Annotated in this window: 420 protein-coding genes, 6 tRNA genes, 2 other RNA genes, 14 pseudogenes and 1 riboswitch (1 of these 443 only partly in view); of the genes and pseudogenes, 232 read left to right on the top strand and 210 right to left on the bottom strand. The window is 42.5% G+C overall.

Annotated elements, in window-relative coordinates; translation table 11 throughout:
* The 16 genes from IPM95_06735 to IPM95_06810 all read right to left on the bottom strand — a co-directional run.
* Nucleotides 1-420 (bottom strand): hypothetical protein (locus IPM95_06735; GenBank protein ID MBK9328999.1); only part of this gene is annotated, 420 nt, incomplete at its 3' end.
* A 1365-nt stretch (nt 421-1785) separates the two neighbouring features.
* Nucleotides 1786-5487, bottom strand: coding sequence for a hypothetical protein (locus tag IPM95_06740; protein MBK9329000.1), 3702 nt, complete (start codon nt 5485-5487; stop codon nt 1786-1788).
* Nucleotides 5488-5552: 65 nt separating this feature from the next.
* Nucleotides 5553-6173: a hypothetical protein gene (locus tag IPM95_06745; GenBank protein ID MBK9329001.1), complete on the bottom strand. Its 621-nt coding sequence runs from the start codon at nt 6171-6173 to the stop codon at nt 5553-5555.
* On the bottom strand, nt 6151-6840 hold the full coding sequence (locus tag IPM95_06750; protein ID MBK9329002.1) for a hypothetical protein: 690 nt from the start codon (nt 6838-6840) through the stop codon (nt 6151-6153). The genes IPM95_06745 and IPM95_06750 overlap by 23 nt, the downstream gene beginning before the upstream one ends.
* On the bottom strand, nt 6840-10196 hold the full coding sequence (locus tag IPM95_06755) for a hypothetical protein (GenBank protein MBK9329003.1): 3357 nt from the start codon (nt 10194-10196) through the stop codon (nt 6840-6842). The genes IPM95_06750 and IPM95_06755 overlap by 1 nt, the downstream gene beginning before the upstream one ends.
* 55 nt (nt 10197-10251) lie before the next feature.
* Nucleotides 10252-11622: a hypothetical protein gene (locus tag IPM95_06760; GenBank protein MBK9329004.1), complete on the bottom strand. Its 1371-nt coding sequence runs from the start codon at nt 11620-11622 to the stop codon at nt 10252-10254.
* Between the two features lie 39 nt (nt 11623-11661).
* A complete protein-coding gene (locus tag IPM95_06765; GenBank protein ID MBK9329005.1) occupies nt 11662-15225 on the bottom strand; it encodes a hypothetical protein in 3564 nt (1187 codons plus the stop codon).
* Nucleotides 15226-15229: 4 nt separating this feature from the next.
* On the bottom strand, nt 15230-16051 hold the full coding sequence (locus IPM95_06770; GenBank protein MBK9329006.1) for a hypothetical protein: 822 nt from the start codon (nt 16049-16051) through the stop codon (nt 15230-15232).
* A 17-nt stretch (nt 16052-16068) separates the two neighbouring features.
* Nucleotides 16069-18873, bottom strand: a complete 2805-nt coding sequence (locus IPM95_06775; protein MBK9329007.1) for a hypothetical protein — start codon at nt 18871-18873, stop codon at nt 16069-16071.
* Nucleotides 18874-18932: 59 nt separating this feature from the next.
* Nucleotides 18933-20054: a hypothetical protein gene (locus IPM95_06780; GenBank protein MBK9329008.1), complete on the bottom strand. Its 1122-nt coding sequence runs from the start codon at nt 20052-20054 to the stop codon at nt 18933-18935.
* A 145-nt stretch (nt 20055-20199) separates the two neighbouring features.
* Nucleotides 20200-21735 (bottom strand): hypothetical protein, encoded by a 1536-nt coding sequence (locus tag IPM95_06785; protein MBK9329009.1) that lies wholly within the window; start codon nt 21733-21735, stop codon nt 20200-20202.
* Nucleotides 21736-21760: 25 nt separating this feature from the next.
* Nucleotides 21761-23329: a hypothetical protein gene (locus IPM95_06790; protein ID MBK9329010.1), complete on the bottom strand. Its 1569-nt coding sequence runs from the start codon at nt 23327-23329 to the stop codon at nt 21761-21763.
* A 353-nt stretch (nt 23330-23682) separates the two neighbouring features.
* Nucleotides 23683-28887 carry a gliding motility-associated C-terminal domain-containing protein gene (locus IPM95_06795; GenBank protein ID MBK9329011.1) on the bottom strand — a complete coding sequence of 1735 codons (5205 nt, stop codon included), beginning with the start codon at nt 28885-28887 and terminating at the stop codon, nt 23683-23685.
* 154 nt (nt 28888-29041) lie between these two features.
* Nucleotides 29042-30391, bottom strand: coding sequence for a choice-of-anchor J domain-containing protein (locus IPM95_06800; GenBank protein MBK9329012.1), 1350 nt, complete (start codon nt 30389-30391; stop codon nt 29042-29044).
* A gap of 40 nt (nt 30392-30431) precedes the next feature.
* Nucleotides 30432-32390: a TonB-dependent receptor gene (locus tag IPM95_06805; protein ID MBK9329013.1), complete on the bottom strand. Its 1959-nt coding sequence runs from the start codon at nt 32388-32390 to the stop codon at nt 30432-30434.
* Nucleotides 32327-33031, bottom strand: a complete 705-nt coding sequence (locus IPM95_06810; GenBank protein MBK9329014.1) for a hypothetical protein — start codon at nt 33029-33031, stop codon at nt 32327-32329. The genes IPM95_06805 and IPM95_06810 overlap by 64 nt, the downstream gene beginning before the upstream one ends.
* 135 nt (nt 33032-33166) lie before the next feature.
* On the opposite strand from IPM95_06810, the gene IPM95_06815 reads away from it, so the two are divergent.
* Nucleotides 33167-34210, top strand: coding sequence for an endonuclease (locus tag IPM95_06815; GenBank protein MBK9329015.1), 1044 nt, complete (start codon nt 33167-33169; stop codon nt 34208-34210).
* Between the two features lie 108 nt (nt 34211-34318).
* Here the strand turns inward: IPM95_06815 and IPM95_06820 are convergent, their stop codons facing one another.
* The 3 genes from IPM95_06820 to IPM95_06830 all read right to left on the bottom strand — a co-directional run bounded on the left by IPM95_06820 (nt 34319) and on the right by IPM95_06830 (nt 39901).
* A complete protein-coding gene (locus tag IPM95_06820; GenBank protein MBK9329016.1) occupies nt 34319-35482 on the bottom strand; it encodes an endonuclease in 1164 nt (387 codons plus the stop codon).
* 84 nt (nt 35483-35566) lie between these two features.
* Nucleotides 35567-38014, bottom strand: coding sequence for a T9SS type A sorting domain-containing protein (locus IPM95_06825; protein MBK9329017.1), 2448 nt, complete (start codon nt 38012-38014; stop codon nt 35567-35569).
* Between the two features lie 189 nt (nt 38015-38203).
* Nucleotides 38204-39901: a T9SS type A sorting domain-containing protein gene (locus tag IPM95_06830; protein MBK9329018.1), complete on the bottom strand. Its 1698-nt coding sequence runs from the start codon at nt 39899-39901 to the stop codon at nt 38204-38206.
* 181 nt (nt 39902-40082) lie between these two features.
* On the opposite strand from IPM95_06830, the gene IPM95_06835 reads away from it, so the two are divergent.
* Both IPM95_06835 and IPM95_06840 read left to right on the top strand, forming a co-directional pair.
* Complete coding sequence (locus IPM95_06835) at nt 40083-40985, top strand: hypothetical protein (protein ID MBK9329019.1); 903 nt, start codon at nt 40083-40085, stop codon at nt 40983-40985.
* Nucleotides 40986-41048: 63 nt separating this feature from the next.
* Nucleotides 41049-41459: an EVE domain-containing protein gene (locus tag IPM95_06840; protein MBK9329020.1), complete on the top strand. Its 411-nt coding sequence runs from the start codon at nt 41049-41051 to the stop codon at nt 41457-41459.
* Between the two features lie 14 nt (nt 41460-41473).
* Here the strand turns inward: IPM95_06840 and IPM95_06845 are convergent, their stop codons facing one another.
* Entirely contained in the window at nt 41474-42832 is a 1359-nt protein-coding gene (locus tag IPM95_06845; protein ID MBK9329021.1) for an MFS transporter, read from the bottom strand.
* Between the two features lie 110 nt (nt 42833-42942).
* Between IPM95_06845 and IPM95_06850 the strand changes: the two genes are divergently transcribed.
* From IPM95_06850 to IPM95_06875, 6 genes are all read left to right on the top strand, one after another.
* A complete protein-coding gene (locus tag IPM95_06850; GenBank protein MBK9329022.1) occupies nt 42943-43719 on the top strand; it encodes an RMD1 family protein in 777 nt (258 codons plus the stop codon).
* 154 nt (nt 43720-43873) lie between these two features.
* Nucleotides 43874-46735 carry an aminomethyl-transferring glycine dehydrogenase gene (gene gcvP / locus IPM95_06855; protein ID MBK9329023.1) on the top strand — a complete coding sequence of 954 codons (2862 nt, stop codon included), beginning with the start codon at nt 43874-43876 and terminating at the stop codon, nt 46733-46735.
* Between the two features lie 575 nt (nt 46736-47310).
* Nucleotides 47311-48345: an endolytic transglycosylase MltG gene (gene mltG / locus IPM95_06860; GenBank protein ID MBK9329024.1), complete on the top strand. Its 1035-nt coding sequence runs from the start codon at nt 47311-47313 to the stop codon at nt 48343-48345.
* 5 nt (nt 48346-48350) lie between these two features.
* Entirely contained in the window at nt 48351-48827 is a 477-nt protein-coding gene (locus IPM95_06865; protein ID MBK9329025.1) for an acyl-CoA thioesterase, read from the top strand.
* 33 nt (nt 48828-48860) lie between these two features.
* Nucleotides 48861-49847, top strand: a complete 987-nt coding sequence (locus tag IPM95_06870) for a YihY/virulence factor BrkB family protein (GenBank protein MBK9329026.1) — start codon at nt 48861-48863, stop codon at nt 49845-49847.
* Nucleotides 49844-50194, top strand: a complete 351-nt coding sequence (locus IPM95_06875) for a hypothetical protein (protein ID MBK9329027.1) — start codon at nt 49844-49846, stop codon at nt 50192-50194. Before IPM95_06870 ends, IPM95_06875 begins: the two co-directional genes overlap by 4 nt.
* Here the strand turns inward: IPM95_06875 and IPM95_06880 are convergent.
* From IPM95_06880 to IPM95_06905, 6 genes are all read right to left on the bottom strand, one after another.
* Nucleotides 50169-50945: an AMP nucleosidase gene (locus IPM95_06880; protein ID MBK9329028.1), complete on the bottom strand. Its 777-nt coding sequence runs from the start codon at nt 50943-50945 to the stop codon at nt 50169-50171. The two genes, IPM95_06875 and IPM95_06880, sit on opposite strands and share 26 nt — an antisense overlap.
* 9 nt (nt 50946-50954) lie before the next feature.
* Nucleotides 50955-51359 carry an energy transducer TonB gene (locus tag IPM95_06885; GenBank protein ID MBK9329029.1) on the bottom strand — a complete coding sequence of 135 codons (405 nt, stop codon included), beginning with the start codon at nt 51357-51359 and terminating at the stop codon, nt 50955-50957.
* Between the two features lie 127 nt (nt 51360-51486).
* Nucleotides 51487-52893, bottom strand: a complete 1407-nt coding sequence (locus IPM95_06890; protein ID MBK9329030.1) for a Glu/Leu/Phe/Val dehydrogenase — start codon at nt 52891-52893, stop codon at nt 51487-51489.
* Between the two features lie 3 nt (nt 52894-52896).
* Nucleotides 52897-53040: a hypothetical protein gene (locus IPM95_06895; GenBank protein MBK9329031.1), complete on the bottom strand. Its 144-nt coding sequence runs from the start codon at nt 53038-53040 to the stop codon at nt 52897-52899.
* A 122-nt stretch (nt 53041-53162) separates the two neighbouring features.
* Nucleotides 53163-53837, bottom strand: a complete 675-nt coding sequence (gene ccsA / locus IPM95_06900; protein MBK9329032.1) for a cytochrome c biogenesis protein CcsA — start codon at nt 53835-53837, stop codon at nt 53163-53165.
* Between the two features lie 15 nt (nt 53838-53852).
* Nucleotides 53853-54506 (bottom strand): heme exporter protein CcmB, encoded by a 654-nt coding sequence (locus IPM95_06905; protein ID MBK9329033.1) that lies wholly within the window; start codon nt 54504-54506, stop codon nt 53853-53855.
* A gap of 42 nt (nt 54507-54548) precedes the next feature.
* On the opposite strand from IPM95_06905, the gene IPM95_06910 reads away from it, so the two are divergent.
* From IPM95_06910 to IPM95_07085, 36 genes and pseudogenes are all read left to right on the top strand, one after another.
* Nucleotides 54549-55097, top strand: coding sequence for a C40 family peptidase (locus IPM95_06910; GenBank protein ID MBK9329034.1), 549 nt, complete (start codon nt 54549-54551; stop codon nt 55095-55097).
* Between the two features lie 47 nt (nt 55098-55144).
* Entirely contained in the window at nt 55145-56623 is a 1479-nt protein-coding gene (accC, locus tag IPM95_06915) for an acetyl-CoA carboxylase biotin carboxylase subunit (GenBank protein MBK9329035.1), read from the top strand.
* Nucleotides 56624-56823: 200 nt separating this feature from the next.
* On the top strand, nt 56824-57270 hold the full coding sequence (locus IPM95_06920) for a 3'-5' exoribonuclease (GenBank protein MBK9329036.1): 447 nt from the start codon (nt 56824-56826) through the stop codon (nt 57268-57270).
* Between the two features lie 462 nt (nt 57271-57732).
* Nucleotides 57733-59025 carry a cellulase family glycosylhydrolase gene (locus IPM95_06925; GenBank protein ID MBK9329037.1) on the top strand — a complete coding sequence of 431 codons (1293 nt, stop codon included), beginning with the start codon at nt 57733-57735 and terminating at the stop codon, nt 59023-59025.
* Nucleotides 59026-59227: 202 nt separating this feature from the next.
* Nucleotides 59228-60335: pseudogene (locus tag IPM95_06930) on the top strand (IS3 family transposase).
* Nucleotides 60336-60948: 613 nt separating this feature from the next.
* On the top strand, nt 60949-61347 hold the full coding sequence (locus tag IPM95_06935) for a hypothetical protein (protein MBK9329038.1): 399 nt from the start codon (nt 60949-60951) through the stop codon (nt 61345-61347).
* Between the two features lie 559 nt (nt 61348-61906).
* Nucleotides 61907-62314 carry a hypothetical protein gene (locus IPM95_06940; GenBank protein MBK9329039.1) on the top strand — a complete coding sequence of 136 codons (408 nt, stop codon included), beginning with the start codon at nt 61907-61909 and terminating at the stop codon, nt 62312-62314.
* A gap of 9 nt (nt 62315-62323) precedes the next feature.
* Nucleotides 62324-62695, top strand: a complete 372-nt coding sequence (locus IPM95_06945; GenBank protein MBK9329040.1) for a hypothetical protein — start codon at nt 62324-62326, stop codon at nt 62693-62695.
* Entirely contained in the window at nt 62685-62918 is a 234-nt protein-coding gene (locus IPM95_06950) for a hypothetical protein (protein ID MBK9329041.1), read from the top strand. The genes IPM95_06945 and IPM95_06950 overlap by 11 nt, the downstream gene beginning before the upstream one ends.
* 275 nt (nt 62919-63193) lie before the next feature.
* Nucleotides 63194-63796: a hypothetical protein gene (locus IPM95_06955; protein ID MBK9329042.1), complete on the top strand. Its 603-nt coding sequence runs from the start codon at nt 63194-63196 to the stop codon at nt 63794-63796.
* Nucleotides 63793-64212, top strand: coding sequence for a hypothetical protein (locus IPM95_06960; protein ID MBK9329043.1), 420 nt, complete (start codon nt 63793-63795; stop codon nt 64210-64212). The genes IPM95_06955 and IPM95_06960 overlap by 4 nt, the downstream gene beginning before the upstream one ends.
* A gap of 10 nt (nt 64213-64222) precedes the next feature.
* Nucleotides 64223-65425 (top strand): hypothetical protein, encoded by a 1203-nt coding sequence (locus IPM95_06965; GenBank protein MBK9329044.1) that lies wholly within the window; start codon nt 64223-64225, stop codon nt 65423-65425.
* A 22-nt stretch (nt 65426-65447) separates the two neighbouring features.
* A complete protein-coding gene (locus IPM95_06970) occupies nt 65448-65885 on the top strand; it encodes a hypothetical protein (GenBank protein ID MBK9329045.1) in 438 nt (145 codons plus the stop codon).
* A gap of 4 nt (nt 65886-65889) precedes the next feature.
* A complete protein-coding gene (locus IPM95_06975; GenBank protein MBK9329046.1) occupies nt 65890-66246 on the top strand; it encodes a hypothetical protein in 357 nt (118 codons plus the stop codon).
* A gap of 9 nt (nt 66247-66255) precedes the next feature.
* Complete coding sequence (locus tag IPM95_06980; GenBank protein MBK9329047.1) at nt 66256-66969, top strand: hypothetical protein; 714 nt, start codon at nt 66256-66258, stop codon at nt 66967-66969.
* 3 nt (nt 66970-66972) lie between these two features.
* A complete protein-coding gene (locus IPM95_06985) occupies nt 66973-67518 on the top strand; it encodes a hypothetical protein (GenBank protein MBK9329048.1) in 546 nt (181 codons plus the stop codon).
* Between the two features lie 636 nt (nt 67519-68154).
* Entirely contained in the window at nt 68155-68853 is a 699-nt protein-coding gene (locus tag IPM95_06990) for a hypothetical protein (protein MBK9329049.1), read from the top strand.
* Between the two features lie 209 nt (nt 68854-69062).
* Nucleotides 69063-69791, top strand: coding sequence for a hypothetical protein (locus IPM95_06995; GenBank protein ID MBK9329050.1), 729 nt, complete (start codon nt 69063-69065; stop codon nt 69789-69791).
* 170 nt (nt 69792-69961) lie between these two features.
* Nucleotides 69962-70144 (top strand): hypothetical protein, encoded by a 183-nt coding sequence (locus IPM95_07000; protein MBK9329051.1) that lies wholly within the window; start codon nt 69962-69964, stop codon nt 70142-70144.
* A gap of 178 nt (nt 70145-70322) precedes the next feature.
* The gene (locus IPM95_07005; protein ID MBK9329052.1) at nt 70323-70835 is read left to right on the top strand and encodes a hypothetical protein; all 513 of its coding nucleotides are present in this window, start codon (nt 70323-70325) and stop codon (nt 70833-70835) included.
* The gene (locus IPM95_07010) at nt 70832-71290 is read left to right on the top strand and encodes a hypothetical protein (GenBank protein MBK9329053.1); all 459 of its coding nucleotides are present in this window, start codon (nt 70832-70834) and stop codon (nt 71288-71290) included. Before IPM95_07005 ends, IPM95_07010 begins: the two co-directional genes overlap by 4 nt.
* A 10-nt stretch (nt 71291-71300) precedes the next feature.
* Nucleotides 71301-71600 carry a hypothetical protein gene (locus IPM95_07015; GenBank protein ID MBK9329054.1) on the top strand — a complete coding sequence of 100 codons (300 nt, stop codon included), beginning with the start codon at nt 71301-71303 and terminating at the stop codon, nt 71598-71600.
* Nucleotides 71597-72022 (top strand): hypothetical protein, encoded by a 426-nt coding sequence (locus IPM95_07020; protein ID MBK9329055.1) that lies wholly within the window; start codon nt 71597-71599, stop codon nt 72020-72022. Before IPM95_07015 ends, IPM95_07020 begins: the two co-directional genes overlap by 4 nt.
* 1 nt (nt 72023) lies before the next feature.
* Entirely contained in the window at nt 72024-72182 is a 159-nt protein-coding gene (locus tag IPM95_07025) for a hypothetical protein (GenBank protein ID MBK9329056.1), read from the top strand.
* 124 nt (nt 72183-72306) lie between these two features.
* The gene (locus IPM95_07030; protein ID MBK9329057.1) at nt 72307-72714 is read left to right on the top strand and encodes a glycoside hydrolase family 104 protein; all 408 of its coding nucleotides are present in this window, start codon (nt 72307-72309) and stop codon (nt 72712-72714) included.
* A complete protein-coding gene (locus IPM95_07035; protein ID MBK9329058.1) occupies nt 72714-72914 on the top strand; it encodes a hypothetical protein in 201 nt (66 codons plus the stop codon). Before IPM95_07030 ends, IPM95_07035 begins: the two co-directional genes overlap by 1 nt.
* A gap of 4 nt (nt 72915-72918) precedes the next feature.
* A complete protein-coding gene (locus IPM95_07040; protein MBK9329059.1) occupies nt 72919-73338 on the top strand; it encodes a hypothetical protein in 420 nt (139 codons plus the stop codon).
* Nucleotides 73339-73574: 236 nt separating this feature from the next.
* Nucleotides 73575-73928, top strand: coding sequence for a hypothetical protein (locus IPM95_07045; GenBank protein MBK9329060.1), 354 nt, complete (start codon nt 73575-73577; stop codon nt 73926-73928).
* A gap of 11 nt (nt 73929-73939) precedes the next feature.
* Entirely contained in the window at nt 73940-74239 is a 300-nt protein-coding gene (locus IPM95_07050) for a hypothetical protein (protein ID MBK9329061.1), read from the top strand.
* Nucleotides 74240-74243: 4 nt separating this feature from the next.
* Nucleotides 74244-74537 (top strand): BrnT family toxin, encoded by a 294-nt coding sequence (locus tag IPM95_07055; protein ID MBK9329062.1) that lies wholly within the window; start codon nt 74244-74246, stop codon nt 74535-74537.
* Nucleotides 74538-74779: 242 nt separating this feature from the next.
* On the top strand, nt 74780-74923 hold the full coding sequence (locus IPM95_07060; protein MBK9329063.1) for a hypothetical protein: 144 nt from the start codon (nt 74780-74782) through the stop codon (nt 74921-74923).
* Between the two features lie 242 nt (nt 74924-75165).
* Nucleotides 75166-75324: a hypothetical protein gene (locus IPM95_07065; protein ID MBK9329064.1), complete on the top strand. Its 159-nt coding sequence runs from the start codon at nt 75166-75168 to the stop codon at nt 75322-75324.
* Nucleotides 75325-75582: 258 nt separating this feature from the next.
* Nucleotides 75583-75759, top strand: coding sequence for a hypothetical protein (locus IPM95_07070; protein ID MBK9329065.1), 177 nt, complete (start codon nt 75583-75585; stop codon nt 75757-75759).
* Between the two features lie 11 nt (nt 75760-75770).
* Complete coding sequence (locus tag IPM95_07075; protein MBK9329066.1) at nt 75771-75968, top strand: hypothetical protein; 198 nt, start codon at nt 75771-75773, stop codon at nt 75966-75968.
* A gap of 134 nt (nt 75969-76102) precedes the next feature.
* Entirely contained in the window at nt 76103-76300 is a 198-nt protein-coding gene (locus tag IPM95_07080) for a hypothetical protein (GenBank protein ID MBK9329067.1), read from the top strand.
* A 67-nt stretch (nt 76301-76367) separates the two neighbouring features.
* Nucleotides 76368-76571, top strand: a complete 204-nt coding sequence (locus IPM95_07085; protein ID MBK9329068.1) for a type II toxin-antitoxin system YafQ family toxin — start codon at nt 76368-76370, stop codon at nt 76569-76571.
* A 162-nt stretch (nt 76572-76733) separates the two neighbouring features.
* Here the strand turns inward: IPM95_07085 and IPM95_07090 are convergent, their stop codons facing one another.
* The 9 genes from IPM95_07090 to IPM95_07130 all read right to left on the bottom strand — a co-directional run bounded on the left by IPM95_07090 (nt 76734) and on the right by IPM95_07130 (nt 86700).
* Nucleotides 76734-77159: a site-specific integrase gene (locus IPM95_07090; protein ID MBK9329069.1), complete on the bottom strand. Its 426-nt coding sequence runs from the start codon at nt 77157-77159 to the stop codon at nt 76734-76736.
* A gap of 9 nt (nt 77160-77168) precedes the next feature.
* A complete protein-coding gene (locus IPM95_07095; protein ID MBK9329070.1) occupies nt 77169-77819 on the bottom strand; it encodes a phage integrase SAM-like domain-containing protein in 651 nt (216 codons plus the stop codon).
* A gap of 73 nt (nt 77820-77892) precedes the next feature.
* Nucleotides 77893-77977: transfer RNA gene (locus tag IPM95_07100), tRNA-Ser, on the bottom strand.
* A gap of 127 nt (nt 77978-78104) precedes the next feature.
* Nucleotides 78105-79364: a methionine adenosyltransferase gene (locus IPM95_07105; GenBank protein MBK9329071.1), complete on the bottom strand. Its 1260-nt coding sequence runs from the start codon at nt 79362-79364 to the stop codon at nt 78105-78107.
* Between the two features lie 115 nt (nt 79365-79479).
* Complete coding sequence (locus IPM95_07110) at nt 79480-80106, bottom strand: fumarylacetoacetate hydrolase family protein (GenBank protein MBK9329072.1); 627 nt, start codon at nt 80104-80106, stop codon at nt 79480-79482.
* A gap of 48 nt (nt 80107-80154) precedes the next feature.
* A complete protein-coding gene (locus IPM95_07115; protein MBK9329073.1) occupies nt 80155-80721 on the bottom strand; it encodes an aminoacyl-tRNA hydrolase in 567 nt (188 codons plus the stop codon).
* Between the two features lie 78 nt (nt 80722-80799).
* Nucleotides 80800-84882, bottom strand: coding sequence for a PKD domain-containing protein (locus IPM95_07120; protein MBK9329074.1), 4083 nt, complete (start codon nt 84880-84882; stop codon nt 80800-80802).
* A 261-nt stretch (nt 84883-85143) separates the two neighbouring features.
* Nucleotides 85144-85743 carry a 50S ribosomal protein L25 gene (locus tag IPM95_07125; GenBank protein ID MBK9329075.1) on the bottom strand — a complete coding sequence of 200 codons (600 nt, stop codon included), beginning with the start codon at nt 85741-85743 and terminating at the stop codon, nt 85144-85146.
* A 6-nt stretch (nt 85744-85749) separates the two neighbouring features.
* Nucleotides 85750-86700, bottom strand: coding sequence for a ribose-phosphate pyrophosphokinase (locus IPM95_07130; GenBank protein MBK9329076.1), 951 nt, complete (start codon nt 86698-86700; stop codon nt 85750-85752).
* 310 nt (nt 86701-87010) lie between these two features.
* Here IPM95_07130 and IPM95_07135 point away from each other — a divergent pair, with 310 nt between their 5' ends.
* Both IPM95_07135 and IPM95_07140 read left to right on the top strand, forming a co-directional pair.
* Nucleotides 87011-87226 (top strand): VOC family protein, encoded by a 216-nt coding sequence (locus tag IPM95_07135; protein MBK9329077.1) that lies wholly within the window; start codon nt 87011-87013, stop codon nt 87224-87226.
* Complete coding sequence (locus tag IPM95_07140) at nt 87204-87650, top strand: SRPBCC domain-containing protein (protein ID MBK9329078.1); 447 nt, start codon at nt 87204-87206, stop codon at nt 87648-87650. Before IPM95_07135 ends, IPM95_07140 begins: the two co-directional genes overlap by 23 nt.
* A gap of 68 nt (nt 87651-87718) precedes the next feature.
* Here IPM95_07140 and IPM95_07145 read toward each other — a convergent pair whose 3' ends face one another.
* Nucleotides 87719-89059, bottom strand: a complete 1341-nt coding sequence (locus IPM95_07145) for a caspase family protein (GenBank protein ID MBK9329079.1) — start codon at nt 89057-89059, stop codon at nt 87719-87721.
* Between the two features lie 206 nt (nt 89060-89265).
* Here IPM95_07145 and IPM95_07150 point away from each other — a divergent pair, with 206 nt between their 5' ends.
* From IPM95_07150 to IPM95_07180, 7 genes are all read left to right on the top strand, one after another.
* The gene (locus tag IPM95_07150; protein ID MBK9329080.1) at nt 89266-90495 is read left to right on the top strand and encodes an aminotransferase class I/II-fold pyridoxal phosphate-dependent enzyme; all 1230 of its coding nucleotides are present in this window, start codon (nt 89266-89268) and stop codon (nt 90493-90495) included.
* 216 nt (nt 90496-90711) lie between these two features.
* Entirely contained in the window at nt 90712-90981 is a 270-nt protein-coding gene (rpsO, locus tag IPM95_07155; GenBank protein MBK9329081.1) for a 30S ribosomal protein S15, read from the top strand.
* Nucleotides 90982-91046: 65 nt separating this feature from the next.
* Nucleotides 91047-93179, top strand: a complete 2133-nt coding sequence (pnp, locus tag IPM95_07160) for a polyribonucleotide nucleotidyltransferase (protein MBK9329082.1) — start codon at nt 91047-91049, stop codon at nt 93177-93179.
* A 239-nt stretch (nt 93180-93418) separates the two neighbouring features.
* Entirely contained in the window at nt 93419-94285 is an 867-nt protein-coding gene (locus tag IPM95_07165; protein ID MBK9329083.1) for a sigma-70 family RNA polymerase sigma factor, read from the top strand.
* 32 nt (nt 94286-94317) lie between these two features.
* The gene (locus tag IPM95_07170; protein ID MBK9329084.1) at nt 94318-95106 is read left to right on the top strand and encodes a nucleotidyltransferase domain-containing protein; all 789 of its coding nucleotides are present in this window, start codon (nt 94318-94320) and stop codon (nt 95104-95106) included.
* A gap of 65 nt (nt 95107-95171) precedes the next feature.
* Nucleotides 95172-95828, top strand: coding sequence for a ribulose-phosphate 3-epimerase (locus IPM95_07175; GenBank protein MBK9329085.1), 657 nt, complete (start codon nt 95172-95174; stop codon nt 95826-95828).
* Nucleotides 95829-95849: 21 nt separating this feature from the next.
* The gene (locus tag IPM95_07180; GenBank protein MBK9329086.1) at nt 95850-98357 is read left to right on the top strand and encodes a TonB-dependent receptor; all 2508 of its coding nucleotides are present in this window, start codon (nt 95850-95852) and stop codon (nt 98355-98357) included.
* Nucleotides 98358-98359: 2 nt separating this feature from the next.
* On the opposite strand, the gene IPM95_07185 is transcribed toward IPM95_07180, so the two are convergent.
* Nucleotides 98360-99571 (bottom strand): phosphoglycerate kinase, encoded by a 1212-nt coding sequence (locus IPM95_07185; protein ID MBK9329087.1) that lies wholly within the window; start codon nt 99569-99571, stop codon nt 98360-98362.
* A 92-nt stretch (nt 99572-99663) separates the two neighbouring features.
* On the bottom strand, nt 99664-100665 hold the full coding sequence (gene gap / locus IPM95_07190) for a type I glyceraldehyde-3-phosphate dehydrogenase (GenBank protein ID MBK9329088.1): 1002 nt from the start codon (nt 100663-100665) through the stop codon (nt 99664-99666).
* Nucleotides 100666-100782: 117 nt separating this feature from the next.
* On the opposite strand from gap, the gene IPM95_07195 reads away from it, so the two are divergent.
* Nucleotides 100783-100857: transfer RNA gene (locus tag IPM95_07195), tRNA-Glu, on the top strand.
* Nucleotides 100858-100975: 118 nt separating this feature from the next.
* A complete protein-coding gene (locus IPM95_07200) occupies nt 100976-101137 on the top strand; it encodes a hypothetical protein (protein ID MBK9329089.1) in 162 nt (53 codons plus the stop codon).
* Between the two features lie 97 nt (nt 101138-101234).
* On the opposite strand, the gene IPM95_07205 is transcribed toward IPM95_07200, so the two are convergent.
* The 5 genes from IPM95_07205 to IPM95_07225 all read right to left on the bottom strand — a co-directional run bounded on the left by IPM95_07205 (nt 101235) and on the right by IPM95_07225 (nt 104926).
* The gene (locus tag IPM95_07205; GenBank protein ID MBK9329090.1) at nt 101235-101495 is read right to left on the bottom strand and encodes a tetratricopeptide repeat protein; all 261 of its coding nucleotides are present in this window, start codon (nt 101493-101495) and stop codon (nt 101235-101237) included.
* A complete protein-coding gene (locus IPM95_07210; protein MBK9329091.1) occupies nt 101492-101962 on the bottom strand; it encodes a tetratricopeptide repeat protein in 471 nt (156 codons plus the stop codon). Before IPM95_07210 ends, IPM95_07205 begins: the two co-directional genes overlap by 4 nt.
* Before the next feature lie 108 nt (nt 101963-102070).
* Nucleotides 102071-102808: a tetratricopeptide repeat protein gene (locus tag IPM95_07215; GenBank protein MBK9329092.1), complete on the bottom strand. Its 738-nt coding sequence runs from the start codon at nt 102806-102808 to the stop codon at nt 102071-102073.
* Nucleotides 102809-102965: 157 nt separating this feature from the next.
* Nucleotides 102966-104111 carry a DUF4407 domain-containing protein gene (locus IPM95_07220; GenBank protein MBK9329093.1) on the bottom strand — a complete coding sequence of 382 codons (1146 nt, stop codon included), beginning with the start codon at nt 104109-104111 and terminating at the stop codon, nt 102966-102968.
* 71 nt (nt 104112-104182) lie between these two features.
* Entirely contained in the window at nt 104183-104926 is a 744-nt protein-coding gene (locus IPM95_07225) for a hypothetical protein (protein MBK9329094.1), read from the bottom strand.
* Between the two features lie 192 nt (nt 104927-105118).
* Between IPM95_07225 and miaB the strand changes: the two are divergent.
* The 9 genes and pseudogenes from miaB to IPM95_07270 all read left to right on the top strand — a co-directional run bounded on the left by miaB (nt 105119) and on the right by IPM95_07270 (nt 114636).
* A pseudogene (gene miaB / locus IPM95_07230) lies at nt 105119-106583 on the top strand (tRNA (N6-isopentenyl adenosine(37)-C2)-methylthiotransferase MiaB).
* A 21-nt stretch (nt 106584-106604) separates the two neighbouring features.
* A pseudogene (locus IPM95_07235) lies at nt 106605-107861 on the top strand (sigma-54-dependent Fis family transcriptional regulator).
* Nucleotides 107845-108399, top strand: coding sequence for an LptE family protein (locus tag IPM95_07240; protein ID MBK9329095.1), 555 nt, complete (start codon nt 107845-107847; stop codon nt 108397-108399). The pseudogene IPM95_07235 and the gene IPM95_07240 overlap by 17 nt, the downstream one beginning before the upstream one ends.
* A gap of 1 nt (nt 108400) precedes the next feature.
* Nucleotides 108401-110044, top strand: a complete 1644-nt coding sequence (locus IPM95_07245; protein MBK9329096.1) for a hypothetical protein — start codon at nt 108401-108403, stop codon at nt 110042-110044.
* Nucleotide 110045: 1 nt separating this feature from the next.
* Nucleotides 110046-110420, top strand: coding sequence for a preprotein translocase subunit SecG (gene secG / locus IPM95_07250; protein MBK9329097.1), 375 nt, complete (start codon nt 110046-110048; stop codon nt 110418-110420).
* Nucleotides 110421-110592: 172 nt separating this feature from the next.
* Nucleotides 110593-111951 carry a magnesium transporter gene (mgtE, locus tag IPM95_07255; protein ID MBK9329098.1) on the top strand — a complete coding sequence of 453 codons (1359 nt, stop codon included), beginning with the start codon at nt 110593-110595 and terminating at the stop codon, nt 111949-111951.
* Nucleotides 111952-112035: 84 nt separating this feature from the next.
* Complete coding sequence (gene ychF, locus IPM95_07260; protein MBK9329099.1) at nt 112036-113136, top strand: redox-regulated ATPase YchF; 1101 nt, start codon at nt 112036-112038, stop codon at nt 113134-113136.
* 75 nt (nt 113137-113211) lie between these two features.
* Nucleotides 113212-113319, top strand: coding sequence for a 30S ribosomal protein THX (locus IPM95_07265; GenBank protein MBK9329100.1), 108 nt, complete (start codon nt 113212-113214; stop codon nt 113317-113319).
* Between the two features lie 138 nt (nt 113320-113457).
* Nucleotides 113458-114636 (top strand): glycosyltransferase, encoded by a 1179-nt coding sequence (locus IPM95_07270; protein MBK9329101.1) that lies wholly within the window; start codon nt 113458-113460, stop codon nt 114634-114636.
* A 2-nt stretch (nt 114637-114638) separates the two neighbouring features.
* Here IPM95_07270 and IPM95_07275 read toward each other — a convergent pair whose 3' ends face one another.
* The gene (locus IPM95_07275) at nt 114639-115796 is read right to left on the bottom strand and encodes a DUF4105 domain-containing protein (GenBank protein MBK9329102.1); all 1158 of its coding nucleotides are present in this window, start codon (nt 115794-115796) and stop codon (nt 114639-114641) included.
* A gap of 105 nt (nt 115797-115901) precedes the next feature.
* Between IPM95_07275 and msrB the strand changes: the two genes are divergently transcribed.
* Nucleotides 115902-116447 carry a peptide-methionine (R)-S-oxide reductase MsrB gene (msrB, locus tag IPM95_07280; protein ID MBK9329103.1) on the top strand — a complete coding sequence of 182 codons (546 nt, stop codon included), beginning with the start codon at nt 115902-115904 and terminating at the stop codon, nt 116445-116447.
* A gap of 8 nt (nt 116448-116455) precedes the next feature.
* Here the strand turns inward: msrB and lgt are convergent, their stop codons facing one another.
* On the bottom strand, nt 116456-117280 hold the full coding sequence (lgt, locus tag IPM95_07285) for a prolipoprotein diacylglyceryl transferase (protein MBK9329104.1): 825 nt from the start codon (nt 117278-117280) through the stop codon (nt 116456-116458).
* A gap of 281 nt (nt 117281-117561) precedes the next feature.
* Here lgt and IPM95_07290 point away from each other — a divergent pair, with 281 nt between their 5' ends.
* A complete protein-coding gene (locus IPM95_07290) occupies nt 117562-118236 on the top strand; it encodes a GNAT family N-acetyltransferase (protein ID MBK9329105.1) in 675 nt (224 codons plus the stop codon).
* A gap of 100 nt (nt 118237-118336) precedes the next feature.
* Complete coding sequence (gene argG / locus IPM95_07295) at nt 118337-119530, top strand: argininosuccinate synthase (protein ID MBK9329106.1); 1194 nt, start codon at nt 118337-118339, stop codon at nt 119528-119530.
* A gap of 7 nt (nt 119531-119537) precedes the next feature.
* On the opposite strand, the gene IPM95_07300 is transcribed toward argG, so the two are convergent.
* The 4 genes from IPM95_07300 to IPM95_07315 form a co-directional block, all read right to left on the bottom strand.
* The gene (locus IPM95_07300) at nt 119538-120164 is read right to left on the bottom strand and encodes a Crp/Fnr family transcriptional regulator (GenBank protein MBK9329107.1); all 627 of its coding nucleotides are present in this window, start codon (nt 120162-120164) and stop codon (nt 119538-119540) included.
* Between the two features lie 265 nt (nt 120165-120429).
* Nucleotides 120430-121029 carry a Crp/Fnr family transcriptional regulator gene (locus IPM95_07305; GenBank protein MBK9329108.1) on the bottom strand — a complete coding sequence of 200 codons (600 nt, stop codon included), beginning with the start codon at nt 121027-121029 and terminating at the stop codon, nt 120430-120432.
* A gap of 119 nt (nt 121030-121148) precedes the next feature.
* Entirely contained in the window at nt 121149-122534 is a 1386-nt protein-coding gene (locus IPM95_07310; GenBank protein ID MBK9329109.1) for a 2-oxo acid dehydrogenase subunit E2, read from the bottom strand.
* A gap of 26 nt (nt 122535-122560) precedes the next feature.
* A complete protein-coding gene (locus IPM95_07315) occupies nt 122561-123811 on the bottom strand; it encodes a competence/damage-inducible protein A (GenBank protein ID MBK9329110.1) in 1251 nt (416 codons plus the stop codon).
* Nucleotides 123812-123885: 74 nt separating this feature from the next.
* On the opposite strand from IPM95_07315, the gene IPM95_07320 reads away from it, so the two are divergent.
* From IPM95_07320 to IPM95_07330, 3 genes are read left to right on the top strand one after another with little or no spacing between them, the layout of a single operon-like run.
* Nucleotides 123886-124611 carry a DUF4197 domain-containing protein gene (locus IPM95_07320; GenBank protein ID MBK9329111.1) on the top strand — a complete coding sequence of 242 codons (726 nt, stop codon included), beginning with the start codon at nt 123886-123888 and terminating at the stop codon, nt 124609-124611.
* A 31-nt stretch (nt 124612-124642) separates the two neighbouring features.
* On the top strand, nt 124643-125779 hold the full coding sequence (locus tag IPM95_07325) for a CoA transferase (GenBank protein ID MBK9329112.1): 1137 nt from the start codon (nt 124643-124645) through the stop codon (nt 125777-125779).
* Nucleotides 125780-125782: 3 nt separating this feature from the next.
* Nucleotides 125783-126136, top strand: a complete 354-nt coding sequence (locus IPM95_07330) for a hypothetical protein (GenBank protein ID MBK9329113.1) — start codon at nt 125783-125785, stop codon at nt 126134-126136.
* 15 nt (nt 126137-126151) lie between these two features.
* Here the strand turns inward: IPM95_07330 and IPM95_07335 are convergent, their stop codons facing one another.
* Nucleotides 126152-129592, bottom strand: coding sequence for a hypothetical protein (locus IPM95_07335; GenBank protein ID MBK9329114.1), 3441 nt, complete (start codon nt 129590-129592; stop codon nt 126152-126154).
* A 174-nt stretch (nt 129593-129766) separates the two neighbouring features.
* Here IPM95_07335 and IPM95_07340 point away from each other — a divergent pair, with 174 nt between their 5' ends.
* Nucleotides 129767-130354, top strand: coding sequence for a nitroreductase (locus tag IPM95_07340; GenBank protein MBK9329115.1), 588 nt, complete (start codon nt 129767-129769; stop codon nt 130352-130354).
* On the opposite strand, the gene prmC is transcribed toward IPM95_07340, so the two are convergent.
* A complete protein-coding gene (gene prmC / locus IPM95_07345; GenBank protein MBK9329116.1) occupies nt 130341-131225 on the bottom strand; it encodes a peptide chain release factor N(5)-glutamine methyltransferase in 885 nt (294 codons plus the stop codon). The two genes, IPM95_07340 and prmC, sit on opposite strands and share 14 nt — an antisense overlap.
* Nucleotides 131226-131286: 61 nt before the next feature.
* Between prmC and ribD the strand changes: the two genes are divergently transcribed.
* The 3 genes from ribD to IPM95_07360 are packed head-to-tail and all read left to right on the top strand — an operon-like array spanning nt 131287 to nt 133798.
* A complete protein-coding gene (ribD, locus tag IPM95_07350) occupies nt 131287-132336 on the top strand; it encodes a bifunctional diaminohydroxyphosphoribosylaminopyrimidine deaminase/5-amino-6-(5-phosphoribosylamino)uracil reductase RibD (protein ID MBK9329117.1) in 1050 nt (349 codons plus the stop codon).
* Nucleotides 132317-133192, top strand: coding sequence for a hypothetical protein (locus IPM95_07355; GenBank protein ID MBK9329118.1), 876 nt, complete (start codon nt 132317-132319; stop codon nt 133190-133192). Before ribD ends, IPM95_07355 begins: the two co-directional genes overlap by 20 nt.
* Nucleotides 133193-133798 (top strand): YigZ family protein, encoded by a 606-nt coding sequence (locus IPM95_07360; protein MBK9329119.1) that lies wholly within the window; start codon nt 133193-133195, stop codon nt 133796-133798.
* Between the two features lies 1 nt (nt 133799).
* On the opposite strand, the gene rdgB is transcribed toward IPM95_07360, so the two are convergent.
* Nucleotides 133800-134384 carry an RdgB/HAM1 family non-canonical purine NTP pyrophosphatase gene (rdgB, locus tag IPM95_07365; GenBank protein MBK9329120.1) on the bottom strand — a complete coding sequence of 195 codons (585 nt, stop codon included), beginning with the start codon at nt 134382-134384 and terminating at the stop codon, nt 133800-133802.
* The gene (locus tag IPM95_07370) at nt 134381-134806 is read right to left on the bottom strand and encodes a hypothetical protein (GenBank protein ID MBK9329121.1); all 426 of its coding nucleotides are present in this window, start codon (nt 134804-134806) and stop codon (nt 134381-134383) included. Before IPM95_07370 ends, rdgB begins: the two co-directional genes overlap by 4 nt.
* A 158-nt stretch (nt 134807-134964) precedes the next feature.
* Between IPM95_07370 and IPM95_07375 the strand changes: the two genes are divergently transcribed.
* Nucleotides 134965-136038, top strand: a complete 1074-nt coding sequence (locus IPM95_07375) for a branched-chain amino acid aminotransferase (protein MBK9329122.1) — start codon at nt 134965-134967, stop codon at nt 136036-136038.
* 51 nt (nt 136039-136089) lie between these two features.
* Nucleotides 136090-137697, top strand: coding sequence for a T9SS type A sorting domain-containing protein (locus IPM95_07380; protein ID MBK9329123.1), 1608 nt, complete (start codon nt 136090-136092; stop codon nt 137695-137697).
* 85 nt (nt 137698-137782) lie between these two features.
* Here IPM95_07380 and IPM95_07385 read toward each other — a convergent pair whose 3' ends face one another.
* Both IPM95_07385 and IPM95_07390 read right to left on the bottom strand, forming a co-directional pair.
* Nucleotides 137783-139198, bottom strand: coding sequence for an aldehyde dehydrogenase (locus IPM95_07385; protein MBK9329124.1), 1416 nt, complete (start codon nt 139196-139198; stop codon nt 137783-137785).
* A 50-nt stretch (nt 139199-139248) separates the two neighbouring features.
* Nucleotides 139249-139713, bottom strand: a complete 465-nt coding sequence (locus tag IPM95_07390; protein MBK9329125.1) for a DUF962 domain-containing protein — start codon at nt 139711-139713, stop codon at nt 139249-139251.
* Nucleotides 139714-139883: 170 nt separating this feature from the next.
* Here IPM95_07390 and IPM95_07395 point away from each other — a divergent pair, with 170 nt between their 5' ends.
* The 11 genes from IPM95_07395 (at nt 139884) to IPM95_07445 (ending at nt 149844) form a co-directional block, all read left to right on the top strand.
* On the top strand, nt 139884-140201 hold the full coding sequence (locus tag IPM95_07395; GenBank protein MBK9329126.1) for a hypothetical protein: 318 nt from the start codon (nt 139884-139886) through the stop codon (nt 140199-140201).
* Nucleotides 140202-140555: 354 nt separating this feature from the next.
* The gene (locus tag IPM95_07400; GenBank protein ID MBK9329127.1) at nt 140556-141077 is read left to right on the top strand and encodes a carboxypeptidase-like regulatory domain-containing protein; all 522 of its coding nucleotides are present in this window, start codon (nt 140556-140558) and stop codon (nt 141075-141077) included.
* The gene (locus tag IPM95_07405) at nt 141077-141298 is read left to right on the top strand and encodes a TonB-dependent receptor plug domain-containing protein (GenBank protein ID MBK9329128.1); all 222 of its coding nucleotides are present in this window, start codon (nt 141077-141079) and stop codon (nt 141296-141298) included. Before IPM95_07400 ends, IPM95_07405 begins: the two co-directional genes overlap by 1 nt.
* A 43-nt stretch (nt 141299-141341) precedes the next feature.
* The gene (locus tag IPM95_07410) at nt 141342-141575 is read left to right on the top strand and encodes a hypothetical protein (protein ID MBK9329129.1); all 234 of its coding nucleotides are present in this window, start codon (nt 141342-141344) and stop codon (nt 141573-141575) included.
* A gap of 494 nt (nt 141576-142069) precedes the next feature.
* Nucleotides 142070-142864: a TonB-dependent receptor gene (locus IPM95_07415; protein MBK9329130.1), complete on the top strand. Its 795-nt coding sequence runs from the start codon at nt 142070-142072 to the stop codon at nt 142862-142864.
* A 160-nt stretch (nt 142865-143024) separates the two neighbouring features.
* A complete protein-coding gene (locus tag IPM95_07420) occupies nt 143025-144224 on the top strand; it encodes an amino acid deaminase/aldolase (protein ID MBK9329131.1) in 1200 nt (399 codons plus the stop codon).
* Between the two features lie 9 nt (nt 144225-144233).
* Nucleotides 144234-145103 carry an alpha/beta hydrolase gene (locus IPM95_07425; GenBank protein ID MBK9329132.1) on the top strand — a complete coding sequence of 290 codons (870 nt, stop codon included), beginning with the start codon at nt 144234-144236 and terminating at the stop codon, nt 145101-145103.
* 96 nt (nt 145104-145199) lie between these two features.
* Nucleotides 145200-146774, top strand: a complete 1575-nt coding sequence (locus tag IPM95_07430; GenBank protein MBK9329133.1) for an aldehyde dehydrogenase family protein — start codon at nt 145200-145202, stop codon at nt 146772-146774.
* Between the two features lie 391 nt (nt 146775-147165).
* A complete protein-coding gene (locus IPM95_07435; GenBank protein MBK9329134.1) occupies nt 147166-148545 on the top strand; it encodes a GMC family oxidoreductase in 1380 nt (459 codons plus the stop codon).
* Nucleotides 148545-149435, top strand: a complete 891-nt coding sequence (locus tag IPM95_07440) for an alpha/beta fold hydrolase (protein ID MBK9329135.1) — start codon at nt 148545-148547, stop codon at nt 149433-149435. The genes IPM95_07435 and IPM95_07440 overlap by 1 nt, the downstream gene beginning before the upstream one ends.
* Before the next feature lie 4 nt (nt 149436-149439).
* Nucleotides 149440-149844: a hypothetical protein gene (locus IPM95_07445; GenBank protein ID MBK9329136.1), complete on the top strand. Its 405-nt coding sequence runs from the start codon at nt 149440-149442 to the stop codon at nt 149842-149844.
* On the opposite strand, the gene IPM95_07450 is transcribed toward IPM95_07445, so the two are convergent.
* Nucleotides 149841-151232, bottom strand: coding sequence for a cytochrome P450 (locus IPM95_07450; GenBank protein MBK9329137.1), 1392 nt, complete (start codon nt 151230-151232; stop codon nt 149841-149843). The genes IPM95_07445 and IPM95_07450 overlap by 4 nt on opposite strands.
* 30 nt (nt 151233-151262) lie before the next feature.
* On the opposite strand from IPM95_07450, the gene IPM95_07455 reads away from it, so the two are divergent.
* A complete protein-coding gene (locus IPM95_07455; protein ID MBK9329138.1) occupies nt 151263-152051 on the top strand; it encodes a class I SAM-dependent methyltransferase in 789 nt (262 codons plus the stop codon).
* A gap of 2 nt (nt 152052-152053) precedes the next feature.
* Here the strand turns inward: IPM95_07455 and IPM95_07460 are convergent, their stop codons facing one another.
* Complete coding sequence (locus IPM95_07460; GenBank protein ID MBK9329139.1) at nt 152054-153436, bottom strand: tryptophanase; 1383 nt, start codon at nt 153434-153436, stop codon at nt 152054-152056.
* Between the two features lie 228 nt (nt 153437-153664).
* Here IPM95_07460 and aceB point away from each other — a divergent pair, with 228 nt between their 5' ends.
* The 3 genes from aceB (at nt 153665) to IPM95_07475 (ending at nt 157485) form a co-directional block, all read left to right on the top strand.
* A complete protein-coding gene (gene aceB / locus IPM95_07465; GenBank protein ID MBK9329140.1) occupies nt 153665-155263 on the top strand; it encodes a malate synthase A in 1599 nt (532 codons plus the stop codon).
* 55 nt (nt 155264-155318) lie between these two features.
* A complete protein-coding gene (gene aceA / locus IPM95_07470; GenBank protein ID MBK9329141.1) occupies nt 155319-156602 on the top strand; it encodes an isocitrate lyase in 1284 nt (427 codons plus the stop codon).
* A 124-nt stretch (nt 156603-156726) separates the two neighbouring features.
* On the top strand, nt 156727-157485 hold the full coding sequence (locus IPM95_07475; GenBank protein MBK9329142.1) for a class I SAM-dependent methyltransferase: 759 nt from the start codon (nt 156727-156729) through the stop codon (nt 157483-157485).
* Nucleotides 157486-157495: 10 nt separating this feature from the next.
* On the opposite strand, the gene IPM95_07480 is transcribed toward IPM95_07475, so the two are convergent.
* From IPM95_07480 to IPM95_07490, 3 genes are read right to left on the bottom strand one after another with little or no spacing between them, the layout of a single operon-like run.
* Nucleotides 157496-158518, bottom strand: coding sequence for a hypothetical protein (locus tag IPM95_07480; protein ID MBK9329143.1), 1023 nt, complete (start codon nt 158516-158518; stop codon nt 157496-157498).
* Between the two features lie 34 nt (nt 158519-158552).
* Nucleotides 158553-159566 carry a UbiA family prenyltransferase gene (locus IPM95_07485; protein ID MBK9329144.1) on the bottom strand — a complete coding sequence of 338 codons (1014 nt, stop codon included), beginning with the start codon at nt 159564-159566 and terminating at the stop codon, nt 158553-158555.
* 2 nt (nt 159567-159568) lie between these two features.
* A complete protein-coding gene (locus tag IPM95_07490; protein MBK9329145.1) occupies nt 159569-160459 on the bottom strand; it encodes a class I SAM-dependent methyltransferase in 891 nt (296 codons plus the stop codon).
* An 82-nt stretch (nt 160460-160541) separates the two neighbouring features.
* Between IPM95_07490 and IPM95_07495 the strand changes: the two genes are divergently transcribed.
* From IPM95_07495 to IPM95_07510, 4 genes are all read left to right on the top strand, one after another.
* On the top strand, nt 160542-161456 hold the full coding sequence (locus IPM95_07495; GenBank protein ID MBK9329146.1) for a phytanoyl-CoA dioxygenase family protein: 915 nt from the start codon (nt 160542-160544) through the stop codon (nt 161454-161456).
* The gene (locus IPM95_07500; protein ID MBK9329147.1) at nt 161456-161857 is read left to right on the top strand and encodes a hypothetical protein; all 402 of its coding nucleotides are present in this window, start codon (nt 161456-161458) and stop codon (nt 161855-161857) included. Before IPM95_07495 ends, IPM95_07500 begins: the two co-directional genes overlap by 1 nt.
* 207 nt (nt 161858-162064) lie before the next feature.
* Nucleotides 162065-163279: a phytanoyl-CoA dioxygenase family protein gene (locus IPM95_07505; protein MBK9329148.1), complete on the top strand. Its 1215-nt coding sequence runs from the start codon at nt 162065-162067 to the stop codon at nt 163277-163279.
* Nucleotides 163279-164136 carry a phytanoyl-CoA dioxygenase family protein gene (locus IPM95_07510; GenBank protein ID MBK9329149.1) on the top strand — a complete coding sequence of 286 codons (858 nt, stop codon included), beginning with the start codon at nt 163279-163281 and terminating at the stop codon, nt 164134-164136. The genes IPM95_07505 and IPM95_07510 overlap by 1 nt, the downstream gene beginning before the upstream one ends.
* A gap of 14 nt (nt 164137-164150) precedes the next feature.
* On the opposite strand, the pseudogene IPM95_07515 reads toward IPM95_07510, so the two are convergent.
* From IPM95_07515 to IPM95_07580, 14 genes and pseudogenes are all read right to left on the bottom strand, one after another.
* Nucleotides 164151-164654, bottom strand: a pseudogene (locus IPM95_07515) (phytanoyl-CoA dioxygenase family protein).
* A gap of 271 nt (nt 164655-164925) precedes the next feature.
* Entirely contained in the window at nt 164926-165819 is an 894-nt protein-coding gene (locus IPM95_07520) for a phytanoyl-CoA dioxygenase family protein (protein MBK9329150.1), read from the bottom strand.
* A 2-nt stretch (nt 165820-165821) separates the two neighbouring features.
* Entirely contained in the window at nt 165822-166757 is a 936-nt protein-coding gene (locus IPM95_07525; protein ID MBK9329151.1) for a phytanoyl-CoA dioxygenase family protein, read from the bottom strand.
* Nucleotides 166757-167671 carry a phytanoyl-CoA dioxygenase family protein gene (locus tag IPM95_07530; protein MBK9329152.1) on the bottom strand — a complete coding sequence of 305 codons (915 nt, stop codon included), beginning with the start codon at nt 167669-167671 and terminating at the stop codon, nt 166757-166759. The genes IPM95_07525 and IPM95_07530 overlap by 1 nt, the downstream gene beginning before the upstream one ends.
* Nucleotides 167671-168153 (bottom strand): hypothetical protein, encoded by a 483-nt coding sequence (locus tag IPM95_07535; protein MBK9329153.1) that lies wholly within the window; start codon nt 168151-168153, stop codon nt 167671-167673. The genes IPM95_07530 and IPM95_07535 overlap by 1 nt, the downstream gene beginning before the upstream one ends.
* Nucleotides 168154-168158: 5 nt before the next feature.
* Complete coding sequence (locus IPM95_07540; GenBank protein ID MBK9329154.1) at nt 168159-168464, bottom strand: phytanoyl-CoA dioxygenase family protein; 306 nt, start codon at nt 168462-168464, stop codon at nt 168159-168161.
* Nucleotides 168451-168648: a hypothetical protein gene (locus IPM95_07545; GenBank protein ID MBK9329155.1), complete on the bottom strand. Its 198-nt coding sequence runs from the start codon at nt 168646-168648 to the stop codon at nt 168451-168453. The genes IPM95_07540 and IPM95_07545 overlap by 14 nt, the downstream gene beginning before the upstream one ends.
* A gap of 2 nt (nt 168649-168650) precedes the next feature.
* Complete coding sequence (locus tag IPM95_07550) at nt 168651-169427, bottom strand: phytanoyl-CoA dioxygenase family protein (GenBank protein ID MBK9329156.1); 777 nt, start codon at nt 169425-169427, stop codon at nt 168651-168653.
* Complete coding sequence (locus IPM95_07555; GenBank protein ID MBK9329157.1) at nt 169420-170334, bottom strand: phytanoyl-CoA dioxygenase family protein; 915 nt, start codon at nt 170332-170334, stop codon at nt 169420-169422. The genes IPM95_07550 and IPM95_07555 overlap by 8 nt, the downstream gene beginning before the upstream one ends.
* Before the next feature lie 3 nt (nt 170335-170337).
* Entirely contained in the window at nt 170338-170733 is a 396-nt protein-coding gene (locus IPM95_07560; protein ID MBK9329158.1) for a phytanoyl-CoA dioxygenase family protein, read from the bottom strand.
* Complete coding sequence (locus IPM95_07565; protein MBK9329159.1) at nt 170640-171209, bottom strand: phytanoyl-CoA dioxygenase family protein; 570 nt, start codon at nt 171207-171209, stop codon at nt 170640-170642. Before IPM95_07565 ends, IPM95_07560 begins: the two co-directional genes overlap by 94 nt.
* 9 nt (nt 171210-171218) lie before the next feature.
* On the bottom strand, nt 171219-171548 hold the full coding sequence (locus tag IPM95_07570) for a phytanoyl-CoA dioxygenase family protein (GenBank protein MBK9329160.1): 330 nt from the start codon (nt 171546-171548) through the stop codon (nt 171219-171221).
* 86 nt (nt 171549-171634) lie between these two features.
* Nucleotides 171635-172135, bottom strand: a complete 501-nt coding sequence (locus IPM95_07575; GenBank protein MBK9329161.1) for a hypothetical protein — start codon at nt 172133-172135, stop codon at nt 171635-171637.
* Between the two features lie 334 nt (nt 172136-172469).
* Nucleotides 172470-172625 carry a hypothetical protein gene (locus IPM95_07580; GenBank protein MBK9329162.1) on the bottom strand — a complete coding sequence of 52 codons (156 nt, stop codon included), beginning with the start codon at nt 172623-172625 and terminating at the stop codon, nt 172470-172472.
* A 4-nt stretch (nt 172626-172629) separates the two neighbouring features.
* Here IPM95_07580 and IPM95_07585 point away from each other — a divergent pair, with 4 nt between their 5' ends.
* The gene (locus tag IPM95_07585) at nt 172630-173580 is read left to right on the top strand and encodes a hypothetical protein (protein ID MBK9329163.1); all 951 of its coding nucleotides are present in this window, start codon (nt 172630-172632) and stop codon (nt 173578-173580) included.
* Nucleotides 173577-175067, top strand: a complete 1491-nt coding sequence (locus IPM95_07590; protein ID MBK9329164.1) for a radical SAM protein — start codon at nt 173577-173579, stop codon at nt 175065-175067. The genes IPM95_07585 and IPM95_07590 overlap by 4 nt, the downstream gene beginning before the upstream one ends.
* A gap of 150 nt (nt 175068-175217) precedes the next feature.
* On the opposite strand, the gene IPM95_07595 is transcribed toward IPM95_07590, so the two are convergent.
* Together IPM95_07595 and IPM95_07600 are read right to left on the bottom strand one after the other, a co-directional pair.
* On the bottom strand, nt 175218-175982 hold the full coding sequence (locus IPM95_07595; GenBank protein ID MBK9329165.1) for a class I SAM-dependent methyltransferase: 765 nt from the start codon (nt 175980-175982) through the stop codon (nt 175218-175220).
* Nucleotides 175983-175998: 16 nt separating this feature from the next.
* Nucleotides 175999-176811, bottom strand: coding sequence for a polysaccharide deacetylase family protein (locus IPM95_07600; GenBank protein ID MBK9329166.1), 813 nt, complete (start codon nt 176809-176811; stop codon nt 175999-176001).
* Between the two features lie 445 nt (nt 176812-177256).
* On the opposite strand from IPM95_07600, the gene IPM95_07605 reads away from it, so the two are divergent.
* Both IPM95_07605 and IPM95_07610 read left to right on the top strand, forming a co-directional pair.
* Nucleotides 177257-177877: an SPASM domain-containing protein gene (locus IPM95_07605; protein MBK9329167.1), complete on the top strand. Its 621-nt coding sequence runs from the start codon at nt 177257-177259 to the stop codon at nt 177875-177877.
* Nucleotides 177874-178743 carry a hypothetical protein gene (locus IPM95_07610; GenBank protein MBK9329168.1) on the top strand — a complete coding sequence of 290 codons (870 nt, stop codon included), beginning with the start codon at nt 177874-177876 and terminating at the stop codon, nt 178741-178743. Before IPM95_07605 ends, IPM95_07610 begins: the two co-directional genes overlap by 4 nt.
* 68 nt (nt 178744-178811) lie before the next feature.
* Here IPM95_07610 and IPM95_07615 read toward each other — a convergent pair whose 3' ends face one another.
* From IPM95_07615 to IPM95_07625, 3 genes are all read right to left on the bottom strand, one after another.
* Nucleotides 178812-179159, bottom strand: coding sequence for a hypothetical protein (locus tag IPM95_07615; GenBank protein MBK9329169.1), 348 nt, complete (start codon nt 179157-179159; stop codon nt 178812-178814).
* 1 nt (nt 179160) lies between these two features.
* Nucleotides 179161-180246, bottom strand: coding sequence for an SGNH/GDSL hydrolase family protein (locus tag IPM95_07620; protein MBK9329170.1), 1086 nt, complete (start codon nt 180244-180246; stop codon nt 179161-179163).
* A 155-nt stretch (nt 180247-180401) separates the two neighbouring features.
* Entirely contained in the window at nt 180402-182204 is a 1803-nt protein-coding gene (locus IPM95_07625) for a carbamoyltransferase (GenBank protein MBK9329171.1), read from the bottom strand.
* A gap of 125 nt (nt 182205-182329) precedes the next feature.
* On the opposite strand from IPM95_07625, the gene IPM95_07630 reads away from it, so the two are divergent.
* Nucleotides 182330-183538 (top strand): SGNH/GDSL hydrolase family protein, encoded by a 1209-nt coding sequence (locus tag IPM95_07630; GenBank protein MBK9329172.1) that lies wholly within the window; start codon nt 182330-182332, stop codon nt 183536-183538.
* On the opposite strand, the gene IPM95_07635 is transcribed toward IPM95_07630, so the two are convergent.
* From IPM95_07635 to IPM95_07650, 4 genes are all read right to left on the bottom strand, one after another.
* A complete protein-coding gene (locus IPM95_07635; protein MBK9329173.1) occupies nt 183530-183778 on the bottom strand; it encodes a hypothetical protein in 249 nt (82 codons plus the stop codon). The genes IPM95_07630 and IPM95_07635 overlap by 9 nt on opposite strands.
* 95 nt (nt 183779-183873) lie before the next feature.
* Nucleotides 183874-184599, bottom strand: a complete 726-nt coding sequence (locus IPM95_07640; protein ID MBK9329174.1) for a hypothetical protein — start codon at nt 184597-184599, stop codon at nt 183874-183876.
* A gap of 280 nt (nt 184600-184879) precedes the next feature.
* Nucleotides 184880-188425 (bottom strand): chromosome segregation protein SMC, encoded by a 3546-nt coding sequence (gene smc, locus IPM95_07645; protein MBK9329175.1) that lies wholly within the window; start codon nt 188423-188425, stop codon nt 184880-184882.
* Between the two features lie 138 nt (nt 188426-188563).
* Nucleotides 188564-188637, bottom strand: a tRNA-Arg gene (locus IPM95_07650).
* Nucleotides 188638-188792: 155 nt separating this feature from the next.
* Here IPM95_07650 and IPM95_07655 point away from each other — a divergent pair.
* From IPM95_07655 to IPM95_07685, 7 genes are all read left to right on the top strand, one after another.
* A complete protein-coding gene (locus IPM95_07655) occupies nt 188793-189329 on the top strand; it encodes an acyl-CoA thioesterase (GenBank protein ID MBK9329176.1) in 537 nt (178 codons plus the stop codon).
* A gap of 139 nt (nt 189330-189468) precedes the next feature.
* Complete coding sequence (locus IPM95_07660; protein MBK9329177.1) at nt 189469-190905, top strand: circularly permuted type 2 ATP-grasp protein; 1437 nt, start codon at nt 189469-189471, stop codon at nt 190903-190905.
* Nucleotides 190906-190955: 50 nt separating this feature from the next.
* Complete coding sequence (locus IPM95_07665) at nt 190956-191894, top strand: alpha-E domain-containing protein (protein ID MBK9329178.1); 939 nt, start codon at nt 190956-190958, stop codon at nt 191892-191894.
* A 62-nt stretch (nt 191895-191956) separates the two neighbouring features.
* Nucleotides 191957-192895 carry a transglutaminase family protein gene (locus IPM95_07670; protein ID MBK9329179.1) on the top strand — a complete coding sequence of 313 codons (939 nt, stop codon included), beginning with the start codon at nt 191957-191959 and terminating at the stop codon, nt 192893-192895.
* Between the two features lie 86 nt (nt 192896-192981).
* Nucleotides 192982-194724: an ABC transporter ATP-binding protein gene (locus IPM95_07675; protein ID MBK9329180.1), complete on the top strand. Its 1743-nt coding sequence runs from the start codon at nt 192982-192984 to the stop codon at nt 194722-194724.
* Between the two features lie 5 nt (nt 194725-194729).
* Nucleotides 194730-196097 (top strand): HlyD family efflux transporter periplasmic adaptor subunit, encoded by a 1368-nt coding sequence (locus IPM95_07680; GenBank protein MBK9329181.1) that lies wholly within the window; start codon nt 194730-194732, stop codon nt 196095-196097.
* A 4-nt stretch (nt 196098-196101) separates the two neighbouring features.
* Nucleotides 196102-197520 (top strand): TolC family protein, encoded by a 1419-nt coding sequence (locus IPM95_07685; protein ID MBK9329182.1) that lies wholly within the window; start codon nt 196102-196104, stop codon nt 197518-197520.
* On the opposite strand, the gene IPM95_07690 is transcribed toward IPM95_07685, so the two are convergent.
* Together IPM95_07690 and IPM95_07695 are read right to left on the bottom strand one after the other, a co-directional pair.
* Nucleotides 197510-198199 (bottom strand): leucyl/phenylalanyl-tRNA--protein transferase, encoded by a 690-nt coding sequence (locus IPM95_07690; GenBank protein MBK9329183.1) that lies wholly within the window; start codon nt 198197-198199, stop codon nt 197510-197512. The two genes, IPM95_07685 and IPM95_07690, sit on opposite strands and share 11 nt — an antisense overlap.
* A 1-nt stretch (nt 198200) precedes the next feature.
* The gene (locus IPM95_07695; GenBank protein MBK9329184.1) at nt 198201-198512 is read right to left on the bottom strand and encodes an ATP-dependent Clp protease adaptor ClpS; all 312 of its coding nucleotides are present in this window, start codon (nt 198510-198512) and stop codon (nt 198201-198203) included.
* 105 nt (nt 198513-198617) lie between these two features.
* Between IPM95_07695 and IPM95_07700 the strand changes: the two genes are divergently transcribed.
* Nucleotides 198618-198691, top strand: a tRNA-Met gene (locus IPM95_07700).
* Between the two features lie 199 nt (nt 198692-198890).
* On the opposite strand, the gene IPM95_07705 is transcribed toward IPM95_07700, so the two are convergent.
* The 3 genes from IPM95_07705 to glpK all read right to left on the bottom strand — a co-directional run bounded on the left by IPM95_07705 (nt 198891) and on the right by glpK (nt 201079).
* Nucleotides 198891-199148 (bottom strand): hypothetical protein, encoded by a 258-nt coding sequence (locus IPM95_07705; protein ID MBK9329185.1) that lies wholly within the window; start codon nt 199146-199148, stop codon nt 198891-198893.
* Nucleotides 199149-199292: 144 nt separating this feature from the next.
* On the bottom strand, nt 199293-199481 hold the full coding sequence (locus IPM95_07710) for a hypothetical protein (GenBank protein MBK9329186.1): 189 nt from the start codon (nt 199479-199481) through the stop codon (nt 199293-199295).
* A 101-nt stretch (nt 199482-199582) separates the two neighbouring features.
* Complete coding sequence (glpK, locus tag IPM95_07715) at nt 199583-201079, bottom strand: glycerol kinase GlpK (GenBank protein ID MBK9329187.1); 1497 nt, start codon at nt 201077-201079, stop codon at nt 199583-199585.
* Between the two features lie 194 nt (nt 201080-201273).
* Here glpK and IPM95_07720 point away from each other — a divergent pair, with 194 nt between their 5' ends.
* The 20 genes from IPM95_07720 (at nt 201274) to IPM95_07815 (ending at nt 214496) form a co-directional block, all read left to right on the top strand.
* Nucleotides 201274-202083 (top strand): sulfite exporter TauE/SafE family protein, encoded by an 810-nt coding sequence (locus tag IPM95_07720; protein ID MBK9329188.1) that lies wholly within the window; start codon nt 201274-201276, stop codon nt 202081-202083.
* Nucleotides 202084-202089: 6 nt separating this feature from the next.
* Nucleotides 202090-202920, top strand: coding sequence for a universal stress protein (locus IPM95_07725; GenBank protein MBK9329189.1), 831 nt, complete (start codon nt 202090-202092; stop codon nt 202918-202920).
* 3 nt (nt 202921-202923) lie between these two features.
* Complete coding sequence (locus tag IPM95_07730) at nt 202924-203487, top strand: YeeE/YedE family protein (GenBank protein MBK9329190.1); 564 nt, start codon at nt 202924-202926, stop codon at nt 203485-203487.
* A gap of 9 nt (nt 203488-203496) precedes the next feature.
* On the top strand, nt 203497-203910 hold the full coding sequence (locus IPM95_07735; protein MBK9329191.1) for a YeeE/YedE family protein: 414 nt from the start codon (nt 203497-203499) through the stop codon (nt 203908-203910).
* A 13-nt stretch (nt 203911-203923) separates the two neighbouring features.
* Nucleotides 203924-205006 (top strand): c-type cytochrome, encoded by a 1083-nt coding sequence (locus IPM95_07740; GenBank protein MBK9329192.1) that lies wholly within the window; start codon nt 203924-203926, stop codon nt 205004-205006.
* Between the two features lie 18 nt (nt 205007-205024).
* The gene (locus IPM95_07745) at nt 205025-205483 is read left to right on the top strand and encodes a DsrE family protein (GenBank protein MBK9329193.1); all 459 of its coding nucleotides are present in this window, start codon (nt 205025-205027) and stop codon (nt 205481-205483) included.
* A gap of 18 nt (nt 205484-205501) precedes the next feature.
* Nucleotides 205502-206926 (top strand): outer membrane porin, OprD family, encoded by a 1425-nt coding sequence (locus IPM95_07750; protein MBK9329194.1) that lies wholly within the window; start codon nt 205502-205504, stop codon nt 206924-206926.
* Between the two features lie 15 nt (nt 206927-206941).
* Entirely contained in the window at nt 206942-207574 is a 633-nt protein-coding gene (locus IPM95_07755; protein ID MBK9329195.1) for a Crp/Fnr family transcriptional regulator, read from the top strand.
* Between the two features lie 9 nt (nt 207575-207583).
* Entirely contained in the window at nt 207584-207772 is a 189-nt protein-coding gene (locus IPM95_07760; protein ID MBK9329196.1) for a hypothetical protein, read from the top strand.
* Nucleotides 207736-209334, top strand: coding sequence for a bifunctional metallophosphatase/5'-nucleotidase (locus IPM95_07765; GenBank protein MBK9329197.1), 1599 nt, complete (start codon nt 207736-207738; stop codon nt 209332-209334). Before IPM95_07760 ends, IPM95_07765 begins: the two co-directional genes overlap by 37 nt.
* A 215-nt stretch (nt 209335-209549) precedes the next feature.
* On the top strand, nt 209550-210974 hold the full coding sequence (locus IPM95_07770) for an MBL fold metallo-hydrolase (protein ID MBK9329198.1): 1425 nt from the start codon (nt 209550-209552) through the stop codon (nt 210972-210974).
* A 16-nt stretch (nt 210975-210990) separates the two neighbouring features.
* Nucleotides 210991-211209 (top strand): hypothetical protein, encoded by a 219-nt coding sequence (locus IPM95_07775; protein MBK9329199.1) that lies wholly within the window; start codon nt 210991-210993, stop codon nt 211207-211209.
* A gap of 4 nt (nt 211210-211213) precedes the next feature.
* Entirely contained in the window at nt 211214-211474 is a 261-nt protein-coding gene (locus IPM95_07780; protein ID MBK9329200.1) for a rhodanese-like domain-containing protein, read from the top strand.
* A gap of 106 nt (nt 211475-211580) precedes the next feature.
* On the top strand, nt 211581-211790 hold the full coding sequence (locus tag IPM95_07785) for a DUF2892 domain-containing protein (GenBank protein MBK9329201.1): 210 nt from the start codon (nt 211581-211583) through the stop codon (nt 211788-211790).
* Between the two features lie 12 nt (nt 211791-211802).
* The gene (locus IPM95_07790) at nt 211803-212117 is read left to right on the top strand and encodes a rhodanese-like domain-containing protein (protein MBK9329202.1); all 315 of its coding nucleotides are present in this window, start codon (nt 211803-211805) and stop codon (nt 212115-212117) included.
* Nucleotides 212118-212120: 3 nt separating this feature from the next.
* A complete protein-coding gene (locus IPM95_07795) occupies nt 212121-212378 on the top strand; it encodes a hypothetical protein (protein MBK9329203.1) in 258 nt (85 codons plus the stop codon).
* Between the two features lie 2 nt (nt 212379-212380).
* Nucleotides 212381-212677, top strand: a complete 297-nt coding sequence (gene trxA, locus IPM95_07800) for a thioredoxin (protein MBK9329204.1) — start codon at nt 212381-212383, stop codon at nt 212675-212677.
* 7 nt (nt 212678-212684) lie between these two features.
* The gene (locus IPM95_07805; GenBank protein ID MBK9329205.1) at nt 212685-213143 is read left to right on the top strand and encodes an OsmC family protein; all 459 of its coding nucleotides are present in this window, start codon (nt 212685-212687) and stop codon (nt 213141-213143) included.
* A 9-nt stretch (nt 213144-213152) separates the two neighbouring features.
* Nucleotides 213153-213866, top strand: coding sequence for a thioredoxin (locus tag IPM95_07810; protein MBK9329206.1), 714 nt, complete (start codon nt 213153-213155; stop codon nt 213864-213866).
* A 15-nt stretch (nt 213867-213881) separates the two neighbouring features.
* Nucleotides 213882-214496 (top strand): class I SAM-dependent methyltransferase, encoded by a 615-nt coding sequence (locus tag IPM95_07815; protein ID MBK9329207.1) that lies wholly within the window; start codon nt 213882-213884, stop codon nt 214494-214496.
* Nucleotides 214497-214965: 469 nt separating this feature from the next.
* Here the strand turns inward: IPM95_07815 and IPM95_07820 are convergent, their stop codons facing one another.
* The 5 genes from IPM95_07820 to IPM95_07840 form a co-directional block, all read right to left on the bottom strand.
* On the bottom strand, nt 214966-215844 hold the full coding sequence (locus tag IPM95_07820; protein ID MBK9329208.1) for an IS110 family transposase: 879 nt from the start codon (nt 215842-215844) through the stop codon (nt 214966-214968).
* A gap of 627 nt (nt 215845-216471) precedes the next feature.
* Entirely contained in the window at nt 216472-218079 is a 1608-nt protein-coding gene (rny, locus tag IPM95_07825) for a ribonuclease Y (GenBank protein MBK9329209.1), read from the bottom strand.
* Between the two features lie 181 nt (nt 218080-218260).
* Nucleotides 218261-218557: a cell division protein ZapA gene (locus IPM95_07830; GenBank protein ID MBK9329210.1), complete on the bottom strand. Its 297-nt coding sequence runs from the start codon at nt 218555-218557 to the stop codon at nt 218261-218263.
* Nucleotides 218558-218848: a hypothetical protein gene (locus IPM95_07835; GenBank protein ID MBK9329211.1), complete on the bottom strand. Its 291-nt coding sequence runs from the start codon at nt 218846-218848 to the stop codon at nt 218558-218560. It abuts the gene before it with no gap.
* Between the two features lies 1 nt (nt 218849).
* Nucleotides 218850-221312 carry a phenylalanine--tRNA ligase subunit beta gene (locus IPM95_07840; protein ID MBK9329212.1) on the bottom strand — a complete coding sequence of 821 codons (2463 nt, stop codon included), beginning with the start codon at nt 221310-221312 and terminating at the stop codon, nt 218850-218852.
* Between the two features lie 83 nt (nt 221313-221395).
* Here IPM95_07840 and IPM95_07845 point away from each other — a divergent pair, with 83 nt between their 5' ends.
* Nucleotides 221396-222058, top strand: a complete 663-nt coding sequence (locus IPM95_07845; GenBank protein ID MBK9329213.1) for a tail fiber domain-containing protein — start codon at nt 221396-221398, stop codon at nt 222056-222058.
* Between the two features lie 102 nt (nt 222059-222160).
* Here IPM95_07845 and IPM95_07850 read toward each other — a convergent pair whose 3' ends face one another.
* From IPM95_07850 to IPM95_07905, 12 genes are all read right to left on the bottom strand, one after another.
* Nucleotides 222161-222622, bottom strand: a complete 462-nt coding sequence (locus IPM95_07850; protein MBK9329214.1) for a DinB family protein — start codon at nt 222620-222622, stop codon at nt 222161-222163.
* Nucleotides 222615-223655 (bottom strand): formimidoylglutamase, encoded by a 1041-nt coding sequence (locus IPM95_07855; protein ID MBK9329215.1) that lies wholly within the window; start codon nt 223653-223655, stop codon nt 222615-222617. Before IPM95_07855 ends, IPM95_07850 begins: the two co-directional genes overlap by 8 nt.
* A 47-nt stretch (nt 223656-223702) precedes the next feature.
* On the bottom strand, nt 223703-224116 hold the full coding sequence (locus IPM95_07860) for a GtrA family protein (GenBank protein MBK9329216.1): 414 nt from the start codon (nt 224114-224116) through the stop codon (nt 223703-223705).
* A 1-nt stretch (nt 224117) separates the two neighbouring features.
* Nucleotides 224118-224819: a CDP-alcohol phosphatidyltransferase family protein gene (locus IPM95_07865; GenBank protein MBK9329217.1), complete on the bottom strand. Its 702-nt coding sequence runs from the start codon at nt 224817-224819 to the stop codon at nt 224118-224120.
* 115 nt (nt 224820-224934) lie between these two features.
* Entirely contained in the window at nt 224935-226167 is a 1233-nt protein-coding gene (locus tag IPM95_07870; protein ID MBK9329218.1) for an imidazolonepropionase, read from the bottom strand.
* A 3-nt stretch (nt 226168-226170) separates the two neighbouring features.
* On the bottom strand, nt 226171-227841 hold the full coding sequence (locus tag IPM95_07875; GenBank protein ID MBK9329219.1) for a urocanate hydratase: 1671 nt from the start codon (nt 227839-227841) through the stop codon (nt 226171-226173).
* A gap of 77 nt (nt 227842-227918) precedes the next feature.
* Entirely contained in the window at nt 227919-228698 is a 780-nt protein-coding gene (locus tag IPM95_07880; GenBank protein MBK9329220.1) for a hypothetical protein, read from the bottom strand.
* Between the two features lie 4 nt (nt 228699-228702).
* Entirely contained in the window at nt 228703-228915 is a 213-nt protein-coding gene (locus IPM95_07885) for a T9SS type A sorting domain-containing protein (GenBank protein ID MBK9329221.1), read from the bottom strand.
* A gap of 35 nt (nt 228916-228950) precedes the next feature.
* Nucleotides 228951-230246, bottom strand: a complete 1296-nt coding sequence (locus IPM95_07890; protein ID MBK9329222.1) for an FAD-binding protein — start codon at nt 230244-230246, stop codon at nt 228951-228953.
* Between the two features lie 23 nt (nt 230247-230269).
* Nucleotides 230270-231832: a histidine ammonia-lyase gene (gene hutH, locus IPM95_07895; GenBank protein MBK9329223.1), complete on the bottom strand. Its 1563-nt coding sequence runs from the start codon at nt 231830-231832 to the stop codon at nt 230270-230272.
* 158 nt (nt 231833-231990) lie between these two features.
* The gene (gene tilS / locus IPM95_07900; protein MBK9329224.1) at nt 231991-233361 is read right to left on the bottom strand and encodes a tRNA lysidine(34) synthetase TilS; all 1371 of its coding nucleotides are present in this window, start codon (nt 233359-233361) and stop codon (nt 231991-231993) included.
* Nucleotides 233362-233389: 28 nt separating this feature from the next.
* Nucleotides 233390-233713, bottom strand: coding sequence for a hypothetical protein (locus IPM95_07905; GenBank protein MBK9329225.1), 324 nt, complete (start codon nt 233711-233713; stop codon nt 233390-233392).
* Between the two features lie 57 nt (nt 233714-233770).
* Here IPM95_07905 and IPM95_07910 point away from each other — a divergent pair, with 57 nt between their 5' ends.
* The 4 genes from IPM95_07910 (at nt 233771) to IPM95_07925 (ending at nt 237114) form a co-directional block, all read left to right on the top strand.
* Nucleotides 233771-234514 (top strand): electron transfer flavoprotein subunit beta/FixA family protein, encoded by a 744-nt coding sequence (locus IPM95_07910; protein ID MBK9329226.1) that lies wholly within the window; start codon nt 233771-233773, stop codon nt 234512-234514.
* A gap of 2 nt (nt 234515-234516) precedes the next feature.
* Nucleotides 234517-235485, top strand: coding sequence for an electron transfer flavoprotein subunit alpha/FixB family protein (locus tag IPM95_07915; protein ID MBK9329227.1), 969 nt, complete (start codon nt 234517-234519; stop codon nt 235483-235485).
* Between the two features lie 145 nt (nt 235486-235630).
* Nucleotides 235631-236227, top strand: a complete 597-nt coding sequence (locus tag IPM95_07920; protein ID MBK9329228.1) for a bifunctional nuclease family protein — start codon at nt 235631-235633, stop codon at nt 236225-236227.
* A 203-nt stretch (nt 236228-236430) separates the two neighbouring features.
* On the top strand, nt 236431-237114 hold the full coding sequence (locus IPM95_07925; GenBank protein ID MBK9329229.1) for a hypothetical protein: 684 nt from the start codon (nt 236431-236433) through the stop codon (nt 237112-237114).
* Here the strand turns inward: IPM95_07925 and IPM95_07930 are convergent.
* Nucleotides 237109-239487 carry a TonB-dependent receptor gene (locus IPM95_07930; GenBank protein ID MBK9329230.1) on the bottom strand — a complete coding sequence of 793 codons (2379 nt, stop codon included), beginning with the start codon at nt 239485-239487 and terminating at the stop codon, nt 237109-237111. The two genes, IPM95_07925 and IPM95_07930, sit on opposite strands and share 6 nt — an antisense overlap.
* 105 nt (nt 239488-239592) lie before the next feature.
* Here IPM95_07930 and IPM95_07935 point away from each other — a divergent pair, with 105 nt between their 5' ends.
* Entirely contained in the window at nt 239593-240177 is a 585-nt protein-coding gene (locus tag IPM95_07935; GenBank protein ID MBK9329231.1) for an isoprenylcysteine carboxylmethyltransferase family protein, read from the top strand.
* Here IPM95_07935 and IPM95_07940 read toward each other — a convergent pair.
* A complete protein-coding gene (locus tag IPM95_07940) occupies nt 240174-242135 on the bottom strand; it encodes a KUP/HAK/KT family potassium transporter (protein ID MBK9329232.1) in 1962 nt (653 codons plus the stop codon). The two genes, IPM95_07935 and IPM95_07940, sit on opposite strands and share 4 nt — an antisense overlap.
* Before the next feature lie 118 nt (nt 242136-242253).
* Between IPM95_07940 and IPM95_07945 the strand changes: the two genes are divergently transcribed.
* On the top strand, nt 242254-242517 hold the full coding sequence (locus IPM95_07945) for a DUF1294 domain-containing protein (protein ID MBK9329233.1): 264 nt from the start codon (nt 242254-242256) through the stop codon (nt 242515-242517).
* A gap of 4 nt (nt 242518-242521) precedes the next feature.
* On the top strand, nt 242522-243754 hold the full coding sequence (locus IPM95_07950) for a DUF2130 domain-containing protein (GenBank protein MBK9329234.1): 1233 nt from the start codon (nt 242522-242524) through the stop codon (nt 243752-243754).
* Nucleotides 243755-243756: 2 nt separating this feature from the next.
* Here the strand turns inward: IPM95_07950 and IPM95_07955 are convergent, their stop codons facing one another.
* Entirely contained in the window at nt 243757-244203 is a 447-nt protein-coding gene (locus tag IPM95_07955) for an OsmC family protein (GenBank protein ID MBK9329235.1), read from the bottom strand.
* Between the two features lie 218 nt (nt 244204-244421).
* Between IPM95_07955 and IPM95_07960 the strand changes: the two genes are divergently transcribed.
* Nucleotides 244422-244682 carry a hypothetical protein gene (locus IPM95_07960; protein ID MBK9329236.1) on the top strand — a complete coding sequence of 87 codons (261 nt, stop codon included), beginning with the start codon at nt 244422-244424 and terminating at the stop codon, nt 244680-244682.
* A gap of 70 nt (nt 244683-244752) precedes the next feature.
* Here the strand turns inward: IPM95_07960 and fumC are convergent, their stop codons facing one another.
* The 18 genes from fumC to IPM95_08050 all read right to left on the bottom strand — a co-directional run bounded on the left by fumC (nt 244753) and on the right by IPM95_08050 (nt 262122).
* Entirely contained in the window at nt 244753-246153 is a 1401-nt protein-coding gene (fumC, locus tag IPM95_07965) for a class II fumarate hydratase (protein MBK9329237.1), read from the bottom strand.
* Nucleotides 246154-246675: 522 nt separating this feature from the next.
* Nucleotides 246676-247584 carry an enoyl-CoA hydratase/isomerase family protein gene (locus IPM95_07970; protein ID MBK9329238.1) on the bottom strand — a complete coding sequence of 303 codons (909 nt, stop codon included), beginning with the start codon at nt 247582-247584 and terminating at the stop codon, nt 246676-246678.
* 10 nt (nt 247585-247594) lie between these two features.
* Nucleotides 247595-248974 (bottom strand): NADH-quinone oxidoreductase subunit N, encoded by a 1380-nt coding sequence (locus tag IPM95_07975; protein MBK9329239.1) that lies wholly within the window; start codon nt 248972-248974, stop codon nt 247595-247597.
* Nucleotides 248975-249003: 29 nt separating this feature from the next.
* Nucleotides 249004-250479: an NADH-quinone oxidoreductase subunit M gene (locus IPM95_07980; protein MBK9329240.1), complete on the bottom strand. Its 1476-nt coding sequence runs from the start codon at nt 250477-250479 to the stop codon at nt 249004-249006.
* A 3-nt stretch (nt 250480-250482) separates the two neighbouring features.
* Nucleotides 250483-250725 carry a hypothetical protein gene (locus IPM95_07985; GenBank protein MBK9329241.1) on the bottom strand — a complete coding sequence of 81 codons (243 nt, stop codon included), beginning with the start codon at nt 250723-250725 and terminating at the stop codon, nt 250483-250485.
* Between the two features lie 3 nt (nt 250726-250728).
* The gene (nuoL, locus tag IPM95_07990; protein ID MBK9329242.1) at nt 250729-252630 is read right to left on the bottom strand and encodes an NADH-quinone oxidoreductase subunit L; all 1902 of its coding nucleotides are present in this window, start codon (nt 252628-252630) and stop codon (nt 250729-250731) included.
* A 7-nt stretch (nt 252631-252637) separates the two neighbouring features.
* Nucleotides 252638-253519, bottom strand: coding sequence for an OmpA family protein (locus tag IPM95_07995; GenBank protein ID MBK9329243.1), 882 nt, complete (start codon nt 253517-253519; stop codon nt 252638-252640).
* A 25-nt stretch (nt 253520-253544) separates the two neighbouring features.
* Nucleotides 253545-253865, bottom strand: a complete 321-nt coding sequence (nuoK, locus tag IPM95_08000; protein MBK9329244.1) for an NADH-quinone oxidoreductase subunit NuoK — start codon at nt 253863-253865, stop codon at nt 253545-253547.
* A 72-nt stretch (nt 253866-253937) separates the two neighbouring features.
* Nucleotides 253938-254441 (bottom strand): NADH-quinone oxidoreductase subunit J, encoded by a 504-nt coding sequence (locus IPM95_08005; GenBank protein ID MBK9329245.1) that lies wholly within the window; start codon nt 254439-254441, stop codon nt 253938-253940.
* Between the two features lie 102 nt (nt 254442-254543).
* Nucleotides 254544-255155, bottom strand: a complete 612-nt coding sequence (locus IPM95_08010; protein ID MBK9329246.1) for an NADH-quinone oxidoreductase subunit I — start codon at nt 255153-255155, stop codon at nt 254544-254546.
* Between the two features lie 18 nt (nt 255156-255173).
* A complete protein-coding gene (gene nuoH, locus IPM95_08015) occupies nt 255174-256202 on the bottom strand; it encodes an NADH-quinone oxidoreductase subunit NuoH (protein MBK9329247.1) in 1029 nt (342 codons plus the stop codon).
* Entirely contained in the window at nt 256202-257227 is a 1026-nt protein-coding gene (locus IPM95_08020) for a (2Fe-2S)-binding protein (GenBank protein MBK9329248.1), read from the bottom strand. The genes nuoH and IPM95_08020 overlap by 1 nt, the downstream gene beginning before the upstream one ends.
* Nucleotides 257228-257497: 270 nt before the next feature.
* A complete protein-coding gene (nuoF, locus tag IPM95_08025) occupies nt 257498-258847 on the bottom strand; it encodes an NADH-quinone oxidoreductase subunit NuoF (protein ID MBK9329249.1) in 1350 nt (449 codons plus the stop codon).
* 46 nt (nt 258848-258893) lie between these two features.
* Nucleotides 258894-259415: an NADH-quinone oxidoreductase subunit NuoE gene (gene nuoE, locus IPM95_08030; protein ID MBK9329250.1), complete on the bottom strand. Its 522-nt coding sequence runs from the start codon at nt 259413-259415 to the stop codon at nt 258894-258896.
* 54 nt (nt 259416-259469) lie between these two features.
* Complete coding sequence (locus IPM95_08035; GenBank protein ID MBK9329251.1) at nt 259470-260663, bottom strand: NADH-quinone oxidoreductase subunit D; 1194 nt, start codon at nt 260661-260663, stop codon at nt 259470-259472.
* 68 nt (nt 260664-260731) lie between these two features.
* Complete coding sequence (locus tag IPM95_08040) at nt 260732-261238, bottom strand: NADH-quinone oxidoreductase subunit C (GenBank protein MBK9329252.1); 507 nt, start codon at nt 261236-261238, stop codon at nt 260732-260734.
* Between the two features lie 67 nt (nt 261239-261305).
* Complete coding sequence (locus IPM95_08045) at nt 261306-261860, bottom strand: NADH-quinone oxidoreductase subunit B (GenBank protein MBK9329253.1); 555 nt, start codon at nt 261858-261860, stop codon at nt 261306-261308.
* 70 nt (nt 261861-261930) lie between these two features.
* Complete coding sequence (locus IPM95_08050) at nt 261931-262122, bottom strand: hypothetical protein (protein MBK9329254.1); 192 nt, start codon at nt 262120-262122, stop codon at nt 261931-261933.
* A 156-nt stretch (nt 262123-262278) separates the two neighbouring features.
* On the opposite strand from IPM95_08050, the gene IPM95_08055 reads away from it, so the two are divergent.
* A complete protein-coding gene (locus tag IPM95_08055; protein MBK9329255.1) occupies nt 262279-264456 on the top strand; it encodes a helix-turn-helix domain-containing protein in 2178 nt (725 codons plus the stop codon).
* Between the two features lie 29 nt (nt 264457-264485).
* Here the strand turns inward: IPM95_08055 and IPM95_08060 are convergent.
* Nucleotides 264486-264559: transfer RNA gene (locus IPM95_08060), tRNA-Asp, on the bottom strand.
* A 127-nt stretch (nt 264560-264686) separates the two neighbouring features.
* Between IPM95_08060 and IPM95_08065 the strand changes: the two genes are divergently transcribed.
* Both IPM95_08065 and IPM95_08070 read left to right on the top strand, forming a co-directional pair.
* The gene (locus IPM95_08065; GenBank protein ID MBK9329256.1) at nt 264687-265205 is read left to right on the top strand and encodes a hypothetical protein; all 519 of its coding nucleotides are present in this window, start codon (nt 264687-264689) and stop codon (nt 265203-265205) included.
* 24 nt (nt 265206-265229) lie between these two features.
* Complete coding sequence (locus tag IPM95_08070; protein ID MBK9329257.1) at nt 265230-266114, top strand: 4-hydroxy-tetrahydrodipicolinate synthase; 885 nt, start codon at nt 265230-265232, stop codon at nt 266112-266114.
* Nucleotides 266115-266144: 30 nt separating this feature from the next.
* Here the strand turns inward: IPM95_08070 and IPM95_08075 are convergent, their stop codons facing one another.
* The 14 genes from IPM95_08075 to IPM95_08140 form a co-directional block, all read right to left on the bottom strand.
* Nucleotides 266145-267620 carry a cellulase family glycosylhydrolase gene (locus IPM95_08075; GenBank protein ID MBK9329258.1) on the bottom strand — a complete coding sequence of 492 codons (1476 nt, stop codon included), beginning with the start codon at nt 267618-267620 and terminating at the stop codon, nt 266145-266147.
* Nucleotides 267621-267699: 79 nt separating this feature from the next.
* Nucleotides 267700-269691, bottom strand: coding sequence for a T9SS type A sorting domain-containing protein (locus tag IPM95_08080; GenBank protein ID MBK9329259.1), 1992 nt, complete (start codon nt 269689-269691; stop codon nt 267700-267702).
* Between the two features lie 14 nt (nt 269692-269705).
* Nucleotides 269706-269909, bottom strand: coding sequence for a hypothetical protein (locus IPM95_08085; GenBank protein ID MBK9329260.1), 204 nt, complete (start codon nt 269907-269909; stop codon nt 269706-269708).
* Nucleotides 269910-269988: 79 nt separating this feature from the next.
* A complete protein-coding gene (locus IPM95_08090) occupies nt 269989-271161 on the bottom strand; it encodes a hypothetical protein (protein ID MBK9329261.1) in 1173 nt (390 codons plus the stop codon).
* Entirely contained in the window at nt 271112-271345 is a 234-nt protein-coding gene (locus IPM95_08095; GenBank protein MBK9329262.1) for a hypothetical protein, read from the bottom strand. Before IPM95_08095 ends, IPM95_08090 begins: the two co-directional genes overlap by 50 nt.
* Before the next feature lie 14 nt (nt 271346-271359).
* Nucleotides 271360-271818: a hypothetical protein gene (locus IPM95_08100; GenBank protein ID MBK9329263.1), complete on the bottom strand. Its 459-nt coding sequence runs from the start codon at nt 271816-271818 to the stop codon at nt 271360-271362.
* A gap of 14 nt (nt 271819-271832) precedes the next feature.
* On the bottom strand, nt 271833-272120 hold the full coding sequence (locus IPM95_08105; GenBank protein MBK9329264.1) for a hypothetical protein: 288 nt from the start codon (nt 272118-272120) through the stop codon (nt 271833-271835).
* Nucleotides 272117-272596, bottom strand: a complete 480-nt coding sequence (locus IPM95_08110; GenBank protein ID MBK9329265.1) for a hypothetical protein — start codon at nt 272594-272596, stop codon at nt 272117-272119. Before IPM95_08110 ends, IPM95_08105 begins: the two co-directional genes overlap by 4 nt.
* A 14-nt stretch (nt 272597-272610) precedes the next feature.
* Nucleotides 272611-272763: a hypothetical protein gene (locus tag IPM95_08115; GenBank protein MBK9329266.1), complete on the bottom strand. Its 153-nt coding sequence runs from the start codon at nt 272761-272763 to the stop codon at nt 272611-272613.
* The gene (locus IPM95_08120) at nt 272717-278983 is read right to left on the bottom strand and encodes an HYR domain-containing protein (protein MBK9329267.1); all 6267 of its coding nucleotides are present in this window, start codon (nt 278981-278983) and stop codon (nt 272717-272719) included. The genes IPM95_08115 and IPM95_08120 overlap by 47 nt, the downstream gene beginning before the upstream one ends.
* The gene (locus tag IPM95_08125) at nt 278952-280694 is read right to left on the bottom strand and encodes an HYR domain-containing protein (protein ID MBK9329268.1); all 1743 of its coding nucleotides are present in this window, start codon (nt 280692-280694) and stop codon (nt 278952-278954) included. The genes IPM95_08120 and IPM95_08125 overlap by 32 nt, the downstream gene beginning before the upstream one ends.
* Nucleotides 280695-280735: 41 nt before the next feature.
* Nucleotides 280736-281182, bottom strand: a complete 447-nt coding sequence (locus IPM95_08130; GenBank protein ID MBK9329269.1) for a hypothetical protein — start codon at nt 281180-281182, stop codon at nt 280736-280738.
* Between the two features lie 426 nt (nt 281183-281608).
* A complete protein-coding gene (locus IPM95_08135) occupies nt 281609-283645 on the bottom strand; it encodes a hypothetical protein (GenBank protein ID MBK9329270.1) in 2037 nt (678 codons plus the stop codon).
* A 193-nt stretch (nt 283646-283838) separates the two neighbouring features.
* Nucleotides 283839-287195 (bottom strand): T9SS type A sorting domain-containing protein, encoded by a 3357-nt coding sequence (locus tag IPM95_08140; protein ID MBK9329271.1) that lies wholly within the window; start codon nt 287193-287195, stop codon nt 283839-283841.
* Nucleotides 287196-287723: 528 nt separating this feature from the next.
* Here IPM95_08140 and IPM95_08145 point away from each other — a divergent pair.
* Nucleotides 287724-289277 (top strand): hypothetical protein, encoded by a 1554-nt coding sequence (locus IPM95_08145; protein MBK9329272.1) that lies wholly within the window; start codon nt 287724-287726, stop codon nt 289275-289277.
* 323 nt (nt 289278-289600) lie between these two features.
* Here IPM95_08145 and aroC read toward each other — a convergent pair whose 3' ends face one another.
* Both aroC and IPM95_08155 read right to left on the bottom strand, forming a co-directional pair.
* A complete protein-coding gene (gene aroC / locus IPM95_08150) occupies nt 289601-290680 on the bottom strand; it encodes a chorismate synthase (protein ID MBK9329273.1) in 1080 nt (359 codons plus the stop codon).
* A 277-nt stretch (nt 290681-290957) separates the two neighbouring features.
* A complete protein-coding gene (locus IPM95_08155; protein MBK9329274.1) occupies nt 290958-291176 on the bottom strand; it encodes a 2-oxoisovalerate dehydrogenase in 219 nt (72 codons plus the stop codon).
* A 130-nt stretch (nt 291177-291306) separates the two neighbouring features.
* Here IPM95_08155 and IPM95_08160 point away from each other — a divergent pair, with 130 nt between their 5' ends.
* On the top strand, nt 291307-292962 hold the full coding sequence (locus IPM95_08160; GenBank protein MBK9329275.1) for an alkaline phosphatase family protein: 1656 nt from the start codon (nt 291307-291309) through the stop codon (nt 292960-292962).
* A gap of 9 nt (nt 292963-292971) precedes the next feature.
* Here IPM95_08160 and IPM95_08165 read toward each other — a convergent pair whose 3' ends face one another.
* Nucleotides 292972-293409: a hotdog fold thioesterase gene (locus tag IPM95_08165; protein ID MBK9329276.1), complete on the bottom strand. Its 438-nt coding sequence runs from the start codon at nt 293407-293409 to the stop codon at nt 292972-292974.
* Nucleotides 293410-293606: 197 nt separating this feature from the next.
* On the opposite strand from IPM95_08165, the pseudogene guaA reads away from it, so the two are divergent.
* The 5 genes and pseudogenes from guaA (at nt 293607) to IPM95_08190 (ending at nt 302226) form a co-directional block, all read left to right on the top strand.
* Nucleotides 293607-295144 (top strand): annotated as a pseudogene (gene guaA, locus IPM95_08170) (glutamine-hydrolyzing GMP synthase).
* Nucleotides 295101-296474 (top strand): hypothetical protein, encoded by a 1374-nt coding sequence (locus IPM95_08175; protein ID MBK9329277.1) that lies wholly within the window; start codon nt 295101-295103, stop codon nt 296472-296474. The pseudogene guaA and the gene IPM95_08175 overlap by 44 nt, the downstream one beginning before the upstream one ends.
* A 6-nt stretch (nt 296475-296480) precedes the next feature.
* The gene (locus IPM95_08180) at nt 296481-298568 is read left to right on the top strand and encodes a choice-of-anchor B family protein (GenBank protein MBK9329278.1); all 2088 of its coding nucleotides are present in this window, start codon (nt 296481-296483) and stop codon (nt 298566-298568) included.
* Between the two features lie 86 nt (nt 298569-298654).
* On the top strand, nt 298655-301735 hold the full coding sequence (gene secDF / locus IPM95_08185) for a protein translocase subunit SecDF (GenBank protein ID MBK9329279.1): 3081 nt from the start codon (nt 298655-298657) through the stop codon (nt 301733-301735).
* Nucleotides 301736-301797: 62 nt separating this feature from the next.
* The gene (locus tag IPM95_08190) at nt 301798-302226 is read left to right on the top strand and encodes an acyl-CoA thioesterase (GenBank protein MBK9329280.1); all 429 of its coding nucleotides are present in this window, start codon (nt 301798-301800) and stop codon (nt 302224-302226) included.
* Between the two features lie 7 nt (nt 302227-302233).
* Here the strand turns inward: IPM95_08190 and IPM95_08195 are convergent, their stop codons facing one another.
* Genes IPM95_08195 through fsa form a run of 3 tightly spaced genes read right to left on the bottom strand, consistent with a single transcriptional unit; the run spans nt 302234 to nt 303781 of the window.
* Entirely contained in the window at nt 302234-302569 is a 336-nt protein-coding gene (locus IPM95_08195) for a barstar family protein (protein ID MBK9329281.1), read from the bottom strand.
* A 1-nt stretch (nt 302570) separates the two neighbouring features.
* Nucleotides 302571-303101: a ribonuclease N gene (locus IPM95_08200; protein MBK9329282.1), complete on the bottom strand. Its 531-nt coding sequence runs from the start codon at nt 303099-303101 to the stop codon at nt 302571-302573.
* Between the two features lie 20 nt (nt 303102-303121).
* A complete protein-coding gene (gene fsa / locus IPM95_08205; protein ID MBK9329283.1) occupies nt 303122-303781 on the bottom strand; it encodes a fructose-6-phosphate aldolase in 660 nt (219 codons plus the stop codon).
* Between the two features lie 158 nt (nt 303782-303939).
* Here fsa and IPM95_08210 point away from each other — a divergent pair, with 158 nt between their 5' ends.
* Nucleotides 303940-305541, top strand: coding sequence for a S41 family peptidase (locus IPM95_08210; protein ID MBK9329284.1), 1602 nt, complete (start codon nt 303940-303942; stop codon nt 305539-305541).
* Between the two features lie 4 nt (nt 305542-305545).
* Here IPM95_08210 and der read toward each other — a convergent pair whose 3' ends face one another.
* Complete coding sequence (der, locus tag IPM95_08215) at nt 305546-306859, bottom strand: ribosome biogenesis GTPase Der (GenBank protein ID MBK9329285.1); 1314 nt, start codon at nt 306857-306859, stop codon at nt 305546-305548.
* A 139-nt stretch (nt 306860-306998) separates the two neighbouring features.
* Complete coding sequence (gene era / locus IPM95_08220; protein ID MBK9329286.1) at nt 306999-307883, bottom strand: GTPase Era; 885 nt, start codon at nt 307881-307883, stop codon at nt 306999-307001.
* Between the two features lie 109 nt (nt 307884-307992).
* Here era and IPM95_08225 point away from each other — a divergent pair.
* From IPM95_08225 to IPM95_08235, 3 genes are all read left to right on the top strand, one after another.
* Nucleotides 307993-308065, top strand: a tRNA-Met gene (locus IPM95_08225).
* 46 nt (nt 308066-308111) lie between these two features.
* Entirely contained in the window at nt 308112-308354 is a 243-nt protein-coding gene (locus IPM95_08230) for a GIY-YIG nuclease family protein (GenBank protein MBK9329287.1), read from the top strand.
* Nucleotides 308355-308461: 107 nt separating this feature from the next.
* Nucleotides 308462-308614, top strand: a complete 153-nt coding sequence (locus IPM95_08235) for a GIY-YIG nuclease family protein (protein MBK9329288.1) — start codon at nt 308462-308464, stop codon at nt 308612-308614.
* Nucleotides 308615-308639: 25 nt separating this feature from the next.
* On the opposite strand, the gene IPM95_08240 is transcribed toward IPM95_08235, so the two are convergent.
* Entirely contained in the window at nt 308640-309059 is a 420-nt protein-coding gene (locus IPM95_08240) for a nucleoside-diphosphate kinase (protein ID MBK9329289.1), read from the bottom strand.
* A gap of 129 nt (nt 309060-309188) precedes the next feature.
* On the opposite strand from IPM95_08240, the gene IPM95_08245 reads away from it, so the two are divergent.
* Nucleotides 309189-310190, top strand: a complete 1002-nt coding sequence (locus IPM95_08245) for a bifunctional oligoribonuclease/PAP phosphatase NrnA (GenBank protein MBK9329290.1) — start codon at nt 309189-309191, stop codon at nt 310188-310190.
* Nucleotides 310191-310220: 30 nt separating this feature from the next.
* On the opposite strand, the gene IPM95_08250 is transcribed toward IPM95_08245, so the two are convergent.
* Nucleotides 310221-310775, bottom strand: coding sequence for a hypothetical protein (locus tag IPM95_08250; GenBank protein ID MBK9329291.1), 555 nt, complete (start codon nt 310773-310775; stop codon nt 310221-310223).
* Between the two features lie 202 nt (nt 310776-310977).
* Between IPM95_08250 and IPM95_08255 the strand changes: the two genes are divergently transcribed.
* Complete coding sequence (locus tag IPM95_08255; GenBank protein ID MBK9329292.1) at nt 310978-311691, top strand: pyridoxine 5'-phosphate synthase; 714 nt, start codon at nt 310978-310980, stop codon at nt 311689-311691.
* Nucleotides 311692-311696: 5 nt separating this feature from the next.
* Here the strand turns inward: IPM95_08255 and IPM95_08260 are convergent, their stop codons facing one another.
* Nucleotides 311697-312311, bottom strand: coding sequence for a DnaJ domain-containing protein (locus IPM95_08260; protein MBK9329293.1), 615 nt, complete (start codon nt 312309-312311; stop codon nt 311697-311699).
* A gap of 920 nt (nt 312312-313231) precedes the next feature.
* Here IPM95_08260 and IPM95_08265 point away from each other — a divergent pair.
* Nucleotides 313232-313906, top strand: a complete 675-nt coding sequence (locus IPM95_08265) for an acyloxyacyl hydrolase (protein MBK9329294.1) — start codon at nt 313232-313234, stop codon at nt 313904-313906.
* A gap of 2 nt (nt 313907-313908) precedes the next feature.
* Here IPM95_08265 and IPM95_08270 read toward each other — a convergent pair.
* A pseudogene (locus tag IPM95_08270) lies at nt 313909-316340 on the bottom strand (transketolase).
* A 161-nt stretch (nt 316341-316501) separates the two neighbouring features.
* On the opposite strand from IPM95_08270, the gene IPM95_08275 reads away from it, so the two are divergent.
* From IPM95_08275 to IPM95_08300, 6 genes are all read left to right on the top strand, one after another.
* Nucleotides 316502-316930 carry a DUF1573 domain-containing protein gene (locus IPM95_08275; GenBank protein ID MBK9329295.1) on the top strand — a complete coding sequence of 143 codons (429 nt, stop codon included), beginning with the start codon at nt 316502-316504 and terminating at the stop codon, nt 316928-316930.
* An 86-nt stretch (nt 316931-317016) separates the two neighbouring features.
* Nucleotides 317017-318228 carry a pyridoxal phosphate-dependent aminotransferase gene (locus tag IPM95_08280; protein ID MBK9329296.1) on the top strand — a complete coding sequence of 404 codons (1212 nt, stop codon included), beginning with the start codon at nt 317017-317019 and terminating at the stop codon, nt 318226-318228.
* A gap of 150 nt (nt 318229-318378) precedes the next feature.
* Nucleotides 318379-318749, top strand: a transfer-messenger RNA (tmRNA) gene (gene ssrA / locus IPM95_08285).
* Between the two features lie 269 nt (nt 318750-319018).
* Nucleotides 319019-319858: an OmpA family protein gene (locus tag IPM95_08290; GenBank protein MBK9329297.1), complete on the top strand. Its 840-nt coding sequence runs from the start codon at nt 319019-319021 to the stop codon at nt 319856-319858.
* 2 nt (nt 319859-319860) lie between these two features.
* Complete coding sequence (locus IPM95_08295) at nt 319861-320649, top strand: hypothetical protein (protein ID MBK9329298.1); 789 nt, start codon at nt 319861-319863, stop codon at nt 320647-320649.
* A 6-nt stretch (nt 320650-320655) separates the two neighbouring features.
* Complete coding sequence (locus IPM95_08300) at nt 320656-321921, top strand: hypothetical protein (GenBank protein MBK9329299.1); 1266 nt, start codon at nt 320656-320658, stop codon at nt 321919-321921.
* Nucleotides 321922-322141: 220 nt separating this feature from the next.
* On the opposite strand, the gene IPM95_08305 is transcribed toward IPM95_08300, so the two are convergent.
* The 4 genes from IPM95_08305 to IPM95_08320 all read right to left on the bottom strand — a co-directional run bounded on the left by IPM95_08305 (nt 322142) and on the right by IPM95_08320 (nt 326881).
* On the bottom strand, nt 322142-323032 hold the full coding sequence (locus IPM95_08305) for a hypothetical protein (GenBank protein ID MBK9329300.1): 891 nt from the start codon (nt 323030-323032) through the stop codon (nt 322142-322144).
* Complete coding sequence (locus tag IPM95_08310; protein ID MBK9329301.1) at nt 322981-323742, bottom strand: hypothetical protein; 762 nt, start codon at nt 323740-323742, stop codon at nt 322981-322983. Before IPM95_08310 ends, IPM95_08305 begins: the two co-directional genes overlap by 52 nt.
* Before the next feature lie 119 nt (nt 323743-323861).
* Nucleotides 323862-324953 carry a YncE family protein gene (locus IPM95_08315; GenBank protein MBK9329302.1) on the bottom strand — a complete coding sequence of 364 codons (1092 nt, stop codon included), beginning with the start codon at nt 324951-324953 and terminating at the stop codon, nt 323862-323864.
* A complete protein-coding gene (locus IPM95_08320; protein MBK9329303.1) occupies nt 324950-326881 on the bottom strand; it encodes a TonB-dependent receptor in 1932 nt (643 codons plus the stop codon). The genes IPM95_08315 and IPM95_08320 overlap by 4 nt, the downstream gene beginning before the upstream one ends.
* 29 nt (nt 326882-326910) lie before the next feature.
* Nucleotides 326911-327131, bottom strand: a riboswitch (cobalamin riboswitch).
* Nucleotides 327132-327253: 122 nt separating this feature from the next.
* Between IPM95_08320 and IPM95_08325 the strand changes: the two genes are divergently transcribed.
* Complete coding sequence (locus IPM95_08325) at nt 327254-328030, top strand: dienelactone hydrolase family protein (protein MBK9329304.1); 777 nt, start codon at nt 327254-327256, stop codon at nt 328028-328030.
* On the opposite strand, the gene IPM95_08330 is transcribed toward IPM95_08325, so the two are convergent.
* The 3 genes and pseudogenes from IPM95_08330 to IPM95_08340 form a co-directional block, all read right to left on the bottom strand.
* Entirely contained in the window at nt 328031-328861 is an 831-nt protein-coding gene (locus IPM95_08330) for a queuosine precursor transporter (GenBank protein ID MBK9329305.1), read from the bottom strand.
* 10 nt (nt 328862-328871) lie between these two features.
* A pseudogene (locus IPM95_08335) lies at nt 328872-330495 on the bottom strand (ABC transporter substrate-binding protein).
* Nucleotides 330496-330503: 8 nt separating this feature from the next.
* On the bottom strand, nt 330504-331028 hold the full coding sequence (locus IPM95_08340) for an NAD(P)H-dependent oxidoreductase (protein MBK9329306.1): 525 nt from the start codon (nt 331026-331028) through the stop codon (nt 330504-330506).
* 264 nt (nt 331029-331292) lie between these two features.
* Here IPM95_08340 and IPM95_08345 point away from each other — a divergent pair, with 264 nt between their 5' ends.
* The 7 genes from IPM95_08345 to IPM95_08375 all read left to right on the top strand — a co-directional run bounded on the left by IPM95_08345 (nt 331293) and on the right by IPM95_08375 (nt 337485).
* A complete protein-coding gene (locus IPM95_08345) occupies nt 331293-331973 on the top strand; it encodes a metal-dependent hydrolase (protein ID MBK9329307.1) in 681 nt (226 codons plus the stop codon).
* A 95-nt stretch (nt 331974-332068) separates the two neighbouring features.
* Nucleotides 332069-332893: a ParA family protein gene (locus tag IPM95_08350; GenBank protein MBK9329308.1), complete on the top strand. Its 825-nt coding sequence runs from the start codon at nt 332069-332071 to the stop codon at nt 332891-332893.
* Between the two features lie 100 nt (nt 332894-332993).
* Nucleotides 332994-333902 carry a ParB/RepB/Spo0J family partition protein gene (locus IPM95_08355; GenBank protein ID MBK9329309.1) on the top strand — a complete coding sequence of 303 codons (909 nt, stop codon included), beginning with the start codon at nt 332994-332996 and terminating at the stop codon, nt 333900-333902.
* Nucleotides 333903-333922: 20 nt separating this feature from the next.
* A complete protein-coding gene (locus IPM95_08360) occupies nt 333923-334627 on the top strand; it encodes a hypothetical protein (GenBank protein MBK9329310.1) in 705 nt (234 codons plus the stop codon).
* A gap of 13 nt (nt 334628-334640) precedes the next feature.
* Nucleotides 334641-335387 carry a 4-hydroxy-tetrahydrodipicolinate reductase gene (gene dapB / locus IPM95_08365; protein ID MBK9329311.1) on the top strand — a complete coding sequence of 249 codons (747 nt, stop codon included), beginning with the start codon at nt 334641-334643 and terminating at the stop codon, nt 335385-335387.
* Between the two features lie 66 nt (nt 335388-335453).
* On the top strand, nt 335454-337013 hold the full coding sequence (gene lepB / locus IPM95_08370) for a signal peptidase I (protein MBK9329312.1): 1560 nt from the start codon (nt 335454-335456) through the stop codon (nt 337011-337013).
* 43 nt (nt 337014-337056) lie between these two features.
* Entirely contained in the window at nt 337057-337485 is a 429-nt protein-coding gene (locus IPM95_08375) for a type I restriction enzyme HsdR N-terminal domain-containing protein (protein MBK9329313.1), read from the top strand.
* Nucleotides 337486-337497: 12 nt separating this feature from the next.
* On the opposite strand, the gene IPM95_08380 is transcribed toward IPM95_08375, so the two are convergent.
* The 6 genes and pseudogenes from IPM95_08380 to IPM95_08405 form a co-directional block, all read right to left on the bottom strand.
* A complete protein-coding gene (locus IPM95_08380) occupies nt 337498-338670 on the bottom strand; it encodes a phosphoribosylformylglycinamidine cyclo-ligase (GenBank protein MBK9329314.1) in 1173 nt (390 codons plus the stop codon).
* Nucleotides 338671-338885: 215 nt separating this feature from the next.
* Nucleotides 338886-339332 (bottom strand): DUF1569 domain-containing protein, encoded by a 447-nt coding sequence (locus IPM95_08385; protein MBK9329315.1) that lies wholly within the window; start codon nt 339330-339332, stop codon nt 338886-338888.
* A 25-nt stretch (nt 339333-339357) separates the two neighbouring features.
* Nucleotides 339358-341289 (bottom strand): OmpA family protein, encoded by a 1932-nt coding sequence (locus IPM95_08390; protein ID MBK9329316.1) that lies wholly within the window; start codon nt 341287-341289, stop codon nt 339358-339360.
* A 102-nt stretch (nt 341290-341391) separates the two neighbouring features.
* Nucleotides 341392-342241: pseudogene (locus IPM95_08395) on the bottom strand (hypothetical protein).
* A gap of 95 nt (nt 342242-342336) precedes the next feature.
* Nucleotides 342337-344529 carry a glutamine synthetase III gene (locus IPM95_08400; protein ID MBK9329317.1) on the bottom strand — a complete coding sequence of 731 codons (2193 nt, stop codon included), beginning with the start codon at nt 344527-344529 and terminating at the stop codon, nt 342337-342339.
* A gap of 73 nt (nt 344530-344602) precedes the next feature.
* On the bottom strand, nt 344603-345877 hold the full coding sequence (locus IPM95_08405) for a hypothetical protein (GenBank protein MBK9329318.1): 1275 nt from the start codon (nt 345875-345877) through the stop codon (nt 344603-344605).
* A gap of 116 nt (nt 345878-345993) precedes the next feature.
* Between IPM95_08405 and purL the strand changes: the two genes are divergently transcribed.
* Together purL and IPM95_08415 are read left to right on the top strand one after the other, a co-directional pair.
* Entirely contained in the window at nt 345994-348219 is a 2226-nt protein-coding gene (gene purL / locus IPM95_08410; GenBank protein ID MBK9329319.1) for a phosphoribosylformylglycinamidine synthase subunit PurL, read from the top strand.
* A gap of 307 nt (nt 348220-348526) precedes the next feature.
* Nucleotides 348527-348937: an acyl-CoA thioesterase gene (locus IPM95_08415; GenBank protein MBK9329320.1), complete on the top strand. Its 411-nt coding sequence runs from the start codon at nt 348527-348529 to the stop codon at nt 348935-348937.
* Between the two features lie 4 nt (nt 348938-348941).
* On the opposite strand, the gene IPM95_08420 is transcribed toward IPM95_08415, so the two are convergent.
* Both IPM95_08420 and IPM95_08425 read right to left on the bottom strand, forming a co-directional pair.
* Complete coding sequence (locus IPM95_08420; protein MBK9329321.1) at nt 348942-350249, bottom strand: DEAD/DEAH box helicase; 1308 nt, start codon at nt 350247-350249, stop codon at nt 348942-348944.
* 139 nt (nt 350250-350388) lie between these two features.
* Nucleotides 350389-351291 (bottom strand): DUF2236 domain-containing protein, encoded by a 903-nt coding sequence (locus tag IPM95_08425; protein MBK9329322.1) that lies wholly within the window; start codon nt 351289-351291, stop codon nt 350389-350391.
* Between the two features lie 443 nt (nt 351292-351734).
* On the opposite strand from IPM95_08425, the gene IPM95_08430 reads away from it, so the two are divergent.
* The 3 genes from IPM95_08430 (at nt 351735) to IPM95_08440 (ending at nt 355730) form a co-directional block, all read left to right on the top strand.
* Nucleotides 351735-353183, top strand: a complete 1449-nt coding sequence (locus IPM95_08430; GenBank protein ID MBK9329323.1) for an ATP-binding protein — start codon at nt 351735-351737, stop codon at nt 353181-353183.
* A gap of 550 nt (nt 353184-353733) precedes the next feature.
* Complete coding sequence (locus tag IPM95_08435; protein MBK9329324.1) at nt 353734-354393, top strand: hypothetical protein; 660 nt, start codon at nt 353734-353736, stop codon at nt 354391-354393.
* Nucleotides 354394-355178: 785 nt separating this feature from the next.
* Entirely contained in the window at nt 355179-355730 is a 552-nt protein-coding gene (locus IPM95_08440; GenBank protein ID MBK9329325.1) for a cupin domain-containing protein, read from the top strand.
* A gap of 250 nt (nt 355731-355980) precedes the next feature.
* On the opposite strand, the gene IPM95_08445 is transcribed toward IPM95_08440, so the two are convergent.
* A complete protein-coding gene (locus tag IPM95_08445; GenBank protein ID MBK9329326.1) occupies nt 355981-356616 on the bottom strand; it encodes a peroxiredoxin in 636 nt (211 codons plus the stop codon).
* Between the two features lie 182 nt (nt 356617-356798).
* On the opposite strand from IPM95_08445, the gene IPM95_08450 reads away from it, so the two are divergent.
* The 4 genes from IPM95_08450 (at nt 356799) to IPM95_08465 (ending at nt 359088) form a co-directional block, all read left to right on the top strand.
* Nucleotides 356799-357224: an SRPBCC family protein gene (locus IPM95_08450; GenBank protein ID MBK9329327.1), complete on the top strand. Its 426-nt coding sequence runs from the start codon at nt 356799-356801 to the stop codon at nt 357222-357224.
* Entirely contained in the window at nt 357221-357694 is a 474-nt protein-coding gene (locus IPM95_08455) for an SRPBCC family protein (protein ID MBK9329328.1), read from the top strand. Before IPM95_08450 ends, IPM95_08455 begins: the two co-directional genes overlap by 4 nt.
* Nucleotides 357695-357701: 7 nt before the next feature.
* Nucleotides 357702-358160, top strand: a complete 459-nt coding sequence (locus tag IPM95_08460) for a hypothetical protein (GenBank protein ID MBK9329329.1) — start codon at nt 357702-357704, stop codon at nt 358158-358160.
* A gap of 79 nt (nt 358161-358239) precedes the next feature.
* The gene (locus tag IPM95_08465; GenBank protein ID MBK9329330.1) at nt 358240-359088 is read left to right on the top strand and encodes a hypothetical protein; all 849 of its coding nucleotides are present in this window, start codon (nt 358240-358242) and stop codon (nt 359086-359088) included.
* Between the two features lie 352 nt (nt 359089-359440).
* Here the strand turns inward: IPM95_08465 and IPM95_08470 are convergent, their stop codons facing one another.
* A complete protein-coding gene (locus IPM95_08470) occupies nt 359441-359821 on the bottom strand; it encodes a GNAT family N-acetyltransferase (protein ID MBK9329331.1) in 381 nt (126 codons plus the stop codon).
* Nucleotides 359822-359986: 165 nt separating this feature from the next.
* Here IPM95_08470 and IPM95_08475 point away from each other — a divergent pair, with 165 nt between their 5' ends.
* The 3 genes from IPM95_08475 to IPM95_08485 are packed head-to-tail and all read left to right on the top strand — an operon-like array spanning nt 359987 to nt 361121.
* Nucleotides 359987-360550, top strand: coding sequence for a hypothetical protein (locus tag IPM95_08475; GenBank protein MBK9329332.1), 564 nt, complete (start codon nt 359987-359989; stop codon nt 360548-360550).
* A complete protein-coding gene (locus tag IPM95_08480; protein MBK9329333.1) occupies nt 360551-360847 on the top strand; it encodes a transcriptional regulator in 297 nt (98 codons plus the stop codon).
* A gap of 4 nt (nt 360848-360851) precedes the next feature.
* Nucleotides 360852-361121 carry a 2TM domain-containing protein gene (locus tag IPM95_08485; GenBank protein ID MBK9329334.1) on the top strand — a complete coding sequence of 90 codons (270 nt, stop codon included), beginning with the start codon at nt 360852-360854 and terminating at the stop codon, nt 361119-361121.
* 8 nt (nt 361122-361129) lie between these two features.
* On the opposite strand, the gene IPM95_08490 is transcribed toward IPM95_08485, so the two are convergent.
* The 3 genes from IPM95_08490 to nusB form a co-directional block, all read right to left on the bottom strand.
* Nucleotides 361130-362272, bottom strand: a complete 1143-nt coding sequence (locus tag IPM95_08490; protein ID MBK9329335.1) for a serine hydrolase — start codon at nt 362270-362272, stop codon at nt 361130-361132.
* A gap of 68 nt (nt 362273-362340) precedes the next feature.
* A complete protein-coding gene (locus IPM95_08495; GenBank protein ID MBK9329336.1) occupies nt 362341-363750 on the bottom strand; it encodes a hypothetical protein in 1410 nt (469 codons plus the stop codon).
* Nucleotides 363751-363841: 91 nt separating this feature from the next.
* Complete coding sequence (gene nusB / locus IPM95_08500) at nt 363842-364756, bottom strand: transcription antitermination factor NusB (GenBank protein ID MBK9329337.1); 915 nt, start codon at nt 364754-364756, stop codon at nt 363842-363844.
* Between the two features lie 168 nt (nt 364757-364924).
* Here nusB and IPM95_08505 point away from each other — a divergent pair, with 168 nt between their 5' ends.
* Together IPM95_08505 and IPM95_08510 are read left to right on the top strand one after the other, a co-directional pair.
* Nucleotides 364925-366709, top strand: a complete 1785-nt coding sequence (locus IPM95_08505) for an ABC transporter ATP-binding protein (GenBank protein ID MBK9329338.1) — start codon at nt 364925-364927, stop codon at nt 366707-366709.
* 98 nt (nt 366710-366807) lie between these two features.
* On the top strand, nt 366808-367269 hold the full coding sequence (locus IPM95_08510; GenBank protein MBK9329339.1) for a DUF3276 family protein: 462 nt from the start codon (nt 366808-366810) through the stop codon (nt 367267-367269).
* Between the two features lie 12 nt (nt 367270-367281).
* On the opposite strand, the gene IPM95_08515 is transcribed toward IPM95_08510, so the two are convergent.
* Complete coding sequence (locus IPM95_08515) at nt 367282-368520, bottom strand: bifunctional 3,4-dihydroxy-2-butanone-4-phosphate synthase/GTP cyclohydrolase II (protein ID MBK9329340.1); 1239 nt, start codon at nt 368518-368520, stop codon at nt 367282-367284.
* A gap of 1650 nt (nt 368521-370170) precedes the next feature.
* Nucleotides 370171-371823 (bottom strand): alkaline phosphatase D family protein, encoded by a 1653-nt coding sequence (locus IPM95_08520; GenBank protein MBK9329341.1) that lies wholly within the window; start codon nt 371821-371823, stop codon nt 370171-370173.
* 85 nt (nt 371824-371908) lie between these two features.
* On the opposite strand from IPM95_08520, the gene IPM95_08525 reads away from it, so the two are divergent.
* The 3 genes from IPM95_08525 to IPM95_08535 all read left to right on the top strand — a co-directional run bounded on the left by IPM95_08525 (nt 371909) and on the right by IPM95_08535 (nt 374322).
* Nucleotides 371909-372928: a sulfotransferase gene (locus IPM95_08525; GenBank protein MBK9329342.1), complete on the top strand. Its 1020-nt coding sequence runs from the start codon at nt 371909-371911 to the stop codon at nt 372926-372928.
* A gap of 106 nt (nt 372929-373034) precedes the next feature.
* Nucleotides 373035-373793, top strand: coding sequence for a WecB/TagA/CpsF family glycosyltransferase (locus IPM95_08530; GenBank protein ID MBK9329343.1), 759 nt, complete (start codon nt 373035-373037; stop codon nt 373791-373793).
* 55 nt (nt 373794-373848) lie between these two features.
* Nucleotides 373849-374322 carry an Lrp/AsnC ligand binding domain-containing protein gene (locus IPM95_08535; GenBank protein ID MBK9329344.1) on the top strand — a complete coding sequence of 158 codons (474 nt, stop codon included), beginning with the start codon at nt 373849-373851 and terminating at the stop codon, nt 374320-374322.
* 2 nt (nt 374323-374324) lie between these two features.
* Here the strand turns inward: IPM95_08535 and IPM95_08540 are convergent, their stop codons facing one another.
* A complete protein-coding gene (locus IPM95_08540; GenBank protein ID MBK9329345.1) occupies nt 374325-375182 on the bottom strand; it encodes a hypothetical protein in 858 nt (285 codons plus the stop codon).
* A 125-nt stretch (nt 375183-375307) separates the two neighbouring features.
* Here IPM95_08540 and IPM95_08545 point away from each other — a divergent pair, with 125 nt between their 5' ends.
* Nucleotides 375308-376294, top strand: a complete 987-nt coding sequence (locus IPM95_08545) for a pyridoxal-phosphate dependent enzyme (protein ID MBK9329346.1) — start codon at nt 375308-375310, stop codon at nt 376292-376294.
* Between the two features lie 132 nt (nt 376295-376426).
* Here the strand turns inward: IPM95_08545 and IPM95_08550 are convergent, their stop codons facing one another.
* Nucleotides 376427-377131 carry a hypothetical protein gene (locus tag IPM95_08550; GenBank protein ID MBK9329347.1) on the bottom strand — a complete coding sequence of 235 codons (705 nt, stop codon included), beginning with the start codon at nt 377129-377131 and terminating at the stop codon, nt 376427-376429.
* A 230-nt stretch (nt 377132-377361) separates the two neighbouring features.
* Here IPM95_08550 and IPM95_08555 point away from each other — a divergent pair, with 230 nt between their 5' ends.
* Both IPM95_08555 and IPM95_08560 read left to right on the top strand, forming a co-directional pair.
* Nucleotides 377362-377766, top strand: a complete 405-nt coding sequence (locus tag IPM95_08555; protein MBK9329348.1) for a DUF2177 family protein — start codon at nt 377362-377364, stop codon at nt 377764-377766.
* Between the two features lie 80 nt (nt 377767-377846).
* Nucleotides 377847-378902 (top strand): class I fructose-bisphosphate aldolase, encoded by a 1056-nt coding sequence (locus tag IPM95_08560; protein ID MBK9329349.1) that lies wholly within the window; start codon nt 377847-377849, stop codon nt 378900-378902.
* 83 nt (nt 378903-378985) lie between these two features.
* Here IPM95_08560 and ffs read toward each other — a convergent pair.
* An RNA gene (gene ffs / locus IPM95_08565) (signal recognition particle sRNA small type) lies at nt 378986-379083 on the bottom strand.
* Nucleotides 379084-379207: 124 nt separating this feature from the next.
* Between ffs and IPM95_08570 the strand changes: the two genes are divergently transcribed.
* From IPM95_08570 to IPM95_08580, 3 genes are read left to right on the top strand one after another with little or no spacing between them, the layout of a single operon-like run.
* The gene (locus tag IPM95_08570) at nt 379208-380836 is read left to right on the top strand and encodes an acyl-CoA carboxylase subunit beta (protein MBK9329350.1); all 1629 of its coding nucleotides are present in this window, start codon (nt 379208-379210) and stop codon (nt 380834-380836) included.
* Between the two features lie 38 nt (nt 380837-380874).
* Nucleotides 380875-381327: an FKBP-type peptidyl-prolyl cis-trans isomerase gene (locus IPM95_08575; GenBank protein ID MBK9329351.1), complete on the top strand. Its 453-nt coding sequence runs from the start codon at nt 380875-380877 to the stop codon at nt 381325-381327.
* Nucleotides 381328-381340: 13 nt separating this feature from the next.
* Entirely contained in the window at nt 381341-382918 is a 1578-nt protein-coding gene (locus tag IPM95_08580; GenBank protein ID MBK9329352.1) for a hypothetical protein, read from the top strand.
* Between the two features lie 3 nt (nt 382919-382921).
* On the opposite strand, the gene IPM95_08585 is transcribed toward IPM95_08580, so the two are convergent.
* Nucleotides 382922-383482 (bottom strand): UbiX family flavin prenyltransferase, encoded by a 561-nt coding sequence (locus IPM95_08585; protein ID MBK9329353.1) that lies wholly within the window; start codon nt 383480-383482, stop codon nt 382922-382924.
* 171 nt (nt 383483-383653) lie between these two features.
* On the opposite strand from IPM95_08585, the gene IPM95_08590 reads away from it, so the two are divergent.
* The 9 genes and pseudogenes from IPM95_08590 to IPM95_08630 all read left to right on the top strand — a co-directional run bounded on the left by IPM95_08590 (nt 383654) and on the right by IPM95_08630 (nt 391353).
* On the top strand, nt 383654-383914 hold the full coding sequence (locus IPM95_08590; protein ID MBK9329354.1) for a DUF255 domain-containing protein: 261 nt from the start codon (nt 383654-383656) through the stop codon (nt 383912-383914).
* The gene (locus tag IPM95_08595; protein ID MBK9329355.1) at nt 383868-384209 is read left to right on the top strand and encodes a hypothetical protein; all 342 of its coding nucleotides are present in this window, start codon (nt 383868-383870) and stop codon (nt 384207-384209) included. The genes IPM95_08590 and IPM95_08595 overlap by 47 nt, the downstream gene beginning before the upstream one ends.
* A gap of 13 nt (nt 384210-384222) precedes the next feature.
* Nucleotides 384223-384924 carry a DUF255 domain-containing protein gene (locus IPM95_08600; GenBank protein MBK9329356.1) on the top strand — a complete coding sequence of 234 codons (702 nt, stop codon included), beginning with the start codon at nt 384223-384225 and terminating at the stop codon, nt 384922-384924.
* 53 nt (nt 384925-384977) lie between these two features.
* The gene (locus IPM95_08605) at nt 384978-385898 is read left to right on the top strand and encodes a TraB/GumN family protein (protein ID MBK9329357.1); all 921 of its coding nucleotides are present in this window, start codon (nt 384978-384980) and stop codon (nt 385896-385898) included.
* Between the two features lie 79 nt (nt 385899-385977).
* Nucleotides 385978-388595, top strand: a pseudogene (locus tag IPM95_08610) (valine--tRNA ligase).
* 34 nt (nt 388596-388629) lie between these two features.
* Nucleotides 388630-389691, top strand: coding sequence for an NAD-dependent epimerase/dehydratase family protein (locus IPM95_08615; GenBank protein MBK9329358.1), 1062 nt, complete (start codon nt 388630-388632; stop codon nt 389689-389691).
* Nucleotides 389692-389885: 194 nt separating this feature from the next.
* Nucleotides 389886-390296, top strand: coding sequence for a hypothetical protein (locus IPM95_08620; GenBank protein MBK9329359.1), 411 nt, complete (start codon nt 389886-389888; stop codon nt 390294-390296).
* A gap of 167 nt (nt 390297-390463) precedes the next feature.
* Nucleotides 390464-390628, top strand: coding sequence for a hypothetical protein (locus IPM95_08625; protein ID MBK9329360.1), 165 nt, complete (start codon nt 390464-390466; stop codon nt 390626-390628).
* Between the two features lie 134 nt (nt 390629-390762).
* Nucleotides 390763-391353: a hypothetical protein gene (locus IPM95_08630; protein ID MBK9329361.1), complete on the top strand. Its 591-nt coding sequence runs from the start codon at nt 390763-390765 to the stop codon at nt 391351-391353.
* A 48-nt stretch (nt 391354-391401) separates the two neighbouring features.
* On the opposite strand, the gene IPM95_08635 is transcribed toward IPM95_08630, so the two are convergent.
* The 5 genes from IPM95_08635 to IPM95_08655 all read right to left on the bottom strand — a co-directional run bounded on the left by IPM95_08635 (nt 391402) and on the right by IPM95_08655 (nt 396038).
* Nucleotides 391402-392019: an ABC transporter ATP-binding protein gene (locus IPM95_08635; GenBank protein MBK9329362.1), complete on the bottom strand. Its 618-nt coding sequence runs from the start codon at nt 392017-392019 to the stop codon at nt 391402-391404.
* Nucleotides 392020-392039: 20 nt separating this feature from the next.
* Nucleotides 392040-392810 (bottom strand): acyl-ACP--UDP-N-acetylglucosamine O-acyltransferase, encoded by a 771-nt coding sequence (gene lpxA, locus IPM95_08640; GenBank protein ID MBK9329363.1) that lies wholly within the window; start codon nt 392808-392810, stop codon nt 392040-392042.
* Nucleotides 392811-392872: 62 nt separating this feature from the next.
* Nucleotides 392873-393805, bottom strand: a complete 933-nt coding sequence (gene lpxC / locus IPM95_08645; GenBank protein MBK9329364.1) for a UDP-3-O-[3-hydroxymyristoyl] N-acetylglucosamine deacetylase — start codon at nt 393803-393805, stop codon at nt 392873-392875.
* A 69-nt stretch (nt 393806-393874) separates the two neighbouring features.
* Nucleotides 393875-394768: a UDP-3-O-(3-hydroxymyristoyl)glucosamine N-acyltransferase gene (lpxD, locus tag IPM95_08650; GenBank protein ID MBK9329365.1), complete on the bottom strand. Its 894-nt coding sequence runs from the start codon at nt 394766-394768 to the stop codon at nt 393875-393877.
* Nucleotides 394769-394850: 82 nt separating this feature from the next.
* Nucleotides 394851-396038 carry an HD domain-containing protein gene (locus IPM95_08655; protein MBK9329366.1) on the bottom strand — a complete coding sequence of 396 codons (1188 nt, stop codon included), beginning with the start codon at nt 396036-396038 and terminating at the stop codon, nt 394851-394853.
* A gap of 177 nt (nt 396039-396215) precedes the next feature.
* On the opposite strand from IPM95_08655, the pseudogene IPM95_08660 reads away from it, so the two are divergent.
* From IPM95_08660 to IPM95_08680, 5 genes and pseudogenes are all read left to right on the top strand, one after another.
* A pseudogene (locus IPM95_08660) lies at nt 396216-397771 on the top strand (bifunctional response regulator/alkaline phosphatase family protein).
* Between the two features lie 4 nt (nt 397772-397775).
* Nucleotides 397776-398204, top strand: coding sequence for a tRNA (adenosine(37)-N6)-threonylcarbamoyltransferase complex ATPase subunit type 1 TsaE (gene tsaE, locus IPM95_08665; protein MBK9329367.1), 429 nt, complete (start codon nt 397776-397778; stop codon nt 398202-398204).
* A 41-nt stretch (nt 398205-398245) separates the two neighbouring features.
* Complete coding sequence (locus tag IPM95_08670; GenBank protein MBK9329368.1) at nt 398246-399457, top strand: alanine dehydrogenase; 1212 nt, start codon at nt 398246-398248, stop codon at nt 399455-399457.
* An 81-nt stretch (nt 399458-399538) separates the two neighbouring features.
* Entirely contained in the window at nt 399539-400228 is a 690-nt protein-coding gene (locus IPM95_08675; GenBank protein MBK9329369.1) for a hypothetical protein, read from the top strand.
* A 32-nt stretch (nt 400229-400260) separates the two neighbouring features.
* Nucleotides 400261-401565 (top strand): hypothetical protein, encoded by a 1305-nt coding sequence (locus IPM95_08680; protein MBK9329370.1) that lies wholly within the window; start codon nt 400261-400263, stop codon nt 401563-401565.
* Nucleotides 401566-401725: 160 nt separating this feature from the next.
* Here IPM95_08680 and IPM95_08685 read toward each other — a convergent pair whose 3' ends face one another.
* Entirely contained in the window at nt 401726-403744 is a 2019-nt protein-coding gene (locus IPM95_08685) for a T9SS type A sorting domain-containing protein (GenBank protein ID MBK9329371.1), read from the bottom strand.
* A 1051-nt stretch (nt 403745-404795) separates the two neighbouring features.
* Nucleotides 404796-405632 (bottom strand): MBL fold metallo-hydrolase, encoded by an 837-nt coding sequence (locus IPM95_08690; protein MBK9329372.1) that lies wholly within the window; start codon nt 405630-405632, stop codon nt 404796-404798.
* Between the two features lie 96 nt (nt 405633-405728).
* On the opposite strand from IPM95_08690, the gene IPM95_08695 reads away from it, so the two are divergent.
* Nucleotides 405729-406601: a hypothetical protein gene (locus tag IPM95_08695; protein ID MBK9329373.1), complete on the top strand. Its 873-nt coding sequence runs from the start codon at nt 405729-405731 to the stop codon at nt 406599-406601.
* A 26-nt stretch (nt 406602-406627) separates the two neighbouring features.
* On the opposite strand, the gene IPM95_08700 is transcribed toward IPM95_08695, so the two are convergent.
* The 3 genes from IPM95_08700 to IPM95_08710 are packed head-to-tail and all read right to left on the bottom strand — an operon-like array spanning nt 406628 to nt 408121.
* Nucleotides 406628-406969, bottom strand: coding sequence for a TM2 domain-containing protein (locus IPM95_08700; GenBank protein ID MBK9329374.1), 342 nt, complete (start codon nt 406967-406969; stop codon nt 406628-406630).
* Nucleotides 406944-407258, bottom strand: coding sequence for a DUF2752 domain-containing protein (locus tag IPM95_08705; protein ID MBK9329375.1), 315 nt, complete (start codon nt 407256-407258; stop codon nt 406944-406946). The genes IPM95_08700 and IPM95_08705 overlap by 26 nt, the downstream gene beginning before the upstream one ends.
* Nucleotides 407259-407302: 44 nt before the next feature.
* A complete protein-coding gene (locus IPM95_08710) occupies nt 407303-408121 on the bottom strand; it encodes an NAD(P)-dependent oxidoreductase (protein ID MBK9329376.1) in 819 nt (272 codons plus the stop codon).
* 111 nt (nt 408122-408232) lie between these two features.
* Here IPM95_08710 and IPM95_08715 point away from each other — a divergent pair, with 111 nt between their 5' ends.
* The 6 genes and pseudogenes from IPM95_08715 (at nt 408233) to IPM95_08740 (ending at nt 416115) form a co-directional block, all read left to right on the top strand.
* Nucleotides 408233-409450 (top strand): DUF2236 domain-containing protein, encoded by a 1218-nt coding sequence (locus IPM95_08715; protein MBK9329377.1) that lies wholly within the window; start codon nt 408233-408235, stop codon nt 409448-409450.
* An 84-nt stretch (nt 409451-409534) separates the two neighbouring features.
* Nucleotides 409535-410808 (top strand): annotated as a pseudogene (locus tag IPM95_08720) (thiolase family protein).
* Nucleotides 410809-410912: 104 nt separating this feature from the next.
* A complete protein-coding gene (locus IPM95_08725) occupies nt 410913-413108 on the top strand; it encodes an enoyl-CoA hydratase/isomerase family protein (GenBank protein ID MBK9329378.1) in 2196 nt (731 codons plus the stop codon).
* 224 nt (nt 413109-413332) lie between these two features.
* Nucleotides 413333-414142 (top strand): hypothetical protein, encoded by an 810-nt coding sequence (locus IPM95_08730; protein ID MBK9329379.1) that lies wholly within the window; start codon nt 413333-413335, stop codon nt 414140-414142.
* A 132-nt stretch (nt 414143-414274) separates the two neighbouring features.
* Nucleotides 414275-414607 carry a hypothetical protein gene (locus IPM95_08735; protein MBK9329380.1) on the top strand — a complete coding sequence of 111 codons (333 nt, stop codon included), beginning with the start codon at nt 414275-414277 and terminating at the stop codon, nt 414605-414607.
* A gap of 86 nt (nt 414608-414693) precedes the next feature.
* Nucleotides 414694-416115 carry a DASS family sodium-coupled anion symporter gene (locus IPM95_08740; GenBank protein ID MBK9329381.1) on the top strand — a complete coding sequence of 474 codons (1422 nt, stop codon included), beginning with the start codon at nt 414694-414696 and terminating at the stop codon, nt 416113-416115.
* Here IPM95_08740 and IPM95_08745 read toward each other — a convergent pair.
* Together IPM95_08745 and IPM95_08750 are read right to left on the bottom strand one after the other, a co-directional pair.
* Nucleotides 416112-416987 (bottom strand): carbon-nitrogen hydrolase, encoded by an 876-nt coding sequence (locus tag IPM95_08745; protein MBK9329382.1) that lies wholly within the window; start codon nt 416985-416987, stop codon nt 416112-416114. The genes IPM95_08740 and IPM95_08745 overlap by 4 nt on opposite strands.
* Before the next feature lie 40 nt (nt 416988-417027).
* Nucleotides 417028-418074 carry an agmatine deiminase family protein gene (locus tag IPM95_08750; protein MBK9329383.1) on the bottom strand — a complete coding sequence of 349 codons (1047 nt, stop codon included), beginning with the start codon at nt 418072-418074 and terminating at the stop codon, nt 417028-417030.
* A 79-nt stretch (nt 418075-418153) separates the two neighbouring features.
* Between IPM95_08750 and IPM95_08755 the strand changes: the two genes are divergently transcribed.
* The 5 genes from IPM95_08755 to IPM95_08775 all read left to right on the top strand — a co-directional run bounded on the left by IPM95_08755 (nt 418154) and on the right by IPM95_08775 (nt 424003).
* Nucleotides 418154-418819 (top strand): alpha/beta hydrolase, encoded by a 666-nt coding sequence (locus tag IPM95_08755; GenBank protein MBK9329384.1) that lies wholly within the window; start codon nt 418154-418156, stop codon nt 418817-418819.
* A 78-nt stretch (nt 418820-418897) separates the two neighbouring features.
* Nucleotides 418898-419920 (top strand): fatty acid desaturase family protein, encoded by a 1023-nt coding sequence (locus tag IPM95_08760; protein ID MBK9329385.1) that lies wholly within the window; start codon nt 418898-418900, stop codon nt 419918-419920.
* Between the two features lie 94 nt (nt 419921-420014).
* Nucleotides 420015-421250, top strand: a complete 1236-nt coding sequence (locus IPM95_08765) for an MFS transporter (protein ID MBK9329386.1) — start codon at nt 420015-420017, stop codon at nt 421248-421250.
* A gap of 70 nt (nt 421251-421320) precedes the next feature.
* Nucleotides 421321-422955 (top strand): OmpA family protein, encoded by a 1635-nt coding sequence (locus tag IPM95_08770; protein ID MBK9329387.1) that lies wholly within the window; start codon nt 421321-421323, stop codon nt 422953-422955.
* A gap of 61 nt (nt 422956-423016) precedes the next feature.
* A complete protein-coding gene (locus tag IPM95_08775) occupies nt 423017-424003 on the top strand; it encodes an MBL fold metallo-hydrolase (GenBank protein MBK9329388.1) in 987 nt (328 codons plus the stop codon).
* 30 nt (nt 424004-424033) lie between these two features.
* Here the strand turns inward: IPM95_08775 and IPM95_08780 are convergent, their stop codons facing one another.
* Nucleotides 424034-424315 (bottom strand): 2Fe-2S iron-sulfur cluster binding domain-containing protein, encoded by a 282-nt coding sequence (locus tag IPM95_08780; GenBank protein MBK9329389.1) that lies wholly within the window; start codon nt 424313-424315, stop codon nt 424034-424036.
* Nucleotides 424316-424508: 193 nt separating this feature from the next.
* Here IPM95_08780 and IPM95_08785 point away from each other — a divergent pair, with 193 nt between their 5' ends.
* Complete coding sequence (locus IPM95_08785; protein ID MBK9329390.1) at nt 424509-426257, top strand: amidohydrolase family protein; 1749 nt, start codon at nt 424509-424511, stop codon at nt 426255-426257.
* Nucleotides 426258-426321: 64 nt separating this feature from the next.
* Here the strand turns inward: IPM95_08785 and IPM95_08790 are convergent, their stop codons facing one another.
* The 3 genes from IPM95_08790 to IPM95_08800 all read right to left on the bottom strand — a co-directional run bounded on the left by IPM95_08790 (nt 426322) and on the right by IPM95_08800 (nt 430770).
* The gene (locus IPM95_08790; GenBank protein MBK9329391.1) at nt 426322-427644 is read right to left on the bottom strand and encodes a hypothetical protein; all 1323 of its coding nucleotides are present in this window, start codon (nt 427642-427644) and stop codon (nt 426322-426324) included.
* Between the two features lies 1 nt (nt 427645).
* Nucleotides 427646-430207: a DNA gyrase subunit A gene (gene gyrA / locus IPM95_08795; protein MBK9329392.1), complete on the bottom strand. Its 2562-nt coding sequence runs from the start codon at nt 430205-430207 to the stop codon at nt 427646-427648.
* 152 nt (nt 430208-430359) lie between these two features.
* Nucleotides 430360-430770 (bottom strand): hypothetical protein, encoded by a 411-nt coding sequence (locus IPM95_08800; GenBank protein MBK9329393.1) that lies wholly within the window; start codon nt 430768-430770, stop codon nt 430360-430362.
* Between the two features lie 116 nt (nt 430771-430886).
* Here IPM95_08800 and IPM95_08805 point away from each other — a divergent pair, with 116 nt between their 5' ends.
* Nucleotides 430887-432119 (top strand): NAD(P)/FAD-dependent oxidoreductase, encoded by a 1233-nt coding sequence (locus IPM95_08805; GenBank protein ID MBK9329394.1) that lies wholly within the window; start codon nt 430887-430889, stop codon nt 432117-432119.
* A 54-nt stretch (nt 432120-432173) separates the two neighbouring features.
* Entirely contained in the window at nt 432174-432713 is a 540-nt protein-coding gene (locus IPM95_08810) for a DUF4199 domain-containing protein (GenBank protein ID MBK9329395.1), read from the top strand.
* Nucleotides 432714-432717: 4 nt separating this feature from the next.
* Here IPM95_08810 and IPM95_08815 read toward each other — a convergent pair whose 3' ends face one another.
* The 3 genes from IPM95_08815 to IPM95_08825 are packed head-to-tail and all read right to left on the bottom strand — an operon-like array spanning nt 432718 to nt 442486.
* Complete coding sequence (locus IPM95_08815) at nt 432718-434745, bottom strand: fibronectin type III domain-containing protein (GenBank protein MBK9329396.1); 2028 nt, start codon at nt 434743-434745, stop codon at nt 432718-432720.
* Nucleotides 434746-434762: 17 nt separating this feature from the next.
* Nucleotides 434763-440696: a hypothetical protein gene (locus IPM95_08820; GenBank protein ID MBK9329397.1), complete on the bottom strand. Its 5934-nt coding sequence runs from the start codon at nt 440694-440696 to the stop codon at nt 434763-434765.
* Nucleotides 440697-440707: 11 nt separating this feature from the next.
* Nucleotides 440708-442486, bottom strand: coding sequence for a hypothetical protein (locus tag IPM95_08825; GenBank protein MBK9329398.1), 1779 nt, complete (start codon nt 442484-442486; stop codon nt 440708-440710).
* Between the two features lie 106 nt (nt 442487-442592).
* On the opposite strand from IPM95_08825, the gene IPM95_08830 reads away from it, so the two are divergent.
* Complete coding sequence (locus tag IPM95_08830; GenBank protein MBK9329399.1) at nt 442593-443483, top strand: class I SAM-dependent methyltransferase; 891 nt, start codon at nt 442593-442595, stop codon at nt 443481-443483.
* Nucleotides 443484-443640: 157 nt separating this feature from the next.
* On the opposite strand, the gene IPM95_08835 is transcribed toward IPM95_08830, so the two are convergent.
* A complete protein-coding gene (locus IPM95_08835) occupies nt 443641-444408 on the bottom strand; it encodes a response regulator transcription factor (protein ID MBK9329400.1) in 768 nt (255 codons plus the stop codon).
* Between the two features lie 66 nt (nt 444409-444474).
* On the opposite strand from IPM95_08835, the gene IPM95_08840 reads away from it, so the two are divergent.
* Nucleotides 444475-446664 (top strand): response regulator, encoded by a 2190-nt coding sequence (locus IPM95_08840; GenBank protein ID MBK9329401.1) that lies wholly within the window; start codon nt 444475-444477, stop codon nt 446662-446664.
* Between the two features lie 53 nt (nt 446665-446717).
* On the opposite strand, the gene IPM95_08845 is transcribed toward IPM95_08840, so the two are convergent.
* From IPM95_08845 to hemE, 3 genes are all read right to left on the bottom strand, one after another.
* The gene (locus IPM95_08845) at nt 446718-447326 is read right to left on the bottom strand and encodes a hypothetical protein (protein ID MBK9329402.1); all 609 of its coding nucleotides are present in this window, start codon (nt 447324-447326) and stop codon (nt 446718-446720) included.
* Nucleotides 447327-447394: 68 nt separating this feature from the next.
* Nucleotides 447395-447556, bottom strand: coding sequence for a hypothetical protein (locus IPM95_08850; GenBank protein MBK9329403.1), 162 nt, complete (start codon nt 447554-447556; stop codon nt 447395-447397).
* A 92-nt stretch (nt 447557-447648) separates the two neighbouring features.
* Complete coding sequence (hemE, locus tag IPM95_08855) at nt 447649-448668, bottom strand: uroporphyrinogen decarboxylase (protein MBK9329404.1); 1020 nt, start codon at nt 448666-448668, stop codon at nt 447649-447651.
* Between the two features lie 141 nt (nt 448669-448809).
* On the opposite strand from hemE, the gene IPM95_08860 reads away from it, so the two are divergent.
* Complete coding sequence (locus IPM95_08860; GenBank protein ID MBK9329405.1) at nt 448810-449496, top strand: ATP-binding cassette domain-containing protein; 687 nt, start codon at nt 448810-448812, stop codon at nt 449494-449496.
* A 62-nt stretch (nt 449497-449558) separates the two neighbouring features.
* Nucleotides 449559-449894, top strand: coding sequence for a YbjQ family protein (locus IPM95_08865; GenBank protein MBK9329406.1), 336 nt, complete (start codon nt 449559-449561; stop codon nt 449892-449894).
* Between the two features lie 84 nt (nt 449895-449978).
* Here the strand turns inward: IPM95_08865 and IPM95_08870 are convergent, their stop codons facing one another.
* From IPM95_08870 to IPM95_08880, 3 genes and pseudogenes are all read right to left on the bottom strand, one after another.
* Entirely contained in the window at nt 449979-450371 is a 393-nt protein-coding gene (locus IPM95_08870) for an SRPBCC domain-containing protein (protein ID MBK9329407.1), read from the bottom strand.
* A 101-nt stretch (nt 450372-450472) separates the two neighbouring features.
* A pseudogene (locus IPM95_08875) lies at nt 450473-451754 on the bottom strand (bifunctional folylpolyglutamate synthase/dihydrofolate synthase).
* A 59-nt stretch (nt 451755-451813) separates the two neighbouring features.
* On the bottom strand, nt 451814-452539 hold the full coding sequence (locus IPM95_08880) for a class I SAM-dependent methyltransferase (protein MBK9329408.1): 726 nt from the start codon (nt 452537-452539) through the stop codon (nt 451814-451816).
* A gap of 1373 nt (nt 452540-453912) precedes the next feature.
* On the opposite strand from IPM95_08880, the gene IPM95_08885 reads away from it, so the two are divergent.
* The 4 genes from IPM95_08885 to IPM95_08900 are packed head-to-tail and all read left to right on the top strand — an operon-like array spanning nt 453913 to nt 456018.
* Entirely contained in the window at nt 453913-454242 is a 330-nt protein-coding gene (locus IPM95_08885) for a T9SS type A sorting domain-containing protein (protein ID MBK9329409.1), read from the top strand.
* Nucleotides 454243-454248: 6 nt separating this feature from the next.
* Nucleotides 454249-454875, top strand: a complete 627-nt coding sequence (locus IPM95_08890; GenBank protein ID MBK9329410.1) for a hypothetical protein — start codon at nt 454249-454251, stop codon at nt 454873-454875.
* Nucleotides 454862-455305, top strand: a complete 444-nt coding sequence (locus IPM95_08895) for a hypothetical protein (GenBank protein ID MBK9329411.1) — start codon at nt 454862-454864, stop codon at nt 455303-455305. Before IPM95_08890 ends, IPM95_08895 begins: the two co-directional genes overlap by 14 nt.
* Nucleotides 455284-456018, top strand: coding sequence for a hypothetical protein (locus IPM95_08900; protein MBK9329412.1), 735 nt, complete (start codon nt 455284-455286; stop codon nt 456016-456018). Before IPM95_08895 ends, IPM95_08900 begins: the two co-directional genes overlap by 22 nt.
* A 57-nt stretch (nt 456019-456075) precedes the next feature.
* Here the strand turns inward: IPM95_08900 and IPM95_08905 are convergent, their stop codons facing one another.
* The 5 genes and pseudogenes from IPM95_08905 to IPM95_08925 form a co-directional block, all read right to left on the bottom strand.
* Entirely contained in the window at nt 456076-456234 is a 159-nt protein-coding gene (locus IPM95_08905; protein MBK9329413.1) for a hypothetical protein, read from the bottom strand.
* Between the two features lies 1 nt (nt 456235).
* The gene (locus IPM95_08910) at nt 456236-458044 is read right to left on the bottom strand and encodes a hypothetical protein (protein MBK9329414.1); all 1809 of its coding nucleotides are present in this window, start codon (nt 458042-458044) and stop codon (nt 456236-456238) included.
* Nucleotides 458045-458129: 85 nt separating this feature from the next.
* Nucleotides 458130-458685, bottom strand: a pseudogene (locus tag IPM95_08915) (thioredoxin family protein).
* A 53-nt stretch (nt 458686-458738) separates the two neighbouring features.
* Nucleotides 458739-459110, bottom strand: coding sequence for a cytochrome P450 (locus IPM95_08920; protein MBK9329415.1), 372 nt, complete (start codon nt 459108-459110; stop codon nt 458739-458741).
* Complete coding sequence (locus IPM95_08925) at nt 459067-460098, bottom strand: cytochrome P450 (protein ID MBK9329416.1); 1032 nt, start codon at nt 460096-460098, stop codon at nt 459067-459069. The genes IPM95_08920 and IPM95_08925 overlap by 44 nt, the downstream gene beginning before the upstream one ends.
* Before the next feature lie 67 nt (nt 460099-460165).
* On the opposite strand from IPM95_08925, the pseudogene mtgA reads away from it, so the two are divergent.
* From mtgA to IPM95_08940, 3 genes and pseudogenes are all read left to right on the top strand, one after another.
* A pseudogene (mtgA, locus tag IPM95_08930) lies at nt 460166-460868 on the top strand (monofunctional biosynthetic peptidoglycan transglycosylase).
* Nucleotides 460869-460877: 9 nt separating this feature from the next.
* Nucleotides 460878-461255 carry a hypothetical protein gene (locus IPM95_08935; protein ID MBK9329417.1) on the top strand — a complete coding sequence of 126 codons (378 nt, stop codon included), beginning with the start codon at nt 460878-460880 and terminating at the stop codon, nt 461253-461255.
* 67 nt (nt 461256-461322) lie between these two features.
* On the top strand, nt 461323-461373 hold the beginning of the coding sequence (locus IPM95_08940) for a sulfotransferase (protein MBK9329418.1). 1101 nt of this gene lie beyond the right edge of the window; the window shows 51 of its 1152 coding nt (coding positions 1-51); it begins with the start codon at nt 461323-461325; its stop codon lies beyond the right edge, outside the window.

The raw sequence follows: 461373 nt of genomic DNA on the forward strand, positions 1-461373 counted from the left end.
ATTCCCGGAGAGCAGGGAGGCTATGTCGTCCCGGAACAGGATGTCCGTATTATCTGCAGATACGGAAGGCCGGAGCAATTCATTGCCGCTGAATTTATCAGCATAATAGGTAGCCGCTACGCGGTTGCGCAGGTTTTCCTGTTTAAACCCGCTGATGAGCGGCAACACCGGATTATCATAACGGGTAAGCGTCAGCTGACGGATGGCATCCTGCGGACTGAACTGCGGCTGCAGGGGGAAACGCAGGCTGTCGAGTACGGCATCCACACCGCCACGGAAATGGGCGACGGAACTGTCCACCTCTCCCACTGCAAGGATTCTGCCGAGGTGGTCGTAGAAGGTAAACGAGAACCTGTTCTTCGGTTGTTGTTTGGCATTCTGCGACAGTATCAGCTGCCCTTTGCATTGTACCAGAAACACGTGGAATCGGCATCAGGCGTTCGCTGCCAGACCACCTGATTGCGCGTATTGTAGCGATATTGCGTCTTCAGCACATGTTCGGGCTGTGCACCATTCCAGACACCCGAGGTTGAAAAGTCGGTCGATTTAAGCGGATAGACGCCCTGTGGCGGAACGGTTTGCACCAGATTGCCGGCCTGGTCATAATAGTACAGCGTATATTGGTATTCGTTGAGTTTATACTTGAGCAGGAAGATTTCCTTTACCTTGAAACAATTGTCCACATACGCATTGTACAATGCCAGTTTAAGGGAATCCAGGTACTGCTGATAATAGTCTTTCAGGATATTTTCCGCCCGTTCGGTAATCTCCTTATAACAGCTGTCGGGAACAGGAGTCAGGAAGGAATCCACAGACGCTGAGAAAGCCCAGGTCTGGATGGCGTTGGCGGTACATTTTCCTTTGAAATCCAGCCCGCAGCCACTGCCCTGCCAGTTGTAATTCAGCATATACAGAAAAACGCGCTTGTACTTTGGAATGCCGTTTTCGAGGTGTATCACTACCGCTTCGTATTGCGTGAAATACGGCATGATCTTGTTGGCATAGAACTGATACAAGGCATTCGGTGCGAGCGGGCTGCCCAGAATCCGTTGTGACCAGATAATCTCTTGTATGTTGTGCACTTTTTTACCCAGTGAATCGAGGAAATAAAAAGTAGTGATACAGGGGGCATTGTTGCAGTCGCCGTTTTGTCCTTTCACAAAGGTGACATGGTCATCTTTCAAGACGATGGAATTGGGTGTAACTCCCCATTGCTGCAAGGTCTGTAATGCCAGCGCCCTGCCGCTGGTATCATTGGTGTAAAAGTTCAGCAGATCAGACCGCACATAAACCATCAATGCCTCAATGCCGTCCGGTGTGCAGACGGTCACCTTCAGGGTATCCCCTGTCGCCGGGTCCACCACATACTGATATTGAATGGGCATGTTATAGGTGGCTATGCTGTCCCAGGAACAAGAGAAATTTTTGGAGGACAGGAATGCCCGAATGGAATCTGTCTTAGGATCGTTTGTATCTTCGGGTTTTAACAGACCCAATGGATTATCGATGCCGCAATTTTCAGTGCAGTATTTCGTCAGCAAGCGTCTCAGTTCCAGCGAGTCCACAGGATTAACCAAAGTGCCCTGATGGCAATAGGCCAGCACCCTTGGATAATACCGGTCGGCGAAGCCTTCGCAGGTCTGCCGGCATACATCCCTGACCATACTGTCGGCTTCATGGCCGCTGGGTACCTGTCCTCTGTTGGCAATCGGATAGGCCACGATGGCACTGTCATCGGGCAGAAAACGGCAACCGTTGGCTTCCAGCTGTATGGCTTTCGCCTCTTCACGGATGGCGGTCATCAGATTGCGGAAATGAAACCACTTCAATGTATCCAGCCGGTTGATGACGGCTTTCGGCAAGCCATACTGATAAGGGGCCGACGGATTGGCTGTATAACCCGTAAAATCCACATCGGTCTATAAAATCATACAGATTGAGCTTAGGGTTACTCAACACATTCCGGTTGATGACCACCTCATAGTACTGATTGAATTTCTGCTGATACAAAGTAAAATCGGGATCATAGGCCGAAGGATTTTCCGGCGTACCTAATATGGCTTTTGCTTCGCTCCAAGTAAAAATGCGGCTGAGTTTCACATCCAGCCTGTCAGATACGGAGTCGTTGATACAGGCTTCGTAGTGGCAGTATTCCGGATGATATACCGCAAACGTGTCCGCATAACCGGACTTCCACAACGCCCGTATCTCTGCGAAAGTTTTACCATACAGATCCGGGACTAAATTCCTGTACTGCATAATGAAAGGCTCCGTAAAATATTTACCGCCGGGGCTTACAGCTGCCAGTATCTGTTCATAGATGGACTCACATTGCTGAAGCGCCAAACGGGAGGTATCTCCTAGAATATGTTCCTGCAAATCACACCATTTGGTATAGTAATAACGATACAGGTCCTTGTCTCCCGGTATGGTTAGGGTATCGAGTTTGCGATGAAGGCCGGATGCCATCAACGAATCGTTGAGATATTTCATTACATATTGCGTACAACCAAAATCACACGCGGTGGAATCGAGTATGTTACTAAGGAGAGAATCTTTGAAACGTTCATAACTGACCAACCCGTGTATCGTGTCCATTTTAATGGAATCTATCAGGTCTGTCAGGATCTTCAACTCCTTGGTAACGGTATAGGTTCCGATTTTATTGACGGGAGCGGAAAAAACAATCTTTGGATACAAAACGGGAGGTGTACTGCAGGGTACATCTCTTCCAAAGACAGCTTCCAGATTTTTGTTTCCGTTGGTAAACTGCACATTCGGCTGCGGATTGCTGAGCTGTGTCAGTGTAACAGGAGCACCGGATGGGTCATTCACACGGATGGAAAGTTGATACTGACACGTCTGACATATCTGGATACCTGAATTATTCAGTTCATTCACCCATCCTTCCAAGCTGTACTCAAACGTATCGCGGTTATTCTGCGCCTTAATCGTGTTTCCAAAGGTATAATTCAGGGAAATGGTTCTGCCCACCCTGTCGTATATATTATTATTATGCAGCGGCATCACAAACAGGCCGGAATCCGTGCCTATGCTGGTCACATTCGCCGGCACCTGTCCGGACAGACAAGTTGCAACCGTACGTCCAAACATATCGACATAGCTGACACTGATCTGGTCGTTCGGGTCAATGACAAAATTCTTTCGGTAATGCCTTGATTTACCCGTATTGCTGCCGAACAGGCGAATCAACTCATTATCCGGAACAGCGCCGTAAAAGTATTGCGTATAGTGTTTTTGTGTATTTCCGTCACTATCGTACCTGTCCAATGCAAATTCGCCGCCGACACCAGACTGTTTTACCGGCCTTCCGGTAGCATCTCTTGTAAATTGTGTTTGCGTGGTCACATATCCGTTTGCCTGCGGAATTTTATTGGTGTTGGCAAAATAGCGGGCATGATTTAAAAACGGATTGTTAGAACTGTAATACCTGGCACTGCCGCTCGTATTATCCAAAGCCGGCTGGATACCCTGGTCAAAATCGTTCTTACCTAACGCATGGCCGCCTGTTTTACTTAAATTAGATTTAAATAACAGATTATCATCATCTGCAGGAACCGGAAGCACATTCAACACTCCCCTTCCCTCGTAATCATAAAAGGTTTCAGCGGCTAATGATAATTTCTCGGTATTCAGGTTGGTCACCACCTGTGCCGCTCTGAGTGACTGATCGTAATAGGTTATGACATCTTTCTTCTTACCTTCTTCTGCAAAAGTAGAGGTACGCTGCCAGGAAAGTTCCTCTTCAAATCCTGTAGTGATAACATATACGGAAGGTGCATTCCAGGCACCGTAATGGAGGTGTTCAAAATTATTTCTGGTATCCGTTGTAAAGCGGCTGACAGGCCGAACACGGTAAAACAACTTACCTTTTGGATAAGCAATATCCAGCAGATAATGATTTTCCGGGGTAACAACAGAAATGCCTCTCTCTTTCAATACGTTTTCCGGGGTGAGCTGTTCAAAGGATGCATCATCCATGAATGCCCATTGTACCTCGTATTCTACAGCTTGTTTGAGCGGCACCCACGCCAGCTGAAGTTTATAATTAGAGGCAAGCGGGGCTATTTCCGTGTGCTGTATCTGCTGTACGGCCGTGCCGGAGCTGATGTCTGGTACCAGAAAGGTTTTCTTCTCAAATTCGATATTCATATCGTTCAGTATAGCCGCAGCCAATGGTGATATAGTCGCGCCATTCTGATTATAATATGCGATACTGTTTATCTGTAAAGTTGGGTTAACCGGATTCTGAATACTGTAAGAGCGGATGGATTCAAAAACTTTCTCCAATTTGGCGGCATCATTGATATCTGCAATTTTCAGCACCTGACTTCCATATCCGGGAATGGTGGTTCCGTTGTTTTTAATGTCATAATTGATTTCCACCCTGAAATTATTGGTACTGACATCCGTTTTGCCGGAGCGGTGGTAGTTGAATCTGGCAAAGTACAGACTCCTGGAAACGTCATTCGCAGCCGGAGAAACATAGTCATTTAGTACAATCGATGTTGTTGACGGATTCGATATATTAACCGTTGCCAGGTTCAATTGCCTGACAATGGAGTGTCCGGCTTGTCCATTGTATAAACCGTCGCATCCTGTATTATTGAGTTCTACGGTATCGGAACTGATACATAAATTATTGTCTTCAGCCTGCACCCAGTATTTACCGGCTGCGGAAGCGCTGATCTGATTTGTGCTTGCAGATGTTGACCAGTTGAATGTTGAATAATTTTGAGGATTATTGACAGATAAACTGACAGCTGCCTGATTCGGGCAATAGGTAAACGTAGTTGCATTGATTTTTACAGAAGGTATCCCGGAACCGGTTACTGTTACCTTTTCCCGAACAATGCATCCGTTCGAAGAAACAATTTCCACCATATACGTTCCCGGTTCTGAAACGGTAAGGGAAGTATCATTCTGCGCGATACACTCCCTATCCGTATGATTCCTTCCGCAATCATCCAGCCAGCCTCTAAAGATCTTAAACCATTTATAACTGATATGGCCGGAAGGTACTGTAAATTTTACACTCTGCCCCTGACAAATCAGTGTATCACGGCCGGGTGATATTTTGATTTCCGGCTCCTGAATGGTTTTAAATACAATCGGCATCTGATTGGAACAATCATTAGATCCGGAGCCGCAAAAATAATTGGCTGATGTTGAATCGCCCACCTGTTCTTTACTTTCTATATACAAGCATTCACTAAGTGTATTTTGTATGGTCTGCGGCGAGAACCCATTGGGCGGTGCAGCAGGATTTACCTGTGAAATATTCTGCCACTGACAGGATTCAAAGTTGGGGTCTGGCCCCCGGAAGACATACGGATATTCATTGGTGCATAAATTCAATGCCTGCTGAAAAGGGTGACGGACGATTATCTTGGTAGCATCCTCATTCAATTTTTGCCATTTGACACGTATCAGGAAAGTTATCCCACCTTCAAATGTTACAATCATATCATCAGGATATGTATACTCTCCACTATTAAAAGTTTACGCCAATGGGTAATCAATGTCTTCGTTTATAACAGACAAAGGATCTCTGATTTTCCGGCTGAGCGGTCGCGGATCCAATGTATCATAGGCACATTCATCCAATAATGTAATCGGGTACTTAACGGAGACTTCTTTAAGAAAACTGTTGCGTTTTCATATACACCATATTGTTTGCGCCTGTAAGATCTTCGTCCAAGGAATCCTTTCCAGTAAATACGTGCCAATTTGGTAAAGCTGACATCATGCAGCTTAAAGCTGAACACCAGTCTGAAATTGGGCAAATCCTTGACCAGATAATTGGGCTGATTAATAACATCCAGCCTGTAATGCGGCTGATAGTTGTTATCGGTCAAGACATTCGGGCCAATATTGGTTTGTGAACCGATGAGGGTACCCAGCTGATTATCCGTTACCTTATAATCCAGCTTATACTGATATTTCTTTTCATCCCGTCGTCTGTTGATCAGGCTGGAAGTGATATCATACACTTCAATTTCCATAGATACCCTGTTCGGATTGCATTTATCAATGATTGTTTGCGGGCCGCAGTAATTGGATTGAGCAAATGTCCTCTGTCCTGACAGCAGAATCAGAACCAGAACGAAGTATAGTGTTATAAATCTTTTATTTTCCAACAACAATTTCATACATCTTATATTTAGGGGTTGGCGTATATCTGTCATCCTTCAGGACAACATAATTGGAAAAATCAGCCTTACCGGCAAACTGGTCAAAAGGCAATGATTTATAGACGATTCGCTCATATAGATAATCACTTTCCTTTAAATAGTATCGGACTTCCTTAATTTCATTTTTTCCTTTCACCCAGCATTCCGCTTTTACATAGGGTGTATTGGCAGCATAGGTGGTAAATATGGTATATCCGTTCAGCTTCTTTTGCGTAACCGAATCACAGCCATCGATTACCTTTAACATCCTTGCGGCAAGCTGTTCATTTAAACTTGCTGACAAGTCTTCTTTTTCGGATTCGGTGTACGGATTATAATTAATGGTGATTTTCTTTAACGGATGATTCACGATGACGGAACCTTCGGTATTAATGACATAATCCGCTCGCTGCGTACTGGTATATAGTGCCAGTTCATCCCTTACCACTATGGAATTATCAGCAGACACCGGATTTACCTTACCGTCATTGGATACTAATGTTGCATCGTATTGCAGGGCAAACCGGTTTCTGCATAAAAAATCTATAATTACCTTCCGGTACTGCTCTTTACTATCGGACGCCATAGAAAACTGGGCTATCAGCAACAGAAGCAAGACAATCATACAGGAGTTTGGTTTCTTCATTATGGCTTTTTAATTTTTATATAGTTTTGTGTCGATTGTATCGTTTTAACGCCATTTACCGTTTCTTTTTTTATGGAAAACAGGTTGCCTTCATCATCATACTGATAAAGGGTGGCATAGTTATTCTGATCCAGCGTAGCCCGAAGTTTATAATTGGAGGGATCGTAGACATAGGTCTGTATAGAGCCGTTCTCCGGGAATATCCGGATATCATCCAGAAAAAAGGTGGTGGAGTTGGAAAACTCCAGATACGGTACCTTACTGCCATCCGTCACATGAATGACACCTTCCAGTCTCTGCCATCCCTCTATCACCTCTCCGGACGGATAGAGCGAAGTGGATTCACTGCCAACTTTTACAGTAATACCGGTTCCATTACTTTTGTTGGTATATTCTAATTTTTCAGGAGGTGCATCTTTTATCAGGTCACTTTGCAGCCAGGCGCTGACCACATAATTTCTGCCGGACTTCAGGTGTAAATCATACTGCGGAACAGAAGTGAATCCGGGATCAACTTTCAGTGCATTCTTCCCGGTATGTGCTGCATCCTGGGTAAGGGAAAGTTTCGGATTCTGCTGGTCGTATACCAAAATATCTTTGTTGACCAATAATGTTCCTGCCCAAAATCTGTCGCACAAAGGACCGTTGGAAAAAGGGAATGGTTTTGATTTTTCCGCCGTCTGGAAAACAACCAGCCTTGAATCATCCGCATCCGGGCAGGGAGTCTCTTTCACAATCACCTTTCCTTTCATATTTATGCTTTGTGATGGAAGATTATTTTTTTCCATAGAGTTTCCGTTAAAGGTCACATCCAATGGAATATCGCAGCATAAATTACCCTCTATATTTTTTACCAGTGCATACCGTCCGAATGCCGCATCAATATTATATTCCAACACATACGGATAACGAAGGCCGGTAATATTGGGCACCAGGTCTATGTTGCCGGTAGAATTGTTCAACTGATTTTGCTGCGGAAAACTACCTGAAGCATATTCCTCAAAATTTTCAAATCCAATCTCTTCATAGGCGGCATTGGCAGCTACAGCTATCTCCAGCTTGCCGCCATAACCATACAACGCGGAACTATACCGGCCTAAGATGTCTTTATTTTCCACTTCAAAACTACCCGGGTTATAGTTGGAGATGGTATGGTTCAATGTCCATTCAGGGGCACATTCGAGCAATCCCGGATGGTACCAGTTGAACAGCTTACAATCATGGAAGGTGCCATCCATCTTTAACTTCACATCCGCTCCGCTGTTATTGGCAGACAATGTTCTGCCGTCGATATAATCAAAAGTCTGCCGAGCCCTGAACATACCGAACGTTCCATTCTGGTAGGACAGCTTATTTTTAAATACATCCAGTTCCGCGGCAGATGACCATTGAACACCGGAATACAAAGGCTTCCAGATGGACCGGAATTTCGTCGCAGAGACATTTAAAACGGAATCCACTTCTTTCAGGATCAAACCCGGGGGATTCAGGTCTGCCACATAAATGGTATCTTTTGCATAACACCCTTCATTCGTATAGGCTTCAATATGCATATAACCGCCAAAGGTTCCGCCGGTGAACAAATGAGTATTGGGCGTGACATCCGTCTTTTTAGCTGCATCCAGTTCGTTTATACAACAATATTGCCAGGGCAGCACATTTGTAAACAGCGCTGAATCTGTTTGTATCTTCAGGGTATCTTTCGGACAGACATAGAATACTTCCTCTGGTAGGATATTATAATGAATCGGATTTAAACTGAGGTATGACCTGACCGGACAGACGGTTGGACGTCCGCATTCTTTTATCTCATTAAAGGAGAAGTCATCTAACACCAAATAGGAAGATAAAAAACGTTGATCTTTGATGGTAATTGTCGCATTTGTAGAAAGGCTGCCTCCGTATGTGGTAGTGCCGCTGTACCAAGTATATATCATTTCATGCCAGCCATCCTGATACGGAGAAATATAATCATAATCCCTGTGTATTATTTCCCGTGACAAGGGAACATCAACTCCATTAATCGATACCTGTAAATTTGGCTTCCTCTGGTAATAAAATACAGCAGGCCCCTGTTGTTGCCCATACCCTATCGTTTTGTAATAAAATTTAAACTGGTAATATGTACATCTTTCCGTTTTAATCTGAGTGGTAAAAATGTCTCCTGTACCTCCCAAACCTGTATGTACACCCAACATCCATCCGGTACCGGTAGTATGGTCCACACAGGAATCATAGACACGTCCGATTGTTTTGCCGATATGGTGCTGATTCTCCATAAACAGCATCTGTCCGGGCAATAGATTATTGGCGCCAAACGGGTCGGGATTATTATTCAACAAATACATATCATTCGGATGTACATCGGTATAACCATCATGGTCAAACCAATAGGTAGTATCTTCCATATCTCCGGAAGGCATCAGATTCGATTCCAGACATTCATTGCCGATATAGGGTGTACAATTAATTTCCAGAAAATAATCTCCAAACGGTAAATTATCAAAAACGGTATCCGATGAATTGGAATGAACTGTAGCAGGTGTAATCATACAATTGGGATCCCAATGTTGGTTGTACAAATTATCCTGGTACAAAGTATAAGTAAGCTGACTGGAACAGGAAGAAGGAAAATATTGCTCTATCAGATGAGTATAATTAATGGTGATTTTTCCATTAGGTCCGTCCGGTCGGCTGTCACATGGATGCTTCAGGGTGGTTGTCTCTTCTTTTGGAAGCGTCTGAGCCGTGCACAAGATATTATTATTGCATGGAATTGGAGTACCCGAACATGCTTCACATCTTAGAATAAAAATCTTTACCTGTTTAGAATAAAATGAAATTACCTTACATCCCGGGAATGTGCTGATTTTTATTGGATTGGTAATTAATGATGGATATGACGTTGAAACCGGAACATCTGCCTGATAGGTTATACCGATTTCACTAATCAGACTACCCGGGCTAACACCAGTAACCGTCAAATTATAAGTATCTGTTCCCGTTATATTTTCAAGCCCCCATATTCCTATAGGTAAATGTTGATTCAGATACACCACTAAATCCTGTGGATCCTGAAACGTAAAATTATAATTGGTGTTGACGCCTCCGGAAACTGAAAAATCAAGTATTTTAATACCCTCGCTGGAAAAGCCTGTGGAAAACAGCACATTTAAATTTTCAGGATTACAAATTCTATCTAATAACGGCTTTCCTGAATATGGATATAAGACATCATTTACATACACATTGCTGTTCAAGGCATAATAATCCGTCACGGGCAGGCAATGAACAGAATCGTTGCAATTAATTAAAATGGGCGTTTGTGACACCGGTATACTCGCTGAGTAAGACATATAGTGCACAAAACTCCACAGACAAAGAAGGAGTAACTTATATCTTATTGTATATCTACTTACACTCATAATTGGTTCTGTTTGTTACAGGATTAGTTTTGCTGATGATGCTGCCCGCCGGAACTGCCAGCATATTCTTTCTGCCGGACCGGATGATAGTACAATCAAGTAATTCCCCGTCTTTGGGGAGTTCCACATCATAGATTGCCCTGGTATCTATCCAGATGGTATTCGTATTAATATCAGCCTGAATTAAATAGCCCAATGCATAGTAATTAGCCCCATTGTCTATTGCCAGCTCATCCCCTATACTTAAATTCTCGAATACCTTCGTATCTGACACCTTTAATCCGATATATTTGGTATCTACATGCTGCGAATCAACCATCACCTTAAAAGAAAGCGCATTATTAAGATAAGCGGGTCCCATGCCATTATATTTCCAGTAAGCCGGAATCGTGTAGTTGAACGTATTGTTGCCATATTCATCATTGAGTTTTGTCAATAACGGACTTCCCGTATAAGCATCAAATAATACATTACTGGTTTTCACCAAAGAACCTTCACTAAACCGTATGACAGAATCGACAATTCCAAAACGGTGAATGATCTTGTTGTTTGCGGCTAACCGCACCCCTTTTATATCTTCACCGATTGTAGGCAGCAAACTGGCAATGCCGATAGGAAAAGCGACCATAAATACATCCACATTAATACGCATACCGAACGTGGTATTGCTGCCGGCTGTTTCACGGGCATCACCGAAATATTCATAATCTACCCCTAAAAATTTATCCTGCACCTTATCGTCGTCATACATGACTTTGGCTTCATTTTTCAGCTTCTTAGAAATCGTTCCGTTAGAAACGATGTTTTCCGATTTATAGATATATTTTTCATAGCTGATTGGCATGGAGTCCAATATTTTACCATCGTTATTCTGACCGTAGGTGTAGGTCGCTTTCGGCTTGCCGTGCATGTCATTTAATTCTGCGCTGAACCCTTGAGAAACAGTAAGCTGCTCATCCGTAAAATTTCCGATAATGGGAATCGGAATCTGGGACTTATAGTGATATAAATTTCCCGGCGCACTACCTGCCTTTACCAACGGTGTATAATCCGTCAGGGTTGGATAATCCTTGGACGTGTAAAATTCCTGAACCGTTTGCCCGGTAGTAGGAACAGTTGCAGGCAAAACTGCATTGGCTACCATGTCTGATGCCCTGCTCCGAACCGTAACCTTACTATATCCAATGGAAGGTGCCGGAAAATAGTTTTCATTCAGCGGCAGTTCAGAGAAGGTGGGAATATAATTCCGCATGGCTACTTTATTTTCATAAAACATGGCCCGTTTCAGTGCATTCTCATCACCACCGATCAGCGGCTCATAGGCAGCGACACCGGAACTTATTTTTTCCTTTTTCATTCAAAGTGGTATAATCATACACCGTACCGAGCGTATCAATCAGATTATTGATGTTTTTGAAATCAATTCGATAGATTTCACTCTGGCTCCGCCACCGTATTTAGCACCTGTCACATTATTCAAACGGATAAAAGAATGCTGCAAATCCATCTTTAACCCGAAACCCTGGCTGACAGCCTGATTATAATAATTCTGTACAATCGGGAATATGGTAAACAAACTGGTCATCAGCACCTCAATGATGGTTCCAATCAGTTCCGACTTATCGGTGCTTTCCGGATTCCCTCTGATTGCATTTGTCCCTTCAATAATTTCAGGACGGTTCATAAGTAAATAATTCCATGCGGAAACGGCAAAGGGGTGTGCACCGCTGCTGCTAATTTTTTTAACGGACTGCGGTATAAGATTGATGATCCCGTAATATCTGGAACCTGCCTGAACGGCGTCTGTATTCTCCACCTTACTGTAACCCGATACATATTCCCAGTCGCCACGTCCGGTTAAATCCACTCTCGTTTTAAAATACAATTGGCCGGTATTATCTAAATAATCCTTTACCGCATTTTTAGCTTCCGTGATGGAAGCAATGGCAGAAGGCAATTCAAAATAAACCGATTTACTGCTCCAGTTATACACCTGTTGAGGAAGCCCGATACCTGCAGCATCCCCCATACTGGCAATTTTATACATTTGCATGGCGGGTTTATTTTGCACATAGGCATAATCATTGGCTTCATAATTTATTTTCATTCTGGCGCCGGTAGGCAGCTCCATTTCTTTCAGGTTCCATACCGCAGCCCTTCTGTCTGTTTCAGATTTGGATAAGTCCTGCCTGGAATAAGGGAAATATTTATTCTCACAATAACTTAAGTCATTTGGCTGGTAATCACCCCATCTGTTATAATCATACGGGCTGTAATCCGGATTTTCTGAAGCAAGTCCTTCATAGTAATCAAACACGTAGTTATTGTCTTTACCTTTTTCATTGTTTCGGTATGAAAACCAAACTGATTTCAGCGTTAACTTTCCTGTATTCGCTTCTGCATTCTCTGCACCCTTGCATAATTCCTTAGCGGATACATATCTCCCCGGGTAATTGGCATATTCAAAATGAACTGTTTTTACCGGTATCGCATTCGGTAAGAGGGTACCATTTGCATCATACCGTTCAGGCTTGGTAAACAACCGGATGCTGTCCAGTTTATAGGATGAAGACCCGTTTAGAGATGAAAAACTCAGGGATTGTATTTCTTTTTCCGCACCCTTTGCATCATGCCTCATGCTTACATAAAATTCCGCGACATGTGTTTTGGTTTCAATACTGGTAACATAAAAATTCTCCCTCTTCCCGTATGTATATGTTCCGACATCATCCCTGTCTTTGGACTGCAGTTTTTCATTATAGTTTCCACCTTTATAAGGCGCTCTCCAGTTATAGGGTTTCAGGCCGTCACCCTCACTTTCGTCACCATTTGTTTTCAGGTAATTAAATTTCACCCAATAGCCTAAGTCTTTATCCGAAACGCCATTATCATCCATGTCTATATAATCAGTTCCCAGGACGGACGTTAAAAGATAAGAATGCGCATAAGCGGGTAATTCTTCCTTATTCAAATAATCTTCATAACCCGGAGGTGGGGCAATAGGATCCCCGCTGCCATTATCTATACAATCTGCTTTATATCCGTTGCCATTTATTTTGGCTACAGAATAAGTACATTCCGTACTTGACAGATTGTATGCCGGTAACCCGTAAATGTATCTCAGACCGCTGGTGTTTACCGCTTCAAAACCACCGATATGTCTGGGTGGTAAATTGGCCCTGTCTATCAGCTTGTTTAAGCAGTTGAGGCTGTAGCACTGATTGATGTTTGTGGTATAGCTTACATCAAATTGCTTTAAGATATTATCTTCAGTATTCAGTTGCTCGTTTGTAAAATGCTGAATACTGATATTTCTCGGGATTCTTTTACTGGTTGTATTAACAGTTGGATATTTTATAAAAACACCTGAACCGGATCTCGCTGCAACTTGTTTTAAGGTGGAAAAATCTCCTCCGGCAGATGCACTTGGTCCAATATTAATATACGTAGGTTTCAACCCCTGTAAAATATTTTCTGTTTCTGATATGTCCAACGCATGTATTTCTCCATAGGATTGATATGTAACGGGTTCATAATATGGATTATCCGGATCTGATGCTTTGTATTTGTATAATTCATGTATATCCATATTCCGTACCCAGTCGCCGGAAGTAGATTGGCTGATACCCCCAAATCCGGAGCCGCCGGCATGAAACAGATTTCCCGCTGCAATTTCCACCGCTAAAGATGCATTCCAGCCATCCGATTCCTTGATGTTATCCCGTAACATACCTATATCCGAACGGAAAGGGCGGAGCATGGCACCTATTCCCTGGCCTTTAACGGAATAGATATCATAATTTAAGACGGGTTGTGCGATGGTCTTCACTTCAGGGCTCACCGGCTGATCTAATGTCCTGTCAAAGTCCATGAGCTGGTTGTCCTCGTTTACATTTTGCAGATAGTTAAAGCCAAACCCTTCATTCTCCACCCATTCATTATTGCTTGCCAGTTCTTCCTTATTCCAAAACCCATTGACTTCCCCGTCAATATTTGCAACCGTCAGCTGCCCGCCCAACTGGAATGAAGCATTGAATCCAATGCTCTTCATTTCATCATTCATGCGTGGGCTTTGTGCCGCACCCGCATATGAAAAATTGGTGCTTAATATACTAAGTGAACTGCTTTTAGTATATTCATTGCTTTTACTGAGTGGTGACTTTCCACCATTTTTAGTAATTGTCCCTTTTTGAGATTTCGACACACTTACACCCAGTGAAATTCCCTGCAATCCGTACCTTGAAGAAAAGTTCATACCTATCTGTAAGCCACCGCCAACAGTAGCGTCACCTTTCGCTTTTGAATAACTCAACCCCAATGTTGGGCTTACCTTTCCGCCTTCAATATTATCCTGGCTCAAATTGAGACCTAAAGAAGCTCCTATTCCATTATAATTTGCCCCGATGGAGAATCCGCCTTCCTGTGTGACTCCAAAACCGTTATAATTGTTATAGTAGAATTTAATTCCTTTGCTGAGACTAACAAAATCTTTTACAGGTACCCCAGCTATCTCTCCTTCTGCACCCACAGTAACCCCTGCACCGATGGTGATATTGGGTTTCATGTATTTTTTATTACGTACGACATCCCCGTCAAAATCATCCGGCAGTCCACGCATTTCCCTGTTAATGACACCCACATTTAAGTTCCACCCCAAGCCGACCCAACTGGCTTCCTGATCCATTGATATACCGGAACTGTAGGATAGATTAATGGGATATCCGCCGTCCGGTCCGGGAATCTCCATCAATGGAATATTATAGGAAAAACTTCCGGAAAAGAGGTCCACCATATCCGTAGTGCCGTATTGGGTAAAACCCTGAACCTCGGGTTGTGTAGGCCCGGAAGTTAATGCATAGGAAACGGCGGGAGAAAATAGCTGAATGAACATCAGCAACAGGAATGTAGCGGCCAAATGCTTTGTATGTTTATGTTGATTATATCGTTGTATATGATTCATTATCTTATTGTATTTCAAATTTTGCTTTATATATATCGCCTTTGGGTGTCTCTACTTCCAGCTGGTAGATATTTCCTGCGGCGACCGGAGGGTTTATCTCTGCATTATTCAAATCAACGGACAAATAATTCCACCCGTAATCAAGAGCAACTTTTGTAGAAGGGACATTCGGGTTATTCGTCAGCAGCACTTCCCGTTTCCAGTTATAGATTTTGTATTTTAACTCATATGCGGCATAGTCTTCAATATATTTGAAATTCAGTTTCTTGTTTTCCACCCTGTAGACGTAATTATCCACTGTCTTGGCCAGTATGATATAGGGTTGTGTTAAGCTTGCATTCGTAATTCTGGCACTCTGGTTGCATTTTGTAGTGAACATATATGGTTCAGACTGACCAATCTTATTGGTATATTTTACGGTATATTTTCGTTCATCCACTATCTTGGTTTTGTTATCGTAGGCAATAACCTGCCATGCGTATATTCTACAGTCTGAAAGTGCCGGGGCATCCACCGGATACTGAAGCAGTGTGCCGGCACCGACCTCTTTTTCAAAGAAAACAGGATTTGACAGGATTGCGCTTTGTGCTGTCTGGTATGGATACATTTCAACAATCCTGATAACATACGATGCATTGTTTTTCGTGAAATCCATATTACCTGACCAGCTGAACAAAGGATACCTAACGTCTAATTTCTGTTCGTTAAATGGTATGGTTAACTGAATAGGTGCAAATGAGTTACTTAAAAATGTCTGGGCATTCAAATTTATTACCCTGAAAAACAGTAAACAGAATACCAAATGCAGGCGGCTTGTTCTTATCATATATATCTTCTTCATCTTTAAATCCTGAATCTTAATTGTGACCTGAATGTAATTCCATGTATCTTTTGCAACAACCCGTCTGTTGTCCTGTTTAGTTGTTCTTTCTGGAGCCGCAAGTCGATATTTACATATTTTGTAACAGGAAATGTTGTCTGGATATAAAATCCGATCCTGTTCATCTTATTTCCGTTCACAATGGTAACTCCCACCGTATTCTGAGATTTTTTCAGCATCACCCAGGAGCAGTTCAATTCTGCTGATATCGTCTTATAGACTAGCGAGTCGGTATAGGATGGTTGTACATACTGTAATGCATATTGTATGCTGGTATTATTCTTAAACGTAAAGATCTGATTCAAACTGACCGTATGTATCGTTTGGCTGACATAAGAAAGATAATTGACTCCAATACCTGTCTGTTCTGTTCTGAAAATATCCGAAGTATTCAATCTGGTATTGCTGTACACAAATTGGATATTGCCTGATAGTTTATTATCCTTCGCGGAAAAACTGTATCCTGTATTGACAACGACAGAACCGGTATAATTCAACCGTTGGGTGTTCAGCCGCTGTATACCTTTAATCATCAGAACGGGCGTGTAAGTGACCTGAACATACGGCAGCCGGGGTATACTTAAACCGGCGCTTATATTGCAGGAATGAATCTGGCTCCTGTATATGGCGGGTTTCGACAAACTATCCAAATCGAATCGATATTGGGCAAAAATCTGAATCTTATTATTTGCGAGAGATTGTTCTATATTCGCCTCCAAAATCAACCTGTCCTTTAAGAGAAACGGCGTGTTGTGGGTTAAATAGTTTTTCCCTACGTACTGAACAGAACTTTTTATCTTAGTCTTTGATACCGGTATATAGCCTATCATGAATGTCTTTTGGGCAAGATCGTGAATTGAATGTTTAATCACTTCTCCGTTATTGGAATATCTGCTGTTATTAAAAGTATAACCAAACTCATTTCCAATAAACAATTTCTTACGACACATCAGGACACCGGCATCTGAAACAACAGTATGACTGACGGAAGGAACCCTGAGGATATTCAGCGTTGAATCAAAATAGCTTCCCCCATTTTCTTTTGAATACAGGTAGTGGACATGAAAGTGGTTTTCATTTTCAGACCCATACCCGGCACCAAATGAAGCTACCACCTTCTTATACCTCGTATTGGAAGGATTTAAAGAATCCACTAAGATATTATCGCCCTTACCGGCAAAACTTGAAAGGAATATTTTACCGGTACCGTATTCAATATTGTATCCCTTTATCATTACTCCGTTAATTCCCAGGCTTGATTGATGTGGAAAGACAGTTCCCAGTTCAAAGACCTTCAACCCCTTGAAAAACTGTTCTTTTCTGGATAAAATAGTAAATTGATTTAATAATGCATTTAAATCTGATTCATTGTTTAGCAGGTTATTGATATCAATTTTATCATAGTCCCTTAACTTGTGCTGCCAGTTCATTAACTGCCGGATCTCTTTCTTGTTTTCGAGCGCTGTCAGAGAATGCCGCATCAGATTATCGTACTGCTGCTTCAAATCCACCAGCTGTTTGATATCTTTTACTGACTTTACATCCGTAAATTCCATGAATTTACCGGCCAGCTTATAAGCATTGGATTCTTTATATCCGAGTAAGGAATCTAATCCGTTAAATACGCCAAGCGCAGCATCTGTTCTTAATTTATTGATAGAACCGGAATCGAGTCCGAACCGTGACAGAGCGTTTGAAGCCGAATCATTCCCATTCAACGGACCATCCGAATTATGGATACAAGACAAGATCTCCTTAAGCATGGGAAGTGAGTCCAATTGTAAATCTTTTGTCCAGTTAAGAACCTTATCATAGCTCAATCCGTCAAGATGCTCAATCTGACCCTTTAACTCCGCTACTGAAGACAGGTTGTATTTATCTTTAAAGGACTCAATACTCTCCAGTTTCTTTTTTATTTCCGGATTCCTGATGATTTCTTTTACCTGATCCAATTTCTTCACAGACTGAAGTTTCTCCTGTACATCACCGGATTTTAATTTCTCCGTCCACTCCCCCGCATTTTTATAAAAATAGGGTGCTTGTTTTAAATCCATTTTTTTCAGGAATTCATATTTACCGGGTATTTTCTGCTGAATCACCTTATCCGATTCTTTTAATAATTTCTGAATCAGCTTATTTTTAAACTGATTATAATCAAACCGGAATACAAAATTGTTGATCGTATTCGGATTGTTTTTTTGCTCAGAAGTAACAAATACATCTGCAGAGACAGGGATTTCAAAGAGTGTCAACGTTGGATGAATGTCGAAACGCACATAATTCGGCTGAAAGACATAATCATTCTTAAATGCATCTGAATACTGGCCGTTTAAAGCACCGTTTACGCTGAAATGGACATTTTTCTTTTGTTTTCCGGAGCTGTCTCTTGTATTGTTTTTGGGATTAACGATAAAGGTGGCCGTATATTCAGAAAGAACCTGATTCGATGGAAAAGAGAGCGCCCGAACCGTGATACGGTATTGATCATTATCCAGTTGATAATCCCAGCCGGGCAACACAAATAATTCCTGAATCGGAGACAACATATCAGCACGCAGAAGATGCGTTCCGCCTAACAACTGCAAGGTATTGGATCTGGCTTCATAAATCTTGCCATTTTTAATGGAGTTTAACGTGGTATGAACATACAAGATACCATCGCGGAATGAACTGATATTTAAATTCCAAAGGTCCTTTACAGAGCCGGACTGCTCCAGATTTCGAAAGGAAATATCAACCTGACCGTATGTGTTACCAAGTATAGTCATAAATGACAACGTATAAACAATTTTTTTAACATTCACATCTGTATCGTTTCAAAAAAAACTTATAATCTCACCCAGTTTGTTCCATTCCAAAGCAACTGGATGGCATTTGAACCGGAAGTATTTACCAGTGAAGTTATCAGCGTCGCACTGCTGGAAGATTTATATCCCGGTGAAAGTGTCAGCGCCTTGGTGCCATGATTAATAATGTTTATTACCGTTCCAACAGGAAAACCTGACGTTGGAATCGTCAGGGTATAGGTTACCGTTGAAGTAACGTAATAATACCTATTGTCGACTGTAACGGTAGCATTCGTATTGTTAATATTCAGGATGCCATTTGATGAATTTAAGCTGCTCACGTCCCGCCAGACAGACAACCCATTTGTATTTTTAGCCAAAACCTGAGAGGCCGTATTATCCGTGCCGAGATTATTGATAATCATCTTACCATTTACCGGCCGTATATAAATATCCGAATACAGGTTGTCGGTATCTTGTGTTTTTCCTTCAATCCATACTCCAAAACCTTTTGCATTTTCACCCAATATCTTTGTACCGATGGTATTGATTCCTGTACCGGTATGTTTGCCGGTAATCGCAGTACCGCCACTTAATGTGCCACTTCCATTATTCTCACCATAAAGCGAAACGCCAATCGTGTTGCTCACAGAGCCGTTTGCCTTTCCTATAATTTGCAAACCATTGGTGGTGTCATTATCTGCTTCACTAAAAACTGTTGATTTGGCGATATGGACAGATGCCTGATCTATCTGATTGTTGGTATAATTGCTCTGATTAATAAAGAACCGTTTATTCTTATTAATTGAAAGGATTTGATTATTTCCATCTATGGTAGTACTCTCAACCAGTGCACCGCCCAGTTTTACTGGATTTCCCGGGGTGCCATCACCTGAAACAGCATTTGAAGTACTTACAGTTGAGTCAACGGAACTTAAACTGTTGACATTTCGCCATACAGCATAACCATTGACATCTTTTGCAAGAACTTGCTGTGCAGTGCTGTCGTTCTGTAATCCGTTAAATGATAATTTATTGTCCGTGAGAGAGATGCTGTTCGCACCCTGGCTGTTATTGTTTACTAATATAACGCCTTGCTGGCTGACAAAAAGTCCATTTGTCCAACCATCATTATTTGTATTTTCCTTTTTATGAACGACCATAGAAATATCATTTTTAAACAGTCCGCCACTTACCGTATCTCCTTGAATCTTTCCTATAACGGCTCCTGTCCCACTGCTATCTATGTTTTGTAATACCCCTACACCAACCAGACCACTCTTAAATCCAAAATCATATCCATTTTGATCAATAGTAGTATTTTTTGAATAAAGTTCCTCCCAGTTCTACCGGAGTTATAACGGAGCCGTTCCCGGAAAGACCGTTTTGTACATATACAGCGGAACCAACAGTTCCTAATAATGATAAATCTCTCCAGTTACTGTTTCCTGCTGTATCTTTTGAAAGGAAATACGCCGGTGCATACCCGTCATCTTTACCGGGATTAATTATCAGATAACCACTATTACCATAATTATTTGCTAATGTTATATCTCCGGACGACAACAGGCTGATTCCTTGTGTATTTCCACCAATTGCATTTGAAATATCAATCGGCCCACCAGATAACACACTTACGCCTTCATTATTATTGCCATAAGCATTCGATATATTTATTGCATTATTGTTGGATGAAATATTTACATGGTTTTGAGACTGTATCGTAACACTCTGTGTGGCGTTCATATTTATATCCTGTGCAGACAGGTTCACATTTTGGTTTGAATTCAAATAAAAACCACTCAGATTATTAAATACCATTTCGTATCCATTGCCTGAAATATGTGTATTTTCCGATAAAGTTCCTCCAAGTTTTATCAAATCTGAATTAGATGCAGTCAGTCCGTTACTAGCCTGCAGATTAAACGGCTCAGATTCCGGAATATGAATTGTATCTAATACAATACAGCCGTTGGAATCTGTAGAAAGTACGACATGAGACTTTTTCACATAATAAATGACCTCCATCCCATCTAACTGGAATGAGTTATTATTTGTCCATAAAAAGCTAGCGGTCACATTGTTTACTGATGACCTGTCGAAATCATCAATAAATTCATAACAGGAATAATACCCCCCGCCATATGTACCAACCAGTTTCATCTCTTCCGGGGAGTTTTGATCAAACTCAACTCTGTTGCTTGGGGTACTCAGAACACCATTAACGGACAAAGTCAAGGCCGCACCTCCTGAATAATTGTAGGTTGTAAATTGGTTTAAATGAATACGTACTATAATTTTATCAATGATATCACCCGGACACAATTGAATATTTACAGGAATTGATTGGGAATATTCATAGCCGTTGGTACCATCTCCCATAGTAGAACTGCACAATTGGAAAGTAGTATCTACCGTGAAGAAGGAACTATCAACACCTGAGACCTGGGCAGAAAAACCAGGAAATGAAGTAATTGCATTGCAAAAATAATATTGGCCACTTGTGTCATTCAAAAGCTGATTGAATATATTCCCGTAAAAGACAGTCCCTCCTGTTTTAGTTTGCACGAATGGAACAATACAATTGTTGTTTAGATTTCTAAACATTGAATCGAGGCACATACCGCCTGAAAAAAGGTATTGCTTAAAGTTGTCTGCTCTAAACTTATAACTTTCACGAGAAACAGAATCCTGTGTAAATAACAAGGTGCTGTCAGTTATCTGAGGCAAATCAGGGAATTCAGTAGGACGCCTGCCTTGTAATGATTGACCACTGACCGACAGCTGCAGCATTAAAATGAAACTGACAAATACAGCCTTGTTTGAGAATTTAAATGAATTCATATGAGTATTTTTCATTTTTATAATTTTATTCTTCAAGTTTCCAGTAATGTCCATCCTCCGTCGCCCAGAACGAATTATTCTCCGTAAACCATGCGTGTATCTTCTGCGTATCAGTATTGCAACCACCAACAATCCCGAAACTTAAATAATCAAATACCTTTTGATTAACAGCGTCAAATGTAAACGGATCTTGATTCAATACAAACTGCAGGCAGCCAATATCGATCTTATGATCACCTGTCATAACGACCTGCTGAACATAACTTATGTTTACACATAATTTTCCATTGATTTGGCTGTCAATACTGACTATATAGTTTGTATCATCTGTTGGATAGCTGTAAACGCCTGTAGGTTTAACGAATGTCGTATCATACGTCACACAAAAATGAAATCCATTGTTTGCAAAAGAAGCTGAGTCAGCAGACAACAATATGGGAACACAAAACCTGGAACTATCTAATTCAAAAGTGAGGCTTTTACAATTAAAGGTATCGACGTTTGCACACCCGTTTATAACAGCTGGCTGATATTCGTAAACAGCCTGGGGCAAGCCTAAAAAGGAACTGTTGGGAAACAAATCTATAGCATCCTTAATAAAACCACACTGATTGCCGGTACTATTTGGATTATTGATTACCCCTATATATCTGTATGACCCTGCGTAATTTCCGTTATTATATGGAACATATATCTTATTATCCGGACCCATTTGCAATTGGCCGGGAACGATGGTGTTCGAAGTAAAAATATCTATTGCACTGTTTTTCACATTAACCGCTTCTAAATCATATTGTGTAATCTTTTTTGAAAAAGGACTCGAAACATAAAGCTTCTTATTATCTATTGAAAACTCTGCCCCATAAGGATATGTGATACTGTCAACTGTAAAATGAACATTTGTAATTTGGCCTGTAGTTGCATTAAACCCAAAACATTGAAGCCTGCTTTTATTAAGCGGATCATCGTGATGAGCCTGGCAATTTATCAGCAAATTACTGTTTCTGTTAAATTTTAAAACTCCGCCCAATTGTGGAAATGCAAAATCAGGCGATCCTATAGAAATTGTATCAAACGTATGCAGTCCGTTTATATCCAGCAAATAAATGTAAAATACATTTGAATAGCTTTCCTTAGCTACCACCCAATAGTCACGCTTGTTTGCATGTCGGGTATAAGTAACTTTATCACTGGCAACATTACCCGCTAACAGGTTTATATTTTTTTTACCAACCATAACATCCCCTTTCCCGGAATTTAAAGCCATATCAACAACAGAATAGTATAAACCATAAAAATAGGTGGTAGTAAAAATGTAATATTGATTGACATGACCTGGAAAAGGAACAATCGCTCCTTGTTCACTATCATATCTGCCCAACAAACCTGTTCCATTCGGCATGGAATGATGAGTAGAGTCCCACACAGTGGCCCCATCTGTATAAAATAACAAATGACCTGAATTTTTATCTGAAACAGCTGAACAACCCTCTCTTGTATTTAATGCCCCATCGTATAATACTGTTGGTGGATTCGTATTAAAATTCAATCCAGCCTTATTTCCAAAATACCAGTTATTATTGTTTTTCTTCAAACTATTTGTCTGTGCATGACTGATCTGAAGAAAAGAAAAGAGAAAAAAAAGCTTAAAGAGAAATCTGTAATTTTGAATAAAACCTACTTTACACAGGGGTACTGATAAACAATATTGTATAAAAAACCTTGTACAGTTTCTGATATGAACTAAAGCAGGCAAAATCATGTATGACGTATATTTAACAGTTTAAATATTACAAATAACAAAACGCAGGAATACACCTGCACTCAAGTATCATACAACTTAGTTCAATACAATGTTATATAAATAATTTCATCTAACCAAACAAAAAGTTAAAAAAATGGAAAACTATTTATAATACGGTTGGAAAACTAAAACCAGTTCCTCATCTACCGCCGGAGCGAAATGAATCCTGCTTTATTATATTCATCATTGTCCAGATTTCTATACCTGAAAGAATAATAATACGTCCCCTCCGGCAATGGCGCTCCGTTATAGTTACCATCCCAGTCGTTCAGATAATTCTCACTGCTGTAGAGTTCCACTCCCCAAATGTTATAAACTGAAAATTCTGTTTTATTCCGAACGCATGGGATGCTGAATACATCATTTATGCCATCTCCGTTCGGTGTAAATGTATTTGGGATAACACATTCATCCATAAGGATGAAAACCCATGCACTTCCTTTTCCTTCATTCGGACAACCATTAATGAAAAGGCTGTCCGCAAAATAAGCAGAACAAATCTGGTATTGAAAACTATCTGCTTTAAAATATCCGCCGGGTGTATAAACCAAACTGCCATCATCCAGGACGGACACCGTTCCATTTGAAGGCGGAAAGGTTATTGCATCCTCCTTACAAAGCAGTAGGATATCTGTATTACTGTTTTTATCATTTTCCAGTACAGGTATTGTAATGCCGCTGAGTGAACTCATATGTACGACATCGTTTACGGCAACCAGCGGCGAAACAACCGAAGGCATCATGTTTAATACCATCTCATCTGAAACAGAATCCAGACAGGCATCGTTAGAAGTCAGCCTTAAAATGACTGCACCTGTATACCCTGAATCGGGAAGAAATGAAACCAGGTTGGGAAAATTTGTAGGCAATATATTGCTTAATGAACCACTACCGGAAACAATCGACCAGACGGCTGTCACGGCAGAACCTCCCAGAAAAGATGCACTTAACGTATATTCCGGAATCTTGTTGCATAAGGAATTATCCGGTCCGGCATTTACGATACCCGGTGGCTCTACGGTAACTGTCAATGTATCCGTAGTAAAACATTCTTCGTTGTATATTTTCCATACCAGTTTATATTCCCCCGGAATCAAATCAGACAACTGACAAACAGGAGAACTTATTGAAGAAAAAGTCACATCGCCTGGCCCGTCTGCCTGCTCCCAAATCCCCTGATTGGAATGGGTTGGTGCATTGGCATAAAGTGTGGATGTAGAGGAGCAGATTTGTTGGTTGGAACCTGCAATCGCTAAATCCGCCGCACTTATAACCGTAATCAACACCTCGTCAGAAGATGGGGGACAATTCGGACTTGATATAGTCCAGCGAAAGCTGTAAATACCTGGTACAACTCCTGCTACGGGTGAGTTGGGTTGTGCGGGAGAAATAATGAAGGGTGTATTCGGACCGGAAACAAATGACCAACTTCCCGTTGTACCTGTAACTGGACTGTTCGCAGATAGACTGACATTTCCAAAAACACAGAATTTTTCGTCGTTTCCTGCATTTGCCGCATTGGGAGTCGAATTATTGTTGATGGTAACGGTATCCTTTGAAAAACAGGATGCATCTGTATTAACTACAGTCCAAACAAATTTATAGGTCCCCGGCACCAAAGACCCGACAGTAGAAATGGGGGCATGCTCTGAAGTGATGTCAGCATCGGGACCTGCTATCTGTGTCCAGGTTCCGGTACCGACGGCAGGTAGGTTAGCTGAGAGAATGGTGGCATCCTGCTGACATAAATGCTGATCAGCTCCCGCATTTGAAACAGAAGGCGCTAAAGCCGAGACCGTTAATTTTACCGTATCCCTGCTTGGTGAACAGGCAGAACCATTGCTTATTGTCCAAACCATGATATAAGTGCCGAACATATCCAATCCTCTGACTTCTGAAACAGGATTGTTGACAGACGAAATAGAAACACTTGCAGGACCAGACACCTGAGACCATCTTCCTATTCCGTTTAATGGTACATTACCCTGCAAAATGGCATTCCCAAAACAGACCATTTGATCAGCCCCTGCGGCAGCCATGGTAGGTAAAGCATAATTGTCAATTCTTTTTAGATCACTGCTGGAACAGGTACCATTGGATAATGTCCATTTCAGGGTATACGTTCCAGGAACAGTATTTGTCAATACGGCATCCGGTGTATTCACATTAGGATAGAATTGTGCACCGGAAGGTCCGGATAAAACGGACCAGGTTCCTGTTTCGCCGTTTGCAGGGGTACTGCCATTTAATCTGAAAGATGTTACATTGCAGTAAGCACTATCCGGTCCGGCATTCGGTATTTGTGTGGATGTTCTGTTATAGATAATTACTTCATCAACTGTTTCAGGGCAGCCATAAGAGGCTGGTATTGTATACCTGAAAATATAAACGGAACCCGGGAGTAATCCGGAGATGCTGGCAATGGGGTTATTAGCAGGAGACTGACTGATGACAGCAAGTGGTCCAGAAATCTGCGACCACACCCCTGCACTACCGGTATTTGCCCGTAAGGTAGCTGAAGGTAAATTGCATAAATTTTGGTCGGGTCCTGCATTTGCCGGAATAGAAATATTAATGACTACATCATCCGTAGACGGCGAACAACTCGGTCCGCCTGCAACAATCCACCTGAATGTATACGAACCATTGGTTAAACCGGTCACGGTAGTTTGTGTAAACGTATTACTGGTTATTCTGGCGATGTTTGGACCCGTGACCTGTACCCATTGCCCTGTTCCAATAAGGGGCGGTTGGGCATTTAACTGTGCGGTGTTTGCGTTAACCCCGCATAAAACCTGGTCTGAACCGGCATTGGCCATGGATGGCGGAGAAGAAGCTGTTAACGTAACTTCATCTGAGGTATATGGACATACGCCATTCCGGATGGTCCATCGGAATGTATAAATTCCGGTGGTTAAGTTTGTAACCCCGCAGACAGGGTTGTCGGGGTTGGAAAGGAGCGCATCCCCATCTCCCGAAATCTGCGTCCAGACACCTGTACCATATGCAGGATTATTTCCAAGCAGGGTATATTCATCTGAACAGATGGTTGCATCTGTCCCCGCGTTAGCTGCAGTTGTATTCGCTGAAATGGTAATGACAACAGTATCGGTCGTACTATTGCTGCAACCCAGCACGGACACTGTCCATAAAAACTTATACGTACCATTCGCTGCACCGGATACTGAAGTGATATGGGTTGATCTGTCAGCTATCAAAACAGGTGCACCTTCAATCTGATACCATACACCGGAACCGGAGACGGGCCGAACGGCATTCAGCTGAATGGTTGAGGTTCCTTCAGGCAGGCATTGATCAGCTCCTGCATTTGCCACTGAAGGACCGGAAGATGCACTGGTGGTAATCTTAACGGTATCCTTAGACACAGCGCCACAGGAGTTATTGATTGTATAGGTGAATGAATACGTAGTGGCAGGCTGTAATCCGGATAGGGTCGGTGAGGGAACAGTATTGCCCGGAGAAAAAATAACGCCGGCAGGTTGCGACACCCATAATGCAGTTTCATCGGCATGCAACCCGTTTCCATGAAGTATTATGGGAGAGTTATAACAGACAGTATTATCGGCCCCTGCATTTGCATTTGTAATGAGCGTATCCGGAATAAAGACCTTTACATCGTCAGAATTGGACGGGCAGTTATTCCCACCCCTGACGGTCCATCTGAAAGTGTACTCACCGGGTATCAGCCCCCTGATGTCAGTAATATAATTTACCGGAGAAACAATGGTGGATGAAACCGGCCCTGCTACCTGGCTCCATCTCCCGTTCCCTAATCCGGTAAGTACAGGATTATTCCCGGCAAGCTGAGCTGTTGGGGAAGAACAGGCAAAATATAAATCTGTGCCTGCATTCGTTCCGGTTGGAGTCCGGGAAACGGTCACATCAACGAAATCACTTACTGCCGGACATCCCATACCAAAGGAGTAATTTACTTCCACCCGATAGGTTCCCGGTAATTTTAACCCGTTTATATCATTAAATAATCCATAACCGGTCGGATAACTGCTAAATGCGCCCGAAGGACCGCTGATTATCCTGTAGTTCAGCGTACCGGCACCGGTCGTGGTTGCCGGAATGATAGTCGATGTTACATCACATGGGAGAATCTGGTCGGGACCTCCATTGACAGAACCTTGCTCAAAGAATGAATAGCAGACTAAATTATTACTTGAACAGCCTGAGCTGGTATTTTGAATCTTATAATTAAAGCAATAGGTTCCATATTCTGTAATTCCTGTAACCAGTGTAGATGGATTATCAGGTGTCGCAATTGTCAGTGGAGAACCGGCGGTCTGTGTCCATCTTACTGTCTCTCCTGCGTAAAGGGGTGCATTTCCCCTGAGAGTGATTGAATTCACTAAACCGCAATACTTTGTTTCAGTACTAAATGAATTTGAATTGGCAACAGTGGAAGCCTGACCGGGCGGAGGCACCACAATATGCACTTCATCATAGCCGCTGACACATGGCCCAGTCACTGTATATCTAAATACATAGGTTCCTTCCACCAAATCACATACCCTGGTACCGGGGCTGTTTGGCTGCGTTATGGCCGGCACCGATGGCCCTGACACAAAAGTCCAGGTACCGTTTTGTCCGCCCAGTCCGCGTCCGCCATTGGATGCCAATAAATTTGCGCAGGATGACGCAGAAAAACAATTCCCTAAAATCTGGTCATCGCCGGCGAAAACTGGAGCGACACCGCCAAAATTTGTTATTGACACATCATCGCTGGATGTACATCCGTTGACGGTGGTTATTGTCCAGCGCAAAATGGACGTTCCGGCATTATTCGGATTAATCGAAATGGGCGATCTGGGATTATGGATTTCAGCAATCGAAATACCAGCAGCATTGGATCCTACAAATGTCCATTTTCCGATCTCTCCGGCATGCAGCGGGAGATTGGCATAGAGCGTTGAAGTCGCATTGGGACAAAAAACAGTGTCCTGTCCTGCATTGGGAGTTGTCAGTGGAAGCACCGTTATGGTAACAAAATCCTCTGCAATATACCCATCCCTGCATTTTATGCTCAATCGGAATACATAATCCCCCGAGCCATATCCGCTGACAGCAGTAATCAAAGTATTTGGTGAATGAATAATAACGGACGGACCGGAAACCTGTGACCAGTTCACAACTGCACCAGACGCAAATAAACCGGAACGGGTTCCATTGAGTGTCATACTATCGTTCTGGCAAATGGTATTGCCTAAACCGGCATTAATGGAACAATTCTGACTATAGATATTAGCATTAATTACCAGCAATAATAATGTGGCAAGCAACCTTTTTCGCATATGAAGTGGCACTGATATTTTATGCATACTATCCTATTGACAAAATATCATAGTTTTGGATATATGAAGTTAAATTTTTATTCTATGCTGAAAAGTTTATGTTATTCACATTTTTTAATAAGTATCATTTAACAAAAAAGCCTCCCATAGGGAGGCTGAAAAGTCATACTTGACCATTTTATTAATGAGAAATTAAAACATTATCCAAATTGTACTGTGTCGTATTTGTTGCAGGTGAATAACCGCCGGTATATCTGAAAGCGAAATATACGGCAGTTCCGGTAATGGCGTTCAAAGAAACCGGTGTGGCATTTGAAAAACTGGTTGTTGCTGCCGGTGCATCATCCACCAATAAATTCCATGTAGATGACGATGGGTCGCCGCTGCCGGAATAATTGGTGGAATATAATACTTCCATCTTTATTGTTCCCGTTACAAATCCCACATATCTTCTCCATACTATTTTTTCATCGGTAGTGGCGTCCAGGTTTACAGGCGGCGTAATTAACCAGCAAATATTGGATGGCTGTTGCTGTGAGACGGTTGAAGTGTATGCGGAGACACGTGCATTTTTATCCGATGAACCGTATCCGTACCAGTATTTTGTACCCGCTGTTGAGAAATTAGTCCAGCTGGGAATAGATAAATTCCCGGAGGTAGATACCCCGTTAAAATTTTCATACAATATCGTATCGACCACCGGAGGAGGAATGTCAATACAATTCGTACCTCTCAGATTCACATCGGACGTATCACGTATGGAAAGCTGTTTGGTGGAGTTATACTTCGTATAAACGCCTAAAATGGAACCATTTCCTTCCGGTGTTCTGGCAAAGGCAAATGTGCAAAAAGGGCTGGTTCTGACAGTAACGGTTCCGCCGTCACAATCCCCCAGAATTCTGTCTCCATCATCCGGAACAGCTTTATTCACTTCTGCATAAGGCGTATCGATACTCGTACCTTTAAATTCCACATTTTCAAACTGCACCAAACGGGAAAGGTAGGAATCATTCAGCTGACCAATCGTAATATGCTGAACCAAAGGTGCGATATCATTTCCTGTCGGGCCTTTTACAATTACCTTTGGCAACAAGGCCTGCGCAATTCTACCGACACTGGTACCATCCACATAGCCGCCTAACTGAGGGGTGCCGCCATAAGTACCCAATGCAAGGCCCTGACATTTTACATAAATTTTTCTGCCTATCGGATAATCCGTATACAACCCGGAAGACACATCAATGGAAACTGCGATGGCAGCATTACCGTCATCAATCACGATAGACTTATAGAAGCTTCCGGTTCTATCATCAGCAATTACGATTCCGGCAATATTTACATCATCCGGAATAGAAACCGGCGAACCACCTGTATAATATGCCTTCAGGCGGCTGATACTGATCGTATCTAGGTTGGGATCTGCCGTATTTCCGGGTGGCTCGTCAAACGTATCCTTTTTACAAGAGGTGGCGGAGGAGATAGCAACCAGCAGGGCAATTGCTATAAATAATTTCTGGATGGATGTTGTCATTTTATATCAAATTATAATTTTAAAATTTATTACTCAACAATTAAAACCTATACGTCAGGTTCAGATAAAAATTGATTCCGTAGGCATAGGTGTATTTTGCAGGAAACTTTGAAGGATCTTTTTCAGCAAAATCAAAACGCAGCTGTTCTCTCCCGCTGACGATGAAGTTTCTGTTGTTCGTGACATTGCTGATTCCGGTATTCAGTACCAGATAATGTTTGCCTGCATCCTTCCCCTTCATGTTTTTGAAGGTGGACTTCAGCCTCCAGGAATAACCGCCGGACAAATCCAATGTCCACTGTCCTTTCCTATTATAGCGTTCCTGATTCACAATGGCATACCATTGTTCCGACTGATAGGGCACCGCATCCGTAGCACGTTCGGTGCGGTGTGTCGGCGCAAAATCAGAATAGAACCGATCGAAGAAATTCACATTGGCACTCACATACCAGAATTTCTTGGAACGATAATTCAAGCCCAAAGAGTAAGCCTGCTGAGGAACATTGGCCACATAAAAATTCTTACTGTAAATAAGGTCTGTCTGAATCAGTTCCGGCTGGTTGTCGATGGTCAGGGTACCTATCTGGCGGCTGGTATAATAATACTTGCCTACCGATGCCACCAATGAAGCGCTCAGCCCTTTATATATTTGGGCCTCGACACCCAATTCACCGCCAAAATGCCTTTTATCGATATGGGTAAGCGTGTAACTGGCCAAGCCAAAATAATCATCGTCAAAATAAGTCAGTACGTTAGAGCCATCTTTGAAATCGGTAAAATAGCCGGTTGCGCGCAACTTAAGGATAGGAGAATTATAAATATACCCACCTTCCACTGAACCAATTTTCTCACTTGCAGCACCATTTGCTATATTTCTGGTTCGTGGGGAAATGAACAAATTATCCCAAAAAGGGGCACGGGTCTGGTAGGAACCATTGGCATAGACGTAGTGACGGCCGCTGATCTTATATGTCAATCCGCCTTTCACTAAAAAATTGTTATAGGAATATACTTTTGATTTCCCTTCCGAAGTTGTCGGATTCAATCCGTTTCGATAAAATCCTTCCCTCCATTGGGTCGTATTGGAAAACTCTGCAGCCACAAACCAGTCGACATGTTTAGTGTGTTGGTTGGCTTGTCCCCAAACACTTGTTTTATGCACTACCGATGCATAATTGTATCCAAATTTATCGCCACTACGGACGATATGTCTAGGCTGGTTTAAATCTGAATAAGCAGCACTCGGATTCGCCAGAGAGTCACCTTCTGTAAAGGCGTCCACATCATAAAAGAAATCAGCTCCTAACAGATCTTTGGCACGTTTGAAATTTTTTGTTTGCTGAAACTGGTACATCACCCCTGCCGTCAAATCTATATTCTTAACACTCACGTTATAAACAGAATTAAAATTAAAGCGTAAATGATTCTGCACATCTTCCTTTAACACATATTGCCCTCTTAATCCGGTAACATTATTCCCTGAAATGCCCTCTGCATCCTGAATGGTTGTGAGATTCTCCGGATTTCTGTTTCTATCATACAACTGCGCCCAGTTTACCTGTAATAATGATGGATTTGTCAGAATTAATTCAGTCAGGTCTGATGCCTGTTCTGGCAGTCCTTCATGAATCAGATAACTTGGCAGGTATTTATAATAATCCGGTCTTGGATCCGGAGCATCGCTTCTGTCAATACCGGAAAGGCTTCTTTCACCGAAAGAAAATCCTGCGGCAGACAGCAAATTCATGTTTTCTTTTGGCTTCCATTCATGTGTCAGAATGAATGTAGGCTGATGTCTGTATTCAACCCTGGAGTTTCTGACTTTACCATTCTGATAACCCCAGTTGGGATTGTAATAATTGGAACCTGCCAATTCATAAGCCTCTTTTGTGGTCGCTCCGGCTTTTCCCTGTTTGGTGGGTGCACCAAAAATGGTCAGTGCCAGGGACTGCGTCTTAAACATTTTCTGTACGGATGCGAAATAAGAAACACTCTGCATGGCCGTACCTTTGATATAGCCGTCTTTCCCCCATCTTCCAAACAACGACACTGCAACACTCCATCCTTTTTAGTGATACCAGTACCATAGGTGATGCCGCCCCGAAGATCATAGGTCCTGTTTGATGTTCCAATAGTCACACTCAGTTGTTTCCGTTGTTTCGCAGCACGGGAATCGATGGAATAAACTCCGCCAATGGAACCGATGGAGAAAGTGGTCGGTTTTAGTCCGTAAGAATTCTCCCGGTTCCGGGTGACATCATTCAGGCCGGCCCACAAGTTAAATGCACCAAATCCGTTGTCGATATACTCCGTCGGGATACCATTCATATAGGTATCAAAATAGTCGTTATCATATCCTCTGATGCGGAAACGGGCGATGCTGAAATTAAAATTGGCGGCGGACAGGAAAGGGTCTCTTCCGGCACTTAAAACAGGTGATATACTCTGATCTGAACCACCTTCATCGTTCGCTTCAATATCTTCTAAGGTAATGACAGGAATATCATCCTCTGCAGCAGCATCTGAGGTATCGGCTTGCATTCCGTTATTGGCCAGGGAATCCTGAATTATTTTCGAATTTGCCGGCACCATAAAAGGAAGCAAAATACACAGTAAAACAGACAAAGACTTTTTAATCATAAAAGTTGGTATTAAATTTGAGATGCTTGTGTTAAAAGCAGCCGACAAAGTTAAAGATAATTCTTCAATAGTATATGTCCTTACATTTCATATTTTCCACAATGAACAATCACAATTAATACGTATTTTTAGCCTATGAAAACTATTTTTGTACTTACCATCTCCCTATTTACAGGTACTTTTCTTTTTGCTCAAAACAAACAGTACAAGGTGGTGCTGGCCGGCTTCTATAATCTGGAAAACTTCTATGACACTATCAATCAGCCGTATGTGGATGATGAAGACTTCACACCGGATGGCAGCTATCATTACACAGGCGGTATTTTTTGGGATAAAGTGGATCATTTAGCGGAAGTACTGTCCCAAATCGGCACAGATGTTTCGCCGGACGGCCTTGCCTTTTTCGGTTGTGCGGAAATAGAAAACAGAACAGTGCTGGAAACCCTTGCCAATCATCCGAAATTAAAATCCCGGAATTACCAGGTGGTCCATTATGACGGCCCGGACCTGAGGGGTGTGGATTGTGGATTCATGTATAATCCTAAATATTTTAAAGTATTGGAAAGCCGTTCAATTCGTGTAAACCTGAGCCTGGTGGTGAAAGACTGGAGACCAACACGCGATATTCTTTTCATAAAAGGTATGCTGAACGGCAGTGATACTGTTTTTGTATTTGTCAATCACTGGCCATCCCGGCGCGGAAGTGCGGAAGCAACCGCTCCCCTGCGCGAATATGCCGCCAGTATCGGCAAAGGCATCATCGATTCCCTGATGTCTGTCAATCCAAATACAAAAGTATTGGATATGGGCGACTTAAATGACAATCCAACCGATCCTTCCATGGTAAGTGTCTTGAAATGTGTAGACAAGAAGGATAAATGTCAGCCGGGTGGTTTATTCAATCCCTGGGTGGATTATTTTAAAAAAGGAATCGGCACACTGGCGTTTAATGACTCCTGGGGCATATTCGACCAGATCGTGTTATCTTCCGGGTGGTTAGACCAGAAACAGTCCGGTTACTTTTTTCAAAAAGCCAGTATCTTCAGCAAGGATTTCATGATTCAAAAAACAGGCAAATACAAAGGCTATCCTAAACGTACCTGGGATTTTAATATTTACAATGCCGGTTACAGCGACCACTTCCCTACTTACCTGACACTTCTCAAAGAAGTGAAATAAAAATAGTTACCCTAAAAGAAACGTTACGCAATCAGTTCACAATTATAAAAAAGGGTTGCTTCTTTCAGCAAACATGCACTTCGTGTGAATGACGGCAGTAAATCATTATTATTGCTTGAACAGCGGTGTGATATTATTTTCTCCTTTGTACAGCAAATTGATAAAATAAACTCCGTTAGGCAATCCGCTGATATCAATGCTGAACATTTGAGCATTAGAAGGAAGTTGTTCCATACGGATTTTTCTTCCGACCATATCCAGAATCTCCAGCATGACTCTATCAGAAAGCGATCCATTCAGGCGGATATTCAATTCTCTCTCAGCCGGATTTGGAAAAACGGAGAAATCAACGGCCCGGTGACTCACAATCGCCGTATTTACACAGGAAGATGAAATACCATTCGGGCCGAATATCTTTTCCACCCAGTACGGGAAATCAACATACGGGTTACGGTTACCCTGAATGGCAAACACCGAATCGTTGCGTTGAATCTCAAATGCACCCGGAGGATCTTGTTTGTGCCATTGTACACAAAGCTGTACTATCCAGGAATCCAGCCCGGGATATTTATTGCCATCCAATACATAATCCGAAGTACTTCTTCCCAACATAGAAGGTAATGAATCCTCATATCTGGTAATGAAATACAAATACGCTCTGGCGAAATCCCCTTTGAAGTCATCACGGGGTTCAAAAACATTTGATGTGGAATATCCAAAATTAGATGCTGATTGTGAAGTACCCACCTTACTGTTATTGTTTGAGGTGTAGAACGCACCGTTCACATATCCAATAGGGACGTTTCCTTTCTTGAAATTGGTAAACCCGTCCGCAGGCCAGATAAAATGCATATCACTATAAGCATCCTTCACGGCATTGTCATTACTGCCTCCGAACCAGGAAGTAGGAAAGGTATGTTCCTTATCATAACACTGGCATTGGGCTGAAGTAGATGCACCTAAGCAAAAATCGGTCGGGTATCTGAAATTACAGAAATCCGTACCTCCGGGTATATCTGAAGAATAACGGTCCACAATAACATACCCACCGCCCGTTTCAGCCGGCTTGTAATCTGTACGGTTATAATTATTATCTACTAATGAATAAGGAACTAGTGTAATATTGTTCGAAATCAGATGATACAGCTGCGTCTTGAAATTGGCGCAGGATCTGGTGCTGTCTAATGAATTGTAATAGGTACCCGGGCCGGCAAATACCGAAAACACCGGTAATAGAACAGCCAAAAGAATATAAATTAGTTTATGCTTCATCGTGTGTCGTTAAGATAAAAAACCTCGTCCCTGAATTGCAATACTGCAAAATACAGAAACGAGGCAATTTAGTAGTCTGTTAATTTATTCAACCAAAAATGAGATGGTGCTGTTTTCATTCTTATAGCGGATGTTAACCAGGTAAATCCCTTTGGAGAAAGCAGATACGTCAATTGTCTGTATTTTCACACTGACAGGCAACTGCCCTGCCACCACTCGTCGTCCGCTGACATCAATCACCTCCATCATGGCCGGCTCAGACAACGGTTGTTTAAACAGGATGGAAAGTTCCCCGGACTGAACCGGATTCGGAAAAACCGAGAATGTTGTCGCAGCCGCATTTCTCACGCCGGTTCCTGTGGCTGTTGTTGTATCACGCTGGTTCACCGTTGGAACTATCAGGCTCTTATATAGTTTAAACCCATTACAAATTTTATAAGAATACACCGCTACTCCGTAGCTGGTATTTGGTGTCAATCCTGAAATGGTGAAATTGGTATCCACATTGGTGGTAGCCACTTTGGCAACATACGTCTTAGGTGAATTGCCTACAGAGTCTCCTGGCACATAATTCACACTATCTCTCAAATTGGCAATAAATCCTTTTGCAATCACCACTACATATCCATCTGCAATGACTTGTTGTTTGAAGTGACCGGCAATCGTTGTTCCAGTCACATTACTGAATACTAAATTCTGTGGTACTGCATTTGGTTCAACACAAACACCACCGGTAGTGGTCGCATTGGTCTTATTAACATTTGTCGTGAATTTAACCTTATAGTTAGGACCTCCCGAACAACCTGTATTTTTAAACGGAAAAACAGCAAAATAATAGGTCGTTCCAATATCTAAACCGGTTAAAGTAAATGTTGTATTCGTACCGATATAACCCACATAGCTGGAATCTGTAAATGCACCGGATACCTGTGTCAGCAATTGACCAACGGTATAGGTTGTTCCATCATTAACACCTACTAAAAATGAACTGTTCTTTCTATATACCACCAGGTATCCGTCTGCACCGCCTGAATGCGGTGTAAAGGTAGCTGTAATGGAATTGTTGGTGGTTCCGGTAACGGTAATGCCTGTAATGGTATCCGGTTCTGCACATGCCGGTACACCTCCGGATGTAATTGTGTCATCCTTAAGTGGGGTAGTTCGTAAATAATTCGGCCCGAAAGAACATGTATTGTATGGTACCACAGCGAAATAATATCTAGTACCTGCGGTCAACCCTGAAATGGTAAAATTGGAATCTGTTCCAACATACGCCACTTTTGATTTAAAACTGGAATATTTAACAGAATCACCGATAACGTAAGGAATGGAATCTAAAGGGTATCCAATATTGGAACTGGTGCTGTATACGACAACATATCCACTCGGTGCCGGAACAGATTTAGTAAATTTTCCATTAATGTTGGAATTATCAACTAACGTGAACTGCAAATTTGTTGGTTTTGAAGTAGGTTCCGGACATGCATCAATCAATGTCTTGGCCGTATCATTACCTGGAGAAGCGATTTTATAATTTGGTCCGCCTGTACAACTGACATTATTGTATGGATAAACATACGCTTTGTAGGTAGTATTGGGAACCAATCCGCTTTTTGAAAAAGTTGTGCCGCTGCCACTGCTTAATACGGTCGCAGTTCCTATTAATTGACCAACACTGTAACTTGTAGCATCTGTGATGGTCGGAACGGTAGCATTACTGTCTAACAAGACCAGATAGCCGTCCGCACCATTCCCCGTGAAGGAACCGGAAACGGAAGAAGTGCCTGTTGCAGTTAATACCACATTCGTGACAGATGTAGCTGGTTCAGTACAAGCAGAAACGGTACCAGTAGTAAATGAGATACTAAAATCATCTACTGCCAATAGATCATCTGAACCTGGAGTAGCATCAAAATCATTGAAACGAATCCAAAAAGTAGCTCCATTCGGAATAGCCATTCCTGTAACGGTACCAGACACATTGGAAAAAACAGTATTGCCATCTAATGCTTGTGCTGTAGTCCCTGTGTTTGTAGAACTACCCGTTAAAGCAGGCGCAAGCGTCCAACTTCCCTGATATACAGAGTCTGTACCTGTAGCATATTCGAACAACAAAGTATCTTTATACCCTGTATTTGTATTACCGCGTCTCCATTGCTCGCATCTATAGGAAACAGTTGCTGAAACAATGGTAGAGCCTGTGTTATTTACAAATTTAGCTCCAAAGTAAAGTTTGTTAGTGTTTGCATTTGTAGTTAATAAAGAACCAAAAGCTCTATCGCTACTACTTGCAGCACCGGCTGAATAAAACCCGCCTGTAGTTGATGAACCGGTACCTGCTGTTATAGATGGTGAATTGGGAGCATATCTCCACCAATTTGCAGGAATCGGATTAGTCGTTGAAGTTCCGGTTGCAGGCAAACCATCAAAGTTTTGTGTGTAAGCGGTAGAATTTGTGATGGAAATTTGTGCTAAAGCCAATTGTACCGTCACACACAACAACGCTGCAAAGAGTGTACTTATTTTATTCATAAAAAAGAGTGTTTTAAATTTTGAACAACTCAGCAAAAATACAACTAATATTCAGAATAATGGTGCATCTGAAAAGTGTATTTCAGGTGAATGTGGATAAACTTAAGAACAGACTGACATACATCAATAAAACCAATAAGAAAACAGAAAAGGCAATGAAAATCAAATCATTATTCACTTTTTATTAACTCATTCCTTCAGCTTCAGAAATGTTCCTACTTTAGTATCCTTCTCATTTTCCTTACTGATAATATAACCACCATCCGGCAAATGGCTGATATTTATCTGCAATTCCTCTCCGGGCAACCTGTCATAGCTTTCAGCCCACACCAGTTTTCCCTGTGTATTGTAGATACTGAATCTTGCATTCTTAGATTCCGGCTCTTTGTTCCATTTCAGTCTAATTTCGTCTTTGGCGGGATTTGGAAACACCTGAAGTGATTTATCTGTATTAGTTTTGTTAATAACACCGGATATAACGGCGGTAGTATCGTAATGAATATCCAGATAAGGTCCTTCCAGTTCCAGGGTATCACCGTTGAAGAATTTAATGACATTATTGTTCAATACCTCCAAACGGAATTGGGTGATGCCTGTCTTGTTTATGAACTTCAATGCCTGCGGATCCAGGTCAAAACGGAGTGCATATTCATTTCCGCGCAAACTACCCGCCGCACAGGCCACATTGGACAGAGAAGCGGTTTCTGAGAAATCCCCGGCTTCCGGTTCGGATGTCCCAAAAGTGCCCTGTTTGATATCCAGTGTAAAATCCTGAGGGAAAACAACCGCGCCGGAATAGGTCTTGCTGACAGACTTTGTTCTTAAGAACAAACTCGCTTTTTTAATCACCTTATCATCCGGAATGGAGGATGTATTGAATGAAACGATACCTTTAGTTTTAGAAATGCCGTTATTGGCTATCTGAATCTCTCCGGTACCGGTTTGTCCGGTGGAAGTCACCCATCCATCCTCATTGCTGCCGGCAGAGTAAAAAGAGGTATCTCTGTTCCTCCTCAGGTAATTGTTGATGTATTTACGCATATAAAATTCCGCCAAAACAGTATAACTGTGCGGTCCGAGGTGGTAGGTATCAATACCATTAAGCCCCATGGCTGTGTGGGGGGATGGATAATCGATGTTTCCCCGAGGAAATGGAACTGACCTGGGAGGATACGTACCGTATGGCGGATACCTTAATGCTGTAGTTTGACCATATTGCCATTGCATCAACCCTAAGCTATTAAAGAAATGAAATTTAGGATTGTTGTATGATTGTATCGACGAGTCCATATAATCAGTCAGGTAATTCATAAATCGGTTAATTTCATATGGAGAGGGATACCCCTTATCTTTCCACAAATCACAATAAGGATCCCAGGGATAATCGATACAAGGGTCATTGAAATTAGGGTAATCATAGGATTGCCAGATAACCTGAGCATTCGGAAGAGTGGTATGGATAAAATCAAAAATACTGTCCATAAATAATTTCGCCTTATTCAAACTGACATCCAGAACATTTAATGAATCTCCTTTTCGTATTTTAAAGGCGACATCATTTCCACCAAGTGAAACCATCACTATATCTATGGGCTTACCTATATCATCCTCCAGCGCAGTCTGCATAGCCAGCTTGGTAAGCGGAAACTGCCACCAGCTTTCCGCGGTCATACTGATCAGCACACTTCCGGAACTTCTGGAATAATAATCGGGAAACCCATACTTTGCCAACGCTGAATCATAAGCCTGGTATAACGCCGGAAAATGCGCCCAACTGTCACCAACCAACCGAATGTGCGGCTCCGTTTTTTTCAGGCAGGCATTCTGAGAAGATGCGATTCCAAAAAACAAAAAAAGCAAAGACGAAATGAGTAAAACTTTTTTCATGTATTTCATTTTTTATGTTCGAATCCGGTACACTCAAAATATCCAACCATTAATTTGGATGTTTATTCCGTAGGGTGTTTGAATATTTTACAGGTGTTAAAGTTTCTTAAATTTAGGAAATTCTTTTAAAGATTAAATACAACAAACCATTTTTTTATCGTTTTCATGCAAAATGTACCAAATGAAGATTCCTTTTGCTTTGATTTCCGTTTTTCTGTTATCCGGCAACCTGCCGGTATGTGCAAATCCAATACCGATGCAGGAACTGATAAAATCCAAGAAAATTTCATGCAGCATTCATGGCAATACGGCCAGCACCCATTATCTGGAGCCGGTGGTGGCACATTTTACCAACCTAAGCGTTGAATCAGTTTCTTTCGTGATAGACAACGGAGATATGTTCATTCCCTCCGATTCCAGCTATCAGAATATCGTGGTAACCCGACAGGAAACCGTGGCATTAAAATCAAAAGAGACAAAATCAATAAAAATTAAAGGTATGTGCACGGAACAAAGTGACAGGAGCGGCAATGGCAATCTCCGATATACGTTTAAACCAGCCGGCAATGAAACACTTAGGAAACTGGCAACATTTATAGGCGAAAATCAATACCAGAGTTCAGCCGCACAGTATGCGGTATGGAGCCTGATGAACAATAATGATATTAACTCCATCTACTCTTCCGACTCAATTGAAGAAATGAATCTGAAAAAATTCACGGCATCCTTAACCGGCAAAACGTACCAGGTAAAATCAGCTGATTACCGGTATAATTACTACAGTCCTCCTAGAGAAAAAGTGGGAGGCAATTTTGAATATAATTTCAGCAAACCACAGGACGTACAGATTGCCATGTTTGATAAAAACGGCATCCTGGTTCGCGAATTGTTTAACCAGAAAAAAGTGGCTCCTGGTGAACATAAGATGAGCTTTGAATTTGATTCTTCCGTCTACACCGATGATATCTATTATTTCAAGTTAATAGCTTTGAATGAGGTGCTGGTCAGCCAAAAATGGGATATCCAGGGCATACGCGACTCCTTTAAACAAAAAGTACAGGATCGTATTTCCGGTGACCATTAATCAGTGAGATATTCTGTAAAATCCATGTTCATTCGTATCTTTATCAGCATAAAGATTCCATGTATGAAGTATTGGTTAATGAAATCTGAACCGGATGTATTCTCCTACGATGATTTGGTGAAAAAAGGGAAAGAGCACTGGGATGGTGTGCGCAACTACACGGCACGTAACAATATGCGCGCCATGAAAAAAGGCGACAAGGCTTTATTTTACCACAGCAATATCGATAAGGCCGCCGTCGGTATCATGCAGATTGTAAAAGAAGCGTATCAGGACCCCACCACCATGGAAGAACAGTGGGTTTGTGTAGATGTTTCACCCGTCGAAAAGTTAAAACATCCGGTATCATTAGCCTCCATAAAGGCCAATCCGAAACTGGCAGAAATGAAAATAATCAAACAATCGCGTTTATCGGTGACTGATGTGACCAAACAGGAATTTGATGAGATTCTAAGGATGAGTAAAAAAGCATAACGCATTTGAAATTGTCAGACATCCTTGTACCTGCGCATTACGGCATAAGCCGCAACGGCTGAAATGACACAGGTCACCGCCACCATGCGGATTCCAAACGGATTGTCGGGAGATTTACCCAGCAGCAATAAGGAAGGAAAAATAAGACTGGTGATAGCTACTCCTATTTTCATCATGAATGTTTTCAGCCCATAATATGATGCATTTCTGTAAACACCTGTTTCTACGGCATTTCTTTCCGCGTTATCTCCTGCCAGCGCCATCGGCAAAATACCCAGTACCGCCGTCGGGTACATATTGATTAAGATATACATCACCATAAAGAAGGAAGTGGGTAACGGATATAAACCAATCGTAGCGGTGAAGCTGAAACTGATAATAAGACAGATGAGTGCGGATTGCATCACTTTTTTCTTTCCAAACCGATCCACCAGTCTGTCGATAAGCGGATACATCGCCAGTGAACAGATACCCACTGAATAAAGTATCACGGAGGTATAGACATTGTCCAGTTTCAGTAATGCCGCCACGATATATGGAACAGCCACCACAAATATCTTTTGTGGAAACCAGTAGATCAATTCCACGATAACAAGTACCCTGAAATTCTTATCCGCCCACACTTCCCGCATCATACTGAATAAACCTGAGCCGGTGGCAGTATTGCAAGCTGCAGACTGATTTCTGCCGGAATGGTCTGCCACAAAGAGAACCGGCATCATCATCAACAGCAATGCCGTTAAGGAGTATGCCAGAATGCTGTACTTGAAGATAGTTTCATTCGGCAGCGTATTTTGAAACACATTCATGATGATGTTAATGGTTTGTCCGATTCCGATACCCAATGCATAAGCAATGGACAGCATCATCACAATATGCAGTCGTTCCTTTTCTTCTTTGGCAATTTCATTGATCATCGCATTATACGGTGTCGTATAAAAACATTTTACGATAAATGCGATAATCACCATGACAGATAACCAAACGGTATTGAGAGAATCCAAACCATCTACCGGCGGAAAAAACACCAGAGCACCAATAATGGCAAAAGGGATGGCTGACAACGCCAGAAAAGTCTTGCGTTTCCCGAATTTAAAGGTGGATCGGTCACTCAGGCTTCCGACTATAGGTTCCATAAAGGCACTGATCAGATAGCCGACAGCCGACAACAGGCCGACAATGGTGAAAACCTTCAATACCGCGCCCTGATGGACAAAAGCCTTAAACAAGGGCTTTCCGTTATCCGGCGGGAGGTAGAAGAAATAAATTAATTCCGTAAATCCGAAAACAGCCAGGCTCCATCCGGTTTGCCCCATGGCAAAAGCAATCTTTCTGGATAGCGGTACTTTTACAGTCTGCATCGTTACATTCATCCGGCTAAGATAACAGAAAAACAAAAACTATTCCATCAAAAAATGAAGCGGTGTTGTATGAAATACAGGGCAAAAGACCTACATTTGAAGAGCAACTCATCCCATATAAAGTGTATAAAGTATTATCCTTACAGTTATCAGACAGTATTGACATCAAATCATTCAAAGCTGCCTTCTCCGCAGAACTGGGTTATGCAGATTCATCCGAATTGTTTTATAAAATTTCCAATGAAAAATACGTGTATATTTTTAAATATGGCGTCGTTTGCTTTCTCAATCACGGTGAACAGGAAACAGCAGCATTTAGCCAGAAGATAGCACCATTCTGTAAAAATTTCTTTGAGATAAAGCTCCGAGAAGAGTTCGACATTGAAATCAACGCCAAAGAAAATAAGATCGGGTATAATAAGATTGAAATAATACATCCCGAACTGGAAACCCTGAGGCTTATCATGCTGAATGTTTCACAGTCTGTTGCACTGGATTATTATTCCAATCAGACTGCCCTATTATTGGAAAATACAAACAGGCATACGCAGCATCTGGAAAAAACGGGCAACCTGCATCTGTCGGGAAAAAACCTGAAAAAATTCATCGGCAAAACGCTCAACCTGATGAACAGAATCACCGAAAACCTCTACATCTTCGACTCGCCGCCGCAGACCTGGGAAAATGAATCGCTGAACAAGATAGATGTGGAGCTCAAGAAGACCTTTGACCTTCAAAGCCGGTACAGGAGTGTTTATGAAGAACTGCAGATTACCAAAGAAAATTTAAACCTGTTTAAAGATATCCTGCATCACCGTAAAAGCAACGTACTGGAGTGGATCATCATCCTGCTGATTCTGGTAGAAGTGCTGCACTTGTTTTGGGAGAACCTGTTTTAACAAAAAACCCGGATAGTGTACCGGCATTTACATACTGTCCGTTCAAAAGTTTAAACATTCCCGGACATTTTTCCACACATACAATTTCTTAAAACTAAAATCCTTTTGAACTATCGTATATTTAGGGCATTGTAAAAAAATTAAGTCCCCGCACATGCAGAACGAATTTCAAGCCCGCCACATCGGTCCAAGAGAAACAGACCTTCCTGACATGCTCAAAACCATCGGTGTTTCAACTTTAGACCAACTGATGGAAGAGACCGTTCCGGCTAACATACGCCTGAAACATCCTTTATCTATAGGCAAACCGCAAACAGAATACCAGTACCTGCAGCTTTTAAAGGAAAAGGCCGACAAAAACAAAGTATTAAAAAACTATATCGGATTAGGATATTACGGAAGCATTACACCGGGCGTAATTCAACGAAATATTTTTGAGAATCCCGGATGGTACACACAATACACGCCTTATCAGGCTGAAATCTCCCAGGGCAGACTGGAAGCATTGCTCAATTACCAGACTATGGTTTCCGATTTAACGGGACTTCCCGTCGCCAATGCATCTCTGCTCGATGAAGGGACAGCGGTGGCGGAAGCTATGCACGTTTTTTATGAAGTCAGAAACAAATCTAAAAACAAGCCACAGGCACACAAAATATTTATCGATAAAAATACCTTTCCTCAAAGCATCGATGTGGTAAAAGGACGGGCATTGCCGCTGAATATCGACGTAGTCGTGGGAGACTATAAAACCTTCACGCCTACCGAAGACTATTTTGCCATCGTGTTACAGTATCCCAACGGAGCTGGAAGTATCGAAGATTACCAATCCATCATTTCGGCCTGTGCCGCTCAGGAGGTTTATTCCGTGCTGGCATGTGACATCTTAAGCCTGGCATTGCTGACTTCTCCCGGAGAATTGGGTGCAGATATCGCAGTGGGTAACTCCCAGCGTTTCGGCGTTCCGATGGGCTTTGGTGGTCCGCATGCCGCCTTCTTTGCCTGCAAGGAGGATTTCGTCCGCCTTATCCCGGGCAGGCTGATTGGTGTTTCGGTAGATAAACACAGCAACCGCGCACTCCGTATGGCGCTGCAAACCCGCGAACAGCATATAAAAAGAGAAAAAGCCACGTCCAACATTTGTACGGCACAGGCATTACTGGCCATTATGGCCAGCATGTATGCTGTTTACCACGGAAAAGAGGGCATAAAAAACATTGCTTTAAAAGTTCACCATCATACGGTAGCATTAGCGAACGAACTGAAGAAACTGGGCTTTCAAAATCAAAATACCTTCTTCTTCGATACCCTGAAATTCGATTCCAAAGGTCTGTCAGATAGGATCAGGACTCTGTCTGTAAATGCCGGTTACAATTTCTGGTATGATACGGACGGAACGATACAGATTACATTAGATGAAACGGCTGTGCAGCAGGATATAGAAAAGATTGCTGCCGTTTTTGCCGCAGCACTGGAAGCGAATTATACCTCTTCCTGCCTGGAACATCCTGCATTGCAGATTCCTGAAAACTTACAGCGTACTTCCGATTATCTTACGCATCCCGTTTTCAACACCTATCATTCTGAAACGGAAATGCTGCGTTATATCAAACGGCTGGAAGCAAAAGATTTGTCATTAGGTTTCTCCATGATTCCATTGGGTAGCTGCACCATGAAATTAAACGCCACCACAGAACTGATACCCTTAAGCTGGCCTGAATTTGCGCATATGCATCCGTTTCAGCCCGTGAATCAGGTGGAAGGCTATTTGGACATTATTCAGGAACTGGAAGAGCAATTAGCCAATATAACCGGATTTGCGGCCACATCCCTGCAGCCCAACTCCGGGGCGCAGGGCGAATACGCCGGGCTGATGGTTATCCGGGCCTATCATATCTCATGCGGCGACACACACCGTAATGTGGCGTTGATTCCAACATCGGCACACGGCACCAATCCGGCAAGCGCAGCTATGGCCGGTATGGAAATCGTCCTGGTAAAGACAACACCGGAAGGCAATATCGATGTGGAAGATTTAAAGTTTAAAGCAGCTCAGCATGCGGATAATTTATCCTGCCTGATGGTTACCTATCCTTCCACCCACGGTGTTTTTGAAGAAACCATTGTAGAGATTTGTGAAACGATTCATCAATACGGCGGAAAAGTATATATGGACGGTGCGAACATGAATGCACAGGTGGGGTTGACCTCCCCTGCTTCCATTGGCGCCGATGTGAACCATATAAACCTGCACAAAACATTTGCCATTCCCCATGGCGGCGGCGGTCCGGGCATGGGACCTATCTGCTGCACGGCTGATCTTGCGCCTTTTTTACCTTGCAGCCCTTTATTTAAAACCGGAGGGGAACAGGCAATTCCAAGCATTTCCGCCGCTCCTTTTGGAAGCGCATCCATATTGCTGATTTCGTATGCCTACAACAAAATGCTGGGCAGTGAAGGCATCACCAATGCGACCAAATATGCCATTCTGAATGCCAATTACCTGAAAGCAAAACTGGAAAAATATTATCCGATATTATACAGCGGAAAGAATGGTCGTGTGGCACACGAATTTATCATGGATATCCGACCATTTAAGAAAGATACGGGCATTGATGCAGTTGAGATTGCCAAACGATTAATGGATTATGGCTATCATGCGCCAACGGTAGCATTTCCGGTACCCGGCACTTTAATGATAGAACCTACTGAAAGTGAAAGCAAGGAAGAACTGGATAAATTCTGTGATGCGCTGATTGCCATCAGACATGAGTTGGATGATATCACAAATGGTGTCACAACACAACAGGATAATCCGATTTTAAACGCACCACATACTGCAAACGAAGTCATTTCAGACATGTGGAATCATAACTATTCCAGAGAAAAAGCTGCTTTTCCAATTGAATATGTGAAACAGTCTAAATTTTGGCCGAGTGTTGCAAAGATTGACAATACTTACGGTGACAGAAATTTAGTTTGTACCTGTTTACCAATTGAAGCTTACGTCAGGTAGATATAATCATTGGCATTTATTGCCTTATGATGCTGTATGCTTACCTTGATTTGCTGCACATTCTATTATCATTCTATTTAAAAAATCAGAATCAAAAATTTTAATAATTAGTCACTTTTTAGAATAGTTAATTCGATTATTTTAGTTGAATATCAATTACTTAGAAATATTGAAATTCATTATAAACAGTCACTATAAAAATAATTAAGTACTTTTACTTGGCAGTATTCATTGCATATTTGTACTAGATAAGAAGTAAGAACGCTTATCTCTGGGAACTAAACTATTTTATAACATAAAAAACTAACTATTTTCTAAGAAAAAATAATCTCAAAATTTTATTGATATTTATATAGCTGTGAAGCTACTGTTTAGAGTATAGACAAAAAAAATCGGGTTTTGCATTGCACAAAACCCGAAAGACCCTAAAGTCTAGAAACATAAAAACCCTACTTCAAAGTTAAACAATTTCTTACATTGTGCAAGAGATTGTTTGACTTTTTTTTATTTTTTCGTCACATTTTTTTTCATAAATTTGTACAAAATTCATTTTCAAACAGTTACACAAATTCTAAATGAAAAAAAAAATCACTTGTATTGTTCTATTTCTTCTATTTTCCGGACTCATCTGCACCGTTCTATTCTATAAGACACTTTTCGCGGACAATATAAACGATGTAAAAGAAGCAAAATCCCACATATTATACATTCCAACCGGCTCCACCTATGAAGATGTACTGAAGTCTTTAAAAAGTCAGCATATTCTTAAGAATGCGGAAACATTTAAGCTTGTTTGCAGCAAACTAGATTACAATTCCCACATCAAACCAGGAAAATACCGAATCGATGATAATAGCGGTAATTTATTTTTGGTCCGTAAATTAAGAGCCGGCAGTCAGGAACCGGTACGAATCACCTTTAATAATATCCGGAATAAAGAGCAATTAGCGACAAAAATCGCCGGTCAGCTTGAAACATCAAAAAAAAAATTGCTGAGTGAATTCAATAATGCACGCTTTCTGGACTCTCTGGGTTTAACCGAGGAGAATTTCCCGACCATTTTTCTCGCAAATACGTATGAATTTCACTGGAACACTTCTGCGACCCAGTTCATAGACCGAATGCTCAAAGAGTATACTAAATTCTGGAATGCATCGAGATTATCCAAAGCGCAGTCGTTGAGCCTCACGCCGACAGAAATCACCATACTGGCATCCATCATTCAAAAGGAATCCAACCATTATGATGAATACCCGACCATAGCCGGAGTATACATCAACCGGTTAAACAGAAACTGGCCGCTGCAGGCAGACCCTACGGTAATGTATGCCTTAAACAAGATAGGTATCAAGCGGAGGGTGTATCAACAGGACTTGAAGATTGTATCTCCATATAATACGTATCTGAACAAAGGGCTTCCCCCCGGCCCCATTTGCCTGCCGGAGTTAAAAAGTATTGATGAAACTTTGAATGCTGAAGAGCATAATTATATGTATTTTTGTGCTAAGGAAGATTTTTCCGGGTATCATGTTTTTGCGGAAACGTGGGAAGAGCATAAAGCGAATGCATCCCGTTATCAGAAAGCACTGAACCGAAACAATATTCGATAAAATACATGTTTGAAGAAACCATACAGCTGCGCGTACGTTATCACGATTGTGATCCTTTGGGGATTGTTTACCACGGACACTATGCCAAATTTTTCGAAACAGGCAGAACGGAAGCCATGCGCAAACATGATTTCTCCTATAAAAGACTGGAAGAGCTGGGTTTTGCCATGCCTGTGGTGGAAATGAACATCAAATATTTCCGTCCAGCGCGTTACGATGAATTAATGGATATTAAAACCATCATCAAAGACTGGCCGGATAAGAAAATCACCTTTATCAGCGAAATTTATAATCAGCAGGGACAACTGCTCACCAGCAGTGACACCACTTTTGTCTATGTCAAAAGAGATTCCCTCAGAAGATGTCATATCCCTGAAATAGTTCTGGAGCATTTAAAACCTTTTTTTACGGAAGAAATTAAAAAACTGAAAGAAGAAAAAAAGGCAAAAGAGAAGCCGAAGAGAATCAGCCATAAATTATAAACAGCATGCTTCCTGGTATTTGTATTTTTTACGATGACCAGCAGAGGCTGTCAGAACAGTATAGGGATGTCCATTCAGCAAAAAACGGAAAAATACAAACGGCTGGTTCGTTCGGAACGATTTCAGGAACGCCTGAAAAGGATGACGATTCCTGGCTTTGAAGGCATACCCGTTTATGATGTGGCAATAAAGTTTAAAGAGGAAGTCAGCAATGACGACCTGTCTATCCGTGCATCTTCGATTTCATTTTATTTCATCCTAGCATTATTTCCCAGTATCATCTTTTTCTTTTCACTGATTCCATATGTTCCCATTCAGCATTTTGATATAAATGTCATGAATGCACTGAAAGATATACTGCCGCTGGATGTATATTTTGTACTGGAAAGCACCATCAGGGATATTGTCAGCATACAACGAGGCGGTCTCGTATCCATTAACTTCTTTCTGGCATTGTTCGTTGCTTCCAACGGGGTGAATTCCATGATGAAGGCTTTTGACAAGATGAATCATACATTTAAGGAAAGAACCTTCTGGGAAAAACGCTGGACAGGTATCCGCATCCTGGTTTTAATAAATATACAGATGATACTGGCGGTACTTCTGATCATAAAAGGGAAAGAGCTGATAGTGCTGACATTAAAGTTTATGCATACGGAAGATATTTTTACCTTTTATATTCTGCGGTTCATTAAATCTGTCATCATTGTGTTGAGTTTCTTTAATATCATCGCTCTCATTTATTATTTCGGCCCCTCCGTCAAAAAGAAATACCGCTATTTTTCTGCAGGCGCAACATTTGCAACCATAGTATCCATTGGAATGACGGTCGTTTTCAAGTTATACACCAGCTACCTGAATAATTTCAATAACCTGTATGGCTCACTGGGCATCATGATCGTCATCATGCTGCTGATATACCTGAACGCACTGGTATTGCTGTTCGGATTTGAATTAAACAACAGCATCGCCGTCAACAAGGCAATCCGTGAAGAAATACAAACGAATCCGGCATCATGAAACAAATTCTCAAAGCATTGCTTTCCTTATTCTTTTTGATAGCCATAGCGGTACATATTTATTACCTGTACCTGGAAACGGACAAACAATACCTTTGGCACACACTCTATTTTGTTACTTACGGTGCATGCTGGAGGATGCTGTTTTCAAAAACAAAAAACAGCATCCTCCTTTATTTCTTCATGATGCTGTTTCCATTCATCACCCATTTTTACTTCGGATACCGGCATCTGATAAAATCCGAAATTAATGGTATGTTCTGGGTTTGCCTGATAGTTTGTATCCTGTTACCTGTTGGCTTATGGGTAGTTAAACAGGACACTAATCTTCAAAACGGAGGTGTTTGATTGTGGAGGCCCGGTTCATCAGTTGTTTGAGAGAATCGATACCTATCAGCAAGTGCTTGTTGACATAATTTGCAGTCACTTTCCTGTCACTTTCATCTGTCTTCACACCCTCCGGTATCATCGGCTGGTCTGAAACCAGCAACAGTGCGCCGACCGGAATTTCATTGGCAAATGCAACAGAAAAAAGCGTGGCTGTTTCCATATCAATGGCCATGGCGCGTATTTTCCTCAGATATTCCTTAAATTCTTCATCGTGTTCCCACACTCTTCTGTTGGTCGTATAAACGGTACCGGTCCAGTAATCCTGATCGTGTTCACGGATTGTGGTTGAAATGGCTTTTTGCAATGCAAAGGATGGCAATGCCGGCACTTCAGCAGGGAAATAATCGTTAGAGGTTCCCTCTCCTCTGATAGCGGCAATCGGGAGGATGAAATCGCCCAATTCATTTTTCTTTTTCAATCCGCCGCATTTTCCTAAGAACAGGGCAGCCTTTGGTTTTACAGCGGATAATAAATCCATCATGGTAGCAGCCAGGGCGCTGCCCATTCCAAAGTTGATGATAGTGATATTATTGGCAGTGGCATTCGGCATGGGTTTATCCAGTCCAACTACTTCCACCTGATTCCATTCTGCGAATAATTGTACATATTTGGAAAAATTAGTCAGTAAGATATATTCACCGAAATCCTCCAGATTTTTTCCGGTATACCTTGGCAGCCAGTTCTGAACGATATCATCTTTAGTTTTCATGAATACCTTTTAGTACATAATATTTTTCATGATTTTCATATCGAAATTGACCGGCAAGACCATCATTTCCTTTTTGGGCATTCCATTTACGGTAGCCGGTGACCATTTAGGCATCAGTTTAATGACACGCAAGGCTTCCGCATCGAGCACCACCTGAGAAGATTTCAGTATCCTCACATTCGTCAGGGAACCGTCCTCATTCACGGTAAACGCAACCAGTGTTTTACCTTCCCACTTTTGCTTTTGTGCCTCTTCCGGATATTTCAGATTAATATCTAAAAACTGAACCAATGCCTTATCGCCACCCGGAAACTGGGGCTTAGTGGCAACAACATCAGTCTGAGCCATGACAGGCTGCAAAACACCACAAAGGATAAGCAGTATGGTGCTTATTTTTAGTCGTATCATTTTCATCTTTCTTCTTTTAACTAATTTCAACGTTGCCATATAAGCAACGTGCAACATTCAAAAGTAACTCATGCTGGTGCAAATGACACCCGAACAATATGCAGATGTGTGGATAAGTCAGGGTTATAAACGATTACGGGAACACGCCCAATTCCATATAGGAATAACCGATTTTGTTCAATGCATCCAGATATGCCGCGGTGCGTAAACTTATTTTCTTGTGCTCTTTCCAGATACGATGGATATTTTCATAAGAGTTGACCATGGTGGTTTCCAACCCGGAACGCACCAAATCCAGCTCACTGGCACCGTGTACGATATCCCGCTCTTCTTTCGTAATTTTTTTTCCGGTGTTTCGTTCAATCATATTCATGATATCATTGAACGAAGATTCCTGAAAGCCTCTGTCCAGCCTGCCGAAACTGACATGCGATAAATTTTTCAGCCATTCAAAATAAGAAACCGTAACACCGCCGGCATTCAGGTATAAATCCGGCACTATCAAAACACCTTTCTTGAGTAAAATACGTTCAGCCTCCGGTGTGACAGGGCCGTTTGCGCCCTCTCCGATAATCTTGGCTTTAATGCGCTCTGCATTTTCTTTGGTAATCTGATTTTCCAGGGCTGCCGGTACCAGGATATCACATTCGTGTTCCATCAACGCATTGGATTGTTTGAAGAATCTCGCTTTGGGATAATTTCGAATGGTTCTGTTTTCAATCTGGTATTTTTTTAAATCCTCGACATCAATCCCTTTGGCGTTATACAATCCGCCTTCAAACTCAGCTATTCCGACAATCAGCGCTCCGTTTTCCTGCATCACACGGGCAGTATGGTACCCCACATTTCCGAAACCCTGAATGATGACGGTTTTGCCTTCGATGCCTTTCGTCAACCCCAGCTTTTTCATATCGTGCTCAAAGCTGCAGGCCTGTTTCAGTCCGTAAAAAACGCCCCGCCCGGTCGCTTCCGTCCTGCCATGTACGCCACCCTGAGAAATCGGCTTTCCGGTAACACATCCCGCCGCATCTATCTGGGACGAATTAAACTGGATATAGGTATCGACTATCCAGCTCATCTCGCGTTCACCGGTACCATAATCGGGAGCCGGCACATCGAGTGAAGGCCCTATAAATCCTTTCTTGATGAGCTCAAACGTATAACGGCGTGTAATCTTTTCGAGCTGCTCATCCGTATAATTTTTCGGATTGATTTTAATGCCTCCTTTGGCACCGCCGAACGGCACATCCACCACCGCACATTTATACGTCATCAGGGCGGCGAGCGCCATCACTTCATCCTGGTTGACCATGTCACTGTAACGGATACCGCCTTTGGTAGGTAATTTATGATGGGAATGCTGAACACGATAGGCTTCAAACACCTGAATCTCATTGCCGATTTTTACCGGAAAATTAATCTGATAAACGGCATTACATACTTTAATCTGATTGATTAAACCTTTAGGGAATTTGGTGTAGAGGGCTGCCTGGTCAACGTAGGTTTGAACGTTCTGGAAAAATTTGCTTTCTGTGCTCATAATTTAATTATTTACTTCCTCTTCCAGTTTCTTTATCTTTCTTTCGAGATAGAAAAGAAACAGAAAAATACCGGACAGAATGACGGTTGCTACTGCTATCACGGCGTAAATTTTGCCATCCTGCATCAGTTTGTCACCTGTATTCACGATTTGTGCGTTTAACGTTTTAGAAATACCTGCGAAAAGTAAAATTAAAATTGCATATTTTTTAGACATAGCCGTTAATTATTTTAAAGAGTCTGAAATAGATTGGGTTATAGATTATTTTATTAGACAATATCCAGATGATGGATTTTGCGGAAAATTTTTTGCATTCGAATGATGAGTGTACTGATCCAGACAGATAATAATACCCAGCCAATAACAGCAGGGTAAAATACCATTCTTAAATCTCTGTCCAGGTCATAGCTGTTGAATCCGGGATTGCCGCCGTTGCCGGGATGCAGGGAAGAATTGCTGATTCTTGGAATCACGTTGATTAAAACCATGAACATGGTAAAGGCAAAGACAGAATAGACCGCTGAAAACCGTGCTCTTTTTTCTTCATCCTCAAAAGAACCTCTCAGTACAAAATATGCCGCATATATGAGCAAAGCTGCTGCTGCGCCGTTCAATTTCACTTCCTGAAACACCCACCATGCCCCCCAGGTCGCCCTTGCCCAAATGGAACCCGTGATGATTCCAAGAACCCCGAACAAAAATCCTACGGCAGCGAACGAAGAAGCTACGATATCATCCTGTATCTTTTGTCTGCTCAGGTAAAAAATGCTGTAAATCAGAGAAACGAACATCATCAGCATCATACTGAACCACATAGGTACATGAAAGTACAGGTTTCGGATAGAAGACTCTAAAATATTCAGTTCTGGAATGCTTCCCAGAAATCCCATGAAGATGGTATAAAACAACAAAACGATACAGAGATATTTCCACCAGTTTTTCATACTCAAAATCTTTAATTAATCCCGCCAAATATACGGAAACAAAACGACTGAAAGCAACAACGTAATGATATCCAGCAGGGCTATCGCGCCGAGATTCATGTAAATATCTTTTTCCTGAATGGCAAAATCGCTCAGTCCGCTCATCTTCACAATTAACAGCAACAGCGGTAAAATGATTGGAAATCCCAAAATCGCCAGCAACACAAAATTCTGGGTACGCGCGGTAATGGCGGACATCAGTGTGAATAAATTGGAAAAACCAACAGACCCCAAAATGATGGTCAGCAGAAAAAGACCTTTATCCTGAATGTTTTCATTGAAAAACAACATCATCATCGCATAAATGACCAAAGAAAGCAGGGTTATCAGTAGCGCATTATAGATAATCTTGGAAACTATAAACTCTACGGGGGAAGCCAGCGAGCGCAGGTAATAAAACTGTTCGTTGACATCTTTTACAAACGACTTAGAAACGGCATTGACAGTTGTAAACAACGCGATAATCCAAAACAGGGCAATCCAGGTGGGTATGGTGATATTTCCCTCAAAAATCAGGTAAATCAAAAAAGAAGTGCCGAGTACATATATAAAAATGGTGCCGAGTGCCGTTTTTTGCCGCCACTCCAGTTGTATTTCTTTTTGAATAAGTTTCAGAATTACAGATGCCACTAAACAAAAATACATTATTTTAGTTGTTTAACGAGCAAAGTCATGCTACAATCTAAAGCATCTAATAATCGCCCTCTCTATTTTCAGCTTTTTATACTGTTGTGTACTATTCTACTGCTGAATGCCTGTTCCGGTGCCAAGAAAACTTCCTCTACTCCGACCATTAAACAGCAAACTGCACCCAAACCTTCTTCCGTAAACGTCGATGGATTATTGTGGTTCGCTAAAAAACAAATTGGAATGCCTTATAAATATGCTTCTTCCGACCCTAAAAACGGCGGGCTCGACTGTTCGGGTTTCCTGTTTTATGTTTTCCGTCATTTTGATGTCATTGTGCCCCGCACCTCTCAGGATTATATGAATTTTGGTATCCCGGTGGAAAAGCACCAGGCACAAAAAGGCAATGTCATCCTTTTTGCCGGCTCGGATGAGAAAAGCAAAACGGCGGGACATGCCGGTATCATTACGGAAATCAAAGACGGTGTTATTTATTTTATACACGCATCCACCTCCAAAGGGGTGATGATAAACAAATTAACGGATACTTATTATGCTAAACGATATTTAAAAATTGTGGATGTAATTAATTAGTCTTAGAATTGTATTTTTGTATTTCTTTCAGAATATAAAGTTGTTGAATGAAAAAAATTTTAGTAGCGAATCGCGGAGAAATCGCCCTGCGGGTGATGCGCACCTGTAAGCAGATGGGAATTGCTTCCGTAGCCATCTATTCCGAAGCAGATAGAAATTCGCCGCATGTCCGCTTTGCAGATGAGGCGGTATGCGTGGGCCCTGCTGCTTCCAAAGAATCCTATCTTAGAATAGACAAGATTATAGATATCTGCAAACAGTTACAGGTGGACGGTGTTCATCCGGGTTATGGCTTTTTAAGTGAAAATGCGGCATTTGCCAAAGCCTGTAAGGATAATGGCATCATTTTCATTGGGCCGAGTTCGGAAGCGATTGAAATCATGGGCAGCAAGCTGGCCGCCAAGCAGGCCGTTTCCAAATTCGACGTTCCATTGGTACCGGGTACCGACCAGCCCATTACCGATATTGAAGAGGCAAAAATACTGGCGCAGCAAATCGGCTTTCCTATTCTGATAAAGGCCTCTGCGGGCGGCGGCGGTAAAGGCATGCGCATTGTGAACGGTATGGACGATTTTGAAGAACAGATGAAACTGGCCGTCTCGGAAGCCACCTCCGCTTTCGGCGATGGCAGCGTCTTCATCGAAAAATTTGTGACTTCTCCCAGACACATTGAAATACAGGTACTCGGCGACACACACGGCAATATCGTCTATTTATTTGAGCGCGACTGCTCTGTACAACGCCGTCACCAGAAGGTGGTGGAAGAAGCACCCAGTGCCGTGCTGACGCCAGCCCTGCGGCAACAAATGGGCGAAGCAGCCGTTCAGGTGGCCAGGTCCGTGAACTACCTCGGCGCAGGAACCGTAGAATTTATCGTCAACAATAAACTGGAATTCTATTTTCTCGAGATGAATACCCGCCTGCAGGTGGAACACCCTGTTACGGAAATGATTACCGGCATCGACCTGGTGAAAGAACAAATCAACGTTGCAGAAGGCAAGCCCATCTCCTTCCGACAGGAAGACTTGCGCATCAACGGGCACGCCATCGAACTTCGGGTATATGCGGAAGATCCTTCAAACAACTTCCTGCCGGATATCGGAAAGCTGGAAGTGTACAAAACGCCTAAAGGCGAAGGCATTCGGGTCGACGACGGCTTTGATGAAGGCATGGATATTCCGATCTACTATGACCCGATGATTGCCAAGCTGATTGCACACGGCATCAACCGCGCAGATGCCATCGATAAGCTGAAAAAAGCCATTGAGGATTATAAAATCAAAGGTGTAAAGACCACCTTGCCGTTCGGTACATTTGTACTGAACCATGCGGCATTTACTACCGGAAATTTTGATACCAAATTTGTCGACAATTATTTCCATCCCAATGAAATCCGGGAAGACGAAGTGCGCCTTGCCACCCTTATTGCATCAAAACTATTCGACGAAAAGGATCATGCATTCGAAGTGAAAGAAGGAAAAAATTTCTGTAACGTTTCCAACTGGAGAAAAAACAGGGTGGAGTAGTTTGGGTATTAGTTTTTAATTTCAATGTAGTTACTAATTAAACAACTCAGTTGTTTAACTTATATAAAATTAATCCCAGCTAAATTCATAATCCAGTTATTAATTTGAATGAAATGATATTAACAATGAGTAAGATATGTTTACAAGTCTTTCTTATTTTAATTTACAATGTATAATGCATTTGTTAGTTTTAACATACTATGAAAAAGATATTTCTAGATACTGAATTTACAGGTCTACATCAAAAAACCAAATTAATATCTTTAGCTTTTGTAGCTGAAAGTGGAGAAGCATTTTATGCGGAATTCAGTGACTTCGATATAAAGGGAGCAGATAATATAACTCAGCAATTTTTTAAAAATGAAGTAATACCTCAGCTTGGCAATTTACCATATCAAGTAAATGAGATTAATAGGTATTATGTTTCTGGAAACACTTTAGAAATTAAATTGGCAATAACAAAATGGTTCAATCAGTTCCAACAAACTAAAAACAGCTTGCAAATATGGGCAGATTATTATGCCTGGGATTGGGTTTTGTTTTGTGAACTATTTGGTGGTGCTTTTTGTATCCCTCAGAACATTCACTATATGACAATGGATCTGGCGACATTTTTATTCAGCCGGAATGTAAAAAGAAGATATTGACAGAGAAGAACTCTTGCAAAAAATATAAAGATCCGGATAACTTAAAACGACACAACGCTTTATATGATGCGAGAATTGAGTTGGCTTGTTTAAAGGAATTAATAAAATACAATGGGAATCAAGAATAAATATCCTTTATTTGTCCACAGTTTTATGGTGCCATTAAGATGGGATTATTTGCCAAATGATTTTGATTTTAAACAATCCAAAGAATCTTATGATTTTGAATAAAGAATCTCAAGAAGTATATGATATCAGTGGAAAGGTAAAAATTGCAGAGTATAGTTAATCTAAATGATTTAAATTTTTAATTTAATATGAAAAATAAATATATTAATTATTTTATTTTTTATATTTATCTTTTCCTGTAAGAAAGATAATTCTACGAATAATATAATTTCTGAGAATCCAAGATTTGTACATGACCAATATGGTAGAGTATTAATCCTTCACGGCTTAAACATGTCGAGTAGTGCAAAGAGCGAAGGTCGTCCATCCGATACGCTTTCTTATTTAAAACATTTTCCATGGACAACAGAATCTTTTGTAGATAAAGAAGCTAAAGATTATGGTTTTAATGTAGTACGGTATTTAATATTTTGGAATGGAATAGAACCACATCGTGATAATTTCAGACAAGCATATTTAGACAGCACAGAACGAAGAGTACGTTGGTACACCGATAGAGGCATGTATGTTATTCTAGATATGCACCAAGATGTATATAGTAATTTGCTTTATGGAAATGGAGCACCTCGATGGGCAACTATTACCAATGGTCTAACACCAGATTCTATTGCACCTTTAGGGTTGTGGTGGTTACGAAATATACAACCAGCAGTAATCAATGCCTATCAAAACTTTTTTCAACACACCAATCATAAATATTTGCAAGAGCATTACATTATGGCTTGGCAAAAAGTTATTGAGCGATTTAAAGATAATCCTTATGTTATTGGTTATGATTTGATGAATGAGCCTCACGGTGGCGATTTAGTGAAAACTTTATTCGGAGAATTTGAAAGAAATCAATTAGCTCCATTTTATAATAGATTGATAAAAGGAATACGCGAAGTAGATAATGAAAAATGGATATTCTTTGAGCCTCGTGCATTCGGTGTAAATTTTGCATTAGAATCCCATTTACCAAAAATAAGTGATCAACGTATCGGACATCCACGTATGCAATATGCTCCACATTGTTATCCTTTATTTATAGAATCAAAAAAATATATTCAGTCTGATAAACCACAATTATTAGAATGGGAAAGAAGAAGACAAATAGAATTAAAATTACACGGATCTGGTTTTCACATTGGTGAATTTAAGTATCAACCAGAATGGGCAGGATTGAATGAATATTTCAGCGATTTCTTTGAAATGACAGATAGAAATATGGCAAACTGGACCTATTGGAGTAGCGACCCTGGTGGTGCCGGACCTTGGAATAGAGACTTTACTGAAAATATCATCATGGATAATTTGATACGTGTGTATCCAAGAGCGATTGCAGGCGAACCTATTTCATTTAACTACAACAAGGCATCCAATATTTTCAATCTTAGTTATAAAAATAATCCAGCAATAAGTCAACCAACAGAAATATTCATACCCAATAGATTCTTTATAAACGGTTATAATTTAGTGTTAGATGGAGCTACAAATTATACTACTTCATTCGATGTGCAATACAACATTTTAAAAATTTATTGTTCAGAAGCAAAAGAAGTTAAAATTACAATAACTGCTAAATGATTTATATTACTGAGTTCAACTTAGTTCGCTTCTGATGCCATCTACTGTAATGCGTACATAGATGGGTGCTTTGCCGTTGTCGTCGATTTTCGCTCTCTTAACGTAGAATAGGATGCCTAATGTTTTGTTCATGGTGTAAGTGTCCCTAAAAAATCAGACAATTTAAAAATAGAGTAAAATTCTTAAATTTAAATTGTTTATTATGAAAAAGACACGATTTACGGAGACGCAGATAGTTTCCATTTTACGACAACAGGAAGGTGGCAGAGCCACCAAGGAGCTATGCCGGGAGAACGGCATCTCAGAGGCTACCTTTACAACTGGAAGAGCAAGTACGGAGGTATGGAAGCCTCTGATGTACGAAGGCTCAAAGAGTTAGAAGAGGAAAATTCAAGGCTGAAGCGGATGTTTGCTGAATTGAGCATGGATCATGCCATTTTAAAGGATGTTATATCAAAAAAAGGCTGGGGCCCTGTAAACAGAGGGAACTGACGGAATCCATCGTAAAGGATTACGAAGTTCCGGTGAGCAGGGCCTGTAAGATGACCTCATTACCACGTTCCGGTTATTACTATCAAAGCAGAAAAGACGATTCGGAGGTAATTACCCTATTGCAGGATTTAGCCTTTAAACATCCTTCGTATGGGTTCAGGAAGTTGTTTGCCTATATACGCAGAGCAGGTAAAGACTGGAATCATAAGCGGGTATATCGGGTATATAAACTCTTAAAGCTGAATAGAAAACGAAGAGGTAAAAGACGGCTGCCGGCAAGGGTAAAACAACCGCTGACACAACAGAGCCATATCAATCAAAGCTGGAGTATGGACTTTATGAGCGACAGTATGGTAGGCAACAGAAAATTCAGAACGTTTAATGTGATGGATGACGGCTCCAGAGAAGTACTGGCTATAGAGGTAGATACCTCCCTTTCAGCAAAAAGAGTCATAAGGACATTGCAACAAATTATCAGACACAGAGGAAAACCACAAATGATAAGAACAGACAACGGACCGGAATTTACGTCCAAAGACTTTGAACTATGGTGTACAGACAATGAAATCAAACTTCAATATATACAACCCGGAAGACCAATGCAGAATGCCTATATAGAACGATTTAACCGATTGTATCGGGAAGCGGTGTTAGATGCGTACTTGTTTTTTGATCTGGCTGAAGTAAGAACACTCACCGATGAATGGATAGAAGAATACAATCACAGACGACCACACGAATCTTTACAAAATCAAACACCCAATGAATGGAAAATTAATTTATTAAATCAACCAAATACTCTAAATTGCACTGTCTGAAAAATGGGGTACTTACACACCGAATGTATTACTCTTTTGGACACAAAGACAAACTATCTGAAAAAGCACAAAAGTATATTAGAGATAGAGAAAAGTTTGGTAACACGATAATTTATGAGGATGGATATTTAAGAATGGCAAACAAAATAGAACTTTGCCGATTACAAGGATTTACTGATGATTATTGCGAAATTCTAAACTTACAACAAACAGCATCATTATTAGGAGATGGATGGACATTGCCAATGATAGAACACATATTGTCGTTTTATGCAGTTCCGTAGTATTTCCTGTAACAGTCGTATAAATGTAGTCCGGCGGAGCCGGAAAGCGAACAAATACCACCTTTACCCGGATTACATTTATACTTTGTTATCAATTTATTTTGCAAGTTTCAGACTGAATGTTTATATTTGATTATGTTTTTTCAATCCCCCATATTATCGGAAATTAGCGAATATATCGAAAAACTGCCAAAAGAACGGCAGTTAAAATTATTGAACGACCTGAAAAGGGAAACGACAAAGAGTAAAAAACCTACTGCAAAAAACATACTGGAACTATCTGCCGAAGTAAACAAAAAAAGTTTTAAAAAAGTGAAAAGCAGATACGTTTGAAGTTAGTAATTGATACCAATATAATTATAAGTGCATACATAAATCCAGCGTCTAAGATTGGTAAAATTATTTTTTCTGAAAAATACCACTTGTACGCACCTGAATTTTGTCTTTCAGAACTTAAAAGACACTCCAAAAAATACGAAACATACGGAACGTCTAAAAATGCGATCCGTTCCATCAATAAACGGATAACTTTTGTAGATGCAAATATGATCCCTTTGGAACTGGCAAAAAAAGCCTATACCATTATGAAAGATATAGATGAAAACGACACCCCATTTTTGGAATTATCCTATTATTTAAATTGCAAGATATGGACCGGTGACAGGAATTTTCACAATGGATTAATAAAAAGAGGGATAAAAAGAACCCTATTAACAAAACTACTCTAACACAACCATGCTATACGCCCCTAACCCGCCCTTTTGGCGGGTTTTATATTAGATACCGGGCGAAGCCCGCACCTTTTAAATACGCGCATTTTTGCCCCCTTTCCGCCCCTATCCTGGCCGCCACCGCCGCCGATCCGCCAGCCCGGAAATTACCGCCGTCCTATTCTCTTTCTTTATTTTCTCTTTACTCTTTACTGTTAAGCTATAAAAAGAAAACTTTTGGACTTTTGGACTATTCGCTTCCAAACTGCCGTATTTATTGAGTTTTCAGCAGTCCAAAAGTAGTCCAAATACAGTCCAAACACAGTCCGAAACTGAAAACACAAAATAACCATGTAATATTTTTCACGATTTGGAAAACCTATGTTTTTTCTTCACATTTTTCAGATGTGAAAAATAAACATTTAAAGTTTACCACAGAATTATTAAAAAAAGAGGGCGGAAAATTTCAGTATTATTTAAATGAATGTATAAAGAAATAGGGTAAGACCATTCCGGTTTTATCCGAAAACGGGGCCTTACCCTAATAATTCCTGGAATCAGTACAAAAGTAAACAAAATGAGTGAAAATATCAATACATGGGTTAAAGATAAAATGGCAATTGCTGCAAACACAGCTATAAAAACCAATATAACCCAAATTTTGAATACCATTCCCGCCGCGGAACGCCCGGCAAACTTAACGCAATTCGTTGCGTATTTATGCAAACAATACGGCAGCACCCCCACCACTCCGGAAGATATTACCAAAGAAATTGATTTTTATAAAGAAACCATTGCCGCACTCAAACAAACCAACCTGGAATTAAATACCTATATCAATGAAATGCAAGCCGTAATACAGCAGCGCAAAGATGATATAATCAGGTTAACCAATGAACTGGCAGAAATAAAAAAACAATCCGTAAAAACCGCACCGGCTGCCCCGGAAAACAAAGCTAAAAACGGATTTTTTTGGTGGGGATAATATAACAGTATGACAGCATTTTTAAATACAGATCGGCCGGAAAGCGAGTTAATCAAAGTTGATAAACAACAACTGGAAATGCTTGTATTACAAAACCGCGAATTGAAGCAAACCACCCAGGCCACCACCGATTTAATATTATTGTTTATTGATATGATCGGCGGGAAAATACCCACCAGCGTAACCGGCGGAATAATGGTATTAACGAAGTTACCCGGAATAATAAACGGACTTACCGACGAAAAAAAGGAGCATTTACAAACCGTACTGAATATTATCATAAATAACGCCCCTAAATACCTGACAGCCCACCAGCAGCAGCGTTTAATAGATACCCAGGTTTTAACGTTAATCGAAAAAAGGGATAACAATGAAATATAAGCAAACAATTATACCACGATTTTCGACAACTGTAATTTTACCATTAAAACCTTTGGAGGTTAGAAAATTGGTTTATCGTATTTATCGTGAATCTTTTTCAGGAACTAAAGTTATCAATGAATCTAAATCAATATTGATTTTGTTTACTCAACTGGGTGCAAAAAAACCGCCTTTGGTGGTGGTATTTATCCCAAAAAGCCGTATTGATTTCCGGATTAGATAAAATCGTTAAATATGGTGAGTTTACAAATTTTGGCAGCCCTAAACCGTCGGATGCCAAATATGTAGTAGGTTATCTAAATTTTAAATGTAAGGTTATTATTGATAATAAACCGGAATTATTAAGGTATTCAATACAATTGAGAAATGACGGTAAATTTTATTACAGTTTTGATATTAACATTTACAGAAAAAAATAAATGGTGGGATTATAATGCAGCTTTTTAAGACCACCCCCACCATTCTTTACAAAGTTAATACAAAAAAACAAAAAAAACAATGTCTGAAAATAATATAGAAACGTTCGACTTAGCCAAAGAATTGGAAATACCCACCCAGGAACGGAATTTTAACGTTATCCAGGAAGCGGAAACAATACAGCCAATTGATGATAACAGCGAATTTAACGCCGAATTTGACGCGGATAAGCTAAAAGAAGTGGCCGCCGAAAAAGTGGCGGATAACTTTGAAGCGGCATACGACAGTAGCACCCTTGCCCCGGCTATTGTGGACGGTGCCGATGCGTTAATCGTTAACCTGTTCCCAATTCTGTACGAAAAATCAGCATTCAGCGACGACCAGCGCGCCGCCCTCAAAGTGCTGGCCTATAAAATACAAACCAGCAACACCCGAAAAGAGGACAGATTAGACGATGCAGAATTAAAATTAGGTGCATTGTACGCCGAATACGAGGAATACAAGAAAAGTTTACCGTTAACGGAAAACGAAAAAAAACAGATCATAAAACCGTTATCCGTTTTATTGAAAGATGTGAACGTACAAACCACCCCCGGCAATGCTTTATTGATTGCCGTTGGTATGGTAATGCTCCCGCGTTTATTGCCGCTGGGAATTAATAAAATGATGAAACCGAACCCATGAAAACACAGCCGGAAATAATAACGATAATGGATAACCTGAAAGAAACCTATCTTTCCGGGTTATCGTCCGTTATTACCAAACAACTGGATTTTTTTCATTTCTTTCAAACGTATTTACTGGATAAATACCCGCCGTTTGGCGGTGAATGGCAGCCCTTTGCCGCCGCGATCCTGACAAACAACCTTTTTAAAAAGTATCCCGGCGTAACGAATGATACATTTGATTTGTTTTCCGAAAATGAAACGGAACTATCTGAAATACTGGCCGTTTTCAGCACGCATTTTAAAGCGATTTTTACCACCTATATAAATACCATTTCCGGCGGATTGGTGCCAACGGCGGCCCTGTTTGGAGCCTATACCATAGGCGATGAGGGAGAATATAACGACGATTTTAACATTGATTTCTTTATTTAAAAAAATAACCATGAAAAAACTTTTTTACCTACTCTTGTTTACCTATTCGCTGCAAATAGCAGCGCAAACCGCATGCACCGACAGCGCGCGGGCATACATTAACCGGACGATCAAAACCAACAACATTAAAGCGATTACCGCCGCACAAATGAACGCGGCGTTAACTAAAATACTGTTATCTATTAATTGCAATGACAGTTTAACCAGGTACCGGGTAGATAGTATAAAAACAGTTAATGACAGTTTATACATTTACCAGCATACCGGCGGACTTGTAAAATATCCACAGGGCGGCGGCGGTATAGATACCATTTACACCGATAGCACATTAACCGGCGCGCCGACCATTACCCAGGGCGGAACCTTAAAAGTAGATACCACGCGAATGGCTACCCGGAATTACTTAAATGCTGTATTAACCGGAAAAGTAAATTTCAGCACCCTGGCAGACAGTACCGCCGCATTGCGGATGATACGAAAAGTTGATACCACATGGATAGGCTTTAATTCCAGCCGCGACAGTATTTTACAATATTCTTATATAAATGGAATATTGCAGCGCATCCCATTAAAAAGGGATAGCGTAACTTTTTCCGGATGGAGCACCACCGGAAACAGCGGACTTTCCGGAGGTTATCCCGGCACTAATTTTATTGGCACCACCGATAATCAAAATGTGGCTTTCAAACGAAACAACGTTTGGATGGGTGGATTTTATTCTGATGGTTTTAAAATAGGAACCGGCCCCGGAGATAATAAATTTATAGAAGCACAGGGAAATACCACCGGCAACCAGGCTACCGGTAACAGTTTTGTAGGATATGGAAATTTTTTAACCTATTCGACCAATAATTACGGACTTATTCATTTTAACGGAAGCAGTAAACAAATGGCATTCGGTATTGGAACCGATGGAATTACGCGACTTGCAACCGGCACCAGCGGCGGCACCGGCGTATTGATGCAATTTACGGATGATCAGTCCGGCACCGGAGGCGTATCAATCGGCGGCAACGTAGAAACGTCCGCAAAACTTACAGTAACCAGCAGCGCAAAAGGCGTATTGATTAGCCGAATGACAAGCACCGAACGAGATGCAATAGCCAGCCCGGATAATTGGTTAATGATAATCTGTACCAATTGCACCGCCACAGATGGCAGCACCGGCGTATTGCAAATATGGAACGGAACCACCTGGAAAAACGCCTATTAATAACAACTAAATTTTATACAACATGAAAAAAATCATTATCATTTCCTTTTTATTTTTGGCACTCAAAACGAATGCCCAGGACACAGCCAAAATTTATAATTTATCCCTACAATCCCGATTAATTAGCTTTGTTTCCCCGATATGCACCTCTCCCGAAAACGACAGCTTATTTACCACGTTTTTAAATTGGCGGGCAAAATACCGGGCCACCAACCCGCAACCGACAACGGTAATTTTAACGGACAGTATCCCGACGGTAGAACTGGCCAAACTGTACAACTATTGTTTGAGCAATTCGGACGGATTAAGCATAAGCAGTATATTTAAATCCAGCATCCAAAATGTGAGGGATAACAACGCATTTCTAAACAGATTATGCACCGCGTATGAACTTTATTACCAGGAAAAATTTGCATTAATGCGGCAGAATGGAAAACGTTTATTAATGGGTAAAGACTAACAACATGCAGCAAATAACATTACAACCAGGCGAAAACTTAACGGTATTAAATCCAGCCGCCGAAGCAGCCCCCGAAGTAAATACGTTCATACAGGATGAACAACTAACCAACTATTTGGCCGAAGAAAATTTAACCATAGGCGGCAATGAAGATGCGAATATTGCCGCAATGGAAATTATAAACGACTGGACGGCGGAAAAAAAACGCAATTTCTTAAAAATCGTTTTGGGAAAAGTAAAGGAAAACAGTTCACCGATCGGGTATTTTCCAGCCGCATTTGACGGTCTGTTAATGCTTGCCGACGATGTGGAAGATAACAAACTTTCCGATTTGATTGAAGCTATTTTTTACAACAACTAAAGTTTTAACATGTCAAGATCACAAAGCGAAATTATCGCAATAGTTGAAAGCCTGGAAACCGCATTGAGTGAAGATATTATTTTACTCAAACAACGGCAATTGCAAGTATTCCAATACTTTCAGCAATTTTTGTTAGATAAGTACCAGGCGGGCAACGAATGGCAGCCCATGACGGCGGCCATATTAACGCGGTACGTTTTTTCCTGTTATACCAGCTTTAACACCACCGGAGAAGATTTTATAACCGACAACGAAACGGCATTAATCAAAACGCTGGCAATCTTTGATACTTATTACGATTACATTTCAGTAACGTACAATAACACCGGCGGAAATATCCTACCATGTGCGGCATTTATGGCGGCATTTGCCATATCCTCTAATTGTACCTGGATCAACGACGGCAATACGGAACCGGTAGTAAATTTTTCGGCTGAAGATTTCAGCGTTTTAACGGCGGATGAAAACGGGGGCGACGGTCAGTATATAGGCGTAGGATATTGCAATATTTCCGAGCATGTAACCATTGATCCGGGATACTCTTACAGCGTAAATATAACGCAACCGCCCGCACATGGCAGCATTGTAACCACTTTGCCGAACGGTGATTTTATCTATAATACCGATCCGGATTATTTATTAAATGATGAGGTTAAATATACCATTACCGTTAACGGCAATACTTCACCGGAATATACCATAACAATAGAGGGCGCGGCGTAAAAGATGCGGTTAAATCATGTAAATATTACGATCGGCAAACGAGGTACCGGAAAGACAACGCATATACTAAAGTTGATAGAACGGCACCGGAAAAAGGTTTTGATTGTGGATACAATTGATCATGAAAGCTACCGAAAATACAGGGCGGTAAGCCCTGAAATGCTGCCCGCCTGGAAAAAGGGAATTATTCGCGTTTATGGCCATAATTTTGAAGATGTATTTTATCAGTTAGCCCATAACGTAACCAATGCTTTAATTGTATTTGAAGATTGTACAAAGTATATCCGCGGATACATTCCGGATGATGTGCGGAATTTTATTGTAGATAGTAAGCAAAAGAATTTAGACCTTATTTTTTTATATCATGGTTTTGGGATGGTACAACCCGATATGTTTAGGCTTTCCGACAGTATCACACTTTTTAAAACCAATGAAAATATTGAACGATACGCCGGAAAAATCCCCAGCTTTGAAGAAGTGAAACAGGTAAATAAAATTGTGCAAAATTCAAATAATCCTTACATAAATCACAGTATAAAAATATATTGAAATGGAAATAATAAGGTAGGCGAATTAGTGCTAAAGTCGTAAAACTTGCGTCTTTCAAACGTCCGAAACGATCCTACCTATAAAAGCTACAAAATGCGAGTATATGCCCGGTAATTACCGCCCTATCTCTCAACGTCCAAAACGTTTCATTTGTAGCCAATACAAAGTTACAAAATATTTTTAATATGAACCAATTTAAGGTTAAAACATACAGTATCAAAGAGTTAGCAAGTAAATATAATGTATGCACAAGAACGTTTATTCAATGGCTGCAATCCATTGAAAAATTAAGCATTGACAAACATACAAAATTGCTTTATCCAGCCCAGGTAGAGTTAATAATATCTCATTTGGGCATACCTGAATAATACAAAACGATACATAATAATACATAACGATACACAACGATACATAAAGCGGATACCATGTAAAAAACACCTTGTAAAATTGTATTCATCAATCACAACAAAAAACAAAAAAATGAACACTAAACAATTATTGATCGGCGGAGCGGTTACAGTAGTGGCCACAGTGCTGGCACTTTACATTTGGAACAAAATTCAAAACCGTAAAAAATCAGCGGCGGCAACTCCGGCGGTATAACCCATATTGTAAAAATTAAAAATCAAAATACACATGAAAATTTTTAAACAACACAGAAGCCCGGATATGTACCCGGCATTAGCTAACCGCGAAGTAATGGAAAGAATTGCCAACGGTTTTGACAATTACGATGAAGAAAATTACGACGATTTCGGCGGTAAAAAATCCGGAAAAGTTCCGGGTATTTATACGATTACAATAACAAACGTAGCCGTAGCAGCCCGCGATTTCTTTTTGTATCATGGACAATTCCCTTACTACATGTCACACAGAAACCTAACGATACCGGCATTAACGGTATCCGGCGGCCTTACCGTTGCGGCAGATGTGGAACTGGCTAAAGACGGCGTTATCAAAGATGGAGCATTTAGCGCAATTGGTGCCGTTTCCGGCCTTAGTGCATCCGGAACACCAAGTAACATGAATACTTTTTTAGCGTATTTGCACGCCAACCCAGGGCAGAAATTAACCGGTTTGTCCGTTACTTCAAGTACAGCGGCCAACCACCAGCAGTTGATACAGTATGGTACGGTTAATCCGTTCAAAGCAGATGCGGATTGGATTGCACCGATTGATATTAGTTCGTTCCGATCTCCAAAAGATTACGACCAAAATATTACAATCGTTCGATGTGATTTGGAATTACACAGAAATTGCGCGGTAAAAATGACCGTTGCGGCATCATCTACCGTTACATTAAAATTGTACATGAACGGATCGGCGGCAGCGTAACCAAAGGCAATTAATCAAAATATTAAAGGGTTAACGATAGTAATATTTATTGCCGTTAACCCTTTTTAATCTCATAATTTAGAAAAAAATGGTTAATAATCACCAATTTGCAGTTAGAACCCACCGGACGGCCTGTAAAATTTTATCATCCGCTCCAATGGAGAAACGAGCAAAGAAAAGCCGTTGCATACGTTTTCAAAAAGTACAATTTGAAAGTACGCCCCACCCAGGCAAATTTAAAATTAGCTATTCAGGTAGCCCAGCAAAAAGACAAGCCGGAGTTTATCCAGGACTTGCAAAATGCTTTTATCAAACGCGCCATTTTAGGCCACAATAAATTTGAAGATGATTTTGATTATACCATTTCAGATTTATTTGAAGAAGATTTTGAGGGCGAAGAAACGGTGCATTATTTTGAGGAAATAACGGAAGACGGTTACGATGAATTTGGTGGAAAACTGAAATCCAAACGACAGGCCCGCAAAGTAAAAAGACAAACAAAGCGCAAAAACAGAAAATTATCCAAAGCGCAAAAACGTTCATTGGATATTGCTAAAGATATTAAAGTTGCAGAAGATGTAAAATCAGCAGTAGCATTAGCCAAAGCAAACAAAGAACAATCCGGATCAGCAATTGAAAGCGAAAGCGGTGGATCAACCATCAGCGAAAAAATCGAAAAAGGTTTAGGCATTGTGGGCGATCTGGCAACCGCCGGGGCCAATATTGCCGGGGCATTTATCGGAAATAAATCCAGCAACAACGATGCGGGAACCACATACGCCGATGATGACAACGACGGCAGCGAAGACGGCGACGACAGCGACGACGACAGCGGCAGCGGTGAAATGGCAGCAAATAAAAAATACATTTTTGCCGGAGTGGCTATTATTGCGGTAATTGGATTACTGTTTTTTGTTATGAAAAAACGCAAAGCGTAACAATGGCCTTATCTAATTTTTAAGACATACGAATTTTTACCCGATTTTGAGAAAGTTTAAGCCCTGCAAGAGTTAACCGGACGACTAAGCATTTACAAATAAATCTAAGCCGCTGGAAAACGATAAGCCGGAACACCGGTTTTTTATTCTACTTCAGGAAGCCGCGCACATTGCACCCAAGTACCAGCGATGAAGAAGCGGTAGACAAATATGCTTTTGATCAGTACATCAAATCCGGCTATTCGTTAACGTCTTCCGTAAAAGCCCTTACAAGGGTATTGCATGCCGATACGCCGGTAAATATGCGACGTATGTGGCTGCAATTTAAACGCGCTGAAAAAAAGACAAGTTAAATACTAAATATTCCCAATATGAGGGTTATGATAGTTTGGTAAATAACGATAATGTTGTTATCCGCCGGGTGGAAACCTCCCCCAGCGGATCCGCGATAAAAGTAACTTATGATCTGTACGACTGGGGAGAAGATATGAACGCCGCCGTACAAAATTTAAAGGGTATATCTCACCAGGAATGGAAAGCAAAAAAAAGAGCTACACAGATATACGCAAAATGGCCGGCGCGAGGAAACAGCAGGGCCATGCACGAATAATTAACGAAGAAGCGAAAACCAAAACCATTTATGCCAACCAGGGTATTTATGTACCGACCGATCACCATGCGAGCGCAATGCGCGCGGAGGGGATCGCTAAAGGAATAACAGGAGCAATAGCCGGAGCCGGTAAAATAGTGGCCTCCGCATTTGGCGGCCCCGGTGCCGATAGTGGCGGCGGCGGGGCGGAAGAAAGCGGCGGCGGTGGCGTATCCGCCGGAGTGCCGCAAATAGGGCAAAGAAGCGGCACCAACAACAGCAGTAAAAGAATGTATCAGGATGAACCGGAAAACAGCAGCAGCAAACGGACAAAAAAAGGTAAAAAACTGGCTAAAAATAAAACCGGGCAAACACCCGCCGCAAACAATCAAATGATGTATTTAATGGGCGGGATAGCCGTATTAGCGGTATTAATCGTAATAATGAAAAGATGAAAACGAATTATTTTAAAATAGGATTATACGCAATCGGAACCATTATTGTTTTTGTGGCCATTTATATGGTTTACCGGGCAATATTGCGGGCTAAACAGGGAGTGGATACCGTCGGTGACGTTATCCAGGATAATAAGGTTGATAAAGAAATAGCAGCGCAAACCGGATTACTGGTAAGTGAAGTAAATGCGGCGCGAAAAATTGCTAAACATTTTGCCGAGGAATTGGAATTATTGAGAGGTATGAGCTGGTGGGACAGACAGCGCGCTATGATTACCGATAAAGAATTAATGGATATTGCCAGCCAGGTTAAAAGCGCACAACAAATGAAAACGATCAGCCATATTTTTCAAAACGAATTAACGTACAATAAATCATTATACGCCGAACTGAAAAAAGAATTACCCAGCGCAAAACTTAGGGCAGTTCCATTTATTGAAACTATCATCAATTAAATTTTATACCATGAAAAAAATTGTATCATTCATTACCGTATTCTTTGTATTTGCAGTAAGCATTTTTGCACAAGATACCACCGCCACAGCCCCGGACGTTGTAAAACTGTTTAACATTGCTTTACCCCAATGGGCGGTTTTAGCGATCGTAATAATAGGCGCGACATTAACGGCCACCCAAACGATTTTAGCCAAAATTCCGACAGAAAAAAGTGTTAAGATTTCCGGCATTATCGGTAAAATCCTGACTTACTTTCATTCTTTCCGGCAGACAATAAAAAGGCGGCACTCATTAAAAAATAAAATTTGAAAGCATACTTTTTCATAGTAACAGGGTTTTTGTTTCTTACTACCGGGTGCGGCAGGAATGCCGCGCCCCAGGTGGTAACTATGAAAATGGATAGTTCATACACTATCATAGATACTGTACTATCATTCGTAAAAGATGCACCATGCCGCGACACCGTTTTATATAATACCGCATTCGACACCATTACCCAGGTAGTTATAAAAGACGGCGAATTAAAAGTAAAAACGGTATATAATACCACTATTCACGAAAAGATATTACAGCCTATTTACATGCAACCCCAGGCGAAAAGAGAGGACAACCGGATTTATAATCAATCCGGTTTTACTCTTAAATCTGTTTTGGCATTTTGCGGAATATCCGCATTAGTAGGCGGTTTATTTTCACAAATAATTCGATTTGCAATTACTAAGAATTTTTAAAATGGAAAAGGAAAAAAAAGAAAGTTTATTAAATAACCTGATCGGTACGCCGGAGGTGCAAATCAGCCTGAAAACAAAAACCATTGTTTTATTTTTCGGCGCGCTGGTAGCCGCCGCGATCATAATTTTTTTAGCGTATGCGATTATCAAAAAAGGGTAAAATATACTTAATCATTTCATCCGTTATTCTGCTGGCGGGAATATACGCCGTAGTATGGATAAAATGGATACGAAAAATAAATAACAAGATGAACGGAAACGATAACGTTAAGGCATTTTTAATGATGATCCGCCACGCGGAGGGAACCGCCGGAGCGAACGGATACCGTACATTATTCGGCGGAAAACTGTTTAATGATTACGCCCAGCATCCGCGCGTAAAAGTACCGTTTAGGAATACATACAGCACCGCGGCGGGCGCATATCAATTTTTATACTCCACCTGGTACCGGCTTTCATTAAAGCTGGGTTTAAAGGATTTCAGCCCGGAAAGTCAAGATAAGGCATGTATTGAATTGATAAGAGAAAAAAACGCATTAGAGGACGTTAAAAACGGAAATTTTGAAAGTGCAATAAAAAAGATAGCCAAAGTATGGGCCAGTTTGCCCGGTGCCGGGTATAATCAACCCGAAAAAAAAATAGCAGAATTACAAAAAGTATATACACAAAACGGAGGAAAATTAATAGCATAATGCACCATTTAGAAAACATATTATTCAGCAGAGAAAACGCCCTGAATGCGGTGGGATTAGGTTTTATCGGTATGGTAAATATTCTACACGATGTTAGCCAAATAGCGGCGGAATTTGCCCCGATTGCAACGGCATCCGTAGGTTTTTCCATTGCTTTACTAAACATAGTACGAACATTTAAGGAACTAAAAAAAAAGTAGGATTATGTACGCAATCATAAAGGCAAAAATAGTAAATGGCCATACCGGCAGACCGATGGAAAATGTAAATATTTCCATTACGGACAGCACCGGCAATTTATTGCCGATCAACGGCGAAACCATAGGCCGCACCAGCAACAGCGACGGCAGTTTTATTTTGCCGATTGCAAAAGAAGACGATGTATTTATTACATTCTCTTTTGTAGGCTTTACCCCCTTTACATTACCGGCGGCCAGCGCGGCAAAAATGAAAGTTTTTAAAATGCAGTCAAAAAACCAGGAATTGCCGGATACTACCGTTATAAGCCCCAAACCAAAATCCGGAATATCTGATAATAAGCCCTCAAAAATGTGGGCGTATGTGCTGGGAGGTTCGGCCCTATTTTTAACCGCCGCTTTAATTTACACACTCAATAAAAAATAAATTCAGATGAAAAAGAAAACCGTTATCATTCTTATAATCATAGGCATTTTAGCCGTTATCGGTGCCGCGGTAGATGTTTAACGCAACAAGATTTTTAAGGCAAAAAACGCAGCCCCAGCCGTCACAAAGGCACCCGCTACGGAAATGATTAAGGAAACCGCCGGCGGCGGGCAACGACCATTCAGGGATGAACGTAACCAAAGCCGCGGATTAGTAAGAGCATAAAAAATATAGATATGAAAGCATTAAAATACTTAGGAATAGGATTAGCAATAATAGTTGTTGTTTACGTCCTTAAAGAATTGTTACAAAAAAGCGCAAAAACAAGCATTGATTTAAGCGGTTTTGATAAGGATAAAAAAAGCGTGATGATAACCGTTAAGACAAACGGCGAAAACCCTAAAAATTATGTTGTATTATTTTCCCAGGCTACCAAAACAACGTTACAATGCAACGATTTCCGCCTGGAAGTTGGAGCATTAGGCGAAATTATGGTATTCCGGGTATTGGATCAGAATAACCGCGAAGTAGCCGTAAAATGGTTCCAATTCAGCAAACCCGAAATACTCACCATTTATTCAGAAAATTAAAATTTACAACCATGATACAATTATCATTATTCGACAAAAAAAAGAAACGCAAAGCAGCCCCGAAAAAGAGAGCGGCAGCCAAAAAACGCACCGTTAAAAAAGCGGCACCGAAAAAAGCGACAGCAAAAAAACGCACCGTAAAAAAAGCCGGTACCGCGCTGCAAAAAAAGGTAAAAGTACAGGCGAAAAAAATCAAAACGCTTAAGAAAAAACTAACTAAAGAAACCCGGAAAGAAAAAGTACTAAAGAAAAAAGTATCTAAAGTCCGCCGGATCACAAAGCCGCGCAAACGCCGGGCAGCAAAAAAATAGGATTATGAAAAAGATTAAATTTCAATGGGATATTGGAAATAAATTCAAAAGTGTTATAAAACATGGCATCACTAATATTGAAGCCGAAAGTATGTTTTATGATGAAAATTTGGTAATTTTTTCAGATGAAAAACACAGTAATACAGAAATTCGTTATATTTGTATTGGAAAAAGTATTTTTGATAGAATTTTATTTTCATCATTCACTTTTAGAAATTCAAAAATCAGGGTAATAGGAACACGCCCGGCAAATAAGAAAAATAAAGCAAATTATTATGACTACCAAACCCGTAAATAAGTTGTTTTTTGTAAAAGAATTACCGGCAAATCAGGAAATTGATGTTTCTAAATTAAAACGATTGACAAAAGCCCAGGCCAACAAATTGCTTAATAAAGCGATGGCAAAAAAGAAAAGTTAAAATATCCCATTGAAATTAGAATTTATTTATTTCAATATAAACCCGCGCCGATCGGCGCGGGTTTTCCGTTTCAGTCCAAAATAAAGTTGATTTTTGTAACGAAAATATTTACCTTTGCTATATGAGAAAGAATACAACAGTTTCCGTTAGCGCAGCTAAAAAAATAACAGCTAAAAGGAGTACGCCAAAGGCGAGCGTAAAGAAGTTTGTGTCTGATTTCTACACCAAACACGGCAAGGTTATGACCAAATTAGCCCATGAGTAGTGTACGTAAAGTAAGTATAAAAGAGTTTTAACTCCTTTTGCTTTTTGCCCAAAAAAGCCATATTTCAAATAATGAACCCATACCGGAAATGAGTTTTGAGAATGAAGAACAGGTGAAAAAATGTTTGGTTACTCCGTTCCAGACGTTTTTTATGATTGAACTATACCCAACCTTTACAGACAAAGCAGTTATTTTTTTTATTTGCTCACAAGAGCCATGCCCTCATTAATGGCAACAAAAGAATGGCAATATTGACTTTAGCCTACTTTTACCAAAAGAACAGGCGAAAACTAAGCCTTTCCGATGATGACATGTACAAAATGGCTATAAAAACAGCCAAAAGCACCGATAAAGACTATTGCCTGGAATACCTGAAAACGGTATTGTCTAAAAAAAAATAGCCCTACCCCTTGACATTTGGCATTATTGTTGTTATGTTTGTGGTGCGAAATTAGTTCATTATGAAAAATCAAAATTTATTAACAATAAGCCGTGCGAGCGTTTTAGAAACGCAACCTTCCTTAAATGGACTGATTTCGCAGCGCACGGTGCTTTCAAATTTCAAATTATGCGAAATCAGAAAAAACAACCGGCAAAGAAAGCGCAAGACGCAAGTAATGCCACCAAAAAAAATCAACCTTATTTTATTGTAACCACAAATGGCACTACCTAAAGAAGATTCTATTTCTGAGGTAAAGCTACAAAGGTGGCGAAAAAAGCCAAACTACAACAATTTTTTTGAACAAATCCATTACGATGAACTTGTATTGCACAAAGAAGAAATTCCGGCACTCATTGAACAATTACAAAATTTTCAAACAATCATTAACGCTTAAAATTTAATAAAATGAAAAATTACACCTTATTAAAAATCGAAAAAAATGAAATAGTTGATAGTTTTAGAAATTCCGTATCTTACAAAATCACGGCATCAACAGAAAAAAAACAAACTGAAATATCTGAAGATAATAATTCAGTTTCTTTAGAAATATCTCATGATTCTTTAAGAGAATTAGCACAGATAATGGCCCGTATGATTGTTTGATTTTTTTCTGTCAAATCTTCGGATATTTCATCCGTAAATCAATAATTTCTGAAACGGAAAACCCGCGCCGATCGGCGCGGGTTTTCCGTTTCATTTTTTTTTGTTCAATTCAATAAAAATTTTTATTTTTGAGCATGAGTATGATTTATGCATCAATAGACACCAAAACTAAAGATGGGCGCGCCTTAGCGGCATATCTTGAAAATTTAGCCATTGTGCAGGTATATAAAGAGCCGAACGAACGCACATTAAAATCAATGAAAGCGGCTAAGAGCGGACGTACAAAAGAAGTAAAAAACGTAAAAAGCTGGTTTGAAAAACTGATTAGCTGATGTATAAAATAAGCACAACTAATGAGTTTGAAAAAGATGTGAAAATCTGCAAAAAGCGAGGGTATAAATGCCATTGCTTTTAACTGCCATTGAAAAACTGCAAACAGACGGCAAGCTGCCGGCCAACTACAAACCCCACAAACTAACCGGCAATTATAAAGGATTTTGGGAATGCCACATACGCCCCGACTGGCTCCTTATATGGCTGCAAAACGACACCAAAAAGGAAATAACCCTAACCAATACCGGCACCCATTCCGATTTATTTTAAAAAAGCGCGGGTTTTCCGTTTCAGTCCAAAAACTTTTGGACTATATCCAAAATAAAAAACAGGTTTTGGACTGTGTAAATTGTTATTTTTCAACGAATTATCTAAAATAGTCCAAAAGTCCAATAAAAAACACGAAAAAACCAACACATACATACACATACATTACAATACAGGGTACTTCTTTTTCAAATCTTCACTTTGCAGCACCCCCAAATTTTGCAAATAAATCTGTACCATATCCAAACTGTGATGCCGTAACTGATTTTGAATATCCCGGATATTTAACCCGGCCTGAACACATTTTACAACCCCGGTATGTTTCCAGGAATAGAACGAATACCGCCCGGTTATTTTCAACCGCTGCAAATAGGTACAATGATTATCATAAATCCAACGTATGCTTACATGATCCGGCCCCGGTCGCCCCGATTTGCTCACCAAATAATAATTATTCGGAAAATTCCGGATAAATTCCAATTCTTTCGCGAATTTATCGGGTATGGCTACTTTTTGGGTTTTCTTATTTTTGGAAATATCCGCCCGGATTTCAATAAATGAATATTCCAGGTTAATATCAGATATTTTCAAAAACCGGATTTAACCGGGCCGGATGAAACAGTAAAAGAGCAATTGAACGCATAACCACAATTGCGGGTTTTCCTGTCTGATCTCATTTTTAAGGGTTAAAATCTGTTTATCCGTAAAATATTGCAATGAAACCGGATTGCGCTTTATTCCCGGCACTTTCTCCACCGGATTGAATGTACAGTACCCTAATTTTAAAGCCTTGTTATAAAGCGTATAAAGGGTATTGCGGTATTTTGAAATAGTATTAGGATTGGTGCCGTTTTTATATAGCCAGTAAATAAAATCGTTCACCGTTTCCGCCGTCGCGATATTATCCGGTTTTCCCTTTAGGAATTTCAGCCAATAGGTAATTACTGTTTGATAGGCCGATACGGTTTTAAAACGATATTGCACCGACGACACCGCCAATGCTTTTTTTAAGATACTTTCCCGCTCCAATACCGGCACATCCGCATTTAATGTTTTGATAAACTGATCTGCCAGCAGCAAACGTTCATCAACGGTGGTACCCTTATTGATATTGCCATAAAGCCGGACGCGCTTTTTATCATTACCGTTGTGGGTAAAGATGTAAGCATCAAAATACCAGCGTTTGGAAATATCCAGTGAGGTGGGTTTTAGCTGGATAGAAAAAAATTTTTTTTCTTGTATTGTGTTCATAAAAATGAATGATACAATACAAGTACAAAATGATACAATGTATATAACTAATAATCAATTAGTTATAAAAGAGCAGAGAGAGAGGGATTCGAACCCCCGGACCTGTAACAGTCAACGGTTTTCAAGACCGCCGCATTCGACCGCTCTGCCATCTCTCTGTATCACTGCAAAATTATCCGTTTCCATTTAATTCCGCAATTCGGAGTGCAAATATACAACAGAATTTTCAAAATAAAAAAGATGCCTGCACGAAACAGGCATCTTTTCTATTTATCGATGGTTATACTACAGTTTAAACGCTTTTTTCACCGCATCTACCGCATTCAGGTCTTCCCACGGGAATAACTTCACTTTCACCTTGATTTCATTTTCCTTTCCTTTGTTGAACACCTTTGTCACTTCTTCGCTTTTTCTGCCCATGTGGCCGTAAGCCGCCGTTTCCAGATAAATCGGTGTTCTAAGATTGAATCGTTTTTCAATAAAGTAGGGACGCATATCAAACTCCGGCAGTTTGGAGATGATTTTAGCGATTTCTCCGTCCGTCATGATGACTTTTGCCGTTCCGAATGTATTCACATACAAACCTACCGGTTGCGCCACACCAATGGCATACGCTACCTGTACCAGCGCTTCATCGCAAACGCCGGCAGCCACCAGGTGTTTAGCAATATGGCGTGTGGCATATGCCGCACTTCTGTCCACCTTGCTCGGGTCTTTGCCGGAGAAAGCACCACCGCCGTGTGCACCTTTACCGCCGTAAGTATCCACAATGATTTTTCTGCCTGTCAGACCGGTATCGCCGTGTGGTCCGCCGATAACGAATTTTCCGGTTGGATTCACATGGTATTTAATCTTATCATTGAATAAAGCCTGTACGCGTTTCGGCAATTTCTTCATCACACGCGGTACTAGGATTTTAATCACATCCTCCTTGATCTGTTTCAGCATCACCGCCTCTTTCGCAAAGTCGTCGTGCTGTGTGGAGATGACAATAGCATCAATTTTCACCGGTTTATTGTAATCATCGTATTCAATCGTCACCTGAGATTTTGCGTCCGGGCGCAGGTATTTCATAACCTTTTGTTCTCTGCGGATTGCCGCCAGTTCCCGCAGCAACAGATGCGCTAACTCTAGTGGCAACGGCATGAATGTATCTGTTTCACGGCAGGCATAGCCAAACATCATTCCCTGGTCTCCGGCGCCCTGGTCTTCCGGTTTTTTACGTTCCACTCCCTGGTTGATATCCGGAGACTGTTCGTGAATAGCTGATAAGATGCCACAGGAGTTGGCTTCAAACATATACTCAGACTTGGTATACCCGATTTTCTTGATAACATCCCGGGCAATATCCTGTACATCCAGATAGGCTTTGGATTTTACTTCTCCGGCCAGTACTACCTGTCCGGTAGTCACCAGTGTTTCGCAGGCCACTTTCGACTGCGGGTCATACGCCAAGAAGTTATCTATTAATGCATCGGAAATCTGATCGGCTACTTTGTCCGGATGTCCTTCTGATACGGATTCTGAGGTGAATAAATAAGGCATTTTAAACTCTTTTTTTTATGAATGATAAATGATAAATTTTTAAGAAGGTCAAAAATAACTAAAGTTCCAGTGAAAACAAAATATGCGGTTATTTTTAATCCACAGAACTGGTAGACTATTTAACCTCGCAACGTACCAAAGGAGCATCTCCGGCAAAACCTTCCAGCACATCCCCTATCTGCACCGGACCTACCCCCTGTGGCGTGCCCGTATAAATCAGGTCGCCTTGCTGTAAGGTGAAGAACCCGGATATATAAGCGACAATCTCATCAAAGGAAAAAATCAGCATGGAGGTATCGCCCTGCTGAACAATTTCATTATTCTTTTTAATGGTAAAGGAAATGAGTTGGTCTTGCCTGCCGTCTGACAGGTTCTTGATTATGGGTATGAAATCCCCGATAAACGCGGAGCCGTCAAATCCTTTGGCGATTTCCCAGGGCCAGCCTTTTTTCTTTTGTTCCGCCTGAATGTCGCGCGCGGTAAAATCAAAGCCTAACGTGAACGCATCGTAATAGTTTCGGGCAAACTTTTGATCTATTTTCTTGCCGTTCTTACAAACGCGCAGCACTATCTCCCCTTCATAGTGCACCTCTTTGGAAAAATCGGGATAATAAAACGGTTGTCCGTTTTTCAGCAATGCCGTATGGGGTTTCATAAAAATAACAGGGCTCTCCGGAAAGGCAAAATGTTTCATCTCCGCGATATGCTCCTTATAATTCAATCCGACGCAAAATATTTTCATGGATGATAATTTGTAGTTAGTGTATATAAGTTATTCCCATCTCTCATCTCACTTGTTATTAAAACTATTCATGGTATTCGCCAGGCCGATCGTACAAAAACTTTTGATGATTTCGACTGCCACATTTATTCTTAAGGGTAATTCAACTGCCTGTTCCGGGTTCCATTTCCCCAGCACATGTTCCACCTGTCTGCCTTTTGGAAAATCATTCCCGATGCCGAATTTAAGCCTCGGATAATCCTGTGTCATCAATTCGTCTTCAATTGATTTGAGACCATTGTGGCCGGCGCTGCTTCCTTTGCCGCGCACCCTCAGCGTACCAAACGGCAGGGCTAGATCATCCGAAATGATAAAGATATTTTCTACGGGAATTTTCAATTCATTCATCCAGTACATAACCGCCTTTCCGCTCAGGTTCATGTAGGTGGTTGGCTTGATGATATGCAGCTGTTTCCCTTTGTAAAGCACTATTGCATACATGGCAAGCCTTCCGAGTTCAAATGTTCCGTTAAAATCCTTACAGAACGCATCCGCCGCATCGAAGCCGATATTATGGCGGCTATGCTCATACTCCTTACCGATATTTCCCAGTCCGATGATTAAGAATTTTGACACTATCTTTCGTTTGGACAAAGATATAAAAAAACAACGCACACATGAAAAGTACCTGTATGCGTTGTTTAAAGATAAATCCTATTGAATCAATACTGTCTGTGTAACCATTCCTTCTTCTCCGTAAACAGAAATGAAATACATGCCATTTTCCAGATGATCCGCATTAAAGTGGAGGGTAGAAGTGCCTTTTGAAACATTGAGCGTTTCTTTCCTCAACTCCTGTCCAGCCACATTATACATCGACAGCATATATTGTCCGCTCTTTGCAGCGGTAATCTGTATATCAAACTGGCCTTTGTTTGGATTCGGCAGCACTGCAAACAATACCTGTTGGCTATTCTTCTTTACACCGGATACAATAAAAGGTGCGGATGTTTCAGACACACAATTGTTTGCACTAAATGCCACAACAGTCCAATTTCCGGGTTGTGTAGGCTTAAAGGATGGCGAATCAGTAGAAGATTGCAACACACCGTTCAAATACCACTTATAGGTTATAGCTGAACTTCCTGTGGCAATCAGGGAATCATTTCGGATATCCAGTATTGGTTTTGCCGGTGGCGTTTCTACCGTTAAAACAAGATACACCGAACTGTCGCACCCTAAGCTGGTCTGCAGGTGTACGTTGTAATTGCCCGGGGTCGTAAAGCTTTGATTGCCTATCGTCACACTATCGCCCAGACAAATCATGCGGCTGAATTGTGTGATGGCCGTCGGGTTGACCGTCAGGGTCAGATACACCGAACTGTCGCACCCTAAGCTGGTCTGCAGGTGTACGTTGTAATTGCCCGGGGTCGTAAAGCTTTGATTGCCTATCGTCACACTATCGCCCTGACAAATCGTGCGGCTGAATTGTGTGATGACCGTCGGGTTGACCGTCAGGGTCAGATACACTGAACTGTCGCACCCTAAGCTGGTCTGCAGGTGTACGTTGTAATTGCCCGGGGTCGTAAAGCTTTGATTGCCTATCGTCACACTATCGCCCTGACAAATCGTGCGGCTGAATTGTGTGATGGCCGTCGGGTTGACCGTCAGGGTCAGATACACCGAACTGTCGCACCCTAAGCTGGTCTGCAGGTGTACGTTGTAATTGCCCGGGGTCGTAAAGCTTTGATTGCCTATCGTCACACTATCGCCCTGACAAATCGTGCGGCTGAATTGTGTGATGACCGTCGGGTTGACCGTCAGGGTCAGATACACTGAACTGTCGCACCCTAAGCTGGTCTGCAGGTGTACGTTATAATTGCCCGGGGTCGTAAAGCTTTGATTGCCTATCGTCACACTATCGCCCTGACAAATCGTGCGGCTGAATTGTGTGATGACCGTCGGGTTGACCGTCAGGGTCAGATACACTGAACTGTCGCACCCTAAGCTGGTCTGCAGGTGTACGTTGTAATTGCCCGGGGTCGTAAAGCTTTGATTGCCTATCGTCACACTATCGCCCTGACAAATCGTGCGGCTGAATTGTGTGATGACCGTCGGGTTGACCGTCAGGGTCAGATACACTGAACTGTCGCACCCTAAGCTGGTCTGCAGGTGTACGTTGTAATTGCCCGGGGTCGTAAAGCTTTGATTGCCTATCGTCACACTATCGCCCTGACAAATCGTGCGGCTGAATTGTGTGATGACCGTCGGGTTGACCGTCAGGGTCAGATACACTGAACTGTCGCACCCTAAGCTGGTCTGCAGGTGTACGTTATAATTGCCCGGGGTCGTAAAGCTTTGATTGCCTATCGTCACACTCTCGCCCTGACAAATCGTACGGCTGAATTGTGTGATGGCCGTCGGGTTGACCGTCAGGGTTAGATACACCGAACTGTCACACCCTAAGCTGGTCTGCAGGTGTACGTTGTAATTGCCCGGGGTCGTAAAGGTTTGATTGCCTATCGTCACACTCTCGCCCTGACAAATCGTACGGCTGAATTGTGTGATGGCCGTCGGGTTGACCGTCAGTGTTTTAGAAAATGGAGTACTTCCCACACCTGCTTTATAGGCTGTTAAACTGACCGTATATATACCTGCCGTATTAAACGTCACATCTACTGTAGTTTGAGAGGTTGAAGTAGAGGGGGTTCCTCCGTTTATCGTCCATCTGACAGAATCAGGTGAACCGGTTGAACTATTGGTGAACGTGAGTGAACTGCCTCTGCAAATCACAGAATCATTCATAGAAAACTGTGACACCACTGCCTGGTTGATTTTGATCCATCCGTTATTCAAATCAAAAAATACATTTCCGCTGCCTTTCACTTTTATCCGTGCAGAAGCATTATCTGTAAAGACATTTGGAATGAGAACACTTTCACTGCCGTCATTGGGAGTATTGCCGGCCAATAAATACGGAAAAGTTCGCGCACTGTCCAGCGACAAATAAATATCTACGTTTGCACAGGAAATCGGAGATGCGGTGGTACCTGCCACATCCCAAGCAACCGTCTGATTGGTATTTCCATTAATATTGGAAGCTGACGGGAAACTCGTAACCCTGAATAATGAAGTCGTGATTGTAGATTTCAAGACCAGATTGCCGCTCGGTGCATTGAATCTGCCATACCCGTTGTTGATATCCCGCACGGTACATCGGAATTTTACATCTCTGGTGGTTTCCGGCAATACCTCTCCTTTGTATTTAATTACATTCTTAATCAAACTGTCCCATTTTGGAAAAGTGCGTGTAGGGGAAGCGGTGGGTAAGATTGAACGAAAGATAGGTGCTGTTATAATTCCATTATTATCCCAGCTTCCTTCGGGCCCCAGGTCATATTCTTCCCAGCAGTAGTTGATCGGATCACCATCCGCATCCGTTGCCGCTGCCGTTATTTCAAAGCTTGTTTTATACGGGATATAATAGGTTGCCGTATAATCAATGATTTCAGGAGGTGTATTATTGCTGTTGGTAATCACCGCACAGGCGGTACTGCCGGCGATATAGTTATAGATTTCATTGATACTGGCGCGGTGAAAATAATCATCGGAATGCGGTTGAATGTCATTGGTACCGCATATACCGGCATACGCCATAATGGTGGTTCCGCTTCCCGGTTCGTAAGCAGACGAAGAAGCCCTGTTGCCTCCGCAGGAACCCGTCCCGGCGTTAAACGTATGGTTTGCACCTAACTGATGCCCCATTTCATGTATCACATAATCAATATCGTAAGAGTCTCCAACGGGGTTGGATGAGCCTGTTACGCCTCTGGCCTTATTACCCGTATTACAGACACAACCTAAAAAAGCGACGCCGCCGCCGCCGGTACTGAAGACATGGCCGATATCGTAATTGGCATTACCGATTCTGGCGTCACAAACAGTCTGGTTCTGACCCAGCATGGAGCTTCCATTGGTGTTTGAATAGGTATCACTTGTTATAAAGATTAAGGTGTCATTATTCGGTACGAGATTCATATGGAAAGACAAATCTTTTTCCAACACCCCGTTCACCCTGTTTACGGAAGTCACCATGGCACTCAGAACCCTTGCCTTCGTTGGATTTGGAGATGCCACCGCCGCCGAATACTCGATGGTACAGGCCAGCGCCAGGCGGAACGTTCTGATTTTGCCGTCCGTAACGATGGCATTGTTTGAATTATTGACCAGCCTTTGTCCGTTGGTATTCGATGGATTTAACAGCTGTGACTCATCTGATGCCGGCGTTTCACATACAGAAAACTGGCCGGGCTGACGAACATAATCTTTTTTGTAATAGCAGTTATAAAAACCTGTATTGACATTCGTATAGGGGTCTATAAAGAAGATGCCCTCTTTGCTGAAGACCATCGCATGGAATCCGAATTCCGTATAATCGAGCTTTGCCGTGACAAACGGATCATCCGCCGCTATCGCCTGGTAGGTTTTGATCATCGGGTATTTATCCGCCAGCTCCTTCTCCATCGTAACCCGTTCAAACACCTTGAACGTTCGGTATCCGCCGTCCGGCGTTGGCAGCTGCATAAGTATGGACTGGCCGCTTGCCTCCGAAGGAATCTGAAGCTGGAGGTTTCTGAAGGAAGCGTCATTCAACTGCACCTTATTTGACTGGAGCGGAATGATTTTCTGCTCACCCGGCATATGGAGTCTGCTTGCCGATACATTTAGCCACAGGTTATCCAGGGCAAACGTGTTTAACACACAAATACTACATAGTAACGTCAGTAGTTTATTCATACATGGTCATTTTAAAAAATATATAGTTGTTTATCCGGCTTAACGGCTTATTCTTAATTGCGTTTCATCAGCATTTATCAAAAACAGAGAGATATACAAACGGCTTTTGTAATTTTTGACTAACAAATATAAACATTTATACCTTTCTGTAAAAACTCTTTATACACACAACCCCTGTATTTGATTCACATCAATACGACTGCATTTAAAACACAAAAGACCGGCATTAAGCCGGTCTCTGACAGTTCAGTCAATAGCTGATTATTTTTTCTTAGCTGCCGTTTCTGCTTTGGCAGCGTCTGTAGCGGCACTTTTCAATGCTCTTGTAATCTCAATGGATACCAATGGAATGGACGGTGAGGTCAGGATTTCAAAGCCCTGATCCGGTAAATCCTTCACCTTGAACGACTGCCCCAGTTTCAGCGGCGTAATATCCACCTCAATGGTGTCTTTCATGTTCTCAGGAGCGGATTTCACTTTCACCTTTCTCACTTTCACTAACAACTTACCCCCTTCTTTCACCCCTTGTGAAGTACCTACCACCCTGATAGGAACATCCGCGATTACTTTCACGCCGGGTAGCAGTTTCAGGAAATCAACGTGTCTGATTTCTTCCGTCACCGGATGCGCCTGTACATCTTTCAACAAGGCTTCATGGGTGGTGCCATCGATGTCAACTATGGCTTTGTAGAATTTCGGCGTGTACAGGATTCCTCTCAACTCGCTGATAGTTGATGTGAAGTGTACCACCTCGTTTCCCGCATACATCACGCAGGGAATAAGGCCTGCGGCTCTGTCCGCTTTAGAGGCTGTTTTTCCTACGTTTGTTCTAGCTTTTCCGCTAATGGTAATGGTTTGCATAAAAAATTACTTTTTTTTATTGATGAATAATGAATTAATGGATTTGAATTCGTGTGCATTGCGGATTGCCCTTGCAAACAACGGTGCCACCGACAATACCTTTATTTTGGAAGATACCTGTTTCAACGGGATGGAATCACAGACCACCAGCTCCGTTAAAGCGGAAGCCTCAATTTTTTCATAAGCCTTGCCTGATAAAACCGGATGCGTAATCAGTGCGCGCACGCTCTTCGCTCCTTTTTCGAGCAGCAGATTGGCAGCCGCTGTCAGTGTCCCGCCTGTATCAATGAGGTCATCCGTCAGGATGACATTTTTATCGGTCACATCCCCTATCAGGCTCATGGACTCAATTTCGTTGGCCTTTGAGCGGAACTTATCGCAAATCACCAGGTCTGCGTTGAACTGGCGGGCATAGTTTCTGGCGCGTTTGATACCGCCCACATCGGGGGAAGCAAAGACTAGGTCGTCCAGACCCAATTCCTGTATATAAGGTGTAAAGATGGCATTGGCTTCCAGGTGGTCCACCGGAATATCGAAAAATCCCTGTATCTGCGGAGAATGCAGATCCATAGTCATGATACGCTGCGCCCCTGCCGCCACCAGCATATTGGCCACCAGTTTAGCACCAATGGCTACGCGAGGTTTGTCCTTCCTGTCCTGTCGTGCCAGCCCGAAATACGGCATCACCGCCACCACATAACCTGCTGAGGCTCTTTTCGCTGCATCCAGCAGCAACAACAATTCCATCAGGTTGTCTGCCGGGGCAAACGTACTTTGCATGCAAAACACATAGGAGCCGCGGATACTCTCGGTAATCACCGGTTCAAACTCGCCATCGCTGAACTGCATCACTTCGACGGGTGTTAAATCCTGGCCGTAACTTTCCGCAATCTTATGCGAGAGATACTGGGTGCATCTGCCGGAAATGAGTTTTAAATCGTTAACAACCACGTTAATTTGCTGAATTTGAGGTGCGAAGATACCATTTTTATTACAAATCAAAAAACCGGGGCGGCTTTATTTATAATTTATTAATTCCTTTTCCCGACCTCGAGGGTGGAAAAACACAACCCCGACCTGTCGACCGCAGTATGATAAATTTTTGAATGCAACACACTTAGCAATACCGACACTTTTCATGGATTCATTTAAATCAATAGAAACCGTATTTCGTTCGGTGTAACCTCGAGGGTGTAATAAATAATCCAATATAAAGATTGATAAATCCTGCATTATTCCTTATTTTCAGAAAAGAAAACAGAAAGTTATGACCGAACCTAACTATCCCTGCCTGTGGTTTGACGGACAGGCAATAGAAGCCGCTGATTTTTACTGCTCCCTGTTTAAGAATGCAGCCATCACCGCTGAAACGCCCATGGTCGTGAATTTTGAACTGAACGGTAAAAAACTGATGGCGCTGAACGGTGGTCCGCACTTCAAAACCAACCCTATCCCGACTCATGGAAAACAAACCGAACAATGAAATCGTCAGTGCCAGAATTTTCCGCAGCGACAAAGCCCTGCTGTACAAGGCATGGACAGACCCTGACCATTTGAAAAACTGGTGGGGGCCCAACGGGTTTACCAATACCATACTTCAATACGACCTGCAGGTTGGCGGGAGGTGGATTTTGGTGATGCACGGCCCTGATGGAAGGGAGTATCCGAACGAATCTGTTTTTACCCGGATAGATGACCGGCAACTGATAGCATGGGATCGCATTACCAAACCCCATTTCAAGGTAGTCACCACATTTGAAACACACACCGCCCAGGAGACGAAGGCGGTGTTCCGGATGATTTTCAACGATGCGGAAGAATGCGGGAGACTGTCCGCTTTTATTGCAGAAAAGAATGAAGAGAATTTTGACAGGCTTGAAGCAGAACTAAAAAAAATGACACCCTGAAATTCTTTCTCTGAATTAAAAAAGGGCAGCGTGCGTACGCTGCCCTTTACTATAAACCATATCAATATTTATAAGAACACGGTCGAACCAAGTCCGGTGCTGGATGGTGTCGTTGTGCTGTAACCATCAGGATCGTCTTCGTACTGAGGGTGGTCATCTGGCCTGTGGTGTATATTAATGTATTTAAACGCCTCATACATGGACACATCTCCATCATCATTCAAATCCGCATCTACTGCACCGCTGCCATCCGGTTTGTTGCCTGTTATAGCAGCCATGAAGTGGAAGGTCAGGTCACCGAAATTATATTCCGGTGCATGGGCATGCGTCACTTCAAATTCAGTTCCGGCGGCAATAAGCACCCTGTTCGCACCGCTTAAGTCCCAGACCAGACCACCGCTGAAGCAGGGTTTCAACAGGAATATACCGGTACCAAAGGTCAGTGTATTGATTTTTGCCGCCAGCGAATCATCGGAGAAAGTGGTGGCATCGTTGTAATAATAAATCACTTCATCGGTATTGTGATCTGTTACACCGGCTCTGGTGTCATCGTCGTCTAAATCAGTGATGCCGTACTGGTCACCGGTGGATGTTTCATATCCGCCGCCGTGGTTATTGATGAAGCAGAAAAACTTGGTGGATGCGCCCATTTTACTTCTCAAGTCAGACAGTGCGCTGTTCAGCCCAGCCTTAGTAGCCGGATAGTCTACCGGTGCCTCATCGGCATGGTCATCTGCAACACCTGCCTTATACACTACGATGATATTCTTTTCACTGAACCCAAACTGATTCACCAATATCTTATGCAATGTATAAATGTCATTCCAGTAACGGTGATGTGCATTGCCGGAGTTGATGCCACCGCTGTATAGAAGCGCCACCTTTGTTTGGACCGGAGAAATTATAGATTCACATACAGCAGGGAATCTTCTGCAGAAATCATTTATTACGATGGGACTTCTGAAATAGCTGACACTGTCAATGAAAGTAATTTCAGAAACGCGAATTCCGGCCAGCGAGGGGTCGCCGAAAATAGCTGCTGTTGTAACAAGTGACGGATCAGTGGATTCGAGTAAGTTGCCTTTGATTCTTACTTTTCTGCCGATAAAACCACTATAGTCCGGAACATGTGTAACCACTATGGGTTTGTAAATCCACAGGTATTTGTTTTCGCGTGTGGGACCGTCAACGCCCGCATCTTCCGGATCGTTGTATATTTTCCCAATGCCGCCAACTTCATCGTAATATCCTTCCACTGTAAATTCTGTACCAATCTTGGTACGCCAGTCGGCTGTTTTGATTTCAGAATAGTCGGCAAGTTCAGTACTGTTCTTCTTACACCCGCTGATTAGCGCGACTGCCGTGATGAAGAATAGAAGGAATAAATTCTTTAAATGCATCTTTTTCATAATTTAAGTTTTTTGGGTGATTGAATGGTGTGTATTAAAGTTGATTTTATTTTTTCAGGATAACTATGATTTTAATCATGTTATTTATGCTGTAATTTTATAACTTATCCTGTCAGCTGTTCATAAAAGTTAGTATGCGGTGCTGCTGAATGAGAATTCGTAGCATTCTCTTCTTCCTGCACCATATTCTTTTTACATTTACAGTCATGAATACATCTTTTAAAAAAGGATTTCACTCCATTTGTGTTAAAGATCCTGTCATAGACGGATTATCTGCCCACGTTCCGCCCATCTATGCCACCTCTACCTTCAGTTATGAAAACCTGGAAGCTGCTTTTGATTTTTTTAAAAGCGGCGGAAAAACGGAAAATGTGTTTACGTATTCCCGTTTAGGCAATCCTACGGTGAAACTGGTCGCGGAAAAGATAGCAGCTCTGGAAGCTTATGAGGTGAAAGATGAGAAGGGGGAACCGCTGAATGCTTTCGGTCTGTTATTTGCATCCGGAATGGCAGCCATTGCAGCCGCCATCATCGGTTTTGTAAAAACAGGCGATAAAGTCATCACGCAGGGAAATCTGTACGGCACCACCAACGAACTGCTTATCACCATTCTGAAAGATTTTGGAATTGAAACCATCTACGCCGATTTAAAAGACCTGAATTATGTGGAAGATGCCATCATCAACGATGAAAAGATAAAACTGCTCTATATCGAAACGCCTGCCAATCCGACATTGGCATCCTATGACCTCGATGGCCTCGCCGCCATCGCTCAAAATTTAGGAATCAAAACCATCGTGGATAATACGTTTGTGACACCATATTTTCAGCAGCCGCTAAAATATGGTATTGACATCGTGGTACATTCCTCTACCAAATTCCTGAACGGGCACGGCACGGGCACTTCGGGTGTACTGATTGGCAAAGACAAAGCATTCATCACCACCAAGCTCTACGGCATACAGAAAATGCTGGGCGGCATCTGCTCCCCTTTTGAGGCCTTCCTGCTGAACAACGGATTGAAGACATTGCCGCTGCGGATGGAACAACATCAAAAGAATGCCCTGCAACTGGCAAGATACCTGATGCAGCATCCGAAAGTGGCGCATGTAAATTATCCCGGACTAGAGCAGCACCCCGACCACCAGCTGGCAAAAGAACAAATGAGCGGCTTTGGCGGCATGCTGAGCTTTGAACTGAAAGACGGACTGGAAGCCGGCATGAATTTCATGCGCGGTATTCAATTCTGCACGTTAACGGCATCCTTGGGAACAGCGGATACGCTGGTGACACATCCGGCATCCACCAGCCATGTGAATGTGCCGAAAGCACAGCGGCAGCAAAACAATATTACCGACGGACTGATACGGGTATCTGCAGGGCTGGAGAATATTGAAGACATTATCGCTGATTTTGAGCAGGCATTATTTTCCTAAAAATCAATACGAATGCATCCTTTTTTTACAGCCTAACAATCTCATAACTAGTAATTTAAATAAATAAATCAATTTACCTGACTTTGTATTCCCTGCTTGAAGGCTGCTTATCCCCTCAAAAACTACTTAATGCACAAAATCTCAATAATAATTTTGTGGTAATATGGAAAATCCGTATCTTTGCACTTCAAAATTAGACGACCATTAAATAACAAGATGATGTTGACGACAGAAAAAAAACAGGAAATTTTTAAAGAATTCGGTGGCTCCGCTGCCAACACAGGTTCTGTAGAAGCTCAGGTAGCCCTGATTTCTCACAGAATCAACCACATTTCAGGACATTTAAAAACGAACAGAAAAGACTTCTCTTCTACCCGTTCTTTATACAAGCTGGTAGGACAAAGAAAACGTTTGCTGAAGTATCTTGCCCACAAAGATATTGTCCAGTACAGAGCTTTAATTGAAAAACTGGGATTAAGAAAATAATCCTTCTCTGCATACAGCGAGGCTCACGCCTCGCTTTTTTATTTAATCCAATTAAATTATATATAATGACATTCAATATACATACACAGACTGTAGCGTACAGTGCGGGACGAACAGTTACCATTGAAACAGGAAAATTAGCCCGCCAGGCAGACGGAGCAGTAGTTGTTCGTTGCGGCAACTGCATGATTCTGGCTACGGCAGTAGCTGCAGAAGAAGCCAAAGAAGGCATCGACTTTTTTCCACTAACCGTAGAATACCAGGAAAAATTTGCTTCTGCCGGACGTATTCCGGGGAGTTTTCACCGCCGCGAAGGCCGTGCCAGCGATTATGAAGTGTTGATCTGCCGGTTGGTGGACAGAGCCATACGCCCTATGTTTGCCGACAACTTCAAAAACGATACACAGGTTTTACTTTATTTGATATCTGCTGACGAAACGGTGGAACCGGATTCACTGGCAGGTCTGGCAGCTTCCGCTGCATTAAGCATTTCCTCCATTCCGTTCTTAGTGCCGATTTCAGAAGTTCGTGTCACTAAAATTGACGGGAAATTTGTTGTAAACCCTACTCCTGCTGAAGCGGAAAAGGCAGAATTGAATATCATATTGGCCGGAACCATCGACAACATCCTGATGGTGGAAGGCGAAGCCAAAGAAGCCAGCGAAGAAGATCTGATCGAAGCGATAAAGGTGGGGCATGAAGTGATCATCAAGCAATGTAATGCTCAGATCGAATTAAAAGAAAAATGTGGCAAACCTAAACGGGAAGTGGCGGCTCCGGAAGAGGATGAAATACTGAAACAAAAAATCAAAGATTTCGCTGAAGAAAGCATCAAGGCAATCGCCTTATCTGCGATGGGTAAACACGAACGAAAGGCTGCATTGAAAGAAATCAAGGCAGAGTTCATGGCTGCCTATCCGGAAGAAGAACTCGAAATCTTCAACCAGGAATTATTTAACCGCTACTACAGCAAACTGGAAAAGACAACCATCCGTAACTGTGTCTTGAATGAGCGTATCCGATTAGACGGCAGAAAGACGGATGAAATCCGTCCGCTGGCAATGGAAGTGGATGTACTGCCATCCCCGCATGGTTCTGCTTTATTTACACGTGGTGAAACACAGTCACTGACAACAGTGACACTGGGTTCCAAGACAGACGAACAGATGATTGACAAGGCGGAAGAACTGTCCTTCAGTAAATTCTTACTGCATTATAATTTCCCGCCATTCTCTACCGGCGAAGTGAAAATGCTTCGGGGTACTTCCAGGCGTGAAGTAGGACACGGAAACCTGGCCATGCGTTCCTTGAAGCAAATGCTGCCGGGTGAAGACGAAAATCCATACACCATCCGTGTTGTATCTGATATATTGGAATCAAACGGCTCCTCATCCATGGCTACGGTTTGCGCAGGCTCACTGGCACTGATGGATGCGGGTATTCCGTTTAAAAAGCATGTTTCAGGTATCGCTATGGGTATGATTGCAGAAGACGGCAAATACGCCATCTTATCCGACATTCTTGGTGATGAAGACCATTTAGGCGATATGGACTTTAAAGTAACCGGTACCAGAGATGGTATCTGCGGTGTGCAGATGGACTTAAAGGTAGACGGACTTTCATTTGAAGTGCTTTCAGAAGCGTTGAATCAGGCAAAGAGAGGCCGCTTACATATCCTTAGTGCGATGGAACAATGCATGCCGTCTTACAGACCGGATTTAAAACCTCATACACCCAGAGCGGAAAGCATCAATATTCCGAAAGAATTTATCGGAGCAGTTATCGGGCCCGGTGGAAAAATCATCCAGGATATTCAGGAAAAAACGAATACCATCATTACCATAGAGGAAAATAAAGAAAGAGGCATAGGCAAAGTAACCGTATTATCTAATAACAAGGATAATATGAAAGCAGCCTGGAGTAGAATTAATGCTATCGTAGCAGTTCCCGAAATAGGTGCGGAATACGAAGCGGAGGTGAAATCCATTATGCCATACGGTGCATTCGTGGAATTTATGCCTGGAAAACAAGGTTTATTACATATCTCTGAAGTTTCTCATGCCCGTCTGGATACGCTGGAAGGTGTATTAAGCGAAGGTGAGAAGATACAGGTCAAATTACTGGATATCGATACCAAGAGCGGTAAATTCAAACTGAGCCGCAAAGTTTTATTGCCAAAACCGGAAAAACAGTCCTAAACTGTACGAATCGACATTAAGGCAGTAGAATTCTATAGTTTTTACTTTGTAAATACCTGAAAGTTGGTATTTGTGCTAAATTTTGTTAAATAATTGAAACTATTTCTCCTAATTTAACGTATCTTGTTTAGAACTATTGAATGCTGCTTATGACATTTCTATACAAAAAGCAATCTTTATTTTGTTGTTGGGTGGTCGTAATGGCAGCATGTGTATTTGTATACCCCTAAAAACTACACATGAAACAGCTAAAAATTACCACCAAGATCACCTCCAGGGACAGCTTCTCCATAGACAAGTACCTGAGTGAGATTTCCAAACTTCCGATGATGTCGGAAGAAGAAGAAGTGGAAGTTGCCAAACGCATCCGGGAAGGTGATGTGTCCGCCATGGACAAATTGATCCAGTCCAATCTTCGCTTTGTGGTCTCTGTGGCCAAACAATACCAGAATCAGGGACTTGCATTGAACGACCTTATCAACGAAGGCAATATCGGGTTGATAAAAGCTGCCACCAAATTTGACGAAACCAAAGGATTTAAATTTATCTCTTACGCGGTATGGTGGATTCGCCAATCCATTCTGCAGGCATTGATTGAACAACCGAGGGTGGTTCGTCTGCCGATGAACAAAGCTACCATTTACAATAAAATACAACGTGCCATTGTTGACTTTGAACAAAAAAATCAGCGGGAACCATCCAATGACGAGCTGGCTGAACTGTTGGACATGAAGGCTGACGAACTGGCCTTACTACGTGCAACGCTGACGTTCCATATATCGGTGGATTCCCCATTGGGAGAGGATGACGATACCACCAGCCTGGATATGATGACCGATAATTCGATGGCCACACCGGACAGGAATCTGATCGATGAATCGCTGCACGATGAGTTGGAACATGCCCTTCAGGCACTATCAGACAGGGAGGTGGAAATTGTAAAATACTATTTCGGCCTGAACGAATTCAACCAATCCTACAGTCTCGATGAAATAGGTATCAAAATGAACCTCACCCGCGAACGTGTAAGGCAACTGAAAGATAAAGCCATCCGAAAGATGCGCCGGTTTGCCATCACCAAAGAACTGAAGTCTTACCTGAATTAAGGTATAATAATAACAAAATATACAATAGATACTTGATGGAAATTAAACGGACAGGTAAGTTCCATATAGTGAATAATATCGGTGAAATACAAAATTCCAGTATAATTCCAATCCAGCAAAGTGAATATAAAACGGTATTGGATGAGATCAAAAATGAAATTCTTTCCCATTTCAAAAATAATGTTCACAGCATTTATATAAGAGGAAGTGTTGCTAAAGGTATTGCCATTCCATTTGTTTCAGATATGGATTTCGTCGTTTTATTAAAAAATAAAGCTGTAAATATTGATGATTTTGAAATTATAACAGATGAAAAGATCAGAACAAAATACCATTTTGTAAATGGCATTGAATTCTTCTTCATAACACAAGATGATGTATCAGACAGTAAAATTCAGTTTTTATTAAAGACACAATGTGGTTGTATCTTCGGCAATAATATTATTGAAAAAATCAGGAATTTTAAAATAGGGAAAGATGCCTATTCTCATTCCGGTGATTTTAATAAAGATGTACAAAACATTACTGAAGAATTAAAAACGGAGGAAAATGAGGATGAAATCAAATCTATCTGCTCCTGGATAATGAAAAGAATAATCAGAACTTCTTTTGAGACGGTGATGATTAAAGACAACAGCTACACCAGAGATTTATACCTGAATTATGAGGTATTTTGCAAATATCATCCCAATAAAGAAATGGAGATGAGAAAAGCATTGTTATTAGCTATAAATCCAACGAATAACAAAGCAGAAATTACAAGTACCATCAATGGCTTATTTGATTACATACAAAATGAAATAAATAAAAAGTGCATTTAAATAAATTTCCTCATAAGTGCAAAAGAACCTGTAACTAATAACAAATAACTTTTTATCTTTAATGCATGAATAAACCCATCATTGCTCCTTCTGTGCTGTCGGCTGATTTTGCCCACTTACAAAAAGACTTTGAATTTCTAAATGACAGTGCAGCCGAATTCATCCACATTGATGTGATGGATGGTGTTTTCGTTCCAAACATCTCCTTCGGATTTCCCGTCATACAAGCGATGCGACCGCTAACGTCCAAAACATTTGACGTGCATCTGATGATTGTGGAGCCTGACAAATACGTGGATGCATTTAAAGATGCGGGTGCTGAAATTTTGTCGGTACATATAGAAGCCTGTACACATCTTCACCGCACTATACAGAAAATTCACAGTTCGGGCATGAAAGCAGGCGTCGCGGTCAATCCGCATACCTCCATATCTTTGCTGGAAGATACCATCCGGGATATTGACCTGATATGTCTGATGAGCGTCAACCCGGGATTTGGCGGTCAGCAATTCATTGAAAATACCTACGAAAAGATATCGAGACTGAAAGACCTCATCACAAAAAGAAACTCCAGCGCATTAATAGAAATTGACGGAGGCGTATCGCTGCAGAATGCCCGGAAATTAGTGGAATGCGGAGCGGATGTCCTGGTGGCCGGCAATGCCGTATTCCGTTCAGAGTTTCCGGTACAAACGATTCACACCTTAAAAAATATAGTGTAACGGTTTCCGTTAATAGAAAGAATGCTGTCCAAAATTTCCATATCTGTTTTATGCTCGCTGTTCTATTTTTCAATACATGCCCAGGTAAGTCTGGTGCTGAAAGGAAAGATTACAGATGCAAATGATAATCCTGTTTCCAACGTATCCGTATTGCAGTCGGGCACCAATAACGGAACCACATCCAACAGCAAAGGTTTCTACTCCATAAAACTGGAATACGAAGACTCCTGTGTGGTGGAATTCAGCAGTGTAGATTTAGGCAGAAAATATATTGTCTTATATCCGACCAATAAGGTGAGCGTCTTTAAAGACATTCAGTTTCCTTCGAATGCAACCCTTATTGACACCGTAGAGATAAAAGCCAGCAGAAGCAAAGTCGGTGAATCCGTCATCAATGCGAAAAGTGCCGAGTATTTTCCCAACCCCACCGGCGATATCGGCACGCTTATCAAGACAATGGGACAGGGCGTACAATCCAACAATGAACTTTCCGGACAATATAACGTCCGCGGCGGAAATTATGACGAGAATCTGGTGTATGTGAACGATTTTGAGATATACCGGCCTTTCCTTATTTCCAGCGGACAGCAGGAGGGATTGAGTTTTGCAAACCTTGATTTGACGGATAAGCTCACCTTTTCCGGAGGCGGCTTTGAATCGAAATACGGCGATAAAATGTCGTCTGTACTCAATATCAAATACAAATCTCCCACTACGTTCAAAGGCTCTGTGATGGCCAGTTTATTGGGAGTAACCGCCCATGTGGAAGGTGCGACCAAAAATGAGAAGTTTACCTACCTGATTGGCACACGATTCAAATCCAACGGATATCTGCTGGGAAGTCTTGATAAAAAGGGGGAATACAACCCCAACTTCTTCGACCTGCAATCCGATTTTCATATTAAGCCATCTGTAAAACACGACATTGAAATTTTAGTGAATCACTCATTCAATGATTTTAAGTTTGTGCCGGTGACACAGGAAACACGGGCGGGAACCTTCGATAAGCTGATTCGTTTTCTGGTAGATTTTGACGGAAATGAGAAAGACCGTTTTGACAATACCATGGTGGGTCTTTCGTACAAATTCATTCCCAATACCAAACTCAGTTTAAAATTCATGTCGTCGTTCTGGAAGATGCGTGAAAGTGAAACGTTCAACATTACCGGCTACTACTCCCTCGATGAGATAGAAATCGATCCGGAAAGTGACAACTTCGGGAACGTAAGAGCAAACCTCGGAATCGGCACCTTTCAGGATTGGGCAAGAAATAAATTAGATGCCATTGTCACCAACTTTACCCACACGGGTAAATACAACATCAGGGAAAAACATTTACTGGAATGGGGTTCCACTTTTCAGTACGAGAAAATCAACGACCAGTTGAGTGAGTGGCAGCGCATAGACTCATCCGGATATTCTATCCCTAACAATGGTTCTGGCATCGTGTTTCCTTATCGTTTAAAATCTGAAAATAATTTAAACTCTTTCCGTGTGCATGGCTATTTTCAGGATACCTGGAATATCATCAACCGAGATTCCACTACCTTGATACTTACCGCCGGTATCCGTTATAATTTCTGGAATATCAACAGAGAATTTCTGGTCAGTCCGCGAGTGCAGCTGGCTTATCACCCAAAATTAAAAGGCGACGTCACGTTCCGTTTAGCCGGCGGAATGTATGTACAGCCCCCTTTCTACCGGGAGATGCGCGGTTTTGACGGTGCCATCAACAGAAACCTGAAAGCGCAACAGTCGTATCATGTTGTGCTGGGTGCCGATTATAATTTCAGGATTAAAAAACGTCCTTTCAAACTAACCGTTGAAACCTATTACAAATATTTACGCAACCTGAACCCTTATGAGATTTCAGATGTGCGTATCCGTTATTTTGCTCAAAACAACGCCGTAGGTTATGCCGCAGGTTTTGACATTCGCTTGTTCGGCGAAATGATAAAGGGAGCAGATTCCTGGATTACAATTTCCTATCTAAGCACCAAAGAGAACCTGAAAAATGATTCTTACCTCACCTACCGGGATAGTACGGGAGCTATATTCAATTCACCGACTCAAAGCCCCAATCCCATAACAGATACTTTGACCAATTTCCCGGGAAATATACGTCGTCCAACGGACCAGGCATTGTTTGTCAGCTTATATTTTCAGGATTATCTGGAAAAATACAAACGCTTCAAGGTACATTTAAATCTGGTTATCGGTACCGGATTGCCGTTTGGCCCTCCGGATCGGGAAAGGTATAAGGATGTATTGAAAGCGCCTCCTTACCGGCGTCTGGATATCGGATTTTCCGCATTATTGCTCAGCGGAGAAAGACGTGCCGTAAAGAAACCCAACAGCTTTGGAAGTAAATTCGATAAAATCTGGTTTAGTTTTGAAGTCTTCAATATTTTAGGCATTCGCAATACACTCTCCCACCGCTGGATAAAAGATACGGACAACCAACTTTGGGCGATTCCGAATTACCTGACCTCAAGAAGATTTAATGCAAAGCTGCAAATCACCTGGTAGCATTATAACAATGCTGCTACTCCCGGCAATGTTTTTCCTTCAAAGAATTCCAATAAGGCTCCGCCGCCGGTAGAGACATAGCTAACCTTATCCGCGAGGTTAAATTTATTGACAGCCGCCACGCTGTCGCCGCCGCCCACCAGGCTGAATGCACCTTCCTGAGTGGCATGTGCGACAGCCACCGCTATACTTTTGGTACCGTTTTGGAAATTATCCATTTCAAAAACACCCATCGGGCCGTTCCATAAAATCGTTCTGGAGTTTCTTATCACCTTCTCAAATGCCAAAATCGCCTCGTGGCCGATATCAAGCCCCATCCAGCCATCCGGAATAGACATGTTGTTCGCTATCTGTATATTTGCAATGTTATCGAACTTATCGGCAATGACTGAATCAATCGGCAATAATATTGACACCCCTTTTTCTTTGGCACGTTTAAGCACTTCAACAGCCGTATCGAGTTTATCCTCTTCTACCAGCGAGTTGCCGATTTTACCGCCCTGTGCTTTGCAGAAAGTGTAGGCCATTCCACCACCGATAATGATGTTATCAGCAATGTTTAATAGATTTTCGATGATTAAAATTTTATCTGAAACCTTGGCGCCGCCCAAAATGGCTGTAAACGGCTTTTCCGCCTTATTCAGCACCCTGTCTGCATTCGCAACTTCAGCCGCCATCAGGTATCCAAAGCATTTATTTTCATTTGAAAAATGACGGGCAACAATGGTTGTACTGGCATGGGCACGGTGTGCCGATCCGAAAGCATCATTAACATATACATCTCCGTGTTGTGAAAGCTTCACGGCAAATGCATCATCTCCTTTCTCCTCTTCTTTGTGAAAACGTGTATTTTCCAGCAACAATATTTCCCCTTTCGTCAGGGATGAAGACAACCTTCTGCTTTCCTCACCGATACAGTCGTCTGCAAATTTCACATTCCTGTTTAATAAATCTGACAGATGCGATACAATATGTTTTAAGGTGAATTTTCCCACATCAATCGTTCCGTCATCCTTTAATTTTTTGAGTGGACGTCCGAGATGGGACATCAATACCACACTTCCGCCGTCATTTAAAATTTTACGGATAGTCGGCAATGCCGCCTTAATACGTGTGTCATCGGTGATAGCATAATTTTTATCAAATGGTACGTTAAAATCAACACGGATTAGAGCGCGTTTATTGTCAAAATTGGTGGAATCTACTGTTTGCATGAAAGTGAGGTATTATTTGTTATTAGTGCTATAAAATTAGGAAAAAATAATAACAGTGCCACCTCGAGGGTGGGGGCCACCCTCGAGGTGGGTTAGAATGCCGCTACTTTCTCCACCAGTTCCGCCAAACGGCTGGCGTATCCATATTCATTATCATACCAGCCAACAATCTTTACCAAATTATCTACCTGCTGTGTTAGACCTGCGTCAAATATACAGGAATATGGAGAATGAATGATATCGGAGGAAACAATGGGATCTTCCGTGTAAGCTAATATATTTTTCATGGCACCACAAGCGGCATAGTTAAACGCCCTAATGAATTCTTCACCCGAAGCCGGCTTTTCTAAAGAGCAATATAACTCCGTCAATGAACCCACGATAACAGGAACACGAACAGCACCTCCCTTAATCTTCCCTTTTATTTCAGGAATCACCCATTCCAGTGCTTTATTGGCATTGGAGCTGGTTGGTACTATATTTTGTGCCGCTGCCCTTGCCCTGCGAAAATCAGAACCATGGATACTGTCGTGAAGCTTCTGGTCGCCGGTATAAGCATGAATGGTATTCATGATGGCATGCTGCAGTCCGAAATTATCCAGTATCACTTTTACCATGGGCGCCAGGCAGTTAGTTGTACAAGAGGCATTAGAAAGTATGGTATCCTCGTTCGACAGGAGATTATCATTGATTCCCAACACGATTGTCTTAACCTCCTTATCAGCCGGTGAAGAGATGACAACCTTCCTGGCACCGGCATCAATATGTTCCTGCAGTCTGACCCGGTCGCGGAACCTGCCGCTGCATTCAATCACGATATCGATATCCAGCTCTTTCCATGGTAAATCCTTGGACTGCGCTATCGAGGTGCTGATGATTTCCTTGCCTTCCACAAAAAGCTGATCTTCTTTTGCAGTAATTTGTCTATCCCATTTTCCCTGAGCGGTGTCGTGTTTCAGCAAATACACCAGCGCATCATTGGGTGCAATATCGTTAATGGCTACGATATCCACATTACCCTTATCAAATAAGATTTGAAATACCAGCCGGCCTATCCGTCCTAATCCGTTAACTGCAATTCTTGGTTTTGGCATATTTTTCTAATTAAAATCCAAAGTAAGTCAGAATTAATGATTTGACAAAACAAATATCGGTGATGGTATTGTAAAAAATGGAAAAGGTTTCTATATTTGCACTCGCTTTTAGAGAACGGCCCGTTCGTCTAGGGGTTAGGACAGGAGATTTTCATTCTTCAAACAGGGGTTCGATTCCCCTACGGGCTACCAAAGAAAAAGACTTTCATTGCTGAAAGTCTTTTCTTTATACACTGTTTTAATAACTTTTATAATTCGATAACTCGGAAGTGATGAAGTTTGAATAACTTTACAATATAAATTACCCCGTATGAAATTCACTAAAGAAATAATCCTGTCGGTGCTTTTTGCAGCTGCTATAATTTTTGCAGCTTCCTGCAACAGAAATACCGGTAAAAATGTCGGTGACGGGTGCGGAACCTGGAGTAAGGCGAAAACATCGGACAGTTTGAAAGTAAAAGATGGAATCTAGCAGATTTAAAACTGTTTTTTTTAAATGAACTGAACAATTAAAAGACACCTCTCCGAGGTGTCTTTTGGTTAATACAATATGAGATAAATGAAGATAGTTATTTGCAATACATCTTAATCAAATCATAAGCACCGTATTCCTGTAATTCCCCGGCAACACTCCAGTCAAAGCAGGCACCGGAATAATCTCCCATGTTATCTTTTGCCAGACCTCTCTTAAAATAGGCTTCTCCCAACGTCGGATTGTATTCGATGGCTTTATTAAAGTCCAGGATAGCAGACTCATGGTCACCTATTTTTTCTTTTACAACCCCTCTGTTGAAATAGATATCCGTATAATCAGGCTTGAGAGAGATCACTTTATTAAAATCGAGAGTGCATCTTTATAAATGCCTACGTTACCTTTCGCTATCCCCCTGCTGTTATAGGCGTCTGCAAAATTAGAATCCAGTTTAATCGCTGCATCAAAATCCCGGATAGCGCCATAATAGTCTCCGATAATACCTTTAACCATTCCACGGTTGTAGTAGGCATCAATATAGTCTGCCTTTAAAGATATTGCTTTTGTAAAATCTTTTAGGGCATCCTTAAATTCAAATAGTTTAAAATAGGCTATACCTCTGTTGTTATAGGCTTTGACATAAAACGGGTCAATGACGATTGCTTTGTTGTAATCATGTATGGCACCGTAGTAATCTCTTATCTCATTCTTCCTGTATCCTTCCTTAAAGAATTCAAGTGCAGACTGAGAGTACGCCTCCAAACTGACAAAAGAAATAAGTACTGTGACAACCGCCAATAAATTAAGTCTGTTAAATTTTTTCATCTCTGATATGCTATGATGCAACTTGTATACCAAAGTTAAAAGAATACAGCTGGAAACAAATGACAAATATCATAACTTCTGACGATGTCTGATTATACCTATGCCGGATCAGTTTCCTGCTGACACTCCCGTACCCGAACAGTACTTTTTATGCATTTCTTTGGCAGGTACATGCCCTAACTCATCCGCCTTCATCCAATTGGAACAGGCATCCATATCTTCACCGGAGTAATAATAAAAGTAACCCATATTATAGTAGATATCCCCGTTATCCGGTGCAAGTTCTATCGCTTTCTTAAAATCTTCAACAGCACCCTTCTCATCCTCTGTGTAAAATTTAGAAACTGCGCGGTAGTTAAAGGCATCTGCATAATCAGGTTTAATTTCAATCGCTTTGCTGTAATCAATAATGGCACCTTGATAATCCCCTAAAACCTTTTTTGATCTGCCCCTGCAGTAATATGCTTCCGAATTGGAAGAATCAAGTGTAATAATCGCAGTAAAATCGCGGATAGCACTGTTGTTGTCGCCAATCGCATCTTTCGCTTTACCTCTGAACAGGTATGCTTCCATCTTGTCGGGAGACAGGGCTATCACATTGTTGCAATCGCGGATTGTGCCGGTATTGTCGCCGAGGTTATACAATATCACCCCTCTTCTGAAATAAGCATCTGCCATTTTGGGTTCCAGTAAAATGGCGTTGTTATAATACTGAATCGCTGCAACAAAATTTCCTGAATCGGATTTTACATTACCCTGCATTAGAAATTCCTCTGCCGTTTGAGCTTGCAGCAAATGGCCAATAAATATGCTGTTCAAGAGGATTAAAGAAATTACTCTATTCATTTTCATTAGTTTTATGGCATAAAGTTAATGAATACAATGCATTAACGCCATAATTTTTAACATTATAAATTCATAGAGTGTACATTAAATTGATTTTAATATACAGGTATGAGATGTTAAGTTTGTAGCAGTTTAACTGTTGGAAGTTTCTTTTATTTTAGCCTTTTCTTTTTCCAGCCAGTCGTTCACCATCTCTTTGGTCAGTTCCAGATGCATCTGAAATAATCTTCATCGCTTCCGTATTGTTCAGGATCTCCTGATCTATCTGTGCTTTATCCAAATTGGCATACAAGGTGAGTTTTTTATTCAGTTCATGATTGCGCTGACTGATATTCTCAAGGGTTGCCAGTTCTATTTCGTGTTCAATATTCTTCAGCTTTTCATCATAGGGCCCTTTGGCAGAAAACAGCTTGGTAAAAACAGGTGCCGTTTCAATACAGATAAACAACAACATGATAAACAAACTGGGCAGCTGCGGCAAGTGGGCAAGTCCGTCTAATCTGGCCATCAAACCGTCGTATCCGGAAATAACCGGCTGTGCTTTGGCGAAGGACGTATCCCGCTGTGCTTTCAGCAGTAAAATCTGTTTTTCCCGTTCATCAATCAATGGTTGATATTTTGCCTGTAATTCTTTCATCTCATGTTCAACTTTATCATACTGCATTTTCTTTTCTTTGAAAACCGGTCCCTTCCCCAATTTCATAGTTCCCCGCGTACCCTCCGCTTCGCTGATAAAGGAATTGTACAACGTATCTCTTGATGCAGCTGCTTTCGTAATTTCATCTTTGTAATAATTGATTTCCGTTCGCAAACTGTCCATTACCGGATTGTATTGCTGCTCCGTTTTACGTTGTGCCTGAAGGGCAAACTCCCGTTGCTTTTCAGCTACCTTCTGTGCAATTTCACGTTCAAATATTTTCAATTCCAATGGTTTCGCTATCACAACAGCCAGGATAAATGCCAGCACTATTCTGGGCAATACCAGCTTAAATTCATTCCAGAAATTATCTTCTTTCCGCAGGGTGGAAACGATAAACCGGTCAAGATTAAAGATGACCAATCCCCAGATAAATCCAAATGCCATGGCGGGATACAAACTGTTAAAAACAGTGTACAAAGCATATCCGCCGGAAAGCGATGCCAGCAGTCCGGTAAAAAACACCGTAGCACCAATGCCGGTGTATTTATTCTGTTCGGAATGCGGACTGTCACTCAGAATATCCGTATTGGCGCCGGAACACCACCAGCAAAATGTGTGAATCCGCTGATGGTTCGGATGGGTGGTTGGGCATGAGGTATAGATTCCATAGTATTTTTAATTTAAGAGTCCTTTTACGGTTTAAAAAAGATTGCTTCCTATTGTTGGAATGACGCTTACTTTTCATAATGTTTTCGAATGGTTTGAACAATATCTTTGATCTTATAATTGCCATTAAATGTATATTCCAGCTTATCAAACAACCTGGATTTATAAGAAGTATAGCCCTCTTTATTTATTGTTGAACGTATCAAACTGGTGTTCACTGTTTCCAGGACAGGTTTCGTGACTGTATGGTCCCTTTGTATCTGAATCACACCCGGAATCTGAAAGGAAGGAAAGCGGATAAGATCCGGTTTGTTAATTACAGGAACAGTTGTTTTAATTAATTCAATGGTATGTTTTTTTAATTCCGGCATGGGAACGATTAATTTTTCCATCACCGGCACCGGAAATACTCGAACCATAAAAGATATCTCATTATTGTAATTCCTGTTTTTTGCGATGAGATTATAGGTCGTATGTTGATTTGGAAATAATTCCTTTTTCCCTATCGCCTGAACAAATCCCACTCCTTCTATTGATATCCAGTCGGCATTCAGCACATTCCAGTGCAGTTCAACAGACTGCCCCTGCATAATACCATACTGATGGGAAAATCCCTGAACGCTTTTAATTCCACGTTTGTTTTGGCGGACATCCGATACATACAAGCTGTAAGAGATGATAGGTTCTGTGAGATGGTCCGGCGATTCTTTTGGCTTGAATTCATGAAGTTTCACCACCGAATCAGATTTTGCCCGGAAAATCATCCATCCCGCAAGAAACAGAATTAACAATACAATCAGAGTAGTTGTCAAATGGTTAGTTTAATAGTATATACGTCGCAAAACCCAAAAAGTATTACCAATGGTTCCCCTCTCCGGATTTTTAAGAGTATTTAAGTTATTAGACTTAAAAAAACCAGTCTGTCAAAATGTCACTTTTGTCTGGTTTTGTATATTTGCAGTCCATTTATTGAAAACTGGTAACCGTTAACTATCCGACCGTTCATGAACGAGCTATTAGACTATATAGAAAACGAAAAGCACGATGAATCCCGTCAGGGAGAAGCATTGAATATGCCTTTACATGAAAATGAATTCAGGAATAATAAGCACTTCTATATTGAAAGTTACGGCTGCCAGATGAATTTCAGCGACAGCGAGATTGTTGCTTCTGTATTAGACAGACAGGGTTATTCCATTACGACTAACATTTTTGATGCGGATCTGGTATTGCTGAATACCTGCTCTATCCGGGAAAAAGCTGAACAAACCGTCCGCAACCGATTGAAATCCATCAACGAAATAAAGGAACAAAAACCCGGCATGCTGGTGGGCGTTCTGGGGTGCATGGCAGAACGATTGAAATCTAAGTTGCTGGAAGAGGAGAAATTAGTGGATATCGTTGTTGGCCCGGATGCCTACCGTTCCCTGCCGGAACTGCTGGAAGAAGCCGAAGGCGGACAAAAAGGCGTGAATGTATTATTGTCCCGCGAAGAAACCTATGCAGACATCTCCCCTGTCCGGCTGGATAAAAACGGGATAACCGCATTCATTTCCATCATGCGCGGCTGTGACAACATGTGTTCTTTTTGTGTTGTCCCATTCACGCGTGGAAGGGAAAGAAGCAGGGACCCGCAAACCATTTTAGCGGAAGCAATGGATTTATTCCAAAAAGGCTACCGGGAAGTAACACTATTAGGCCAGAACGTCGATTCTTACAAATGGAAAGGAGAAGAAAACCAAACCGGAAAAGAAGCTGATGTCCTGCTGAATTTTGCGCAATTGCTCGAAGCGGTGGCAAAGGTAAATCCGCTGCTGCGTGTCCGTTTTTCCACCTCTCACCCCAAAGATATCACGGACGAAGTATTGCATACCATTGCCAGATATGACAATATCTGCAACTATATACACCTGCCGGTGCAAAGCGGTAACTCTGCTTGCCTGGAACGTATGAACAGGACCTACGACCGTGAATGGTATATAGAAAGGGTGAATGCCATCAAACGTATCATTCCGGATTGCGGCATCTCCAGTGACGTGATTGCCGGATTTTGCGGAGAAACAGAAGAAGAATATCTGGATACAGTCTCCATGATGGAATTTTGTAAAATTTGACTTAAGTTATATGTTCTACTATTCAGAACGCCCGGGAACATTAGCCGCCAGGAAATATGCCGATGACGTACCGATGGATGTCAAAAAAAGAAGGCTGAATGAAATCGTGGATATACAATACAGACATTCTCTGGAAAATAATATCAAGGACATCGGAAAAACATTCCGGGTACTTATTGAAAAGACATCCAAAAAAAGTGAAGCGGAATTGTGCGGCAGGAACTCACAAAACAAGATGATTGTTTTCCCGAAAGAAAACTATAAAATCGGCCAATACGTCAACGTTTACATCGAAAGTTGCAACAAGGCAACCTTAAGGGGAAAAGCATTGGAATTAACGGATGATTACCTATAAATACAGCTAACTGAACACCACATGGAATTACAATCCGTCAAACAACGATTCGGAATCATCGGCAACGCAGCGGCGCTAAACAGGGCTCTGGAAGTAGCTGTGAGAGTGTCTCCAACCAACCTTTCTGTTCTCATTACGGGTGAAAGCGGTGTGGGAAAAGAGGTATTTTCTCAAATCATCCATAATCTATCGACCCGTAAACACGAAAATTTTATTTCCGTCAACTGCGGTGCCATTCCGGAAGGAACCATAGACTCTGAATTATTCGGACACGAAAAAGGGGCTTTTACAGGTGCACATGACAAACGCAAAGGGTATTTTGAAACCGTCAACGGCGGCACCATCTTTCTGGATGAAATCGGCGAAATGCCCATAGGAACACAGGCTAGGCTCCTCCGATTACTGGAAAACGGTGAATTTATAAAGGTAGGCTCATCCGTCGTTCAGAAAACGGATGTACGTGTCCTGGCGGCGACCAATGTCGACCTGCCTAAACTGATCCAGCAGGGAAAATTCAGGGAAGATTTGTACTACCGGTTAAACACCGTTCCTATTTCCGTCCCGGCACTTCGGGAGCGAAAAGAGGATATTATCATCCTGTTCAGAAAATTCGCTTCCGATTTTTCCGAGAAATACAGAATGCCACCTATTCAGCTGGCAGAAGATGCCAGACAGGTATTGATCAACTACCGCTTTCCGGGAAACATACGGGAGTTAAAAAATATTTCAGAACAGGTATCTGTCTTATCCAAAGACAAAATTGTCACCAAAGAGGAACTGATAAAGTTCATCCCCAATATTGAAACGTCCAATTTACCCGTATTGGCTCATGCTGCTGAATCCGCTTCATTCACCGACCGGGAATTGCTGTACAAGATGATTTTCGATATCAAGCACGACCTGAATGAACTGTAACGTTTTGTATGGAATGCCACGAACGGAAATATCCAGAATTCAAACATTGATTTCAGCGACATTATAAAAGAAAACCAGCATGCACCGCATATTGACTTTACCTCAAAACAATTGCCGGTTATTGAACATCCCATTCCTCAAAACATACCGGCAAGCAATACCGGAACCATCGTTTTAAATCAGGAACCGGATTATGTAGTAACCAACATCGAGCAAAACCTCTCACTTGCTGACATGGAGAAAAACATGATTGTGAAAGCACTCGAAAAACATAAAGGTAAACGAAGGGATGCCGCTTTGGATTTAGGTATTTCAGAACGTACATTGTACAGAAAAATAAAAGAGTATGAGCTGGAAGATTAGTCAGATGTCAATAGCTAACAATAAGCATTACCTCATCAACAAGATGCTGCTTGTCATTTGTATTTTTTCGGCTGCGTTCATGTCGTCCTGTAAGATATACCGTTTTACAGATGCCAGCGTCGATCCGAACTGGAAAACATTCACCTTATCGCAAACACTGAATATTGCCACTTTGCAAAATCCGAACGCTGCGCCTTCCTTTACTGAAAGTCTGAAAGAAAAATTCCTGCGCGATACCCGTCTTGCCCTGAACAGAGACAACGGCGATCTGGAGTTCAGCGCCACCATTACAGAATATTCCATTGAACCCGTATCCATCACCAACACAGAAACAACGGCGCAGAACAGATTAAACATTACGGTAAAAGTAGAATGCGTCAATAATTCTGATAAATCAAAAGGTTACTCCCAAACATTCCGGGACGGGGAAAATTATGATGCAAACAGACAATTTTCTGATGTGGAAAACGGCCTGGTAAGCACTATTTACGAACGACTGGTACAACAGATTTTCAACCGCACTTTCGGTAACTGGTAGAATGAATATTCAGATGCATCACATATTATCCAATCCTGCTTCCTTACATGAAATGCCGGATGAATTGCTGCAAGGCTGGATACAAAAATATCCGTATGTCGCATTATTCCAGTTAGCCGGACTGAAGAGGAAAAAAAATTATTCAGAGAAAGAACTGCAGCATACCGCTTTCTTCTTCAACAACAGAGAGAAGTTGTATTCGTTGTTAAAAGAAAAAACGATTGCACCGGCTCCCCTCCCAATTATTGAGAAATCAATGGCTGTAACTGAAACAGAAAAACCGGCACCGGAAATAACGGAAGACATTGTAATTCCGGCACCGCATATCGAGACTGCGGAAAGTAAAATGGAAGAAAGTCCTATTTCTGAACCTGTTGTGCTGCAAGATGCTGTTATCGAAAAGGCAACGCCGGCTCCAGACACGGTAACCATAACGGAAGAATTCAAACCGCTTTCCATTGCAGAACAGATATTGGCAGAGATTAATAAAATAAAGGAAGAGAGGGCTCATAAGACAGATACTGCGAAAACTGAAATAATTGAGACGCCAAAAACAGTATCAGAAAAAAAAGAAGGTATACCTGCAGAAATTTTGAGTGAAACGCTGAAAGATATTCAGATTATTGAAACAACCGACAGAACCATTCTGGTAGAACCTGTAGCAGAACGTGAAGAAATCAAATTAGATGCAGCCAAGGACATTGCCATCATTCAGAAAGAAACTGTCATAACTTCTGATTTGCCGGATATTGAAAAAGCGGCTGAAACAACAGCCATTACACCTCCTGAAATTCCTGTCACTGATGGAAGGTCTGCCAAACAGATTTCTCCCATTATAAAAGAGAATGATGAATTGGGTGTTTCCGCGGAATTATATCCTGAACCACTGTTGGTTCATATCGATAAATCTACGCTCCTGAAAGAATCCATTCCAGAAAAGAATTATCCGGAACAAACAATCATCCAACCTGACAGTAATGTTATACCTGTTTATATAACTACAACAACAGAAACTGTTCATCCAGAAAAAACCACTGAAATTTTAACAGAAAACAACTTATTTATTCCGGAGGTGGAAGAAGATATCATCGAAACACACATTGAAACTGAAATCATAAGCGATAAAGTCACCCCGGCTGAAACTATTGCCCATCATTCTTACTCTGAAGTGGATGACACGCTTGCTACCGAACTGCCGGTTGTAAACCGAAAACTGGATGAAACGGACTTAAAAGAACCACATACATTTGTGGAATGGCTGCAGCTGATTGACGGAAATCTACCTATTCAGAAAACAGAGGAACCCAAAGAAAACACGGATTGGATAGAAATTCCAAGGTATGAAGTGGAACAGGCTATTGCTAACAAACAATTAAATAATCAGGAAGAAGCAAAACTCTTTGAACCTAATTTTGAAGAAGGTGAAGTGGATCTATTTCATGAGATAGATGAAGAAGTGACTAAAATAGCCTCAGAATCAGTGAGTTTTAAACAAGATATGATGACGGAGACATTGGCTAAAATTTATATGAAGCAAGGCAAGAAAGACAAAGCAGTAGAGATTTATAACGCACTTCGCTTGAAATTTCCCGAAAAAAGTAGTTACTTTGCAGGCCTTATTGAAACAATAGAAAAAAAAGAATAATATGTTTACCTTTCTTACCATACTGATAATTGTAGTCTGTCTGTTTATCATCCTGATCGTTTTAATTCAAAACCCTAAAGGCGGCGGATTGACCGGAGGATTGGGAAGTGCGGCATCCAATGTGATTGGTGTACAAAGTGCCGGTGACGTGATGGAAAAAACCACCTGGGGCAGTGCCATCGTATTACTGGCCTTGTGTGTGCTGACCGCCTTCGTCGTGCCTAAATCCGGAAGCAAAGAACAAATCAAGACACTGACGGAAGAAGCTGCCAAGATGAATGTTCCGAACGTAACACCTGCCACTCCTGAAGCTCCGGCACAACCGCAACAGCAGCAGCAACCTGCCAGCAATCCTTTATCACAGCCGGGAAAATAAGCCTAGACCAGGATGGTTTCCTCTATACCTTTTAAAACTTAAAGTTTTACTTCTTCCCTTTCTTCTTATACGTCTGTAACAGTAATTATTATTGAAACATTCTGGAAAAATCAGTCGAAATACCCTATTTTTACCCTTGATATTTTCCAAACTTATTTAGTGTCTATTGTTTATGGAAATCAGCAAAGAGGAACTGATAGCAGATTTGCTCAAACACGAGCAGCCCTTCTTTGATGATTTCAGTACAACGGAATTAGCGGATTTCCTGAATGATTATCCGGAATACGGCAATAAAATCATCGAAAACCTGCCGCCCCACCGGGCTGTAAAAACATTGAAATTTCTGGATCTTAAACTGCAGAAGAAACTCATACATACCCTGCCATCCAGTAAAGTCGCCACACTGGTTCAAAACATGCACTTCGACGACAGAACGGCATTGCTGAGCGAACTCACCAGTGAATCGGTCAAAAAGCTGGTATTGTTTCTGCCACATGAAGACAGGATTGAAACATTATCCCTCTTAGGCTACCCGGAAGACAGTGTCGGCCGCCTAATGAACCCCGATTACATTGAGGTGAAGTCAAACTATACCGTTCAGGAAGCGTTGAACAAAATCAGAAAATACGGAAGAGAAATTGAAAACATCAACTTCATCTATATCATCGATGACAATGAAAAACTGATTGATGATATCAACTTAAAAGAACTGCTCATTGCATCTCCGGACACACGCCTCAGCAACCTGATGGACACCAAGCATCTGGCACTGCATGTTACGGATGACCAGGAAAATGCCACTTCCGTATTCCGGAAAAACAACCGGGCCGTATTGCCTGTAGTGGATGACAATGGAGTACTGCTGGGTATCGTCACCATCGACGACATTTTACGGGTACAGAGTGAAGAAGATACGGAAGACATCCAGAAAATAGGTGGATTGGATGCTCTGGATGAACCCTATATGAATACCTCCTTTTCCGAACTGATGAAGAAAAGAGCTCCCTGGCTGGTTATCTTATTCTTAGGAGAAATGCTGACCGCCACCGCCATGAGCTTCTTTGAAGATGAAATATCCAAGGCGGTAATCCTGGCGCTCTTTATTCCATTGATTATTTCGAGCGGCGGCAATTCCGGCTCGCAGGCTTCCACCCTAATCATCCGCGCCATGGCACTGGGTGAGATTACGTTTGAAGACTGGTGGCGCGTCATGCGCCGAGAGATTATGAGCGGTCTGGTGCTGGGCACCATGCTTGGCATAATTGGATTCCTCCGTATAGTATTGTGGTCTTCCGTATCACCCATCTATGGTGAACATTATATCCTGGTAGGATTTACAGTAGGCATCACTTTGATCGGCGTTGTTCTTTGGGGAACATTGTGCGGATCCATGCTGCCCATCCTGTTGAAAAAGATTGGTGTCGATCCCGCTACCTCCTCCGCTCCTTTTGTAGCTACACTGGTAGATGTTACCGGATTAATCATTTATTTTTTAGCGGCATCCCTTATATTAAGCGGTACGCTGCTTTAAGCATCAAATATTAAGACCTTCATAATCTACTATTCCTTTCCTTTTTCGTATTTTTGCAACTCAATTTTTAAATAATACATTTTCATGGGATTACAATGCGGCATCGTAGGATTACCAAACGTTGGAAAATCAACTCTTTTTAATGCAGTCAGTAACAATGCGAAAGCACAAGCCAGCAACTACCGGTTTTGTACGATAGAGCCCAACGTAGGCCTGGTGGATGTGCCGGATGACAGGCTGAATAAACTGGCAGAAATTGTTATCCCTAACCGCATAGTCCCAACCACCATTGAATTTGTAGATATTGCAGGCTTGGTAAAAGGTGCCAGCAAGGGTGAAGGATTGGGTAATAAATTCCTGGCAAACATCCGCGAAGTGGATGCAATCATTCATGTCATCCGCTGTTTTGAGGATGAAAATATTCTGCGCGAAGAAGGCGCCATCAATCCGGTTGGAGACAAAGACATTATAGATACGGAGCTGCAGCTGAAAGACCTCGAAAGTGTCGAAAAGAAGATTTCAAAAATCCAGAAACAGGCAAAAGTAGGTAATGATGCGAAAGCGAAACATGAATACGACGTTCTGCTTCAATGCCAGCAATGCCTGAGTGACGGAAAAAATATCCGCTCCCTGAATTTTTCAAAAGAAGATAAGCTGCTCTTTGCAGACTTATGTTTCCTGACGGATAAGCCCGTTTTATATGTAGCCAACGTAGATGAAGCATCTATTCTGACGGGCAACAAATACTCCGAAGCACTGACTAAAATGGCGCAGGAAGAAGGTGCGCAGGTGATTGTACTCAATAACTCGGTGGAAGCGCAGATTTCCGAAATGGAAGAGGAAGATAAAGCTTTATTCCAGTCGGAATATGGCTTGACGGAACCCGGCTTAAACAGATTAATCCGTACTGCCTATCAGTTATTAAACCTTATCACCTATTTTACCGCCGGCGTACAGGAAGTACGTGCCTGGACCATCCATGAAGGCTGGAAAGCACCACAGGCAGCCAGCGTCATCCATACGGACTTTGAAAAAGGGTTTATCAAGGCAGAGGTTATCGGATATGAAGATTTTATCCATTACAAAAGCGAAGCGGCCTGCCGGGAACATGGTAAATTACGCATCGAAGGGAAAGAATACATCGTAAAAGACGGCGATGTGATGCATTTCAGGTTTAATGTGTGATAAAGTCAGATTGCGGGTATTAAATAATTTTGTATCTTTGTAACATATAATTAGTCATTAAAAAAATAACTCAACATGGGACGCGGTGATAAAAAAACAAAAAAAGGAAAAATTTTTGCAGGGTCATTTGGTAAAGCAAGACCTCATAAAGCAAAAAGCACAAAGGCTGCAGCTAAAAACTAACATCCGCTTTTGAACCTTAAAAAAATGCCTTACTGCTTTCAGTCAGGCATTTTTGGTTTTAAACGGTGTTTCTGGAATTATTAAGTAATTTTTCACAATTTCTATTAGCTGCTGTCACTATTTTTACCCTTGAATCCGATGGAAGCCAACCACACAAGCCTTAAGATAGCTCAGGTCATTGATGTTTTCGAGAATTCCCTCAACGGCGGCGGCATTTCCACACATCGCTTCACCAAATTACTGCGACAACATGGCCACCATGTCATCGTGATTGCCAGCGGAGAAGAGTCCAACGATAAGGTGGCACTCCAATCCTATTATCCGCCTATTCCATTCACCAAAAGAATTTTAGAACGAATGAAATTTGTATTCGCGAAACCGGATGAAGTGAAGATGGAACAAGTTTTCTCACAAGTGGATATCATTCATAACCAATTTCCATTATGGCTGGGAATGGCAGCCGTTCGTATCGCCAACAAGCTAAACAAGCCGCTTGTATCTACCTTTCATGTGCAGGGGGAACAGATTATGCACAACGGTGGCCTGACTCATCCTTTTTGGACTAAGCTCATTTACCATTACTTCGTAAAGTACATCTATAACAAATCAGATATTGTCATCTGTCCGAGCAGATTTGCCGAACAGGAAATTAAACGATATGGACTCACACGCCCGACAGTAGTCATTTCAAACGGCGTCACCTCTGATTATAAAAAGATAGATTTACCCAAAAGGTACCCGGATAAATTTACCATACTGACAGTTGGCAGAAATGCTGCTGAAAAAAGACAGGAAATGATTATCCGTGCCATTGCAGCCTCCGGATTCAGAGACAATATACAAATGGTCATTCTTGGAGACGGACCGCAGCGTAATGCGCTTGTGAAGCTAAGCAATGATTTATTGAACGGAAGGGCAGAATTCAATCTGGTGCCGCAGGATAAGTTAATCGGATATTACAATTCCGTTGATTTATATGTACATACTTCCGCCATAGAAGTGGAATGTATGACTGCCCTGGAAGCGATGGCCTGCGGGCTGCCTCTGCTGATAGCCGATTCTGCACTGAGTGCCGCCAAACAGTTTGCATTAAATGAAACGTTTCTCTTTAAAACACAAACCGAACTGACAGAAAAGATTGACTATCTCTACACCCACAGGGAAGAGCTGACACATGCCGGCGAACAATACCTTAATTTGTCCAGACAATATGCGATAGAGAATTCGTATCAGAAATTAACCGATACCTACAAAAAGGTCTTGAAGATGCGTAAAATCAGAATCACCACAGAACATGCGGTATTACAGGAAGTATAAAATTACCCGAACCATCTTCGTTTGAAGTCATCTTTTATCGGTACCGGCAGGAAAATGGAAGAAAATAATACCGCTATAAGTATCAATGGAATGACTGCGGTGTGATATGTCTGCGGATTAGCCCACCATCCTATCAGCAATACGATCAATAAGATACGATAGGCTTTGATATAGGATATTGACCAGGCCGGCGGACTCTTTTTCAGCATAAAAAGGATAAAGGGAATATTTAAAGGCATAGCCCATAAAATATTAAGGTTCCATTTGGTCGAATGATGGTCGGTAAAGAACCACATGAAAACAAACAGCCAACCCAACAACCCTAAAATGATAAAATACAGCACGGGAATAAGCTTAACACGTGCAAACAATCTCGTCTTTATCTGAATGATCAGTATCAATGCAAACAATATCCAGAACAATAGCCCGGGTGTGAACCACTGTCTGGGATGGTGTTCCGGCACCACATCCAGTATAAGATGATTACCTGAAACCAGTGGTTTCCCGTCTACGGTTGTGCCATCAAATAGCTGCATCAGTTCATCCGGTAAAAAGGTTCTTCCAAAGCCGGCCTTTTGGTCTGTGGGAATACCGATCAGCAGGTCCATTCCTAAATCCAGCCACTCGTCTTTGGCGTTCCTGTCAATCAATTGCCTGTAAGAAGATACATCGTCCGTATCTGCCTTATATTTCCTCACTTTGAACAACGACAGGATCACATTCCTTGGGCGGGTGGAGCAGTTGTCAAATAAAAAATCATACTTATAATATTTATTATCCTCGCGTGCATTAATCGTCAGCAGTTCAAACAATCGCTGTTTTTGCTCCTGCGTCAGATTTAAGGGCTGTTCCCGTATCCATCTGTTCTCTTCCCGGTAACTTTCTTCAAACATAGGGTAACTTTCTATCGACTCATAATACATGAGTTTACCACGAATAAATTTCATCAGAAAACCCGGCTCACCAAAGCTGAATGTACCATAATTGTACACGATATCCCATCCTAAAATAGAATCCTTAATACGGATGGCAGTATGACCGAAATTCCGGTAAATTTCTCCATCCGCCCTTCCAACAGTCAGCAAACTCACCTTTGAATACGAAGAAAGCGCCGGGACTTTCATATCTTCATCATACCCAGACGCCCGGTTGAAAAGCATAAGAAGGATTAAAAGATACAGTATCTTAACAGGATTCCGATTCATGGAACGAATATAGTCATAAAACTTTTTAATAGAAAAGACGTTTAGTTCAAATATACCTGTATGAAAAAATTACCTTTGTTATTGCTTATAATATTAGCTTTGGCATTGACAGGCCTAACCTGCAAGTCGGGGCATAAACCTAAAAAAATAACGAGTTCAACTGTTGCTTTACCTAAAACAATGACACCTATGGATACCACACCTGTATTAAAAACCGAACCGGAATGGAAGCAGATTCTAACCGATGAAGAATACGCTGTTTTACGGCAGGCCGGCACCGAGCGGCCGTTTACCGGCAAATATACAGATGCGGATGACAAAGGCAATTACTACTGTAAGGCCTGCGGCAATCTGCTGTTTACATCAGAAACAAAATACCATAGCGGGTGCGGATGGCCGGCATTTTATGATATCGCGGGAAACAGCGCGGTAGAAACAAGAATGGACCACTCACACGGCATGACAAGAATAGAAGTGGTCTGTAAAAGATGCCAGTCGCACTTAGGACATGTTTTTGAAGACGGTCCGAGAGATAAAACGGGATTGCGTTATTGCATCAACTCCATCAGTCTGGATTTTAAGGGAGACAGCACGAAACAGAAATAGGAACACTTCTAAGCTTTTACTTCCTCCGGCTTTCCATACTTGTAAGATGCCCAGAAAATAACCAGGGAGATGAAGACAAAGGGAAAACTCAGCCACTGACCGTGATTCAGTGTCACACCCAGCATGGTCAGCTGGTTTTCGTCCACCTTCCAGAACTCTAAAAAGAATTTGCCGGCAAACATCATAAACAAAAATATGGCCATTAAGCTACCTTCACGCGGCTTATAGTTGGATCGGATATATAGGATCAGTACCACCACAAAAATTATATCATACAGAAACGCCTCAAATAATTGCACCGGTACTCTTGGCATGGTTTCTCCCAAACGCTCGAACACGACTCCCCAGCTTCCGTCCGTGTAATCACCCACAATTTCGGAATTGAAAAAATTGCCGTAGCGGATAAAGGAACCACCGATGGCGGTAGGAATGGCCACCCTGTCAATAATCCAGAGAAAGGATTGATCCGGGTGTTGCCTTTTATATAAGAACAAGGCAATAGGAATGGCAATAGCCGCGCCGTGACTGGCGAGTCCTCCTTTCCATATCTGCACGATTTCCAGGAGATTCTGGCTGTAGTAATCCCATTGGTAAAAGAAGACATGACCTAAGCGTGCGCCAATCAGTACGGCAAAAAACATATACATCAGCAACTGGTCCGCACCTTCCGTATCTTTCTTTTCCTTGTTGAAAATCCAGAACAGGATATTATACCCCAGAAAGAAAGCGGCACCATACAACAAGCTGTACCAGCGAATGCCGAAATTTTCCGATATCATAAAGATTTCCGGACGGATATTCCAATGTATGACAAAAGCCATTAAACTGTTCATGCGTATAAATTATGCGCCAAAGGTAGCAATTAATTTCATTTAGACCATACCGGCACCCGTATGGCCAAAAGTTAATTAACGTAAAAAGACACACTGAATAATTAAACCATGAGGAGTGAAGAAAATTAGTTGAATTAAATCTTTAATCAGATTACTGCTTAGGATTCTTTCACAACAGCTGCAGACTCCGGCTGCTATTTTAAAACATAACATTCAATTTACAAATTGCTCTATATTTTTGTTAAGACAAAATGTTAATACATTAAAATGCGTTACCCAAATTGAAAAAATCACAGGACAAATTCAATGTGCAAATTGCCACTGCTGAGCACGTTAGTTTCGCCCGGGAATTAAGCCTGTTATACGAAGATTCCGCCAAAAAACGAGGCACCGGTATCGCCAAACGGGATCCGGAATACATCATCGAAAAAATCCTTCAGAACAAAGCCATCATTGCCACCACACACAGCAACCAGCTCGGCGGATTTTGTTATATCGAAACCTGGGAAGGAAAAAACTATGTTGCCAACTCAGGGTTGATTGTCAGGGAAGAATACCGCCATCACGGACTCGCCAAAAAGATAAAGAAGTTTGTTTTTGATTATACCCGCAAAAAATATCCGCAGGCAAAAATATTCGGTATCACCACCAGTCTTGCCGTCATGAAACTGAACTCCGATTTAGGATACAAACCGGTAACATTTTCAGAACTCACGCAAGATGATGCTTTCTGGAGCGGCTGTAAAAGCTGTATCAATTTCGATGTATTAACCCGCACTGGTCGCAAAAATTGTTTATGCACCGGAATGCTGTTTGACCCTAAGGATGAGAAAAAAAAGACGTTTGTGAAAGCGAAGAAAGTGGAAAAGAAAATTCCTGCAAAACTAAAAACGCCGAAAGCGCAACGCATCCGGGTGGTAAAGACCGCCGGAAAAAGTAAAGCGAATAAAAAATAGCCAGCAACGTCATTGCGAGGCAGGCAGCAATCTGTTGCTGATGGGATTGCTTCACTCCGTTCGCAATGATGCCAGGCGATAATACCTAAAAAGAACAACTATGAGAAATAAAGTGGTTTTGGCATACAGCGGCGGTTTAGACACCTCGTATTGTGTTAAATACCTGACACAAGAAAAGAACCTGGATGTTTACGCCATCACGGTCAATACAGGCGGTTTTACGGACGAACAGCTGCAAGCCATTGAGACCAGGGCAAAAGAGCTCGGAGTAAAAGAGTTTGTGGTACGCAATGTCGTCAAAGACTATTATGAAAAATGCATACGTTACCTGATATTTGGGAATGTATTGAAAAACAACACCTATCCGCTTTCCGTCAGTGCCGAACGGGTGTTTCAGGCTATTGCAGTAGCGGAGTATGCCAAAGAGATGGGCGCCGCCTACATTGCACACGGCAGCACAGGTGCAGGCAACGATCAGGTTCGCTTTGACATGGTATTTAATATTGTAATGCCCGAAGCTGGCATTATCACTCCTATCCGGGATAACAAACTTTCCCGCAAAGAAGAGATTGCTTATCTGAAAAAGCATGGTGTGGAGATAGATGCAAAGAAAGCGGCCTATTCCATCAACCAGGGAATATGGGGAACGAGTGTCGGCGGAAAAGAAACACTGGCATCGCGGTATACCCTGCCGGAAGAAGCCTATCCGACCCAGGTATCCAAATCAGCGCCGGAAGCTGTTGAACTGGAGTTTGAACACGGGGAACCGGTCGGGATAAATGGAAAAAGATATGACCATCCCACGGAAGTCATTTACGAATTGAATCATCTCGCTGCTCCGTTTGGCATCGGCAGGGATATGCATGTCGGCGACACCATCATCGGCATCAAAGGCAGGGTGGGATTTGAGGCGGCTGCTCCTTTAATCATTATCAAATCACACCATCTATTGGAGAAACATACGCTGACCAAACAACAGCTGTTCTGGAAAGACCAGTTGAGTAACGTGTATGGCAGCAACCTGCATGAGGGCTTGTTTTACGAACCGCTGATGCGTGACCTGGAAGCATTCTTAGGTCATACTCAATCGCAGGTAAGCGGAAAGGTATTTATCCGGCTTCTGCCGTATCGTTTTGAGCTAACCGGTATCGAATCTCCTTTTGATCTGATGAGCAGTAAATTTGGCAGCTACGGCGAAATGAATAACAGCTGGACCGGCGATGATGTAAAAGGTTTTGCAAAGATATTTTCCAATCAGATGATGATCTGGAACAAGATTCATTCAGAGAAGTGACAGCGGATTATTTCTTGGAGAAATTACTTTTATCATACTTCGCACGTATACTGCTGAGTGTTTCCGGTGTCATGCCTAAGTAATTGGAAATCTCTTTCAGAGATATCCGGTTGGTCAGATCACCAAACTGATTCACAAATTCGTGATAGCGTTCTTCGGAAGAAAGAGATTTGAAAATAAATAGATTCTCTACATACTTGCTGTGAAATAACTCCAGATTGACACGGTACAAACGCTCCACTTCATGTGACTGGGCACACAACGCCTCTAAATCTGCACATCTTATGCGGAGCAGTGTAACATCTTCTATAGACTCGTAAATATGTGTTCCCGGTTTTTTTGTTAGGTGAGAAAAGTTTCCACCAAACAAACCACCTTCTTTTTCAAATCGCTCGATGACCGGCTTATCATTCTTATTAAAATACACCTTTATGATTCCTTTATAGATAAAATAAAAATACTCCGCAACCTCCCCTTCATTGATGATGACTGTGTTCTTCTTATACGAAACCAAATCAAATAGACTGACAAGCAATTCCAACTCCTTTTGCTCTATGCCTGCTGCAGCATTTAGGAATCTCCACAGAAACTCTTTGGCTTCTGCTTCGGTGTGTTTGTTGGGATATCTAATCATTGTTTACTCTGCAAAGTTAAACGATTCTGTTTTACCCCAACAGCAGATAAATTGCTTAATATCAAAAAGAATAATTTACTGAAAAATTAACAACAAATTAAGGATATAAAAAAAAGTGAATTATTTTTTCACCTGGCCATACAATCAGCCTTAATAATTAAAAAAATTAAAGTAATTAAGCAGCTTCCTGTATTTTAGGTAAAAAACAGAAAAAATCAGTACTATTAACAATACACAATGGAGGGTCCGTTAAAAACAGAAAAAATTAATGTTTTGACCTCAGCCTGCTGAGCGTTTCCTGTGTCAGACCTAAATAAGAGGCAACATACCTTAGCGGAACACGATTTAATAAATCCGGATGTTGTTTTAGAAACAGCTGATATCTTTCTTCCGCCGACAGAAACATGACATCAAACGAACGTTTCATAAAACTGGAGAAGTAGGATTCTACCATTTTTCTGCCCACATGCTCCAGCGCATGGTATTTTTTATAATATGCTTCTAAAACGGCATATCTTACTTTAAGCACATTGCAATCTTCCAGGGCTTCGTAATTACTGAAATTCTTTTGCCCGGACAACAATGTGTATGTTGCGGCAAACACCATATTTTCTTTTATAAACCATGTTGTTATTTCTTTATCTTCCTTTACATAATAGATTCGTACAATTCCATTGCAGATAAAATAAACCATATCAGAAAAATTACCGGCTTCCAGTATTATCTCCTTTTTGGTAAATTTATCCGGCGTAAATTCATCCACCAATTCATTTAACTCATCCAATGGGGTATTTGGACCCAGGAAAAGAAAATAATCCCTCAACTGATTTTTCGCTTCTTCAATATTCAATTTGGGTTTTTGCATTTAAGAAAACCTTTTACGTTATTTAAAAAACGGAGTGTTTCGGTATTCTTTTTAAAAAAAATAGGATTAAGGCCACAAGCAAAAAGGAATAGTATCGAACACTTATCAAAGGCAAAATGCTAAATTTCTTGATATAAATCAAACTTTTCCAGATAATCTGCCACTTTTTTTACAAAAAGCCCGCCAAGCATACCATCTACCACCCGGTGGTCATAGGTATGTGACAAGTACATCATATGCCGGATAGCGATAACATCCTGCCCATCCACCTCTATCACAACTGGTTTTTTGGTGATGCTTCCCACTGCCATAATGGCCACCTGAGGCTGGTTAATGATAGGTGTCCCGATTATATTTCCGAACGTACCGATGTTGGAAATTGTATAGGTTCCGTCCGAAACATCATCTGCCTGCAGCGAGTTGGTGCGTGCTTTCTGAATAATGGTGCTCATCGTTTTTGCAATACCCAGCAAACTTTTCTGATCTGCATTCCTGATTACCGGTACAATCAGATTACCGCTCGGCAATGCTGTAGCCACACCGATATTGATATCCTTCTTTTTTATGATCTTATCGCCGTCCACACTTACATTGATCATCGGGAAATCTTTAATCGCTTTTGCAATAGCTTCCACAAATACAGTCATAAAAGAAAGACTGAACCCTTCCCGCTTCTGAAAAGCATGCTTGTGTTTCTCTCTCCATTTCACGATATTGGTGACATCACATTCCACAAAGGAAGACACATGCGCGGACGTTTTGATCGAGTTGACCATGTGCTGGGCAATCAGCTTTCGCATCCTGTCCATTTCAATGATCTCCGTATTGGATGAGCCCGCAGCTATGGATTCGGTTTTCATATCCGCAGCCGTACTGACAACCACCTTCTGTTCCGAAGCTGCCTCTTTTATCTTTGGTTCAGCAACCAGCTGTCCCTTCCTTTTCTTATCGACATACTCTAATATATCTTCCTTTGTTACCCGACCATCCACCCCACTGCCTGAAATGGTTTCCAGCTCCGGCATGGAAATATTTTCCACCTGAGCAATATTTAAGACTAAAGGTGAATAATACCTGTTAGCAGATGATACCGGTGCCTGAACGGTTTGTCTGGCTGATGCAACCGTTTGTTCTACTTTCTTATCAACCGTTTCCTCTGATTTATCAGCCGCAGGTCTTTCCACCTTTTCATTTTGCTCTACAGGTTTTTCAATTGGCACCACCCCTTTTTTCTTTTCCGGGATAAATTGTGCCGGCATCTCTCCTTCCACTTCCAGAATAGCCAACGGCTCACCGACTCCTACAACAGCATCCACACCATACAACAGTTCTTTTATGACCCCACTGACAGGACTGGGCACTTCGGAATCCACCTTATCGGTAGCCACTTCCAGAATCACGTCCTGCTCGTTCACCGTATCGCCCACTTTCTTATGCCAGGCAAGGATAGTAGCTTCAATCACACTCTCGCCCATTTTAGGCATCAACAATTTATATTCTCCCATTGAATCTTTATTAAGAAGTACTAAATTTAAGATTTTAATTGATTCATTAAAAATTTTCGGAGCATTACCAGCGATAACACTCCTGCAAGCTGAATGTTCCGTTCTCTGTTATTGGTAAAAGACAACCGCCTTACAATCGTTTTTTCTTTACTTCCCACGCCAATGTAAACAGTCCCTACAGGCTTCTCCGCAGTGCCACCGGTAGGGCCTGCAACACCCGATACGGCAATAACCACATCCGTTTGCAGAACATTCAATGCACCTGTAATCATTTCCTGAACCGTCTGTTCACTCACCGCACCATATTGAATCAGCGTCTCCTCTTTTACACCCAATATTTCTTTTTTCACTTTATTGGAATAAGAAACAATACTACCCATAAAATAGCTAGAACTGCCTGAAACGGAGGTTATCAAATGGGCAATATAACCGCCCGTACAACTCTCTGCCGTCCCGAGAGTCCATTTCCTGTCCAACAGCATATCTCCAATTTTCTGCTCCAGCCTGTCTTCTTCAAAGCCATAAATAAATTCTTCAACGGCATTTACCACAACAGCTTCCGCCGTATCGATTATCTGCTGTGATACTTTGCCGTCATTACCCTTCACGGTCAGGCGCAACCTGACTTTCCCTACATTGGGCAGGTAAGCCAGTTTTACGCGTTCATCTTTGGTAGCTTCAAAATCACGCAGCCGCTCCGCCAATACGGTCTCTCCCACACCGGCCGACAGAATACTTCTGTGCAATATCACCGGAAGCGAAAAATGCTGCAGCAGATACGGCATCACCGCATCCGTTATCATCGCTTTCATCTCATAAGGCACACCCGGCATAGAAACGATTACCTTATCCCCTTTCCTGAACAACATTCCGGGTGCGGTTCCTAATGTATTCTGAATCACCCTGCAATTGTCCGGAACGTATGCCATCGCTTTGGCTTCCGCAGTAATCTCCCTGTTTCTTAGTTTATATATAGAAGCAATATTTTGAAAGGCGGCTTCATTGTATACGAGCTGTGCGTTGAAGTATTCAGTCAATACATCTTTGGTGATATCATCGGAAGTGGGTCCTAATCCACCAGTCAGGAGAACGACGGACGAAGTGGAAAGTGCCGTATTCAGGGATTGAACAATATCATTCTTATTGTCACTCAATGAAATATGATGGATGACATCCACACCTATTTCATTCATCCTTTGGGATATCCACTGTGCATTCGTATTCAGGGTCTGGCCAATTAACAACTCATCGCCGATACAAAGTATAGTAGCTTTCATTATTTGAGATTAATTTCCTAAATTGACAAAAATTTTGGGGTAAAGTTTTTGATTCAACAAATAAAAGCAATTATATGAAAAGATTTCTAAGTATTTTTTTGGTATCCGTTTTACTCTCAGGATGCACGGCGCAACAAATCCAAAACACCGTAGATGCCGTTTTAGGCTCCGCATCCGCTGATCCGACGGAACAGGAAGCCGGCAGTGGTATCAAAGAAGCGCTCGGCATAGGTATTACCAATGGCATGGGATTATTATCCCAAACTGACGGATTTTTAGGAAATAATTTAGTGAAGATCCCCTGGCCGGAACAAGCCAAACCGGTAATGGACGCCATGATAAAACTGGGCATGCAGAAACAGGTCGATAATGTGACTACCTCCCTGAACCGCGCGGCAGAAAAAGCCTCCGGTGTAGCCATTGAAGTTTTTATACAGTCCATCAAACAAATGAGCATTCAGGATGCCCTGCAGATTGTGCTCGGCGGCAACGGAACGGCAACAGCCTATTTAAAGAAAACAACCACCCCTGTTTTAACGGAAAAATTCAGACCCATCGTTGACCAATCGCTCGGGCAGGTGAATGCCACCAAGTACTGGGGCGATGCCACCTCCGTTTATAATAAGATACCGTTTGTAAAACCTGTGAATACGGACCTGACCGGATTTGTAACGGAGAAAGCACTGGAAGGTGTTTTTAAAATGGTGGAAAAGGAAGAAAATAAAATCAGAGAAAATCCGCTGGCAAGAACGACCGATCTATTGAAAAAAGTATTCAACTTTGCTGACAGGAAAAAATAAACATTATTCATCTTCATTCCAGAACAGAAAAATGTCACGCAAACCACAACAAGGCCCCTTACAGGGTATTCGCATCTTAGATTTAAGCCGATTATTGCCCGGACCGCTCGCCACACAAATGATGGCAGATTTAGGCGCCGAAGTCATCAAGATTGAAGACCCAAAGGCGCCTGATTACACACGCTTTTTCCCTCCTCAGAAAGGCTCGCTGTCGCTGCACTATTTAAGCATCAACCGAAGTAAGAAATCCATTACGCTCGATTTAAAATCAGAAACGGGCATAAACAAATTTTTCGAATTGGTAAAAACCGCCGACATCGTAATCGATTCCTTCCGCCCGGGAGTACTTCAAAAAATGGGCCTCGACTACGAATCCGCCAAAAAGCACAATGAAAAGATCATTTATGTGGCAGTAACAGGATACGGATACAATGGGCCTTATCAATACAAAGCCGGCCATGACCTGAATTATATCGGGTATGCCGGTATATTAGGATTAACGGGCGACAAAGACAGACCCGTTATCCCCGCCTGCCAGACGGCCGATGTGGCGGGCGGAAGTTATCCAACTATCGTGGCGTGCCTTTCCGCCCTGTGGGCAAGGGAGCGTACCGGCAAAGGACAGTTCGTGGACGTCGCGATGACGGATTGCGTGATGCCTTTGCTGTCGATGCAGTTTGGTGAAGCGCTGAATGCGAATGTGCAGTTGCGGCGCGGGGAGCCCATGCTGAGCGGCGGGATGGCTAACTACAATGTCTATAAATGCAAAGACGATAAATGGATAGCCTTGGGTTCGCTGGAACCTAAATTCTGGCAGGGCGTATGTGTGATGCTGGGTAAACCGGACTGGGTGCCGAGAATGATGCCGGTACCGGAAATGGTGGAAGCCTTGAAGAAAGACCTGCAGGAGATTTTCCTCACAAAATCACGCGATGAATGGGTGAAAGAAGCGGAAGGGCATGACATCTGCCTGTCTCCCATTTTAGATTTGGAAGAAGTGGAAAAGGACGAACACCTGAATGAGCGGGAAATGTTCTTTGAAACGGAACATGCAGATTACGGAAAAGTGAAAGGCGTCAATCAACCGTTCAAATTCTCCGAAACACCAGCAAAACCAAGCTGGGGCGCTCCCTTGATGGGAGAAGACAATGATATGTTAAACGAATAAACCATGCGCTGCTTTTTTCCAATCCTTTGTTCGGTAGTATTGCTTGGTGCATGCAAGAAAAAGAGCATGCAGGTTACTGATTTTACCGGTACACACTGGCGGCTGTATTTCAAGAACAATCCTACTTTTTCTTTTTTTGCAGAATCGAAGCTGTATTTTAAAGACGCGGCAAACGTTGACAACTACCGGAATTTCGATACGCTTTACGGACAATGGGTTGTGGATGACGAAAATACCTTAACTGTTCATTTCACCAATGGAGATCAATACATCGGCACCGTCATTTCATCGGACAGTTTATCCGGTACCCTAAAGGCTTCGGGTAATAATGGCGTCTGGACCGCCAAAAAGGAATAGGGATTTATCGTTCACCTAAAACACCGCTCTCAGTTGGGCCCTGCCGGTATTCACCAATCTTGCAGTACCTGTTTTCCTTCCTTCATACGTCAGGCTCAACTCCAGGTTCTGGGAAATATTGCGGGTGTAGCTTGCCGCCCAGATATAATTGTTTCCGGGTTGTAACCCTTCCAGTATGGTATAGGATTTTGTCGTACCATTCTCCCCGCTGAATTTCACCACTGCCAGCGTAAATTTGGTTTCCAGGGTATTTTTAGTGGCTTTGCTGTAGCGCAATTCCAGTTCCATTTTATTGGACAGCACCTTCTCTCCTCCCAGGCTAAGATCATTTTTCTTAAAAGTAAACCCATAACTGACGGAAGTTCGAACCATTGTTTTAAAGTTGTAGGTAAATTTAGGTTCGAGGTAATAGCCGTTGATTCTGTAATTATTGGGTGTAAAATAATCGGACACCAGCGAAAGCCTGGATTGAATGAATTTTAAATTCAGCGTAAATTTCTGGCTTAAGTTATAATACCCCTCCAGAATATTATCCATTCGCTTACGGGTGTCAAATCCGTTTACCAGCAGTACCTTGTCATTGAGCAGCTGATTGGTAAAAGAAAACGAAAAGACCGGATCGCCGGAATTGAAAATGATGGTATTCCGGATATTCGAATTGAGTGTGATGGTATTGGAATCATTGGTACTGAATACGAACGGATTAAACACCTTTGCGGTATTGCTTCGGTACGCCTTTCTGCGCAGCTGCATATAGGATTGAATCGTCAGTTTGGACATAAAATTTTTAAAGCCTTTCTCATTGTACCAGATAGCTTTTGGCTGGATGGTAATGTTTTGCGTGTAGGAAGTGGAGTTGGCTCGAACGTATTCGTTCAAATCCGTCTGCACCCTGACAAACTGGGCACTGTCATTGAACTGAGAAGGCACAAACTCATTCAGCTCCCGGATGCCGTTCAGGTTCTGGTCTATCCATCGGAAATAACCTTGTCCGGAAGGAACCTGCACATAGGTAAACTGGCGGACACGTTCCCTGCCGCCACCCAGCTCATAGATAAAATTCAGACGAAGCGCACCGCGTTTGATACGGGCACCGTATTCCACCCGGCCTAAAAATGTTTTTTCGGCCTGTGCCTGCACGGTGGTATCTTTGACTTTCAAATCCCTGAATGTAAAGGTCCAGTTAAAAGTCTGGTTTTTCAGTTTGTTGGCGCTTCCTCTGAAATCAAGCGTATGGGCAATGGTGGAATCTTTGAATACACCGTTTTTCACCATCAGGTCATTTCGGTATTTATATTCCAGCATAAAACTCCATTTGGCGGAATCCGGCAGAAAAAATTGAGCTGAAATATTATTATTGCGGAATGAATTGAGCTGCAACTCATGGGTGGTTCTGCTTCTGAATACATTATTCTCCTGGAAAAAACCCAGCCCAAATCCCAGCCCCCGTGCTTTGGCAATTGAATAAGAAACATAAATGGACGGCCGGAAAAAGGTGGATTTATATAATGAATCCTTTGTCGTCAATACCCGGGCATCCGCACTGATTTTTATGTTTTTGTAATCGGCAGCAAAACTGAACCAGTTTTCAAACCCCTGATATTTTTGTTGCCGGATAAAGGACGAAAATTTATAGCCCGCCTGAATATGGTGTTTGATATCCGTCACCGCAGCCTGGTAGCGGGTAATATGTTCCGCATAGTTGGACTGACTGGTGATATTCCAGTCTCTCAAGAACTCTACATTCCGGTATGTCTCTATCTGCTGAAAATTCCGATCCTTGAATTCATAATTGACTGAATTGGCAAAGACGATATTTCTTTTAAACGTATCCATCCTGTTCAGCTGGAAACTGGCGGAATACCCTATATTTTCCTTATTCCCGATGGAAGAAAACAAATTGCGGTCGAAATAAGACAACCCCATCTCTGCCCGTATGTTCGTCTTATTGTTGATGGCATAAGCGGCGCCGAATGTAAACAGCAGCTGATTCTTAGGCGTTACAATCAGAATGAGCGGTTCATAAGAGCCTTGCGGAACACCATTCACCGGGGCCACCCACTGGTATACACGGACATTATTGGAATTCTTATTGGGAATATAATTTCCTTTATTGGGTCCTAAATAAGAGAAGGACAATACATATCTCGCATTTGCAGGATTTGCCTCATAAACGAAAACGGAATCATATACCACCGCACTGACCGTTGTATCCACTATTCTGTATTGTACTCTGTTCGGATCATATTCAGCCTCCCGCACTCCGGAAACAAATGCATTGGAAATATCATTACCGATTCCGGCCAGGTAATCTTTAATGGTATCGGAAAGCGTATTGGTGATGGGTTTATTTTTGGCATCCTGTTCCGAATATACCTGCGTAAAGATGTTCAGCTTCTTCCATTGGAAATTGATGCCGCCATGAACTGTCGTTCGGAAATAATTCCTGTCAGCATATTCAAACTCCACTACAATTCTAGAATCCTTGGTCACCAGAAACCTTGGCATAAACACCAGTTCACCGCTGTTATAATCCATCACGTAATCGAGCAGTTCGCCTCTCTGCAAACGTATGCCGTCCACAAACACCTTTTCGCTGCCCGCCAGGATAATCAGGAAAGTCTCATTATTGTTTCCAACCAACCTGTATGGCCCCTGATTGCCCTCGCTGCCCTGAAATACATTACGGGCAAATTTTCCGCGGCTCACCGCAAAAGAAGTGGACGTCTGCAACCGCATCCCTTTCTTGAACCGCAAATCATTGACATAGCTGATGCCCTGCAGCTGCTTTGAAAACTTCATGAAATAGCTGTCATAACTTTTCAGGTTGTAATCTCCTGCGATGATGGTATGCGGGTCTTTTTTCAACTGCACGAAGATCTTATCAAAATCCTGCAGCTGCTGCGTGCTTCCATCCGGCTGCAACGGAATATTATTATCGGTCAACGCCGCCGTGATTTCAATTCCGTTGCCGATTTTTCCGCTCAGCCTTAAATCCAGATTGGAGTTCAGCGTCAGATCCTGGTTGGAACCGAACTGAATTCCTCTGGAAAAATTACCGCTGTAATTCAAACCGCCGAAATCAAGAAAGGTAGCGGTTTGCGCTGTTTTGGGCTGATAAAAGAAGCGGTCGTAATACAATAGGGAATCTCCCTTTCGTATCAATAACGGACTTTTATGCTGCATGGCTTTAGCCAGATAAACGGGAAATGAACGGTAAGTGACCAATACGGAATCTGGTCTGTTGCCATTTTTAAAGATGAGTTTCGCTCCGGAAAAATCCAGTTCATAGGCTTCTTTAGGCACAACGGAATTGTCTTTTAAATTTCTGACGATCAGACTGGACGGAAAAATGCTCATGGTGTCAACGGTCACCGTATCGCCCGAAACAGTCAACACTTTAGTATGGATATTGGAATAAACCGAATAATCAGGCGGCAACGTCTGGGCCGTCAAGAAAAGTAAGCTGAAAAAGAAGCTGGAGAACAGTATTATCTTCCTGATTTGCATTTATTCTATAAGGTAAAAATAAAGACATTATTGTATAGAACGGCTGAATACGTATCTTTTTACCGATTTTATTTGCATCTCTGTAGACAGCATCGTTTATTTGTACAAAATTCAGATACAATGAATCCAGTTAGCGCCGTCTTAAAACAACTGATTGCAGACAGAAGAACCGTAAAACCGGAAGCATTCAACAGCAAACCGGTACCGAAAGAAATTATACTTGAAATGCTGGAGGCCGCTAACTGGGCTCCCACGCATGGCATGACGGAACCCTGGCGCTTTGTTATTTTCTCCGGGGAAAAAGGCGTCGAACAATTCGGTCAATTACATGCAGGCATTTATCAGCAGGAAACACCTTCCGAGCAATATCTGCAAAAAAAATACGACACCCTGTTACACAAGCCGGACAATGCCTCAAATGTGATAGTAATCATCATGAAACGCGGGGACAATAAAAATATTCCCGAAAACGAAGAAATGGCCGCCACGGCCTGCGCTGTCCAGAACATGCTACTGACGGCCGCCGCACATCAGGTGGCAGCGTATTGGGGAACGGGTGGCATGTGCTATCATCCCGCAATGAAAACAACACTTGGTTTTGATGAACAGGATAAAATTATTGGATTCTTATATCTTGGATACTCAAATCAGGAACATCCAAAAGGCTGCAGAAACACGCCGATAGAGAAAAAAATTACCTGGCGGTAATCTGAGCGCATATCATCCTGTCTTTTCCGGAGAAATCTTTTCTCAGCACAACCGGATAAAAACCTCTTTTCATCAATAAATCCAGCACCTGCTCCGCATTAAACTCGTTTAATTCCAGGTATAATTTTCCGTCTTTTTTCAGGTGCTCCAGCGCGAAATCTGCAATCTTATCGTAAAACACCAACGGATTGACATCGTAGACGAATAATGCCAGATGAGGCTCAAAGCGAATGGCGGAAGCGGACATCTCCTCCCGTTGCTCCTGAGGAATATAGGGCGGATTACTTACAATGATATCAAGCATCAAAGGTTCCGTATCAGGTGTCTCCATGTATAATTTTCTGTCTACGGACAGATGTGTCGTTTCCAGAATATCCACCGGAAAGAATTCAATTTCCGCTTCATATTTCAGGGCATTCACCTTTGCCACTTCCAGCGCATTTTCTGAAATATCAATGGCAAAAACCACCCAATCCGGCTTGTGCTTTTTCAACGCAACGGGAATACACCCGCTCCCGGTACCGATGTCTAAAACGGTCAGCACAGGGCTGTTGTTTTCTTTAATGATCCAGTCCACCAGTTCTTCCGTTTCAGGCCGCGGAATCAGCACATTTTCATCCACATATAATTCAAACCCGTAAAACGGCGCTTTATTGAAAATATACTGAATGGGATAATGATTGGATATCTTCTCATAAATAAAATTCAGTTCCTCCATTTCATCATCATTCAGGTCATAATCCTTCACATCAAAAAATCGCTTTCTATAGTAATCTTCCAAAGTATATTTAAACAGATTATCCGCTTCCCTTTCGTCGAAAGATTCCTGCAACATGGGCAGTATGATATTTTTATACTGTTGTACGTTCAATTTTGTATTTTTGAAGTCTTATTATTCCTGACAGCTGTCGGATTAATTTCATCAACTAAAGATGCTGAAATATATTCAGGAAGACAACAGTATGACTGATTTTTCAACATATCATGAAAAATATATGCACAGGTGCTTTCAACTGGCGAAGGCCGGCGAAAGCTACGTGGCACCCAATCCCATGGTGGGTGCCGTTCTGGTGTATGAAGACCGTATCATAGGGGAAGGTTACCATCAGGAATACGGCAAGGCGCATGCCGAAGTAAACTGCCTCCATTCCGTAAAGGAAGCCGACCATCACCTTATTGGCAAATCCACCCTGTATGTCAGTCTGGAACCCTGCTCCCATTTTGGAAAAACACCACCGTGTACAGATCTAATCATCCGGCATAAAATTCCGAAAGTGGTGATTGCCGTTCAGGATATCTTCTCGGAAGTGAACGGAAAAGGCATTCAGCGATTGAAGGAAAATAACATTGAAGTGGTTACCGGTATATTGGAAAAAGAAGGAAAAGAGCTTATCCGCCAGTTCCTGTATTTTCATTCTCATAAAATGCCGTTTGTTACGCTTAAATTTGCACAAAGCAAGGACGGATACATAGGCATAAAAGGGAAGGAAATTGCCATTTCAGGTATCCTCTCCAAACGATATACCCATCAGCTCCGCGCGGCACATCAGGCTGTATTGGTTGGTAAAAACACTGTACTGACAGACAACCCCCAATTGACTCTCCGGCACTGGACGGGAAAAAATCCGGTTAGAATCGTCTTAGCCCATCAAGATGACATCCCTGCGGATTATAATGTTTGGAACAAGGAAGCTGAAACGCTTTTTTTAAGCGGGAGTATAAAAGACGTCCTGCATTCACTGGCTGAAAAAAACATCGTTTCCGTGCTGGTGGAAGGAGGTGCCGATGTGCTGCGGCAATTCATGGAAAGTAACAGTTGGAATGAAGCGCATATCATTACTTCTAATGAATCAATCCCGAGAACGGCAGACGATATCCCTATCGCTTCACCCTGTATCCAAGGCATTGCAGAAAAGACACTTTACGCAGAAACCGATACCGTTCAAATCCTAAAAAATCCAGATGCTCCATTTGCTGCTTAGTATTTTATTTTCCACTTCTCTGGTCGTCATTCTGCGTTCCTTTTCCAGATGGAATATAAAGACCGAATACGGCATTGTCTTCAATTATATCTTTTGCTGCATTACCGGATGTATCGCGATGGACAATAAGTCGATGATACTGCAAATACCGGAATGGAATGGCTGGTGGATTTGCCTCCTGCTTGGGCTGGGTTTTATCCTTATTTTCTTATTAATCGGAAAATCCACGCAATTGCTGGGTATTGCAACTACCAGCATCTCTTTTAAATTATCCTTTATTATTCCGGTTATTGTTGCCATCACATTTTACGGCGACCAACTCACAAACAATAAGATTATCGGTATCATCGCAGCCATCGCGGCTGTTTTTTTTATTACCTATCAGCCTGCAGACAAAGCGGAAGAGGCTATTTCAGAAGAAGGACGAAGCATGTGGTTTCTGCCGTTGATTATTTTTGTGGGCAGCGGCATTACAGACAGCACCTTTAATTTTATTCAACGCAATTACACCCCGGCAGGATATGACCACATCGTAACGATATTGATATTCTCAGGTGCGTTTATTTCCGGAATAGCCATTTACGGCCGGCATAAAGAACTGTATCAATGGAAAAATGTCGCAGGTGGTATTGTATTGGGTGTTCCTAACTACTTTTCATTGTATTTCCTGATGCAGGCGTTGAAACATGCCGGTTACAATCCTTCCACCCTGTTTCCCATCAACAACCTGGGAATTGTAGGTTTATCAGCACTTACAGGGCTGCTGGTATTTAAAGAATCCTTCTCACTCCGAAAAATCATCGGATTTGTTTTAGCGGTTTTCAGTATTGTCATCATCGGGTTTATGAATCAATAAATGGATGCCTACAAAACAATAAAAGAGCCTGTAGAAAATTTTCTTTACAAAGAGAAAGCGAGCAAATTTATCGGTTTTGCCTATCCTGTCGACAGTGAAGCAGCCATCAAAGAAAGATTGGCTGCCGTCAGGAGCCTCCACACCAAAGCCACCCATCATTGCTATGCCTACCGTTTAGGCCTGGACAAAAACAATTACCGCACGCATGACGACGGTGAGCCGAATGGCACCGCGGGTAAACCCATCATCGGGCAGATGGATTCACTGGGCATCACCAACTGCCTGATCATTGTTGTCCGTTATTTCGGAGGTACCAAACTGGGTGTTTCCGGCCTGATAGATGCCTACAAAGAAACCGCAAAAGAAACACTTGCCGCTGCTACTTTCATTGAACGCAAAATCCTGGATTATTATACCATCACCTGTGATTATACATTCATCAACAGGGCGTTTCAGATCATTCATAAACTACATGGAGTGATTATCCGACAGGAGATAGATAACACCGTATTATTCCTGATTGGAATTGAGCAGGATAAATCCAGGGTTTTGGAAAAAGAGTTATCGGAACAGCAGTTCCCTTTTCAGTTTGTGGAACGAAAATAAGTTAGCCTGCATTATAGGCATTCAGGAAATCAATCAGCTGCTGCGTGGCTTTTCCTCTGTGGCTGATACGCGATTTTTCATCCAGCATCACTTCCGCCAGCGTTCTGCCATCATCCAGCACAAAAACGGGATCGTAGCCAAATCCGTACAACCCTCTTTTTTCCAACCCGATTTCCCCCTTCAAAATACCGGTAAACTGATAGTGTTTCCCGTCAAGTATCAGGGTAACGACCGTCTTGAACTGCGCCGTTCTGTTTTCAACGCCGTCCATTTCTTTCAGCAACTTGTCCATGTTCTTTCCGGCATCTCTTTCTTCACCGGCATAGCGGGCGCTGTACACACCGGGCTCACCGTTCAGCGCCTCCACCTCCAGTCCGGTATCTTCCGCAAAACAATTTACCTGATAATGGCGATAGACATATTCCGCTTTTTCCGCCGAGTTTTCCCCTATCGTTTCATGGGTTTCCGGCAGCTCTTCCAGGCAGCCTATCTCTTCCAGCTTTTTCAGCTGGTATTTCCCTTTCAGTAAAGCTTCAATTTCCCTGATTTTATTGGAATTATTGGTGGCAAAGACTAAGGCACTCATCCGGCAAGATTAAAGGAGATTTGCAATTGTTTCCATAATTTACTTTTCAGCGCACTGTTCTTCTCCAGCAGCTCCGGCGCATCGGATTTCAGCACATCCAGGGAGGCGATTTGTACCAAACTATAGACAGGAATTACCGCATTCAGCCCCACTTCATTTTCCTGCACACCGAATAAAAAACATTTGGTTATCTCCAGCTGCTTTTTTAAAGCCGTAATTCTGGTTGGGTGTTCCATAATATCTATGAACAGGAAATTATCCATTTTCAACTTCAATCCGTTTTCAATCAGTTTTTGCATCAGGTTCTCCTGGACTTCAGCCTCCGCCGGGTCCTTGCTTTTTTTATAAAAAATGACATACCCCGAAAATGCTTCGGGGATTAGAGGAATGGCGGATGAATTCAATACAAAAAAACGGCTCATGGTATTTTTTTCGTTTTCAGACGATTTCCAAACCTACACATTTTTTACCAGTTGAAAAAAGGCTGAACATATATCATCATTAATTAACCTCATTTTACCCTAAATAATCCTGCTTTTTGATTATTTTGCAGGTAAATATTTCAGTTATGACAGCGCATCTGATGGAAACGGAAACCCTGCCTATCGAGGTGGAGAAAATAGCACAAAGCAAATTGCCTTCCATTGACTTTAACCATATTCCGTTTGGAAAAACATTTTCCGACCACATGCTGGTGGCTGAATATTATGACGGCAAATGGCAGCATGCTAAAATCATGCCCTATCAGGATTTTTCGTTAAGTCCCGCCAGCAATGTCTTTCACTACGGGCAAGCCATCTTCGAAGGGATGAAAGCCTACTACAAGCAGGACGACAGCGGCATTGTGTTATTCCGACCTGAAAAAAACTGGGAACGGCTCAACAAATCCGCCGTCAGAATGTCAATGCCGGAAGTGCCGAAAGAACTATTCATGGAAGGCATCCAAAAGCTGATTGAACTGGACAGGGATTTTATTCCGAAAGCAGCCGGCAGCTCCTTATATATCCGGCCTTTCATGATCGGTACAGAACCCTTTATCGGAGTGAGGACATCTGACCGGTATCTGTTTTCCATCATCATAGGGCCAACCGGCCCTTATTACGGCGAACCCATCTCCGTGTTGGTTTACGACACTTTCATACGCGCCACCAAAGGGGGTTACGGCAATGCCAAAGCTGCCGGAAATTATGCCGGCACCTTATATCCGGTGGAATTAGCCCGCAAAATGGGCTACAAGGATGTATTATGGCTGGATGGCGAACACAAGAAATACGCCAACGAAGTGGGTACGATGAATATCTTTTTCGTCGTGGATGGGAAGCTGATAACGCCTGAAACGGATGGCTCCATTCTGGAAGGCATCACGAGAGACAGCATTATCACCATTGCCAGAGATTTGGGATACACCGTCGAAGAGCGTCCGATTCCGTTTGATGAAATCGTGGAAGCGCACGGAAACGGAACGCTGACAGAGATGTTTGGAACAGGAACGGCTGCGGTGGTAAATCCGGTGAACCGTTTCGGCTACAAAGGCAAAGACTATGTCCTGGATGAGAAATCGTTTGTGATGGCCAACCGCCTCAAAGAGGAACTGGTAGGCATACAGAAATGCACCACTGAAGACAAATTCGGCTGGGTGGTAGACGTTTTGTAGAACCTGACATTCTATCTTATCCGCAATTTTTTCTGCAAAAATTGTCTCAAAATGGTAACTTGTGATATCAACAACCATACATTGAAACACATTCCAACAATCTCGTTTGTCTTCATGCTGTTATTCATCTTCGATAACCGTACAAAAGCTGAAGAATTACCATGTGCCAATGAACGTTTTCAGCAGTTGTTATTTAAAGACCCGACATACAAGGCTTATTTCGAAGCCGTAAATCAGGCAATGCAAGCAAATACATCCGGTCAAAAGATAAACGGTGCCATCCTGGAAATTCCGGTGGTCGTGCATGTGTTGCATTTGGGTGAGCCTGTCGGAACGGGAACGAACATTTCCGATGAGCAGATTATCGATGCCGTTCGCGGGGCCAATGAACGCTGGAGACGACGAAACACGACCGAAGGAGTAGATATGGAAATTCAGTTTTGCCTGGCACAAACCGACCCGAACGGAAACCCGACCAATGGCATCGTTCGCAAAGATGCCAGCGGCATTGAACAATACAAAGATTACGGCATCGGTTATATCGGCGCACTGGGACAGCCCGGCTCCGACGAAGCCTATACCAAAAACTTCAGCAACTGGCCGCACACCTATGTTTACAACATCTGGGTGGTCAATAAGATTGCCGGCGGGTGGGGCGGTTATGCCTTCTTTCCCTTTTCCTTCAATTACCCGACTGACGGAGTTGTCATCGTAGCGAATTCCATCAAGTACAGCAGTTCCACGCTTGCCCACGAACTCGGGCATGGCATGGGATTATTCCATACCTTCCAGGGTGATGACAACGGCTGCCCCATAGACGGGATATGTGCCATCTTTGGCGACTGGGTTTGCGACACGCCCCCACACCGGCAGCCGGACTGTGGTTCCAGCAGCTGCAACAACGGCACAAATGCCAACAACTCCTACAGAAACATCATGAGCTATTGCAACAACAGGTCATTGTTTACACAAGGTCAAAAATCGAGGTCAAGGGATATAATCACCACCACCACCCGGAACGCCTTATTAAGTTCTGCTGCCTGTACGCCTCCCCCGTGTTTGTCCACCTTTTCCGGTATAGACAATCTCACCTGTAACGAAGCGGAATCGGGTGTGAGAAAAGACACCCTGCTGAATGCCGGAGGATGTGACAGCATCATTACCACCACCACTACGCTACTTCCCTCACCCATTGCAGATTTCTCCTATTCCGTTTCGGGAAATGAAGTAACGTTCACCGACTTGTCCGAACACTACAATACCCTGCTTTGGAATTTCGGGGATGATTCCACTTCGACAGCCATTTCCCCTACACATAACTATTCATTGCCGGGAAACTATACCATCTCTTTATCTGCAAGCAATAACTGCGCCACCGATACAACCTACAAAGAGATAGAAATAGCCTTTACAACAAATACCTTAAATTCCAATTATACCCATCCATCCGTATATCCCAACCCGAACAATGGGATTTTTAATGTACGCACTTCGGTTGCAGCAGATGAAAAAATGTATTTACAATTGTTCAACCAGCTCGGACAGCTTATCTTTCAGCAGCAATTATTCCAGGGAAAAGAACATACGATCAGACCCGATGCAGTTCTACCAAAGGGTGTTTATTTTCTGACACTAACAAGAAATTACCTCCAGGCTTAAAAAAGAACCTGATCAGCAGTTTACTGAACAAATAAAAAATCCCGAACCAAGGTTCGGGATTTCATTTATCGGAAGATGGAAATAATTACATCAACCAGCCTATCAGTTTTTTAATCAGATTCGTTCCGCTTTCGGTATACGGCGGGAACCGCTGCTTCAAATCACTCATCGTAGATTTTTTGAGAATGCCTTTCAGGTGGCTGAACGTATCAAAGCTTAACTGGCCGTGGTATGCACCGATACCGCTTTCGCCCACACCGCCGAACGGCAATTCAAACTGCCCCACGTGCATCAGGCACTCATTGATGGAAGCGTTGCCGGAAGAGGTTTCCGCCAGGATGCGCTCCTGATAGACCTTATCATCGGAGAAGATATACAATGCCAGCGGCTTATTTCGGGAATTGACAAATTGAATCGCTTCATCCAATGAGCTGTATTCGATGATAGGCAGGATCGGCCCGAAGATTTCACCCTGCATGATCGGATCATCCGGAGAGACACCGTCAATCAGCGTCGGTGCGATATACAAATCGTTGATATCCGTTTGGCCGCCCATCAGGATATTGCCTTTCTTCAGCAACTCAGACAAACGCAGGAAATGCTTTTCATTGATGATACGTCCCAGATCCGGGCTTTTCTGCGGGTTTTCACCAAAAAACTCTTTGGTGGTTTTGGCAAACAGCTCCACAAATTTTTGTTTCACTTTCTTATCCACCAATGCATAATCCGGTGCCACGCAGGTTTGACCGGCATTCGTGAATTTACCCCATACCATCCGCTTGATACCCCAGTTCGTGTTGAATGTTTCATCCACGAAGAGCGGGCTTTTGCCGCCGAGTTCCAGTGTCACCGGCGTCAGGTGTTTGGCGGCAGCCTGGTAAATCTGACGGCCAACATCCGGGCTTCCGGTAAAGAAGATATAATCGAACTTCTGTTCCAGCAGGGCATTGCTCTGCTCGATATTGGATAAAACCACTTTCAGATAAGCTTCGTCAAAATTTTCATTGATGATCTTCTCCAGAATCCTGGCGGTGTTATCCGACATTCTGGAAGGACGAAGGATACAGGTATTTCCAGCCGACATGGAACCGATAACCGGCGCCAGTGCCAGCTGAAAAGGATAATTCCATGGCGCGATGATATAGGTAACGCCATAAGGTTCGGCCTGTATCCAGGATGAACCTAACTGGTGAAACAGCGGTGTTTTCACTTTCCTGGGTTTGGAAAGCGTGCGGATATTTTTTAAGGTATGGTCGATATCTGCCAGCAGGAAACCGATTTCCGTGCCGTAGGCCTCCATCGGCGATTTATTCAAATCTTTCTTCAAGGCATCCATGATAGCCTGCTCATTATCAGCTATTAGCTGCCGGAGCTTTTTCAGATTCTGAATCCTGAATTCAACATCTTTGGTTTTTCCGGTATTGAAAAACCGGCGTTGTTTGTCTACCAAAGCGGCTGCATCAAAAGCTGCATAGGTTTGGTTTTGAATATTTATTGTCATAGTAGAAATTTTATATGGATAATAATGCTGTGCATGGTAAAATTACAAAATTATTTGTAGCTGATGCCTATCTTTTGGTAAATAAAATGCAGCAGCCACGCCGGGCCAATCAGCAGAAACTGAACATCCTCGAAGAAGGATGGTTTTTGCCCCTCCAGCTTATGTCCGATAAACTGTCCTATCCAGGCCACTACAAAGACAATCCCGAGAATGATTGCATAGTTTTGCCTGCCGAAATAAATAAACAGCGCGGAACTGAATGCCAGGCACAATGCGCCGGCCAGGAGGAATCCAATGAATAAAGGAATGGATAAGCTGAGATAAAAGACAAGTGACAACAGGTAGACGACAATGCCGAAATTGATCTTACCCATGAAAGCCGGAACCGGAATGCACCAGAACAAACCGAGCACGGTAAAGAAAATGACCGGGACACAAATCCAGTGAATCAGTTTATTGGTGGGATGCTGATGATCCCTGCCGTATAAACTCAGCCATTCGTCAATTGTCTTCATACCTTTAATGCTACATCTAATTTACGCATTTTTTCATCATACCATCTTTATTTAATGTGAACGCAAATGAAAAAATTAACACAAATGAAAAATAAGACACCTGAATATTGCTTTATAGCAAAGTTATCGTAACTTTGGATACATTCATTCACTTAAAAAACAAAACAAAAATGAAATTCAAATTACTTATTTTTTCGTTCATTGCGATAGTTATCGCATCTTTTTCTGTAGGTTGCGGAAAATCAGATTCTGGAGCTAATTGTTATGAAGTCATTGCCACAGATACTGGGGCACATTCTATTTTTCTAGGCAATGGGGACCTTTCCTCTGCAGGTTTAGAACCTATTAGAGACTGTCTTGTTGTTAGCAAAATTAACACAGATTCAATCAGAATTTATTCAAAAGTACTAGACACTACTATTACAGGAAAACTTGATCCATTAGATTGCAACAAAATCATTTTAGATTCACTAATTATAGATGGTTAGCATTTGATGACACGAATACTACATTACTGCTGATTACATTGATACATTAAAAATATCCAAAGCTAGAGCAGGGGACATGGTGCAATAACTGAAACAGGAAAACATATATTACTATTGCTATAGGTAATACAAATATTACTACTCCAATTGTTTAACAAACCTTTAGTAACTATTGGAGGCCGTGATTTTAGGTCTAAGAGGCAATTTTAAGAGACTGCCTTAAGAATAAAACTACTATTATTAAATATAAAATAAACTCCAACATTCGTTGGAGTTTATTTTAGAATACTAAAAAATTAACATATCTTTTATCTTACATTAATTTAACATAAATTAGCACCCAAAATAAAAAAAATGAAGAAACTATCGCTCGTACTCTCTTTTTTTTCCTGCATTTCCCTTTATGCCCAAAATGCCGTGCTGAAAGGAACCTTAAAAGATTCCAAAAGCAACGAGACGCTGATTGGTGTCAATATTGCCGTGGAAAACAATACCGCCGGAACTACATCTGATGTGGACGGCAGATATGAACTGTCGCTGGCTCCGGGCAAATACAACATTATCTTCAGCTATGTGGGCTATGACAATATTACAAAATCCGTAACCTTAAAAGCCGGACAGACGGATAATTTAGATGTGCTGATGGGTGAACTGCAAAGTATGCTGGATGAAGTGGTGGTGACCAGCAGTAAATTTGAACGTAAAATCGGAGAAGAAAGTGTCTCCATCGATATTATTAAGCCGGCAGCTTTAGAAAAACAAAACCTGAACGATGTAAAAGATGTACTAATGCGCAGTTCAGGCGTAACGGTCGTGGACGGACAGGCCAATATACGGGGTGGCTCCGGTTATTCTTATGGCGCAGGTACCGCGTAATGCTATTGCTAGACGACCTTCCGATCTTGCAGGCCGATGCCGGATTTCCCAGCTGGGATGGATTACCGGTGGAAAACATCGGGCAGATTGAAGTGATTAAAGGGGCTGCATCCGCCTTATACGGTTCATCCGCCATGAACGGAATCATTAACGTTCGAACGGCTTATCCTACCTCCAAACCTTACGCCAAATTATCAGTTTTCGGCTCAGTAATCAGATAATCCTAACCCAAATGATTACAATTATGATCCAGCAACAGAAACAGTGACCAAAATACAAGTAGATAAACAATGGTGGAAATTAGATAGCATTACATTAAAAGGAGGATTATTGGGGAAAGACACGACAGTAAAGAATGATTTTACCAAACGTCCATATGATGCAGGAGCTTCATTCGCATATCGCGAAAAAATAGGAAAATTAGATGTAGTTGCGGGAGGTATGTTTTACAAAAACAAGGTGCATAAATGGGGCGATAATGAACAAGAGGAAGGGTAAATGTCAACTTTCGTTATAGAATCAATGATAAAATGAGTGTTGGTGTCAATACCAATATGCAGGCAGCCAAAAGTCAGACCTTCTTTTATGGGGCGGTAATGGCATAAACAAATATATCCCAAGTGCTGTTACAGGTATTCCTACCGAATCCAGAAGCTTTAGAACAAGTGTAGATCCATTTTTCAGATATGCAGATGAAAAGGGAAACAGTCACAAAATCTTAGGCAGATATGTACGAACAGCCATTGACAATAGTAATAATCAGGACAACTCCAACGATTTCTATTATGGTGAATATCAGTACCAACGCAAAATGGATAAATGGAATTTTGTGGTGACTACAGGTGCTGTAGCTAATTATGTCCGCTCTGTATCACAATTATTTGGTGACACTATACATAGAGGCATTAACCTTGCGGGCTATTTCCAATTGGATAAAAAATTCTTTAAACGATTAAACATCTCTTACGGATTCCGGTTTGAGGCAAATAAACTTGATAATCAAAAATGGGAAGCCAAACCAGTATCAAGAGTTGGGGGTAAACGTTCAGGCAGCAAAATATACCTTTATACGGGCTTCTTTCGGTCAAGGCTATAGATTTCCGACCATTGCAGAAAAGTTCATAAATACATCATTAGGAGGTAGATTTGGTATTTATCCTAACAGAGATCTAACATCTGAAACAGGCTTTAGTGCAGAATTAGGGGTTAAACAAGGCATAAAATTAGGAAAATATCTTAGGGCGTATGCTGATGTTGCCGGTTTTTACACCGAATACAAAAATATGATGGAATTCAATTTAGTTACAGATCCAGGACTTGGGTTTCAGGCAAATAATGTAAAAAGCGGAACAATGATTGCTGGTGTTGAAGTATCAATTGGTGGAGAAGGAAAATTATTTGGCAAATTCCCTACTACTTTAAACTTAGGTTATACTTATATTGAACCAAGATATTTAAAATACAATGAATCTAACCCTGAATACAAAGATATTGCAAAATATAATGTTCTTAAATACAGAATCCGGCATCAATTTATCGGGGTCTGGGATGTCGATTTCAAAGGATTTACATTTGGATTAACAGCTCAATATTTTAGCTTTATGGAAAATGTGGATGCTATCTTTCCATTTATATTACCTAGCTATAATGCTTACGCAGCTTCACATTTGAAAAATGGTTCTTCATTAAATGATATAAAACCAAAATTTAATGGCGACTTTATACTTGACACAAGAATTGGTTATCATTTTACTAAAGACAATAGAGATTTAAGTTTTTCTTTTTAGTAAAAAACATTACAAATAGAGAATATACACTCCGGCCAACTCTTGCTGGAACCACCTCGATCTTTCGGTTTCCGTATGGATATGACGTTCAACTAAAAAATTATTGAATATAATCATTAAAAAATCCTCTCCTTTCGGGAGGATTTTTTAATTTTAGGATATGACTCCGCCAACTTACTCCTATTACAATCCACTTTTTAAAAATTTACAGCTCCCGCTGGCCTATTGCGACCTCGATTTACTGGATAAAAACATACAGGCAATCGCGCAACGGGCTGCCGGTAAAAATAAAACGATTCGGGTTGCGTCCAAGTCCGTGCGTTGCACCTCTATATTAAAAAGAATACTGGATTCCAGCCCGATCTATCAGGGTATCATGTGCTATTCCGGAAGGGAAGCTCTTTTTTTATCCGGTCAGGGTTTTGATAATCTGCTGCTGGGATATCCCATTGTCAACAAAACAGAAATTCGGGACATCTGTCAGGCTACTAAAAATGGAAAAAAAATCATACTGATGGTGGATTGCGAAGAGCATTTAAAACAGATTGACGCAATAGCGGAGCAGTCAGGCGTGGTTCAGCCTTTGTGCATCGATATGGATATGTCCACCGATTTCCCCGGACTGCATTTCGGGGTACTGCGCTCTCCTATCACTACCGTTCAGAAAGGAAAAGAACTGGCGGATTGTTTTGATAAATACTCCAACATAACACTTACCGCTGCGATGGGCTATGAAGCGCAGGTGGCAGGCCTGGGGGAAAAAAATCCGGCAAACGGCATAAAAAATTATGTGATTCCATTTTTAAAGAAAAAGTCCATTGAAGATTATTCCAAAAGACGGGAAGAAATCGTGGCTTATATAAAGACAAAAAATCCGGCTTTGGAAATCGTCAATGCCGGCGGTACCGGCAGTATTGAAAGCAGCAAGGCGGAAGAATGGGTGACGGAAATCACGGTAGGTTCCGGATTCTTCTCCCCTGCCTTATTCGACTACTACAAGGATTTCAAACATTTACCGGCCGCCGGCTTTGCCCTTCAGATTGTGCGCAAACCTAAACCCGGATTTTATACCTGTTTGGGCGGCGGTTATATCGCCAGCGGCGCAACAGGCCCTGATAAACAGCCCAAACCTTACCTGCCGGAAGGCGTAGAACTTACTGTCAACGAGGGCACCGGCGAAGTGCAGACACCCTTTGAATACAAAGGCACAGACCCTGTCGATATCGGTGATGCCATTTTGTTCAGGCACAGCAAGGCCGGCGAATTATGTGAACGCTTCAACGAACTGCATCTCATCTCCGGCGGGAAAATGATTGATAAAGTGCCGACCTACCGCGGGCAGGGACAATGTTTTCTATAATCAGCATCCATGATAAGAACCATCCGAAAGCAATTTGGCATGCGCAAAACTTCTGCGGATTATTTAAAATCCAGATACGGAGAGGGATGCGATTATATACACCTGGACGGCGTGGATGTTCGTGTAAAGATTTCCGGTGCGGGAGAACCCATCCTATTGTTACACGGTTTTTGCTCGATGCTGGAAACCTGGAACGGATGGCAGGAGCAGCTGTCCAATCATTTTAAAGTAATCAGTTTTGACATGCCTCCTTTTGGCATTACCGGCCCGCTGAACACCCGTAAACAAACGCGTTTCGATGACTATTTTTCCTTCTTTGAAAGACTGGTGGAAAAACTGGGACTGGAAAAATTCCATATTGCCGGCAATTCCATCGGCGGATTCACCGCCTGGAATTATGCCTTGAAATATCCCGAAAGAATCAACAAGATGATTTTAATCAGCAGTGTCGGCTATACATTCGTTCCGCCGGTTTCTTTTTTATCCATGCTGTATCCGTTGGGAACGATCACCCAACATTTTACACCCAAACCCATATTGTCTGCCATCTATGCACAGGTGTACGGCAATAAGAATAACATTTCCGAACAAACGAAACAGCTCTATTACGATTTCCTGCGGCGGAAAGGAACCAGAGCCGCCTTAAGCAATATGGTAAACGATCTGGATTTAAGCGGCCACCGGATCCAACAGGTAGAAACACCAACGCTCATACTCTGGGGTAAAAAAGACACCTGGGTGTTACCCAAAAATGCCCATAAATTTCATAAAGACATCAAAAACTCCTCCTTAAAAATCTATCCACACCTCGGGCATGTGGCACAGGAGGAAGAACCATATTCCACCGCAAAAGATGCGTTGGATTTCCTGATAACTTAAATAAATGTTAGATTTTTACTTTTCTAACCATTTTCTGTTACCTGCATTTTTTTTATCCCCATTTATCGGTATATTAGTTGCCTAATTATCTGAATTATGGACGTTCTAACTTCTACTGCAATTAAAGTAATCAACCCAATAAACAGCACCATTCTATATGAGATTGACGACCCGTCAGATGCTCAGATAAACGATATATTTCAACGAGCTAAAAATGTACAACTGAAAGTACAGGCCATGTCTGTGGAAGACAGGATAAAGGAAGTGGAAAAAATCAGGGATTACGTGATTCAATATTCTGATCTGATCCTGGACGCCATTATCGCTGAAACCGGAAAAGCACGGACGGACGCGTTTGCCGCAGAGGTGTTTGAGGTAACGGATGTGATTGACGTGTATAAAAAATTAGCCCCGAAATTCCTGAAAGACAAGAAGATGCCGCAGCCGATCTTTTTGATGGAAAAGAAATCCAGGCAGTTTATTGAACCTTTGGGAACGGTGCTGGTAATCACTCCCTGGAACTTTCCGTTCTATCAGGTCATTGTTCCGAGTCTGATGTCCTTCCTGGCAGGAAATGCGACCATTGTAAAACCTTCAGAAGTTACGCCTTTAAAACCATTGTGGGATCATTTTTTTGCGAACAGCGGATTTATGAAAGATGCCATTCAGGTGGTGATTGGCGGAAAAGATACGGGCGCAAAGCTGATAGCGCACCGACCGGACAAAGTGCATTTCACCGGCAGTGTCGGAACAGGCAGGAAACTGGGTGAAATCTGCGGGAAAATGCTTATCCCGGTGGATTTGGAACTGGGCGGCAAAGACCCAAGTATCGTTTTCGACGACGTGGATATCGAACGTACCGCCAACGGCATCATGTGGGGTGCTTTCACCAATGCCGGTCAAAACTGCACCGGAATAGAAAGACTTTATGTCCAGGAAGGAATTTATGACAAACTGGTTCCATTTCTCGTAGAAAGAACCAAACGGTTAAGGACATCGCATCCCGGCAGAAATACGAAGTCGGCAGAAGATTGTGATGTGGGTGCCATTACCGCCCCATTCCAGGTAAAAATCATTGAAGACCATATTGAAGATGCGCTGGCTAAAGGTGCAAGATTATCCTGCGGCGGCATTCAGGAAAAAGGCTCTCATCATATTCCCCCTACCATACTGGAAAACTGCAACCATTCCATGAAAGTGGCTTCGGAAGAAACCTTCGGCCCGACACTTGCCATCATGAAATTCAAGACGGAGGAAGAAGCGATTGCACTCGCAAACGACTCGCCCTACGGGCTGAGCGCTTCTGTGTGGACAAAAGATGCAGCCCGGGGTATCCGGGTAGCACGCGCCATCAAATGCGGAAATGTTTGTATCAATAACCACATGCTGAATGAAGCGAATCCATACCTGCCATTCGGCGGCACCAAAGACAGCGGTATCGGACGATTCAAGGGCGAAGACGGATTGCTGGCCTTCTGCAATCTGAAATCCGTATTGATTGATAAGCAGGGAAAACTCATCGAACCGCAATGGTATCCGTACACCGAAAGCAAATACAAATTGCTGCATGCCGTGATGCTGAGCTGGTTTGGCAAATCCAGAAATTATGTAAAATTCATTAAGAACGTTCTGCCGCTGGACTCCATCGGCAATAAGGAAAAATTCAAATAAAGGAATAAAGATATTCAGTAATGACAAAGAGGGGGGGGTTCAAAAATCTAAGTATTAAATATTTATCTAACCCCCCCGCACCTTCCCCCCATTGAACCCAGGGGGTGGCCCCCCCCAAAAAAAAAAGCTCCCCCCCCCTCTTTCCCCCAAATCGGCGGGCCGCCCGCGCAAAAAAACAAAAAAAAATTTTTTCCTTTTTTTTTAATTTTCCCCCGCTGCCCCCCTTTTTTTTAACTCCCCCCCTTTCCCCCCCCCAAAACAATTTCCCTTCTAAACCAAAACAACTAACCCAAAAAAAAAAATTTCCCCCCCCACAAAAAAAAAAATAAACACTACAACCCCCCCCCCCCCCCCCCCCCCTCCCCTCCCTGGTTCATTACAACCAAACAAAATGATATACGATTTCATAGTAGTAGGCAGCGGTTCCGGAGGCGGAGCACTCGCTTATTATCTCAACAAAAGCGGTGCGAAAGTTTTACTGATTGAAGCCGGTAAATTCTACAGAAAAGATACCTTTCCTAAAACGGAAGCGGAAACCTCCGCTCACCTCTACTGGGGTGGCGGCATTGAATTCGGGAAAGACGGGAGAATGGGGTTCCTGCGTACCAAAATGGTGGGCGGCTCTTCTATCGTTTATCAATGCCTGATGGACCGGTTCGATGATATCGCACTGAACGACTGGAGAGCGGAAAGCGGTGTGGACTGGTTCACGCCCGAGGTGATGGACAAGCATTACTCTCAGGTAGAAAGTGATATGGTCTTACATACGTTTTGCCGGGAGGAAATGCGGCCAAATGGAATCCTGTTTGCGGATGCCTGTGATAAGCTGGGTTATAAATGGGACTTCCTGCGCAGGGGACAAAGTGACTGCGGCGCGGATAAAAACAATGACTGCACCGGCTGCCTTGGCGGTTGTTTCCGCGATTCCAAGCAGAGTTCGCTGGTCGCTTTTATCCAGAAAGCGGAAAAAGAAGGCCTGGAAATTATCGCCGAAACGGAAATACATCAAGTAGAACCGAACAGCGATACGTGCAGAATACACGGATGGCAAAACGGAAAACAGGTCAGTTATGAAGGCAAAAAAGTGATTTTGTCCGGAGGTGCATTTGGAAGCACCCGTATGATGACAATGTCCGGATTCAAGACCAAACTCCCTGCACTGGGTAAAAAATTCTCTTCTCATCCGCAGTTCATGTGGCTGGGTTTTCAAAACGAACCGGTAGATGCTCACAAAGGCATGTTCCAGTCAGTGGCGTCTAAAGACCCGAATTTCAGGGCACAGGGATTCAAGCTGGAGAATGTTTTCGCTTCCCCTATTTCAATCGGACTGCTGATGAATGTCACCGGAGCCAAACATCAGGACTACATGAAAAAATACCGCTATATGCAGTGCGTGGAAGTGGCGGTGCGCGACGAGAATGTAGGTGAAATCCAATGCGACAACAAAGGGAAATTAACCATCGTAAAATCTTTAACTGACCAGGATAAGGCAAGACGGGATAAAGGATTGTATGCGATAGAAAATATCATGAATGCGGCAGGTGCCAATGAAATATTTAAATCACGGTTTTATTTTGGATTGCATCTGATGGGCGGTTGTGTTATGGGTACAGACCCTGCGAAATCGGTTGTCAATCCGGACTTCCAGGTACACGGAGAAAAAACGTTATACATCGCAGACTCCAGTATTTATCCGAATGCACCGGGCATCAATCCGGGACTGACCATTAAATCTTTGGGACACCGCTTAGCATCACAACTTATCAAATAATGGAAACCATCTTTACACCGGAACATTGCTTTGAGGAAATTAAGGATTTCCCTTATGCGCCGCATTACATGGATGTTGACGGTTTGAGAATGCATTATATCGATGAAGGCAATAAAGACGGTGAGGTTATCTTAGCCCTGCACGGCGAGCCTACGTGGAGTTACCTGTACAGAAAGTTTATACCTGTATTATCCAACTACCGTTTCATCGCGCCTGATTTCATTGGCTTCGGTAAATCAGAAAAGCCCGTGAAAATGCAGGACTATTCCTATTCACTTCATTATAACAGCATCAAAAAGTTCATTCAGCAACTCGGACAGAAAGATATTACCCTGGTGGTACAGGATTGGGGCGGACTGATTGGACTGGGTGTTTTAGGGGAACAGCCGGATTTGTTTAAACGTGTCGTGATACTCAATACGGCCTTGTCCGACGGCAGAAAATTACCCTTATCGTTCAAAGCCTGGCAGGCATTTGCAAAATATCATCCTGACCTTCCGGTTGGAAAGATTGTCCGGAAAGCCTGTGCAAGGCCCGTAAGCGATGCCGTAATGGCCGCCTACGATGCTCCCTTTCCTGAGAAGAAATACAAGGCAGGTGCCAGAATATTTCCTTCACTGGCCCCGGGCAGCAAAAATGCGGATGGCGTCCTGCAAATGAACCGAGCGGCAACAGTATTGGCTGATTGGAAAAAACCTGCTATCATCTTATTTTCAGATAAAGACCAGATACTGGGAAAGATGGTTCATTTCTTTTACAAGCTGATGCCGGCGGCACATGAACAACAAAGAATCACCATAGAAAACGCCGGGCATTTTTTACAGGAAGATGCCGGAGAAACCATAGCATCTCACATCGATGAATTTATTCAGGGAAAATTAAAAAAATAAAACGATGGCAAATCAATTTTCAAACCGCGCAGTTAAAGGGTTATTAAAAATCGGGAATATCTATTGTCCGAAAAACGGTGACTTTCCGGCTTATGAAGAGGTGGCGGGCACCTGGAAGTACGATGATCTGGCTGCCAATGTTCCGGCAGATGATTTCAATTCATTGAATATGGTTCTGGGCATCTTCTCCTTTCTGCCTGTTTTCATTTTAAGATGGCTGATAGGTGTATTTGAACGTTCTCAGTATAGTCCTAGCGATGGTATTATCAGTTCGACCTGCAGGCAGTTGAACATAGGTTTGCGCGGTCTTTGTTATTCTACCTATTATTCAGAATTCCACAATCCCAATTACACAGGCAAGAAACCTTTGGATGTCATCGATTATCATCTGAACAGAGTGGTGGATTAAACAGCACCCGTAATCTTTACCTTAATACCGTATTTCGGTTTCAACGTAACCAAAGGCTCAAAAGCAACGGGGTGCTGCGCGTCTAACTGCATATCAAAATGATACAGCAGTTGCGCCAGAACAATGGTAATTTCCATCGTGGCGAAATAAAAACCGATGCACATCCTCGGCCCTCCGCCAAACGGATAGTAGGCTTCACTGTTGAATAACGGATTGTCCTTTCCTTCAAACCGTTCGGGAATAAAGGCATCCGGCTGCTTCCAGTATTTCGGATTCCGATGCAGGTAATAAATGCTCATCAGCGTAACGACATCTGCCGGAATTTCCATATCATTCACCACATCAGGGGCTTTGCTTTCCCTGCTAAGGATATAGGCGGTCGGATATAAACGCAAGGTTTCATCAATGACATTTTTCAGATACACCAGCTGCCGGAAATTATCCATCGTCAGTTTCCCATCCGGCATTATCCGGTGTACTTCTTCCTTTGCTCTCCTGTAAATTTCCGGATGCGAGCACAAACTATACATCGCCCAGGCAAGGGTATAACCGGAAGTTTCGTGGCCGGCAACATAGATGGTCAGCAATTCGTCTCTCAGTTGCTTATCCGACATCCCCTCTCCCGTATCTTCATCCCGGGCTTCCATCAGCATGCTTAACAAATCGTTTCTGGATGGTTGGTTTTTGCGCAATGCAATGATCTCATACAGTATGCCGTCAAATTTTTCCAGGGTTTTCAGGAATGCCTTCTCTTTACCTGATATTTTTGCCCAAAACTGATAAAACGGAATACGGATCAGTTTCACCATATGGTCCTGGATAAAATAGATGTAATTTTGAATTTGGCTCAGTTTGCCGGAAACATCCGCACCGAGCAAGGTTTCTATCACCACTTTAGAGGTGAGCTGAATCATCTCCCTGTCAATAAATAGTTCTGTTCGTTCTTTCTCTTTTAATTGTTGAATATGGTCAAGCGTAATGGCATTCATCGTGTCAAAAAAACCTTCCAGCCGCTTCTTATAGAATGCAGGCTGCGCCAGCCTGCGCTGCCTGAACCACGATTCTCCTTCATTGGTCAGTAATCCATTTCCCAAAGCCAGCTTCAAGATATTATTGCCATAATCCTTGCGGTAGTTTTTATGGTTCAGCTGAAGAATCTGCTTTATCACATCCGCATCACAGGTGGCAAGCAGTGTCTTGTTCACGGGCATACTGAAAAGAAAGGTATCTCCGTAATCTTTAAAATTATTTCCAAAGAATCCAAGAATATCCTTTGACAATTCAGGTGCATTGCCCAAGATGGGTAGTGCCTTTATTTTGGGTATCTGCATGTCATAATTTTTATAAAAATACGGAATATCAATATTAGTGGATAAACAAGTGTTCATATTAGAGCGTTAATATGTATTTTTGAAACAATGCCAACCATTTTTCAGATAGAAGAATATATCTATTATTGGTTATCCTCCTTTAATAAGTACAAAATCCATTCGCCGTTTGTCTATAAACTGGTTACGGAAGTGTTTGAAAAAGAGTTGAATTATCCTGATTTTGAGCGGATTGAGAATCTACGGGATGATTTAAAGGAGAATAATAATGAAATTGATGTTATCGATTTAGGTGCCGGCTCCAGATCCTTCAGATCTTCTAAAAGGAAAATAAGCAGAATCGTTCGCAAGAATGTGAAAAAAGAAAAATACGGCCATCTCCTGTTCATGATGATCCGTCATTTTAAAGCCAATTCCATATTAGAGTTAGGTACATCACTGGGACTCACCACCGCTTATCTGGCATCCGCCCACCCGAATACGAGAGTGATAACGATTGAAGGTAGTGAATCCATTGCTCAGGTGGCGGCTGAAAATTTCAAGAAATTAAAACTGAACAACATTCAGCTGGTCGTCGGAAATTTTGACACAGAGCTGACTAAGATCTGTGAAGAAAGACAAAAGTTTGACCTGATATTCATTGACGGCAACCACCGAGAAGTGCCGACGATCAATTATTTCAATACCGTACTGCCTTATTGCCACAACGATACGATATTGCTGTTTGACGACATCCACTGGAGCGAAGAAATGCAGGAGGCCTGGGAGTACATTAAAAACCATGAGAAAGTGACACTCACGATTGATATTTTTGAAATGGGAATTGTTTTCCTCCGCAGAGAGAACCGTCAGAAAGAACACATGCTGATTCACTACTAAACCTATTCTACCCGGTCAAAATGGGCTGTAAAGTGCCTTAAAAACGGAGGTTCATAAACAATCCGCATTCCTTTTGATTTTGTCTTTTCTTCCTTTAATTCCTCAAACACATCAATCACATAATCAATATGGCTCTGAGTGTATACCCTTCTGGGGATTGCCAGCCGAACTAACTCAAATGCAGCAGGAATCAGGATTCCGTCTGGATCATTTTTACCAAACATAACCGAACCGATTTCACAGCATCGTATCCCGCCTTTGGTATATAAATCACATACCAATGCCTGCCCCGGAAACTGATGGGGCGGAATATGCGCATAAAAGGCTTTTGCATCCACATAGATGGCATGTCCGCCGAATGGTTTTACCGTCGGTATTCCCAATTCATTCAGGTGCCGGCCTAAGTATTCCGTACTTTTTATCCTGTAGTGCAGGTAATCTTTGTCAAAAACTTCCTGAAGCCCGACCGCCAGTGCTTCCATGTCCCGACCGCTTAAACCGCCATACGTCACAAACCCTTCCGAAATAATCAGCAGATTCTGGCATTGTTCCGCCAGTTTCTTGTCTTTTAGCGTCAGCAGACCGCCCATATTCACCAAACCATCCTTTTTCGCCGACATGATAAAGGCGTCACCCAGAGTCAATAATTCCTGTGCTATCTCCCTGTAGGTCTTGTCCTCAAATCCGGATTCCCTGTGTTTGATGAAGTAAGCGTTCTCGGCAATCCGGCAGGCATCCAGCACTAACAAAATAGCATACCTGTCACACAATGCCCTGACCGCTCTGGCATTTTCCATACTGACCGGCTGTCCGCCGGCTGAATTATTCGTTACCGTTAATATGACGGCACCTATATTTTCCCTTCCATATTTTTGGATAAGTCCTTCCGATTCGGTGATATCCGTATTTCCCTTAAACGGCAGTTCCAGTGAAGGGTCTTTCGCTTCGGAAGGCAGGCAGTCAAAAGCCACTGCCCCCGTGAACTCAATATTAGCCCGTGTCGTGTCAAAATGCGTGTTGCTGATAAAGACCTTATCTTTCCCTCCTAAAATTCCATACAAGATTCGTTCTGCCGCACGCCCCTGATGGGTGGGTATGATATAAGGCATCCCCGTTAAATCCTTCACCTCCGCTTCGAGGCGCTCCCAGCTTGTGGCACCGGCATAACTTTCATCGCCCTGCATCATCGCCGACCACTGATGCTCGCTCATCGCACCTGTCCCGCTGTCCGTCAATAAATCAATAAAGACATCATCACTCCTCAAAAGGAAAGGGTTATTATGCGCCCTTTTCAATGTTTCCAGCCTGTATTCTTCCGTGGTTATTTTTAACGGCTCCACCATTTTTATTTTAAACGGTTCGGCCAGGGTTCGTTGCTTCGGCATACCTGAATTTTGAACTAAAAATACGACATATATTGCATACATCAATATTGATTGCGCCGAGATTATCTGCCCTACATCTTACCGTATCAGGCTATACATCCTGACAGGCTAAAATTCCAATGCATGCATTTAATCCCGCAACTTTATAGTAAACTTTAGGTAACATGCCAAATTCGGCATTTTTTTATACAATCCGTAAATTCGCTGACCTAAAACACATTCCTATCCATGTCAGCATACAACACGCCAGAAGGCGTAGAAATCAAAGGGGCTTATAAGCCGGAATACGCAGAAATACTGACGCCGGAAGCATTGGCATTTTTTGCCAAATTACAACGCAAATACAATGCTCGCCGCAAAGAACTCTTGCAAAAGAGAGTGGAACGCCAGGTACGCCTGGATGCAGGTGAATTACCCGATTTTTTACCAGAAACCAAATCCATCCGCGAATCGGACTGGACGGTAGCACCCTGCCCTGCAGATATCCAGGACAGACGGGTGGAAATCACGGGCCCAGTGGACCGAAAAATGATTATCAATGCGCTCAATTCAGGGGCAAAGGTATTTATGGCTGATTTTGAAGATTCAAACGCTCCGACCTGGGAAAATAACATATCCGGTCAGATAAACCTAAAAGACGCCAACCGCAAAACCATTTCCTTCATCAATGAAGCAAACGGCAAAGAATATAAACTGAATGAAAAACATGCGGCATTATTCGTCCGACCTCGAGGGTGGCATCTACTGGAAAAACACGTAACCGTTGACGGTGAAGTGGCCAGTGGCTCCATCTGGGATTTCGCCATCTATTTTTACCACAATGCGAAAGAAAGGCTGGCGCAAGGCAGCGGCATCTATTTCTATCTGCCAAAAATGGAGAGCCATCTGGAAGCCCGTTTATGGAACGATATTTTTGTAGATGCCCAAAATGAATCAGGTGTTCCGCAAGGGTCTGTCAAAGCAACCGTATTGATTGAAACCATTGTGGCTACGTTTGAGTTAAATGAGATCTTATTTGAATTGAAAGAACATTCTGCCGGACTGAACTGTGGCCGTTGGGATTATATTTTCTCGTTCATCAAGAGAACGGTGAAAAACAAGCAATTCCTGGTACCGGACAGAATGCAGGTGACCATGACGACGCATTTCCTGAAATCCTACTCTGAGCTGGTCATCCAGACTTGTCACAAACGCAATGCATTTGCGATGGGCGGTATGGCGGCACAGATTCCTATTAAAGACAATCCGGAAGCGAATGAAGTAGCATTGGCTAAAGTTCGAGCCGATAAAGAACGGGAAGCGAAAGCCGGACACGACGGAACATGGGTGGCACATCCGGGCCTGGTTCAGATTGCGATGGATGAATTCAACAAATACATGCCGACACCAAACCAGATTCACGTAAAACGAGAAGATGTACAGGTTACTGCTGCAGATCTGTTGGAAGTACCTAAAGGAACCATCACTTTGGGCGGTCTGAAAAACAATATTGACGTTGGTATTCAGTACCTGGAAGCCTGGTTGAGAGGCAATGGATGTGTTCCCATCCATAATTTGATGGAAGATGCAGCTACGGCTGAAATTTCCCGTACACAGGTATGGCAGTGGGTACATCATGAAGATGCCAGACTGGATGATGGCACAAAAGTAACGGCTGAATTGGTTCAGCATCTAATCAATGAACAGAAAGAGGCGTACAAGGCTACTTTAGGTGATAAGTATGCCGCTTCTAAATTTGACCTGGCCATCGAATTGTTTACCAAAATGTCTTTGCAGGATTCGCTGGAAGAGTTCTTAACCTTGGAAGCTTATAATTATATTGATTAGTTTCAAAATAACAATTCATAAATTCTTTAACTCATTATTCAATAATTAAAATATCATGGCAACAAAACAAGAAAGAGCGGAAGCTCTAAAAAAAGATTGGGCAACAAATCCTCGTTGGAAAGACGTTAAAAGAGATTATACAGCCGAAGAGGTAATAAACATCAGCGGTTCTGTACAAATTGAATACACTTTGGCTAAAAACGGAGCTGAAAAATTATGGAAAAAATTACACACGGATGACTGGGTTGCCGGTTTAGGTGCTTTCAATGGCAATCAGGCTATTCAGGAAGTTACAGCAGGCATGAAAGCCATTTATCTTTCAGGCTGGCAGGTAGCTGCTGATGCTAACCTTTCCGCAGAAATGTATCCGGATCAAAGTTTATACCCTGCGAACTCGGTTCCCATGGTGGTTAAACGCATCAACAACTCTCTGATGCGTCGTGACCAGATTGAATATATGGATGGCGAACCAACACGCGACTGGATGGTTCCGATTGTTGCAGATGCCGAAGCTGGTTTTGGTGGCAACCTGAACGCATACGAACTGATGAAACAAATGATTGAAGCGGGTGCTGCCGGTGTTCACTGGGAAGACCAGTTGGCATCTGCAAAAAAATGCGGTCACTTAGGCGGCAAAGTATTGGTACCTACCCAGGAAGCTATCAATAAATTATCGGCTGCCCGTTTGGCTTCAGACGTTTGCGGAACTTCTACATTGGTAATTGCCCGTACAGATGCTGAAGCTGCAAACTTAATTACATCAGATATCGATCCGCGTGATACTAAATTCATCATCGAAGGGAAACGTGCTCCGGAAGGTTTTTACTATGTTAAAAACGGTTTGGAACAGGGTATCGACAGAGGTTTGTCTTATGCACCTTATGCTGACCTGATCTGGATGGAAACAGGTAATCCTGATTTAGGTATGGCAAGAGAATTTGCGCAGGGCATTCACGCAAAATATCCGGGAAAAATGCTGGCGTACAACTGTTCTCCTTCCTTCAACTGGGCGAAATACATGGATGTGAAAGCAATGACTACGTTCCGTGAAGATTTAGCTGCTATGGGTTACAAATTCCAGTTCATCACATTAGCAGGATTCCATGCTAACAATACCGTGATGTTTGAATTAAGCAAAGCATACATGGAAAGAGGTATGGCAGGTTACTCTGAGTTACAGCAAAGAGAATTTGCATTGGAGTCTGCAGGCTTCCAGGCAATCAAACACCAGTCATTTGTTGGTACAGGTTACTTCGATGCTATTCAGCAGGTCTGTCAGCAAGGACAATCTTCCACCACGGCACTGGCAGGTTCTACAGAGACAGAACAATTCCATTAATATTTAAGCATAACACACTGAACCTGATTCAGTATCAATAAAAAGACGCTCAATGAATGTTGAGCGTCTTTTTTTTAGGACAACGGCGGAAATTTATCTAATTTTAATAAAAATAACCCAGGATATGCCAAAGAATTCTCCGGAAGATGTAAAAGAATATTACAACAGGATGACAGCATCTTATTTGGATATTTATGGAGATGTGATACAGGCATTCCGGCCAACGGATACAGAAAAACTGCTGGATCATATTGCGAGAAGCGCCGGTATCAACTGGAACATGAAAGTATTGGATCTTGGCTGCGGCGTGGCAGGCCCTGCAACCTATTTTTCAAAAAAATGGAATGTAAGCATTGATGCGGTAACAGTATCTGATGTACAGGCGCAGATTGCAGCAGAGAAAATAAGTCAGGAAAACCTGGATGAAAAGGTCAGGGTTCACACTGGAGATTATCATCAATTAGAACAATTACCTATCGCTGACGACTGCTATGATGTTGTCTTATTTCTGGAGAGCCTGGGGCATTCCTATGATATCCAATTGGCGATAGGTGAGGCTGCCCGAAAGCTTAAGGATGGCGGAATTTTGTACATCAAAGACTTTTACAAAAAGAAAGGTGAGAACAGCGGTGAACAACAGAAAATTGATAAAGTTATCCGGAATATCAACCGGCATTATGCGTACAATACATTAGACCTGGAAGCGTTAAAAGATGCTGTACTGAAAGCCGGATTAAAAATAGTATTTGTCCAACCATTTGATTTTATGGATGACATATCGGTACGATATAACTTCGAACAAGCAAACAATATTGATATCTTCGAGGGGATACCGGAATTTTATCCCGCAGAATGGCTGGAAATAAAATGCATAAAAGCCTGAATCCTTCTGACTATCGTTTAATGAAATGTACCGGAAAAGTAATGGCTGCCCAAACCCAGGCTCGGATATTTGGAAAGAACAGTATCAATAATACGCAGTAAAAAATATAGAAGATATCTATTTGTATCGCCAGCAGTCCAAAAATATAGAACGGCAGCACCACTTCATAAAAGATGTTGATATCATACAATTCATCGTCCATCGAAGGTTCCGGGCGTCTGAGCAGGTATGGGATGATGTATGTTTTCCGTTTAAACCAATACATTATAAATACCAGGTAACCGATTGCGAGCAGAATTGTATAGTTATTCCCGTTGATACTACAAAAAGCCAAAAAGGATAGAATTTCAGCAGGCAGAATAAATCTGTATAGAAATTTACTGATCGATAAGCGGTCGTACCGGGTGCCAATCGTTTGTTGATTAATAACGGCATCGTATCTTGCATCAAACAGGAGATGCAGGATGATATTGCGGAAACCTCTTAAGAGCGCCCAAATCAACAAAAAGACAAGTTGTGCCTTCTGTGCGGCCGTAAGGCCAAAAAAGGTAGGATAATTAATATTGATGGCCAGCAGGTAAAAGATGGTGCCGCTGTATAAGGCATCCAGCAAGGGCGCAGCATACAGATTCCTTTTCAGCCGGAATGGCGGGCAGGAGTAAACAATAAAGCAGATTATTTGTGCCGAGAATAAAAGGGTTGCGTGAAGATTACTGATGGAGATATAAAACCCCAGCCCCATTTGCAGTAAGATAACCAGTAAAACCAACCAACGGGCAGATACAGTCAGCACACGGACCGCATTCGATTTTCCGGCTGCCGTATCGTCACTGATATCCGTCCATTCATTCAGGTAAAACCCAAATGAAGCAACAGAAATGGTGAGCAATAAAAACCCGATGGACAGAAAGACAGAATCCGCAAACGGAAGACCTGACTGATATAGACCCCAGCCATAAAAGCCAACAACCGGCGGCAATATATAATTCCACCAGTCTTTTATACGGATGCACTTTAAGTAGGACTGAATCACTCCTATAAAGATACAACCTCTTTTCAGGAGATGGCTAAAAATGAAAATATTTTTGGATGAATCCGACCGTATAACGCAGGTATATCGGGAAAAACAGCAGCAGATTCAACGCTAAAATCCAGATGAAGAAAGGCTGGAAAAAACTAAAATAGCACAACAGCAGCAACGGAAGGTGTATTTCATAAAATTCGTTCAGAAGCTGCTTATTGATAAAATCATACCGTATCTCAAAATCAGAAAGCAACGGTGCTTTTTTGCTTATTCTTTCCTTGAGTACATAAGCCGAGATGTAGAGCAAATAAGCGTATAAGAACAACTGGCGGGTTTCCGGCAGAAAGTATAGTACCATAAAAAAAAGTGTCCACTCAATCGGCACCATGAGGTGCATCACCCAAGATTTGCTTTTACGGACTCCGTGGATAGTTACAAAAGTTTGCGTTTGTGTATTGAGGTCATTGTCATAATCCTCTATCTGGTGATTGAGTATGTTGCGAATTCCCATCAGGATTAACCAGACCACATAAACAACCAGGAACGAAGTGGCGACAGATATATTATTAACTATTTTTGAATAGGTGTAAACCGCCAATATACATGGCACGACCTGCGCATAAAGAGCATCTGTCACAACTCCCCAGGCGCCTCTTTCTTTCAGCCTGAATGGCGGCAGAGCATAAATAAAGAACAACAGAAACTCCAAAGAGATGAACATTAACGAGAACCGGTCAAACGGGAGGATAAACCATGGAAAAACAGACAGAAATAAAAAAAAAATCACCAGCAATACGGATGTAGTTCTGGAAAAGTTGATGAACAGATTCTGTTTGCCATTTTTTATGTCATCGTGATAATCGTGGTAATCATTCAATACATAACCCATACCTGCTATTCCCATCGACAACAGGATAGAAATAAAAATATACCAGAGTATCCTGTTTCCACTGGAATGCCCGAGGAACAACACGACATACAGGCTGCAGAAGATGGTGCTGAATTTATACTGGACATTCGCCCACAAACGGTTCTGTATATTGCTGAAGAATGCCAAACTCAGAGATCCTCTTTGTTAATGTGATTCATTTGCAGCTGGAAAATATTCTGCAAGAAATAGCGATGCATGCCTTTTTTGACATCGTATTCCGGTTTATATAATTTCACTTCAAAGAAATCTATCGGAAAAATATATTTCTCCCAGTTGTCAATCTTGGCGATACCGGTCAGATCCTGAAATTCGTTGGAGATTGACAGGTTTTCAAAATCATCCAGCGGAATATCTATTGTCTTGACAAACACAATGACATAGCCCAATTCTCTGACCAGGTCTACAAACCTGTTCAAATCCGCCACGTCATAATAGTAGGCATCGTTTATTTTTTTGATTTCACCGTCAATCTTCCGCTGCACCAGCCAATTCTTTGAAATACGACGGAACAAGTCTTTGATATACACCTCCCCCCCGGGCTTCAGCACTTTCCAGATGGCCTTCAGTAATTTTTCCTTATCGGTAGAATGACCAAAGGATTCCAGAAAATAGACCTTATCAAACGTCTCATTGGGAAACAACTTGTCGACTTCATGGTAATCCTGTAAATGAACAGTAATCTTGTCCTGAAGCTGTTCATGTGCTATATGCTGCCTGGATGCATTCAACTGCGACTCCGAAACCGTAACGGCATCCACCGTACAGCCAGTTTCCCGGGCAAAATGGCGGGCCGGTCCACATACACCACAACCGGCATCCAATACTCTGTATTCCGGCTTGAAGCCTATCTGCTCAATCTGGTAGTTTAAAATCCCTTTTAAATCATTGGTCCTGAAAGCCTGAATCACCTCCCCGTACACCTTAATGAAGGCATCGTGGTTTTTATTGTAAAAATCGCCCACCTTTTCAGGGTGGTCTGTTTTATTTTTAGTACCTTTAAATTTAGTGAATATGGACATCTGTCAGGCTTTAAATTACTTAATATTTAGTATCACTAGGACTGTTCAAATTTACTAAATTTGATGAATAAATCTACAAAAGATGAGACCCGTATTCAATAATCCTGAGTTAGAGCAGCAATTCCAAAAAGAGGGCTATGTCATTATCCCTTTTTTAACCGATGAAGAAGTGGCGGAAATCAAAGAACGCTACTTCGAAACCTTATCCAACAGCGGCGGCCTGATTGGCGCGGAGGATGCCGGTTTAAAGGATAAGATCACCTACGATTTTACATTCATTGATAAGAATATCGAGTATAAAAAGCTGGTATTTAAAATCATCACGGAACGGTTTGACAAGTATGTAAAGAAATACCTGGCCGATTATACACCTATCATTGCCAACTTCATCCGAAAAAAAACGAACGACGGAGAAGTGCCGCTGCATCAGAACTGGGCATTTGTGGATGAACGGAAATGTACCTCCGTATCCATCTGGTGCCCGTTGGTGGACAGCAACGAAAGCAACGGTACGCTGCAGGTGGTACCGGGCACACACAAACGATACGGTGAATTCCGAGGGCCGATGGTACCGTGGGAACTGGAAAACATCAAACACGACATTATCAGAAAGCACCTGATACCGATGAACCTGAAAGCAGGACAGGCAGTGGTGCTGGATGACAGTATCGTACATTATTCCGCCATCAACAAGACGGATGATTTGCGTCTGGCGATTCAGCTGATACTGATTCCGGGCGAAGAGAAATCCATCCATTACCACATGAATCCGCAGAAGAGCTCGACCAATATCGATGTACTGGAGGTGGATACGGATTTTTATATGAATTTCAATCCCTGGAAACAACCTGAAAATGTAAAAGTCCTTCGCAGGATTCATTACAAGCCTTTTGATATGTCCATCCAATCATTTGAAAAAGGGATATTCTCCACCCGGATTGATGAAGAGCCGGAAAAAAAATCCATCTTAGATAAACTGAAAGCGGTTTTCAATTAATGTTACACCTGAAAGATGCATATCAGCAGAAACTATTGAATATAAACGGATATTTCACCATCCCTTTTTTAACGGATGCGTTAGCCGATAAACTGAAATCCATCTATTACAACCATTTTAACGACACACAAACCACCTTCTACTCCACTTCCTTTCATCCGGATACTGAATTAAAAAATAAAGTAAGCGATGAAATCATAGCATTGATACAGGAAAAACTGAACAGCATTGCGGAAGATTACAAGATACTTGGCAGTTCCTTCCTAAAGAAAAATCCGAATGATAACAATCCCCTTCCCCTGCATCAGGACTGGACCGTAACGGATGAAGAAAAATACGGCTCCTATACCATTTGGATTCCGCTGCAGGACACTACACAACAAATGGCGCTATTCGTGTGATTGACGGCAGCTACAACACAGAAAACAATTTCGCGCGCCAAGCCTGCCGGTGTCGTTTGAAGCGGAAAGAAACCAGTTTGACAATTACCTGAAAACACTGGCGCTAAGAAGGAGAAGCATTTATCTTCAATCAAAACTGATGCTGCATCCTGCCCAACCAATCCGGTGAAGAGCGGCTTGCCGTTACGATAGGACTGGTACCGAAAGATGCCGCATTGTTTATGCTGTACTTTAACAAACAGAAAAACGGAAGTGCAGCAATACAGCATGCCGGATGATTTGTTCATCCATTATCCCGAAATCATCGGACAACCTAAAATAGGCACCTTAGAAAAAACATTTTCCTATATCCCTAAAAAGTTTACGGAAAAAGAGTTTAAGCAGCAACTTTTTGAAAACAGAACCAAATACTCCACCATGCAACCATTATTCTCCAACCCGGAACATCAGGCATTTTTTGAAAAAAACGGATTCCTGAAAATAAATGCCTTAGACGAAAAGGATGTGAAAGAGCTGAAAGATTTCCTGTTTGAATCCGGCATCAAGAAAGTAACCGAATATGGTTTTTATGTGGGTATGGACCATGAAGATAAAGCGCTGGTTGCTCAAATGATGGATAAGATCGGTTCGGTGGCCATGCCTAAACTCACGTCTTTTTTAAAGGACTATCAACTGATTACAGCGAGTTATGTGATAAAAGATCCGAATCCGAAAGGAGTCGTGCCGCCACATCAGGACTGGACTTTTGTAGAAGACGAAATACAACACTGCTCGGTAACCTGCTGGATAGCCTTAGTGGATACGAATATGGAAAACGGCTGTATGGGGGTGATTAAAGGAAGCCATAAATTTTTCAACAGTGTGCGTCCATCCCCGTCACCACAGGTTCCGTCTCCACTGGCGAAACACATGTTTTCCATGTTTCCGTATTTTGAACTACTGCCCATGAAAGCCGGTGAAGCGCTGATATTCGACAACAGAACCTTCCACTCCTCTCCTCCTAACATCACCAATGAACCCCGACTGGCGGTTGGATTGAGCTTTACGCAAAAAGAAGCGCAGCTCCGGCATTACTACTGCAAGCCGGGGACAAAAGACACGCTGTTAAAATACAGGATAGACCCGGCATTTTTCATGAAATATGACAATGGCTCCTTATCCAGAATGTATGATGCCGGCAAGTTGATAGAAAATTATGAACTGATGGAAGAGCGGAAATTTGTCTGGGAAGACCTGAGTAAGGACGAAATGAAACGGCGTATCCTTGCAGCAGGAAATGTGTACAATAAGGAATTAACCCAACACATGATGTCCTTATTCGGAGAACAGATGAAAGACGGCGTAAAAGACAAGGTAATGGGTATTCTTTCCGCATTTAATCCATTAAGTGTCCTTAGAAAAATAAAAGAAAAGGTAGCCTGATGGCAAATGATCTATTGAAATGCGGTTTTGTCATTGTTGATTTACTGGATGACACGGAAGTACAGCAGTTAACTTCGTTAACACAAAAATACCTTACACAACCCGGACAGGATTTCATCTCCTCTTCCCACTTTTTATCCATGGACGATTCAAAGCAAATCAATCATGAATTGCATTCCATCATTCAACCCAAGACAGACATCCTATTTCCTGCGCTTGAGTTGCTGGGCGGTACTTTAGCCACCAAGATTAAAGGGAAAGATATTCTCAAGGCGCACAACGACTGGTCTATCGTGGATGAAACCATCCATAATTCCTATAATCTGTGGATACCATTGGTAAACACCGGCAAGGAGAACGGCACACTCGGGTTAATTCCAGGCTCCCATTTATGGAATAATAAATTAAGAGGATTGGGTATTCCAGGCGATTATGAATCCTATACCCATCAATTCCTCGGCATCGGATATGAACCGGCTTTAAATGCAGGACAGGCTATCTTATACAATCACAAACTCATCCACTACTCCAGGCCCAACAAGACTGATCAGCCCAGAAATACAGCCATCATCGGGATGAAAGATAAGGAAGCTGGCTTACAGGTTTCATTCTCTGCGGACAACAAAACAATTGAAACCTATCGGGCGACAGAAGAAGATTTCTACGGATTTGATGTAAAAAAAATCAGCAGCCATAACCAGCAATTACCGACTGTTCCTCTTTATACCGAAAGAATAGGTTGGGAAGAAATACGAACAAAGTTCAACAGCCACTTACCGGAAGAGTTCTCTAATCTTTTCTGCAAAAGAGAATCTCTCATTTCCAAACTGCTTCATAAATTTAAATTTTCCTACTGAAGGAGGATAGTAGTCTATTGTGGATAAGAACTGACCGTTAGCCGGCCTGCGGTAAATATCCTTATGAAATCTTTGAAAGCGAGTAAAAAGTCTTCCGGCATCAGATACCGTTCTATTTCCTTTTTTTCATTCTTGAAATGAAACAACATAGGGGCGCCTTTGGTCTTCACACCGGATGTGATGGCGATTCGTATCTTCTCACTGAGATTCGGGGAAGAATAATGAATAAGGCTTTGATTCAGAATAACCGCATCACCCGCTCTGGCATTCGTTGGCACGGAGCATTTGATGACGGTGTCAGAATATTGCTGAAAATAAAAAGGAATAGTGGGTGCACGCAGGCTGAACACTTTTGTTGTCTGACTTTTCGGAACTACATACAACGTGCCGTTTTTCTCGTTCGTATCGCACAACGGCGTCCATATGTTGATTGCAACAGACTTTGTCTCATCGACGATGGTCCAGTCCTGATGCGGAGCGAGGTCTGAATTGTTCCCGGGTGTTTTATATAAAAAGAAGACCCGAAATACGTATAGTTTTCAAAGACTCTTTCAAAATAGGGCAGAAAGATGGGAAACAAGCTATCCCTGATTTTGAATTTCAGTTCGATGTCACTCAATCCGGAAGAAGCCCCGAATTGATTCTCCCGAAGCTCCGTATGCATCTCATAAAACAATGCAGTCAGCTTATCAACATCCTCCTTTTCCAGAAATGGGATGATGACATATCCTTCCGTATCGAATCGTTCCTGAAGTTTGCTGTCTTTGAATATCTTGGGATACATGTTGATTAGAATGAAAACAATGATTTAATTTTTTCAAATAAAGTTTCATCGGGAAGCGGTCCGTATTTCGCCTTCAGTATGGCCGGAGTCAGCACCGGAAAATCATACTCAGTAAATCCAATGCTCCTGCCGATTTTAGGTCTAAGCATGTTGGACTGATTATCAAACTGCTGATAGGAAGTAAAGAAATCACCTTCCTGTTCAAACAGTTCGATTTTATTTTTTCCCCTGTCGTTATAGGTGATGGTAATCTTTGCATCCTTATGGGTAACAAAAACATTCGTCGCAATACGTGTTTCTTTGGAGCGGTTAACCGGCGAAAAATGGAGAATGCTGTTGTCGAACAGGATGGCCTCTCCTGCTTTCATATAGACCGGTTGCATATAGCGTTTAACGACATCCACGTATTTGTCATAAATATTTGGAATGGTAGCTGAACGATAGGTGGGAAAAATACGATGACTTTCAGGTATCAGGTATAAGGCGCCATTCTCTGGAGTCGTATCACATAAGGGCGACCAGATATTCATTCCCATAAATGCCGATTCATCCACCAGTGTCATATCCTGATGCACCCCCAGTTCACTGTTATTATCCGCATGCTTGACAATATAACTTCCCATATAGGTTTTATAGTCCGACAGCAATTTTTCGAGATGTGGCCGGGCTGTTTGAATTATTTCATTGCTGGCTTTAATGCGGTATTCGTTATCCGTAAAATAGGTCGTTGGCTGAAAGCCATGTTTATTCTGTGATGTGATATCGTAATAGAATTCAGTCAGATGCCTGATATCTTCTTTGGTGTAGAAAGGGAGAATGACGTAACCTTCTGTAAACAGCCGCTGCTGCCACTCCTCGTTCTTCAGTATTCGTTTATTATTCTCAGTAAAGTCAAACATGATTAGCGTTTTGAGATATGAACGTTAGCATCTTCTATAAGACGCAATATTTGCTTTTTAGTAATGGAAGCCGGAAAAGCCAGTTTTTCCAGGCCGAGGAACTGATTCGGAGGACAAGGCGGCCGTTTCATGATATCTTCACTCTCCCAAAAGCTCCGCTCCACGCGGTATTTCTCCACGCTGTCTTCCGGCGTTTGCCTGTCTTTAAAATATTCCACCATCTTGAAATCCTTAGGCAGCAGCGTCGTGGTGATGGCCACCCTCGTTTCATCGGATAAGTTAGGTGAAGAGGCATGTATCAGTGCCGTATCCCAGCAAAGGATATCGCCTTTTTTCATATATACCGGCTGCATGTGCTTCCACAGTGTCTTGGCATGTTCTTCCAGCGGCCAATGTACATTCAGCGACCGTTGATGGTTTCCCCATAAATGACTGCCGGGCAATACATAAATCGCTCCGTTTTTATCCGTTATATCACATAAAGGAATCCAGACAAAAAGTCCGTTCTCTTTTGTCTCATCTACTACCGGTGCATCCTGGTGCGGGTTGAGTTCACTGACTTTGGATGGTGGCTTGATCTGAAACGCGCCGGTGGTATTTTCATCGTAAATAGCCGCATTAAAAACAGATGGCAGAAGATCTTTTGAAAAAGCGCCTATATTACTCATCACAAAATTCCTGATATCAGGAGAACGGAAACGCCCGCTGTTTTGAAATTTATCCGTTATAGAGTATTCCGGGAATTCTGTAAGGTTCTGATAGGTAGTTTCTAAAAAAGATAACTGCTCCTTTGTTACCGCATCTTTTATCAAGAGATATCCGTCCTGTTGAATTGACTGGTGGCTGTCAGCTGATGTAAAATAATTCAATGGTAAAACCCTGTCAAATTTTACATTCAGAGGCTTGGAGAAAACAGTATTTAAAAGTCGTCGGATCATCAGCAGTCAGATTTATTAATTAATTCCAGGATATCCTCTTTGGTATAATAGTAGTTAATCTTTTCTTCTTTTATAACGGGATACTTATCTGATGGGCTATTGCATACATTCTCATCAGTGAAGTAATCTTCGTCAATATTAAACGACTTCGCATAATCAAACATCCCTTTTCTTTCCTCTATCACGGTAATAAGATTTTGATCTTTGGGAATGGTAGAAATCTGAATAGCCAACCGTTCCTCGTTTGTTCTGTTTGGAGTTGATCCATGTATCAATGCAGGATCAAAACAGATGACATCTCCTATCCCTGTTTGAACGGGAGTCATATTCTTCCATAAGATATCATCCACATAATTATCAAACTTCCATTTCACATGAAAGTTCGACCTCAGATGATTCCCCCACAGATGACTCCCTTTCAGAACATGCAAACAGCCGTTTTCAACCGTTGTATTACTGAGCGAGATCCAAAGGACAAGGGAATATGACCGATTTTCATCGACTAAATTGGGATCCTGATGAGGCCGGGAGCCGGACGTAGATAATGCAGGATTAATGCAATAACCAACACTTATGGGAAATCTAAGCCTTTCATCCTTTAAAAACCTGTGCAAGGCTGGTTTAACAACCTCAGTCACCGATTCTCTGGTTATTTTCTTTAAATCTCTTGACTTGAACGAAACGCTGTTTACGTAGCAATCTGTCTTTTCAAAACTTACATCGCCATTCATATGTTTATAGATGCCCAACAATTGGTTAACTTCGTTTTCGGTAAATATTCCTTTAAAATGTACAAATCCATTCTTTATCAGTTGCCGATGCTCTTCGTCAGATTTCAATAGTTGTAAATTAAAATTCCTGTTTTGCTTTGCAGAAACCCTTTTATAAAATATTCTTTGAAGTAAATCATTCATCAGTTCCTCTTAAATGGATTGAACTTATTTACAAGACTGTAAATATCATCTTTAAACTTTTCCTTCTTCTTTAAACGCAGAAACCTGTCAATATAGGGTATATTTCTTTGCTGTACGGTTATATTGTACTGATCTAATTTTTCCTGTACACTCCCCCATGATGTATCATAGCTTCCGAATGGCTCTTCCCCTAAGACTTCATAATTGTCAATCTTAACCTGTTTATCTTTACACATCTCTAAAATAGACGGATTATTGTATTGAATCAGGAAATCCTTATCCGCTTTAAATTTAATTATGCTGTGTTCCGCTTTTGCAGGATTTCTGATATACAGAACGGTTTGAGCATTTTTCTTTATGAAACTGATATTGATGGCATATCGGACGTTTCTGGAATAATTTGCAAAGGAACCATGTACCGTGTTATTAAAGAAAAAAACCATTTCACCTGCTTTCATATCCAGTATATCCAGGTATTTCATTAACTCTAATTCGTTTTTACAACCGGGGAATATGAGAGCGGGAATGGGAATGCTCTCTTATAATCATAAAAACGATGGCTTTTAGGGATAAATCCGATAGATCCGTTGTCAATATCTGTATCTACCAGCGGTACCCAGCACATAAACGAGGGTACTTCCGGTTCTTCGGTATAGGTAAAATCCTGATGGGCACAAATTAAGAATCGTTCTGTTGGATTCTTATTGACAAAGGAGGCAGAGAAATAGTCATATTCGTCCAGCAGGTCATTGAAAAACGGCATTAATATTTCTGTAAGATTATCCTGCATCATTTTTCGTGCCTGGTATATCGGAATTCATACCGACATTAAAGTCACATCCGACAAAATCTGGAATCTTCAGTGAATTATCGAGTTCAATCAATTTATTAACTGCTGACGAATCTATAGAACCGTACTTAACATACCCTCTATCTTTAAAGTGTTCGTCAATCTCTGTATTTTTGAATATTTTCATATTTAGTTTTCAGATAATCCTATTAACCGATGAACATCTTTCATGCTGTACAAATTATTCAGTTTCATCTTTTTGCTGCGCCTGTATCTGTCTGACGGCTTATTAAAAAGAAATTCATCCATGTAAAAACTCTCATCGATTTCATACTGATAACCTTCATTCTCTCCGGAACTGAAGTAAGTGATCATTTTCTCCTGAACAGGTAAGACAGGTATATTTACAGCTATTCTGTTTATATCCGTTGTATTCTTGTTAGATGCATGAATCAGTGCGGCATCAAACACAATCAAATCACCTAATTTCGTCTCAATGGGTATCAGGTATTTCCATAATTCTTCAGAAAAACGTTCAAACGCCCAATCCATACTGACAGACCTGTTCTTATTTCCCCAAAGGTGGCTTTTAGGCAATACATGCAAGCAACCATTCTCCATATTTATATCTGACAACGGAACCCAAACAATCAGAGAATAGCCCGTACTCTCATCCACATATGCCGGATCCTGATGCGGATTACAGGGATGAATGGCATTGGGCGGATTAATACAAAAGGCCGCTCCGAAAGGAGAAGATATATTCTCCGTAATTAAGAAAGAACTCAAAAACGGCCGGATGACCGGCTTTGTGTTCGTTTGTATATCGGTCAGATGTACATATCCAACTGTTTCTAATTTTTGCTGATGAATATCTGAAACGAACATTTTAGGGTTAAATGTTCTGTGACTTAGTTCAATAATTTTATCCTTACCAGAAAATATTTTCAGGATATCTTTAAACATTTGCCGGATATTTTTCAATATTACTGATTATGAACTCTTCTGTCAGCCTGACGGGATATTTTTTATGTTCTACTATCTTTCTGTAACCTTCAGGTCTTCCCCATAAGTTGCCCTTATACCAGTATTTCTCATCAACGATATATTTTTCTATCTGGTCTTTGGGCGTTTTCTTATCTAAAAAATACTGCACATGTTCCGCCTTCTTTTCAATTATGCACATATTAAATGCAATCCTGATCTTTTCTGTGGTATTTTCCCCTGAAGCATGTATCAATGCTGAATCAAACAACAGTACATCTCCTTTATTCACCATTACAGGTATCATTTTTTCCCATAACAACTTGCTAAAATCTTTCAATGGCCAGCTTGGATACTGGCTGGACCTTTGCCAGGCAGCCCATAAATGACTGCCGGGAATGGCAAAAAAGGTGCCGTTTTCAGATGTCATATCAACCGTTGGAATCCAGGCATACGTTGTAGTACCCTTATATTCATCGATTATGGAACAGTCCTGATGAGGTGCGAACCAGCAACCTTTATTCTTCACAATAATCCCGCCTCCGAAATCATATCTGCACAGATTCTCATCCAATACATCCTTAAAGATATCCTTGCTTACATCGTTTACCACATTTATCGCAATCGTATGCGCCTCCTGCCCGAAAGCTATTGTCGTCTGCAGCTTGTCAGATTCAAAATAGCCCGGCAACGCCTTTATCTTTTCAAACGCGTCTTCCACTTTACGGATATTTTCATCCGACACAATACTTTTGATTATTGTGTAGCCGTTCCTTACATATTCATCCCTGTTTTTCCCGTTTATGATGTATAAGGGATTTATCTTTCGTTCCTGACCGACAAAATCAGATTTTGTTTCTTTCTTAAAGAGATTAAATAAGTTTAGCATAATTTAAATTTTTAATAAATTCTCAATGTCATTTTTAGATACCGGATTAATAAAATTATAATCACCGGTGGTATATTTATAATTCCTTAAGGTACTCACCTTGCCGCCATCTAACCAACAGTCATTGTCAATATCATATTTAATAAATTTTTTATCCTTTAACAGGTATTCTACTTTAGAATGATTTTTTGGGAGCAGTGCTCCGGCTAAAGAAATCCTGTCTTCGCTGGTTTTATTCATAGAAGAAGCATGTATGATAGAAGTCTCAAAACAGATGACATCGCCTTTATTGACAACCAGAGGAATCATTTTTTCCCAAAGATACATATATTGCTTACGGAATGCCCAGGGGATATGCTGTGACCTATAAAAATTCCCCCACAGATGACTTTTGGGCAATACATACAGGGGCCGTTTTCCATGGTTATGTTGCATAAAGGAATCCAGATAAAAACACCATATCCCACCGTTTCGTCAATGACCGCACTATCCTGATGCGGATGCAGTACGCTGTCTTTTCCGGGCGGTTTTATAAAAAATGTACCGCCATCGCCCAAATCACAATTAGATGTATTGGAAAACCTGGCCGCAACCGCTGACATAAACTTCTTAATAAATTCAAATATTAAAGTCTGTGTCTGTTTACATTCAAAATTCCCTGCACTCTCAAATTTCTTATCTACCTTATAGGATGGGAGTGATTTTATTTTCTCAAAAAATGTCCGTGCCTCATTGAGCTCATCCTCATTGATAATGTCTTTGATTACGACATAGCCATTTTCTTCAAAAAAATCTTGTGTAGCTGAATCTAAAAAATAAGCAGGTGTAAAATTTCTTTGGACAGGTTTTATCGTATGTTTTTTAATGAAGAACATGCCTTATTATTAATTGCCGCCGACTATATCAATAAAGTTTGATTTCGATATATAATGACTATACCTAATTTTCTCAATCACAGCTGGATGGTAACGTTCGGGTACGATGTCCGGAATGCCATAATGCCCTTCCAGCCAGAAACTTTCATCAACCGTATATTTTTCAATATACTTATTGTTGTTGTTTATGCGCTGATAGTGAATTAGTGGAAAGTTTTTAGATGCAATGCCTGTATTCATGGCAATTCTCGTATCATTTGTAAAATTTGGCAGTGAAGCGTGAACCAAAGAATTATCAAATAACACCAAATCCCCCTTATTTAAATGGATCGGTATCATGAATTTTAGGATTTCATCCCGCAGGTTTTTAAGAGGGGGATTCGCTTTGATCATGCGTCCGCTGCCACCTGAACCATTTATGGCTTTTAGGCAAAACCAGCAAAGCGCCGTTTTTTATCGTTAATATCTGTTGTCGGTATCCATGCAAAAACGGTAGATGCCTGCAGTTCATCAACTAATGGGATATCCTGATGGGCATAAAATTCTTTTTTATCCTTATTGAACTTTATAACCAGAACATTCAGCAAATCATGATATATCTTATCAGTGAAAAATATCTTATCCAGGATATCCTGATTCACCTTCCGCAGATCCTGGTGTATGTGCTTTTGAATATCAAACCCATAATTGGCAGATGTGATAAAACCATCCACCTCATAAAAATTTTCATGAGCGGATAGTTTTTTATAGGACTCTAGAATGACATCTATCGAATCCATGTCTACAACATTTCTTAAAACGACATAGCCATTTTCAGATATAAAATCCCGGTCATCCGGATTTTTAAAATAATCGTATCTTAAATCTACGGCAGCAGGCGAATAGTGATGGAAGATGTTCGCGATTCGGTCTTTAAGTCCCAACATACTCAAAAGTACTAAAAAATAATGAGATTACAATCCCCAACCGGATACTTTAAAAATTTATACAAACCGGCGCTTCGCCACTATTCACTAGTTAGAAGTGTTAAAAATCTAATAGGATAAATCCTAAGCAATTGGGGAAATGAGATACTAACAATATTTTATACTGATAATGTGTTACATTTAGTATGAGTATCCTGTTCCCGGTGCGTATTCATTATTTGAATTTAGATTTTTTGAGTACATTGCAGTGTAAAAACAGACCGTTACCTGACTTAAATAAATGATGGACAAATACAAGAACATAAAGATAATTAACAGTTTATATGTATCTATTTTATTTATTTCTGGCATTTATTTTGGAAAAATCCGCTCCGAACTTTTTGATGGTGCCGATAGATTGTATGAAGCCATCGCCTTTAAACACAATTTTTTCGGGCACTATCGTTTTTCTACGGCCATCAATGGAATCCTGCCGTGGATAATCGCGCATTTGGATGGTAGCCCGCAGTGGATACTATATGGGTTTCGTCGTATTATTGCTGTATCTGAAACTATATCAAAAAAACGATTATCCATTAGTAAAAATATTCTCTTTGCTGGGAATTGCCTTCCTGCTAAAAATAGTCTTATTTTCATCAGGCTACGAAAAAGGGATCATACTCAGGATCTTAGAATTTAAAAACAGGCTCGGCAGCCTTTTCCATTCTCCTTTAATCCTTACTTTCCTCAAAAGTCTTTATACCATCAATATTGTCGTGACTTTTGTATTTCTGATCACTTCTTATATACTTATAAAACTAAGACACGCAAAGCTGTTGTTTCTTATTGCAGTGCATATATTGCTGACACTACTGTATATCACCTTTTTCTTTCCCGAATATCCTTATACTTTTGGGCCGGAAGGCTATATAAAAGGGGCAAACATACTGTTATCCATAGCTTTCATGGACTATTTCTTATACAATGCGGATTTTTCAGAAATGAGAAGGAATACCGTCTTAGGCATTACGTATATTTCTACTTTTATCATCATCCTGCTAAATGGGGTAAATTATAAGATCTATTTTAATAATCTGAAGGTTATAGCAAACAACATTGACAAGAACACCATATATGTATCTGCTGATGCTGAAAACCTGGAACATTATTATATCTTACATCGGCATTCTGCCCTCATAAACTCTACAGAAAATGGTAAGTGCTGCTATTTTCAATACGTGAATGATTCCTCAGACTATATCAACCCTGTAATGGCTAATGATATAAAAAATGGTAAATTATGTTTTGGAGACATGCCAATCATAACTGCTCCGGATATGGAAACCAAAAGGGTGTTAGACAATCAGTTTTTTTTAATCTTCGACTTAACCAATTTAAAAACAAGGTTTCGTTTCAAGGAATACATGTACCATAATATAAAAGATACTAAAAGTAAAAAAGGATGAAGGTAACTTTCTTAGGCATAGGAACCAGACAATTAGGCATCAGTCAATTAGCCGCTGTTGTAAGAAAAGAAGGACATATTCCAAGTGTTGCATTCAGCGCCCAGTTATTTAACGACAGGTTTGTATTACAATTCCCATCAATTGCCAAATATTTTGATGATACCCAGGATGCTATTGATAAAATAAAAGAAATCAATCCGGATGTGATAGCCTTCGGCGCATTGACATCGACCTACCAGTGGGGATTAGACGTCATTAATGCAGCAAAAGAATTCAACCCTGCAGTCAAAGTTATCTTTGGCGGCGTGCATGCCTCCGCAGTTCCTGACTTGCTGATCAAGCAGCCTAATATCGACTATGTCGTGATAGGTGAGGGTGATGCTGCCCTGCCATCCATTTTGAAGGCCCTAGAAACCAACAACGATACCGATCCCATCATTAATACAATCTATAAAGACAGAAATGGCAAGATAATCAGGGGTAAACGTGGCGCTTTCATCCAGAATCTGGATGAAATCCCCTTTCCGGACAACAGTATCTGGGACGATTATGTCCGGCTGGGAGACAAGTACATAACGATGGCAACAAGAGGATGCCCTTACAGGTGTTCATTTTGTTTTAATAACTTTTTTGCTAAACTGCCTGAAGAAGAACCCGGAAAATATGTCAGGTTAAGAAGTGTAGATCATGTGATTGCAGAGCTGAAATATGCAAAAGAACGGTATAACATCAGGATCATTGACTTCGAAGATGATGTCTTCGGCACGCAAAAGAAATGGCTGGTAGAGTTTTGTGAAAAATACAAAAAGGAAATTAACCTGCCTTTTATGCTCCTGACCCATCCTAAATTCATGGATGACGAAACAGGCAGGCTGCTTGCTGAAGCCGGGTGTAAAAAAATACAGATGGGCATACAGAGCATGGATGAATCTTTTAAGAAAGACTCCCTGCTGAGATACGAAAAAACGGAAGATATAGAGAATGCGTTAAAGGTAATGCACAAATACAACATAAAAGTCAATGTAGATCACATGTTTGGCTTACCTCACGAACCCATCTCTGCACAGGAAGCTGCCTTAAACCTTTATGCCAATAACCATATCAACAGGATTCAGACATTCTGGACATGTTTTCTACCAGGCACCCAGTTAATGGACGAAGCAATAGCAGAAGGGGTATTGAATCAACAACAGATTGATGACATAAACGAAGGACGGGAGTTTTATTTTTACAGAAACGTCCAGAATGTAAAGGACATATCATTACAAAACCTATATCACGCTTATGAGTTTATCTTCAAGATCATGCCGATTCTTCCATTCTTTATCAGGAGAAGGATAAAACCTAAACATGTTTTATGGATTCCCAAGCCTTTAAAAGCCATTGTAATTTTTTCTTTGACATGGCGATTGGGCTGGGTAGCTTTCAGCCTGATTTCATTGCTTACTTCAACCATAACGTATTTCACATTACCAGGTATTTTCTAAAAAGAATCGGAATCAATATCCTTGCTACAAAACCAAAAAAAGACGAAAATATCATCACCTGCTTTAATGATTATCGTGAAAGCAAAAGGGCGAAAGAGAGCAAAAACTTACAGCACCAGGATTAGGTAAATGAAGATGCCTTGCAAAAAATCAAGGGGTAAATAGTATTTCTACAGAATACCTGTTCTTATGGTTCGTCAGCCCGTTAATTTTACAAATAGTTAAATTATAACTGCTTGCATATTGCTCAAAAAAGGGATAATCCACCTGTAATTTACGCTCACGTCTGTTGATCACCGTTTCCTTAAGGTACTTAGCAATAAATTTTAAATACCTGAACAAATATTTTCTTTTTACTGCATCAAACAGTATTTCAATAAAATCCATAAGCATTCTGTGGCGTAAAGGGATAATATCAGCAATCAAAACCCGCACCGCTCTCCTCTTCTTTTGGGCTGACAATCTGAATATATCTAAATATTCAGTAAGCTGGTCCAGTGATCGGAAGTACTGTATGACACTGAGTGTAATCACCTGATTAATATCCTCTGAACTCAACAACTCTATGAGATCATGAAAGCCTGTAATTTGCTGTACAGACACATTGCTTTCGTTTTGGAACAGGTGTTTACATTTTTCTACATAGATGGATGAAGCATCAATGCCTATTATTTTCTTACAATCGTCTTTAAGAAGCTGAATAAGGACACCCGGTCCGCAGCCATAATCTAAAAGAACATCTGCACTTGTATGGGGATATCTTTTACGAAAATTTTCATAGAAAACTTCAGTAGTCAGACCCATTACTTCATCAAATTCCGGATTTTCCTTATTCCAGTAATCATTCCAGCTGTTATACTTATCCATTTTAACCCTCATAAAGATATTCGAATGAAAGGAAGATTGTGCTATCATGAAAACAAAATAGGCATTAGTTATTCAACTTATCACCTGCGGATAGATGCTTTTCAAAAGTATAACTATCTATAAATTCAGAAAATGTATAAAACTCCGCCCCCCCCTCCAGCATCTTATCCAGGTATGCCTTAAACCTATCAGCCATCTTGTTTCCACTATTATTTACAATATACCATGGCATCCCGTATTTCTCATCGGATAAATCCATAAACTCCCATGGGTGAAAATAAATATTTATATACTTATCATTCCTAAGTGTAACTTTCGTCAACCACATATATAGCCTAAATGGCATATTGCGGAACGACAACCAGAAAAGCGGTATCCTGCAAAAAGGAGTCACTGAAGCAGGTATCTGGACCACATCATTTTCGACAAAGTACGTTCTCGGTTTTCTGTAATAATTATATCTACCGGGTAAGTAGGTAGGATTGATAGAGCTATTATAGCTGTAGCCGGCCAAATGTACATCCAAGGATTCTATGTAACGCATTCTTGCCATCCTAAAACCTTTCACCGGCATGCCTGTCATGACTTCTAAAGCCTCTTTTGATATCCGCAGGTCTTCCTTCTTAAATGCAGAATGACTGTATCCGTGAGATGCTACCTCATGCCCTTCCCGTACAATCCGTCCTATAATATCTGATGCATTCTGTGCAAATGCAACTGTACAAAAAAATGTAGCCTTAATCTTATATTCATTTAAGATGTCCAGTATGATGCTTGTCCCATTTTTCGAAACAAGAACCTGCTCTTCGAATGAAATCTCTTTACCAAACTCCATCGGCACATCAAACTCTTCAATATCAAAATTCAGCAGTATCATATTGTAATGTTTTTGCATACTACTTGTATCAATATGGCTTTATCTGAAACAAATAATAAAGCTGATTTCAAGTGATTATGCAATTTTACCTGAAACAGGTTTATCATCTTTAAAAATAGTAATTTTGGTTTCATTATCCGGTAAAAAAATTGATTATTTTCTGTCCTGTGTTGAGTATATTTTCAATTTCGTAAAAATTTCTCCCATCTTTCCTTTCTCCGGCGGTTTTCAGGAAAACCCAATGATTATATTGACCAACCGATATTTCCAAATCTGCAGGTAAAAGATACGAAATGCGGATTCAGGTTTTTATAAGGCTGGATATAATTAATACCCGAAAAAATAACCATATTATACCAAACCATCGGGTTTAATGTTTTTTCTATTTTTCCGCATTAGTTTGAAATCTTACACATTATCTTATCTTTGTGCAGAGTACAGGTTTATGAATATCAAGCGAAGCCTCATAAAATTTGCACAAAATCAGCCGGCAATCGCATCATTGGGATATTCCGTTCTCAGAAATTTTTGGAATGTGCAGGCTAATTTCGTTGATTATGGATATCCTTCAGATCCCGGCAAAGCTTCCATCAGTTATGACAAAGTTGTAACCTACAATAAGAACAGGCCATTTGGCCCTAAAAAACGAATTTGCTTCGCTCCGTTTAACAACCTTCATTTTCAGATAAATGGAGATGTATCCAGCTGCAGTTTCAACTACGATTTTATTATCGGCAACATCACCACCAGCTCTATAAAAGAAATCTGGACAGGGGAGAAGGCTGCCAATTTCAGAAAAACACTTGCAAATTATAACTTTCATAAATGTATTTCCTGTCAGAATGTACTGGATGCGGATAATTACAGTTCATTCCCTCCGCTGAAATATGATATGCATTCCAGCGATGATGAATCGTATCCAACACAAATGTCATTTGAGATGAGCGACTTGTGCAACTACGAGTGTATCATGTGCAATGAAAACTTCTCCTCCTTAATCCGAAAGAACAGAGCGAATCTGCCGCCGCTAAAATTCAGATATCCCGATTCCTTTTTGACGACTTGAAGGAATTTGTACCGCATCTTAAAATCGCTACATTCATCGGTGGTGAACCGCTGATTATAAAGCAATATTTTATCATTTGGGAAATGATATTGAAACTCAATCCCAACTGCATCATTCACACCCAGACAAATGGAAGCTATCTGCCTCCAAGGTTTTTAGAGATGCTGGAATCCCGGCAGTTTGATATAGGACTATCCATAGACGGTATTACGAAAGAGACATTTGAAAAGATCAGAATCAATGGAAAATTTGAAGAGGTTCAGCAGAATCTGCTTATCCTAAAAAAATATATGGATGAGGGCAAAATAAACATGAATATCAATTTCTGCCCACTGACCTTAAACTGGAATGAATTACCCGGCATGGTTAAATATGCTTCCGAATTAAACATTTCGCTTAAGATTGTAAACGTAGAAAATCCGAGGCATTTATCGCTTCATCATAAGAATGCGGCTTACCTGAATCAGGTGCTGAAATTATTAAAGGATACACATTTTGGCACCATCCGTAATGCCAGTGACATTATCCCCCAAAAAAATATTAAATCATTTTTTGACTTCATCAAACATGTAGAATTCTTGAAAGACAGCGCGGATAAACGGGAAGCCTATTTTCAAAACCTGCTTGTGGATACCCCGGAAAAAATGAATACGCTTTTCCTGCAATTATTCCTGACCAACAGGCTGTTCGACAATTTCGCACCTGAAACAAGAAAGGAAATAGTAGACGACCTGTCTGATTTTATAAAAAACAAGACGGACAATTCAACCCTTCAGACAAGGGTAAAACTCAGAATTTACTACATGCTTGTATTTTTGACCATACCGCAGAAAGCGAGTCCAGTACCAACATGTCAGCAGCATTGAAGATATTAAAAGACGCAGCAGAAGAATTCTATCTCCTAGAAGCCGGAGAAGCGGGCCTCTACTGATTTTCACCACATTTTCCTGAACGTATCCTCCGATAGTTCCTTCTGGTAATCAATATAACCGGTTTCTTGTTTCCTTCTGTAAAAAAACAGTGCGACGGGACACAACACGATTAAGTAGAAAATAAAAAACAACATATATCTCAGCCACAATCCGATTTTATTCAGGATATAGTCCAACGTTTTGATATAAAATGCTGATAATTTACCAGAAATCAATGGCAATACAAGTAGCAGTGCTGAGAAATACATCAACCCCTGATTGTGTTTATACAATCCGATAATAGTGAAAACAACAACCTGTATATAAATAACCTTGTATTGCTTAAAGTAAGATAGTATTCCGGTTTTCATGTCAATTATTTTTAGTATCAAATCCTGATACGGTTTTAACCTTTTTTTTCCAATCAATTTCTTTTATTTGAGCTGACAATATTGCAGCCACCAGATTATAGCCTTCCGGACGGAAATGTGCATCTTTCTTCCAGTAATACCTGCCGGTAAATTCATTTTTCTGCCGGATACCATTAACGTCAAACAGTTCCAATAAATTTATATCATACTTCATAAAACCCGAAATATGCTGTTTCTGTGTCAAAAATTCGTTTTTATGTATCACTTCATCCTTCGCAGGAATATACATGGTCAGCATTTCAATCCCCTGATTGTTTAATTGCTTTTTCGATAGCATTAAATCATTTTGCAAATAATCCAACAATACCTCCCTGCGCCTTCTAGTAGTTTTCGGTGGATGGAGACAGGAAAAATCGTTGTGTTTCATGATACCAAAATAAAACAATCTGAATATATGACTAACCGCAAACGGATACTCTTCCATTGGAATTCTACCCTGATGCATCATTACCTGGATATCCCATAAATCATTGCTGTAAACTGCACTGATAACAATATCAGGATTAAACTGCAGAAGCCTCCTGTATAAGAATTTCTGTTCATAAATCGGGTTTGAACCGGAGATTCCGCCATTTATAACTGTAAACTTGCAACTGTCCTTATCTGTGTTTAATTTCTGTTCCAATAAAATGCTTACTGTGGAATCGTCTGGTGTACCATCCCCTTCAATAAATGAATCTTCCAATAAAACCACCCTTATCTCTTTTTCCGATTTATGCAGGGGGGGCAATTTACCCCTTAATCCTAATTGATTATAGTTGCATTTATAGGTAAACTCCCTCCTGTTTACTACCCTTTGTGAATTCGGCAGATTACCTTCATCAAAGACAAACCTTGCCTTCTTAAAACCAAACTCCTGAAGAAAAGTACACTGTATTTTTCGTTTACACTCCGAGAAATAGATTCCTTTATCGTTTTCCATAAAATTATTCAAGAATGTAAACGGAGGAATAAATGTCATAGCAAACTCTACCAAAACAAATACAATAATCACATTACGGATATTCCAGATTAGTAATTCTTGCAAATTGTTATTCTTTATATGACCTGCTAAAAAACCTAAGAGTGCATAAATACAATAATAAAACAAACAGGTTGTAACAAAAGTGGAAATACCGTAATAGTACAATACAAATGCGTGGATTGATGATACTATAAGAATAATATATCTGCCGTATTTTCTCATTTATAAAAAATCACATCTTCTATAATCAGTACATCCATACCCGTCTTCACAAAACATCGATAGGCATCTTCCGGAGTACAGACAATAGGTTCATCTTTAATATTAAAACTCGTATTAATCAGTATTCCATAACCGGTCTGTTGTTTAAACGCCTGTATCAGTTTCCAGAACAACGCATGCTGCTCTTTGTTAACCGTTTGAATTCGAACGCTAAAATCGACATGTGTCACTGCCGGTATGTCTGACTTGATAAAATATAACTTCTCATTCAGAGAATAATTATTATAATCTTCAGGAATTGTCGTTCGTCGTTCCTGTTTTACAGCATGCACCTGAAGCATATAGGGTGAACTCCCTGAAAAATGGAAATACTGTGCAATGTCTTCTTCTAAAACAGCCGGTGCAAAAGGCCGGAAGGATTCCCTGTTTTTTATCTTCAGATTCAGATGCTTCTGCATTTCGGTATTCCTGGCATCTCCGATAATACTGCGGTTTCCAAGTGCTCTTGGACCAAACTCCATACGCCCCTGAAACCAGCCTATCACTTTTCCTTCCGCCACCAATGCTGCAGTTCTCCGGCACAACTCATCCTCATCATTGCAAACAAAATGATTCGGATGTATTCTTTTTACTTTTTCCAGTTCTGCCGGAGTAGCTGCATTTCCTAACAGACTGTTATGCATGGCATCCGGGAACACGACATATCTGTCTTTCTTAAAATGAATATGATAGGCGGCCAGCGTCGCACCCAATGCTCCGCCTGCATCACCGGAGGCTGGCTGTATAAACAGTTGACTGAATAAATTGCTTCGCTGTATGATCCCATTGATAACGCCATTCAGCGCCACACCGCCCGCTAAACATAAATTCTCAGCCTGCGTAACTCTTTTCACCTCTCTGCATAGTGCAAGGACAGCCTTCTCTGTTACTTTCTGGAAAGCAAATGCCAGATTACAATGGCTTTGTGTCAGGGCATCTTCAGCCTGTTTTTTCCGAATCCCAAACAATTTAGCCCATTTTTTATCATCCACCATCCGAAGGGCGTAGGGATAGGAAAAAAAGTCCATGTTCAATTGATAGCTGCCATCATCCTGAATGGTGATGAGCTCGTTTTCAATAATATCTACAAAATGTCTGACTTCATCTGAATCCGGGTTACCGTACGCAGCCAATCCCATCACCTTATACTCATCACTGTTGACCTTGAATCCCAAGAAATAGGTGATGGATGAATACAGCAACCCTAAGGAATGCGGAAAATGGATTTCCTTTAATATCTGTATATCATTCTTATTTCCCTTCGCTAAAGAAGTGGTTGCGAACTCTCCTACCCCATCTATAGTAAGTATGGCAGACTGTTCAAACGGAGATGCAAAAAATGCTGATGCGGCATGCGATAAATGGTGCTCGGAAAAAAGTAAGGGTATTTTCATTATATCCGCTTCTGGAGCAATTTTCTTTAGCGCTTTACGGATTTCTGATTTAATAAACAATTTCTTGCCCGTCCAGGAATTCATCGCAAGAATGAATGAATATAATCCTCTCGGGGCATGCTGAAGGTAGGTTTCGAGAATCCGTTCGAATTTCAGAAATGGCTTTTCATAGAAAACAACGGCATCGATATCATCCATTGATATTTTACAGAATCCAAGACAATTCTTTATTGCGCAGGACGGGAACTGCTCATCATTTTTAATACGGGTAAAACGTTCCTCCTGTGCGGCATAAACGATAATCCCATTCTCTACAAGACAAATAGCCGCGTCATGATAATATGCTGAAATTCCAAGTATTCTCAATACATTCAATTTTAATCAAGTTGACGTATATTTGTATATCTGTTGCATAAATTTATGAAATTAATTAAGATAATTTTTATCTCTTTCGCCATATCCAATGTATTCCTTTTTACAGTACACCGGTAATGTACAGCTTTCCCAATTCCACCTTTCCGGTTTACTATTTTGCATTGCGTGCCTTTCTGATTGTTTTATCCTTCTATTTGCTCCTGCAGCTATTTGACAAATACATAAAACATATTTCAAGCAAGGGTAAGCAGGCGATCGCTTCTGCTATATTGATATTCCTCTTCTTCTTCTATACCGCTGAATTATTGCTGACCTTCTACCCGGAAACAAACGGACTCAATGACACCTATTGCTCCAAAAACTGGATGTATTATTATTGGAAACAAAATAAACAGAAGTTCAGGGATGTTGACTTTGAGAAACTGGCTGACATTGACAAACCTGCCATTGTGTTTACGGGAGATTCCTATACGGAAGGTCATGGAATAAAGCACCCGGAAGACAGGGTTTCAGACCGGCTTAGAAAAGCCTTTCCCCAATACACAATTTATAATGCCGGAAAATGCGGCTGGGATATACGACAGGAAAAGAGCCTTATAAAACAGCTTCCCGTCAAACCGAAAATCATCTTTTTGCAAATCTGTTCAAACGACTGGGATTACCTCGTCAACAACTCCAGTTATATTCAAGCCAAACAAACAGCACTTTTCGCTGATATGGATTTTTCCGTTTCAAATTATTCAATCTTGTTCAACTATCTGAAATCCAAGAGTGGTTTGCTGATGCAAAATTACTTTGGCTATCGACTTTCCGAGGAACAAAAAAAACAGATGACAGATAGGTTTAGGCTGTATGATTCTGCTGAAAAACTGCCCGCCAATCCATTTAAAGCCTTTGAATATTGCTTATCAAAAACAACATTAAGTGATGACTCCATTCAAGATGTCGTTTTCTCCCTATTTAAAGGCTATGACCCGTCACTCGAGCTGATGTTGAATCCGGTTTCATTCGAAAGCTATCTGTTTCAACTGGAAGATATACAGAGAATATGTACTTCCAGAAAAATAAAACTGGTGGTCATTCCCTATCCGTCATTAAACGATTTCTCCATGAATGTTACGAGCAAGTATATAAACCGCTATCTATGCAATCTGATTGAGCAAAGGGGTATCACATGCCTGAATATATATCCTGTATTAAAGAAGGCAAACCTTAAACGCTATACCGTCAACAGCAGTGATAACCATATAAACAAGGAAGCATCAAGGGTTGTAGCAGATGAATTAACATCTTATCTGAGATTGTATCAGCAGGAATTACAGTAATCCGCTTTCTGCCAGCACCTTCGCCACTGTTCTGCCCCAGAACCAGTTCCCTTTCGGCCGCATATGCAAATCTATTCTGTAGTAAAAGGAATCCAAAGGCATTTTACTATTATACAACTCCTCTCTGATGAAACCATCCAGATAGATGATATTAAACCCATTTTTATGTTCAATATTCGACTTGACAGGTGCGTAACTGAAATAGTTATTATACAATTCAGACGGGCCGGGAGAAAACACCAGTACAAACCTGGATTGGCGGGTATTACAAAAATTAATGTAGTCGTTAATTTTTTGTTCAATGGCGGCAAAGGCAAACCGAATATCTTCCTGACTCAGGTCATACGGATCTGCCTTAAAAGATTATGCGCAATGAACCGGAACAAATAGGAAAAAGAATAAAAATACTCCCAATTCTTACTGAGCCTGTACTTCAATTTCCCATTTTCTTTAAATCGTTCATCTCCACCTCTGACGGCTACATCATTGATATCCGAATAATTCAGGTTTAAAACAACCAGTCTCGGCTGCAGTGCAGGCTGTAAATGTTCCAGTAATTTATACGAATAAAATAAATCACTGCCCGAAACACCGCCATTAACGACCGTGTATCCCGCTTGTTGTTCACGGAGAAAATGTTCCAGTGAAGCTGCAACCGTAGAATCGGAAGGAGCTCCTACCCCTTCCGTATATGAATCTCCGAGTATCAGTATGTTTTTTGTATCGGCAAATGATTTAAGGGGCTTTTCCCGTAACCCCGATTCATTATGGTTGTTTTCATAGCTGTATTCATTGGTTTGCAACTGATGTTGATTATTGGGTTTTCCAACATACTGACCGTTTATCAGCCTGTTTTTCTCAAAATTATTCGAAAGATATGGCGCGAACAATGAATTGGATTTTAGTTCCATATAATTCAGGACTCCTTTCCCTGAAACCCTCAGATAGGTTTCTGTTACAAACAGCAGCACGACAATGGTACATAAATTATACTTTAACACCCTGCTGGTGATGAATAAAAAAGCTGACTGAAACAGGATGCAATAAAACAGAATTGTCATATGATAACCCGAAACACCTGTAGAAAAAAACCGAATGGAAAGAAAAATAAAAAGTGCGGAGATTAATATGAATAACCCGATCAGGAATTTGCTTTTAGGTTTTACGGCAGAGAAATCAACCTCTTCGACAGTCTCAGTTGTTTCAGGTAATTTCTGCTTTTGAGGAATACTTTTATTCTTTTTTGCTCATTATACGTATTCATTTATTATACCAAATTACGAAAAAAAGCAACCTGTAAACAGGTTGCTTAATAAATTGGAAAGAAAGGCTATTGCTTTGTTAATTCAGACTGCTGAAGTCCACTGGCACCACTCTGGATATACCCTGTTTCACCATGGTAACTCCATAGATGGAATCTACACTCGCCATCGTTGATTTATTGTGCGTAACAATGATAAACTGGGAATTTGCGGAGAATTTTCGAATGGCATCGTTGAATTTCTTGATGTTGGTATCGTCCAATGGTGCGTCTACCTCATCCAAAATACAGAATGGGGCCGGTTTATATAAATACAATCCAAACAACAGCGATAATGCCGTCAGCGTCTTTTCCCCTCCGGAAAGCTGGTTGATGCTTTGCGGGCGTTTTCCCTTCGGCTTGGCGATAATGTCAATATCGGATTCCAGCGGATCGTCCGGATTCACCAGCACCAAATCGCAATTATCATCGTCTGTAAACATGCTTCTGAACACGCTGATGAAATTCTCGCGAACCGCCTGGAAGGTTTCCAGAAACTGTCCTTTGGCGGTATTTTCAATTTCCAGCATGGTTTCCATCAGATTCGTTTTCGAATCTATCAAGTCCTGCTTTTGGGTGGTAATGAAGTCAAAACGTTCCTTCATCTCGTTATAGGCCTCTTCCGCCATCGGATTCACTTCACCGAAGTTTTCAATTCTGCGTTTTACCTTCTCGAGTCTGTCCTGCAAGTCCTCTTTAGGCGTTTCCGGCAATTCTAATGAAGCGGTGAATTCTTCGGCATCCATATGAAACTCTATAGATAACCTTTCTTTCAGCACATTTAATCTGAGTTTCAAATCACCAAGCAATTCTTTCTTGTTCATGATCGTCTGCTCGATTTGCTGTTTTACCCGGTTCTTATCCCGGATGGCATCTTCTATGGCAGTGATACCTTCTTTAAACTTATAATAATCCGTTTCCTGGTCGGACAGGGTTTGCATTTGCAGTTCCTTCTCTTTATAGGACTCGATCAGTTCCGTTTCAATTTTTGCAATGCTCTCTTCCAGAATATCAATCTCCAGCTGTGCATTCCCGATGTCTTCCGTCGCAGTTTTTAAGCGGTGCTGATTTTCTTCCAGCTGATGTTGTTTGTAGGTCAAGGTCTGCTGATTCGACTTCAGCTTATTCTCCTGCTGAATGAACTTGATATTGGCCTGGTTAAACGTTTGTGAAAATTGATTGTATAATTCGTTTGCTCTTCTGAAATCATTTTCCAGATTATCCAATGCTTCCTTATCCAGCATGGAAGCCTGAATGTGATCAGCTAAAACCGTTTTGAGCGGCTCCATCTCCTGCATTATAGAGGCTATCTGCTCCTGAAGTGCCTGTGCCTGAGATGTAATCTTGCCGATGGAATTTTCTTCACTCTCGATTTTTGATTTTTTCGCCACCAGTTCCTTTTCTACCTGCTGCCATTCATGCACTTCGCGTTCAATCACATTGCGGAATGAGTTGACTTTAAGGTGCTGCAATTCATTGAAGTTATCCTGTGTGATTTTCTTCAAATCCATCACTTCCATTTCCAGTTCCCTGATTTCTTTTTCCAGTATCTCCAGGTTCTTGATACGTCCCAACCGCTTGCCTTCAAACAATCCTACCGCACCTCCGGATATCTGTTTATCGGACTTCAACAGATGGCCTGAATTGGAGATGATAAAAATATCTTTTTTCGTTTCCAGCTGGTCAAAGATCTGAGAAACGTCCGTATGTTCTTCAGCAATGTAGATACCTTGAAGCAAATAGGTTAATAAGGGCTGATATTTTTCATCAATCTGCACCACGTCCAGCGCCCGTTTCGCATTCGGGATAGTCTGTACGGATGAGGGGTATTGAATATTCCTGAAAAAATTCAGGATTAAAAAACTCGCTTTACCTACAGAACTTTGAGATAAGATATCAATCGCATTCAGCGCTTCATTCTCCGTATCCACCACAAAATTATTGAGATAGGGCTGCAATACGCTTTCGATAGCGACGCGGTATTTTTCTTCCGAATAGATGATATCAGAAAGCAACGGCGTATCTTTCAGCCAGTTGACATTCTTTTTCAAGAACTTGATGGACTCCGGAAATCCTTCCAGGTTGTCAATCATATTTTTGGTCAGCTTGTATTCGTTGTTTTTTGCGTCGAGTGTCCTGTTTTTATTGGTCAGTTCATGGCGAAGCTGTTCTGTCTTTTCCTCCAGCGTCTTAATCTTTCCATTATTCTCCTCTTCCTTCTTCCTCAAATCCTCTACCAGCAGTTTCTGTTTGGAAATCTTTTCTTCCGTATGAACAATATCACTCTTCAGGCCTTCAAGCGTCTTGATGCGCTCTTCATTTTCAAACATGGATCGTTGCGCGCTCAGCTGCAACGCCTCCTGCTGGGATTCCTTAACGGCAATCAGTTTTTCGGTCTCCGTAATCCTGTTGGTACTTTGAACATGTTTGGTTCTGGCTGCATCCAGGTTGTTCCTGAAATCCAGGTTTGCGTTGCGCTGCTCATCCAGCATGGATTTTGCCTCATCAAATTCCACCCTTATGACTTCCAGCTTTTGTTCATCTTCCTGATTATATGTCTTTAAGCTTTCAATTTCCGTACCCAGATTTTCAATAACCGCCGAAGCCTGTTTGATTTGGTTCGTAAGCTGTACAATCTTATCTTTCAGGAAGGAAGACTTTTGCTGGTCAATTTTTTTCTGGCTTTCCTTTTCCTGCAACTGCGACAAAAAAGCATTCAGCTGTTTTTGCTGTTCGGACAATGATTTTTCTTTTTCCAGAACCGCCAGTTTTTCTTTTTCCAGCTGTGCTTCCGCAGACTCCATCTGGGTGGAAATCTCGAGTCGCTTATCTTCCTGTTCTTCTATCTCCTTATTGGAAAGTACAAAACTCTCATTGATGCCATGCAGTTCATATTTGGATAAATCAATGCTGATGACCTTGTACTCTTCTTTGTAATTCTTGTACTGGCGTGCTTTTCTGGCCTGCGACTCCAGCGATTTCAGGTTTTTGTCGATTTCAAACAACAAGTCTTCCACACGGTTGAGGTCGGCTTCCGTAGCCTGCAGCTTAGCCAGCGTTTCTTTTTTACGGGTTTTATATTTGGAGATACCCGCTGCCTGTTCAATCAGAGTACGTCTCGCGTTGTCCACGTTGTTCAGAATCTGGTCTATCATCTTTAATTCGATGATGGCATAGGAATCCGTACTGATACCGGTATCCATAAACAGATCGCGGATGTCTTTCAGCCGGCAGGAAACGCCGTTCAGCTTATAGTCACTGTCTCCGTCACGCTCTACCGTTCGGGTTATGGTTACGCTGGAAAATTCGGTCGGGAGCAGGTTTTTGGTATTATCGAGTGTCAAAGACACTTCCGCTACGTTGGCTGCCGCTTTGTCCTTGGAGCCGTTGAATATCATATTATCCATCTTCTCCAGACGTAACGCCTTGGTTTTCTGCTCACCTAATACCCACCGAATGGCATCCACCACATTTGATTTTCCGCAACCATTCGGGCCAACAATACCTGTAATATTATTTTCAAAGTTGATTTGAGTTTTATCGGCAAAACTCTTAAATCCTTTCATGTCTATACTTCGCAATCTCATAACGAGCAAATATACACGAAAAGGTGCAATGCCATTTTAATAACCGCCTTATAGTTATTGACAATTTGCAAAGGTTTTTAACAGAATTAGTGGATAATATTTCAGGAAGAAAGATGTATGACTTTTAAAGAAAAATAGTGACCGCGGAAGGATTCGAACCCTCAACCCTCAGAGCCGAAATCTGATATTCTATCCAGTTGAACTACGCAGCCATCAATTAAGAGCTGGGGAAAATACTCCACAACACCAATTCTGAAATGCAAAAATATCTCATTTTTCCGATTTATAAAATCAAAAAAGAATATTAACCGTTAATTTAAAAACAAATTCACTCGTAATTTGTAAATTGTACATCTAATTCATTCATATGCAGACTCATAAAGTTTCCGAGACACTCAATATCCAAACCGAACTGATTATGCCCGCTCATACCAATCCCATTGGGAATCTGATGGGCGGCCACCTCTTAAGCTGGATGGATGTCTGCGCCGGAATTTCCGCCATCAAGCATATCGGCGGCATATCGGTGACAGCCAGTCTGGACAATGTATCCTTTAACTTACCCATTAAAATGGGGGACATAGTGGTACTGAAGTCATTCGTCACCCGCTCCTTCAACACTTCCATGGAGGTAATCTGTGAAGTGTTTATCAAAAACATTAAAACCCAGGAAGAAGTCAAGTCGCATGAAGCCTTTTTTACATTTGTCGGGCTTGATTTTCAGGGCAAACCGATTAAGGCAGCCCCTGTCATACCCGAAACCGAGCGGGAAATAGAACTGTATGAAGATGCCATGCACCGCCGGGAGCTTCGTTTGATCAATGCCGGAAAATTAAACCCGAAAGATGCACATCAGCTCAGAAAAGAGTTGTTCAGCGACGACGATGGTGTGACGGTTATTTAACAGCGGAAATCTCATTAATTTAGTTTAAAACTAAAAATATGTTTACTATTTGGTTAAAATTGTTGTGTTTTTAAATATCTAAAGTGAAATTTTAAAAAAATATACTTATCATGTATCGGATTGCAACAAGGACTTCTTCATGATTTTTGACAAATACCACACAAGGAACGGATTTTGGGATGAAATGGCGCTGTCAGAAGGCACGATTCGACCGCATTACGAAAGTATCTTCCGCCAACTGAACACTATCCATTTAGATGTACTGAATAAAAAGGAAGAGATTGCCAAAAAGCTGTTCATGAATCAGGGAATAACATTCACCGTCTATTCCGACAATGAAGGTATTGAGCGCATTTTTCCGTTTGACATCATTCCCCGTATCATCACCGCCAACGACTGGGATTTTTTAGAAAAAGGTATTGCGCAACGCCTGAAAGCGCTTAATTTTTTCCTGAAAGACATCTACCACTATCAGAATATTATCAAAGACGGCGTTATTCCTGCCAATTTAATCGTTTCCTGCCCACACTACAACCGCGAAGTCTTTGGCATTCAGGTACCCTATGATATTTATGTCCATATTGCAGGCATTGATCTGGTGCGCGACTCCGACGGAACCTATTATGTGCTGGAAGATAATCTCCGCACGCCATCGGGTGTTTCTTATATGCTCGAAAACAGAGATGTGACCAAACGCATCTTTCCCGAACTGATGAATGAATACAATGTCCGGAAAGTATCGGATTATCCTATCCTATTGCACAATATATTGGTATCCTTAGCACCGAAACAAATCCAGAATCCAACGATTGTTTTGCTGACACCGGGTATTTTCAATTCCGCCTATTACGAACACACCTTCCTGGCAAGATACATGGGCATTGAGCTGGTGGAAGGAAGGGATTTGCTGGTCGACAACCACAAAGTATACATGAAAACCACACACGGCCTAAAACAGGTGGACGTTATTTATCGCCGGGTGGATGATGAATTTTTAGATCCTTTAGTATTCCGTCCGGACAGTTTACTGGGCGTGCCCGGACTGGTATCTGCCTACCGCAAGGGCAATGTCGCAATCGTGAATGCAATGGGCAACGGTGTAGCCGATGATAAGGCGGTTTATGCCTATGTCCCGGAAATGATAAAGTATTACCTGAACGAAGAACCCTTGCTTAAAAATGTGCCGACCTATCGGATGGAAATACCCGAAGAAAGGGAATTCACTTTTCAGAATATCCAAAAGATGGTGGTTAAAAAAACCAACGAAAGCGGTGGTTACGGCATGCTGATGGGAGAAAGCGCTTCAGAGGAAGAGATAGAAAAATTTAAAGCCGCCATATTGAAAGAACCACGCTCCTATATTGCACAACCGACCGTAAAAATATCAACGGTACCCTGTTATATTGATGGCAAACTGGTTCCGCGGCACATCGACCTTCGGCCGTATGCACTGTGCGGACCGGAGGGTGTAAAGCTGGTAGCCGGCGGATTGACAAGAGTGGCGTTGAAAGAGAATTCCCTGGTAGTTAATTCCTCTCAGGGAGGTGGCAGTAAAGATACATGGGTGATTGATTGAGAATCAGGAGCAGGGAACCTGGAACAAAGAGAAAAAAATGAATACGAAAGATGCTGAGTAGAATTGCTGAATCACTATTTTGGATGAACCGTTATGTGGAGCGTGCGGAAGGTATGCTGCGCATGCTGAAGATTAATTTCGTCACATCGTTAGACAGAAACGAATCCTATCAATACAACTGGAGCCCGGTTTTACAAATCTTTACCGAATTGAATGCAACAGAAATTGAAAAGATAAAAGACGACACGAATGCCGCTCTTTTATACATGATAACTGAAAAGAACAACCCGAATTCCATCCGGTCTATCATTACAAAAGCCCGAGAAAATGCTAGAGGCGTGCAGGACCATATCACAAAAGAAGTTTGGGAAAGCATTAATGAATATTACCAAAAAGTCAGCAGCAAAAGGATAGAAGAACTCCTGGAATCCGGTGAACAGCTGTATACCATATCCTCCCTTATTGATCAGAGCCTATATTTTTATGGCGTATCTGAAGTGACGATGCCCAGAGGCGAAGGCTGGAATTTTATGAATATCGGTAAATTTATCGAACGAGCCATCCAGACAGCCGATATCCTGGACATCAAATTCCTAGATATAGAATATGACCTGAACAACCCGATGGATATTCCATACTGGAAAAATTTACTGCTTTCCGTTTCGGGTTATGAGTACTACATGAAAACCTATCATACCGGACTGCAGACACAGAATGTTCTTGACATGATTATCATGAACACCAATTTTCCGCGCTCCATCTTATATTCCGTAAAAAAAATCAGTCATATCATGGAAAAGATAGGGCATGAACGCACCGATGCCGATCTGCAACTGGAAAAAAATATCGGGAGGCTGAGAAGCAGGATAGAGTACTCCGACCTGGAATCCATTTCGGAAATCGGGCTTCATCAGTATCTCGATGAAATTATTGATGACGTATTTTCATTCAGCAATAAACTAAGTAAAGTATATTTTGCGTATCATTAAGAAATAATATCCTATTCAGCACAAATTCCTCAAAAAAATCACAATTTAACCGTACCGAATTCATGCCTGTTTTCAAGATTCAACATATTACCAAATACCTGTACGACCGACCCGTAAAAGAAAGCGTTAACCAGATAAAAATCTTTCCTTTTAACCGGAACGGCCAGGAAATCCTCAGTCACGAACTCCATATTACCGACGAGCCGATAATCAACAAATTTCAGGATTACTGGGGTAACAGCGTAGGCTATTTTACACTTTCACAGCCACACGAAAGTTTAATCATCGAAAGCAGGATGATTGCTAAAACTTTTTACAAGGAAATAGATGAGTCGCTTTCCATCAAAGAGGACCGGGATCTGCTTCGGCAGGAGATTTCTTCCAGCCTGCTGCTGTTGGATTTAGCGCAAAAAGAAACGATTCAGTCGCAGGATAAAATACAAAGTATACTGAACGATATCTGTATTGAAGAATGTTCGCCGTTACAATCCATAAAAAGCTGTTCAGAGTATATCTTTGAGAACTTTCAATATCTGAAAGGCATTACAGATATTGAAACGACTGTGGACGAAATTATGGAATTGCGCTCCGGTGTTTGTCAGGATTTTGCCCATGTTTTACTGCAACTGCTTCGTACCATCGGCATACCCAGCCGTTACGTGAGCGGCTATGTTTGCCCGAACAAGAACGGCATGCGCGGCGAAGGCGCCACCCATGCCTGGGTGGAAGCGTATATCCCTAATCTGGGATGGATAGGCATCGACCCGACCAATAATTGCTTCGCCAATGAGCACCATATACAGCTTGCAGTTGGGAGAGATTTTACAGACTGTACCCCGGTAAAAGGCACCTTTAAAGGACCGGCAAACCATGAACTGATGGTATTTGTATCTGTCGGATATGAAGACGGAACGGTATTTGAAGATGAAAACGCGGTAAAAATGCACAAAGAACTGACAGACGCTGTTCCGGTTATTCATATTGTGCAACAGCAGCAATAATAGAAAAGTCTGTGATTATGTTTAATTTGATAACCAGAAATCCTGTGAAAATTTAAACTTTTTTATTTTTTAGTTGTTTGTAGAATATGGTACATACAAGAATTTCTGCCAATGCTAAAACAATAAAAAGGCTGGCAGGTTTACTGCGACTAGAAAAATCCAATATTTATTACGTTTACTTTTATTCCATCATCAGCGGCTTGATGTATATATCACTTCCGCTTGGTGTGCAGGCTATCATTTCTCTTATGTTCGCTCAGCAGCTCTCCGCCTCACTGGTATTATTAATTATGCTGGTCGTACTGGGTGTTTTCCTGAACGGGTTCATGTACATCCTTCAAATGCGTGTATCCGAACGGATTCAGGTGCGCCTTTTCACGCTCATTTCATTGGCATACTCAGACAGGCTACCCAAACTTCAGGAAGAATCGATTAACGAGTACCACCTGCCGGAATTGGTCAACCGTTTTTTCGACACAACTTCCATCCAGAAAGGCATTTCTAAAGTCCTGCTTGAACTTCCGGTAGCTTCAGTGCAAATACTTTTTGGACTGACTCTCCTCTCCATGTATCACCCAATATTTATTTTATTTGGAATCATCCTGGTTACTTTATTGTACTTAGTTCTCAAATTCACCGCTCCGATGGGAATGTCCAGTTCATTTGAAGAATCAGAATACAAATACAAGGTGGGTTATTGGATAGAGGAAATTGCGAGAAACATAAAGACGTTTAAGCTGAGAGGAAAAACTGATTTGGCGCTGAACAAGACCAATGAATACCTGGAAGGATACCTGAGTGCGCGCAGTAAACATTTCAGCATACTACAAATTCAGTACTGGTCATTCGCATTCTTTAAAACAGCAGTAACGGCCGTACTGCTCATAACGGGCTGCTGGTTGTTTTTCCAGCATAAAATCAATATAGGTCAGTTTATAGCCGCCGAAATAGTAATTATCATGACATTGAATGCTGTCGAAAAGATAATTACCAGTCTGGACGGCATATATGACCTGCTGACCTCCCTGGAAAAAGCCAGCAAATTACTGGATAAACCTGTTGAAGTCATTCATACTTCTGCGGAACATCCGCTGGATACTATCGATATTGAAATCAATCAGCTAACGTTCTCATATACCACATCACCAAACCCTGTACTGAAAGATATCACGCTTAAAATTAAGCAGGGTGAGAAAATTGCCGTAGTTGGCACTAAAGGATCTGGCAAATCCACCCTACTCCATTTATTGACCGGTACATTTACCAATTTTGACGGATCCGTATCTGTTAATAATGTCCCTCTACACAGACACAACCTCAATCAATTGCGCTCCAAGATTGGATTTTACTTCAATGAGTCGGAAATATTTGAAGGCACACTCGAAGAAAACCTACTGGTAGGACTTACCGGTTGTGACACATCAGATATCATTACTCTATCTGAAGAGGTAGGCTTAAAGGATTTTATTTTAAAAAACAAAGATGGTACACATCAGATTCTGTCCACCCACGGGAAAAGATTATCGGAGAGTACCAAAGCAAAGATTTTACTGATGCGTGCACTGCTCAAGAAACCTAAACTCGTTTTACTGGACGATTTCACTTATCTGCTGACGATACGGGATAAAAATAAGATATCCGGATTACTGTTCAATCAACAACAGGAATACTCTATAATCATAAAGACTTCCGATGAAGAAATTATGAAGAAATGCAACAGGGTACTTTTTATGCATGAAGGTAAGATAATTGCAGATGGCACCTTTGAGGAGATTGCTGCAACGCATGAATACAAAATCATCAGCGACGAATTGTATGAATTAAACTAATTGGAATGTGGTTATTCGATAAAGATGTAGAAAAAGAACTGGCGGAAAAGAATCTCTCTTCCTATAAAATGAATATTGATGACGCCAAAGACAAACGAACAGTCATCCATATCAGCATATTATTAGTGTTGTTGCTGGGATTTCTTTTTCTGCCATGGACACAAAATATTCAAAGCACTGGATTGGTCACCACCCTTCGTCCGGAACAGCGACCCCAGGAATTAAATACGCTCATTGCAGGAAAGATTGATAAATGGTACGTGAAGGAAGGAGACATGGTAAAAAGGGATGACACTATTCTGAAAATTTCAGAAATAAAATCGGAATACCTGGATCCGAAGCTGGTAGACCGCACCCGTGAACAGATAAACGCAAAAGAGGTCACCAATAACTATTATGAGGAAAAGGTAAGTGCCTTAGATAAGCAGATAGGCGCTTTACAACAAAGCAAGCAATTAAAGATTGAACAGACACGCAATAAGATTCAGCAGCTATTGCTCTACATCCAGTCAGACAGTATGGCATTGGTTGCTGCTGACAATGAATACAAGATCGCTTTAGAACAATATAAACGGCAAACGGAATTATACAAGGAAGGCTTACGATCTCTGACGGAACTGGAACAACGCAATCAGGTTTTTCAAAATTCAGTAGCCAAACGCAATATCGCCGAAAATAAATTCATTAATGCAAAACAAGAACTGTTGAACGCACGAATAGAGTTATCTGCCATAGAACGCGAATACGATGAAAAGATATCAAAGACTGAGTCTGAAAAATTCCAATCCTTTTCACAAATAAGCAGTGGTCTGGCGGATATTTCTAAACTCGAAAACCAGTACAATAACTACGTCATCCGGAACGGATTTTATTATATTCTCGCGCCTCAGGACGGACAAATCACTAAAACTGTCAAGGCCGGTGTAGGCGAAACGGTGAAAGAAGGCGAACTGATGGTACGGATATCGCCCGGAAATTTTGAATATGCTGTGGAACTTTATGTAACCCCGAACGATTTGCCCTTAATCCATGAAGGACAGGAAGTACGATTGCAATTCGATGGTTGGCCAGCCATCTTTTTCACCGGCTGGCCGGATGCCAGCTATGGAACATTCAGCGGAAAGATAGTGGCAATTGATAATTTTATCAGCGAGAACGGACAATTCAGGATATTGGCAAAAGAGAACAAGAATGCCGAACCATGGCCATCAGTCTTAAAGCTGGGCGGCGGTGCAAAAGGCATTGCCCTTCTAAAGAATGTACCGATCTGGTATGAATTATGGCGAAAATTGAATGGATTTCCGCCTGACTTCTATAACGGGAAAGACAACAATTCCAAAACAACATCGAAAGCAGGCAAAGATGAAAAGTAAGGGTATGAGGTATCTTATCACAGCATTTCTATCTTTCTACTCCGCACTGTGCCTTGCACAAGCTGACAGCTCAAGAATGCTTACATTACCTGCCTATCTTGGCATCATACGACAATTCCATCCCATTGCCCGGCAAGCCGATTTATTGTCAGAACAGGCAAAGGCAACGCTGCGGATCGCGCGCGGCGGGTTTGATCCATTGCTTTACAGCGACTACGAACGCAAAGAATTTTATGGTAAAAACTACTACTCATTTTTTTCTAGTGAACTGAAAGTACCGGGTTGGTTCGGTATAGAATTAAAGACAGGATACGACGCTGCTTACGGACTCAATATCAATCCGGAAAGCAACATTCCTGAAAACGGCATTTATTATCTGGGTATCAGCCTTCCTGTGCTAAAGAATATGCTGATCGATAAGAAACGTGCTGAACTGTTTAAGGCCCGTTTGTTCGTCAAATCCTCCCAGCAGGAACGTCTGTTAATGCTGAACGATTTGCTGATGGATGCTGTTCAGTCTTATTACAATTGGTGCGAAGCCGAACAAATCAAATCCATTTATGAAGAAGCTTTACTGGCAGCTTTGGTTCGCTACAGAGCGACGGTTCGAACCTATGAACTCGGCGACAGGGCGGCTATCGATACCACGGAAGCGCTGACACAATACCAGCAAAGATTGTTTCAACTGAATGAAGCCGGACTGAATGCGCAAAAAGCCCGGTTAATTGTTTCTAATTTCCTGTGGCAGTCCGACAATATTCCCTATACCCTTCCAGACAACATCCAGCCGCAACCGATTGACAGTGCATTTATTGACCCATTGATCCGAACACCGTTAGAAAGCCTTGACATATTGCTTTCGCAAATCAATGCGGAGCACCCTGTAATCAATCAGTATACCATTAAGCTCAAACAACTGGACATAGAACGCAAACTCAGGAAGGAAGGTCTCAAACCAGCATTGAATATCAATTATAATTTACTCAGCCCCGGGTTCTTCAATTACACTACTCCGGATAGTCGCGTATTTACCAACTACTACAAATTGGGATTCAATTTTTCAATGCCATTGACATTCGCGCAGGGACGCGGGGAATTACAGCAAACCCGCTTGAAGATTACTGATACCAAATTGCAGCTTACTCAAAAACAACGAGAGCTGGAAACAAAACTTACCGGTATCTATACCGAGCTGAACATGCTGAAAGGACAGATTAACCTTTATCGCGAAACACTTAAGAATTATGAAACCTTACTGAAAGGAGAAACGAGGCGTTTTGACATTGGTGAAAGCAATTTGTTTCTGGTCAATACCCGAGAAAATACGGCCATCACAGCCGAACAGAAGCTGATAGAATTACACTTCAAATACCTGGAGAACGAAGCTAAACTGAAATGGGTTTTAGCGGCATTTACCCGTTAGCTTCAAACTTCCACTTCCCTGTCGAACTTTCATATTGCAATCCTTTTTGCAGTAATTGCATAAATTCTTTTCTTGAAATCTCTTTTGCGCCGAGTGATTCAACATGTTTGGTATAAACCTGAGCATCCAGCAGTATATACTCATTCTGTTTTAACAATTGTGTAAGCCTGATAAATGCCAGTTTAGAGGCATTCGTTTCCGTATGGAACATAGATTCTGCAAAAAAGACCTTTCCGAGACTAATCCCATAAATACCCCCCACCATCGTATTGTTTTTCCATACCTCTACAGAATGGGCGTAACCTGATTCATGTAATACACAATAGGCGGCTATCATTTCCTCCGTTATCCAGGTACCATTTTCATCATTCCTACTAACCTCTGCACATTGCCGGATTACAAAAGGAAAATCGGCATCCAATGTAATAGTGAACTCTTTTGAATTTACTACCCTGTGCATACTTTTTGAAATATGCAACTCATCCGGCAACAGGACAAACCGAGGATCGGGACTCCACCAAATAATGGGCTCTCCTTCACTGTACCAGGGAAATATACCATTTTTATAGGCACTCAGAAGTCTTTCCAGTGACAAATCACCGCCAATCGCCACAATACCATTCTCTGCCCCTTCAGCCGGCGGAAAATGGTAGGTATCATCTAATAAATAAACGGGCAATTTAATTACATTTTTCAACTGAGGCACTGATACCTCTGTCGTGCAGGGCATCTTTCATGGGAATTAACATGTCTTCTTCTCCATGTTTCACGGCATATTTTCCTCTAAAATGAATAAACAACGAACATTGGGTAGCCTGTTCCAGTGTATGGTTGCAAACGGCCATTAAAGATTCAATGACCCATTCAAAAGTATTCACATCATCGTTAAAGACAATCAACTGATGGACGGAATCTAAATCCGTTTCCAGTTTCTCTAATACATCTGCATCTTCTTTTACGAACGTATCTGGATTAAAAGAATAAATACCCATGAAAAGAAGAATTTATACTACAAGATTACGAAAAAATAAGATTTTTAAAAAGATACCCTCCAATTAATTTAAAAATTGTAGATTTGCACCTCGAAAAATTTGTCCGGCGGGGTAGCTCAGGTGGTTAGAGCGCAGGATTCATAACCCTGAGGTCAGGGGTTCAATTCCCCTCCCCGCTACATAGGTTCAGTTTTGCTGAACCTTTTTTTTGTCATCAGCCTGACTATTCCTTTTCAGCAGTCCTATCCGCCGGCTGGCGGACACGGGTTCAATTCCCCTCCCCGCATATCAATGATTTGACAACACCAATCCATTATATTACATAAAAACAGAAGCGCCTCCCAATGGGAGGCGCTTCAATACTTTTGTGGCAGAAGATTACTTTTTAACAGCATCTTTTGCAGCATCAGCAGCTGCGTCCACTGCGCCTGCAGCTGCATCTTTTGCAGCATCAACAGCCGTGTTGGCAGCAGCAGCAACGCTGTCTGTTGCAGCAGCAGCAACTTCTGTTACAGCTTCAGTAGCTTCAGTAGCTGTTTCAGTTACTTCTTCAGTAGCTTCTTCTACTTTTTGTTTGCAAGCCTGAACACCAACAAAGAGTGTAGCGGCAGCGAATAACACAAATAATTTCTTCATTTTAAATTGGTTTAATTGCCTCAAAAGTAAAACGAATTGCGAAATATTTAGCAGGATGAGTTGTTAAATATTGTAAAGATGCCCAATATCAATAAAAAAAAGCCCCAATAAATTGGGACCTTAAGTTTTGTTAGTCTGCAAAGATTAATTTGCAGGCTCAGCAGCGGCACTGTCAGCAGGTGCAGCAACAGCAGCACTGTCAACAACCGGAGCAACTTCTTCTGTTACTTCTTCAGTAGCAACTTCTTCAGTAGCTTCTTCTGTTTTTTGTTTGCAAGCCTGTACACCTACGAAAAGTGTAACAGCAGCGAATAATACAAATAATTTTTTCATTTTTGATTTGGTTTAATTAGTTGCAAATGTAGGTAAACTTTTTAAAACTTATATTAAACCAATCTTAACAAAATACTATATGCACAGAGTTATCCACATACTTATTCTTCCCAGTCCTTGGTTCTTTCTACGGCTTTTTTCCAGCCTTTCAGTAGCTTTTCCCGTTTATCCTGTTTCATTTTAGGTTCAAAACAGGCTGCAATATGTTCGTTATTTACCAAATTCCTCTTTTGATATAAATCAACCGCAATGCCGGCTAAATAGGCAGCTCCTAATGCGGTAGTTTCAATTACCTTAGGTCTTTCCACTTTTACATTTAAGATATCCGCCTGAAATTGCATTAATAAGTTATTGGCGCAGGCACCACCATCTACCTTTAATGTTTTCAGCTCTATGCCTGCATCTTTTTCCATGACTTCCAAAATATCATAGGTTTGGAATGCCAGAGACTCTAAAGTTGCCCTGATAATATGTTCTTTTCTGGTACCTCTGGTCAAACCGAATATACCTCCCCGGGCATACATATCCCAATAAGGTGCACCTAAACCTGCAAATGCCGGAACAACAAATACCCCTCCGGTATCTTCTACTTTCATAGCAAAGAACTCCGAATCAGGAGCTGCATCAATAAGTTTTAATCCATCTCGGAGCCACTGTATGGCAGCTCCGGCGATAAATACACTCCCCTCCAGTGCATATTCCACCTTCCCATCTACCCCCCATGCAATGGTCGTTAATAATCCATACTTGGAAACAACACGCTCACTGCCGGTATTCATCAACATAAAGCACCCCGTCCCATAAGTGTTTTTTGCCATCCCAGGTTCAAAACAGGTTTGCCCGAACAGGGCACTTTGCTGATCACCGGCAACGCCTGTCACCGGAATTTCCGTATCGAAAAATACATCTGCATGGGTCACGCCAAATAAACCGGAAGAAGGGCGTACTTCCGGTAAAACAGAAACTGGAATATCCAATTCCTGTAACAGCCTTTCATCCCATTTTAGATCTTTGATATTATACAGCAACGTACGGGATGCATTGCTGTAATCGGTAGCGTGTACCTTCCCTTTGGTCAGGTTCCAGATTAGCCACGTATCAATGGTGCCGAAACACAATTTCCCTTCGTGCGCTTTTTGACGGGCACCCTCCACATTATTTAAAATCCAGTTTAATTTTGTACCGGAAAAATAAGCGTCTATGACAAGCCCCGTACTTTCACGTACATAGTCTGACAGATTGCGGGCTTTCAGCTCATCACAAAAACCGGCGGTTCTCCTGTCCTGCCAAACTATGGCATTATAAATCGGCTTACCCGTTTCCCGCTCCCAAACAACGGTCGTTTCCCGCTGATTCGTGATTCCGATGGCAGCTATCTCAGTCGGTAAAATATTTGCTTTCGCCACAGCCTCCCGGGCCACTTCAATTTGTGTCTGCCATATTTCTTCCGGATGATGCTCTACCCAACCCGGCCTGGGAAAAATTTGTGTAAACTCTTTCTGTGCCACTGAAACTATATCCGCATCCGCATCAAACAATATTGCACGTGAACTGGTCGTTCCCTGATCTAAAGCCAGTATATATTTTTTATCTTTCATAATCGAATTCTAATGTAAATGAATGATAAATGTAAAAATAAAAAAAGTGCAGACAATAAGACACGGAAGAATTTATTGATTTAGATTTAAATATCCACATACCTGCAGACAAAACAGGCTCAAAGCCGGACGTTTGTAACTTTTGTTGCAATCAAATCTGATTAAATTCTTCAACTTTGCATAAAATAGGAATTATGCCATTAGAAATCTTTGGATATATCGGTGCTGTGATAATGGGTTTGTCACTTGGGCTGATTGGCGGCGGCGGTTCCATTCTTACAGTGCCCATTCTGGTTTATTTGTTCTCCGTTGATGCAGTTGCGGCTACGGCCTACTCTTTGTTCATCGTCGGATTAACCAGCCTTATTGGATCTTTCAGTCATATGCGCATGGGAAATATTCATTGGAGAACGGCTATAGTATTTGGTATCCCTTCTATCATAAGCGTCTTTCTTACGAGGGCATACCTGGTGCCGGCAATACCAAAATCCCTTTTTGTTGTCGGAAATTTTGAAGTGACCAAATCCATTGGTCTGCTGCTATTATTTGCAGTCATTATGCTGCTGGCATCTTATTCCATGATAAAAAAACAGGAACAAGAAAATGAAAGCGGTAATGGTAACGAAATAAAATACAACTACCCCTTAATCATTACAGAAGGTACAGTTGTAGGCCTGATTACCGGATTAGTGGGTGCAGGCGGTGGTTTTCTTATAATTCCAGCATTGGTTTTACTGGCAAAGCTGCCCATGAAAAAAGCAGTCGGAACTTCTCTTATCATTATTGCGGCCAAATCACTAATCGGATTTATCGGAGATATGAAGGGCGACGAGATAATAGACTGGAATTTTTTACTCCTGTTCTCAGGAGTCTCCATAGCCGGTATAATCAGCGGAAGCATGTTATCTAAAAGGATTTCCGGAGACAAACTTAAACCTGCCTTTGGCTGGTTTGTACTGATAATGGGAATCTATATTATCCTGAAAGAAACTGTTTTAAAATAACGCATAATGGAAAAGATCAAAGTACTGATTCCTACAGATTTTTCGGTCCAGGCGGAATATGCCTATCTTATGGTAAAGAAGCTGGAAGAAAAGATAGAGACAGAGATTCATTTCCTGCATATCATGGATGCGCCGGATACCGTTTTCATCAATGAAACAGGTACCGTTCAAACATGCGGAGAAATTTACCCCGGTTATATCCGCTCGCAAAAGAATATTGCAGACAGAAAATTAACCGAACTAAAGATAACATACGGACCCCATATTCACACTCACTTTGAACTGGGAAAAGTTACCGACAAGATCTTGTCATTTTCTCAAAAAAATCAATTTGACTTGATTGTAATGGGAACAAAAGGCGCCTGGGGTATAAAAGAAAAACTTGCAGGATCTGAAACACAAATCATTGCCAGGCAATCCCCCATTCCGTTGCTCTCACTCATGTGCGACCGTTCTGATTTGGTCATAGAGCATTTATTGCTGGTGCATGATTTCAACCGTCCTGAAAATCAAAACCTTGGATTGTTGCATATTTTACTGAAGGCCTTTAACCCTACGGTTCATTTGCTTCAAATCATGAATGGATCAACGAAAAAAGAATCTGTTTTAAGCCATATGGATGAATATGCCCAATTAAACGGCATAGATAACTTTAAAAAACATTTACTGACAGATTCAGATATTGAGAGCGGTGTCATTCATTTCAATCAAATGCTTGAAATGGATATCGTGTGTATAGGAACGCACGGCAGAGGGGGATTCATGCATACCAGCATCACTGAAAAACTAATCAACCACCTTTACAAACCTATTATTTCATTTCATTTAAAGAACTAATCTATGAATATAATAGAATATATTCAACAACCGTGGACCTGGTGGGTATCCGGGATCGCAATTGCAGCAACCATGTTTTCACTTTTATTTTTTGGTCAATCATTCGGATTTTCCTCCAATTTAAGAACCATCTGTTCGGCGGCAGGGGGAGGTCGTTATGTCTCCTTCTTTAAGTTTAACTGGAAAACCCAAATCTGGAATCTGATGTTTTTAGCGGGAGCTGTCATTGGCGGCTTTATCAGTCATCAATTTTTATCCAACGGTGATCCGGTTCAGATTTCAGAAGCAACCATAAAGGATTTAGCCGCTTTGGGATTCGCTGCCCCTACATCTGCCCAGCCGGATGAATTGTTTAGTTTCAAGTCATTATCTTCCTTGAAAGGGTTCCTGATATTAGCATTGGGCGGCATATTGGTAGGATTCGGATCCCGCTATGCAGGCGGCTGCACATCAGGACATGCAATAAGCGGATTGTCAGACTTACAAATCCCTTCATTAATTGCTGTAGTCGGTTTTTTTATCGGTGGGCTGAGCATGACATATTTAATTTTTCCATTGATTTTCTAAACAAACAAAATGACCTATTTAAAATTCATACTGGCGGGCATATTCTTTGGTATCGTGATGTCAAAATCAGAGGCATTTTCCTGGTACAGAATTCAGGAAATGTTCAGGTTCCAGTCATTTCACATGTATGGCATCATTGGAACTGCTGTTGTATTCGGGGTATCAGGTGTTGCTGTAATCAAAAAACTGGGAATGCGTGATCTGGCAGGAAATCCCATTCGGTTTTATCCAAAAGAAAAATCCATTATCCGTTATTTAGCCGGTGGTACTGTTTTCGGATTAGGATGGGCATTGTCAGGTGCTTGTCCTGGGCCAATGGTGGTGAATATCGGATATGGCTATTTTGCCATGGTTGTTGTATTTATCTTTGCCGTGATAGGGACCTATCTTTACGGAATGGTAAAAGACAAATTACCCCATTAAAACACGTTGTTATATGCAGGAACAGGAAAAAATAGATGCACTCAGTAAAATTGCACGACAGTTAATTAATATCATCGTCTTTCTGGTGGTGATAATTTTATTCTTGTCCGGATGGATTGTATACTCCGGCTTGGAAAAGAAAAACCAGCCGAATAAGACCCCATCCTCTCCCAGCACTGCTGCTATGCAAACAACAGCTGCAGCCGCATCTCCGGCAACTGACTTTTGGCAGGCACCTGATATCAGCTCATTACCGGAAAATGCGGAAAAAGAAATTCTCCTCTATGGAAAAGAATTAATCACCAATACAGCCTTGTTCTTTGGCCCTAACGGAAAAATATCCAAGAATCGAACCAACGGTATGAGCTGCCAGAATTGTCATTTAGCCGCAGGCACGAAAGTTTATGGCAATAACTATGGTTCTGTGTTCTCCACCTATCCCAAATACCGAGCACGTTCAGGTGCGGAAGAAGATATCAGCAAGCGGGTTAATGATTGTTTTGAACGCAGTTTGAATGGAAAAGCCTTAGCTGTAAATTCCAGGGAAATGAAAGCGATTACGTCCTATATTAACTGGCTGGGAAAAGATGTGCCAAAAGGAGAAAAGGCAAAAGGCTCCGGCTTTAAGGATATCCCGTTTTTAGACAGGGCTGCAAACTCGTTAAACGGGAAAATGATATACGCTCAAAAGTGCCAGAGTTGCCATCAAGCCAATGGAGAAGGGGTGCTGAATGCCGACAAAACCGCTTTCACATACCCTCCGCTTTGGGGCAAAAACAGTTATAATGATGGCGCAGGCCTGTACCGTATTTCAAATTTGGCCAAGTATGTAAAATCGAATATGCCATTAGGTGCATCTCATGATAATTCCATATTAACTGATGAAGAAGCCTGGGATCTTGCAGCGTATATAAATTCACAGCCAAGGCCCTCTATGAATATTAAGAAAGACTGGCCGAAAACAGAAGAGAAACCCATTGATCATCCATTTGGTCCGTTTGTGGATGGATTTAGTGCCGAACAGCACAAGTACGGTCCATTCCAGCCTATTAAAGAAAAACTGGATGCACTGAAAAAGGAAAAGATAAAATCATAATCACTAAATAACAATACCATGAGAAGGACAATCTTACACCTAATAACATTTGCAGTACTGACCTGCCTTTCGGTTTCAGAAAATGCATCATTCGCTGGAAATAAGCCAAAAAACATATCCCCCGCCGTTGAGCCGCACCGTATCATATTTCAGTTGTCATCCGGTGATACGCTGGCGCATAAGTCACTCATGAAACAACTGAACAATATTATCGTATCAGCTCCCGATTCAAAAATTGAAATCGTTTGTCATGGTCCGGGATTAGACATCCTTACAGTTGCTAAATCAATAGTTAGTGATAAAATAAAGGCATTAAATGAAAAAGGTGTTGAATTCAACGCATGCGAATTCTCCATGAAGGAGCGAAATATAGACAAATCTGCAGTAATTCAGGAAGCAGGATTTGTAAAAGCCGGTATAATTGAGATCATTACCAAACAGGAACAAGGCTGGAGTTATATCAAGTCCGGATTCTGAGACAATCAACTTTAAAAAATGCGTAACAAGAATATCATATTTATATTCCTGCTTGGATTGCTTTGCTTGTCCTTACCTTCAGCCGCTCAGGAAACGGATGGAAAGGTGGAAACGGTTCCCGTTACCAAAAAGTCAAAACGTTCTGCCATTGCTGATTTCTTTAAACAATCTAAATGGGATTTTCATGCACGTACATTCTTTATGGCTACCATCAATGAAGGTGCTCTCAAAGACGACTACGCGCTGGCACAAGGTGCAGGAATAGGCCTGGTTACCAAATCCATCAAGGGTCTTCAGTTCGGTATGAGCGGGTATTTCAACTTCAACATCATCTCCTCCGATTTATCGAAACCCGATTCTGTCACAGGCCTTAAGAACCGGTATGAAATAGGACAATTCGATATCAACAATCCTAAAAACAAATTCCAGTTACTACGGCTCGAAGAACTCTATTTAAAATACAGCATCCGCAAAAGCAGCATCACATTAGGCAGGATGAATTTAAATACGCCTTTCATGAATCCGCAGGATGGAAGAATGCGCCCCACCGTTGAAAGCGGAATTTGGGTGATTATCAGGGAAAGTGAAAAGGCAGGATTTACAGGTGGATATATCTTCGGCGTTTCACCCCGTTCCACTTTAGACTGGTTCAAAGTTCAATCTTCCATTGGAATATACCCGCAGGGTGTAAATACAGACGGAAGCAAATCCAACTATCACGACAGTATCAGAAGCGGCGGATTCCTGATGGGGAACATCTATTACAAACCGTTTAATGGCCTGACCATCTCCGTATGGAACGGCATTTTCTTTAATGTCATGAATACCTTCCTATTTGAAATCAAGAGTGAACAAAATTTAAAAAAGCAGCCACTTACTTTCTATGAATCATTGATGTACATCCGTCAGGATGCAATAAAAAACGGAGGAAATCCAGACCCTTCCAAAACATACATAAATAAAGGGGCAGCCTCAAATGTAATCAGTGCTCAGTTGGGCTTGAAAAACAAACGGGTAAATGCCAACATCAATTATACCCATATATTCGCAACGGGAAGGTATCTTATGCCCCGCGAGTGGGGAAGAGACCCGTTTTATACTTTCTTGCCAAGAGAACGGAATGAAGGAAGCGGAAATGTGCATGCGTTATCTGCCAATTTTACCGTGTTTCTCGTTAAAGAAAAATTCAAATCGACACTCTCCTATGGTTTTTATAAATTACCCGTCCCAACGGATGTGAAAATCAATAAATACGGCATGCCTTCCTATCATCAGATAAATCTGGCATCCTCCTATACCTTTACCAATATTCTAAAAGGATTGGAAATCCGTATGCTGATTGCTTCAAAATTCAATGCAAATTCCAAAATTGAACAACCTAAATACATCTATAATAAAGTAAATATGGTTAACTTCAACCTCATCGTTGATTTGACAATTTAACATAAATACTTTAATATGGTCAAAGCTGAAAACAAACTCAGTTCAATCCTTGAAACGAATCTTGTACAAGAAATAATGAAAACAGGAAAAACCGTGAACTTTAAAGAAGGGGATGTTATCATTGACTACGACAAGCACATCAAGTCAATGCCCATTATCTTAAGCGGTACTGTTCGTGTGATGAAAAGAGATGAAACCGGCAGGGAAATCCTGTTGTATTACCTCAGCAGCAACGACAGTTGCGCCATGGCATATACCTGTTGTATGGAGGCCCGCAGAAGCGAGATAAAAGCCATTGCTGAAGATAACGTGGAAATCATAACCGTTCCGCACGAAAAACTGGATGAATGGCTGGTAAAATATCCAACCTGGAAAAGCTACATCTTTAACAGTTTTACACAACGGTTCAATGAACTGTTAAAGTCCCTGGAAAGTGTGGCATTCCAAAAGCTGGATGAAAGGCTGGTCAATTATTTAAAAAATAAGACGAAAGTAAGCGGCAAAAAAGTAGTCAGCCTGTCACATCAGCAGATTGCAGATGAATTAGGCACCAGTCGTGTGGTCGTGTCCAGATTATTGAAACAATTGGAAAACGACAAGAAAGTTATACTGTACAGAAATGAATTGAAAATTTTAAATACACTTTAAATCAAGGTCGTGGCACATAAAAAAAAATTAACGGGAAAAGCAGCTGAAAATAACGTTACCTCCGGTAAAAATGAAAGCCGGAGAGATTTTTTTAAGAAAACAGCCCTGCTTGGACTGAGTTCCTTTCTTGTTCCGGCAGTAAACTTTGCAAAAGGTGTCAAATCTGCAAAAAACAACATCCCGGCAATAAGAAATTAGTTGCCGATAAAAACAAAGTAAGCATTCTGATTACTACGGATATCCATTCCCAACTCTATACACACGACGAGTTCTTTTGGGAAAACAATCAGGCTGTATACCGGAAACGAGGAGGCATGGCAGTTTTAAAAACCATGATCAATACGCTCCGCAGTGAAAATCCGGAAAACACGATTCTTTATGACGGAGGTGATTATTTTCACGGACATGCCGTCGCATCGCTTACAGAGGGTGAAGCACTGATTCCTATTTTCAACAATATGGATTATGACCTTATGCTTCCCGGCAACTGGGAAGTAGTCTACAAAAAGAAAAAGATGCTGTATGATATGGGACATACCAATGCTGCAAAGATATGTGCGAACATGTACCATAAGACAAATGATGAAAACAACGGTGAACTTGTCTATCCTCCATATTGGATAAAATATATCGCCGGTGTCAAGATCGGATTTATCGGATATACTGACCACCTGATACCAAAGAGACAATCCCCGGCCTACAGTGAAGGATTGCGTTTTGAACACGCAGATGCGAATCTGGCAAAATATGTCAGGTTATTGCGGGAGGTCGAAGGATGTGCTGTGGTTCTCGTAGCAACCCATATGGGATTGGCACAACAGGTAGGATTGGCCAATAACCCTGCCGCAGAGGGCGTGGATTATATTCTCGGCGCTGATACACACGAAAGGGTGAGAGAACCCATCCAGGCAAAATACACAAATGTCATCGAATGCGGAGCCTTTGGTTCTTTCTTGGGAAAGCTGGATTTAGTCTTTGAAGACGGAAAACTAAAAGATGCTGCCTATGAATTAATGGACGTGGATCCGTTTAAGTATCCTGCAGATAAAGAGATGCAGGCATTGGTAGACAAGGCTTGTGCTCCTTACAAACAGGAATTGCAGAAAGTAATAGGGACAAGCACAACTCCTTTAGTACGATATTTTGTCTTGGAAACACCCATGGACAACCTGATTACGGATGCCATCATGTGGAAATTCAAGCCTGATATTGCCTTATCAAACGGATTCCGTTTTTGTCAGCCTCTGGCACTAGATCCAAAAACCGGAACCGCCGCAATCACTAAAGAGTTTTTATGGAACATGCTGCCTGTCAACAGTGAAGCGAAGAAAGGAATTGTTTCCGGAAAACAAATACTGGACTGGCTGGAAAAGGAACTGCAGAATGCATTCGCCAAAGATCCGTCAAAAAGGTTTGGAGGCTGGTTTGTAAGATACAACGGAATGCAGGTCAACTTTACCATCTCTGCAGAATTTGGCAAACGTGTTAATTGGGTAAAGGTCAACGGTGAACTGCTGGATGAAAATAAGGAATACAGTATCATTGCCTGTGAACGGGAAGGCGATCCGGATGATACCCTTTGCAGAATGGAGCATGTCAGAAATCCGACGAAGCTAACCGCTTTATTGCACGATGTCATCGAAGAATACCTGCGTGTCTATTCTCCCGTTGCGCCTAAACTGGAAGGCCGGGCTGTCGCAACAGATGAGCCGGCAACTTTACTGACACAACTGCGCGGTACAACTTATAATTTCAGATAATCCGATTCGGTATTTATTCGGTTCAACAGCTTTCATCTTGGATTTTATGATTTGATGGAGGATGATTTGCCGTTATCTACCCCTTCCAGAAAATAACCGTCCTTCATACAGCTGCAACATGCAGATAAATGGGTAATAAACTTTGTAACAAAAGTAACTGACAATAAAAACAGAATGGTATAACTTTGCTTCATAATTAAATAAAAAAATAAAAAATGAAAGTAGAACAAATTTACACAGGCTGTTTGGCACAAGGTGCATATTACATAGAAAGCAACGGTGAAGCAGCGATTATTGACCCGCTCAGAGAAGTTCAGCCTTATATCGATATGGCTGAACAACGTGGTGCAAAAATCAAATACATTTTTGAAACGCACTTTCATGCCGACTTTGTTTCAGGGCACGTCGACTTATCAAAGAAAACGGGTGCTCCTATCATATTCGGGCCAACAAAAATGGAAATAGGCTATTCCGTAGTTATAGGAGAAGATGACCAGGAATTTCCATTGGGGAATGCCACCATCAAGCTGATTCATACTCCAGGACACACCATGGAGAGCAGTTGTTATTTGTTGCAGGATGAAGCCGGAACAGCAACCGCATTATTTACGGGTGATACACTATTTATAGGCGATGTGGGCCGTCCTGATCTGGCCCAGCATGTAGTGGAAGATTTGACGGAAGAAAAACTGGCCGGTCACTTGTTTGATTCGCTTCGAAATAAGATCATGCCACTCTCGGACGATCTGATTATTTACCCTGCTCACGGTGCCGGCAGTGCCTGTGGGAAAAACCTGAGCAAGGAAACATCGGATACATTGGGCAATCAGAAAAAAAACAACTATGCCTTAAATCCGTCATTAAGTAAAGAGGAATTTATCAAAGAAGTATTAACCGGCCTGATGCCGCCTCCGGGATATTTTCCTAAAAATGTATTGATGAATATTCAAGGTTACGACAGTATCGATGAAGTAATTTCCAGGGGCTGCAAATCATTGTCTCCTAAAGCATTTGAGGCTGCAGCATCTGAAACACGCGCCCTAATTCTGGATACAAGAAGTCCGCAGGTCTTTGGCAAAGGATTTATCCCGAATTCTATCAATATAGGTATTGACGGCAGTTTTGCGGTATGGGTTGGTACACTTATTCCGGATATCAAACAGCAGATCTTGCTGGTTACAGAACCCGGCAGAGAACTGGAAGTGGTGACACGCCTGGCGAGAGTTGGTTATGACCATACCATCGGCTATCTGGAAGGTGGCATGGAGGCATGGGAAGCAAGCGGTATGGAAATGAATACCATCCCCTCTGTAACTGCTGAGGAATTTGCCGCAGCGGAAGAAGAAGATCCGACTATAAACATCCTGGATGTACGAAAGAAAAGTGAATATTTTTCAGAACACATCGTCAATGCTATCAGTGCCCCTTTAGATTACGTCAACGAAAGCATGTTATTGGTAGATAAAAACAAACCCTATTATGTCCATTGCGGCGGAGGATACCGCTCCATGGTTTTTGCCTCTATCCTGAAAGCCAGGGGATACGATAACCTGATTGATGTTGACGGAGGGTTTACTTCCATCAAGAATTCCGGCAAATTTAAGATAACAGATTATGTTTGCCCGACATCGATGTTATAATCTAAAAACTTAAAAAATGCAGTTTATCCTAAAATACAAGTTGACCATTCTGGGTGTCATCCTCGGTGCTATAGGCGGATTTGCCTATTATCATTACGTCGGCTGTGCAAGCGGCACCTGCCCAATCACTTCCAGACCATTGAACAGTACCGTATACGGCGCACTGATGGGTGGCTTGCTGTTCAATCTGTTTCAAAGAGACGATTCAAAAGAAATTACCAACTCTAAACATTAATGTCATGAACAACAAAAAAATCATTATCGATGTCCGAACGCCCGGAGAATACATGGGCGGACATGTTACAGGCAGTATCAATATCCCATTACAGGAAATTCAGCAGCGGGTAGACGAGATCAAATCTCTGCACAAACCGGTGGTGTTATGCTGTGCTTCCGGAAACAGAAGCGGTCAGGCAGCGGCATTTCTGAAAAGCCAGGGTATCGACTGCGAAAACGGCGGCAGCTGGTCAAGTGTAAACTTTGCAATTCAGCGTAATTAAGGGTTAAATAGCAAGAAGGCAGACAAAGTAACAAAAGTAGCAGATAGTCAGAATAAAAAGGTGCAACTTTGATTTACATTAACTAATCATCCTAAATCAAAAATAAATGAAAGCAAACATGGGTACCATTGACCGCATCGCCAGAGTTCTGGTGGCGGTTATCATCGGAGTATTGTACTTTAAAGGAATTATAACCAGTACGCTCGCAATCGTACTTTTAGTGTTCGCAGGAATCTTCATCCTTACAAGTCTGATTAGTTTCTGCCCGCTTTATCTGCCCTTCGGATTATCCACCAAAAAAGAAAACAAACCGTAAAATCAAATCAGTATGTTACAAATGATCAAGAACCTATTCAGCAGTGCGCCGAAGACGGATTATAAAGAATTGCTCAAAAAAGGAGCCGTAATCATAGATGTCCGCACAAAAGCAGAATATCAGAACGGACATATCAAGGGGTCCCTGAATATTCCGCTCAATAACTTATCGAATCATTACTCGAGATTAAAGAAAGATCTGCCTGTCATTACATGCTGTGCTTCCGGGAACCGCAGCGGCCAGGCAAAACGCATCTTATCCGCCAATGGATTCAAGGAAGTGTACAACGGCGGCGGATGGATGAGTTTACAAAGCAAAATCAAATAAACGATGGAAACACTTAAAACCACCTTGCTGACAAACTGGAATTTCATGCGAATAATACGTTTGGTGTTATCGCTGGTGATTCTGGTACAATCGATTCAAATGCATGACCCGCTGTTTGGTATGTTTGGCGCATTTTTTCTATTCCAGGCCCTGTCGAATACAGGATGCTGCGGTGCCGGAAACTGCGCCACCGATTTACCTTCCAACGGGAACTCAAAGACACTTGAAAATGTTGAATTTGAAGAAATAAAGACAAAATGAAAATGGCCTCTTTTTCAGAAATAATCAATTCGGAAAAACCTGTTTTAGTGGACTTCTATGCTGAGTGGTGCGGACCCTGCAAGATGATGAAACCCATTTTAGAAGAATTAAAACAAAAAGTGGGTGATTCCGCCACCATCCTAAAGATAGATGTCGACAAGAACCCGCAGGTGTCCTCCATTTATAAAATACAGGGCGTACCGACCTTAATCGTTTTTAAGAACGGTCAGGTCAAATGGCGTCAATCCGGAGTGGTGCGCGCCAATCAGCTGGAACAAATTTTAAACACTTATAAATAACAACAAAATGGGACAAGAACATTATTACGAAGTAAATGTACAGTGGAAAAATGACAGAAAAGGACTAATGAGTTCTCCTGTATTGCCCGATTCTATAGAAGTAGCGACACCGCCTGAATTCCCGAAAGGCATGGAAGGTATCTGGTCGCCGGAACACCTGCTGGTTGCAGCCGCCAACAGCTGCCTGATGACCACTTTCTTAGCCATAGCTGAAAACTCCCGGTTGGAATTCGTCGATTTCAGTTCCAAGGCGGTAGGAAAGCTGGAAATAGTGGACGGTAAATATATGATCAGTGAAATTACCCTCACGCCCACTGTAATCATCCGGGATGAAAGCCAGAAAGAAAAAGCGGAACGCGTCCTGAATAAATCGGAAGCAGCCTGCCTGATTTCCAATTCCCTGAAGTCAAAAATTATTTTCAACATTAATATTGTAATTTCCAATTCGGCTTACGCCTGTAACTAAACTATAACCATGAGAGCGACAACCTTATCCATCTTTATTGCATTGATTACATTTTTCAGTGCCTGTTCCAACGGACAAACCAATACCAACCTGACAGCGGTGGAGTTTCAACAAAAAATGGCCAAGATGCCGGAAGCAGCTATTGTCGATGTCCGAACACCCGGCGAATTTGAGGGTGGACACATACGGCAGGCTCAGAATATAGACTGGAGAGATGCCGGATTTGAAACCAGTATCAATACGATTGATAAGAACAAACCTGTATTTGTGTACTGCTTAAGCGGCGGCAGAAGTGCCTCGGCAGCAGCCAAGATGCGTTCCATGGGCTTTAAGGAAGTGTATGAACTGAGCGGCGGCATTATGCAGTGGAGAGCCAGCAACCTGCCGGAAGAAGGCATGGAGACAGCTGCATCTTCAGGGATGAGTATGGCAGATTTTGAGAAACAGCTGGATTCCAGAAAATTGGTCCTGATTGATATTTATGCGGTTTGGTGCGCGCCCTGCAAACAAATGGAACCGTATTTTGAAGCCATTAAGAAAGAAATGGGTGACAAAGTGGATGTTATCCGAATAGATGCCGATGCCAACAAAGCTTTGGTGAAAGAACTTGGATTAGAAGGCCTTCCCGTTATTTTCTTATACAAGAATAAAGAGCGCGTTTGGGAAAGCTATAAATATACCACACAGGAAGAAATGGTGAAAGCGATTCAAAAGAATCTGTAATTACTTTTATTTTCTATGAATACCGATTATACGCAACACTGGGAAACGGTTTACCAAACCAAACAAACCAACGAAGTCAGCTGGACGCAGGATGTGCCGCAGACCTCGCTGGATTTTATCCATAGTTTCAACCTGCCTAAATCTGCAAAGATCATTGATATCGGCGGCGGTGACAGCAAACTGGTGGATTACCTGCTGGAGGAGGGTTTTGAAAATATTACGGTACTGGATATTTCCTCCACCTCGCTGGAAAGAGCCCGGAAACGCTTAGGCGACAAAGCAGCAGAAGTGACGTGGATTGTTTCCGATATTACCTCGTTTCAGCCACAAACCACTTACGACCTCTGGCATGACCGTGCTGTATTCCATTTTCTGACGAGCCCGGAACAAATCGCTGCCTACAAAAAGACAGTGGAAAAAGCCGTAAACGGGTTTATGATTATCGGATCATTCTCGGAGCAAGGTCCGAAAAAATGCAGCGGACTGGATATCTGTCAATATTCAACAAAAAAGCTAGAGGATACTTTTAAAGAAAGCTTCACTCCTCTTCATTGTTTGCAAACCGACCATATCACCCCTTTCCAAACCTCGCAGAACTTTGTATTCTGCAGTTTTGAAGCTAATAAATAAGCTACTCATCCCAGCACGATATTGCTGCAAACAACTGCTATCTGGAAAATCAGCACACACCCCTTAATCCCCTCTCAAGAGGGGAAAGCGGACAGTGCTATTCATATCATTCTTTACATTTTAAAAAAAAATGGTAATTCCGAATAATTCATGCGGACTGCATCTCCCATCCTTGGAGGGGATAAAGGGGTGGGTCGTTGGAATGCGAACCACACAGGTTTGTGTTGGGGACGTTTGTTCCGCTTTAGCTACACAATGTAACACCAACACGGGCTAGAATGCCCGAATTAGCAAGTGGTATTCTCTTCGGGATTTAGCTGCGCTGAACTTACGTTTCTCCTCGTGCCTCGTCGAAATGAACTGTGTAAATATCCAAATTATTTTAAAGAAAAATTAGGATTGTAAGCTATATTTCCTGTGCCTATGGCAAATGCTTGTCTGACAAGTTTGTTTGCTAAAGCTACTAATGCTAATTTTCCATTTTTCCTCTTTGTTTTAATCGTTCGTACATTTCTTTACATTGTTTATTTGAACTCATGGCTCGCATAGAACATAAATATAATAATTGTCGCATTCGACTCATTCCCATTTTACATATTCTGCTTTTACCTTTTACACTTGTACCTGATTCATATAACCTTGGACAGATGCCAATATAACTTACTAATTCTTTTGCATTCTCAAACTTTGTAAATCCATCTGTTACAACTATTAATAACATCGAAGTACGTTTACCTAAACCTGGTATCGTCTGTAAATTTTTATACAGTTCTGAATGATGTTTTTCTGTGATAGCAACCATTTTTATTTCTACTTTTTTTATCTCCTTATCATAAAAAGCAATCTGTTTCTTAATAATTTTACTGACATCCTTGCTCATCTTCCCACTACTGACAAAAGCTTCTAATTGGTTACTACAACTTGTTTTTTGTTTGGTGAGATTATCCAGAATCGCTTGTAATTGCTGGAGTTCTAAAAGATGTTCTGCTTTGGGTTGCCATAATCTTGGTGTTTCACTCTTACCATATTGTGCTATCATGGCGGCATCTTTCCTGTCTGTTTTAGCTCTACTCATTCGCATCTTACAAAAATGATTTACTGACAATGGATTTACAATACTTAACAATATTTGCTGCGAATGTAAATAATACGCAAACGGCATATAGTAACTACTGGTAGCTTCCATCACTATGCAGGCATCTTTTCGGCAAATATTTGATAATGCTTTTAAAACCCAGTGGATTATTGCTAATCTTTTGTGTACATAGCAGCCATCTTCTTTCGGTATGGCTACATCTAAAGTCTCTTTGGAGACATCTACTCCAACATAATTTACTACTTTTGTCATGATAAATTTGAGTTTTTCTCAAACTGGAGAGCTATCTGGTTGTTGACTTATCTATCCTAAATACGTGCTCATGGCACTATGAACTGTCCAAGTTTACAACTCAGAAGGGAAAGGTGATTAGCATTTCGAACGGTATCACACTACCTATGACGGTACTTAATCTTTATCCTTTCCTGCTCTTCTGTTTGAATTGATTAATAAAATTTCCTACAAGATATTTATTCCTCAGTTCAAATTAGTTTTCTGCAAACATAGGATGACGGGTTACTCATCGTGGCACGATATTGCTGCAAACAACTGCTATCTGGAAAATCAGCACACATCCCTTTATCCCCTCTCAAGAGGGGAAAGCGGACAGTGCTATTCATATCATTCTTTACTTTTTTAAAAAAATGGTAATTCCGAATAATTCATGTGGACTGCATCTCCCTCCTCGGAGGGGATAAAGGGTGGGTCGTGGGGATGCGAACCACACAGGTTTGTGTTGGGGACGTTTGTTCCGCTTTAGCTACACAAACTAACACAATACAGGCTATAAAAAAAGGCGAAGTGAATACTTCGCCTTTTTGGTATTATAATTAGATTGCTTCCTGTCTCAGGTACTCGGTGCGCAATGACGACAAGCTATTATTTAGCAACCGATACACTGCGTGTTTCCCGAATAACAGTTACTTTAATCTGGCCCGGATAAGTCATCTCATCCTGAATCTGTTGTGCAATTTTAAAGGAGATTTCCTCCACCTGTTTGTCGTCTATTTTTTCTGCTTCTACCAACACCCGCAACTCACGGCCGGCCTGAATGGCATAGGCTTTCTGGACGCCCTGATACGATACCGCCAGTTTCTCCAGCTCATCGATACGCTTCATGTAGCTTTCCATTATCTCGCGGCGGGCTCCCGGACGGGCTCCTGAAATCGCATCGCAAGCCTGTATAATCGGCGAGATGATATAGGTCATTTCCATCTCGTCGTGGTGGGCTCCCACCGCATTGATGATGACCGGTGCTTCTCCGTATTTTTCACAAAGCTTGGCGCCTAACAAGGCATGCGACAACTCCGGATCTTCATCGGAAACTTTTCCTATATCGTGCAGCAAGCCCGCACGTTTCGCGATTTTAGAATTTAATCCCAGTTCACTCGCCATAATTGCACACAAGTTGGCCACCTCACGGGAGTGCTGTAACAGGTTCTGACCGTAGGAAGAACGGAAACGCATCTTGCCCACCAGACGAATCAATTCGGGATGCAGGCCATGTACGCCCAGATCAATGACGGTACGCTCGCCGATTTCCATGATTTGGCCTTCCAGCTGCTTTTCGGTTTTCGCCACCACCTCTTCAATACGGGCAGGGTGGATACGGCCATCCGCCACCAATCGCTGAAGCGACAAACGGGCTATCTCTCTTTTAAAAGCATCATATCCTGAAATGATAATCGCCTCCGGCGTATCGTCTACGATAATTTCCACTCCGGTTGCTGCTTCCAGCGCGCGGATATTTCTGCCCTCCCGGCCTATGATTTGTCCTTTTTGCTCATCTGAGGTTAAGTTGAAGACAGACACCGTATTTTCAATGGCTGTTTCGGCAGCGGTACGCTGTATGGACTGAATCACAATTTTCTTCGCTTCTTTGTTGGCTTTCAGTTTCGCCTCGTCCATCACGGCTTTCACATGGGCCATGGCATCGGACTGCGCCTTGCCTTTCAGCTGTTCCACCAGCTGCGCTTTGGCTTCTTCGGCGGACAGCTTGGCTACCTGCTCCAGTTTGGCAACATGTTCGGCATGAGCTTTTTCGAGTTCAGCACGCTTTTTATTTACCACCTCAATCTGCTCGTTCATACGAAGTTTGATGGCTTCGTTTTCCTTTTCCTGTTTGCCAACGCTCGCCAGCTTGTCTTTGTGTGATTGTTCAATTTGCTTGGCACGGTTCTCCGATTCTAACAGCTTTCGGTTGCGTTGTTCAATCTCTTTGTTGTGTTCTTCCTTTTGTTTGAGGAAATACTCTTTCGCCTCCATCATCTTGTCTTTCTTCAGGGACTCGGCGGTGGTATACGCTTCCTTTCGGATTAGTTCCGCTTCCGCACGGGCGGTTTCCTCGATAGATTTTGCCTTTTCTTCGGCTAATTTTGCTTCGGCCAGATGCTTGTCTACACTGGCCTTGAAGATAATCTTCCCCAGGACAAGCCCTATGATCAATGCGCCGACAGCTGCAATAACGGTAATAATAATTGGATCCACTGTGTTGTATTTAAAAGTTAAAAATAGTTTGCCGGTTATGCCTGCGCTTAAGGACGGACAAACTCATTATCATCTCACATACTTTTTTAAGGAAAGTAATCAAAACCTTGTATGAAAGTAGGCAAAATGAAATTCGCATACTTTCTATCTTTTACACAGCAAATGGATAACTCTGAAAGAATCAGAATAGAGTGATACCGAGTGACTTGTCGAGCATAGCTTCCAGTTCATCGAGTTTGGAGTCGATATTGGCGTTGGTCGCTTTATTTTTATGTTGCAATGCTTCAGCGGTCGACTGCAGGGCAATCATGGACAGGAAATCCTGCCGGTCGCGCGTGAGCAATGTTTTCTGATATTCGGCAATTTTATCATTGATATCCTTGGCGGCCTGGCGAACGTAGCCTTCTTCATCGGAGGACACCTTCAGTTTGTAGGGTCTTCCTGCTATTAATAGATTTATATTGAGTTGTTCTGCCATCTACTGTATCAATTTTGCCAAACAGTCGTCAATTTCTTCCATAAACTCTTTCAACTGTTGCTTGGTAACTGCTCTTTCCTTTTCGGATAAATGCACTTCTTTTGCTGCTTTTATATATTGTATCTGTTCGTTTAAACTTTCTTTTTCTTTATTTAGTTCATTAATCTTGTTTTCCAACTGCAGAATTTTATGCTGAAAAGCAGCCTGCTGCTCCTCCAACTTTTGATTCTTGTCTAAAATTAGCTGAATTTTTTTAAAAATCCGCTCCCATTTTTCATCAATTTTTGCCATATTAACGAATTACAGCGTTTAATTGTGATTTGTATTGCTCCATCAACTTATTCATAACACCATCAATATCAACATCCTGTAGTGTCTTTGCATCATCCCTGAAGGTAAAACTTACGGCATACGATTTATTGTCTTTGCCCATTTTTTCATCTTCATAGATATCAAACAACTCAATATTACGCAAAATTTTCTTTCCAAATTTCTCTGCGATGGATTTTACCTCGGCAAATTTCACTTTTTTATCCAATAAAAGTGCTAAATCGCGTTTAACAGAAGGATACTTGGCTATTTCGCGGTAAAAAGTGCTGACCTTAGCAGCTGCAGCCAAGACGGCATCCCAGTTAAAATCCGCAAAATAAACCTCCTGTTTAATATCCATCAGTTTAGCATGTGGAGATTGTACTTTTCCAAACTCAACCAGTTTGGCTCCTTTTCTGTACACCAACGAATAATCGAACACATCCGATAATTCATTATCCGCTGATTCCACATCCATAATCCCCAATTTGGCCAAAACGGTATCCACGATGGATTTCAGGAAGTAGAAATCAGATTTCCTGGAAGTGGTGGTCCAGTTGGAAGCGCCGGTATTGCCGGAAACGAAGATTGCCAGATGGTTCTCTTCCTTGTATTGTTTCAAACCGCTTCCCTCATTTTCAGAATTGTTATTGCGATGATAAGTCTTTCCAAACTCAAATAATTTGATGTTGGAATTCTTGTGGTTGATATTATGCGCCACGCTTTCCAGACCGGTAAACAGCATATTATTACGCAAAACATCCAACTCTACATTAATGGAGCTCAATAACTTAACACATGAATCTGAAGTGGTACTTAAAGATGACTGGAATTTTGATTTAGTGACAGAATTGTTCATCATCTCAAAAAAACCCAGATTCACCAGCAAGTCAGCGGTTTTATTATACTGCTTATCCGCATCAAATGGCTTGGAGAAATTGACAGATGCATTCAACCTGGTCGGAATAGGAATGTTATTTACTCCATAAATGCGTATAACCTCCTCAATCACATCAGCTTCCCGTCTGACATCCGTGCGGTAAGGCGGCACCAATACGGTCCATATATCCTCTTTCTTCTCCTCTACTTTGATGTCCAGCAATCCCAAAATACGTTCGGTATCCTCCCCGGAAATAGCCACACCTGTTAAGCGCTTTAGATTCGTAAGAGACAATTCAACATTCAAGTAAGTGTTTGCAGATTTAGATTTATATGATTGTCTGTCAAATACTTCAGAAATAATTTTCCCTCCAGAAATATCTTGTATCAGATGTGCCGCCCGCATCAGTGCCTGTACGGTTAAAGCCGGGTCTACCCCTTTTTCAAAATGGGTGGCCGCCTCGGTACGCAGTCCATGGCGGGTAGAGGTACGTCGGATCGTTTTCGGGTCAAAATAGGCAGATTCCAGAAAGATAGCTGTAGTTGTATTCTTCACCCCCGAGGTAGCACTGCCATACACACCTCCCATGCACATCCCGTTACCTTCTCCATCACATATCATCAGATCCTCCTCATGCAGCTCTATCGTATTGTTATCCAGTGTGATGAACCTGGTTTTAGCCGGGAGATTCTGAACAAGAATTTTATTTCCATTTATTGCAGACAAATCAAAAGCGTGCAGGGGCTGACCAAATTCATGCAATACAAAGTTGGTGATATCCACCACGTTGTTGATGGGTTTCTGACCAATTGCTTTCAGTCGATTCTTCAGCCAGGAAGGTGATTCTTCCACTTTAATATCCTGAATAACAACACCAGCATACCTTGGACAAGCCTCTTCATTTTTAACCTCAATTTCAAATGAAGTATCTGATTTTAAATAACTTGTACTAAATTCAGGAATTTTTACTTTACATTCTGTTCTTTTCCTGAAACTGATGGCTGCAGCCAAATCACGGGCAACTCCAACATGAGAGAAAGCATCTGTCCGGTTAGGTGTCAATCCGATTTCTATAACTGTATCGTTTTCAATTCCGAAAAGATCAGCAACCGAACTTCCGGCTTCAGCAGATTCATCCAAAACAAGAATACCATCATGAGAACTGCCTAAACCGATTTCATCTTCGGCACAAATCATCCCGCTGGACTCCACCCCTCTTATTTTCGCTTTTTTGATATCAAACGGCTCCCCTGTAGCCGGAAACAGCCTGGCTCCTACCAATGCCACAATTACCTTTTGTCCGGCTGCCACATTGGGAGCGCCACAGACAATCTGGAGGGTTTCGGTACCGACATCCACCAAACAAACGGACAGTTTATCTGCATCCGGGTGTTTTTCCCTTTCGAGCACGTGACCAACGACTAAACCTTTCAGCCCACCTTTCACCGATTCAAACGGTTCTATACTTTCCACCTCCAGCCCTATATCGGTCAGCAGGTCTTTCAGTTCATCGTTGGATAATTCAATGTCAATATATTGTTTCAGCCAGTTTAAAGAAATTGTCATACAGGATAGTGATTAAAAAATAAAAGTAAGGATATTCCTGAGTTTTTGAAAACTATGGGTTAATTTTAAGGAAAATATAATTTATGAGAAAGATTACCTATTTATCACTGATTATTTTACCTGCATTATTGCTTTCATGCAGTAAAAAGAGTTGTGAAAGCAATAACACCGGAAGTATCATGATTCACAACGACGGAACTAATATGCCGGATGGCGTGGCAGATTTCTATAAAGGCCCCACCAAGCTTGCTTCGGTCAATAAAGGTGAAACAGCGACGGTAGAGGGTATTTTCGCAGGGGAATTTACATTAACCGTCAAACAAGGAGCAGATACCATCTATCAGGATGTTGACACCATCATTCAATGCGAAGTAACGCATCACACCACCAGTGTATATTTTCCCTTTTCTGACAAACGGTTAAAGAAAAACATCCAGCCGTTGACAAATGTGATGGAAAAAATAAGCCGACTCGATTTATACAGCTTTGAATACAACAAGTCAGCGAGCAAGTCATTCCTCCCTTCCGGAATGCATTATGGTTTTATGGCTCAGGAGTTAAAAGAAGTGTATCCGACATTCGTTCAGTTGAATTCAGACGGCTACTATTCCGTGAATTATCAGGAAATGATTCCGGTCCTGACAAAAGGTTTGCAGGAGCAGCAGCAGCAGATAGAAGCATTGAAAAAGGAAATGGCCGAACTGAAAAGCATACTGAAACAGCAGCAGCCAGTAGCGATGAAATAACAAGGTATATCTTTGAATTCCATTCTTTAGCAGCTATTCAGGTCAGAAACGTTGCAGACAGTGTCATAGTCGCTCATAAGACCCTGCCGGATATTTAACCTGTTATAGTAACTTCTTCAACAATACTATTTGCCCCATGTGATAATGCAGATGTGAAATCTGTCCGTGCAGATTGCGATAGGCGGATGTTCCGCCTTCAAAGATGGGATTATTCAGGATATTGTCTTCTTTTGAATTCAATGTTGTTTCAAGTATAACAAATGATTCCATGAATGCCGTTTTAAGTGCCTCCCACTCCGTTTCTAGAAGAAGATTAATCACTGGAAAATCCTCTTCTTTTCCAGGTTGGTAATTTTCACCGTTCAGACGCCGTGCGATGACCTTGTTCCAACAGGTCAAATGAGCCGCCAGTTCGGCGATATTGAGATGATTCGCATTTAATCTTCTGACAGCCTGCTCCGCCGTAATACCACGAAGCGCGGTTTCTGTATTAATACCTGTCCAGTTATTGCCGGTGGCAGTTTCGCTTAGTAAAGTCATTATTGATTGAATAATGCTACTCATAGGTTACATTTATTGCTTTCATGAAATCACTGACCAGGTAAGCAATTAATTTTCCGGTGGTGGAAGATTTCAGACCATTGTCTAATTCTGACGCACCTTCGCAAATATGCAGGTAGGCGATTTTATTGGAGGCAGCTGCCTGATGGACAAACTGTCTTGCCTGCAACAGGGAAAAACCGGCAGGTGAAACGGCACTGGACAATACATTTTCCATTGCGTCCAAATCTATTTCAATCCCCGTATATCCTGTTTTCGTAAACTGCAGCACCTCACTGACCGCTTCTGAAAATGTACTTTTCCCTCTTACGGCTATATCCTCATAAAAGTGTGCCTGTATGTTCTTATTCTTCTGAATCCGTTCCAGCATGGATTGTGTCATATAATTTTCATGCAGCCCCACTATCCCATATTTATTCAAATGACCCTCCTGCATGGCATACGAAAAGCCGTTTCCGGAATGCCTGCCTTCCAGCGCACGGAAATCTGCATGCGCATCCAGGTTGATAACATTGATCTTTGGTGTTTTTATTTTCCCGGCTGCAAAAAGTCCTTCTGCAGCACCTTTGATATTTCCAAAGGCATTGTTATGTCCACCACCGATGATAACCGGAATTTTACCGGCTGCCACTATTTGTCTGATACAATCCGCAACTTGTTTGTCTATCGCAGCCACCACATCGCGAAGGTATTCCACCGGTTTGTCAATTGTTTTTTTCTGGTATGCCGAAAAATCGAAATACCCCAGCAGCAGCAATTGTCCTGCATCCAGAAACGGATTGTGCTGCATATTGAAAAAGGCTTGTAAAAAGGAGGACCATGCCGTTTGTGTCCCACCTGTTCCTAAATTTGCTTTCACGCCGATATCTTCGGGAATGCCGACAATAACAAATCTTACGGCAGAATTTTGCATTTCCTTCTTCCAGTTTCGGGTGTTGGAAACTGCCTTTATCTTCTCACCTATTTTTATTTCACCATTTCTGGTTCTGGTGAACGCCAGGTGATTTTCCTTTTTAAAGAAAGAGAAGTTCTGCATATATCAAAGATATGAAATACCGCAATTATATATCAGGTAAAGATAGATTAAGCTTCCTGGTATTGTTCTTCTTTTTTGAAGACCCAGAATTTCTGCAACGTAAAATTAAACCCGAGTGATACGACCAAATCTACCAATATACGGCTGATTTTATAATCTATGAAGAAGTTTTCCGTAATAAAATAGGTGCCGAATGATTTCAGTGTAATGCTACCCAGCACTACCAGATAAAACTTCAACAACTGCGTCGTTAAGCCTGTCTGTTTACTTTGGAAAGTCCAGTACCGGTTAATGGAGAAATTGATAATAGCTCCCAACAAACCACTGATGATGATAGACTCTGCATAATATACCTTAAAAATCTCCGTGCAGATAATCATGATGGCGTAATCAGACATCCCGCCTACAAATGCAGAGAATTGCGCTTTTCCGAATGTACGTATATGTTCTTTCTTAAACATGTTAATTTTGGACTGCTGCTTCCTGTAACCTTTTTTCTTCCTTATCCTTTTCGTCTCCAACTTTTATGGTTTTAAAAGTATCAATCACATCGGTAATGAAAATCATGATGGTTACAACGATAGAAAATATCTTGATGGAACCTCCGAAGAAGATTTCCAGTAATATCACGAGGCAAATAACGATACGTGTTTCCGTAGGGCCAAACAAACCTGTATCTATCGTATAGACATTGGTCATCTTATATCTCAAATGGATCATCAGCATAGCCCATGCATAGCCGGAGCTGAACAGGAAAACCAATATCTTGTATTCAGGTTCAACATAAATAAAATAACCCGCACTCATACTGACCAGTGAAATCCAGTCCATGATACTGTCTAAGGTGAAACCAAACCATTTTCTGGGAATATTTCTGTAATAGGCTATTCTTCCATCCAGTGAATCACCGAACCAGTTGACGGCAAATCCTAAAATGGCAATAAAGAGATACATCTTATTATGCAGAGAGGCTGCCATCCAGAAACCTGCTAAAACCATTGCGGTTCCGACCATACCAATGGCAGTAAGCATATTGGGCGTAATAAATTCCGGCATGATTCTGCACAAAAACAAGATGGTTGGCTGCTCGATAGTCCGAAGTATATTGGTACGGCTTCTGTCGATCGAACCTTTCTGTTTTTTGTCTTCCCCTAATAAACTCATAGTGACCGCAAAAATAGAATATTATTATTAGCCATGTGTTAACTCAAGACAAACAAATTACACACATTTTGCTCATAAAATGTATATAACCAACAATATACCTATTTACAGTTAGTTATATAAAGTTACCATTCTGCATGATTTTATCAATCTGATTCGAAGAGAAATGATAAACAAGGGATGCTATGGAAGGAATGGGTTTTGTAAAAATCAGGTTCGCTCTTTTAGTTCTGGATATGCTGCCCATTTCATCCTCCACCTGCATGGCATGGGCGGCATTGATGGTGGCTGCATTGATAGCTTCCTCCGGTAACATCTTCATCTGGATGCAGCTCAACGCGACTACAAAATTCATATTGCCGGATGGAGAGGATCCAGGATTATAATCGGAAGCTAATGCTATCGCTGCTTTATTATTGATTAATGTTCTCGCAGGAGGATATTGCATCCGTAAAAAGAATGCTGCGGTAGGCAACAGCGTGGCTATCGGAGCATCGATCTGAGACAAAATATTAATTTCCTCCTCTCCGATGGTTTCCAAATGATCCACCGATAAGGCATGCGTATGATATCCGGCCTGCACTCCTCCGGAATTGAACAACTGGTTGGCATGTATCTTTGGCCTTAATCCAAATTCAATTCCCGCCAGACAGATTTGCTCGGTTTCCTGCTGCATAAAAAATCCCTGTTCACAAAAGACATCAATAAAGTCGGCCAGGTTATCCTGTGCGATTGCCGGCAGCATTTCTTCAATTATTAACTTTATATATTTCTTTCTGTCTTGTTTAAATATTTCCGGAAATGCATGTGCCCCTAAGAAAGTCGCCTTGATGGGAATAGGATTACTTTTCTTTAATTGACGTATAACCCGGAGCATTTTCAATTCTCCCTCTAGGCTGAGTCCGTAACCGCTTTTTATTTCGATAGCACCTGTACCTAATTGCATCAATTCATGTAGCCTTGTTTGTGCCTGTTCGAGTAAAATCTCTTCCGATGTTTCATTTAGTTTTATGGCTGAATTCAGGATACCTCCTCCCTTTGCCGCAATTTCCGCATACGACAACCCTTTAAGCTTATCAACAAACTCATCTTCACGGGTAGCGGCATATATAAGATGCGTATGACTGTCGCACCAGCTGGGTAAAACAGCAGCACCTCGGGCATCGTAAACAGGTTGAGAAAAATCTTCTTCAGCTAAGTCATACATGGAACCATAATCTGCAATTTTGCCATCTTCAATTTTCAGAAAAGCATTTCCCAGTATGGGCAGTTCCGCCAATGCATTTCCGCGGACCAGCTTATTTTCTTCCCGGACGTTGACTAAATATTTTATGTTGGTTATGAGCATATCTTAAATATTTATCCCAAACCTTTCTCCTGTTTGTTTTGCATTTTCATAGCCGGCATCGGCATGTCGGAAAATTCCCATAGCAGGATCGTTGAATAAAACCCTGCGCAAACATTCATCCGCTCTGTCTGTGCCATCTGCTAAAACAACCATTCCGGCATGCTGAGAATAACCCATGCCAACGCCACCACCATGATGAAAACTCACCCAGGCTGCCCCTCCGGCAGTATTGCTCATCAGATTCAGCAAGGTCCAGTCACTCACCGCATCGCTGCCGTCCAGCATACTTTCCGTTTCCCTGTTCGGTGAGGCAACACTACCGCAATCCAGGTGGTCTCGACCAATCACAATCGGCGCTTTTACGATACCTTTTCGGACCAGGTCATTGAATAACAATCCGGCTTTTTCGCGTCCCCCTAAACCAAGCCAGCAGATACGCGCCGGCAATCCCTGAAACGAAATTCTTTGCTGTGCATGTTGTATCCAGTTAACCATTCCTGTATTTTCCGGAAATAATTCCATCAATGCTTTGTCCGTTTCGTAAATATCCTGTGGGTCTCCACTAAGTGCAACCCAACGAAAAGGACCTTTACCTTCGCAAAACAAGGGTCGAATGTATAAGGGTGTGAACCCGTGAAAATCAAATGCATTCTCCACTCCGCCTTCCTTTGCAAACGCACGGATATTATTCCCGTAGTCAAATGTAACCGCACCTCTGTCCTTATGTTTCAGCATCAATCGCACATGACGTGCCATACTGGCAATCGCTTTATCCGTATATAAAGCCGGATTTGATTTTCGCAACAACAAAGCTTCATCAAATGTAATATCATGCGGCACGTAACCATTCAACGGATCGTGCGCAGAAGTCTGATCGGATAAGATATCCGGAATAATATTATCGTCTAACAGACGCTGTAACAAATCACCTGCATCCATCACCACACCAATGGAAATTGCTTCGCCTTTCGCTTTCGCCTCTAATGCCTTGTCGCGCGCTTCCTCATACGACTCGAACATGTAATCGATGTATTTTGTATTAAGTCGTTTTTGAATGCTCGCTTTATTGACATCAGCACCGAGATAGGTTGCCCCTGCCATCACGGCTGCGAGCGGCTGTGCGCCACCCATACCACCGAGTCCGGAACTTACGAGTAATTTCCCTTTCAACTCTCCGTTAAAATGCTGTCGTCCGCACTCTACAAACGTTTCGTAGGTGCCTTGCACAATGCCCTGTGAACCGATGTAAATCCAGGAACCTGCTGTCATTTGCCCGTACATCATCAATCCTTTTTCACGCAATTGATAAAAATGTTCCCAGGTTGCCCATTTCGGAACTAAGTTAGAATTTGCAATTAATACGCGTGGCGCCTGCGGATGCGTACGCACAATGCCTACCGGTTTTCCACTCTGCACCAGCAGTGAATGATTCTCATCCAGATCTAAAAGCAACTCGATAATTTTTTGCAGGGCCGGCACGTTGCGCGCTGCCTGACCAATACCGCCGTATACCACCAATTCTGCAGGATTTTCTGCCACTTCTGCATCTAAATTATTCAGCAGCATACGCAGTGGCGCTTCCGTCTGCCAGGATTTTGCATTTAACGTATTGCCACGCGGAGCCTTATAGGAAGGATGTGCGGCATATTGCTGCAAAAAGGTTTGTAATGACATAATAACCTAAATTTACAGATGCAAATTACAGATTTATTTACAAACGCAGTCAGGGTTAAACCCTGACTGCGATAAAATTAAACATCTAAATCTAAATTATTTAATACTGGTTGATATTTACCTTTAGCATGAAAATGAATAAACTGTTGTTTGCTCCCAAACCAATCCAATACCGCTTCTTTCCTGAGTTGTGTTTTCTTATGCAAAAGAAAAGAAGAATAGGATGAAAAAGGGTACTGTGTATAATCATCGCATATTCCATGTTTTTGTGGATTAAAGTGTATGTAGAAAAACAACTCTGTATAATATTTTTCATTGGTAACGGGTATTCTTCGAAATGGCTCCTCAAATAATCTGCCTGTTCGGCTGTATGCTTTATTGTATGCCTGTGCGTAACTGTTAAATAGCTTAGAGAATTGATGGCTGATATAGTAAGTTGCCGGTTTGCCAGCGCAGGCAGGGCTAACGCAGGCAGGGTTTATAACCCTTCCTGCGTTAGCGTTGGCTATGATATCTGCTTCGCTTTTTGTTCTTATCAGAAGATGAAAGTGGTTTCCTAACAGGCAATAAGCATAGGTCTCTGCAACTGACGGAATATATTTTGCATATAACTTTAGAAAATAGCAGTAGTTTTTGTCTTCTTTGAAGATTTTACCGCCATCAATACCTCGATTATATATATGGTAAAATGTTTCAGTCTGTAGTGGCTGGATATTCTTTTTCATCGTGATAGTATTTGCTATCATTGAGATACATTCATGAGGCAGTTTCCATAAAAAAAGAATGTTAATTTTTCCAAACCGCAGGTAAAGTTTGACCGCAGGCAGGGTTTTAACCCTACCTGCGGTAGCAGGCAAACGATTAATTAACTACAAACGGATAGCTTGCCGTTCCTTCTTCATCATATAAGTTTAGCAAATAATTTCCTTTAGCCAATTTACTTACGTCAAAAGATGTATTAACTACTCCTTTAGTATTAGTTATAGCTTTAGTTTCCAGTAAACTGCCTTTCATATCTATAATATTCAATATTATGAAAGTATTCTGTTTTGAACGTATCTCCACTTGTGCCAACGCAGGCTGGGTTTAAATACCTGCCTGCATTAAAGTTAGCAAAATAATCGTTCAATATACTTATTGACAAATTTCTTATCGGGATCCATCTGATGCCGTAACTGCACAAATTCCTTATATTTCGGGTATTGCTGCTGCAGATATTCCTTGCCCACATTAAACTCTTTCCCCCAGTGCGGCCGGCCGTTGAACTGCTGTGCAAACTCCTCGTATTCGCTTAATATCTTGTCCCAGTTTTCGTGTTCGTAGCTATACAAGCCTAACCACAAGGCATCACGTTGATAAGCTGCACTCAACCAGAAATCATCGCCTTTGGTGAAACGGATTTCCTGAATAAAATTGAGGTTGTATTTATTTTCAGTAATAAACTTCTTATAAGCACTCAGAATCTCTTTTGCTTTCGACAATTCAAAAGTCCATTCCGTTTCACGGTGCAACGGCGGTTCCGGAACAATGTACACCTTATAGCTTTTTTCAATCCTGTCCAGGGGCCCCTTCATATTCCAGGTCAGCAGGCGATTGATGGGTTTTGCCAAGGCCGGAAATAGTTTTGCAATGAACACCATCAGTCGATATACCACCACCGACAACAATTCATCTTTCAGGAATTGACGCAAACGGCTGTCATTGGTTTTTTCCTGTGTACGCTGATAACGAAAAACTATAATATCATCCGTAGGCGGCAGCCACCAGAGTTTAAAATGGTCGTTACTTTTCAGGTACTCATCCAGGTTTTTAATAACCTCATCGAATGGTACGGTCGTTGTATGATCATGTAAATTAAATGCCTCAACAGCCTGTATCGTCACATCGGAAATGACACCCAGACAACCCAGATTCACCACACAGGCATTGAACAGTTCCGTATCTTTTTCCTTATTGACAATCACTTTCGTGCCGTCCGCTTTTATCAAACTGAACTCCAGCAATTGCGAACCTAAAATCTGAAAATCAATGCCGCTGCCGTGTGTACCGGTAGAGATGGCACCTGTGATGGACTGACGGTCAATGGAGCCTAAATTCTTCAGAGCTAATCCTTCCTTATCCAGCAATTGATTGAGCTGCCAGATTTTGATACCGGCCTGTGTCTTGACTATCTTGTTGGCCTTATCGATACTGATAATTTTGTCATACTCATCCAGGTTGATAAGAACTTCACCGGTATCACAGATATCCGACCAGGAATGTCCGGTACCAACCAGGCGGATTTTGTCATATTGTTTAACCAGTGCGATGATTTCCTCTTCCGTTTCGGGTTGAAAATAATTACGCACCTCCGACCGGATATTTTTTGCCCAATTGACAAACTTATAATTCTCTTGACTCTTCATACCGGTATTATTCCATTCATTGATCAATACAATTCAAAATCGGGATATTTTTCATTCAGTTTCATCTGATTCTTATTCGCTGCTTTATTCACATGCCGCATGAATGAAAAATCTGAGATTATCTTTTTTATCGCGTTGATATCGTCAGCGAAAATCCTGTCTTCATTGGCAAAAGAAACGGTTTGACGGACAAAATCGTGTGCCGTTTCCAATAAGGCTGAACTTTTTAAAGGTCTTCGGAATTCTATCGCCTGGCATGCACTCATTAATTCTATTGCTAAAATATATTCCAGGTTATCTAAGATCTGATAGAGTTTCCGTCCGCTGATACTACCCATGCTCACATGGTCTTCCTGTCCCAGTGAAGTCGGAATGCTATCCGCGCTTGCCGGGAAACAAAGTGTTTTATTTTCTGTCACCAAGGCAGCCGTCGTATACTGCGGAATCATAAATCCGGAGTTCAATCCCACTTCATTCAGCAGCAGCATGGGCAATCCGAATTTTCCTTCCAGCAACAGATAACATCTTCTGTCGGATATATTTCCCAGTTCTGCTGCCGCAAAACAGCAGTAATCCAAAGGCAATGCCAGCGGCTGTCCGTGAAAATTACCGCCGCTGATGGTGTCGTCTGCACTAAAAATAATCGGATTATCCGTCACCGCATTCAGTTCAATTTCGGTCAACTCTTTGAGATGCAGCCAGGCGTTTCGTGAAGCACCATGCACCTGCGGCATGCAGCGCAAACTGTAAGGGTCCTGTACACGATCGCAATCTTCATGGCTGTTCATGATTTCTGAATGGCTTAACAGCAACCGTAATCGTTGAGCCACCAGCTGATTTCCTTTGAACGGTCGCAAATTATGCAAACGTTCATCAAACGGCGCTTTGGTTCCCTGCAGGGCTTCCAGGCTCATGGCACCAATAATATCAGCCACTTCGAGACAATTGTGCATGCGCTGCACATCTGCAATGGCGTAGGATAGGATAAACTGCGTTCCGTTAATCAGCGCCAATCCTTCCTTTGGGCCGAGTGCGATAGCTTGTAAGTTTTCTTTCTGAAAAAATTCACTTGTTTTAATAATACTATCTTTAAAAAAAACTTCGCCTAAGCCAATCAACGGTAAACACAAATGTGCCAATGGTGCTAAATCTCCGCTTGCGCCCACACTACCCTTTTCCGGAACTACGGGAATCACATCGTTATCAATATGCCACAAGATTCGTTCTAAGGTAGATAGCTGGACTCCTGAAAAACCCTGCGCAAGTGCCTGAAGTTTGGTTATCAGCATGAATTTCGCAATCTGTACGGGAATAGGATTGCCCACGCCCACGCTGTGCGACTGCAGAATCTTATATTGCAGGGTAAGGGTATCTTCTTCCGATATTTTTTTATCGGATAAGATGCCAAAACCCGTATTGATACCATAAACGGTGTCGGTGTTTACCAGGATATGCTGTACGTCCTGCTGAGATTTCTGAATCTTCACTTTGGTCGCTTCGTCAATGATTCCCTTCAACTTACCTTCAGACAGCTGAATGGCTTTGGCAACTGTGAGTGTATCTGTACCGTATTTGAAAACTGACATTTTGATGTACGATTAACGATTAACAATGTACGATTTTTGTCTTGAAACATATGAGAAACTTAAGGTTTTTGAAACACAAAGGCAGATAGAAATAAAATTAAGCATTACACAAGTGCAATCCTGTTAATTCAAATTAGAAAACATAGAAAGCTACGCTTTTATTTATCGTCATCAATCAAAATCAGTTTCAAGACATTCTTTGTTTTTTCAGTAACTTTATATCTGTCATCTATGCGATGACCTACCAACCAGATGAGTTTTTCTCCTGAAAAAAGTACAGCCGTTGTTTCCTTGTCGAGCAGGGAAAATTTTTCGTCTTTAAAATACTTGGCAAGTTTCTTTTTCCCCACCTTACCCGGTGTTTTAGGCTTGCTCATACCAAACGGATAAAAATAATCCCCTTCTTTGCCATATCGGATCAATAAAGGCAACTCCAGTTTATCTGCATCGAAATAAGCGTACCTGTGGGAAGTCTTGATATTGAGTTCGCGGACCGGCAGTAAAGAACATTCTATCTTGTAATTATTAAAAATAATCTGATTTGGTATTTTATCGCACAACAGGTAATTTTCCCGGCCTATAATTTTGGGAACGATGAAAAGGCTTTTCCGATCCAGCACCATGCGGTGTGAATCCGATAAAAACTGCTTTCCGCTCTGCAGCTTTCCTGAAGCATTTAAACTTTGGAAAAGTTGACTGACAACGTCTGAATTGCAACCAAATTCTTTCAACAAATGGAACAGGATAGTTTGTCCGGCAGGATGCGACTTGATATAACCCATCTTAATTTCAGCTATGCCATTATTTTCACTGTAACATTTTTTTCTAATTGTTTCGATAAACTGCTCTGTCAACACTACATAATCATTCATGCGGTTTATGAACTCTTTAACTGTATTGTGTATGGATGGATTGATTTTTTGCAGGTGTGGTATAACCTGATGCCGGATGAGGTTGCGCTGATAAACATCCGTTGAATTTGAACTGTCTTCCCTGAATGGTATATTATTCTCATTTGCATAAGCCATAATCTCCTGTTTGGAAACTTCGAGCAATGGACGAACGACAAATCCTGTTTTAGGCTGCATACCTGAAAGCCCTTTGATGCCGGTGCCTTTGGTCATATTCAGCAATACCGTTTCCAACTGGTCATCGAGGTGATGAGCGGTGACAATACACTGATAGTGATTTTCTTTCCGGATTTGCTCAAACCATTTGTACCGTAACTCACGCGCTGCCATTTGTGTGGATACCTCATTATTCCTTTTGTAGTCTTTTGTATCAAATTTCACACGGTAAAACGGCAAATTATGACTCCGTGCAAAGTCGTGTAAAAACAATTCATCCGCATCGCTTTCTTCACCACGCAACTGAAAATTGCAATGCGCAATGGAAATGTTATAGTTTAGTCTCATCAATACATCTGCCAGCACCATAGAATCCACGCCGCCGCTGCAGGCAACAAGTATGGAAGTACCGCTGTTGCATAAATGGTGCTTGACGATATATGATTGTATTGTCTGTTGCATTACTTCTTATTATTAGCGGTTTATATTCTTACATTTCAATTTCCAGATTCATCTGTGCATTCTTCAATTCGCTCAAACTATGAAGATCCTTTTGCTGCTGCGCAATCGTTATGCCTGCTTCATAAATATTTAATGCTTTTTTAACCTCTTCCAATTGTTCATAAACCTTACCCAAATGGTAATAGGCACCTACATACGTACTATCTACAACTAACAGTTTTTCAAACAGTTGTGCAGACCCTATGAACTTCCCAGCTTTCTCATACTCTTTTGCCAACGCAAATAAAGCAAAGGTATCGTTGGGGTTATCAACAATCAGGGCTTCCAAACGTTCTATCCTATTCGTATGCATGCATTGAATTATCAAAAATGAAGTAAATTAGCAACTCAAATTTTAAAAATTAAAGGTATGAAATTTTTAGTATGTATAAGTTTGGTTCCGGACACTACCACTAAGATTTCGTTTGTGGACAATGATACGAAGTTCAACAACGATAAAGTACAGTGGATTCTGAACCCCTACGATGAATGGTATGCTTTAGTGCGTGCATTAGAACTGAAAGAAGCGAACGGCGGTAACGTAACCGTTATCAATGTCGGCAGTGCGGAAAACGACCAGGTGATCCGTAAGGCGCTGGCAATCGGGGCGGACGATGCTATCCGTATCGATGCAGCCGGCGATCTGGATTCTTACGCCATTGCGGCTGAAATCGCCGCTGCGGCTAAATCCGGCGGTTTTGATGTCATCCTCTTAGGTAAAGAAACCATCAGCTACAACGGCTCTAACCTGGGCGGTATGCTGGCAGAATTATTAGACCTTCCATTTGTTTCGTACGCATCCAAACTGGATATGACGGGCAACACAGCCAGCATCGATAGAGATATCGAAGGCGGCAAGGAAGTTTTATCCGTTGATACGCCGTTCGTGATCTCCTGTGCAAAAGGAATGGCAGAAGCACGTATCCCTAATATGAAAGGAATTATGGCCGCCAAAAGCAAACCGTTGCAAGTGGTCACTCCGCAGGGCGTAGGTTCTTTGACTTCCACCGTGAAGTATGAACTGCCTCCGGCAAAATCAGCATGCAAAATGGTTTCTCCGGACAACGTGGAAGAGTTGGTACAATTATTACATAACGAAGCAAAAATGATATAGTCATGGCAGTTTTATTTTTAGTAGAAACAGCAGGCGGAAAGGTTAAGAAAGCAAGTTTTGAAATTGCAACTTATGCCGCCAAAACAGCAAGTGCCTTAGGCACGGAGGCTGTAGGGTTAGCCTTAGGAACAACAGATGCTGGCGAATTGGCTGCATTAGGAATATATGGCGCAAAAAAGATTGTCCACGCTGGCAATGCAGGCTTTGATAATTTTGACGCTGGCACTTATGCAAAAGCGATTGCCGACACCGCCGCTGCGGTGGGTGCAAAAGTGATTGCCATTTCCCAGACATTAACCGGAAAAGCGGTGGCGCCGAGAGTGGCTGTACGCTTAAACGCCGGCATCGTAAGCGGTGCCGTAAGTCTGCCGGATGCTGATTTCGTCGTCAAAAAGGCGGCATTCTCCGGAAAGGCTTTTGCTTATCTGAAAATCAATTCTGACAATAAGGTGATTTCTGTAGTACCGAACTCTGTAGGTGCGGTAAAAGGAGACGGCAGTGCTGCAGTTGAAAATGCAGACTTAGTACCTGCAGTATCCAAAATAATGGTGAAAGAAGTCGTTCGTCAGACAGGCGATGTTGCACCACTTCCGGAAGCGGAACTGGTCGTTTCTGCCGGTCGTGGCATGAAAGGGCCTGAAAACTGGGGTATTGTGGAAGACCTTGCGAAAGTACTGGGTGCAACGACAGCCTGCTCGCGTCCCGTAGCCGACGTACATTGGAGACCTCACCACGAACACGTGGGACAAACCGGTGTCGCTATCCGTCCAAACTTATACATCGCTATTGGTATTTCCGGTGCTATCCAGCATTTAGCCGGTGTCAACCAGTCTAAATGTATCGTGGTCATCAATAAAGATCCGGAAGCTCCATTCTTCAAGGCTGCTGACTATGGAATCTGCGGAGATTTGTTTGAAGTAGTACCGAAGTTAACGGAAGCGATTAAAGCATTTAAATCAAGCCAACACTAATCGATTTTAGATATCAGATTATGATTTGAGATTTGATATTTTCTTGATATTTTATAAAAAGCCACCAACCTAGGTTGGTGGCTTTTTATTTTTTTGTTGAAAAAGCAAAAAGTAATTTTACCGCCTTTTTTTTATCTTTACAGCGATGAATAAGGTCGAATTAGAAATCATCAACATCACTCAGGGGTTTACACAACACCATTCCTATCATGTGGTTTTAGGCGAAGTGAAAGGCAAACGCAGGCTACCTATTGTCATTGGTGTTTCAGAGGCGCAGGCTATTGCCGTTGCCCTAGAAAACATGCCTCCGGCACGCCCCTTAACACACGACCTTTTCAAGACCGTTATGGAAACCTTTCATATTGTGCTGAGTGAAATCGTTATCACCAACCTGATGGAAGGCATATTCTACTCTAAACTCATCTGCATACAAAACGGCGAAGAATATGAGATAGATTCCAGGACTTCGGATGCCATTGCCCTGGCTATACGATTTAGCTGCCCCATTTACATTTATGGAGATATCCTTGAAACTTCCGGTATCGTTCTGATAGAAGAACCGGAAGAAGGCACGGATGAATATTCATCAGTCTCTGCCCCCATTCCTTCTGAAACAGAAAAAACCGACTTTACCATCTATACCTTTAAAGAACTGGAAAAAATGCTGAATGAGGCGCTTACCAATGAAGATTACGAAAAAGCGGCAAAAATACGGGACGAATTAACCAAGCGTGAAAAATAAAAAATGACCGCCAAAAGCGGTCATTCGAAAAGGGGGTTTATGTTTCTATGTTAAGATAAAGTTAAAGCAAAAGTTGCTGTGACGCTTTGATTTGAATCAATAAAATTTAGTTTAGCTTCAAATGTTTAATTACTTAACATTTATCAATTTTTATTGAGTCTAAATAGTTAAAAGAGGCTGTCAAAACAAAAAAAAAGAATAATATGGCAAGTGAACCATTCAGGATAGCAAGGTATTTGGGCGTTTTATTACTTATTTGCGCCTTGATATTATTACTTGTCAATCCCAAACCCGCCAATAATCTGCCAAAAGATTTTTATACCCCCATTATCGCTTTTGAATTTATTCAGACACCGCAGGAAGTCGCAGCATTTTTTGACATCCCCGATGTGAATTCGTACATCAGGACGATGCTTCTGGGAAACTGGATAGATTATGGTTTCATGGTATTATACAGTGCCTTGTTATTTTTCATAGCCCTTGGAATCAAAAGAATATCCGGTGCCCAGACGATGCTTTTGGCATTTGTTTGCTGCATTACCATGCTGGTCTTTGATGCCTTGGAAAACTACCAGATTCACCTGATCATCACCCACTATAAAAATCAGGCTATTTCTGGAAATTTAGCACTGTTGAATATATTCACCTGGCTGAAATGGAGTTCGATTGCTTCTGCATTTTTAGTGTTCTCTCCGTTTTTCCTCAAAGGCAAATGGTTCCATAAAATCATCGGATGCCTCTGTATCTCCTGCTTTGTTCTTGGAATAGCGGCTTTTGTTCGTCATGGTCTGTTAAACGAATTGTTTGCCGGCAATGTGGTGCTTGTTTTCCTGCTTTTAGTAATATTCGCCTTTACCAACCAAGAACGCATTTCTACGACATTATAGTTCCAGCACCAACCCAACAGATGGAATTATATTTCCGCTGCTGTTCGGCAATTCCCTCAGTTTGTATCTTGTATTCGAAGCATCCTGATAGAGGGGATTCCCATCTGTGTCTTTTTCTATATCAACATAATTTTGACCCGGCTGTTTGCTCTTGTATACATTCTGGATATCCAGATAGAGGTTAATGTTTATCTTTTTCAAAAACCATTTTTTATCAACTCTCAGGTTCATGGAGTGCAGTGGTTTGGTTCGTTCTGTATTTAACCTTGAGTAATCCTTAATGGGATTTCCATTGGTGGCATCCCAAATTTGGACAATGGCTAAGTTTGCCGTGTCATAAGGGGTATAAGGCAATCCGCCCTGGATAGACCATTTTATGCCGATTTCCCAGTTGCGTTTGAATTTATAACCTGCTGTCAGGCTGAAAATATGGCGGCTGTCCCAGCTGCTGGATTTAAACGTATTGGTAGAATCGGTAAACAAACTTCTGTACCATGTATACGAAGCAATCCCAAACAATCCTTTCCAAAGTTTTTGCTGTACCGCAATTTCAACACCGTATGTTTTACCTTTACTTGTGGATGCTGCTGGCTCATCTCCCACCCATCCGAAATCACCGCCTAAATTAGCCAGTGAGATGCCCTTATTCAGCAGCATCGGATAGTTGTAATACCATTTCATAAAACCTTCCACCGATACTTTAGTATTCGTAGTGGTGGTCACGGCGACACCTCCGACAACCTGCACATTGCGTATATATTTCAGCCTGTTTCTGTTCACCAGGCGTTGAAAATCATCTCTGAATCCCATCGTGGTATAGGAAGGCAGCTGGTGATACATGCCCGTATTGAAGTTGATGGAAACCATTTTATTGATTGCATAGGATGCCGAAAAACTCGGTGAAACCTGATTGAACAAATTGGCCATATTTCTATTATACCCGTTTCCATCCAGGCGAAGCCCTACCGATAAACTCAATTTATCATTTATAAAATTCCTGCTGACCTGTGTAAAGAATCCGTATTTATGGACATTTAGGTTGGAGGCATAATTGACATTGATGACGTTCGAATCAATATTTCTGGATTGGAAAGTGGACGTGGAGTACAGTGCATATTCATAATTACCGCCGTAAATAATTTTATATCCTTTCTTTCGGATGACATGTTCCAGCCGAAGTTTATTTTCCGTCTCTGTCGAATTCAAATTGAATATCTTCGGGTTGGAAGACAAATTATCCCTGTATTTAAATATCTGATTACCGAACATGCTTCTGCTCGCCACAACAATCAGATAGCTGTTCTCCATGAAATAACGGTAACGCGCTCCGACCGTATAGTTCCACTGATTCTGTACAGGCAATAATCTCAATAGGATTTTCTGTTCATCTTTCTTATTCTCTTTGAGGTTCAATCTCAGTTTATCATAGGCTCCAACCCCAATAAATGTCAGGTCATGTTTGTTGTTAAACTTGTGCATCACCTTAAACTGCACATCAGAGTAGGTCGGTAAGAACGGGAGTTTGAATACTTTAAACAGCCCCTGCAGGTAAGAATAACGGCCATTCAGCATGAACGTCGTTTTCTTTTTCTTCGTAAACGGCCCTTCTAATGTAATCCCGGCTTCGCTGGCTCCCAGCGTAAATGTAAAACCCACTCTGTCTTTCCTTCCTTCACGCTGGGTGAGTTGCAGGATGGAACTGAGTGCATTGCCTCTGTTGGCCGGGAAAGCGCCGGTATAAAAGTCCGCATTATTGATAAAATCGACATTCAGCAAGCCATTGCTGCCACCGCTGGCACCCTGTGTGGCAAAGTGATTGATGGTTGGAATCTCAATATCATCCAGGTAAAAGCGGTTTTCGTTCGGAGCACCGCCGCGCACAATCAGATCATTCCGGAAGCCTAATGCGGAAGCCACACCCGGCAAATTCTTAATCGCCCTGGATATATCCCTGTTACCGCCCGGATTCCGTTGAATTTCATTCACACCGATGGATGTCAGTGATAAAGGGGATTCGAGCCTTTTTTCAAACGGGTTGGCTTTTATGACAATAGAATCCAGTACCTGAGTGGTTTGCTTTAATGCAATATCCAGCCGGACCGGTTTGGCATTGCTCACCTGTACCTCAAATATGGTCTGCGTTTCATATCCCAAATACGAAACTTCTATATTAAACAAACCTGCGGTAAGGTCTTCAATCTTATAGTTGCCATCCGCATCCGTAGAAGCGCCAAAATCCGTTCCTTTGACAATGATATTCGCACCGATAATCGCTTCGTTGTTGATTTCATCATAAATTCGTCCCTGAATGATACCTTTCTGGGCTTTCAGCAAGAGTGGAGAAAGCAGTAGCAGTATTAGTAAATTTCTCATATTTGGTGTGTATTTATAACCACTAAAAACCATTAATGAGCGAAATTGTTTAAAACTGCTTAAAGAATTGTCAGAAAATATTCAACCAAATTGGTAACTTGAAGTATGGAATATCTTGTTACTGCAACTGGATGGATGGCCTATTTTGCACTGCATAGCATTTTGGCATCCAGGAAAACCAAGGAATGGGTGAAAGGTACATCTTCTGTCATCCACGAGAACTACAGAATCCTGTATAATATCATCTCGATTATTGGGTTAGTCTTACTGATGCTGCTCACCTTTCAGAATCCTGTTTTGCTCTTTAAGGCACCTTATATATCTTCTTTCATTGGGTTTTCGTTTGCCGGCATCGGTACATTCGTTCTCCTTGTTGCCTTAATGACATTCGACCTAAAAGAATTCATCGGCATCGCTCCCCGAAAGGACGTTCCAGCAGAGAACGGCAAACTGATCATTACAGGAATTTATCAGTATGTGAGACATCCATTATATACCGGAGTCATACTGCAGGTTTTAGGCGCATATGTATTATTCCCTTACATCAAAGTTCTGATTGCAAGTGTTATTCTAATAGTTTACATTTTGATTGGCAGCAAACTGGAAGAAGTAAAACTGATAGATGAATTCGGCGAAGAATACATCAGTTACAAGAAAAAGGTAAAAGGCCTGATTCCCTATATTTTCTAATCCACCCGTTCAATATTGATGTGCGCTTTCTGGGCGATGCGAATCGGAATATTTTCCACCCGGCAGTTCGTTTTTTCCAAGCCAAAATCCACTTCTGTAGGAATACTCAGCCCTTTGATGAAATTATAGGATTTAATCAGGAACTGCTCCACCGGGTTTAACTTATTATCAATCGATACGATTGAATTCAATACTACATACTTGAAGTCTGCCGGATAGCCGTGTTTACGGAGCGAAGCATAGTGGCTCAACAAATCTATCTCCCCTTGTTTTTCCATATCTTCCACAATTTTCGTAAACATGACGTGCACCTTGTGATCCACCTTAAACCCGAATTTCAAACGGATGAAAAAACATTTCTGCGGAATGACGGTCTCCACCGAATATTCCGCACCGTAAGGTTCGCTGGTGATATCCACATGCACAAACCAATAGGTATCGGCGCGTTTGGGCTTTTTGCGGAAGATGGAATAAATTATATTGGAATCGATGTGTTTTTTATCGTTGGCATTGCACATAAACACCAGGTTCGTGGCTTCTTTCGGAATGGAAGTGTCATTCTGCAAATCCTGCAAATCGTCCAGGTAATCCTTGATTTCAACGAATTCGATATGTTTGTTACGCAATTTCTTACCCAGATAAAATAAGTACATGGTCACAAAGATAAATATGGCGATTATCAGGGCAAACCAACCACCGTGTGCAAACTTACTTAAGTTAGCAGATAAAAAAGTGAACTCTATCCATAAGAAAAAGAAAAGGAATGCATAAACAAACAACTTTGGTTTTCTTTTTACCGTGAAATAATAGGTTAACAGACTGGTCGTCATCAGCATATCAATGGTAATGGCTAATCCGTATGCTGCCTCCATTTTACTGGATTCTTTAAAGAGTAACACCACGACTGTACAACCAAAAAACAAGAACCAGTTGATGAACGGAATATATATCTGTCCCTGGGAGATGGAAGGATAAATAATTTTTTGATTCGGCCATAATTTCAGTTTCATTGCTTCATTTACCAGTGTAAAGCAACCGCTGATCAATGCCTGGGAAGCAATTACAGTAGCTAATGTTGCAATTCCAATTCCAATATATAAAAACCATTTAGGCATTAAGGAATAAAAGGGAGAAACCACATGCCAATCCAACTGTTTATTTGACATTATAAAGGCTGCCTGTCCGAAATAACTGAACAACAGACAGATTTTTACAAAACCCCAGCTGAAGCGGATATTTTGCTTGCCGCAATGCCCTAAATCGGAATACAACGCCTCTCCTCCTGTAGTACATAAAAATACCGCACCTAAAAACCAAAATCCTCCGGGATAGTGTAAGACAAGATTAAATGCATAATAAGGATTTAAAGCTTTAAAGACAACCGTATTCTGTATCACTTGGTGTAAACCCAATGTACCTATCATGGTGAACCAAATAAACATTACCGGACCAAATACCACACCCACCCTGTTTGTACCGAATTGCTGAACAACAAACAAAAAAAACAAAATTGTAAGAACAATGGGGACTGTCTGCAAGTCAGGATATATTATAGTCAACCCTTCGATAGCAGATGAAATAGAAATAGGTGGTGTTATAAATCCGTCTGCCATCAAAGTAGCGCAACCTATCAATGCAGGAATAATAGTCCATTTCGCTTTATATCGCCGAACCAATGCATATAATGAAAAAATACCACCTTCACCATTATTGTCCGCATTTAAAGCAAGAATCACATATTTTACGGTGGTAACAAAAGTAAGCGTCCAAAAAACACAGGACAATCCTCCTAAAACCAATTCATCCGTAATTGCGTGCTTCCCCTCCATTGCCATTGTCATGATTGCGCGGAGTACATAAATCGGCGAAGTACCGATATCCCCAAAGATGATACCTAATGAAATAAGTGCCCCTGCTGCTGTTAGTTTATTTAAGCCATGATCTATTTTATCAGCCATATTGGATATTTTGAACCGCGTATGTTGTAGAAAAAACGGTGTGCAAATTTAATAGAAATTACCATTCGATTCGTTTATTTATTATTATTTTGTACACACCTAAAACCGTTTATACACCATGTATTTCAGCCGGTATTTCTTTCTAATCAACTGTGTCACTTATATTTACATGGGTTGGGATAAACTGAAGGCTAAAACAGGCGGATGGCGGGTTTCGGTATTTCTGCTCTTATTGCTTAATTTTGCAGGCGGTTTTGTTGGCGGTTGGACAGGTATGCTTACATTCCGTCACAAAACATCCAATAGTCCGTTTATCAGATGGATGTGGCTTTGTACCGGACTATGGATACTGATTCTTGGTTTTTTCTACTATTATAAATAAAAAAATGAGCGACAATAAAATAAAATGTCCCAACTGCGGTACACTGATAGACATTGATGAAGTGCTAAACCATCAGGCGGAAGAAAAATACAAAAAAGAGTTTGAGGAAAAATACAGAAACTCCGCTTCAGAATTCCAGAAAGCAAAAGAAGCGCTGGCATTGCAGCTAAGAGAGTTTGAGGAAAAGAAAGCGAAAGAAAATGAACTCTTTCAAAAACGGCTCGAACAGAAACTGGAGGAGGAAAAAATAAAAATCACGCAGGAGCAGCAGTCAAAACTTAAAGAAGAATACGCGTTAAGCCTCCAAAAACTGGAGGAAGAAAATTCGGCGCGCAAGGAAGAAAACCAGGCCTTGAAAAACCAGCGGCTGGAATTACTGAAGAAAGAAGAAGCGCTGGAGGAGGACAAAAAGAATTTTGAATTAAAATTACTGGAACAGCGAAAGGCCGTAAAGGAAGAACTGGAATCAAAGATAAAACAGGAGAAGGATTCCGAAATAGACCTCTTAAAGAAGGAATTTAAGATCAGGGAAGAACAACAGGCGAAACTCATCGATGAGATGAAGCGGAAGGCGGAACAGGGATCCATGCAATTGCAGGGTGAAAAACAAGAACTTGTAATCGAAGAGTTTTTAAAAGATAACTTCCCGTTTGATGAAATCAGTGAAGTTGCAAAAGGAAAACGAGGTGCAGACTGTATACAAATAATAAACACCCGAAATAAATCACATTGCGGCAGCATTATTTATGAGAGCAAGGAAACAGCTAACTGGGATAACAAATGGATTGAGAAATTAAAACAGGATAAAATTACTGCAAATGCTGATATTGCTGTTTTGGTAACCACCAAATACCCCAAAAATATTGACAGAATGACGTTGATAGAAGATGTTTGGGTATGCTCTCTTCCTGAATTTAAAAGTTTGTGTTTTGTCCTTCGAGACAGCCTGATTAAAATTGATGCTGCCACCACTTCACAAATGAACAAAGGTGACAAAATGGTCATGCTATACGATTATTTTACGGGTGCAGACTTTAAGGACAAATGGACGGCAATACGTGAAAGTTTTATAGCCATGAGAATGTCAATTATTAAGGAGCGCGAACAGATGGAAAAATTATGGAGCGCCCGTGAGAAAAATCTGGATAAAATCATACGCAACGCTTCCAACATCCAGGGTGACATAGAAGGCATATCAGGGTTGGAAAATGTTGATATTAACTTATTGGACGAATAAATTTACTGCGCGTTCAATTTCGCCGATAAGGTAACCGGTACGGCTGCCAATGCTTTGGATACCGGGCAATTCACTTTTGCCACGCCTGCCAATTCCTGAAATTTTTCTTCAGAGATTCCCGGAATAGTTGCCTCGAGCTCCAGGTGAATACCCGTAAATCCAAAACCGCTTTCCCCTTTTTCAATGGAAACGATCGCCTCTGTATGAATGGATACGGGTGGAAATCCGGCGTTGGATAATTGAAAACTCAATGCCATGGAAAAACAACCGGCATGCGCTGCGGCAATCAGTTCTTCCGGATTTGTTCCGGCCTTACCATCCTCACTCTGAAAGCGGGCGGCAAATGAATAAGGTGTATCCTTCAAAATGCCGCTGGTGGATGTCAGCTTTCCGCTTCCTTCCAACCCTGTGCCGTTCCATACGGCAGTTGCTCTTCTTTTTAGTGTCATGGTAATCTATTTATGTTTGTAAAGGTAATAAATCGATAATTAAAATCCCTACTAGATTCCTCTGTATCACTTCAAATCGAAATAGAAAACAGGGAAAATTGCCATTTACCATTTAAATCTGCCGTTTACTCAATCGTTCGGGGGAGTGTATCAGCCTCGATATACCTTTACATCATCAAAACAAACAATACACACTAACAACTAAAACAAACAAAACTATGAAAACGAACATTCAAACAGCAGGTGCAATCATCTTAACAGAGATTGCCTGCGCAGCAAAGAAAATGGCAGTTAAATCTTCCAAAACGGCATTACTGATTGCAGTTGGACTGACTTTTGTATTGAGCTCCTGCAGCCGAAATGTAAGCTCCGGATGCGGTACCTGGTCGTATAAACAATCCAACGAACGCAAGTACAACAGTCAGGTAGCGAAGATGTACAAAACCTGCCCGGGCGGATTCTGCTCCAACTCCAGATAAGCGAATCAAAAACCATGAAACAAGAAAAGGACTGCGCATGCAGTCCTTTTTTATTATTTATAGAAATCTTCTATTTCAGCCCGCCAATCATATCTTCCGGCTTCACCCATTCGTCAAACTGTTTTGCGGTGACATACCCCAATTTAATGGCTGTCTCTTTCAGCGTTGCATTATTCTTGTGGGCGGTCTGTGCAATTTCAGCCGATTTGTAATACCCGATTTTTGTATTCAGTGCCGTTACCAGCATCAGTGAATTTTCCAGATTCCTTTTGATGTTGCCGTGCAATGGCTCGATTCCCGTTGCACATTTATCATTGAACGACACACATACATCTCCGATTAACCGGGCACTGTGCAGGAAATTATAAATCATCACCGGCTTAAAGACGTTTAATTCAAAATGGCCGTTGCTGCCGCCGATATTGATGGCTACATCATTTCCCAGCACCTGTGCAGCCACCATCGTCATAGCTTCACATTGTGTAGGGTTTACTTTTCCAGGCATGATGGAGGATCCCGGTTCGTTATCCGGGATATGAATCTCGCCGATGCCGCAGCGCGGTCCGGAGGACAGCATACGGATATCATTCCCGATTTTCATCAGGGAAACCGCCACCGTTTTCAATGCTCCATGTGCTTCCACAATGGCATCGTGCGCCGCTAAGGATTCAAATTTATTATTCGCCGTAACAAAAGGTAGTCCGGTTAAATTCGCAATTTCCTTCGCTACATTTTTTGCATATCCCTTAGGGGTATTGATACCCGTTCCCACTGCCGTTCCGCCTAATGCCAGCTCGGCTAAATGGTCCAGGGAATTTTCAACCGCTTTCAGACCGTGATCCAGTTGAGACACATAACCTGAAAACTCCTGCCCCAACGTAAGCGGTGTGGCATCCATAAAATGCGTACGGCCTATTTTTACAATTTTGGAAAACTCTTTTGATTTTTTAGCCAGCGTATTTCTCAATTTCTTGATGCCCGGGATGGTCGTCTCCATTAAAATGGTATAAGCCGCAATGTACATGGCGGTTGGAAACGTATCGTTGGATGAATGGGATTTATTGACACCATCATTCGGGTTGATTAACTTCTTTTCATCCGTTAACTGACCGCCTAACAGGACATGGCCACGGTAAGCAATCACTTCATTGCAATTCATGTTTGATTGCGTTCCGGAACCCGTCTGCCAAACCACCAGTGGAAACTGGTCATCCAGCTTACCCGCCAGGATCTCATCGCACACCTTACCGATCGTTTCACACTTTTGCTTTTCCAGCACCTTGGCTTTGTAGTTGGTAATGGCTGCCGCTTTCTTCAGGTAAGCAAATGCCCGGATGATTTCCTTCGGCATTTTATTGATATCCTGTGCAATCTGAAAGTTGTCGATGGAACGCTGTGTCTGCGCTCCGTAATAAACATGTGCAGGTACCTTCACCTGACCCATTGTGTCTTTTTCTATTCTGTATTCCATTTTATAATTGTTGTATTCGGTATTGGTCATTTGCTTATCCTTATTGTTTTAGATAAAACCCCGAACTTTCTGTTTTAGCCCCCCTTTTCCCCCTGGGGGGGTTTCCCTTTCCCACCTTATGCAAAGCTTAGCTAATTTTTGGGGGGGTCCCAAGAAAAGGGGGGGGGGGAGAGGGGGGTGTCCCCTTTTATTTTTCCCTTCCCCGGGGGGGGGAGATTTGTTTTTTAAAAAGGGAATTCTCTTTTTTGGTGGGCCTTCCTTTTTTCACTCCGCGAAAAAAAATTTTTTTTTTTTCACATTCCCCTTTTTTTTTTGGTTGTGTGTTGTTTGGTGTGTTTCTCTCCCTCTTTAAAAAAATTAAAAACACAAACCCCCCCCCCTGCCTCGGTTTTTGGGGAAGGGAAAGGAAGGTTATTTTTTATTTTTTTTAAATTTTAAAGGGCCGGGGGCTGGCGTGGTCCTTTCCTTCCCCCTAACCTCTCTTTTTTTTTTTTGGGGGGGGTTGGGCTGGCGCCCCCCTTTTTATTTTTTGTTTTTTGGTTTTTCTCTCTTTCGCGCCTCGGTGTTTTTTTTTTTTGTTTTTTTTTTAAAGGAAAAAAAAAAAAAACAAAGAAAGGGGGGGGTTTGGTTTTCCCTTCCCCCCCCTTTTCCTTCCTCCTTAAAATCAGGTTTGCGTTTTTCCAGGAAAGCCGCCACCCCTTCTTTCACGTCTTCTGTTTTAAACAAATCGCCGAAGGCATTGACTTCATAGGCAAATCCATCCACTCCTTCCTTGAAATAAGCATTGGTGCATTCAATGACTTTTGCCACTGCAACCGGCCCTTTGGTGGCTATTTTATGGATTATGGATACTGCTTTTTCTATGGCGGAAACTTTATCCTGTTCCACGTAATTCACCAATCCCAGATTCAATGCCGTTTGCGCATCAATCAGATCCGCTGTCAGGTGCAATTCCAATGCCTTTGCCTTACCAATATATTGTATCAGGCGCTGTGTGCCGCCGTATCCTGCAATGATTCCCAAATTGACTTCCGGCTGTCCGAATTTTGCATTGGACGTGGCGATACGCATATGACAGGCCATGGAAAGCTCACATCCGCCGCCTAAAGCAAACCCGTTGACCACCGCAATGACCGGAACGGGCATATGCTCAATGGAAAAGAAGATATCATGACCGCGCTGTGCCAGCAACTTCGCCTGCTGAATATCCAGCGTCTGGAACTCAGCGATGTCGGCACCCGCCACGAATGCTTTCTCTCCGGCGCCCGTCAGGATTACACCCTTTAATCCGTGTGTTTTCCTCGCTTCTTCAAATGCCGTCTGAATTTCCACAATGGTTGCTCCGTTCAAGGCATTCAGCTTGTCAGCACGGTTAATCGTCAGATGGAGAATATTATCCGTAATTTCCCATAATAAATTCTTGAATTCCATAGTACTAATTTTATCTGAATACAAAGCGTAGAATGATATCCGGAATGATACCTGCCAGAATAATCAATGCAGTAATAAGCAACAGGGCAATGGTGTTAAAGCCTGATATTCTTATTGGTGTCGTGCCTTCGGCATCCATGCTGAACATCGCAATGATGATTTTGAAATAATAATACACGCCGATTAAAGAGGCCAATATGGCTATCACCGCAATCATGGTTTTACCGCTCGCCAGAACATTTACCAATATAAAATACTTGGCAAAAAATCCGGACAGAGGCGGTATTCCGGCCATGGATAACAAGGCAATGGTCATGGAACCCGCCAAAACCGGATTGCGCTTCACCAGCCCTTTAAAGATGGAGATTTCCTCTTCCTGCTCCGCCTGTTCAGACACCAGGTAAAACACCCAGAAGGCTGCAAGGCTGGAAAGCGTATAAGCCAGTAAATAATGCCAGGTGACATAGGTGGTGGAAGGACTCAGAACGGTTATTCCCAAAATAATAAAACCGGCATGGCCGATGCTGGAATATGCCAGCATACGCTTTGTATTGGATTGGGTGGCTGCAATAACATTGCCCAGCACAATCGTAAGCGTGGAAATGACCAGCAATATGATATTGTAAGTGGTATAGAAAGAAATGACAACACTGAAGAGCCTGTAAAAACCGACGATGGCTCCAATCTTGACAATAGTTGCCATGAAGGCCGTAATGACAGTTGGCGCACCTGTGTACACATCCGGTGTCCAGAAATGAAATGGGACTGCCGACATTTTAAATGCGAGCGCAAACAAAATCAACACCAGTCCGACCATCAGCAGTTGCTGGCTGATTCCATAAGTGGACATGGAGGTCGATACAATCTGCATCAGCTTAAAACTACCGATGGCGCCGTACACAAAGGTGATACCCAGCAGCAAAAAGCCGCTTGCAAAAGAGCCTAAGATAAAATACTTGAAAGCCGCTTCGTTTGAATTCAGGCTTCGCTTATTGCTACCTGCCAGTACATATACAGGAATGGACAATATCTCGACACCGAGAAACAACATCGCAAGATGGGTATAGGAACTTAAAATGAACACACCCACCAGGGAAAACAGCACCAAAGAATAATGATCTGATTGGCTATGGTCATTCTTTATGTAATTAAAGGAGAAGATCAACCACAAAATGGCAATGAAAGAAAATAATATGGTGAAGGCCAGCGGAATCTTATCCAGAACCAGCATGCCGTAAATATTTTCATTGGTACCGAAGTCGTTGAAGCAAAAGCCGATATTGACCAGCAATCCGACAATAGCAAAGGGCAGTATCAGCTTACGGATATTCAGTATCTCGAATACCAGCGCTGCGATTCCCAATCCCGATAATAATAATAACTCTTTCATATTTCTAACATTCTCTTCGAGAACCTCTTTTATTGTACTGAATTAGCTGTAACACTGTGTACATGATCAATTAATTGTTTTACCGGTTGTTCAGATACATCCAGTATGGTATTTGGAAACAATCCGAAGAATATCACTAATACCGCAAATCCGGCCAGTATCATCTTTTCATCTTTACTGATTTCACCAAACGTTTGTGTCAGGCTGTTCGATTCACCGTGCATCATCGCCTGATAGGCGCGCAGCATATACACTGCTCCCAGAATAACGGTCAACCCCCCAAAGAGAGCCGCCATCATATTATACTGAAAAATACCATGCAGCAGCAGGAACTCCCCGACAAAACCATTGGTCAGCGGCATGGCTATACTTCCGAGCAATACAATCAGAAACAGGACGCTGAATTCCCGTGATACATTTCGGATACCGCCTAACTGATGCATCGTATCCGTTTTCATTTTACTGAAAATGATATCGCACACATAAAATAAGGCGACCACATTGATACCATGAGAAAGCATCTGATAAAGTGCACCCTGTACCCCCTGAAGATTCCAGGAAAAAATACCGGCAGCAATCAATCCGACATGCCCGAGCGATGAATACGCCAGCATGCGTTTAAAGTCTTTTTGTGTCAATGCCATAAGGGATCCGTAGACTACACTTATCACACTTAGTGTAATAACGTATTTGGATGCAAGCTGCCAGCCCAGCGGCACCACCGGTATCAGCCAAACGATCAATGCAAAAGCGCCCATTTTCAACATAATACCCGACAAAAGCATGGTACCTTGTGTAGGTGCATTGACGTAGGTATCCGGCTGCCAGGTATGCAGCGGAAAGATCGGTATTTTGATGGCAAAGGCAAGGTAAAAGGCGATAAACACCAGTAACTGCTCCTTTGCTGTCAACTGCGCACCTACCTGATAAAATGCGTTCATGCTGAAACTTCTGTCCGGATTATGCATCCATACAAATATGATAGCCAGCAGCATGAATAAACTACCGAATAGTGTATAAACGAAAAACTTAAAGGTGATTTTTTGTCTGCCAGCTCCTCCCCATATCAGTGCAATCAGATAAATGGGCAGCAAGGCCAGTTCCCAGAACACGTAAAACAACAAGGCATCTTTAGCCAAAAACACCCCTAATAAGGCACTTTGCATCAGCAGGATTAAACTAAAATAGGCTTTCGGATTTTTAATGGTTCTTCCTTCCGTACTTTGAATAATGAAAGGCAGCAATAAAACCGTCAGTAATACCAGAATGATATTAATTCCGTCAACCTTGAGAAAAAAGTCAGCACCTAAAGCCTGTACCCAATCTGTATGAAAGATGAAATCCGCAGATGCCGGATTTGACTTAAACTGACTGAAGATATACAGACCCACACCTAACGTCACCACCGTACCTAACAGGGCGTTATTTTTTGCCTGTTTCTCATTCAGAAACAACGTTGAGAAAACGAAAAGCACCGGTAATATGACCAAGAGTAATACTAACATATTTTACAGACTGAACAACAAGTAAGCAATTTTTTCAACAACAACAGAATATGTAAATGAGACAACATGGTTTACCCCATTTACTGCGATTTCCGATAATTCATTATCCATATTCCCCGATAATGCCAGCAACGCCAACTGTGATACGCCAATAAACAAAGCGATACGCTGTATGTATCTTGCATTGAAGACGTTTAAGGCAGGTATGGCTACTACCAGCAACGTCAGTAAGAATATCAGTATCATATTTTAAATTTTTATAAACATTAATAATATCAAACCTATCATACTCAACACCATCGCAATAGCATAAAATCCTATACTGCCCGTTTGTGTCAGCCTTAATAACTGGCTCCAGTTCACGACGGAAGAGCCTATTCCATTTACCATGGCATCAATCCCTGATCGCTCCACAAACCCGTACAACAGTCCGGCAATTCTATTCAACGGCTTTACAACAACCGCTTCATAAATCTCATCGATATAGTATTTGTGGTAAATAATTTCCTTAAATAAGGATATCGGCGCATCATCATCCTGCGGGATTTGTTTTTTCGCGATGAATATTATTCTGGTCCATAGTATGATTCCTAAAATCAGAACCACCGTTACGCCCATCAAAAGTAATTCCGTATTCAGCGAAATTTCAGCCTCATTCATTTGGACAGAAGCGGCCAGGAAACCATCCAGCCAATGATGGATATTCAATGCATGGCCAAGCTCATGCGGGAATCCAATAAAACCGGCAACAACAGAAAGCCCCGCTAAAACCATCAATGGAACCGTCATGCTTTTAGGCGATTCATGTACATGGTTTTTCTGGATATCATTTCCCCGAAATTCCCCGAAGAAAGTCAGGAAGAACAAACGGAACATATAAAAAGCCGTCATCAATGATACCAGCAATGCCAAAGCAAACAATATCTTACTGTGTACAAACAGTTCAGCCAGCATCTGGTCTTTGGAGAAGAAACCCGCAAACGGCGGAATGCCTGCAATGGCTATGGCAGCTATCATGAAGGTAACGTAGGTAAGGGGCATTTTATTTTTCAATCCGCCCATATTGCGTATATCCTGATCACCGCTCATACCGTGAATCACACTGCCGGCACCGAGGAATAGCAAGGCCTTAAAGAATGCATGCGTGACAACGTGAAATACACCGGCGGAAAATGCGCCAACGCCCAATGCACAGAATATCAGTCCTAACTGGGATACCGTCGAATATGCCAGCACTTTTTTAATATCATTCTGAAACAAGGCAATGGAGGCGGATAATAAAGCCGTTGCAATTCCCACGATGGAAATAATTTCCATCGTCAGCGGCGCGGCGCTGAATAAGGTTCCGCATCTGGCAACCATATAAATTCCGGCTGTCACCATTGTGGCAGCGTGAATCAGGGCAGATACGGGTGTCGGGCCAGCCATTGCATCCGGCAGCCAGGTGTATAATGGTATCTGTGCGGATTTACCCATGGCACCGACAAACAACAACATGGTTATCAGTGTCACCAGCTTTCCGTCTACCACAACATTACCCACCTCACCAAACACATGGTGATAATTGATACTGCCAAAAACGCCGAACGTGAGGATGATACCCAGCAGGAACCCCAAATCACCGATGCGGTTCATGATAAATGCTTTATTAGCAGCGTTGCTGTATCTGATATTTTTAAACCAAAATCCAATTAAAAGATAAGAGCAAAGCCCAACCCCTTCCCATCCTACAAACATCAGCAGGAAGTTATCTCCCAATACCAGTAAAAGCATAAAGAAGACAAAAAGGTTCAGATAGGAAAAATAGCGGTTGTAATCTTTCTCATCGTGCATGTATCCGGCGGAATAGACATGAATCAGAAATCCGACTCCTGTGATAACCAGCAGAAAAATGACAGACAATGAATCTACCAAAAATGAAAAGTCTGCATGAAAATCTCCTACACTTATCCAGTTCATCAAAGGCACGGTGACGGCCTGATTGTCAGAAAGCTGAGAAAAGAAAAGCAGTACTGCTACAAGGAAAGAAGCCAGTATACTTCCGGGTGCCAGATAGGTGGTGATATGCTTTGGTAATTTTTTGCCCAACAAAGAGATGATGGTAAAACTCACCAACGGAAATAAAGGAATAAGATAGACTAATTGCTGCATGAACCTGTTATTGTTTTACTTCTAACAATTTAAAAAACTCATCCAGTTTTGGCATGATGATAATCTCCGTACGTCGGTTGACTGTTCTGTTCGCAGGCGTATCATTGGCCACTTTAGGATAATATTCGGAACGGCCGCCGGCAATCATTCTGCCCGGATCGACGCCGTCTTTCAACTGCAATCCACGTGCAACGCAAGTGGCGCGTTTTACACTCCAATCCCAGTTGTCCGCCATACAGGCAGTGGCAATCTGAACATTGTCGGTATTTCCTTCAATCAGCACATCAAAGGTTTTGTAATCGTTGATCACCCTTGAAATTTTCTCCAGAATGGCGCCCGCTCTCGATGATATTTCAGCACTGCCGGATTTATAGAGCATTCCATCTGACAATGAAATCAACACCACTCCTTTGTCCACTCTCACGTTCACATCGGTATCATTCACATCTACCAGGGAACGTTTTAAATTCAACACCAAGACCAGATTCAATGAATCCTTAGAACGGATCTGGGCATTCAACAAGCTGATATCCCTGCTTTGTTTATCAATCGTTTCCAGTGATTTTTTGATGCTTTCCGCTCCTTCCTTGCTGATAACGGACAAATTTGTCAGCTGATCAAGCAATTTACCATTAGTAGATTTCTGAAAGTCCACTTCTTTCAACAGCTCTTCGATTTTCGATTTTGCTTTAGCCAATTCTGCCGACAGTGCATCATAATCACCGGATTTCTGACCAAACTTTTTCTCACACTCAGCAAGATCAGACGTTGTCTGGCGCAGAGCCTGCTCGAGTTTATCCTTATCCAGCTGAGTCGCCTGAAACTTCTTCTTGCTTACACAGGAAGACAAGGCAATCAATGCTATCAATACAATTCCAACTTTTTTCATAACTTATAATTATATGATTTATGAATTACCACTTCAGTTTATTTAATGCATCAATATCGGTCGATTTGGTATTCCGGTATATCATCATCAAAATAGCCAAACCTACCGCCACTTCCGCTGCAGCCACTACCATAATGAAGAACACGAACACCTGTCCGCTGCTGTCGCCCAGGTATCTGGAAAAAGCCACCATCAGCAAGTTGACGGCATTCAGCATCAGCTCAATACACATGAAAATGATAATGGCATTTCGTCTGAACAGAACGCCTAATACGCCAATACAGAAAAGTGTTACAGCGAGATAAATGTACCACTGAATCGGAATACCTATTATTACTTCTTTCATTTTATTTAATTATCGTTATATGTCACAAGTTATTACCGCTGTTTATAGCCTGCCTGTAACATTCACCTGTCATCAATGTATATCTTTTTTACTCAGGAACACCGCTCCTACCATGGCCGACAAAAAAAGTATCGACGAAATTTCAAACGGAAGCATATATTCCTTAAATAATACTTTTCCTAGATTCTCCACCAACCCGATATTGCTGTTTTGTGCGGATGGAAGCATACCTGTTTCAGCCCCTTTCAACAGGGCGACAAGACAAACCAGCAACAATCCGGCCGAGACGGCAGCAGCGACCTTCGGTATATTTTTCTTATGCGGTTCAATTTCTTTGTTCAGATTCAACATCATGATGACATATAAAAACAGTACCATGATAGCGCCGGCATATACGATAATATGCACTACCGCAAGAAACTGTGCATTTAAAATCAGGAAATGGCCGGCGATGGCGAAAAAAGTGACCACCAAATACAAAACAGAGTGTACCGGATTTTTATCGAATATGACCATAAGCGCACTCAGCACAGCCACAAAGGATAAAAAGAAAAATAAATACTGCGATAGATGCATATCAGATGTGAGATTTGAGATGTGAGATTTGAGATTTATTTTTCATTTCATTATTGTTATTTAATGTGTTTGCTGATTACTTCGTTCCTCGCAATGACCTATTTAATGATGTTTGTTTTCGTTTAATAAGTTTCCCCTGTCTTTCCAGGTTTGATTATGATATTTAGTTTTGTCTTTTTTAAACTCCACTACTTCCGGTGTTTGCCTTTCCGATAAATCGATTGGATGATTTACATCTTCCACCAGTTTATCTTTGCCATATACCATATCTTTTCTGTTACCTGAAACGGGAACTATCCTGTCCGTCAGGAAGATGGCTTCTTTCGGACATGCTTCTTCACACAACCCGCAGAAAATACATCTCAGCATATTGATTTCATAAACAGCCGCATACTTTTCTTCCCTGTATAAATGCTCATCCCCTTTCCTGCGTTCTGCTGCATCCATCGTAATGGCTTCTGCCGGGCAGGCCACTGCGCACAATCCGCAGGCCGTACAGCGTTCAGCACCGTTTTCATCTCTTTTCAGTACATGCTGCCCCCTGTAGGTGCCGGAGATTTCTCTTTTTACTTCCGGATATCTGACAGTAGCCGGTTTTTTAAATAAATGCCTGAACGTAATAGTCATACCATTTGCTATGGCAGGCAGGTATAACTGCTCTACCAGGCTCATTTCTTTTTTTACTACTACCTTTTTTCTGTTCGTAAGTTGCATACGCTACTTTTATTCATACTAAACCTTTCCCAACGCATACATCAGCACACCTGTTGCCAGAATATTGAATATTGCCAAAGGAATTAAAATTTTCCAACCTAAATTCATCAGCTGGTCATACCTGAACCTTGGAATCGTCCATCTCACCCACATAAAAAAGAAGATAAAGAAGATGATTTTCCCAAAGAAGAATGCAAATTGCAATATAGACAAGACATTTCCGTCTATCGGTAAATGATTTTGAAACGGAATATTATAGCCACCGAAATACAGCGAAGAGATAATCGCAGACGAGATAAATATGTTGATGTATTCCGCAAACAGATAAAAACCGAGTTTCATGGATGAATATTCGGTATGATAACCGCCTACCAGTTCCGTTTCACATTCCGGCAAGTCAAAAGGAGCCCGATTCGTTTCTGCAAATGCACATATCAGAAAGATTAAAAATCCCAACGGCTGATAAACGACATTCCACATGGTTCCATCCTGCTGCCGCACGATTTCACCCAGGCTCAAGGAACCTGTTTTCATTATCAACGCCACCAGGGCTAAACCCATAGCGATTTCATAGCTGATCATCTGAGAGGAAGCGCGCAAAGCACCGAGCATGGAGTATTTATTATTCGATGCCCACCCGCCAATCATGATACCATATACGCCAAAAGACACCACGCCAAAAACATAGAGAATGCCGATATTGATATCCGCAATCTGCAATGGAAATGAATAATCGCCGATATTGATATTGCCGCCCCACGGCACCACCACGCCCGTCATCAATGCGGTGAGCATAGCCAGGCTCGGCCCTAAAATAAACAAGAATTTATTAGATACGGTCGGAATGATTTCTTCTTTCATAAACATCTTCAAACCGTCCGCCATCGGCTGCAGGATACCAAACGGACCGGCTCTGTCCGGACCGATTCTATCCTGCATAAATGCCGCCACTTTCCTTTCTGCATACGTTGAATAGGCTGCAACACCCAATGATATCAGGAATACCAACAGTACCAAAATAGTTTTATACAGGATAAATATCGCCATTACTTTTCAATATTATTCGGATTCAAGGCACCTTCGCCCAAATCCACTTTTTTACCTTCTAATTTTTGCATGTGTTTATAAACACCAATCTGTAATTTTTTCAACTCATAATGATTTTGAGAAATAACGGAATGATGGCTTACTTTACTCGGTCCTTCTATCGTCCAGTCTTTCACCTGTTTTTTATCAAAGCGACAATCATTACAGATAAATTCCTCCACTTCTCCCCACCTGTCTTTGCGGGCGGTAACACGCAATACATCCTCTCCTTTCATCCACAAGCGGACCTTGCCGGAACATTTCGGGCAATCTCTGTGCGCATCTACCGGATTGGTAAACCAAACACGGCTTTTGAAACGGAATGTCCTGTCCGTTAATGCACCTACCGGACAAACATCAATCACATTTCCGGAAAAATCATTTTCAATCGCCTTTTCGATATAGGTAGAAATTTCAGCGTGGTCGCCACGATTAATCACACCATGAACGCGGCCGTCGGTAATCTGCTCACATGTTTTCACGCATCGGTAACACAGAATACACCGGTTCATGTGCAGCTTGATCTTATTTCCTATATCGATTGGATCAAACTCTCTGCGCTGAAATTCATAGCGTGTTCCTTCTTTGCCATTTTCATAGCTTAAATCCTGCAGATGACATTCCCCAGCCTGGTCGCAGACCGGACAATCCAAAGGGTGGTTGATCAGTAAAAACTCCACCACACCGGCACGGGCTTCAAGTAATTCAGGGGAAGTCGTATTCCGCACCACCATACCGTCCATCACGTTTGTTCTGCAACTGGGAACCGGTTTCGGCATAGGACGCGGATCTTTTTCCGAACCTTTTTCCACCGTGACGATACAGGTTCTGCAATAGCCACCGGAGGTTTTCAGCTTGGAATAATAACACATGGTTGGCGGTGCAATGTTTGTGCCGTGTTGCTCGTCTATCCTTCTTGCCGCTGCCAGAATACTGGTGCCGTCCGGAACTTCGATGGTTGTATCGTCTATGGTTACCTTTGCCATGTTAAAAATTAATAAGTTTGAATGAAAAAGCCATAAGTTTTTAGTTGTTTTTTAATAGCTTTTCTTCAAGTTTCCACACAACGGGGGGTCAAATTTTTTCCCTTCTCCCCCCCCCCAAAAATACCCCCCCCCCCCCCCCCCCCCCCTCTTAAAAAAAAAACTTCCCACGCCCCCCGGCCCCCCCACCCCCGCGGGGGAGGGGGGGGGGGCCCAACCCCCCCGCCCGCCCCGGCCCCCCCTTTTTTTTTTCCTTCCCAAAAAACCTTTATTTTAACTTATTACTTGTTGAATATTATTTAATCTGTAATAATGTTTCACATCATGAATGGATTGAGGATTGCGGACATACTCTTCAAATTCGTGCCTGAAATGACGAATTGCCGCAGCTACCGGCCAGGCAGCCGCTTCACCCAAGGGACAAATTGTTTTTCCTTCAATCTTCGACTGCACATCCCACAATAAATCGATATCCTTCATGGTTGCCTTACCATCTATAAATTTTTGAAGGATTTTTTCCATCCAGCCGGTTCCTTCACGACACGGCGAACACTGACCGCAGCTTTCATGATGATAGAAACGGGCGAATGTGAACAGATTTTTTACAATGGAAGTATCTTCATCCATGGCTATAAATCCGCCGGAGCCCAACATGGTACCGGTTGCAAAGCCGCCGTCACTCAGGGATTCATACGTCATTAAACGAGGTTCACCTTTAGCTGTTTTTAAGATTAATTCTGTAGGCAAAATCGGAACGGAAGAACCGCCGGCAACCACTGCCTTTAACTTTTTCCCGTTACGGATACCCCCGCAATATGCATCGCTGTAAATAAACTCCTCTACCGGCAATCCTAATTCAATTTCATATACTCCCGGTTTATTGATATGGCCGGAAGCAGAAATCAATTTTGTACCTGTGGATTTTCCAATACCAATTTTAGCATAGGCCTCGCCGCCGTCATTGACGATTGGAACCACTGCAGCAATCGTTTCTACATTATTTACTACTGTCGGACGCCCCCACAAACCCGCTACTGCCGGAAAAGGTGGCTTCAGTCTCGGATTTCCTCTTTTGCCTTCCAGTGATTCCAGCAACGCCGTTTCTTCCCCACATATATAGGCACCACCGCCGGGTTGTACATATAAATCCAGATCGTAGCCGGAACCTAAAATATTTTTCCCCAAAAGTCCGGCTGCATAGGCTTCCTTGATGGCGTTTTGCAAAATCTTGATGATGTAATAATATTCACCCCGCACGTAGATGTATGAAGTACTGGCACCTAAAGCATAACTTGAAACAATCATTCCTTCCAATAACAGATGAGGAATGCGCTCCATCAGGTATCTGTCTTTGAACGTTCCCGGTTCAGATTCATCGGCATTACAGACCAGATGGCGGGGAACGCCTTCCGGTTTGGCGAGGAAACTCCATTTCATACCCGTAGGAAAGCCTGCACCTCCGCGGCCCCGCAAACCTGATTTCTTTACTTCCTCCACCACATCATCCGGCTTCATCGTTTTCAGCGCCTTCTCCAGTGATTTATAACCATTGTGCTGACGGTAAACTTCTAACGTATTTATCCCCGGTATATGATCGTATGTAAGTAATATTTTTTTGCTCATGTTTTATTCAATAGATGCTAAACAGGTTCAGCAATTCAGTAATGTGTTATACGTATCTGCTTCGTTTATTTTCTTTTCTTAAGTCCTCTAAAATCGTATCAATTTTATCAAAGGTCAGGTTTTCATAATACTTATCCCCTATCTGAAACATCGGCGCCGTTCCGCACGAACCCAGACACTCCACCGTTTTGATTTGGAACATACCGTCTTGAGTGGGCTGTCCGACTTCCACCTGTAATTTACTTTCCAGGTATCTGACTATATCTTCCGAGCCGCACATCCAGCAGGAACTCGTCTGACAGATTTCTATCAGGTATTTGCCTACCGGTTTCAAATTAAACATAGAATAAAAGGAAGCCACTTCATATACTTCTATCGGTTGTATGTTCAAGATAGATGCCACATAATCCATCACTGGTGCACTCAACCAGCCATCAAATTCAGCCTGTGCCAGGTGCAGTAAAGGCAACAAAGCTGATTTGCTTTTATCCTTAGGATATTGATTTAAAATCTCCTGCACTTTTTGTTGTGCTTCGTCTGAAAATTTTATGTCTGTCGCTGTTGTCATTAATTCAAAGTCTTCTAAGTTCAAAAAGATCCCTCACTTCGTTCGGTATAGATGCTATGCGTCTAATTCTCCTGCAATCACATTCATGCTGCTCATCGTCAAAATCGCATCACTCAGCATACCGCCGCGTATCATGCTCGGATAAGCCTGATAATAGATAAAGCAGGGCCGGCGAAAATGCAAACGAAATGGCTGACGTCCGCCGTCACTGATTAAATAAAAGCCCAACTCTCCGTTTCCGCCTTCCACGCTGTGGTATACTTCCCCTTTCGGAACTGCCGTTTCTCCCATCACAATTTTAAAATGATAAATCAGGGCTTCCATTTTACTGTACACATCCTGTTTGGGAGGCAGATAAAACTCCGGCAAATCGGCATGATAACTGCCATCCGGCATATTTTTAATGGCTTGTTCAATAATGCGCATACTTTGCCACATCTCTTCCATACGCACCATATACCGGTCATACGTATCACCACTGGTACCCACCGGAATGTCAAACTGAAAATCCTGGTAGGAGGAATATGGATTCGCCACACGGACATCATAATCCAAGCCGGCCGCCCGGAGATTTGGACCGGTGAAACCATAATCCAATGCATCTTCTACGGAAATACCGCCAATATTGATGGTTCTGTCCATGAAAATGCGGTTTCTGTCCACCAATTTCTGGAACTCTGCCAATCCTTTCGGGAACTCTTTCATAAAGTGATGGATCTTATCCCATACTTTTGGAGAGAAATCTCTTTCCATTCCGCCTATTCGTCCGATGTTGGTAGTGAGTCTGGCACCGCATATCTCTTCAAAGATTTCGTAAATCCATTCCCTGTATTGAAACAAATGCAGGAATCCCGTCATAGCACCTGTATCTACGGCGATTACCGTATCACAAACAATATGATCCGCAATACGGGACAACTCCATGATAATGACACGCATATATTGCGCACGTTTCGGAATTTCGGCACCGATTAATTTCTCCACCGTCATATGCCATCCCATATTATTTATAGGAGAAGAACAATAGTTCAACCGGTCGGTAATAGGTGTAATCTGATTATAGGGCCTCCGTTCGGATAATTTTTCAAATGCCCGGTGGATATAACCTATGGTTGAAACCGCATCCACGATCACTTCCCCATCCATCGTCAATACATTCTGAAATATACCGTGCGTGGCCGGGTGCGTTGGGCCAAGGTTCAGCGTAGAATATTGCTTTTTTTCGTATGTAGAACTTGTATTATTCATCAGTCAATAGTCAGTAGTATTCTGAGTTTTATTTAAATTTTCCTCACTTTGTTCGGAATAAAGCTTGTTTACCGTCCAAACATCTTATCATTTTTATCTTCCCGCTGCAAATCTTCCAGTGGGTATTCCTTTCGCATCGGGAAATAATTCATTTCGTCCATATTGAGGATTCGTCTCAAATTCGGATGTCCGATAAAATTGAATCCAAAAAAATCATACTCCTGTCTTTCCATCCAGTTGGCAGTCTTCCAGACATCCGTCAACGTCGGCACATTCATATCTTCCCTGCTCATGAACGTTTTGATACGAACTCTCCAATTTTTAGGCATATTATGCAACTGATACATCAACCCAAACTCCTTATCCTGCAGATTTTCAGGATAATGTAATCCGCATAAGGTAGTCAGGAAATGAAAATTCAGTTCTTTATCTTCTTTCAGAAAGACGAGCACCTCTTTGATAAGATCTTTTTTAACTATAAAAACAGGAATATCGTATTGGAGTTCGTATGCCAGCAGGCCACCATCAAATCTTTGCTGAAGTTTATCTTTTACTATATCTAACAATTCACTCATCTTTCAGTATTAAGTATTTAGCAGGCAGTAAGCAGAAACACTACATACTACGCGAACTGTTTACCCTCTATTCTATTCCGTATTGAGCCAACATCGCTTTGTACTCCGGAGAATCCCTTCTTCTGCGTTCCTCACTTTTTGCCAACTCCTGTATTTTTAATATTCCATCGAGTACCTGCTCCGGACGCGGCGGGCAGCCAGGAATATAAACATCCACCGGAATAATCCTGTCAATTCCCTGCAATACGCTATAAGTATCGAAGATTCCGCCACTGCTGGCACAGGCACCCATACTCAGCACCCATTTAGGTTCTGCCATCTGCTCGTATACCTGACGCAGTACCGGCCCCATTTTCTTGGAGATGGTACCCATCACCATTAATAAATCTGCCTGACGGGGAGAAAAGCTCAAACGCTCAGATCCGAACCGAGCCAAATCGTAATGAGCCGCCATGGTAGCCATAAATTCAATTCCACAACACGATGTTGCAAACGGCAATGGCCATAAGGAGTTAGCCCTTGCCAATCCCACCACTTTATCCAAAGAGGTGGCAAAGAATCCCTGCCCTTCCAATCCTTCAGGTTTGTATGCCGGGTGAATATCTATCGCTGTTGTACTCATTTTTAAAGTATTTAGTAGCGGGTAGGCAGTTTGCAGTTATACTGCTTACTTAAAGACTGCATACTGAATACTACTTTATTTCTATTCCCATTTCAGTGCCCCTTTCTTGATGATATAGAAAAACCCCCTCCAGTTTTGTTTTGGATTTATGGTGAGGTCCCATCCAGTGCGTCACCCCCATCACGAGGCCGACAAAACCCAAAGCCACCAGGAACATCATGACAATTGGCAGAAAAACTAATATCTGGCTGGCTAAAAGCATTTTTACGATTTGAAGACACGCAAATATAGTATTAAGTTTCAAAATAGCCAGATGATTTTTATCACGAAACGGTTAATGTTAATATCCTATTATGGAAATTATCCACCTTTTGTCTCTCAATAGTAAAATGAATTGTAAACGATTAAATTTGTCCTTATGTACGAGAATGAAATTACGGATGCCGCGCAACGGCTTGCTTATGAATATGTCTTAAAAACCTTTGTGAATGTGTTTGTTACGGGAAAGGCGGGAACCGGAAAAACCACTTTTTTAAAATCCATACAACATAATGCGGTTAAAAACACCGTTGTCGCAGCCCCGACAGGCGTGGCTGCCATTAATGCAGGCGGAATGACACTGCACTCCCTGTTTCAGTTGCCTTTCGGGCCATTTCTGCCCACCAAACAACGGGTCTCCTCCAATTCCACCAACCTGCATTCTCTTTTTGAAAACCTTAAACTCAGCAAAGCTAAAATCCAGTTGCTTAAAGAGCTGGAACTGCTGATAATTGATGAAGTCAGTATGCTGCGCTGCGATACGCTGGATTGTATCGACACCATATTAAGAACCGTTCGCAGGAATCAGTCGGAAGCGTTCGGAGGTGTTCAGGTATTATTTATCGGCGATTTATTTCAACTTCCGCCTGTGGCTGTTGACGATGAATGGCGGCTGTTAAATGATTTTTATGAAACACCCTTTTTCTTCAGTGCACAGGTGATGAAAGAATGCCACTTCGTGCATATAGAATTTACCAAAATATACCGCCAGAGTGAAGAAAAATTCATCCGGCTACTGAATAAGGTGCGCAACAACGAGATGACAGAAGATGATTTCTATCTGTTAAATGACCGCTATCAGCCAGAGCTGCTGAATGACCTGGATGAATCCATCACCTTAACCACCCACAACTGGAAAGCAGACAAAATCAATCAATCACAGCTTGCCAGACTGGATGGAGAGGCGGTTGGTTTCTCCGGTACTCTGGAAGGCGATTTCAACGATAAGGCATTGCCTACAGAAATGAACCTGAATCTAAAGAGAGGTGCTCAGGTGATGTTTATCAAAAATGACAGTAGCCACGAGAAGCGATACTATAACGGAAAACTGGCTACGGTCACCAACCTTTCAGATGATGTCATTACTGTAAAATTCCTGGAGGATGACATAGAATATACGGTAGACAAGGAAACCTGGGAAAACATCCGTTACAACTACAATCCGGCTGCTGACAAGATAGAAGAAGAAAAAATAGGCAGTTTCACACAATATCCCATCCGCCTGGCATGGGCCATCACCATACATAAAAGCCAGGGGCTGACATTCGACAAAGCCGTGATAGACACCGGACAAGCGTTTGCTGCCGGACAGGTTTATGTGGCACTTAGCCGTTGCAGGACACTGGACGGACTGTTTCTGATGACGCGCATTACACAGGATGCAATTATGAGTGACGAGCGAATCATCAACTTTACGGAAAATCAACTAACGGGTGAAGATGAGTTGATTCGCACGCTTCCTTTTCATAAAATGGAGTTTGCCAAAATACAGCTGATAAAAGCCTTTGACTGGACCAAAATGGTGGATCTCGTCCATGAATTTTCAGATTTTGCAGAAGAAAAACGGATTCCGGAAAAAGAGACGGTACTCATACTGATAAAAGCCATCACCCAATCCATCCGGGAGTTAAAAGAAACGGCAGCTAAGTTTTCCATTCAGCTACAGGAAATACTGAAACATATAGACCAACCGGAATACCAATTGCTTCTACAGGAGCGCACCCTGAAATCCATCCAATACTTTGGAAACCAACTGACCAGCCAAATCATCAAACCGTTAGATGGCATGATTGTTACCATGCACCATAAGAAAGGTGTTCGCGGCTTTTTGAAAAAGGCGGAGGAACTCGAACTGGCTTTCATTTCCAAATTACAGGTAATAGAAAAGTTGCAGTTCGGCGACACAGCATTTTATGAAGGAGCATCCTTTTACAATAAGGAAAATACGGAAATCAGGGAGCTTCTGCAAAAAAAACAGGAAAAGGGAGCTTCGCAGCGGGAAAGCCTGCGACTATATAAAGATGGTAAAACCGCAAAACAGATAGCCGAAGTACGCAACATGGCACTATCTACCATAGAGGGGCATCTGGCAGAATTCGTATCTGGCGGTGAAATTGACATTCATGATTTTTTAAAGGAAGAAGATTTACAAGCTATAAAAGCTGAAATGAAACAAATTTCCGGATTTTCAGTTACGCCGCTAAAACAACATTTCGGCGACCGGTTTTCCTACGGACGACTGAGAATGGCAGTGGTATGGCTGAATAAAGAGAAATAAAAAAAGTCCTCGAAATTTCGAGGACTTAGCGGTCCGGACGGGACTCGAACCCGCGACCCCGTGCGTGACAGGCACGTATTCTAACCAACTGAACTACCGAACCTGCTTTAAAAGCGAGTGCAAATATACAAACTTTTTCATTTTTTGCTCCTTCTTTCCTAAGTTTTTTCCAACAAGTAATGAATTTGAAAGTATTCGTTTATCAAATCATAAAATACTACCTTTGTTTTATGTCATTCTTTTCTGAGATAATACGCTTCTTTTTTTATTTTTTTCTGAAGTTTAAAAGACCTGCAGTTAGAGAACATCAGCCGGTTTCTTTGTTGAACGCTCAAAAAATCGGCATTCTATTTTATGCAGACAATATACGTATCAACGATATCATTTTAGCATTCAGTCAAAAATTAAAGAATGCCGGCAAAGAAGTAGAAGTGCTTGGCTACATACCAAAAAGCGAATTGGGATTTGTATTCCCTTTTCCATTTATCACCAATAAAGATGTAAGCTGGTACGGAAAACCCTGTGGCAGCATTTCTGAATCTTTTATACATTCCATATTTGATTTAGTTATCAATTTCCACACGGAAGAATGTTTGCCGTTCGAATATATTTGCGCCGTTTCATCTGCAAAATTCCGCATTGGGTTCCGGTCAGATGCAGACATTGCTAACTATGATTTAATATTAATTTCTAAAGAAAATAAGGAAATTTCTAACTTAATTCAGAACTTAGAGCATTACTTAAAATAGATTTTCACACAGAATATGAGTACATTGAATTTTAAGGGTGTTGGTGTGGCATTGGTAACACCATTTAATGAGCAGAAAGAAGTCAATTTTGCGGAGTTTGAGAAAGTCGTCAACTATGTTATTGATGGCGGAGTGGATTATGTCGTCGTACTGGGCACAACGGGAGAATCGGTTACCCTCAGTAAAAACGAAAAACAAGACCTCATAAAGGCATGCGTGGATGTAACGAATAAACGTGTTCCGGTCGTTGCAGGTTTTGGCGGAAACGATACAAAGAATATCATTGATGACATAAATAAATATGACCTGACCGGTGTTAATGCTGTTTTATCGGTAAGTCCATATTATAACAAACCGACACAGGAAGGCATTTTCGAGCATTACAAGGCTATAGCCAATAATACGAACTTACCAATTATACTCTATAATGTACCGGGAAGAACAGCTTCTAATATCCGGGCAAGTACAACCCTGCAACTCGCTCATGAATTCAAAAATATCATTGGCATTAAGGAAGCGAGCAACGACTGGATGCAGCTGTTCTGGCTGGCAAGGGAAAAACCTGTTGATTTTCTGCTTATCAGCGGTAACGACGATCTGATAGTTCCCCAAATATCGATAGGCTATGACGGAGTCATTTCAGTGATTGCCAATGCCACTCCTAAACATTTCTCTGACATGGTGCATCAGGCGTTAAATGGGGATTATGCTTCCGCACGCAAGACTGTCTATGCATTGGACGAGCTGATTACCTATTTGTTTGAACAGGGCAATCCTGCAGGTGTGAAGGCAGCTTTGAAACACCTGGGTGTTTGTGACGATTTTGTTCGCCTACCGCTGATGCCGGTCAACATTGAACTGCGTCAAAAAATTGGCAAAAAACTGGACGGTCTGTTTGCGGCTGTATAACTATCTTGATTAATCTGTTCAATCTCTTTATCAATTGGGCACCACTTCTATAATTACCTTATCGGAGATGAAAGGATTCCATCCTACAGCAACCCTCCCGTATTCATCTTTTTCATATTTCACTTTAACTCCGTTCAATCTTATTTCAAAGCCATTTGAATACCGGTTATCCGGAATATATATTACAGGGCCGGAAGAAGAATGATTGCTCTCAAAGGTAAATCTTAAGCTATTGGCTGTCAAATCAAACCGATGATCTATCAGTATTCCCGGTATAGCCATGGCATACGGAACAGCAAATAAGTTTTTAGCTTCTGTCCGCTCCGCCCATTGTTTATTACCGCTGATATGTTCATAGAACCCCCAGTTACCATCCTTACCGGAAGTACCCGGCAGCGGCTCTTTCCAGAGCCAGAATGCATGGTGAATATTTCTGTCTTCGGCCATTTCTTTGAAAGCTACAACATAGGCGGCACCGGCTTCTCTGGACGGATTCATACCCCACTCATTCATACAAACCGGCGCATTCCAGCTTTGTCCCTCCAGCACTATCCTGTCCATAGCTTTTTTCATTACCTGCTTCCAAACATCTACTTTTGCATAACTGGCTCCTTGTGTCAGATTGGGATAATAATGCGGACAATAGACAACCTTATTATCTATAAATGGAGTAGTAAGCAATGGAGAGACCTCCGTAAAATTACGGATAGCATCAGGTTCTAACCATAATGAATGCCTTGTATCTATACTTCGCATTGAACGGGAACATCTTTCATAAAACCTCATTAAGACAGCATCACTCAGGCCGGCTGCCGAACAGATAGGCTCATTCGCCGGTTCAAATCCGATAACGGCATTCTCCTCTTTAAACTCCCGTATAATATCTTTCCACACATCGAGAAACTCATCCTGATACCCGTCATAGTTGATAAAGAAATTATGAAAGGCTAAAAAGACAAACGGATTTGCCCTAAAGGCAAAGAGGTCATCAAAATCAATGATACCCTCTGCTTTTGGGAAAGCCGCGGGAAATATTGCCCAATAAGGCGCTCCGTCCTCTCCCATTTCCTTGCTGTAGGCATCGCTGTGCCAGTCAATCTGGACATAGATTCCGGCATCCTTACACCAGCCAACCACTTCCTTTATTCTGTCTATATAAGCGTGGTTAATTTCATTGCGTTCCGGTTCGTAAGCGCTCCAGTTTATTGGCAGCCGAAGCAGATTAAATCCCATGGCTGCCATCCCTTTTATATCCTCTTCTGTCGTTTCCGGAATAATTTCATTAGCGGTTCTTCCGTCAGCATGAACCACATCAAACAATCCGTCCAGACGGGCATTGATTCCACGCAACTGTATGGTTCTTCCCTGTTCATCATAAAACTGCCGGTCACGTACATCTATCCAGTTAATATTCCAATTATTTTGCACTGTAAAATCATCCGCAGTATTCTTAGTGCAGGAAATCAACATTGCGGAGCACAACATTGCAGTTATCTTCCATTTCATACCGTAAATCTAAAAGATTTTAAATAAAAAATACCCCCGCAAATTGCGGGGGTATTTTTTATGAATGTGCAACTGATTATTACTTGGAAAGAATAACAGGTTTCACATAGTACTTACCTTCTGATGTTTCCAGTCTGTAGAAGTACATACCGGCTGCATGACCGGCTCCGTTGAACTGATAGATATAATCTAATCCACCTTCAACTGTGCCGCTATACAGCAATTCCACTTCCTGGCCAACCGCATTGTACACGGCTAATCGTACTCTGGCATCTACCGGCAATCTCAGCTTGATATTCGTAATATCAAAGAATGGATTCGGCATTGCCGTCATCTCTACTTCAGCATGTTCGTGCAGTTCTTCTGCTATATCTGCTTCTATCTCACGGTTGTTGGCACATGGACCTACACTCCACTCACCGCCTTTGGAGTTCAGTTTCTTCTGAACATCCTTGTCTTTCACACAATGCGTATGAGCTGCCTTGTTCTTAGGTTTGTGACACATCAGTGTTTTACCGTTTGCACAAGAACTGATACCACACAGCACATTACTGTTGTCTACCTGAGAGTACATGTACAACTCACGATAGAAACTGCCAACGATATCTGCATTACAAGTGGTTGGGATTACTATGATGGAATCCGGATTCTGTGCAATTTGAGCATAGGTGATACTGTTGAATATCCCTCCAGGCAATGAGGTTGCAGAGACCGTAAAGATATCTCCGGGATTTACATTGGAGAATTTCGCTAACGTATCTGTCAACAACGGATCAGAGAAAATATACATGGTTGCATTCGTCGAAACGGATGAGCTATCCCATATAGAGTACTCAAAGGTGATTTTTTTCAATCCGCCAACACATGCACATACCGGTGCAGGAGCTGGAGTACAGTTCGGATCACAATTGGTTTCCCAATCCCATATCGTATAATCATCTCCCTGAACTTTTCTGCCAATAAACTGTCCGGTCAGACGGATAGGATTGGTCGCTTTACCTTTCAATGACCTAATCTCTCCGCGTTGTGCGAATACGTTACCAAAGAATACGGAACCTTCACCCCACTCTACTACTTTCTTGTCATCTTTCTTATCCTCATCACCTACATATATCGTCACCTTGTTGCGTTCCAGGTTGAACTTCGTATTCTTCTCAAAATCCACTTTTTTGTTCACCGATATTTTCGCACATCCGCTGAACTTAACAGTAGCCCCATCTTTTACTTTTAATTCATCCATATAGATGATAGGACGTGTGAACGTAACTACGGCATTCGCTCCTATCTGGATATTTTTATAGATGGAATCTGACAAGGTAACTGTAGCTCCACTGGCAACATTCACATTTGTAACACCTGCATACGGATTACCAAAATATGACGGAATGGTGAAGTTGGCAACTCCGGTATATTGGTTAGTTACCACCGAGCCTGTTTTGATGTCTAACACCGGTGCTTTCACAAATGTGGTAGCTCCCGTTATCATCGTATTCTCATGTATTTTAGCTTGCTCACCGGCTGTTGTCACACCAACACCGCCGTTCAATACGGTGTTGTAACCATGTAAGTGCACTTCTTCGAACCCAATTATGGTATAAGCTGCATTAAAGCCAACCGGGTTATAATTTACATAAGTACTAGCACTTGCAGTACATCCGTTGCCATTTGTTACATTCAGATTATATGTACCTGTTGCATATACATTGATGCTCTGTGTAGTCTGGCCGGTCTCCCATGCATACGTTACCGGCTCACTCGGTGTAGCAGTAAGTATCACCTGATTACCCTGGCAGAACTGAGGCATTGTACTTTGGCTGATGACCGCAGAAGGAATTGTACCTACTACCGTCACCGCTGCAGCACAAGTGCTGCTGTTACCGTTATTATCCGTTACTGTCAATACAACCGGATTTGCACCGATATTACTACAATTGAATGATGTCGTTGTAACAGCTAAATTAGCTATACCACAGGCGTCTGTACTACCATTATTTACATCGCCAGCGACAATAGAAGCAGTTCCACCGGAAAGTGTAACTGAAACATTCTGACACAATGCGATTGGTGCCACATTATCCTCTACCGTTACCGTTGCGCCGCAGTGCTTGTATTGCCGTTAACATCCGTTACCGTCAACACCACTGCATTCGCGCCTACGTTGCCGCAGTTGAAGGTCGTTTTGCTCAAGGCTAGGCTGATGCCGCACGCATCCGATGAACCATTGTCCACCGCTGCCGCCGTCGTACGCCGTTGCCTGTATTGTCCAGTTGTACCGTTACGTTCTGACACAATGCGATTGGTGCCACATTATCCTCTACCGTTACCGTTGCGCCGCAAGTGCTGCTGTTGCCGTTAACATCCGTTACCGTCAACACCACCGCATTCGCCCTACGTTGCCGCAGTTGAAGGTCGTTTTACTCAAGGCTAGGCTGATGCCGCATGCATCCGATGAACCATTGTCCACCGCTGCCGCCGTCGTACTGCCGTTGCCGGTATTGTCCAGTTGTACCGTTACGTTCTGACACAATGCGATTGGTGCCACATTATCCTCTACCGTTACCGTTGCGCCGCAGGTGCTGCTGTTGCCGTTAACATCCGTTACCGTCAACACCACTGCATTCGCCCCTACGTTGCCGCAGTTGAAAGCTGTTTTACTCAAGGCAAGGCTGATGCCGCACGCATCCGATGAACCATTGTCCACCGCTGCTGCCGTCGTACTGCCGTTTCCTGTGTTATCCAGTTGTACCGTTACATTCTGACACAATGCGATTGGTGCCACATTATCCTCTACCGTTACCGTTGCGCCGCAAGTGCTTGTATTGCCGTTAACATCCGTTACCGTCAACACCACTGCATTCGCCCCTACGTTGCCGCAGTTGAAGGCTGTTTTGCTCAAGGCCAGGCTGATGCCGCACGCATCCGATGAACCATTGTCCACCGCTGCCGCCGTCGTACTGCCGTTGCCTGTGTTATCCAGTTGTACCGTTACGTTCTGACACAATGCGATTGGTGCCACATTATCCTCTACCGTTACCGTTGCGCCGCAAGTGCTTGTATTGCCGTTAACATCCGTTACCGTCAACACCACTGCATTCGCGCCTACGTTGCCGCAGTTGAAAGCCGTTTTACTCAAGGCTAGGCTGATGCCGCACGCATCCGATGAACCATTGTCCACCGCTGCTGCCGTCGTACTGCCGTTGCCTGTGTTATCCAGTTGTACCGTTACGTTCTGACACAATGCGATTGGTGCCACATTATCCTCTACCGTTACCGTTGCGCCGCAGGTGCTGCTGTTGCCGTTAACATCCGTTACCGTCAACACCACTGCATTCGCCCCTACGTTGCCGCAGTTGAAGGTCGTTTTACTCAAGGCTAGGCTGATGCCGCACGCATCCGATGAACCATTGTCCACCGCTGCCGCCGTCGTACTGCCGTTGCCGGTGTTATCCAGTTGTACCGTTACGTTCTGACACAATGCGATTGGTGCCACATTATCCTCTACCGTTACCGTTGCGCCGCAAGCTGCTGTTGCCGTTAACATCCGTTACCGTCAACACCACTGCATTCGCCCCTACGTTGCCGCAGTTGAAGGTCGTTTTACTCAAGGCTAGGCTGATGCCGCACGCATCCGATGAACCATTGTCCACCGCTGCCGCCGTCGTACTGCCGTTGCCTGTGTTATCCAGTTGTACCGTTACGTTCTGACACAATGCGATTGGTGCCACATTATCCTCTACCGTTACCGTTGCGTGCAGGTGCTGCTGTTGCCGTTAACATCCGTTACCGTCAACACCACGGCATTCGCCCCTACGTTGCCGCAGTTGAAAGCTGTTTTACTCAAGGAAAGGCTGATGCCGCACGCATCCGATGAACCATTGTCCACCGCTGCTGCCGTCGTACTGCCGTTTCCTGTGTTATCCAGTTGTACCGTTACATTCTGACACAATGCGATTGGTGCCACATTATCCTCTACCGTTACCGTTGCGCCGCAAGTGCTTGTATTGCCGTTAACATCCGTTACCGTCAACACCACCGCATTCGCGCCTACGTTGCCGCAGTTGAAGGCTGTCTTGCTCAATGAAAGGCTGATGCCGCACGCATCCGATGAACCATTGTCCACCGCTGCCGCCGTCGTACTGCCGTTGCCGGTATTATCCAGTTGTACCGTTACGTTCTGACACAATGCGATTGGTGCCACATTATCCTCTACCGTTACCGTTGCGCCGCAAGTGCTGTATTGCCGTTAACATCCGTTACCGTCAACACCACCGCATTCGCGCCTACGTTGCCGCAGTTGAAAGCTGTCTTACTCAAGGCAAGGCTGATGCCGCACGCATCCGATGAACCATTGTCCACCGCTGCTGCCGTCGTACTGCCGTTTCCTGTGTTATCCAGTTGTACCGTTACGTTCTGACACAATGCGATTGGTGCCACATTATCCTCTACCGTTACCGTTGCGCCGCAGGTGCTTGTATTACCGTTAACATCCGTTACCGTCAACACCACTGCATTCGCCCTACGTTGCCGCAGTTGAAAGCTGTCTTGCTCAATGCCAGGCTGATGCCGCACGCATCCGATGAACCATTGTCCACCGCTGCTGCCGTCGTACTGCCGTTGCCTGTGTTATCCAGTTGTACCGTTACGTTCTGACACAATGCGATTGGTGCCACATTATCCTCTACCGTTACCGTTGCGCCGCAAGTGCTTGTATTGCCGTTAACATCCGTTACCGTCAACACCACTGCATTCGCTCCTACGTTGCCGCAGTTGAAGGTCGTTTTACTCAAGGCTAGGCTGATGCCGCACGCATCCGATGAACCATTGTCCACCGCTGCCGCCGTCGTACTGCCGTTGCCGGTGTTATCCAGTTGTACCGTTACATTCTGACACAATGCGATTGGTGCCACATTATCCTCTACCGTTACCGTCGCACCACAGGTGCTGCTGTTGCCGTTAACATCCGTTACCGTCAGCACCACTGCATTCGCGCCTACGTTGCCGCAGTTGAGGTCGTTTTACTCAAGGCAAGGCTGATGCCGCACGCATCCGATGAACCATTGTCCACCGCTGCCGCCGTCGTACTGCCGTTGCCGGTGTTATCCAGTTGTACCGTTACGTTCTGACAATGCGATTGGTGCCACATTATCCTCTACCGTTACTGTTGCGCCGCAAGTGGCTGTATTGCCGTTGGTCGTTTTACTCAAGGCTAGGCTGATGCCGCACGCATCCGATGAACCATTGTCCACCGCTGCTGCCGTCGTACTGCCGTTTCCTGTGTTATCCAGTTGTACCGTTACATTCTGACACAATGCGATTGGTGCCACATTATCCTCTACCGTTACCGTTGCGCCGCAGGTGCTTGTATTGCCGTTAACATCCGTTACCGTCAACACCACTGCATTCGCGCCTACGTTGCCGCAGTTGAAAGCTGTCTTACTCAAGGCTAGGCTGATGCCGCACGCATCCGATGAACCATTGTCCACCGCTGCTGCCGTCGTACTGCCGTTGCCGGTATTGTCCAGTTGTACCGTTACATTCTGACACAATGCGATTGGTGCCACATTATCCTCTACCGTTACCGTTGCGCCGCAAGTGCTTGTATTGCCGTTAACATCCGTTACCGTCAACACCACCGCATTCGCGCCTACGTTGCCGCAGTTGAAAGCTGTCTTACTCAATGAAAGGCTGATGCCGCACGCATCCGATGAACCATTGTCCACCGCTGCTGCCGTCGTACTGCCGTTTCCTGTGTTATCCAGTTGTACCGTTACATTCTGACACAATGCGATTGGTGCCACATTATCCTCTACCGTTACCGTTGCGCCGCAAGTGCTGCTGTTGCCGTTAACATCCGTTACCGTCAACACCACTGCATTTCCTGAAGCTGCTGTAATAGTGTGTGCACCTAAACCGGTAGCATCATCTGTCGGGAAAACATTCCATTCTGTGGTAAGTGTAGGGAAGCCTGATCCCGGATTGGATGAGATGCCCTGGATTACAGTACCCTTTCTGCGAAGGGTTCTGTCAGTGGTCTGATAACCTCCGGCACCCGTCCATCCGCTTGCTCCTGGATCCGTTCCTATTCTTCCAAAAATATCCAGGTTACCGGTACCTGATTTGTATAATACCACGGCATCATTTCCATTAAAGAATGAAGACGCGCTGGTTTGGTCCGCCTGTGCCAATACAGCAGGTGATGCCGTACTGGTTGCCACTACATACACATCTCCGGATGCTACCGTGCCTGTTAAAGCTATGGTACCGCCTACTGATGTGCTGCCGTTGAAATAATATCTCAATTCATATCCTCCTGCTGACAGGTTCACCGCTGATCCAGTTCCATTGTATATCTCTATTGCCTTGATATTGCCGGAGCCTTCTATATACTCTGATATTAATAAACCGGAAAGTGGGTCTCCCTTAACATCTGAACAATTAAATGTATTTGGAGAAACGCTTAAAGAAGCAACGCCACAAGCATCTGAAGAGCCGTTATCAACGTCTGCTCCGACAATACTTGCATTTCCGGTATTATCCAACTGAACCGTTATATTTTTGCATAATGCTGCAGGAGCAGTATTATCCACCACCGTCACCGTTGCACCGCAGGTGCTTGTATTGCCGTTATTATCTGTAACTGTCAATACGACTGCATTTGCTCCTACGTTGGCACAGGTAAATGTTGTATTGCTTAATACCAGTGACTGCATACCGCAGGCGTCGGATGAACCATTGTTCACCGCTGCTGCCGTTGTCGAGCCATTTGCACCTACCAGGTTTACTGTTACATTTCTGCAAATCGCCACCGGTGCCACATTGTCCTGTACCGTCACCGTTGCTCCGCAGGTGCTGGTATTGCCGTTAACATCCGTTACCGTCAAAACTACTGCATTCGCGCCAACGTTGGCACAGGTAAATGCTGTTTTGCTTAATGCCACCGACTGTATTCCGCAGGCATCGGAAGAACCATTGTTCACCGCTGCTGCCGTCGTGGAGCCATTTCCGGCATTATCCAGTGCAACCGTTACATTCTGACAAACTGCAACCGGTGCTATATTATCCTGTACGGTTACTTTTGCACCGCAGGTGCTGCTGTTACCATTCACATCCGTTACTGTCAGTACGACTGCATTCGCACTTAAATGAGCATGAGCACCTAAACCGCTGGCATCATCTGTCGGGAAAACATTCCATTCTGTGGTAAGTGTCGGGAAGCCTGATCCCGGATTGGATGAGATACCCTGGGTTACCGTATTTTTCCTGCGAAGGGTTCTGTCAGTGGTCTGATAACCTCCGGCACCCGTCCATCCGCTTGCTCCTGGATCCGTTCCTATTCTTCCAAAGATATCCAGGTTACCGGTACCTGATTTGTATAATACCACTGCATCATTTCCATTAAAGAATGATGATGAGCTGGTTTGGTCTGCCTGTGCCAATACAGCAGGTGATGCCGAACTGGTTGCCACTACATACACATCTCCGGATGCTACCGTGCCTGTTAAAGCTATGGTACCGCCTACCGATGTGCTGCCATTGAAATAATATCTTAATTCATATCCCCCTGCTGACAGATTCACTGCCGATCCTGTTCCATTGTATATCTCTATTGCCTTGATATTGCCGGAGCCTTCTATGTACTCTGATATTAACAGACCAGAAAGCGGCGAACCGGAAATGTTGCTGCAATTAAATGTGTTTGGAGAAACGCTTAAAGCAGCAACACCACATGCATCTGAAGAGCCGTTATCAACGTCTGCTCCAACAATACCTGCATTTCCGGTATTATCCAACTGAACCGTTATATCTTTGCACAAGGCTGCAGGAGCAGTATTATCCACTACCGTCACCGTTGCACCGCAGGTTGATGTGTTGCCGTTAACATCCGTTACCGTCAGCAACACTGCATTCGCTCCTACATTCGCACATCCAAATGAAGTTGTGCTCAGCGACAGACCAGCTACACCACAGGCATCAGATGAACCATTGTTCACCGCTGCTGCCGTTGTCGAGCCATTTGCACCCACCAAGATTACTGTTACATTCTGACAAACTGCCACCGGTGCCACATTATCCTGAACGGTTACCGTTGCACCGCAGGTGCTGGTATTACCGTTGTTGTCCGTTACCGTCAATACCACTGCATTGGCACCAACGTTGGCACAGGTAAATGCTGTAGTGCTTAGTGCCAGCGACTGTATTCCGCAGGCATCGGATGAACCATTGTTCACCGCTGCTGCCGTTGTGGAGCCATTTCCGGCATTATCCAGTGCAACCGTTACATTCTGACAAACTGCAGATGGTGCTTCTGCATCCGTAACCGATATTGTAAATGAACATGTTGATGTATTTCCACTTTGGTCTGTTGCTTTAAAGCTAATTGCAGACGAGCCTACCGGGAACTGAGTTCCTGAAGCTGCTCCGCCTGTTTGAACTAAAGAAGATACAGTACAGTTATCCGTTGCTGAAGCGGCAAAGGTCACCAGTGCTCCGCACTGACCGGCATCTGTGTTCACAGCAATATTTGCCGGACAGGTAATCACTGGAGCAATATTATCTACTACTGTAACTGAAGCAAAACAGAATTCAGAATTTCCACTTAAATCACTCAGGATTACCGTAACCGGACTTGTACCTAAATTGGAACAGGTAAAACTGTTAGGATTTACCACCCTGGATGTGATACCACAATTATCTGTACTGGCGCCACTAAAATCTAATCCTGTTGCCGTAGCATTCCCTGAATTATCCAATGCTACAGTAAAATTATTACAAACAGCCGTTGGTTTAATGTTATCTATTATTGTAACGGAAGCGCTGCAGGTTGATGCATTTCCGCTGTTATCAGAAACCGTCAATACAACTGTATTACCGGAACCTAAATTAGCACAGGAGAACGTTGAAACATTTAATGAAGTACTTTGAATTCCGCATGCATCATTTGAACCATTATTCACCTGAGCTGCTGTAATCGTTACATTTCCGTTAGCATCCAATGGAACTGTTATGTTTTGACAGATTGCATTTGGAGCAACATTGTCAACTATAGTAACAGCAGCATTACAAGTACCGGTATTGCCGCTATTGTCTATCACTGTTAATGTGACTGTATTCAATCCAACATTGGAACACGTAAATGTAGTTTGAGAAACGGCACTGTTACCCGTTACTAATGTGCAGTTATCTGTTGAGCCGTTATCTATAGTTGAAGGTGTAATACTTACAAAGCTTGCACCATTTAATTGTAACGTCACATTTTTACATGCTGCAACAGGCAACTCATCATCATATACATAAACAGATGTCTCACACGTAGATGTATTTCCATTTACGTCTGTAACCGTCCATGTCACTACCGTTAATCCTTTAGTATACAGACCGCTGGCATCACTGGTGTTGTTGAAGCTGTTTATTATGCTTTGAAGACTGCAGTTATCGGTAGCAGATAATGCTCCGATAGATACATTACCTAAGCAAGTTCCGGTAGTGGTTGCAGTAAATTTATCTAACGGACAAGTTGTAATCAACGGAAGTTCATTATCCGTAACACTTACTGTAAAACTGCAGGTCGCTGTGTTGCCGCTGGCATCCGTGACCGTGAAGGCATTGGTCGTTGTTCCGATTGGGAACGTGGAACCGCTTATCTGTCCGCCTGTCTGTGCCACCGTTTGTCCCGAACAATTGTCTGCAGAAGTGATGGCTGCATAGCTAACCGCTGCACCGCATACTCCCGGATCATTATTCACCGCTATATTCGAAGGACAGGTAATCGTTGGGAGTTCATTATCTGCCACACTCACTGTAAAGCTGCAGGTCGCTGTGTTGCCACTTGCATCCGTGACTGTGAAGGCATTGGTCGTTGTTCCGATTGGGAACGTGGAACCGCTTATCTGTCCGCCTGTCTGTGCAACCGTCTGTCCGGCACAATTATCTGCAGAGCTTACGCTGTAGCTTACCGCTGCACCGCATACTCCCGGATCATTGTTGACGGAAATGTTTGCGTTACAGGTGATCGTTGGATTTTCATTGTCTGCCACACTCACTGTAAAGCTGCAGGTCGCCGTGTTGCCGCTGGCATCCGTGACCGTGAAGGCATTGGTTGTCGTTCCGATTGGGAACGTAGAACCGCTTATCTGTCCGCCTGTTTGTGCTACCGTCTGTCCGGCACAATTATCTGCAGAACTTACGCTGTAGCTTACCGCTGCACCGCATACTCCAGGATCATTGTTGACAGAAATATTGGAAGGGCATGTAATCTTCGGAAGTTCGTTATCCACTACCGTCACCGTAAAGGAACAGGTGCTGGATAAGCCTGCCGCATCCGTTACTCTGAATGTATTGGTGATGGTTCCTGTTGGGTATACGCCACTTGGAACACCTGCAATTTGAACAGTTGTCTGACCAGGACAATTATCCGTTCCTGTCGGAGCAGTGTAAGTTACTGTCTGAGCACAGGTTCCGGAAGCTACATTCACACTTATGTTAGTCGGACAAGTGATGGCAGGTGCCTGATTGTCCGTAACGGTAACTGTGAATGAACAGGTTGTTGAATTTCCCGCTGCATCCGTTACTCTGAATGTATTGGTCATCGTTCCTGTTGGGAAAGAAGCACCGCTGGCAGATCCTGTAATTTGTGCAGTTATCTGACCAGGACAGTTATCCGTTCCTGTCGGAGCCGTGTAAGTTACTGTCTGAGCACAGGTATTTGGAGCCACATTTACACTGATGTTAGCAGGACAAGTGATGGCAGGTGCCTGATTGTCCACCACAGTAACAGTAAATGAACAAGTCGTGGAATTACCGGAAGCATCCGTTACCCTGAATGTATTGGTAGACGTTCCGGTAGGATAAGAAGCTCCGCTGCCTGACCCACCTATCTGTGCCGTTGTCGCACCCGGACAGTTATCCGTTCCTGTTGGAGCTGTGAAGGTCACAGTCTGAGCACAGGTATTTGGTGCTACGTTTACACTTATATTAGCAGGACAAGTGATGGCAGGTGCCTGATTGTCCGTTATCGTTACTGTAAAGGAGCAGGTACTGGAAAGCCCTGCTGCATCCGTTACTCTAAATGTATTGGTGGTGGTACCTGTTGGGAAAGATGCACCGCTGGCAGAACCTGCAATTTGTGCAGTTGACTGACCAGGACAATTATCCGTTCCTGTTGGAGCCGTATAAGTTACCGTTTGAGCACACGTATTTGGAGCCACATTCACACTTATATTAGCAGGACAAGTGATGGCAGGTGCCTGATTGTCCGTTACAGTAACCGTGAAAGAACAGGTATTGGAAAGTCCTGTTGCATCCGTTACCCTGAAAGTATTGGTGGTAGTTCCTTTAGGAAGATGCACCGCTGGCAGAACCAGCAATTTGTGCAGTAGTCTGTCCGGTACAGTTATCCGTTCCTGATGGTGTTGTATAGGTTACTGTTTGGGCACAGGTATTTGGCGCCACATTCACCGCTATATTAGCAGGGCAGGTAATGGCAGGTGCCTGATTATCCGCCACGGTTACAGTAAATGAACAGGTAGTTGAATTTCCAGCCGCATCCGTTACCCTGAATGTATTGGTGGTGGTTCCTTTAGGGAATGAAGCACCGCTGGCAGAACCTGCAATTTGTGCAGTTGTCTGTCCGGTACAGTTATCCGTTCCCGTTGGAGCCGTGTAAGTTACCGTTTGAGCACACGTATTAGGTGCCACATTCACTCCTATATTTGCCGGACAAGTGATGGCAGGTGCCTGATTGTCCGTTACCGTTACAGTAAAGGAACAGGTACTGGAAAGCCCTGCAGCATCCGTTACCCTGAATGTATTGGTGGTGGTTCCTTTAGGGTAAGAAGCACCGCTGGCAAGACCTGCGATTTGTGCCGTTGTAGCACCTGCACAGTTATCCGTTCCGGTTGGTGCTGTATACGTTGCTGTCTGTGCACAGGTATTCGGAGCCACATTCACTCCTATATTTGCCGGACAGGTAATAGTCGGTACTATGTTATCCGATACGGTTACATTGAAGTTACAGGTTGCCACCCTGCCTCCCGGATCGGTACCAGTATGCGTAACCGCCGTAGTTCCCAGTGGGAAGGTAGATCCGCTGGCACCGCCGGCTGTTCTGGCAACCGTTACGGTACAGTTATCACTGAAAGTAGGAGTTGCATAGGTTACAGCCGCCCCGCAGGTACCTGCAGTGGTATTCACGGAGATAGTGGAAGGGTAGGTTGCTACCGTTGGTGTGGTGACATCTTTTATATAATAACGCAATGAACCGGATGCTGCAAGTACCGCGCGGGAAAACTGTGCAACTTCCACATAGTAAGTACCACTTGCAGATGGTGTATAGGTTATCGAACTGGCCGGAGCACATGCATCATCATTGGAAGCAGCCACGGTAAACCCATCCGTACCATACAGACGGAGATAAGTATCATTGGTAGCGAGTCCGCAATTTTCAAACACATAAGTCGTACCGGCAGTCAGTGCTACTGACCACGAAGGTATCACTCCCGTTGAATAGGCAATTGTCTGACCTGCACCATTACAGGACAATGCCGGAGTTATAGAAGAGCCGCCTGATACATATTTCCAGGTCACCCCAATGGCATACTGGTGGTTGCTGGTGCTTCCTGCACTCGGACCATTCGTCCAGGTACCGTTAGAAGGAGAAGCCAGTACCCTGAAGTCAAACGTCTGCGAAGCTGTTTGTCGGCAGGCATCTGCAGGAGGACCGCCCTGGAAGACACAACGGTTATCCGAGTCTTCCTCCCAGGCATCAATACGGGCAATAATCTGCCAGGATGCGTTGGTACGGTTGGATACGATCGCCGGCGAGTTTACCGCCCAGGTAGTCGTACCGTTGAAATCGGTTGTCATACAGTTGGTCGTACCTTCCGTGGCATTCACGTTGTCTTTTGTCCACAGCCAGGCTGTGTATTCCTCGGTATCGCCGTCCTGACATCCTACGTCTGAACTTCGGACAAAACCGGATCTGGTGCTATACGTCACATTTGCCATCTGGGCTTCTGCTACAGCTGCCCAACAGCAAAAAAGTGCGATAAGGGCGATTTTGATTTTAGATGTATTCATAATAATCATACTTATTTTTTTAACATTCTGTTCTTTCCTGTTTATTTAGTAAAGGTGAAGTGAGCAAAAGTGGATTTCGCATAATCTTCATCAAAAACATCCAGCACCAGTTCGTTCGCACTAACCGACCGGATAATAAAATTGATCACTTTGGGTTCGCAGTCATCACATCCGGTTACAATCCCGTTTAAAGTCAGCGCCTGGTCAATTAAGGTAAAAGTACCCTGCCAGGACCTTTCGCCGTCAGTATAAAAGGTGTACACAAAACCGGAACCTGAAAAATTAAGCTTGGTAGTTGTCAGCGGAAAATCAGGCAGGTAATTGTCCCCTCTGGCAATTTCATCTTCCGGTGTCAGTACCTGAGACGTATCTCCGCCCGTCAGGGAAGTCAGTGTCCAGATGCCCTGTAAGTCATCCGAAGTAGTTTGTGCTTTAGATGTTGTACAGAAAAGCACCAGGAAAAATAATGAAATGAAAATCTTTTTCATACGGTATTGTTTTATTTTTTTAGTTAACTGTTATTGAATTTATATGCAGGTTGCCGGCTGAATGATTCGGGTCGAACCGGCTAATTTTCGGATTTTCAGGTGCCAAAGTTTCCGTTTCACGGCAGTTAATCTCCTCTGTACACCTCTTTTTGTAAATTTCACACATACGCCCTTGCTTAATTTTCTTAGACAAAAAATAGGTATAGACTGCGCCAAAGGGTACCTAAAATAAGGTATCTTCGCGCATTTTCATTAAAAAACCGGTATTTATTACTTGCATTTTAAATCTATTCCCCGTTTAATATTAACAATATTTTACACAAATCTCACACAGGGGTAACATATTTTTTTAAAATTTAACAAATTAAGTACAGACCATTATTAGTCGATAATTATGCATTAAATTTTAATTTGTGTCGATGGGAATCAGTTGGGCAACTTATTGGGAAGTTCATTCATTTTACCGTGCAGCTTGTAGTAATATTCCAGGTTGCTGATCAGCACATCGCTTTTAAACCCTTTGGAAAGGGCAATTTCATAGTTCCGGACAGCCAGGACGGTATCTTTCATGTTCAGATAAGCATCCCCTTTATTGACGAAACCGTCAATCCAGTGATTTCTGATGGCAATATCTGCGAGCGGAATAATGGCATCATAGCGGTGTGTCTGCAGGAGGATGTCTATGATCTTTCCATACAGAATTTCATTCAGGGTATATTTATAAAAGGCCGGATAAAAGTATTGTAAGGCCTTTTCATTGTCCGGCTTGTCAAAATAATAAATATTCCCCATCAGCTCCTGTGCGTTGATGTACGTAAATTTCTGCAAGGTATCTACCCTGCCCCAGCATGCCAGCGCACTGTCCGTATTATTCAAATACGATCGGTATACTTTGCCCAGGGCGATCCAGGCGTCATTACATTTCGGATATACTGCCACCGCTTTCTCGAAATAGGATTTCGCCCTGTATATTTCGGCTTTTTTATCTGGAATAATCTCTCCTTCCTTACCCAGCTCTTTCATGATATGACTGCCCATCATAAAATTGGCTCTGGCAGATTTTGTCAGGTAAGTTATATCATGTTCGAAAAGGGTTGTCTTATCATACCATTGTGTATTCCTGTTTAAGGTCATCAGTCCGTATGGAACAAACAGGGGTATCAACAACAGCCCGGTTAACTTAACGGGAGTCAAATCCCGCTGCGTAAAAAAATATTTTTTCAGCAGCACAGCGAGCTGATACAACCCTATCGCAAGGAGCACACAGAAACCGGCCGATGCCTGGTAGATCAGACGCTCACCCACTATCCCGGTAATCGACGGCGCAGGCTTTATATTGGAGAAGAATGCAATATTGATTCCAAATACCATCAGCCATAATGAAAAATACAGGTTTTTCCGCTTATGGATATTAAATACGATTACGGCCAACACTACTGAGATGAGGAGCAGGCCCGCATAAGGGTAGAAACTGTCCCAGCCCCTGTCCGGCAGCATATCGTATCCATAGTAATATCGCAGCGGGAATGGTATGAGCAGCTTGCTAATATAAAAGAATATGGTCTGCATGCCATTGGGAATATTGTGACCGGCAGCATAAAAAGCCGTTGGAGTCGTTTCAAACTTATACCCGATATCGCTCCGCAAGACGGATGTACTCATCCATATAAAAGTGAAAAAGGGTATGGCTATTCCTATCAGCAGCCATAAGCCGGATTTTTGAAAAAATATCTTTTGGATGGCATCTTTGGAAAACACATCTCCCTGCAAATTCATTATCCGGTAAAAAAGCAGCAATATGAATGACACCGGAATGACCATGAAGGCAGTTTCCTTAGCCAGGTTTGCCAAAAGCATAAAACCGGCTATCAGAAAAAGATATCGCCAGTTTTGTGTTTCCAGCAGTTTTAATGTATTGAACAAGGCGGCAATGGCAAATGTAAAACATAAGATCTCCTCCCTGTTCTTGATGCTGCACACCACTTCCGTGTGTATCGGATGAATGATAAACAACAATACCGCTCCGTATAGGACCGCTTCATTCTTATAACCAAACAGCGATGCTGTCTTTTTCAAAAAAAGCAGCAGTAAAAAAACATTGAGTGCAAACAGCAGCACATTAATAAAATGGCTGTAATGCGGGTTATTTCCCCACAAACTGTATTCGATTGCCAGTGTTATCTTTCCCAATGGCCGATAACCATAAGTGACGCCGGGACCGTTGCTGTAATTGGTGGTCAGCAATTCGGGAATACCGCTGATTCCTTTCTTCGTCAACGGATTGCCTTCGTCTAAAGAAACGACATAACCGTCATCGAGGTTGTACTCATTCCGGATAGAATTTCCGTAGGTGGCAAAAACCAGCAGCAAAATAATCAGCACTTCCCACCAGCTTCGTTGCAGGTTTATCGGAGAGGCGGACTTTGCCGGTATTGGGAGTTGTATTTTTTTTCTGGCGGACATACTGTACCGTGCACTGTTTACAGGAACAACTACAAATGATGCCTGTAAAATACATCATTTAAATTATTAACCGATACAATCTGCACATAAAAAACGTCCTGCAAGCTATGCTTCGCAGGACGTTACCAAAACTGTTTAAAACCACTAAAACAATTATTATGAACTGCAATACCACTACTGCAGCTTTGCGATCCTAATTCAATTTGACCAATTTCCGAATCTGTGTTCCCAGTTTGGTCTGCAACTGCACCATGTAGGTTCCTTTTGCGAGGCTGCCCACTTCCAGCTGCAGGTTTGCATCTCCCTGTTCGATGTCGAAATTCATGTCTTTCACTTTTGAACCATCGAGGGTGTAGATGCTGATATTCACAGACATGGCCTCCACGCTGGAAATAATAACCGATGTCAGACTGCTGGCAGGATTCGGCATAAACTCGCTGATGGTCAGTTTCTCACCGCTGCTGATCTTAGCCTGCACTATCCTGGAATGCGTATATTTTCCGTCAAGGTCAATCTGTTTCAGGCGGTAATAATAGATTACTCCCGGTTTTACAGACTCATCCTCATACAGATAGTTTCTGACGGTTCTTGAATTGCCGTTACCGGCCACTTCCCCGATTTTTTCAAATTTTACGCCATCGGTACTTCGCTCAATATCAAACCGAACATTATTCATTTCCGATGCCGTTGTCCAATCCAGGCGGATAGCGATATTCTTTACCGGTCTGGCTGTGAAAGCCGTCAGCTCTACCGGCAGGGCTTCATTCGACCAGAATGTCGGATACAGGTAGAAGGTAGAAGACTGTTCCACTTCGAAAGAGATCTGCCAGTAATCCCCCACCCTTGTAAATCTCGGGCTGATGACGACCGGATCCGGAGAAACCTTTGGAGGCATGAAACTGTCTGTCGTACTTGGATAGGCCACCAGAAACAGTTCCGGCGGATTTTCAAAATAGTAATAACCTCCGTTGTTCAGTGTCGCACCCTGCAGGGCCGCCACCTCTTCATCCGTAAAATACAGGTTGATGGTCATCGGTGCATCGTTGGTCGTATTGATGTTCCATGCTCTCGGCAAGTATGGCTGCGGCAGATAGCCCACATCCAATATCCAGGAGTTTACAGACTGTACATCCCCAACGGCCGGGTCGCCGGCGACATTATAAGGCAACTGCGCACAGAACGTGGTGGCTCCAATGGCCACTGCATCCGCACTGTCCGTCACGGATGAAAGCAACCTGCCATTTGCATCATAATAGCTGTAGGTCGTTCCGTTCTGTATCGGACAGGACAGACAGAATTCATTGCTGTATTTTGACACTAAAGAAGTATCCACTGCCGGCGGTGTAATCAGCTGAACAGCAGTATCCTTACAGTCATGTGCATTTGTCACCACCCAAAGGATCGTACTTGTAGCACTGGTTCTGGAAAGTGCGCCCACCGTAGTCGATAAACTGGTTGGTGAAACGATACTGCCCGGGCCGTCGGAAACATACCATTGACCACTGGATGGCGTCGGATCTGTTGCGGTTATTGCAGCGATATAACCCGCCGCATCCGTACAGTTATATATGGTACTGCCCGCGCCCACCGTTTGCGGCTTCGTGACAGACCATTTTGAACTGATAGTTCTGGATATACAACCCTGTGCGCAGCTTCTGATTACCCTGACCACCACTGAATCTGTCGCTCCCTGACCGACAACCGTGCCGGAGGTGTATGACTGCCATGCGCCATTGTCCATCTTCCAATCATAGGTTTCCGTACAGCTGACACCACCCCAGCCCGGAGTGATCGTTACAACGGTTCCTCTGCCGTAGCATAAAGGTTTTGCCGTAGCAAACGGCGATGCCATCTTAGGCATGATATCCACCGTAATCTTAACACAGGAGGTATCCCTGCACCCGAACTGATTTTCTGAAATCACCACATAGGTAGTGGTTGAATCCGGCATTACCACCTGGCTTACCGACGTGTAGAGTATTGCTCCAGTAGGGACACAACCCGGCAGGGCAGCATCTTTCTTATACCATTTGGTATTGACCATATTGGTGGTAGGTGAAAAGGACACCGTACAGCTATCCCCCTCACACAGGTAATTGGTGGTAGTGGTAGCTGTAAATTCCGGTTTGGGATTTACGGTTACCGTTGTATTATACGTATATTTACATCCCTCGCCTGCGGTAATCACCGCAGAGTAGGTGCCGGCCTTTACGGGAACGGCATCTACAATGGAAGGGTCTTCCACTGTAGAGGAATAGCCGTTCGGGCCTGTCCATACGTAAGTATATCCGGTACTTGGCGGTGTAAACTGAATACTGATGGTATCTCCCTGACAAACCGCATGGTTCGGAGAAACCAGTCCTTCACCGATCAGTCGTTTTGCCGGTATGAATAAACTGTTCAGAAACACACGCATACCATTGACATTGGACAACGAGGTGCCATCGTAGGAGTGCCCGCCCAGGTAAATCATGTTACCACCCACCTTACTCACATCACCGAATTTACAGGCGGCAAACTGCACGACCGTGTCCAGTCCAGCATCTCCGGTCACATCTCTCATAAAGTATCCTCCGGGGTAGTAGGTGGCTGTCCAGCTAGAAGGAGCGACCGGCCTGAAGTTATATATTGATCCGCCGGTTTGCGTAAATGCGCCGTGAAACTGGCTGATAGGCATATTCCAGTTGGCGTATGCCTGCGTGGTAACGCCTGCATTCACGTCCAGAATCCCCTGCGTGGTCAGATAGCGCTGCGCGCCGTAATTTTCTATGGCATCTATCCCTTCACATTGCGCCAGGAAGTTACCACCTGAAAGTACAAAGGATTTTAAGTTGTTTAAACGGAGTGAATCCGAACTCTCGTAGTCTGATACCCCCCAGTGCGGTGTAGACGCAAAGGTAAAACAGGAAGCGGAGTCAATAATATACCCTTCATCCAGAATACGGTAACGGCTGGTATCTATCAATGCTCTTTTAAACACGTCTTCATGAATATCGGCATTCCCCCCATCGTCGTATATTGCCATAAACGGCTTATGCACAACGGTATAACGGACATCCGCGTTGACCGTCTGATTGGTCTGGTAAACCTGAATATCACTGGTGGTACCGGTAATTTTATTATTGAATGCCTTCAAAACAGTTCTGGCTGCGGCTGTATCACTCGGTGAAATTACAAACGGGCCGGAGCGGAAATGCGTCAGCACATAACTTCCCATTGTCGGCGTTATCTTACGGCAACGCACCGACATATCAATACTGTCTTTTGCCAGTTTAGCGGTTTTAATCACCCATTTTAAAGGTACGTTGTTCCACAGCAACTCTACGGCAAGGCCGTATGCCTTTACGTTCATGACACTGCTGACACCCTGCGTGGTGTTATCCATGCCAATTATCCAGGAACCGCTTGGTATGGACTGAATGTTTGCAGTGGGCGGCGGCAAGTCATCGCCTTTCATGTTCAGTTGTCCCAACCATGTCATCAGGAGCATGGTGAGCAACAGGGTTTTTAGATTCAACGTTTTCATTGTCTGTGGGGTTTTGGGTTTCATGTAAATATTTTTCAAATTCTCTGATTTTAGAATTTAAAGCTGAAACAAAGGAAACACCCGGAAGAGATAGTCAGAAAGCAATTGAGCTGTCAATTGTTTTTCATCGAACTGCTGTTTTTAAAAATCAGCTGATACAGATACTATTCGTGGAAAAAAGGGTCATACGGTTTGTTTCTAGTCTTTAAATTGTTTACAAATTCAAGAGTCTTCAGTTAGGGTTTACAAAGCAAATTTATGTCAAGAAAACCAATTTGTCAAATTTTTTAACAATTATTTTTAATTATCCTGGACAAATATGTGCAATCTGGGAAAGAAATTTGATTTTATAAAAACATATAAAACTGATAATCCGTATTTTATGAGACATGGAAGTACTACTGAAAATATTGTGCAGCCCGATACAAAAACCCATACAAAAAGGCGGCATACCATCCTGCATTCGGTACGTTTTTACATTTATTTTCATTCAGAACATGTTTTTTGTTTAAAACGTGGTATGTTTTTTGAATCACATTCCTAAATTCCTGTATGAAAAAACATGTATTGTCAGTCATCTTATCTATCCTGCTTGTGCAGCCCCTTTCTGCCCTGGATAAGGGTAAGCTGACCGACTGGAGCGGTGCCGGTGCACAAAGTTCCCTGCCGTCGGTTGCGAAGAAAATCATGCTGACCGATTTCGGCGGTAAAGCCGATAATGTGTCGGATAATTCCGTGGCTTTGCAAAACGCTATTAATTCGTTGAACGGGAACGCGGGTATTATAGAAATCCCTGCCGGAAATTTCCTGATTAAGAAAACCATTTCCATTCCATCCAATGTTGTCATAAAGGGGCAAGGCAGCGATAAAACCATTTTAAATTTTAACCTGAACGGCAGCGGCAATCTGTTTTCCATTCAGGGCACCGCCACCCCTATCTCCGTTCCTATCCTGTCCGGAACCACAAAGGAAAGTAAAACGATTAAAGTGAGCAATGCCGTTAATTTTGCCGTGAATGATTATGTGCTGGTTAAACAGACAGCAAACAGCTTACTCGCATCCGGCTGGGCGTATAATTATTTTTTCCAAATCGAAAAGATCACAAAGATAAACGGGAATGAAATCAGTCTTGAAAACCCCCTTCGGCTTGATTTTCCGGGTGCAAACAATCCTGTTTTACAAAAAATAAGTCCGGTGCAGCATGCAGGCATAGAGTCCCTGAAAATAAAACGGAGTGACGCAAGTTCCGGTCAGACCTCCAATATCTTTTTCAACTATGCCGTCAACTGCCGGGTGAAGGGCGTGGAACTGGAAAACGCCAACTACGCGCACATCACGCTGCAAAGCACTGCAAACACGACCATTTCCGGCAATTACCTGCACGATGCATTTGATTACGGCAGCGGCGGAAAGGGTTATGGTGTGGTGCTGCAATTCGGCGCCGGCGACAATCTTATCTGCGACAACATCGCCCAGTATTTGAGGCATTCCATTTTAGTGCAGGCAGCAGCCAACGGCAATGTCATCGCGTATAATTATTCGTACAACCCGTACTGGACAGAAGGCTGGTTTCCATCCAATTCCGCCGGCGATGTGGTGCTGCACGGCAATTATCCGTACTCCAACCTGTTTGAAGGTAATATTATCCAAAACCTGGTGATTGATAATTCGCACGGCATCAACGGGCCGTACAATACGTTCTTCAGAAACAGGATGGAAGGCTATGGCGTGGTGATGAACGGCCATTCGGGTGACCAGATGAACTTTATCGCGAATGAAATCACGGGAACCGGTTTGCTGAAAGGATTGTATTCTACCGACGGCAACCATACGGAGATTGGCAACAACATCAAAGGCGATATACAAAGCGGAATCGTTACAGAAACGTCGCTGATCGACAGATACCATACTTCAAAATTCGGCACTCCGAATGCAGCAGGTTCCTGGAAAAATGAGGCGTACCTTCGAAACGGGCAATCGGTGAAAACGGTTGTTTCCGCGGACAAAGCTGCTGTCATTCAAGAGGCGAAACCGGAAACGGTAAAACCCAAAACCGTGAAAAAGCCAAAGAAAAAATGTTGCCTAAAAAAGAAGAAAAAAAAGTAAATACCTGTGGGGTACTAAAGCAGTGCAGTTCTGCTCTTTTTTGACAACTGTCCTCTCGGTCCGCCGGCTGGCGGAGAGATATCTTGCTGCAGTTTAGTATATTACCGGTTTATTCTCCATATGCCATAGCAAGATTTCTCATTCGTTCCTCATTCGAAATGACGGGGTGCTAAAGCAGTGCAGTTCTGCTCTTTTATGACAACTGTCCTCTCGATCCGCCGGCTGGCGGAGAGATATCTTGCTGCAGTTTAGTATATTACCGGTTTATTCTACATAAGCCACAGCAAGATTTCTCATTCGTGCCTCGTCGAAATGACGGGGTGCTACAGCTTACTGCTTCTGTTTCTCAGGATATGGTCGGCGATGACCAATGCAGCCATCGCTTCGACGATAGGTACTGCGCGCGGCAATACACATGGGTCGTGGCGCCCGCGGCCGGTGACAGCCACTTCGTTCCCTTCTTTATCCACCGAATCCTGCGCCTGCATGATGGTGGCTACCGATTTGAATGCAACCTTGAAATAAATATCCATACCATTGCTGATGCCGCCCTGCACGCCACCGGAATGATTGGTTCTTGTTTTGATTATGCCGTTGTCATTATAAAATGCATCGTTGTGTTCACTGCCACGCAATTCGGTGCCTGCAAATCCGCTGCCGTATTCAAAGCCTTTCGCCGCATTGATACTCAGCATGGCCTTTCCCAAACCGGCATGCAGCTTATCGAATACCGGTTCGCCTAAACCTGCCGGAACACCTGTAATCACACAGCTCACCAGGCCGCCGATGGTATCACCGTCTTTCTTCACCTCTTTTATCAGTTCTATCATTTTTTCCGCCGTTTCCGCATCCGGACAACGGACGATATTTTCTTCCGTTTTGGATAAATCCAATTCGCTGTATGTTTTTCCGATTTCTATTTTTCCCACTTTGGAAACATAGGCCTTCACGTCAATACCAAAATGCAGCAGCAACTGTTTGGCAATAGCCGCAGCAGCTACCCGAGCTGCGGTTTCTCTTGCCGAGCTTCTTCCGCCTCCCCGGTAATCGCGGGAGCCATATTTAGCATCGTACGTAAAATCTGCGTGCGACGGACGGAAACTGTCTTTGATATGTTCATAATCTTTGGACTTCTGGTCTTCGTTGCGGATAAGGATGCCGATGGGTGTACCCTGCGTCACCCCTTCAAAAATGCCGGATAGAATTTCAAACTCATCCGCTTCCCTGCGCTGCGTCACGATATTCGACTGACCGGGTTTTCGTCTGTCCAGTTCTGCCTGAATGAATGCCGTATCGATTTTCAAACCGGCCGGGCAGCCGTCAATGATAACACCTAATGCGGCACCATGACTTTCGCCAAAGGTGGTAATACGAAAAATTTCTCCAAATGAATTTCCTGCCATAAAGCGAAGATAAAAAATTAACTAAATAACTGAGTAATTAAATCTCCTTTGGAAACATCAAAATGTGCAGCAATATTTTTAAGAATATTTAAGAATATTATTAAGTGTGCCTATTTTTAAGGGGCTATGATTGGGTATTGTTTCTGAATGTTCACCGTTAAGTTATGTTGTAATCCTCATATGACTGCCACTTTGCCTCATCACTTCATACCCATATGGTTTCAGTAATTTTATCAGCTCTGTACCCGTAATATCTTTCGGAATTCGCATAAAATCATTAAACTAAAGCAAAAACTTCATCTTTAACAAAATGTAACCGTACCATCTTAGGCATATCTTCCGGATTGTCAAAATGACACTTAACGACATCATTAATCATCTCTTTTAACTCTTTAAAAGAATCACCTTGTGTAAATATATTCTGGCCCAATGCACTCGCATTATAGCCTCCACCGGGATCTTCTTCAACTAAAAATACCAGTTCTGTAGTATTCATCTTGCAGATTTTATGATTTAAAGATTCATTATTTTTCCTGATTTAATTATCGTAATTACGAGCTAATATTCATGACATCTTAACGTATTCATTTGTTTCTTTTACCTAACTTGCCGTAAAATTCATTTTCATGAAAAATCGTATCAGTTTCATCCTGTTTTTCAGCATCTTTATTTCCTTCCTGTCTGCACAAAACAACACAAAACCAGTTGCACAAAATGCCCGCCCGAAATTAGTGGTGGGCATCGTGGTGGACCAGATGCGCTGGGATTTCTTATACCGGTATCATGACCGTTATTCAAAGGGCGGATTCAAAAGGATGATGAGGGACGGCTTCAGCTGTGAGAATACGTTTATCCCCTATTGCCCGACCGTTACAGCCGCCGGACACGCGTGTATCTACACGGGTAGTGTACCCGCCATTCACGGAATTGCAGGAAATAACTTTTATGATTACACTGCAAAGCGGGAGATGTATTGCAGTGAAGACAAAACGGTACAATCCGTTGGAACGTCCAACGATAACGGGCAGATGAGCCCGCGCAATATGCTGACCACCACCATCTGCGATGAACTGAAACTCGCCACTAATTTTAAGGGGAAAGTAATAGGTGTGGCCATCAAAGACCGCGGCGCCATTTTGCCGGCAGGACACAGTGCCGACGCTGCCTATTGGTATGACAGTAAAACCGGGCATTTCATTTCCTCCACATATTACATGAAAGAATTGCCGAAATGGGTACAGGACTACAATGCTTCCGGCGCAGTAATAAACCATTACCGGAAAAACTGGAATACGTTGTATCCGATAAACACCTATACACAAAGTGACAATGACATGAACTCCTATGAGAATACCCCTTTCGGGGAAGACCAGAAAGGATTTCCGTATGATTTGAATCGTTTTGCAGACAAGAAAAACTATGGCGCCATTCGCTTCACCCCCTATGGCAACTCATTGACTGCCGATTTGGCGAAAACGGCATTACTGAATGAACAGTTGGGTAAAGATTCCATCACCGATTTCCTGGCGGTGTCCTTTTCCTCACCGGATTATATCGGACATTCGTTCGGCCCGAACTCCATAGAAGTCGAAGACACCTACCTGCGGCTGGATAAGGATTTGGAATCATTTCTTTCTGTATTGGATAAACAGGTTGGCGCAGGCAATTATACCGTTTTCCTTTCTGCTGACCACGGTGTGGCGCACGTACCGGGCTTTTTGGAAAAGCATCGTTTGCCAAATGGCGGCGTAACGGGCTCCAGGGTGGATGCCGCGTTGAATCAGGAACTGAAGGCACATTTCGGGGTGGATAGTTTATGCCTGGGCAGCTGGAATTATCAGTTTTTCCTGAATCAGGAACAGATTAAAAACAAAGAACTCGACAAAGATGACATCATTGAAGCCGTAATAGCGTTCTTAGAGAAACTGGAAGGTGTAGACCGGGCATTAGAATACAGCGATTTGCAGGAAGCCATGCTGCCGAAAGCGTTGAAAGAACAATTCATCAACGGTTATTACCCAAGCCGCTGCGGAGAAGTGCTGGTGATCCTGAAACCCGGCTACATCGATGATGAATACGGCGGCAAAGGTACCACGCATGGCGTCTGGAGTCCGTATGACGCGCATATCCCGTTGTTGTTTTACGGTAATGGTATTGCAAAAGGGAGAAGTTACGACAAAACCTATATGACCGACATCGCTCCTACCCTATCCAGTCTGCTGCATATTCAGATGCCGAGCGGATGTATTGGAAATACGATTAAGGAGGTGATAAAAAAGTAGCTGATTCTTTCACTGTATCTTATGCTTCAGCACCATCATCGTCAGCCTTGAAATATTGAGAAGATTTTCTTCATTTTCATCGTAAATCTTAATTTCCCAAACCTGCGTTTTGGAGCCAAGATGAATGGGCCGGGCAATACCGACAACCCATCCTTCCCGCGCACTGCGGATATGATTGGAGTTGATGTCCAAACCAAGCGCATATTCTTTGCTGATATCCAGGCACAGGTTGGCGGACATGCTCCCCATGGATTCTGCCAGCACCACATACGCTCCGCCGTGCAGCAACCCCATCGGCTGGCGGGTACGCCTGTCGACCGGCATCCTGGCTTTCAAATAGTCATCCCCGATTTCCAGGTATTCAATTCCGAGGTGTTCATCAATGGTTCCTTTACTTTGCTGCTGCAGGGCTTCTAAGGAGATGTGGCTCAGTTTCCAGATAGGCATATTTCTTTCTTTACGACTTAAATGTATTTGGTGACTAATTCTGCATTAGGATAAATGCACGGATTTTATATTTTCAGTTTCATAAAACTTTATCCCGTTAAAAATACCATTTTAATCACTAATTATCAAATCGTAAATCTTGATAACTTTTTCACCAACGTCTTTCTTCATATGCCTTACTACCCTTACCTTTGCACATGCATTCCAAAATTCTGATTTTTGATTTCGGTTCCCAATACACACAGCTTATTGCCCGAAGAATCCGCGAGTTAAATGTTTACTGCGAAATACACCCTTACAATCATCTGGACGTTTTAGACAAACAGGACTTTAACGGCATTATCCTTTCCGGTTCTCCGTTCTCCGTTTTGCAGGAAGACGCACTACATTTTCCGGTGAAGGAGTTGCTTGAAAGATACCGTTTACCGATGCTCGGGGTTTGTTACGGCGCTCAATATATTGCCCATATTTTTGACGGGAAGGTGGAACGCTCCTCGAAACGCGAATACGGCAGGGCCCATCTGGATTATATTGAACCGACCAATAAATTATTCAAAGATATACCGCCGAAATCGCAGGTATGGATGAGCCACGGCGATTCCGTGCTGGAACTGCCGGCAGGGTTCGAACTGCTTGCCACCACGGATTCCATTCCGGTGGCTGCCTTCAAACACACGGAGACGGAACTGTACTCGATTCAGTTCCACCCGGAAGTGACGCATTCGGTGGACGGGAAAACATTGCTTAAGAATTTTGTGGTGGAAATCTGCGGCTGCCGGCAGGACTGGACACCCCTCTCGTTCATTGAAGAGACCGTTGCAGAAATAAAAAAAACTGCAGGCAACGACCATGTCGTGCTCGGACTTTCAGGAGGTGTGGACTCGAGCGTGGCGGCATTGCTGCTGCACAGAGCCATCGGCAAACAACTGACCTGCATCTTTGTGAATAACGGATTACTGCGCTATAAGGAATTTGAAACCGTACTGGATTCCTACCAGCATTTGGGACTGAATGTCATCGGTGTGGATGCTTCCGAGCAGTTTTATGCCGAGCTGAAAGGCATCTCGGAACCGGAAGCGAAACGCAAAGTCATCGGAAAGGTATTTATCGATATTTTCCAGCAGGAAGCTGCTAAAATCGATAATGTAAAATGGCTGGGACAAGGCACCATCTATCCCGACGTCATAGAATCGGTTTCCGTTCACGGCCCGTCTGCTAAGATAAAATCACACCACAACGTGGGCGGCCTGCCGGAAAAGATGCACCTGAAAATCATTGAACCGCTGAACCGTCTGTTCAAGGATGAAGTGAGAAGGGTGGGCAAAGCGCTGGAACTGCCGGAAAATATCCTGCACCGCCATCCTTTTCCGGGTCCGGGATTGGGAATACGTATTTTGGGAGACATCACGAAGGAAAAAGTGGACATTTTACAAAAGCCGATCACCTCTTTATCGAAGGCTTGAAATCATCCGGATTGTATGACCAGGTTTGGCAGGCCGGTGTGATGTATCTTCCCGTCCAGAGCGTCGGTGTAATGGGTGATGAAAGAACTTATGAAAATGTTGTAGCTTTGCGCGCGGTTACCAGTGTGGACGGCATGACGGCTGACTGGAGCCATTTGCCGTATGAATTTCTGGCACGAATTTCGAATGAAATCATCAATAACGTAAAAGGGATAAACCGAGTAGTATATGACATCAGCTCCAAGCCGCCGGCTACTATTGAATGGGAATAACCTATTGGTATTGCTCTTTATTTTAGTCGGAATTTCATCCTGTGCCGCTAAAAAAATTACCGCTACCGAACTGTCACCTTCCGCTATCAGGAATGCGGAGGTGGTAGCCATTAATACACCAAAAGAAAAGGTGATGCCCGACGATGAAGACTCCCTTAGCAGAAAGCCGGTCATTTTTGACCTTCAGAATGAAAACACTATTCCAAAACCAGCCTCCATTGAACCCGAAAAGGTAAAAACAGCGGATGAGATTCATAACATCGCGGTACTTCTTCCATTTCATCTAGACCAGATTCCACTGGGGAAATATGCGGATGATACGACCAGGCAACTAAGCATCGACTCCAAAAATGCCATAGAATTCTATCTCGGCTGCCAGCTGGCACGGGAGAAGTTTGCGGGCCGGAAATCGACCACCAACGTATATTTTTTAGACAGCAAAAACGACTCCGCCACGATGGAAGCGGTTTTCCTTCGGAAACCATTTCCCAATGTGGATTATATCGTTGGCCCCCTTTATTTCAACACCCTCTCTCTGGCGGCTGACTTGGCAAAACAACAGGAGATTCCATTGATTTCTCCGTTAGCGAATTCAATGTATATACGCAATAATCCATTTTATTACAATGCGAATGCCTCTTTAAGAGGCCAATACTCCTTTTTGCTGGAAACGATCAAGGCTAAGTACCCCTCTAAAACAGTGGAAGTGATCTACGACGGGAAAGATTCCCTTTCGGAAAACATCCGTATGCTGAAAGACCTGGCAGGTAATGATTTCACTTACGGAAACATCCATTTCACTTCATTGCAGGCGTGGGAGGATTTTAACAAAACGATGGTCAAACCGGATACCGTTTCGGAACGGGTGATACTTATCTATTCAACTAAAGAATCCTACATTAAAACCATTTTAGCAAAACTGAAACCGGTAAAAAACCCATTGCGCATCTTCTGCACTTCCGTCATAAAGAATTCGAAATCATTGGTGGACAGCAAGTTTCCGCATACTGTTTTTACAACCTTCCCCTACAATAACAAGACGCCCAATCATACTGTTTTCGCGGCAAAATATGAAGAGAAATTTTTGAAAAAACCTGCCGAAACAGCTTCACAGGGATATGACATCCTGATGTATTTGTTCACTATTTTGGAAAACAACCAGGAACTAAGCAGCAGCACCTATACTTTCTCCAATAATTTTGACTTAACTCAACTAAAGCTCCGGTTTAAGCCCGTTTTAAATAAAAACGGAGAAATTAATTACTACGATAATACAAATCTGTATCTTTACAAATACGTAAACGGAATTTTTGAAATCGCAACGCCTTAATTTTTTATGAAAAAACTTATTTTCTTTTCAGCAATCTTATTAGTTGCTGCCTCTCAGCTTTTTGCGCAATACAACGTTGAGCTGTTAGGTAAAAAAGTATACACCGGCATGAACCTTTCAGGCAGCTGGGGTTATAATGATACCGTAAACCAGAAGGAATATGCTCTAGTAGGTACAACCAAAGGGTTATCCATAGTAGACGTAACAACTCCCACCAATCCTGTAGAAGTAAAATTTATCAATGGAAAAACCGGTACCTGGAGAGAATGCCAGACATATAAAAGCTATGCCTACATCACACAGGACAACGACACGACTAATTCTGAAGGAGTGCTCATCTATGACTTAAGCACCTTGCCTGCAGGAAAAGTGGATACCTTCAAAGGCACCAACCCACCGACTGCTGATTACATTGGCAGAACGCATTCCCTGTACATTGACGAAAAAGGATTTCTGTATCTTAACGGCGGCGATGCAAAAGTGAATGGTGTCAGAACAAACGGTGTGCTGATTTACGATTTAAAACCCAATCCTAAAAAGCCTACCTATGTCGGATTTACCCAAAATCTGTTCGGCACCGGCGGCGTGAATTATGTGCACGACTGCTATGTACGAAACGATACGATGTATCAGGCCCATATTTACAACAACCGTTTTACCATTTGGGATATACGCAACAGGGCTAATCCCATCAAGATAAATGATTTCACTACTCCCTACACCTATCCGCATAACATTTGGCTATCGGACAACAGCAAAACCTTGTTCATCTCGCATGAGTCCTTCAATCTTCCGGTCGAAGCCTACGACATTTCAGACTTAAACAACATCAAACAATTGGCTGAATTTAAAGTAAGCCCGACTAACAGAGAAATCGCCCATAATGTCCATGTATTGAACGATTATATCATTACTTCTTACTATTCTGATGGTGTTGCGATTTTTGATGCGTCTGACCCAACAAATGTGGTCACAATCGGATATTACGATACACAACCCACTTCCACCCAGACGGAGAACGGAGTCTGGGGTGCATATGGCTTTTACAATTCGGGTATCATCACACTCAGTGACATGATAAAAGGATTATTTGTCATAAAACCCACCTACATCCGAGCAGCCCGTATGCAGGGAATTGTGACGGATACCAATACCACCCTGCCGATTACAGGTGTTAAAATCAGTTTTGTGGACAGTACAATGAGTACTATGACGAACTTCCAGGGGTTCTACAAAACAGGAACCGCCAAAGCCGGGTTAACGCGTTTTAAAGCGGAAAAGACCGGATATATCACTAAATATTTCTCCGTCAATCTTGCCAACGGCAGAAAAGATACGGTCAATATTCAACTGCGTCAGATACCCGTTCAGGTGAGCCAGTCCGCTTCCTTTTGCCAGAACAGAACCTACACCTTACCGGACGGAAGAACCGTTTCCGAGCCGGGCACTTACATCTCTGACATCGTTTTACCTTCCGGAAGAGACTCCATCATTACCACTACCCTTTCCCAATTAAATGCTTCGTTTACAGATAAATCCGTGCGTATCTGCGAAGGAGAATCCCATACGCTGCCGCATGGAAATACCACTACCGTTGCGGGGGTTTACACCGACACATTCAGCAATTCCATTGGTTGTGATTCCATCGTTACGAGTACTTTAGCAGTTAACCCTGTATATGAAATCTCAAAAGATGATACCATTTACAAAGATGATGTCTATATATTGCCGAGTGGCTCCACCACCTCAGCAGCAGGCACTTATGTCAGCAACCTGAGCACTGTAACATTCAATTGCGACTCTGTCATCACCATCCACTTAACTGTTTTGGATACATCAACACTGTCAGGAATCAAGGATTTAACCAATATGCCGGTTAAATTCATCCTGAACGGAACCGAACTGACCCTTGTGAACCATTCCGGTTCCTTCATCCGGAAACTGGAAATCTATAATTCGGTGGGTGCGCTGGTTAAGGAATTTACAAATCCTGAAAACAGCCTTCTTTTACCTGATTTACCGAAAGACATCTACCTGATAAGGGGATTTACCCTCCGGAATGAACAATACATACAGAAAGTGGTCATTTATTAATTGATTTGTAACATTATGTGCATTAAACATTACGGTTTTTTGCGTAAAACCCGTATATTCGCACCCTTATTTAACAAATTACAAACATGGGTAAAGGAACAAGAACGGCGCTCGTTATTTTAACGGCATTAGTGGTACTGATTTGCATTTATTGCTTGTCATTCACATTTAAAGTAAATTCCATTGAGAAAAATGCAGTGGCATTGGCAGAGAAAAACATCTCCATGCAGGATCCTGCCCTGCGATATCCCGGAAACCAGCTGTCACAGTTTTTATATGAAGACTCCATACACCAAAACAGGGTATCCTATAAGAACAGGTATCTGGACTCCATTTCAAATGAAAAAGTATACCTGTGGAATACCTATAAGGCGTGCAAGGAACAACAGCTTAATTTAGGACTGGACTTACAAGGCGGTATGAGTGTGGTATTGCAGGTTTCCTTAACGGAGTTACTGCAATCCCTGTCCGATAACAGCCGCGACCCTAAATTCAGACAAGCGCTTACACTGGCTGAACAACGTATGATTACCAGCAATGATGATTATGTTACCCTGTTTATCCGGGCTTTTAAAGAATTAAAACCAAATGACAAGCTGTCCACGGTATTTGCAACCCGAAACAACAAAGATGACATCAATTTTGAAAGTTCAGACAATGATGTGGAGAAATTTATCCGCAAACAGTCCACCGATGCGATTAACAGGACCTACAGCATCATACAGTCCCGTATTGACCAGTTTGGCACCAAACAGCCGACTGTAACACTGGAGCCCAACAGAGGAAGGATTACGGTGGAAATAGCCGGTGTCGATAATCCGGCACGTGTCAGAAGACTGTTGCAGGCTACCGCCAACCTGGAGTTTTGGGAAACCTACAAGGCAACTGAAATCGCCAAATCCATCAATGATGCCAATACGGCCTTAAAGGCCTATCTGGATACTCAGAAAGATTTAGGAAAAGATTCATCGGTACAATCGAAAGCAAAAAATCTGCTGGATGAAGACAGTGATGCAACAGATTCTGCTTCTGTGAATCCATTAAGCGGCGCTAAAAATGTGCAGAAAGATACTTCCAAAGCAAAGCAAATGGAAGATTTCAGAAATGAGAATCCATTATTTGCAGTGCTGCAGCCTGCGGTGGACGAACAAAACAGATTTCAGGAGTCCCCCGTAATCGGCTATGTCAGCGCCTTAGATACGGCAACGCTAACAGAATACCTGAACAATCCCGCTGTAAGAACTGCATTTCCAAAGGATGCAGAGTTTTTACTTTCTGCAAAACCTTTCGGCGACAAGCAGAAATTCTATTCCATTTATGTTATCAAGAAAAACACCAACAGCGGAAATGCTCCGTTAGATGGCAGTGTTGTGACACAAGCCCGTCAGGATTATGACCAAAACGGACAGGTGGTGGTCAGTATGCAGATGAATACCTTAGGCGGAAAAACGTGGAGAGACCTGACACGTAAAAATGTAGGCAGTCACATCGCCATTGTTTTAGACAATCAGGTATATTCCGCACCTGTGGTAAACGGGGAAATTGATGGCGGTAACTCACAAATCAGCGGCGGATTTGACGTACAGGAAGCCGTAGACCTGGCAAACGTATTAAAGACAGGTAAACTTCCGGCATCCGCAAGAATCATTGAAGAGGAACTGGTAGGACCGTCACTTGGAAAACAATCCATCAATGCCGGATTAATCTCCATGATGGCCAGTTTCCTGTTGGTGGTGGTATTTATGGTTTTCTTCTATTCTTCCGCAGGAGTAGTTGCCAATCTGGTCTTGCTTCTGAACTTATTTATGATTATCGGACTGATGGCCGGATTCAGTTCCACGCTGACATTGCCCGGTATAGCAGGTATCGTATTAACCCTCGGTATGGCGGTCGATGCGAACGTAATCATATATGAACGCGTCAAAGAAGAACTGAGGGAAGGTAAAAGTTTGCTGATTTCGGTAGAGGAAGGATTTAAACACTCCCTGTCTGCCATATTAGACGGTAACATCACCACATTCCTAACAGCCGCCATCCTGTTCTTTGTCGGCCTTGGACCTGTTAAAGGATTTGCGGTAACCTTAATGATTGGTATCGGAACCACCTTATTTACGGCTGTATTGCTGACAAAAATAATTGTTGACAAACGCATGGAAAAAGGCAAGTCACTGAATTACTTCACCCCATTTACCAAAAACTTTCTTCAGGGAAAGAACTATGATTTTATAGGAACGCGAAAAATCACCTATGCCATTTCCACCGTCTTCATCATTATCGGCCTTATATCCTTTTTTACGAAAGGATTTGAACTGGGCATCGATTTTAAAGGTGGCCGGGAGTACAAAGTTCGTTTTGAGAAGGGAGTCAACACCAATGAGGTTCGGGAAGCATTAAATGCAACGCTAGGCAATGGAACGGTCGTTAAACAATTCGGGTCCGCCAATCAGGTTAAGATCACCACCTCCTACCTGATTAAAAAAACAGGCAAAGAAGTAGACGGGCAGGTGGAAGCTGCCGTATATAAGGGGCTGAATAAATTCATTCCCAATACATCGCTGGAGACTTTTAAACGGGTGAACCTGATGAGTTTCACAAAAGTGGATCCAACCATAACAGGAGACTTTAAGAGAAGCTCCCTTTTAGCCACTGTCTTATCCCTGGTCATCATTTTTATCTATATCTTAATCCGATTCCGAAGATATGGTTACTCGATAGGTGCAATTGTTGCTACGGCACATGACGCATTCGTTGTACTGGCATTGTTCTCCATTTTGCACGGCATCCTGCCCTTTGCACTGGAAATTGACCAGACATTCATAGCGGCGATCCTTACGGTTATCGGTTATTCTTTGAATGATACGGTTATCATCTTCGACAGATTACGGGAATACCTAAAATTACGTCCGAATGCGGTCATGAAAGATACCATGAACGCTGCTATCAACAGCACCTTATCCCGAACATTCAATACAGCCTTTACCGTATTTATTGTGGTATTCATCCTATTCCTGTTCGGAGGCTCCGTGCTGAAAGGGTTCTCCTTTGCAATGCTGATCGGAGTGGTAGTGGGTATTTATTCATCTGTTTTCATCGCTTCACCCATCATGTATGACCTGGACAGAGACCACGACAAATATGTTGCTGCCGAAACAAAAAAGAAAAAATAAAACTTAATTTTTTATTCAACTCTAAAGTCCTGTTTTACAACAGGACTTTTTTATTTTACAGTATGAAAAATACAGACTTTCTAAATCAGGTAAAGTTCCCGTTTCCGGTCAGGCAACAGGTATTGTGGGGTGACATGGATGCCTTTAAGCATGTCAATAACGTAATTTACTTCCGCTATTTTGAAACCGCCAGGGTGGAATTTTTCAACAAAACCAATCTTTGGCAAACCTATATCGACGAGAATATCCGAATAGTGGTAGGAAAATTAGAATGTAATTATATCCGGGAAATCATCCATCCTGCCGAAATAGAAATTTCAGTAGGCATCAAAAAGATCGGCAATTCCAGCCTGACCGTTCATCACATCGTAATGTACAATGGAGCCATAGCAGCACATGGTGAAGGTGTCATAGTGGCTACCAGTCCTGTCACCGGGAAATCAACACCGTGGACAGATAAATTAAATAGTGAATTTACAAAATGGCTGTAGCAGGAGGTTAATATTGCTGTGTAAACACGGAGAAATGCCGGCCTTTTTCTTCCAGTTCACTGATGGCATTGGCAAATATATTATTGATGACTTCCAGGTTGTACTTCTCATCAAACAATAAATCTTCATAATTAAAGATGAGTAGCTGAATATTATTTTGTCCAATCCAGGACAAATCATTCAGGCATTCATCCAGTGAATCGAAATTGGGTGAAAAGTAATCCGGAAAATTCAAAGCCTTTGCTATTTCATCGTAAAAGTAAGGCAATACGGAACATTTCTCTCCGTCAATAAATCCGAGGAAAATACCGTTTACAACCAGATTATTTTTAAATGTCTGCATGTTATTTCACTTCTCTAAATGAATTATAATGATCGCTTGTGTACCATGCCCTGCCGTCACTGCCGGTTACGAGCCGCTGGGCACCTCTGTTTTTCCCGTCTGTTCTCGGATTGACGTCCCATTCCCTGTAGCTGATGACATTACCGGCAGCATCGCGTTCCGGCAGCAGTTTCTCATAGTTCCCGAAACGTCTGCCACCTTCATATCCTATCGGCGCCTTATTTTTTGTTCGAACAAAACCCAGCACTTGCAAAACTTTTGAAGGTATGAATGTATCTGTTTCTGCCGTTTGTTTTTTACTTCCCTTCTCTTCGATTACCTCCGGAACCGTTGGTGATGAAATAACCGTTGGCGCAAATTCTTTTTTAGCGGCATTGTAGCCATCCAGATAACCTGCCTTGTAAACGGCATCATAATCAAATCTGGATAGCTGGCTGCATCCGGAAATGAAACCTGAAAAAAACAAACAGAAAATTACCCACAGCAGCGATGACTTCAATAGAGAGCGGATATGTAGATTCCAAAAACGCATCGCTTAAACAATTACAACAACTACTTCTTGTTTGCCTTGGCATGGTCAGCCAGGAACTGGGCAAGTCCCTTATCCGTCAGCGGATGGTGGAACAGCCCGACGATAGAACTCAACGGACAGGTTACCACATCGGCGCCGGCTTCTGCACATTTTACGATATGCAATGAACTTCGTACAGAAGCAGCCAATATTTGTGTTTTGAATTGATAATTATCATAGATATGCCGAATCTGGTGTATCAGTTCCATGCCATCCAGATTGATATCATCCAGCCTTCCGACAAAAGGACTCAGGTAGGTAGCACCCGCTTTGGCTGCCAGCAATGCCTGTCCGGATGAAAAGACCAGTGTACAGTTTGTTTTGATACCCTGATCCGAGAAATACTTGATAGCTTTCACCCCTTCGCGAATCATGGGGACTTTCACCACAATGTTTTTATGCAGTCTGGCCAATTTTTTCCCTTCTTCCACCATACCTTTATAATCCGTGGAAATCACTTCCGCACTCACATCCCCATCCACAATCTCACAGATTTTTTTGTAGTGATTCCATACATTTTTCTCCCCGATAATGCCTTCCTTAGCCATCAATGAAGGATTAGTCGTGCAGCCATCCAGAATACCCAAGTCTGCTGCTTCTTTAATCTGAGCTAAATTGGCGGTGTCAACAAAAAATTTCATTCTTGATTTATTTGATTACAATAATAATAAAATAAAACGTAATGACCGATAAATGTTATTCACGTCAGGTTCCTCTGTTCGCTTTGTAACCATTTGAGCCAAACCATGTTTAAACATATTTAAGATAGATTTAGTACAGAAAACTTTACCTTTGCGCCATGAATCAACAGAAAGCATTTTATCCGTTGTTATTTGCCGTTATATTAGCTTCAGGAATCTATTTAGGGTATAAAATCCAGGACAGAAACACTGCCCGATACAAAGTTTTTTTTAATTCTGAAGCCGGCTCTAAACTGGATAATATCCTCCGGCTGATAGATGCCAAATATGTGGATACGGTGGACCAGCAAAAACTGTATGAAGATGCCATCACTAAAATGCTGGAAGACCTGGATCCGCACAGTGTGTACCTGCCTCCCATGGAAATGAAACACGAGGCGGAAATCATGGAAGGGAATTTTGAGGGAATCGGAATCGAATTTTCCATCTTACGTGATACCGTACATGTCTTAAGCCCTATCAGCGGCGGGCCTGCCGAACAGGTCGGAGTTTCGGCCGGGGATAAAATCTTAAAGATAAATGACTCCTCCTTTGTTGGAAAAAACGTGACCAACGAATCCGTGATGAAAAATTTAAAAGGTCCTAAAGGCAGCCAAGTGAAAGTCACCATGATGAAAAGCGGCACTAAGAAAGCGATTTCCTATACCATCAAAAGGGATAAGATTCCATTATACAGCGTGGATGCCGGCTTTATGATTGACCGTCAGACCGGATACATTAAAATCAACCGTTTTGCCAAGAATACCTATGAGGAATTCATGGTAAAACTGGACACCCTGGTGAACAGGGGAATGAAACGATTGATTCTGGACCTGCGTCAGAATCCGGGCGGATTTATGGAACCTGCCATCGCCATTGCCGATGAATTTCTAGACGGAGACAAGACGATCGTTTACACAGAAGGCCGAACCATGCCCAAGACATACGAAAAAGCCCGAACATCCGGACTTTTTGAGAACGGCAATCTAGTGGTATTAATTGACGAAGGTTCGGCATCCGCCAGTGAAATCGTCAGCGGTGCCGTCCAGGACTGGGACAGAGGCATCATCATCGGCAGACGTTCTTTTGGTAAAGGGCTGGTGCAGCAGGAATACCCGCTGGGAGACGGCAGCTCGGTAAGGCTGACCGTTGCGAAATATTTTACACCCAGCGGCAGAAGCATACAGCGTCCTTATGAAGATAATGTGAATGCCTATTACGAAGACATCTCCAAACGATTCAAAGACGGAGAAGTATTCAATCAGGACAGTATCAAGCAAAACGGTAAACTGATTTATAAAACCCTGTTAAAAGGCCGTAAAGTGTTCGGCGGCGGAGGTATCACTCCGGATATTTTTGTACCACTCGACACCAGCATGATCAACCCATTCGTATCGGAGGTTTTCGGTTTGAATCTGCTGCAGGAATTTTCCTACAATTATTACAATGAGCATAAAGCTGCATTTAATGCCTTTGCCAATTTAGAGACGTTCAAGAATAATTTCAAGATAGACAACAATTTCTACAGCTCCTTTACAGCATACTGTTTCAGTCATGGAGCGAATAAAGAATCGGCTGTGTACGCAGAGCAATCAAGGGTTTATTTAAGCAATAAGTTAAAAGCATTTATCGCTAAACAAAAATGGAAAAGCGATGGATTTTACAGTGTCTCAGCTCAAGATGACAAGATGGTGCAGCGTGCCCTGCAGGAACTGAAGTAAGTGCTTATTTTTTTCGGAAGAAGATATTAATCGGAACACCGGACAACGGAAACTGTTCGCGCATCCTGTTTTCCAGATAGTTTCTGTATGGTTCACGGATAAAGTCCGGATGGTTGCAAAAAAATGCGAAGGAAGGTGTCTTGCTCGGCAGCTGCGTAACGAATTTTATTTTGATATACTCCCCGCGATAAGCCGGCGGCCCGTATTTCTCAATCTCTCCCAGCATGATTTCATTCAGCTTATGGGTTGGAATTTTAATCTGTTTGTTGTTATACACTTCCAGCACCTTGTCCACCGCCTGATAGATACGTTGTTTTTCCAGCGCTGAAATGAATACGACAGGAACGTCGGTGAATGGGGCTATCTTTTCCTTGATTCTTTTCTCGAATTCTAAAATGGTTTTGGAATCTTTTTCAATGACATCCCATTTATTCACAACGATCACCACGCCTTTCTTGCGCTGTTCGATGATGCTGAAAATTTTCAAGTCCTGCAATTCAATACCCACCGTAGCATCGATAATCAGAATACAGACATCGGCTTCCTCTATGGCTTTCACCGCGCGAATGACGGAATAAAATTCCAGGTCTTCGTGCACCTTATTTTTCTTCCGGATACCGGCGGTATCAATCAACAGGAATTCCTTTCCGTATAGATTGTAATGGGTATGAATGGAATCTCTGGTGGTGCCGGCTATATCTGTAACGATATTGCGTTCCTCACCTACCAACGCATTCAGCAGGGTGGATTTTCCTACGTTTGGCTGTCCGACAATGGTAATCTTGGGAAGGTCGGCATAGATATCGACCGCATTATCCAATTCCTCCGGAATCTGATCGGTAATGAAATCAAGTATCTCTCCAGTCCCGCTTCCGCTCATGGAAGAAACACAGAACAGGTTCTCAAACCCTAATCCGTAAAATTCATTTGCCTGATAGGAGCGTTCCGTATTATCCACCTTATTGACGGCAATGATAACGGGTTTCTTAGTTTTGCGCAGCTCCTGCGCCAGCGCTTCATCCAGATCCGTGATGCCGGTGGTCACATCCACCATAAACACCATCAGGTTGGCTTCTTCGATAGCCAGCCGGACCTGTCTGCGGATCGCTTTTTCAAAAACATCTTCTGAATGTAACACAAAACCGCCGGTGTCAATCACATTGAATGTTTTACCGTTCCATTCGGTGATGCCATACTGCCGGTCGCGCGTGACGCCGCTGAAGTCATCGGTAATGGCTTTGCGTTCTTCCAGCAAACGGTTAAACAAGGTGGATTTTCCCACATTCGGACGACCTATGATTGCAACTGTATAAGACACGGCGATTTACGATTTATATTGTTCGATGTACGTTTTTGTAAATTTCAAACAGCAAAGGTAGGGATTAAGTGTATTATATCCTTGAAACACAATTTACTAAAATCTCATTATTACATTATTTCATTACCAAATCAGGCACTTAATAATCCCTGTACCCAAACTTCCGCAGCATGCTTTCATTATTCCGCCAGTTGTCGGAGACTTTGACGTGCGTTTCGAGAAAAATCTTTTTACCGAAAAACTTTTCCAGGTCCAGGCGCGCCTGCGTGCCCACTTTTTTAAGCATTTCGCCGTTTTTACCAATGAGTATCGGTTTCTGGCTCTCGCGTTCGACATAGATCTCTGCTGAAATCTTAATGATATCGCCGTCTTCCATAAAGTAGTTGAAGACCACTTCACAGCTGTACGGTATTTCCTGTTTGTAGTTCAGCAGGATTTTTTCGCGTATCACCTCCGTTACAAAAAAGCGCTCCGGACGGTCGGTGATTTCATCTTTATCGAAATACGGCGGGCTTTCCGGCAAATACCCGATCAGGCTTTTCATCAGTTTTTCCAGGTTCCAGTTAAATTTGGCTGAAAACGGCATGACTACTGCCGGCGGAAAATCCGCTTCCCACAACTGGCTTTCCTGTTCCACCTCATCGTGTTCGGCAATATCCATCTTATTGAGAAGAAAGATAACCGGCACATTCATCTTTTTTATTTTCTCATACTCCTCCGGCTGTTTTTCCGGCTTGTCGCCGATTTGCACCATATAGATAAAGACATCCGCATCTTCCAGGGACGTGCGCACGAAATCCATCATGGATTCCTGCATCTTGTAAGCCGGTTTGATGATACCCGGCAAATCGGAAAAGATCATCTGAAAGTCCTCCCCATTCACGATTCCCAGAATCCGGTGGCGGGTAGTTTGTGCTTTGGAAGTGATAATGGATAACCGCTCCCCGACGAGCGCGTTCATGAGTGTGGACTTACCGACGTTCGGTTTGCCCAGGATATTGACATAGCCTGCTTTATGGTTCATGGTAGATGGTCTAAATTTTTATAAAAAAATCCTGTAATTCGATGTAATTATAAATTTACTCAAAATTAATGTGGATATGCAAATAAAAGAGTGTAATTTTGTGGCATATCGCGGGATGGAGCAGTTGGTAGCTCGTCGGGCTCATAACCCGAAGGTCATAGGTTCGAGTCCTGTTCCCGCTACACAGTTAAGAGGCTTCCTTACGGAGCCTCTTTTATTTTATATCGTATGTTCGTCGTATATGTCTTATATTCTGAGTTAAACGAGAAAATCTATGTAGGATTTACCGCTAATCTTGAAAACAGGTTGTTATCACACAACGTATTAGCTAAAAAAGGATGGACGATCAAATTCAGACCCTGGAAATTAATTTACACTGAATCATTTGATGTTAAATCAGATGCAATGACCAGAGAAAAACAGTTGAAATCTGCGCAGGGTAGAGCTTTTATTCATAGTCTTATAAAATAAAAGCCTCGTCGGGCTCATATCCGCCGGTTGGCGGACATAGGTTCGAGTCCTGTTCCCGCTACACAGTTAAGAGGCTTCCTTAAGGAGCCTCTTTTATTTTATATCGTATGTTCGTCGTATATGTCTTATATTCTGAGTTAAACGAGAAAATCTATGTAGGATTTACCGCTAATCTTGAAAACAGGTTGTTATCACACAACGTATTAGCTAAAAAAGGATGGACGATTAACACGGATGGAGCACTTTTATATAGTATATAGTAAAATTCCTGCTTTGCGGTGATAGTTAAAATCTTTCCAACTGGCTGAAGAAGAAGCTTCCTTCTATCGCCGCATTTTCATCGGAATCGGAACCGTGCACCGCATTTTCGCCGATGGATTTGGCAAAACGCTTACGGATAGTTCCTTCTTCTGCCTGCGCAGGGTTGGTCGCACCGATCAGCTTACGGAAGTCTTCCACCGCATTGTCTTTTTCCAGGATAGCGGCTACTATCGGGCCTCTGCTCATGAATTCCACCAATTCACCGTAAAAAGGACGTTCTTTGTGTATCTCATAAAATTGTCCCGCCTGTTCCGGAGATAATTTGGTGTATTTCATACCCACGATTTTAAAGCCTGCTTCTGTCATCATCGCCAGAATGGGGCCGATATTGTTCGCTTCCACCGCATCGGGTTTAATCATTGTAAAAGTTCTGTTGGTAGCCATTTGCGTATTTTTGTGCGAAAATAGTTATAAGTTATAAGTTATTGGTTATTAGTTAAAAGATTTACCATTACTTAACGTAAATCCATATTTGCTTTCTGTTTCACCCGCACTTTAGTATCTTTGAGCGGCATGGAAAATATAGCAGCACTTATTGAATTTTTACAGACACCCCGGAATATCGTTATCACCACCCACCAGAAACCGGACGGTGACGCGATGGGTTCTTCCCTGGCGCTGTACAATTATTTACAGCCATCAGGCCATAATGTGCGCGTCATCTCCCCTACGGAGTTTCCGGCTTACTTCGGTTATTTGCCCAATTGTGAGGAAGTCTGGAATTACCTGGAAAACCCCAATCTGAGCCAGATTGCCATCGGTGAAGCCGATTTGATTTTCTGTCTTGATTTCAACGATCTGAGCCGGATAGAACCGCTCGATGCATTCATCCGGGAGAATACCAACGCTCAGATTGTGCTGATTGACCATCATCTCTACCCTAAAGATTTTGCGCATTATATCTTACACGACCTGAAAGCCTGCTCCACCTGCGAACTGGTGTACCGGTTTCTCGGTCTGGTGGATGCCGCCTACGTTCCTACCAAAGAGGTGGCGGAATGTATTTATACCGGCATTCTGACGGATACAGCCAGCTTTTCGAACGGTGCCACCAACAAAAATGCACTGGTGATTACGGCACACCTGCTCGACTGCGGCCTGAACATCCTAAACGTGCAGGAACAGCTAAACCAGAACGGCCGGGAAGAGAAACTGCGTTTCCTGGGCAATGCCTTGTTCCGCAACATGATCATACGGGAAGACATCGGCATCGGTATCATTATAGTGGACAAAAAAGACGCCTACCGTTTCAACCTGCAAACCGGCGATACGGAAGGGTTGGTGAATTATCCGCTGACCATTAAAAATGTAAAAGTAGCCGTACTCATCAAGCAGGAGCCCAAAATCATTAAACTTTCATTTAGAAGTAAAGGTGATATTTCCGTAGAAAAAATCTGCAGGGAACATTTTGAAGGCGGCGGCCACCGCAACGCCTCCGGCGGCAAATCTTTCCTGACTATCGAGGAAACGATTGACAAAATCATTGATATCTTTCAGAATGAAAAAATAGTATAACTAAAGACAAACGTGTCGTTAACGAAAGTACTATCTTGGTTTTATACTTCCAACACCCACTATGTTATTGTAGAAATTACCAAGGCCGTCATATCTGACTTTATACAAATCGTCTCCTTTTATCTCCAGTATGACGGCGGCTTTCCATTCCGAATCCTGGTATACCTGGACTAATTCGCCTAACCTGAAAGAAGTGGTATTGTCAGGTGTAACATTAATGGTTTCTGTTTTGGTATGGATAACCGTATCCTTGATCGTTCTGTTGATGACAAGCGTATCCCGTTTGGTTTTATAAATGGTATCACGAATGGTCTTTGACATAGAAATGGTATCTTCTTTTACATTTTGCAATACTACCGCATTGTCCTTCCCTCTGAATACCGTGTCCACTCCGGATTTGCCGATATAAACCGTATCTTTTATGATTACAGGTTTTCTGTCATCGCCGTCAATAAATACGATTTCGTTGTCATTAACAAGCCTGTCATATACTTCTGAATAACTATCAAAATGTACAAAATACTGACCATTTTTATTACTCAGCAACGTGGCATTCTTCCATTGACCTTTACATATAGAAAACACTTTTACTTTGCTGCCAATCTTTTGTGCGGACAGGTTAAAGCTTTCTGCGAATAAAACGGAGAAATAGAATAATCTAATTTTTCATGTTTTGGTTTTTGTCTGATAAGTATAAATAATATATCTGACTTCTAAAAACTGTCGGCAATAATTAATAAGTACTTGAATAACCCATGCCGACTTTTTCATACCTTTACCATCATCCATGACACGCCTATCCGTCAACCTGAATAAAATAGCGCTTATCCGCAACTCACGCGGTAGCAATTATCCTGATTTAGTTCAGGTGGCAGCCGACTGTGAACGCTTCGGCGCACAGGGCATCACCGTGCACCCCCGTCCGGATGAACGCCACTGCAAATTTTCCGACCTGCAGCTGCTAAAAGACGTGTGCTCCACGGAATTTAATATTGAAGGCTATCCGAATGACCACTTCATACTGGAAGTGCTGAAAGCCAAACCGCACCAATGCACCCTCGTACCAGACGACCCGAATCAGATTACATCCGATCATGGATGGGATACGATTCAGCATTCCGCATTTTTGAACGAGCGCATCTCAGAGCTGAAGCGAAACAACATCCGGGTATCCTTATTCATTGACCCGGTGGCGCACCTGATTGAAGGTGCGGCAAAAGCCGGAACCGACCGGATAGAATACTATACCGGCCCCTATGCCAGACATTATCCTTCCAACCCTGCCACTGCCATACAGGCCATTAAAGAAACCTGTTCGCTGGCGCTGCAAGCCGGCCTGGGTATCAACGCCGGACATGATTTAAATCTGGATAATTTAAAGTACCTGAAAGATAACCTGCCGCAACTGGATGAAGTGTCTATCGGGCATGCGCTGATTTGCGATGCCATGTATCTTGGTCTGGAAAATACGATACGCCTTTACCTGAACCGGCTGCAATAATCGTTTTAGTTTTTGGAAAGCTGCTGCAATGAATCATACACATGCTTGAGTGAATCTATATTGGCATTCAGCAAGGTGGAATCCTGCGATGCTAAAAACTCCCGTGACAGTATGGTATAAAATTCGTCCATGCTGACGGTGTCTGACTTTTTCATTGAATCCGCTGCGGGTTGCTGAGCTATTATTTTGCGTTTACGCTCACGTTCCTTTAACTCTCCCGATGCCTGAAATAATAAATAGACCATCGTCCCTATAAAAAAAATAAAGAGGGCAACCTGCAAACCGGGATATTTGATTTCCAGCTTAGAAGCCGGTGCTACAGGTTGTTTGGGCACATAGGTCGGATTACGGCGGTATTTATCTTTCAGCGATTCCTGAGGGAGTCTGTTGAGATAAATATCATTCAGCGATTCGTTATAGGAAGCGTGGTACTGGATTCTTTTATATTCGCTGGACAATATTTCATACGCTTCGTTGACATCTACAAACTGCTGTTCCGCCTTTTTATTACCCGGATTTTTGTCGGGATGGTATTTTAAAGCCAGCCGCCTGAAGGCCGCCCTGATTTCCGAGGAAGGAGCGCCAAACCGCAATCCAAGCACTTTGTAATAGTCTTTCATTTCACCAGTAAAATAATTAAAATACGTCAAAACCTGACAAAATACCAAAGCATTGTAAATATAACCGCTGTAAATAATCAGTGCACCTAATAGATACTGCCAAAAAGCAGATTACAGGAATAATAATTATTTTTTAGTAGCTAAATAGGGTTATCTTAAAAAGTGAATTGTGAAAATATCTATACCTGTTGGAGCTGTTAAAAAATAACCAACTTCCAAGACTGAAAAGAATCAAAGCTCGCTGAAATTAATACTAAACCAACTGCAGCAAGTGCAGAAGATTTTAACTGCAATATTCAGGATGAGCAAAAGCGTAATGATAGTTTTGTACTTTTGGAAATCATGAAAAACGCCACCGGTGAGGAGCCGGTATTATGAAGTAATTCGATAATTGGTTTTGGCAATAAAAGATATTAAAATCCAGCGACCGGCAGGTGGGTGAATTGGTTAAAGATTGGTTTTTCTGCTCGCAAGACAGACTTATCACTATACTTGAGTGCAGAAATTAAAGAGCATGCCGCTTTCCTTGAAAAATTTGGTACATATAAAACAGGAGCAGGCTGTCTGTACACAAAAAGCTGGAAGATATTGACAGAACGATTCAGAAGAAAATTATAATCGTTTCAGTAAAATTAAACAGATAAGCGTTCACGCGCCCGTATAACGGGACTTTAGGCAAGCTGAAGCCTGGAAAAAAATCCACACTGTTTTTAGCGTCTCGCTAAGATCACAAACAGTTGAAATATCTCACCATTACGTAAAAATCAACCTCGAGGGTGGCCCCTTCGAAGCATCACCTTCTAATCTGCAACAAGAATTCTCGCGGTGTCCGTCATATCTTACCAGAGGTCATAACTTTTGGTTCTCATGAACACAGATTTTACAGTAGCTTTTGCTTGTCAATTTGGAACTCCCATCAGATGAGCATAAATAATCCGGCATTATCCTGTAACTTTATAGAATACAGAATGAGCTTTAGCCCACGAAATCAATCCCTGAAAAACACCTTGTACTCTTGGTACAGGATAGTTTGCATCACGGTATTCCTGCCTGTATTTTCAGTGCAGGCTAAAGACGATACGTATAAAAATGAATTCGTCAACAGGCGGTCTTTCGGTTTTACCGTTCAGCAAGCCATTCCTTTTTACAGACTTCCAGAAGGTAAGCCGTATTATTCCGCAGGTATTACGGGAGTCTATCATCAGCCATTTTTCAAAGCCAGGCGGCTGGTGAATGCAGGCATAGACATCCTGCCGCAGATATGGTTTTCAAAAGCGCATATTACGAGTGTTGAACTGGGCCTCAATGTCAGTCTCAACCTGAATATCCAACTCAAAAAGACATCTGTTCTGTCCTTTCACATAGGCAGCGGTGTTCATTACTTCGGAATGGAAACTGAACGTCAGGCGGAGGGGTTTACCTTTTCGGATAATTTTTACCTGACGTATAAACATCTCGTCACGATGAAAAATAAAAAAAAAATCGGACTTGGATTCATGACCGGATTCCGGCATCTTTCCAACCTCAACGTGAAAAGACCGAATACCGGTATAGACTCTATTCTGTTGGGATTTTGCTTTGACAGGATATTTTAATCCTACAACAACGGAAACTTTCCGGGATTCGTTTCGTGCATCAATTTGTTGATGGCGCTAAAAACATTTTCCGCACTGGGCTTGCTGAAATAGTCGCCGTCGCTGCCAAACGAACCGCGGTGTTCTTTTGCGCATAAAGTAACCGGCTCACTATCCAGGTATTTAAACAAATCTTGTTTTTCCAGCACCTGCTGCAGCATATAGGCTGTACCTCCACCCGGAAAATCTTCGTCTAAAAAGATGACCCGGTTGGTTTTGCGGATAGATTGTCCTATAACTCCATGAATATCAAAAGGCAATAAAGTCTGCACATCTATCAGTTCTACGTCTATACCCATCTTATTCAATCCTGTTATCGCCTCCTGTGCCACCCGCACACAGGAACCGTAGGTCACCAGTGTTACATCTTTTCCATCACGGATAACTTCGGGAACACCCAACGGCACCGTAAAATCACCCGGATTCAACGGCATCTTTTCCTTTAATCGATATCCGTTCAAGCACTCTATCACCAGGGCAGGTTCATCTCCTCTCAGCAGCAAATTATAAAAGCCGGCGGCCTGTGTCATATTTCTCGGCACACAGACATGCATCCCGCGCAAAGCACCCAATATCATCTGAATCGGGGAGCCGGTATGCCAGATGCCTTCCAGCCGATGACCGCGTGTCCGGACTATCAGCGGCGCTTTTTGCCCGCCTTTCGTTCGGTAGGATAAACTGGCTAAATCATCCGATAAAGGCTGTAAGCCGTACAGCAGGTAATCGAGGTATTGTATCTCGGCAATCGGACGCAGGCCACGCATGGCCAATCCAATTCCTTCTCCCATGATACTGGCTTCCCGGATACCGGTATCATAGATCCGTTCAATGCCGTATTTTGCCTGCAAACCTGCAAATGCCTGATTGACATCCCCTATTTTTCCAACATCTTCCCCGAATGCAACTATCTTAGGGTCTCTCTCCAAGTTGGCATCAAAGCAGGCATTCAGCACCTGATAGCCACTGACCACCGAGGCCTTTTCCTCATATAATGCTTTTACTTCCGGCAAACGCATTGGTGAGAAAAGTGAATTGGTATGCTGATAAGAGGAATAACGTTCCTCATTAACCTGCAACTGTACGTTCCTCCATTTCTTCAGTTCTTCAATCGCCGGGGAAGATTCAGCTTTCGTCAATATGAGTACATCGGAGATGGTTTTAAAAACATCCCTGCGCATCGGGTCGATGGTATGTTTTAATTCCAGCTCAACTTCTTCGAGCAGTTCCTTGTGTTCGGATGTTTCCGCAATCCGGCGTATCAGGGCGACCACCTCTTTCAGCTCCTGCAAAATAGGCTGGTGAAACTTGTTCCAGGCTGCTTTTCTTTGTTCGGCTACATATTTCTGCGCCTCGTTTTCTATGACATCCAGTTCCTCCGCAGCAGCCATCTTATTGCGGATAATCCATTTCCTGAACTGCACATTGCAATCGTGTTCCTTTTCCCATTCCAGCCGCTCCGGGCTTTTATACCGTTCGTGCGAACCGGACGTGGAATGCCCCTGGGGCTGGGTCAGTTCCTCTACGTGGATGATGGCAGGGATATGTGTTTTCCTTGTTTTATCCGCCGCCATTTTATAGGTCGATACCAGTTGCGGATAATTCCAGCCTTTCACCACATAGATATCATACCCCTTGCTTTTTCCTTCCCGTTGAAATCCTTTTAAGACCTGAGAGATACTTCCTTTGGTGGTCTGCAGTTCTTTCGGAACGGAGATACCGTACCCGTCATCCCAAACGGAAATAATCAACGGCACCTGCAAGACACCACCCGCATTCACCACTTCCCAAAACAATCCCTCGGAGGTGGAAGCATCGCCGATGGTAGCGAAACATATCTCATTTCCATTGTTGCTGAAATTGTTTTCACCGATCTTTTGTGCCAACTCCCTGTATTTTTTGGAAGCCATCGCCAGGCCAAGCGCCCTTATCATCTGGGAAGCCGTAGGGGAATTATCGGCAGCGGAATTTTTTGCTGTATTAAAGACTTCCAGCTTCCGTCGGGATGTAAATTTCTGGTTGCGAAATGGTTATTCATCTGCCTGCCGCCCGAATGCGGGTCTTCTTCCAGAGAAGGGCTTGCATATAGCTGCCCGAACAACTGCCCCACATTAACAATACCTGCCGCCAGAGCAAAGGTCTGGTCGCGGTAATAGCCTGCCCGGAAATCTCCGTTTTCGAATACTTTAGCCAATGCAATCTGGGGTAACTCCTTACCATCTCCGAAAATGCCAAATTTCGCTTTACCTGTCAGCACTTCCTTCCTTCCTGTCAAACTGGCAAAACGGCTGATACTGGCTACGCGAAAATCATTCAGCACCTCCGTTTTGAATTCCTCAAATGACACAGGCTGATTTACACCTCTAGTAATCAATATGTTAGAAGAAACCACCGACATGCATCTAATTCAAATCTAAATTACAACGAAAAATGAATATATTCGTTTAAACTTGCACAGTTTATTAACACAATTGAAAAGTTATTAATGGCACGTTAAAATTTCTGTGGATACCTGTTTTTTGGTATGTTTTTTGTGATTTTTGCACTAAAAGTACGTTTATGAAATATCTGATTATCTTATTGTCCTTCTTTACACTAACTACCCTAACTAAGGCTGACCCTCCTGCTTCCACTAAAATAAAATTTTCTGAAAAGGAATTTAACTTCGGCACATTACCGCAAGGCAAACCGGTAACACATGAATTTGAGTTCATGAATATAGGCAGTGAGCCGGTTGTTTTGGAAAATGTAAAAGCATCCTGCGGTTGCACCACGCCTACCTGGACGAAAGAACCTGTGATGCCCGGCAAAAAAGGAAATATTAAAGCGCAGTACAATATGGCACGGGAAGGAAGCTTTAGGAAATCCATTACCGTCACCACGAAGGACGGGGAAACCGTGGAATTATATATCTCCGGAAATGCCGTGGAGCAAAAACAGGGCGTTGACAATGCGGAAGGAAATATGCTGGGAGGAAAAGCAGAGTAACAACTAACAAATAGTATTGATTAATAATAATATTCAACTCCGTGCAATTACGCACGGAGTTTTTTATTTTTGCGTGAATATTCTTTATGCCAACCATTTCCCATAAAGGCGAATCCATGCCGGCCTCCCCTATTCGTAAGTTAGCCCCGTTTGCTGAACAGGCTAAAAAGAGAGGCATACATATCTACCATTTAAATATCGGGCAGCCGGATATTGAAACACCTCATCAGTTTTGGGACGCCATCAAGCATATGGACAGAAAGGTATTGGAATACAGCCCGTCCAACGGGTTTGAGGAAGTCCGGAACGGTTGTGCACGTTTCTTTCAGACACGTTATGGACTGACCAACTTGCTGCCGGAAGATATTTTAATAACGACGGGTGGTTCGGAAGCATTATTATTCACGCTGCTTTCCATCATGGATGCAGGCGATGAAATCATCATACCCGAGCCGTTGTATGCCAATTATATCGGGTTTTCCAAAAGCGGCGATATAAGGGTGGTACCCATATCCACTACATTTGAAAACGGCTTTGCATTGCCATCCATAGACGAATTTGAAAGAGTCATTACCGATAAGACAAAAGCCATCCTCATCTGCAATCCCAACAATCCGACGGGATATGCTTACAGTGACGAGGAACTCATCCGGCTGAAGGACATTGCGCTCCGACACGATTTATTCCTGATCAGCGATGAGGTGTACCGGGATTTCATCTATTCGGACAACAAGACCTATACTTCCATATTCAGCTTTCCCGACCTGGCACAGCACGCCATTCTGATTGATTCCATTTCCAAGCGATTCAGCGCCTGCGGAGCACGCATAGGTATGGTGGCCACCAAAAACAAACAGGTGCTGGAAACGGTGCTGAAATTTGCCCAGCAACGGTTAAGCCCTCCGACAGTGGAGCAATTGGGGATGCTCGGCCTGCTGGAAGTGGAAGAGGAATATTTTCACAAAGTCAATATAGAATACCGGAAGCGCCGCGACACGCTGGTGGAAGGGTTGAATAAGATAGAAGGTGTAAAATGCCCCACTCCCGGCGGTGCCTTTTACTGTATTGTTCAGTTACCGGTAGAAGACACCGACGATTTTTGCCGGTGGATGCTGAGTGATTTTAATTACGAAGGAGAAACGGTGATGATGGCACCTGCCAGCGGTTTTTATGCCACGGAAGGAAAAGGGAAAAACGAGGTGCGTATCGCCTATGTGCTGAACAGCAGGGAATTAAAGAAGGCGATCAAATGCCTGGAGGAAGGGCTCAAGAATTATGATTTGAGAATTGAGAATTAAATTAATTAGCTAATTAGATAATTGTCAAATCATCAAATTAATCTATATCTTTATGGAACTTTACATCTTCTTTTGAAGTTATAGCAATTAGTTCTTTGTAAAAATTCTATCTTAAATCGTAATTCTGAAATCATAATTCGTTAATAAATTGGGGTTGACAGGAATTGACGGCAGGATAGTGGATAAGTAAGCATGCCGAGCATTGTGCGATTTGGCTCGTTAAATTTAATGCACGAAATCTTTTTATATGGCGAGAATACTTTCGCAATGGCTGCTTAATACAGGTTATTAAGCCCGGCCTTTGTACTCCGGAATAGTTTTTCCAATACTATCCGACAGTGCATAACCGAATTGGAATAGTGCTGCAGTTGTTTCGCCTGCAATATGAAATTCAGAAAATAAGATGGCAATCGGTACGCAATAACGCCTGTTGCCGTTCGAAAATCAAGTTACTGCTAAGCATGTAGAAAGCGTATAAACGTTTTGTCCGGACGCGAGTTCAAATCTCGCCAGCTCCACCACATAGAAAGCGCACCAAATAACCGGTGCGCTTTTTGCTTTATCTCAATACCAGCCATAAGTGAGGTTAAACACTTTTCTACAATTACTATGAGGCAAAGTCACTTACATTCGCCGCGCCGACCAACCCAAGTTCACACAGCCTGGTATTATTGGTTGCACATATCTGCGGTAAGTTTAATAAAAAAAACCGTTCAAACATGATTAATGTCATAAAAACTACCAATAGTTAGATATAACTTTATTTAATCTTCTTTAAAAAGCATACAACATGAAACAATCATTATTCGCCTTATGGCTGACAATGTGCACGCTTACATCCTTCGCACAGGACGCACAGGACACCCCGCGTTGCCCGGATGCAGAGCCTTCTTACCTTAATCGTATGCCCGGATTTTACATTACTGATTGCAAAAACAGCGATTACAATGATGTTGAGTTTATATATTGGGTGGATGGGAAAGCAAATAAAATCAATAAAAGCGGTAAATACTATCATATTTTTTATTATAAAAAAGAGAGTGAAACCCGAAAATTCAGTGGTGCCCAGATAAACCAGAATTACAATGATGCCATTTTAAAGGTAAAGGGTAAAGTTCTGGACAATAAAAAGACGGTATTCTCTGCCAGTATAAATGGAAAAGAAGTATATATTCAGGTACATACTGCTGAAAATTCAACTAATACCGGTAGTTATAATATAGAAATTGTAGAAGTAGAAGCTATGCAACAGGACATTGTTGTAAGTATGGAAGAAAGTATCGAAAAAGACGGTAAAATTGCACTTTATGGTATCTTGTTTGATGTCGGCAAATCAAACATTAAACCCGAATCAGCAGAAGCGCTCAAACAGGTTATCGATTACCTGAATGCCAATCCTGCTGTAAAGATCATTGTTGTAGGGCATACTGATAACACAGGAACCTATGCAGGCAATATTACGCTATCTAAAGCCCGTGCCGAAAGCGTTAAAAATTACCTGATCAACACCGGTAAAATTGCCGCTTCACGGTTAATGTCCGAGGGAGCGGGTCAATATTGCCCTGTGAGCACCAATGACACTGAGGAAGGCAAAAAATTGAACCGGAGAGTGGAAATCGTAAAACTGTAGATATGAGATTTACCATACTCCTTCTTATATTACTTGCAACGCAAGTATTTGCCAAAGAAGTACCCAGCTTACCTGATGGAATCACCATCGATACGATACCGGACAACTTTACTCAAGGTGTATTCCACCATTATCTTCGTAAGAACAATGAGATTATCGGAACCGTAGCTCCTGCAACCTGGAATGAAAGTGAAACACCGGGTACAGAAACAGTCGGTTCCTACTATGCGGATTTATACAATGCCTACAAAAGGGATACTTTCCTTACAAAAATAGATGCCCTGACTTGGCTAATTGCCACGATAGAGGATTATTACCGGCCTGTTGTCATCGAGAAATGGAAAAAACTCAAAACACAACCACCAAAAGTAAGCCTTGAGTATCCATGGGATTGGAGCTATAAACTGGATAAATACACCTCCATTTTTAAAAGCAAAAGCCTCAGTGAAAACAAACTGGTAATTATGATGGATGACCTTCGCGGACATTCAGAAATCTTACAGATAATCCGTACACCGAATACCGGAAAGGTATCGACTGCAGAAATTATGGAGATGAGTGCCCAGATGAACAGAGCCATCGATTTGCAACTCAGCCCTGCTGTGGACACCATCATAGGAGGTAAAACGTTTAAGACGGCGCAAAACAACTTTATGGAACAGATGCGGCAATGGCACTACTGGTATGCAGATAATGAGGAAATCATCTATATAGGTGCTAACCTGCTGAAAGATGATCGGTTCAGATACCCGGGCGTTATTCAGCAAATCCTGAATAGTATAAAATGGTAAAATAAAATGAAATACAAGATTCACATTATCTTACTTATAGCTGTCATTTTAAATTTCAGTTCTGAAATTTCCGGAATGGAAGTTGTAAGCAAAAACAATGCAGATGAACCGGACGCCTGTCAGGAGGTGGCAAGAAGGTGGATGATATCGAAAGTCGCAATCAATAATTTAGTGACCCAGCCTGTCGGTGTTCAACCTATGCCGCCCGCCTTTGAGAGATTTTGTTTAGGCGAAAATGATTATCAGGAACGAGACGCAAAGCAGGAACAGAAAAAAGAAGAGTGGTATGAAAACTATTTAAAAAAAGAAAAAACACTAGCAGAACAATCCATCGCATCCGCAAAAGCATGGATTTTTTGCAATGAAAATCAAGCGGGAGTAAATCAGACGGAAGTAAATAAACATTTGAAGAAACTGGCTGAATTTGCAGGCGAATCTGCGTTGAAATTAGTCACTCAGGTAGAGGGTTCGGCTAATCTGGATTTTTATATTCCAACGGTGAAAGTGCTCGTCCAGGTTTCCCGAACGGTTCAATTGCTTGGCGGTTCAGGTTCAGAAAAACTTTTGGATAAAGCCGGTGATCTCTTTAATGAATTGGTTGAAGATCTTATTAAACAAATAAAATTAAAACATGATTTCAGGTATTCTGTTGCCACCATGACCGAACTCGCCAGAGAAGCAACCATGCTTGGAAATGATTCCATCGACGTATCAGAAGTTTTTGAAAGATATTCTAATGCCATGACTTTTAATATTGAACTCAATAATCAAACCTATCTGGAGGACTTTCAATGGCAAACGGTAAACCAGACTCAAGAAATTCATTATAATCTGATTCCTAAAGACCATTGGGAACCGTTTCCAATGCAATTTAAACTTGACTTTGAGGCTGAAGTAGAAGACGGTGAAATGACACAAAAACCCAAAGAATTTGAATCTCAATATTGGATTAATATTAAAGCATGTGAGCAGAAACCTATTGTAGAGGTATTTTTAAGTTACCTGGGGCCGGAAGAGGAATCGTTTCAAATCTGTGACGAAGAAGGAGTCTGTCAAACCATACCCCTCCCTATGGGTGGATTACATGCAATAACTTATGGCAATTTAAAAGATGATGTAATGCCTGTCGAGCGATATGGAATTCCTTTTTACAGATTCGAATTACCCCTCCGTAATTTAAATACTGAACTTACGAATGAAACCATGGAAGGCTCTTACGAAGACGGAACGGAGACTGAATATAAAATAAAACTGACGCACACCCCCAAGTAGTGTTTTTATTATTTACAGTTTTGTTTTTTTTGTTCACTATATCAGTTTTCAAAAAGGTGTTTTGCAAAACAGACTTACAAAGAAACTCTTTCAGTTCAATGACAACAAAAATATCTTTGGGGACTGACGTTAATTGCTGCTTAGAAAATGTATTTTACTAAAACACGGAAACTATCAATGGTACAGGCATCTAAATTGCCTTCATTGGCCAGGTAACGTCTCAGTCCATACGTTTATAAATTCTTGTTTTGTCTTTTTCCAGCAGAAACCGGTAATGCGATTGAATATAATTTTTCATTAATAGATTGTTTTCATATCGGTATTTCTCATCCCTGAAATAAAAGCCTGGTACCGCATCCACAAACAGAAAAGGTCTATTATGTTCCATATCAGCTATAAATCGTTGTATAAAGTAATTGCTGTATTCACTGTTGAACGTCTGGTTAAATGTATTCGGATCACGTACCGCCTGGCAACTTTCGGTTTCAATATATAATCGCGTATTCCAGCCCCACACCGCCATTTTGGTATCCGGCCTTTTAAGAGTATTTATATATATGGCAGCAGGAGAATAATCATGGTTGATTTTGCGGTAAATATCCTCTATAAAATAGCTGTTCCTGAAATTGGAATAGGCAAACAACAGCACAAACAGCAGACAATAGAAAAGTTTATAACGCCTATTGTCGTTTAGCAGATAAAAGAGATAACCCATCAACGCGGCGATTCCCGGGAATAATATATACAGATAGTGATAAAATAAGTTACCGGTCTTGATGATAATAAAGTAGCTTATAACAAGCAATACCAGCGTTCCTGAAAGCACTCTGGGAAATGTAAAAAGTTTTGCCGGATCTATATACAGTTGAACCGCTATCAGAACAGACAGCGCAAAAACAATCACTTTAAACTCGATATTTACTTCCAGCAGGTAATAAACATTCAGCAGACGCTCCGGAAACGGAACACCAAAACCCAACCCTTCGCTGGAAACGACGAGATTCATCTTAACATAAGAGATACAGGCATCTCCGAACGAGCCATTATGCAGTGTCATGCCTATGGCAACCAGGACAGGTAAGGCTGCAACGAGCAAGCTGAGCAAAACCAATCTGTATTTTTTTGCTGTAACAGCATACAAGCAATCACCACCATCGCGAAAGCGGCTATGATACTGTACTGGAATTTCGCCAATGGCAGCATACCCAACAAAAAGGCTGCTGTAAGCAATGCCGCTACCCTGTCCATGTTAACAAGGTACAGGGCAAAACAATAAACGGAAATCAGCAGCAGCAAATTTGGAATCTGTTCGCTGGTGTAGATAATCAATTCATTCGTTGACAGGAATACGTAAAACAACACAAACGGAAACAGTAGGATGCGCGAATCCTTTCCTGAAAATATAATCCGAAGGATATTAAATAAAATGAGGAGAGTCGGAAACTGAATAAATACCGCATTCACACAACGGAAATTAAAATAATTCAGCGGAATACCGATTTTCGCAAACAAGACAAACGGAATGGAATCCAATGGGCCGGAAGTATGCGTATCTGCATGTTTCCAGAAACTCAGATCTTTTGATAACAAATTGATGCATGACAAAAACTCCGACTCATCCGGATTGTAGGAATACTGCATAAAAGAAGGCAAGCGAAACAGCAGCATTCCGAAAAGAACAAACAAAAAAAACAGCAGGCTGTATACTTCCTTTTTGACAAGGAGAAGATAAACAGCCATGAATACAAAACTACCGGCAAACCATAACTGCCAGCAATAGGTTTGTAAGTCAATGAAATGACCCCGAAAAAAATGAAACATCCAACCGGGATGATCTATATAATTCTCCACGTAAAAAAGAAATTTGCTTAAATATACCATTAAGAAATAATAATACATCTCTGCCATCCGCTGGCAGTTCCTTCATTATTCCATTCACATCAATTAAACGCTACGGAATTGGGACCAATGCCCACTTTCAGCGAGTCTATCAGGATTCCTGTTGAAGTATACCTGTAAACGGAGCCGCTGGCCGTAAAATTAGGCGCTGACAAACCCCATACCTGGTTCGTGAACGGAGAAGCGGCTAATCCATAAAATTCTCTGCCGGAGATGACAGGTGTGGCGGGCAGACTGCCTGCCGTAATATCCAGTGCAAATATCTTATCGCTGATGCTGTAATATACCGTTCTGCCGTTGTTGCCAATAGCGAGATTTACGACATAACTCGGATTCCCGGCTGTAATAAGTGTAAAATTTTTATCAATCGTATTGGTGGCGGTATTAATGCGCACCAGCCGGGAAGGTGTCAGCTTCGTAATGTTTGGCCAACCCGCATAATCTGTCTGGCCGGCGCACAGCACCCACACAAAGTCCTGCGCATCCTTCACGATTTTTGCAGGAATATCTCCCACCTTGATGGTTTGAGTGACCGCATCCGTTGCAGTATCAAGAACAGAAACGGTGCTGTCCACATCGAATCCGCCGCTGTTGCACACATAGGCATGGCTGCCCGACAACACCAGCTGTTCCGGGCCTTTCCCAACATTGATGGAATGGGTAATCGTATTTGTCGTCAAATCCAAGACATTCACGATTCCGGCAAAATTACCATTGGTGACATACGCTTTTGTATCGCTGATGCCCAATGCATATCGAACATAACTTGTTTTCACGGCATCTGTAATGGTTGCAAGATGTTTGAATGTGCGGGCATCAACAATTTCAATCTTCTGGCTGTTGTTGACACAAACAATTCCCTTGTTGCCGACTCGGGTGTATGACTGCACCACATCCCCCAAATTCATCCCGCCATTGGCGTTTTCGTAAATATAATTGGTGATACTGCCATTTCTGTCGACAAATGAAACAGAACCGTTGTTGCTGCCGAAGTTGCCTTCATTCACGACGATGGCAGTGCCGCTTTCCGTAAATGTACCGGAAGCGACAACAGTGGTTTCTTTTTTACAGGAAGTGACTGTTGCAATTAAAAAAAGGCAAACAGACAAGAATAAGGAAGCGTTCTTTTTCATTGGTCAATTGATTTATAGGTTAGGATAAGAGAAAATACATAATTGCGAAGCGGTTGCGCATAGCTTCGGAGGTTCTCATAGCGGACATTTGCCATATTATTCAGTTTCACCACCAATTCGGTATGGATATATTTTGAAGGAATTTTAACAGCAAAAAACATATCCACCAAACTGTATGCCGGCAACTGAAATGCCGTACTGTTTTCATCATCCGAAAAGCGTTTTCCGACATACAGGTAATTTATTCCCATATTGAAATAGTTGTCCTCAAACATCAGGTTGGACTTAATCGAATGCACCGGTTTGTAACGGATATTATTTCCGTTCAAATCAGCGTTGCTGGCATCTTCTGCGATAACGGCACGGTTGTAATTATAATTTACAGAAAAACGGAGTGCATTGGTTGAATTCCATGAAACCGTATTCTCCCATTTTGTCTCTATTCCGTAATGCCTGGTTTTTTTGATATTCTGAGGACTGTATAATCCGGAACTTTCCGGCACCCAAACAATAGTATTGTAAATCATGGAATAATACAAAGAACTGCCTAATACCATTTTATACCGGGATGTTTTTTTAACCGGGTTCAGCTGCAGGTTATATTCCACACTATAACCGTGTTCGGGCAACAGGTTCTTATTGCCCCCGGGCTGCCAGTACAAATCATTTAAATCCGGATAGCGGAATTTATCCGCATAGCTGAAAGAGGTATTGACAATATTTTTATTATCGGAATAAGACAATGATACTCCAAACTGCGGCCGTATATATTTCCCGGAGGTTACCTCCTGTCGCATGCTCGCACTCAGTTTTATATTTCTAATGCTGTACCGGGCACCTGCAAACAAAGCACCGCGATGCTGTCGCACGGTTATCCGCTGATATTCCGTTACGCGGGCAATATCCAGGTTATAATCCATTCCTGCATCCAACACCACCCCTCGTTTAAAGAAATGGCGGTAGTTGACACTGTTTTGCAGCTGGTGCACGGAGTAGGGAGCATAGATTTTCCGGATGCTGTCATGATACAGCATGTAATCATAAATATAACCGCTGCGAACATACATCTGAGATGACCTGAATACCTTCTGATACTTCATATAACTCTTGACTGTAAAATCATCCTGGTATTTATGGCTCTGTTCATACGCCCCCATCATTGCCGGAATCTCATGTCTTTTCTGAAGGATATAGTTGCCGAAATCCAGTTGCTGGGCTTTCTTCAATTTCAGGTTAAGCTGGTGAATGGCCGCCCATTGCCGTGTTGCATTGTGTTCATTCACCACATATGGTTCATCGAATTTATAGTTATCAAAGAACGGAAAATTATTTTTAGCGGACTGATAAAATGCCGATGATGTGAACTGAACCCTTAGATTTCCGGCATGAAGGGAGAAACCGGTTTTGTAATTATGGAAAGACATTACATCCTGCCTCAGAGAAACATCCAGTTGTTTTTTAAATACAGGCTGATGATTCAGCAAAACAGCGCCGCCAAAATTGCCGCTGCCTAATACCGCCGATGAAGCATTGGTTACTATCTGGACGGAACTGCCTGTATTTACGGGTATCAGCGATAAGTCCATCGTTCCAAGAGTTGCTGAATTCAACTTCAGCCCGTTCCAGAAAACGGAGGTCTGGTCATCGGCTGTTCCGCGCAGGCTGATGGTCGCAATTCCACCGCTACCGTAGCTGCTGACTTGCGCCGGGGTGAAATACTGTAATACTTCCGCTATGGAATTCTGTCCGTAGTAATGTGACTGAAAACTATCCAACCGGTAAACGGCATTGGCGTTGGAGTAATAATTTTCGCGGGAAGTTTGTATCAGCACTTCAGGAATGGAGATAGTGTCTGCAAAACCGGGTAATGCAACTTCTATCAGGATATACACCAATAGCGAAATGAGATGAACTGCTTTGTATTTCATAACACTTCAAATGTTTCCTCAGAACATTTTTAAGTAAATCTGATTTTGGCAGGTCTTCTGACTTACACCATTTACCGCGCCTTCCCGTTCCGAAATGAAACAGTGGCAAGAAGAGCGGCAAACCCTTAGAGTGCTTACAGCAACTGGGATTGTCCAGGAATTGCACCTGATTCCCTTTTCATCTTTAACCGGTTATAACAATGTATTAGATTGCAAATTTACCGGAAGAACCAAAATTCAGGTTAAAGGTATGCTTCCGAAATCAAATAACAAAACACAATCCTTAAAATCTACATTTACTTTTCAACCTGCGAAATATTTCTGTGGATGATATGCGAATAGTATTGTAAATTACCTTTCAAAACTTTCTGTATGAGAAACCATATCCTGCTTCCATTCTGTATGCTCTGTATTTTGACCTATTCCTGCACCGGAAAACCGACCTTAAAACCGGTAAAATACACTGACGGCAAACAGGTACTGAATGGATTCGCTGCCGTTCCAACAACTTCAAAAGACAAAGCCGCCGTTTTGGTGCTGCCCGCCTGGATGGGTATAGATGACCATGCCAGGCAATCCGCACTGGATTTGGCAGCTAATGGTTATTACACATTTGTCGCAGATATTTACGGAGAAGGCCATTACCCCAAAAACACCCAGGAGGCCGGACAAAATGCCGGGTACTACAAATCGCATATTCAGGAATACCGGAAACGTATCCGGCTGGCGCTGGAACAACTGATCCGGCAGGGTGCCAATCCGGGGAAGATAGCGGTCATAGGATATTGTTTCGGCGGCACCGGCGCACTGGAAGCAGCGCGGGCTAACTTACCGGCAAAAGGCGTGGTATCCTTCCATGGCGGGCTGGGCAGGGATACCTCATTAGCTGTACAATCTATACAGCCCAAACTGCAGGTATGTCATGGCGCGGATGACTTCTTTATTCCGCAATCGGAAATCCTGTCTTTTCAGCAGGAAATGCGCGACAGCAAAGCCGACTGGCAGATGGTTTACTATGCCAATGCTGTTCATTCCTTTACGGATCCGGCAGCAGGGAACGACAACTCTAAAGGGGTGGCCTATAATGAGAAAGCCGCCGGGCGTTCGTGGAAACTGATGCTGGATTTTCTGGATGAAATGATGAAGTGATTATTTGCCGTCAATTAGCTTGTCAACAGGCAGTTCATCTTTTATGGCAGCCTGTTTCATCTCAGCAGCCAAGTTATGACCAAGGTATTTTTCAATTACACCATGAACCAAATAAATAACAGGTGTCAGCAACACGGCCATGATAAATTTATAGATATAGTTACCAATACAGATGGACATCACCACATTAAATGCCCAGGCTTTCCCGTTGGCATCGCTGATGTATTTCGGATACAGATAAAACGCGATAAACAAAACCACAAAACTATCTATCAGCTGCGAAACAATAGTGGAACCGGTACTCCTGAGCCAGATATATTTTTCGCCGCTCCATTTCTTAATGCGGTGAAACACCACCACATCGACGACCTGTCCGATTAAAAATGCAACCAGGGAACCTAAAATGATGGCAATACCCTGTCCGAAAATCTGGGCATAAGCCGCCTGCATATCCGGAACGCCCTGTTCATTTTTTGAACCCGGCCACCAGCCGGCAGGTACCAATCTAATGGCGACGAAGTACATAAAGAAAGCATACGCCAAAAGCACCACCGTAAGATAAGACAGCAACCGGACCCCTTTTTCGCCGTAATATTCATTGATAATATCCGTCATGATAAAGACCACCGGCCACAACAAGACACCGGCCGTCAGGTTGAAAGAAAAATTATTTCCGAATAGCGGAATAGTAAAAGGTGTGATACCGAGTGTACTTTCCAGGGAAAATATCTTTACCCCAATCACCTCTGCGATGAATGCATTGGCAATAAAAAATCCACCCAGAAAAATAAAGAGCTTGGTCGATTTATCCTTGATGATGTTTGTGATCATGCGCAGTTTTTTATTTCAGATTTCCATCCAGTCTGACAGCTTTCAGCACAACCATATTCATCGCATTGTTCGGCAATCCTTTGACATTCTTATGGGCAAACCGGGTCACTTCATCATAAAACAAAGGCACTACCGGCGCTTCCTCTATAATGATTTGTTCCATCTGACGGTAGATAGCGCATGTTTTCTGTGCATCGGTTTCCTTCATAGCCGCTTCATACAATTTGTCATACTGTTCGTTTTTAAAAAACGTATAATTCGGTGGCGCTCCGTTCCTGCTGTAAAACAAGGCTAGGTAGTTCTCCCCATCCGGATAATCGCCTATCCAGGATGCGCGGAAAAATTCCACTTCATTCTTACGCATCGCTTCCCGCAGAAAAGTAGCCGGCGTATTTTCAATTTTCAGTGTAATGCCGATATTTGCCAGTTCATTGGCAATATTGGTAATCAGATCCTGATACGTTGGATTGGAATAAACCTTTATTTCACCAATGCCTTTTCCGTTCGGATAACCGGCCTCTATCAACAGTTTTTTTGCCTTCTCCACATCATACGAATAGCCTTTGAAGTTCTCATCGTAACAAGGCACCCCCTTCGGTATCATGCCGTTTTCCGCAGCCATACCGATACCGTTGCGCAAATACGCTATCATCTTCTTGCGGTCTATGGCATAATTGATCGCCTGTCGGACTTTTTTATTTTTCAAAGCGGCATACGGCTGCTTCGCCATAGAGATACCGAGATACTCCGTGTTCAGGTAGGGCATTTTTTCAAAGTTTACACGTCCCTTCCATTCCGGTTGTAACTCACCGGTACGTGTCAGCAATTTATCCTTATAGGAAATATCCAATCCTGTCATGAAGTCCAGTTTACCCTGTGAAAACTGCAAAAACTCCGTTCCTCTGTCAGCAATAAAACTGATACGTACTCCTTTCAGGTAAGGCAAACGGAAACCAGCACTGTCTTTTTTCAAAATAGTGCTCATTTTTAGTCAGTATCAATACATTGCTTTCCTCCCACCGCACCAGTTTAAACGGGCCGGTGCCGACAGGATGTGCACGGAAATCTTTTCCATAAAACTCCACTATCTCTTTGGGTACCACACTGCAGTACTGCAGCGTCAGCAAACCCAACATGGGATGAAACGGCGTAAGTAAATTTATTTTAAAAACTGAATCATTCACCGCTTCAAACGGATTGGTTTTATCCACCTTATCATTGAACAGCCACCCACCTGTCGATGCAACGGTGGAATCTATCAAACGATGGAAGGAATACACAAAATCCTGTGCCCTCACCTTTCTTCCTTTACCATCCGGAAATTTCTCATCATCGTGGAAATATACATCATTTCTCAACACAAACGAATAGTGCAAGCCGTCTTCACTGATCGTCCAGCTTTTGGCAATGCACGGCTGCACATTCAGCTGTTCATCGACCTGTACCAATCCGTTGAAGATTTGATTATCGCACCACATGGTCGCCTGGTCTTTGGAGAATGCCGGATCCAGGGAAGTTAGTCCTGCCGAGATATTAAAATGAAAAATTTCACGTTGTGCTTCCGACTGCCGTCCGCACTGGATAGCCAGTAACGTACTTAAAACTGCAACAATAAAACTCAGTGTAAACCGCATAAAGGGGATTAAAATTTCATAAATAAATCGATCTGGGTATCTATCATCTTGATGATTTCAGGATTTTGCAGTTTGCCGGCTTCATCCAGCATCAGGTGTACCTGCGAAATGGGAATTTTCAAGTGCAGCACATCCATTTTTATATGGTTGAAGATATTCGTCAGATGTTCCATCCCTCTTAAGTTTCCGGCACGACCTTCTGCCACACCCGTCAGGCAGACTTTTTTATTATGAAAACATTTTTTGATATCGCATGCATCCAAGAATCCTTTCAGCATCCCGGGAAAACTGCCGTTGTATTCCGGGACAATGAAGATGTATTTTTCTGTTGGTGCGAGAATTCCGTCTTCTATACTTGCCAGCTGAGGATGTTTCGGATTATGAAAGGTTTTATTAAAGATAGACTCATCCACTCCTTCCAGCGTAAAAAAATGATGTGGTATATTTTTTCTGCCCAGCATCTCATCATAAAAATTAGCAATTTTCCGCGAATTGCTGTCTGCACGTGCGGTTCCATGAAAAATTGTAAGCATGTAGTATCGTTTGCATAAAAATAAAACCGATTCATTCACAATATTTTAAAATTTATCCACAAGACGTGTGTGTAATTCTTTTATAACTTGGTGAAAAATGCTCCTTATTTAACGCTATTTTTGAAGCGTGGAACATGGATGTATCGGTGTCGGGTTTTAGGTTTAACAGCAGCTTTCACTCAATTGCACTAAAAAATAACTTTCAGCCGGTTTATTCAGCTAGTTCTAATTCTAATTAACTGTAACAAATAACTTCATATTAGAATGAAATTCACTTATTACGGACATTCTTGTTTTTTGGTGGAATCCGGCGGGAAGAAAATCCTGTTTGACCCGTTTATCACTGCGAATGAGCTGGCAAAACACATCGACATCGAGGAAATCGACTGCGATTACATAGCCATCTCACACGGGCACTTCGACCACATTTCTGATGCGGTGGCAATAGCGAAGCGCACGAAAGCAACCGTTATCTGTGCATTTGAAATCTACGAATGGTTAACGAAACAGGGATTATCGAAATTCCGGCCAATGAATACCGGCGGAAAATGGTCTTCCGATTTTGGAACGGTAAAGTGCGTTTCCGCTGTCCATTCCTCCTGCCTGCCGGACGGTTCCTATGGCGCAAGTCCGATGGGATTTGTTTTTAACACGGCGGAAGGTGGTTTTTATTACAGCGGCGATACCGCCCTGACGATGGATATGCAGCTGATTCCCCGCTGGGCAAACCTGAAATTTGTTGTATTGCCAATTGGCGACAACTTCACAATGGATATTGCAGATGCGATTGCTGCGGCAGATTTTGTTCAATGCGATAAAGTAATTGGTGTGCATTATGATACCTTTGGATTTATCGTAATTGACCATGAAGCCGCCAAAAAACAGTTTGCAGACGCAGGGAAAGAATTACTATTATTAACTATCGGAGAAACTATTGAATTGTAAACCAATACATGCGTCATTGATTCCTGAAATTAGCAAATTTCAGCACTCAGGCAGCATTCAACCAATAACCAACCACATTTAACGTTTATAGAAACATGGGAAAAATTATCAGTATAGCGAATCAGAAAGGCGGGGTTGGTAAGACCACTACTGCCATCAATCTGGCGGCGAGTTTAGCCATCCTGGAACAGAAAACATTACTCATCGATGCCGACCCGCAGGCGAACAGCACCAGCGGCTGTGGTTTCGACCCGAGAAATATAAAAGTCAGTTTGTACGAATGCCTGATTGACAGTGCGAAAGCCAAGGACATCATCCTGGAAACGGACACTCCGAACTTATTCTTATTACCCTCTCACCTGGACCTGGTGGGTGCGGAAATAGAACTCATCAATCATCCGAACAGAGAGAAAATACTGAAAGAAATCCTGCACGACCTGAATAAGAAATATGATTTCATCATCATCGACTGCTCCCCTTCTTTGGGTTTGATAACCGTGAATGCCCTCACCGCATCGGACAGCGTGCTGGTTCCCGTTCAATGCGAATACTTCGCACTGGAAGGATTGGGAAAATTACTGAACACTATTAAAATCGTGCAGTCAAGGCTGAATAAAGAGCTGGAAATCGAAGGTATTTTACTGACCATGTACGACCAGCGCCTGAACTTATCCAATCAGGTGGTGGCAGAGGTGAAAAGACGTTTTGAGCACAGCGTATTCAATACCATCATTCACCGCAACACCCGCCTGGGCGAAGCACAAAGTTTGCGTCAGCCGATTATCATGTATGATGCGGAAAGCAAAGGTGCCATCAACTATCTCAATCTGGCCAGAGAGATTTTGCAAAACAACGGCATGACCAATATACCGATGGAAGAAAAATTTATTGAGGTTGAAGGCAAAGAACAATTAAACTAGCGGGAAACTGCAAACGCAGGTCTGTAAGAAATTGGAATTAATTATTATTCCAAAGATTAAAAATACAGACTCAGGTTTTATAACTGTCAAATCAGAAGATATGGTAACGAATAAGAAAAAAGACGCTTTGGGTAAAGGCATCCGTGCCCTTTTGTCCAATTTAGATGATGACACCGAAGTATTAAAGATAAGCGCAACGGATGAAGATTCCATCATCAATACCGTTCCGAAAATCAAGCTGGATTTAATAGAAGTGAATCCGTTCCAGCCGCGTGCCGACTTTAACCAGCAGGCACTGGAAGAACTGGCTTCGTCCATTAAAGTGCACGGCGTCATACAACCGATTACCGTTCGGAAAATAACGGATAAAAAATACCAGCTGATTTCGGGTGAACGCCGTTTGCGCGCCTCTAAAATGGCCGGGCTGACGGAAATCCCGGCATATGTTCGGACTGCCAATGACCAGGAAGTGGTGGAAATGGCACTGATTGAAAACATTCAGCGGGAAGACTTAAACTCCATGGAAGTTGCCTTAACGTACCAGCGCCTGATTGACGAATGCCAGCTGACACACGAAAATTTAGGTGAGCGATTGGGTAAAGACCGTTCCACAGTCACCAATTACCTTCGCCTCTTAAAACTACCGCCGGAGATACAGAAAGCGCTGCGCGACAAGGTATTATCCATGGGACACGCCAGAGCCATCATTTCCCTGCCGGAAGTGGACAAGCAGTTATATGTTTTGAAAGAAATCAACAGCAAGGAGCTGTCTGTTCGAAAAACAGAAGAATTGGTACGTTTGCTATCCACCAAATCCACTGCAAAGAAAGACAGCAAGAAAGACGAGCCGCTGCCGGCCTCCTACAAAAATGTACAGCACAAGCTGATGGATATATTTGAAACCAAGGTAAAAATCAAAAAGACGGCTGCAGACAAAGGCGAAATCATCATCCCATTCTATTCTGTCGCTGACCTGAACAGGTTATTAGATATAATCGAAAAAGAGTAATTTTACATGCAATGCATCATGTGAAATTTACCATAACGCGTATTGTTTTCCTATTTCTGTTCATCCTTCTGTTTATAGAGCCTTCATTCGCTCAAATACAAAAGGATACTACGCTGCCAACAAAGCAGATCTTAACAGATTCATCCATTTCCATTTCAGATACATTCCGAAATCCATTTGTAAAGATGTATCAATATGGCAATACGACAAAGGCAGATTCTTTGACAAAAAATGCATCCACATCCAAAAAGAACCAGAAAGGCAAGAAAGTAGATACCACCCATTACTCTCCCAAAAAGGCAGCCTTATGGGCACTGGGATTTCCGGGATTAGGCCAGATTTATAACAAAAAATACTGGAAGCTCCCCATTGTTTATGCGGTTATCGGTACTGTTACCTATTTTGTCGCATCGAACGGAATAAAGCTTAACCAGTTTAACGGCTATCTGACAAATTCCTATAATGGTGTGGAGAATCCTGCACCCTATAACACCCTAAGTTTATCCCAGATAGAATCCATCAGAAATGGCTATCGACGAAATGTGCAGATAGCCTCGTTCGGCACTCTTCTAGCCTGGGGTTTATCCATAGTCGATGCGACGGTCGATGCCCATCTGCGAACCTTTGACATTTCGGATAAACTGACCCTGCATATGAATCCTCAATTAAATTATGCCAACCTCACTTATTACGCGGGAATAACTGTAAATTTGGGGTTTAAATAATTTGTCAGGAGAAATGAAAATTGCATTAATAGGATACGGAAAAATGGGAAAAGCCATTCATGAGATAGCGGAAGGAAAAAACGCCCGTTTAGGACGAAAAGAATATGATATCTCCCTTATCATTGACATTGACAACAGAGAAAAAATCACGAAAGAAGAACTTCAGTCAGTCGATGTGGCAATAGAGTTTACCTCCCCGCATACCGCAGTCAGGAATATCCAGTGGTGTTTTGATGCAGATGTTCCGTTGGTTGTGGGCAGTACCGGATGGACAGATAAACTGGAAGAGATAAAGCTGTATGCCACCATTCACAACAAATCCTTTCTATTTGCCCCTAATTTCAGCATTGGTGTCAATATTTTTTTTGAAGTCAACCGTTATCTGGCGAAAATCATGAACGAGCAGGCGGAATATGATATCGTGATGGAAGAAATCCATCATACGGAAAAGAAAGATGCCCCCAGCGGAACCGCCTTACATGCTGCATTGGATGTTTTAAAAAGAATCTCCCGAAAAAAGAATTGGGAAAACAATGAAACGGATAACGCGGAAACACTATCCATCATTTCCAAACGTGAACCGGATGTTCCCGGCACCCATACCGTTACGTATGCCTCCTCCATTGATAAAATTGAACTAACCCATACCGCACATAACCGAAAAGGGTTTGCCGGAGGAGCGCTTGCGGCTGCATCGTGGCTGATGGGCAAGAAAGGCGCCTATTCCATGGAAGATGTGCTGGGATTTAACAAGCATTAACAAGCTATCTGTAATATTATCCGTTTACTATTAACTTATACTCAATAACATTTAACATTCAACAATATGCTCAGTCTGGTTTACGCTTATCTATTGCATTATATCTTACATATCCCCTGTTTCGGTTTATATAAAAAGGCTGGAAAGAACCCACTGCACGTTTTTATTCCATTGGTACAGGATTTCACTCTTTTGGAAATTATCGGCAGACCCAAAAATCAGGCATATTGGGGACTGGTTCCGTATGTCAACTTCTTATTCGGACTAACCTGGACTACGGACATCTGCAATTCATTCGGAAAGCGAAATTTCCTTCAGCATCTTGCAGGTATCTTTTGGGGATATATCTACTTTCCCATCATTGGTTTCCTGGATAAGAATACAGTATACGAAGGTCCCAGCCATTCGAAAGATAAAGACAAGAAAGCCAAACGGTCCTTTGCCCGGGAATGGGCGGATGCCATCGTATTTGCGGTGGTGGCAGCTACCATCATACGCACCTTTGTAATAGAAGCCTACAAGATTCCTACCACATCCATGGAAGGATCCTTGCTCGCGGGTGATTTTTTATTCGTCAGTAAATTGAACTACGGCGCACGTACCCCGATGACTCCGGTTGCATTCCCGTTTGCGCATCATACCATGCCTTTTAATTTAGGCAAAGCCTATTCCAAAATTATCCAGCTCGGCTATCACCGGCTGCCGGGTTTTGAAAGGATAAAAAACGGAGATGTGGTTGTTTTTAACTATCCGGGAGATGCCTACCAGTTTGCTGAACGCCCGTTGGATAAGAGAGAAAACTATGTAAAACGTTGTGTGGGGATTGCAGGCGACACCCTCGAGGTTAGAAACAAACAACTTTACATCAATGGCGTTCCACAGCCACAGTATCAGCATATGCAGTTTGAATACATCGTAAAAACCAACGGAACATCTTTAAGTGCTGATGTGATAAAATCGTTAGGTATCAACTGGTACAACGACTTCCCTGAAATCATTTATACGTATCCAAACGGAAATCAGCAGATGGGGTTTACTGATGAGATTGGAAATCCCGTCGGACCACCGGATGAATTATTTGCGCAATTTCAAAACTACCTGAATCAGAACAAAGACTCCGCTGCCGTTTTATTGACTTACAGCCAGGCGGAGGATCTGAAGAAACAACCAAATGTAACAGCTATCTTACCTGTAAATACATCCACGATCCAGGGCAACTGGACCTACTCCTTAGTGGCGCAATATTACAAATGGAATTTAGACAATTACGGACCCATCATCATACCTAAAAAAGGCTGGACGATTGACCTGAACAATAAAGACAATCTATACCGATATGCCCAGACTATCGTTTTATATGAGCACGCGGATGCCACCATTGTGGAAGACCGGTTATTGATTAAAGGTCAACCGGTAACTAGTTATACGTTCAAACAAAATTACTACTGGATGATGGGTGACAACCGCCACAATTCCCTAGACTCCCGTTACTGGGGTTATGTTCCGGAAGATCATGTGGTAGGAAAACCATTATTTGTCTGGCTGTCAAAAGACAACTTCAATCCGGGTATGGAATCCGTGCATTGGAACAGAATGTTCAGAAGCGTTACCCATTTATGCAGGTAGCAAATCAAACCACCGGCATTCGCGAATGAAATTACCAGAATGAATGGCAAAGTCAGGTCCAGATATTCGTATCGCAAACAACAAGAAATACATCCTGTGTGTGATACGTAAAAAATGGATCGTACTGACACCGGAGGAGAAAGTGCGTCAGTATATTTTGCACCAGCTTATTCATGAGCAGCACTATCCGCTTCAATATATTTCCGTAGAAAAAACACTGAAAGTAAATGAGCTCTGCAAACGTTATGATATTGTAGTGTACAATCAATCACTGGAACCTAAAATCCTGGTAGAGTGCAAGGCGGAATTCATCGAAATTAAAGAAAAGACATTGCAGCAAATCGCGACGTATAATCTGAAACTCAATGTCCCGTTTCTGATGGTAACGAATGGAAAAATCAGTTACCGGTTTGAAGTGAAAGAGGGGAACTCCGTTCAAATATCCGGTTTCCCGCCATTCGATTTATTGTAAGAGATCTATATTCTAATATACAAACGTACCCTGGTCGCTTTGGATAGTCACTTGTTTTTTATCCGCTTTCTCCACATAGCCGACAATTTGCGCATCGATATTAAAGGATTTGGATATATCAATTATTGTTGCTGCAAAAGAAGGATGAATGTAGATTTCAAGCCGGTGGCCGCAGTTAAACACCTGATACATCTCTTTCCAGCTGGTTTTGCTTTCTTCCTGAATGAGCCGGAATAAAGGCGGCACGGGAAATAAATTATGTTTAACGATATGCAGGCTGTCTATATAATGCAGCACCTTGGTTTGTGCGCCGCCGCTGCAATGTATGACTCCGCTGATATTACGGACACCGATTGCATCGATGACCCTTTTGACAATAGGTGCATAGGTCCGGGTCGGCGACAACACCAGTTTTCCCGCATCCAGCGGACTACCTTCCACTTTATCCGTCAGCAGTCTGGAGCCGGAATAAATGAATTCCTGGTTTGTATTCGGATCATACGCTTCCGGATATTTTTGCGCATAGATTTTAGAAAAGACATCATGGCGTGCAGACGTCAGCCCGTTGCTGCCCATACCTCCGTTATACTGGCTTTCGTAACTGGCCTGACCGAACGATGCCAGTCCCACGATAACATCGCCCGCTTTGATGTTCGCATTGTCAATCACATCCTCCCGACGGAAGCGAGCCGTCATCACCGCGTCCACCGAAACCGTACGAATCACGTCGCCCATATCCGCCGTTTCACCACCCATCGGATAGATGCTCACCCCATTCTCATTCATCTTATCCACCACCTCATTCGTGCCGTCTATGAGCGCTTTAATGACTTCACCGGGTATGAGGTGCTTGTTTCGGTTGATAATGCTGGACAATAAAAAATTAGAGGTCGCTCCCACACAAATCAAATCATCGGTATTCATAACAATCGCATCCTGCGCAATCCCTTTCCACACGGATAAATCTCCCGTTTCTTTCCAGTACAGATATGCGAGTACACTTTTGGTGCCGGCACCGTCAGCATGGATGATGGAACAATAGTTTTCATCCCCTGTTAAATAATCCGGGAATATCTTGCAGAATGCTTTTGGATATAAACCCTTATCTGCCTTTTCAATGGCGGCATGCACTTCATCTTTAGTGGCGGATACACCGCGTTGATCGTATCGGTTCGCGTTGGTCATTAATTAATCTATATGTATAAATTTATCATTTTTTTATTTTAAAACACATAGAAACATAGTTGTGAAGTTATTAAGTTATCTGCAATTATTACGGCTATCAATAGTTAAACAGAGCAATTTATCTTTGATAATCTCTAAATGCTGTTATAAGGTATCCGAACAGGAAAGCACTCATTTTACTTCTTAATCTTACTATGTGCCTATGCGTTTAAATACTAAACGCCGAATTGTTCTAAATGGTGGTTTAAATGGATATACATGGCTTGTCCCCACAACTCCTTATCCATCACGCCAAATACGGGATGCTGACCGTCTAAACTTTGTGCATGCAGGAATGCATTTATGTTATCCAGCAATTCTTTTTTGGCCGGTTCAAATGCAGGGTCATCCTTTACGATAAAAGAATCTGCCGTAACCATATTTTTGGGCCATTGGGTAATCGCTTTCACGAGCAGCCATCGTACCAACGGATTCGCAGACAAATAGTACAATTTATCTTTCGGTAACTTTATCTTCCCTGTAGGGACGGCGAAAGCAACGCTCATGTGTTTGAGCATCTGCGAGACGCTCATCTTTCCCCACTGTCGCTGCGACGACGGAGTTAATTTGTTGACTCTTGCGAGCATCTGCACTTGTGTTGTCTTATCGAAAAGAGTTGGCATTTTTATTTCTTTAGGTTTATAAATCCTATTCACTTAAAATCTTAAACGTAGTGCGCCGGTTGCGCTGGTGCTGTTCTTCCGAACATTTGGTGCATTCACAGGTTTCTATCTGCAAGCTTTCACCATAGCCTTTCGCCGTCAGCCGATCGGGTGCAATGCCTTTCTGAATCAGGTACTGAACCACACTTTCCGCCCGTTTTTGTGAAAGCGTTTCGTTGTAGGTGTCCTTGCCACGGCAGTCGGTATGGGAGGACAACTGAATTTTTATCGTTGGATTTTTCACTAAAATATCCGTCAGCGTATCCAGGCTTTGGGCCGCATCCGCACGTATATTCCATTTGTCATAATCGTAATAGATGTTATTCAGCGTTATCTCCACGTTTTTATAAATTTTGGATAATGTAATCGTTTTCCCTATCACAATCGTATCACCGTCTTTAGACGGCATCTCTGCATTCACATTTTCCTCCTGTGTCAGGTATCCGATTTTGGAAACCTTCAATTTGAACTTACTGCCTTTGGGAATAACGGTTTGTGCCTTACCGGATTTATCTGAATGGAGGAACTGAAAACTTTCCGCCACCTGATCAAAACGCGGTAACTCTATGGTTGCATTCTCAATCGCCTTCAAGCCTAAAAAAGCAGTGTTTGGGTTGTTATCATCCTGATATGTTTTAGCCTGCACCAACACTTTCAACAGATACACTGCGGGCGGCAGAGGCTCTGCAGGCGGAATGCGCTGCTCAACATAATAGATATCATCCGATCCTTTTCCACCCGGCCGGTTGGAGGTGATATATCCGCTCACAAGAACAGAATCATCCTTGGGTTTTATCAGGGCAATACTGAAATCATCGCCGCCGGAATTAATTCCGAATCCCAGATTCTGAGCATTGGTATAAATCTTTCCTTCCCTGGTGGCGGAATAAATATCCAGGCCGCCATAACCGATTCTGCCGTTGGAAGAATAATACAATTTGTTATCCTCCGCGATTACCGGAAACATATCATCACCGGCAGTATTGACTTTTGAGCCGGCATTGAACGGATTCTCAAATTCTCCGGAAACATTTTTTTTTGCAAGATAAATATCTTTTCCCCCGTAGCCGTCTTTGGCATCCGACACAAAATATAATTCATTGCCGTCCGCCGTTAAAAAAGCCTGTCCCTCATTAATGGTGTCTGCAAACAGTTTGATGCGTTCCGGTGTACTCCAGCTGTCATCTATATTTTTCACGGAACGATAGATGTGACAATAATCATTCGAGTTTTTATTATCACTGCCGCAGCGGGTAAACAAAGCGGTTTTGCCATCTTTGCCCATCACCCATTCCGCATCGTGATAAGGTGTATTAAAAAGCATATCCAGCGGAGTCACTTCGCTGAATTTTGCAGTTGAAAATTTCTGAGCTGAGAATATATCCGCATAACCCTCTCCGGTCCATTCATCTTTCATCCCTTTTTCTGCCACCCTCGTGGTGGAAAAATAAAGGGTATTATCCTTCAAGAACGGAGCAAAATCCAGGTTTTCCGAGTTGATATCTAAATTTGTCAACTTTACATGTGTCGGTTTCTTCAGTTTCTTCAGCACATCCTCCAGAAAATCATACTCCTTCTGCAGTCGGTATTTTTCCGTTTTATTCGCTTTCAGAAAATCATCCAGGACCTTAAAGGCCTGTTCGTACTTTTCGTTCCGTTTGAGTGCGTTGATGTAAAGAACCATGGCGTCGTTCAACACACGGGTATCCGAGATTTTTTTATACCATATTTCCGCTTCCCTGTAATTCAGCTGTTTGTCATAACTGTCTGCTATCTTTAATGCCAATCTGGATTGTTCGGTAATATCTTTGGATTTTTGAAAGTCTTTCTGAAGCATCTCAGCCGCCAGCGAATATTTTTTGAGCTGATAGGCTGTCGCACCATCCTGTACTTTGGAGGCAGATTTGCAGGACACCAATAATAAAGCCGATGCAAAAAATAATATAGAACAGATTTTATACATAAAAATACCTGCCTAAATATAACAAATATACTTGGTTGTGGTTTATTTTAATGCTATCTAATTAAATATTTCATGACAGGTTCTTTTTATGTTTTTACACAACTCATCCAGCGGTAAATCATTAGCATCCGTACCAAACGGATTTTCAATTTCTTCAGCAATGAGTTCTATGCTTGTTAACACATAAAATGTAAAAACAGTCACCGGTACAATCGTAAACCCTAAAGAAGCGATGTAAGCAAACGGCATCAGCATGATATAAAAGAAAATAAACTTTTTCAAAAATGCGCTGTAAGAATACGGTATAGGTGAATTCTTAATCCGTTCACAGGCACCGCAGATTTCAGTAAACTGCTGAAAATCGTTATTTATTATCAGCAACTGAGCATCTGTAAGCCGCTTTTCCTGATACAACAAGTCAATTTCTTCAAAAATCTCTCTGGCAACCTGATTGGGCAAATGTTTCTTACCGGCAAAATCAAATCTGTCTTTTGTCAGTGCATTTTCATCTAGTTCAGGCGGTGTATGTTCGTTCCTTAAATGTGATTTTAATGCTACCGCAAAATATGGAATCAGTGTCTTCAGTGCTTCTTTATGGACCGTATTATCCCTGACAATCTGATTTAACTTAATAGATAAATTCCTGGATGAATTGATCAGTTGCCCCCAAAGCTTTCGTCCCTCCCACCATCTTTCATAAGCGGTATTGGTTCTGAAGACCAGTAACAATGAAATCACAAAACCAAGCATGGAATATATCAGTGATCACAATGCTGATTTCCAGGTAGGAAATCAAAGCGGCATAAATACCAATGGCAATGATCATCGGAAAAAGCTGACGAACGGTATCTGATTTATGAAACCGAAAGATGAATGTAAACCAGTCCTTGGGATTATAGGCAATCATTATCTAAATAAATTTGCTTGTTTTTATAAATCCTTTCAATAAAATAGCCGAAAGATTTCTGTAATTTCTTTCGGCTATCTCTTATCCTGAAATTCTTATTTTGAAAATAACATCTCTCTGTATTTTGGCAGAGGCCACAATTCGTCGTCTACAATACCCTCCAGCCCGTCTGCAATCTCACGCATTTCATCCATGATAGGGCGCACCTTATCGCAATACAGCAATGCCTGTTTTAATACGTTCGTTAAATCATTTCCTTTCACACGCAAATCAAACATCTCCTTATTCAGTTTGATTAACCTGTCTATCCCTTCAGAAATCTGCTTCAGAATGTCAGTTTGTGCCACATACAGCTTCGCATCAATTCCAACATCCTTCAGTCCTTTGATATTTGCAATCAGTTTGTTTTGATATTCAATACATGCCGGCACCACCTGATTGACCACAATCTCACCCAGGGCACGTGATTCAATCTGAATGGCCTTGATGTAATTTTCCAGTGCAATCTCATAGCGTGCCTCCACTTCCCTGTGCGTGTAGATTCCCTGATCTTCAAATAATTTGACTGATTTTTCTGATACAAAGGCGCCTAAGGCAACCGGTGCTGTTTTATTATTGCTCAAGCCACGTTTTTTAGCCTCTTTGTGCCAGTCATCGGAATAGTTATCTCCCTCAAACATCACGCGTTTGGCTTCTTTGATGGTTTTTCGCAATACCTTAAGAATGGCTACGTCTTTGTAGTCTCCGCCTTTAATATACTCGTCCACTTCCGCTTTGAATAATTTCAATTGCTCTGCAACGATGGTATTTAAAACAGTCATCGGTAAGGCACAGTTGGCAGACGAACCTACCGCACGGAACTCAAATTTATTTCCTGTAAATGCAAATGGTGAAGTTCTGTTTCTGTCTGTGTTATCCAGCATGATATCCGGGATACGGTTATGAATATCCAGGCGCAGGGTGATATTATCCTGCTCGTCAAATTTATCTTCATCCACCCTTTTTTCAATCATCTCCAATACTTCTTTCAGATAAGAGCCGGAGAATACGGAGATGATGGCCGGCGGCGCTTCATTGGCACCCAGGCGATGTTCATTGCCATGAGATGCGACAGAGGCACGCAGCAATTCTTCATGACGGTTTACCGCCGCTATCGTATTGATAAAGAAAGTCAGGAACTGCAGGTTGGTTCTTGGCGTCTTTCCGGGAGATAACAGATTCACCCCTGTATCCGTACCCATACTCCAGTTGTTATGCTTACCGCTTCCGTTGATACCTGCAAACGGCTTTTCGTGAAACAATACCTTTAATTTATGCTTGGAGGAAACCCTGTCCATCACATCCATCAGCAATGAATTATGGTCAACGGCCAGATTCGCTTCTTCAAACATCGGAGCGCACTCAAACTGAGAAGGTGCCACCTCATTGTGACGCGTTCTGACAGGAATACCCAATTTCAGACATTCTATTTCAAAATCCCGCATGTAGGCGTATACCCGCTCAGGAATAGCACCAAAATAATGATCCTCCAGCTGCTGGCCCTTCGGAGATCGGCGGCCTAATAAGGTTCTGCCGCTCATCACCAGATCCGGACGGGCATAATACATGGCAGTATCCACCAGAAAATATTCCTGTTCCCAGCCTAGCGTGGTATTTATATGTTTGACATCCCTGTCAAAATAGTGTGCCACTTCCGTTGCTGCCTGATCCAATACCTGGATAGATTTCAACAAAGGCGCTTTATAATCCAGCGTTTCACCGGTGTAAGAGATAAAGATGGTTGGAATACACAAGGTTTTACCATTACCCACTGTCATAATAAACGCCGGTGAAGTGACATCCCACGCCGTATAACCGCGCGCTTCGAATGTTGCACGGATGCCGCCGGAAGGGAAAGAGGACGCATCCGGCTCCTGCTGTGCCAATGCATCTGCACTGAATTCTTCCACACCGCCTCCGCCTTTAGGCATAAAGAAAGAGTCATGCTTTTCCGCGGTGGTGCCGGTCAGTGGCTGAAACCAGTGGGTATAATGCGTAGCGCCTTGTTTCATGGCCCATGCTTTCATCGCGGATGCCACCTGGTCGGCAATATCCCTGTCTACTTTTTTGCCGTCACGGATACAAGCCGCTAGTCGCTTATATGCATCCGAAGGAAGAAATTCTTTCATCTGTTTCTCCCCGAATACGGAAGAAGCAAAAAAATCAGAAATCTTTTCCGCAGGAAGCTCTACATTTAATTTAGGTCTGGAGGAGAATGCTGATAAAGCATTAAATCTTGTTTTTGACATACATACGTTGTTTGTTGCTAAGATGGCAAAAAAAAGAGAGAATTAAAAGAGTTTAAGTGTTTTTTACCTTAATTTAGTTATTATTTACAGGAAAAATCCTGTTTTTACTTCTCATTAAATACAATCCAGCTAAAATAAATGAAATAGGGATGGTTCTATAACGAATAATGGCACCGGAATTATTCACGATCAGTCCAACCAGGAATAAAGTACTGATTCCAAACAGTATACAAAAAAGCGCAGAAGGATTTTTGTAAACAGACTTCCAATCCGCCAATACTAAAAGTATCATAAGTATCAATAATATACCATAAGTTTCGAGACAAACCAGATATGCCGGCAGGGAATGGCAATCGCCTGGCAGCGGGCGTATAAACGGATTGGTCAGAGCCTGTATGAGAAGGATTACCACACCTGAAAAATCATGCGGAATTCGCTGCACCTGAAATGTCATCGTTCCGGGCGAATTCAAAAAAAAATCCCTCCTGACCAGGAACTCCTCCACATAACTCAGTTTAGGATTGATAACATCAATCAGTACTGCTGTGAGAATAAGCATAGCAACACCTGTTCCAATCGTCTTATAAATTGCAGAACCACTGAACTTAAATTTTTTCTCTAAAACCAACGCCACCATCAATGGCAACAGGAAGACCAACAGATAGAATCTGCCGTATCCCAACATAACCATGCCCAGTAAAATGAAAATAATATTTTTTACGGTATATTCATTGCGGGCGATGGCATCCAGATTATAGAGTACCGTTCCTATGGAAAATAAAACGATGGCATCCTTATGCATTCCGGATGTCCAGAAAACAAAAGAGGGCATCCCGAACAAAACAACCTGAAGGAATCGTTTGTGTGTCAATTTTCTTCCAAAAAACAAATACAGGTTATAGGCGCCTGTAAATGACAAGAAGGCAAAAACGATAGCATGTACATTATACACACCAAACGAAAACGGGCGGATGAGTGCATTGATGCGAACGATGAAATAATTGCTCTGGTCGAACCAAAAACGCATCTCATCGGTGTAAGGTAAAAGCGAGGCAGGAACAGGCTTATAATCATTGCTGCCCAGCGCCAGCTTCAGGTATAGCAACGGATCTGTATGGAGCGTTCTGTAAATAACGTTCCCGTCGATAAAATATAAAAACGTATCGCCGCCAGTCAGCACCCCTGTTTGGTAGAAATATCCATATAAAATGGCACTGAATGTCTTCAGGGAAAAGACAGCCACCAGGAGTATTTTGGAAATACCCGATGCGTTAAAAAATCGTTTGTCCAGAATAATTAAGGTGAAGCATAAAAAAGCCAGAGCAGGCGCGAGAATTTCCTTAATCATGATAAAAAAATCTAAAACAGGTGCATCGGATAAAAATAAACAATTTATCGTAATGGTAATAAATATTCGGCAATGGTTGTGTAGAATTAACTATTTTTGGTCAGAATTATCCATCTATGTCAACTCCCATCCACCAGCCGGTTGTAAACGAAGAAATCGCAAAATCCTTAGGCCTTTTGCCGGAAGAATACCAGAAGATACAGGATATACTGGGCAGGGTGCCCACTTTTACGGAACTCAGCGTTTACTCCGTCATGTGGAGCGAACACTGCAGCTACAAAAACTCCATCAAATACCTGAAGAAGCTGCCGCGCAAAGGCAAAGCGCTGCTGGTGGAAGCCGGTGAAGAAAACGCAGGACTGGTGGATATCGGCGACGGCTGGGCCTGTGCCTTCAAAATAGAATCGCATAATCACCCGAGTGCGGTAGAACCTTTCCAGGGTGCCGCTACCGGCGTAGGCGGTATCTCCCGCGATATCTTCACCATGGGCGCACGCCCCGTGGCCTCTTTAAATTCATTACGTTTCGGAGAACTCGATAATAAGAAAACACAGCATCTTTTGAAGGGTGTGGTAAAAGGCATTTCCCACTACGGCAACTGCTTTGGCGTACCTACTGTAGCCGGCGAAGTCTATTTCGACGACTGCTATCAGGTGAATCCGCTGGTGAATGCAATGAGCGTGGGTATTGTTAGAGTCGGTGAAACCATTTCTGCAACCTCAGAAGGTGCGGGCAATCCAATTTATATCGTGGGTGCCTCCACCGGAAAAGACGGTATACACGGTGCAACCTTCGCTTCCGAAGATTTAGGCGAAGATGCGGAAGATAAGATACCATCGGTACAGGTTGGTGACCCATTCACAGAAAAGCTATTACTGGAAGCAACGCTTGAAGTGATTAAAACCGGCGCCGTAGTCGGCATGCAGGACATGGGAGCGGCAGGCATTACCTGTTCTACCAACGAGATGAGTGCCAAAGGAAAACACGGCATGAAAATCTGGCTCGACAAAGTACCTACCCGTCAACGGCATATGCAGCCGTTTGAAATCCTGTTGTCCGAGTCGCAGGAACGCATGCTGATTGTGGTGGAAAAAGGGAAAGAGGAACTCGTAGAAAAAGTGTTTGATAAATGGGATCTGCATTGTGCCATCATCGGAGAAGTGACCGAAGGCAACCTGGTTCAATATTATATGAATGATGAACTGGTGGCGGAAGTACCTGCGGATACACTGGTATTGGGCGGCGGCGCACCGGTGTACGACCGTCCTTACAAACAACCAGCATATCATGCGGTGAGAGATGCCTTTGACATGGACAAAGTACCGTTCCCTTTTGATTATGTGGCAACGGCAAAAAAACTTGTACAGCATCCGAACATCGCATCCAAGCGATTTATCTATAAGCAATACGATTCCATGGTGGGCATCAACAATGCTTCCACGAACCGTCCGGGCGATGCCGCGGTGATTCGTCTGAAAGATTCTACCAAAGGATTGGTGATGACCGTGGACTGCAACTCGCGCTATGTGCATGCCGATGCCTACAAGGGCGGTGCCATTGCCGTTTCGGAAGCGGCGAGAAATATCGTGTGTACGGGCGCAAAACCGGTGGCGATTACCAACTGCCTCAACTTCGGCAATCCGTATGATGAGGAAGTGTACTGGAATTTCGTGCATGCTTTGCAAGGCATGGGCGATGCCTGTATACAGTTTGAAACGCCTGTGACCGGCGGGAACGTATCGTTCTACAACCAGTCGCCGAACCGGGCGGTGAACCCGACGCCAACGATTGGTATGCTGGGTATCATTGAAGATGCAGACAACATCATGACACTGGATTTCAAAAACGAAGGCGACATGATTTATCTGATTGGAACCTGTACCAACGATATCGCCAGTTCAGAATACCTGGTACACGAACATAAGATAGATTTATCCCCTGCCCCTCATTTCGAGCTGAAAGAAGAAGCACAGATCCAGGATGCGGTAGCGAAGCTGATAGAAAACAAACTGATAAATTCTGCTCACGACTTAAGCGAAGGCGGACTATTTGTGGCTGTTTTAGAGAGTGCGATGACCCGCAACTTTGGCTTTGATATCACCACCTGTTCAGGCATCCGCAAGGATGCCTGCCTGTTCGGAGAAGGACAGAGCCGCGTGGTGGTTTCCATTGCTGCCGATTCCAAGGAAAGTTTTGAAAACTTCTTAAAAGCGAACAGCATACCCAACCGTTTCTTAGGCACTGTAAAAGGAAAAGACATCGTCATAGACGGCGAAAACTTCGGCAGCATCAGCGAATACAAAGACCTGTATGATACGGCGATTGAGAAGTATTTTGTGTAATGTTTAAACTGTCATTGTTATCCGCCAGCCGGCGGAGATGCAATCTCGTAATAAGTACCGTCGCCAAACGAACACCGTCATTGCGAGGCACGAAGCAATCTCGTAATGAGTACCGTCATCTCGATCCGCCTAGTGGCGGAGAGAGATCCCGAAAAGGTACAGAACGGCCGAAAGTCTAAATATCCACACTATCACTCAAATCATTCCATATAGGATGACGGGTTTCTTTTCAGTTGGCACGTTGCATTTTCTGTATTCCGAAACATATTAATTATATTTAACCCAAACACACAGAAACAACTCCTGAATGAACCAAAATAAACTGAAACTCGAACTGCGGATTGACTGGAGCGAACTGGATTTTTTCGGACATGTAAACAATGTAGCCATTTCAAAATACATACAATCAGCAAGGGTAAATCTGCTGGAACGTCTTGGTCTGATGCAATCTCAATACACCGATAAGATCGGCCCCATCCTGGCCTCCATGAAATGTCAGTTTATCAAACCGCTTTCCTATCCCGGACAAGTCATCCTTTTCGCGGCTGTCGACCAGATTAAAAACACCAGTTTCCAAATACAATATGAGATTGTAAATGACAAGAAAGAAATCATCTCGCAAGCGCAGGATGTGATTGTACTGTATGACTATGCAAAAAACACCAAACTGGCGATTCCCGAAGACATCAGGCAAAAGATACTGGAATTAGGAAAGTAAAGCATTATTTATTACTCCTTCTGTCCTTCTTTTCTTTCATCACAATCTTCGTATTCGCGAGTTCTATCTTGTATTTTTTTCCTTTCATCTTTTCCATTTCGATACGTTTCAGCACGTTTTTCACCTTGCTTTTCCTCACGGCCGCAAATGACATGAAATCTTTCACTTCTATCAGGCCGATATCGCCTTTTTCCAGTTTTCCCTTCTGGGAGAGGAATCCCACAATATCCACCTTGTTGAGCTTGTTCTTTTTGCCGCCGTTGATGTAGAGCGTAACAAATTCAGGCGGCCGCGGAAGGGGATTTTTTGAAGACAATTCAATCACTTCCACCGTTTCTTCCAGAAAGGCGGGCCGTTGTTCATCCGTATGCAGAATCACACAGGCGGTTCCCGAGGCGTACATGCGCGCCGTTCTGCCGTTGCGGTGCGTGAACTCGTCTTCCGTCGCCGGCAGGTGGTAATGGATGACATGCTTCATTTCCGGAATATCCAGTCCGCGGGAGGCCAGGTCTGTGGTGACCAGATACCGGATGCTGCCGTTCCGGAACTGTATCAGCGACCGCTCGCGGTCGTCCTGGTCCATGCCGCCATGGTAGAAAGTAGCAAGGATGCCGCGCTCATTCAGCAACTCGCTGGTCCGTTCCGCAGACTGACGGTGGTTGCAGAAAATCAGCGCCGACTCCGAGTTCAGGGAACAGATAAGCTGAACCAGCGTCTCGATCTTATCCTTGTCTCTGGAAATCACCAGCCGGGTGCTTAAACCGTTTTTCTCCGCGTGGTCTTCCGGAATGAAATTCAGCCGTGCCAGCGTACGGACACCCGCAAACTTCGGAATCTCGATGGCGGCGGTGGCAGAAACCAGCACGCGCTTTTTCAGGTTTTTCAGACAGCCGATGATAAACGACATCTGTTCCTGAAAGCCGAGTTCAAGCGACTTGTCAAACTCATCCAGCACCAGTGATTCAATGCCGTCCCACTCGAATGATTTGCGGTTGATATGATCCATGATACGCCCGGGAGTGCCGATGAGCAAGGCAGGCGGCGTGCTTAGATTCTGCATCTCTATCAGCTTGGAATGCCCGCCGTAACAGACGTTGACCTTATGGCCGGACGACATTTTTTTCCAGACCTGTTCTATTTGTAATGCCAGTTCTCTCGAAGGCACCAGGATCAGGCACTGCACCCGTTTTTTTTCCGGCTGCAGCAATTGTAAAACAGGCAGCAGAAACGCCAGTGTCTTTCCCGAACCCGTCGACGATAACAGGAGCACATTCTGCTCTTCCAGTATGGATTTTTGAGCGGCCAGCTGCATCTCGTTGAGTGCCTCTATGCCCAGATTTGAAAGAATGTCGGTTTGGTTGGTGGGTGGTTCCATGACACGAAGGTAACATCAAAATTTGATAAGGCCGTATCAACAAATCGTTCTGGAAAAGTAGGGCAGTACACGAAGGCTATACCGCCTTCTTCATCGCCTGCTTCATCTGGTGGTAGGGGCATTTCGGCGAATCCATTAATTTTTCCGGTCCCAGCTTTTCAATCTCGTACCCGTTCGGGTAAGCTTTATGCGCATAATCCCTTGTACGGATAAAGGGGGTGGAACGCGGCACCAGCGAAGCGGCGATACTCCGCAGCCGCAGGGCGGAAGTGGTCAGGCTTCGCAAGACAGGTCCCGGCTCCCTGTGTTGGAATGCATCCAGTACATGCGGCTCCATCACGGAAAACAGGAAAGGACGGGCGGCATCATACAGGAACTCCGGCAGGTACCAGCTCAGCAGCAGGTTCTCCGTAAAGCGGCCCACCTTTGCATTGGCATCCGAGTAGCTGAAATGGGTACGTTCAAATGCATCATAATACTCCCGGAAAGCCCTGATGGACAGCGGAATGTCTTTGATGTTCATCTTTTCGCCGATTTCTTTCCATACATAAAAACCGGCGAGTTCCTCATTGCTCGTCAGCTTGCGGTAGCCGAATTTATTAATCCAGTAGGTCGGTTCAAACATAAACGTACCCAGCACATACAGGTAATCTTCGTTGGAAATTTTATAGTTGGAATGGATATAGTTCATCTGGTTCAGGGCGCGCAGGCCGCGGCCCTCCCCCAGCCCGTTTTCGATGATTTCACTCAGCAGCAGGTCGGTGTCGTCGTAGCGTTTCTGCGTATTTTTTTCAAACTCTTTGGATTTTTCCAGGATTTTGGCGATGGACGGCACTGCATAGGTTTTGTACAGGGCCAGTTCCAGGGCGCGGTTAAAATCCCAGGGAAATTCATAATAAATGGACAGACGGACGATTTCCCAGGCATCCTTTTCCGGATGCAGCGATTCGATTTTCCGGAGGGCTTCAGACTTTAGCATGTGCTTTACTTTATAGTAAGTTAACAAAAGAACGGCAAAGTAGTATGTTCAGGGAATAAAATTATCCAACGCTAAGCGCGGCGAACCGAAAACCGCCTGAAAAAGGATATCCACAATATGGATACAGGCGGTAAACATTGATAAGGTTTTAGTATATTTGAAAGTACACCTGAGTAGCGCATATCCAACCAACAGCACATAACTGGCAGTTTTGAAAAATGAGTTGATCATTTAAAAAATAATTCAGCGGATTCAACTCACTTTTCAAAGCTGCCTGACGTTGTGCGTCATTGTAATACGAACCACCAAAGTAAAGACTTCCTTAAAAATCGACAAATTAGATGAGTTCTAAGAGAATATACTCCTTATAAAGACAAAAAAATAACAAATAAATAGATTTAATTCTATCTATTATTACTATATTTGTACTAACAAATGATTTTATGGGCAGTATAAGTCTTATTCCAACAGAAAAAATAATTGAACGCTTACGGTATGAAAATCCTTGGTGGGTTAACAAACAAATACCGGAAGTGTATAGCACAATGGCCAAGCGACTATATTTTAGCTTGTTTTATCCATTTGTAATTGAAAAAAATATAAAAAGAGCATTGGTTCTTATGGGGCCAAGACGTGTTGGGAAAACTGTAATGTTATTTCACTGCATACAACAATTATTGACTGAAAATGTAAATCCGCAAAAAATATTTTTTATAGGTATAGACAACCCTATTTATGTGCACTTAAGTTTAGAAGACATTTTAAATTTGTGTAAGCAATCACTCAATCAAGACAATCTAAAAGATTGCTATGTTTTTTTTGACGAAATACAATACCTTAAAGATTGGGAACGCCACCTTAAAGTGTTAGTTGACTCCTTTCATGAAACGAAATTTATTGTATCAGGTTCAGCAGCCGCAGCATTAAAATGGCATAGCACGGAAAGTGGAGCGGGTAGATTTACAGATTTTATGTTGCCTCCACTTACATTCCAGGAGTACATTCATCTAAAAGAAATGAACCACTTAATATACAATGGAGAAATAAGCTACGGAGAAAATCAAATACCATATTGTCTTTCACACGATGTAAAGGCTTTAAATAAAGAGTTTGTACATTACTTAAACTTTGGTGGTTACCCAGAAGTTGTTTTAAGTGAAAAGATACAAAGTGATATGGGACGATACGTAAAAAACGATATTGTAGATAAAGTATTACTTAGAGATTTACCAAGTTTATACGGCATAAAAGACGTACAAGAGTTGAACCGATTTTTTACTTACATAGCTTACAACACTGGTAATGAATTTTCTTATGAAACAATGAGTAAAGAAAGTGGAATACAAAAAGACACTTTGAAAAAATACCTAGAATATTTAGAAGCTGCATTCTTAATCAAAGTATTAAATAAAGTTGGCGTAACAGCAAAACGACTAAAACGAATAACCAGCTTCAAAGTGTATTTGACAAATCCATCATTGCGAACAGCCTTATTTTCACCCATTAGTGAAACGGACAGTGAAATGGGAAATATGGTGGAAACAGCAGTTTTATCGCAATGGATGCATAGGGAAAAATTGGATTTAACCTATGCCCGATGGAAAGAAGGTAGAAATGAAGGTGAAGTAGACTTAGTGTTGGTTGATGATAAAAAATATAAACCTCAATGGGGTGTTGAGATAAAATGGAGTAATCGATATTTTGAAAAGCCAAACGAATTAAAAAGTTTAATACATTTTTGTAAAAGCAACAATTTTAAAAATGCTTTGGTAACATCAATAGACCAACTAGGAATAAAGCAAATAGAAGGTTTACAATTTTCATTTTTACCAGCTTCAATATATAGTTACAATATTGGCGACATAACATTGAAAATGAAAAATCAAAATTAGAGTGTGTAAACAACGAACCCACAACAGCGCAATTGCTCAATTGCCGTTAAATCACTGTGTTCGGGCTTTATTTTACGCTTTAATCCTTATGTTAGCTTGACAATTTATCGTTCCGCAAACGGCAACTAAGCAAGTGCGCAAAACGTTGATGTGCAATTTTAAAGCCACTGCAAACCAATGAAAACTGCTATTAAATTTTGAAGAAAAACGATAGTAAAAATAAATTGATTTTTACTTTGAGTATTGGCGACGAATCGCGGAAAGAGTTTACTCTTTAAAGCGTGAGACGCTTACAATACTCAGCAAAGTTACAAGAAAAAAAATTGTGAAACAATATTTGGGGTGTAACTTATCGTTTTATTAAAATTGAGTTTTCACGACAAAAATGACTGCGCCAATCAGGATAGATTAGCGACAATAATTTTTATCTAAATGTTTTGCAGTGCTGATAGCTTTAAAACTGAATCTGTTTTTAGTAAATTGCATAAACTAAAACAGCACATAACTGGCAGTTTTGTGAAATTAGTTAACATCTAAATTGACAAATAGTATGATTACTTTAATTGCAACACGCCATACGGAAAGTGGTCTTTGCGATTTAAATGAATTGAATAAAATTATAGAGAGAATCTCTCCTAATTTAATTTCTGTAGAAAATAGTCCTGAAGGATTAGCTGCAAGCAATAGTGGGTTACACCCCGACTCTTTGGAAACAAAAGCAGTCAATTTATATTCAATAAAACATACTATTTCTCATGTACCAGTTGACATAGATATAAACAAACTAATTGACATAAATATCAAGAATCAAATCGAAGATATGTTTGACTATTTTTATAATTATCCCGTCCACCAGGAATTAACAAATCAACATCATGAATTGTCAAACAAATATGGCTTTCCATATTTAAATAGCAATCAATGCAGTAATTTATTAAAAAGAAAATATTTTTTAGAAAAAGAACTGGTAAAAAATAATCAGAATCACTCTCAAACTTTCAATGGATGGACAAATATTCATGAATATCGTGAGCGCGAGATGATCAAGAAAATATATAGTTATAGCAAAACTAACAAGGACGATTGTGCACTATTTCTAGTTGGAGCAGAACATAGATCACCAATAATAGCTAAAATAGCAATGTTTGAAGAAAAAACTAAATCAAAATTAGACTGGAATTTTAATTATTTAGATAAATATAAAATATAAAATATAATACTGCGCATAACACCAGCTTGCCGAAATGGCTTCATTTTCCTGGTTTAAACAATTACATATTAAAATCTTTTGAGTATATTTATTCATCGACTTGTCGAAACCGCCGTTTCGCCAAGCCCGAAAACGTTAATAAACCCTTTTTTTGCTCCGCAAAAATCACCATCCGCTTCTTCTCCTTTAACGAGTCCTTTTTCAAAGTCCTCTAACAAATTTTCGGTGCTGCTTATCATTTCGGTAAAACTACGGATAGCGGATAAGACAGCTTCACTTCGTTCGATATGACGAAAAATAAGCCGCTGACGGAAGTTGCATCGTATTCTTTAATAAATACCCTACACAGGTCGCAGCATCCTGCTTCCCTTCCCTGTAGTACATTTTATTATTCCTTCCAATGCAAATGGCACCAACCTCCCCCTTAATCCCCCTCCAAAGGGGGAAAGCGGACAGTGCTTGTTTTTCAATGGGTGTATTTAGGTCACCGTGTTCTGCCCTCCACTGGTCTTAGCTTCCCGCTCAGTACACAAATCACAGAAGCGTCCCGTTTCGTCTTCTGAACCTGCCGGTCTCTGACCGGATTTTAAACCTACATGCATACCCTATCAAAGATTGGTATCTTTAATACACCCGAGACGGTAGTCTCGCGCGAAACGGGGAAACGGGGCAGATCGATCAACCTTCCCGGAATTTTGAAATAATTCATTTATCCGCCCTCGTTGTCAGTTTGGATTTTGGACATTGTCCAAATGCACGTATATTTGTCAGGAAATCGAAAAACCATGAATTACAGATTTCCATACACCATTGAAAATTGCGTTGGAGAAAAGATCATTTTCCAGTCGGTTGAAAAAACGCCGCAAGGGGAAAAAGTAATACTGGAGGCATTCTGCAAACCGGGTTGCGGACCTAAAATGCACACTCACTTCAAACAGGAAGAGGAACTGACGGTCGTATCAGGAAGAATGGGTTATCAGCTATCCGGAGAGAAACCCAAGGTTGCCACTGCAGGCGAGTCTGTCCTGTTTACGAGAGGTGTGTCTCACAAATTCTGGGCTGAAGGAAATGAAAATCTTCACTGTAAAGGCTGGATCATGCCTGCGAACTCAATTGTATTTTTTCTATCCGCACTGTATGCGGCACAAAACAAATCCGGAAAATCACAGCCCGAAACCTTTGACGCAGCTTACCTGATGACCCGTTATGCCGCTGAATACGACATTCCGGAAATTCCGTATTTTGTAAAGAAAACAGTCATACCATTGACCTACCATATCGGTCAGCTGTTAGGAAAATACAAGCACTTTGAGCATGCACCGGAACCTCTGAAGTAGCCGCTTTTATTACCGACAACGGTTTTACGCCGGTCTCTGGCCGGATTTCATGACCTCCATGCATATCCAATCCAAGATTGGTTTCTCAATACACCTGAAACGGGAGTCTCGCACAAACGAGCGGGGGAAAGCGGACAGTGCTTGTTTCAGTGGGTGTATTTATTTCAGCGTGTTCGGCGGGACGCGGCTGGGCGGTAATAAACTGATAAATTGCGTTGAGATTCCCGCTTCCGCGGGAATGAATTTATCACTATTTATCCGGCTGCGGTGTCAGACGCAGGTAGTATTTGATGCGTTTAAAGCCTTTCGGGAATTTGACGGCCGCCTCTTCATCGGAAATCGCGGGTGCAATCACCACGTCCTCCCCTTCCTTCCAGTTCACCGGGGTGGCCACGGAATAATTCGCCGTCAGCTGCAGGGAATCGATCACGCGCAGGATCTCATTAAAATTCCGGCCCGTGGATGCCGGGTAGGTGATCATCAGCTTGATCTTCTTGTCCGGCCCGATGACAAATACGCTGCGCACCGTGAACTTTTCGGAAGCGTTAGGATGCATCATATCGTACAGGGTGGCCACCTTCTTGTCCTCATCCGCGATGATGGGAAAATTCAGGGTGACGTGCTGCGTTTCTTCAATATCCTTTATCCAGCTGTGGTGCGATTCGATGCCGTCCACACTCAGGGCGAGCACCTTTACATTCCGTTTGGCAAACTCGTCTTTGAGTTTCGCGGTATAACCCAGCTCGGTGGTGCAGACCGGCGTAAAATCGGCCGGGTGGGAAAACAGCACGCCCCAGCTGCTGCCCAGCCATTCGTGAAAACGGATTGTCCCTTCGGTGGTTTCTGCCGTGAAGTCCGGCGCTTCGTCGCCTAATCGTAATGCCATGCCATATCGTTTTAAAGGTGAATGATTTGAACGGGTAATATTACTAAAGATACCCTGATTCCGCAGGCTTTTACTGTTAAATTTTACAAACCATTCTGTCTTATCTGTATCAGGGAGGAGATTTAAACCATACGGTATTTCAAAATTAGGAATAGATTGCCTATTTTTACTAAAAGACTATTATGGCATCTGTACACATGACACAGGAATTCAACGCTCCGCAGCAGGAGATTTTTGACTATCTGAGCGACCACAACAATTTCGGCAGCCTGCTGAACGCCAATATCACGCGCATCCAGGACGCAGCGGGAGACAACCCCAACGGGTTGGGTTCCGTCAGAAGCATCAAACTGGGTATCGAATTATTGCAGGAAACGATCGTCCGCTTTGAATCGCCGAATGTAATCGAATACAAGATCAGCAACAATGTGCCGGTAAAATACCATTTAGGGCGGCTGGAATTTACTTCTCCCCAGCCGAACAAGACCGTATTGAACTATACCATCGAACTGGAAACGAAAATTGGATTCATTGACCCTCTGCTGTTGTTTGGAATTGAAACCACCATCAAGAGCGGGTTGAAAAAATTAGCCGGAAAATACAAATGATACCCGGGCTTCAGATAGCGAAAGAAAAACAGCAACTGCATTTCTTACAGGACTTTGAAGCGCCTGTGAAGCGGGTGTTTTCCTTTTTCAGCGACCATAACCGTTTGGGGGAAATCTATCCGGCCTTCATCCGCAGAATAGTCGATTCGGGCAACCCCGCCAACTGCAACGATGTGGGTTCGGTGCGGCTCATCATCAGCTTTCCGCTGGTTTTTCAGGAAACCGTAACGCAGTATATCGAACCCCGGTACATTGAATATAAAATCACTTCCGCCAGTCCGCTGAAGAACCATATCGGCAAAATGAATTTTATCGAACTGCCGGACAACCGGACAAGGCTGGACTATATCATAGAATTTGAACCGCTGGTTCCCTATACCGGTTTTTTTATGAACCAAATAAATACTAAATTGGTACTGGATGCGCTCAGTACCCTGGCAAGGAAATTTAAACAGCATCCAAATTATTAATACCTGAATGAAAAAAATCGTTTCCATACTGCTCCTCCCGATGGTCCTCTTCTCCTGTCAGAAGGATGAATTTGTCACGCCGGATTACCTGATCTTCGGTGCATTTCAGGGATCGTGCGCCAATGGGTGCCGGTTTGTCTATTACCTGGACAATACGAAACTGCTGGAAGACAAGACGGTCAAATACTTTTCCAAAAAAGACCTCTCCTTATTTAATACGTCTGTCAGCGATGACAAATTCCTGCTGGCAAAGGATTTGCTTTTAAAAGTTCCGGCCTCCCTCACTCAAACCAACCGAACGCTTTTTGTCGATTTGAATGCAGCCACACCCGATCTTTGGTACGCTGAAATCCGGCTGAAGAACAGGGTGTATACCTGGACATTTGACAATGCCACCGGCAGTACACCCGTCTATTTAAAGGCATTTGCCGATGAAATGATCAGGACTGCCGCATTGATCCGATAGCAATCATACTAAATTTTAACAATCGCCGTTTAAACCTTTGTAAATTCAATCAGTCAAAGTATCAATTAAATCAAATAAAATGAAGAAAATACATCTCACCTTTAACAAGCTTTTTATTGCGGGTGCTTTATTCGTAAGCTTTACAGCCTGTACTAAAAATGATCCCACCGAACTGGAATCTATTGCGGCGCAGAACCTGAACCTGGCAGAAATCGAAGACGACAATACCCAGCTGATGGCTGACCAGGCCGAAGCGGAAGGGACGGTGTCAGCGCTGCGTCTGAGTTCCGCCAGCAACACGGCAGACATACTCGGCGACTGCGCTGTCGTTACCCGGGACACGATATCCGATCCAAGAAAAATTACCATCGACTTCGGAACGGGTTGTACGGGCAGGAATGGCGTTGTCAGGAAAGGAAAGATCATCGTAACGCATACAGGCAGATACCGGGCTCCGGGCACCGTTATCCATATCGTATCTGAAAATTACTATGTAAATAACAACAAGGTAGATTTAGACAGGACAGTCACCAACCAGGGCGAAAATACGGACGGACATCTGGAGTTCACGATTCATGCGGAGCGCACTGTTACTTTTTCAGACGGCTCAACGAGCAGCAGTATCGCCGATAAAACGCGAGAATGGACAGATGGTGCAGCTACCCCTGAATTCTTAGATGATGTTTATGAAGTGACGGGTACGGGTACGCACCGGTCAAGAAGAGGAATCCTGTACGATGTTACCACCATCACACCATTAATCCGGAAAGTGAGTTGCCATCAGTTTGTCAGCGGAGAGGTGAAAATTGTGAGAAACGGCAACAGAACAAGATTCGGCAGCATCAACTTCGGTACAGGCGACTGCGATGATGTGGCTACCGTGACATTAGACAACGGCAGAACGTTTGAAATCAACCTGAGACATTAACAGCTTTATAATTGATAAATAGTGAAGGGCTAAGCAGTACTGCTTAGCCCTTTCTTGTTAACACGCTGTTGGAATGAAATTCAATAATACAAATTCGGCAAATGGGGGTCGGATTTTCTTTTCTTCTTAGTTCTGTCAAATTTATTTTTGGACACTAAAGCCGGTACGGCTTTCAGCACCCTAGTGGTATCAGTTGCCCAATACAGACAACCAATAAGCAGCGCAAACGCCATAATAATCAGGTAAGTCATGGGGTTAGGTTTTTATGTTAACGTAAAGTTAAGCCATCTATTTGACAAGCGCAACAGAAAAAATGAAATTTAACATTATTCTTAGCTGGCCTGTCTTTACATTACAGAGCCTTTACCATCTTATAGTGCGGGATGCCCACTTCTGTAAATGGGTCACCTATGGCTTGATAATTCAGTTTTACATAAAAATCTTTCGCCGTGTCCCTCGCATGGAGCTCTATCATTTTGAAACCGTGACGGGTGGCATACTGCTCTGCAACCTCCACCAGCTGGTGACCGATTCCCTGCAGCTGAACCGCTGACTGTACAGCCACCTGGCGCATTTTAAGCACCTCCCCGTCGATTACCTTCAGCAACAGCACTCCCGTCACTTTCCGGTTTATTAATGCCACGATATGAATTTCGTCCTTTTCACCGGCTAACTGTTCAGGGGTATAAACCAGGCCTAAGGGTTCGCGCAGCACTTTATAGCGCAATTCCACAGATTCCTTTTGGAGCTCAGAATTAAATTCAACTATCCGAATATCAGGATGCTTCATTCCATTACCAAACTACAAAAATTTATTTCTTTCCCAAAATGGAACTTTTTAGGAATAAAATTTGGTTTATAATATAAACTTATTTACATTTACAATAAATTTACAACTATGAAACCGGAAGAAAGCCTGGATATCATTCAAAATATGATTGAAACATCCAAAAAGAAAATCAGCGACAGCAGCAAACACTACCTGTTATGGGGATGGGCGGTATTCCTGTCAGCAATCGCACAATATATTATGATAAAAATGCACTACCCGGGCAGCACGCTGGTATGGCTGAGTATGCCGCTGACGGGCATCATAGCCTACCTTATCGGCAGAGCTGAGCATAAAAAAGCGAAAGTGATAACATTCGCCGGGGAGGCCATTAAAAAACTGTGGCTCAGCATGACCATTGGATTTATACTGCTTGCCTATTATCAGGTAGGGGGACACGGCAACAGCATACCCATTTTCATCCTTCTATATGGAATCGGTATATTGACCACCGGAAGCATATTATCCTTCAAGCCTTTAATCGCCGGAGGAATTGCCTGTTTTATCATTTCCTTTATCGGAATGCAGATCGGATACAGCGCATATCAGCTGTTGCTGCTTGCTTTAGCTGCATTGGTATCTTATCTCATACCGGGTTATCTATTAAGGGCAGAATCTAAAAAAGCAAGCTGAATGAAAGCGTTTACTTCCTTAGATCCTTTATTGCATTCGCAACTCCGTCTGGCAGTCATCTCCCTACTGATCAGTGTGAAGGAAGCAGATTTCACCTACATACAGGAAGTGACTCAATCTACAAACGGCAACCTTAGTGTACAGATCTCTAAATTGAAAGAAGCGGAATACATTGAAGTCAAAAAAACATTTGAAAATAATTATCCGAAAACCACCTGTAAAATAACAAAGAAAGGGATACAGGCCTTTGAGAAATATGTATCTGACATCAAACAATATCTATCACCTAAAAATTAATCCCATGGAAAACAGAGATGAAAAATTATGGCAATTGGCCGGCAAGCGGGCAGCATTCAAAGGAAAAATAGTTTCGTATGTCGCGGTTACTACTTTCCTGTGGGCCGTCTGGTATTTTAACGGACAACGCACGACGGACAATGGTATTCCCTGGCCGGCCTGGGTGTCACTGGGCTGGGGTTTCGGACTGGTCATAGGATATATTAAGCTCTACCACATGAATACCACAGACCAGATTGAGAAGGAGTACGAAAAGCTTAAGAATAGATCCTGACAACAGAATTACAGGGGCTTATCATCCAGCACCTGCAGGCCGGCTTCAATATAATTTCTGATGTCGTCGTTCTGCATATGCGGATCATTCGGGTCCTTTTTTATTTTTTTGCCTAAGCGTACGATTACGGCATTTTCATCCGGCACCACAAAGATGAACTGACCGAGTATCCCCCTGAAATACGGTATCTGGTGGCTTTTATAGTTGATCATCCAGGTCTGATAGCCGTACCAGTCGCAGGTGAATCCCCTGGCATCTTTCAGGTAAGCAGCGGGCGTAGTCATTGCGGCGATGTATGCGGAATCTATCACCTGCACGGAATCCCATTTGCCGTGTTGTAATACCATTTGTCCCAGGCGGGCAAAATCCCGGGCGGTGGCGTTGATACAGCAGAATGATTTTTCCATGCCATTCTTATCGGTACTCCAGAGTGCATCACTCTCCGCTCCCAGTGGCTGCCACAGGTATTCCTGTGCATTTTCGGCCAGGGATTTACGGGTTACGTTCTTGATGACATAACCTAAGATCTGCGTACAGCAGCTCTGGTATTCAAATAATTTTCCTTCCTGATGGTCATTTCTAAGCCTGAGCTTACCCATTAATTTATCTAAGTCACTGCCATAATACGACTCAGCCGTCATGGAGAAAATATTCCAGTAGGATTCCTCCCAGTCGAAATTGGCGCTCATCGTAATCACATCCTTCAGCTTCAGTCTTCCTTCCGGAATATGCGTCAGCTGCGGGACATATCTTTTCACATCCTCTTCCAGTGAAACCTTACCCTGTTCCGCCAGCTTACCGATGAGCAGTGCATTAACGGTCTTCGCCATGGAGAAGGAACCGGACAGCGTTTCCTTATCATACTCCTGTGCATAGCGTTCATACAGAATTTTTCCGTCTTTAATCACCAGGAAAGCTCCTGTCTTTCGTTCGTCGAAAAAATCAATCAACTCTTTTGCAGGAGACTTTTTGTTGTAATTTTCACTGACGGGCCAGGGTTTCGGATGATCCGATTTATGGATAGATGTGTGTGAAAACAACTTATAGTCATCCACATCGGCGAAGTTATGTTTCAAGCCCATCTGTACGTGTTCCGGCAGCAAAAAGAATCCAACCCCCAAAAGGGCGATTCCGATCATCGTGTTTCTCATAACCTAAAAGTAAAAAAAATCGGACAAGTATGTCTACCTGTCCGATGTAAATATTTTGAAGCTATTCCTTATTTCAGGATGGTGACCTTCACTTTATAGAAATAAGCATCAGATTGGTCATCAAAAACAATCTTACCGGAATAACATCCATTCCCCTGTGAATTTAATCCTTCGGCCACTCTACCGGTTTTACCTACATATTTCTCTTTGGAAGTATAAAAGCTGTCATCCTTATCCAGATCAGTTACCACCACTTTGGTTCCTTTCTCTATTTTAGAAAGATCCGATGATGATGACGATGTTGTTGTTGTTGTTGTTGTTGGACGAGACGGAGTCCTGCCTGCGCTTATTTTTTTCAATTTAACCAGGTAGAAATACGGCTTGCTGCCATTTTCCAGCTCTATATCTCCGCCGTATCCGTCTTCGAGATCATCTATTTCCAGGTTGCTGACATACCCTTGCTGTCCGATATAATCATCCTTATCATCATAATAGCTGTCCTCGGGGCTTACTGCCACTATCTCTACCTTGTCTCCATCCTGAATATCCGGATCATTGACCGCATTATCCCATTCTGTATAATCATATCCTGATTTAGAATCAACGGGAGCATCGGATTTGCTTTCTGCAGGTTTTTCCAGTTTGGCAACCGGTTCTTTCGAAAATTTAGCCTTATAAAAATACCCCGTGCTTCCATCGTCATATTTGAAGTCACCGGAATAGTAACCGTCTTCCTTGACCGTCATATCGTTTTTATCCACTTTTCCTTTTTTACCCACTAAATCAAAACGGTCTGAATAATAGGAATCATCGGGGCTGATTTCCGCCACATAAACGGCAGTACCCTTTTTGATGGTACCTGTAATAAACTTAACTGGCTTCATGGATGAAGCGGATACAGCGGGTGAAGTAGTTTTAGCTGCCGTGGTTGGCGCTGCACTCACCTTCGCATCCGGTTTTCCTAATTTTACCTTATAAAAGTAATAGCTCTTTCCGTCATCCGTAGAAAGGCTGCCGGAGGTATAGCCTTCGCCGTCAACAGTGAGGCTACTATTAGTCGTACCTGTTTTTCCTACTATTTCATTCCTGTCTCTATAATAAGAGTCTTCCGTAGAAATCTCGCTGATTTTAAACTTTGTTCCGCTCGGGATAGAACCTGTAAAGTCCGACTTAGTATTCACCTTGGGGGCAGTCGATTTTGAACTCTCTATTTTAGAAACTTTGACATCGGTAAAAAAGCAGGTTCTGGAAGTGCCTTCTATCTCCAGCGTTCCTGAATAAAAGCCCTCTTTACCATTGGATAAATCGCCCAATGCCGTTGCATCCTTGCCTAAAAAAGAGGCTCTTTCTTCGTAATAGGAATCTGCATTGGCAATTTCCAGTATCTTAACTTTGGTCCCTTTGGTAATTTTGTCCTCCGCTTTTAAAAGAACGGTCATACCTGAGAAAAACAACATGAATAGCAGCAGATTTCGCATAAAAATAATCTTTGGTGTAAATGTACTAATTCAGAAAGTATCCTTGCAAATTATGTACCAGAAATCAGGAAGAATACCCAATTGACGGTATTTATATCAAGCCCCTGCCGGTTTTCTGAATCTGGTCGTTGGTTTTCATCTCTTTCATGAGGGAATCCAAAACCCCGTTGATGAAATCCTTGCTTTTGGGCGTGCTGTATTCTTTAGCTATATCGAGGTATTCATTAATGGTCACCTTAACCGGGATGCTTGGAAAATAAAGAAACTCAGTCACGGCCATGCGAATCAAGATCATATCCACGACCGCCAACCGCTCGGATTCCCAGTTTTTCAACTTCGGTTCGATTATCTTCAGGTGTTCTTTTTTGTGTTCTATGGTCTGGTTGAACAAGTCCAGCCCGAACTGCGAAAGCTCTTTAAATTTATCCCGCAGGCTGCCTTTTTCCAGATGCAGTTTCAGTTCATGTTTGCTTTTATGGATGACCTCATGCACCGCTTCTATCACATATTCAACGTCGTCCATCCAGTTGGTAAAAATCTCTTCCGTATTCGCGGTAAAGATTTCGTCTTCCAGTATGATTGAATCCAGCAGAAACGTAATGATTGCCCTGTCTTCCTCCAAATCAAACTCTTTCCCATTTTCAAGATAGGTATCGTATTCAGGCGATTCCGACAATTTCCTGTATAACTGACGGATATTATCTTCCTCCAGCAACGTGAAAGTCTGGGCGTTCTTCAGTTCCGTCAGAAATTCCTTGTCATTATTCAGAAACTGAACCAGGACATTACTCAGCAATTTCGTATTGAAACTTTTGTCTTTGTCGCTTTTGATGTATTTGGATGCCTTGATTTTTGCATCTTTCTCCACAAAATTGGCGACTTCACGAATGGTTAAGAGAATATAAAGGTACTGGTCCTTGACCGACAGGATACTTTTTTCCAGCAGGGTCTGAAACTGGGAAGAGGGAGTGTTTTGAGTGGTGTCAAAAGCATAAATGTATTGCATAGCTTTTATTCGTACACTTCTTCTTGTAATCATAGGATGGAATGAACTTTGGTGCAGTAAAGATAGTTAATAAAAAACAGCTGAATATGTTAAGTAAATAAGAAATCTTTCCTTGTTTTTCCTGAAACAATTTTTATAGTTTTTTCTTTATACTTTTAGGTTTGCAAAATGAAAGAGCTTAGGGCTGTCAATAAATATTTAATCAAATACAAATGGTTGCTGTTACTGGGCATCCTGTTTGTGGTAAGCTCCAATATTTTCGGTTTATATACCCCGCAATATATCCGATATACCGTCGATATCGTCAAAGAGAATCTGGCAACCTATCACCTGATCAACGGATTTCAGGTACAATCCATTTTCAAGACACAATTCGTCTATTTTATCCTGTTTTTTTCAGGCGTCATCTTTATCACATCTCTGATAAAAGGATTGCTGATGTTTTTCATGCGTCAGACAATTATCGTCATGTCGAGGAAAGTGGAGTATGACCAGAAAAACGAACTCTACGAACAATATCAGCAGCTGAACACTTCGTTTTACAAGCGCAACAACACCGGAGACCTGATGAGCCGCATCAGCGAGGATGTATCACGGGTGAGAATGTATATAGGCCCGGCCATCATGTATTCCATCAACCTGGCCGCGCTGTTCATCATGGTCATTTTCGTGATGTTCAGGATCAACGCCTACCTCAGTTTTCTGGTACTGCTGCCATTACCTGTTCTAACGTATTCCATCTACAAAGTCAGCGATGTCATCAATAAAAAAAGTGAACGTATCTCCGTGGCGCTTTCCGCGCTGACAAGCCGCGCGCAGGAAGTATTTTCGGGCGTCCGTGTCATTCAGTCCTACGCCATCGACCGGCAGATTCAGGAAGAGTTTTACGCGGTCAGCGAAGATTACAAAAAGCAAAACATCTCACTGGCGAAGGTGGAATCCTTTTTTGCGCCTTTGATGCTGCTGCTGATCGGGTTAAGTACCCTTTTAGTGGTGTATATTGGCGGAAAGGAAGTTTCCTACGGAAGTTTTACCACCGGAAATATCGCAGAGTTCATTTTTTATATCAATATGCTCACCTGGCCGGTCGCATCGCTGGGCTGGTGTGTCTCGCTGATACAACGCGCAGAGGCTTCGCAAAAACGCATCAATGCATTTATGAACGATCCGAACAAAATTAAGAACTATACAGATGCGACTTTTCCGGCCATCCAACAAATTTCGTTTAACCATGTTTCGTTTGTTTATCCCGATACCGGCATACAGGCGCTGACGGACATATCCTTCGACATACAGAAAGGACAAAAGGTGGCCATCGTCGGGAAAACCGGCAGCGGCAAATCCACCATTGCCGAACTGCTGCTGCGAACCTATGATATCGATTCGGGAACCATCACCGTCAACGGTCAATCCATCAGAAACATAAACCTGCCCGCTTACAGAACTAAAATCGGTTACACTCCGCAGGATGTCTTTTTATTTTCCGATACCATAAAAAACAACATCCTTTTCGGAAAGGATAATTGTCCGGACAGCGAAGTGGAAAAATTTGCCGCCATCGCCTGCGTGCATGATGATATCTTACAGTTACCCAAAAAATATGAAACCGTGGTGGGCGAACGCGGCGTCATGTTATCGGGCGGACAGAAACAACGCATCTCCATTGCCCGTTCATTAATCCGAGATCCGGAAGTGGTGCTGCTGGATGACTGTCTGTCGGCGGTCGATGCTAAAACGGAACGTACCATCCTGGATAATCTGGATACCCTATTACAAGACAAAACTGTTCTGTTCATTACACATAGAATTTTTGCCGTTATGAACTTTGACAGGATTCTGGTGTTAGAAAACGGAAGCATTGCTGAACGGGGAAATCATGCGCAGCTGATGCACAAAAAAGGATTGTATCATGACTTATATCAATTGCAGCAAACAGAAACGGCGGAAGCATGATCGATTCGTATGCACAGTTATTAACATCGTATTTTTTTCATGTTGACTAATTAATTTTAAAAGTTCTGTTTTTTGAAATATTATTGTGAACATTAAAAATGACAAAAGTGGAGAACGAAAAGAATTTTGACAAGAACGGAGTATATTCCAAAAGGGTGAGAGCCGGTAAAAGAAGAACGTACTTCTTTGATGTACGTACAACAAAAGGCAACGATTACTATCTGACGATTACAGAAAGCAAGAAACGTTTCGAAGATGACAACTATGACCGTCACAAAATTTTTATCTATAAGGAAGATTTTGTCAAGTTTGTCAATGCCATGCAGGAAACGGTAGATTACATCAAAACCGAACTGCTTCCTGATTACGATTTTGACGCACATAATCACGATGATTATGAAGAGCGCGAATACAAGCAGGATATTTCAGCGGCAAAACAGGAAAGCGCTCAGGAAGAAGTGAAAGAGGAAAAAGAGGAGGAACAGAAAACGGAAGAAAACCCAGTGGTTTCCGCCATCAAGCCTCCGCACACAGACGAGGAAGTGGATAAATGGGATTAATCCGCCGGAAAACTAATCTTTGCCTAACAGTTCATGCCCCATCTTATCTCTCTTGGTTTTGAGATAGGTTTCATTGAATTTATTGGGAATCGTTTCAATCGGCACATTTTCCACTATTTCCAATCCATATCCTTTCAACGCTGCGCGTTTTTTAGGATTATTGGTGATCAGTTTCATTTTAGCAATATTCAAATCGCGCAGAATCTGTGCGCCGATACCGAAATCACGCTGATCCGCCTTAAAGCCCAGCGCCAGGTTGGCATCTACCGTATCCATGCCTTCTTCCTGCAGTTTGTAGGCTCTCAGCTTATTCATAAAACCTATACCCCTGCCTTCCTGCATCATATAGAGGATAACGCCTTTGCCTTCCTTTTCCACCATCTTCATGGCATTGTGCAGCTGATCGCCGCAGTCACAGCGCAGAGAGCCTAAAATATCTCCCGTCACACAGGACGAATGCACGCGCACCAGCACCGGCTCATCGTTCTGCCACTCGCCTTTCACCAGAGCGAAATGCTCTTCATTCGTGGTAAGTTGTTTATAGGCAATCAGTTTAAAGTCGCCGTATTTGGTCGGCATGTTCACTTCCACCATCCGCTCGATCAGTCGGTCGTTTTTTAGCCTGTATTCCACCAGGTCCTTGATGGAAATGATGCGCATATCAAATTTATCGGCAATCAGGTACAAATCGTTCAGGCGCGCCATGGTGCCGTCTTCGTTCATGATTTCCACCAGTACACCCGCCGGTTCAAAACCCGCCAGCCTGGCGAGGTCAATGGCCGCTTCGGTATGGCCGGTACGGCGCAGCACCCCTTCCCTTCTGGCGCGCAGCGGGAAAATATGCCCCGGTTTGCCAAATACTTTCGGGTCGATAGCCGGGTCAATCAATGCCTGTATGGTCTTGGAACGGTCTGCTGCGGAAATGCCCGTAGAGCAGCCGTGCCCGATCAGGTCCACCGAAACGGTGAATGGTGTATCGTAATGGGATGAATTGGAATTCACCATCAACTCTAGCTGCAGGGCATCGCAACGGTCTTCCAGCAGAGGTACGCAAATCAGCCCGCGCCCGTGCGTGGCCATGAAATTGATGATTTCAGGGGTGACATTGCGGGCGGCGGTGATGAAATCACCTTCGTTCTCGCGGTCTTCGTCATCCACTACGATAACGAGTTTTCCGTTTTTGATAGCCTCAATGGCGGATTCTATGGAATCCAGCTGATGGGTTGTATCGTGTTGTGGGTTGCCAGACATTTTTTTACTCCTTTACAAAATTTAATAAAACCGTGTGCTGTTCTTATTCCTGTAAATGAACAAAACGGCACACAGGTTCAGATTTCCTATCCAAAAGTACACAAAAGTGCGTCAACAAAGGGTAAAAGCAATATTACGATTAAGCTAAAGAATGGCAGGGGTACCTTGTGAGATGGTATAAATATGGCAGAAATTACCGGGGCATGGCAGCAGTAAAACAACAGAAATATATACGCATGCAAGTACAAATAAGCTTATAAAATCATATTCCATTTTATTATTTATACAATAATACTATGTTTGATAAAGCAAACCAAAGGTTCAGGTATACAACATAGAGTAGTTAGTATATGCGAACCAATGGTACGGGTATAATCAAGTTAGCTGCTAACTATGTTTTATAAGAACAGTCAAAACTTGAATATCAATTGAAAATGGGCATTAGTTATCTCTTTGCCAATAATTTACTTTGAAAAATTTTGGAATTTGTTCAAAGCCAAGTTAATTTCATTATAAAAGGCTTTCAACCCAAGGAAACGATTCAAAAGATTCTCTATCGAAAAGAAAGGAAATCGACCGCGTTAAATTGTAGTATTATATTAACAGACGGAACCAGATCGCGATTAAGCTCCTTAAATTGTGAACGAAAATCGGAGATAAAGTATTGAACTGGCGAAACTGAATTTATAGATCTAGTTCTTGCACAGAATAATGATAAAGTCATTCATCTTCAATCATATCATAATAGAGGAATTGGAATCAAGTCAACAATTGATCCAGGAACATACTTAAGCACGCTTAATTTATTGGCGAAATTCCAATCCATCATACTTGAATTTGAAATGATAACCCATTAATAACGACATTACAAAAAATTACTTAAGATAAGATTTAAACATCATGCACTTTGGCTAACAAAAAATTGGCTATAGTTCTACATTTGAAAGGCAACTTCATTAAAATCCCCTCGCCGTCGTTGGTTTGTAACCAACGAACCTGCCAACCCAAAAAGCAACAGTAAGCAAAATTATGTCAAGCTTTTTTATTTTTGATTGAGGTGTAATACGAACAGGGATTGGTTTGTTGGTTGTAAACCAACAAAGGCGAAGGGCACCTACCCGGAAAGGCGGACTTTCATCTTCGTATGAACATCGAAAAGAAAAAAGAATCCCTCCACTGGCCTTAGCGACCCGCTAAGACCAGAAATAATGTCACACACAGGGGCAAAGATGTGCATAAAGTGTGTATTCTGAATGTTGCGGGATGTGCATTACCGTGTGCAAAGAGAAGTGCATAAATACAGGCTGTAAAAAACAGATTTTACTTGACAAATTGCAGAATTGGATGTAAGTTTACTCTACGTTATTGGAACGTCGAAAAAGTGAGGGAAGTGGAAGACATAAGCAGGTTTAAAAGCCGGTGAAACTTTCAGCTGAGGGATAGGGTCAAATCTATTTTTATCAGACACCATGGGCGGAAAAAGGAACGAGATTGGCAGAATAAATTTCGGTAAAAGGAAATGAAACTGTTAAATTGAGAAGACAAGGTTTTAATCGGCTTTGTCTTTTTTTTTGCCCATGCCCGAAGTATCTCCATCCTATTCTTCCCTGTTTTCTCCCTGCATCCGAAAGACATGACCGGTAACCTGAACTACTTACGCAAAGCCACCCGCAGCAGATTCTTCAAGGCACGCAATCGCCTGATTTTTGTTGCCGGCCTGAACTTGTATTTCTTAGGTATGAATCCTTCCGGCAGGTGATACGAACAGATGGCATTTCCGTGTTTATCAATGGCAGACAGTTTTACCGCTTCCTTTCCGAACACTTCCACTTTTCCGAATGCATCCTTGAAATTAGTGTTGCCTATCCCCTGTCCGCCCTGATTCCACAGATTCAGGTGAAGATTGTTTTTAATGATGGAAGCCAGTTTGGAATTGTCCTGCGCCAGCCCTCCCGCCATGAGCTCCGGAAAACCGGCATTCTTTCCATCATCTATCGCTGCGGTATGCGCATCGCCGCTCAGCACCACCACGTTTTTAATCTTGTTATCGTGGCAGAAATTCAGCAGTTTCGTCTGCGTTTCCGGAAAAGCAAACCACAGAGTCGCCAGCGATGCCGCAATATAGGAGCCGTTCATACCGTTGGGCAGTATCCGTTTCTGTGCCCGAATGCACATATCCAGCACTTGTTTATATGACCGGTTGAACGTGACACCGCTGACGATAAATTTCCAGTCGGCTTTGGAGTGTTGAAGTTTTGTCAGCAACCAATTCAGCTGCGCAGAATCCAGTATGGCATGCCCTTTCGGTACTTTGTATTTCCATCGTCCATTCTTTTTCAGGTGAAAGGCTTCCGAATTCGGCGAGCGCGTAGAACGCGTATCCAGGAAGAAAATTTCCGTATTGCCATAGACAAAAGAATGATAGGCCTGATCGGGCACTTCCGCATACGACGGGAAAAAGGTATGCAATCCCTGTATGGCCATTTCCCTCAGCGTATCGGGATACGCAACTTCTTTCATCTCGGTCTTAGAACCGGACATTTTCAGCGCTGTATAAGTATGTCTGGAGAAATCATCGAAGACACCATCCTCATCATCAAACACAAAATCCATGGGTGTGGTTTCGAGCAACTTTTTCAGGTTGGGCATTTCATAGCGCCGCTGATACAGTTCCTGCTGGTGCTCCAGGCTTTCATCGTAATAAAATTTATCCTCTTTAAAATGATCCGTATAGAGCCAATCCCCCAGGTGCAGGAAGAATGCCGGTTCATGCCGCTGCATTTCCGCAAAGATGGAATCGTTGTGGTGCTGTTCCGTGCAGGAGCCTAATGCAAATGAAAAACGGGCGGGCTGATAGTTTTCGGGAAAGGTTTGGAAGGAACCTGTCTTTTCGTCATTGCCATAACTCACCAGATAATAATACCTCATATCCGGGAGCAGAAAATCGAGTTTAAACAGGTTTACCTTATTACTCGTGTCTGCCGCTTTAAAATCAATGACCAGCGAATTGGAAGCATTCGCATCCGGATTTATGCTGCCGCCCTCCAGGAGGATGGGTTCATCGGATAGCTTTATAAACCCGGCGGCATGGGCATCTGTCATAAACAACAGGTGGGCGGAAGAATCCGTCACGGCGCCGATAACCGGGCCGGAAATGATATGCTGAGAAAAAACATTCAGACTCAGCAGCATAAATAACAAACCGAATACCCCCCCTGTCTGCCGACAGGAAGGCTCAAACTCCCTCTCCAGTCTGGAAATTCGGATAGTATCAATCTCCTCATTTTTAAAATAGGTGTTCATTTGTTTTCATCCGTTTTCAAAAAATCCAATTACGTACTACGCACTACTCACTACTTTCCTTACTTTTGCATAAATCTATAAAAATTTGACCTTTCCCGATAAAATAATTTTCATAGTGGGCAATTCACGCAGCGGCACCACCATGATGCTGCGCATCTTCAACAACCACCCGAAACTGATGGTGCTGAATGAACTGCATTTCTTTGAGCAATTATGGGCACCGGAAGACAAAGGGAAAATCATTTCTAAAAAACAGGCAGTAGAATTGGCTTCCAAACTGATGCTCACCCAGCGTGTCGGCTATATGACCCACGACCGTGATTTTTCAAAATATACATCCGAAGCGAATTCTTTCATCCAACAGATCGGAATCGAAGCACTGACGGCAGAGGCCGTCTATCAGGAGTTTACCAAACGGGAAGTCGCCTTAAACGGCAAATCCGTCGTGTGTGAAAAGACACCGCAGAATGTTTTTTACCTGAAAGAGATTTTTGAATTATACCCGAATGCACAAGTCATCAATATGGTGCGCGACCCGCGGGCTATTCTGTTGTCGCAGAAAAACAAATGGAACCGCCGCAACCTGGGAGGCAATTATATGACGAGACGGGAAGCCTTGCGCTTACGTATCAACTACCATCCGGTTACCATCAGCAAGCTGTGGAATGCGGCGATTCATGCCGCCAATTCATTCAACAGCGACAGCCGGATGATGACACTGCGCTTCGAGGATTTACTGGAACAGCCGGAAGCGAGCTTGCAGCTCGTATGCCGGCACATTGGTGTTGACTTTGATGCCAATATGCTGAACATCACTCAGGAAAGCTCCTCCATTGAGCAAGACAGCAGGGAAATCGGATTCAGGAAGGAACGGGCGAGCAACTGGAAGAAAGGCGGGCTCAACACGACCGAGCGATGGATTTGCCAGCAAATTTGCCGGAAAGACTTGATACGACATAGGTATGAACTCGAAAAAATCCAACCCAATTATTTACTGCTGATTTATTATTACCTGAGTTTCCCGGTAAAAATCAGCCTGGCATTATCGATGAATCTGAACCGCATGAAAAATATGGTCGAAACGCTGAAGAGAAGGTTGCGATGAGAAATGGGAGATAAGAGTTGAGAGATGGGTTATGAGAGAAAAGAATTTAATAGGAAAAGAATAATAAACCAATACTGACTATTGACTGACAACCATTGGCAAAAAAATGACCGAGACACAACATATATTCAACCTTGACTTTACTGCTGCGGATAATTTCGATCCCATCATTGAATCTATCCTGGAGCAGACGACGGACGGATGTTCGTTTCCAGCGGTCATCACACCGAATGTAGACCTGACGGTTCATCTCAATAAAAACAAAGAGTTGCTGCCCGTCTTTCAGCGGTCACGATTCATACTGCCCGACGGCGCACCCATCATCTGGTTTTCAAAACTATTGGGAAGGCCGCTTAAAAAGCGTTTAGCCGGAAGCGACCTGTTTCCGCTCATCTGGAAAGCCGGTATCCTGCATCAGAAAAAAGTATTTATGGTGCTGCCGAATGAAGCGGTGCAATCAAAACTGGCACAGGAATATCCTGCGGCCCGGTTTTACATTCCACCATTTTTTGATGCGACGCAGACAGATGTGGAAACGGAAGCACAAAAGATATTTCCGATGCTGCAGGAACATCAGCCGGACTTTATATTTCTGGGTTTGCGTTACCCCAAACAGGAAATGCTGATTGTCAACCTGCACAACAAGATTCAAAAAGCCGGTGGCAGGATGCCCTTATTTTTCAACCTGGGCGCTTCCTACGAATTTTATACGGGCATGAAGGACCGTGCGCCAAAGTGGATGCAAATTATCGGATTGGAATGGCTGCACCGATTTTTATCCGAACCCAAACGCACCTTTAAACGGTATTTCTGGGATGATTTGTATATTTTTGTATTGTTCTTTAAAGAACTTATAAGGAAGTAGGGATTGCTTCGTTCCTCGCAATGACGTCATTGCGAGGAACGAAGCAATCTTTAACATGAATGATAAAATGCAACTAACACTAGACGATATTGATTTAAAGATTTTATCCATCCTGATGAAAGACGCGAAGACGCCTTATACGGATATTGCCAAACAATTATTTGTATCGAGCGGCACGGTGCATGTTCGAATGAAAAAGATGGAGGAAATGGACATCATCAAGAGCTTCAACCTGCAGCTGAATTATCACGAACTGGGATATGATATCACCGCATTTCTGGGAATTTACCTGAGCAAAAGTTCGGAATATGATCTGGTAGCCAAGGAGCTGGAAAAAATTCCGGAAATAGTGGATTTGCATTACACCACCGGCAATTATTCCATGTTCTTAAAACTCATCTGCAAAGACACCAATCACCTGCGTCAGATTTTAATGGATAAAATCCAGAAAGTTGAAGGAATTACACGCACCGAAACCATGATATCTCTATCGGAAAGCATTAACAGGCCGCTGAAATTTGAAGAGTAAGCCTAATAGTCAAATATATATTTTACAGATCTTGCATTACCCGCATATGGACTTTCAAAATTCGCTTCTATCAATAACTCACTCACCTCCTTGTTTGAATTGACCGTGTAATTAAACACCATATCTAAAAAAAACCCATTTAGATTTCCATTTCTGATTTGTTTTATTAAGGGCATTTTTTTCGTTTGAAACGGAATGAATTCTAAAATTCCGCCAACAATTTCCGTACTTGGAAAAATTAGGTTCCTGTAATTAGAAAACAACGGAATATTGGATACATGCAAATTATCATTAAAATAAATCAATGTATCTGTCTGTAAGGGATCATAATTTCTGCCATTGTAAACGATTGTCGTGTCATTGTTTCTGTATTCATATCTTGCGCTATCTTCATAACCACCGCATCTGGCTGATCTTGGCAGCCTTTTATAACTTTCCATGGAGCCATCCGGATTATAGGTAAAAAAATACTCACTGGCCGGAGAAACACCATCACAGCCATATGGTATAATACCTAATGAAGTTAAATTCCCCAGTACGTCATAATTAATTCCATAGTAATAAAATTGAAACACATTGTCAGTTTTAATTCCATACAGCCCCGAACTATCATCGTAATATAACATGGAATACCCGCCAAAGCCCGGTTCTGCATAAACACTGTCAAAATAATTGCCGGCAGCGTTTTTATAAAATTGATAAGAAAACATCAAACTATCGGCACTGCCTGAAGCAACTTTATATATTCTGACTTTCCTGGGAAAGGAATTTGCATGTGGTTCCAGACCTGTCAAATCATTATCCCTGCCACATGAAGAGATGATGGTTATTAATACAGCAAGGATTGAAAGATTTTTCAATATTTTTTTATTGCAATATATGTACTATATCGAAATTTTACAACTTAATCAGGATTTTCAGCTGAGGTGTGTATCTGCCAAACTGCCGTAAGTGCTCTTTCACTTTTTTTTATATCTTTGCATCGATGCAAATCTGCAACAACATACTGGAAACAATTGGAAATACGCCAATAGTAAAGCTGAATAAAATCACGGCTCATATTCCCGCTACTGTTTGCGTAAAGATTGAATCGTTTAATCCCGGCCATTCCACGAAAGACAGGATGGCGCTAAAGATGGTGGAAGACGCAGAAAAAGACGGGCGGCTGAAACCCGGCGGCACGATTATTGAATGTACCAGCGGCAACACCGGCATGGGGCTCGCGATGGTGGCCTGCGTCAAAGGGTATAACTGTATTTTTACCACGACAGATAAACAATCCAAAGAAAAATTCGATATACTGCGCGCCATGGGTGCTGAGGTGATCGTATGTCCGACCAATGTGGATGCAACAGACCCGCGTTCCTATTATTCCGTTGCCAGAAAATTATCCGAAGAAACACCGAATTCCGTTTGGATGAACCAATATGACAACCTCTCCAACCGCCAGGCACATTATGAAAGCACCGGACCGGAAATCTGGCAGCAGACGGATGGCAGGATTACCCATTTTGTGGTGGGAATCGGAACGGGGGGAACGGTAACGGGTACTTCCAGGTTTTTAAAAGAACAGAATCCGACTATCAAAACCTGGGGCATTGACACCTACGGTTCCATCCTTAAGCAATACCATGAAACAGGCACCTTTGACCCGAAAGAGATTCATTCGTATATCACCGAAGGGATTGGTGAAGATATCATCCCGAAGAACTACGATTTCAGCCTGATTGATTTCGTAGAAAAAGTAACCGACAAGGAAGCGGCCCTGATGCAGCGTCGTCTGGCGAAAGAAGAAGGTATTTTTGCCGGTAACTCTGCCGGTTCGGCCATACAGGGTTTATTGCAATTACACGAAAAATTTCCGCTGACCAAAGACGACCTGGTGGTGATTATCCTCCACGACCACGGCTCCCGTTATGTCGCCAAATTCTTCAACGATGACTGGATGCGCGAAAAAGGGTTTCTGGATTAATTCAACACATTGCATCTCTTTTCCCAACCTATCATCAGGCGTAGAAGATTTATTTTCAAGTATTAACTTCTCAACGGCTGCATAAAAAAAGCTGCCCTTTCAGGCAGCTTACAAAAACTATGAGCACTAACGTTATTTTGGTATATGATACATTTCGCAGATTTCATCATAGGACATTTCAGTCAGGGGTTTGCTGAGACGGACATGGATGGTGGAAGGAATAATCACATAACGGAATTTATTTCGGCTGTCCATGCGGGGAATACCCAACGGATTATCGACAAACTGTGTAAAGTGTACATAGCCGAGGCTGAGTTTATAGTTAAAGATGTGAATGTAATTAGAAACAATGATGGTAGTTGCCAGTGGCCTTGTAAAATTTGGGTCATCATATAGTCTGCAATAAGCCAGCACTATTCCTTTGTCCAAAATAGCCTGGGTGACGGCTGGTGCTTTTACGCTAAACAGGTGATTCTGACTCATCATGACCGTAGCAGGTGTTGTGGGTGTACCACCGGTTCCGCTGCCCGGCCCACCTGGAATAGGGTTGCCGCTTGGTGTTGTAACGGTAGGCTGTCCGGGTGATATCCAATCTGAATAGAGGACTTCTGTCCTGACAGTGTCATGCACGACAGTGGTGGTGCCTGTAGTTACGATGGTGTCTGACGTAACAATGGTGTCTGACAGTCCGTTGGTTCCATTTGTACCATCCGTTCCGTTCATACCATTTGTACCATTAGAGCCGCCGGTGATAGCCGGAGCCGGTGTGTTTTCTTTGCTGCATGCGACGGCAAGAATTATTGCTAAGCCGCATACTGTTTTTGTTAGATTTTTCATAGTTGTTTAATTAATGCTGTTAGTTAATGGTTCAAATTTGCGATGTAAAAAATGATCAGGCTTCCAGTAAAGAGTAAACGGCAGAATGAATGAGTATTCGGAAAAGTATCGCATTAAAAAGGCATATCCCCTGAGGATACGCTTATTTCTTTGCTTACAGTAAGCCATATTAATTCTGTGCAATCACCCCTGTAATTTGAACAAATAGCAGATTTGAAGGTTTTAGCAGTATGAAATACGTATTACTTTTTCTTCTTACCACCTTAATCTTCTTCGCCATTGATATGATATGGCTGGGAGTCATTGCCCGTAATTTTTACCGGGAGAAACTGAGTTTTATCTTTACCGGTGAAGTGAACTGGGCTGCTGCCATCATTTTCTATTTCATATACATCACCGGTATTCTCTATTTTGTAGTTGTGCCCGGATTTGGGCACCATGACTGGAAAACCGTGCTGTTCAACGGCGCATTTTTAGGTTTCTTATGCTATGCAACCTATGATTTGACCAATATGGCCACTATCAGACAATGGCCGTTAACGGTGGTTTTGGCAGATATCACCTGGGGCACTATACTCACCGGGAGTGTATCCGTATTAGCTTATTTAGCTGCATCGAGATGGATTCATTTCTGATTTTAAGATAATTTCTCGCTGCCCACTACTCACTACTCACTACTTTTAGTTATCTTTGCGCTCGTTAAAAACAACCGACAATGAGCAAGTATGCATCACTTTTAGGCGAAGAAAGAGCCGAGTTTCTGTTAGAACATCATTCCAAAACCATTGACAAATCGATGCTGCACCTGCCGAGTGCGGATTTCGTGGAGAAGATATGGATGCAAAGCAACCGCAATCCACAGGTATTGCGCAGCTTACAGCAATTATACAGCAACGGCAGATTAGCGAATACCGGATATGTTTCCATTCTGCCGGTTGACCAGGGTATTGAACACAGTGCCGGTGCCAGTTTTGCTCCCAATCCCATTTATTTCGATTCCGAGAATATCGTGAAACTGGCTATCGAAGGCGGCTGCAACGCAGTAGCCTCCACCTATGGTGTACTGGGTTCTGTAGCCAGGAAATATGCCCACAAAATTCCGTTTATCGTCAAGATCAACCATAACGAGTTTTTATCCTACCCGAATGCATTCGACCAGATCATGTTCGGAACCATTAAGGATGCCTGGAATATGGGCGCTGTAGCGGTGGGAGCCACCATCTATTTTGGCTCCGCGGAATCGCGCAGACAAATTGTGGAAGTGGCTAAAGCGTTTGAATATGCGCACGAACTGGGAATGGCGACCATCTTATGGTGCTACCTCAGAAATTCCAATTTCAAGAAAGACAGCGTGGATTATCACACTTCTGCAGATTTATCTTCTCAGGCCAACCATTTGGGTGTAACCATACAGGCAGATATCATCAAACAGAAACTGCCGACCAACAACGGCGGTTACGATGCCATCAAGTTTGGCAAATCGCACCCGAAAGTATATTCCCAACTGACAACAGACCACCCGATTGACTTGACCCGATATCAGGTTGCCAATTGTTACATGGGACGTTCCGGATTAATCAACTCAGGCGGAGAAAGTAAGGGCCAAACAGACCTGGCGGAAGCGGTAGAAACAGCCATCGTCAACAAACGCGCCGGCGGTATGGGACTGATTTCCGGAAGGAAAGCCTTCCAGAAAGATATGAAAGTGGGTATTGAACTGCTGAATGCGATACAGGATGTTTATTTGGACAACGACGTGACTATCGCTTAGTTTTTGCCAGGTACCAGAATTATAAATAAGAATGCTCCGACAACCGGAGCATTTTTTATATGATTGGAAAATAAGTTAAAATAAAAAGGCAAGTTACTTACATCGCACCGCTCAACCACCTACCTTTGCTGCCTTCCGACCCTGGAGGATTTGTCAGGAGCTGGTCGTATAAGACTTGCCCGGCTGCAAATATACTTATTAATTCAGGATTTGAAATTAAAAATAAGGTTAAATTAATAACCATACACTGCCTTCAACCTCCCCCATCTTTTGGCTTTTCCCTTTTTCCTTCTTACTTTTATGCCATGACAGACATTGATTTTAACCTGAATGAAGATAAGATGCGGCTGGCTGTGGATGAACTCAAAGCCAAACTGCAGAAAATATATATCGGCGGCGGACAGAAGAAGATAGATTCCGAACATAAAAAAGGCAAAATGACTGTCCGGGAACGCATTCAGTACCTGATTGATAAAAATTCCTATTTCCTGGAAATCGGCGCGTTGGCAGGTGAAGATATGTATCTGGAAGAAGGTGGCTGTCCTAGTGGCGGCGTTGTGACGGGCATCGGCCATGTTTCCGGAAGACAATGCATGATTGTCGCCAACGACGCTACCGTAAAAGCAGGTGCTTGGTTTCCCATCACGGGAAAGAAGAATCTGCGTGCACAGGAAATTGCCCTCGAAAACCGGCTGCCAGTTATTTATCTGGTGGACAGTGCAGGAGTATTTCTTCCGATGCAGGATGAGATTTTTCCGGATAAAGAAAACTTCGGGCGCATTTTCAGAAACAATGCCAAAATGTCGGCGATGGGTATTCCCCAGATTTCGGCCATCATGGGCAGTTGTGTGGCGGGTGGTGCCTATCTCCCTATCATGAGTGACGAAAGCCTTATTGTGGAAGGAACGGGAAGCATTTTTCTGGCAGGGCCATATCTCGTGAAAGCGGCGATCGGTGAAAATGTGGACAAGGAGACATTGGGCGGAGCCGAAACACAAACTGCGCTAAGTGGTGTATGCGATTACAAGGTAAAAGACGACAAGGAATGCCTGGATACCGTCAAAAAACTGATAGATAAATACGGCAGGTTCGAGACCGCCGGGTTTGACCGCATCAAGGCGAAGAAACCAAAAGCTCATGAGAAAGACATCTATGGGATTTATACGTATGCTTCGGCAAAACCCTACGATGTCCGTGAAATCATCAGGCGAATCACCGACGATTCAGACTTTACGGAATACAAAGAAGACTATGGTCAAACCATCGTTTGTGCGTATGCGCGCATCGACGGGTGGAGTGTGGGCATTGTCGCCAACCAGCGCTCCGTGGTAAAAAGCAAGAAAGGGGAAGTGCAGATCGGCGGAGTCATCTATTCCGATTCGGCGGACAAAGCCGCGCGATTTATCATGCTGTGCAACCAGAAAAAGATTCCTCTGGTGTTTTTGCAAGATGTGACAGGATTCATGGTGGGCAGCCGAAGCGAACACGGCGGCATCATCAAAGACGGTGCAAAACTGGTGAATGCCGTATCGAACTCCACCGTGCCTAAGTTTACCATCATCATGGGCAACTCCTACGGCGCAGGCAACTACGCCATGTGCGGCAAAGCCTATGACCCAAGGCTGATTGTAGCGTGGCCATCCGCAAAAATCGCCGTGATGGGCGGCGACCAGGCGGCAAATACCATCCTGCAGATACAGGTGGGCGCGCTGGAAGCGAAAGGGAAACAATTCAGCGACGAAGAAAAAAACAAAATTCTAAAAGATATTAAAGATCATTATAACAAAACTACAACCCCTTATTATGCTGCTGCGCGCTTGTGGGTGGATGCAGTGATAGATCCGCTGGATACAAGAAAGTGGATTTCAGTGGGTATAGAAGCTGCCAATAATGCTCCGGTAGAAAAATTCAATGTGGGGGTACTGCAAACGTAGTTTCCTGCTTTCTTAATCATTCAAAAAACAACCTATCCATGAAGAAATTGCTCTTATTGTTACTTATCCCTGTCCTCGTTTATTCCTGTAAGAAATCGGATGCAGAACAGGCCAGAATAGATAAACAAATCTTATTGAAATATATTGCAGACAGCAGTTTGGTTGTTGACTCCACCGCATCCGGCTTGTATTATGCAATAGCCGATTCAGGCTCAGGTGTTTCCCCGAGTTCAGGTTCTTACATTACAGTTTACTATAAGGGATACTATACTGACGGAACCATTTTCGACCAGAATCCTGCGGGCACACCTATTAACGGATTTTTAGGTGGTTTTATTCCGGGTTGGATAGAGGGCCTTCCAAAAATCAAAAAAGGAGGGAAAATTAAATTACTGGTTCCTTCGTCATTGGCATATGGTAACGCCGGATATGCTTCCATCCCACCGAATACAGTATTGATATTCGACGTTGAACTGGTCGACGTGCGGTAAACTTCAAAGCGGCATGACAAAACATAGCACGGCATATGACGGTATTTTCATACTGCTGATTGCTTTCATCTGTCATGAGTTATTTTCCAGGTATGGCTTTAATCCAACGGATGAAGGATTTGTACTGTCCGCCACGAACAGGGTCATGCACGGACAAATCCCTCATGTGGATTTTTCATCTGTGCGCCCTCTGGGATATAGCTACCTGCATATTCCTGAACTGCTGTTTTCAAAAAAACACGTCTTTCTTATCTCCCGTTTTGTATTCTGGCTGGAGCAGGTTCTTATTGCGTTCTTATGGATTCAGGTTATTCAGAAAATCACAAAGCTTGGCATATCCCGGACAAACAATTATATTCTGGTCGTCATCACGTTAATCTTTAATGTACATTATTTTCCCTGCTCCGTTTTACATACTATTGACGGATTACTACTGTGCCTCATGGGTCTCAACCTGGTGCATTCAAGTAAGAAATATGCGGCTGCCGGTTTTTTCTTTATAGGTTTCGCAGCATTGTGCAAGCAGAACTACCTGATCATGCTTCCTGTTACAGCAGCTTTATTCGGAAGAAAAAATGCAGCTGTTAATTTGACCATAGGTCTGGTTCCAATAATTGCATACGTATCATTTATCACATTAAACGGAGGCTGGGACGATTTAACGATCCAACTCGGCAGCCATCATGAACTGTGGGAAGCGGGTGTGCATCCGTACAGCAACAGCCGTCTTTTTTACTTATCCATTTTGGCAGTTTGGATGGTTTCATTCCTGAATAACAGATGGCTGAACATTATTTATCTCTCTGCCGTATTTGCAGTTTGTTGGTATGCTTTGTCCACCTTTACCTATCACGAAAAATACAGTTTTTTTGTTTTCGGCAGTATGCTGGGCCATGCTATTTTCCAATTATATAAAAGAAAATACAAACTCATGCCTGTCTTCATTATTTGTTCATTGCTTGCCTGGTGCGTTTCCATTTCAGTCGGGTATAATACGCCCGCATTATTTCTTGGAGGATGTTTGGCGTTGTGGTTATACCTGTTACTTGTCGATTCCAAAGAATCTTCTCCGGTTCTTAACTATTCATCCTGTGTATTATTGCTCGCTTCCTTCATCATTTTTTATCATACACGAACGGCCATCATTTACCGGGATGCCTCCCTATCAATGCTGACATACCGGTTGGATGGAATAGTGGAAGGTGCAAGCGGAATCTACACCAATAAAAATACGTACGCCGTTTTGAAGGAACTGGACTCTTTAAAAAGTACAAACCCTGACCTAATCGCATTGCCTGATTTTACGGCATGCTCCATCCTGCAATCCAACACTTCCGCCATTAAAACGGAATGGCCGAACAGAACAGAAATCCCCAATAAAAAAATCCTGCAGAAAGTGATTCATGAATTAGAAAAAGACAGCTCCGTTATCTTAGCGATACCGAAATTCAATACCGCATTTCTTTCAATTGGTTTATTTAAAATCGACCAGGGGATAACAGGCAGATATCTGTTTATGGATTATGTATATGCTAACTACATCCGGTTTACATCTACCGCCTATTTTGATTTGTTCAGAAAGAAAATATGAAACTTACTCGCCCCAACGGTAAGCAGTGTTCTCCAATCCGCATAAATCGATGACACGATCCACCACCGTTGCCGCCAACTGTTCAAAATTGCTGGGTTTACTGTAAAAGCTGGGTGTTGCCGGGCAAATGATGCCACCTGCTTCCGTAACCAGTTTCATATTGCTGATATGAATCAGGTTATACGGTGTTTCGCGCACGACTAAAATCAGTTTCCTGCGCTCTTTTAATACCACATCCGCCGCTCTTGTCGTCAGGTCATTGGAGATACCACCTGCAATCCTGCCCAAAGTACCCATAGAACAAGGGCAGATGATTAAAGTATCAAAACGGGCACTGCCGGATGCAAAGGGTGCCATAAAATCATTTTTTTCATAAAAATCAAACGGATACTTCTTATAGTCCTGATTCCCTAACTCAAATTTCCAGACCTCTTTTGCATTATCGGACAGGACAACACTGACATTATCCACACTGCCACTTAGGGCTAAAAGCTTATCAAACAGCACCTTAGCATATATTGCACCGCTGGCACCGGAAACAGAAACAACTATTTTTCTTTTCATTTAGTATTTTATAACAGATTAAAGGTGCAAATTATTCCCTAAATTTACCATTCCTGTAAGTTGGTATTAAATTTGTAATATCCTGGTAAAATAACAAAATTTGATGGAAATAGTTATGTCAGTCAAAAACAAATCGGGCTGTTTCCTTCAAAACATAAAGTACATTAAGTCATGAAAACAATATCAAACAAATGGTTTTTACTGATGCTTCTTTCTGCATTCATGATAGGTCATAGTGAAGCAAGAACTAATAAAGCCCCTTATGCACAGGCAGAAGTAAACTGGACTGCTATCGACAAAGCTATTGACGAGACGAAAAACGCCAATAAGAAATTTATTCTGGTAGACTTGTATACCGACTGGTGCGGATGGTGTAAAAAGATGGATGAAAATACACTCACGGACCCCCGGCAACATAGCCAGCCTGAATGACAACTTTACCGCTGTAAAATTCAACGCGGAAATAAAAGACCCCGTTGCTTTTAACGGTAAAACATATTCCTTTACCAAGACAGGTTCCAGAGGTGCCAATCAGCTGGCATTAGAACTTGGAACCGTAGGCGGAAAATTAGGCTATCCTACGTTGGTGGTGTTAGATGCCAACGGGAATAAATTACAGACATTCCCCGGTTACAAGGATGTGGAAACGTTGAATACCATCATTCGTTATTTTAATACCGGCGTATACAAAACCATGGATTTCCAACAATTTCAATCAGGACAGTAAAAAACCTATTTATATGAAAGTTTCGACTATTCCAACTATTCTGCTTTTCGTTATTACCACTGTTTTTACAAACAAATCGTTTAGCACTGATAATAAACCTAAAACGGCTCCAACTGCAGTTACGAAACCTGCAGCCAAACCGGCTGTGACCAAGCCAGCACCAAAACCAAGTGCCACCAAGACCAAACCGGCAGCTGCAGTCAATGCAAACCAGGAAGTCACAAAAAAAATAAAATGGCTGACATGGGATGAAATGGTCGCATTGAACGCTCAGAATCCTAAGAAAATCTTTATAGATTTTTATACAGCCTGGTGCGGCTGGTGCAAAGTGATGGATAAAAACACTTTTGAAGATACCATCATTGCACAATTGATGATGAAAGATTTTTATTGTGTTAAGTTCGATGCGGAAAGAAGAGACGACATTCAGTTCCTGGACAAGACCTGGAAGTTTATACCGGGAGGGCGAAATGGTTATCATGAACTGGCTGCCTATTTTATGCAGGGACAATTGTCCTATCCGACATTTTGTGTCCTTAATTCAAAATTTGAATTAATAACACCTCTCAAAGGATATATCAATGTACCGCAGTTTGAGCCTATCATCAGCTATTTAGGACAAGACTTTTGGATGCCATCTAAAGGGAAAAATATGGATGAATACAAAGCGACTTATGTCAGTCCGAGAACAACCCCATGGGTACAGCCGCAATAGCTAACAGGAATATGATTATTTTAAACTGTTCAATGTAGCTTTTATACCAACCAATGAAATCACTTTTTGCTGTTTGTACGTTATTCCTCATCCTTCCGGGCTGTAAAACACCGAATGCAACCCAGAACACCAACAAGCTGAATCCAGTCAAATTAGATGCTCCGCTGTCTGGTGATAAATCACTGCTCTGGCAGATTTCGGGAAAAGGACTACAGCAGGCCTCTTATTTATTCGGTACCATTCACCTCATCGATCAGGACAGGTACTTTCTGGGGAAAAACACGTTGAAAAAACTGCAGAAAAGCCAGGAGCTGATCATGGAACTCGACATGGAAAATATCGATGTTGCCGAACTGGCAAAATCGAGCGTATTGAAAGAAGGCACTACAGTAAAGGATTACATGAGTGATTCGGATTATACCGTTTTACAAAAATTCATGCAGGACTCCATTGGAATTACCAGGTACAATTTCGAAAACGGTTATGCAAAATTCAAACCTTACTATCTGGAACAGCTGCTGTTCACCCGATACATGGGCCAACGGAATGAATCCTATGAAATAAACCTGAAAAAAATCGCTCAGGATAAAAACATCCCTGTCAGCGGTTTGGAAACCTATGAAGAGCAGCTGAAGTTTTTAGATGAAATCCCGCTGGAAAATCAGCTAAGAAGCCTCATCTCCACCATAAAAAACTATCAGGACGAAACGCAGGAACTCGAAAAACTGATTCAACTCTACACCCGGCAAGACCTGCCCGGACTGGCAAAAGCATTTGAAGATGAACAGGACAGGAATATGCTGGAAAAACTTTTGGACAAACGGAATACAAACTGGATACCGCAAATCAGGAAATGGGTTCAGGAAAAAGCATGTTTTTTTGCTGTTGGCGCAGGCCATTTAGGCGGAGAACAGGGCATCATACAATTGCTGCGGAATCAGGGCTATACCGTTCAGCCCGTTTCTGCCGATTAATAATTGACACTTAACAATGAACGATGGACAATTTTGTATTTTTGTCAGTTAATTCATTGCCAAAAGTTCATCGTTCATTATGCAGGAACTTCCTAAAAACATAGATCACATTCAAATCGAAGCGAAATGGTACCGCCATTGGCTCGATAAAAAATACTTCCATTCCGAACCGGATGAACGGGAACCCTATACGATTGTCATTCCGCCGCCCAATGTAACAGGTGTGTTACATATGGGACACATGCTCAACAATACGATTCAGGATATCTTAATCAGACGTGCACGCATGCAGGGAAAAAACGCCTGCTGGGTGCCCGGTACGGATCACGCCTCTATCGCCACTGAAGCCAAGGTGGTAAATCTGTTGAGGGAACAAGGCATCAGCAAGAAAGATATTTCCCGTGAAGACTTTTAAAACATGCCTGGCAATGGAAAGAGAAATACGGCGGCATCATCCTGAAACAGCTGGAAAAACTGGGTGCTTCGTGCGACTGGGACAGAACCCGCTTCACGATGGAAGCAGATTTAAGCGAAGCTGTTATTGATGTATTCATCGACTTATACAACAAAGGAAAGATTTACCGAGGCGTTCGTATGGTCAACTGGGACCCTAAAGGATTGACTGCCGTATCCGACGAAGAAGTCATCCACAAGGAAGTCAACTCAAAGCTTTACTACGTCAGCTATAAAATTGAAAACTCGGACAATGAATCAATCACAGTAGCCACCACCCGACCTGAAACGATTTTAGGTGATACTGCCATCTGTGTACATCCGGATGATGAGCGCTACAGGCATCTGAAAGGGAAATCTGCCATTGTGCCGCTAATCAACCGTGCGGTACCGATTATTTTCGACGACTACATCGATATCGAATTTGGAACCGGCGCCCTGAAGGTGACACCGGCGCATGACATCAACGACTACAATCTTGGCATCAGGCACCATCTTGAAGTCATCGATGTATTAAACGATGATGGAACGATGAGTGATAAAGCGCAGCTGTACATAGGTGAGGACAGGTTTTCCGTACGCAAGAAAATTGCTGCCGAACTGGAAGAAAAAGGACACCTGGTAAAAATTGAAGACATCAAAAATAAGGTCGGCTACTCTGAAAGAACGGACGCGGTGATAGAACCAAAATTGTCCATGCAGTGGTTCTTAAAGATGGGGGAATTATCCAAACCGGCACTGGAAAATGTGATGAACGATCACATTCAGCTCATTCCTGAAAAATTCAAAAATACGTACCGCCACTGGATGGAAAATGTACACGACTGGTGCATATCGCGACAACTGTGGTGGGGACACCGCATTCCGGCATGGTATGATGAAAAAGGGAATGTGGTAGTTGCGAAATCGGAAGCGGAAGCGATAACAGCTTATCTGGATAAATCCGCAGATACGACATCTGGAATCCCAAATCTGATTCAGGATGAAGATGTGCTCGACACCTGGTTTTCTTCCTGGCTTTGGCCAATCAGTGTATTTGACGGATTCAAACATCCGGATGGAAAAGACATCTGTTACTATTATCCGACCAATGATTTGGTGACGGCACCTGAAATTTTATTTTTCTGGGTGGCGAGAATGATTATCGCCGGTTATGAATACCGCCATGAAAAACCATTTTCCAACGTCTACCTCACCGGTATCGTGCGCGACAAACAGGGTAGAAAGATGTCCAAATCACTGGGCAATTCTCCCGACCCGCTGGACTTGATTGAGAAATACTCCGCCGACGGTGTGCGGACCGGAATGCTGTTCTGCTCCCCGGCAGGAAATGACTTGCCGTTTGATGAAAAATTGTGCGAACAGGGCAGAAACTTTACCAATAAAATATGGAACGCCTTACGTCTGGTTAAAGGTTGGGAAACAGATGACACCAAACCTTCCGACAATGAAGCCATATTTAGCTGGTTTGACAATAAACTGGAACAGCTAAAGGATAACCTCGAAAAATCGTATGCATCGTACCGTATTTCAGAAGCATTGATGGATCTGTACAAATTCATCTGGGATGATTTCTGCTCATGGTATCTGGAGTTTGTAAAACCCCCGTTCGGAGAAAAGATAGATTCGGTATCCTATCAAAAAACCACTGGCTATTTTGAAGAACTGATGAAACTGCTGCATCCGTTTACGCCGTTCATTACGGAAGAAATCTATCATCATCTGCAGGAAAGAAAAGATGACATCTGTATAACGGCTTATCCGTCCATTCAACCGTATGATGTTAAAATAATACGTGAAGGAGAGCAGTTAAAGGAAATCATTTCCGCTATCAGGGATGTACGCAATAAAAACGGGTTATCACCAAAAATAAAAATGACGGTTTACATTCAGGCTAAAGACAACAGCTTGTATCAGAAATTTGGTGTGCTGATTGAAAAAATCGCCAATACGAACCCGTTGCAATTTACACAAACAGAAATGGACAATACGGTATCACAACTGATAGAAACGGACAAATTGTTCATTGAAACAGGCGTCCGGGTTGACACGGTTTCCGAAAAGAAAAAGATACAGGAAGAAATAGAGTATTACAAAGGATTTATCGTTTCCGTAGAAAAAAAACTGAGCAACGAGAAGTTTGTGGTGAATGCGAAAGCTGAAATCATTGAAAATGAACGAAAAAAGATGGCTGACGGCTTATCGAAACTGAAGTCACTGGAGGATTCTTTAGCTAAATTATAGTAGTTTTTCTATCTTTGCACCGAAATTAAATAAAATGAATATTTGCATTGTAACCGGCTCCGGGGGATTAATAGGCAGCGAATCAGTAGAATTTTTTGCGGACAAATTTGACCTGATTGTCGGTATCGACAACGACCTCCGCTCCTATTTTTTCGGCAGTGACGCTTCCACATCCTGGAACAAACACCGCCTGGAGGAGAAATATGCCAACTACAAGCACTACAATATTGATATCCGCAATAATGAAGAACTGGAAAAAGTTTTTAAAGAATACGGTGAAGATATAAAATTGATTGTACACACCGCTGCACAACCTTCTCACGACTGGGCGGCTAAAGAGCCGTTTACAGACTTTACGGTAAATGCGAACGGCACCTTGAACATGCTGGAATACACACGACTGCATTGTTCAAAAGCGGTATTCATTTTTACCTCCACGAACAAAGTCTACGGCGACAATCCGAATTACCTGCCGCTGGTGGAACTGGAAACCCGTTGGGAAATTGCGGAAAGCCATCCCTATTACAAGGAAGGGATTGACGAATTCATGAGCCTAGACCACACCAAACACTCCGTGTTTGGCGCTTCCAAAGTGGCTGCCGATATCATGTGTCAGGAATATGGACGTTACTTTGGGATGAATATCGGGGTATTCCGCGGCGGCTGTCTGACAGGACCGAATCACAGCGGTGCCATGCTGCACGGCTTCCTGTCATATCTGATGAAATGCGCCATCACGGGAACACAGTACAACATCTTCGGCTACAAAGGCAAACAGGTTCGCGATAACATACACAGTTATGACCTGGTGAATATGTTCTGGCATTTCTACCAAAACCCAAAACAGGGCGAAGCCTACAATGCCGGCGGCTCCCGATTTTCGAACTGCTCCATGATGGAAGGCATCACGCTGTGCGAAGAAATTTCCGGTAACAAGATGAACTATCAGTATGTGGAAACCAACAGAATCGGCGATCATATCTGGTATATTTCCGACGTATCTAAGTTCAAACAACATTACCCGGAATGGAACTTCAAATACGACCTGCATACCACGCTTGTTCAGATTCATGACAGCATGCTGAAAAGAGTTTAATACATTTTATCAAAAAAAATATCATGAAAAACATTCACCCATCACTGCTGTTACTGTCATTCATTGCCATTTTGGCTATAGCCTGCAAGAATGAAGAGGCTTTAAATGACCCGAATATTGAAGATTAGACCATCAATAAGACGATTGCTACCGGCGGAACTTCCGCCCGCTATGGTGCAGATGATTCCATAGATGTGAATGGTGACGGCACATTTGATTTTCAGTTTCTGTTCGGGGCGGTGAGCGGCAGTCCTGACACTACCTTTTACGGAGGTGCCTGCATCAAGGGGGATGTGCTGACCTATACACAAAACCTTGGAACCTCGCCCACCATATTCACCACGGTCTTAAATTCGGGTGATAAGATAAGTTCATCCTCGACCACATGGAGTACGTTTGGCTTTATGGCAGGAACGCTGGAATCCACGAATATCGGTATTGCCGGAGCAGGCAATAAATTGATTGGATTCAGGTTTAATGCAGTCGACGGCACTCACTACGGTTGGATGAAAGTGAATATTCCGGACAACTACATATCCCTGACGGTCGTAGAACTGGCCTATCATAAAACACCTGATACCGAAATTGAAGCCGGCGTTAAATAAACAGCACCACCTAATACAATTTACCGAGCCATCCAAAAGGATGTTTTTTTGCCCGAATTCTCATTCATACCTGTCGGATACTCATTTTTGGGGTGGTTGGTCATTAGATTGTATAGTTTGTAATGAATTTTATTTGAAGATAAATCACAACACTCAAATTAAACATTATGGATGCTAAGGATTTTGAACTGCCGCTGGAAGGTTCATTTAGTAATCTGATAAGCCAGTGTTACCAACAGCAGAAAAAAGTGTCTACTACAGCAGATAAGACTAAAAAGAAACAAAAGACAAATACAGCGATAATCAAACCGGCAAAACTCCCTAAAAGGTAAATTCAGCATGAAAAGAGCAATTGGTATGAAATAAAAAGAAAAGAATTAGCTGTTTTCGCACAAATTAACTTCATTCTAACGCTTTCAGCTTGATATATTTCATTTTTAGACTAAAGTTTATAAAAACACAACAGATGAAAAAAGTATCCATAAAACCAGCAATGGTTTTAGCCTTGGCAGTATTTGGATTCGCCGCCCTGATTACCTCCTGTAAAAAGGCAGACAATCCAAATATTATCTACACCTCTTACAATAAAACAGTGACGGGTACAGTCGGCAGTATAGTTGTTGACTCCATTGATTTGAATTTAGACACAAAATCAGATTTCCGTTTTGGGATAAGCCAAACAGTCACCGGAGACAGTATTGCAGTCCTAATTTCCGGTGGATATATCGGTGGTATCTATATTGATTCAACCTTAGCCTTAGATTTCATGTATCAGGTTAAACCGTTAAATAAAAATGAAACACCCGCTAATTATGTTCCGGGTGTAATGCAATGGGAGCAAGTCGGTTTAATTGATATTAAAAGGGCGCCCGATATAACCGGCCTTGCCGGGAGTGGTGACAAATTCATTCCTGTGTTTGTATACAATACACTCACATCCAAGTTTCACTATGGCTGGATTCGTGTCAATATGAGCAGTGATCATAAAACATTTAAGTTGATTGACGGAGCTTTCAACCTTATTCCGGATGTTCCTGTAAAAATGGGAGCCAAATAAGTATGGTGAGAAATACACTAAAAAGTCCGGACATCTGTTTCGTGCTTTTTATTTATAGTCTGACACAATAAGTGTATTGGTGCAAAAGCTGTATTCATACTCCTGATTGGAGCCGACTATAACCAAACGGTCATCTGAATAACTTTCAATTAAGGACAAATACCAGTCAATGGCTTTGGTATCAAAATTAGAAGTGGGTTCATCGAGCAGCAAAACCTGCGACAGGGTTAAGAATGCCAGTGCTAATTTTAAGCGCTGCCGCATTCCGGAAGAAAAATTCTTGATGTATTTGTTTTTATGCATCCCCAGTTGGGAAACGGCATAAAACTCCTCTTTGGACTCACAATTCATCTTTTTGAAGGTAGCATGAAAATCATACATTTCTTCCAATGTAAAATCGTCAATCACTGAAATATAAGGTGCCGCAAAAACAATTTCTTTAGAGGCAGCCTCAAAGTCAGTTACACGTTTATGCGGGATGGAATAATGCATCTTGCCGGAGGTGGGCACAAGGCCGCCTGACACGATTTTCAGCAAGGTTGATTTTCCGCTGCCGTTAGGACCTACCACTGCATATTTTCCACCGGATTCAAACTGAAAATTCACCTGTTTGAAAATCCATTCAAATCCAAAACGTTTGCTGATATTTTCCAGTTGTATGGTCATTGTTATTTTATCCACCCGAACTAATCCATTCCTTTAATGATGCCGCGTTCAGAGCTTTTTACAAAACTGACAATATAGTCGCGCAATCCGGATGCCGGAATCTCTTCTTCAATCTTCGCTAATGCCTGCGAGGTATTCAGTCCGTTGTTGCCAAAGATGAAGCGGTACACATCCTGTATCATGTGTATCTCTTCCGGTGTAAAGCCATGACGTTTCAAACCTATCGAGTTAATGCCGGCGTATTGGGCCGGATTGCGCATCGCCAGGCAAAACGGAGGTACATCTTTTCCAATCATACTTCCGCCTGAAATGAATGCATGTTTTCCGACCTTAACAAACTGGTGTGCGCCGCTCATACCTCCGAAGTAGGCATAATCCTCAATGGTAACATGCCCCGCCAGATTCGTTGCATTTGCCAGAATGCAGTGTTCGCCGATAAAACAATCATGGGCGATATGCACATATGCCATTATCAGCGAATGGCTTCCGATTTTTGTAGTACCCGATGCGGAAGTACCCCGGTTGACGGTCGAACATTCACGTATGCTCACATAATCTCCGATATCGACCGTACTGTATTCTCCCGAAAACTTTAAATCCTGTGGAATCGCGCCCAGCACCGCCCCGGGAAATAGTTTGCAGTTACTGCCAATTCGCGTACCCGGGAAAACAGTCACATTCGGTGCTATCCAGGTGTTATCTCCTATGATAACATCTTCATATATCGTTGAAAAATGCTCCACCTGAACATTCGCCCCTAACCGTGAATCTGGATGAATAAAATTATTCAAGAAGAAAGAATTTGAACAAAGATAGCTATTTTTTAATTCGTATAAAAACAAACCTGAGCGTGTCAGAATGAGTGTTCCACTGCTGTCAAAACGAAGTTTTCCATTAAATATCTTGCAAAACGGGTATTGGAAGTATGACCGGGTTTATAGGCGATTAATTTGCCTTTGAAATGTGTTTGAGTCAAGGCCAGATCACCGATGACATCGAGTATTTTGTGCCGTGCAGCTTCATTGTCAAATGTCTGGTACAACGGATTCAGTATACCCATTTCGGGAATGGAATTCGCCGCATGATGAAACGTATGGGCCAGCCAGTCAATTTTTTCCTTACTGAGTGCAGTTTCTGAAAAGACCAGCGCATTGTTTAGATTGCCGCCTTTGATAAGGCCATTGTTATAGAGATATTCTATCTCATGGAGAAAGCAGAAAGTCTTGGCAATAGCGATTTCTTCCGCATATTCCCTTATGTCATTGAGTACCGCATACTGGTGTTTGATAATCTTGGAGGGAAAATCAATGAGGCAGGTGACAGAAAATTCTTCATGCGGCAAAAAGATATATTCCGCTCCGGTCTGTTCGTCTTTCCATTCAACGACATCCTGTATGGTGAAATATTTCTTATAGTGTGATAGTTCTATGATATTATCGTCTATCAGCCGGTCTATATAAAACTTAGCGCTTCCATCCAGAATGGGCACTTCCTTGTTATCAATCTCCACTAAAGCATTATCTATACCCATAGCATACAATGCAGACAACAGATGTTCAACGGTCACCACTTCCGATTCCTGCAACTTAATTGTCGTACTTCTGTTGGTGTTGGAAACATTCTCCACTTTTGCGGGAATGAATAGAGTGGGGTTAATGTCCGTTCTGCAAAACTGAATACCGAAATTATCCGGTGCCGGTTTTATGGTCACGTTGGACATTAAACCCGTATGCAAACCTACTCCGGAAAAATGAATGGGACGAACGATTGTTGTTTGTAACCTCAAAGTGATTGGTATTAAATAGGCACTTAGTTGCCTGTCAAAGCTACAAAATAAAGCAATACGTATATCCGCTTACAAATTATCTTTAAGATTATTTAATTCGTTGCGAAGCTCCCTGATTCTCTTCTCTAACTCGGGCAATTGCTTATAAATGACCGTAGCTTTGAAATGTTGCTTTATGTCAATGGCCGGGATGCCGGAAAGCACCTGATTTTCCTCCGTTATATGTTGAGCTACGGCACTCTTTGCATTTATCCTGGTAAAAGGAGCAATTACAATATGCCCGACAAATCCGACCTGGCCGCCAATCATATTGTGGTGTCCGATTTTCGTACTGCCCGATATGCCGGTTTGTGAAGCGATGACGGTATGCTCTCCAATCTCCACGTTATGCGCCACCTGTATGAGATTATCCAGCTTTACGCCTTTTCTTAAGATGGTGGAGCCCATCGTTGCCCTGTCTATACAGGTATTGGCGCCGATTTCACAATCGTCTTCGATGACCACATTGCCCAGCTGGGGGATTTTCTGATAGGTTCCATCCTTCTGCGGAGCAAAGCCAAATCCATCGGAACCAATTACGGCTCCTGAATGAATGACGCAGTTATTGCCAATAATACAATCATGGTATATCGACACATTGGGATAGATGATACAGTTGTTTCCTATCCTCACATTTTCCCCGATATATACATTCGGATAGATGATGGTATCTTTTCCAGCTTCATACGGTTTTTTATCCTGTCCGGACTGTAACTGCTGATAGAGTTGTAGTAAATTTGCAAATGCAGCATAGGCATCTTCCACCACAATAAAATTCAGCTTGCTTTTATCTGTCCGCTTGTCAAAAAGATGCTGTGATATGATAATACATCCGGCTTGAGTGGTATCTAAAAATGGAAGGTATTTTTCATTGGCTAAAAAGGAAATCTGGTCCTGCTGCGCTTCCTCAATCTTTGCAGGCATGGCAATCAGGTGCTGCTTATTGCCGGCAATCTCTCCTTTTATCTTTTCTGCTATTTGTGTTAATGTAAACAAGGTTGCTCCTTTAATCTTTAGGATAAGCAATGTAATGTTTCACCACCGGATTCGACAGGGAACGGATATTCCATTGCTCTGTAATATCGGTGATTTCTTTGATATTTCCATCTTTAAATAGGATGTAAATATTGTCCTTTGCCGGGTTATAGGCATTGTTTTGAGCAGTACCCATCAGTACTAAAAAATCCATTTCATCCTGGGTATATTTCTGTTTTAACAAGGCATATTTTTCTTCTGCCTTATGTTCCTCAACGTATTCTATCTTAAACAAATGCCGGTTGATGATAGAAGTGGACAGTAACTTTAATATTTCATCCTCACTCTGCATCCAGACTTTCAATGCCTGCACGATGTCATAATCATCCAGCAGGACAAATTTATCGATGTGCTGATGGAAATCTTCAACACTGATATCATTTTGCAGAAAGAAATGCAGATTATCGGAAATACCCTGATACGGAACCTTGATTTTGCGGGCTCTTAAGAGTGCATTTTTCAGCATCAGGTCCGACACCAGGCTTGTCTTATGCAAATAGACCTGCCAGTACATCAGCCTCCTGGCCACAATAAATTTTTCGATGGAATAAATCCCTTTTTCTTCCACCACAATATTATCATTGTGCACATCCAGCATATTGATGATTCTGTCGTAACCTATCACACCTTCACTCACACCGGTATAGAAAGAATCCCGGTTCAGATAATCCATCCTATCCATATCAAGCTGTCCGCTTACCAGCTGATGTAAAAATTTCTTAGGATACCGATTCGTAAAAATGCGGGTAGCCGTTTCAATCAAAGACCCAAACTGTTGGCGCAGCCGCTGCATCAGCAGCATGGAAATATGTTCATGATGTACATTGGGTACAAGTACACCTTCCAAAGAATGCGAAAACGGACCATGCCCCAAGTCATGCAGCAAAATAGCCAGCACCGCCGCCTGCGATTCTTCCTCGCTGATATCATGTCCCTTTGACTTCAGGACTTCCAGGCTTTTATACATCAGGTGCATGGCACCCAGCGAATGATGAAACCGGGAGTGGGTGGCACCGGGATAAACCAATGCACTCAAACCCAGCTGCTGGATACGTCTTAATCGCTGGAAATACGGATGTTCTATTATATCGAAGACGATATCATACGGAATAGAGATGAAACCATAAACAGGATCGTTAAATATTTTTCGTTTGTTCATTTACAGATATACATCCGAGGTTAGCGGTTACCGGCTTAATTATACAGACAGAATGTACTTTATTAGCATTATTTAATGAAATAAAATTATGTATTTTGCAAATAAAGCCATAACATTATACAATACAAAAATAGCAAAGTCTAGTCATTTATAACAATTAACTTTTAACTTACCTCCATGAGCGATATAAAAATACTATGGGCAGATGATGAAATAGACTTATTGAAACCGCAAATACTTTTTCTGGAACAAAAAGGCTATACCGTTGATCCCGTCAGCAACGGATACGACGCCCTGGATAAATGCAAGACGGAACATTTCGATCTGATCTTCTTGGATGAGCATATGCCGGGTATTTCGGGATTGGAGACACTGGCCAGAATCAAGGCCATCAACAAGGACATTCCTGTCGTCATGATAACCAAAAATGAAGAGGAGAATATCATGGAAGAAGCCATCGGTTCACAGATCGCTGACTACCTGATAAAACCGGTCCGTCCGAACCAGATTCTATTGTCCATCAAAAAAATAACGGAAAACAAGAAACTGGTTTCTGAAAAAACCACCACTTCGTACCGTCAGGAATTCCAGAATATCATGACGGAAGTCAATAATGTAAACGACCATAAGGAATGGGCAGAATTGTACAAGAAACTCATTTACTGGGAACTGGAACTGGACAAAGCCAACAACCCGGACATGAAGGATATCCTGGATATGCAGAAGAGCGAAGCCAACAAAGAGTTTTTTAAATTCATTTCCAAAAACTATCTGAAATGGCTGAAGGAAACCGGAAAGGGTTCCACCCCAACCTTGTCTCACACGCTATTTAAAGACAAGATAATTCCTGCCATCGAAAACGACACCCCCACTTTCTTTCTGCTGATAGACAACCTTCGCTACGACCATTTCAGGATGATAGAAACGCTGATAAAAGAGGATTTCCGGAAAGTAAGCGAAGATTATTTCTACAGCATCCTTCCCACTACGACTCAGTATTCACGCAACGCGATTTTTTCCGGCCTGATGCCGCTGGAAATCGATAAAAAATATCCTGAGCGATGGTTTTATGACGATGAGAATGCCGGCAAAAACCTGCATGAAGAATTTTTCCTGAATGAACAGTTCAAACGATTCGGAATTAACCTGAAAACAAGCTATACCAAAATCACCAATCACCAGTCCGGAAAGACACTGGAAGACAATATCCTGAACCTTCTGAACAATGCATTCAATGTAATCGTTTACAATTTTGTGGATATGCTTTCACATGCACGCACGGAGATGGAAGTGCTGAAAGAACTGGCCAGCGACGAAGCGGCCTATCGTTCCCTGACGATGTCATGGTTCGACCATTCCCCGTTACTGAATGCACTTCAGAAATTAAAAGATAAAAAGTACGCATCATCATCACATCCGACCATGGGACCATCCGGGTACAGAACCCGTCTAAAATCATCGGGGATAAAGCCACCACCACCAATTTGCGCTACAAGACCGGCAAGAACCTGAACTATAATGAGAAGGAAGTCTTTGCCGTTAAAAATCCGGATGAAGCACTGCTGCCGAAATCCAATCTCAGTTCCTCCTATGTTTTTGCCAAAGAAGATTACTATTTCTGTTACCCAAATAATTACAACCATTTTGTCAATTATTACCGGAATACCTTCCAGCACGGCGGCGTATCCATCGAAGAAATGATTGTTCCGGTCGCCGTTTTTGAAAGCAAGTAAGTGTATGATTTTTACGATTAACCATCTGATTGACCTGGAACAAGTGGCGGAAGCCATCATTCAACAGACTGCCACCAACTCCATTTTTTGTTTCTACGGCAACCTCGGAGCCGGTAAGACAACACTCATAACATCTGTCTGCCGTAAGCTGAAGGTGACCGATTCCATCTCCTCGCCTACTTATCCGATTATCAACGAATATTCCACTGCCGACGGCAAGATCATTTACCATATCGACCTGTATCGGCTGAAATCCAAGGAAGAAGTCCTCAACATAGGAATAGAAGAATATCTCTACTCCGGAAATTCCTGTTTTATTGAATGGCCGGACATCTTTGAATCCATCCTTCCGGAGAAACATAGTAAGATTTTTATTCGTAAATTAGAGGATGAAAACAGGACTGTCGAGATAGTCAGTAACAGCCGGCCGTAAAATGAATAATTGCTAATTATTAATTTACCAATTTTAAAACCATGGAATCCATCCTGAGCAAGATAAAATCGGAATATGCCTTATATCCAAAGGAGGTATTAGCCGAAGTGGAAACACATAAGAAATCGTTGTTTATCGGCATTCCCAAAGAAACGGATTATCAGGAAAAACGGATTCCGCTGACGCCCAATTCCGTGGCGGCATTGGTGAATTATGGCTTCAAGATTGCGATTGAAAAAGATGCCGGCGAGAATGCCAATTTCAGCAACGAGGAATATGTGCAGGCCGGCGCCGATGTGGTATACACCAAGGAAGATGTTTTCAAAGCCGATACCATCCTAAAATCAGGACCGGTCAATCCGAATGAAATATCCCTGCTTCATTCTCACCAGACGATACTATCGCCGATTTTATTGCCCAACCAGACCAAACATATGATAAAAAGCATGATGGAAAAACGCATCACCGCCATCGCTTTTGAATATGTGAAAGGAGATTACAGCACATATCCCTTTATGCGGAGTATGAGTGAAATAGCGGGAAACTATGCCATCATGACCGCTGCCCGTTATTTAAGCAATGAATACGGCAAAGGGATCCTGTTAGGCGGCATCGCGGGACAACCTCCTGCCAAAGTGATGATACTGGGAGCAGGAACGGTAGGTGAAGCGGCGGCAAGAGCGGCACTGGCGCTGGGTGCCTCGGTCCAGGTATTTGATGATAATGTGTACCGGCTTTCGAGATTACAGGCAGACCTGAACAATAAGATTTATACTTCCGTCATGGATCCCATCAACGTGCTGAAAAACATTTCCCGGGCACATGTGGTGATTGGCGCACTGAAACCGAAAAACGGCAAGACACCTTGCGTAGTGACGGAAGATATGGTACGTTCCATGAAGAAGGGGTCCGTAATCATTGACGTTTCCATCGATCATGGCGGCTGCTTTGAAACCTCCATGGTTACGAATCATAATGAACCTGTTTATACACGTCATGATGTCATTCATTACTGCGTACCGAACATTGCTTCCAATGTTTCGAGAACTGCCAGCTATGCCTTGAGTAATATCCTGTCACCCATCTTAAAAAACGCCGCACAGGCCGGTGGCATCGAACCGCTGCTGAAATACGACGACGGTCTGCGCCACGGAGCTTATCTCTACAAAGGCGCCCTTACGAAAGAATTCATTGCGCAGAAATTTGACTTAAAATTCACCGACCTGGGGTTGCTGCTGAGCGCAGATTTCTGATTTAATTGTCATAAATCAAATTCATAGAATTTTTCTTTCCGCTTTTTTTAGCTAATTTCAGCACGCCTAAAAAACTGAATAATGTTTCATAAATTACTTACATGCTGCTCTCTGGTATCCATTGCGTTAACCATATCTGCAAACGAATCCCAAAAAAAGGACACCAAGGAAATTCTTACCGTACAACAGTACAACGGACTTCATGCCAGTCTGAATTCAAAGGTGAGCGCTAAACTGGTTGGCATACCTGCCAAACCAAAGAAATTCCAATCCTTCAATGCCGGGAATAATGAATCCGGTTCTCTTAAAAAATTGAAAGACACGCTTTCATCTGCGGTATTGTCCTGCACCGCTTTTGAGAATAATTTTGCGACCAACTTCACTGCACTAACCGGGCCCTCCGGGAAAAATGTACAATATGAAGCATTGTCGGTCCTGAATAAAAAGTTCTCCCCCCAGAAACAATATTTTTCTCAAACAGCCTTCCTGGACAGCAATACACTGGCAACGATTGCCTATACCCGGCAGGAAGCAAATTTATTGTTCATTGACATATCCGGCAGCCAAATGACGGTAAACGGTTCAATCAGTATTCCGGCAGCCAATCCGTTTTCACAGCCCGCAGATTTCTTGAACAGCAAAGAATTGTTCTATATTGACAGAATCAACAATAAGATTGTATTGGCAGTCAACCAAACAAAAGAAACTATCGGTAAAGACGGCAACCTTTCCTGGAAAAAATCAAAAAAACAACTCCGGGATTATGGATAATTACCCCCGTAAAGAATGATGAGAAAAAATGGGTGCCGGATCCCTCGCGCATTGCCGTATATTCCTTCAGCAACGAATTGGCAGGAAACAACCTGCGCATACAAACTGCCCATGCAGATACAGAAGGAAATATCTGGATGAATTTCAGCAAAGGTATTATCGGATGTTTACCGATTCAAAAAACAACCAACACAGATGTCGAATACGGTGAATCTGTCCCGCTCTACAATTTCAACAAGGATGCTGCCTGGTATTCCGACATGAACAGGCGATACAAAGAACTGATTTATGATAAATTAAAAGGCATGACTGATGCTGAAACGGAAGACACCTCCCGTTTATACCGTAATTATTACCAACATCCCGAAGCTTACGGACAACAATATCTGGAAAACGCTCAATATACGCTGTTCTCCAATTTACTGAAAGAGAAAGAGTCCCTGCTGGATTCCAATACGGTGTATGAAAACCCGGACGAACTCCTGAAATATATCCATCTTGAACTGGACGAACCGACTCATAAAGGCAAAAGAAAGCTTACAGCTTATTTTGGTTATAAAATCAGACAGTTTCAGACACTGCATAACGGCATCACCTCTGCCGACAACAACTGCATCCTGGCGGTTACCAACCTGGGACTGCATAAACTACATTACAACCGTAATACGGAATCCATTGTGGCAGATTGGTCTACACCTTACCACAACAGTTTCCTGAAAACATCCGGCAATAAAGCCGCTGCCTCACAAACAACACCCGCTTTCATCAAAGAGAAGAATGAAATCGTTTTTTGTGACAATGCATTCCCGCAGGTAAACCTGTTGATTCTCGATGCAAAAAAAGGGAGTTTAAAATACCAATTCAGGCTGTTTGAGTCCGCTTATGGCAGTGCGTTGAACAATGCAGTCACTTACAGCAATAACACCATCATTGCCGGCAATACATTCGGAAATCCAGCAACGCTGTCCTCCAAAACAACGGATTACCCGGCTGCAGGAATCATGAAATTCAACTGCTCCGAAACTGGAACCTGGATGAAAGATTATGAATGGAATCAACTTCAAAAGCATACCATTTCCAATACTGCCGCTATAAAGACAGCGGCAGGCGGTAAGATATATCTCTATCATCAGACACCGGAGAATCAATGGCAGGTTTCAGCCATCCGCACGGATAAGGCTGACCACAGCCATCCAATTCAATTTTCACTGCTTCCTGATTTTAAAAATATCCTAAAGACAAGTACAGGTAATTTCTTAAGCAATTATACGTTTGGTCCCAAGAAGTCATTGTACATCGGCACCCAGTCGGGGATTTTAAGGATTGTGACGGAATAACCCGCCCCCTTCTAAAGATATTTACCAAGCATCAATATCACTGAAAACAGTAATCATTTCATCAAACGAAATAAGCTAACCCTGTTCTTGAACAAAAATATTTGGAAAATCCAGGCTTTTGAAATGATATTCCAATTATATACAGAATCACTTTGCCTGCCTACTCCACCAAGAACTTCTCCGTTGCCATCCCCTCTTTGTCTGTCAGTTCTAAAATATACATCCCTTTGGCATAACCGGAAACATTGATGGTGTGCTGCCATTCACTTCTTAGTACTGAAATCTTCTTGCCGTAAATTTCAATACCATTCATATTGACGATACGAAGTTGTATCTCCCCGGGTTGTTTGGACTGTATGGATACATTGATTGCATCCGCTGCCGGATTTGGAAATATCGTTCGGATGGAATTAATCGTGGATTGCCGGATACCACTGCTGGTATTTTTAACCGTTAGCCTGGCGGCATTAGAGGTAACGGTGTTGCAGCTGTTTATCACATCCACCGTGTATATACCAGAGTCGGATAAGACAAGGTTATTGATGGTATAGCTGTTGCCGTTTGGCGCTGCAGGAATGAAGCCATTATTTTTCTTCCACTGATAACTCAACGCAGTACCTGCGGCAGCAACGCTGAAGGTTACACTTTGTCCAACATTCTTCGTCTGTGCTGACGGATGCGTGTTTATCTGTGTCTTTGCATTCACTGCCAGCACAGCAACGGAAGAGGTGTCTTTGCCGCAGAAATTACTGATAATCACCCGGTAGTTTCCGGCATTTCCGGCCTGTACGTTGTTAATGGTATAATCGGGTGTGTTGGAATTATTCTGATTTGCACCATTTTTCTGCCACTGATACGTCACGTTTGTTCCTTTAGAGATGACAGATAAGGTAATGGTGTCTCCGGAACAGGCTGTCTTGTTTACTGGATTCGTCAGAACCTCCGGGACAGTATCTCTGATATGCAGGTACACTTCATTGGAGTATAGATACTGACAGATGGCATTATAGACACCTACCTGGTATTTTCCGGTATCTGCATAGGTTGCTGTGGCAACAGTAAAAACAGAATCCAATGAAACGACTAAAGGATTATCGTCTTTAAACCACTGATACGAAAATACACCTGCCGAAGGCGTATTTACGGAAAATCGTACATTCTGACTCAGGCAGGTGTTCACCGTTTGGGGTTGCTTACTGATGGTAGGCGATACAACACTTTTGGCATATTGTCTGCTGCTGTAGGCGGCAGCTGCACGGATTCTTTCTCGCTGCCCTTCCGTAAAGATATAAAGCGAAGAATCCGGAAAACAATAACTTAAAAAATTGTAGGTGGTATTTCTGATATTACCCGCCGCACAACTGCCGGTGCTGCCACACTCCGATTGCTTATGAGGCGGCGTATCACAAATCAAATCTCCCAGTGCACTGCATGTGGCATTAGGCGGACAACGCATACCCGAAGAATCACCCTCAAATGTGTGCAATAGATTGAATGCATGCCCCATCTCATGCGATATGAGCTGGGTATGATAATAATATGTACTGGAGTTGGCATATTGCGCGGCATAATATCCGCCGTCTAAGTTGAAGTAACCGAACGATGTAGGGTAATAAGCATACCCTGCAGAGCCTCCCTGAATCTTATTGACTATATATATGTTGTAATATCTATCCACTGGCCATCCGGTATACTTTACAATCGTATCCGCCGAAACTCCGTTTGTAGAGTCACCTATATTTAATCCCCCGGTATGATATTTGGTAAGGACAGAACCATTAAACCGGGTGATTCCATTAGTAAAATTCCCGATTGGATCAATACATGCCAACTGAAACTGAATATGCATATTTACATGATTGGGGGTATTTCCTCCAAATTTCTTATTCAACCCATTAATCAGATTTACTACAACAGAGTCATGCAGATTCGTACCTGCTCCGTACGATTCATTGTCATGGATAATATGTACCGCCACCGGAATGATGACATCCGTCGTATCCAGTGACGCAAACCTGCCATTCGTCCATACAGTCCGTATATAATCCTGTTTGTCGCGTTCCAGCCAGTCCCTGTAGGTTACATCAGCATGCTTTAATACTGCATCTGTGCCGCATATCTGAGCTTTGGAGTATAGAATACACGTTAAAAGAATAGCAACTGGAAATATCCTTTTCATATCTTAAACTTTTGATCAGATTCCAAGTATATGTAAGATAAATAATTTATACTAGTAATAAATGCAATTTTGTTTAAAATAGGTTTGTTGGGGGGAAAAAAAAAATTGCCTTTTCTGTTCAATTTTGGGAAAATTGTGGAGTTTTTTTTGGGTGGGTTTTTGTTTTTTTTTTTTTTTTTTTTTTTTTTTTGGTGGGCGGTGGATCAAAATGTTTGGAAAAAGATTGTTGTCGGGGAGGATGGGGGGTGGTTCCCCCCCTCCCCCCCCCCCGCGGGAAGGGGGGGGGGAGGAAAAAAAAAAAATCCCCCGGGGGGGGGGGGCTTTCCCTTCTCCCCCCAAATTCCCTTCCCCCCCCGGGGGGGGGGGGGGGGGAAAAAGGGGAAAAAAAAAAAAGGGGGTTTGGGTTTGTGGGGCCCCCCGCCCCCCGGCGTTTCCCCCTTCCACACCACCTTTGTCCACAAAATGTTTTTTTCTTCCCCTCCCCCCCCACCCCACCCAACCTTTTCCCCCCCCCCCCGCTCCCCCCCCCAAAAACACCCCCCAAACCCCCCTCCTTTTCCCCCCTTGGGCCCCCGCCCCCCCCCGCCCCCTACGGTTTTGCCCCCCCCCCCCCCCCCTTAACCCCACCCCCCCCCCCCCCCCCCCCTTCCTCCCCCCCTTCGACCCAGAACACACCCCCCCCCTCTTCTTCCCCCCCCCAAAAAAAAAAAAAAAATGGTCCAGGCCGGCTCGGGCCCCCCCCCCCGCACGGCGGCGCCCCTGTTTTGCCCCCGGGGGAACCCCTTTTGTAAAAAGGGGGGCCCCCCCAACGGCGGGCCCCCCCACCAAAAAAAAAATTTTTTTTTTTTCCCGCCCCGCCCCCCCGCCCCCCCGGGCCCGCTCTCCCCCCATCCCCCCCCAAAACACCTTTTTTTTGCTTCCCCCCCCCCCCCCCCCCCCCCCCCACTTTCGCACCCTTTCTAGTTTTTTTCGAAAAGAGCAACTTTTTTTTCCCGCGGGGGGGTTTCATTTATACTTGCTTGAAAATGCAGGTTTATTTTACAGAAAGGGCTTATTTATATATACGTTTCTTCCTCAAATCCCTGACCACACTGTGTACCATATTTTCGGCACAGAAGCTGCCAAGGGTGAGGTATTTGTTTACATAATTTTCTTTCATACCCATTAAAGCGAAAATCTGGCGGGCGTTGTGACCCTGATTGTAATACCGTTCCACCTCTCCGGCAAAATCTTCGAAGAATTGCAGTTTGTTTTTGAGGCGCTGCTGGCCGCCATGCGTTTTAGGATTGTGTGAACAGAACAAAGTATCAAAGTCGAGTGCTGCCAGTTTTTTCAGGGATTCTATTTGTGTAAGCAGGCTTTCGAAGGTGGCAAAATATTTTATCTTGTCCGCTACGTAAAGATCCCCGGAAAATAACCAGCCTTTATCCGGCTCAAAAAAACAATAATGATCATCGCAATGGCCCGGCGTGTATATAGGCTTTAGGATGTGATTTTCAGTCTTTACGACATCTGTTTCCAGTAAAGGTTTCAGGTGCGCACTGGCCACACTGCCGCTCAGCAGTTTGGACAGCGGAGAAATCTTCAACCCCTTTTTCAGAATGCGGACGGCTTCCGGATGGGCATAGGCATCGATATCCAGGGTATTCATCAGCATAGCCACATTGCCGCTGTGGTCTTCATGATGATGCGTTAAGATGATTTTCGTTATATCATGCTGCCTTGCCACCTTTAAGATGTTCTCCTTATTATGGCTTTGCGCGGTATCTATCAGTACATCATCCACTACAAAGGCATATACTGTCTGCACATTGCTGCCCAGGCGGTACACGCTGAAACGGTAATAATGTACTCCGTCAAACTCATAACTAAACTTCCGGACTGCCATACAACAAAAGTATTTTATACTACAACTAAAATTACTTTACCAAAGCAAACTATTATCTCGCAAAACATTTTTATATTGTTAAATAAAATACAGCAGATGAAGAAATATCTTATCGGAGGCGGCATATTGCTGGCACTGATCATCGGTATGACCGTTTTTATTACAAAGGCTTTGGTGCAGATGCAGATTGACAAAGCGGTACAGATTCACATAAAAGACAGGGTGCCGCTGGAAGCTCAGATAGACAGCACCATTTTAATAGCGCTGATGAATGACCTTCATACGCAGATAAAAGTGAATGATGAACTCAAAATCAGACTTGATGAAACGTTTGATGTTCCGCTGAAAATGAACCTGATGGTACCCTTGAATACCGAAATTTTTATGGACCAGATACTGGATTTAAAGTTCGACCTGCCGGTGGATATCAATCTGGACGAAACGGAAATGCCGCTGAAAAACCTTGTCATCCCCTTTGAAAAGAAATTAAAAATCGATGATTCGCTGGCAGTGGATTTCTCCATTCCGTTAGACACCAAAATCAGAACGAATTTCAAACACTTTTTCAATATCTCACTCCCTGTGAAAGCGCAGATTCCTGTAAAGGTAAATATCCCGATCAACCAGCCGCTTCAGGTGAAAGACACCCTTATACTGAGTATGCAGGATTACCATATCCCTTTAAAGACCATTATTCCGGTGGTGGCACATGTACCGATTAAACAAAAAGTAAAGATACAGGGCGAACTGATGGTGCCGGTGGATCAGAAAATAACTATCCCATTATCGAAAGTCATCTCTACGCCGGTATTGGAGCCGTTTACTGCTGATGTAAAAACGACGAATGATATCATAACCAGTTTCAAGTCGAAGCTGAAAGCTACTGCCGGCTTCAGTGCACCGTTAAGGGTGGTGCAGATGGATTCTTTACGAATAGAACCGAGTAAAGTCAAATTCAGTTTTAAATAAATCCACCTCGAGGGTGGATGATACCATTACACCAATTGCAGGCTTTCATTCGCCATCTGAATATTATATTCGTCCGCCAGTTGTTTGTGGTTGACGATATCCAGAATGGTGCCGACAAGACACAAACCGCCGGTAAAGAAATACAATATCCCCATTCCTATCTGACCAACCAGGAAGCGCTGGATGCCGGCAACGCCCACTAATCCGATACACGAAATCAGAAGTACCAGATCAGACTCTCTGCGCTTAGAACCGTAGACGGAAACGAAATTTCTTAACTTTTCCTCGGACAAACCGGCAGTAAGCTGATTCAGATGTGCCATCTCGATGGGCGTGACGGATTTAAAATGTAAGAATGGATTTCCCATAGTGTTGTTTTTTAGTGGTATTAAATAGTAGGAGTTGCAAGATTCTGTAAACAATCAGCAGCAGCGCAAAAGTTCCCAGCCAGTGGGTTTCGACCGATTTAATAATAGCTCCATGCAGCAGATAAGATATGGAATGCCCGATGCCGCATCCCGGACACCAGGAAATTCCCAGATATTGGAATACACATAACGAAAAATGAGCGTCAGCAGGATGAATCCTTGCAAGATATATCAAGGCTGTTATCCAAAAGAATAATTCGAAAGAAAAATATGATTTAATTTTTTTCATCTTTATCAAGAACTACCACCTCGGAGGTGTACCGACCCTCGAGGTCAAACAAAAAAATCAGGAGTCAGCGGTGCACCCTGTTTTACGGCATACGGTTCCAAATCTGTAATTCCCTCGCTGAATAAAACCTCATCGTCCATAAAAAAGTTCCCGGTCGTTGTCTTACCATCTCTCTTGAATATGGCATACGCCGCATCCGCGATGATATCCGGCTTACGGGAAGAATTGGCAACAGACTCACCACCGAGCAGATTCAACACAGCGGCAGTGGCTATCGTGGTGCGCGGCCATAAAGCGTTTACACCGATCTTACCTCTGTACTCACCTCCCAGACCCAATACCACCAGACTCATTCCGAACTTGGCAATCGAATAACCGGTATGCCCGGCGAACCATCGCTCCGTGATGGAAGTCAAGGGTGGCGACAACATGAGTATATGCGGATTTTCCGCTTTCAGCAAATGCGGAATGCACAATTTAGAACACAGGAACGTACCGCGTGTATTGATGTCCTGCATCAGGTCGTAGCGTTTCATATCCAATTGCGCAATCGGCGATAAGTTGATGGCAGAAGCGTTATTGACCAGGATGTCTATCCCGCCAAACGTGTCCACCGTTTGTTTTATCGCTGCAGCTACCTCCTCCTCATTACGGATATCACATTTAATGCCGAGCCCTTTGCCGCCTGCTTTCGTCATGTCTTCGGCTGCTGTATAAATCGTTCCGCCCAGTTTTGGATTTTCTTCGGTGCTTTTTGCAGCGATGACAATATTTGCACCTTCTTTCGCCAGGCGCATGCCTATTGCATGTCCAATACCTCGGGTGGCACCGGAAATAAAGACAGTTTTGTTTTTGAATGACATAAGTTGGATTTGTGAATTTAAAATCTGAGATTATTGATATGGTAAACTACTTGTTTACAAATGTAAATATTTAATTGATTTAAAGAACGTATTTTGTATGAAACAATTCAGATGCAGTTTCCTACCGCTGAATACCGGCAACGTTGTGATGAAGCCGCCGACAGGCTCGTAAAGCATATCTTTGAAACCTATGGTGATAAGGATGCCAGAAAACTGTACCTGCAGCTTATTCACACATTTTCACAAATCGATTACACGGCGCTACCTAAAGAGATAAGAGATTTTCACCAAACCAGTCAGGAAGACATATCCATCCTGCATCCTGAAAAAATAAATCTGGCGGCGGAGTATTTTCAGCAAAACGGCCATGCCATGTTTCTGATGCTCATAGCCAAATGCCTCCCCCAGTTATATTCCAGTTACAGAGGTACCAAAGTGTTGTACGAAACCGGCTACCTGGTAGGCAAAGATAACGATGCACTGGTGGCACGCAGGCTGATGGAAACCGCCCAATTCTTCATAGACATCATGAGCCGTGATTCCTTTCAGCCCGGAAAATACGGATTCTTTGCAGCCACCAAAGTACGCATCATACATGCCTATGTCCGCAAATTCATGTGGGACAAAGGCTGGAACTCGACATATGCCGCCGATTACGACCAGCCCGTCTGTCAGGAAGACATGACGGGTACCTTACTGGCATTCTCCGTCTGTAATATCGAAGGCATACAGAAAATGGGCTTGCTGATTTCTGACGAAGAGATGGATGCCGTGATATATACCTGGCACATCGCCGGGAAATTACTGGGCGTCGATGATGCATTCAACCCGGAATCATTTGAGGATGGCCAGTTGCTATTCCATCACCTGATTAACAAAGAAAAGAAATTGGGTGTTGAAAACAAGGCGCTGGTAGATGCCATCCTGAATTTCATGCGCAGCATTTTCACACCTTCCTTACTGAAAAATACGCCCTACAAAAATCAAAATAAACTGCCCGAAATTTTAGTCAGTTATTTTGTAGGAAGGGAGGTTGCCCCCTACATCGGCTTGAACTACCACACTGATACATATTACAGGCATGTCCTCAAAAGCATGGCTGTCATTTTACCCAATATCTTTATCCAGTCCCGAAAAACACGGGTAACGCAGGAAGCCGTGGTGGATGGCTCCGCCTATCTGGTGGCAGCTATCTTTAAATTCATCAAAGACCATTACCAGCTCGAATTCAGAATCCGCGAAGATATCCTGGAAGACTGGCATCTCGCAGCTTACCTGAAAAACTACGGATACAGGGAATCAACATCCGGAACCGTTGTTCACACATAACAAATCTCTTTAATTTATTGGTAACACTAAATTTACAATGCATGCATTGAATTTGACTATATTTGGTTTATAAATAATAAAGAAATGAAAAAAGTAGTTTTTATTGACGGTGTACGCACCCCTTTCTTAAAATCAGGTACGGATTATATGGATTTGATGTCCTACCAATTAGGTCAGTTTGCCATCAAAGGCTTATTAGACCGAACGGGAATCGATGTGAATGAAATCGACAGAGTGATATATGGCAACGTAATTTCCAACGTTCGCACGGAAAACGTGGCACGAGAAGCGGCGGTCACCGCAGGCATTCCGGTAAAGGCTCCGTGCAACACGGTGAAACAGGCGTGTATTTCTGCCAATCAGGCGATTTGCAATGCGGTAGACTCCATCCAGTTGGGAAGAGCGGATGTCATTGTTTCCGGTGGGACGGAAAACACTTCGGATACGCCTATCGGTTACACCAAAGAAATGCGCAAGAAATTATTTGCAGCGCAGAAATTAAGCACTCCGATGGAATATGCGAAATTCGCGATGACCCTACGTCCGACGGATTTCTTGCCGGACAGACCATCTGTTTCGGAATTCATCACCGGCAGAACGATGGGGCAGGATTGTGAAATCCTGGCACAAAAGTTCGGTGTTACCCGTGAAGAGCAGGATCAGCTCGCTGCAGCCTCTCACCAAAATGCAGCCAAAGCACAGGAAGCCGGTTTGTTATCAGATATCGTGCCGGTGCAGTTGCCGCCCAACTTCACGCCTATCGAAAAGATAACGGCGTGCGCGGTGATTCTACGGTAGAGAAAATGGCAAAACTGAAACCTGCATTTGATAAATATGTCGGAACCATTACCGCTGCCAACGCATCCTTCTTAACGGATGGCGCAACCGCGGTTTTACTGACATCTGAAGACAAAGCAAAAGAACTGGGTCTTACTCCAAAGGCAGAAATCGTAGATTACGCATTCACCGGCGGCGACTTGTACGAAGAGTTGCTGTTAGGACCTGCCTATTCCATTGCAGCTGTTCTTAAACAAACGGGCTTAACCATAGATGATATCGATGTATTCGAAATTCACGAAGCATTTGCCGGACAGGTGTTAGCCAACCTAAACGCCTTAAAATCCGCAGAATGGTGTAAAAAGCAACTGGGACTGGATAAGCCTGTAGGACAAATTCCACTAACTAAAATCAATCAATGGGGAGGTTCCCTATCCATCGGTCACCCATTCGGTGCTACCGGCGGAAGATTACTGACCATGGCAGCAAATCGCCTGCAAAAAGGAGGCGGTAAATATGCATTACTGGCAGCCTGTGCAGCCGGCGCACACGGTCATGCGATGATTATTAAAAAACCGTAAATCCCTAAAGGGACTTTAGTGTGTAAATATATTTATCATTCCTCTAAGTCGAACTAACTGTTAAGTGTTCTCCATTTAGGGAGTTAGAGGGTAAAACAGAAACAATGACAACATTAAAACGAGAAGACTATATCACCATCGAGAAAAACGCCAACGGCGTTTGCACCATTTGGATGGATCAGAAAAATGAAAAAATCAATAAAATCGGTCCCGATCTGATCGGTTTATTTGAGGAAGTTTTTTCAGAACTGGATAAGGATGATTCCATTAAGGCATTTGTCTTAACCAGCAAGAAAAAAGATTTCATCGCCGGCGCAGATATCGAAGCCTTCCAAAAAGTGGAAAAACCGGGCGACTGGAAACCGATTGCGCAAAAAGGACATGCGATATTAAATCAAATAGAGAAATCCAAAAAGCCGATTGTTGCGGCTATTCACGGCAACGCCTTGGGAGCAGGACTGGAAATTGCATTGGCCTGTCATGCACGCATCGCTTCCAATGACAAATCCACCAAGGTGGCTTTACCCGAAGTAAAACTGGGCTTATTGCCCGGCGGCGGCGGCACACAACGCCTGCCACGGCTAGTGGGATTGCAGGCTGCCCTGGACATGATGCTGACCGGAAAAAATGTATTTCCCTACCCCGCCCTGAAAATGGGATTGGTAGATAAGGTGGTACACGTATCTTCCCTGCAAAATGCCGCTCAGAAATTGGCGCTGGAACTGGAGAAAACTCCCATCAAACGCGAACGCAATGAGCTGAATCTGGATACGGTGAAAGCGGGTTTCCCTGCTTTGCAAAAAGCGCTGACCAATATCGTACTCGAAGCGCCACTGGTGAATAAGATCGTATTTGACCAGGCGAAAAAGATGGTGGATAAACAGGCACACGGCAACTATCCTGCTCCGTATAAAATTATGGAGTGTGTGGAGACAGGCTGGAATCAGGGACTGGAAAAAGGCTACGCTGCCGAAGTGGAAAAATTTGAAGAACTGATTTTATCTCCGGTTTCCCGCCAGTTGATCAATATCTTTTTTGCAATGACGGACAAAAAGAAAAATCCGTACGGCGAGGACAAGGTGAAACAGGTGAAACGCATGGGCATGATCGGCGCGGGCTTCATGGGCGCGGGCATCGCGGAAGTTTCCATGGACGATGATATCCATGTATTACTGAAGGACATCAACCAGGAAATGATTTCATCCGCATACAAAACCATTTATGGTGATTATGCAAAAAAGGTATCCAAAAAGGCAATGACAAAAATTGAGCTGGAAGAAAAAATGGCTTTATTGTCCGGCAGCTTGAACTATGAAGATTTAGACAATCAGGAAATCATCATCGAGGCGGTGTTTGAAGACTTGAAACTGAAACAGCGCATTCTGACAGACGTAGAAGCCAACGCAAAACCGAATACCATTTTTGCCACCAATACGTCCGCATTGCCGATTAAACACATCGCAGCTAATGCAAAAAATCCGGAACTGGTGATTGGTATGCACTATTTCTCTCCCGTGCCGAAGATGCCTTTACTGGAAATTGTAAAGACAGATAAGACCGCCGACTGGGTGATTGCCACCTGTTATGATGTAGGCGTGCGGCAAGGCAAAACGGTTATCGTGGTAGATGATGGTCCTGGATTTTACACCACACGTATTCTGGCTCCGCTGATGAACGAAGCGCAGCTGCTGCTCGATGAAGGTGGCGATATTATGCAGATAGATAAAGAGATGAATTTATTCGGCTTCCCGGTAGGGCCTATCACCCTGGCGGATGAAGTGGGTATCGATGTGGGCGCTCATATCATGAGCGGCGAGCTGATGCAGGATTTATTGAAGACAAGGCCAAAGTTTAAAATCAGTAAAACACTGTTAGAAATATCCAAAGCCGGCTACAAAGGCAGAAAGAATAAAAAAGGGTTTTACAAATACGATGAAAACGGCAAGAAGGTATCCGGGCAGGTAGATGCGAATATCTATTCATACTATGGCGGCAATGCCCGTAAAAAAGCAGATGCCAACGACATACACATGCGCTGTGCGATGGCGATGGTGAATGAAGCGGCCTTGTGCCTGCAGGAAAACATCATAGCCAACCCGCTGGACGGCGACATCGGCGCAATCTTCGGCCTGGGCTTCCCGCCTTTCCGTGGCGGCCCGTTCCGTTACATCGACTCCTTAGGTGCACAGAAAGTGGTGGATATCCTGAATGATTTGACCGTTCGATTCGGTGAACGCTTCGAGCCTGCACAAATCCTGGTGGATTATGCTAAAGCAGGTAAGAAGTTTTATGATAAATAGATTCCAAATGACGAAGAGGGTTTAAACCCTCTTTGTCATTTAATACTTCAACTGCGCAACTTCCTCTGCCAGAGACGCTGCTAGAAAAACAAAAAACATATACCTAATAACATATTACTGTCATTCAACCAAGTTTCTCCTCGTTCCACGTCGAAAGGACGCTTTTTTGATTTGAACATCATATCCCTATTCCTTATTTAAAGAATTGAGCGTACTTTTAGTTCATGAAACATACAGCATATGGCTTGCTTTACATATTGTGCGTTTTTATGATCGCCAGTTGTTCCAATAAAGAACATACATCATCTGCAACGGTCATTCTGCCAAACTGCGGGACAGACGGTGCACTGTCTACCTGTCTGACACCCAAATTTGATTCAGCCTATTACGTAGAACAAGGCGTGAAGTATTTTCTCACCATGCAATCCGATATTCCGAATAATGTAGTCCCCGAATATTCACCGCTTGTCATCCGATGGGAATGGCCGCCGTGGCTGCTGCTGACCGGACTCGGAAAAGATTTCTTAATCACTTCAGATATCCTGTTAAAGCTAAATCCAACGAAATACTATAAAATGGATTGCAAATACTTCGAAGAGCAGCCCTTCTGCCGTTGTCATGTCATCTTTGATTACAGCGGTGACAGTTGTCCGATTTATGAGGAATTCACGTTCAACGACCAGGGACAGATCACCTTTATTGAAGCCTGGTCTGATTTTGAAAGCAAACTGCCATCAAATATGAATGCCGGCACCGACAGCATCTGGAGTGAAGAGGAATATTGGGGAAGACAACCCATTGTCAACAGGCTTTCCACCAAAGTGCCCGGATTGGGGAATGCCACCGGAAAAATTGATATCGGTTCCGTCTGGATGGCAGATGCTGCTGCCATTGATATGGATGTGGCAGAATTGGTGAGGCGCCTAAACGATCCCATCAGAACCTATTTCCAGCAGTTAGCCACCCATCAAAATGAATTGGCACACGGCTGCGAAACACCCATTGGCGACCGCTATCCGTATTTTTTTCCTTAGTCTGAAGTGGGATGGCAGATAGTCATTTGTCTAAAAAGTACCAGCTACTGACCTTTTTTTATTACCCAAATCTTTACTTTTGGTATTTTATTTTTTAACTTCATATTAAATTAGAGTAAATTAATTGATAGTATGATGGAAATTGCTGCCTCTTACCCTGAATTGTTCCAAAAATGGAAAACCAGACAATTGTCTGAAGAAGCCATCAAAGAAGAACTTATCCAGTTTGGAGTGGAAGAATTTCATATTCCGGAAATAATGCATCATTACAAAAAGAAATGCTGTGAAGACAGGCAAACGACCGGTTTTGTCCTTACCGGCATCGGCTCATTTCTGGGCTTTATCAGTTGCCTGTTTACCATGCTGGATCTGGTGCCTGAACTTCGAAATTTCATGCTTTATGGACTGACCAGCATTGGACTAATCGTCCTATTTATCGGACTCTATCTGGTGTTTGAAGAGTAAAAAACTGAAATTAAATCTATATTCCTGTCCATTTATCACTGCCTAATCAGTAACTTGTTTTTCATTAGTCGTATAACGAAAACCGAATGAACAGGATGAAGATACTGACAGGCCCGCTCCTCTTTTTTATTGCCATACTCTATGCCGTTTTAGCCAATGCACCGATACCTGTTTGCGCAGTAATAGGCACGGCACTCTGGATGATTTACTGGTGGATTACCGAAACCGTATCTATGGCGGTTACCGCCCTGCTGCCTATGATACTCTTTCCCATTTTCGGCGTGATGGACGCCAAAGCGGTGGCTCCGGCGTATGGCAATTCCGTCGTCTACCTGTTCATGGGCGGTTTCATCCTGGCACTCGCGCTGGAAAAATGGAATCTTCATAAACGCATTGCACTTTTCATCATTCAAAAGACCGGAAGTACCGCCAAAGGATTACTGTTGGGCATCCTGCTCAGCACCGGATTTATCAGCATGTGGATCAGCAATACCGCCACCGCCGTCATGATGCTGCCCATCGCCACGTCCCTGCTGGCTGTTTTGGAATCACACCATGAAAAACAAGTGCACGACAACCTGACCAAGTCCTTGCTGCTCGGTATCGCCTATGCCTCTAATATCGGCGGGATGGCTACGCTGATTGGCACACCGCCGAATGTCGTCTTTGCTGCATACATGTCCGAACATCACCACCAGACCATCGGCTTTGGAAGGTGGATGCTGATGGCTACACCCTTATCATTACTGTTGTTATTGTTTGTGTGGTATCTGATGGCCTATGTTTTATTTCCTTTGGGAAAGCAACGCTATAACAGCCTGCAGCAAAACATTAGTCAGCAGTTAAATACTTTGGGAAATATAAAGGGAGGAGAACGCAAAGTCCTCATTGTCTTTACAGCAACCTGCCTGAGCTGGATATCGAGAGAATATGTTCTGAAAATATTTCCGGGACTCATCATCAGCGATACTACAATTGCGCTCGCATCAGCAATTGCATTGTTTCTGTTGTCTGCCGATGATGATAAACGAATACTGGATTGGAAAGATACCCAAAAACTTCCCTGGGGAATTTTACTCCTGTTCGGAGGTGGTTTATGCCTGGCAGATGGATTGGAAAAACAGGGACTCATACAACTCATCAGTCAGCTGTTTGACGGGTTGGGCGGCAACCTCTTTCTAACGATTCTGATTTTGGCAACACTGAGTGTTGTGATGACGGAATTTTTATCCAATGTTGCACAGGTGACCATCTTACTACCGGTGATGACTGGCATTGCCAAAGGCTTTGGACTGCCACCCTATTATCTGATTATTCCAATGACACTGGCGGCAAGCTGCGGGTTTATGCTTCCGATGGGAACACCTCCGAATGCGATTGTTTTTTCTACGGGAGAACTGAAAATCAAAGACATGATGCGAACCGGCATCTGGATTAATATCGCCTCCATTATCGTTATTACCGTCTTTTGCTATCTGCTGATGCCGGTGTTATTCAGTAATAATTAGTCAACAAATCGTTTCAGAATATCAGAATAAGCATCTATCCTTCTGTCGCGCAAGAACGGCCAGATCCGACGGACATCCTCCGTTCGTTGTTTATCAATTTCAACGACGGCATTGATTTCATTTTCGGCAGACGCCACGAACAACAATTCTCCCTGCGGTCCGGCTACGAAACTTTGCCCCCAAAACTGAATACCATTGGTCACACCCGTCCAGTCAGGCTCCGTGCCTACTCTGTTCACCGTTACTACCGGCAATCCGTTGGCAACGGCATGGCCGCGCTGCACGGTCTGCCAGGCATTGTGCTGACGTTCTTTTTCCTCCGGTACGTCCGTGCTTTCCCATCCAATGGCTGTCGGATAGATTAGAATTTCGGCACCGTTCAGAGCCATCAGGCGGGCAGCTTCCGGGTACCATTGGTCCCAGCAAACGAGGACGCCTAATTTTCCAACAGAAGTTTGTATCGGTTTAAATCCGAGATCGCCCGGGGTGAAATAAAATTTTTCGTAATATGCCGGATCATCCGGGATATGCATTTTGCGGTATTTTCCCGCGACACTTCCATCTTTTTCAAAAACAACGGATGTGTTGTGGTATAGACCTGGTGCTCTTTTTTCAAACAAGGAGGTAACCAGCACCACCCCATTTTCCTTCGCTGCAGCGGAAAAGAGCTGAGTCGTTTCTCCCGGAATCGGTTCCGCGAAATTGAACATCTCCGTTTCTTCCGCCTGGCAAAAATAAATGCCGCAATGCAGTTCCTGCAGCACCACCAGTTCAGCACCCTGCGCCTTGCATTCTTCTATACCTTTAATGCTTTTTGCAATGTTGGCAGCTTTATCGGATGTGTTGGATTGTTGAACGATACCTACTTTCATGCTAACTGATTTATTGATGGAAACAATCTATTCAATGAAGCTATTGTTTCTTTAAAGTTTGAAAATTAATACTGCCCTTGGGATACTGCATGGTGATGCAATGCAGCGAACCATGCTGCAATATCAACGCACTGCAGTCCACTCCTATCACTTTTTTGCTGGGAAATGCTTTTTGCAACTGCTCAACAGCTGAAGCATCCTGTGAAACATTATAGATTGGAATCAACACCACTTCATTCAGGATGAGAAAATTAGCATAGGTTGCGGGTAACCTTCGATGGTCATCCGGTGCATAAATGGCATCAGGCATTGGAAGCGGAATCAACCGATAGGGTTTGTTTTCCGCAGATTTAAATTGCTGTAATTCCTCTTCCATCATTTTCAATGAAGTATAATGTACTTCATTTTTGTCTGTACACTGAACATACGCAATGGTATTCGCATCGCAGAAACGGGCAATGGTATCAATGTGCGCATCGGTATCATCGCCCAGCAGATGGCCGTTTTCCAGCCACAACACCTTCTTCAGCCCAAACAGTGAGATTAATCTATCTTCTATCTGCTGTCTGCTGAAATGCGGATTCCTGTTGGGTGACAATAAACAATTGGATGTGGTCAGCAAGGTTCCGGCTCCGTCGCTTTCTATACTGCCGCCTTCCAGTACCAAATCCGGTATATGGAATTTCGAAGCATGGTACACTCCTTTGTCCCAAAGCTGTTTGGTAATCAGATTATCTTTGTCCGCGGCAAATTTCAGTCCCCACCCGTTGAACATGAAATCTTCTATTATAAAACCATCCGGAGATTCAACGGTGATGGCACCATAATCGCGTGCCCATGTATCGTTGATGGGAATTTCCAACAGATAAATATTTGAACTGTCCACAGCAGACAAGTGCGTTCTTACTTCCAGCATATCATCACTGACGATAATCAAAGGCTGGTAAGAAGCAATCACTTTTATGACATGGACATAACAGGGGATAACTTCATCCCAGTAATCCGACCAGTCGGACCGCCTGCTCGGAAAAGCAATCTGTATGACATCCTGCGGCTCCCACTCTGCCGGTAATCGTCGTTGTAACATGCTGCAAAAATAAACCTTTGCCATAGATAATCTATCTTTTGTAAAACAAATCTTTGGAAAAGAAGCCTATTTTAGCAGGATGGGAAAAAGACTTTTTTTACTGCCCGGTTTTGGTGAAGACGAACGCTGCTTCAATGAACTCGAAGGACTGATTACCGGATATGATAAGATACACATTGATTACCGGCCTGTATTGAACAAATTCATTTTTCCGCTGATTACCGTTCAGCAGTTTGCACGACAGCTGATCAAACATTACAATATTCATCCCGGCGACAAGCTCATCGGTCATTCAATGGGCGGCTTTTTCTCTTTTCAGATACGGGAACTGATCGGATGTGAAATCTGCCTGATTGGTTCCTTCAACGACCCGGAGAAAGTTTTTCATACCGTTCCGCAGGTTCCGCGCATCACACAAATTGCGGCGCTGACAGGCATAGTAAAAACAACGGCATTAAAGAGATATCTTTTAGGTAAGATAAAAAATGAGCACATCAAGAATGTGCAGGCCGGCGTGATGGATAATTTCCATTCGTTTACGAATACCCAGCTGGCACTGATGTCTGAAATGACCTATGCACCTAAAATACCGTCTAAGCTGCCGAATCCATTGCGCATTCACGATAAACGCGACCGAATCGTGCGGCCGCCGGATGAAGATTATGTACAGGTGGAAGGCGGACATTTTTGCCTGAACCTTCATCCGCAGGAAACGTTTCAGGCGATGGAACATTTTTTGATATAATCCATTTATTCCTGTCATTTATTTTAACTGGAATGTATCCTAAATACTATCCATATCCTTAAATTTGCGCTCAGCAGAATGGCAACCACCTTCAACAACTGGGAATTTAACGTCCAACCTGAAAACCATCAGGTAGTAAAATACAAACAGATAATCAATCAGTATTTAACCAAAGCAGAAATCAAAAAACTGCACACAAAATCCGACTGGAAGGGTGCATGGGAGGTATTGAGTGTGTGGCTGTGGATTGCTTTCGCTTTTGCATTAGCCGGATTTTGCCCAAATGTACTGACGATTCTAATCGCTTTATTTATCTTAGGGGGTAAACAACTGGGCTGTGCCATCATCATGCACGATGCATCCCATCATTCCTTGTTCAAAACAAAAAGATTAAACGACATCGTCGGCAATTTCCTGGGTGCCTATCCCATTTTCAATAATGTGGCGCAATACCGGCCGTATCATTTCCAGCATCATATCGCAACGGGAACGGCAGATGATCCGGATATCAACCTGGTGTCAGGCTATCCGGCAAAACTCGCCAGTATGCTGCGCAAACTGTTGCGTGACCTCTCCGGATTGACAGGCATTAAAGCCGACTTCGGCCTCCTGGCTATGCACACCGGTTTTATCAAATACAATCTTGGAAATTTTATCGAAAAAATCCCAGAAGAAAACAGGACATGGAAAGTCATCTTCAGAAATGCCTACTACAACCTGCGCGGTCCGGTACTGGTGAATGCTCTTATATTCTGTATACTTCTTGCATCCGGCAAACCCTGGCTGTACCTTCTATGGATAGGTGCCAATCTGACCACATTTAATTTCAGTTTGCGTATCCGCTCCATAGCAGAACACAGCGTAGTGGAAGACACACATGACCCTTATAAAAACACCCGCACCACCTATGCCAATTTTCTGGAGCAAATCTTATTTGCACCGCTGCATGTCAATTATCATTTAGAGCATCATTTTCTGCAAAACATGCCATCCTACCATTCTCCGGCACTGCACAAAATACTGATGGAACGCGGCTTTTATCAATACGGTCTGCTGAAACAAAGCTATTGGGAAATCTTAAAATTGGCAGTACGGAAATAGCCGGACGGCCTCTTGTTTCATTTCATTTTTGATTCCAATTTATTTAAAATCATTCAGACTAAATTGTAACTTGTGTTTCTTAAAAATTCAGCATATGAATGAAACACGCCAAAAAGGAATTACACTTTTAGTGATTGTTGCGGCTTTAGGCTATTTTGTAGATGTCTTTGATTTACTGTTGTTCGGCATGGTTCGTATCAGCAGTTTGCGCAGTTTGGGTGTAGAAGAATCCTTATTAGAAACAATCGGGCTTCGGCTGGATAACTGGCAAATGCTAGGCATGCTGCTCGGCGGAATATTCTGGGGTATTTTAGGAGACAAGAAAGGAAGGCTGACAGTTTTATTCGGATCCATCATTACCTATTCCATCGCCAACACCCTAAATTCTTTCATACATACCATTCCGCAATATGAAATACTTCGGTTTGTAGCCGGATTTGGATTGGCAGGCGAATTGGGTGCCGGTGTTACGCTGGTCAATGAAAGCATGAGCAAAGAAAAACGCGGCATCGCCACAGCATTCATTGCTGGATTTGGCGTATTGGGCGCCGTATTCGGCTGTCTGATTGTGTTGTGGATGAAAGACTGGAGGATATGCTATCTTATTGGCGGCGGGATGGGCTTTGCCTTACTCATCCTAAGAATCAGTGTGTATGAATCCGGTATGTATCTGAAAGTTAGAGAAAAGACAGACAATCTCGGAAATTTCTCCATTTTGTTCAAAGACAAAGAAAAACTGATCCGGTATTTATCTATCATCCTGCTGGCAATACCCATCTGGTATGTCGTGCAACTGTATGCAAAATATGCACCGGAACTGGCGGATGCACTTGGGTTGGCTTATGAAGACAAAAAGAAAGTGGCCATTTACGCCATCATGGCCGTATATTCCGGACTGACACTGGGTGATGTGAGTTGCGGTCTGTTGTCCAATTTTTTAAAAAGCAGGAAAAAAGCGGTCTTAATCTATTTGCTCCTCCTGATGTTTTTCATACTTGTATTCTGGATAATCGGGAAATGGAGTATGACCATTTTTTACGGAACGATTTTCATGCTGGGGTTGGGAATCGGATACTGGGCGGTTTTTATGAGTGTCGCTGCGGAGTCTTTTGGCATCAATATCCGTTCCACCGTAAGCAGCACTGCACCGAATTTTGTGCGCGGTTCAGTTATCGGTATCAACCTGTTGTACGTTTCGTTAAAAAACAACTTCCATTTCTCCACTCAAAGCGCCAATCTGACGGTAGGTGCCATTTGTATCGGAATCGCGTTACTGGCATGGACAAAACTGCATGAAACCTATGGAAAAGACCTGAATTTTGTTGAATAAATCATTAAATATTAATTCTTATTTGTAAATTGGGCAACATTTACTATTTTTATACTCAAAATCATACCAAATGCGAACCAAATTATCCTATTTATTGCTTAGTGCTTTCTGCTTTACGATGGCAACATCCGTATATGCACAGTCTTCCAAAAAGAACAAAAATTCCAGTGTAGATGTAACGGCCAATACCGGCAGTACCACATTAGATGCCAAAGCAGCTAAGAAATATTATAATCTCGAACCTAAAAAATTCCTGAAAGACTGGAGTCTAACCGTTCATTTCGGAGCGACCACTCCCTTCACGGATATCAGAAGCTATGACTGGGTAAGACAAACAAAGAAACCAAGCGAGTTGCAGTGGGGTGCGGGCATCGGTTTGACCAAAATGTTTAACAGTGCTTTTGGTTTAAATCTTGATTATACATTAGGACGAATATTGGGACGTACAGTTGACCGCGGTGGTTTTGCAGAAGAAAGACAATACTGGAAACAATTATTTCCGGAAAGAACAGATGCTGACGGTCCTGTATACTTCAAGACCAGCATTTTCCATCAGGCTGCCATCAGTTTCTATATTGACTGGCTGGGCTTAGGTACCAGTTACAATAAGTTTATCAAATCTCAGATCAGCGGCAAACCAATCAAATCCAGAAGGTTTGCATTCTATACAAAGATTGGTATCGGTTTTATTCGCGCTTCCTCTCAAATCTACAATGTTAAGGATGACAAACCTATTAAAAACAGCCAATACCTGCGTGGTTTCACTAATAAATTTACAGAAACGGTGTTCCCTTTGAGTATGGGTATGAAATTCAAAGTGACCAAAGATTTCGACTTAGGTCTGGAAGGAACCTTTACATTTACCAACTCTGACAAACTGGATGCATTCCAGTTTAATTCCAGAGTGGATGCAGGCGGTAAAACGGTAAATTCATTATCTAAAATCAACCGGGATGCTTATGCATACGTCAATATCAATTTCACCTATAAATTCGGACGCATCGGTTCTCAAAAAGAACATATCGAATGGGTAAATCCTTTGGCATTCATCATGGCTAACGTACCGAAACCAAAAGAGGTGAACATGAAAGATACGGATGGTGACGGCGTATTAGACATATTGGACAAGGAACCTACCACTCCTGCCGGCTTTGCAGTAGATTCTCATGGTGTTACGCTGGATAGTGATAAAGACGGATGTCCTGACACTGAAGATCCTGAACCATTCTCTAATATCACCTTGCCAATTGCAGATTGCAAGAACGCTGCTGCTGCTCCGGCACCTGAACCTGAAGCTGTTAAGAAAACACCTCCATTCGACCCTGAAGCATTGACTAAACAAGTTCAGAAAGTGGATGACAATGTTTGGAAAATGACCTCCATTTATTTTGACATCAACAAATCCATCATCACCAACCCGGCTTCCGATGAATTGAAGAAAATAGGTTTAATTATGAGCACCAACCCTGACTTGAAAGTAAATGTGAAAGGTAATACCGATATCAGAGGCTCATCCGAATACAATCAGAAGCTTTCTGAAGGCCGCGTAGATGCTGCTATCAATTACCTGAACATCCACTATGGTATTTCAAAAGACAGATTCATCAAATTACCAATGGGTAAATCTGATCCATTAGTAAAAGACGCTAATAATGAAAATCAACATCAGGTAAACAGACGTGTTGACTTTTCACCGGCTAAATAAACCAAAATAAACTTTTTTAAATAGAAACCTGTTAGTACGCTAACAGGTTTTTTTATTTATCATGAAAAGTACTTTTAAATACAATCCTCAACTGCCATTTATCAGAAATGATATCAAAGGCAATCTTTATATAGATGGTGAATATGTCTTTCTCGAAGCAAAAGAAAGGCTGCCCTATGAACGGTTATTGAAATGGATGACCACACCTAATCCTCAGCGAAAGGAGAAGAAACAGGATTTATTTGCACCTGAGGTGATTTATACTAATGTTTTCTTAGAATCCGTACAGGATAAAATAGTATGGCTGGGACATTCCTCCTTTTACATCCAGCTAAATGGAAAGAAAATCCTGACCGATCCTGTATTTCATGACCTTACTCCCCTCCTTAGGCGAAAACATGCACTGCCCTGCTCCATACATAATTTTAAAAACATTGATTACATCCTCTTGTCACACGGGCACAGAGACCATCTGGATATACCGTCACTAAAGAAATTAGCCCGAATAAATCCCGATATCGAAGTACTATGCCCGCTGGGATTTAAAAAAATACTACAATCCACCGGAATCAGAAAACTACAGGAAGCAGCCTGGTGGCAGCAATATGATACGCCTCAGCTGGATATTACCTTCTTACCGGCAAAACATTGGAACCGGCGACTCATTACGGACTACAACAAAACCCTTTGGGGGAGTTTTGCCCTCCGGCATCATTCGAAAAGCATATATTTCGCAGGTGATACAGGCTATGCGCATCATTTTAAAGAAATCAATTCCCATTTCCCTTCATTTGATGTCTGCCTGATGCCGATAGGTGCCTACAAACCCAAATTCATTATGGAGTGGGCACATACTTCGCCGGAAGAAGCCATACAGGCATTCCATGAATTAAAAGGTAAGACGTTCATCCCCATGCATTATGGTACCTTTGATTTGAGCGATGAACCGGCATCCGAGCCGAAAAACATCGTCCAAGAATTTAAGCAGCAGAATAAGCTCAACGGTGAGTTGGCGATTCTAAAAGTGGGGCAAGAATTCCATTTGTAAAATAAAATCGAAGCTGAATCTATACCAGCTCTATCCTTCATCATAACTGACGACAACACGGGATGTCTTGGGATGTGACTGACAAGTCAGGATAAATCCTTCTTCTATCTCTTCTTCTGTCAGCGGTTCATCATCATCCATCTCGACTTTACCTTCCAGTAATTTGGCCTTACAGCTGCAGCACGCCGCCACCCTGCAGGCATATGGGGGGTCTAAATTTGCATTGATGGCTGCTTCCAGGATCGTTTCACCCTCATTGACTGTTATTTCGTGGTCAAGACCGTCTAATATTACTTTTACCGAATATCCCATTCTATTAATTCTATTCTCAAAGTTATAAAATCAATCACCATTTTCAAAAAAAGTAAGCAATAAGGTTCATTTATTTACTATGGTTTAGAAAAGCGGAAGTTGGCTTCCCAACCATATTGATACTTATCAAATTATTTAATGACATTTTTTTTTAACTTTATCAAAAATATTAACATCTTATATCCAAAGAGTTATGAGCAACACGACTATCATCCGGAATGGTTTATATTTTGACGGTACCGGCGCCAAAGGCCGGCAAAAAGATGTTGTCATAAAAGACAACAAAATAGATGCTGTTTTGGACAAGGCCCCGCCCATTGAAGGCGCAATTGAAATTGATGCAGCCGGGCATTGGGTAACCCCCGGCTTACTGGATATACACGCCCATTACGATGCAGAACTGGAAGTAATGCCGGCATTGGAGGAATCTGTCAGACACGGCGTTACTACTGTCATCATCGGAAACTGTTCCTTATCCGCAGCTTTAGGGAAAGACAAGGAGATTGTAGACCTGTTTGCCCGCGTAGAAAATATACCGGCTAAAGTATTGAGCGACTGGATAGTCGGAAACATCAAATGGAAAAATGTCAGGGAATATTATGAGCATTTAGATACCCTTCCGGTGGGGCCTAATATCGCCTCCTTCCTTGGACATTCCAATGTCAGAATGGATGTGATGGGATTGGACAGAAGTTTTATGCAAAAAAATGCGACGGAAGAAGAGTTGCTGAAGATGGAAAAAATCGTGGAGGAAGCGATGGATGCCGGCTATTTAGGCTTATCCATTGATATGCTGCCATTCCATAGATGGGCAGGGGTATATAGCGAGAAATACTTAGGACTCTCTGTTCCTTCTCAACGGGCGGCAAAATCAGAATACTTCAGGCTTTCCAATGTACTGCGCAAACGAAACCGGGTGCTGCAGATTACACCAAATGCTGTTGACAAAACCTCTTTTCTGACCATCACCCGTTTGAGCCAGGGTGGAATTTTTAAAAAGAGTTTGAAAACCACCATCGTGGCGGCACTGGATCTAAAATCCAACGAGAAAATATACAACCTGTTGAAACTGCTCGGATTCATCGGCAACGATATATTAAGAGCCAATATGAAGTTCCAGACCTTATCGGTTCCATTTCTTAATTTCGGTGATGGGCCGGTAACTCCGCTGTTTGAAGAGTTTCCGTCGATGATAAAAGCCATCGGCATGCACGAAGAGGAGCGCAAAAAATTATTCCGGAATCCTGAATTCCGTAAACAGTTCGTCAAAGAGTGGAATCATAAGGCTGCATCCGTATTTCCAAAAGCATTGAAAGAGATGTGGGTGGTAAACTCACCGGACGCATCACATATCGGAAAAAATTTCGAAAAGATTGCTGCGGATGCCGGTAAAGAACCCGTAGAACATTTCATGGATTTACTGGCGGAATACGATACCCACATCCGATGGAAATGCGAAACTTCCAATCATCGCGAATCGGTACGGATGGAATTGCTGACGAGCAAGCACTGCTTCCCGGGCTTCAATGATTCGGGAGCACACAACCTAAACATGGCCTTCCACGACGGTGGTTTGCATTTATTAAAACAGGCGCTCCGACATCCTGATCTGATGCCGATTGAGCGGGCCATCCACCGCATTACAAAAGAAGCGGCTGACTTCCTCGGAATTGATGCCGGCGACATATCTGTGGGCAAACGGGCAGACCTGGTGATTATTGATCCAACCAGATTCGAAACGGATTTGAATACCGACCCTATTGAAGATTATCACGAAAAATTCGAAGGCACTTACCGCTTAATCAAACGCTCGGGCAAGGTGGTGAAACATGTTTTCATCAATGGAACAGAAGCGTACAGCAATAATGGAACCGTAGGATTCCATGAAGACCTCGGAAAGAAAAAGATATTCGGACAATTACTGCGCAGCAACTGGAATTAGACAACAATCACCAATAAAAAAACCGAACGTTACGTTCGGTTTTTTTATTTAATTTATTTGATGTTTACTTTATGATATTGATATAGTTTACCTTGCCATATATATCAAAATTTACTGTCATATTATCATACATATACAGTTTTTCAGTTCCGTCTGCCGTAGTAGTTATAGAAATATTCTTTGGCTGACCAAGAATACTTATTACGTCTTCAATTGTAGAACCAATTGAAACATCTTTTATTGACCTTGCTTTTTCTATCATATTCATACTTGCATATACTTTCTTTAAGTTAGATCTGTAAGCCAGATTTTTAGGATCAATAGAATATGCTTTTTCTAAATAAGGTAAAGCAATTGCAAATAATTTATCACGCTCAGATTTTAAACCCAAATATATCTCTCCTGTTTTATCCACTTTATCATCAACAGCATTCATTTCTTTATTTTTTGCAACGCCATCGTTAAAATACAAAACACCTAAATTGAAATAAGCATCTCCATAATCTACTTTTAAATCAATTGCTCCAAGATGATTTAATATTGCTGTGTCATTAATATGTATCTTATCATATAATACTCCTAAATTAAATAAAATAGAAGCATTCGCTGGGTCGTTTATTTTTGCTTTTTCAAACTTGAGAATAGATTGCCTAACATCTGGATTATCCAATGTCTCATTCAACTCATACACTTTCAGGTTCTTATTATCCGGATATTTTTTTAATCCTTTTGTAACTATATCCGTCAATGCCTCCTTGTTTTTCTGAATTTCATAGACCTGTGCTAACGTTTCATAAATTGCTGGATTGTCATAATCCATTTTTACCAGCACTTCCAGCAGCGGTAAGATTTCAGCAGATTTATTCAGGTTCGCTCCTGACATTGCCGTTGCAAAGATCACATTCGTATCCAACGTCGAAACGAATCCTTTATTGAATAAAAAATTGTTGATTTCGAGCGCTGATTGAAAATGCATATATGCATCATCGTATCTGTTGCCTTTAAACCGGTCAAATCCTTCATTAAAGAGATAGCTGAATAAATTCTTTAACGGTGTTCCATAATCCTTTTGTTTCTTCGTATTTGTTTCCAGGTCAAACCCTTTCAGGTAAGCTTCTTTGGCATCAAACAGACATTTGGGATTTTGTGCATAAAACAATTTCGTTTCATACAGCTTGGTGTACACATCCCCTTTAGTGAGCCACGCCTTGGCCATTTTCTGGACCTCCGCATCCGATAAGGCTGCATCAATTTCTTTCTTAGCATCCATTATTTTGCCTTCTTCCAGGGAAAGCTGCGCAGAAGTGATCTTTCCTTTTTGAGCAAAAGTGTTTTGCATCAGGAAGAGAGAGCCAAGCATCCAAAGTATTAATTTCAAATTCTTCATGTTATTCATCTTTTGATTGTTGTTCAGCAGAATTATTTTCATTTAAATCATCGGTCGAATCCACTCCGTTTTCACCAACAGCATCCTCTTCCTCCTCTTCATGTTCGATTTTTGAAACCGCCGCGATAGCATCATCCTCTTTCAGCTTTATAAGGCTCACCCCTTGTGTATTTCTTCCCATCGTACGCAGCGAATTCAATCCTATGCGTATCGTCAGGCCGGACTCGTTGATAATCATTAAGTCATTATCATCCGTTACAGACTGAATGGCAATCATATTGCCGGTCTTATCCGTAACATTCAGGGAAATAACCCCTTTTCCGCCACGGGATGTGATACGGTAATCATCCAATGCAGAACGTTTACCATATCCATTCTCAGAAACGACCATGATATCTTCTTTCACTTCAGCAGTGGTATCAGCACAAACCATGCCAATCAGTTCATCGTCATCGCCGCGCAAGGTGATGCCGCGAACACCGGAACCTGTTCTGCCGATAGCGCGCACTTCATCTTCATTGAAACGGACGGCATACCCTTTTTTAGACCCTAAGATTATCTCACACTTGCCGTTGGTCAGCGCGGCCGTTACCAGTTCATCCCCTTCCCTGACGGTAATTGCATTCACACCGTTGGAACGAGGACGGGAATATTCACGCATGGATGTTTTCTTGACGGTACCGCGTTTGGTCGCCATAATGATATGATGTGTATCCAGGAATTCCTCTTTCTTCAGATCTTCAATATTGATGAATGCCTTAATCGTATCATCCTGCGGGATATTGATGACGTTCTGAATCGGTCTGCCTTTGGATGTTTTGTTGCCTTCCGGCACTTCATACACTTTCAACCAATAACATTTACCCTGTTCTGTGAACAGCAATAAATAATTGTGGGTGGATGCAATAAACAAATGCTCAATAAAATCTTCATCGCGCGTTTTACCGCCAACCGAACCTTTACCGCCTCTGTTCTGCTTTTTATATTCATCCAGTGAAGTACGTTTCACATAACCCAAACGGGAAATAGTGACCACCATATCCTCCTCCGCAATCATATCCTCGTAGGAAATATTATCGCCGTATAAGACTATTTCAGAACGCCGCTCGTCGCCATACTTCTTCTTGATTTCATTCATCTCTTCTTTTATGATTTCAAAGCGGAGATGTTCATGTTCCAGTATATTTTTCAAATGGGCAATCAAATCGGAAACCTCTTTATGTTCTGCCCTAATTTTGTCAATCTCCAGGCCCGTCAAACGCTGTAAGGTCAATGCCAATACCGCCTTTGCCTGGATTTCTGACATACCGAAACTGGTGATCAATCCTTCTTTGGCTTCTTCGGGATTTTTGGAACTGCGAATCAGCTTTATCACTTCATCCAATGCATCGAGTGCAATCAGGTAGCCTTCCAGAATATGCAGACGTTCTTCTGCTTTCTTCAGTTCAAACTTCGTCCTTCTGGTAACCACCTCATGACGGAACTCGACAAAATGATGGATCATATCTTTCAGATTCAGCATTTGCGGACGGCCATTGACCAAGGCTATATTATTGACACCAAAGCTGGTTTGAAGCGGCGTATGCTGGTATAAGTTGTTCAGCACCACATTTGGAATGGCGTCCCTTTTCAGGTCAAACACCACACGCAAACCATCTCTGTCCGATTCATCCCTGATTTCTGAAATGCCTTCCAGTTTTTTCTCGTTGACCAATTCCGCGGCACGGGTGATAATCATTTTTGGCTGAATCTGATACGGAACTTCTGAAATGATGATCTGCGTGCGTCCTTCCTTGTTTTCTTCAATCCTGGCTCTGCCGCGCACCCTGATTTTACCGCGGCCTGTCCTGAAGGCGTCTTTAACCCCTTCGTAACCGTAGATGATTCCACCGGTAGGGAAATCCGGCGCTTTTACGTATTGCATCAGTTCATCGATGGTGATATCCCTGTTTTCAATATAGGCATTGATGCCATCAATCACTTCCGTCAGATTATGCGGCAGAATATTGGTAGCCATACCTACAGCGATACCGGAAGCGCCATTCACCAGCAATTGCGGGATACGGGTTGGCATCACTGTTGGCTCTTCCAGAGAGTCATCAAAATTAAGCTGAAAATCTACCGTTTCCTTATGCAAATCTTCGAGCATATCTTCCGCAATCTTTTTCAATCTTGCTTCTGTATAACGCATAGCTGCCGGCGGATCGCCATCTATGGAGCCAAAGTTACCCTGACCGTCTATTAAGGGGTAACGCAAGGACCATTCCTGCGCCATACGGACCATGGTATCGTATACGGAACTATCGCCGTGCGGGTGGTATTTACCCAACACCTCCCCGACGATACGGGCAGATTTTTTATACGGTTTATTGGAGGTCATGCCCAGTTCGGACATACCAAACAAAACCCTTCTGTGAACGGGCTTTAAGCCGTCTCTTACATCCGGTAATGCACGGGAGACAATCACCGACATCGAATAGTCGATGTAGGCGGATTTCATCTCATCTTCAATGTTAATGGGAATAACTCTGGAGCGTTTCTCTTCTTCTAATTCTTCTGACATTTACGTATTTTTTTTACGTTTCAAAGATACCGGTTTCACCCCGTTTTTTGAAGTTAAATCATGTTGAGATATCCACATTTTAAAGCAAATCCGTCCGATTTTAAACAATTGGAAATCATCGAAAAAAGACTGCGAGTGAATGACCTGACTACTTATCGTTTATTCCGTTTTTTCACCAAAATAGCCCCTAAAATCAGTTCTGCACATCCTATGGCAAAAAATGCAGGCTGCAGGATACTGTTTAGCCCAATGGAATACACCTGAACAAATATCCAGATAATGAGTCCAAAACCAAGTATAAAAGAGATAGCAGGTGCAAAACGGTACTTGAAGAAGCATAATAGTGCATTTGCAAGATGAAACAGGCCGTTGAAGGTAAATAAAGCAATCCCGGGCAGGAAAAAATCATGAAATGGGGAATCTGCCAGCATACTTGCAGACATTCCCACTGCACTTCCATCCGGATGAGTGATGAACAAATAACCTACCGGCAGCGCCCCTATTGCTACAAATGCCTGAATGCCGGCCAATACATAGTATATTATCTTTTCTTCAGCTGTCATACTTATCAACTTGCAATTTAATATTATCCTGAAATACCGTATAAATTTATACAGGGAAATATTTTTTGTTTGAACCACATCCAACTTTATAAATATAAAAAGTCATCTTTGTTTAAATGAACAGGACTAAAACATTCGTTATCATTGGCGGAGGGGCAGCCGGATTTTTTGCTGCCGTAACGGCAGCAGAAAACAATCCGGATTTAGACATTCTAATTCTCGAACAGGGTAATGAGGTATTGGGCAAGGTAAAAATTTCCGGCGGCGGACGGTGCAATGTCACCCATGCCTGTTTTGATGTCCGGGAGTTGTCCAGATTTTATCCCAGAGGCAGCAAGGAACTGACGGGACCATTTTATCGGTTCAACTGTGAACATACCATTCAGTGGTTTGAAAGCAGAGGGGTAAGCCTGAAGACGGAAGAAGACGGAAGGATATTTCCAATCACCGACAACTCACAAACTATCGTGGACTGCCTGCTGGAACAGGCCAAAAAATCAGGCATACGTATTATCCGGCAGGCTAAGGTAACAACCATTGTATACAACGGCCAATTTACCGTTAAAACCATTCAGCACGAATACAAGGCAGATTTTCTGTTATTGGCGAGCGGAGGCAGTTCACTTATCTGGAACCTAATGCCCGGCATGGGACATACCATCGTTTCGCCGGTACCCAGTTTATTTTCATTCAACACCAAAAACACTTTATTTAAAGATCTGTCGGGTGTCTCTGTTCCACATACACAACTCACTATTAAAGATACTCCATTTTCAGCGGAAGGGATTTTACTCATCACCCACACAGGCATCAGCGGGCCGGGCATCTTAAAACTTTCCGCTTTCGCCGCAAGGGTCTTAGCTGAAAAAAATTACAGGTTCACATTACTCATCAATTGGATTAATTGTTCCAAACAGGAAGCAATAACAGCAATCAATACCATTAAGTCTGAACACGCCAAAAAGGAAGTACGGAACTATTCTCCATTTCAGTTGGCCAGCCGCTTTTGGAGAAATTGTTTAAAAACCATCCAAATAGACGAACACAAGCAATGGGCCAACCTTTCCAAGAATGAACTGCAAGGCATTGCAGATTTCATAACCGCCTTTGAAATTCCCGTTTCAGGAAAAAGCACGAACAAAGATGAATTTGTTACAGCCGGGGGTATCTCCCTGAAAGAAGTGGACTTTAAGACAATGGAAAGCAAGATTATACCTCATCTATATTTTGCAGGTGAAGTGCTGGATATCGATGCGGTGACAGGTGGTTTTAATTTTCAGGCTGCATGGACAACCGGTTACATTGCCGGAACAGCAATTGGAGAGAATTCTAAGAATCAAATCCAGTAAAAGTAATTAATGTAATTTTCCTCAATTATTTATAATTTTGATAAAACAGAAAACATGAGCGATGATACATTAGACAAACAAATACCCGACAGAAGTCCGTTAAACATAAAAAGCACAGCCATTAGATTCGGTATCATCGGCGGGATGGGATGTGTCCTTGTGTCAGTCGGATTGTTTTTAGCCGATCTGCAGTTTGAGAATTGGGCACGATGGATAGGCACCCTTGTTCTTATCCTGGCTGTAATATTTGGCATTAAGGCCATTGCGGCTGAAAATGAACGGAAATCAAAACCGTTCGGCAGTTTGTTTGGCGCCGGTATGCTGATCACTCTTATCATAGCCCTCATTTCCATCCTTTACTTTTTTCTGTACCTGAATTTTATAGAAACGGATTTTGCCGGAAAGGTATTGGAAGTTTCGCGTCAGCAAATGATGGAAAAGGGCTTAAATGAAGACCAGATAGACAAGGCACTGGAAATGACCAGAAAATTCACTTCTCCCTGGATTATGGCTGTATTTGCACTGATTGCCAACTTATTTTTTGGAACAATAGGTTCTTTAATCGGTGCAGCGATTTTTAAAGAGGATAAATAAGTGACTAATAAGCTACACCTGCTTCCAGACTTTTGTCACTCGCTGCATTATCACCGCTGATTACGACAGAATAATAATACGTAACACCTGCTTTCACGGTGGTATCTGTAAAAAATTCTTTAGATGCATCCACCGTGCCGATTTTTAATGCCTGCGCCTCATTCGCCGCCCGCCTGAAGATGATGTACTGCTTCACACCCGTTTGCTGAGATTTATCCCAATCCACTTCAATGCCTTTTGAAACCTTGCGGGCCGTAACGTTGGAAGGAGGCATGAAAGTTGCCGTTAAAGGCGAGAGCAGGATAGCATCCGTTGCAAAACTCTCATTCCCGAAAACATCTGTAGCCGTGACACAGTAAGCACCGGCGGAAGCAGTAACATCAGTATATGTAGATACAGACAGAGGCTGTGTATTCATTTTTCGAAATCCGGCTTTGGATAAATCTGCATTCGTATTGTCTTCTTTGGAGAATCCGGCCTTTCCTTCTTTTCTGTACACATTATACCCGGTAATAAATTTATCCAGCAGCATCACATCATCCCAGCTGATGGTAGCGCGCTGCACCTCCGCATACCCTTTGATTCCCGTAGGTGTTCGCGGCAACTCTTTATTTTCCGGTTGATAAGAAACTCTGTTGGAATTTTCGCCGCTGATGTTATTATGATTGTATGCCTTTACTTCGTAGTAATACGTATTCCTGCCGTATAAAGTAGCAGTATCTAAAAATGCAGTATCTTTCACCAATAAAGATATTAGTTCCGGGCTTTCAGTTGTGGACGAACGGAAGATATAATACCCCGCTACATCCGCTTCTATATTTTTATTCCATTTGAGCAATCTGCCTTTTGCCGAGCCGGTAATGGTCAGGTTTCTTGGCGCATCCGGCGGGATATTGTTTTGGCTATGTGTACCGGTTGCATTGTCGGATGGTGGAAGTTTCACACCTCTGATTGTAACTGCATAGACGCGGTAAAAATAGGATTGATTGGATCTGATTTTGGTATCCAAATAACTGCCGGCAACAGAAGGTATCGTATCCACCACCACAAATGGCCCTACCGACTGGCTGCTTCTTTCTATCACCAGCCCGGAATAGATGGTTGAATTTGGCAATGCCGTCCAGGATAAAAATATCCCCTGTGCAGTGTCCTTCGCTTTCAGATGGCTGATTTGCTGCAAAGCGGAAAAATCAGCACCCACCACATTCACCGTATCGGAATTTGCTCCGGGAAGCAAGGCCATGGTGGTCGGCTGAATGAAATAATTATAGGAATATCCTTTCTTAATTTTCTCTTCCCATTTAAAGAGGACGGAATCCGCTTTAGGCTGGTTGATATTGGCAAAGATTTTACCCGCTAATTCATATTTATTGGAATTACCAATACTGCGGAAAACATTGGCAAAAACGGCATCTGAAGCGGTTCTGGCAGGCAGGTACCATTTCACGACTGTAAATGAATCCAACTCTGTCTTTGACAGAAAATTCGGCGCCGGAATTGATGCAGGAAGTCCCAGCCTGATGGATGTTTCTATCGGCTCTGCCATCTTACCATCCTTTTTAATATACCTCACCTGATATTTTACATCCGAAACCTTCATAGCTGCCACTTCTTTGTCTAAGAAATAGGCTCCCATCGCAACGCCGAGTTTTATATTCATGGCTAGCAATCCATAGTCGTTCAATTTCGGATGCGCCAGAACGTAATCCCATGCTTCCGCTTCATTTTTTAATTTTTTCCATTCTGCAATCGTTATCAGTGCATTGCCACCCAGTATGGATTTGAATTCAGCAGGCGAGGCCGCCGGTTTCAGCTTCCCGATTTCCTTAAAATCTTCATTTCCGACAGCTCTGTAAATGATGGCACCGGCAATATTGTCGCCCATGATATCCGTTTGGGAAATCCGTTGATTTCCCAATAGTATATACACGCCATCCGGGCTCTCTTTCAGCATCAGCATGGCCGTCTTATCCTTTTGAGCCGCAAGAAATAAAGACCACACCATTAAGCAACCTGACAATAACTTTTTCATTTGATATCTTTTATTTTTTACCAATCTAATCCTAATTTAAATTTACCGGTTGCGGTACTGTAATCCACACTTACGCCCACACCAAAGCAAACTTTACCGCCGCAAGGGCACGGACAAATTTCACAACTGTCCCAGAAGCACGGATCAAAACAACAACCCCAGTTCAATCCGTTACCGCATGACGAAGATGAGCAACCTACCCATCCGTTAAAATCCGCATTGGCATTGCCGTTTATAAACCAGTTGCCTCCGCTGTATCCCGCGTTTAATCCATAATCCACTCCGAAATTAAATCCGCCCACTCCAACATCAAAGAAATATATGGAACCACCGGAGCCCCAGCCGTTCTTGATACCCATTCCATAGGTGCCGCTTTTCAGATTGGAATGAAAATGCAAGTTCATGTCATTATAAGCATAACCGCATACCTTGGCAATGCCTACAACAGGATCATTGGCACATTTGGCATTTTCTTTCGTAATTCCCTGAAAAGAGGAACACGCAAAATGCAGTCCGTAGATTCTGCCGCCGGAAACATATTCATCCGGCACGAAAGACAACTCGGCGGGAAACTCCGATTTCTTCGGCCCCCATCCACCTGCAATATTGGTATAGCCTGTAAACAAGCCCAGCACATTTACGTTGTTGTAATAAGCAGCCAGCCAGTATTCATTTCCGGATTTTGCAGAAGCTGACAACGTGAACCCTGCATTACCGCTGATTCCCAGATTGGGGATCAAATTAAAATTCGCTCCGACATTCGCCTTTACATAAAATAATTTATCGGGAACATTCAGCTGAAACTCCGCTTTTCCAACTGTCATGGAGATGACCTTCGGATACCCTTCTCCGTAAAATACAGGGCCTTTGACCTGTACGGTAACACCCACTTTCAGCTTGTCCAGCGCCACCACACCGGATGTGCCCGGTGCCAGCACCACCCGTCCCGTTAAATGTACATCATAGACTGATGTTGCCGTATTCACTTCAAATCCACCTCCCGGATTCTCCCAGGTAACCGGCCCCAATGGAATCGGAACGGGATTGGTAAAATCCGCTGCAATATTCATTCCACCGGACAGTTTGTAATATTTCAGGTACATTCCCAGTCCGCCAAACCCTGCGATTTCCAGCCCGCCCCCGCCTTCAAAACCGTTTTCCTTAAAACTGAATTTATCCAGTTTTATCGACCCGATTGGGCCGGCCGAAGCAGAAAAGCTGAGATCATCCACGGTGAAACTGCCTGGTTTATAATGGATAGAGGCTCCTGCCCCAAATCCCATACCCGGCAGAAACAGTTTAAAACTGCCACCCACATCTATTTTCTTTTGAGAAGGATACAAACCTAATGCAGAGATCTTCAGATTCGCCACATCGGCAAAACCGACTTCAAAATTCGGTTTTACGGTCAGTCCAAATTCACCATTGGTAGCAATAACAAAATTGTCAATCTCCACTTTCTTGGAAATATACTTCGGGAAACCTATGCTTCCGCCACCTGTAATCCTGTAGGCATCTTTTGACGGAATCTTGCTGAAAGAGAATGGCACGCCATCTACTCCTTTAAAGTTGATCACATTGAAAATATTTACGCCGGCTGAAGGGATAAAGAAAGAACCTCCCGTAAAACTGCTCGCACTGATACCCAGATTTGCAAAGTCAAACTTGGCAATTTCAGAACCCGGAACAGGGATTTCTATGCCGCCGCCAAAGGTTAATCCATACTGGTTGATTTTTGCCGCATTGATTTTTAGTTTCCAGCCTAAAAGGGAGATTTCAGGATTAGGCGTTACGCTGATGGCGCATTTCTGAATATTTCCGTTCGTATTAATCCGAAGTTCTTCGAGTTTCAATGTAGCAGACGACAATCCCGGAATATCCTTGAGGCTCAGGCTGCCGGCAAATGAAATGCCTTTATTATCGATTGTTGTATTGGTAAAATCCACCGCTAATTTGACGCCGTAAATATCCCATCCATCGCTCGGTCCTGACAGGCTGAATTTCGCAGCATCCAGCGGACTGGTCATGCTGGTAAATACAGGCACATCCGACAATTTGTTATTCAGCAATTTCAGCGGAACTGCCGGCCACTTCAATCCATAGCTCATACCGAAACTTCCGGCTACATCTACTTTCAACTCCCCACCTATAACCCCTTTGGTTTTATCTCCACCAAACGATTTTACTACAATTCCCGCCGGGTTTTCCAACACCAGCTTTACGTAATCCCATAATTGGAGCGGAATCTGGGAACAGCTGGTCACCACCTCTTCGCTTTTCGGCACTATGATATCACCTTGTTTGAGAATGGTGATATTTTTAAACTCCAGTTTCTTAGATGCCGGAAATTTAAAAAATAAATTAGAAGGAATATTCTGGAAAGTTCCTGAAATAACGAATTCGTCCGGGTTGGACGTTGGTTCCGAATTATCGAGTGCAATTTCAAAACCCAGCAGCTTGGAGGCATTAAAGCCGGGATCTTTCAACTCAAAATCAATCGTATAATTCTGTTTTTCAAAAGTCTTGGATGTGCTCGTGCCCACCATACCCGATTTTTTTGCTTTCAGAGTGTATTCTCCCACCGGCACAGAAAATGAATAGTTGCCGGAAGCATCGGAAGATGTTTTTATATAGGGTTTCCCGTCTACATATATTTCCGCATCTTTTACCACACTACCTTTAGAAGTTACCGTACCACTCACCACGGCACCGCCTTTCAGCATCACCGTTGACTCTGATGTATCCTTATTACCGGATACGGTTACTTCCGTGCTGACCGCAATATAATTTTTGTCTTTAGGCCCATAGACCCAAATGGTGGGCGCACCCTGAGGAACATTACTGACTATCGCTACCCCATTTACATCGGTCGTGAACTTTCCATCGGTATCGGGCACTTCTACAGACGCATCTTTTATCGGTTCGTTGTTATCGTTATCTTTCACCGTCACTTTCACGTAAAAGCGGCTCAGAAAAATGGTATCGAGTTGAATCGTGTTGATGATATCAATCGGAAAAGCCGGTAAGGCATATCCGAAGTTTCCCATAATAAAATTCTGATGGGTTACAACATCCGATTTTTCTGAAGTCCCCGCAGGTGCAGCATATCCGAATGAATGCATAAGTGCCTGCTGGTTTGCCGGTTGTACGACCGGATTTGATTTGGAAGAAGTCGTTTTATTGAAAATATCCATCAGCTGACCCGTCATCTTTGAATAGTCCGGTGTATTTTTCGGGTCAATTACCATCTTATTATTCTTGGAAGGCGCTTTTATTTCAACTGCAATTTCCTTATCCCGGAAGCCGGGTTTTTTAACAACCAACACATATTTGCCCGCGCGGTTGGAAGTGATAAACTGCCCCTGTTCATTGGTGTAAAACGCATTGCCGCCTGATTTCCAGCGTAACTCGGCTCCGTTGATGACCGGCCCTTTTACTTCCGCCACCACGCCTGCAACCGGTATCATCTGTGCATGTACATAGATGGGATCTTTTTTTATTGTAATGCCATCAGACGTAAGGAATACAGGTTCCGGGTCTTTATAAGTGGTGATGCCATCTCCTTTCACTACCAACTGATACGGTTCATTGCTCTTTTTAATATTGGTAATGGAAAATTTGCCATCTTCTTTGGATACGGCAGTGTAGACATCTTTACCATCTTTAGACGTCAATGTTATCAGTGCATCTTTCAGCGGAATTTCATTTTCTTTTGCCACAATCCGTCCTACCACTTTAGGCGGTTCCGGTATCAGGAAATACGTCGCATCCAGCTGCATGATACCGTTATCCTTTACATAAGAACTCAGAGAAGCACCTCCGAAATTCAGCGTATGGTACGGCCAGAATTCCAGGGTAGTATGGAATGGTTTATAGCCTTCGGCTTTTATCACCAATTCGTATTTTTCATCATTGCCATTGGATTCAAATAATCTCGGGAAAGTGCACTTGCCCGTTGAGCAGGAGCTGACAGGAACGCTGTTATCAATCAGCAAATAGAAATTCAATCCCTGATAGGCGGGATAAGCGGATGAGGCACTTTCCTCTTCCGTATTTTCAGATGGTTTGTCTTCCGGCACTTTTCCGTTTATCACATCCAGGAACCTGTTTCCTTCCGGATTCAGATAAGGTTTGGGTGAATAAATATCCTGTGAACGCCTGACCTGCATTTCCGCTTTTTCAAGAGGTTTGCCTTCCATTCCAATAGCTTTTAACGTCAGCCGATAGGTGTTTGCCAATCCCAAAACCGTTCCCACATCATACGTTCCGGTTTTATCATCATTGAAAGGAATCGGGATAACCGGAAAATCAAACTGCGGATTATCTATCCAGACTTCCACATCATAAAAAGACATCTCGATATCCGGAATGGTGAAACTCACTGAAAAATTCCCGTCTTTGTCGGTAGTGGCTGTTCCAATATAGATGTCATTCGGAGGTAATTTGATACCGCTGCCGGAACTTCCGTTTATATCCGGAATTTTCATTCCTTTATTCTTTACATAGGCTTCCATAATCTCCTGTTTAATCCAGAGTGATACTTTCACTTTTGTGTTGGCCAGGGGGAATTTGTGGACACCGGCATTTGATGCAATCTTTTCCGTTACTTTCTGATAGATGGATTTACTCTGTTCGCTTGTAAGGTCAAAATTCTGAAACAATCCCGGACTGGAAGAAACAGACATATTCCCAAGAGAAGGGCTGGTATTGACGTAATTAACATTTGCATCTAATGGTTTATTTTCTGAAGAAGCGGATGATGAATTTCCATATGCCTGCAGAAACGCATTGACATTGCTGACCGCATTAAAATCGTTTACTTTTGTGCTGCCGGATGAAACCGGTGAAAAAGCCAGAGCCTCGGGTTCTTTCGATTCTTCCGTTTTCTTAAAAGCATAAATCAACCGGCCTTTTATAGTATTGACCGGTATGGGCTGAAAAATTTTCGTTTCGTCAAACGTTATGTTAGTCGATATTTTGGGATTTTTAGGTATGGTAGATTTACCGGGACTTTCCGCCGTTGGGGGTACAGTAACCGGAGAAACACAAGTGAACATACAGGCATCGCTGACTCCAAAATTCTGGTATTGCTTTGGATTGTTTTTTACACTGATGGTATAGGCGTATTTTGTATTTAATTTGAATGGCGGTTCTGCCGGCCCATAAACATAGGACGTGCCAAAAATTGTCTTTTCAAAAAATGGCGGTGTCGTGGCGGAGCGCATCGCTTCATTGGCTGATTTCTTTCCAACCACTTCTATGATCTTCAAAACATATTCCTGCAAACCGGGAAAATCGTTGTTCACATTTAACTGATTCGCAGAACTCGGGTCCATCCAGGTGAATACGACATTTTGAGGCACTGTCAGCAATACATCGGAATTGCAAAGCGGCAGGATGGTGCGCGGGGACTCATTCAGCGACCTGTTGAATCCGGCCGGGTTGCCTACCACCATTGTTGCACAACCATTCGGAGCGGGATTGGATACTTTTACAGAAGCGGCTGTCCCGCTCCAGGCTTCAAAACACATGGAATAGGTACCAGCCGGAATGGTACCATTAGCCATAAAAGCCGCCAGCTGATCTCTGTCCATTCCTGATACCGTCAGCTTATTTCTGTCAAACAACTGAGACAACTGCAGCGAACTCAATGTAGTGGGTGTAAAAGGAACCAACGTAGATGAAGTATACAAGAAAGCATTGTTTATACTTTTTATCGTTATTCCATTATTTCCAGTAATAACCACCTGCGGATAGATCATATAGGTATTGGTCGTGGACATCATCATCACATTGGCCTTGGCAACATTCGCATAATCATCTATATCGCTGGAAAAAGGAGGTGTAACGATACTCGTTACATTGACCTGCGCGAATATTTGGGTACTGCCTGCGCACATAAGCAGAATCCCTGCTGTAATCTTTGCAATACCTGAAATAATCTTTCTCATAGTTTTCTGTTTTAAAATGAATATAAATATCCGAATGTGCCTCTCAGCTCGACAAAACTCGGAGCGGTCGCCACACCCGAGCGGTTATAGACCAGACCGTTGTTGAGATAGATCCGATGATGTTTTTCCGGGGAATAGCTGGCATTTAAATTAAAATTCAATACAGTTGCCATCTTGCTGTATGTAACCGCCACCGCATCGCTGATGGTAACTTTATTTTTTGCAAACGATTCGCTGGTGGTCACACTCACCCCGTAACTTGAAACCGCAGTGAATTTATTTTTGACAAACGTATTGTATACACTGCCGGTCAGGCTGAAATATTTCAAAGGCAGGTTAAGGGTGTAAGACAGGTTGATGACGTTATTGAAAAATTTAGTATTGTCTTTAGTGTTCTTATTCAAATCGGTCAACAGGTTTGCCACTTCGCTGAGCATCAGCATATGGGTATTCGGCCCTTTAATAATCAGGTATCTTGGAATAACGATAAACGTATGATTCATCTGATTCATCATCAAATCATTAAACGGAGACATCTTAATACTATCGGTCAATCCTTTTTGTTTTGTATATGCCAACACATACTGCGCAGAGATACCGAATTTCATATCATTAAAATCATATCCGGTTTGTATGATGGCCCTTACCGTGGAAAATGGTTTTTTCCTGTTCAGGTTATCATCTGAAACCTGCATATTAATATTCAGTCTTGCTTTTTGATTTTGCAAGGGTATTACCTGCCGTACGTGCACATCATAATAATTGGTTTGCAGAAAATAAGCCCCGAAGGTGTTGAAGTTTTGCGTCAGCAGTTTAAAGCCGGCATTCGTACTCCAGCCGTCTTTTTGAAAACTGAGCTCGGCATTCGCAGAGTGCCCGCCGATGGCAGATTTATTGGGCTTCATCAGAATACCTGCAATCTTTGGATACGAAGCATCCGCCGAATCCTTGCTCTTGGGAAGTGTTCTGTCCACATTGGTGGTACTCAGTGCATACTCAGCCTTCAACGTAACATACTTTCCGATCTTGTTGGAGGTAATGATATTAAAGACGGCATTTTCAGACTTTGGCAGTAATGATTTTGATCCGTCGTCATTAGAAAAGAACAACGAATCTTTCGCCTTATCCCATGCTCTGAAATAAATCAGGTCCACATAATTATTGGCAGTACCCGCACCCAGTTTAATGGCCAATCCCAAACGTTTGTACGAAGGGACAAATGTCTGTAAATGCAGGCTGTCTATTTTAGCCGTATCTGCAATGGTCGCTCTGGTTAATCGTCCGAATAAGATTCCACCTCTGAAATAGGATGGATTTACCTCTGCCCCAATCATCAGCATATTGTGCCCCGCCATGGAATTTTCACTCCAGCTGATATTTCGAAAACCTCCATGAACGGTCAGCCATTTATACCTGGGACTGATGCCGAATTGACTGAAGGGCTGATTGAATTTCCGGTCCTGTTCACTGAATACAAATGAAAAAGGCAGTTCAATGATATCCTTATACCGGAAGGTGATGTCGCCGGTAAACTGATAGGTAAAAGGCTGCATTCTTTTGGGAATTCCCGACACATAACTATACCCAAGCTGAAAGCCCGCTGAACCACTGATAAAGAATCCCTTTTGATTCATCTTCTCCATCAGCGTCTGTTTCTTTGGCGGTGTTTCCGGCAAATTAGGCTGTGTCACAGGCTCATTGGAAACAAGAGAGGTATCCTGAGCTAAAGCATAATTAAAAAGAAATACCAGAAGTATTATAATCCAAGTCGATGGTTTTATGGTATACATGAATGCAATTGCCGAAATAGCTAAAACAATTTAACGTTTTAATCTGAAGAAAGCAACGATTTTAAAGTTATGTGGATTAAAATAGAAAAAATCACTAAAATTGTGGATGAATACCATTCACACCATTTACCCGTCCAACTGGAAAGATTATGAGCTGATTGATTCGGGTGACTTTGAGAAGCTGGAACGATTCGGGGAATACATGACCATCCGGCCGGAACCGCAAGCGGTCTGGAACAAAAATCTATCTGCTTCAGAATGGATTAAAATGGCACACGTGAAATTCACCCCTGTTTCCTCGTCTTCCGGCAAATGGGATTATTTAAAAAAAATGCCTGAAAACTGGGTTATCAACTATCCTCTAAACGACACCTTTATTTCCTTTAATCTGGCCCTCACCAAATTCAAACATGTCGGTGTGTTTCCGGAACAAAGTGTGAACTGGGATTTCATCTACGGCAAAGTGAATCAGCAAATTGAAAAGGTGCTCATCAAGGTCTTGAATTTATTCGCCTATACGGGAGGTGCCAGCCTGGCGGCAAAAGCGGCCGGTGCTGAAACTTATCACGTTGATTCCATAAAACAGGTGGTAAGCTGGGCAAACCGTAACATGGAAATATCAGGATTGAAAGATATCCGCTGGGTAGTGGAAGATGCCGTAAAATTTGTAAAACGGGAATTGAAAAGAGGCAAAACCTATCAGGGTATAATCCTCGATCCGCCGGCATACGGGCACGGGACCGACGGTGAAAAATGGAAACTGGAAGATCAGATCAACGAGATGATTGCAGATGTGCTGAACCTGCTGGATAAGGAACATCATTTCTTCATTCTGAACACCTACTCGCTGGGTTTTTCTTCTCTCATCCTAGAGAACCTCCTGAAAGACAATTTAAAGAAAGCTGGATTAGACAGCATTCAACCGGAATATGGTGAAATCTACATTCCATCCTCTACGAATCAAAAACTGCCATTAGGTGTTTATGCACGATTTTAATAAAAAAAGTAGTCCGAAGACAACCTTTAACATAGAAACATAAAAACCCAATTAAGTGATATATATACGGTTTTGGATATCCCTAAATTGCAATGAATATCTAAAAAGTCGATACGGATTGAGTATTCGGTCAGTTTGACTGAGAATTCGGTAAAAATCAGGAATTATACGCGATTTTTTCAAAGAAATCTTTCTTTTTTCTTCTGGAAATCTCCACTTTAGAACCGTCGGTCATACGGGCGAAGTAATTGCCATTGTCATTATCTATATTTTTAATCTTGGTAAGATTAATGACAAACGAACGGTGAACGCGCATGAAATTCAGCGACTCCAGCATCTCCTCAAAGACAGATAATGTCTTTGAAGCTATGATTTTCTTATTGTTTTCCAGGTAAATGATGGTATAGTTGCTTTCGGATTCGAGTTTAACGATATCTCCTACCTTAACAAAAATGGCGCCTTCATTCGTGTTGATCATAATCTTGTTTTCCTGCAGATTCTGCTGCTTCAGCTTATCTACATACGTTGTGAGCTTTTCCACCTTCAACAGGATAGAATATACTTCCAGCCGTTTATGCACCTTCTGAAGCGCGTGATTGAGTTCATCCAGTTTCACCGGCTTGACGATATAATCCGCTGCATTCTTTTTGATGGCATCAATGGCATATTTGTCGTGAGAGGTGATGAAAATGGTTTCAAAATTTCCAAATTCTTCGTAATGATTCAGCAGGTCCATGCCTTTCCCGTCGGGCAATTCCACATCCAGGAGCACCAACTGAGGATTCAGTTTTTCTATCGCCAGCTTTGCCTGACGGATGGTGGCACATGTCTCCAGTAAGTTCACCTTAACGGATGCTTTGGGCAGCATATCCAGCAGCATATCCCTGAATATCGGGTCGTCTTCAACAATAATCGCAGTAATCATAATCGTACCGTTTGTTTCTATGATATTCTAAATATAATCATTATATTTCAAATACCAAAATAAGCTATGGAACGAATTACCAATATTGAAGAGGCGGAAAAATTCATTTACGACTATAACTGGTTTGAGCAAAAATCCAATGACCAGGAACAAGAATACAAGCTGCTGAAAACCTGTGAGGAACTGGCAGAAACAAATAAAAATAAAAAATTACTCTGCAAAACCCGTGCATTCCTGACCAGCTACTACGCTCAAAATAACAACCTGCAGGACGCTTTAGATATCGGTATAAAGAATTATTTACTGGCAAAGACGGAACATTTCCAGGACGAACTCCTGCTAATGTTCTCATTCCTGATCAACACCTATCAGCTGCTGGGTGACTACGCGCAAGCCGAAGAATATCTGATACAATGCAAGGAATATGTATTACAGCTGAATGACGACAGGAGAAAATGTTCCACCTACATAGTTTCCGCCAATCAGTATTTTTATATCAAGAATTATGAAGAATGCTATAAGGAGTTTGAAACCGCATTAAAATACGGGCTTAAAATAAAAGATACCTACATACTTGCGAATCTGTACAATAACTACGGCATGTGCCTTATTGAAAAAAATCTCATTTATGCAGAAACCATATTAAACAACGGGCTTGAAATCATAAAATCAGAAGGGAAAAACAAAAATATTGAAATACTGTTGGGCTACTGTCTCTGTAATCTGGCTTTACTATTTCAGAAGAAAAGGGAATACGGAAAATGCATGGACTTTGTTACAGAATCCATCAAGATATTCCGCAAAAATAAAAACCAGATAGAGCTGCTGGAAGCAAAGATAATTTATGCCAATACCTTGCTGAACATTAAAAATTACACCAAATGTAAAAAGGTCCTTAACGAAATTGAAAGGGATGCCATCGCCTCTTCTGCCAATGAGATACTGCTCAGATGCTACAAACTATATTATGAGGTGTACCAGCAAAAGAACCGATATAAAGAAGCTTTCCACTTACTGCTGAAATATCACGAACTAAATGAACGGATCTTTAATGAGGAGTCAAATCAAAAGATCAGAAACCTGCAAATCAGCCATGAAGTAAAAACCATCTCCATGGAAAGGGAGAATGCGGAACGGATGGCACAGTTGAAGCACGACTTTCTTGCCAATATGAGTCATGAGATACGAACGCCGGTCAACAGCATACTGGGAATATCCTATTTACTGGAACAAGACAAATTAACCGCAAAACAGCATGAATATGTCAGACGATTACACATAAATGCGGAAGGTTTGCTATCCATCATAAATGATGTTCTGGATATTTCAAAAATTGAAGCCGGGAAACTAGACATAGTTTATCAGCCGTTTTCACTGCTGACATGTTTACAGAACATGTATCTCCAATTTGAGCAGAAGGCAAAAGATAAGGAAATAGAGTTCCTGTTTAGAAACCATTCCTCCCTGGACGAAACCATACTGGTAGTCGGCGATATGAATCGTGTAAGACAAATCCTGATAAACCTGGTTGGTAATGCATTTAAATTTACAGAAAAGGGAAAAATCGAACTCGAACTCAACGAAGAAGAAAAAGGATTTACAATACGTATAAAAGATACAGGTATCGGTATAGCCCCGGAAAAAGCTGCAAAATTATTCGAACGCTATACACAGGCAGAAAAACATACCTCCATGCAGTTCGGGGGAACCGGCCTTGGGCTTGCCATCTCCAAAAAGCTGGCTGAAATGATGAATGGTCAGATAGAACTTAAAAGTCAGCCGAACGTTGGCACAGAATTTATTCTAACCTTACCGTTCAGGCTTGCCCGCGGTACTTACGAAACCTCTTCTGAAAATGAACAGTTGGAGGTATGTCTTTTATCCGGAATGGAATTACTCATTGCTGATGACAATTCTGAAAGCAGGATAACCACCAGAGATATATTACAGCATTTTAATCCGGAAATCCGAATTACAGAAGCTGAAAATGGGAAAGAAGCGCTGGAATCAGCAAAACACCGGCATCCCCGAATTATCCTGATGGATCTAGATATGCCCGAAATGAATGGCATGGAAGCCACCGTTACCATCAGAAAAGACAATACGCTAAACGATGTCCGTATCATAGCCACAACGGCAGGCCTCTTATCCATAAGCAAAGAGGAATTGCTCTCTTACGGATTTGATGATTTGATATTCAAACCCTACAATCCCGAAAACCTGGTAAAGGTCCTGTTACAGCACCTGCATCATTAAAACAGGCCGTCCGAAGACAGCCTGTTTTTATTTTTAGATACATCCTATATTTGCTATCCTGGTCCCGGAGCAGGGCCTATCGGATTGATAGGCGGATTCTGAAGCGGTAAAATTATTTTTTCTTTCTTTTGTGGAAGAACCTTATCTAACTTAGGTATAAAAACAAACTGATAAACTAAATTTGTCTTGTGGTCTAATAAATTTTGACCTTTAAAACTTCCAGTTGTGTAGTATCCAATCTCAATTCTTTCACCTGTGCCATCTTTAACTGCATAAATAGTAAAATTATTATCATATGTCTTATCCGGCTTTAACGGATTATCACGTCCATGACTTTCTGAATTTCCACTACCAACATTCTTGAATGATTGAAAAAATCCTGAGTAGTAAAATCCTTGAATTGTATCTTTTATAATTTCAAGTTTGAAGTCTTCATAGTTATTAACTTTTACGTAGTAGGTATAATTGTCTAAGTATTCTTCAAAATGAAGTACAACCAAATTTCGTAATTTGGAATTCTTACCATCCGGAAATTCATTGGCTGCCGCTAACTCACCAGCTTTTCCTGTTTCTTTACAACAATCTTTCCCGGTTGTTTTTCCCAGGTACCAGGCACCGGCTAATGCGGCGATGGCAACGACAATTAAAATGATCTTTCTCATAATCTTATTTTTTTAGTTTACTGAAATTATATAATTAATTCGAATAATACAATACCTGAAGAAAAATATTACTTCCGCGTTTGCAAAAGTAGTGTCTGATAATCCGCCGTATCACATCCGGAACCGCTCCAATTGCCGGCTGATGCTGCATGAGAACCATAAGCAATGGCAAGGATAAGCAGCAGGTTTGTAAAAAAACAGACAACGCTGTAATTGATATGGTTTTTCATAGCTTTTGGTTTATGTTCCAAAGCTACACCCAACGTCCTGAATGCCAGGAAATGAATCTGTAGAAGGTAATTAAAATGAGCAAGCGGTTTTCTTATCTGAAATCCTGCACCACTTCTATAAAGTATTTGGCTTTTTCAAAGTCGACATCGGGATACACACCGTGTCCGAGATTGCAGATATAGTTTTGCTTGCCAAATGCACGCAGCATCTTTTCCGCTTCCGACCTGATAGTTTGTTTATCCGCATACAACACACAAGGGTCCAGGTTGCCCTGCAGTGTTTTGCTGGGAGCCTCAGTCCTCGCCTTTTCAGTTTCTATCGTCCAGTCGAGTCCTATGACCGAACAATTCGTCTGCGCGAATTCCGCCAAGATATAATGCGCATCTTTGGCAAACAAAATAACAGGCACCTCTGTAATGGATGCGGCAATCTTTTGCATATAGGGCAATGCAAATTCTACATACTGTGCCTTGCTGAGCACGCCCGCCCAGCTGTCAAATACCTGCACAATATCCGCACCGCTACTGATTTGCTGCTTGAGATAAGCAATTGTAGCATCCGTAATTTTTGTCAATAAGCTGTGTGACAACTGCGGATGCGTGTACAGCATTTTCTTTGCCTGAGAAAACGTCTTGCTCCCTTTTCCTTCAATCATGTAGGAAAAAATCGTCCAGGGGGCGCCGGCAAAACCAATCAATGGAACACGGTTATTCAAGGCCTGTTTTGTCAATCGGATGGAATCAAACACATACTGCAGATTTGGCACCACATCGGTTGTTAAAGCCAGCACGTCCTGTTCTGACTGTATTGTTTTTGGGAAAAACGGCCCTTTGCTTTCCACCATTTCATAATTCAGTCCCATCGCTTCCGGTATCACCAGGATATCTGAAAAAATGATGGCGGCATCCACGCCTAAGATATCGACCGGCTGTATCGTCACTTCGCAAATCAATTCCGGGTTTTTCACCAACTCTTTAAAGCCGTTCACACTGCTTCTCACCGCTCTGTATTCCGGCAATATCCTGCCCGCCTGTCGCATCAGCCATACCGGAATGCGCTCCACCTGCTCGCCTCTGGCTGCCTTTAAAAGTATATCATTTGTTAACATAATGGGCAAAAATACGGAATTATTCGATTTTATTTTTGTTGTAGATTTGCTGGATGGAAGCCAGTTTCAATTGTTTCCATATAAACTATATCAATCATCATGGCAGAGGCTATCGAAATAAATAATCCGAGTGTATCCAAGATAATGCCGCGTGTGGTAGATATCAAAAATGCCAAAATCATGCACCGCGACCATCTCGTACTGGACAATGTCAATTTTGAAGTACGCAAAGGCGATTTTGTTTACCTGATTGGCAGAACCGGCAGCGGCAAAAGCAGTTTGCTCAAAACATTGTATGGAGATATGGAATTCACCATCGGCGACGGGGATGTTTGCGGCTATAACCTGAAAACATTAAAACGTTCCGATGTTCCCAACCTGCGGCGGCGTTTGGGTATCGTATTCCAGGACTTTCAGCTACTGACCGACAGGACGGTTTTTGCCAATTTGGAGTTTATGCTCAAAGCCATCGGCTGGGAAGATAAAAACAAGATAAAAAGTACCATAGAAGAATCACTGGCTATGGTAAGGCTGAGTGATAAGATCAACAAATATCCCAACCAGCTTTCCGGCGGCGAACAGCAGCGTGTTTCCATTGCAAGGGCACTGTTAAACCATCCCGAGCTGATACTGGCCGATGAGCCTACCGGAAACCTGGATCCCGAAACAACGGATGAAATCATGAGCCTGTTTTATTCCATTTTCAAGGAGACACAAACGCCGATGGTATTTGCCACGCATAACTACCAGATGATTGAAAAATTTCCGGGAATCATTTACATGTGCGCCTATCAGTCCATCAGCCGCGACGATTCTCACTTCACCCGGTAACGCCATGTTTTCAGGGAACTATTTCATGCCTTACACAGTTAATGGGTAAAATCTGATCTATCATGGTCAATGAACAACTGGTTACCACTTCCACTTTTTTGGAAGGGTACAAAATCACCCGACATTTGGGAATCATCCGTGGCATTACAGTACGGAGCAGAAGTATTTTCGGCAATTTTGCAGGCGGCCTGATTTCTATTTTCGGTGGACGCAATTCGATTTATATCCGTTTGTGCGAACAAACCCGGGAGGAAGCCTATCAGCTTTTACTGAAACATGCCAATGAAAAAGGCGCCAATGCCATTATCAATGTCCGGTATGATGCGAACGAAGTGATCAGCGGAATTACGGAAGTGCTGGCATACGGCACTGCGGTAGTGGTCGAAAAAACAACATGATATATATACTGTTTTCAAAAGGGATTAGGCATCGCTGTGCGATGCCTAATCCCTTTTAACTTTCTCCTTATTCCGGGTTTCCTGTCATCCGTTTCCCAGGGCCTTGGCCAAATCATTCAGCTGGCTCTTCCAGAGTTCTTTCGAGCTGTCTAATTCATCCTTGTACGCATAATCGGTCACGGTGAGAATGGTCTCTTTGGTGATATCGGTTACGCGGATGCGGTATTCAAAAAATGCCTTATCATCTTCTTCATCCTCCCAGCGTAATTTTATAAATTCATCATCTTCATAGGCGAGCACCTCCGCCACCTGTTCTTCGCCATTCCATTCAAACGTGAATACCTCACCATTCGGATCCAAATCCACATAATCTGCAAACCACTGTACCAACCCGGAAGGGGTGGTAAGGAAAGAATATAAAATTGCGGGAGAGGATTTAAATGTTCTTTCTACCGTAAATGGGATTTTTTTGGCCATGTTGTGTTTAATGTTCCCACAAATTAAACAAAAAAATGGTTTAACCAAATATAGCCGGTATTTTTTTTAAAACCATATATCGCTTATTGAAAATAAAGGCATTAGATAATTTCACCCACAACAAAAAAACTGCCCAGCACCAGTATCAGGTCCGTGTCTCCGGCTCTGGATTTTGCAACGCCAAGGGCATCTTTCGGATGCGGAAAAACATCCCCGTTCAGGGTATATAGCTTTGCAGATTGATACAAATCCTCTGCCGGCAGCTTGCGCGGCAAGGGTGGTTCCGTAAAGTAATAGACCGCCTCTTTCGGAAGCAGTGCCAGTATCTTCTGTATGTCCTTATCCTTGACGACGCCAAAAACGATATGCAATCGCTTATAGTTCTCTGACTTCAGCTGCTCCAGTATTTTTCGAATGCCATCCTCATTGTGTCCTACATCCGCCACTATTTTGGGATGGCGTTCCAAAACCTGCCACCTTCCCATCAGCCGGGTAGTTTCTTTCACTTTGGAAAATCCAATCTGCAGCGCCTTTTCCTTAATCAACAGCAGCTTATACTTGTTCAGAAGGTGAATGGCTAATAATACAGTCTTTATGTTTTCTTCCTGGTAGGCTGCCTGCAAATCACAGCAGACATTGTAGTGTGTATCTTCTATGACCGCATCCACTAAGAGAAAATTCGGGGTACCGGTTACTTTGGTCCGTTTCACCCAATCCTCCGTAAAAAAGACGGTGGTATATATACCCGTTGCCTTTTTCACAAACACCTCATCCGTTTCCGGGTTTTTTCTTCCTACCACCACCGGAATCGCAGGTTTGATTATGCCTGCCTTTTCCTCCGCTATCTCTTTCAGCGTATTTCCCAGCAAATGCTGATGGTCAAAGCTGATATTGGTAATGACGGATAGAACAGGCGTGATAACATTCGTTGAATCCAGCCGCCCCCCAACCCGGTCTCTATAATGGCTATATCCACCTTTCTTTTGCAAAATACTCAAATGCCATCGCCACCGTTATCTCTCAAAAGGAAGGCTGAAGCGCTTCGATCTCAGGTTTAATCATTTCCACAAACCGGATGACAAATTTTTCACTGCAGGGTTTGCCGTTTACCTTAATCCGTTCCCGAAAATCTTTCAGGTGCGGCGAGGTGTATAAACCCGTTTTATAGCCAGCCTCCTGCAATACAGAAGCCAGCATATGTGCCACGGAACCTTTGCCGTTGGTACCGGCAATATGTATCGATTTTATTTTTTGGTGAGGATTATCCAGAAAAGAACACAACGCAATGGTATTCGTTAAATCTTTCCTGATGGCGGCATCCCCTATGCGGGAAAACATAGGCAGTTTTTCATATAAATAGTCGAGCGTCTCAGCGTAGGTCATCCCTTAAGGTGTTGTGTGCTGCAAAGTTCAGGAAATAAAAGGAAATTACGGCAACTAATTTAGGGCTTCACCGCTCTGAAACCGTGCAGAATAGGTTTTCGCCATCCCGGTTGTTGCAGTATGCCGGTTTCTGTAAACCCTTTCCTTATCAGCAAGTCAATTATTTCTGCCGGGCTTAAGAACTTCAGTACACTTTTTATCAGGTAAGTGTATATCGTAGACGAACCGGAAACCAAAGTACAGAAAGGCACAATGAATCCGTATCCCAATATCGCCCAAAACAGCTTGGCATACCACGTATCCCGGAGCGAATAGTCGTGGATGACCAGCTGCCCGCCGGGTTTGAGCATACGAAATAAATTGTCCACACACTTTTCATAGTCAGGCATATTGCGCAGGCCGTAGGCCATAAATATCGCATCCACACTTTCATCTGCAAAATCAAGCTGCATGGCATCCTGCAGTTGCAGATCTATCTTTCGCTGAGCTATCGGTTTCGAAAACTTTTGTCTCGCAACAGACAACATATCTTCAGAATTATCAATGGCAATAATTTTACCGGTGGTCATTTTAGGAAGCAGGGCTGCTGTCGATTTGCCTGTTCCGCAACAGATATCCAAGACGAGTTCATCACCTTTTAACTGCAGAAGATTGGCACTCCGGTTCAAATCATCCTGATAGCCCTGGCTCAAAGCCGTTGCAAAATCATATTTGCCGGCAATCTTATTAAATTCTTTAGGGACAATCCTTTTATTCTTAATTAGTATTTCGGTGGTAGTCTGCATGATTTGAACAACAAAAATTGAATGGAATTGCTCTCGGGCACTGTATTCTATTAAATCGAATAATCAATTATTATTCAGACTTAATCTAAATAGTATTAATAATTTTATTTAAAATATTGATTTTTTTTTTATTTTTTTACAGCTCAGGTTCAAAAACCTATGTTTTAAAGGTTTTAGTTTTATTGGGTTTTTCCCACTTTGTGGGGTGTCGCCCCCTTTTTTTTGGGGGTGAATTTTATTTTTAAAGAATCCTCCGCTGAAAAAAGGCACCCCAGAGCTAGGTTTTTGTTAGCAACCTTTTTCTCCAGACTATTCTTTTTGAAGTGGTGTGGGCAGGGGCCGTGGGTGGAGGGGGTTGCCGGGGTTGGGGGGGTTCCCCAAATAGGGGGGTGGTCGGCGTAGATTTGTTGGCTGGGGGGGGGGGCGGTGGGCGCGGGGTTAGGGGTTTTTTTGGTGGGGAGCATTGTTGCGGTAGGGCGCCCCTTTCAATTGGGGGTTTCCCCCCCCTACCACCGGGGCTCTCACCCGGGGGGGTTGTAGCCGCCCCCCCCTGCTTTTTATTTTTTTATCTGTTTGGGGGGAAAAAAACAGGGTGGCGATTTTTTTTGTGGTTCGGAGAAAGGGGGGGGGTAGTAGGAAAAGTGGCGGTTAGTGGGTTATGGGGGAGAGGGAAATAAGGGGGGCCGTTCCGGTTACCGGGCGCGGGGGGCTTTTAAAAGATAGGGGTTTGGGGGTTTTGGGGCCCATTGCGCGCTCGGGGCGGGGGGGGGGTGGTGTGTTTTTGATGGTGGATGGGCAATATTGTGTTCCGAAGGGGGGGTTTTGGATTGTCCGCGGGTGGGGGGGGGGCATTTTTTATCCCCCTGGCCTTTTTTGGTCTTTTTTGCACTCCCCCCCTTTCGGGGGGGGCGTCTGAACGCTAAAAAAAAAAATTTATTTTTTTTTTTCGTCCTTTTTTTTTCTCCCCCCTTATTCCGGTTAAGGGTGGGTGGCCTGGGAATTTTCGATGGTCCTTTTCCCCGTTTTTTTTCCTTCTTTTCCCTCTTCCGCCTGTCCCGTGAAAATTGTGTGAGGGGGGAAAAAATAGGGTTCTTTATTCGCCTGTATTTTCCTTTTTTTATTGTTCTTAATTGCGGGTGCGTGGAAAAGTTATTTTTATTTAAAAAAAAATCCTCTTTTAAACAAAAAATGCATCTATTACTTGTATTAAAATTATGAAAAAGTTTCATTTCTTGCTAATCAATCTTTTCCTTTTGGCGAGTGTGTATGGTCAGCAGGTATTTTCATCTTCCGGGAAATCCGTTTCGAACAGCAGTATGGGTTTAAACTATTCTGTAGGGTGAACCTATCATCCTTAACAAAGCAACCCCAATATGATACTCACTCAAGGCTTTAACCAGCCTAACTATCAGGTGGTGTCCCGTATCAGTGAATCACTTTTTAGTGACGTTAAAATTAATGTGTATCCTAATCCTACAACCGGGATCATTGCAATAAAAACCGAAGGTACCTCAACAAAAAAAATCTATCTGGATATAATCAGTATCGACGGGAAAAAACAACTGCAAAACATAGAATTAGACGGCACAGAAAAGAATGTCGATTTATCACCGTTTTCTTCCGGTATCTATTTCCTGAATTTTAAAGACATCAGCGACAATAATCAAACAACCTATAAAATTTTAAAATCATCCCAAAATTAATATCCCATGAAAAAACTATGCTTATACCTTATAGCTGTTACATTTGTGACTATTGTCTATGCTCAGACACCGCAGGCCGTCAATTACCAGGCGGTAGCAAGAGATAATTCAGGAACACCGCTGGCAAACACTGCGTTGGGTGTTAAAATCAGTATTTTAAGCGGCAGTTCATCCGGGACATTGGTTTATTCGGAAAGTTTTGCCGATACGACCAATCAGTTAGGGTTATTTAATATTGAAATAGGCAGAGGCTCTGTACTATCGGGAACATTTGCTTCCATTAACTGGGGAGTGAATACGTATTTTGCAAAAGTGGAAATTGACCCTAGCGGGGGAACAACCTATCAGCTATTGGGTACATCACAGTTATTAAGTGTTCCATATGCGCTTTATGCAGAAAACGTTAAAAACAAGAACGATGCAGATGCAGACAGTACCAATGAATTACAAACGCTGGGTATTGCAGGAAATACACTTTCCATCAGTAAAGGCAACAGCATTACCCTCCCATCAAGTGGCAGCAATAACGGCATCGGCGCCGGTGCAAGAGGCAACATATCAGATTTAAACAATGTCGTCAGCGCATTCTTTGTAGCCGATGGAAATGTTTGGATTGGTGATGAAAGCTATTAATAGCTGGATATACGTTTGTGGTCAAATAAATAATAATTCATCTGTAAAAATAGGAAACCAGACTATCTCAAATCCAAATCCAGGGACTAAAGCGTTTTTAGCAAAATTTGACACTCTAGGAAATACATTATGGGTAAAAGTTGAATTTGGCTATGGCAATGCCTTTAAACAAATGGCAGTTGATAACAGCGGTAATGTTTATATCTCAGGAATTTTAAATGACAGTATCAGACTAAATGGTATAAACCATATGATTGGAATCCAAAAATATGACGCCACTTTTGGTACTGACCGTTTTCTGGCAAAATATGATGCAAATGGAAACTTCGGCTGGGTAAAAGGTATCGGTACAAGAGGATTTGATTATCCCTATGAAAATAGAAATATAGGAATAGATAATTCCGGTAATTGCTTTTCATCGGTGAAATAAGGATAGATTCTCTGATATGTGGTAATCAGCAATTTAGAAATACTCCTTATAATCCCGCTTTCTTCAATCCGTATGTCTTAAAAATCAATCCTGCCGGTACGGTACTTAACAGCGATTTCTTTTCAGTTCAAACAGGCTATACCCCCTATTTCTCATATGCGGAAGATAACACCGGTAATAAATATATATATTATATATCAACCCAATCCTTCATCAGCAAATATAACTCTTCGAACGTACTTCAAACTACCAGCAGTGGTTTTAATGCAGGTTATGACGATTTAAGATTCTTTTACTCTAGCGCAATAAATTCTCTCATCATTCTAAATTCTTACGAAAAATTATTTAAAGTTAATCCGGCAGGGCTTGCTGTCACGGAGATTTTAAACAGTTCGGATTTGAGCTGGACTAACGTCAATGATGTTTGTGTAACTCCAACGGGCAATTTAGCTTTTGCAACAGATTTTGAAGATCTAATCTTCTTAGGCAATGAGTACATTTCTGCTTTGGGAGGTGATGATGGAAGTCCCATGTATGTAGAAACCAATGCAGCACTTACCAGCTATAATGCTATTTCCGCATTAAAAACTATCGGTCGCGGCAAAGAAATCGAAAACATAGGGAATCGAAAGTTCATGCTCATTGATATATTTGGATTGTTTTTGTTAAACGGCGTAAAACAGCCTGAAGGGAATTATATAATTAAATATTAGAAACCGAATTAATTCACATAAAGGAAGGTAGAAAATATTATACACTTATTTTTATTTTTACTGCACGCTGAACTTAAAGGAAATCGTACCGAACTGTTCATCTTCCGCGCCTAAGTCCGCGCTGAATTTCGCTTTCATCGCACCCTGTTCCGCCAGCTGAATCAGGTAGGCGTCGGTGGTGGTGCTTCCCTTCTGCTGGTATTTGGCATATACCACATTACCCCTTTGTCCACTTTATGGCCACCACCACTTTTCCGGTTTTCTGGGAGTTGTCAAACACCAGTGGTTTCTGCCTCCACGTGCGGCCTTTCAGATCATAGCTCATGCCATCGCCGCTGCCGGGGCCGGTTCCGCTGGTACCTGTTCCTGTGCCGTTTTTATCGCCGCCGGGTGTGCCCCATTGAGCACCCTGGTTGCCGCCGGGTTTGGTGTTGCCTTCGCCGTTGCCGGTTCCGTTACCACTCGCATTGCCGGTGCCATCGCCTTTACCGTTTTTACCCTTGGTAAAAACGCCCGCCATCTGGTCTTTGATTTTCTTTTCCTCCGCTTCACGTGCCAGACGTTCCGCTTCCGCCTTTTTCACCAACGCTGCAATGCGCTGCTGTTCCTTCAAGGCCTGTTCCTGGCGGATTTTTTCCTCTTTCTGCATTTTTGCAATGGCTACCGCCTGCGGGTCTTCCGATACGACGGTATTGGTTGCAGGTGCCTTAACAGGCGTGGTTGTCGCTTTTACCGGCGTGGGGGGCGGGCGGTGTTGGTTGCGGACTGAAACCGCTTCCGCGGGTGATGAATTCTGTCCGCCGGCATCCTGTTCGTTATCGGTTCCCAAACCATCTTCATTGTCACCAAAATCAATCAGCACACCGGAGATGGCATCCTCCACAATTGGATGGGAAAGTTTTATAAATAAGAGTGCCCCTGACAGCAATGACAGGATTATGATCGTAATCAGGATGGATTGCTGATCGGATTGTCGTTGTTGGATTTGAACCGCCTGTGTCATTTCTTTTGTAATTAATAAATAGCAATCGGTAGCTGAAACAAAAATCAATTTTAAATCCATTCTTCCACCGTCTAAATACCCACTTGTGTTATTAAACACAAAATCCATACCATTTATTGTGTTAAAAGAAGTTAGGACGAGCACCTTATCAATCTTTTCTGTCAGTTCATGCGGGGTCAGGGCTTCCTTTTCCAAAATAAATTTGGTAATCAGCCTATTGGGAATTGCTTCTATATGATTGAAAATGACCTCCACATTCTCCGGAGGGTTCTTCCAGATTTCATCTCCTGACCGCTCTTCCTTTCCGATAAATGTTCCCAATACCGACTGCGGAAAGTATTTCTTGTTCAGGATATTGCGGCTGTCTGCCAGCACATAAACCGGAATCTTATACTGTTTTGCCGCCGCCGCCAACAGATGCGCGCCCGATTTCGTAATGAATGTTTCATGCATGATGATATCACAACCCATCAGAACGACATCCACTTCCGGCAGAAACCTGCCGAGTCCGGCATCATCGATGACGGTTACTTTGTTGCCTCTGGAAGCGAGCTCTGCAGCCTGTTCCTTTCCTATTTTATCCTGCAGGGAAACCAGTTGATTAAGTTGAACTTCTTTTTGATGCACATTCAGCAAATCCACCAATGACTGAATATTTACATCATTGCCGAACAACAAGAGCGTCTTATTCTCAAAATCAAAAGTCTGGCTGGCTGTTTCCGCTGTCTTTCTGTCCACATTTTTCCAGCGCTCCTGAAACACTTCCAACAACTCCTTAATGAGGATGGGCTGCCCTTCCGGATCTATCTTGAGCAAAAAGTGGTTGATGTAATGGTTGACCGAAGTGATGTTGGGTTTTTCAGTGATGACGATGCGCAACCCCTGAATCATTTCACGCACTGACGTGGAGACCTTATTGTCCGAAATGAGTGAAAAGAGATTATTCACCGTCTTAGTGGCATTCTGAAAAGCCTTTGCGCTTTCCACAATCGGATTTTCAGTTATTTTTTTGAATAAACTCATGCAGGTTATGGGTTATAAAGTTATAAGTTATGTGCATTATTTTCTTAAATTTCAGTCAAATAATGAATAACCGTCAACTTACAAATTACTTCCATTTTATATTACATCCCATGCTGGGAAATTGATTATCGCTTACAGGCATTCCGTTCAACAGATTATCCAGTGCAGCACGAATGTCTTTTTCCATCCGGAATGCTGTCATTCTTCGGGCGGGAATCATCCAGTTGTCCGCGGTACACACACTTCAACCCCTTGTCGTAGATACTGAAATCTGGTGTACAGGCGGCGTGATAGGCTTTTGCCACTTCCTGAGTGGCATCATACAGATAGGGAAAAGGATATCCCTCTTCCAAAGCAGTCTCTTTCATCAATTCAGGCGCATCCTGCGGATAGTTGACGATATCGTTGGAACTGATGGCTATAAATGCAACACCTTTCGGCATATAATCATTCGCCAGGCTGACCAACTGTTTGTTCACATGCCTGACATACGGACAATGATTGCAGATAAACATGACAACGGTCGCGTTTTCTCCTTTCAGCCCCTCTAAAGAAAATTCTTTACCGGAAACGGTATCCGGCAGTCGGAAATCGGGTGCCTGATAGCCTAAAGGAATTCGGATGGTTTCAGTTGCTGCCATTATAAATCAATAAAAGTTATTATTTCAAAAATACCACTATTCAACGTATATCCCTATTTCCTTTTCCACACTTTTGCATATATAGGGTGTTTGGAACGAAGCGTCACCAACGGGTCTAATTCCGGCACAAAATGTTCATCCACCTCGATATTAAAGCGTTGCAGGATCATGGCTAAACACACCTGCATTTCCTGTATGGCAAAATTATTTCCGATGCACAATCTCGGGCCACCGCCAAACGGGAAATAGGAATACTTATGCTTTTCCTTCAGGTTTTCAAACGAAAACCGTTCGGGCACAAAATCAAACGGATGTTCCCACACCTGCTCATCGTGATGCACCACGTAAATGGGCATAATGACATTGGTATAGGGTGGAATTTCATAGCCGTTGATTATATCTTTTTCTATGGTACGGCGCCCCATAATCCATGCCGGCGGGAAAACAACGCATGGATTCATCAATCACCTGTTTGAGGTAATGCAATCCCCGTATAGTCTGCGCCGTCGGGATTTCACCTTTCAGTTCATCTTTTATTTCTTGATTTAAAACAGCCCGCTTGTCCGGATGTTGTGTAAGCAGATAAAACGTCCAGCCCAACGCAATCTGGGTGGTTTCATGTCCTGCTACAAAAATCGTCAATATCTCATCGCGCAGCTGTTTGTTGCTCATCACTTCTCCCGTTTCTTCGTCGCGGGCTTCCATCAGCATGGACAGCAAATCTTCATGGTCTTCTTTTTGTTTCCTGCGGCGGTCGATGATGGAAAAGAACACATCATCCATGGAGTGGAGCACTTTCTTTTCTTTAAGATTATGCGGCGTAGGCACCCAGTCCGGCAGGTGGAACGGATTGTCGATACGCTGTGTGATGAATTCACTTCCTTCAGAAACAAGGCTGTAGATCTTGTCAGTGGTGCTTTCTATTTCGTTGTAAAAGAGTGTGCTGTTGACAATATCCAGTGTCAGCCTGTATAATTCCTTACCCAGATTGACCGGCTGGTTCGTATCGGCATACTTTTCGAGATGACCGATGCATTTTTGCGTCTGCTCCACCATATTGCGGAACATCAGGTTTAGTTTTTCCTTGTGAAAGGCCGGCTGCGCCAGCCGTCTCTGTCTTTTCCAGAATTCACCCTCACTCGTCAGCAATCCGTTTCCCAGAAAAAGTCGGATGGAATCATATGCAAAACTTTTGGTATAATTCTTATTGTTATCGACCAGCACATATTTTATCCATTCCGGATCAGTCAGCACCACCACCCTGCGTGTCGGAACTTTTATCCGGTACATATCGCCCATCTTTTTCTTTTGGCTCTGGAAAAACTGAATGCGTTCATTTCTTAACTGCAGCAGATTCCCAAGAAAAATATTCAGGGTATCGGGGTGCGGGAGTTCTTCAAACTTCTTCGTCATTAACATAACGTGGATATTTCAATTCAGGCAAGTTACGTTACTTTTTCAACTTTGCAGTTAACATAAGATGAATCTTTACGTGCGGAAAATATGGAAATGGACGAAGCGAGCTGTCATCGCTTTTTTTGTCTTAAGTATCCTATCCGCCATCGCCTTTCGGTTTATCCCGTTCCGGTCACCCGCTGATGCTCATACGTTGTGTTGAACAGGTGGCAGAAGGAAAGTTTCCGGTAATTAAAAAAGATTGGGTACCCTTAAAGGATATGTCTTCCAATATTGTATTAGCCGTGATCGCTTCGGAAGACCAGAAATTCGCCGAACATTTCGGATTCGATTTTGAAGCCATAGAAAAAGTAGTGAAGCAAAATGAGAAGCTGAAGAAAAGAGGCAAGCCCATCAAGGGCGGAAGTACCATCAGCCAGCAATGTGCCAAGAATGTCTATTTGTTTCCGCAACGCAGTTACCTTCGCAAAGGGCTGGAAGTCTATTTCACCTTCCTGATCGAACTTATCTGGAGCAAGAAACGTATCCTGGAAGTGTACCTGAATGTGATTGAGATGGGCGATGGCATTTACGGGGTGCAGGCTGCCTCCAAGACCTATTTCAAGAAGGATGCAAAAATCCTGACATCTTCCGAGGCCGCCCTGATTGCTGCGGTATTGCCCAATCCCAGAAAATGGAATGCCGGCAAACCCAATGGTTATATAAAGAAAAGGAAAAACTGGATACTGCGTCAGATGGGTCATCTCAGAGGTACCGTGGAACTTTAAAATACAGACATGAAAACACAAATTTTCACAATTCTAATTACCTGCAGTTTTTCCCTGTTTGCCGGTGAAGTCTTTCTCTGCAAATCCTATACCGGCAAGGGTATCCCTACGGAATCCAAAAGGGAATGGCAGGCAAAGACAGACAAGATATGCGTCGTCTATCATCATGATAAAACCTACCCTGTCAGTGCAAAGTACAGATTAAGCATCGCCAAACGGGTCGAGAAATTCTACTTTTCACGGTTTTACAGCCAGGAAATGCCCGTAAAGAAAGGAACCAGCTGGACAGCCACCTATTCCAAGATTGAAGAACCCGGGGACTATATCATTTCCATTATTGATGACAATGGCTATATTTTGGGTGAACAGAACTGTACCATTAAATAAGCGCAGTTAACCTGGTGAGGAATAGTGCTATTTTGCCGATTAATGTTATTTTTGCACCTCGTTACAGATGAACTTTATCGATGCCTCCACCTATTATGTCCGTATGCAAACGCATCTG

It is taken from the genome of Sphingobacteriales bacterium (assembly GCA_016719635.1).
Taxonomy (GTDB): domain Bacteria; phylum Bacteroidota; class Bacteroidia; order Chitinophagales; family JADIYW01; genus JADJSS01.

Coding starts and splice junctions, on each gene's coding strand:
- IPM95_06740 (MBK9329000.1), bottom strand. CDS start 5,487: ATGATTGTAACATTTGAAGGTGGGATAACTTTCCTGATACGTGTCAAA.
- IPM95_06745 (MBK9329001.1), bottom strand. CDS start 6,173: ATGAAATTGTTGTTGGAAAATAAAAGATTTATAACACTATACTTCGTT.
- IPM95_06750 (MBK9329002.1), bottom strand. CDS start 6,840: ATGAAGAAACCAAACTCCTGTATGATTGTCTTGCTTCTGTTGCTGATA.
- IPM95_06755 (MBK9329003.1), bottom strand. CDS start 10,196: ATGTCTTACTCAGCGAGTATACCGGTGTCACAAACGCCCATTTTAATT.
- IPM95_06760 (MBK9329004.1), bottom strand. CDS start 11,622: ATGAAAAAGGAAAAAATAAGTTCCGGTGTCGCTGCCTATGAGCCGCTG.
- IPM95_06765 (MBK9329005.1), bottom strand. CDS start 15,225: ATGAATCATATACAACGATATAATCAACATAAACATACAAAGCATTTG.
- IPM95_06770 (MBK9329006.1), bottom strand. CDS start 16,051: ATGATAAGAACAAGCCGCCTGCATTTGGTATTCTGTTTACTGTTTTTC.
- IPM95_06775 (MBK9329007.1), bottom strand. CDS start 18,873: ATGACTATACTTGGTAACACATACGGTCAGGTTGATATTTCCTTTCGA.
- IPM95_06780 (MBK9329008.1), bottom strand. CDS start 20,054: ATGGTCGTTCATAAAAAGGAAAATACAAATAATGATGGTTGGACAAAT.
- IPM95_06785 (MBK9329009.1), bottom strand. CDS start 21,735: ATGAATTCATTTAAATTCTCAAACAAGGCTGTATTTGTCAGTTTCATT.
- IPM95_06795 (MBK9329011.1), bottom strand. CDS start 28,887: ATGCATAAAATATCAGTGCCACTTCATATGCGAAAAAGGTTGCTTGCC.
- IPM95_06800 (MBK9329012.1), bottom strand. CDS start 30,391: ATGACAACATCCATCCAGAAATTATTTATAGCAATTGCCCTGCTGGTT.
- IPM95_06805 (MBK9329013.1), bottom strand. CDS start 32,390: ATGCAGAGTGTTTCTTATTTCGCATCCGTACAGAAAATGTTTAAGACG.
- IPM95_06810 (MBK9329014.1), bottom strand. CDS start 33,031: ATGATTAAAAAGTCTTTGTCTGTTTTACTGTGTATTTTGCTTCCTTTT.
- IPM95_06815 (MBK9329015.1), top strand. CDS start 33,167: ATGAAAACTATTTTTGTACTTACCATCTCCCTATTTACAGGTACTTTT.
- IPM95_06820 (MBK9329016.1), bottom strand. CDS start 35,482: ATGAAGCATAAACTAATTTATATTCTTTTGGCTGTTCTATTACCGGTG.
- IPM95_06825 (MBK9329017.1), bottom strand. CDS start 38,014: ATGAATAAAATAAGTACACTCTTTGCAGCGTTGTTGTGTGTGACGGTA.
- IPM95_06830 (MBK9329018.1), bottom strand. CDS start 39,901: ATGAAAAAAGTTTTACTCATTTCGTCTTTGCTTTTTTTGTTTTTTGGA.
- IPM95_06835 (MBK9329019.1), top strand. CDS start 40,083: ATGAAGATTCCTTTTGCTTTGATTTCCGTTTTTCTGTTATCCGGCAAC.
- IPM95_06840 (MBK9329020.1), top strand. CDS start 41,049: ATGAAGTATTGGTTAATGAAATCTGAACCGGATGTATTCTCCTACGAT.
- IPM95_06845 (MBK9329021.1), bottom strand. CDS start 42,832: ATGAATGTAACGATGCAGACTGTAAAAGTACCGCTATCCAGAAAGATT.
- gcvP (MBK9329023.1), top strand. CDS start 43,874: ATGCAGAACGAATTTCAAGCCCGCCACATCGGTCCAAGAGAAACAGAC.
- mltG (MBK9329024.1), top strand. CDS start 47,311: ATGAAAAAAAAAATCACTTGTATTGTTCTATTTCTTCTATTTTCCGGA.
- IPM95_06865 (MBK9329025.1), top strand. CDS start 48,351: ATGTTTGAAGAAACCATACAGCTGCGCGTACGTTATCACGATTGTGAT.
- IPM95_06870 (MBK9329026.1), top strand. CDS start 48,861: ATGACCAGCAGAGGCTGTCAGAACAGTATAGGGATGTCCATTCAGCAA.
- IPM95_06875 (MBK9329027.1), top strand. CDS start 49,844: ATGAAACAAATTCTCAAAGCATTGCTTTCCTTATTCTTTTTGATAGCC.
- IPM95_06880 (MBK9329028.1), bottom strand. CDS start 50,945: ATGAAAACTAAAGATGATATCGTTCAGAACTGGCTGCCAAGGTATACC.
- IPM95_06885 (MBK9329029.1), bottom strand. CDS start 51,359: ATGAAAATGATACGACTAAAAATAAGCACCATACTGCTTATCCTTTGT.
- IPM95_06890 (MBK9329030.1), bottom strand. CDS start 52,893: ATGAGCACAGAAAGCAAATTTTTCCAGAACGTTCAAACCTACGTTGAC.
- ccsA (MBK9329032.1), bottom strand. CDS start 53,837: ATGAAAAACTGGTGGAAATATCTCTGTATCGTTTTGTTGTTTTATACC.
- IPM95_06910 (MBK9329034.1), top strand. CDS start 54,549: ATGCTACAATCTAAAGCATCTAATAATCGCCCTCTCTATTTTCAGCTT.
- accC (MBK9329035.1), top strand. CDS start 55,145: ATGAAAAAAATTTTAGTAGCGAATCGCGGAGAAATCGCCCTGCGGGTG.
- IPM95_06920 (MBK9329036.1), top strand. CDS start 56,824: ATGAAAAAGATATTTCTAGATACTGAATTTACAGGTCTACATCAAAAA.
- IPM95_06925 (MBK9329037.1), top strand. CDS start 57,733: ATGTCGAGTAGTGCAAAGAGCGAAGGTCGTCCATCCGATACGCTTTCT.
- IPM95_06940 (MBK9329039.1), top strand. CDS start 61,907: ATGAGTGAAAATATCAATACATGGGTTAAAGATAAAATGGCAATTGCT.
- IPM95_06945 (MBK9329040.1), top strand. CDS start 62,324: ATGACAGCATTTTTAAATACAGATCGGCCGGAAAGCGAGTTAATCAAA.
- IPM95_06950 (MBK9329041.1), top strand. CDS start 62,685: ATGAAATATAAGCAAACAATTATACCACGATTTTCGACAACTGTAATT.
- IPM95_06955 (MBK9329042.1), top strand. CDS start 63,194: ATGTCTGAAAATAATATAGAAACGTTCGACTTAGCCAAAGAATTGGAA.
- IPM95_06960 (MBK9329043.1), top strand. CDS start 63,793: ATGAAAACACAGCCGGAAATAATAACGATAATGGATAACCTGAAAGAA.
- IPM95_06965 (MBK9329044.1), top strand. CDS start 64,223: ATGAAAAAACTTTTTTACCTACTCTTGTTTACCTATTCGCTGCAAATA.
- IPM95_06970 (MBK9329045.1), top strand. CDS start 65,448: ATGAAAAAAATCATTATCATTTCCTTTTTATTTTTGGCACTCAAAACG.
- IPM95_06975 (MBK9329046.1), top strand. CDS start 65,890: ATGCAGCAAATAACATTACAACCAGGCGAAAACTTAACGGTATTAAAT.
- IPM95_06980 (MBK9329047.1), top strand. CDS start 66,256: ATGTCAAGATCACAAAGCGAAATTATCGCAATAGTTGAAAGCCTGGAA.
- IPM95_06985 (MBK9329048.1), top strand. CDS start 66,973: ATGCGGTTAAATCATGTAAATATTACGATCGGCAAACGAGGTACCGGA.
- IPM95_06990 (MBK9329049.1), top strand. CDS start 68,155: ATGAAAATTTTTAAACAACACAGAAGCCCGGATATGTACCCGGCATTA.
- IPM95_07005 (MBK9329052.1), top strand. CDS start 70,323: ATGGAAAGCAAAAAAAAGAGCTACACAGATATACGCAAAATGGCCGGC.
- IPM95_07010 (MBK9329053.1), top strand. CDS start 70,832: ATGAAAACGAATTATTTTAAAATAGGATTATACGCAATCGGAACCATT.
- IPM95_07015 (MBK9329054.1), top strand. CDS start 71,301: ATGAAAAAAATTGTATCATTCATTACCGTATTCTTTGTATTTGCAGTA.
- IPM95_07025 (MBK9329056.1), top strand. CDS start 72,024: ATGGAAAAGGAAAAAAAAGAAAGTTTATTAAATAACCTGATCGGTACG.
- IPM95_07030 (MBK9329057.1), top strand. CDS start 72,307: ATGATCCGCCACGCGGAGGGAACCGCCGGAGCGAACGGATACCGTACA.
- IPM95_07035 (MBK9329058.1), top strand. CDS start 72,714: ATGCACCATTTAGAAAACATATTATTCAGCAGAGAAAACGCCCTGAAT.
- IPM95_07040 (MBK9329059.1), top strand. CDS start 72,919: ATGTACGCAATCATAAAGGCAAAAATAGTAAATGGCCATACCGGCAGA.
- IPM95_07045 (MBK9329060.1), top strand. CDS start 73,575: ATGAAAGCATTAAAATACTTAGGAATAGGATTAGCAATAATAGTTGTT.
- IPM95_07050 (MBK9329061.1), top strand. CDS start 73,940: ATGATACAATTATCATTATTCGACAAAAAAAAGAAACGCAAAGCAGCC.
- IPM95_07055 (MBK9329062.1), top strand. CDS start 74,244: ATGAAAAAGATTAAATTTCAATGGGATATTGGAAATAAATTCAAAAGT.
- IPM95_07060 (MBK9329063.1), top strand. CDS start 74,780: ATGAGAAAGAATACAACAGTTTCCGTTAGCGCAGCTAAAAAAATAACA.
- IPM95_07065 (MBK9329064.1), top strand. CDS start 75,166: ATGGCAATATTGACTTTAGCCTACTTTTACCAAAAGAACAGGCGAAAA.
- IPM95_07070 (MBK9329065.1), top strand. CDS start 75,583: ATGGCACTACCTAAAGAAGATTCTATTTCTGAGGTAAAGCTACAAAGG.
- IPM95_07075 (MBK9329066.1), top strand. CDS start 75,771: ATGAAAAATTACACCTTATTAAAAATCGAAAAAAATGAAATAGTTGAT.
- IPM95_07080 (MBK9329067.1), top strand. CDS start 76,103: ATGAGTATGATTTATGCATCAATAGACACCAAAACTAAAGATGGGCGC.
- IPM95_07085 (MBK9329068.1), top strand. CDS start 76,368: ATGCCATTGCTTTTAACTGCCATTGAAAAACTGCAAACAGACGGCAAG.
- IPM95_07095 (MBK9329070.1), bottom strand. CDS start 77,819: ATGAACACAATACAAGAAAAAAAATTTTTTTCTATCCAGCTAAAACCC.
- IPM95_07105 (MBK9329071.1), bottom strand. CDS start 79,364: ATGCCTTATTTATTCACCTCAGAATCCGTATCAGAAGGACATCCGGAC.
- IPM95_07110 (MBK9329072.1), bottom strand. CDS start 80,106: ATGAAAATATTTTGCGTCGGATTGAATTATAAGGAGCATATCGCGGAG.
- IPM95_07120 (MBK9329074.1), bottom strand. CDS start 84,882: ATGAATAAACTACTGACGTTACTATGTAGTATTTGTGTGTTAAACACG.
- IPM95_07125 (MBK9329075.1), bottom strand. CDS start 85,743: ATGCAAACCATTACCATTAGCGGAAAAGCTAGAACAAACGTAGGAAAA.
- IPM95_07135 (MBK9329077.1), top strand. CDS start 87,011: ATGACCGAACCTAACTATCCCTGCCTGTGGTTTGACGGACAGGCAATA.
- IPM95_07140 (MBK9329078.1), top strand. CDS start 87,204: ATGGAAAACAAACCGAACAATGAAATCGTCAGTGCCAGAATTTTCCGC.
- IPM95_07145 (MBK9329079.1), bottom strand. CDS start 89,059: ATGAAAAAGATGCATTTAAAGAATTTATTCCTTCTATTCTTCATCACG.
- IPM95_07150 (MBK9329080.1), top strand. CDS start 89,266: ATGAATACATCTTTTAAAAAAGGATTTCACTCCATTTGTGTTAAAGAT.
- rpsO (MBK9329081.1), top strand. CDS start 90,712: ATGATGTTGACGACAGAAAAAAAACAGGAAATTTTTAAAGAATTCGGT.
- pnp (MBK9329082.1), top strand. CDS start 91,047: ATGACATTCAATATACATACACAGACTGTAGCGTACAGTGCGGGACGA.
- IPM95_07165 (MBK9329083.1), top strand. CDS start 93,419: ATGAAACAGCTAAAAATTACCACCAAGATCACCTCCAGGGACAGCTTC.
- IPM95_07175 (MBK9329085.1), top strand. CDS start 95,172: ATGAATAAACCCATCATTGCTCCTTCTGTGCTGTCGGCTGATTTTGCC.
- IPM95_07180 (MBK9329086.1), top strand. CDS start 95,850: ATGCTGTCCAAAATTTCCATATCTGTTTTATGCTCGCTGTTCTATTTT.
- IPM95_07185 (MBK9329087.1), bottom strand. CDS start 99,571: ATGCAAACAGTAGATTCCACCAATTTTGACAATAAACGCGCTCTAATC.
- gap (MBK9329088.1), bottom strand. CDS start 100,665: ATGCCAAAACCAAGAATTGCAGTTAACGGATTAGGACGGATAGGCCGG.
- IPM95_07200 (MBK9329089.1), top strand. CDS start 100,976: ATGAAATTCACTAAAGAAATAATCCTGTCGGTGCTTTTTGCAGCTGCT.
- IPM95_07210 (MBK9329091.1), bottom strand. CDS start 101,962: ATGAAAAAATTTAACAGACTTAATTTATTGGCGGTTGTCACAGTACTT.
- IPM95_07215 (MBK9329092.1), bottom strand. CDS start 102,808: ATGAATAGAGTAATTTCTTTAATCCTCTTGAACAGCATATTTATTGGC.
- IPM95_07240 (MBK9329095.1), top strand. CDS start 107,845: ATGAGCTGGAAGATTAGTCAGATGTCAATAGCTAACAATAAGCATTAC.
- IPM95_07245 (MBK9329096.1), top strand. CDS start 108,401: ATGAATATTCAGATGCATCACATATTATCCAATCCTGCTTCCTTACAT.
- secG (MBK9329097.1), top strand. CDS start 110,046: ATGTTTACCTTTCTTACCATACTGATAATTGTAGTCTGTCTGTTTATC.
- mgtE (MBK9329098.1), top strand. CDS start 110,593: ATGGAAATCAGCAAAGAGGAACTGATAGCAGATTTGCTCAAACACGAG.
- ychF (MBK9329099.1), top strand. CDS start 112,036: ATGGGATTACAATGCGGCATCGTAGGATTACCAAACGTTGGAAAATCA.
- IPM95_07265 (MBK9329100.1), top strand. CDS start 113,212: ATGGGACGCGGTGATAAAAAAACAAAAAAAGGAAAAATTTTTGCAGGG.
- IPM95_07270 (MBK9329101.1), top strand. CDS start 113,458: ATGGAAGCCAACCACACAAGCCTTAAGATAGCTCAGGTCATTGATGTT.
- IPM95_07275 (MBK9329102.1), bottom strand. CDS start 115,796: ATGCTTTTCAACCGGGCGTCTGGGTATGATGAAGATATGAAAGTCCCG.
- msrB (MBK9329103.1), top strand. CDS start 115,902: ATGAAAAAATTACCTTTGTTATTGCTTATAATATTAGCTTTGGCATTG.
- lgt (MBK9329104.1), bottom strand. CDS start 117,280: ATGAACAGTTTAATGGCTTTTGTCATACATTGGAATATCCGTCCGGAA.
- argG (MBK9329106.1), top strand. CDS start 118,337: ATGAGAAATAAAGTGGTTTTGGCATACAGCGGCGGTTTAGACACCTCG.
- IPM95_07300 (MBK9329107.1), bottom strand. CDS start 120,164: ATGATTAGATATCCCAACAAACACACCGAAGCAGAAGCCAAAGAGTTT.
- IPM95_07305 (MBK9329108.1), bottom strand. CDS start 121,029: ATGCAAAAACCCAAATTGAATATTGAAGAAGCGAAAAATCAGTTGAGG.
- IPM95_07310 (MBK9329109.1), bottom strand. CDS start 122,534: ATGGGAGAATATAAATTGTTGATGCCTAAAATGGGCGAGAGTGTGATT.
- IPM95_07315 (MBK9329110.1), bottom strand. CDS start 123,811: ATGAAAGCTACTATACTTTGTATCGGCGATGAGTTGTTAATTGGCCAG.
- IPM95_07320 (MBK9329111.1), top strand. CDS start 123,886: ATGAAAAGATTTCTAAGTATTTTTTTGGTATCCGTTTTACTCTCAGGA.
- IPM95_07325 (MBK9329112.1), top strand. CDS start 124,643: ATGTCACGCAAACCACAACAAGGCCCCTTACAGGGTATTCGCATCTTA.
- IPM95_07330 (MBK9329113.1), top strand. CDS start 125,783: ATGCGCTGCTTTTTTCCAATCCTTTGTTCGGTAGTATTGCTTGGTGCA.
- IPM95_07340 (MBK9329115.1), top strand. CDS start 129,767: ATGAATCCAGTTAGCGCCGTCTTAAAACAACTGATTGCAGACAGAAGA.
- ribD (MBK9329117.1), top strand. CDS start 131,287: ATGCTGAAATATATTCAGGAAGACAACAGTATGACTGATTTTTCAACA.
- IPM95_07355 (MBK9329118.1), top strand. CDS start 132,317: ATGCTCCATTTGCTGCTTAGTATTTTATTTTCCACTTCTCTGGTCGTC.
- IPM95_07360 (MBK9329119.1), top strand. CDS start 133,193: ATGGATGCCTACAAAACAATAAAAGAGCCTGTAGAAAATTTTCTTTAC.
- rdgB (MBK9329120.1), bottom strand. CDS start 134,384: ATGAGTGCCTTAGTCTTTGCCACCAATAATTCCAATAAAATCAGGGAA.
- IPM95_07370 (MBK9329121.1), bottom strand. CDS start 134,806: ATGAGCCGTTTTTTTGTATTGAATTCATCCGCCATTCCTCTAATCCCC.
- IPM95_07380 (MBK9329123.1), top strand. CDS start 136,090: ATGGTAACTTGTGATATCAACAACCATACATTGAAACACATTCCAACA.
- IPM95_07385 (MBK9329124.1), bottom strand. CDS start 139,198: ATGACAATAAATATTCAAAACCAAACCTATGCAGCTTTTGATGCAGCC.
- IPM95_07390 (MBK9329125.1), bottom strand. CDS start 139,713: ATGAAGACAATTGACGAATGGCTGAGTTTATACGGCAGGGATCATCAG.
- IPM95_07395 (MBK9329126.1), top strand. CDS start 139,884: ATGAAATTCAAATTACTTATTTTTTCGTTCATTGCGATAGTTATCGCA.
- IPM95_07400 (MBK9329127.1), top strand. CDS start 140,556: ATGAAGAAACTATCGCTCGTACTCTCTTTTTTTTCCTGCATTTCCCTT.
- IPM95_07405 (MBK9329128.1), top strand. CDS start 141,077: ATGCTATTGCTAGACGACCTTCCGATCTTGCAGGCCGATGCCGGATTT.
- IPM95_07420 (MBK9329131.1), top strand. CDS start 143,025: ATGACTCCGCCAACTTACTCCTATTACAATCCACTTTTTAAAAATTTA.
- IPM95_07425 (MBK9329132.1), top strand. CDS start 144,234: ATGATAAGAACCATCCGAAAGCAATTTGGCATGCGCAAAACTTCTGCG.
- IPM95_07430 (MBK9329133.1), top strand. CDS start 145,200: ATGGACGTTCTAACTTCTACTGCAATTAAAGTAATCAACCCAATAAAC.
- IPM95_07435 (MBK9329134.1), top strand. CDS start 147,166: ATGATATACGATTTCATAGTAGTAGGCAGCGGTTCCGGAGGCGGAGCA.
- IPM95_07440 (MBK9329135.1), top strand. CDS start 148,545: ATGGAAACCATCTTTACACCGGAACATTGCTTTGAGGAAATTAAGGAT.
- IPM95_07445 (MBK9329136.1), top strand. CDS start 149,440: ATGGCAAATCAATTTTCAAACCGCGCAGTTAAAGGGTTATTAAAAATC.
- IPM95_07450 (MBK9329137.1), bottom strand. CDS start 151,232: ATGAACACTTGTTTATCCACTAATATTGATATTCCGTATTTTTATAAA.
- IPM95_07455 (MBK9329138.1), top strand. CDS start 151,263: ATGCCAACCATTTTTCAGATAGAAGAATATATCTATTATTGGTTATCC.
- IPM95_07460 (MBK9329139.1), bottom strand. CDS start 153,436: ATGCCGAAGCAACGAACCCTGGCCGAACCGTTTAAAATAAAAATGGTG.
- aceB (MBK9329140.1), top strand. CDS start 153,665: ATGTCAGCATACAACACGCCAGAAGGCGTAGAAATCAAAGGGGCTTAT.
- aceA (MBK9329141.1), top strand. CDS start 155,319: ATGGCAACAAAACAAGAAAGAGCGGAAGCTCTAAAAAAAGATTGGGCA.
- IPM95_07475 (MBK9329142.1), top strand. CDS start 156,727: ATGCCAAAGAATTCTCCGGAAGATGTAAAAGAATATTACAACAGGATG.
- IPM95_07490 (MBK9329145.1), bottom strand. CDS start 160,459: ATGTCCATATTCACTAAATTTAAAGGTACTAAAAATAAAACAGACCAC.
- IPM95_07495 (MBK9329146.1), top strand. CDS start 160,542: ATGAGACCCGTATTCAATAATCCTGAGTTAGAGCAGCAATTCCAAAAA.
- IPM95_07500 (MBK9329147.1), top strand. CDS start 161,456: ATGTTACACCTGAAAGATGCATATCAGCAGAAACTATTGAATATAAAC.
- IPM95_07505 (MBK9329148.1), top strand. CDS start 162,065: ATGCCGCATTGTTTATGCTGTACTTTAACAAACAGAAAAACGGAAGTG.
- IPM95_07510 (MBK9329149.1), top strand. CDS start 163,279: ATGGCAAATGATCTATTGAAATGCGGTTTTGTCATTGTTGATTTACTG.
- IPM95_07520 (MBK9329150.1), bottom strand. CDS start 165,819: ATGTTTGACTTTACTGAGAATAATAAACGAATACTGAAGAACGAGGAG.
- IPM95_07525 (MBK9329151.1), bottom strand. CDS start 166,757: ATGATCCGACGACTTTTAAATACTGTTTTCTCCAAGCCTCTGAATGTA.
- IPM95_07530 (MBK9329152.1), bottom strand. CDS start 167,671: ATGAATGATTTACTTCAAAGAATATTTTATAAAAGGGTTTCTGCAAAG.
- IPM95_07535 (MBK9329153.1), bottom strand. CDS start 168,153: ATGAAATACCTGGATATACTGGATATGAAAGCAGGTGAAATGGTTTTT.
- IPM95_07540 (MBK9329154.1), bottom strand. CDS start 168,464: ATGATGCAGGATAATCTTACAGAAATATTAATGCCGTTTTTCAATGAC.
- IPM95_07545 (MBK9329155.1), bottom strand. CDS start 168,648: ATGAAAATATTCAAAAATACAGAGATTGACGAACACTTTAAAGATAGA.
- IPM95_07550 (MBK9329156.1), bottom strand. CDS start 169,427: ATGTTTAAAGATATCCTGAAAATATTTTCTGGTAAGGATAAAATTATT.
- IPM95_07555 (MBK9329157.1), bottom strand. CDS start 170,334: ATGCTAAACTTATTTAATCTCTTTAAGAAAGAAACAAAATCTGATTTT.
- IPM95_07565 (MBK9329159.1), bottom strand. CDS start 171,209: ATGTTCTTCATTAAAAAACATACGATAAAACCTGTCCAAAGAAATTTT.
- IPM95_07570 (MBK9329160.1), bottom strand. CDS start 171,548: ATGATACCGATCCATTTAAATAAGGGGGATTTGGTGTTATTTGATAAT.
- IPM95_07575 (MBK9329161.1), bottom strand. CDS start 172,135: ATGTTGGGACTTAAAGACCGAATCGCGAACATCTTCCATCACTATTCG.
- IPM95_07580 (MBK9329162.1), bottom strand. CDS start 172,625: ATGCGCGATTATCCACGGCAGGATTCCATTGATGGCCGTAGAAAAACG.
- IPM95_07585 (MBK9329163.1), top strand. CDS start 172,630: ATGGTAGCCCGCAGTGGATACTATATGGGTTTCGTCGTATTATTGCTG.
- IPM95_07590 (MBK9329164.1), top strand. CDS start 173,577: ATGAAGGTAACTTTCTTAGGCATAGGAACCAGACAATTAGGCATCAGT.
- IPM95_07595 (MBK9329165.1), bottom strand. CDS start 175,982: ATGATAGCACAATCTTCCTTTCATTCGAATATCTTTATGAGGGTTAAA.
- IPM95_07600 (MBK9329166.1), bottom strand. CDS start 176,811: ATGATACTGCTGAATTTTGATATTGAAGAGTTTGATGTGCCGATGGAG.
- IPM95_07605 (MBK9329167.1), top strand. CDS start 177,257: ATGAATATCAAGCGAAGCCTCATAAAATTTGCACAAAATCAGCCGGCA.
- IPM95_07615 (MBK9329169.1), bottom strand. CDS start 179,159: ATGAAAACCGGAATACTATCTTACTTTAAGCAATACAAGGTTATTTAT.
- IPM95_07630 (MBK9329172.1), top strand. CDS start 182,330: ATGTACAGCTTTCCCAATTCCACCTTTCCGGTTTACTATTTTGCATTG.
- IPM95_07640 (MBK9329174.1), bottom strand. CDS start 184,599: ATGACAATTCTGTTTTATTGCATCCTGTTTCAGTCAGCTTTTTTATTC.
- smc (MBK9329175.1), bottom strand. CDS start 188,425: ATGAGATTGCGAAGTATAGACATGAAAGGATTTAAGAGTTTTGCCGAT.
- IPM95_07655 (MBK9329176.1), top strand. CDS start 188,793: ATGCAGACTCATAAAGTTTCCGAGACACTCAATATCCAAACCGAACTG.
- IPM95_07660 (MBK9329177.1), top strand. CDS start 189,469: ATGATTTTTGACAAATACCACACAAGGAACGGATTTTGGGATGAAATG.
- IPM95_07665 (MBK9329178.1), top strand. CDS start 190,956: ATGCTGAGTAGAATTGCTGAATCACTATTTTGGATGAACCGTTATGTG.
- IPM95_07670 (MBK9329179.1), top strand. CDS start 191,957: ATGCCTGTTTTCAAGATTCAACATATTACCAAATACCTGTACGACCGA.
- IPM95_07675 (MBK9329180.1), top strand. CDS start 192,982: ATGGTACATACAAGAATTTCTGCCAATGCTAAAACAATAAAAAGGCTG.
- IPM95_07680 (MBK9329181.1), top strand. CDS start 194,730: ATGTGGTTATTCGATAAAGATGTAGAAAAAGAACTGGCGGAAAAGAAT.
- IPM95_07685 (MBK9329182.1), top strand. CDS start 196,102: ATGAGGTATCTTATCACAGCATTTCTATCTTTCTACTCCGCACTGTGC.
- IPM95_07695 (MBK9329184.1), bottom strand. CDS start 198,512: ATGGGTATTTATTCTTTTAATCCAGATACGTTCGTAAAAGAAGATGCA.
- IPM95_07705 (MBK9329185.1), bottom strand. CDS start 199,148: ATGAAGAAATTATTTGTGTTATTCGCTGCCGCTACACTCTTTGTTGGT.
- IPM95_07710 (MBK9329186.1), bottom strand. CDS start 199,481: ATGAAAAAATTATTTGTATTATTCGCTGCTGTTACACTTTTCGTAGGT.
- glpK (MBK9329187.1), bottom strand. CDS start 201,079: ATGAAAGATAAAAAATATATACTGGCTTTAGATCAGGGAACGACCAGT.
- IPM95_07720 (MBK9329188.1), top strand. CDS start 201,274: ATGCCATTAGAAATCTTTGGATATATCGGTGCTGTGATAATGGGTTTG.
- IPM95_07725 (MBK9329189.1), top strand. CDS start 202,090: ATGGAAAAGATCAAAGTACTGATTCCTACAGATTTTTCGGTCCAGGCG.
- IPM95_07730 (MBK9329190.1), top strand. CDS start 202,924: ATGAATATAATAGAATATATTCAACAACCGTGGACCTGGTGGGTATCC.
- IPM95_07735 (MBK9329191.1), top strand. CDS start 203,497: ATGACCTATTTAAAATTCATACTGGCGGGCATATTCTTTGGTATCGTG.
- IPM95_07740 (MBK9329192.1), top strand. CDS start 203,924: ATGCAGGAACAGGAAAAAATAGATGCACTCAGTAAAATTGCACGACAG.
- IPM95_07745 (MBK9329193.1), top strand. CDS start 205,025: ATGAGAAGGACAATCTTACACCTAATAACATTTGCAGTACTGACCTGC.
- IPM95_07750 (MBK9329194.1), top strand. CDS start 205,502: ATGCGTAACAAGAATATCATATTTATATTCCTGCTTGGATTGCTTTGC.
- IPM95_07755 (MBK9329195.1), top strand. CDS start 206,942: ATGGTCAAAGCTGAAAACAAACTCAGTTCAATCCTTGAAACGAATCTT.
- IPM95_07770 (MBK9329198.1), top strand. CDS start 209,550: ATGAAAGTAGAACAAATTTACACAGGCTGTTTGGCACAAGGTGCATAT.
- IPM95_07775 (MBK9329199.1), top strand. CDS start 210,991: ATGCAGTTTATCCTAAAATACAAGTTGACCATTCTGGGTGTCATCCTC.
- IPM95_07780 (MBK9329200.1), top strand. CDS start 211,214: ATGAACAACAAAAAAATCATTATCGATGTCCGAACGCCCGGAGAATAC.
- IPM95_07785 (MBK9329201.1), top strand. CDS start 211,581: ATGAAAGCAAACATGGGTACCATTGACCGCATCGCCAGAGTTCTGGTG.
- IPM95_07790 (MBK9329202.1), top strand. CDS start 211,803: ATGTTACAAATGATCAAGAACCTATTCAGCAGTGCGCCGAAGACGGAT.
- IPM95_07795 (MBK9329203.1), top strand. CDS start 212,121: ATGGAAACACTTAAAACCACCTTGCTGACAAACTGGAATTTCATGCGA.
- trxA (MBK9329204.1), top strand. CDS start 212,381: ATGGCCTCTTTTTCAGAAATAATCAATTCGGAAAAACCTGTTTTAGTG.
- IPM95_07805 (MBK9329205.1), top strand. CDS start 212,685: ATGGGACAAGAACATTATTACGAAGTAAATGTACAGTGGAAAAATGAC.
- IPM95_07810 (MBK9329206.1), top strand. CDS start 213,153: ATGAGAGCGACAACCTTATCCATCTTTATTGCATTGATTACATTTTTC.
- IPM95_07815 (MBK9329207.1), top strand. CDS start 213,882: ATGAATACCGATTATACGCAACACTGGGAAACGGTTTACCAAACCAAA.
- IPM95_07820 (MBK9329208.1), bottom strand. CDS start 215,844: ATGACAAAAGTAGTAAATTATGTTGGAGTAGATGTCTCCAAAGAGACT.
- IPM95_07830 (MBK9329210.1), bottom strand. CDS start 218,557: ATGGCAGAACAACTCAATATAAATCTATTAATAGCAGGAAGACCCTAC.
- IPM95_07835 (MBK9329211.1), bottom strand. CDS start 218,848: ATGGCAAAAATTGATGAAAAATGGGAGCGGATTTTTAAAAAAATTCAG.
- IPM95_07840 (MBK9329212.1), bottom strand. CDS start 221,312: ATGACAATTTCTTTAAACTGGCTGAAACAATATATTGACATTGAATTA.
- IPM95_07845 (MBK9329213.1), top strand. CDS start 221,396: ATGAGAAAGATTACCTATTTATCACTGATTATTTTACCTGCATTATTG.
- IPM95_07850 (MBK9329214.1), bottom strand. CDS start 222,622: ATGAGTAGCATTATTCAATCAATAATGACTTTACTAAGCGAAACTGCC.
- IPM95_07855 (MBK9329215.1), bottom strand. CDS start 223,655: ATGCAGAACTTCTCTTTCTTTAAAAAGGAAAATCACCTGGCGTTCACC.
- IPM95_07860 (MBK9329216.1), bottom strand. CDS start 224,116: ATGTTTAAGAAAGAACATATACGTACATTCGGAAAAGCGCAATTCTCT.
- IPM95_07865 (MBK9329217.1), bottom strand. CDS start 224,819: ATGAGTTTATTAGGGGAAGACAAAAAACAGAAAGGTTCGATCGACAGA.
- IPM95_07870 (MBK9329218.1), bottom strand. CDS start 226,167: ATGCTCATAACCAACATAAAATATTTAGTCAACGTCCGGGAAGAAAAT.
- IPM95_07875 (MBK9329219.1), bottom strand. CDS start 227,841: ATGTCATTACAAACCTTTTTGCAGCAATATGCCGCACATCCTTCCTAT.
- IPM95_07890 (MBK9329222.1), bottom strand. CDS start 230,246: ATGAAGAGTCAAGAGAATTATAAGTTTGTCAATTGGGCAAAAAATATC.
- hutH (MBK9329223.1), bottom strand. CDS start 231,832: ATGTCAGTTTTCAAATACGGTACAGATACACTCACAGTTGCCAAAGCC.
- tilS (MBK9329224.1), bottom strand. CDS start 233,361: ATGCAACAGACAATACAATCATATATCGTCAAGCACCATTTATGCAAC.
- IPM95_07905 (MBK9329225.1), bottom strand. CDS start 233,713: ATGCATACGAATAGGATAGAACGTTTGGAAGCCCTGATTGTTGATAAC.
- IPM95_07910 (MBK9329226.1), top strand. CDS start 233,771: ATGAAATTTTTAGTATGTATAAGTTTGGTTCCGGACACTACCACTAAG.
- IPM95_07915 (MBK9329227.1), top strand. CDS start 234,517: ATGGCAGTTTTATTTTTAGTAGAAACAGCAGGCGGAAAGGTTAAGAAA.
- IPM95_07920 (MBK9329228.1), top strand. CDS start 235,631: ATGAATAAGGTCGAATTAGAAATCATCAACATCACTCAGGGGTTTACA.
- IPM95_07925 (MBK9329229.1), top strand. CDS start 236,431: ATGGCAAGTGAACCATTCAGGATAGCAAGGTATTTGGGCGTTTTATTA.
- IPM95_07930 (MBK9329230.1), bottom strand. CDS start 239,487: ATGAGAAATTTACTAATACTGCTACTGCTTTCTCCACTCTTGCTGAAA.
- IPM95_07935 (MBK9329231.1), top strand. CDS start 239,593: ATGGAATATCTTGTTACTGCAACTGGATGGATGGCCTATTTTGCACTG.
- IPM95_07940 (MBK9329232.1), bottom strand. CDS start 242,135: ATGGCTGATAAAATAGATCATGGCTTAAATAAACTAACAGCAGCAGGG.
- IPM95_07945 (MBK9329233.1), top strand. CDS start 242,254: ATGTATTTCAGCCGGTATTTCTTTCTAATCAACTGTGTCACTTATATT.
- IPM95_07950 (MBK9329234.1), top strand. CDS start 242,522: ATGAGCGACAATAAAATAAAATGTCCCAACTGCGGTACACTGATAGAC.
- IPM95_07955 (MBK9329235.1), bottom strand. CDS start 244,203: ATGACACTAAAAAGAAGAGCAACTGCCGTATGGAACGGCACAGGGTTG.
- IPM95_07960 (MBK9329236.1), top strand. CDS start 244,422: ATGAAAACGAACATTCAAACAGCAGGTGCAATCATCTTAACAGAGATT.
- fumC (MBK9329237.1), bottom strand. CDS start 246,153: ATGGAATACAGAATAGAAAAAGACACAATGGGTCAGGTGAAGGTACCT.
- IPM95_07970 (MBK9329238.1), bottom strand. CDS start 247,584: ATGGAATTCAAGAATTTATTATGGGAAATTACGGATAATATTCTCCAT.
- IPM95_07975 (MBK9329239.1), bottom strand. CDS start 248,974: ATGAAAGAGTTATTATTATTATCGGGATTGGGAATCGCAGCGCTGGTA.
- IPM95_07980 (MBK9329240.1), bottom strand. CDS start 250,479: ATGTTAGTATTACTCTTGGTCATATTACCGGTGCTTTTCGTTTTCTCA.
- IPM95_07985 (MBK9329241.1), bottom strand. CDS start 250,725: ATGATACTGATATTCTTACTGACGTTGCTGGTAGTAGCCATACCTGCC.
- nuoL (MBK9329242.1), bottom strand. CDS start 252,630: ATGCAGCAATTAGTCTATCTTATTCCTTTATTTCCGTTGGTGAGTTTT.
- IPM95_07995 (MBK9329243.1), bottom strand. CDS start 253,519: ATGAAAAAAGTTGGAATTGTATTGATAGCATTGATTGCCTTGTCTTCC.
- nuoK (MBK9329244.1), bottom strand. CDS start 253,865: ATGAAAGAAGTAATAATAGGTATTCCGATTCAGTGGTACATTTATCTC.
- IPM95_08005 (MBK9329245.1), bottom strand. CDS start 254,441: ATGCATCTATCGCAGTATTTATTTTTCTTTTTATCCTTTGTGGCTGTG.
- IPM95_08010 (MBK9329246.1), bottom strand. CDS start 255,155: ATGCAACTTACGAACAGAAAAAAGGTAGTAGTAAAAAAAGAAATGAGC.
- nuoH (MBK9329247.1), bottom strand. CDS start 256,202: ATGGCGATATTTATCCTGTATAAAACTATTTTGGTACTGTTGGTATTC.
- IPM95_08020 (MBK9329248.1), bottom strand. CDS start 257,227: ATGGCAAAGGTAACCATAGACGATACAACCATCGAAGTTCCGGACGGC.
- nuoF (MBK9329249.1), bottom strand. CDS start 258,847: ATGAGCAAAAAAATATTACTTACATACGATCATATACCGGGGATAAAT.
- nuoE (MBK9329250.1), bottom strand. CDS start 259,415: ATGACAACAGCGACAGACATAAAATTTTCAGACGAAGCACAACAAAAA.
- IPM95_08035 (MBK9329251.1), bottom strand. CDS start 260,663: ATGAATAATACAAGTTCTACATACGAAAAAAAGCAATATTCTACGCTG.
- IPM95_08040 (MBK9329252.1), bottom strand. CDS start 261,238: ATGAGTGAATTGTTAGATATAGTAAAAGATAAACTTCAGCAAAGATTT.
- IPM95_08045 (MBK9329253.1), bottom strand. CDS start 261,860: ATGAGTACAACAGCGATAGATATTCACCCGGCATACAAACCTGAAGGA.
- IPM95_08050 (MBK9329254.1), bottom strand. CDS start 262,122: ATGCTTTTAGCCAGCCAGATATTAGTTTTTCTGCCAATTGTCATGATG.
- IPM95_08055 (MBK9329255.1), top strand. CDS start 262,279: ATGTACGAGAATGAAATTACGGATGCCGCGCAACGGCTTGCTTATGAA.
- IPM95_08065 (MBK9329256.1), top strand. CDS start 264,687: ATGTCATTCTTTTCTGAGATAATACGCTTCTTTTTTTATTTTTTTCTG.
- IPM95_08075 (MBK9329258.1), bottom strand. CDS start 267,620: ATGAAATGGAAGATAACTGCAATGTTGTGCTCCGCAATGTTGATTTCC.
- IPM95_08090 (MBK9329261.1), bottom strand. CDS start 271,161: ATGTTAACGGCAACAGCAGCTTGCGGCGCAACGGTAACGGTAGAGGAT.
- IPM95_08115 (MBK9329266.1), bottom strand. CDS start 272,763: ATGTGGCACCAATCGCATTGTCAGAACGTAACGGTACAACTGGATAAC.
- IPM95_08125 (MBK9329268.1), bottom strand. CDS start 280,694: ATGAATACATCTAAAATCAAAATCGCCCTTATCGCACTTTTTTGCTGT.
- IPM95_08130 (MBK9329269.1), bottom strand. CDS start 281,182: ATGAAAAAGATTTTCATTTCATTATTTTTCCTGGTGCTTTTCTGTACA.
- IPM95_08135 (MBK9329270.1), bottom strand. CDS start 283,645: ATGTCCGCCAGAAAAAAAATACAACTCCCAATACCGGCAAAGTCCGCC.
- IPM95_08140 (MBK9329271.1), bottom strand. CDS start 287,195: ATGAAACCCAAAACCCCACAGACAATGAAAACGTTGAATCTAAAAACC.
- IPM95_08145 (MBK9329272.1), top strand. CDS start 287,724: ATGAAAAAACATGTATTGTCAGTCATCTTATCTATCCTGCTTGTGCAG.
- aroC (MBK9329273.1), bottom strand. CDS start 290,680: ATGGCAGGAAATTCATTTGGAGAAATTTTTCGTATTACCACCTTTGGC.
- IPM95_08155 (MBK9329274.1), bottom strand. CDS start 291,176: ATGAATACTACAGAACTGGTATTTTTAGTTGAAGAAGATCCCGGTGGA.
- IPM95_08160 (MBK9329275.1), top strand. CDS start 291,307: ATGAAAAATCGTATCAGTTTCATCCTGTTTTTCAGCATCTTTATTTCC.
- IPM95_08165 (MBK9329276.1), bottom strand. CDS start 293,409: ATGCCTATCTGGAAACTGAGCCACATCTCCTTAGAAGCCCTGCAGCAG.
- IPM95_08175 (MBK9329277.1), top strand. CDS start 295,101: ATGACATCAGCTCCAAGCCGCCGGCTACTATTGAATGGGAATAACCTA.
- IPM95_08180 (MBK9329278.1), top strand. CDS start 296,481: ATGAAAAAACTTATTTTCTTTTCAGCAATCTTATTAGTTGCTGCCTCT.
- secDF (MBK9329279.1), top strand. CDS start 298,655: ATGGGTAAAGGAACAAGAACGGCGCTCGTTATTTTAACGGCATTAGTG.
- IPM95_08190 (MBK9329280.1), top strand. CDS start 301,798: ATGAAAAATACAGACTTTCTAAATCAGGTAAAGTTCCCGTTTCCGGTC.
- IPM95_08195 (MBK9329281.1), bottom strand. CDS start 302,569: ATGCAGACATTTAAAAATAATCTGGTTGTAAACGGTATTTTCCTCGGA.
- IPM95_08200 (MBK9329282.1), bottom strand. CDS start 303,101: ATGCGTTTTTGGAATCTACATATCCGCTCTCTATTGAAGTCATCGCTG.
- fsa (MBK9329283.1), bottom strand. CDS start 303,781: ATGAAATTTTTTGTTGACACCGCCAATTTAGCTCAGATTAAAGAAGCA.
- IPM95_08210 (MBK9329284.1), top strand. CDS start 303,940: ATGAATCAACAGAAAGCATTTTATCCGTTGTTATTTGCCGTTATATTA.
- era (MBK9329286.1), bottom strand. CDS start 307,883: ATGAACCATAAAGCAGGCTATGTCAATATCCTGGGCAAACCGAACGTC.
- IPM95_08230 (MBK9329287.1), top strand. CDS start 308,112: ATGTTCGTCGTATATGTCTTATATTCTGAGTTAAACGAGAAAATCTAT.
- IPM95_08235 (MBK9329288.1), top strand. CDS start 308,462: ATGTTCGTCGTATATGTCTTATATTCTGAGTTAAACGAGAAAATCTAT.
- IPM95_08240 (MBK9329289.1), bottom strand. CDS start 309,059: ATGGCTACCAACAGAACTTTTACAATGATTAAACCCGATGCGGTGGAA.
- IPM95_08245 (MBK9329290.1), top strand. CDS start 309,189: ATGGAAAATATAGCAGCACTTATTGAATTTTTACAGACACCCCGGAAT.
- IPM95_08255 (MBK9329292.1), top strand. CDS start 310,978: ATGACACGCCTATCCGTCAACCTGAATAAAATAGCGCTTATCCGCAAC.
- IPM95_08260 (MBK9329293.1), bottom strand. CDS start 312,311: ATGAAAGACTATTACAAAGTGCTTGGATTGCGGTTTGGCGCTCCTTCC.
- IPM95_08265 (MBK9329294.1), top strand. CDS start 313,232: ATGAGCATAAATAATCCGGCATTATCCTGTAACTTTATAGAATACAGA.
- IPM95_08275 (MBK9329295.1), top strand. CDS start 316,502: ATGAAATATCTGATTATCTTATTGTCCTTCTTTACACTAACTACCCTA.
- IPM95_08280 (MBK9329296.1), top strand. CDS start 317,017: ATGCCAACCATTTCCCATAAAGGCGAATCCATGCCGGCCTCCCCTATT.
- IPM95_08290 (MBK9329297.1), top strand. CDS start 319,019: ATGAAACAATCATTATTCGCCTTATGGCTGACAATGTGCACGCTTACA.
- IPM95_08295 (MBK9329298.1), top strand. CDS start 319,861: ATGAGATTTACCATACTCCTTCTTATATTACTTGCAACGCAAGTATTT.
- IPM95_08300 (MBK9329299.1), top strand. CDS start 320,656: ATGAAATACAAGATTCACATTATCTTACTTATAGCTGTCATTTTAAAT.
- IPM95_08310 (MBK9329301.1), bottom strand. CDS start 323,742: ATGTTTCATTTTTTTCGGGGTCATTTCATTGACTTACAAACCTATTGC.
- IPM95_08315 (MBK9329302.1), bottom strand. CDS start 324,953: ATGAAAAAGAACGCTTCCTTATTCTTGTCTGTTTGCCTTTTTTTAATT.
- IPM95_08320 (MBK9329303.1), bottom strand. CDS start 326,881: ATGAAATACAAAGCAGTTCATCTCATTTCGCTATTGGTGTATATCCTG.
- IPM95_08325 (MBK9329304.1), top strand. CDS start 327,254: ATGAGAAACCATATCCTGCTTCCATTCTGTATGCTCTGTATTTTGACC.
- IPM95_08330 (MBK9329305.1), bottom strand. CDS start 328,861: ATGATCACAAACATCATCAAGGATAAATCGACCAAGCTCTTTATTTTT.
- IPM95_08340 (MBK9329306.1), bottom strand. CDS start 331,028: ATGCTTACAATTTTTCATGGAACCGCACGTGCAGACAGCAATTCGCGG.
- IPM95_08345 (MBK9329307.1), top strand. CDS start 331,293: ATGAAATTCACTTATTACGGACATTCTTGTTTTTTGGTGGAATCCGGC.
- IPM95_08350 (MBK9329308.1), top strand. CDS start 332,069: ATGGGAAAAATTATCAGTATAGCGAATCAGAAAGGCGGGGTTGGTAAG.
- IPM95_08355 (MBK9329309.1), top strand. CDS start 332,994: ATGGTAACGAATAAGAAAAAAGACGCTTTGGGTAAAGGCATCCGTGCC.
- dapB (MBK9329311.1), top strand. CDS start 334,641: ATGAAAATTGCATTAATAGGATACGGAAAAATGGGAAAAGCCATTCAT.
- lepB (MBK9329312.1), top strand. CDS start 335,454: ATGCTCAGTCTGGTTTACGCTTATCTATTGCATTATATCTTACATATC.
- IPM95_08375 (MBK9329313.1), top strand. CDS start 337,057: ATGGCAAAGTCAGGTCCAGATATTCGTATCGCAAACAACAAGAAATAC.
- IPM95_08380 (MBK9329314.1), bottom strand. CDS start 338,670: ATGACCAACGCGAACCGATACGATCAACGCGGTGTATCCGCCACTAAA.
- IPM95_08385 (MBK9329315.1), bottom strand. CDS start 339,332: ATGCCAACTCTTTTCGATAAGACAACACAAGTGCAGATGCTCGCAAGA.
- IPM95_08400 (MBK9329317.1), bottom strand. CDS start 344,529: ATGTCAAAAACAAGATTTAATGCTTTATCAGCATTCTCCTCCAGACCT.
- IPM95_08405 (MBK9329318.1), bottom strand. CDS start 345,877: ATGATTAAGGAAATTCTCGCGCCTGCTCTGGCTTTTTTATGCTTCACC.
- purL (MBK9329319.1), top strand. CDS start 345,994: ATGTCAACTCCCATCCACCAGCCGGTTGTAAACGAAGAAATCGCAAAA.
- IPM95_08415 (MBK9329320.1), top strand. CDS start 348,527: ATGAACCAAAATAAACTGAAACTCGAACTGCGGATTGACTGGAGCGAA.
- IPM95_08420 (MBK9329321.1), bottom strand. CDS start 350,249: ATGCAGCTGGCCGCTCAAAAATCCATACTGGAAGAGCAGAATGTGCTC.
- IPM95_08425 (MBK9329322.1), bottom strand. CDS start 351,291: ATGCTAAAGTCTGAAGCCCTCCGGAAAATCGAATCGCTGCATCCGGAA.
- IPM95_08430 (MBK9329323.1), top strand. CDS start 351,735: ATGGGCAGTATAAGTCTTATTCCAACAGAAAAAATAATTGAACGCTTA.
- IPM95_08435 (MBK9329324.1), top strand. CDS start 353,734: ATGATTACTTTAATTGCAACACGCCATACGGAAAGTGGTCTTTGCGAT.
- IPM95_08440 (MBK9329325.1), top strand. CDS start 355,179: ATGAATTACAGATTTCCATACACCATTGAAAATTGCGTTGGAGAAAAG.
- IPM95_08445 (MBK9329326.1), bottom strand. CDS start 356,616: ATGGCATTACGATTAGGCGACGAAGCGCCGGACTTCACGGCAGAAACC.
- IPM95_08450 (MBK9329327.1), top strand. CDS start 356,799: ATGGCATCTGTACACATGACACAGGAATTCAACGCTCCGCAGCAGGAG.
- IPM95_08455 (MBK9329328.1), top strand. CDS start 357,221: ATGATACCCGGGCTTCAGATAGCGAAAGAAAAACAGCAACTGCATTTC.
- IPM95_08460 (MBK9329329.1), top strand. CDS start 357,702: ATGAAAAAAATCGTTTCCATACTGCTCCTCCCGATGGTCCTCTTCTCC.
- IPM95_08465 (MBK9329330.1), top strand. CDS start 358,240: ATGAAGAAAATACATCTCACCTTTAACAAGCTTTTTATTGCGGGTGCT.
- IPM95_08475 (MBK9329332.1), top strand. CDS start 359,987: ATGAAACCGGAAGAAAGCCTGGATATCATTCAAAATATGATTGAAACA.
- IPM95_08480 (MBK9329333.1), top strand. CDS start 360,551: ATGAAAGCGTTTACTTCCTTAGATCCTTTATTGCATTCGCAACTCCGT.
- IPM95_08485 (MBK9329334.1), top strand. CDS start 360,852: ATGGAAAACAGAGATGAAAAATTATGGCAATTGGCCGGCAAGCGGGCA.
- IPM95_08490 (MBK9329335.1), bottom strand. CDS start 362,272: ATGAGAAACACGATGATCGGAATCGCCCTTTTGGGGGTTGGATTCTTT.
- IPM95_08495 (MBK9329336.1), bottom strand. CDS start 363,750: ATGCGAAATCTGCTGCTATTCATGTTGTTTTTCTCAGGTATGACCGTT.
- nusB (MBK9329337.1), bottom strand. CDS start 364,756: ATGCAATACATTTATGCTTTTGACACCACTCAAAACACTCCCTCTTCC.
- IPM95_08505 (MBK9329338.1), top strand. CDS start 364,925: ATGAAAGAGCTTAGGGCTGTCAATAAATATTTAATCAAATACAAATGG.
- IPM95_08510 (MBK9329339.1), top strand. CDS start 366,808: ATGACAAAAGTGGAGAACGAAAAGAATTTTGACAAGAACGGAGTATAT.
- IPM95_08515 (MBK9329340.1), bottom strand. CDS start 368,520: ATGTCTGGCAACCCACAACACGATACAACCCATCAGCTGGATTCCATA.
- IPM95_08520 (MBK9329341.1), bottom strand. CDS start 371,823: ATGAACACCTATTTTAAAAATGAGGAGATTGATACTATCCGAATTTCC.
- IPM95_08530 (MBK9329343.1), top strand. CDS start 373,035: ATGACCGAGACACAACATATATTCAACCTTGACTTTACTGCTGCGGAT.
- IPM95_08535 (MBK9329344.1), top strand. CDS start 373,849: ATGAATGATAAAATGCAACTAACACTAGACGATATTGATTTAAAGATT.
- IPM95_08545 (MBK9329346.1), top strand. CDS start 375,308: ATGCAAATCTGCAACAACATACTGGAAACAATTGGAAATACGCCAATA.
- IPM95_08550 (MBK9329347.1), bottom strand. CDS start 377,131: ATGAAAAATCTAACAAAAACAGTATGCGGCTTAGCAATAATTCTTGCC.
- IPM95_08555 (MBK9329348.1), top strand. CDS start 377,362: ATGAAATACGTATTACTTTTTCTTCTTACCACCTTAATCTTCTTCGCC.
- IPM95_08560 (MBK9329349.1), top strand. CDS start 377,847: ATGAGCAAGTATGCATCACTTTTAGGCGAAGAAAGAGCCGAGTTTCTG.
- IPM95_08570 (MBK9329350.1), top strand. CDS start 379,208: ATGACAGACATTGATTTTAACCTGAATGAAGATAAGATGCGGCTGGCT.
- IPM95_08575 (MBK9329351.1), top strand. CDS start 380,875: ATGAAGAAATTGCTCTTATTGTTACTTATCCCTGTCCTCGTTTATTCC.
- IPM95_08580 (MBK9329352.1), top strand. CDS start 381,341: ATGACAAAACATAGCACGGCATATGACGGTATTTTCATACTGCTGATT.
- IPM95_08585 (MBK9329353.1), bottom strand. CDS start 383,482: ATGAAAAGAAAAATAGTTGTTTCTGTTTCCGGTGCCAGCGGTGCAATA.
- IPM95_08590 (MBK9329354.1), top strand. CDS start 383,654: ATGAAAACAATATCAAACAAATGGTTTTTACTGATGCTTCTTTCTGCA.
- IPM95_08595 (MBK9329355.1), top strand. CDS start 383,868: ATGAAAATACACTCACGGACCCCCGGCAACATAGCCAGCCTGAATGAC.
- IPM95_08600 (MBK9329356.1), top strand. CDS start 384,223: ATGAAAGTTTCGACTATTCCAACTATTCTGCTTTTCGTTATTACCACT.
- IPM95_08605 (MBK9329357.1), top strand. CDS start 384,978: ATGAAATCACTTTTTGCTGTTTGTACGTTATTCCTCATCCTTCCGGGC.
- IPM95_08615 (MBK9329358.1), top strand. CDS start 388,630: ATGAATATTTGCATTGTAACCGGCTCCGGGGGATTAATAGGCAGCGAA.
- IPM95_08625 (MBK9329360.1), top strand. CDS start 390,464: ATGGATGCTAAGGATTTTGAACTGCCGCTGGAAGGTTCATTTAGTAAT.
- IPM95_08630 (MBK9329361.1), top strand. CDS start 390,763: ATGAAAAAAGTATCCATAAAACCAGCAATGGTTTTAGCCTTGGCAGTA.
- IPM95_08635 (MBK9329362.1), bottom strand. CDS start 392,019: ATGACCATACAACTGGAAAATATCAGCAAACGTTTTGGATTTGAATGG.
- lpxD (MBK9329365.1), bottom strand. CDS start 394,768: ATGCCTGCAAAGATTGAGGAAGCGCAGCAGGACCAGATTTCCTTTTTA.
- IPM95_08655 (MBK9329366.1), bottom strand. CDS start 396,038: ATGAACAAACGAAAAATATTTAACGATCCTGTTTATGGTTTCATCTCT.
- tsaE (MBK9329367.1), top strand. CDS start 397,776: ATGATTTTTACGATTAACCATCTGATTGACCTGGAACAAGTGGCGGAA.
- IPM95_08670 (MBK9329368.1), top strand. CDS start 398,246: ATGGAATCCATCCTGAGCAAGATAAAATCGGAATATGCCTTATATCCA.
- IPM95_08675 (MBK9329369.1), top strand. CDS start 399,539: ATGTTTCATAAATTACTTACATGCTGCTCTCTGGTATCCATTGCGTTA.
- IPM95_08685 (MBK9329371.1), bottom strand. CDS start 403,744: ATGAAAAGGATATTTCCAGTTGCTATTCTTTTAACGTGTATTCTATAC.
- IPM95_08690 (MBK9329372.1), bottom strand. CDS start 405,632: ATGGCAGTCCGGAAGTTTAGTTATGAGTTTGACGGAGTACATTATTAC.
- IPM95_08695 (MBK9329373.1), top strand. CDS start 405,729: ATGAAGAAATATCTTATCGGAGGCGGCATATTGCTGGCACTGATCATC.
- IPM95_08700 (MBK9329374.1), bottom strand. CDS start 406,969: ATGGGAAATCCATTCTTACATTTTAAATCCGTCACGCCCATCGAGATG.
- IPM95_08705 (MBK9329375.1), bottom strand. CDS start 407,258: ATGAAAAAAATTAAATCATATTTTTCTTTCGAATTATTCTTTTGGATA.
- IPM95_08710 (MBK9329376.1), bottom strand. CDS start 408,121: ATGTCATTCAAAAACAAAACTGTCTTTATTTCCGGTGCCACCCGAGGT.
- IPM95_08715 (MBK9329377.1), top strand. CDS start 408,233: ATGCAGTTTCCTACCGCTGAATACCGGCAACGTTGTGATGAAGCCGCC.
- IPM95_08725 (MBK9329378.1), top strand. CDS start 410,913: ATGACAACATTAAAACGAGAAGACTATATCACCATCGAGAAAAACGCC.
- IPM95_08730 (MBK9329379.1), top strand. CDS start 413,333: ATGAAACATACAGCATATGGCTTGCTTTACATATTGTGCGTTTTTATG.
- IPM95_08735 (MBK9329380.1), top strand. CDS start 414,275: ATGATGGAAATTGCTGCCTCTTACCCTGAATTGTTCCAAAAATGGAAA.
- IPM95_08740 (MBK9329381.1), top strand. CDS start 414,694: ATGAACAGGATGAAGATACTGACAGGCCCGCTCCTCTTTTTTATTGCC.
- IPM95_08745 (MBK9329382.1), bottom strand. CDS start 416,987: ATGAAAGTAGGTATCGTTCAACAATCCAACACATCCGATAAAGCTGCC.
- IPM95_08750 (MBK9329383.1), bottom strand. CDS start 418,074: ATGTTACAACGACGATTACCGGCAGAGTGGGAGCCGCAGGATGTCATA.
- IPM95_08755 (MBK9329384.1), top strand. CDS start 418,154: ATGGGAAAAAGACTTTTTTTACTGCCCGGTTTTGGTGAAGACGAACGC.
- IPM95_08760 (MBK9329385.1), top strand. CDS start 418,898: ATGGCAACCACCTTCAACAACTGGGAATTTAACGTCCAACCTGAAAAC.
- IPM95_08765 (MBK9329386.1), top strand. CDS start 420,015: ATGAATGAAACACGCCAAAAAGGAATTACACTTTTAGTGATTGTTGCG.
- IPM95_08770 (MBK9329387.1), top strand. CDS start 421,321: ATGCGAACCAAATTATCCTATTTATTGCTTAGTGCTTTCTGCTTTACG.
- IPM95_08775 (MBK9329388.1), top strand. CDS start 423,017: ATGAAAAGTACTTTTAAATACAATCCTCAACTGCCATTTATCAGAAAT.
- IPM95_08780 (MBK9329389.1), bottom strand. CDS start 424,315: ATGGGATATTCGGTAAAAGTAATATTAGACGGTCTTGACCACGAAATA.
- IPM95_08785 (MBK9329390.1), top strand. CDS start 424,509: ATGAGCAACACGACTATCATCCGGAATGGTTTATATTTTGACGGTACC.
- IPM95_08790 (MBK9329391.1), bottom strand. CDS start 427,644: ATGAAGAATTTGAAATTAATACTTTGGATGCTTGGCTCTCTCTTCCTG.
- gyrA (MBK9329392.1), bottom strand. CDS start 430,207: ATGTCAGAAGAATTAGAAGAAGAGAAACGCTCCAGAGTTATTCCCATT.
- IPM95_08800 (MBK9329393.1), bottom strand. CDS start 430,770: ATGACAGCTGAAGAAAAGATAATATACTATGTATTGGCCGGCATTCAG.
- IPM95_08805 (MBK9329394.1), top strand. CDS start 430,887: ATGAACAGGACTAAAACATTCGTTATCATTGGCGGAGGGGCAGCCGGA.
- IPM95_08810 (MBK9329395.1), top strand. CDS start 432,174: ATGAGCGATGATACATTAGACAAACAAATACCCGACAGAAGTCCGTTA.
- IPM95_08815 (MBK9329396.1), bottom strand. CDS start 434,745: ATGAAAAAGTTATTGTCAGGTTGCTTAATGGTGTGGTCTTTATTTCTT.
- IPM95_08820 (MBK9329397.1), bottom strand. CDS start 440,696: ATGAGAAAGATTATTTCAGGTATTGCAAAGATTACAGCAGGGATTCTG.
- IPM95_08825 (MBK9329398.1), bottom strand. CDS start 442,486: ATGTATACCATAAAACCATCGACTTGGATTATAATACTTCTGGTATTT.
- IPM95_08830 (MBK9329399.1), top strand. CDS start 442,593: ATGAATACCATTCACACCATTTACCCGTCCAACTGGAAAGATTATGAG.
- IPM95_08835 (MBK9329400.1), bottom strand. CDS start 444,408: ATGATTACTGCGATTATTGTTGAAGACGACCCGATATTCAGGGATATG.
- IPM95_08840 (MBK9329401.1), top strand. CDS start 444,475: ATGGAACGAATTACCAATATTGAAGAGGCGGAAAAATTCATTTACGAC.
- IPM95_08845 (MBK9329402.1), bottom strand. CDS start 447,326: ATGAGAAAGATCATTTTAATTGTCGTTGCCATCGCCGCATTAGCCGGT.
- IPM95_08850 (MBK9329403.1), bottom strand. CDS start 447,556: ATGAAAAACCATATCAATTACAGCGTTGTCTGTTTTTTTACAAACCTG.
- IPM95_08860 (MBK9329405.1), top strand. CDS start 448,810: ATGCCGCGTGTGGTAGATATCAAAAATGCCAAAATCATGCACCGCGAC.
- IPM95_08865 (MBK9329406.1), top strand. CDS start 449,559: ATGGTCAATGAACAACTGGTTACCACTTCCACTTTTTTGGAAGGGTAC.
- IPM95_08870 (MBK9329407.1), bottom strand. CDS start 450,371: ATGGCCAAAAAAATCCCATTTACGGTAGAAAGAACATTTAAATCCTCT.
- IPM95_08880 (MBK9329408.1), bottom strand. CDS start 452,539: ATGCAGACTACCACCGAAATACTAATTAAGAATAAAAGGATTGTCCCT.
- IPM95_08885 (MBK9329409.1), top strand. CDS start 453,913: ATGATACTCACTCAAGGCTTTAACCAGCCTAACTATCAGGTGGTGTCC.
- IPM95_08890 (MBK9329410.1), top strand. CDS start 454,249: ATGAAAAAACTATGCTTATACCTTATAGCTGTTACATTTGTGACTATT.
- IPM95_08895 (MBK9329411.1), top strand. CDS start 454,862: ATGAAAGCTATTAATAGCTGGATATACGTTTGTGGTCAAATAAATAAT.
- IPM95_08910 (MBK9329414.1), bottom strand. CDS start 458,044: ATGAGTTTATTCAAAAAAATAACTGAAAATCCGATTGTGGAAAGCGCA.
- IPM95_08920 (MBK9329415.1), bottom strand. CDS start 459,110: ATGGGGCGCCGTACCATAGAAAAAGATATAATCAACGGCTATGAAATT.
- IPM95_08925 (MBK9329416.1), bottom strand. CDS start 460,098: ATGACGAAGAAGTTTGAAGAACTCCCGCACCCCGATACCCTGAATATT.
- IPM95_08935 (MBK9329417.1), top strand. CDS start 460,878: ATGAAAACACAAATTTTCACAATTCTAATTACCTGCAGTTTTTCCCTG.